A 461,373-nucleotide genomic window follows, 5' to 3' on the forward strand; every position below is an offset into this window, starting at 1 on the left:
TGAGGCAGGCGACCCGTTGTTTACTTCCGGCAAGGCGGCCGTGCTCGACTACGTTGCAAGCGAGGCTCCCGATGAGCTGCACGAGGGCATCGACCTTTCCGAGAGGCCAGATATCGGCCCGGGCGAGACCGTTGAGTACGTGTATTTCTGGGCGCCCAAGACGGCGTACTACGGGCCCATCACTGTCGAGTTCGTAGACGCTTATGCCCCCGCCAAGAATCATGAGGCCATGCACTTTGACACCACGGGATGCGAGACCAAGGAGTTCAAGGCGGCCGGCGGTGTGGCCGATTCTGGTGACGCGGCCAATATGACCGGCATCGATTGCGCATCGTACAGTATTGAGGCCGCCGATGGGTACACGCTGGATTCGTCCAACGAAGAGCACGAAAAGGCAGACTTCTTCCACGACGAGACTGGAGGACGCCTGAACATCAGCATCTTCCCGCGCTCGCCGGAGGAAGAGGTTGCAAGCCTAGAGCAGATCTACGAAGGTAAGGAGACAACAACCGACCAGGTCGAGTACAACGGCATAACGTGGCTGCGCTTTACCGGTCCCGACAACGGCCATACACTGTTTGCGACGGCTCCCGCAACGGGTGAAACCGTCCGCGTGTCGATCGGCTGGAAGATCGACTGGGATGCTGCCGTGCCCATGATGGAGGCGCTGAAGCTCAAGTAACGCCGCGAGTCTCACGTCAGGCGACTCAGGGCTGGCTCCGAGTTATCAGGGCCAGCCCTTTTGGTGTTCGATGAGCCGAGTCGGCGTCTCTCGCAAAGGTAACTGGGAGCTAGCGAGGCGTATCCGAATTGACCTCATCGGCGGTGTCGTTTTCGAGCACCGTGCGGCGGGCGCTGTAGGCGACGAGGCCGGCGCCTGCCACGGCGAGTGCTGCAGCGGCTGCCGTAAGGGGAGCGTTGACATCGCCCGTGCCCGCAAGTGCGCCCGCTTTTCCGGAGCGCTTGTTATTGTCGTGGTCCTTGCCACTGCCGGAGCTGCTTCCGCCGGAGCCGCCGCCCTCGTCAGTACCGCCGCCACTTGAGCCACCATCGCCGTCCGCCGTCATCGGGGCGTCGTGAAGTCCTGTCGTATCCGCGCTATCGCATACGCCGACCTGAATTTCTGAGCGTTCGCATGCCGCGTCGGGCACATGAAGCTCGTGCAATACGGCACCCAGCGCCGAGTTTGCGCCCGGTCGGATTTCCTTGAGCGTTACGGGATCGAGCGCCACCAGGTCACGCGCCTTCGCATGCAGCGTTACGCGTTTGCCCACTTCGTCGCTCCAACTCTCGGGGATAGCGAAGCTCATGCGGAACTGTGCCGTGCAACCCGGTGCCAGCACGGCGTTGCCGTTGTCGGCTACCAGTGGGTGTGTTGCAAAACGTGTGCCCAGCGTCTCGAGCGCGTACTTCACGTGTGCCATGTCGTTGGCCGAAGCGTCTTCGGCAAGCTCTGGATCGTAGATCGAAGCCATGCGTGCGTTCGCTCCGAATCCGATGGATGCGCTGGAGAACGGCTGGCTGGAGCCCTCTCGGTACAGATCGATCGTGCCGGCGGTCAGCAAAGTGTTGCCGTCGTTTCGCACCGTGACCATGAAGGATTCGCCTGCTGCTCCGGGCACCACTGCGCCCGAGGTGGCAACCGCGCCCGTCGGAGTGGCACATGCCACCAAGGGTACTTCGATGCCGTGCAGCTCTGCCTCGCTCTGCCCCGCGCTCACAATGTGCGTGGCGAGCGCGGAGAGCATGCCTCCCGACGTCAAAAATGTCGTTATCTGATCGACGGGATGGTCCAGCTCGCACATCACGAACGGCTCCGTGAACAGATCGCCTGCCAAGGTGCTGGCGAAGATGCGGAAGTGCTTGCCCATCACTGCTACCGGGTTGCCTTCTTCGTCGTAGGTTTGCCCCACCTTGCCATCGGTGTTCTCTACATAGAGCGCGCACCTGCCGTTGTTGCTTACGCTAAACGATGCCGGGCCACAGCCTGCGGCACCCACGGGCTGCGTTGCAAATGCCGATGCGCCTCGCGTCCAAGTAATATGCTGCAGTTGCTCGTTGACGGTAGCCAAAAAGCCCGTGTGCTGCGGCCACGGCACCGCGTGGGGTACTGTGGCATCTGGCGACATAACGCCCCAGCTCGCAATGGACTGGCCGATCACGGCGTACGATGCACAGCCACAACCGCCTGCGGTCTCGTATGCAATGGGCACCACCATTTTGCCGTTGATATTCTCGGGCGCGCCGAGCTCGATGCTCGACGGTGCCTGCGGAAAGCGGAGGACCTGACGGAACGTGAGACTGTCGCCCGAAACGTCCGACCACAGGGTAAAGCACTCCAGCGCAACCTCGGCCTCGCTGCCGAGCGTCTTTTCTGCGGTGGTTCCGCGGCGGTGGAGGTAGGCGCCCGACAGGCGCCCGTCGACAAGTGTCTTGCCCACCGTGATGCGTGGGCACTGCAGGCAATGGTAGCCATCCTCCTGAAGGCGGCCGCGCGAGATGCTGCGCCACGACGTGTGCGATATCACGCGAACTCCGTCGTTGCTTATGCGCAGGCGCACAACGGACAGTATGCCGGATGTGCTCGCCGTATCGAAAAGGGTGTTGTCGCCGGCGGGGCGCTCGCCCGAGACCAGCAGCACGTAGGCGTCCTGGTTTCCTCTTCCGTCCGTATATTCCACTACGTCGAAGTCGTAATCGTATATGCTGTCGCGCTCCACGTCGCCCTCGCCAAACCCAAGGGGAAAGTCCACAGGCGTGGGAGCGGACCACGTCCCGTTTGCCTTTGTGTGTACCACCAGGCGCGAGCGACCATTGTCGCCGTAGCGCACCGAGGCGATACGGAACAGGCATTCTACGCCGGCAATCATTGCCAGCTTCATGTGGGCTTCGCTGAGCACGCCAGCAAACAGCACGTTGTCGCTCGAGGGCTTGATGCCGCCACGCTCGTCCTCCGACACGCCGGCAGAATCGGCGTTCGGGTCGGCAACGGTGTTCGTTGCCTGACCGATGTAGGTGTACTCATACATCGGCGCGGCGTTTTCGTCGTTCTCTATCAGTGCATGGACGAAATGCTCGATCTGTCCCGTGTCGTCGCTTTCTGCATCCGCCTCGAGCTCAATGCGCGTGACCGCCCGATCCCAATCGCGCACGACAGGCGCGGCGTTTACGGCAGTGGCCTTAACCTCAGCGCGTGCGAGCAGCTCGGCGTTGGTGACGATGGTGGCCGATGCGATAAATTGCGGCACGCCGCCCGCCTCGATGTTGCCGGGCATGCCGAAGCGGGCATCCAACGTGTAAGGCGTATCTCCACCCAATGCGAGCTCAGAGCGCTGGAGCACATACTGGTTGCTATTGTTCACCGACATATTCCACGAATCGAGGAGTGTGGGCCACGATCCCGACCAAGCCTTGGTGGTCCACTTGAACATTACGAACTGGAGTATCACATCGACATCGACGTCTGCACCCACGCGCAGCCGCGGAAGCTGGTGCCCGTCCGCCTTCTCGTACCCAATGAACAGGGTGAGGGATGCGGCGCCACGCACGGCAGACGAGGCGACGCCTGCAACGCCGGCGCCAAAGGTAACGGCAAGCCCGATCTGGATGGTGAATGAGCCCGACGTGTTGGAATAGTCGAGCGAAATGTTCTTGAAAAACGCCGCGCCGCTGCCGTGCGTGTGGGCACCCACGGCGAGCGCCAGCTTCGCCAGCACCCAGGGGTTGACGTTTAGGAAAAAGGGCACCGGTCCTAGGGTAAACTGCTCGGTCCAATTGAGGTCGGTTCTTACCTGGAAGAGGGCCTTAATATTGCCGTATGCGGGGTCGTTGTTGCTGCCCCAGGTTTTGCCTACCCAATCGTAGGCGAGCGATCCGTACACCTGTGTGGCGATATCCATCGTGAACAGCAGCGTGCAATGGTGGCGAAGGAGCTTGGTGTTTCTTGGATCAGTGCCCGAACCGGCACTCATGCTCTTGTACTGATTCCACTTCCCTTCCATCTCGTCGAGGTAGCGGTTTGCCTGCTTGGCGCCCGACTCGCGCGGCGATTTCTTCCAGTATTCCAGATCAGGGTTGCCCGAATCGTTCATATAGCTGGCTGGTTTGTATCCTCCGCCAAACAGCACGTACCCGGCAAAAGAGAAATCGAACAAAATGGGGAATGAGGGCATCCAGCACGTGAACTTATTGCCGCCGATGCCGGGAAACGCCGCCGGAAAATCAAACGGAGTGATCTCTTGGTCCATGGTAGTAGGAATGATGGTGGTCGAGCCCGATTCTGCCTTTGCGGCCGGCGCGGTGACAACGGCCATGGGAGAGGAGAGCGTGTAGGTTTTGCCCTGATAGTCGAGCACAAAGCGCAGCTTGCATCCTTCCTCCAGAAGGCCCGATGCCGCATCGAGGAACTTGTCTTCGAGCGTGAATGTCGCCAGATTATCCGAACCCGATGCACCGGCCTTGACTTGGCCAATTTGCGTGACGGTTTCGGGCGAGCTGCCCGTGGCGGGCAATACCTTGTTGATGCACAGCGTTGCCTGTCCACCCTGTGGCAGATGTGCCTGCACGGTAAAGGAGTGCGTATCGGGCTGTTCGTTTGCCGTGTCGTCCTTCGGCAATGCCATGAACGTGGCTTCAGCGTACTGGATGTCCCATTCGTCGAATGTGAGCTGGCGAAAGTACGGCTCGCCATCGGAGAGCGGACGTGTGGGTGCGGTAATGGCGGTGCCGCCTTGGACACGCGCGAGGGGAATCTCGACATCGCGGTAGCCTTTCATGCTGATGGAGATACCGCCGTTAAAGTCGTACGCGTCAAGGAGTGTTGCCTCGTCCACGTAGCCTTCCGAAAGCGGCGCGACCTCAAAAATGGCCGTGCCTTCGTCATCGGTAGTGGCGGTGAGCTGCTTGCCTGCGGCATAGCGCGATGTGAGCGTGACCTGGGCACCCGCGATGGGCGTATTCTTGTTGGCGACATCGACCACGACCACACCAAACATGGTGCGCGAGAGAACGAGCACCCTGAAGGGGTCTTTTTCGTCGGCATAGGCTTCGGTGGGCGCGAACGGCAATATGAAGGCGTTTGCGCTTCCTGGCACGCGCGGCAACATAATGCTCGCCAGCGAGGACGCTCCGGCAACAAGTAACGAACGGCGATCAAGCATCTTTGGCTCCCATCCCGCAGGCATCGGTGGAAATAATCCAATTTTGCGAGAAGGCATCCTGTCACGGTAGTGCCGTTCGATGGCCAAAATGTCCAATTTGAGCGCGCGAAAGCGTCAGGCCCCCCGGAGCGCTTTCGATACGCCGGGCAGTCTGGCCGCTAGCGCAACATGTGGGCAACCAGCTCGGCGCGAGTTCCGATACCAAGCTTGGCATACACTCCTGATAGGCGGTTTTTAACAGTGCCCGGCGATACTTCCATGTGGCGTGCGATTTCGGCGTTGGTCCATCCGCGGCAGGCGAGCATGGCCATGGTGAATTCCGTGGTCGTTAGATCGTCGGCCACGTCCTCGCCCGAATCAGGGTTGTGGATGCGCCGCCAGCCGTAGCTGAAGCGGTACGTGATCTCGATGATGCGCGCGAAGTCGTCTGGGTATTGCGTTTTTAGGCACGCCTCGATGAGCCCCTGTAAAAGGCCGTGGTGCTCGCCAATGAGCTCGATAAGGCCGTCGGGGCGCGCAATGCCCCAAGCGGCTCCGAAGTGTGCCTTTGCGGCGTCGATGTCCTTGAGGCTCATGCATGCCATGGAAGCTGCCAGGTGCAGGAACAGTTCCGAGATCGGATAACTTCCCTGTTTCATGATCAGGGCGTTTTCCGCCATGCCCAGACTGCGGCCATATTCGCCGCGCAGGTACAGGGCATGCGCCATCACGTAGCTGGCGAACAGGCGCAGGCCTTCGGGCAGATGCGCCGCAAGTGGATAAACTCTTCGGCAGAATACGGGGAAGGCAAGTGCAACAGGACGCTCGCGGCCGAGGCGAACAGGATATGCGTGGCGTGGATGGCGGGCGATTCCTCGTCGGCTGGCGTATCGAGGATGCCAGCAAGGCACCGGCGGGCGTCGGCGATACGGTTGAGCGACAGACTGGCATATCCGCAGATAAAGCATGCGGAATAGCGCAGTGCGGGGTCGGTGGCGTCAAGATAGGGGCGTGCTGTCTCGGCGGCGAGCGTGGCCTGTCCGCGAAAGTACAGCGCTTCTGCCGTGGCGATGGTGCGTGAATCGGGGTCGGAAATGCCTGCAACCGCAGCGTCGATCTGCCCCGGCACAAAGGCGGTGCACATCAACGGCATGGGAACGCATGGGTAGCCATCGCAGTCCATCTTCCATCTCCCAACAGCTGGCAACAATAGCAGCAATTGTACTCCTGTTGCTCGGGACTGGAATTGTTGGGTATTGCCTACGATTATGCCGAACGCATAAAGGAAGAGTCTATTGGCGATGCTCTCAAGGTGGCTACCGAAGCCAAGCTGACCTCGATATTAGGAAAAATTGCCACCCCTGCAAAAAGCTCTGTCGCAGTGATGGGAAACGCATCTTCTGGGCATTCCGGCGTCTCCAGCTAGCGCTGGACTGCTGCTGTCGCCTGCGCGTTGGCGAGCGGGGCGTGGGGACCGTCCGGCGACCAGCGGTGACGGGCGAGCCCTGCCGCGTGCGTGGGCCTCCATCGGCGTAGACCCATGACCCCTATGGCATCGGAGAAGTCCACCATCGCGTCCAGGACCTTACCGTCCGGCACGCCCAGCCTAGCGGCTCCCTTGAACCCAAGGTTGAAGGGGGGTGTTGTACAAGGCATATGGGGCCGAGTGGAAGTGGATCAAAAGAGCGTTACTTGACGTTTCATGCATAATGCCAACCGCCCCGCGATATCACGTTCGCAGCGCGCAGGGGCCGGAGAATCTTCGCGATGAGAGTTGACGTCTAATACCTTGCATCGTATAGTGTGTATAGCATAGTATATGACGAGAGGAGGTGTGCGGATGGAGGCACAGATGAAGCGCGGCTTCCTGGAGGCCTGCGTGCTCGCGGCCGTCTCCGGCGAGGAGTCCTACGGCTACCAGATCGTGAAGGACGTACCGGCGAGCATGGGGCTCACGGAGTCGACGCTCTACCCGCTGCTCAAGCGCCTGGAGAAGGCCGGGTGCATCACGGCGCGCTCCGCCGAGCACAACGGGCGGCTGCGCCGGTACTACCGCATCACGGACGACGGGCGAGCGCGCATCGAGGAGTTCCTGGCCGAGTGGCCGTCCGTACGGGAGATTTACGCATACGTTGAGGGGGCGCACCATGACGCGCGATGAGTTCCTGGACCGGCTGGGCGAGCTGCTCGCCTGCCTGCCGACCGAACAGATGGAGGAGACCAAGGCGTTCTATGCGGAGGCCATCGCCGACCGCATGGAGGACGGCATGAGCGAGGAGGAAGCCGTGGCCGCCATGGGCACGCCCGGCGAGGTGGCGGAGGCCACGCTCGACGACCTGCCCGCCGTGCCGCGCGCGATCGCGAGGACGCGCCGGCGCAGCACCGCGCTGCTGTGGGTGCTGACCATCGTGGGCTCCCCGGTGTGGGTGCCGCTGCTCGCCGCCTTCGCCGCCGTGGCCGTCACGGTCTATATCTGCATCTGGGTGCTGGCGCTCTGCGTGTGGATCGTCGCGGCGGCACTCGGGGGCGTGGGCGTAGTTGAGCTCCTGCTTGCCGTAAGCGGCGTCATCATCGGCCACTTCCCGTACGCCCTCGCCTCGGCGGGCGTGGGGCTCGGCCTCGTCGGCGTGGCGCTCTTCGTTGGTGCTGGCGCTTGGGCAGCCTCAAAACAAATTGCGCGCCTCTCGGCGCTCTGGGCGAGGAAGGCCGCCTCGCCCTTCTGGAAGGGTAAGGGCGAGAAGGGCGGCGCTGCCGCGCATCTCGCGGCGTAGAAAGGAGTGAGTACCATGACCAGTGCGAAGAAGATCTACCTCGCCGTGGCGGGCGGGCTCGTTGCCGCGGGTGTTGTCCTCGCGGGCATTGGCTTTATCGCTTCGGGTTTCGACCCGGCCGTGTTCACAACCCATATAGACACACGCGACAGCACCATCGTGCTCGGCGGCGTCGAGGTGGACGACCCGATGGGCCTCCCCCTCATCGAGCAGCTCGCCAATCTGGGCGAGATCGACACCTCCGGCGTCGCGGATCCCGCCGCGCCCTAGGCGCAGCGAGCCCGGGCGCTCTGCCCGCCAAGCTGCGTAAGCCGGCGAAACCCGAACCTCAACCTCTACGCAACTGGCCCCAAGCCTGCGCCGATTCGCTCTCAGCGCCGCGCGGGGGCCCGTGACGCATGCCCAAAAAGGTACGAGGAGAAAGGAACGCGATGACGACAACCACGCCCTTCCGCCTTCACGGGGCCACGCAGGACCGGAAGCGACTGGGCCGTGCGGTGGGGCTGTGCTTGGATTGGCTACACTGATATGGACAGTTCCGTGAGGGGTGCGAGAGGCGGGACTCTGGGGAGATCTTCGAGGAGGAGTGTCTCGACTGGAAGCGTGGGTTCAGTGGAGCAGGAACCTAATCTCTGTCTCTCTTGCTTTTTTGATTTGTTGAGAAGCCGGCATTTGGGGGCATTTTGGATAGCGAACAGTTCAAACAAGAAGCTGAGAAAATAGAACAAAGCCTGAGTGCCTTGAGAGTCGCCGAGCGCAATGCAGTGATTCCCTTCATGAACGGCGACTTTACCCAATGGGATCTATATCTGGCATCCTCCTCTGAGTATGCGATGAGACTGATAGACGGATTCATCTCCATGCTCGAGTCGAGGAATCTTGTTTGCGTCGCCCAGCTTCTCCGCGCACAGGTTGGAGTCTGCCTGCGGACATTCGCATTATTCGCCGCCGAAGACCAGGATGACTTTCTCAAGCAGGTGTTTCAAGGTGTGCCTGTGAACAAGCTGAAAGATTTCTCGGGTGAGAAGATGTCCGATGGAAGACTTCAAGACTTACTCGAGAAGTTCGATCCAAAGGTAAAAGATGTATACAAGGTGACGTCTGGATTCGTCCACTTCTCCATTGATATTCTGCCGAGCATGGGTGTGCCTGGGGAGGGCTATGAGGTCGAGTTTAATTTTGGAGCCGAGCCCAACGAGAGAAACAATGCGCCTCTCGTGGAATGCGGCAAGGCGTTCTGCCACTATGTCGACCTGCATCTCCAGATGCTCCATAAGGTGATTGCTTCGGATGAATGGTATGCCGATCGATTCCGTATCGATTCCGATGGTCCTGCAGACGAGGCCTCGAAAAGCGAGAAGGTGTAGGTCGAACGCATTGACGCTGCCTTGACAGCATCCCGATATGATAACGAATGGGAGGTTCCCTGCGAAATGTGCGCCTCTGTATATTCTCGCTAGGACGCCCTCGACCGATAAGGCATCGTTGAGTTCAATTTGAGTTCAGCTCGGGTGCCTGAAAATCGCCCAACTCTGATAAAAGGGGAGACGACGGTACACCACGTAGACGAGAGGCTATGGAAGTGCACGATTTGATTATATTGGCGCGCTAAACCGCCCCGCTGCCCAACTTGAACTCCGCTCACGCGTGTATGGGGCTGCGAGAGGTAACGGCCTGCGGCCTCCTTTGTGTGCTCGATGATATCTTCGAGCATGCCGGGCATGGCGGAGACATTCGCTGCAATCCAGCCGTGTTCAAGCGCCGTTTCGGATAGGAGCGAGATGGGGCTGTCTTGCCCGTTTCCCTTGCACCCGTAAAGATGGTTGACAGTTTGGGGTCTCCCGGGTCTTTAGCTTTTACCGTGCTAGATGCCTCATGGAAACTGTTGGACTTTAATCAGACAGACCCAGCATGTCGTTTTCCTCCATGAGGACATCGGCTAAAACCGCAACACCTATGCTTGTTTAAGCAAACTTCCTGATAGTCGTGGAGCTGCTGTAGCCCGACATGCAGGACATCGCTCGGCTTAAACACCGGATGCCGCATCCGCGAAACGAGTTGCGGTGCACCCTGTTCCAAAAGGCTGCCAAGTACCATGGCGTGAGCGTTGGGGTAGCCATCATTCAGCGTGGATACATCCGGATGCGCATAGATCCAGACGATTCCAACGTTCTCGTATTTCCCGTGCAGGTAATCGAAGAGGGCAGGCGACACCATACAGTTGCCGCCGACGGTCACGACTCTGTCGGGGTTTTCTGCCGCAAGCTTCCTCTGCGCATCCTGAATCCCCGCCAGGACTTCGTCCTCGGCATAGATGCGAACTGCCTCCCATTTCTCATGTCCAAGTTTTGGGACGCGTTTCACAATGTCGAGTGGGACTCCTGGACAGTCGGATCACGTGGTGGCCCCCTTTGAGAGGGTCACGAGCATCACGGTTCCGTTCTCGGAACTTGCTTCGACCTCTACAGCGCCACCGTGAAGCGCCGCAATCTCCCAAACGAGCGCTAGTCCGAGTCCTGCGCCGCCGTATGCCCTGCTGCGGGATTTGTCTAGACGAAAGAACGGCTGGAAGATGCTATCACGGTACTGCTTGGGTATTCCCGAGCCCTCATCTTTGACTCGCAGGAGTACGTGGCTGTCGCTGTCGCAGATGGAGACGTTGACAGTCGAGCCGGGGCGGCTGTAACGGATGGCATTTTCGACCAGGTTAAACACCAGCCGATAGAGGAGCGTGTCGCTCCCGATCACTAAAGCGTCTCCAGCACAATTGAGGGCTATGCCCTTATTTTCGGCAAGTGGCGCAAGGTCGGTGAGGACCTCTTCGGACAAGGGGCCAAGTTCAACATCGTCCTCGCAAGGAATGCTGCGGAGCTCACTCATCTCGAGCAATACCTTGGTCATCTGCGACATTCGCTCGGTTTGTTCTTGTAACAGGTCGAGCAGCTCGGCTGTTTCGGGTTGCAAACCGGAGTGCTCGGAGATGAATAGTTCAATCTGTGCCTGCATAAGGGCGAGCGGGGTGCGCAGCTCGTGTGCGGCGTTGCCGGTAAACTGGCGCTGTGCAGAGAACCCTTCGCCAAGACGGGCGATCATGTCGTTGAATGAGGCGCTGCATCGCTGTAGCTCGGTGGGTACATCTTTGCTGAGCTTAATTTCGCTTAGATTGTCAGGCTGCACGCGTTCAACCTGGGCTGCAAAAGCCCGTAGCGGTTTAAGTGCACGGCCGCTCACAAAGTATGCCAGCACGCCGCCAAGGAGTGTGATTCCAGCCGTGATGCACCAGGTTGTCGTGCCAAAAGACTCTTGTGCGTCGTTTACGACGATCGTGACCTTTTCATCGAGGGTCGCTTTCGTTGGATCGAACGCTTGGGGCGAATCTTCGCCGGTTGCGTTAAAGGCCGAGATGTCACTGCCGATGGCATCCATGTAGCGCATGCCCGTATAGCCGACCAGGCAGTTCGTCAGCACGCACGCTGCGCACGTGAGCAGCGCCGTCATAATCGTTATGCGCCATTGCAGCGAAAGTCTTTTCATTCGCTATCCTCCATAACGTAGCCCTCTCCAATCCGATTGCGAATCGGGTCGTATCCCAATGCGCCACGCAGCTTTTTGCGGAGTGACGAGATATGAACGCGGGTTGCGTTGCTAAAGCTGTTCACGCTGCTATCCCAAACGTGCTCGATAAGCTCCTCTTGACTTACCGGACGCCCCTGATTAAGCATCAGGTATTCCAAGATTCCCGTTTCCTTGCGCGTAAGAGATAAAGCCTCGCTGTCCACGGAAGCGATGCGCGCCTTGGTGTCAAAGCTGAGCTTTCCGCAGGTTAAAACTACGTCGCTTTGTGTAAAGCGTCTTAGGGTAAGGCTGCGAATCCTTGCCGCAAGCTCGTCCAGATGAAACGGCTTGGTGAGGTAATCGTTGGCGCCGGCATCAAGTCCGGCGACTTTATCGGATACTTCGCCACGTGCGGACAGAATCAGCACTTTGGTCTCGCAGTCAGTTTTCCTAAGTTCCCTGAGTACGGTCATGCCGTCGATACGGGGAAGGTTGAGGTCGAGTACCACGAGGTCGAAGGCCTCAACGTCCAGTAGGTCGAGCGCCTCCTGTCCGTCGTGACAGCAGTCGACGCTGTACGCCAAGTTTCGCAAGCTGCGCGCGATTGCATCACACAGCGCCCGCTCGTCCTCGACGATTAAAATACGCATAACAGTCTCCTTGCACATTCCAAATCGCGCTTAACACGGATTTTATAGCCGATATGGTCCAATGGTCGCGTAACGAAAGGAGTGGTCAGGTTGTTCAAAGCGGTAAAACCCGTGGTACAGGTCGCTTTGTTGATCGTCGGAATTGCCATGGTGTGCTTTGGCGTTATGCGTGGCGAGGCAGATGCCGTGCTGGCCAAAGCGATTAGGCTGTGCTTGGAGTGTATCGGAATTGGATAAAAGAGGAAACACTGCGTCGCATGTTTTGGCCCGATTTCGCGGATTCATTCAGGCGGCGGCGACGCTAATTACCAACATTCACCTGCCAAACTTTGCCAAAGGCGGCATCTATCAGGGCGCAGGAAAAACAGTCTGCGTACCTGGGCTTAATTGCTATTCGTGCCCCGCGGCATCGGGTGCGTGCCCCATCGGGTCATTCCAGTCGGTGGTAGGTTCATCCAAGTTCAACTTTTCCTACTACGTAACCGGTACGCTCATTTTGCTCGGCGTGCTGCTGGGACGCTTTGTATGCGGCTTTCTGTGCCCGTTTGGCTGGCTTCAGGAGCTGCTTCACAAGATTCCCGGCAAAAAGTTCTCCACGAAAACGCTTAAGCCGCTCACGTACATCAAGTATGCCGTGCTGCTGTTTGCCGTGGTGCTGCTGCCTGTCTTGGTGGTCAACGATGTGGGCATGGGCGACCCGTTCTTTTGCAAGTACATCTGCCCACAGGGCGTGCTCGAGGGTGCGATTCCGCTGTCCATCATGAATACGGGAATCCGCTCCGCGCTGGGAAAGCTCTTTACCTGGAAGCTCGCGATTCTCATTGCGGTTGCGGTGCTGAGCGTGTTGTTCTACCGCCCCTTCTGCAAATGGATCTGCCCCCTCGGTGCGTTTTATGCGCTCATGAACAAGGTGTCGTTGTTGGGGATTCAGGTTGACCAGTGCAAATGCGTTTCGTGCGGCAAGTGCGCCAAGGTGTGTCTGATGGACGTGGACGTTACGCGTACGCCCGACCATGCCGAGTGCATTCGTTGCGGCAAATGCGTGGGCGCGTGCCCCGTCGATGCTATTAGCTTTCGCTACGGGCTGGGTGTGACGGGCGACAAGCCCACGCAGCCCACGCAGGCCTGCGAAAACAAATAGGTACCTATATAAGTTTCGATATAAACGGAGGAACCATGAAACTGTCAAAAATTGCGGCCTTGTTGATGCTGCCCGTGCTGGCGCTGACTCTCGCGGCGTGCTCTGCCCCCAAGGGCGACGCGAAGGATGCCACGAGCGGCGATGCGCAGATTGCCGAGCTTGTGGCACAAAAGCCGTCGAGCGCCGAGGAGGCGGCCAAGCTGTACCAGCAGCTGCTGCAAAAGGAAAACGAGATCTTTGCGAGCGATAACGCCCTATGGGAAAAGGTGTTCCTTGCGGCCAACAAAGACACTCCCATGATTGAGGACGGCAAGAACTACGGCGACTTCTTGCTCGATACCATCGAGGGCGCCAAGGATCAGTTTGCGGCTGACGAGCTTAAGACGCTTAAGGCCGGCGCGCAGCAGGTCAAGGAGATCGAGGACAAGCTCATGGCGCTGGAGAAGGAGTTCCCCGGATGCGGCAGCACGCCCGGCGAGGGGGAGAGCGTCGATGCCTCGACCGCAGGCATGACCAACGGCGAGAGCGGGGAGACGAAGTTCCCCAGCTTTAAGGGCAAGGACTTGGACGGCAACGATGTAAACAGCGACGAGCTGTTCTCCAAGAACAAGGTCACCGTCATGAACTTCTGGTTTACCACCTGCAAGCCGTGCGTGGGAGAGCTGGGCGATCTGGAGAAGCTCAACAAGGAGCTTGCCGAGAAGGGCGGCCAGGTCGTGGGCGTTAATTCCTTTACGCTCGACGGCAAAAAAGACGAGGTGGCCGATGCCAAGGACGTGCTTTCCAAGAAGGGCGTGACGTATAAAAACATCTGGTTTAAGTCGGACAGCGAGGCCGGAAAGTTCACCTCCAACCTGTACTCGTTCCCGACCACCTATGTGATCGACCAGAACGGCAACATCGTGGGAGAGCCGATCATGGGCGGTATCAACTCTGCTGAGCAGCGTGAGGCGCTCAACAAACTGATCGATCAGGCACTCGCGAAGAGCGAACAGTAGGTTCGAATGCGACAAAGGTGTGACAAAGGGGCAGTCCCTTTGTCACACCTTCGATGTTATGTGCGGGATGGTGCGCCATGCGGCGTGCCGTCCCGTTTTTTGTTCGTTACATTTTTGTTCGTTACATTCCTTGCTGGTACCGGCAAAAAAGCTGATAGAGTAGGTCAAACGCGTTGGATGCGAACGGCGGGGGAGAGGTTGCCGTCCATGCTGGATCTCAGAGTTATTTGCAAAAGGTACGTTACGCAGTCGTTTACGCAGGTAGCGCTCGACAGCGTAAGCCTGTCTTTTCGCGATAACGAGTTTGTAGCCATCCTGGGTCCTTCGGGCTCGGGTAAAACTACGATGCTCAACGTCATTGGTGGACTCGACCATTTCGATTCCGGCGACCTGCTGATCGATGGCATCTCGACCAAGGACTTCAGCGACCGCGATTGGGATGCCTACAGAAACAATCGCATTGGCTTTGTGTTTCAGAGCTACAACCTCATTCCGCATCAGAGCATTTTGGAAAACGTGGAATTGGCGCTTACACTCACGGGCGTGGGACATGCCGAGCGCCGCCAGCGTGCGTGTAAGGCGCTCGAGGCGGTTGGTCTGGGCGAGCACGTTGACAAACGCCCGAACCAGCTTTCGGGCGGGCAGATGCAGCGCGTGGCCATTGCCCGCGCCTTGATCAACGATCCCGAGATTGTGCTGGCTGACGAGCCGACCGGCGCCTTGGACTCAACGACATCCGTGCAGGTTATGGATTTGCTCAAGGACGTTGCGCGCGATCGTCTGGTCATCATGGTCACGCACAATCCCGAGCTGGCGTACCAGTACGCCACGCGCATCGTCAGCCTGGCGGACGGCAAGGTCACCGACGATTCAGATCCCTTTGATGCTACCGAGGCCGCGCGTCGCGAGGCCAAGCCCACGCGCAAAACCTCGATGAGCTTTGTGACGGCGCTGGGGCTTTCTGCCCGAAACCTCATGACCAAGAAGGGCCGTACGGCCATGACTGCCTTCGCAGGTTCGATTGGCATTATTGGTATCGCAGCGATTCTGGCGCTCTCCAACGGCGTAAACGGCTACATCAAAAAGGTCGAGGAGGACACGCTCTCAAGCTACCCGCTTACGATTTCCAAACAAGATTACGACCTGTCGTCCATGATGGGCGGACAGGGGGCTACCGATGAGGAGGTATCCAAGGGCGAGGCCTCGTCCGATGACGCTACCGGTGGCAAGGCTAAGGGAACGGATAAGATTCCCGTGGTCACGGCCGTAAAGGATATGTTCGCAAGCGTTAAATCTAACGATATGACGAGCTTTAAGGCATGGCTTGACGGTGGCGGCGACGGTATCGACAAAGAGGTCAACGCTATCCAGTACGGCTACGGCGTGACGCCGGTTGTCTATCGTTTGAGCAAGGGCGACGAGAGGCCCGTTCGGCTTGTTCCCAACGCTATGACCGAGGCCATGAGCGGAGGCGTAAGCTCGGCGGCAACGGTGAGCATAGATTCCATGGGGACCTCGGTCTTTAACGAGATGATTGACGACCAGAGCCTGCTCGACAGCCAATACGATGTCGTTGCCGGCCATTGGCCCACGTCCGCCAACGAAGCCGTGATGGTGCTTTCGGACCGCGGCACGGTGGGCGACTATACGCTCTATAGCATCGGCGCGCTGGATATCGATGAGCTCAACGACCTGGTCAACAGCGCCATGACGGCCGACGGCAAGGTCGAGACGCCCGAGACCGGCACCGACTTTACCTACGACGATGCGCTGTCCACGACATTTAAGGTGTTGTCGCCGGCCGATGCCTATCGCAAAAACGAAGAGACCGGCATGTGGACCGACATGTCTGGCGACGCCGACTTTATGGCCGCCAAGGTTGCCGACGGTATTGACGTGCGCATTGTGGGCGTGGTGCGACCCAACGAGACGGCCAACGCGAGCGCATTGACTCCGGGCATTGCCTATACGCATGCGCTGACTTGCCAGCTTATGAAGCGCGCCGCCGATTCGCAGATTGTGCAGGAGCAGCTTGCCCACCCCGAGACGGATGTCTTTACGGGCAAAACCTTCGACGAGCTGCAGAGCGAGGCCAAGCAAGGCGTTGATTTGGGTAGCATGTTCAGCGTGGACGAGGCGGCACTGAAGAGCGCGTTCTCGTTCGATACGTCTGCGCTCTCGGGTGCTGCCGGCGGTATGGACCTGTCGGGTCTTGACTTGTCCGGGTTGGATATTGACCTTTCGGGCGTAGGTAAGGATATCGACTTTAGTGACATCATGGCCAAAGCGCCGACCCCAGATTTCTCGGGCATCTTCGACGGCCTGGAGCTCACGCCCGAGCAAATGCAGCAGGTGGGAACGCTTGCCAACCAGCTGTTTGAGGGCTTTTTGCAGTCTGATCAGTTTAAGGCGCTGTCGCCCGAAGATCTTAAGGACGCATCAAAGCTCGCCGCCGCATTCTCGACGTATCTTGAGAATGATGACGCGGCCCAGCAAATCCTGGCCCAGCTAAAAGCGCTGGGCGGCGATGCCCTGTCCGAGCGCCTGCAGCAGGCGATGACCGACTATGTGCAAAAGCAGCTGGCTCCGTATCTGCAGCAGGCTATGGATCAGGTGATGCAGACAATTAGCGAGCAGATTGCGACAACGGTGTCAGCTCAGCTCAAGGCGGGCGCGGCGGGGCTCATGGGCCAGATGGCGATGCAGATGTCTTCGAGTTTTGCCAACTTGGCGAGCGCTATGCGTGTGGATGCGAGTGCCTTTGCTCGCGCCATCCATTTCAACATGGACGCCGAGGACCTGAGCTCGCTCATGACGAGCTATGCCAAGGCGTCAAAGCTCACCTACGACAATAATCTGACCACGTTGGGCTATGCGGATGAGGCGGACCCCATCTCGGTCAAGATTTTCCCGCGTGACTTTGAGGCCAAGGAGCGCGTGCTCGATCACATCGATGCGTACAACAAGCAGGTCAAGGCCGCTGGTCACGATGAGCAGGCAATCTCGTACACCGACTACATGGGCATCATCATGGGTTCGGTGACCGACATCGTGAACACCATCAGCTTGGTGCTCATCGCATTTGTGAGCATCAGCTTGGTCGTCAGCTCCATCATGATCGGCATCATAACCTACATCAGCGTACTGGAACGTAAAAAGGAGATTGGTATCCTGCGCGCGATCGGCGCGTCGAAGCGCAATGTGGCCAACGTGTTCAACGCCGAGACTTTCATCGAAGGCCTCATTGCTGGCGTCTTCGCCATCGTCGTCGTGGTGCTCGTGAGTTTTCCGGTCAATGCCTGGGCGCTTGCGGTCAAACAGGTCCCCAATCTGATGAGCCTGCCCGTGCAGGATGCGCTGGTGCTCATCGCGATTTCGGTGTTGCTGACGGTTGTCGCTGGCCTGCTGCCGGCCCGCAGCGCATCCAAGAAAGACCCCGTGGAGGCCCTACGTTCCGAATAATGTGACAAAGGGACAGTCCCTTTGTCACATTCGAGAAAAGGCGCGGGAAGGGGGTGACCCTTCCCGCGCCTTTTAGTTTGTTTTGCCCATCAGCGTGATGCGGATACTTGGATGGGTGTATTCGTCAAACTCATCCTCGGGATCGGTATCAAACGAGTAATACGTTTTGACGGGGTCGTCACTCGTCCTGATAGAGATTCTCTCGTAGAGTGAGCCGTTCAAAAATGCCTGCCTAAACTCTTCGGGGAGCTTCTGCGGTGCTAGGAGCTCGGGGCTTGCGGTCTTGACGTCTATGGTTTGGACAACAGAGGAAAGCGCGTCAAGGTCGAGCTCGATACGGGCAAGGTTGTCCTCGAGGCTCGCGTCGGGGTCGATCTCTGCCGCGTAGCTCACTTCCGTGAGCGTTCCCTTGTTGTCAAAATCCAGGTACGTATAGGTCTTTTGAGTATCGGAGTCGCCGTCGTGCAGATAACCGCGGACGTGATAGCCGTAATCTTGATATCGCTCGTAGGGGTCATCGGCGGACACGTACTCGCATGAGGGCTCTAATGCCTTGCGTGCGATGGCGATCTGCTCGGCCGCGGCCGCGGCGTTCTCCTGCATCTCGATGTTTCCCTGCGCCAGCTGCGGGATATAGGCGCCGCATACGATCGCGAGGGGCAGCGCCACAAGCGCGACGACCCACTTCTTTGCACGGGGGACAGACACGCCACAGGCCTCTGCCATAGCCTTCGCGTTGGCAAAGCTCTCGGCAAGCACGTCTGCCGCGGTGGCGACGGCGCCTGCGGCAGCGGCGACTTCTGCCGCGCCGCCCAGGTTGCGCGCGGTCTCGTTGTCGCTGTTCTTGAGCAGGCGCGCGGCGGCCTGCGTGCCAACAACGCCTGCGATTTGTGCCGAGCGGTCTTTCTCACTCTGCTCGACGGCGAGCCGGCGCTGCATTTCCTTCCACTGCTTGCCACGCATGCCAAAGCGCGGGGCGAGAGCGCAGTAGCAGAATATAACGAGCTCGATGGCGGTGAGCACCAAGGCGGTCATCATGCCTGTCTCTTGGAAGCCTTCGTGATGGAAGACGATGTCGTCGATCATTTCGAAAGGAATGATCGATAAGGGCAGCACGAATGCCATGGCAAGCGCCGCGCCGGCAACCTTGGGGCAAATGCAGTATCGCTGGATGCGCTTACGTTCTTGTTCGGAGAGTGTTGCCATAGCTGGTCCTTGGAGTCGTGGCGGTCATTACGGCGCGCGGCGCGCGGGATGTATCAGTCTGAGCTAGCGCTGGATAAGAACATAGAGCAAAATACTCAGCGCGATGAGCAAGATACCCGCGATGTTAAACATCAGCGTGGCAAAGTCGCCCACGATGGGGCGCTCGACATAGCTCTTGTCTGGGCTGCTGGGGTTGTAGTGCACAGTCATTTGGCTGCCGAGGGGCCAAAGCTGCTCTGCGAGAGTATCTAGGCGTGCGATGGGTCCTGTCTGTACGTGCAACCAGCCCTTGGCGTCTTCGTACGCCGCGCTTTGCGTGCGGACGGGGAGTCCCGACAAGCTTTTGGTCTTTACGCCGCGGAATTGTTTTCTCACGTGGTACCGCGTGCCGTCGACGGTGTACTCCAAAACGGGATACATTCTGCCTTCGCCCATAAAGCGGTGGTCAATGACCGTTCCCATGATCATAGCGGTGCAGGCCTTGGCTTTCCTGCGGGCGGCGGCTTTCATGAGCGTGCTCATTCCGATAAGCAGGATGCCGATGCCTCCAACCGAGATGAGCGCGAGCAGGGATATCTGCGACGTGGTCACGGCGTTCTCCTTTGGCGCGATACCGTCATATGTGACTCAGTATAGGGAATCCTGCCATCGATGAGTGCATGGTCATGCGGCTAAAGTGTCTTGACGGCTCGATGGGTTCGCCATTTGCGCCTTCTCCGGTCCATACAAAAAGCTGTACGTCAGCATTCAAAGATGTCAAAAAATGTTGACTTTGGATGTTGACGTACATGTTTTGGAGTGGATGAAAGGTTAGGGTGGCGACTTTGGAATAGGGCAGGCGCTCCTATATCCACTCGATGATGCCGCTTTCATCGTGCTCGCCGCGCCGCCGATTTGTCGGCCTTTGTTGCGTTAGAGGTACCTTGCCGCGAACTTCTCGAGGCTGGCGTTGCTTGCGTTGTTGAGAATGCCGCCGTCAACGATTTTTGCGCCTGGAGCGCTTGCCCTAAGGACCGACGCCGTTTTGCCCATTCCGCTTCCGCCCGAGGTGGCAAATAGGACGATTGTTTTGCCCGTCAGGTCGTAAGACTCAAGGAATGTGTTGATAATCGCCGGCGCCACGTACCACCAGATGGGGAAACCCAAAAAGATGGTGTCGTAGTCTTCGATGTGCTCGACTCTGGAGGTTATGGCAGGGCGGCAGGAGGGGTCGGCGGCCTCGCGCGTGCTGCGGCTCTGTTTGTCGCGCCAGTTAAGGTCGGCGCTTGTGTATGGATTGGCGGGCACAATGGCGAACAGGTCGCTGTCCGTCACGCGAGCCAAGTGGTTTGCAACGTCCATCGTGGTTCCCGATGCACTGAAATATGCCACAAGTGTCTTAGTCATTGGAGTCCCTTTCGTTGCTGCGGTTTAGGCTTTATGGTGAGGTGCTATTAAGTGACGCCTCATGGCTGCGATGCTGAGCGGCTTGAACAGCATCCGGTCGAGGCGCTGCGTAGCCGATAGATGAGATAGTCAAGGCATTCGAGCTTCTGTTGCCCCGCGTGTATGTCGTTGAGCAATTCGCGGCGATGCCGTTTTAGTAGGCAAATGCGCGCGCAGTCGCTGGCGGCCGAGCTGTACAGCTCGATGAGATCTTCGCTGCAGCCGGCGTCGTGTAGGCCGTTGATGATGTTGTCGTTCATGTCGTCACTTTGCGATTTTGACTTTGGTAGTGCCGGCAAGCGGCTTTTCACCGGGACGGGCCTTGGGACCAACGAGCGCGTGCGGTTGATAGAGCTCTTCGAGGAACTCGATCTCGGCGGGGGAGAGCGTTATGTCGAGCGCGGCCACGGCGTCGTCGACGCGCTCGGGCTTGGAGCAGCCCACGATGGGGGCCTCGACGCCACGTGCCCAGTGCCATGCCAGCGCAATCTGCGCCATCGGCACGTCATGATCGGCGGCAATCTTGGCCACGCGCTCAATGACGGGCATGTCGATGGCGCGATCATGGTCGTACTTGTTGGCCATGGTCGTGTCGGTGGTGCCACGTGTGCTCGAGCTTTCCCACGTGGGGCGGCAGAGGTGTCCCGACGCCAGGGGGCTGTATGGCGTAAGGGCCATGTCAAACTGGCGGCACACCGGAATCATCTCCCGCTCGTCCTCTCGGTACAGCAGGTTGTAGTGGCACTGCATGCTCGTAAAGGGCGCCCATCCGTGGTCGCGCGCGACGATCTGCAGGTTGTGCAGCTGGTAAGCATACATAGCGCTGGCGCCGAGCGCGCGAACCTTGCCCTCGCGCACCAGATCATCGAGCGCTTCCATGGTCTCTTCCATGGGAACGTCGTAATCGAAGCGGTGAATGATGTAGAGGTCTAGGTAATCGGTGCCCAAGCGCTTGAGCGAGCCTTCGATCTCGCGTTTGATGGCGTCGGCGGAAAGGCCGCCTTCGTTGAAGTGAACCTTGCTAGCCAGCACGACGCTCTCGCGAGCGATTCCCAGATTGCGCAGGGCGGCGCAAATGTACTCTTCGCTCGTGCCAAAGCTGTAGCAGTTCGCGGTATCGATAAAGTTGATTCCGGTGTCGAGTGCGCGTTTGATGACGGCGCGTGTGTCGTCGGGTCCGATGGTCCACTGATGAAAGTCGGGGCTGGGCTCGCCAAAGCTCATGCCTCCCAGGCAGAGTTTAGAGACTTTAATGCCGGAATGGCCAAGGGTTGTGTACTGCATGATGCTCCTATTTCTGGCTCTCAACGTCGGGGTGCCAGGCGGCATATTGCGCAAGCTTCTCGGGCGTGCGCTCATAGAAGGGTTTCCCGCGATCGAGGGTAGCCATGGCGGTCATGTCGCTGTCCGTGAGCTCGAAGTCGAAGACATCGATGTTGTCGGCGATGTGCGTCGGATTCTTGGAGCCTGGAATGACGATATTTCCCTCTTGGATATGCCAACGCATAATGATTTGAGCAGGCGTTTTGCCATACTTGACAGCGAGGTCGCGCACGACGGGCTCGTTCATGATGCTGCTGTTACCGCGCCCGCCGAGCGGGTACCACGCCTGCAATGCAATGTCGTGCTGGGCGAGCAACTTCTTCAGTTCGGTCTGCGGGAAATACGGATGGCACTCGACCTGAATAAGGGATGGAACGATCTCGCAATTTGCGAGAAGCTTCTCGATTTCGTTCTCGTCGAAATTGGAGATTCCGATGGAGCGGAGCTTACCTTCCTTGTACGCGATCTCAAGCTTCTCATAGCCCGCCAAGTAGTCGCCTGCGGGTTGGTGCAGAATCATGAGGTCGATGTAAGGTGTGTTCAGACGCTCGAGCGTTTCGTCGACGGCGGTGTCGCTATTGTAAAAATAGGGCCAGAGCTTGGTTTCGAGAAACACGTTTTCGTGCGGCGAGTCTGATTCGCGCACGCCACGACCCACTGCTCGCTCATTCACGTATGCATTGGCAGTGTCGATGAGCTCATACCCCATGCCGAGTGCGGAGGTAACCGACGATTGGGCATCGTCGGGTTTAAGCAGATACGTGCCAAGTCCTAGCTGGGGGATTTTGATGCCGTTATTGAGCGTGATGTATTCCATGCGCTTCCTTTCTCGATGGTTCTCTTCTGTAACGATAGTTTCGAGATTTGATAATGTATATTGCCTATAGCAACTAGCTAGATATACGGATTATGTATGTGAAACGAATTGGACCGAATGAGGTTCTCCGTTGTGCACGAAGGAGCAAGCATGGAGCTGCGAACGCTGCGTTATTTTCTTGCTGTGGCCCGCGAGGAAAACATGACCGAAGCTGCTAACGTGCTACATGTGACGCAGCCCACGCTCTCGCGCCAGATAGCCGATTTGGAACGCGAGCTGGGCGTGGAGCTGTTCGAGCGCACCAATCGATCGTGCGTGCTCACGAGCGATGGCATGCGCTTGCGCCAGCGTGCCGAGGAGATTGTCTTGCTGGTGGAACAGACCGAGCTAGAGTTGGCGGATCGGGAGCTCGGCATTGCGGGCGTTATCCGCATTGGCGCCGGCGAAACCAAATCGATGCGGCTGGTGCTTGATGCCTTTGCAGAGCTGCATCGGAATTATCCCGGAGTGACGATTGAGCTCTACACCGGTAATGCCGATGCGGTGGAGGAGCGTTTGGAGCGTGGCCTGCTCGACTTTGCGTTGTTGCTGGAGCCCGTTAACGTCGAGAAATACGAATGGATTCGTATGCCCGAGGCGGATCGAGTCGGTGCTGTTGTTGCCGCGAGCGGTCCATGGGGCGGCCGGGACGTGCTGGCGCCTGCGGACGTGGCGAATATGCCGCTGCTGGTGAGTTCGCGCACCTCGAATCGAGCGCTGGACCTAGAAGCGTGGTCGAGTGGCGTCCTTAGCGTCGATGAACTCAACATCGTGGGGCATTTCGACCTGATCGGCAACGCGTCGCATCTGGTGCGTTCGGGCGCTGCGTGTGCGGTTAGCATTGGAAGCTTGCTGCAGATAGATGAAGACAGCGATCTGCGTTTTGTCCCATTTGAGCCGCCGCTTACCATTGCGTCGTATCTGGTATGGAAAAAATATCGCCTGCGTTCCCGCGCCTGCGAAGAGTTTCTGAACCGTTTGAATAGGATGTGACAAGGGGGCAGTCCCTTTGCCGCATTGATCTGAGAGTAGATGTTGATGATTCTATCGCTGGCCCCTATGGAGGGGATTACCGGGCATGTGTTCCGTCGCGTGCACGCGGAGTGCTTCGGTGCGCTCGATTGCTATTACACGCCGTTCTTGCCGCCGCCACGGGTGGGAAACCGCTTTGGTGGCAAGGCGTTTAAGGAGGTCGACCCTGTCAATAACCAGGGGCTCAACGTAGTGCCTCAGCTGATGTCCAAGAACGCGGACGAGTTTGTGTGGGCGGCACAGGTGCTCGCCGACATGGGTTATCGCGAGGTCAATCTCAACTTGGGTTGTCCTTCGGGAACGGTTGTCGCCAAGGGCAAGGGTTCGGGTTTCTTGCGCAATCTCGACGAGCTCGAGGTGTTCTTGAGCGACGTGTGCGAACGCTCGCCGTTGCCGGTGTCGGTCAAGACCAGGCTGGGGTTGGAAAGCGACGACGAATACGAGCGTGTGCTTGACCTCTATTGCCGCATGCCGCTGGCAGAGCTGATCGTGCATCCGCGCGTGCAAAAGGACCGCTATGCGGGTTCGCCGCGCAAAGAGTTTTACGGCGAGACGCTGGAGCGGGCGCCGTTCCCGGTGGCCTACAACGGCGACATCTTTGATCTTGAGGAGATGGATGCGCTGGTGGAGGCCTATCCCGGAACGCGTCACGTAATGTTGGGGCGCGGCTTGCTTGCGAACCCCGCGCTGGCTCGCATGGTTAAGGGCGGCCCTACTGCCACGGCTGCTGAGCTGCAGCGCTTCCACGACACGCTGTTTGCGGCATATGCGGAAGAGATTGGCGGCAATGCGGTCTTTCGCATGAAGGAGTGGTGGTTCTACGCCAAATGCGCCTTCGCCAATCCCGCTAACGTTCACAAGATCGTGCGCAAGACCAAAAAGGTCGACGAATACCGCGCCGCCGTCGAGCGCGTCTTTCGCGAGCAGCCACTTGCGCCCATAGCCCGCTTTCACGGCTAGTTAGTCGTTGGGGACGTTCTTTAACGACTAGTCATTTAAGAACGTCCCCGATGAATATGTTGCACTAGAGCAGGTTCTTCTGTACCCATGCGATGATGTAGCTCGACTCGTAGAGCGGTTTTCCGTCGATAAACAGGCAGGGAACCTGGCGCTTGCCGCCGATGGCGATAAGCGTCTGCTCGGCATCGGGATCGGTCGAGATGTTGCGCTCGGGGATGGTCACGCCGTTATCGGCCAGGAAACGCTTGACCTTTATGCAATACGGGCAGCCGGTCATAACGTACAGCACGAGCTCGTGATCAGTAGCCATAGGTCTCCAATCGGTTGAGGTTTCGATTGAGATACCCAAAGCCGCCGCGGTCTATGCGCGAATTAGCGACGACTCGATAACCTGAACCAAAAACGCCGTGGCCCCGGTGCCGCAGGGTTTGTCGTAGTAGTCAACAAAACGCTGGTCGGCAAGGTAGCCGCGGGCGAGCCCCAGGTACGCTTCGTCTTGGGGCTCGCGTCCCCAGTTGAGGCTAATCCAACGACGATGCATCGCAACAAGTTTTTGAGCCTCGATGCTTTTGGGGTCGCCGTCTTCCATGGCAATCGAGAGCTGGCCCAAAATTGCGCGCTCGAGTTCTTTCATGTCGTTCCAGGTCTGAGGGTCCATATCCAGCAACGACTCGTTTGCCATATCGATCGCCTCGTCGCCATAGCGCGCTCGCGCCTCGGCACCGTAGCGCTCCTCGTTTTCTTGCACGGAGCGCCAGCGCTCCAGTTGCGGCAGCACGGCGCCCATGAGCGAGACGGCTTCATCGAGCGACATGCCGGTGTTTTGTGCCAGGCGCGGGGCACAATCCTCGATCATTGCTTCCATTGTGGTGTCGTAGGTGTACTTGCCGCGGTCGTAGCACCACTTGCAGTAATGGTCGGTCGTGGCGCCCGCGGCATCGGTGCCGCAGTCGTCGGGCGTGAGCACCATGCCGCAGCTCTGACAATAGTGCTCGGGCATTTCGAGCAGGTGCGACAGTGGCTCTCCGGTAACGGCGGCAATGAGCTTCATCATGTCGATGCCCGGGGTGACTTCGCCGCGCTCCCAACGGCTCACGGCTTGGCGCGTGACGTAGAGCTTGGCGGCGAGCTGCTCTTGGGTAAGGTTGTTGGCGCGGCGGACGGCGATGAGTTTTTCTGCAAAGGCCATGACGGCTCCTTTCTGGTGCTTGTTGGCTTAAGCATACGCGGCAGCCGATGTCCTTCCAAGCAACCGTTGGTTGCATGCAGGTGACGATGAGAGAGAATCGCAGCCTGCGCCCCGCGCGCCTGTGCCGTACAATGACCGGCATGGAACCTATCGCACACATACATACCGACCTGCCGCAGAAGTTCGGCATTCCGCGCAACAGTTTTTTGGCGCCCCATCTGCAGGGGCGCATCGTCTTTGAGCCGGAATTTGCCTCCAACGCAGCGGTTGAGGGCCTGGATTCTTTCTCTCACCTATGGCTGCTGTGGCGCTTCGAAAACGGAACGCCCGGCGGCACGGCTCAGGACATAGCCGCCGATGCCAAGTCGCAGGACAGGTCCGGCACCAACGCAAAATGGTCGAAAACCGTGCGCCCGCCGCGTCTGGGTGGAGCCGAACGCGTGGGCGTGTTTGCCACGCGCAGTCCGTTTCGCCCTAATCCCATCGGGCTCACCTGCGTCAAGCTTGATCGTGTCGAGCTCACCGACGATGGTCCCATCATCCATGTGCTGGGGGCCGATCTGCGCGACGGCACGCCCATCTACGACATTAAGCCCTACATTCCGTTTGCGGATTGCCATCCAGATGCGACCGGCGGCTGGATTGAGGATGCTCCGTGGCAAGAGCTCGATATCGAGTTCCCGCAAGCGCTGCAGGATATGATTCCGCCCGCAAAGCTCCCCGGCTTGATAGAGGTCCTTCGCCAAGATCCGCGCCGCGCGGGTAGCAAACACGAGCCAAACCGCGTCTACCATCTGGCTTACGCTGGGCTCGACATATCCTTTACGGTTGATGGAACCAGGTTGACGGTAATCGCCGTCAACGCGCGCGGGACTAGCCGGCCATTCGCCGGCGCCCGCCAAATTCAACGCCAAACCCTCATGACAAAATCGCCCACGCTGGTGGACAATAACGCCTACCAAAACAATCCGCTTTGCACGGGAGCTCAGCATGAAATACGACTTTACTTCGCTTATCGACCGCCACGGCATGGACGCCATCGCCGTTGACTCCTGGGGTGAAATCCCCGGCATGGCTCCGAACGCGCCCGACGAGGGCTTCGACCGCATCCCCATGTGGGTGGCGGACATGAACTTTGCCACGGTGCCCACGGTCCAGGAGCACATCATTCAGCGCGCCCAGCATCCCATGTTTGGCTATTTCGATCCTCGCCCCGAGTACTTCGACCGCATCATCGAATGGCAGAGCCGCCGTAATGGCGTTAAGGGCCTGCTCCCGGAGCATATCGGCTACGAGAACGGCGTGCTGGGCGGCGTCGTGTCGACCCTGCGCGCGTATGTCCAGCCGGGCGATGCGGTGCTGGTCCACAGCCCGACCTACATCGGCTTTACCAAGTCCATCGAAGCCGCGGGCTATCGCATTGTCCACAGCCCGCTTAAGCTCGACGACCAGGGCGTGTGGCGTATGGACTTTGAGGACATGGAGCGCAAGCTCGCCCAAAACCACATCCATGTTGCGGTGTTCTGCTCGCCGCACAATCCCTGCGGCCGCGTATGGGAGCGCGACGAGATCGAACGTGCCATGGACATCTATCGCCAGCACGATTGTGTGGTGATCTCGGATGAGATTTGGTCCGATATCATCCTGCCGGGCCACAAGCATATCCCGACGCAGTCGGTGAGCGAGGATGCCCGCATGCGCACGGTCGCCCTCTATGCGCCGAGCAAGACGTTTAACCTGGCGGGCCTGGTCGGCAGCTACCACATCATCTATAACGAGACGCTGCGCGACCGCGTGTGCGCCGTGTCCAATAAGACCCACTACAACGAGATGAATGTCCTTTCGATGCACGCGCTTATCGGTGCCTACCAGCCGCAGGGCTACGAGTGGCTCGATGAGCTCAACGAGGTTATCGAGGGCAACATTGACTACTTCTGCGATTACGTGGACGAGCATTTTGAGGGTGTGTCCTATTCACGTCCGCAGGGCACGTACATGGTGTTTCTGGACTGCACCGAGTGGTGCCGAGAGCATGGCCGCGATATTCAGTGGTTGCTCGACGAGGGGGCGCGCGTGGGCGTGGGGTATCAGGACGGCCGCCCGTTCCACGGACCCTGCCACATTCGCGTGAATCTGGCGCTGCCGCTTTCGCGCGTAAGGGAGGCGTGCGACCGCCTGGACCACTACGTTTTTAATGCACGGTAAGTGAGCACTGCATGCGGGGCCTTCTGCCAAGTCGGCTGGAAGGCCCCGCATGGTAAAACGCCTGTAACCATTGGGCGCAGACCTGCTGCGGAGGTTTATTTTTCTTGAATCTGCTTGCCGCAAAGATGCTCAATTGAAATCTCGTAGAGTTGGACGCCCTTGATGTCTTTGGCGATTTCTTCCTCGACTTCTTCGGCAGAGGGGTAGTACTTAAGCGCGAGCTGGCGGACTTTGTCCTCGATAAACGCAGGCGCTTCATCTACCAGGCGGCAACGGCCAAAGACCACGGTACTCATAACGTAGGGAGCCCAGTCGTCGTCCTTGTACCACTCGTTGCCGTACACGGTAAAGCAGACTTTGTCGTCACGCTTGAGTGAATCGACCTTGTGGCCAGCCTTGGCGCCATGGAAATAAATCTTGTCGTGCTCGGCGTCAAAGAAGTAGTTGACGGGAATGGCATAGGGGTAGCCATCATCGCCGTTGACGGCAAAGACGCCGCGCTTACAGGTGGCGAGCAACTCGCGCGCTTCCTCGTCAGTGATGGCGCGTTTCTTTCGACGTAAGGGCCTAAACATCGTTGGCTTCCTTTCTGGCTGTGCATGGTGGTTAAACGCAAACTATAGCGAAACAGTTCCGTTTTTCTTGATGCGGGCGAGTATGTTTTTGAGCTTGTTAAAGTCGAGCGGTTTGGGCAGATGGGCGTTCATACCGGCATCGTGTGCCGCTTTGGCGTCCTCGTTGAAGGCGTTGGCAGTGAGCGCGATGATGGGGATGTCGGCTGCATCGGCCTTTTCGCTCAGGCGAATCGCGCGGGTTGCCTCGTAGCCATCCATGCCCGGCATCATGATGTCCATCAGGATCGCATCGAAGCTGCCGGCGGGACGACTAACGTATAGGTCGACTGCTTTGTTGCCGTCGGCGGCGCGCGTTACGACGATGCCTTCGCTTTCGAGTAGAGCCTGGGCAATTTCGGCATTGAGCTCGTTGTCTTCTGCCAAAAGGACGTTCATGCCGGCAAGCGAGCAACTGTATGTCTGCTTGGACGCACGTTCTTTTGCCTGAGGGTTCTTGTCGATATCGAGCGGTATCTGGACGTTGAACGTGCTTCCCGCGCCAACCTCACTCGAAATCTCAATCGTGCCGCCCATCATATCGATGAGCGATTTGACGATAGACATGCCAATGCCGGTTCCTTGGAACTTGCTGCGCGCATCGTCGCCTTCCTGGGCAAACGGCTCGTAAATGTGCGTCAAAAACTCGGGCGTCATACCAATGCCGGTATCCGAGACGCTAAAGCAAAACACGGCGTGCTCGTCGTCGACCGGTTTGATGGTCGATGAGAACGTGACGGTGCCTCCGTGCTTGTTGTACTTGATGCTGTTGTCGAGCAGGTTGACAAGGATCTGCCGAATATGGGTGGGGCTGCCGATCATATATTGGTCGACAGCGTAGGGCTCGCTGGTGTCGAGCATGGTTATGCCGCGGTCCGATGCGCGGAGCTTGCACAGTACGAGCGCATTGTCGCACAGCTCTTTAAGGTTGAATGATTCGTGCTCGAGCGTCACTTTGCACTCCTCGATCCTGCCCATCTCGAGGATGTCGTTAATCAGTGACAGCAGGTGATTGGCGGCAACGCGCGCCTTGGCGCGGCTTTCGCGGGCGACCTGCATGTCGCCTTCTCTCAATTCCTCAATTTCGATAAGGCCCAGGATGCCGTTGAGCGGCGTGCGGATGTCGTGGCTCATGCGCGTGAGGAAAGCGGTTTTGGCGGCGTTGGCGGCGTCAGCTTTCTGCCGTTCCTCCTGTGCGCGGTAAAGCGACCAGACAAGGATGGCGATGCTGGTGAGCAAGATGCAGATGATAACAGTCGCAATGGCGGTGCGGTTACGATAGAAAAACTGGAACGTGTCCGATTCTTGCGCCGAGTACGATGTGGGGAAATAGCTGTTTGCAGAGAGCGATTCACCTGCATTGACGATGCCCTTATTGATGATTCCCAGCAGCTCGGGCTTGCCGCGCGAAATTAAACACGATAGCTGCGCCGTGTTGGTGAGTTCCTGTGTTTCGAAATCCTCGATGTCGTAGGTGTCGCGGAGAGTTTCCAGGCGCGTGCTGGGGACAATGATGCAACGTGCCTTCCCCTCATTGAGGGCTTTGAGCACCTCGCCGTCATTCGAGTACTCGGTTACTGTTGCGTTCGGGAAGAGACTCTCGAGCTCAAAACGGTTAACGATTGTGCTCTTTGTACAAGCGATGTTCTTAAGGTCGCTGTTCAGGTTTTTGCCACTGTGAATGGCGGTCAGCGAAACCGTTCCCATCGAGTTTGACTGGATGACTCCTGTCTGCTCGGCGAGCCAGTAGTCGCGAAACAATGGCAGGGCGACATCGATGGTTCCGTTGGAAAGGGCTTTGATCATTTGCCTGTTGTTCGAGAGTGCGATTGTTTTGACCGTAATACCAAACTTGTCGTGCAACGTCGTTGCAAGCGAGGCGAGCGATCCTTCCATCTCGCCGTCGTCATTTTGCGTGCAGTAGGGAAGTTGGTTTTTAAGATAGCCGAGCGTGATGGTATTGCCGTTTGCTTTGATCCAGGTGGTCTCGGGGCCGGTGAGCGATGACGAGCCACTGTTTTGGGTCGAGTAACTCGATTTGACTTCCTCGTTATAGCGCGGGTTATCGCGGGCGATGGTCGTCATGGCGGCGTTGATGTCGTTCATCAGATCGGGGCGGCTTTTGGGAACGGCAAAATAGTAGTCGCTCGAGCCTACGTAGAACATGGGTGACGCATCGGGCGACGAAATGGTATCGTTCATGATGACGGCGTCGACCTCGCCGTCTGCAAGCGCCTCAAAGAGGGCGCTGCCGGTGTCGATTTCTTTATAGGTGCAGGTGACGCCTTCGTCGGCGAGCCACTGCTGGCCGACGATAGTTTGCATAACGCCAGAGTTGCAGCCGATGGTGAGGCCTTGGAGCGCCTGGGGGTCACCCTTGGCCAGATCGTCGCGGTCGGGCCTGGCGTAGATGTAGTAGCGCTCGGTGCCCTCGGGGTTCGAGGAAAAGAGCAGCTTCTGCTCGCGTTCTGCCGAATACGAGATGTTGGGCATGAGGTCGATTTCGCCTGCTTCGAGCATGTCCATAAGCTCGGAGAAGGTGCCGCTAACGTATTCGTATTGCCAGCCCTTTGTGTAATACGAGAGGGTCTGGAGGTACTCGTAGCCCCACCCCGAGAGTCGCTCGCCCGGCATGCCTTCCTGGAAGCCTTTGTTGTTGACGAGCCAGCCAACGCGGACCGTCTTGACCTGCTGGTCGGAGTCGGCGGCAAAGGCGGGGGCGGGCATGACGGCGCTCAGTATGGCGAGCGCGGCAAGCGCGACGGCCAGGGTGCGATATAGAGCCAAGCGAAGGACGGCGGAAGGTTTCACATGAAATCCTATCGAGTTGAGACAGTTTCGCATAAGGATACCAGCTCAGCCTGCCCATTCAGCCGCCGCACCGCTAAACGGTTAGGTAGTCATTGGGGACGTTCTTAACTGACTAGTCGTTTAAGAACGTCCCCAATGACTAGTTCCGTTTGCGGGGGAGGCGTGGGACAATACCGAGCGAATGTGATTGGGCGTCTGGAAAAGGGGTCGCGATGAACAAGTTGAGGACGCTTGCCGACGTGTTGCGCCAGGCTGGCTTTGCACGCATCACGGGCCTGTTTCTCGTCTTCTATCTGCTGTGCTCGACGGCCGTCTGGCTGTCCGAGCCCACGACCCTTACGTTTGGCGACGGCCTCTGGTTTAGCTTTGAGACCGTATCGACCATCGGCTTTGGCGATATCCCGGCCGAGACGCCGGTTGCCCGCGCTATCACTGTCGTTTTGAGCGTCATCAGCATCTTCTACATCGCCATGCTCACGGGCGTGGCGGTGAACTACTGCAATACGCTCATCAAGATGCGCCAAAAGGACACCATGGCGCGCTTTATGGACGATCTTGAGCATTTGGAAGAGCTCGATCGTGACGAGCTTGCCGACCTATCGCGCCGTGTGCGCGAATATCGCCGACGCCAACGCTAGAACGGGCGCCGCGCGTCACGATGAGGGGGACAAAAATATGAATATTACGGTATACCTGGGCGCCAGCGTCGGTAACGACCCGGCGTTTCTGCCTGCGGTGCGGCAGCTCGGCACATGGATTGGCTCCAACGGCCACGCGCTGGTATACGGCGGGTCCAAGTCGGGACTGATGGGCGCGCTCGCCGATAGCGTGCTCGAGGCAGGTGGACACGTGACGGGTGTTGAACCGAGCTTTTTTATCGAGGCGGAGTATCAGCACGACGGTATCGATGACCTTATCGTGACGAGCGACATGGCCGAGCGTAAGGCCAAGATGATCGAACTCGGCGATGCGTTCGTCGCCTTTCCGGGCGGTACGGGCACGCTCGAGGAGATTGCCGAGGTCATGTCCGCCGTGTCGTTGGGGCACTTGAGTGCGCCGTGCATCCTGTACAACCTCGGGGGCTACTACAACGATCTTAAGGCGCTGCTCGAGCACATGATTGATAAAGGGCTTTCGAGCCCGAGGCGGCAGCACGGAATCTACTTTGCCGACGATTTGCGCGAGATTGCCTCGATTATCAACGGATAAGTCTTGAGCCTGCCCCACTATGACTCCCAATGGTGCCGTTTGCAGCGCAGACGGTTGGCTCGTTCGGGCAACGCTCGCTCTACAATAAAACGTATCCTTGTCGATTTTGACCGCGGGAGGACCCGATGGATAGCCTTGCAAAGCCCAAAAACCGAGCACTGTTTTTAGTTAGCGTTGCCGTGACCGGTGCGTTCGCAGGCGCCGCGGTCTGGCTGTTCTTTTTTGCGATGGAGCACGGTATCGACTATCTATGGACCGAGATTCCGCACGCGCTGGGCGTCACTTCGCCCGAGCTTGCCAGCGGCCCGTTTGGCTTTCTGCCGTACCCGTTTTTCGTCTGCCTGCTGGGCGGCCTGTTAATCGGTCTGTACGAAAAGCTTACGGGCACCAAGACCGACGACCTCAACCAGGTGATGGCAAAGGTTAAGCAAGACGGGCGCTACCCGTACGACAACCTGGGCAAGCTTTCGCTCGCGGCATTGCTGCCGCTGCTGTTTGGCGGAAGTATTGGACCGGAAGCCGGCCTGACCGGCGTTATCGCGGGCCTGTGCAGCTGGGTCGGCGACCGCATGCGCCGCTTTGGCGCCGAGTTTAGGGAGCTCACGCTGCTGGGCACCCAGGCCGCGCTGACGGCGCTCTTTACCGCGCCCGTCTTTGGCTTTGTGGCGCCGCTTGCCGGTAGCGCCGACGGCCAGGGTGCCAATGACGATGAGTCCGCGTCCGACGAGATCACCATCAAGCTTCCCAAGGCACAGAAGACCATGGTCTACGGCATTGCGATTGCCGGCGGTCTGGGCACCTATCTGCTGCTCGGCCAGCTCATGGGCGGCGGCATGGGCATGCCCAGGTTCGAGTCCGCCGAGGTGGGCAGCCTGGAACTTGTCTGGCTCATTCCGCTGGCGTTGGTCGGCACCGTATGCGGTTGGCTGTACTTTGTCTCTGAGCATGCGAGCGAGGCCCTAGCGCACGCGATGGGGGAGCACCCTGTCGTTAAGGCAATGCTGGCCGGTCTAGCGCTCGCCATTTGCGGCACGGTCCTGCCCTACACCATGTTTGCCGGTGAGACCCAGGCCGATGTACTTATGGAGACCTACCTCACCATTCCCGCCGGCGTGCTTATCGCGACCGGTCTGGTCAAGGCCATGCTGACGCCCGCCCTTATCAACCTTGGCTGGCGCGGCGGCCATTTCTTCCCCGTCATCTTCTCGGGCGTAAGCCTGGGCTACGGCTTTGCCATTCTTACCGGCGCCGATCCGGTCTTTTGCGTCGCCGTCTGCACGGCCTCGACGATGGGCGCCGTTATGCGTCAGCCGGTCATGGTCGTGGGCCTGCTGCTTATGTGTTTCCCACTCAAGGGTATCGTCTGCATGATCATCGCCGCAGCCATTGCCGCTGGCATTCCACTGCCCAAGCCGCTGCGCAAGTAGCACGGCAGCGCGCGGTCAGTACAAACATCTCAAGTCCGGTGCGGGCGCTGTGTCACGGATTTGCGGGTGGACTGGATTTCGTTCGGTATCGGCGCTACTTCCAAATTGCAAGCGCGGCGGTGCCCAGTACGATGAGGACGAGACCGATGGCGCTGCGGCGGGAGAGTTTTTCGTTGAATGCCAGGCGCGCAAATAGCACCGATACGACAATCGATAGTTTGTCGATCTGCACCACGACACTCACCTGGCCTGCAGCGATGGCATAGTAATAGAGCAGCCACGATGCTCCAGTCGCGATGCCCGATGTTGCGAGAAATGTGAGTTCGCGCCGGTCAACGTGTGCGACCTGCTCCAGTTTTCCCTTGGCTGCCACGATTGCCCATGCCATAACCAGTACCACGCAGGTGCGGATTGCCGTGGCCAGGTTTGACTCGACGCCTTCGATGCCGATCTTGGCGAGGACGGAGGTGAGTGCCGCGAACACGGCGGCGCCGAGGGCGTAAGCGAGCCAGGTTCGGTCTTGCTGCTGCTCGGGTTCGGCGGACTGCTTCTTCTCGATCATTAAAAACGTGCCGAGGGTGATGGCAGCGGTTCCCACGAGCTTAACCGCAAGGTTGCTCGTCTCGTCAAAAAGCGCGATGGCGACCAGCGCGGCGAGCACGGTGCTCATCTTGTCGACCGGTACGACCTTATTGACATTTCCGATGCTCAACGCCTTAAAGTAACAGATCCACGAAGCACCGGTAGCGAGTCCCGAGAGGACGAGAAAGAGCCAGGATCTGGGTTCGATGCTGCCAATGGTTCCAATGGATCCAGAAATGCCCGCCATTGCCCAGGCGAAAACGAGCACCACGCAGGTGCGAATGGCCGTCGCGACATCGGAGTCGGTCTGCTTGATGCCGCATTTGGCCAAGATGGATGTGATGCCGGCAAAGAATGCTGACGCAAATGCTGCGACAACCCACGACACGGGTGCGGTGCCTCCTTGGATAATGGGTTTATCCTGCGAGTTTTATGGACATGAGGATACCGCCCCACCATGAAGGTTTGATATGGCCGCGGCGAGACGGGGGTTATGTTCCGGGGAGCCATTTGGTGAAGGCTCGAATTGTCGATATGCTGTCGACTTCTCTTTGGTTTCCAAGATCTAAACGGCATGCTTCGAAGGGCGGCGGCGTTGTTGTTGCTTCGTCTTATCTAGTAAATGAGGTGGCGTGCAGCCCAAGCCCTTTGGCTGTCGATTACAGGTCGCGTGCCCGATAGACCTTGGTGCTGACTGCGCAGCTGATTGCACATAGCGCGAGGGTAAGTGCGGCGATGCCTGCACACAGACAGCCCAGAACGGCGGGATCGGGATTCGCTCCGGCAATCGACATGAGCCAGTTGCTGATGGGGTTGGAGGAGCTCAGCGTGGCCATGGCAAGGCATCCGAGCATGGCAAACAGGCCAACGGATAGGCGCAGCGCCTCCATGTGTCCAAATCGAAAGAACAGCGGCTGTGCCAAAAACACCATCATGAGGGAGATGAGCATCGATGCTGCCGAGGCGATTGCGATTTCAAAGACCGTCTGTCCCGTCGAAGGAATGCCCGCGCCATTGAAGAGCGGGATGGAGGCGATGCTCAAAAGCGTAGCTGCACATGCCATGAGGGCGGAGAAGACAATAACGCTCAGGTAGCGTGCGCAGATGATGTCTTTACGCGAGAGAGACAGCGTTGCGCGATAGCGCTCCCAACCGTTTTGATTGTCGAAGCCGGCCAGCGAGCTCATGACCATGATGGGTGACATGGCACTGACCGCGCAGGCGCCAGCGCTCATGCCGGAATCGCCGTCCGATGCGTTGGCAAGGGTCAGCACGACGAATATGAACAGGCCGACGCCCGCGATGCTCGGGACGAGCGTGCGAACGATAGCGAGCTCGGACATAAAGGCGCGTTTCATTTCGAAGCCCCTTTCAGCATGAGGCGCAGATAGTCGTCAATGGTTGCCCGATCGCAGGGAATCTCGGGGAAGGCCTCGAGCGTTTCGCGACGGTTGGGCACGAGCACGTCCACGCTATAGGCGTGGTGGGCGGCACGGGCACCTTCGACGCAAGCCATAAGCTCGGCGGCCTGTGCTTGGGTGCAGTGGGCGATGCCGGCGCGGTCGGTAATGTCCTCGCGCGGCAGATCAAACACAATCGAACCGTTATCGATGCAGATGATGCGGTCGGCGGCACGATCGAGGTCGGACGTAATGTGGCTCGAGAGCAGCACGCTGTGCTGGCCGTCGGCGACAAAGGCAAGCAGCTCATCGAGCAGCTCCTCGCGTGCCATGGGATCGAGGCCCGCGGTGGCTTCGTCCAAAACGAGCAGCTTGGCATTGTGGCTGAGTGCACAGGCAAGCTGCAGTTTCATGCCCATGCCGCGGGAGAGGTCCTTGACCTTTGTCTTGGGATCGAGGCCAAATCGGTTGATGAATCCGGCGAACGTTTCGCGGTCCCATGTGGGGTACGTCGGGCCTACGAGCGACTCGATCTGGCCCACCCTGAGCGTGGAGGGGAAGGGGCACGTGTCCAGGACAAGACCGACGCGGGAGCGTAGATGGCGTTGCGATTCATCGGGCGCGTCGGCGCCACAGCGCTGCCCAAACAGGTGCACCTCGCCGGCATCGAGCTTTATAAGCCCGAGCGCGGCGCGAATGGTCGTTGTCTTGCCGGCGCCGTTTGCGCCTACAAAGCCAACGATCTGGCCGGGCTCCACAGCGAGCGTGACGTCGCGTAGTGAAAAGCGGTCGCTCACACGGCGTGAGATGCCTTTGAGTTCTAAAAGGTTTTGCATGGTATAGCCTTTCTTTCAGATGGCTACTGCATGGTTTCGGGGGCTACCAGGTCGAGCATCTCGTGCAGTTTGTCGCGCGTGACGCCCAGGGTTTCGGCTTGGCTCGCCGCTTTCGCAAGTAGCTCTTCGATATGGCAGAGCTGGTTTTCGCGCAAGAGTTCCTGGTTGCCCTCGGCGACAAAGCAGCCCTTGCCCTGCACGGTGCAGATAAACCCGAGTTGCTCTAGGTCGGCGTAGGCGCGCTTGGTGGTGATGACGCTCACGCCAAGATCGCTCGCGAGCGCACGGATGCTGGGGAGTTTGGCTCCCGCAGTGAGCGTGCCCGAAAGGATTTGAGCTTTGACCTGCGAGGATATCTGTTCGTAGATGGGCTTATCGCTCGAATTGGATAGGATGATGTCCACAGCGGCTCCTTAGCTGTTGGGCTACACGTGTATATAACCGGTAAGCACAGTATATATACACTATGCACAGTTATGCAAGAGCTAAATACGGATTGTCCGCCCGTTCATTCATCTCAATCTGTAACATCTGGAACCGATTTGGACGGCTACCTGTTACAGATTGAGATTTTGCTGGCGGGCCCCACCTGGTTGTCTCAATCTGTAACAGTAAGAGTCGATTTGCGCGGCTAGATGTTACAGAACGAGACATTGGCTGCCTGCCTTTCCGTTTATCTCGATTTGTAACAGCTAGACCCAATTTGGGCGGTCAGGTGTTACAGATTGAGATTGTGCCGGCGGACAAGTTCGTTTGTCTCAATCTGTAACACCTGGATCCGTTTTGGGTCGCCTGCTGTTACAGATTGAGACAGTCTGCTGCAGAATACTTCCGATAACTAGCCGTTCACGCTCTGACTGATGAATTTGTCCTGATAGGCGCCCTAGAGCGGGATTTCGCGGCTACAATAGTGCGGTTACATCGACGTAATGCACTCAATGCAAGAAAGGATCCGCATGGCAAGCCTGTCGGATGAAATCTCGTCGCGCCGCACATTCGCGATCATCAGCCACCCGGACGCCGGTAAGACCACGCTTACCGAGAAGCTGCTGCTCTATACCGGCAGCATTCAGACCGCCGGTTCGGTCAAGGGCAAGAGCTCGGCCAAGCATGCCGTCTCGGACTGGATGGACATCGAGAAGGAGCGCGGTATTTCCGTCACCTCCTCGGTGCTGCAGTTCACCTATAACGGCGCCTGCGTCAACATCCTCGATACCCCCGGCCACCAGGACTTCTCGGAGGATACATACCGTACCCTTATGGCCGCCGACGCCGCGGTCATGGTCATCGACGGCGCCAAGGGCGTCGAGGCCCAGACCAAAAAGCTCTTTAAGGTCTGTACGCTGCGCCACATTCCCATCTTCACCTTTGTGAACAAGCTCGACCACGAGGCTCGCGATCCGTTTGAGCTCATGGAAGAGATCGAGAACGTCCTGGGTATCAATACGTATCCCATGAACTGGCCGATCGGCAGCGGCCGCAACTTCCGCGGCGTGTTCGACCGTCAGACCCGTCGCGTCATTGCCTTTGAGGGCGACGGCCACGCCAACGCCACCAAGAAGGTCGCCGAGGTCGAGGCCGAGCTGGGCGATCCTTCCATGGACGAGCTTATTGGCGAAGAGAACCATAAGAACCTGATGGACGACATCGAGCTGCTCGATGGCGCCGGCGACGAGCTCGACTTGGATGCCGTGGCCTGCGGCAAGCTGAGCCCGGCGTTCTTTGGCTCGGCGCTCACCAACTTTGGCGTGGAGCCCTTCCTCAAGGAGTTCCTGCGTCTGGCCCCGACGCCGCGCGCCTATACCGATACGCTCACCAGCGAACCGGTCGATCCCTGCCGCGATGACTTTAGCGGCTTTGTGTTTAAGATCCAGGCCAATATGGACAAGAACCACCGCGACCGCATCGCCTTTGTGCGCATTTGCTCGGGCAAGTTCGAGCGTGGCATGGACGCCTTCCACGTGCAGGGCAACCGCAAGCTCAAGCTTGCCACGGGCACGTCGATGATGGCCGATGACCGCGCCATCGTGGACGAGGCGTACGCGGGCGATATCGTGGGCCTGTTCGACCCGGGTATCTTTAGCATCGGCGACACCGTGTGCTCCGGCAAGCGCCACGTGCAGTATCCGCAGATCCCGACGTTTGCCCCCGAGATGTTCGCCCGCATTACGCAGGTCGACACGCTCAAGCGCAAGCAGTTTGTGAAGGGCATGGAGGAGCTTGCCCAGGAGGGTGCCATCCAGATCTTCCGCGAGCTGGGTGCCGGCATGGAGAGCGTCATCGTGGGCGTGGTCGGTGTGCTGCAGTTTGAGGTACTCGAGCGCCGCCTCAGGGCCGAGTATCGTGTTGAGGTCCGTCGCCAGCCGCTGCCCTATACGGACATCCGCTGGATTCAGAACGACCCCGATACCATTGATATCCCGGGCCTTTCGCTCACGCGTGACACGCTGCGCGTCGAGGACATGCGCGGCGGTAAGCTGCTGCTGTTCACGAGCCCGTGGAACGTGGATTGGGCAACCGATCACAACCCCGATCTTATCCTGTCGGAGTTTGGCAACGTAGCCTTTTAATGCATCGGCGCGGTGGCCCTGTGGGGCTGCCGCGTCGTTTGCTTGCCTGATGCCGTGTGAGCGGCTATCATACCCACCGTCGTCTCAAGACCGGGGCGTCCGAGCAGTTCGGGTCCGATATCCTGCTCGTTAAACCTAAAACCAAAGGAGTACATAATGATCAAGAAGGTCATGGAGGACTACAAGGTCCTGTTGCGGAGCATTCCCGCGGCAACGGTTTCGCTGTTTTTCGTGAGCGTCATCATGATGAACCTGCTGGCCAACAAAGAGCTTATCAGCCTGCCGTATCTGGCACTCGACTGTGGCTTTGTGGTGAGCTGGGTTTCGTTTTTGTGCCAGGACATGATCTGCAAGCGCTTTGGCGCCAAGGCATCCATCAAAATCTCTATCCTCGCGCTGCTGGTCAACCTGGCCGTGAGCCTGTGCTTTTGGGCATGCTCGCTCACGCCCGGCATGTGGGGCGCCTACTACGACACGGGTATGATCGAGGTCAACACCGCCCTTAACGCCACCATCGGCGGCACCTGGTACGTGGTGCTGGGCTCTTCGCTGGCAATGCTCGTTTCTGCCGTGGTTAACTCCACGCTCAACCAGTCGCTCGGCCGTATGCTCAAAAAGAATAACTTTGCGAGCTTCGCCTTCCGCTCCTATGTGTCTACGGGTGTTGGCCAGTTTATCGACAACCTGGTCTTTGCCATTGTGGTGAGCCACACGTTCTTTGGTTGGACGTGGGTACAGGTCCTTATGTGCTCGCTGACCGGCGCTGTTGCCGAGCTGCTGTGCGAGGTCTTCCTGAGCCCCGTGGGCTACAAGGTTGTGCGTGGCTGGGAGCGTGAGAATGTGGGCGCCGAGTACCTCGAGCGCCACGCAACCGCCTAAGGAGCAAGCATGCGGGTTTTGATCACGGGTGCTTCGGGTGGTATTGGAGCCGCGTGCGTGCAGCGCTTTTTGGACGAGGGTCACGAGGTCGTGGGCTTTGATCTGCTGCCGGCGGCGGTCGAACACGAGCGCTACCGCCATCTGATCGTTGATGTATGCGAGCCGGACTCGTTTCCAGGCGACCTTGAGCCTCAGGTAATCGTGAACGTTGCCGGTGTACAGGATTCGGCCGACGACATTGCCGCCAACCTGCGTGGCACCATCAACGTGACCGAGCGCTACGCCTTTGTGGGAGAGGGGCTTGCCGCCAAGCCGGCGCCGGCTATCAAATCCGTGGTCAATGTGGGGTCGGCGAGCGGACATACGGGATCGGAGTTTCCTGCCTATGCTGCCAGCAAGGGCGGCGTTATCGCCTACACCAAAAACCTTGCAAACCGCCTGGCGCCGCAGGCCATCGCCAACAGTGTGGACCCGGGCGGCGTTATCACGCCGCTCAACCGTTGCGTGATGGAAGACGAATACCTGTGGAACCAGATTATGGAGCTCACGCCGCTTAAACGCTGGGCCACCGCCCAAGAGATCGCCGAGTGGATCTACTTTGTGGGCGTGACCAACCGGTTTATGACCGGGCAGAGCCTGCTGATCGATGGCGGCGAGGCCGGCCGCACACAATTTATTTGGCCCGAATAGGAAACGCGCCCGATGGAAAGCCGTCGGGCGCGTTTTTGATGTATCGATTTTTAGCCGAGGCAAGTCCAGTTGACGGGGGTCGAGCCGTGCTGCTCGAGTAGCCGATTGGCTGCCGAGAAGGGGCGCGATCCCATAAAAGCGGGGAGTTCTGCCGTGGCACGGTTGGCCGAAAGCGGCGAGGGGTGCGTGGAGGCCAGGCAGAACTTGCCGGTTGCCTTGCCCGCGCCGGTCGCGGCGAGCTTGCCTTCGACCATCTGCTGGGCAAAGCGGCCCCATGCCAAAAAGACGACCGACTGGGGCAGCTGGCAGCAGCGTTCGATAACGTAGTCGGTGAGCGCGCTCCAGCCCAGCTTGGCGTGCGAGTTCGCGGCATGCTCGCGCACGGTGAGCGTGGTGTTGAGGAGCAGGACGCCCTGTTGTGCCCATGGCGTTAGATCTCCCGTGGCCGGAATGGGGCAACCCAGATCGGCTTTGAGTTCCTTATAGATGTTGCGCAGGCTCGGCGGCAACTTGGTTTGCGTCGCAGGCACCGAGAACGACAGTCCCATGGCCTGGTTGGGTCCGTGATAGGGGTCTTGGCCCAAGATGACTACCTTGACCAGGTCGGCCGGCGTGTAGGCGAGGGCATTGAGGATATCGTCTTGTGCTGGGTAGATGGTCTGCTCGGCACGCAGAAGGGCGATGCGCTCGAGTAGCTGGTTCGTAGTGTCACGTACCGGCTGCGGCGCATCGCCCAACCAAGTTGCTATGTTGCGGTCGCGGGTCGCGGCGTCCATGGGGCTCCTTTACGTCAGATGCTCTGTTTGCATCTATTGTAAAGGCGCACCGGTTGCCTTTATGCCGCGGCTACATGAGGAGTGGGGCCTACGAGACATGCTCGGGCGCTCCTGCCATGCGAGCGTGTCCAAGTGCGCGAAGGCGCGGAAGCTCGACGGTTGCCACCATGACGCCGGTGAGGATGAGGGCGGCGCCAAAGAAGGCGATGGGGCTCAGGACCTCGCCGACCAGGAAGAACGAGAAGACGGCGGAGCAGACTGGCTCGAGCGAGAAGGCGAAGCCGGTGGTCTCGGCAGGTACGTGGGGCTGCACGAGTGTCTGGGTGATAAAGCCGTAGGCAGAGCAGATGAGTGCGAGCGCAACGACAACGACGATCTCGTTCGGCGTGTTGGGAAGCGTGAAGCCGCCAAAGGTGAACGCGGCGATACCCGAGAACAGGCCGCCGAAGCCCAGCTGCCAAACGCCCAAGGCCAGCGGATCGACTTCCTCGACAAAGCGCTTGGCTACGATAATGTGGCCAGCATAGATAAAGGCCGAGAGCAGCATGATGATCGCGCCGGGGTTTAGGCTGGTAAAGTCGGCGCCCGAGAGCAAAAGCATGCCGCAGGTGACGATGGCGGTGCCGATGAGCACCTTGCGCTCGGGAGCGCGACGCAGCAGGGCCGCGTTGGCAAACGGCACGATCACGACCGTCAGGCTCTGCAAGAAGCCGGCGGTGGAGGCGGAGGTGAGGCTGGAGCCCAGGCACATGCAGGTGATCTCGGTTGCCATGATGGCGCCGATGATGGCGGCGCGGACCATCAGGTCACGGTTGATGCGCACCGCGTGCTTGTGGAAGAGCACCAGGCAAGCTGCAAAGGCGATGATGCAGCGCAGCGCAACGATGCTCGTGGCGTTCATGCTGTCCATGCCGATCTTCATGAGGGGGTACGAAAAGCCCCATGCGACGGGAACGGAAAATGAGAGCGCGATTGCTTTTTTGCGATCCATGGGACTCCTTTTGTTACAGAACGGTTTCGCAAAAAGGATTCTGCTCCCAGATATGGATGTAGTAAAGCGAATGTATCTTCAGTATGATTAAGAAATACTAATGTAGGTAGAAAAAGCCCTGGCAAAACGTTTTACAGCTACATCGATGTGGAGGCACGATGGCATCGCGGTATCAGATTGTTTGTATGGCGGTCGATTGCGGCAGCCTGAAACGTGCGGCCGACGAGCTGGGCTATACGCAAAGCGCGGTGAGCCAGGCCGTCAAGGCGCTCGAGCGCGAGCTGGGCACCACGATTATCGAGCGCGGCAAGCAAGGCGTCTCGCTTACGCGCGACGGCAAACAGTATCTGCCGTATCTGCGCCAAATCGTAACGGCCGAGGCCGAGCTCGAGGGCAAGCGCCAGGAGTTGTTGGGGCTTTCGTCGACCGACATTCGCATTGCGACGTTTACCAACGTGAGTCGTACTGTGTTACCGCGTGTGATCCGCGACTTTGGGGCCCTGCATCCGGGCGTGCACTTTACCCTCAAGCAGGGCGATTACACGCGCAACGCCCAGTGGGTACACGATGGCGTGGTCGACTTTTGCTTTACAGCGCGTGGATTTACCGAGGGGCTCGAGAAACGCGTGGTCTATCACGACAAGCTGGTGGCGCTGTTGCCAGCCGTCCATCCACTGGCGGCAAAGGAAAAGGTGACGCTTGCCGACCTGGCGTCCGAACCGTTTGTGCTGCTGGATGAGGGCGAACAGAGCCTGGTGCTCGATGCATTCGCGGCGCATGGGCTGTCGCCGCACGTGACGAGTGAGGTGACCGACGACTACACCATCATGGCGATGGTGGAGGAGGGCCTGGGCGTGAGCATGCTCTACCGTCGTACTGTAGAGGGCATGCAAGCCGATATTCATGTGCGGCCCATCGTGCATGCCCCCTCGCGCGACGTAGTGGCAGCCTGGCGCAGCTGGGATACCATGCCTATCGCCACGAGGCGCTTTATCGACTATATGAGCTCGCATATCGTCAATTAATGACTAGCGTGGCGTTGAGTGTGGTGATTAGCGGGCTGTCGCTTTGGCTTGCGTCAGACGGTAGGTGTGTGCCGGATGGCAGAGCAATACCGCCACGACCATAAAGAACGCCGTGGTGCCCAGGCTGATGGGGTAGACCATCATGATGTTCGCAAAGTTGCGGAAGTGCGGGAACACGCAGAACACCCAATAGAAGCGGATGCCGCAGACACAGATCATGGTGATGAGGGCGGGCGTGAGCGAGATACCAAAGCCGCGCAGGTAGCCTGACATGTTTTCGTAGAACATGCTAAAGGCGTACGCCGGGAAGATCGAACACACGCGGATATAGCCGATCGAGACGATGTTGGGATCGCTGTTGAACAGCGATAGGATCTCGCGTCCCAGGCCGACAATAACGATGATCGTGGTGAGTGCAACGATACCGCCTTCGACCAGGCAGACCTTGAGCGTCTTGGTGCAGCGGTCGATCTGGCGGGCGCCGTGATTTTGTCCCACAAAGGTGGTGCAAGCCTGGCTAAAGCTGTTGAGCAGGTTGTAGCACACGTACTCCAGGCTCATGGCGGCGCTCGAAGCCGCCATGACCTCGGTGCCCAGGCTGTTGATGGCAGACTGGATGATGATGTTGGCGACGGCAAAGACGGCGCTTTGGATGCCGGCGGGCAGGCCGATCTTGACGATGCGCTTGAGGGCGACGGGGTCTAAGCCTAAGTCGCGTGGGGTGACGCGGACGACGGAGTCGGTCTTGAGCAGGCGGATAAAGAGCGTCGCGGCGCTGACGGTGTAGGCGATGGCGGTGGCGATGGCGACGCCCGCCACACCCCAGTGGAGTACGGGGACAAAGACGAGGTCCAGGCATATGTTGAGGACGGTGGACACGGCAAGCGCCTGCAGCGGCATGCGGGTGATGCCGACGGAGCGGAAGATCGCGGCCTCAAAGTTGTAAAGCAAAATCGAGGGCATGCTCAGCAAAAAGACGCGTAGGTAGAGTGAGGCGAGCGGCATGGTCTCAGCGGGAACGTTGAGCGCGGCGAGCATGGGCTCGGCAAAGATCTCGCCCAGGGCGATGACGACAAAGCCCACGAGCGCCATTAAAATCGAGGTATGGACGGCGCGTTTGACCATGTTCTGATCGTTGCGGCCGATAGCGTTGGCAATGACCACGTTGGAGCCAAGCGACATGCCGATAAACAGGTTGAGCATAAGACTGGTAAGCGGAACATTGGAGCCGACCGCCGCCATGGCGAGGGTTCCCTGGTCGCCTGAGAAGTTACCGATGATGACCGTGGCGATGAGGTTCGATAGCTGCTCCAAGATGCTCGTGGCGGCCACGGGGAAGGCGAACAGGGGAATATTGCGCCACAGCGAGCCGGTGGTCATGTCAATGTGCTTAGATGCGGTGTCTGCCATACGCTCTCAATCTCTAATATGCTCTTTCGTGCTTATTTGCGCAGACGATGATACTCCTAATCGACTAGTCGGCACTTAGGGACGTTCCTTTTCTGCCGGCAGTTGGGGACACTCCTTCAGACTAGTCATTGGGGACGTTCTTAAATGACTAGTCGAACAAGAACGTCCCCAATGACGAGGCGGGGGAGGCGTGCGACAATGGTGGGCGTTGTGTTGTTCGCGCTAAGGAGTTGCCATGTTGTTGTGTCCCGTTTGCCATAAGCCATTGGTGGACGACGAGCGCGGTGCTGCATGCGCGGGCGGACATCGATTTGACCGTGCGCGCGAGGGCTATCTGTATCTGCTGCGCTCGTCCAAGAGCGGCGACTCCATGGGCGATCCCAAGTCGCAGGCGCGCAGCCGTCGTGACTTTCTGAACCGCGGATACTATGCGCCGTTGCGCGACGCAATGGTCGAGCTGGTGCGCGAGCAGGTGTCTGGGCGTGCAACGTCTGCGAATGGCCCCATGACGCTGCTCGATATTTGCTGCGGCGAGGGCTACTACACCAGTGCCATGGGCGCGGTACCGGGCGTGGATGCTTATGGCTTTGACCTGGGTAAAGAGATGGTGCGCCTTGCCGCCAAGCGCGGCGATGCGACCTACTTCGTGGCCAACATGAAGGATATCCCCGTGGCCGATGGTGCCTTCGATATGGTGACCGAGCTCTTTGCCCCCTTTAACGAGCGCGAGTTTGCCCGCGTGCTGGCACCCGAGGGCTCTCTCTACACCGTGGTGCCGGGTGCCCGTCATCTCTTTGGGCTCAAGGAGGTGCTCTACGATACGCCGTACCTTAACGACGAGAAGCTGCCGCAGACCACCGAGCTCGAGTTAATCGGAACGCAGCGGGTGACAGCTTCTATCACCCTCCAGACGCAGGCCGATATCGAGGCAGTGTTCCAGATGACGCCCTACTACTACCGCACGCGCCCTGCCGACAAAGAGCGCCTGGCAAACCTGGAAACCCTTCAGACCGATATCGACTTCATCATCGCCGAGTACCGTCACAGCTAACACCTACCAAATAGGGACAGGTTTATTTTGGCAGGTTTTATCTGGGCAAACGTAAAGGGCCGACCGCGGAGATGCGCGATCGGCCCTTTTTAGTTGCTTGGCTGCAGAGGTTATGAGAAGCGAGCGCTTACAGGCGGTCCTTGTTTTCGGCCTTAACGGCGTGCGCCTGCTGAACAAAGAACAGGTCGTACACCACGATGACAAAGGCGCCAAAGTTGATGGCGTCGCCGCCAAACGCGGGAAGCGTGAGCACCGCCTGGGCAAGCGTGGCGACTGCAGCAACGATACCGAGTTTAAACGCGCCGTCAACCTGCGAAGGCTTGTTGGCACCCTTGATGCCCGCAACGCCCGCGGCAAGATCGATGAGGCCCTTGGCGATAATCACGGCCGCGGCGAGCATGGCGTTCGATCCGTAGGTGGACTCGAACTTGCCGGTCGCGATGCCGGCGATTCCAATGACGAGACTGGCGATGCCCAGAACAAAATAAATCAGGGCAAGGATTTTGAGAGTCTTGCGAGTGAAGCTCATGGCTGGTCCTTTCGATACGAGTACGCCAACCTGGCGCGCCCTATGTGCTGCACATATGGTGAAGCACATTGTAGTTCAACGCGGCGATGCATGCGCCTGAAAGCGTCTCTTGCCTGCACGGTTCAACCTTTCAAAAAGGAAAGCTGGACGTAAGTCAAATCGATGGCAGCGCATGCGCGGCGCTGCGATGATGAGGCCATGGTAAGAGCTGGACCGAAGGAGGAGCCATGATGTACGGAGTCAAGCAAGTGGATGAGCCGCGGTCGCTGGGAAGGCGCATGAGTGATTCTGTGATCGCTGCCGTGTGCACGGTATTGATGGCTGTGCTTTGCATTGGGATGCTGTGGACCATGTCGCATGTGGGACAATAACGGACGGTTGGGTGCCAACTGAGGTGGCGCTCACGTATTCGTTTTGTTTGCTAAGGAGTGTCCATGGGCGTCGTCGATCCCTTTTCTGTTGCTCGGGCTGCTGGGCTCGAGCTCGTGCGGACGTCCGAGGGCCTTACGCTCACCGACGGCACGATGGAGTTGCGTGCCGATTTTGGCCGCATGCTTCCACGGCTCAAGCAGGGTCGTCTGCAGCAAGAGCTGTTGGTAAAGGCTGCGCGCACAAAAGGCATCGAACAACCATGGGCGATTGATGCCACAGCAGGCTTTGGCGAGGACTCGCTGCTGCTGGCGGCCGCGGGCTTTACCGTCGATCTGTATGAACAGGATTGCGTGATCGCGGCGCTTCTCAAGGATGCCTTGGATCGCGCGACAGATGATCCGGCGCTTGCGACAGCCGTGGCACGAATGCGCTTGCATGCGGGCGAGGACAGCATCGCCGGCCTTCGCCATGTAGCTGAGCTGATCGGGCAGGGCGAGCTCACCGCTCCTGACGTGGTATATCTGGACCCCATGTTTCCCGGGCGCACCAAGAGCGCGGCGGTGAAAAAGAAGTTCCAACTCTTGCATCATCTGGAACAGCCGTGTGCCGATGAGGAGACGCTGGTCGAAGCCGCGCTTGCGGTGCACCCGCGTAAGGTCGTTATCAAGCGGCCGGTGAAGGGGCCGCTGCTTGCCGGCGTTAAGCCGAGCTATCAGCTTGCGGGCAAGGCCGTTCGCTACGATGTTTTGGTGCCGCCGCGCCCGTAGCTTGCGTGCGATGGCCGGCGCTTCGCCAGCGCCGTGCCGATGCGGGGTCTATTTCCAGGGGTGCGACGTCAGATGCCATCCGCCGCAGTATTCGCATTTGTAGCAGGCAAGGCCGCGCCGCCCGCGGTTTTCGCAGTCGGCCATAACTGCCTCGGCCTCGGCGCGCGTGTCGTAACGGTTTTTGCGTTCGCACGACTTGTAGCGCCAGGCTTCATCGCGCTCGGCGTCTAGTGCGTCGCGGCGCTCGTCTTCGCGCGCAAACAGATCGCTCATATCGCCGCCGGTGGCAGCGCCCAAAAACTCGCTCTTTGCCTTTGACCAGGCGGCTCGCTTTTTGCTCCCCATCTGCTCCTTGCCCTTTCCAAACGCTGGTATGATTGCTCAATCAAAGTGATACCAATAAACGTGAGGTCGCCGCGTGATGATCAGAAAAACCCTCGATACCGACATTCCCGCCGTCATGGCTATCTATGACGCGGCCCGCGCTTTTATGCGCGCGCATGGCAACGCCACGCAGTGGCCCGAGGGCACGCCTTCGGCCGAGCAGCTGGCTGCCGATATCGCCGCTGGTGGCAGCTATGTGTGCGAAGTTGACGGTCACGTGGTAGCGACGTTTGCCTTTTTACCGGGTCCGGACGAGTGCTATGACGTAATTGAGGACGGTCGGTGGCGCAGCGACACTCCGTACGCCGTGCTGCACCGTGTGGCATCCGACGGCACCGTGCACGGTATCGCGGCTGCGATGTTCGCCTTTGCCAAAGAGCGTGCCGATCACCTGCGCATCGACACGCATCAGGACAATCTGCCCATGCAGCGTGCGAGCATCAAGGCGGGATTCGAGCGTGCCGGCATTATCCATGTGTCGGACGGCACGCCGCGTGTTGCGTTCGACTGGCTGCGCGAGGCATAAGCGCCCAGGCGCATACCAACACTCCATCTAAATGAAAATGGCCCCGGGTGGGGCCATTTTTTGGCAAAACGCGTTGTTGTGGGGCTCGCGTCGCTGCCGTTCCAGATGAACCCGGGCAGACAAAAAGGGGAGGTGCCGGCTTTCGCAAGGCGCGAACCTACGAAAATCGCTGCGCGGCAACGCGGGGCGATGAGCTCGGTCGGGGGATAGGGCCCGCTTCGCCCGCCGGCCCGTAAATTGTATCATCCAGTGTGGAACGAGAGCGCCCGTTGCCGCGTGCGATGGGCTTGCAATAAGAGGAGAGCCATGTCGAAGCAAGCTGTCGTTGGAATCTTGGCGCATGTCGATGCCGGCAAGACAACGTTGGCCGAGGCCATGTTGTTCAACGCGGGTCGCATTCGCAAGCGCGGCCGCGTGGACGATGGCGATTCGCATCTGGACACTAACGCGATCGAGCGCGAGCGCGGCATTACGATTTTCTCGTCGCAGGCCGTGCTCGACCAAGGCGATACCCACGTCATGCTCGTTGATGCGCCGGGGCATGTCGATTTTTCTGCCGAGGCGGAGCGCACATTGCGCGCCCTGGACTACGCGATTCTGGTGGTGGGCGCCAACGACGGCGTACAAGGGCACACCGAAACCCTGTGGCGCCTGCTTGCGCGCTATGACATTCCGACGTTCATCTATATCAACAAAATCGATTTGGAGCATCCCGGCCGCGAGGTTTTGCTGGCACAACTTGGGCAACGTCTTTCCGAGGGCTGCCTGGATGCCAGCGAACTGCTGGCGGGTGGTGCCGTTCGGGAGGACGCTGCTGCGTTGGACGAGGCGGCGCTCGAGGAGTTTCTTGAGACGGGCGAGCTTTCTGTTGCAACGCTGTCGCGCATGGTTGCCGAGCGCAAGCTCTTTCCCTGCTTTGCCGGCTCGGCGCTCAAGGACCAAGGCGTTGACGAGCTGCTGGATGGCATATGCGCGCTGATGCGTGAACAGGCGTGGCTCCCGGAGTTTGCTGCGCGCGTCTATCGTGTCAGCCGCGGGGATCGTGGCGAGCGCTTGGCTTGGGTTAAAGTGACCGGCGGCACGCTGCATGCCAAACAGATGATTGACGGACGTTCCGGTGCCGAGGCATGGGAGCAGAAGGTCGATCAGGTACGCATCTATAACGGCGAGAAGTATGAGCTTGCCCAGGAAGTTGCCGCTGGCGGCATCTGCGCCGTGACGGGCCTCGCACACGTTCGCCCGGGTGATGCCCTGGGCGCGGAGCCCGCGGGCGATGCACCTGTCATTGCGCCGGTCCTCACCTATACGGTGCTGCCGGGCGAACACGATGTCCATGCGGTGTTTAAAGCGCTGACCGAGTTGGCGGACGAAGACCCCATGCTCGGCGTAAGCTGGAATACGCATCTTGAGCAGATTCACTTGCAGTTGATGGGAGCCGTGCAGCTCGAGGTCGTGCAGCGGGTGTTGGCCGATCGCTTTGGCCTTACGATTGAGTTTGAGTCCGGCGGCATTCTCTATAAGGAGACGATCTCGCAGCCGGTCGAGGGTGTGGGCCACTTTGAGCCACTGCGCCATTACGCCGAGGTGCACCTGCGCCTTGAGCCGCTGCCGGCGGGCTCAGGCGTGCAATTTGGTACCGCTACCTCGACTGACGAGCTCGATCTGAACTGGCAGCGCCTGGCGCTCACCAACGCCATGGAGCGCGATCACCTGGGCGTGTTGACCGGCTCGCCCATCACCGATGTGCGCATTACGCTCACGGGCGGCCGCGCGCATGCCAAACACACCGAGGGCGGTGACTTTCGTCAGGCAACATACCGCGCGATTCGCCAGGGTTTGATGCAGGCGCGCGAGGCGGGTGCGGCGGTACTGTTGGAGCCGTGGTACCACTTTGAGCTCGAGGTGCCAGGGGAGTGCGTGGGCCGGGCGTTGTCAGACGCCACGCGCATGGGTGCCGAGTACGAGCCGCCGACGATGGCGGGCGACCGGGCGAAGCTTGTGGGTCGCGTGCCGGCATCCGAGGTGCAGGATTACGCGCTGGAGGTGGCTGCCTACACGAGCGGGCGCGGTCATCTGTACCTGGAGTTCGCCGGTTATGCGGCTTGCCATGATGCCGAGCGCGTCATCGAGACGGCCGCCTACGAGCCCGAGGCCGATCTGCCCAACACGCCCGATTCGGTCTTTTGCTCTCACGGCGCCGGTTACACGGTCAAATGGTACGACGTACCCGCCGCGGCGCACGTAAAGATCGATCCCACCACCTTCCGCCCCTGGCGAGCAGCAGACGCCGAGTTTTTCGGCCATAGGTGATAGAAGGGCGGCCTCTTTGTCACCTGCTGTTGGTATAACTCGGTATAAGTTGGTATAACTATAGGCGGCGTTTGCCAATCCGAGGAGGCCGACATGAATCCAAATCCCTTTAAGCCCACGGCTGGTAAGCGACCTCCGATACTCATCGGTCGCGAGTCGGTCATCGAAGATTTTGAGGAAGGGCTCGATAACGGCGCGGGAGCGCCGGGCAGGCTCATGCTCATTACGGGAAACCGCGGCTGCGGCAAGACGGTTCTCCTGAGGGAGCTGCAACGTCTGGCCAGCGAGCACGGATGGGCGGTTGTCTCCGATTCCGCTTCGCTTGGTTTATGCGACCGCTTGGCCGACGCACTCCGCTCGAATAAGCTCGTTGTGACGTCAATGGAGTTTGGCCCATCGTTTGGACGGATGTCGGTTGAGGCGGCGCGGGCAAAAGGCGAGACGTTGCGAGGGCTGGTCAACGAACGCCTCAAGAAACTCGGCCCAAGCAAGGGTATTCTGTTTGCGATTGACGAGGCTCAATCTGCGTCTATCGAGGAACTGGCGGCTCTTGCCGTTCTCTATCAGCAGGTGCTCGGAGACCAGGATGCCACGGGCTTGCCCGATAGCGACCAGCGCGGTCTTGCGCTGGTCTTTGCCGGCTTGCCCAGCATGGTTGACGATCTGCTCGAAGAGCCGAGCGTGACGTTTTTGCGACGTGCCCAGCAGCGTACGTTGGGGGCGATTTCTTTGCCCAAGGTGCGCGATTCGTATATCCAGACGGTCGAGTGTGCCGGTCTTTGCGTTGATGCGGAGACGGCGGACCTTGCAGCGCACAAGAGCATGGGGCATCCCTATATGGTTCAGCTGGTGGGATATTACATGTGGCGGTCTGCTGTCCGGCGTGGCTCGCAAGTCATCGAAAGGCGCGATGTCGAGGATGGCCATGCGGATGCCGTCTCTGAGTTCTACGAAGCGGTTGACGCGCCTCTGTATTACGGGCTGCGCAGTCCACAGCGCCTTTTTATCGAGGCTATGGCGGTTGACGAGGACAAGCCGACGCGCATGGCGGATATCATTGAGCGCTGCGACCGTACCCAGAGCTGGGCGAGTAAATATCGCGCAAGCCTGATTCGCGAGCGCGTCATCGAGGCTGCCGGATACGGCCTCGTCCGGTTTAGCGTGCCTATGCTGGGCAAATACATTCACGATCGTGTTTTATGGCACGAGTAATGTGACAAAGGGACTGTCCCTTTGTCACATCGATGTCTGAGAGAGGTCAAAACATGGTGATTCATACCGAGCGTTTGACGCTTCGTCCGTGGCGCGAGACGGATGCGGCGAGCCTGTTTGCATATGCGAGCGATCCGGACGTGGGGCCGGCTGCGGGTTGGCCGCCCCATCGAAGCATTGAGGAGAGCAGGGAGATCATTCGGACGGTCTTTGCGGCGCCCCATACCTTTGCCATTTGCCTGGCTGAGGCAGACGAGCCCGTGGGCAGCATCGGGCTCATGCCGCCTCGCTGCGAGTCGAACAGCCAAAGAGGCGGACTCGAGTTCGAGGTGGGGTATTGGATCGCCAAGCCGTTCTGGGGTCGAGGCTTTGCTCCCGAAGCGGTGCGAGCCGTGCAGCGCTATGCGTTCGAAACACTTGGCTGCAAGGCACTTTGGTGCGGATACTACGAGGGCAATAACAAGTCGCTACGCGTTCAGCAAAAATGTGGCTTCGTGCCTCATCACGTTGAACGCGACGTGCCCTGCGAGCTCATGGACGATGTGCGTACCGAGTACTTTACGTATTTGACCCGCGAAGACTGGCGCAGGCAGGCACAGTGTGAGTAACGTGACAAAGGGACAGTCCCTTTGCTACGTTCGGCTAACAGGAAGGGGAGCGATGACGGTGTCGCAACAACCAAGTGCTATTGAGGTGCGCGGCGCGCGTGTTCACAACCTCAAGGACATCGATATCGATATTCCGCTGGGAAGGCTCGTGGGTATTGCCGGCGTGTCGGGTTCGGGCAAGAGCTCGCTGGCGCTGGGGGTTCTGTATGCCGAGGGCTCGCGCCGTTATCTGGAGGCGCTCAGCACCTATACCCGCCGTCGCCTGACGCAGGCCGAACACGCTCAGGTGGACGAGGTGCTGCACGTGCCGGCGGCACTCGCGCTGCATCAGCGCCCCAGCGTGCCAGGTGTGCGCTCCACGTTTGGCACCATGACCGAGCTCAACAACAGCCTGCGCCTGCTCTTTAGCCGTTGCGCCCATCACGTGTGCCCGCATTGCGGGACGCGTGTGGAACCGAGCCTTAACGTGGCCGCGGGTCTGTCGCTCACGTGCCCCGCATGCGGCCACGGGTTCTACGCGCCGGGTGCCGAGGACCTTGCCTTTAACAGCGGCGGCGCGTGTCCTACCTGCGGCGGTACCGGCGTTATGCGCGAGGTGGACGAAGCGAGCCTGGTGCCCGACGAATCAAAGAGCATCAACGAGGGTGCGGTGCTTCCCTGGGGCACGCTCATGTGGGATCTGATGAAGCAGGTGGCCGGCGAGATGGGCGTGCGCACTGACGTGCCGTTTAGCCAGCTCACGCCCGCCGAGCGCGATATCGTGTTCCATGGCCCGGCGGTCAAGAAGCACATCCTCTACGTTCCCAAAAACGGCGAGGGCGCCACGCCGCTCGACTTTACCTATTACAACGCCGTCTATACTGTCGAGAATGCGCTCGCCAAGGTTAAGGACGACAAGGGACTTAAGCGCGTGGCGCGCTTTTTGCGCGAGGGGCCGTGCCGTGACTGCGGCGGCACGCGTCTTTCCGACGCCGCGCGCCAGCCCCAGGTGCGCGGTATCAATCTGGCGCAGGCGGCGGGCATGACGCTGGGCGAGGCGATTGAGTGGGTGCGCGGGGTGCCTGCATCCTTGCCGATCGAGATGCGGCCCATGGCCGGGGACATCTGCGATTCGTTTTTGAGCACGGCCCGCCGCCTGGTCGACCTGGGCCTCGATTACCTTTCGCTCGACCGCGCCGGTGCCACGCTGTCGACGGGTGAGCGCCAGCGCGTGCAGCTTGCCCGCGTGGTGCGCAACCGATCGACGGGCGTGCTGTATGTGCTGGACGAGCCTTCGATTGGCTTGCATCCTGCCAATGTCGATGGCCTGGTGGGCGTGATGCGCGATCTGGTGGACGACGGCAACACCGTGGTTGTTGTCGACCACGACACGCGCGTGCTGGCAGAAGCCGACTATCTGGTCGAGATGGGCCCCGTTGCCGGAGCAGGCGGCGGTCATGTAATCGCCGCTGGTACGGTGGACGAGGTCGAACAATCGCAGGGTAGCCGCATCGCGCCGTTCTTGCGCTCGGACCCCAAGCGCTTGCGCCCGCAGGTGGCTGACGACGAAATGTTCGACCTAGGCCATATCCGCATGGCGACCGATGCCATCCATACCGTCAAGCCGCTCGAAGTCGATATCCCGCGTGGCCGCCTTGTCGCGGTAACGGGCGTTTCAGGCTCGGGTAAGACGACATTGGTGCTCGAGACGCTCATCCCGGCACTCAAAGCGCAGGCAGCCGGCGAGCGCCTGCCCAGGCACGTGCGTTGGGTCGATGCCGAGGGTATCGCGCGTGCCAACCTGATTGACGCCACGCCCATTGGCGCCAACGTACGCTCGACGGTGGCGACCTATGCCGACATCCACGATGAGCTGCGCCGCGCCTTCGCCCGTACGCCCGAGGCCAAGGCGGCAGGGTATAAGGCGGGTGCCTTTAGCTACAACACCGGTGCCTTGCGTTGCCCCACGTGCGATGGTACGGGCTCGATATCGCTTGACGTGCAGTTTTTGCCCGATGTCGAGATCGTCTGTCCTGCATGTCGCGGCTCGCGTTATGCGGATGCCGCCTTGCATATCCATCGCGAGGGCAAGGACGGCAGCTCGCTCACGTTGCCGCAGCTCATGGACATGAGTGTGGACGAGGCCCTCGACGCCACGGTGGGACTCAAGAAAGTCCAGGCGCGCCTGCAGACCTTGCACGACCTGGGGCTGGGCTACCTGACGCTCGGCGAGCCCACGCCGGCGCTCTCGGGCGGCGAGGCGCAGCGACTTAAGCTTGCGAGCGAGATGGGCCGCGTGCAGGACGATGCCGTATTCGTGTTCGACGAGCCCACCATCGGCCTGCATCCGCTCGATGTTCAGGTACTGCTGAGTGTGTTTGATGGCCTTGTTGCCAAGGGCGCCACGGTTATCGTGATTGAGCATGACCTCGACCTTATCCGTAACGCCGACTACGTGATCGATATGGGCCCGGGCGGCGGCGATGCCGGCGGGCAAATCGTCTGCGCCGGCACGCCGGGCGATATCGCAGCCTGCTCCAAGAGCGTTACGGGCCGCTATCTATAGACGATGCGACAAAGGGATTGTCCCTTTGTCGCATTGATGCCTATTTCACGCACTGAGCGGCGAGATAGTCACGGAAAAACGGCAATTCAAAAGCGACGATTCCGCGTCCGCGTTCTCCGATGATGCCGGCGTCTATCATGCGGCGTCGGTAGCGGGAGACCTGCTGTGGCGAACGCTTGAGGCGCTCGACAAGATCAGCGGTGGTGGACTCTTCCTCGTCATCGAGCATGGCGATGAGGAATCGCTTGTCCTCTGCAGTGAGTTCCCGATAGGTTGCCGCGAGGATTCGGTCGTCCATCTCGTCGCGCGCGATTTTGATTCCCAGGTCAAAGTCGCGTGACGAGATTTCCTTCGAATCGCTTGTGAGATCCCAGGCACGATAGCCTACGAGTTGCAATAGGAAGGGAAAACCGGAGATCGAGCGAACGGCTCTATCGATTCCCTCAGCATCTGCCAGGCGATCGTTTTCCTGGATTGTGCGAATCAAGGCCTCGCGCACGTCATAGTCGGCAATGCGACCCAGATGATATTGTTGGGCGCGGCGAAGGAACGAGACCGTCTTGTGGTTCAGCAACGTCGAGACGTTGTTGGGAAGTCCCGCCATGAGCAGCGCGACGCGTTTCCCATCGGTCACAAAGTGCTGATACGTCGCTGCGAGCTGAATCATTTCGTCGAGTGTCGGGTCTACCTCGTCAACCGTGACGAGCAGACCGGTGTCCGCCTCGTTGAGCTGGTCGATGATGTCGCTCATGCGATAACGCCAGGTTGAGGCATCGTGAACGCGATTGACCTCGATGCTGCCGAGCGGTGCAATTCCGAGACCGGTGACTTCGAAGCGGCTGGACGAGTCGATGAGATGGGCTGCGGCGCGTTTCGTCCCGAGTTCGATTTCCTCAAGCATTCCCGGGAGCGCGGTCGTCTTTACGGCTATCCAGCCGTGGGATTCCGCCCTTGTTGCGAGCGACGACATGAGGGCGGTTTTGCCGGTTCCACGCGCGCCTGAGAAGATCGAGGTCAATTCTGGGCGCCTGCGCTGGCTCAAGAAGGCACGGTCCAAATCCCGAATAATCTGTTGTCTGCCAGCGAGATGGGCAGGAACCTCGCCAAAGCTAGGGGTAAACGGGTTCTCGAGCTATTCCACAATGCCCTCCTTTAGCGTCTCGGGTTAATTTCATTTTATTCTAGTTAATCTCAATTAAAAACGATTAATTTCATTTCAAAGCATAAGGTTGGCGTCGTGCGTTATCGAAGCGGTGCTTGAATAGCTTACGTTGGAGCCCGAAAATGGGTTCAACCCATTCGCGAAATTTACACGCCCTATTGTGAGTGGGCTCTCAGATGAGCTGAAGCTGCCATCGTGCGGCTGATAGGGGCAATCATGAAAAATAGAATCTATGGGTATGCTCGAGTTTCGTCAGCAGATCAGAACCTGGATCGCCAACTGGACGCGCTGGAGCGGTTTCCGGTCCAAACGAATTTGATCTATGCTGACAAAGCGAGTGGAAAGGACTTCAGGCGTCCTCAGTACCGACGTCTTCTTCGTCGTCTGCGCGAAGGGGACGTTCTGGTGATTAAGAGTATCGATCGATTGGGTCGCGACTACCGTGAAGTTCTCGATGAATGGCGTCGCCTAACGACGGACAAACGCGTTGCCATTGTGGTGCTCGATATGCCATTGCTTGATACACGCGAACAACCCAATGGAATTACGGGGACTTTTATTGCCGATCTAGTGCTTCAGGTTTTGAGCTACGTGGCTCAGGTGGAGCGCGAAAACATAAAGCAGCGCCAGGCGGAGGGTATCGCGTCGGCGCGTCTGCGGGGTGTGAGATTTGGGAGACCGACGCTCGAACGTCCGGATAGCTACCGCGATGTCATCAAATCATTCGAAGGAGGTGAGGTTACGAGGCAAGAGGCCGCAATGCTTTTGAACGTTAGCGCATCGACGTTTGATCGTTGGAGACGGGCGGACGCGAACGGATATGACCGTTCGCCGTTTGCCCGTCCTCTTTAGCTAGACATTTTGACGAGGGGAGTTTATTGCACAGGGCCCACTCCTTCCCTCGATGTTTATCCAGTTCACGCCCTTGAATCAAATAATGCCACCGCGTCGCCAATTCGTCTGCTATTTGACGAGGGGGAGGTTAAACGACTACCAAGGGATATGTAATGAAGAAAAAGTTATTTACGGCAGTTCTGGCTTTTAGCGCGGCGGCACTAATCGGCATTTCTCTACCACTCGGAATTACGGGTCGCGGCTGGAGTCCGACATGCGCATTTGCAGCGACTAAGAAAAGTGGAAAGAAGCCAAAGCCAGGTAAGAAGGATTCAGTAAAAATCGATCAACTAAACTGGAGTGTCTCAGAAGGCGTTGTTGATGGCGTCGAGATGATGACATTTGAATATGACAACAAATCGAGCTTCGATATTGCTCAGTTCACTATTCAGTTTGAGCCGAAAGGGGAGTTGACTGACGAACAGAAACTTCTGTTTACTGACGTTTTTGATGAAGATGAGGCTGCGCACGATTATTCAACGCTGAAAATGACGGCGGATAGCCAGCGAATCGTCGAGAAGCGAGAATCGGTTGATAGCGTTCCGTGCATTACCCATGGCGACTATGTCGCCAATGCCCAGCAGAATCAATATGACCTGATGGAGCCTTCAGTGGCGACTATTGCCTATCTAGGCGGCGATGGAAAGATATATCTCGAGTACTATAGTTTCAAGTCGAAAACCTATACGACTTCATCAAAGGGCGGTGTCAAGGCGTATGACTGGCCAACAAAAGCCCTTGCAAAATCCTTGCCGAAGCCTGACTGCCCTATTGTTTATACGTCGTTAGACGAAAAAGACTGCCTTTCGTTTTTCGCATTTGGCATCGATCATGATGGGTACGGCAAATACATCAAAGCTTGCAAGAAAAAGGGATACAAGAACATCGAATATTCGTATGACAGCAGTTTTTGCGCAAAGGATAAAAAGGGACGGGAACTGATGATCGGATATAGCGACCGAGATCAGCGGATGGACGTCAGCGTTTCAGTTGATTAACATGGGCATATGATCGAATGATCAACGCGTTATGATGCCTATGTATGGATTGGGGTGCCGGCCTATGGTCTGTGCCCCAATCTTTCTAAAGTTACGTGCAGCAGAATAGGTATTAAATTAACGTATGAATGTGTATTTATATTATGTTGGATTTAAGTCCTTCCTTTCTGAATTGGTTGACATCAAAACCCAATATAAATGAATTGAGTCCGTAATTACCCTGAGGACAACTGGAGGACAAGGGCTAAATGAGCGTTTCCAATCCGTTTAAAACAATTGGCCAGAAGATAATTGTCGCCCTATTGGCGTTAGGCTTGATTGCAGCTTGCGGCGGCTGCGTGTACCTGTGGTTGATGCGCGATCAGACCGTTATAAGCGATGATTCGATTCGGGAAGAAATTAAGCCGGTAACGAAGTTGCTTACCTACGAATACGATTTTACTCAGGTTCTATATATTGACGATGCAGGGAATCCGTTTGGTTTTAACAACCCATTTACTACTAAGCGATATGTAGCGACAATCGATGGCAAGGCGGATATCGGCCTGAACGTAGACGATGAGAACCTGAAGGTCAAAGTCCATCGTTCGAAAAACAACGAGTCGGTAATAAAATCTGTTAATGTTACGCTTCCGCATTCCGAGATCGTGACGTTGTCAACGGATCCGAACTCGCTTAAAAAGTACGTTGAGGACAATGGTTTTCTTAATTGGAATCAGGTCAGTACGGACGATTTAAATAAATTGCTTCAGCAGGCTGATAAGGACCAGAGGCAAAAGGTTCAAGAAAGTGGCATGCTGGAAAAATCTGATGAACGTGCAGTAAAACTGGTGAAAAAGCAGGTGTCGACGTTCTGTGGTTCAGACGTAAGGGTCAATGTCGAATTCGAAGATTAATATCTACCTTTGAAATCAAATTACTGATTCAGCTGAATGCCCGCTATCGCGATGCCTTACGTTGCAATAGCGGGCATCGCTGATTTCGTTTGAAGGGTGTCAATGTGACAATTGTCCGATATGACAACGAGACTGTCCCTTTGTCACATTCCCGGAAAGCCTGTTTGGCGCAGGGCCTCGTAGAGGACGATGGCGGCGCTGTTGGAGAGGTTGAGTGCGCTGATGCGGTAGTCGTCCGGGTTGACGAAGTTGCCGCAGATATCCTGCCGAAGGATGGCCTCGTGGCTGTCTTCGGTATGTCCGAGCGATTCCTCGTGGGCTTCCCAAGCCTCGGCGTTATCGAGTGAGTCGCAATCGCGCAGCATCGGGATGCGCTCACAGCGCTCGGGCGCCGCGGCAAGCAGTGGCTCGGGAATGCCCGAGCTCTCGCTGCCAAAGACCAAATAATCACCGTCGCGGTAGGTACTTTGCGCATAGGTTCGGCGCGCCTTTTTGGTCAGCAGATGCAGGCGCTCGTCGGCGGAGGAGAGGCCGTTGCACGCAAGGAAATCCTTCCAGCCGGTATAGGTGGTCACGTCCAAGTTTTGCCAGTAGCCCAGGCCGGCGCGACGTACCGTCTTGTCATCGAGCGAAAAGCCCAGCGGCTCCACCAGATGCAGGCGGGTACCGGTGACCACGCAGGTACGGCCGATATTGCCCGTATTGGCCGGAATCTCGGGCGCATACAGCACGATATTGAACATGAATCTCCTTGGCTCAGAATGAAAAACCACCACGAAGGGGACACAGGCACCTTCGTGGTGGTTTGGCGGTTACGTGGGCAGAAAATGCTCGCTTCGATAGCCTAGGCGCGGTGCCAGTCGGTCAGGCAGGCATCGAGCGCGGCGATGAGCGCGTCCTTGTCCATATGACGGCCGATGATGCACAGGCTCGTCATGCGGTCGCCCGTCTCGTCGTCCCAAATCTGCATGATCTCGGGGTTCTCGTCGATAATCTTCTGCTTCTCGCCCTCGGGCGCAGAATCGACAAACAGACCGTTCTCCATCAGGCGCATCTGGTAGCCGGCCTGCTCAAACATGTAGCACATGTCCGGATTGCCGGTCTGCCACAGCGGACCCTTGACGCGGATGACCTCGTCGGGCCACTCCTGCTCAACAAAATCGGTGAACTTCTGCAGGTCGAACGGCTTGCGGCGCGAGTACACAAAGGTCTCGATGTCGTATTCGAGCACCTCGGGGTCATCGTGCTCCTCGGGATGCTCCATGGCCTCGATCCAAGCGGCGGAGTTGTAGGCGCGCATAAAGTCGAAGCGGTCGGTATCGAGCAGCTCCTCCATGGGGACCTCGCCGTTTTGAGCCTCGACAATCACGGCGTCCTTCTGCAGGCTGCGCACGATGGCTTTGAGCTCGGCAATCTGCTCGGGGGTGACGGTGTCAGTCTTATTAAGAATCAGCGTGGAGCAAAACTCGATCTGCTGGATGAGCAGGCTCTCGATGTCGTCCTCGTCGATATCCTCGGCTAGCAGGTCGCGACCGCCGTTGAACTCGTCGTACATGCGGGCGCAGTCGACCACGGCCACGATGTTGTCGAGCGCGAGCTTGGGCTCGCCGCCCACCTTGGCCTCGTCGCAGAAGCTCGAGATGGTGTAGGCGATGGGGATGGGCTCGCAAATACCCGAGGCCTCGATGATGATGTAGTCGAACTTGCCCGAATCGGCGATGCCCTGCAGCTGGTTGGCCAGATCGTCCGAAAGCGTGCAGCAGATGCAGCCGTTGGTGAGCGGGATAAGGTCGTCGGTCTCGGAAAGGCCGCCGTCGGCGATGAGGCTGGCGTCGACGTTGATCTCGCCGATATCGTTGACGATCACGGCGGCGCGGATGCCGCCGTCGTTGGCGAGGATGTGGTTGAGCAGCGTGGTCTTGCCGGCACCGAGGTATCCGGTAAGCATGATGATCTTCACGGGTTTGTTGGGCATGTGCCCTCCTTTGTTAGACATGGCTTACAGTTGAATCTTATGCCAAACGCCTGCTCTTATACCCACGCGCCGACAAATAACACAGGCTACTCCCAGGCTCCCCACACGTCGGGACAATAACCGACGGTGGCCTTTTTGCCGTTGCGCACGATGGGCTCGGCCAGAACCTGCTGGTTCTCGAGCAGCTTATCAAAGCGCTGGCTGGGGGTGAGGTGCTGGATGAGTGCGAGCGTCTCCTCGTCCTTGGCTTTGGGGTTGAGCAGCTTGTCGATGCCACCGACCGCCTGCATCACGCTCGTGAGCTCGCCCTTGCTCATCTCTTTTTCCTTAAGGTCAATAAACTGCACCTTAATGCGGCGCTCCTTAAAATAGCGCTGGGCCTTCTTGGTATCGAAGGACTTCTTAGTCCCGAAAATTTGAATATTCATATCTATGTTCCGCCGTTCTACCTGATGAAGTTGGTCCTAGCGCGATCGGCCTGGGGCGCTTCGATGCCGGCGGCCTTTCCCGCCTCGATGCAACGCAGGAGCCAGGCCATGTTTTTGCCGATGTTTCGCATGGTGGCAAGGCCCTCGGCGTCCTGGGCGGCCTCGCCCGGCATGGCACCAAAGACGTTGTTCCAGTAGGTGGATGCTACCACGGGCATCTGGTTGATGGTGAAGTACTTGTTGAGCACATCGAACGTGGTCGACGTGCCGCCGCGACGGGCAACGGCGACAGCGGCGCCCGGCTTGTGCGCAAAGGCCTTGCTGCCGGCATAGAATGCGCGGTCGAGAGCCGAGAGGATGCGTCCGCTGGGGTGCGCGTAGTAGACGGGCGAGCCAAAGACAAAGCCGTCTGCCTGCTCGGCGGCGGCAATCAGCTTGTTGACCACGTCGTCGTCAAAGGTGCAGCGGCAATCGAGTTTGCCACACTGGCCGCAACCGATGCAATCGCGAATAGGCTTGGCGCCCAGCTGAAACATCTCGGTATCGATGCCCTCGACGTTGAGCTGCTCGGCGACCTCGGCGAGTGCGCGGGCCGTGTTGCCGTTTGCCTTGGGGCTGCCATTGACCAAAAGAACCTTCATCACAAACTCCCTCTGCTGTCGGTGACTTCTGCAGAGGATTATCGCACGAGCGGGCAGATGGCGTGGGGCACGATGCCGGCCCCGAGGGCCCACGGCAGGCACGCTCACCAGGTACGAGCGGGATACGGTCCAGAGGATGTTGGAGTGCGGGGCCTCGTGCGAGCAGATTGTAAGGGGTCTGGGCGGGTCGCCCTCGATGGCGAGCTTTGAGGCCTTGGAAGGCGGGCTGCTGCGGCGGCTATGGTTTATACTAAGGCGGTTGCTATCGAGTAATTCATACTTGGTTTGATTCGATTGTGAATGCGTAACTAGGATGGAAAGCAAAGGAAACTCTATGGAAACAGAGGATGCTGTTTGCTTGATGACTTCGATTGCCTTGATTGTCCTTTCAATCCAATACCGAAGAGGAAGATGGCTCTGCTCAATTGCTGGATATGATGTCACAAAAAGGGAGAGCGAGATTGATATACGCCCTTACGCAAAGCTGATTTCTTCTGTGACGTTATGGATGGGGCTGCTGTTTTTCTTGTGGGCGGTAGAGGGCTGGGTACGCGATTGGAATACCAGCGTTTTTGAAGTTTTGGTTCTACTTCTGTTCAGCTTGGCCTCTTTGTCGTTCGTGCGGCTCGTTAGGTTTGTGTTTATGAGGCGATAGCCAGCGGAAATGGCTGGACGACAAAATGGACCAATGCAGCCAATTGTCAATAGAATTTGATAGGCTTTGCTTAACAGATTTACTCGAGGGCATATCCGTGGCGGGGGATAGGTTCTATCTTGTTGAGCACTTATTTGCATCAGGCAAAGTAAACCAAGAGTATCGAAACGGTGCCCCCGGGCCCCGGGAGGGACTGCGGGGACGTTCGGCTAACTGCGGGTACGACCTATTTGCCCGATGTGTTCGCCTGAGATCGGAATTAACCATCATGCGCCCCATAACGCTAGTCCAGCTTGGTGCCCGGTACCTGCGGCGCCTCTTTAATCAGCGCATTAAGTTCGTTCAAAATGGAAACGGGCTGTCGGTCGACGGCGTCCAGATGAAGCGTCGCCACGCGAAGGGGCGGCTGATATTCAAATGAGCCAAGGAGCACGGGCGATCCCAAGAACCGTTCGATTCCGTCTGCAACCGCGTCGGTCTCTTCGGGATCAAGCTCGTCAAAGAGCGCCACGAACATCGGTCCGGTCGAGCGGAACAGACGACCCTTGCCGCGCGAGCAATCCATGAGGCAGGCGGCGCTTTCTGCCAAAACGCGGTCGCCTGCATCAAAGCCAAAGCGGGCATTGACCTGTGCGATTTCGTCGATTTTAATGGCGATCAAGCCCGCGTTTCGTGCCACGCGACGCATCTCGCCAATGGCGTTGACCAGGGCGTGGATATCGCCCAGACCGGTCACGGAATCGGTCGTATCTGCCAAGCTTCGGTTGGTGACAATGCCCACATACATGTTGGGCTCGGTATCGGTGCCGTCCAGGCGGTAACCCGTGCAGTCGCAAAGCGCGTATTTTCCGGCGGTATTCATGACGCGATACTGCATGCAGTGGAAGTGCCACGTGCCGTTTATCACCATGTCGAGCTCGGCGCGTACGTTGTCGCGGTCCTCGGGATGAACGCGGGCGAGCCACATGTCGACCGAGTTAAAAGGGTGCTGGGAGGGCAGGTCAAAATCGCGCACGGCGTTAACCGACCATTGCGATTCGCCCGTATCGAGGTTAAGGATGAACGGATAGCGCGTCTCGGAGCTCATGGAGATTGCTTGGAACACCCGGTCGTTGCAGGGAAGCTGATCGACGATTGGGCGTTGTAGTGCGTCATTGTCTTTCGGTTGCTGTACACGATGCATAAGCTTATAGCGATACATCTTGCGATCGGCATCCATCGTCATCTGGCGATGCGTGTCGCCGGCAAGTGGATCGACGCGCGAGCAGCCAAAGCTAAAGCTGGCGATCATGGGCGCCTTGCCACCTGAGCTCGCCTCGATCAGCCCGGCACGCACCTGCTCCAAGCGCTGCTCGAGTTCAGTCTCGTTTGCGGAGAGCGAGATAAGCACAAACTCGTCTCCACCGATACGGAACAGCATCTCATCGTGCTCCATGGTTTCGGAGAGCGTGCGGCAGATGCTCAGAATATAGCGATTGCCTTCGGCGTGGCCAAACCTATCATTGCAATGCTTGAGATGGTCGATGTCAATATAGGCGCAGGTGAAGGGATCGCCTTTGCGCCAGAGCTGCTCGACGTGACGGTCGAGTCCGCTGCGGTTGCCCAAGTTGGTGAGCGGGTCGATATAGGCGTTGCGCTCAAGCAGCTGGCGCTCTTGTTGCAGGATAGCATGCGTCTTTTGCAGTTGCTCACCAACGGCGCGTAGCTCAGCAGGCAGCGCGGCAACATCGAGTTCGGCGGTCGAGATGCCATTCGCAAGTCGCTGAAGATAGGCAATAATCGATTGCTCGCCCAGGCGGTACGACTCGTTCATGATGGATAACCTCCTTGGGGGAACAACGGTTTGTATCATATCCCCAATTCGGTTTGAACTGGGGATATAAGTTAGCTAATGGAGACAAATGCCCCCTTCGGCGGTGGCGTTTTGCGCGCGAGCGTATCAGTTGTTATTGCCACCATCGAGCAATGCCTCAAAATCCTTCGCCGGCATGGGGCGGTAGTAGAGGAAACCCTGAGCGTAGCGGGCGCCCATGTGGCGTAGCATGTTCGCCTGCTCATCTGTCTCGACGCCTTCGATTACAATGGGCAGATGGAGCGACTGCGCCATCTCGAGCATCGATGACACGATCTGCGCGCTGCGGCCTTGATCGCGGTCGGTGGGCACAAAGGTTCGGTCGAGCTTGATGACGTCGACGTTGACGTTCTTGAGCATCGCGAGCGTGGACTGACCGGTGCCAAAATCGTCCATATAGGTCGAGAAGCCGCGGGTGTGCAAGTCGGCTGTCAGTTTGTCCACGGCTTCGGACTCTCCCGTATAAGCCGTCTCGGTGATCTCGATGCGCATGAGCTCGGGCGGCAGGTTGTATTGGGCGGCGAGCGATCCCATATGCTCGGCAACGTCGCAGGCAAGAATGTCCACGCGAGACACATTAAGCGAGACCGGAACCACGCGAAGACCGCGATCGAGACGCTCGCGAAGCCATATGGCGACACCCTGCCAAATGTACTTGTCGAGCGTCACCACAAAGCCGCTTTCCTCGAGTGCGGGGATAAACGTTGCGGGCGAAATGAGAGAGCCGTCCTTGTCAATCCAGCGCGTAAGTGCCTCGGCGCCAATGATCTCGCCGGTTTCCATATCGACCTGGGGCTGCAGGTAGTACGTGATGCGGCCATTTGAGAGCGCGTACTGGAACTCGGTCAGCGTGCGGTGGAACGCAATCTCGTGTTCATATTCTTCGGGGCGGAAAATAGCAATGCGCTCCTTGAAGTCGTTTTTGGCGCGTCGATTGGTAAACATGGCCTTTGCCTGCGCATCGATGGTGATCTCCTCATTGGAGTCGATGGGGTAAATGCCCATGGACGGCCAAAAACCTACGCCGTCATCATGCCTGGCTACTGCCTCGCGAACGCGGTTGTAGATTTGATGGACGGTGATGTGCTTAAAGGGGATGAGTACGCAAAAGTCATCTTGGCCCCAGTACCCTGCGACGCCCATATCGGCATTCTCGATGTCCTTGAGGACCGTGCCCACATCGGCGAGTACGCGGTCGCCCTCGGCCTGGCCGTGCCATTCATTAAACAGGCGCATGTGACCCATGTCGACGGTGGCGATGCACCAGGTGTCGTCGCGCCTTGCCTCGAGAAATGCGTTGGCGCGCCGCATAAACTCGCTGGGTCGATAGAGGCCCGTGAGCGAGTCGATACGTTCGGCGATGGCGCTTTTGCGCTCCGCCTCGGGTATGGGGAGGCTGTCGTTGGGAACAAGCCCGCCGGCCGTGCGAAGGCGACGGTCGAGTTCGCCTAAAACGGCGGTCGCTTGATGGGTTAACTGCTCGTAAAAGGCCGGGACGACAAGGCAGACGGGAGTAATGGTGTCGCCCGCGATTTGAACAGGAGCGAAAACAGCCTCTTTAAGGTGGCGGGTCAGTTGCTCGAATGCCTCATGGTCCAAATCGTTGCTGAGCACGACGAACTGGACGCTTCGTGAACGGAAGACCCGGCTTCTGCCGCGGGTGATCGACAGCATGCGGCCTGCGTATTCGGCAAGCATGTTGTCGACAGCCTCGGCCCCGTAGAGCTCGTTGAGATTCGCCGTGCCACGAATGCGCACCGCTATAAGCCCCGTCTCGCAGCGGTCGCGACGGCAGGCATCGATAGCGTTGACCAGCATGCGCTGCGTTCCGAGGCCTGTGGCGGCGTCGACGGTTTCGGCAAGCGAGTGGTTGACGAGTTCGCCGACATAGAGCGAGGGGACATTTCCGTCGCCGTCGATGCGAAACCCGCGAGCACGGCAGAGAACGTAGTCACCCGCGGCATTGCGCATGCGGTACTGCATGACGCGGCGGTGTTTGGAGCCGTTAAAGATCTGGTTGATGTCGTTGGCGTAGGCCTCGAGGTCATCGGGATGGACGCGCGTCTTCCAGAAATCGCGGCAGCTGTCTATGTGCTCCGAAGGAAGACCGAGATCGCGCAAGGCACCTTGCGACCAAAGGGTGCGGTCCTTGTCCAAGTTCTCGATAAAGAAATAACGGCCCTCGTTGAGCATCGAAAAGGCGTCAAAAATGCGATCGCTTATTTCGAAGTCGTCGGCGTGGACTTGCGTGATATTGCGCCGATCGAGGTGCATAGCATGACGTAGCTTGTAGTCGTACATGCGATGGTCGGCATCGAGCGTCATGCGATTGGAGGCTTCGCCCAGGGCGGGGTCGGCGTGTGCCACTCCGTAGCTAAACGAGTGGGGCATCTCGGAATCGTTGTTTTTGAGCAGGATCGTTCGGCAGTGTTCCAGACGTTCGGCGAGGTCGTCCTCGGTCGCAATCGTAGATAGGATGGCAAACTCGTCGCCTCCCAGACGAAATGCCGCCTCGTCTACCTTCATATACAGCTTGAGATAAAGGCTTACCTGCAAGATATAGCGGTTGCCCTCGTCATGGCCAAAGACATCGTTGCAGTGCTTGAGATTGTCGATATCGATGAACGCCATGGTAACGGGAGCGTCCTGCTCCCAGAGCTCCTCGAGGGAACGGGCAAAGCCGCCGCGGTTGCCAAGTCCGGTAAGCTGGTCGGTAAAGGCGGTCCTAATCAGATCATCCTGACGCTCGAGAAGGTCGCGGACGGTCTTTTCGAGCGTTTCGGTGTAATTGCTGACAGTTTCCATGTTCTAAGCGGCTTTCTGAGGTCGGGGCGGATTGCGTCGGGCGAGCTCGTTGTGTACACGTATCGTTGTTCGGCGTTTTGCGTGCATCCAGGCCCCCGCCTTGCTGCGTTGTTGAGTTACTTTGCCGGCTAATGTTCGCTGTTGATAACAGCTGGGTAGTGTAAACAACAATACCCAATTATATATGGGTGCACATGCTGTGGGCGGCTATTGTTCGACAAGCGGTAGCGCGACGATGCGATGCTTGATAAAAATGCGACTGGGGCGGTATATGTTGACGGGTATACTTGTTCCGTTTGAATTTGCGGGGACGGAGATGGTCGCATGGCACAGTCAAATATGATGCGCACGGTGGGGCTGGCGCTCGAAGGAGGCGGCTACCGCGGTATGTATACGGCGGGCGTGCTCGACGTTTGGATGGAGCACGGTTTGACCTGCGACCATATGGTGGGTGTCTCGGCGGGCGCGGCGTTTGGCTACAACTTTAAATCGCGGCAGATTGGACGCGCCATTCGCTACAACAAGGCATATTGTGCCGATAAGCGCTATGCGGGTGTAGCAAGCTGGCTGCGGACTGGAGACATGTTCAATGCCGATTTTGCCTATCATGAGGTGCCCATCGAGCGCGATCCCATCGACCTGGAGGCATATCGCGCCTGCCCCATGCGGTTTACGTGCGTGTGTACCGATATCGAGACGGGCAAGGCCGTCTATCACGACCTGCCTTATGGCGATGAGCGCGATATCGAGTGGATCCGGGCGTCGTCGGCTATTCCTGTGGCGACGCGTCCCGTTGCTATTGACGGACATAAGTATCTGGATGGTGGCGTGGCTGATTCTATTCCCAGCGCATGGCTGTTTGCGCAGGGGTATGACCGAAACATCGTGGTACTCACGCAGCCGGCGGGCTTTGTGAAGCAGCCCAACAGCGTGATGCCCATGCTGCGGCGCGTGTTCCGTCACTACCCGGAGTTTGTCGCAGCGCTTGAGCATCGGCATGAGGTCTACAATGCCACGCTCGATGACTTAGCACGTCGCGAGGCTGCCGGCGAAATCTTTGTGGTGCGGCCGAGCGAATCGGTGAAGGTGCCGTCGCTGTGCCGCGAGCCCGATGAACTCGAGCGCATCTATCAGATCGGCCGCCGCGATGCGGAGGCAACCTTGCCGGCACTGGAGACATATCTGGCAGGGTAGAGGCTGCTGCCGCCATCTCGGCGGGAAGCGCATCCCGGAATGGAGGTCCAAACTGGGATGCGCTTTCCATCGCTGAAGATATGAGGCTGCGAATCGGCTGCTCGGCTTGAGCCTATGCCTGCTGCCAGGTATCGACGAGCTCCTTGGCGGCGGCGTAGGGGTCGTCGGCACTGCAGACGGCGCTCACCACAAAGAAGCCATCGACGCCGGTGGCCTTGAGCTGTGGCAGGTCGGCCGTCTTGACGCCGCCGCCCACCACGATGGGCACGGGGCTTGCCGCGTGGAGTGCGGCCAAGTCCTCAAAGCTCTTGGTGATGATAGAGCCGTCGGCCGCGCGTCCGCAGTCGCGCTTGGTCTCGGTCTCGTGGAGCGGGCCGATGCCCAGGTAGTCGACCAGGCTCATGTCGGCGGTCTTGACGTACTCGAGCATCTCCTCGCAACGGGCCGAAAGGCCCACAATGGCATCGGGGCCCAAAAGTTTGCGGCAGACCTCGACGGGAATATCGCTCTGGCCAACGTGCACGCCGTCGACAGCGATGCCCTGCTCGCGCGCGGCGAGTACGCAGTCCAGGCGGTCGTCGATCAGCAGGGCGACCTGACCGGTCTTGCCGGCCTGTGCGATTGCCTGCGCGGCGTCGCCCGTCAGCGCGATGATCTCGCGGGCACTTGCCACCTTGGAGCGCACCTGGATGCAGGTAAAGCCTGCGTCGAGCGCCTGGGCCACCACATCGCCCACGGGACGCCCGAGCGTGTTTTCGGGGCCGAGTACCAGATAGGCCGAGATATCAAGGTTGTCGCGGATGCTCATCGTGCTTCCTCCTGCTTTTTGATCTGTGCTTCCATGCGCTCGAGCTTGCCGGTCATGGTGTCGGTAAATCCGGGTCGAATATCGGCTTTGAGCACGACTTCGGTGCGGATGCCCTTGCTCGCCAACACAAAGGTTGCGTCGCGCACGACCTGCATGACCTCGTCCCAGTCACCCTCGATCTCGGTGAACATCGAGGTGGTGCGGTTGGGAAGGCCGCTCTCGCGAATGACGCGCACGACCTCGGCGACCTCGGCGGACAGTTCATCGCCGGTGCCGCACGGGGCGATGGCCACGGCGACGAGTGTGTTCATGCCGGCATTGGTTGCGGGCTCGGACATGGCTTATGCCTCCTCGAGCTCGAGTCGGTTATCGGCGATGTCCTGGGCGGTCGCGCGGTAGAGCTCGTCGATAAAGGCGACCTTAAAGCTTGCCGGGGCGTCGGCGACGGCGGCGGCACGCGTGCCGGCAACGTTGTAGACGGCGGTGCCGCAGACGGCGGCCGTAAACGGGTCGGCGGCGCAGGCGTACACGGCCAGCACGCCGCCCTGCGAGCAGCCGCAGCCGGTGATCTTGGACATGAGCGGGCTGCCGCCGTGGGACTTGGCCACGGTCGTGCCGTCGGTAATCAGGTCGACTTCGCCCGAGACGACCACGGCGCCGCCGGTGTAGCGGGCGAGCGCCACGGCGGCATCGCGGGCGGCGTCGACCGTGTCGGTGGTATCGACGCCGCGTACGCGGCTCAGATCGGCCGCCTCGCCCTCAAGACCCCACAGGCCGGCGAGCGCAATGATCTCGGAGGCATTGCCGCGCACGATGGCGGGCTTGTACTGCTTGAGCTCGTTTACCAGCTGGGTGCGCAGGCTACCGATGCCCAGGCCCACCGGATCGAGCACCCAGGGCTTGCCGGCGTCGTGTGCCGCCTTGGCCGCTCGGGGAATCGTCTGCTCGTAGATGGGGAAGAGCGTGCCCATGTTGAGATAGATGGCGCCGCCGCCGGCAACGAGTGCCTCGCCTTCGTCGGGCAGATAGACCATGGCGGCCGATCCGCCCACGGCGAGCTGTGCGTTGGCGACAAAGTCGATCGTCACCGTGTTGGTGATGGAGCCGGCCATCGGATTGGTGGCGCGAATCTCCTCCACGGCCTTGACCATATGCTGCTTAAGCTGTTCCGAATCAATCACTGCACATGCCTCCTTGGCATAGAAAAGGGGCGCTGTGCATAGACAGCGCCCCTGTAAAGGCGGCATGCTCCCTACGCCAGCATTAACTGACAGGTTCAAAGGATTGGGCCCCATGCCCTCTCAGCCTTGTGGTTTGCACCGCCGGCACTCCCGCATCGAATCTGTTGTTCCCTATACTAGCGCACCTGCCAAAAAGGGACAGGTTTATTTTGGCAGGTCGTTACAATAGGTAGGACCGATACGAATGGGGGCCTTATGATTAAACTTGTGCTGACCGATATGGACGATACGCTGATTCCAGCCGGGCATGACGGCGCCAGCGACTACGCCATCGAGGGCATTCATGCCATGCAGGCGGCGGGTCTGCACTTTGGCCCGGTTTCGGGTCGCCAGCCGTCCGCGATGGGCTGGATGTTCCGCAATTGCGTCGAGTGCTTCTCGACCGGCGCGTTCTGCAACGGCCAGGTCATGTTTGTGGACGGCGAGGCGGTGGCCTCGCATGCGACCGACAACGATGCCCTGACGCGTCTGGCCGATTACCTCGAGCAAGAGACCGACGATACGTATCTGAAGGTCTACAGCCTGGGTGATGACTTTTGGGATAACGATGCCTATTGCGTGACGAACGACCCCGAGCGCGTACGCCGCGCCATGGAGTCGGGCGGCAACGCGTGGCTCAAGGGCGAAGAGGCCCCGTGCCGTCCTGTTGTCGATGATGCCCCGGTGTTTAAGGCGAATATTTGGAGTGCCCGTTCACGTGAGGAGCTCGTGGAGCTACGCGAGCGCGTTGCCGCCGAGGTGCCGGAGCTCTCGCTTGTGTTTCCCAACAACCGCGTGCGCCTGTTTGACATCCTTCCGGCCGGTTGGGACAAGGGCTGCGCTGCGCTGGAGCTGGCGCGCGCTTTGGGCCTGACGCCCGACGAGGTGGCCGTGTTCGGTGATTCCGATAACGATCTGCCCATGATCGATGCCGTTCCCAACTCCGTTGCAGTCGCCAATGCCAACGAGGCTGTCACGGCTGCCGCGCGCTGGCATATCGGCGCTGCGGCAGACGATGCGGTTGCCGGGGCTCTGCATCAGATTGCCGCCTGTGCCGCGACGGGGGAGATGCCGCCGTTTATGCGTCAGATGGATGCGACGGGTTTCGACGTCACGAACGTCTAGGGAGAAAGCTATGAAGCTTCAGCAGCTCAGGTATGTCGTCAAAGTTGCCGAATGCGGCAGCATCACCGAGGCCTCGCGCCGGCTTTTTGTGTCGCAGCCTTCGATTACCGCGTCGATTCGCGATCTCGAAAACGAGATGGGTGTGCACATCTTTGAGCGCACCAACAAGGGTGTCATTGTGTCCGAGGAGGGCGAGACCTTCTTGGGCTACGCGCGCCAGGTGCTCGACCAGGCGGATCTGCTCGAAGGCAAGTACAAGGGCGAGTCCGAGCAGGTGCCGCACTTTAGTGTGAGCTGCCAGCATTATTCCTTTGCCGTCAACGCGTTTGTCGATGTGATCCGTGAGTTCGATGCCGCGCGCTACGACTTTACCCTGCGCGAGGAGCAGACTCACGAGATTATCGAGGACGTCGCGCATATGAAAAGCGAACTAGGCATCTTGTACTTGTCCGAGCACAATCGCGAGGTCATCGAGCGCATGCTGGCGGCCAACGAGCTCGTGTTCGAAGAGCTCTTCTGCGCCACGCCGCACGTTTTTGTGTGCGCCGACCATCCGCTGGCGGGCCGCTCCAGCGTGACGCTCGAGGACCTGGAGGACTATCCCTTCCTGTCCTACGAACAGGGCAGCTACAACTCGTTTTACTATTCCGAGGAACTGACCTCGACGTTTGAGCGCCGCAAGAACATCCGCGTGCGCGATCGCGCGACGTTGTTCAACCTGGCCATGGGCCTCAACGGCTACACGGTGTGTTCGGGCGTGATCAGCCACGAGCTCAACGGGCCGGGTATTATCTCCATTCCGCTCGATGTGGACGAGTACATGGAGATCGGCATCATCACGCGCAAAAATACGACGCTCACGCGCTACGGTCGGGCCTATATCGACGCGATCCGCCAACATATCTAGGCTGCTGCGTTCTGCACAGGTCAAATCTCTTTAAGGCAGCCCAAACTGATATAGGAAGCATCTATATCAAACTGTTATAAACATATATTATACGATGGCCATAGGAGCGCTCATACTCTGTCCCAGTAAAGCAACCAATTCAAAGGGAGATATCTATGAGCACTTCGATTCAACCGAACGCGCCGTTTCGCGCCGATATCGTCGGCAGTTTTCTTCGTCCTCAGGCCGTGAAGGACGCCCGTGCCGCCTACGCCGCGGGCACGCTTGATGACGACGGCCTTAAGGCCGTCGAGGACGATGCCATTCGCGATTTGGTGGCAAAGCAGAAGGCCGCCGGCCTGCAGGTCATCACCGATGGTGAGTTTCGCCGCAGCTACTGGCACCTCGATTTTATGTGGGGCCTTAACGGCATTGAACGCCGTACCTCGCGTACGGGTTATATGTTCCACGACGAGGAGACCACAGCCGACACCGCCGTGGTAACCGGCCCCATTAGCGGCGAGAACCATCCGTTCGTCGAACACTTTAAATTTGTCAAGGTGCTCGAGGGGGAGGGCCAGGTCGCGCGGCAAACCATTCCGGCGCCGATCCAGACGTTCTCCGAAGTCACGCTCGACCGCTGCGACGGCCAGCAGGAGAGCCTGCGCGCTGTCTATAAGACCGATGAGGAACTTGCCGACGCCATCGCAGCCGCTTATCGCACGGTGATCGCCGACCTGTACGCAGCAGGCTGCCGCAACATCCAGTTTGATGACTGCACCTGGGGCATCTACTGCGACACCGATTTTGTCGCCAAAACCGGCATGAGCCCGGTCGACCTGCAAAAGGTAAGCGAGCTGGGCGTGGCGCTCAACAATGCCGCCATCGCGGACAAGCCCGACGATCTGGTCATCAACACGCATGTGTGCCGCGGCAACTACCACTCCACCTATGCCTTCGAGGGCGGCTATGACCCCATCGCGCCGTACCTGTTCGCAAACGAGGATGTCGATGCATTTTACCTGGAGTTCGATACGCCGCGCGCCGGCGGTTTTGAGCCGCTCAAGTACGTTGCCCCGGGCAAGAAGGTCGTGCTGGGCTTGGTAACCACCAAGGCGGCAGAGCTCGAGAACGAGGATGTTATCGTCGAGCGTATTCACGAGGCTGCAAAGTATGTTCCGCTCGAGAACCTGTATCTGTCGCCTCAGTGCGGCTTTGCCAGCTGCGAGATTGGCAACAAGCTGACCGAGGATGAGCAATGGGCAAAGATCGCGCTGGTCAAGCGCATTGCCGAGCGCGTTTGGAAATAGCACTAGTGTTTGCAGGTGGCGGCGCGTGCGAGGCATAGTGTATCGCGTACAATGGTTCGGATCGTATCGTTCGGGCAGGTTATCCGATATGCCTGATCGCCCTTCCATTCGAAAGGACATCCATGTCCCAGTCCTCGACGCCCGCCGTCAGCGATGCCATCTACGACGCATCGTCGCTCGGCCGCCCGCGCATGTTCCTGCTCGGCCTACAGCACCTGTTTGCCATGTTTGGCGCCACCGTGCTGGTGCCCGTGCTCACCGGCCTCTCGGTATCGGCAACGCTTTTGTTTGCCGGCTTGGGCACGCTGCTGTTCCACTTCCTGTCGCGCGGTAAGGTGCCGGCATTTTTGGGCTCATCGTTTGCCTTTATTGCCGGTTATGCCGCAATCGCGCCCAACGGCGAGACCGAGCTTTTGCCCTACGCCTGCCTGGGCGTAGCTTGTGCCGGTCTGCTCTATCCGGTGCTGGCGGCGCTCTTCCGCGCGTTTGGCGCCAAGCGTGTCATGCGTTTCTTTCCGCCGGTGGTGACTGGCCCCATCGTCATTTCCATCGGCTTGATCCTGGCAAGTTCCGCTATTGCTAACTGCCAGACCAACTGGCTTGTGGCTGTTATTGCCGTGGCTGTGATCGTTATCTGCAACATCTGGGGCCGCGGCATGGTCAAGATTGTGCCGATTTTGCTGGGCGTTGTGGTGAGCTATGCCGTTGCGGCTGCGCTCGGCGAGGTTGATTTCTCAGGCGTTGCCGCCGCTCCGTGGGTCGGTCTGCCCATCGTGTGGGACAACACCGTGTTTGCACTCTTTGGGCCGCAGTTCGATAGCGGTCTTGCCACGACGGCCATCATCACCATCATGCCGCTGGCCTTCGCGACCATGATCGAGCATATCGGCGATATCTCTGCTATCGGTTCGACTTGCGAGCGCAACTACATTGCCGATCCCGGTCTGCATCGCACGCTGCTCGGCGACGGCCTTGCCACGATTCTGGCTTCGCTCTTTGGCGCTCCGGCCAACACTACGTATGGTGAGAACACCGGCGTGCTCGCCCTGACGCGCGTGTTCGACCCGCGCGTAATTCGAATTGCCGCGTGTTGCGCCATCGTGCTTTCGTTCTGCCCCAAGTTCGCGGCTGTCATTGCGGCCATGCCGGCGTGTGTGATCGGCGGTGTGTCGCTCGTGCTCTACGGCATGATCAGCGCTGTGGGCGTCCGCAACCTCATCGAGAACCAGGTCGATTTCCAGAACAACCGCAACGTGCTGGTTGCCGCGCTGGTGCTCGTGCTTTCGCTCGGCATCGCGTACAGCACCGCCGGCGCCATCGTGTTGGAGCTGGGCGGCGTGACCATTTCGCTGTCCGGCATTGCCGTGGGCTCACTGGTGGGCATTGTGCTCAACGCCATCCTGCCGGGTAACGACTTTGAGTTTGATGTCTCCGAGCTTGAGGAGGCTGCTGAGTAGCAGCTGCGTTCAGCTAAAACAAGATATGGTGCCCATGCGTATATGCGTGTGGGCACCATTTTTAATGTGTCAGTATCCAGTGGATGCCGCGGGCCATGCGTAAGTCGGTTTGGGCAAAGTGATTGCCGGGGTTGAGCTCCAGCGTTGTTGGAATGCCGCGCTCGACGAGCAACGCTTCCATCGCGCGTGTGTCGTCGAGTACATGCCGCATCATGCGGTTGGGCGTCTTGGTTTCCTTTTTGCCGAGTGACAGGTAGACGGCTTGCGGGCTGCCGGCAAAAGGGGCCGTGCTGGCACGGTCGACAAAGTCGGGAAACCATAGCGACCCCGATGCGCTCGCGGCGCGGTCAAAGGCGTCGGTTTGCCAGAGGGACCAGAGTGCGAAGAGGCCCGCGAGCGAGTAGCCGGCAATGCCGCGCCAGGTGGGCGGCTGAGGAAGCGACGACTCGACCTGGGGGATTATCTGATTCAGCAGCTCATCAAGAAAATCGGCAGCTTGGCCGCCGAAAGGCTCGGCATCGCGTACGGTCCCGTCGCATGCCCAGGGGCTCAGCTCGCGATTCCAATCGAGCCCGCCAATGGTGACGAGGGCGAATGGCGGACAGTCGAGCTCTCGGCAACACTTATAAACCTCGCTGCCGTCGCCCACGACCACAGGAAGGTAGATGACAGGCGCGCTTTCCGTATGATTCGAATAAACGGTTATCTGCTTTTGATGCGCTTCCATGACGGGCTTCTCTCAGTGCTGTGATATCGGCAGCCCCAATTGTCGCACGCCAGCGTATGCCGATTGGGCTAGACCAAAGACAATCTCGTGCATCCCCTGCGGACGCATATGGAAAACGCCACCGCCGGAGGGGAGCTCGGCGGTGGCGTTGTTAAACGGTGCTGGGGCTCGGGGCCTTCGCGGGAGCTGCCATGTGCGCAGAGGCGTCTAAGAACGCTTACGGCTCGCCATGGTGCCTGCGGCGATAGCGGCTGTTCCCGCAAGGACGGTTGCCACGATGGCCGCACCCGAGGTGTCGCCGGTTGCCGCGAGCACGCCGGTAGTCTTGGCTTTCGTGGTTGAAGCCGCAACGGCCTTGGTCGGCTTTGAGCCCTCAGGCTTGGGGTTCTGCTTGGACTCCGCGGGCTTGCTTTCTGCGGGCTTGGTCTCGTCGGGCTTGGGGTCTTCCGGCTTGGCTACCTCGGGAGGTGCGATGGTCGTACTTTTGGCGACTGCTTTGATATAGAGGGAGTCGACCGTGGCGTCGCCCGTGCCGATGGCTTGGCCTGCCTCGTAGATGCCGTCACGGAGCTTGCGATAGTCAATGACCTTGCCGCCTTCGGGCGTCTGGATGGCGGCGTTCTCAATCTTGATGGTGCCGATTGTCTTGCCGTCAGCGCTCATGGCACGGGCAAAGATTGCCGCTGTATCTCCTTCGGCCGTTACCTTGCTGCGGATGATCGAGATGACTGCGGGTGTGACGCCCTCGCTGGTCTGGGCGATGATGCCGATGTTCTCGCCTTGGGGTTCGCGCCTCGTCTCGCCATCTTGGTTTTCGCTGTAGGGGATGGGGCCGTCGCCGTTCTCGACATAGCGGGCTATGGCCTTGACAACGGAGTCGCTGATGTAGATGTGGCCGCCCTTCTCGTTGGGTCGATCGTTTCTGGTGGAGAATGCAGCCGAAACCTCGCCTTCCGCAAACGCGTCCACGGTGGAGCCGTTCTTGACGACGATGTCGTCCTGGTAGGTGAAGAGGGCGTTGGCGCCACCGTATCTGCCTTTACTTGCACGGACCGTCACGTTTGCATGATCGAGGGTGATGTCCTTGTGGGCATAGACGCCATATTCAACACCGTTTACGTTGAGGGAGGCGTTTGTGGCTGCGAGGCTGCCCTTGGCCTCGACGGCAGCGTCTTTCTCGGAGCTTGCCTTGACCTGGCTGCCGTCCGAGATGTTGATATTGCCGCCGCTCCAAAGGGCCTCACCATCGGCTGAGCTTGCCTCGACCGTCCCGCCACCCTTGATGGTGAGGTTCTTGTCGGCTCCAATACCCTTGTCCTTGGTAGCCCTGGCGGTGACGGCTCCGCTGTCGTCAATCGTGATATTGCCGTTTGCCCTGATGCCATCCGATGCACCCGTGGCGTTGACGTTGCCCGAACCTTTGATAGCGAGATCACCTCCGGCATTGATGGCATCAAACCCAGTGCTCGTGGCGTTGACGGATCCGGCTCCGTCGATGTTGATATTACCCGTGGTGAGGATAGCGTCCTCAGTAGATGTCACGCTGAGCGTGCCGCCCTCGTCGCCTTGGATATTGAGCTCGGCATTCTCGTTAGTGCCATGAGAAACGTTGATGCTTTCGATCCATTCGGCAGTGACGATGTTGGTTCCCGAGTAATTCACGTTGAGCTTGCCCGCTGCCTCGATCGCGCCGCCGTTATAGCCGTTGAGCTTCATATCGTCGGCGCCGTCCCAGGCCCAGGTGCCGGCGGCGTCTCCCGCGGGCCCCGCGGCCGCTTCGTGGCGGACGCCGCCGACGTCCACCCACTCGGCCGCGAGCGAGACGCTCGGCATGAGCAGCGAGCTCACCGTGAGCGCGCAGGCCAGGCCGCAGACGATGCGGCGCGTCACGCGGCGCCAGCTGCCGTGTGCGAGCAGCGTGCGACGGCACACGTCGGGCTCGACAAAATGGGCTCCAGAGGTTTTGTCATTGCGCTTGGGGGTCGTGAACAAGGCGGCCATGGTTACTCCCATCCTCATAGGGCCTATGCGATTAAGCCCAGCATATCTGCAGGATGTAGCCGGCGGTAGTGCCGTTTGGAGGGCAAAATGTCCAAAACTTGGGAAGCAAAACATCGCGCGTCTGTGCGTTGCCTGGCTTTAAAAGAAAAGCGCGGAGCCGCTCGATGCGACTCCGCGCTTTGGTGTTCTGTTTTAGCAGACTATGCCGTTACGCTACGAAGAAGTAGACGAGGAAGGCGAGAGCTGCGATCCACATGAGCGGCTTGATCTTGGAGGCCTCGCCCTTAAAGAGCGCGACGATCACGTAGGCGATAAAGCCTAGGCCAATGCCGGCAGAGATGGAGTAGGTGAAGGGCACGCCGGCGACAATCATGAACGCCGGGAAACCCTGCGACACGTCGGACCAGTCGATCTCGGAGGCCTCGCTCATCATGAGGTAGCCGACGTAGACCAGAGCACCGCAGGTGGCGGCGCTGGAAACGATGGTGACGATGGGGGAGAAGAACGCGGCGAGAATGAACAGCACGCCGGTGGTGACGGAGGTGAGGCCCGTGCGGCCACCGTCGGCGGCGCCAGAAGTGGACTCGACGAAGGTGGTGATGGAGGAGACACCCATGAAACCGCCCACAGCGGCGGCGGCGGAGTCGACGATTAGGATCTCCTTGATATTCTCGACGTTGCCGTCGTCGGTGAGGAACTCGCCCTGCTTGGCTACGGCCATCGCGGTGCCCATGGTGTCGAAGAAGTCACTCATGAGCAGCGAGAACGAGATGACGAGGAGCGCGGGGTCGGTAAGGACCTTGACGATGGCGGGCACGCCGCCGGCGTCGGCGATGGGGCCACCGATGCTCGAGAAGTCGAGCGGGGCGATGATACCGGTCGGAGCCTGGGTCACACCTAGGGGGATACCGGCGATGACGGCGACGACGATGCCGATGAGCAGCGAGCCGGGGACGTTGCGGCAGGCGAGGGCGACCGTCACCAGGATGGAGATGATGCCGACGATGAAGGTGGGGGAGGTGATGTCGCCCAGACCGACGAGTGTACCGGCGCCAGCGGTGATAATGCCGGCATCGCACAGGCCAATCATGGCGATGAACAGGCCCAGACCCACCGAGATGGCGTGACGCAGGACAACCGGGATGGCGTCCATGATGGCCTCGCGCAGGCCACAAAGCACGAGCAGCAAGATGACGATACCCTCGAGGAAGATAACGCTCATGGCCACGTGCCAGTCACCGCCGCAGACGGCGGTGGCGATTCCAGCGATCATCGCGTTGACGCCTAAGCCCGACGCGCAGGCGAGCGGGCGGTTGGCGAAGATGCCCATGCAGATGGTCATGATGCCGGCGCCCAGGCAGGTGGCGCAGGCGAGCGCTCCCGCATCGATGCCGGCGCCCGAGAGCACCGCAGGGTTGACGGCAATGATGTAGGCCATCGCCAGGAATGTTGTCAGTCCAGCGCGAAGTTCGGTCCCGATTGTGGACTTGCGCTCACTGACGTGAAAAAGTTCGTCCATGCATACCCTTTCCTTGTTCGGCCCCGAGTTTAGGCCGATTGACACGAACGTTCTCACTATAGCCCCTTTACGACGCTGTTGTTCCTCGCATGTTGATGTTCGGCGCTTTGTAGCAGACGGACGGTATTTTTCGCATGAAAATGTGTGGGTACCGTATACTTAAGCGGTTACAACGACCCCTATGGAGGAACGTATGATTAAAGAGCTTTGCCACGACGAGGCTATCCTGTCCCAGCGTTGCGAGGTTGCGACCGTCGAGGACGAGTCGGTTGCTCAGGACCTGATCGATACCATTAAGTCGCTCGACGATGCCGGCTGCCTTGCCGCTAACCAGATTGGCGTTACCAAGAAGGTCTGCGTCTACCTGGACGACGCCGGCGAGCCCCACGTGCTCTACAACCCCCGTCTGGTGTTTGGCCTGGGCGCCAGCAAGATGGAGGAGAGCTGCCTGACGCACGAGGAGGTCACCAAGTCCACGCGCTATATCAAGTGCAAGGTCGCTTATGACGTGATCGTCGACGGCAAGATGCGCGAGCGCAAGCAGGACTTTGTGGGCTTCGAGGCGCAGATGATTCAACACATGATTGACCACTGTCTAGGAAAGTTGGTCTAAGGGGACCAAAGCACCGCACCTTGCCGCTCAATCGTCGCTCGCGTACCTTAAGTACGCTTCGCTCCTCTTTCGTGGCAATCTGCGGCACTTTGACCCCTTAGACGACCTGCGGGGTTAACTTGGTTGAGTTTATCCTGCTTGAATAGCCCGGGCATGACATTGTTGTCATGTCCGGGCTTTTGTGTTTAGCGCCTTTTTGTTTGGAGACAATGAAATTAGCAAGAACGTAAAGCTAGGAGGCGCTATGTGTACGAGTATTCGATTTACCGATAATTCTGGCCACATGTATCTGGGCCGCAACCTCGACTGGAGCTTTGACTACGGCCAACAGGTTCGCGTGATGCCGCGTGGGTTTCACATTCCGTATTCGTTTATCGACGACGCGACAGCGGCACACGCGGTGATCGGTATGTGCATCGATTACAAGAACTACCCTATGTTCTTCGATTGCGGCAACGATGCGGGCCTCGCCGTGGCGGGTCTCAATTTCCCTGGTTATGCCGAGTATGCCGATGACCCTGTCGACGGTAAGACCAATATCGCGGCCTATGAGTTTCCCCTGTGGGTGGCAGCGACGTTCTCGACGGTCGATGAGGTCGAGGCCGCGCTGCGCGACACGGTGATTGTCGCCAAATCTGCCGGAGAGGGGCTGGGCGTGTCGCTGCTCCATTGGATTATCGGCGACAGCCAGCGTAGCATCGTGGTCGAGATGATGGCTGACGGCCTGCATGTATACGACGATCCGGTCGACACCCTTGCCAATCAGCCCACCTTCCCGTGGCACATGGAAAACCTCCGCACCTATATCACTGCCACAAGCGATTTTCCGCAGACGGCGACATGGCGTGGCGCCGAGCTCAAGCCCTATGGCGCGGGTGCCGGCATGCGCGGTATTCCGGGTGACTGCTATTCGCCGAGCCGTTTTGTAAAGGCGGCGTATCTCAATGCCAATTACCCGCAAAAGGAGAGCGAGACCGAAAACGTCGTCCGTATGTTCCGCTCGCTCGAGGGCGTGGTGATGATTGAGGGGGCGTCCAGGATGGGCGATGGCAAGTTCGAGAAGACTATCTACACCGGATGCTTTAGCGCGCGCACGGGCAATTATTACTACGCGATGTATGGGGATCCGTCGATTCGCTACGTGAGCCTGATGGATGCCGAGGGCGCGAGCCCCGATAGACTCGTGGTTCCCGAGCCGCGTCGTTCGTAGCCGCTAGCTTTACTGCAATGCAAGGCGGCCCTGCGTCTCCCGTGAGATGCAGGGCCGCTGTCGTTGATTTGTGACGTCGCTAGAAGTTGGCGTCGTTGAGCTGGGTGCTCTCGAGTCCGTCGAGTTGCTGTTGCTCGGGCGTATCGGCGACGCTCTCGAGCAGCTCGGTGGGATCGACGTTCATACTCTTGCCGGCCTCGTTGCCGTTGACCAAGTCGTCCGAGAAGATATCGACTTCCATTTCCTCGGCCTCTTCGATCTGAACCTCGAGCGGCACCTGGGTGCGCACGAGCTTAACGGCCGGGCGCATGCGGGCAAACAGTGGCACGTACTCGATGATGATGGCCGAGTTCTCGAGACCATACCAACGTGCCGGGCTTCCGCAGGCGCGGCGGACGGCGTACTTGATGGCCATGACGCGATGGTCGTTGCGGTTGATGTCCGTTTCGGGGGCGAGCATCTTGCGCAGCATGCAAAAACGGAAGTCGCCCACGTTGCCGCGCGTCTCGTAGATGGAGTAGGTGTGGTGCTGCGGCGGCAGCTCGCCCGATGCCATCAAGTCGCCAACAATCTGGCGCAGGTAGGCATTGATGCGCTGGTTGACCTTAAAGCCCAGGTCCAAGCGCACGCGGAACAAAAAGTCCGTGCCAAAGGTCTCGACGGAATACTCGTGCGTATAGGGCTCGTCGGTAACGTGCACGTTGATGAACCAGTATGCCTTGGCGCGCTTGGGATGCTTATCCAAGATGGAATAGAGCACGTCGCGGTCGAGCGTGAGCGGGTCGGGACTGTTGGTAAGGAACACCAGATTGTCGGCGAGCACGGGGTAGGTCTCGTCGTTGCGCAGGCGGTCGAGCTGGTCAATGTACTTGGAGACGGGCAGCAGGATCGTCTGCGTGCGCTCGATGGCGGTGCCGCGGCGCCACACGTACATAAGGCCAAACAGCAGCGAGGCCAAGAAGATCATGACGTAGCCGCCGTCAAAGAACATGGTGAGGCACGAGGCGAAGAAGCACAGCTCAATGGCGCCAAAAAGTAGGGCAAAGACGCAGGCGCCCAGCTTGCGCTTGAGAATGCCGGCGATATAGCTCGTCAGCAGCGTGGTGGTCATGAGCATGGTCACGGTAATGGCGAGGCCGTAGGCGCTCTCCATGCGCTCGGAGTTTTGGAACAGCAGCACGATGAAGATACAGCCGACCCACATGATGTTGTTGACGAGCGGAATATAGAGTTGGCCCTTGGTGTCGCTGGGGTAGTGGATGCGCAGATGCGGCATAAGGTTGAGGCGCGTTGCCTCCGAAACCAACGAGAACGAGCCGGTGATGAGCGCCTGCGAGGCGATGATGGCCGCCACGGCCGAAAGCACGATGGCAAAGGGGCGCAGGGGCTCGGGGAGCATCATATAGAACGGGTTGACGATATCCATCGCGAGCATCTGAGGATTGGAATTGTTGGCGAGCAGCCAAGCGCCCTGACCCAGATAGTTAAGGATGAGGGCTGCCTTTACGAACGGCCAGGATGCGTAAATGTTAGCCTTGCCCACGTGACCCATGTCCGAATAGAGCGCCTCGGCGCCGGTCGTCGACAGGAAGACGAAGCCGAGCACCATGATGCCCGAGTGGTTGATGGGCGAGAACAGGAACATGATGCCGCGGATGGGGTTGAGCGCGCGTAGGATGGACAGGTTGCCGAGCATGTTGAACAGGCCGGCGCCAGCCAAGAACAGGAACCACAGCGTCATGAGCGGGCCGAACAGCTTGCCGATCGACGAGGTGCCGGCGCGCTGCATGGCAAACAGGCCGCAGATAATGATGATGGTGATGATGATGACGTTGGTCTGGCCGTCACCCAAAAGCGCATGGCCCCACTCGATAGTGCGCAAGCCCTCGATGGCCGTGGTAACCGTGACGGCGGGGGTGAGGATGCCGTCGGCGAGCAGCGCCGCGCCGCCGATCATGGCGGGAAGGATCAGCCACGGCGCCACTTTGCGCACCAAGCTAAACAGGGCGAAGATGCCGCCCTCGTTGTGGTTATCGGCCTTCATGGCGATAACCACGTACTTGACCGTGGTCACGAGCGTCATGGTCCAGATGACGAGCGAAAGCGCTCCTAAGATCATGTCCTCGCTGACGGTACCGATGCCGCCGTTGTTGGCGACGATTGATTTCATGGTGTACATGGGGCTCGTGCCGATGTCGCCGTAGACGACGCCGAGCGTAACGAGCAGCATGCCAGCGGAGAGGGGAATGGCTCCATGCCCGCCTTGACCACGCTGATCTTGGGGGCTTGCCTCCAGTTTGTTATGTGCCACGTGGACTCCCTTGGACATCCGGTTATCCGTCTAGGACAGATAACCTTTATGCCGTCTTTATACATACAAGAGCAGTTTGGCACATCAGGTTATTTTAGACAATAATCCCCAGCTGAGGATTATTTATGTACGCAGGTAGCATTTCAAAGCAGGGGCTTTAAGCACGTGCTGCCTGGGCGATGCCAGCCTTGGCGTTTGCGCGTTTGCCGGCGAGTTCGCAAAAGATCGCGCCGCCGATGATAAGCACGGCGCCCATCAGACGGACCGGTGTTATGGCTTCGCCCAAAAGGACGGCCGAGAACACGACCGCCGAAAGCGGCTCGAGGTAGCCGACGACGGCGACGGTCTGGACGGGCAGTTTGGCGACGGCGCTAAAGTAGAGCAGGCAGCCGATGCCGGTGTTGACGACGCCGAGCATGACGACGGCGCGCCAATCAATACTGGCGGCGACGCCGGCGGACAGGAATGAGGGGGCGCCCTGCGTGAGGAGCGTAAGGACCAGCGCGGTCAAAAAGGCGGCGCTCACCTGGAGCGCGGAGTTCTCGAGGCCCTCGATGTGCGGCGCACCCTTGCTGGCGATGACCATCAATGCATAGCAGAAGGCCGAGGCGATGCCGCAAGCGATACCCGCAATGGGCATATTGCCGCCTAGACCTTGTGCCGCAATGAGAAAAGCACCGCAGGCGACGGCGATAAAGCCGGCGATTTTGCTGCCGGTCAGCTTTTCGCCAAAGATGAGCGGGGAGAGCGCCATGACGATGATGGGGCCGCAGTAGTACAGCAGCGAGGATACGCCGACGCCAATCGTCTGGTAGGCGCGGAACAGAAAAATCCAGCTGGCGCCCAGCGCGGCTCCCGAGAGGAGGAGGGCTGCGGCTTCGCGGGGGCGGGATGGCGCCTGCAGCTTATGGCGTTGGGTGACGGCGAGGATGGTGACAAGCGAGAGTGCGCCCAAAAACGTGCGCAGTAGCACGATATCGGAGCTCGGCAGCGCGATGGCAGCGGCGATGATGCCGTTGGAGCCAAACAATAGCAATGCTGCTAAGTACGCAAACAGTCCGTTGTTCATGCGCTGAAATCCCCTCTATATCCGAGCATGTTCACTATGGGTGAACTGGCTATAGAAGAAAAGCGAATATAATTCATAGATAGCATGACAAAAGCTCATGCATATGTGGAGGGGTGCCGTGGAAACGAATGTTCAAAAGATGCAGGTCCTACTCGAGACCGTGCGCGCCGGCAGTTTTACGCGCGCCGCCGAGCGGCTGAGCTATTCGCAGTCGGGCGTGAGCCGTATGGTGGCCGATCTTGAGGCCGACTGGGGCTTTAAAGTGCTTGATAGAAGCCGCGAGGGCGTAGTGCTTTCTGCCGACGGGCGGCAAGTTATGCCGGCTGTTGAGGCGTTATGCGAGGAATTCACTCGCTTGCAGCGACGGGTGGATGAGATGCGTGGGCTCATGCGCGGCAAAATCTGCATCGGTACATTTTCGAGCGTGGCGACCCACGTGCTGCCGCCGGTGATTGCGCGCTTTCGCGCCGATCACCCGGACATCGATTACGAGCTGCTGATGGGTGATTACTCCGAGATTGAGCAATGGGTGGCGGAAGGTCGCTGCGACCTGGGCTTTATTCCGCGCGAACCACGCGGCGCCGGCATGGCGTCGCGGCCGTTGGTGCGAGACGAGTTAATGGCGGTAGTGCCAACAGGCTCTTTGCTTGCCGCGGCGGAGGTCGTCTCTCTTGCCGATTTGGCCAACGAGCAGTTTATTCTGCTGGAACGCGGCACAGATGATGAGATTGCGCCGCTGTTTCGCCGCGCGGGCCTGGCGGTACGCTCTAAGCTGTCGACCTGGGATGATTATGCGATTATGGCCATGGTCGAGGACGGTCTGGGCGTGAGCATTCTTCCGGCGCTCATCTTGCGCCGCTGCCAGTTCGATGTTGCCGTGCGCCCGCTCGAGGGACATCCTCATCGGCAGATCAACGCCATATACCGCACCGCTGACGTTTCGCTTGCGGCGGCTCGTTTCCTTGAATATCTCTAAAAGCGCGTACCTGTTGTCTACTTTGGGACAATTCTCGGGGTTCGGTACATTTTCTTATGAAATTGAACTTTCGGATAATGCGCCGCGCTATACTGCTGCCTAAATTGAACTCAGGTTCAATTTGTGTTCTATAAATTGAACTTTGCCAGCAAGGAGGTTCTAATGGCCCAAGAGACGTTTAGCGATCGCCTGCGACAGACCATGTCCGATCGCGACGTTCGCCAGTCGGATGTAATCCGCGCATCGGAGATGCTCGGCAAAAAACTCGGCAAGAGTCAGATGAGCCAATATGTGAGCGGCAAGACGATCCCGCGGCGCGATGTGGCAGAGCTGCTCGCCCGTATTTTGGAGGTCGATGTTTCCTGGCTGCTCGCCAGTGACGCCGATCAAGTCGAGACGTCCTCGTCCCATAACGTTGCCAAATCCGAACCTAGTCTCTCAGCTCAAATTCCAAGGAGCACCACCATGCGTACTTTTTCTAAATCCACCAAGCTCGATAACGTCCTGTATGACGTGCGCGGTCCCGTCGTCGACGAGGCTGCCCGTATGGAGGACGAGGGCGAGCGCATCCTCAAGCTCAATATCGGCAACCCGGCGCCCTTCGGTTTTCGCACGCCCGACGAGGTTATCAAGGACATGCGCCAGCAGCTGCCCGACTGCGAAGGCTATTCCAATTCGCGCGGCCTGTTCTCTGCGCGCAAGGCGATCATGCAGTATTCGCAGATCAAGGGCCTGCCCAATGTTCAGATGGAGCATATCTACACGGGCAACGGCGTGTCCGAACTCATTCAGCTTTCGATGAACGCTCTGCTCGACAATGGCGACGAGATTTTGATCCCCAGCCCCGACTATCCGCTCTGGACGGCGTGCGCAACCCTCGCCGGCGGTCATCCCGTGCACTATCTATGCGATGAGCAGGCGGATTGGTATCCCGACCTGGAGGATATGGAGTCCAAGATCACGAGCGCGACCAAGGCCCTCGTCATCATCAACCCCAACAACCCCACGGGCTCGGTCTACCCGCGCGAGGTGCTCGAGGGCATCGTCGAGGTTGCGCGCAGGCATCAGCTGATGATCTTTGCCGATGAGATCTACGACCGTCTGTGCATGGACGGCTACGAGCACGTCTCGATTGCCTCGCTCGCTCCCGATCTGCCCTGCGTTACCTTTAGCGGCCTTTCCAAGTCGCACATGATCGCGGGCTATCGTATTGGCTGGATGGTGCTTTCGGGCAACCAGCGCTGCATGAGCGACTTCATTATGGGTATCAACATGCTCTCTAACATGCGCCTGTGCTCCAACGTGCCGGCCCAGTCGATCGTCCAGACGGCGCTCGGTGGCCATCAGTCGGTCAACGACTACATCCGTCCCGGCGGTCGTGTCTACGAGCAGCGCAACTTTGTGTATGAGGCACTCAACAAGATCGATGGCATCTCGGTGGTCAAGCCGCGCGCGGCGTTCTATATCTTCCCCAAGATGGATGTTAAGAAGTTCAACATCACCGATGACGAGCAGTTTGCCCTCGACCTGCTGCACGAGAAGAAGATTCTGATCACGCGCGGCGGCGGCTTTAACTGGGCCGAGCCCGATCACTTCCGCATCGTGTACCTGCCGCGCATGGAAGTGCTCAAAGAGTCGCTCGAAGACCTCGCCGACTTCTTCGATCATTACCGTCAAAGCTAAGGGATAGAGGCTCTATACAATCGAAAGCTCCCTGCAGTTGCTTGGCTGCAGGGAGCTTTCTTGAATCGGTGGAACTAAATAACGATTCCGTTGCAGTGGTCGATTTCGTGCTGGATGATCTCGGCGGTGTAGCCCGAGAAGTTTTTGATGCGGCGGACAAAGTTCTCGTCCAAATACTCAACCTTAATGCGGCGATAGCGGGTGCAGGGACGCTCGCCGATTAGCGAGAGGCATCCTTCGCTTGTCTGATAGGCATTGACCTGCTCAAGAATTTGAGGATTGTACATCAGGAGCGTCCTGTTGCCGTCCTTTACGCAGATGATGCGTTTGCGCACGCCGATCATGTTGGCGGCGAGGCCCACGCACTCGCGCTCATGCTCGTGGAGTGTATCTAGGAGATCCTGCCCGGTCGCGGCATCGTCGGGTCCCGCGTCTTCGGAAGGCAGACGCAAAAAGAACTCGGATTTCATGATGGGCTTAATCATGGCGGGCTCCTCATGTCTTATGCTTTCGTGGACTTTTAATAATAGCGCGGAAGGAAAGCTACGCGTCCGCGTTACAATCTTTCGACGTTGGACCATGTTGCCAGACTCGTCGTGTACGGCGTCTGGCGTAAGTCTAGGGCTCATTTTTCGCCCTGGACTGTTCCTCTGGGGCGATGCGACTGTCGTTCCAAGAGGAAGGAAATGCATGGGGAGCAAATCTCAGCAACAAGTTAGAGTAACGCCATCGGGCACTGCGGCGCTTCTCGTCGTAATGTATATTGCAGCCTTTGTCGCCGCGTTTAACGAGAACATCATTAACGTGGCGTTGCACGACATTATGGCGGCCTTTTCGGTGAGTGCCACCACGGCGCAGTGGCTCGTTTCGGGCTACATGATCGTGACGTCGATCTTTACGGCCATCATGGCCTTCCTGTCCGGCCGTTTCTCGACGCGCAAGCTGCTGTTTTTCGCATGCGGATGCATGGTCGCCGGCGAAGTCCTGTGCCTGGTCGCTTCGTCGTTTAGCGTTTTGCTGCCAAGTCGTATTTTGCAGGCTGCGGGATCGGGCATCTTGTTCCCGCTCATGATGAACGTGGTGCTGTCATGCGCTCCGCGCGAGAAGCTCGGCCTGTATCTGAGCCTGGGCGGTGCCTGCATTACGCTGGGGCCGGCGTTTGGACCCGTGATCAGCGGTCTTATGTGTACGTTGTTTGGCTGGAGGGCGGTGTTCGTAGTGCCGCTGGTGGGCGGCATTGTGGTCGCTGTGGCGGGCGCAAAGCTTGTTCAGAATGTTGGAGAGCGCTCGAACACTACGCTTGATATTCTGTCGGTTGTTTTGCTCGCGGCCGGCATTACGGCATTTGTGTATTCCGTAGGCGAGTTCTCGACCAATCTGATTGCCAGTATCGTGGCGCTCTTCACCGCCATTGTGCTGCTCGGCCTGTTTGCCGCCCGTCAGCTCAAGCTCGAACATCCGGTGCTTAACGTGCGTCCCATGGCGAGCGTTCGCTTTTGGCCTGCGTGCCTGCTTGTGGTGGTGTCGATGATGACGACGTTCTCGATGAGCGTTTTGTTGCCGCTCTATTTTGAGGGCGCATACAGAATGACCGCACTTGTTGCGGGCTTGCTCATTTTGCCGGCGATTGCCTGCAACGCCGTGACCTCGATTGTGGGCGGACGCGTGATGGACGCCCGTGGCGCATGGCCGCTGCTGCCGGTCGGCTTTGCCCTGATTGCCGTGGGGCAGACTGCCATCTCGATGACGGCGGCAAGCATGAACATCGGCGTCGTCGTGGCGCTGACCGTTGTGGTGTATGCCGGAGTCGGTTTGGTGCTGAGCCCCTCGCAAACGGCCGGCTTGGAGACGCTGCCTGCCGCTGAGCATCCTCACGGAACGGCATTGCTCAACACGTGGAACATGATTGCCGCATCGTTTGGCCCGTCGCTGTTTATCGGCCTGCTCTCGAGTTCTGCGGCGACTGCCGGTGTCGCTGGCGCTGCGACGGACGTTGCCCAGGCGATTGGATTTGCAGCTGCCGTGCGTGTGGCGGCTGTAATTGCCGTGGTTGGGTTCGCGACGTCGCTGGTGTACGCTCGTCGCGAGTCGCACATGTCGCATTAATGTGTGCACATAGATTCTGCAGCTAGATTGGATGGCGACACCATAAACTAATGGACGTTTTGCCGAGAGGCATGAATGTTTAAAGCGCAAAGAGTGCGCGACGGGCCCCGCGAATGGGGCGATGATGCCCGAGAGGGCCAAGAAGGAGTCTCATGTCTGAGAACGAGGAGATCATGAACGAGACCGAGAACGAGACCATGGCTGCCGAGGTCGAGGCAGTCGAGACCGTGGAGACCGAAGCTGCCGAGGTTGAGGCTGCTGACGAGGTTTCCGCCGAGGAGGAGGCCGAGGTTGTCGAGGCCGCCGTTGATTACGATGACGAAGAGCTGATGGACAAGATGCAGAAGGCCGCCCGCCTGCTGCGTAGCCGTCGCTTTGCTATTTCCAAGGAGGAGGAGGCCAAGGCCGAGCGCATGGCGAACATCGAGCGCGCCATCAAGCTTCTTGACCTCAAGCCCAAGATGGAGCAGAAGGAAATGTCCGACCTGCTGGGTATGCGCCTTCGTGAGCTCGATGGCCTGATGGCCGAGGCCGAGGCTGCCGATCTGGTCGGCCGCATCGACGACGCCGAGGGCGATATGCGCAAGATCGTCGTCTTCGCTGCCGAGGATGCCGCTGAGGGCCTGGTCGAGCTTGCCAACAAGAAGGAGAAGCTCCTGCCCGAGCTTTCTTACGAGGAGGCTACCGAGCTGATGGCCGCTCTCGATAAGGTTATCGCTCCGCTCGTCGCCATGGGCCTGGACGAGGACCGCGGTCCTCGCGGCGGCCGTGACGACCGCGGTGGCCGTGGCGGCGACCGTGGCGGTCGCGGCGGCTTTGGCGATCGCGGTGGCCGTGGCGGCGACCGTGGCGGTCGCGGTGGCGATCGCGGTGGCCGCGGCGGCTTTGGTGACCGTGGCGGCGACCGTGGCGGTCGCGGCGGCTTTGGCGGCAACCGTGGTGGCTATGGCGACCGCGGCGGCAACCGTGGCGGCTTTGGCGGCAACCGTGGTAACGACCGCGGTGGCCGTGGCGGCGATCGCGGTGGCCGCAACGGTGGCGGCTTCCGCGGCAACCGTTTTTAGTTACGGCGTTTTACCAAACGCCGTAACGGGCCGACGCTGCGCGGGCCGCATTTGGACAATCTGACGTTCAACTTCAAGGGCGCGACCAGAAGGTCAGCGCCCTTTCGTTTCACGCCACCTTGTCTCAAATGCGACCCGCTCGCTGACTTATGCTCAACCTATGGCGTCATCTCGCCCCAAAAGGGCCTCCCTCGCTCTGGCGGGTTTTCGCTGTCGGTACCAAAATATCGGCGTTGCCTTGATCCAAACCTACCAAAAGGGGGACAAGTTTATTTTGGTCGGTTTTATCTGGGCAAACGTGGCCGTCTATCGCAATGTAGTCGTTGGGAACGTTCTTGTTTGACTAGTCGTTTAAGAACATCCCCAACGACTACATAGCATGAGAGTGGATAATCTCCCGGTTTGAGTCTGCATTCGAGCTCAAAGTGGGAGATTATCCACTCTCATTTGCTATGCGTCCGAAAATCCACGCTCGTTTGATTTCTGCCTACATTTGGAGGAAGAGCTCGTGGAGGCGGGTGTCGTCGTCGAGCTCGGGGTGGAAGGTGACACCGAGCTGTTTGTCTTGACGGGCGGCGACGATACGGCCATCGACTTCGGCCAAGGCCTTGGCGTCGCCGTGCACCTCGACGATGCGGGGCGCACGGATAAATGTTAATGGCACTTCACCGTCGATGCCGTCTACCTGCCCCTTGGTGTGAAAGCTGCCGAGCTGTCTGCCATAGGCATTACGCTCAACGAGTACATCCATGGTTGCCAGGCGCGGCGTCCCCTTATCGTCGTGGGCGGCAAGGTCGCGCGCCAGCAGAATCAAGCCGGCGCAAGTTCCCAATACAGGCATGCCTTCAACAATGCGGGTGCGAAGCCCCTCGAGCATACCGAGTTCGGCAAGTAGCTTGCCCTGAACGGTGGACTCGCCGCCGGGAAGGACCAGGCGGTCAAAGTTCTGCTGCAAATCGGCCGCCTGCCTCAGCTCAATACAGTGTGCGCCCAGCTCGGATAGTCTTGCCTCGTGCTCGGCAAAAGCGCCTTGGACCGCCAGCACGGCGACCGTCTGGTCTGCATAATCGCTCATGTGCGATCCTTTCTGCCGGACTAGCGCCCGCGCTCCTCCATGATAATCTCGATCTCATCGGCGTTGATGCCCACCATGGCCTCGCCCAGGTCCTCCGAAAGCTCGGCGATGAGCTTGGCGTCGGTGAAGTTGGCCACGGCCTTGACGATGGCGGCTGCGCGCTTGGCGGGGTCGCCGCTCTTAAAGATGCCCGAGCCGACAAAGACGCCCTCGGCGCCCAGCTGCATCATCAGCGCGGCGTCGGCGGGGGTCGCTACGCCTCCGGCGGCAAAGTTCACCACGGGAAGCTTGCCCGTGGCATGGACCTCGCGTACTAGCTCGACCGGAACCTGCAGTTGCTTGGCTGCCTCAAAGAGCTCATCATCGCGCAGAGCAACAACGTCGCGGATCTGCTTTTGGATCTTGCGCATGTGGCGTACAGCCTGGACGACGTCGCCCGTGCCTGGCTCGCCCTTGGTGCGGATCATCGTGGCACCCTCGGCAACACGGCGCAGCGCCTCGCCCAGGTCGCGGGCACCGCAGACAAACGGCACGTCAAACTGGGTCTTGTCGATATGGTAGACATCGTCGGCGGGGGAGAGAACCTCGGACTCGTCGATGTAATCGATCTCGATGGCCTGCAGGACCTGCGCCTCGACAATGTGGCCGATGCGGCACTTGGCCATGACGGGGATGGAGACGGCCTCTTGAATGCCCTTGATCATCTTGGGGTCACTCATGCGCGAGACGCCGCCTGCGGCACGGATGTCGGCCGGGATGCGTTCGAGTGCCATGACGGCGCAGGCGCCCGCCTCTTCGGCGATGCGTGCCTGCTCGGGCGTGGTGACGTCCATGATGACGCCGCCCTTGAGCATCTGCGCGAGCTCGCGGTTGAGTTTGACGCGATCGGCCTTGCTGGTCTGTTCTGCCATGGTTGCTCCCTTGGTTGGCATGTGCATTGCTTGACGGAACATCCTATCGGGGAGCTGGGTATGGCGAAATACTCAGTTTTCGAGATAATAACAAGGTCAGACTAATATCAGACTGAACAGCTCGATAAGGTCAGGTGGTAAACTCATGCTTGACTACAATTTGGAAAAACGCGGCGAAGCATCGCTCTATGAGTATGTTTACCAGCAAATTCGAGATGATATCGTAGCTGGACGCATTGCGGCGGGGGAACATCTTCCGTCTAAGCGCGCCTTTGCCAGTCATCTGGGAATCAGTGTCATTACCATCGAGAATGCATATAGCCAGTTACTTGCCGAGGGTTATATTTGCTCAAAGCCGCGGCGTGGCTACTACGCTTGCGAGCTTCCTGATGCACCGGTTTTGCCTTTGGCTACAGGGAACATCGACCGAGATGCCGTCTCTGTGGGTCCTAGCGCGCATGATGCCAACGGACAGGTCGAGCGATTCGATGCGCTCTCTCCTTCCGCTTTGGAGGCGGCGCGGCTTTGGCAAAGCGCACTGCGGGCGACGCTGGCATCCGAAGACGAGCGCGAAATCTTCTCGCCCGCGCCCGCGCAGGGCACCGCTCGGCTACGACGCGCAATTGCTCACCATCTGCGCGGGACAAGGGGTATGAATGTCGACCCCGACAACATCGTTATCGGTGCAGGCGCCCAGTTGCTCGATGCCATGTTGGTTCAGCTGCTTGGCGCGGACAAGGTGTATGCCATTGAGGACCCGGGCTATTTGCGCCTGACGCGCATCTATCAGGCTATGGGCTGCAAAGTTCGACATATCCCGTTGGATGATGAGGGCGTGGACTTGAGCGCTCTGCAGAAAACCGGGACCGATGTCCTTCACCTGATGCCGTCTCATCAGTATCCAACCGGCCTGGTGACGAGCATCGCGCGCCGATATGCGCTGCTGAGCTGGGCCGCCGAGCGACCAGGTCGGTATCTCATCGAAGATGACTTTGATTGTGAGTTTCGCCTTGCCGGCAAGCCGATTCCTGCGCTTGCGTCGATCGATGCCGCCCAGTCGGTTATCTACACCAACACGTTTTCGAAGAGCCTGTCATCGGCATTGCGCCTAGCGTACATGGTGTTGCCCGATGAGCTAATGGAGCGGTTTAGGTGCAACCTTGGTTTTTACGCCTCGTCGGTGAGCTCTGTTGACCAGGTCGCTTTGGCGCGTTTGCTGGAATCGGGTGATTACGAGCGACATGTGAACCGCGTGCGCGTTCGTGCTCGTGAGGCGCGTGATAGCCTGACGGCGCTTGTGCGGAAAGCGTTTCCGACGGGGGAGGTCTCAATCGAGCATGCAGACGCGGGCCTTTACTGCACCGTTGCCCTGTCCGAGGACGGAGCGGGGAAGAGTTTCGCGAAGGCTCTTGCTGACGCTCGTATTTCCTATGTCAACATCGCCGATTGCCTGTGGCCGGGTGATCGGGCATCGACTAAGAGCGCTCCATCTTGCGTCCTCATTCAATACGACGACCTGAGCCCTCAGTCGCTCATCGTTCTTCAAGAACAGCTGCAATAAGCCCACGAAAAAGGCCCGAACCAATACGGTCCGGGCCTCATCGAGCTAGAGGTTATGTCTCAGGCGGTTGGCTTAGCCAAAGTAGCGCTTGAGCAGGCCGGCGAAAGCCTTGCCGTGGCGAGCCTCGTCGCGAGCCATCTCGTGCACGGTGTCGTGGATGGCATCGAGACCAGCGGCCTTGGCGCGCTTGGCGAGATCGGTCTTGCCGGCGGTGGCGCCGTTCTCGGCCTCAACGCGCATCTCGAGGTTCTTCTTGGTGGAGTCGGTCACGACCTCGCCCAGGAGCTCGGCGAACTTGGCGGCATGCTCTGCCTCCTCGTGGGCAGCCTTCTCCCAGTACAGGCCGATCTCGGGATAGCCCTCGCGATGAGCGACGCGAGCCATGGCCAGGTACATACCGACCTCGGAGCACTCGCCCTCAAAGTTGGCGCGCAGGTCGGCAACGATGTCCTCGGAGACGCCCTCCATCTTGGCGACGCCCACGACGTGCTCGGCAGCCCACTCGAACTGGCCCTCCTCCTGCTTCAGGAAACGAGAACCGGGAACGCCGCACTGGGGGCACTTGAAGTCCTCGGGCAGCTGGTCGCCGTCGAACTCTTCCACATAACCGCAAACGGGGCAAACAAACTTCATGATTCGATCCTTTCGATCGATGGCGATGGTGCGCTCGCCCGGTCCCATAAGGGCCCTCTCCGGACGTGCGTCTTGACGAGTTCTATTATCCATAAATGAGACTGAAAGTGAAGCCTATTAGGAATGATTTTTAATAAAACAATTTTGAGATATGAAGATGTTGATTGATTAACGATTAGCAGGCCGTCTTTGACCGCCGCTGAGTACAATCGGTCGAGCAAATGTTGACCAATCAACAAATGAGGGTGTTTCCTTTATGCATCTAGCCCGCCGCGCCTGGTGCCGAACGTATCAAACGGTTTTTCGCATCGCATTGCCGTTGCTGCCCTATACCGAGCCACGCATTCTGGAACACGCTGAGGATGTGCCCACAGTGCTTCAAGAGCGTTCGATACAGCGGGTTCTTATCGTGACGGATCCCGGCATTGCCCGTCTGGGGCTCACGGCACCGCTCGAGACAGCGCTCGCGTCCAAGGGAATTGGCGCTGCGGTCTATGCCAAAACATCAGCGAATCCCACGGTCTCAAATGTGGAGGAAGCGGCGTCCCTGTATCGAGAGAGCGCCTGCCAGGCCATTATCGGCTTTGGCGGTGGCTCGGCCATGGACTGTGCCAAGGGCGTGGGAGCACGTATCGCGCAGCCAAACAAGCCCATCAACAAGATGCGCGGCCTGCTGCGGATTCATCGTCGCCTGCCGCTGCTCATCGCCGTTCCCACCACGGCAGGCACGGGAAGCGAGGTCACGCTTGCGGCGGTAATTACCGATGACGAGACGCACTACAAGTACCCCATTAACGACTTTGTGCTCATCCCGCGCTTTGCGGTGCACGACCCCGAGTTTACGCGCGGTCTGCCCGCCTCCATTACGGGGCAGACGGGCATGGACGCCCTGACGCATGCCGTCGAGGCCTTTATCGGGCGAAGCACTACGCCCTATACGCGCAAGATGGCGCGACAGGCGGTGCAGCTCATCCACGACAATTTGCTCGAGGCCTATGAGCACGGCGACAACATGCGTGCGCGCCGCAATATGCTTTCGGCGGCGTATAAGGCGGGTGTTGCCTTTACGCGCTCCTATGTTGGATACGTTCATGCCATCGCACACAGTCTAGGCGGGCGTTACGGGATTCCGCACGGCTTGGCCAACGCCATCATCCTGCCGCATATGCTTCGCGCCTATGGCGAAACTGCTGCTCCAAAGCTCGCCGATCTCGCCCGCATGGCCGGTATCGCGCCGGTTGACGCGCAGGACAGCCTGGCGGCCGAGGCCTTTATCGATTGGGTCGATCGAATGAATGCCGCCTTGGACATTCCCAAATATGTTTCGGGCATTCGCCGCTCCGACATTCCGCAGATGGCGGTGCATGCCGATGCCGAGGCCAATCCCCTGTACCCCGTTCCGCTTTTGATGGACCGTTTGGAGCTCGAGCGTATGTACGAGGTCGTCGCGGGTGGTATGTTTGAGGACGAGAACTAGGAGGGTGCCATGAACACCGAGGAAATTGCGCGCATCGTCGGCGATCAGCGCACCTACTTTAAGACGCACGCCACGTTTGATGTCGATGCTCGACGCCGCGCGCTCGTGAGTTTACGCGATACGGTACGGGCGCACGAGGCCGATATTGCCCATGCGCTCAAGACCGATTTGGGAAAGTCGCATGACGAGGCGTATATGTGCGAGATCGGCACGTCGCTTTCCGAGATTCGTCATCAGATCGCTCATGTGGCTCGATGGAGTCGTCCGCGCCTGCGTCCGTGTGACCTTGCCAACGCCGTGAGTGTGTGCAAAACGCAAGCCGTGCCCTATGGCGTCACGCTCATCATGGCGCCCTGGAACTACCCGTTTTTGCTAACGCTCGAGCCGCTCGCCGGCGCTCTTGCCGCGGGCAATACCGTGGTCATCAAGCCGAGCGCCTATGCTCCGACATCGAGCGCGGTGCTCAAGCAAATCTGTGAAGAGGCATTTGATCCGCGCCTGGTGACGGTTGTCGAGGGCGGGCGCGCCGAAAACGAAGCGCTGCTCGACGAGTGCTGGGACAAGATTTTCTTTACCGGTAGCGTTCCGGTCGGCAAGCTCGTCATGGAGCGCGCAAGTAAAAACCTTACGCCCGTGACGCTTGAGCTGGGCGGAAAGAGTCCCTGCATCGTGGATGCGACGGCAAACTTGAAGGTCGCGGCACGGCGCATCGCCTTTGGTAAATGGCTCAACGTGGGGCAGACCTGCGTGGCGCCCGACTACCTGCTGGTCGATACGAGCGTGCACGACGAGCTGCTGGGGCTCATCAAGGAAGAGGCCCACCGTATGTTTGGCGAGCATCCGCTCGATAACGAGGATTACGGCCATATCGTCAACGCCAAGCATTTTGCGCGCGTGCGCGGGCTGATCGATCCCTATAAGGTTGTGCTGGGAGGCACAGCGCGCGAGTCATCGCTCAAGATTGAGCCGACAATTCTAGACGGCGTGGCGCCTGAGGACGCCGTAATGCAGGAGGAGATTTTCGGTCCCATCTTACCGGTGCTGTCGTTTGAGAGCTTGGATGAGGCCGAGGCATTCATTACGAATCGCCCGACGCCGCTGGCCCTGTATATCTTTAGCCAGGATCGCGCAGTTCAGCAGCGTTTTGTGCGTTACGTGCCTTTTGGTGGCGGCTGTGTCAACGACACCATCATGCATTTGGCCACGAGCCATATGGGCTTTGGCGGCATGGGTGCGAGCGGTATGGGGCAGTACCATGGCCGCGAGAGCTTCGATACGTTTAGCCACAAGAAGAGCATCGTGAACAAGGCAACCTGGCTGGACGTGCCATTCCGCTATGCTCCTTACGCAAGCTGGAAGCACAAGTTCGTGCGCATGTTTGTGCATTAGAATCAGATGGCGTAAGGACAAACGGTCGAAAAGACGCAGACAGGATGAATTTGTGTCCGCACGAGCTCGTAGACTTCTCAATAAGGTTAAGCGCCGGTTTATCCGGCCGTTAGAGGAGTTGCCATGTACGAGCCTTCGCGTGTTCTTCTGTCGTTTCATATTGCGGGATTTCAGTATGCCGACGGCGCTTTGGTCCTAGGCGATCTTAAAGCGGGCGATAAACTGACGCTGTGCGCCGAGCGCGATAATCCCCATGATCCCGAGGCGGTTGCGATCTACTATGGCAAGACCAAACTTGGCTATGTTCCGGGAAACGAGGTCGGCCCGCTGTCCTTGATGATGTATTACGGCCATGAGGACGTATTTGAGGTCCGCGTGCAGCAGGTTGCTCCCGAGCGCAGCCCGTGGCATCAGGTGCGCGTTGGCCTCTACGTGGTGGACGCTCGCTAATCGGCAAGGGAGGCGGCCATGTTTGATGGCGATGATCTGTTCGATCTGGCAGACGATCCGTTTGAGTGGGATATGCTACTCGATGACGATGAGTTGGAGCAGGATCGTAAGAAGCGCCAGGACAAGAACGCCCGGGGTGACGCGTCGAAAAAGCAAGACAAGCGCCGCCGGGGCCTGTTCGGTGGGCTCTTTGGCTAACCGCCGCGCCAAAGCGTCTGTATACTAGGCACGTGTTAGACGCATTGCGAAATGAGGACAGAGACGATGATGTGGTTTACCGCCGACCTGCACCTGGGCGATACGAATATCTTGCACGACATGGACCGGCCGTTTGGCTCGGTCGAGGAGATGAACCGCAAGGTCATCGATGCCATCAATGAGTGCGTGGCGGCGGACGACCGTCTCTATATCCTGGGAGACTTTACGTATCGCTTGCCCATGGCGGAGGCGGTGCGCTTGCGCGAGCGCATCGAATGCCAGAACGTGACTCTCATCCGTGGCAACCATGACGGCGACTGGGGAGATCCTGGCGCACCGCAGATTTGGGAAGACGTGCGCGATTACCTGGAGATTGCTCCCGGCTATGCCAAGGGCCACCGTCTGGTTATGAGCCACTACCCCATGCTCAGTTGGAATGGCAAGGCGCGTGGCGCCATCATGCTGCACGGGCATATCCACAGCAGGGGAGACCGTACCAACGCGCGCAACCGCGATCGCGAACGCCCCATCTTCCGCTACGATGTCGGTCTCGATGCCAACGATTACAAGCCCGTAAGCCGAGACCAGATCTTGAGCTTCTTTGGACTGTAGCTGCAAGTGCAGGTAGAATAAACGCGCCGTGTGGATGGTCTACACGGTGCGTTTTAGTAGGAGCGATGATTCCATGAGGGCTATCCAGCGCATTAACCACAACGCTGCCATCTGCGAAGACGGAGCGGGGCGCCAGCTCATCGCGTTGGGTCGCGGCATCGGCTTTGGCGACATGCCGCACGAGGTCGACCTGGACGTCGTCACGCGCACCTTTTACGGCATCGATTCAAAGTATCTGGCGTTCATCGACGAGGTCGACCCCGAGGTGCTTGAGTTTTCTGCTCAGCTGGCAGATATTGCGACCGGACAGCTTTCGTACGAATTGAGTCCTAATCTGCCCATTACGCTGGCAGATCATATCCAGTTTGCCATTAAGCGCGCCCGTGAACATATGGTGGTGTCGTTGCCGCTCAAGCGCGATCTGGAGCAGCTGCATCCTATTGAGTATCGATTGGGCGAGCTAGCCGTTCGCGGCATTAAGAAAATTTTTGCCGTTCGCATGCCCCAGAGTGAGGCCGCGGGTATCGCCATGTCGATTATCAATGCGGCGATTAAGCCGAGCGAGCGGCGTGTACTTGCCGAGCAGCACGAGGAACATCTTCTCGATATGACGGTTGCGATTATTCAGGAAGAGTTGGGCGTGACGGTCGATCGCTCGTCGTTTGCTTTTACTCGCTTTGCCACCCATGTGCGCTATCTGCTCGATCGCGTGGCAAAGAAAGAGCCGATTGACACCGAGAACTCAGGTCTTTACGACGTGCTCGTGGAGCAATATCCTGCGGCATCGCGCTGCGCTCATCGTATTGACGCTCTGATTCAAGAGGCCTTTGGCGAGCCATTGGCCCAAGAAGAGCTCGTCTATCTGATCATGCACGTGAATCGCGTGGCTCCTGCAAGCTTGAATAAATAGGTTCTCTGGCGTTTTATTTCCGTCATAGTGACCGTTCGCGGGTCGTTTCCTACCGTTTGTCGGCAATCTGAGCCACAGTAAACGTATCTGCCGCATATACTCGCCGTGTGTTGGGTGTTACTCACGGTGCAGCTCCGAGAGGCACTACCGATTCTGTCGAGGCCATTATTGGGTCTCCGTCGGTTGTGCGTGGGGCTTTTTTCATGTCGATCCACCCGGGAATCACATGCAATGAAATCTCTTGCCAACGGGCGTCGCGCGCTGCGCAGGCGCGAGCGGAATCGTGCGTCTTGATGCTGTGAAGCCCCACAGACCTTTAGTTGGAAGAGAAGGGATTCGACATGGCTGTCGATAACAAGAAGATTGCCGAGGATGTGCTTGCTGCCGTCGGCGGCGCCTCCAATGTGACGAACGTGACGCACTGCATGACCCGCTTGCGTCTGAACCTCAAGGATCAGTCCATCCCCAATGACGATGAAGTTAAGAAGATCAAGGGTGTACTGGGCGCACAGTGGTCTGGCGGCCAGTATCAGGTCATCATTGGCCAGAACGTACCGAAGGTCTACGACGCCGCCATTGCGCTGGGAGTTAAAGGCGAAGGCTCCATTGACGAGAACCTCGATAGCGGCACCAAGGAGCCGCTGACGCTCAAGACTGTGGGCAACAAGATCCTCAACTATCTCTCCAAGACCATGGTCATGACGATCCCCATCATCATGGGCGCTGCCATGTTCCGTACCATCGCCGTGGTTTGCGGTGACGGCATGCTCGGTATTTGGTCTGCCGACTCCGACATCTACAACTTCTTCTACAACTGGATTTATAACGCTGGCTATTATTTCCTTCCCGTTTATTTGGGTTGGGCTGCTGCGAAGCAGCTTGGCTGCAGCCAGCCACTCGGCATGATGCTCGGCGGTGTGCTCATTGCTCCTGAGTTCATGACGTTGGTCAACGCTGCGGCGGATTCGGGCGTAACGACCACCATGGTCTACGGCGTACTGCCGGCCCAGCTGAACAACTATTCCTCCACCGTGCTCCCCATGGTTCTGTCCATGCCGGTGCTTATGGTCGTCGAGAAGTTCATGAAGAAGGTCGTTCCCGACATGCTCTCTACGGTGTTTGTACCCGTGGGCACCATGGCCGTCATGATTCCCGTTTCGCTGTGCGCTTTGGCTCCGATTGGCTCCATCCTGGGCAGCATGGTCGGCAACTTTATGTTCGGTCTCGGTAACGCCGGCGGCATCGTCACCATCCTCTCCCTCGTCGTCATTGCCGCACTTTGGGAGTTCCTAGTTATGACCGGTATGCACCAGGTCCTGCTTGCCCTTGGTATTGTGCAGCTGCTCACCCTGGGCTCCGACTCCTGCGTTATGGTCGCGGCCGGTATCTCTCAGTTCGCTACGTGGGGCATGGCCTTCGGTGCCTTCCTGCGCCTTAAGGAGACCGACGAGAAGGGCGCCATGCTCGGCTTCTCGCTCTCCGGTATCGTGGGCGGCGTGACGGAGCCCGCACTGTATGGCTGTGGCTTTAAGTACACTCGCTGCCTGGGCGCCATGGTTGCCGGCGGTGCTATCGGCGGTTTGATCGCAGCCCTCACCAATGTGACAACGTATGTTCTGGGCGCGACCAATATTCTGGGCGTCACCGGCTTTGTTGCCGGCGGAACGGCTAATCTCGTCTGGGGTTGCGTTGCATCGGGCGCTGCATTTGTTGCCGCCGCTGCCATCGCCTACCTCTTTGGCTTTAGCAAGGATCAGCTCGAGGAAGATGTTGCTGCCGCTAAGGCTTAAGACATCTGTTTAGGTAGGATAATTACCTGGGGCACTTGGCTACACTCCAAGTGCCCCTTTCCATAGATTGGAGTCGTTATGAAGCAATTGCTTATTCGTGCCGATGATATCGGTTATTCGTATGCTGTTGACCTGGGGATTGCCCGAAGCGTCAACGAGGGCCTGGTGCGCTCGGCGGGCCTTATGCCTAATATGCCCGAGGCCGAGCGTGGGTGGTCGCTCGTGGCGGATGCCGATATTGCAGTGGGCCAGCATACCAACGTGTGCCTGGGCAAGCCGTGCGCCGATCCGGCGCTCATCCCGAGCATGCTCAACGAGAGCGGCGAGTTCCATAGCAGCCGTACCTTCCGTGAGCATTTTAAGCGCGGTGAGGAGCTGATAGACTTCGACGAGGCCTGCATCGAGATCCGCGCACAGCACGACCGTTTTGTCGAGATTGTGGGCCGCGAGCCCGATTACTTTGAGGCCCATGCCGTCATGAGCGAAAACCTTAACCGAGCGATCTCGGCGGTTGCCCAGGAGCTGGGCCTTAAGGAGCAAAAGGCGAGCTTCGACCCCACGGCGGTGGTGCGTTGCGGAAATACTGATCTGCGCATGGTGATGCATTCGATGGAGCCGGGCTACGAACCCAAGGACTCGATTATGCAGACGGTTCGCGAGATGTCCGACGGCGAGACGGTCGTCTTTGTGTGCCACCCGGGCTATCTCGATCGGTTTATCCTCGAGAACAGCTCGCTTACGACCGATCGTACCAAGGAAGTCGACGCGCTGATCGACCCTGAGCTGCGCGCTTGGCTCGGGTCTCAACCTGATCTTCGCCTGGTCGACTATCGCGACCTGTAGTGACCCATGCCACCACAAAGGGGACAGGCACCTTTGTGGTGGTTCTGGCGCCGTTGCCATTCTGGCGGCGGCGCCTTTTTGTCCGTGCGGCGCGGTAGAGTGTAGTCGGTTGAAATTTGCGTCCATCGAGGAGCTGCTATGAACGAGATCAAGTGCCCGCATTGTGGCGAAGTTTTTAAGGTCGATGCGTCTGGCTATGCGGACATCGTCAAGCAAGTGCGCAATGCCGAGTTTTCGCGCGACCTGGATGAGCGTGTGAAGGCAGTCCAGCGCGAGGGCGAGCAGGCACTGGAACTTGAGCGCTCGCGTTCGACGGCTGCCTTGCAAAAGGCAGAGTCTCAGCGCAACGCTCAGCTTGTCGAGCAGAAGAACGCCGCGGAGCAGAAGCTGGCACAAGAGGTTGCCAAGCGCGATGCCGAGCTTTCCGAGCTGCGCGCCAAGCTCGAGGGCGCTGCCGCAGAGCGCGAGAGCGCAAGCCAGCGCGCGGCGGTTGAGGCTCGTGCCGACGCTCAAAAGGAGAATGCCGAGCTTCAGCGAAAAATCGACAATTTGCGTGCGCAGCTGGAGCGTAAAGATGACGAAGCCAAGCTCGTCGAGTCGGCGGCGCGCAATGCTGCTCAAAACGATTTGGCTGCACGCGATGCGCAGATTGCCGAATTGCAGGCAAAGCTCTCTGCGGCGGACAAGGCCCAGGAGATGGCGCTTGCCGCCGCCGCGGCCGAGTCGCAGCGTGAGCTCGATGCCGCTCGCGGCGAGGCCGAGCGCGCGCTTGCTGACTATCGCGTGAAGGTGCAAGAGAGGTTTTCTGCCGCAAAGGCACAGTCCGAGCAAGAGGCCGAGGGCCTGCGTGCCCAACTGCGCGAGCAGGAACTGATGGCAAAAATGAACCTGTCAGAGGCGGTCGCCGCGGCGGAGCGAGAGCGCGATGAGGCGCGTGCCAAGCTGACGAGCGAGCTGGCAGTGCGCGATTCTCGCGAGGAGCAGGCCAAGGCGGCACACGAGCTCGAGCTTGCGCAGGCCAAGCGCGCGAGCGATGACCTGATTCGCTACAAGGATGAAGAGATTGAGCGCCTTAAGGACATGAAGGTCCGCCTGTCCACCAAGATGGTGGGCGAGTCTCTCGAGCAACACTGCGAGACCGAGTTCAACCGTCTGCGCATGACAGCGTTCCCTAACGCGTACTTCGAGAAAGATAACGATGCGTCCGAGGGTACCAAGGGCGACTTTATCTTCCGCGAGTGCGACGCGAGCGGTAACGAGGTCATTTCGATTATGTTCGAGATGAAAAACGAGAACGACGAGACTGCGACCAAGCATAAAAACGAGGACTTCTTTAAGAAACTCGATCACGATCGTCGCCAGAAAGGCTGTGAGTACGCGGTGCTTTGCACGCTGCTCGAGCCCGAGAGCGAGCTCTATAACGCAGGTATCGTCGACGTGAGTTACCGCTATGAGAAGATGTACGTGATCCGCCCGCAGTTCTTCATTCCCATGATCACGCTTCTTCGCAACGCTGCCATGGGTTCGCTGCGTTATAAGCAGGAGTTGGCGGAGTACAAGCAGCAGAACATCGACGTCACGAACTTCGAAGCCAAGATGGAAAAGTTCAAGAATGATTTCGGCCGCAACTACGAGATCGCGAGCCGCAAGTTCCAAACGGCAATCGATGAGATCGACAAGACGATTAGCCATCTGCAGAAAACCAAGGAGGCGTTGCTGTCTTCCGAGAACAACCTGCGCCTGGCCAACAAGAAGGCCGACGATCTTACCATTCGCAAGCTCACGTGGGGCAACAAGACCATGAAGACGGCGTTTGACGAGGCGCGCGGGGCTGCGACAGAGACAAACGATGAGCCAGCCGAGGCGGATTCGTATGAGGTCGAGGATGCCGAGTAAGGCATAGCATATAGTGCAAAAGCGGGGCCGCTGGCGATGTTGCCAGCGGCCCCGCTTCGTTCCAGTATGGTCGGCTAGTTCTCGAGCAGGTCCTCGATAAAGCCGACGCGGTAGTTTTTGAAGATGACCTCGCCGCCATCTTGCGTGGCGTCCAGATCGACATCGCCCATGATGCCAAAGTCGTGGTCGCCATCCTCGTCGGCAAAGATCTGGTGCACGTGCCACACGTGTGCAGCCTTCTCGTCGGACTCATCGATGGAAAACATCGCGGCACTGCGGGCATCTCCGTCGGTGAGGATTTCCTCGTGCTGCTCATGGTAGGCATCGAGCGCTTTTTGCCAGCGGATTTCGCTCATGCCCCAGTCGTCGTCGAGCTCGCCCAGGTCGCGAACATGCTCGCGAGCGGCAAGGGTCACGCGGCGGAAGAGCGCGTTGCGCACCAGCAGCGTGCAGCCGCGGCGGTCCGCCACGACCTCGTCGATGCCCTGCGGCGGCGCGGCGTCGAGGGCTGCCGGGTTGCCGGCGTTCTCCCACTCGTCCACCAGGCTCGAGTCCACCGAGCGCACCACAAAGCCCAGCCACGAGATAATGTCGCGCAGGCGCTCGTCGCGCTTCTCGATGGGTACGGTGCGGTCGAGAGAACGGTAGGCCTCTGCCAGGTAGCGCAGTAAAATGCCCTCTGAGCGGGCGATGCCGAGCTTTTGAATGTAGCCCTTAAAATCGCTCGCGCTTTCCAGCATATCGCGCAGAACGCTCTTGGGAGAGAGCTGGTAGTCGTTTGCCCAGGGTACTTCCTGGCGGTACTTGTCAAAAGCGGCGTCGAGCAAATCCTCGAGCGGCTTTTCGTACGTAACGTCCTGAATGCGCTCCAAGCGCTCCTCATACTCGATGCCGTCGGCCTTCATCTCGGCCATAGCGCGATCGCGTGCTGCGCGCTCCTGTGCGCGCAGCACCTGCTTGGGATCCTCGAGCGTTGCCTCGACCATCGAGATCAGGTCCATGGTATAGGTCTCGCTCTCGGGATCGAGCAGCTCCAATGCGGCAAGCAAGAACGGCGAGAGCGGCTGATCGAGCGCGAAGTCCTCGGGCAGATCGACCGTCAGCGCATAGTCGATGTCTGGTGCGGCGTCAGTCGGGGCGTCGGGTGCGGGCGGCACCTCGGTGCGAACGACGACGCCGGAATCGATGAGCGTGGCGAAGATCTCGTCGGCGCGAACCTCGAGCTTAGCCTTTTCCTCGGGAGTCTGCAGGCTCGTCTCGATGAGGTCGTGTACGCGGGCGCGGGCATCGCCGCCCTGCTCGACCACGCTAATCACCATGGAGTGTGTGATGCGCAGGAGCGGCTTGAGCGTCTCGGGTTGCGTCTCGATTAGGCGCTCGAAGGTCTGCTTGTTCCAGGTGACAAAGCCCTCGGGGGCCTTTTTCTTTTTAATCTTACGGAGTTTTTTGGGGTCGTCGCCCGCTTTGGCCATAAGCTTGGCATTCTCGATCTCGTGCTCGGGTGCCTCGGCGATCACCATGCCCTCGGTGTCGAAGCCCGAGCGGCCGGCGCGACCGGCAATCTGATGGAACTCGCGGGCGCGCAGGCGACGCATCTTGTAGCCATCGAACTTGGTGAGCGCGGTGAGCACCACGGTGTGGATGGGTACGTTGATGCCGACGCCGAGCGTATCGGTGCCGCAGATGACGGGCAGCAGGCCCTGCTGCGCCAAGCGCTCGACCAGCAGGCGATAGCGCGGCAACATGCCAGCATGGTGCACGCCGACGCCGCATCCAAGCAGGCGCTTGAGAATCTTGCCAAAGGCCGTCGAGAAGCTCGTTCCCTTGGCAGCATCCTTAATGGCCTCGCGCTGCTCCTTGCTGGCGATGCCAAAATTGGCGAGCGACTGTGCCGTCGCAAGGGCGGCATCCTGGCTAAAGTGCACGATATAGAGCGGGGCCTCGCCGCGGCGCATGGCGAGCTCGACGGTGCCCTCGAGGGAGGTCGTCACATAGTCGTAGCTCAGCGGAACAGGACGCGGGGCGTCGACAACCAAGTCGCAAGCAGCGCCGGTGTGCTCCTCGAGTGAGGCGGCGATGGCGGTGACATCGCCGAGCGTGGCGCTCATGAGCATAAACTGCGTGTGGGGCAGGGTGAGCAGCGGCACCTGCCAGGCCCAGCCGCGGTCGGGGTCGGCAAAGTAGTGGAACTCGTCCATGGCCACGCAGCCCACGTCGGCGCCCTTGCCCTCACGCAGTGCATCGTTGGCAAGGATTTCGGCCGTGCAGCAGATGACGGGCGCCTTGGTGTTGATGTGCGTGTCGCCGGTGATCATACCGACGTTATCGCGGCCGAGCACCTGTACCAGATCGAAGAACTTTTCGCTGACCAGGGCCTTGATAGGGGCCGTGTAATAGCAACGTTTGCCCTGCGCCATGCCCATAAAGAGCATGCCCAGCGCGACGAGCGATTTACCCGATCCGGTCGGTGTTCCCAAAATGACGTGATCGCCGGCAGCCAGGTCCATGAGGGCCTCTTCTTGGTGATCCCACAACTCAATGCCGCGATCGCTCGTCCATTCAAAGAAGCGTTCGAAGGCTTGATCGGGCGTAAGCCACGGTTCGGGCTCGCTGCCGTCCTCGGGCTCCCACCAGGTGGGGGAGAGCGCGCCGAGCGAGCCAAACTCGGCTTCGGTTCCCGTGCCGCCCGAGAATGAGCTGGCGGCGCCGGCGCCGGAGACGGTGCTGGCGGCGGTATCTGTCGTGGTCTGTGCCATGTGTTTGCTTTCTCTCGCGATTGTCCGCCAACTATTATGGCGTAGCGGCGGCGCGGGGTGCCAGCGCGCGAGAAAATGCAGGAAATGGGCGCGTGAAGTTAGTGCTCTTGCGGCAGGCGCTTCTTGCCTTTGCGGGCGCGGTTTCTAAAGTTCTCGACGGCCTCTTCCATGCCCAGGGGTACATAGGTGAGCTCGTCGAGGTTATCGGGCAGGTAGCACGCAAGGCTTTGCTCCTGCTCTCGGCCTGCTGCGAGTGTCTCTTCGGTAGGCTTCTCGCCGGGTGTGGCACAAATGCCATAGACGACGGCACCCATCTCGCGCGTACGGCATTCATATTCGGTCTCGGGGTGCTCGGGATGGTCGCGGCGGACGTTGTCGCTTACCCAAAGTGTGTCGTAGCCTGCCGCGGCGAACTGCCCCAGGGCGTAGTCGCGCAATGGCTTGCTGTCGGTGCGCAGCGTGACGGTGGCGCCGGCTGCAAAGAGCGGGCGGTAGATCATCAGATGGTCGACATGGACGAGTCGTTTTTTGGCGTACTTGGCCTTGGGCTGCGGCGTGGGAAAGTTAATGGTGATGGCATCGAGCTCGCCTGCGGCAAATAGCTGCGGCAGCGATGCGGCGCCTCGGGGCAGAACGAGTGCGTTGGTCAGTTCCTGCTCGCAGATTTTCTGTGCGGCATAGGCGATGCAGATGGGCTCCTGGTCCATGCCGATAAAGAGCGTGTCGGGCTCACGGCGAGCGCGCTCAACCAGATAGGTGCCTTTGCCGCAGCCCAGATCCAGATGAAGGTGTTCGAAGGGCTTGCTGCCAACTGGCGCGCAAGCCTCGCGCCAATCTCCGGCATAGATTTCGGGGTTCGTCTCAATCGCATCGGCGTAGCGCTCCAGGCGCTCCTCGAGCACAAAGTTCTTAGGCGTGCGAACGTGGACGGCTCCCATGAGGCTCCTTGGTCATAAGTATGGAACGCATGGCCGCGCGTTCCGTCAATGGGTTGAAAAAGGGGTGGGCATAGTTTGCCCGAAAGACGCGGTGCGGCTCGACGGCGAGTCGTCGGTGCCTACAGGCGCTTGAGAATCACATAGCGGTTGAGATCGCCGCTGCGACCGTCAGCATGGAAGCGCTCAAGCTCGCGCACGGGGACCTCGCCGCTCTTGTAGAACGTACGGACGCCGCGCACCAGGTCGGTAATCTGCTGATCGTCAAAGTGATGGCAATAGCGGTAGGCGTGGCGGTCGTTTTGCCAGCCAATGAGGTGGTCACCGGCTTCAAACTGCGTGGAATCGTAACCCTCAAACGGCGGGGTGAGCTCGGCGCGGGCTTCGGCTCGAACGGCCTTGCGCGCCATGCGCTCGTCGTTCATAAACTCCCAAAAGCTGATGGCGATGATGCCGCCTGGGCGCGTCTGGCGCACCAGGGCGTCGAGCACGCGTACGCGGTACTCACACGACGGCACGTGGTGCATAAATCCAAAGCAGACCGAGATGTCGGCGAGCGGGGCGTCGAAAAGCACGTCGGGTGTTTCGGCGGGGTTGAGCTTCATGAGGGCATCGAGCACATCGAGCTCCTGGAAGTGCAGGTTGGGAATGCGCAGGGCGTGGCCGCGCGCATCGATGGCCAGGTCTTGGCACGAGTCGACACCATAGAACTCAAACGGGCAGCTGGCATCTGCCGAGGGGTTTGCTCCGTCGACGCCCTTGGCGGCAAGTGCGCCGCCGGCGGCAAAGTTCTCGAACCGCATATTGCCGCAGGCAAGATCGAAGACGCGGACGGGATGCTCGATCGTGGCGACGTCGAGCTGCTCGAGCGCGATATCCATGGTGCGTACCCAGCCGGGCCACGGGGCCTGGCGCGTATCGGAAAAGGAGGCGGAGTGCTCGCGATAGAACGTGTTGTTGAGCTGGATGAGCGATGAGGCGAAATCGCGGTTCACGGCGCGGAACTCCCTCCGTTGGCGGTGCGGAATAAACAGTACGACCATACTACCGTTAACGCCGCAACGGGGACAACCAAGCTACGGGTCATTGCTTTGTTTGGACACATTTCCGCAGCTCATATGCACCCGCAACCGCCGGTTGTCAAAAATCTTACTAGAATAGGTGGCATGCTTTTGGCGGTGGCGGATAGATTTTTAACTGTGCAAGGCGCCTTAAGAACAAAAACGGTCCGGCGGTACGGCTGGCATCACATAGGAGGAACCATGAATGTAGAAACTGCGCAGCGGCTCGCCGACCTTCGTCGCAGCAAGGGTTTTAGCCAAGAAGGGCTGGCGCGAAAGCTGGGGCTGTCGCGCCAGGCGGTCAGTAAATGGGAGCGCGCGGAGAGCTCGCCCGATACCGAGAACCTGATCTCGCTCGCCAAGCTCTACGGCGTGAGCCTGGACGAGCTGCTCAATCCGAGCGACGAGATCGAGGACGATATCGAGTTTGAGAACGAGGACCGCGCTCGTCAGCGCGAGGCCGAGGCAGCAGAGCGCGCACGCACTCATGAGGCGGCGGCACGAGCTACCGAGGCGGCAACGCAGGCAAGTGACGCGGCAGCCAAGGCGGCACAAGCGGCAAGCTGGAGTGCACAGGCCGCCAATGCTGCTACGGCGCAGGCGACGAGTGGCGGCGCAGTTGGCTCGACTCCGGTGAAGGGCCCCTTCCAGTCGTTCCCGTATTGGGCCGTGTGCTGGCTGCTGTTCTTTTTGCTGATGTTCCTTTTTGGTGCCGGCCCCTTTGCCGCGCTGATCTTCTTTACGATTCCCATCTATCACTGGGTGGCGCGTGCGCTCGATGGTGATTGGGCGCGTGGGGATATCCAGGTTGGTCCGGCACCGGTGGCGGCTAGGGCTCGGAATGTTTCCGCTTCGGTTGATACTGACGTGGCTACCGCGACTACCGCTGAGCCGATTGCCAAAGAGGGTGATGAATGATGAAGCTTTCACATGAATCCAAGGCACGCTTGGGCGTTGGCATCGGAGCGTTTGTGCTTATCATTGGGCTTGTCTTTGGCATTTCGCGGCTATTGGCTCATTCCGATATGGTGCGTACGACCGGTATTCTATTTGGCAATTTGTCTGATTTTGACGATATGTTTGACGACGATGATCTCTTGGATAGCGGTAACTATTCCGCTCGGCCTCAGCAGCTTTCGAGCGAAACGTTTGATGCCGACGCGTTCCAATCGCTCGACTTGGACGTGACGTCGGGGACGGTCGAGGTTAAATGTGTCTCTGGCGGCCCGGTGCGTGTTATCGAAAGCGGTCGCGTTGCGAAGGGAACGTCTGCTTCTGATGCGGCTACCCGGAACCTTGCTAAGGTCAAGGGCTCTACGCTCAAGATCAGTCAGTTCGACTACGATGATAAGCGCGCGATTGACCGCACAATTACCATTGAGCTGCCGCGAGATGTTGCGGATAGCCTGGTGGGCATTACGGCGAATGTAGGGTCGGGCGACCTGGCGGTCGCGGACATTGCGTGCCATGATCTGGATATAACGTTGAATTCGGGAGACGTTGAGTTTACGGGCACCGTGACCGACACCCTGAATGCCGAGGTCGGTTCGGGTGACATGACGTTCGAGCTCTACCAGGCGCCCGCGAAGTCGATGGACGTGAGCGTGGGCTCGGGCGACGTGGAGATGACGGTTCCGAGCTCTACGGGCTTTAAGGCGAGCCTCACCGTGGGCAGCGGCGACTTCGAGAGCGATTTCCTTCCGCTTGGCTACGATGGCGAGACCATATTGAATCTTGAATTCGACAACGGCGATAAGTCTGCCACGTATCGTTTTGAGGTCGGTTCGGGCGACATGTCGTTTAATCCAGAGTGACGGGTGGTTATCGAAGACTTATAAACCATAGACGCGCTGTTTGATGGAGGCGTCGGAGCCGTGACGGGCTTCGGCGCCTTTGCCTTTACAATGGGGGCATGGAACAGATTATCTTGAACATACTTGAGACCCTGCGTTGCGGCGAGACCGTAGACGACAAGGCGCTCGTCAAACTGATACATGCCGAGGCGCGCCGCGAGGGTGCCGACAAACGCGATTTTGCCAAGCGCCGTCTGCTGCCGTTCTACCAGCGGGTTAAACGTGAGGAGCCGGCTCGTTGGGCTGGATGGAATGTCGATGCGGAGCTGGAGCGTCAACTGCTGCAGGTGCTACGCATGAAGCCTCGTCGCACGGCTTCGGGCGTGGCGACCATTACCGTCATCACCAAGCCCTGGCCGTGCTCGGGCGATTGCCTGTTTTGCCCCAACGACCTGCGCATGCCTAAAAGCTATCTGCACGCCGAGCCGGCATGCGCCCGTGCGGAGCAAAACTGCTTCGACCCGTATCTGCAGGTGAGCGCTCGCCTGACCGCGCTTTCGCAGATGGGTCATGCGACCGATAAGATCGAGCTCATCGTGCTCGGTGGCACCTGGAGCGACTATCCGCAAGGGTATCAAACGTGGTTTATGTCGGAGCTTTTCCGTGCGCTGAACGATGACGCCGTTGCTGGCGTGGCAGCTAACCCCATGTTGGCGCGTCCGGGCATCAGTCGTGCCGAGGCGGGGCGCCTGCTCGATGACGCGCCCGCCGATGCCCTGCCGCCGGTGGTAGCGGGGCGCCGCGAGCGCTATCGGGCTGCCGGCATTGCGACCGACGAGGCTGAGCTTGCTGCCGGCGTTGCCGACGAGCAGGAGCGTGTGGATGCTGCCGTGGGCGGCTATAACCGCGCGGTGCGTCGTCTGTACGGCCCCGGTACGCCGTGGGGCGAGGTCACCGAGTGGCAGACGGCAACGATGGAGGAGCTTGAGCGTCAGCAGCGCATCAACGAGACGGCGAAGCATCGCGTGGTGGGGCTCGTTATCGAGACACGCCCCGATGCCGTAACGCCGCAGGCCCTCACACTTATCCGCCGCTTGGGCTGCACCAAGATTCAGATGGGTATTCAGAGTCTTGACCAGCATCTACTCGATATCAACGAGCGCCGCATTTCGGTGGCGCAGATCGAGCGAGCGTTTTCGCTCGCGCGCCTGTTTGGCTTTAAGATCCACGCGCACTTTATGCTCAACTTGCTGGGCGCCACGCCTGATGGGGACAAGCGCGACTACGAGCGCTTTATGACCGAGGGCGCCTTTATGCCCGACGAGGTCAAGGTCTACCCGTGCGCGCTCATCGAGGGCTCGCATCTGGTGGGCTGTTACGAGTGTGGCGAGTGGCGCCCCTATACCGAGGACGAGCTGCTCGATGTGTTGGCCGACGACATCGTGGTGACGCCGGCGTTCTGCCGCATCAGCCGCATGATCCGCGACTTTAGCTCCGATGACATCATGGTGGGCAACAAGAAACCCAACCTGCGCCAGCTCGTTGAGAACCGCCTGGCTGCTCGGGGTGACGGTGCGACGGTGCGTGAGATTCGCTATCGCGAGATCAGCACGGCGGGCGCCGACCTGGACGAGTTGACCCTTGACGAGGAAGTGGCGTACGAGACGCCGGTGACGCGCGAGCGCTTTTTGCAGTGGGTGACACCGCAGGGCAAAATCGCGGGCTTTTTGCGCCTGTCGCTGCCCGACCGCGCGTTTGTTGCCGCGCATGCGGGCGAGTTGCCGACGGTGTCGGACGAGGCGATGATTCGCGAGGTTCACGTGTATGGCATGGCGGCGCGCGTGGGCGATCAAGGCCAGGCGGCGCAGCATCATGGGTTGGGTCGTTTGCTCGTAGAGCGTGCGTGCGAGATTGCCCGGGATGCGGGTTATGCGCGTATCAACGTGATTAGCGCGATTGGCACACGTGAGTACTATCGTCATCTTGGATTTTATGACCATGGCCTTTATCTGCAAAAGGAGCTCTAGATGAACAAGCCGAGTGTTTCTGCCGGCGTCGTTGCCGGCGTTGCTCTGGGGGCCGCGGCGCTTGGCGCGGCCGCTGTCGCTGTCCGTGCTGCCTGTCTGCAGGTTGCGCGAACCCGCAATGGGTTGGCGCGTGTGAAACGCGTGCACGATGAGGGCGGCGACGAAGTCCGTGTATTGGTGCAAGGCGGCGTTTACCAAAGCGCAAGCTACGTTGGCGAGCGTTGGGCGGAGCCCGTCTTTGCGTACTATCGCGCGTTTGACGACGTGTTTGAGGCTGAGGACGCAATGCGTGATGCTTACGGGCATGGTATCGACCGTATGCTCATGCTGGGCGGCGGCGGGTTTGCCTATCCCAAGTTTGCACTGATGTCGCACGAGAGCTTGCGCATGGACGTCGTTGAGTACGATGCCGAGATTACGCGCCTGGCGCGCCGTTGGTTCTACCTGGACGAGCTGGAGCGCACTGTGGGCGATCGCCTGCGAGTGATTACCGCTGAGGCTCGCTCGTATCTGGGCGTGACGAGCGTGGGTCATCGTCGCTACGACGTGGTCGTGAGCGATTGCTTTGGCGGTGCCGAGCCCGTACGCGAGCTGGCGACGGTTGAGGCATTGCGTTTGGTGCGAGGCAGCCTGAACCCCGGAGGCATCTATGTTGCCAATATCGTGAGTGCGAACAGGGGGAGCGACGTGACGTTCCTGCGCGATTGCGTTGCCGCGGCACTCGAGGTATTCGCCCACGCCTGGGTGGTCCCATGCGGCGATGCGGAGTTCGGCGGCGAGGAGAACTACCTGCTCATCGCCAGCGACGGCGACTATGTCTTTGCCGAAGCTGTGCCCTTCGACACCGACTTCCTCGGCACCGTCCTTCACGACAAGTAAGTCTCTCCGTCCCAAAAAGACGGGTCTTAGGCGTGGTCGCTCCAGCTGCAGACACGCTGCTTCATGCCCTCTATGTCGAGCACGCCTTCGGCAAAGCCCTTGCGCACGAGCTCTTCGGGAACAAACTCGTCGTAGCGGTCAAAATAAGGCACCTCGCCGGGATAGACGAGCTCGATGGGATCGAAGCCCTTCTCGGCCTCGGCGGCGAGCACCTCAAAGAACGTCTCCTCGTCGGCCTTCATCTTAAACTGCATAAAGTACGGGCGTGATGGGTCGAGTCCGCGAAGGCCCAACTCCGCGGCACATTTAATCTTGAGCATGCGCTCGAGGGCCAAAAAGGCGTAGCTGCCCAGCCAGGGGAAGAGCACCCAGGTATCGCCGCCCAGGTTAATGAGCGGTTTAGTTCCCGCGCCCAAAATCTCGGCCGTATGACGAGCCTGCGCAAGGCGGGCCCGTGCGTTACCCATAAGGTACGGATACGCGGCGTGTTCGTTGAGCGCCTTGCGCATGCGCTCGAGTACGTGTGTATTGATGTCACCGGGACAGTCGCCAAAGTAGGCCGGCACCCGGCCCTTGACCTGCGTGGCAAAGACGGTATGACGCTTCCAGTCCACTTCCTCGACAATCCAGCAGTGTCCGGCGATGGCGATGCGCTCACCGGGCGGTGGCGGATTGACGATCGTGCCCAACTCGGCCGACTCGCTGCGAACGGTGAACTCCTCGTTTTCCTGGAACACGGCGTAAAACTTAAAGTTGTTAATGATGCGCTCGCCCGCGAGGCCCACAATGAGCCCACCGCCCTCGGTGACCTGGATGTGGTCGATCTTGATGAGGTGGCGCAACAGTACGCGATAGTCATCGGCCGAGACGCGGTGGAAATAGCTGAGCGTGAGCACGCGCTGGGCAAGTTCGGCAGGCGTGAGTTCGCCGGTGCTGGCGAGGGTCGACATGGTCTGGTGATAGAGCAGGCTGTAGGGGAGTCGATCGAGCTCGGGCGGCTCGACCCACTTTTCCTCGCGATAGAGTTGTACGAGCGCGATGCCCTGGAGGAGCTTCCAAGGTATCGTTTCAGGCATCATCGTGCGCGGCTCGGGCTCTTCCTCGCGCATGACAAACCACATCTCGGGCGGAAGATCGCGGCGTCCCGTGCGTCCCATGCGCTGCAAAAAGGAGCTGACGGTAAACGGTGCATCGATCTGGAACGCGCGCTCCAGGCGACCGATATCAATGCCGAGCTCCAGCGTGGAGGTGGTGACGGTTGTCTGTGCCTGTTCCTCGTCGCGCATGAGCTCTTCTGCCGTCTCGCGTAGCGATGCCGAGAGGTTGCCGTGATGGATAAGGAAGCGGTCGGGCTCGTGCCGGCTCTCGCAGTAGCTACGCAGCATGGAGCATACGGCCTCTGCCTCCTCGCGCGAGTTGGCAAAGACCAAGCACTTTCGGCCGCGCGTGTGTTCTAAGATATATCCCATACCGGGGTCGGCGTTGTCTGGTGCTGTATCGGTGGGGTTGAGTAATGCCTGTTCGGGTGCTTGGGGGATGTCGACTTTGCCCTCGGGGGCCGAGGAAGCTTGGCGGTCCTTGGGAGCGGCCTTGCCCTGTGCCCGCTCACGACGTTGACGGCGCTCCTCTTGTGTGAGCTGTCCGCTGTGACGCATGTCTTGGGCGCCGGCGGGCAGTGCCGCGGATGCCGCCGCATCGATGCGCTCGCACGCAAGCACTTCGGCCTCTTGAGGACCTGTACCCAGGAATCCCCGCTGCTGCGCCTGGGGGCCCGAGTTGTAGAAGTGCTCCATGGAGATGCGCCACACGCGGCGCGGTTCTTCAAAGCGGGGGATAACGCAGTCGCGCCCCGTTCCCTGTGAGAGAAAAGCGCCCGTGCGCTCGGGGTCGCCGATGGTAGCCGAAAGGCCAATGCGGCGAGGCTGCACGCCGGCCATGCGCGAGAGTCGCTCGATAAGGCAGAGCGTTTGTCCGCCACGGTCGCCGCGCATGAGCGAGTGGACCTCATCGATGACCACGTAGCGCAGGTCGCAAAACATGCGCGGGATCGCCATGTGCTTATGGATTAAAAGCGCTTCGAGTGACTCGGGTGTAATCTGCAGGATGCCGCTCGGTTTTTTAATGAGCTTAGCCTTGTGCGACTGCGAGACATCGCCATGCCAGTGCCAGACAGGGATATCGGCCTCTTCGCAGAGGTCGTTGAGGCGGACGAACTGATCATTGATGAGCGCTTTGAGGGGGCCGATGTAGAGGGCGCCCACGCTCGCGGGCGGGTTCTCCCAAAACTCGGTCAGGATGGGAAAGAAGGCTGCCTCGGTTTTGCCGGAAGCTGTGGATGCCGTTAGGAGCACATTGTCTTGTGTGTTAAAGATGGCATCTGCCGCCGCAACCTGGATAGAGCGCAGACTCTCCCAATCGTGGGAGTAGATGAAGTCTTGGATAAACGGAGCATATCGGTCAAAGGCGTTCACGGGGCCTCCCCTCAAATACGAACCTCTCAATGCGGTTGGCAATGGTTTGCTGCATTGCTGTCTCAACGTTTGTGCAGATAAAAGCTGCCAAAATAGACCTGTCCCTTTTTGGCAGGTTAGATGGTGAATTCGGCGAAGTTGCGGTCGCCGTCTGCGGTGCCGGTGTCGCCTGTTGCGGCTGCCGGTGCCAGCGCGTCGCCGCCGACGCTTTGCAGCAACTCGGCCACGTTTGCATCGGGGTTCTGGCACAGGATATCGAGCAGCTCGATAAAGTCACGGATGACCTCACGCGGCGTCAGGTGCGTATCGGCTCCCACGCGGCCAAACTCAATCTTGAGAAAGTCTACCAAGTCGTTCTCGGTAAGCGTGGGCGTCCAGCCAAAGTATCCGGCATGGATCTGCATGAGTTTTTCGATCAGCACCAGCAATTCCTCGTAGGTGAGTGGCTGCAGGCGGATGATGGGCGCGAGCATGTCCTTAAGGTCCTCGCGTGCAAAGCGGCCCTGAGCGAGTCGACTTCGCAGGGCCTCGTAGGAGAACACGCCACGGCGGCGGTCTTCGATGGAGGTTGGCGTGCCGCCCATGATCATGCCCAGGTACTGCGCCTTGCCCTGGAGCGTGTCGTTGTACATGGTCAGGATCTTCTCGTAGTTGTATTGGCGCGTGATGGCGTTGGGAATCTTATACAGATTCACGAGCTCGTCGATGAGCACCAGCATGCCCTTGTAGCCGCTGCAGACCAAAAAGCGCGCAATGAGCTTAACGTAGTCGTACCAGTCGTCATCGCTGATGATGGTCGAGGAGCCCAGCTCGGCGCGTGCCTCACTCTTGGTGCGGTACTCGCCGCGAATCCATTTGGTCACGCGGCTCATAGCTTCTTCGTCGCCCTCGGATACTGCCGTGCGGTAGCGGCGGAGCATGCGGGCGAAGTCGAAGCCGTGGACCATTTCCTCGAGCGGGGCCAGTTGGGCATTGACGGCAGACTCATCGGCATCGGCACACGAGGCGACCCAGCGATCGAGGATTAGGTTGAGCGCACCGCCCTCGGGGCGCGTCTTGGTCGATATGTTGCGGATGAGCTCACGGTAGGTGGCAAGGCCCTGTCCCTGGCCGCCCTGTAGGCGGCGCTCGGGCGACAGGTCGGCATCGGCGACGACGAATCCCTCGCCCATGGCGTGCGTGCGGATGGTCTGGAGCAAAAAGCTCTTGCCGGCTCCGTAGCGACCGACCAGAAAGCGGAAGCTCGCGCCGCCGTCGGCGATGAGACTCAGGTCGGTGAGCAGGGCGCGGATTTCGACCTCGCGCCCTACGGTGATGTAGGGAAGGCCGATGCGCGGGACCACGCCGCCCTTGAGCGAGTTGAGAATGACGGCGGCGACGCGCTTGGGCACGCGGGGTGCTGCGGATGCGGTATCACTCATAGTCTAGGTATCCTCTCACGTCTGCTTCGTAGTCCTCGATAATGTGCGGTCCTGCCGCGCCAAATTCAATTACGGTGTCACCCACCAGGTCAAAGAGCGCCTCATTGATGCTATCGACGAGCATGTCCTCGCTCTGAACCGACCTCTCCACTGCCGATTCCGTCTGTGCCGTGTCCTGCTCGAGCAGCGCGCGGAGATAGGCGTCTGCGGCAGGCGTGAGTTCGTTCGCAGCGTCAGCGGGCGCAGCAGCTGCGAACACGGGCGTCGGCGCGAGAAGCGGTGCCACGACACCAAACTGTTCGGTGGAAATGGTTGGCTCGTCGGCTTCGTTGCGCTCCGTGGGCGCCGCGATCGGCTCGGCCATCACGTCGGCCGCGGGCTTGGCTTCCGGTTGCTCGGATTCCGCCGTATCGATCTCTGTGGGCACATCGTCCTCGCGCTCCTCATCAATCAAAAGCGCTTCACGCGTTTGCGCGGCGGCGCTCCGAATGTGCCCCAGCTGACTCAAATCGATATCGATCTTGACAGGCTGGTGCGCGGCGTCCCACGAAAGCCATGCCACGATCTCGTCATCGATGATCTTGGCCAGATATTTGGGGACCTTCTCCTCCTTTAGGGGATGGGTGGGGTCTAGGGCCAGGCGCAGGCGTTGGTCGCAGGCGCGCATCATCTCACCGAGCTTGCTACTTTTTTGTCTGCTGCCGTGGATGCGCATGCATTCCCAAAAGCCATTTTGGCAGCGATAGATGTGAATGGGGTCCAGGCGATATTCGCAGTCCTCGTGGCGCTCGGGCGCAAAGAACACGGCCGAGGCAAACATGGTGTAGGGCATGGCCGTCTCCTCCCCAAACAAGCTCGCTACGATGCCGGTCTTTCGGTGCGTGTCATAGTAGCGCGCCATACGGACATACACGGCGCATGCCACGTGGCGTAGATCGCGATGGTGGCCGCGATCGAGTCTTGAGTTATTGAGGTTATACGTGGAGAGGGCATTGATGGCGGCCATGAGTCGCTCCTCGCGCGCCTCGTCGGGCGGAAGGGGGAGCGTAGGCTTGGAGGTCTTGCGACGCGCAGGCGCCAGGTCTGACGGCGTCGGCGCGGGCGCAAGGTCTCGCGCCGCACGCCGCAGTTCGATGAGGGCGTTGTCGAATGCGACGGTTTTAGAGTCGCGAAGCAGCTCGGGGTCGAGCCCGTGGAACACGGCGTAATCTTGCAACCACACGCGTGCAAACCGGTCGATGCCGGGCTCGAAGGCACGATAGGCATCCCAAAAAGCCTTGATCTTTTTAAAACCATCAAGTGGGTCATCTACGCCAATGCCGCAGATCAGCTCATAGAGATACAGGAAGGCAAAGGACGTAGACGTTTCCTCGATGGTTCCGCGGCGCACTTGGGCACGCCAGGTAAAATAGCCACGCAACTGCCGATCGCTCATGGCGTTATAGGTGGGAAAGTACGACTTGAACGTACCGTTGTAGGGGCAGTCGTCCTCAAAGTCGGCCATCAGCAGGCCTTGACGGTAGAAGAGCTCGGCTTCCGAAAGCCAGCGACCCGCACCGCCTTTGGGGTCATCCTGCCAGCGCGATATCTCGCGCATCTTGCGGTACTGGTCGGGAAGGAAATTCTGCATCTGTCGGCCGGTCTTGAGAATCGGCTCGTCAGCATAGACTTCGTTTGAGAAGCGAGCAGACTGATGGGTCCGGGCCTCGGCCATAATGCGCTCGATGAGCATCTTGATGTCCTGGTCGGCCACCGTCTCTCCTCTCCTAACGCAGCTTCGGTGACCTCATATCATAGCACAGCATCAAACAGGTGTTCGAGATACCGCTACGTAGATAGATTTAGAACAGGAGGGCGTAGATGACGGCTATGACAACGGAGGGGAGCATATTGGCCGTGCGGAAGGTCTGAGGACGGATGAGGTTGACGCCGACGCAGAAGATGAGTATAGAGCCCACGAGCGATAGACTGTCGAGGGCGGCGGCGGTCATGATGGGGGAGAGCGCGCCGGCAAACAGCGTAATCGTTCCCTGGAATACGGCAACGGGCAGGGCGGAGAAGATGCAGCCGCGGCCGAGCGAAGCCGTCATGGTGCAGACGATGATGCAGTCCAACGCGCCCTTGAGGGCAAGCGTGGACCAGTCGCCGAGCAAGCCGTCTTGGATTGATCCCACGATAGCCATGGCACCGATGCAGACGGTCAGCGATGTCGAGACAAAGGCATTGGTGAACTCGTTGTCTCCCTCGCTGCCGGTTTTGCGCTTGAGCCATTCGCCCAGGTTTTCGATGCCGGCTTCCAGGTTAACGGCCTCGCCGATGAGCGAGCCGAGGGCAAACGAGACGATGAGCATGGTGGTGCCGGTGGTCTCCAGCGCTTTCCCGTCAATGACGAGCATCTTTTGCATGGTGCCGCCCAGTCCGATAAACAAAACGCACAGCCCCGACGCCTTCATGAGCGTGTCTTGGATGCGGGGTGTGATAAAGCGTCCGCCTATAAGGCCCAGCAGTCCGCCCGCAATCAAAAGTGCGACGTTGATGACCGTTCCCAAACCCGGCATGAACCCTCCCATATTGATGCCAACCTGGCAATCGTAGCAGAACGGGCTGCAGGGTGCGTCATGCCTCATCCTATACGTTATATAAGTGGTATTAATGACGGCATTTGGTGCCCAAGCCTCAGCCTCCCATCACGACATAGGGGCTGTAATCGAAGCACAGCGTCATGAGTCGCTGCGGGGACTCAATGGCCGCGGCGATGATATCGGCATCTCGAGCTCGGTCAAATCCCACGAGCTCAATTTGATACGAGACGTCTTCCATTTTATGGAGTATCCGGTTATTCAGGAGGTTCTCACCGTCGAATTCCTCGGTTTTGCCTCCGTCCGAGGTTACGGCATACAGGTGCAGTTTTGCGGTGGTCGCAGGGTCGGCGACCGTGAGGTTGTCGATTTGGTTGGCCGTGCCCTTTGCCCCAAGCAAGGTGAGCAAGGTGGGGGCTACGACCTCGCCCGATGGCAGAAAAACAACTTCGACGGTTTTAGGGAATGCGATAATGGCTGCTTTGCGGACGGGCTTATCGGCAGCGGTGACCTCAATGCTCGCGGCGTCGACGGTTTCCGTGCGGTCGAGCGCGACCATCATGCAACAATTGCCCTCGTCGATGTCTGCCGGCATGGGACACCCCAAGTTTTCGCCAGCTTGCGTGCCGCCCACTGCGGTGGCTGTTTCGCTTGGCTCGCTGAAAGTGGCTGAAGGACCGCTCGATGGCGGTGTTATGCCGCCGGGTGCGCCATTGTCCCCAGGCGCTATTTCACCGCTGCTCTCGCTGGAGTCGCTTGCGATGTCACCCGTCGAGGGGGCGAGTCCGACCGCTCCTACTCCGCTCCATTCCATCTCGAGGAGCGCCGGATCGACAAGGACGTGATGCACATCTTGCGTTTCGGCACTGATATCGACAGGACCGGGGTCTGCCCCTCGCGTCAGGCTGAGCGATCCGGTCCGCTGTTTGCCCCGAATCTCCTGGCTTTCTGTGCCGCTCGCGTAGAACATCAGAGCGATCTCGCCATTTGCCGTGGCGTCGGTGCCCGCCTTGGTCATTTTCAGCGATGCGGTGAATGAGATAGCGGGCTGCGTGCCATCGGCGCTCGAGGGGACGCAGCCCAGGCATACACCCCCTCCGTTTTCGAAAAACGTGCTGTCGAAGGCGACTGTTGCCCCGTCCGCCGAGTCATCGGACAGGGTGATGTCGAGGCACAGCTCCACGTCGCAGGAATCGCCATCGGCATCAGTTGCAGCTGCGCGCCATGTGCAGATAACGCATCCCGTTAGGGGGCCGTCCGCTGTGCTCGAGTGCTCGGTATCCACGACTATCGAGCTGTTCGTGCAGCGACGGAGGCACCCCGAGGCCGAAATGCTTGCCTGCGCAAGCGAGAAGCGTTGGCGCGCGATGGTGCTCATCTGGTTTGTGGCGAGACAGTTGACGGCAGGTAAGGGGGCGTCCACGGCGGGTGTCGCTAGAGCGGCAACGGGCATGCCGGTGGCAAGCGCACTACAGAGCGCGGCAACGGGCAAAAGGTTCTTTGATGCCATGGGTTCTCCTTACCTATGCTGGACGGTCTCGATTCGTGTGGCTACCGGCTGCGTTTGATGTGCAGGCCAAGGCCGATGGCGCTAGCGCCTGCCGTGGCGATTCCTGCTGCCAGGAGCTGTCGCGTGTCGCCCGTTTGCGCGAGGGGTTCATGTTGGCCACTGCGTTCGAGCTCCGATAGATCGACAGTCACTTGCGTGGCAGCCTGCGCTTGCTCTTGTTGGGCAAAGGCGGCGATCGGGGCAAACGTTACAACGCCGATGATGACGGCAAGGACAATTGCCTTAGGCCGTGTGCGCACCGGGCTCGACCGTCCACGTAATGGTTGCGACCTGGTCGCCCGTGCCGGTCACATGGAAGATGTCTCGCGTGACGCGGGCGACAGTGCCGCTCGTCTTAAGCTTAATCTTGTCCGTACCATCGGCGATGCCCTGGTAGCCCATGTCGAAGGATGCATTTTTGGAAAGGTCGAGGCCCGCTTCCTGCGTCGCGGCGTGGGCGTCTTGGAGTGCCTTGTCTGGGCCGACCTTAAAATCGATGGAGTTCTGGGCGGTCCCCGTCTTGGCGTCGGCGACGATGCTCCAGGACTTCTGGGCGGCAATCTTCATGTTGGTAACGTGGATGCCATAGGCCGAAAGATTGTCGATGGTGGTTGTATTCTCGGAAGGGCCCTGGAGCGTGCCGTCTGCCTTAGCGACGAACGGAATGACGGTCGGGGCTTTGAACTTGATGTTGTCGATTTCGGTCCTGATGGTCACGTTGGTGGTTCCAGTGCGTCCCTCCGCCAGGGCGGTGGTCGGCGCGGCGCCCATTGCGAGTGCGAGCGCCAGCCCTGCGCCCACGACGAGCACCCTGGCCCCATTCAAGTTCCTGGTGATGTCCATAATCGTTCCTTTCTATTCGTCACGGACCGTTTCCGTGAGGGTTAGACGAAAGCGGCACGGGTGCGCATTTTCATAACAGGTGGCAGGTCTAGTCTTCTGTCTGCGCAACTCGCACCTTGACGCGCGTGGGATTGCCATGGACGTCGTAGGTCTTGGCGTCGAGCGCTTGAATCTCGATATACGCCTCGCCTTCTTTGATGTCACCTGCAGGGCAGGTCTCAACGGTCTTGCCGGTCTCGACCACGCCCGATTCATAGATGGTCTCGTCGTTTTGGATCACGCGGAAACGCTGGGGAAACTTGTTATCCTGGACGTTTTGCACGTTGATGCGCAGCTTGCCGCCTTTTTGTAGCTGGGCGACCGGTGCGACCGAGATCGTCATCATGTTGTCGCGGACGATGGCATCGAGCTCGTCCTGGATTTCCTGACGCGACTTACCCTCTGCCGCTGTGACCGAGGCACCCGTCTCGGCGACAGGCTTTGACTGCCAAGCGTAAAGGCCGACGGCGATAAGGGCGCAGGCGATGGCCAAACAGACGGCGCCGAGCCTTTTTCGATGTTTTGACCCTAGGGGGCTCGACTGCTTCCTTACGCTCATGCGGCATCCTTAGTGGTATAGACGCGCGCGAACGTGGACGGATCGGCGCCAAAGAGCATGTGGAGCATGAGGCGTCGCGAGTAGATGAGCTCGTCGAAGTTTGGGTCGAGTTTGATGTCGTGGATGTGGGCGATGTGGTGGGCGAGTGCCGAAAACGATTCGGGATCGCAAATCACGTCGGTGGTGACGTGATAGACAGCCGCATCGGGAAATGCCTCCTCATCGAAGGGCAGAAGATATGGGTCATCGTCAACTTCGATGGCGATGCCGTACTGGGGCCAGTAATATGCCATGGGAACCTCCCTGTTTTTGGGCCAAACCTTCTATTGGTTTTGGCTGTCGATGCCGACCGTATCAGCCACAACTTGACCAATTTCTGACCAAATGCTTGACGGGTTTACATCGCCGCAGGTGAGAGACGCTAAAAAATATCTCAAGTTTTTTCGAGCGCCAATTGTATGCGTGGCTGCGATGGAAAGGAGCGCGTTAAATAGAGCGCCTGCCGAGAAAACGCCGCCGCTCGCCGAATTGCGCAAACGTAAAATTCGCCAATTATGGAGACGGTCTCAGTCACGTCGACGAAACGATGCGGTAACATCTCCCTGCAAACACTGTAGTTAACTAAAGGGGGAGTTCGCGTGTCTGCAGCCATCAAACCCTTCGGCGACGAGTTCGAAGAATATGGTCGCGATGAATCTCGCACATCGGGCGAGGCGTCGAGCATCTCGTTTCCGACAACGGAGGACGAAGTCCGCGCCATTCTGCGAAAGCTCCATGCCGAGCATGTTCCAATAACGGTCCAGGGTGCTCGGACCGGTCTGGCTGCCGGCGCCGTGCCTCACGGCGGGCATATCCTCAACACTTCTCGTATGAATCGCTACCTGGGTCTTCGCCGCGACGAGCGAGGCCGTTTTCTGCTGCGCGTGGAGCCGGGCGTCGTGCTTTCGGAGTTGCGCAAGCAACTGGGTAAGAAGGCATTGCCGACCGCTGACTGGGATCAGGTATCGCTTGAGGCCTATGAGGAGTTCCAGGCAGCTCCTGAGCAGTTCTTCCCCACCGATCCCACCGAGGCATCTGCCTGCCTGGGCGGCATGGCGGCGTGCAATGCCTCCGGTGCCCGCAGTTACGCCTACGGCCCCATGCGCCCGCACGTTACGGGGCTTCACGTGGCACTGGCGGACGGCGACCTGCTTGAGCTTCATCGAGGTCAGGCGCACGCTGACGCACGCCACTTGTCGCTCGTGACAGCGGAAGGCCGCGCGCTCGAGCTGGATCTTCCTGGCTATACCATGCCCAAGACCAAAAACGCGTCGGGTTATTTCGTTTCGGACGATATGGACGCCATCGATCTTTTCATCGGTGCGTGCGGCACACTCGGCGTCATTACCGAGCTCGAGATCGCCCTGCAGGCGGCACCTTCGGTCGTATGGGGCGTGAGCTGCTTTTTCGACAGCGAGGACAAAGCAGTGTCCTTTACCGATTCCGTGCGCCCCGTGCTGTCCCATGCCGCCGCTATTGAGTATTTCGATGCCGGCGCCTTGGATATCCTTCGCCGCCAGCGCGAGCAGTCGACCGCGTTTGCCTCGCTGCCGGCACTCGACGATGAGGCAAAGGTCTGTATTTACGTGGAACTCGACTGCGACGACGAGGCTCAAGCGACTGAGGAGCTGTACCACCTGGGATGGGTTTTGGAGCTTGCGGGCGGCCGCGATGACGCGACCTGGGTCGCGCGCACCGAGGTCGATCGCGAGTGTCAGCGATTCTTCCGCCATGCGGTGCCCGAGAGCGTCAACATGCTCATCGACGAGCGCCGCCGCATGGATCCCACCATCACCAAACTGGGTTCGGACATGTCGGTGCCCAACGCGCACTTGGCCGATGTTATCGCCCTCTATCGCCGCACGCTGGCGGAAAGTGGGCTTGAATCTGCCGCCTGGGGGCATATCGGTAACAACCATCTGCATGTGAACATTCTGCCGCGCGATGCACAGGATTATCGCCGCGGCGCAGAACTCTTTGCCCAGTGGGCTTCCGAGGTCACGGCCATGGGCGGTGCCGTCTCCGCAGAACACGGCGTCGGCAAGATCAAGGCGGGCTTCTTGGAGACGATGTACGGTCACGAGGCCATGGTCGAGTCGGCGCGGCTCAAGCTCCAGCTCGATCCTGCCGGGCAGCTGGGTCGCGGTAACCTGTTTTCGGAGAAGCTCTTGGATGAGCTCGTCCAGAAAGGGGGCGCGTGAAGATGAGCGATTTCCATATGGTGGTGTGCGTCAAGGCCGTGCCGGGCAGCACTGAGGTCAAGATGGACCCCAAGACCAATACCATCGTGCGCGATGGCAAGCAGGCGGTCATTAATCCCTTTGATGCGAGCGCTTTGGAATGCGCGCTGGCGCTGAAGGACGACTTTATCGGCTTTGGCATGGATGTGCGCGTGACGGTGGTGTCGATGGGCATCCCCGCGACCGAGTCGCTGCTGCGCGACTGCATCGCTCGAGGCGCCGACGATGCGCTGCTGCTGACCGATCGCGCCTTTGCAGGTGCCGATACCCTGGCAACCACCTATGCCCTCAAGTGCGGCATCGAGGCGCTCGACGAGGACTTCGACCTGCTCATCTGCGGCAAGATGGCGGTGGATGGCGATACGGCCCAGATTGGTCCCGAGCTTGCCGGTGCCTTTGATATTCCCTGCGTGACCGACGTGAGCTGCGTGCAGAGCGCGGGCTTTACGACCTGTGGCTCGCTGGCGCTCGTTCACGGATGCGATGCCGGCGAGGAGACGGTGTACCTTGAGATGCCGTGCGCGATGACGACTGCCAAGGAGATTGGCCAGTTGCGTATGCCGAGTATTGCCGGTATTCGCGCGGCGGAGGAGGCGGACGTGCGCGTGGTCAGTGCCGCCGACGTGAACGCCGACCCCGCGCGTTGCGGTCTTGCCGGGTCGCCGACACAGGTCGTGCGCTCGTTTGTGCCCGACCGTGACCAAACGTGCGAGGCCGTTGAGGGGACGGCGTCCGAGCAGGCGGCAAAGCTTGCCAAGATTATCGAGGGGATGGCATAGATGAGCGGACTGATTATCGATAGCGAAGCCTGTATCGGCTGCGGTCGCTGCGTTCGCGCCTGTGCCTCGGGCGGCATCGTAGTGGAAGGCGAGCGACCCAACCGATGCGCCCGCGTAACTGACGGCTGCATCCTATGCGGTGGGTGCGTCGACGCCTGCCCCGTCAATGCTATCTCGATCGAGCGTGACGAGGCCGCTGGTGCGGTGGACCTTGATGCATATCGAGACATTTGGGTCTTCGTGCAGACTGACGAGCACGATGCCGTGGCTCCCGTGGCCTACGAGCTCATGGGCAAGGGGCGCGAGCTTGCCGATGCTCGCGGCTGCCGTCTGGTGGCACTGGTCGGCATGAGCCCCGAGGGCTCGCTTGGGGACCTGGAGCATCTGGTTTGCGCGGGCGCCGACGAAGTCCTGGCCTGTCGCGACGAGCGCCTGCGCCAAAACGATGCGGAGGTCTACGCCCGCTTGATCTGCGATTTGGCAGCCGAACGCAAACCCGAGGCCATCCTATATGGTGCAACCGCTTTTGGTCGCGAACTGGCACCCGGCGTTGCCGTGCGTTCGCAGACGGGTCTTACGGCCGACTGCACCGTGCTTTCGATGGATGCGGAGTCGGGCCTACTGCAGCAGACGCGCCCGGCGTTTGGCGGCAACTTGATGGCCACCATTATCTGCCCCAATCATCGTCCCCAGATGGCAACGGTGCGTCCCGGCATCTTTGGAGCGCCCGAGTTTGATTACGGCCGCTCTGGCACGATTACCCAGGTATCGCTGGCGGATGATGTTAAGGCCCGCGTCAAGATCTCGATTCCAGCCGAGGAGTGGGGGCAGCAGGCATCAATTGCCGATGCCGAGCGCCTGGTCGTGGTGGGCCGCGGCATTGGCTCCAAGAAGAATCTGCCTCTGATGCGAAAGCTCGCCGATGCGCTGGGTGCCGAGCTTGGTTGCACGCGTCCCGTCGTGGAGGCGGGTTGGCTGGAGTACCGCCACCAGATTGGCCAGACCGGCGTGTCGGTTTCGCCTAAGCTCCTCGTGAGCATCGGCGTTTCGGGTGCTATCCAGCACCTAGCCGGCATCGGCGGCGCGGAGTGCATCATCGCCGTCAACGAGGACCCGGATGCTCCCATCTTTGGCGCTGCGCAGTACAAAGTTGTCGGCGACGCCGTCGAAGTCGTCGAGGAGCTCCTGGCCCAGCTCGAGCGCTAGGCGCGCGCCAGCCAGTCGCGCATCTCGTCCTTTAAGCGCTCCCAGGTCGCTTGCGTGGCGGGATCGGTAAAGGGCCGCACGATACCAAAGGGCGCGTCGAGCAGGCGGTAGATATCGCCCTGTTCGCGCGCCAGCGCGCGGCTTGCTGGATAGACGAGCTCAAACATAAAGCAGATAAGCCCCACCAAGAAGTCGGCGGGCTCATCGCGCTCATCGCGTGCGACGCAGCGGTGTTCGTCAAAGGCGGCAAGCGTCGGTACCGAGAAGTGGCTGGTAAGAAATGTATCCTCATCAACCTTGAGGATGGTGTCGACGGTGCTGTCGGCGATGGTGCGCATAATGTCGATCTTGTCGCCATCGCGCACGATATCGCAGAAGTTCCGCGTGCGGGTGTCGAGTTCCGTGGGTAGGCGAAAATCGCTGTGGTGGGCGATGCTTGCACGGATGAGCTCGTCTTCTGCCGGATCGTCGATAAAGTCGCGGATACTTGTTGTCGCGGGCGCGTCTGCAGGGTTTTTGCCAAAGAGAACCTCGACGCCCAACGCCGCATGGCTCATACTCTCGGCATCCTTAAACGTGTCCCAGCGTCGCAACTGTTCAAAGCGACCCATATCGTGTAGCAGGCCGCAAAGCCACGCTAGGTCAATGTCCTGCGGTGACCAGTCCTGTTCGCGCGCCACGGCATCGCATACCTCGGCAACGTGGTACGTATGCTCGATTTTGAGCGCGATACGCGGATTGGCGGCATCGTAAGCATCGGTATAGGTCTTGAAGGCCGCGACTGCCGTCGTTCGATCGATAGCTGTCATAATGACTTCCTAAAAAGCTGTGTCTTTCTGTGTCTTTCGATCCGGTGGCAATTGTAGGCGAACTTTATTGCCACCGGGCGATGATTCTGCCGCGTCGTTGAATGCGGCTCGGAAAGCTTGTCGGGACGAGGAACGCTATGGTGCTCAAAATCGTTAAAACCATCTGGCCGGTGATGCTTACCTATGTTGCGATAGCCGCGCCGTGCGGAATGATCATGGCGCAGACGGGAATGGAACCCTGGATGGTTTTTGCTCTGAGCAGCACGTTCGTGACGGGCAGCGGGCAGTTTATGATCTGCAATCTGTGGCTGGCAGGTGTGCCTGCGGCATCGATCGTCGCGAGCGTCGCCGCAATCTCCTCGCGCTTTGCACTTTACTCGGCATCGATCGCACCGCATCTGAGGGGTGCCTCGAAGCGTCAGACGCTGGCTGTTGCCGCGACACTTACCGAGGAGGCATATGGCATCTCGCTTGGCAAATTGGTTGAAGGGGAGGATTGGGGTCCGCTCGAGTCCTTTGTGCTCAACGTGATCCTCATCGCAACATGGGGCGTTTCGTGTACGACGGGCGCCATCGTCGGTGCCGTTGTCGATGTTCCCACCGCTATTGCGGGTTTTGTCTGCACATCGCTCTTTATCTGCCTGCTCTTTTCGCAGCGACTGTCGCGCGGCAATATCGTAGCTGCCGTTTTGGCTGCGGTGTCCGTCGCCATATGCAAGCTCTTGGGGTGGACGAATATCGCCGTGCCGGTAAGCGTGCTCGTCGGCGTTGTCGCGGCGCTTGCGTGCGATGCTCTCGCCGAAGGAAGGGGCGCTTGCGATGCCCGTTAATGAGTTTTTGGTCCTGTGGCTGTCGTCATGGGCGGCTATCGCATTTTTCCGCATTGCCCCGGCGTTTGCTTTGCGCGGGAGAACGCTGTCGCCCCGCGTTACCGAGGCCTTGGGTTATATCCCGCCCGCCGCCTTCGCGGCACTGGTTGCTAACGATTTGATAAGCCCTGGCGCTTTTGACGCCGGCTTGTGGCAGGGCTTGATTCCCTGGATTGCGGCTGCCGGCGTCGTGGCGGTGGCAATCAAGACAAAGTCAATGTTGTGGTGCTGTGTTTCGGGCATCGTGCTCTATATCGTTTTGAGCCTCGTATAAGAGCAGGACGCGTTTTCATTCCGGCCAACGAATCCAATTTCCCACCGAGGCGGTCTGCTTCTTCTGGTACCATGGTCAAACTTTACTGTAGCAAAGCGTGACGTGGGCTTTTGTTCTGCGTCAGCGGAAAAGGGGGTTTCATGGCACAGGGAGCGACCGCCAACGAGCAAAAGAAATTCAAGGTACCGCGCACCCCGGGTGACATCATGATCTACCCGATGATCGTCGGCCTTTTGCTCAATACCTTTTGCCCACAGGTCTTTGAGATCGGCGGCTTCTTTACGGCAGCCTGCCGCGGCGGCTCCAACACCATCGTTGCCGCGATCTTGCTGTTCGTGGGCGCCGGCATCAGCTTTAAGTCCACACCGGGTGCCATCAAGACCGGCATCGTCGTGCTGATTCCTAAGCTTGTGGTGGCAGCCGCGCTGGGCCTGGGCGTTGCGTATTTCTTTAACGACAACCTTTTGGGCCTGAGCTCGGTCTCAATCATCGGCGGCATTACGTTTTGCAACATGGCGCTCTACACGGGTATCATGGGCGAGTTCGGCGACGAGTCCGAGCAGGGCGCTGTCGGTATCCTGTTCTTTACGGCCGGCCCCGCCGTCACGATGATCATCCTTGGTGTTTCGGGTCTCGCCAACATCCCCGTCGGCACCATCATCGGATCCATCCTGCCGCTTGTTATCGGCATGGTCCTGGGCAACTTGTTCCCGTTTATCAAGAACCTGTTGGTTCCCGGCGCCAATCCCGCGATCGCTGTAATTGGTTTTCAGCTCGGTGCGTCCATGAGCCTTTCGAGCTTCATCGCCGGTGGCATTTCGGGCATCCTGCTGGGCCTCATCACGCTCTTTATCGTCGGTTCCATTACCTTTGCCTTCGAGCGCCTGTGTGGCGGCAATGGTAAGGCGGCTGTGGCATGTTCCACCATTGCCGGCACGGCCATGACCACGCCGGTCGCCCTCGCCGAGGTCGCTCCGCGCTATGCCGAGCTTGCGCCCACTGCGTATGCGCAGATCGCCACTGCCGTCATCATCACGGCAATCATGGCCCCGATTCTGACCGGCTGGGTCGATAAGAAGTTCTGCCAGGGCAAGGAAGACCTGTCGCCTGCCGGTGTCGAGGCCATCGAAGAGGCTGTCGCGACCGACATCGATGGCGAGTAGCAATCGATACCCATCAATGATTCCGGCGTGCAACTCGCGCCGTTTGAGCGCCCGAACGAGAGCTGTCTTGCAGTGACGTTCGGGCGCTCTGCTATTATTCCCCTTACCCCTGCGGAGAAAGGGGCGTTTATTGCCCAGACACGAATCGGGCGATTCTGACCACTTGGATATTGAAGGGAGGGCGTCTAGTGGTTAAGGCACTCAAGATTGAGATATTCCTGCTATGCATGATTGTTCTTATCGGGCTTGCCGTACGAAGCCGTCGCTCCCTGTTCTCGAGCACCCAGCAGCTTTTGTTTAGCATGCTGGGCTACACGTCTGCTGCCTACATTTTCTTCGATATGATCTGGACGCTTTCGGATGGTGCGGACGGCACGTTGGGCATTGCAGCCAACTGGATTTCCAACGCGGTTTCGTTTTCGCTCTTCGCCATCGCGTGTCTCATTTGGTTTATCTATTCCGAGACGATGCAAGGCTCTCACCTTGTGACCTCGCGCTATAGGGTGGTGCTTGTAACGTTGCCTACGGCTCTGGTGGTCGTGCTGGCTTTTACCAGTTACTGGACGCACGCCCTGTTCTATATCGATTCGCAGGGCGTGTATCGTCGCGGCTTTGCCTATATGATCCAGCCCATTGTCAGCTACTGTTACGTTATACATACGTCCCTGCATGCGTTTGTGCAATCTCGCAGGGTCGAGAGCCTGCAGACGAAGGCTGTCTATCGAACCTTGGCATTTTTCGCCATTCCGGCCCTGGTGGGCGGTACCTTTCAGATCGTATACTCGGTGCCTGGCCTTTGTGTCGGCATAATGATTAGCATGTTGCTGCTCTATATCATCTGCCAGGAGCAGCTCATCTCGACCGACCCGTTGACTGGCCTCAACAATCGCAACCGTTTTGAGACCTATATGCTGTCGCTCTTCTCAAATGTGGATCAGGCCGAAGATGTGTATCTGCTCATGATGGACGCCGACGGCTTTAAGCAGATTAACGATCAGTATGGACATGTGGAGGGCGACCATGCTCTTCAGGTTGTTTCCGCAGTACTCAAGGACGTCTGTTCGCCGTCCGGCGGCTTTATTGCGCGCTATGGCGGTGATGAGTTCGTCGTACTGCAGAAGGGGGTGACGGAGCACGACATTATCCGCCTGTGTTCGGCGATCAATAACGAGCTCTCGCGCGCCGAGACACCCTACTCGCTTCGAATGTCTATCGGCTACGCGCGCTACGGCGATGGGATCAACACGTGGCAAGAGCTTCTGCGCGCTGCCGATGCGGAGCTCTATCGCATCAAGGATGCCAAAAAGAAATCCGGCATCAAGGTTCGCTAGAAAAAGGGGCGCACGACCGTTGCGATGGTCGTGCGCCCCTTTTTGCGTTTGTGGGGGCCACCGGCCATAATGCCCAGGCGCGGTGCGGCAAGACGGGCGTCTGCAGCCGCGACTCGGTACGAAATCAACGAGAACCAGTGTGCTCCATTAAGCTAAAGTTTGCGAACATCCTCTCTAAAAAGGTGAACTCGCTAGGCTTTTTTGGGTTTGTTGACGATGATGATGCCGCCGCAGACCAACAGCAGGGCAACGATGACGGTAACGGGGCTCGTGCCAGCGCCCTCGCCGAGCAGCAGCGCGCTCAGCACCACACCAAAGACGGGGTTCATAAACCCAAAGACCGAGACGCGGCTGACGGGGTTGACGGCAAGCAGGCGCGACCACAGCGAGTACGCGACGGCGGAAATGAGTGCCATATAAATGATGAGCGCGATGGCGGGGGCGATTTCGGTGGGGGACAACGTGCCGCCCATCAAAAACCCGATGGCGGTAAGGACCACGCCACCGACTAAAAACTGCCACCCGGCAAGCAAGACGCCGTCGTGCTCGCGCGAGAAGATGCCGATCAGGCAGGTCGATAGGGCGCCTGCAACAGTGGAAGCCAAGATAAAGCCCTCGCCGTCGAGCGTAAAGCCAAAGGTGCCGTCCGCGCCCGAAAGGTTGACGAGCGCGACGCCGGCAAAGCCCAGCGCACAGCCAAGCACCTTGGCCGTATTGAGCTTCTCGGTGTGAAATGCCAGGGCGGCAAAGAGGATTGCGAGGAAGTTGGCGCTGGCCTCGATGATGGAGCTCGACATGGCGCTGGCGCGCGAGAGGCCCAGATAGAAAAAGAAGTACTGCCCGATAGTCTGGAAGAGCGACAAGACAAAGATGGGCTTGATGTCGCGCGCTTGCGGTATGAGGGGGCGGCGTTGGGCCGCGCTCATCCCAACGATAACCAGGGCGCCGGCAAGCGTAAAGCGTAAACCTGCAAAGAGCAGCTGCGAAGCGCTATCGTGCGCTGGGATGCTAAAGAGTGCGTAGCCGATCTTGATGCAGGGAAAGGCCGATCCCCAGAGTGCACAGCAAACAAGACAGCCCAGGATGAGTCCGGGCAGGGTGGCGAGATACGGCTTGCGGCTTTCCATGATGTCCTTCCTACATGCGCGAAGTAAAAAAGAACCCGCCACCGGATGTGTCGGTGGCGGGTGTTGTTACCCGAAGGGATTGTACCTGATGGGAAAGGTTTAAGCGAAGTAGGCCACGCCGCTCTCAAAGATCGGCATGAACTTATCGCCGGGGACATGCTCGGGCACGTTGCGGTACAGGTTGTCGCCGCGACGCTCGGCATGGCCCATCTTGCCCAGGACGCGGCCGTCGGGGCTCGTGATGCCCTCGATGGCGAGTGCGGAGCCGTTGGGGTTGACGGAGAGATCCATGCTGGGCTTGCCGTTCTCGCCCACGTACTGCGTGGCGACCTGGCCGTTGGCGATCAGCTGGGTGAGCACTTCGTCATTGGCGACAAAGCGGCCCTCGCCGTGGCTGATGGCGACGGTGTAGGGGTCGTCCAGGCTGCACTGCGACAGCCACGGGGACAGGTTGGACGAGATGCGGGTGCGCACCAGACGGCTCTGATGGCGACCGATGGTGTTGAACGTAAGCGTGGGCGCATCGGGCGTGGCGTCGACGATGTCGCCATAGGGCACCAGACCGAGCTTGACCAGGGCCTGGAAGCCGTTGCAGATGCCTAGCATCAGGCCGTCGCGGGCCTTGAGCAGGTCGCGAACTGCCTCGGTGACCTCGGGAGCGCGGAAGAACGCCGTGATGAACTTGGCAGAGCCGTCGGGCTCGTCGCCGCCCGAGAAGCCGCCGGGGATCATGACGATCTGGCTTGCACGGATGCGGCGGGCAAGCTCGTGGGTGCTCTCGGCGACGGCCTCGGGCGTGAGGTTGTTGATCACGAAGGTGTCGGCTTCGGCACCGGCTGCGCGGAAGGCACGTGCGCTGTCGTACTCACAGTTGTTGCCGGGGAACACGGGGATGATCACGCGCGGACGGGCGATCTTGGCGCCGCTGTACACGTGGATGTCCTTGGCACGGAAGTCGATGGTCTCGACCTCGGGGGTCTCGTCGGCGCTGCGGTAGGCAAAGACGCCCTCGATGCCGCTCTCCCAGGCCTCCTGGAGCTCGGAGAGCTCGATGACCTCGGAGCCGGTGTCGATGACATAGCCCTCGACGGTGGTGCCCAGGGGCTCGACGACAACGCCGTCGGCGACCTCGGGCAGCTCGGCATCCTCGGCGAGCTCGACGATAAAGCTGCCGTAGAGCGGGGTGAAGAGGCTCTCTACGTCTACATCATCGCCAAGCTCGATGCCGATCTGGTTACCGACGCACATCTTAAAGAGGCTCTCGGCGCCGCAGCCGTAGCCGGGCGTGGAGACGGCCAGGGCGTCGCCGGTGGCGGTGAGCGCCTCGACGGCGTCAAACGCGGCGAGCAACTGCTGGGCGTCGGGACGGTAGTCCTCGCCATAGGTGGCGGGGGCGATGCGGACGACGCGGTGCGTGAGGCCCTTGAACTCGGGCGAGACGGCGCGGGCGGCCTTGCCCACGGCGACGGCGAAGCTGATCAGGGTCGGCGGAACGTTGAGCTCGCCGGCTTCGTCCTCAAACGAGCCGCTCATGGAATCCTTACCGCCGATGGCGCCGGCACCCAGGTCGACCTGGGCCATAAGGGCGCCCAGGACGGCTGCCATGGGCTTGCCCCAACGCTCGGCCTCGGTGCGCAGACGCTCGAAGTACTCTTGGAAGGAGAGGTAGGCGCGCTTGTGCTCAAAGCCGGCGGCAACGAGCTTGGCGATGGACTCGACCACGGACAGGTAGGCGCCCGCAAACTGGTCGGCCTCCATCAGGTAGGGGTTGAAGCCCCATGCCATAGCGCTCGCCGTGGTGGTCTCGCCGTCCACGGGGAACTTGGCGACCATGGCAGAGCTCGGAGTGAGCTGCGTCTTGCCACCAAAGGGCATGAGCACGGTCGCGGCACCGATGGTGGAGTCGAAGCGCTCGGAAAGGCCCTTGTTGGAGGCGACGTTAAGATCGGTGACAAGCGAGGTCATGCGCTCGCCGAGCGTGGTGCCGGCCCAGCTGGGCTGCCACACGCTACGGGCGCACACGTGGGCGACCTGGTGCTTGGGTGCGCCGTTGGAGTTGAGGAACTCGCGGGACAGGTCGACGATGGCGACGCCGTTCCAGGCCATGCGCATGCGCGGCTCGGCGGTAACCTCGGCGATAACGGTCGCCTCCAGGTTCTCCTCGGCGGCGTAGCCCATGAACTCCTCGACGTCACCGTCGGCGACGGCGCAGGCCATGCGCTCCTGGGACTCAGAGATAGCGAGCTCGGTGCCGTCCAGGCCGTCGTACTTCTTGGTCACGGTGTCCAGGTCGACATACAGGCCGTCGGCAAGCTCGCCCACGGCGACCGAGACGCCGCCGGCGCCAAAGTCGTTGCAGCGCTTGATCAGGCGGCAGGCGTCGCCGCGGCGGAAGAGGCGCTGCAGCTTGCGCTCGACCGGGGCGTTGCCCTTCTGGACCTCGGCGCCCGAGGTCTCGATGGACTCGGTGTTCTGGGTCTTGGAGGAGCCGGTGGCACCGCCGATGCCGTCACGGCCGGTGCGGCCGCCCAGCAGGATGATCTTGTCGGTGGGGGCGGGGCACTCGCGGCGCACGTGGTTTGCCGGGGTAGCGCCCACGACGGCGCCGACCTCCATGCGCTTGGCCACGTAGCCGGGGTGATAGAGCTCGTTGACCTGACCGGTGGCAAGGCCGATCTGGTTACCGTAGCTGGAGTAGCCGGCGGCGGCAGTAGTCACGAGCTTGCGCTGCGGCAGCTTGCCCTCGAGCGTCTCGGAAACCGGGACGGTGGGGTCGCCGGCGCCGGTGACGCGCATGGCCTGGTACACATAGCTGCGGCCCGAGAGCGGGTCACGGATAGCGCCGCCCACGCAGGTGGCGGCACCGCCGAAGGGCTCGATCTCGGTCGGGTGGTTGTGGGTCTCGTTCTTAAAGAGGAATAGCCAGTCCTGGTCCTCGCCATCGACATCGACCTTCACCTTGACGGTGCAGGCGTTGATCTCCTCGGACTCATCGACATCGGTCATGACGCCGGTCTTCTTAAGGTACTTGGCGCCGATGGTGCCCATGTCCATGAGGCAGACGGGCTTGGCGTCGCGACCGAGCTCATGGCGCATCTCCATGTAGCGGTCGAAGGCCTGCTGCACCACGGCGTCGTCGATCGTCACGTCGTCCAGGACGGTGCCGAAAGTGGTGTGGCGGCAGTGGTCGGACCAATAGGTGTCGATTACGCGGATCTCGGTGATGGTGGGGTCGCGGTCCTCATCGCGGAAGTACTGCTGGCAGAAGGCGATGTCTGCCTCGTCCATGGCAAGGCCGCGATCGGCGATAAAGGCGGCAAGGCCGGCCTCGTCGAGCTCGCGGAAGCCGTCGAGCACCTCGACGGGCTGGGGCTCGGGGGTCTCCATGTACAGCGTCTCGGGCAGGTCGAGCGAGGCGATGCGAGCCTCGACGGGGTTCACCACGTAGTGCTTGATGGCATCGATGGCGGCCTCGTCCAGAGCGCCCGAGATCATATAGACCTTGGCGGAGCGCACGGCGGGGCGCTCACCCTGGCTGATGAGCTGCACGCACTCGCTGGCGGAGTCGGCGCGCTGGTCAAACTGGCCAGGCAGGAACTCGACGGCAAAGACGGCGCCATCGCTTGCGGGGAGTTCGTCGTAGGTCACATCGACCTGGGGCTCGCTAAAGACGGTCGGCACGCAGGAGCGGAAAAGCTCCTCGTCGATGCCCTCGACGTCGTAGCGGTTGATGATCCTCAGGGCCTCGATGCCCTTGATGCCGAGAATTTCGGTCAGCTCGCCCTTGAGCTGCTGAGCCTCGACGTCGAACCCGGGTTTCTTCTCCACGTAGATACGAGAGACCATTGGTTCCTGCCTTCCTGATCGGTTGGGCGTACGGTACGGTATGCGGCAGCGGTCGGTTTGCGGGGTCTGCCCTGCGGTCGCCTTGAGCCACATGTTTGTAAACCTCACTATGATACGACAGCTCGCGGCGCGTTGAGGACGGCGAGGGTGCTACAGTGAAGCGCAAACAAGAGAAAGGCATCACATGGCATTCGTTTCGCTCGCCATCATCGCACTCGTGGCCTTTGCGAGTCCCTTCATCGCCTCGGCGATTCCCGGAAAACCTGTTCCCGAGACGGTCTTTTTGCTCGTGCTCGGCGCGGTGCTGGGACCCCATATGCTCGGCGTCATCCATGTAGATGCTGAGGTCTCGCTTGTGTCCGAGCTGGGCCTGGCCTTTTTGTTCCTGCTTGCCGGCTTTGAGATCGACCCCAAGAGCATCACGGGCGTCGAGGGGCGCTACGGCTTGGCGACGTGGGCCGTCACGTTTGGTATCGCCTGGCTTGCCGTGCGCTTTACCCCGTGGTTCTCGGTAAGTCATTTCGACGGTATCGCCGTGACGCTTGCCCTCACTTCGACGGCGCTCGGTACGCTCGTGCCCATCATGCGTGAGCGCTCGCTCACCGGCACGCGCGTGGGCGACTCGATTCTCGCGTATGGCACCTGGGGTGAGCTCGGCCCTGTGCTTGCCATGTCGGTGCTGCTGTCTGCCCGCACCGGCATCCAAACGCTTGTAATCCTTGGCTTGTTTGCGGTGGTCTGCGTGTTGCTGGCCGTGGTCCCGAGCCGCTCCAAGCGCGTCGGCAGCCGCTTCTTTGCGTTTGTCGAGGAACGCGCCGATACCACGTCGCAGACCTTCGTGCGCCTGACGGTGCTCATCCTGGTCACGCTCGTGGCGTTCTCGGCCGTCTTTGATCTCGACATCGTGTTGGGTTCTTTTGCCGCTGGCTTTGTCTTGCGCTACATCATCCCCGAGGGCAACCATACGCTCGAGACCAAGCTCGACGGCCTGGCCTACGGTTTTTTGATTCCGGTGTTCTTTACCGTATCGGGCGCAAAGATCGATCTGACGGCCGTGGCGTCGCGCCCGGGTCTGCTCGTGGGCTTTATCGTGGCGTTGCTGATTATTCGTGCCGTGCCCATTCTTATTTCTATGAGCATTTGTCCTGCGACGCGTGATGTGTCGGCGTATGGTCGCATTACCGTGGCCCTGTACTGCACCACGGCCCTGCCGATCATCGTTGCCGTGACAAGCGTTGCCGTCAACGCGGGCGCGCTGTCGCAAGATATTGCGTCGGTCATGGTTGCTGCCGGTGCCATCACGGTGTTCTTGATGCCGTTGCTCGCGCAGCTCTTCTACCGCGTGGTCGACGCCGCGCCGGTCGCCGCCGTGGCAGAAGTTGCCGAGCATCCATCCGATGCGCTCGACATCCTGCGCGCCCATCACGATTTGGCGAGCCTGCTCGCACGTGAGCACGAGCTGCTGACTTCGCATGGCCATGGTCGCGTATTCGAGGGCTTGCCTACGCTCGATACGATTGCCGAGCGTCTTTCCGCCGAGGCGGCGAGCGGCCACATCGATGCCCGCATCGTGGACGCGGCGCATCTTCTTGCCGATAAGACCTATGGTGATGAGGTCGACCCGTCCGAGCTGACCCCGCGCGAGCGTCGCCGCCTGGAGCGCGCCAAGCTCGCCGTGCGCGAATACCGCCGCCGCATGCTGGAGCTCTATGCAAGAGAAGAAGCCGAGGACGACGACGGCAAGTAGCCGACACCGCCGCGGAAAATGCATCCCGGAATTGGCGTCCAGAGTGGGATGCGCTTTCCGCGAGAAGCCCGTTGCGGAAAGCGTGTCCCAGAATGCGCGCCCAGAATGGGACATAGTTTCCGAAAGAAGGCCCTGAGGGAAGCTTCGCCCCGTTCTGAGCTGAAATACCGGGACGCAGCTTCCCCTGCAAGCAGAACAAGGCGCGCTGCCTGCGGTTGATGCAGACAGCGCGCCTTTTGCGTTGGGCCTCATTGAGGTTCGAAGTAGTGGACTAGTTGGCCATGACGCCTTCGGTCCAGGCCTCAACGTCCTCGATGCGCAGGACGTTGGCGACCTCGGCTACACAGTCGACGCTGGCAAGCTCGGCGGTGGCAGCCTGGACGTCCTTCTCGAGCGCGCGGTGCGTCAGGAAGATGACCGAGCAAGTATCGCTGGCGCCCGACTTGCCGTCCTCGACCTGGTTGATGAGCGAGATCGAGATGTTGTGCTTGGCAAAGATGTCGACCGTCTCGGACAGGGCACCCACGCGGTCGGCGACCTTCAGGCGCACATAGTACTTGGTCTGGAGCTCGTCCATGGGCTTAAAGGCGAGGTTGTGACCATAGGGCTCAATCTCGGGCAGCGGAGCCACGCCGCGGCTGATCTGCTCGGAGAGCGACAGGATATCGCCCACGACGGCGCTCGCGGTGGGGAAGGAGCCTGCGCCGGCACCGTAGAACATGGTTTCGCCCACGGCGTCACCCACCACGTAGACGGCGTTCATGGCGCCGTTGACCTTGGCGAGCATATGGTCTGCCGGGATGAGCGTGGGATGCACGCGGACGTCGACGCCGGCGTCGGTGTTGCGTGCGATCCCCAGCAGCTTGATGGTGTAGCCGAGCTCGCGGGCCTGGGCAATGTCCTCGGCGCCGATGGTACGGATACCCTGCTGGTAGACATCGTCGGTGGTCACGCGGGTGCCAAAGCCGATGGAAGCGAGGATTGCCGTCTTGCTGGCGGCGTCGAAGCCGTCGACGTCGGCGGACGGGTCGGCCTCGGCATAGCCCTTAGCCTGGGCGTCGGCGAGCACGTCAGCGTAATCGGCGCCCTCGGCGTCCATGCGCGACAGGATGTAGTTGGTGGTGCCGTTGAGGATGCCGGCGATGGTCAGGATCTTGTTACCCACCAGGTCGTGCTCGAGCGTGCTGACAATGGGGATGCCGCCACCGCAGCTGGCCTCGCACTTAATCTGCACGCCGCACGCACGTGCCTTCTCGGCAAGCGTCTCGACATGGCGGCCCAGCAGGGCCTTGTTGGCGGAGACGACATGCTTGCCGTTCTCGAAGGCAGTGGTGAAGATCTCGGTTGCGGGATGCTCGCCGCCAATCAGCTCGACGACGATGTCGACGGCGGGGTCGGTGACGACATCGTGCCAGTCGCTCGTAAAGGCCTCGCGCTCAATGCCTGCCGCCTCGGCCTGCTCCCAAGCAAGCGCGCAGGCGCGGGTCAGCTTAAGGTCGATGCCGTAGGCTGCCAGGTACTCATCGTGGTGGCTCTTGATCAGACGGGCCACGCCGCCGCCGACGGTTCCCAGACCGATCAGACCGACGTTCACGGTGCGCAGGGGTTCGCTCATAGATAACTCCTTCGTGCATCTTATGGATGGATAAACCGCTTAAAGGTTGAGTGCATTCTAGCGTGAACCGGGGGCGCGTGCTCGCCAGGCAACAGGAGCCGCACAAAACGGCACCCCCGAAACGCTGCGGAAACATTGGAAACACGCTCGCTACAAACGGACTTCCGTAACAAACTGTCAACGTTTGCGCCATAAGGTTTGCCCTGTACCGCAAGACGGCCGCACCGCGGCCAGCGAAAAAAGGGGGACACCATGTTCAACATCAACAGCACGCTCAGCCGTAGGAACTTTCTCGCCGGCGCTGCGGCGCTCGGCAGCACCGCAGCACTCGCTGGTTGCTCGTCGGGTGGCTCGGACGGCGGCACCGCCGATGACGGCAAGACCTTCAAGATCGGTGTCATCGGCCCTCTGACCGGCGCCGCGGCAACCTATGGCGTTTCGGCCGAGAAGGGTGCCAAGCTTGCCGCCAAGGATTTCTCGACCAAGGACCTCAAACTCTCGCTTAAGTCCGAGGATGACGTCGCCGACGGCGAGAAGGCTATCAACGCCTTCAATACCCTGTGCGACTGGGGCATGCAGGCGCTCGTCGGCCCCGTCACGACTGGTGCCGCCGTCGCTGTCTCGGGCGAGATCGCCGACGATATGCTCATGGTCACGCCTTCGGCCTCGTCGCTCGACGTGACCAAGGATAAGACAACGGTCTTTCAGGTTTGCTTCACCGATCCCACCATGGGTGCCAGCGCCGCGAAGTTCTTGGCCGAGAAGTATGCAGACGCCAAGATCGCCCTGTTCTACAACTCCGGCGATACGTACAGCTCGGGTGTTGCCGATGCCTTTGCCGAGCAGGCCAAGGAGTCCAAACTTGATATCGTCGATACCGAGACCTTTAAGGACGACTCCTCCACGAGCTTTACCAACCAGCTCACCAAGGCCAAGGAGGCCGGCGCCACGCTCATCTTTGCGCCGATCTACTACACGCCGGCGTCCGTTTTGCTCAAGAACGCCAAGGACATGGGATACGACATGACCCTCATGGGTACCGACGGCATGGACGGCCTGCTCTCCGTTGAGGGCTTCGACACCTCCCTTGCCGAGGGCGTGCTGCTCATGACCCCGTTCTCTGCCGACGATGAGAAGAACGCCGACTTCGTCAAGGCATATAAGGACGCCTACGACGAGACGCCTAACCAGTTTGCCGCCGATGCCTATGACTGCGTCCATGCGATTGTCGAGGCTATCGATAAGGCAGACATCGACATCACGGCCGACGGCGCCGACATTGCCGGCGATCTTGCCAAGGCCATGCGCAAGATCAAGATCGAGGGCCTGACGGGCGAGCTCACGTGGAACGACGAGGGCCAAGTCGAGAAGCCCGCCACAGCCTATGTGATCCAGGACGGCAAGTACATCGCCGCCTAAGTGCGCAAAAGTGCGACCGGTGAGGCCGTTTTATTCAGGGCAGGGACGCTTGTAACGGAATGGAAACATTACTTTCACACAATAAAGTGGCTAAACTGCATAAACCAATAGAAATACGCATAATTATGGATAAACGGACAAAACAAAAGAAAAGTTGAAATAATCGCCACTTTTCTCAACTAAAGCGTCTACTATTTTGCGAACGCCGAACACGGCGAAGGATGGCCTGTTGGGTAACCGAAACCCGACGAGATTTGAGAGGAGAGCCGCATGTCGAGCCTCACCGGTAAGTCATTGAACCCTGTTATGAATCGCAGGAGCGTTATCGCGAGCGCAGCAGGTCTGGGGGCGATGTCTATTCTAGCTGGCTGCTCCTCCAACGGCGGCGACAGCGGTCCCGCTTCGGGCGACGCTTCGTTTAAGATCGGCACCATCGGCCCGCTGACCGGCGCCAACGCGTCCTACGGCAAGTCCGTTACCCAGGGTGTCGAGCTTGGCTGCAAGGATTTCTCGACCAAGGAGCTGCCGCTTGCCAGCAAGGCCGAGGATGACCAGGCCGACGGCGAGAAGGCCGTCAACGCCTTTAACACCCTGCTCGACTGGGGCATGCAGGCCCTCGTCGGCCCGACCACCACGGGTGCGTCGGTTGCCGTTGCCGCCGAGTGCGGTAACGACCCCGAGACGTTCATGATCACTCCGTCCGCGTCCTCCGAGGACGTCACCAAGGGCAAGGATTGCGTCTTCCAGGTTTGCTTTACCGATCCCAACCAGGGCGTCAACGCTGCCAAGTTCCTGGCGCAGAAGTATGCGGACGAGAAGTTCGTACTGTTCTATAACTCCGGCGACGCCTATTCTTCGGGCATCGCAGATTCCTTTAAGGTTCAGGCCGCTAAATCCAAGCTCGAGATTGTTGACGAGGAGACCTTTAAGGACGACTCCGCCACGAGCTTTACCAACCAGCTCACCAAGGCCAAGCAGGCCGGCGCTACCATGATCTTTGCGCCGATCTACTACACGCCGGCGTCCGTCCTGCTCAAGAACGCCAAGGACATGGGCTACGACGTCAAGATGATGGGCTGCGACGGCATGGACGGCATCCTGGGCGTTGAGGGCTTCGACACCTCTCTTGCCGAGGGTCTGCTGCTCATGACCCCGTTCTCCGCCGACGACGAGAAGAACGCCGACTTCGTCAACGCTTACAAGGATAAGTATGGCGAGACTCCGGACCAGTTTGCCGCCGACGCTTACGACGGCGTGCACGCGGTGGCCGAGGCCCTCGAGGAGGCCGGTCTTGGTGTCGACGCCGACCCGACCGAGGTCGCCGAGAAGCTGCCTAAGGCTATGCTCAAGATTACCGTTGACGGTCTGACCGGCAAGCTCACCTGGAACGATAAGGGCCAGGTCCAGAAGGAGCCCACGGCGTACGTCATCACCGACGGCAAGTACGTACAGGCCTAATAAGCCGCCTTACATAGAGCGGTTTTGATCCCAAGCAGGGGAGGTTTTGGCCTTCCCTGCTTGCTTGGTATCTAGGGACAGTGTAACGTCCCTGTTTCATACATTAACTGGAAACCTATTCGAAAGGGGGATGTGGAACATGACGGTCTTTATCCAATACCTGGTCAACGGCCTGTCCATGGGCAGCGTCTACGCCATCATCGCGTTGGGCTACACCATGGTCTATGGCATCGCCAAGATGCTGAACTTCGCTCACGGCGACGTTATCATGGTCGGTGCCTATGTCTCGTTCTGCGCCACGTCGTATCTCGGCCTCCCGGGCTGGGCATCTGTAATTCTCTCTTGTGTGGTCTGTACCGTTCTCGGTGTTCTCATCGAGGGTCTGGCATACAAGCCGCTGCGTCAGGCGGGCCCGCTGGCCGTTTTGATCACGGCCATCGGCGTGTCTTACTTCCTGCAGAACGCCGCGCAGCTTCTGTGGGGCGCCACGCCCAAGAACTTCACTTCGCTCGTCACCTTCCAGGTGCCGGAGTTCTTGGCCAAGTTCAATGTAAGCGCCGTATCGCTCGTCACCATCGTCGCCTGCCTGGTTATCATGGCCGGCCTGATGTTCTTTACAGGTAAGACCAAGATGGGCAAGGCAATGCGTGCCGTGTCCGAGGACAAAGCCGCCGCTCAGCTCATGGGCATCAACGTCAACCGCACCATCTCGATGACGTTTGCTATCGGCTCCGCCCTTGCTGCCATCGCCGGTGTGCTCCTGTGCTCCTACTCGCCGGTCCTGCAGCCCACCACGGGCGCCATGCCTGGCATCAAGGCCTTCGACGCTGCCGTTTTCGGCGGCATCGGCTCCATCCCCGGTGCCTTTGTCGGTGGCATTCTCATCGGCATCATCGAGGCGATGGCGCAGGCCTACATTTCCACGAGCCTTGCCAACTCCATCGTCTTTGGTGTTTTGATCATCGTCCTGCTCGTCAAGCCTGCCGGCCTCTTGGGCAAGTACGTCCCCGAGAAGGTGTAGGTGAGCGTTATGAAGTTTCTTAAAGACAAGCAGACGCGTCACGACTTTGTTACGTACGCCATGTGCCTTGTGGCGTTCGCCATCGTGTTCTTTATGCAGTCCAACCACATGATTCCGCGCATGATCGCCGGTCAGCTGGTTCCCATCACGGCCTATATCGTCATGGCCATCTCCCTCAACCTCGTCGTCGGCATCGCGGGCGACTTGTCGCTGGGCCACGCGGGCTTTATGAGCGTCGGCGCCTACACGGGCATCGTCACCGCGGTCGCCCTCGAGAGCGCCGTTCCCTCCGATCCGGTGCGCCTTATCATCAGCATCGTGGTCGGCGCCATCGCTGCCGCTATCCTGGGCTTCTTGATCGGCATCCCGGTCCTTCGCCTGAGCGGCGATTACCTGGCTATCGTGACGCTGGCCTTTGGCGAGATTATCAAAGAGATCGTCACCTGTCTCATTGTGGGCGTCGATTCCCGCGGCCTGCACGTGATCTTTAACATCACGGGTAACTCCACAATCGACGATCTGCACCTGCTCGAGGACGGTACCGCCATCATCAAGGGCGCCCAGGGCGCCTCGGGCGTGTCGACGTACTCGACCTTCCTCGCCGGTGCCATCCTGGTCATGGTTGCGCTCGTGATCGTACTCAACCTGGTTCGCAGCCGTACCGGCCGTGCCATTATGGCCGTGCGCGACAACAAGATCGCTGCCGAGTCCGTGGGCATCTCCGTCACCGAGTACCGCATGATCGCCTTCGTGGTTTCCGCCGCTCTCGCCGGCGCTGCCGGAGCCCTCTTCGGCGGTAACTTCTCGCAGCTTTCCGCTACCAAGTTCGACTTCAATACGTCCATCCTCATTCTGGTGTTCGTGGTCCTCGGCGGCCTGGGCAATATGCGCGGCTCCGTTATCGCCGCGGCGCTGCTCACGGTGCTCCCCGAGCTGCTCCGTCAGTTCTCGGACTACCGCATGCTCATCTACGCCATCGTGTTGATTCTGGTCATGGTCTTTACTAACAACCCACAGCTCAAGGCGTTCTTCGCACGCATTAAGGACCGCTTTGCTTCCAAGAAGGAGGTGGCAGCCGATGCCCAGTAAGTTTGAGTTCAACAAGGGCAAGATGGTCCCGTATCCTTCTGGCGCCATCGTTCCCGACCGCGACCTGGGCCAGCGCCCGGCGCTCGAGTGCATTCACCTGGGCATTGAATTCGGCGGCCTTAAGGCGGTCGACGACTTTAGCCTAACCATCGGCAAGACCGAGATTGCCGGTCTCATCGGCCCCAACGGTGCCGGCAAGACCACGGTCTTCAACCTGCTCACCAAGGTGTACCAGCCTACGCACGGCACCATCCTGCTCGACGGTGAGGACACTTCGGGCAAGTCGGTCTACCAGGTCAACCGCATGGGTATTGCCCGTACGTTCCAGAACATCCGTCTGTTCAACACCATGACGGTGGAGGATAACGTTAAGGTCGGCCTGCATAACCAGGAGCGCTACTCCGGCTTTGAGGGCGTGCTGCGCCTGCCGACGTATTGGAAGCACGAGAAGGCCGCCCACGAGCGCGCCATGGAGCTGCTGTCCATCTTTGATATGGAGCACCTGGCAAACGAGCAGGCCGGATCGCTGCCATACGGCGCTCAGCGTCGTCTGGAGATTGTCCGCGCGCTTGCCACCAACCCCAAGCTACTGCTGCTCGACGAGCCTGCCGCCGGCATGAACCCGTCCGAGACCGCGGAGCTCATGGAGAACATTGTCAAGATCCGCGACACCTTTGGCATTGCCATCATGCTTATCGAGCATGACATGTCGCTCGTCATGAACATCTGCGAGGGCATCTGCGTGCTCAACTTTGGCAAGGTCATCGCCAAGGGTACGGCCGAGGAGATCCAGAATAACGACGCTGTTATCGAGGCGTATCTGGGCAAGCAGGATAAGGGGGAGAACTAAATGGCAGAGCCGATGCTTTCCGTCTACAACATCAACGTCTGGTACGGCGCCATCCACGCCATCAAGGACATCTCCTTTAACGTCAACGAGGGCGAGATCGTGGCCCTGATCGGCGCGAACGGCGCCGGCAAGTCCACGACGCTTAAGACCGTCTCGGGCCTGCTGCGTTCCAAGACCGGCTCCATCAAGTTTATGGGCGAGGACATTACCCATACGCCTGCCGATAAACTGGTGGGCAAGGGCCTGGCCCAGGTGCCCGAGGGCCGTCGCGCCTTTTTGCAGATGACGGTCGAGGAGAACCTGGAGATGGGCGCCTACACGCAGCCCAAGTCCACGGTGGCTCCGGGCCTTGAGCGCGTCTACGAGCAGTTCCCGCGCCTTAAGGAGCGCCGTCGCCAGGTCGCCGGCACCCTTTCGGGCGGCGAGCAGCAGATGCTCGTTATGGGGCGCGCCCTTATGAGCAACCCCAAGCTGCTCATGCTCGATGAGCCTTCCATGGGTCTGGCGCCGATTCTGATTGAGCAGATCTTCCAGATTGTCGAGGACCTGCACAAGGCCGGCACCACGGTGCTTCTGGTCGAGCAGAACGCCCAGATGGCGCTTTCAATCGCCACGCGCGGCTACGTGCTCGAGACCGGCAAGATCACCATGACCGGCAGCGGCCAAGAGCTGCTCCACGACGACAACGTCCGCAAAGCCTACCTGGGCGGCTAGATAGTTACGCGGTTTTACCAAACCGCGTAACGGCTCGACGCTGCGCGAGCGCCAGAGCGACAACTTGTCATTCAAAGAGGGCGGCATGACCAGAAGGTCAATGCCGCCTCGTTTCAAGGCACCTTGCTCGCTCTGGCGGGCTTTCGCTCATATGACCCAATCCGCTGTCAAGAGCCACAATGGCCCCGCCGACCGCTTGCAATCGGTCGGCGGGGCCTGCCGTTAACCCGTCCCGGTCCGCCCCCGGCATGTCGTCGACGCCTTCGGCTCAGTCTCATATCCGCGGATACCGTTCTGTCGGCCCGCACTCCATTCCTTCGGCGGGGTTCCCCAAGTCTGTCGGGGCGCATGCGGAGGGCTCCGCGCGCACAGCGAAATAGGGGGTGTCCCCGAAGGCCGCCCGGCTCGCCGGGACGGGGGCTATGTCTATTCCGCGCCCTCCCGGCACATCATGCCGAGGGCCCAGAGCCACCTCACGAGCTCGGCCGCGGTGGCCGCGTTGGCCTTCGCCGCGGGCATGCCGCGGGCGAGCATCTCCTCGCGCCGCCGCAGGAGTCGCTCGGACCCCTTCCTCCCGTGCATCCTTATCTCGAGGGGCACGCCCGTGTCCCTCGGCATGAGCTTCGGCTGGTGCCGTGCCGCGGCGTAGCACCATGAGCCCTCAACGGCCAGCTTCCTCACGAGCGCGTTGCCCGCGCCGCTGATGCCTCCGAGCCGCACGGAGTCGCCGCTCGACCTCTGACTCGGCGCGAGGCCGAAGTAGGCCGTGACCTGCCTTCCGGAACGGAACCTCGTGAAGTCGCCGACCTCGGCCGAGAAGGCCGCGGCCAGCGCGAAGGCGCAGCCCTTGATCGACTGGAGGGCGGCCACCTCCGCGGCGATCGGGCTGGCATCCACGGCCGCCCTGTACTCGGAGAGCAGGTCCGCCCGGGCCTCCGCCGCGGCCTCGACCTCGTTCCTCAGGGCGGCGAGCGTCCGAACCCCGCCATCGTCCTCCGGCCTGACCTTGTCGAGCCACCTCAGGAAGTCGTAGGTCCAGTACTTCCTCGGGTTGCCGGCGGGCGTGGTGCCGCCGTAGGCGAACCCTCGCTTCGCGAGGAAGGCGAGCAGCCGCTGCTTGGCGGTCGCCAGGCGCGCGGTCGCCCCGTCGTAGGCGCCGGCGAGGTCCCTGATGCCTTCGACCTCGGGGGAGGGGACCCATACGGGGGAGATGTCGTGGGCGAGTATCGCCTTGGCCATCCTGGCGGCGTCGTTCCTGTCGTTCTTGGAGGCCGAGTCGGCGGCCGACCTGGGGATCTTCGAGACCGCGGCGACGACGCACTCGACGCCGAGCCCGGCGAGCTCCCTCTGCGGGGCGAAGCCGAGGTAGCCGCTCTCGTAGGCCGCGAGCGACGGCCCGGGGAACCCGTCCATCCACCCGGCGATCTCGCCCCAGGGGTTGCCGGGGAACCTCCTCGTCACGGCCTCGCCGGTGTCCGCGTCGAGGGCGCAGACGGTGGTCGACCTCAGGTGGACGTCCATCCCGAACGCGGTAGAATACTTTGGCATGGGAGCCTCCCAACCTCGTTGCGGCGCGGCTGCGCCTATGGCACTTCAACATCATTGTCGCAGCCCCGACCCGCGGTCACGAGCGGGGGCTCCTATCTTTTTAGTGCCCTCGGATTGGGTCATAGTGTCTGTCGTTGCCAAAACATCGACGTTGTGGCAGATGCCAACGACTACCCCCTTTATGTTGCGATGGAATAGGGACTAAATGGGAGCCTCAGAGGCCAAAACAGTCCCTATTCCACCGCAACTTCATGGGGGCGTGCGACAATGCCCATCGGAAAACGTTTGCCATCTGGGGGTCTATCTATGCTGTACGAGTTTTGTGCCGAGAACTTTGAGCGGGTGCCGGCGGCTATCGATGCCGGTGCAAAGCGCATCGAGCTGTGCGACAACCTTGCCGTCGGTGGCACTACGCCCTCGGCTGGTGTTATCAGCGCTACGGTCAGCTATGCTCACGAGCATGACGCACGAGCGATGTGCATGATTCGCCCGCGTGGCGGTGACTTTCACTACAACCAGGACGAGCTGCGCATGATGGAGATGGACTTGGGTCTTGCCGTGAGCGCCGGCGCCGATGGCTTGGTCTTTGGCTGCTGCAAGCCTTGTGCCGGCGGCTGGGCGCTCGACGAGCTTACGTTGGGCGCCCTCGTGATGGCCGCGGGCTGCGCGACCGAGGAGTGCAAGCGCGAGTCCCTTGACATCACCTTCCACATGGCGTTTGACCAGCTCTCGCCCGAGGCTCAGCTCGATGCCGTCGACACACTCGCCGACTGCGGCATCACGCGTATCCTGACGCATGGTGGTGCTGCCGGAACGCCGATCGAGGACAATCTGGAGCACCTATCGCGTCTTGTCGAGTATGCGGGCGACCGCCTGACCATCCTTCCCGGCGGCGGCATTTCCACGGCCAACCGCGATACCGTGGCGGCGGCATTGGGCGTCTCCGAGCTCCATGGCACCAAGATCGTGCCGCTGGAGGCGTAACCCGTGGCGCTGGTATTTGACGTTCAGCAGGCGAGCGGCAAGCCCGACGACAACCGGCGCCCTGGCACCGCGTGCCCCTTTTGCGATACCGAGGGACTCGCCAATATCATCCGGCGCGACGGCGACTGCATCTGGCTCGAGAATAAGTTCAAAACCCTGCGCGCCACCCGTCAAACCGTGCTGATCGAGTCAGCCGATCACGATGCCGACCTGGTGACCTATGAGCCAGATGAACTCCACCATGTGATGAGGTTTGCCCTGGATTGCTGGCAGCAGATGATCGATTCACGGCAGTATCGAAGCGTGCTCATGTACAAGAACAAGGGTCCTCTCTCGGGCGGTAGTCTCGTTCATCCGCACATGCAGATTGTGGGTTTGGAGCAGGAAGACGGCTATGCTTCGTTGACTTCCGCCAATTTCGAAGGCATCAATGTCTGGCAACAGGGGAGAATCGCGGCCAACATCTCAACCGAACCGATCATGGGGTTCTTTGAGGTCAACGTTTCAGCCCCGCAGGGAATCGCCGCCAGCGATGACACAAGAGACCAAGCCGAGGCAGATCTCTTCGCCGATGCGATCCAGGTGGCTCTGCGCTATATCCTGAACGAGCACCACGGTGGTCGCGCAGAGTCGTACAACTTGTTCTTCTATCACCTGGGCGGTCGGACCATTGCCAAGGCGCTGCCGCGTTGGGTGGTTTCGCCCTACTTTGTCGGCTATCGTTTGGCCCAGGTCAATGCCGAGACAACGCTCGATATCGATGCTGAGCGCTTGCGTGCGCATCTGGAAACGCTCGTATAGCAAGATTAACACCCGTGTAATGCGGACAGTCTAGCGCGCCATGGCGTCGCGGCCGGCCTCGACACGCTTGCGCTGGGCGGCGCGCTCCTCGCCGGTCAGACGCTCAAAGAGATGCCCGATAAACGAGGCGAGTATCTGCTGAAACAGCGTTCCGCACATGACGGGAAACACGACTTCGCCTGGAAAGTACTGTGTGGCGATGACGGCGCCCGAAGAGATGTTACGCATGCCGCAGGTAAAGCACATGGTAGTCGTCTCGCTATATGGCAGATGCAGCGCACGGGCGACCAGAAAACCGACGACAAAGCCGCTGATGGCGAAGGTCAAAATAAAGAGGGCGACTTCCAGACGCATCGCGTTCATGTGCAGGACGTACTCGCTCATGGCGGTGGAGTTGGAGGCGATAATGCCCATCATCATGAACTTGCAGGCGGGCGAGAGCGCGGGGGAGAGCTTCTCGTGTCCCCATCCACGTGTGAGCTCGTTGATCACGATGCCGAGCACGGCGGGGATGGCGATCATAAAGGCCATGTCCTGCATCATGCTCGGCACATCGATCGAGACGGTGGCACCCAGCAAGAGCTTCAGCGTGAGCGGAATCGTCACAGGCGAGATAACCGAGGACGTCAGGATGATGGTGAGCGCGAGCGGGCCGTTGCCGCCGAACATGCTAATCCACATAAAGGCAGTGACCGCCACGGGTACGCTGTACTCGAGCACGATGCCGCAGACAAGGTTGGGATTGGAGCCAAAGAACAGCGATCCCATGGCATAGGCTGCTATGGGAATAAGCACCGCCGAGACGAGCAGCGCCAAAATCAGGTGCAGGGGACGGCGGAACACCTCAGCGACCTGGTGGAAGGTGTTGCTGAGCGCACCTTGGAACGTCATAAAGGCGAAGAGGGCGGGAACGATGGGCTTGAGTACGCCGATCTGCTGGGGAAAGAGCACGCCGAGCGTTACGCAAATCGGAACGATGACCTGCATATGCCCCGCGAGGAACTTTCCCAGTCCAACCCATTGCTTCATATGCCCCGTGACTCCCTTTATCCGCGAACTCGTTTGAATGGATATGCTAGACGCTCGCATGCGTCCGTGCGTCAGAAACGCTCGATTATTTCGAGGCTATTACCGGCCTCGTTTACCGAAACCAGGGCGTGCCGCGAGGCTCTGCGTCCGTGCCGCACGGTATAATAAATCCGTTCAACAGATCTGCCTGCCGAAGCGGGCATACACAGAGGACTCATCGCTATGAACCGTGAGAGGTATCGCGGCGACCTGCCCCTATCGGGGGTGGGCGCCTATGTCATCGCTTAAGACGACGCATCGCTGGGCGGTCGCTCAGCAAAATCCCGAGCTCGAAAAGGAGCTTTCGGCTGGTCTGGGCATACCCGGGCTGGTGGCGCGCATTATGGTTGCGCACGGCATTACATCCATCGAGGAAGGCCAGCTGTTTTTGACGCCTTCGCTCGATCGCGACTGGGCGGACCCGCTTGTTATTCCGGGCATGGCGGTCGTCGCCGACCGCGTTGAGCGTGCTATTCGCAACCACGAGCGTATCGCCGTCTTTGGCGATTTTGACGTCGACGGCATTACGTCGACTTGTCTGTTGACCGAGGCGCTACGTTCGTTTGGCGCCAACGTCACGCCGTTTATTCCGCACCGCTTTGACGAGGGCTACGGCCTGTCGCGTGCGGCGCTCGACCGCGTCAACGAGCTTGCTCAACCCAACCTGATTGTGACCGTCGATAACGGTATTGCTGCCAAGGAAGAGGTCTCCTACCTGGAGAGCCTGGGGATTGATTTGGTGGTCACGGACCATCACGAGCCGTCCGACCAGGTGCCGCAGGGCGTGCCCCTGACCGACCCCAAGCTCGAGGACGAGGGCCCCTCGCGCGAGCTTGCCGGTGCCGGTGTGGCGCTTAAGCTGGTACAGGTCCTGGGCGAGCGTTTGGGCAAGCCGTCGTATTGGCGTTCGCTGATAGAGGTCGCGGCGCTGGGCACCGTGTCCGACATGATGCCGCTCACGCCCGAGAATCGCGCACTGGTCGCCGAGGGCATCCAGCAGATGCGCGTGACGGCCCGCCCCGGTTATATCGCGCTTGCCGCACTTGCCAAGGCCGACCTTTCTACCATTACGGCCGACGGCCTGTCGTTTTCGCTCATCCCTCGTCTGAATGCTGCCGGCCGCATGGCTGATCCCAAGCTGGCGCTCGACCTGCTGCTTGCCCGCGACCCCATCGAAGCGAGCGCGCTTGCCGCCGAGCTCGAGGAAATCAATCGCCAACGCCGCGAGATCGAGGCCGAGCTTACGCGCGATGCCATGGCGAAGGTCGAGGAGACTTATGACGGCGGGCGCGCGATTGTCGTGGGCGGCGAAGGTTGGCACGAGGGCGTCAAGGGCATCGTGGCGAGCCGCCTGACCAACCGTTATCACGTGCCGGCGCTGCTGTTCTCGATCGAGGACGGTATCGCTCGCGGTTCGGGTCGCTCGGTGGGCAAAGTCAACCTGTTCGACGCCGTAGAACGCTGCTCCGACCTGCTGATTCGTCGCGGCGGGCATGCCGGTGCGGTGGGCGTGACCATCGAGGCATCCAAGCTCGATGAGTTCCGCCGTCGCCTTTCGGCCGTGCTATCGGAGCTTCCTGCCGATGACTTTGAGGACACTGACGAGGTTGCCGCCACCGTTGACCTCTCCGAGCTGAATATCGAGACCATCGAGCAGATTTCCCGTCTTGAGCCGTTTGGCCAGGGCAATAAGGTGCCGCTTCTGGCCGCCGAGGGCGTGACGATGTGCGATCGCGCCGTGGTGGGCAAAACCGGCGAGCACATGCGCTTTGTGGCGACCGATGGCGCCGCGAGCGTGCCGGCCATCATGTTCCGCGTGCCGCAGATCGATAAACTCATCAATTGCGACAGTGCCGTCGACTTGGTGTTCGAGGCCGTGGCCGAACATTGGCAGGGACGTGTGAAGCCCAAGCTCATGATTAAAGATGTCTTGGTGCGCGATACCGCGGCGCCCAATATCGACGATCCGGCATGTGAGCTTCGCCGCGGCGTGCAACCAGCGGATTCTGGCCTGCGCCTGGAGTCGCGTAAACGTGAGACGCTCGCCCAGCTTTCTTATACCGAGCTCACGCGCTCGCTTATCCATAGCTTTATCGGCTCGAACCAGCCGCATCGCGCGCAGGTCGAGGCACTCGACGCGCTCGCCGACCACCAGAGCGTCTTGGCCGTTATGGGGACGGGGCGCGGCAAGTCGCTCATCTTCCATGTGCACGCCGCGCGCGAGGCGGTCCTTCGTGGGCGGGCGAGCATCTTTGTCTATCCGCTGCGCGCGCTCGTTGCCGACCAGGCTTATCACCTCTCGTCGACGATGGCTGCGCTCGGCATTGGCGTGGGCGTGTTGACCGGCGAGACCGTGGAGGCAGCGCGCGATGACGTGTTTGCCGGCCTGGCTTCGGGCCGCACCGGCATCGTTCTCACGACGCCGGAGTTCCTGTCTATCCATCGCGATCGCTTTGCACGTTCTGGACGTATTGGCTTTGTCGTTATCGATGAGGCACACCATGCCGGTCTTGCCAAAGGCGGCGACCGGAGCGCCTACCTCGACATGCCCGATATTCTCAAAGCCCTGGGCGACCCCGTTGTCATGGCGGCAACGGCTACCGCGACGGCCCCGGTCGTGGCGGAGCTTGCTCGTGTATTGCCGATTACCAGGACGGTGGTCGACGAGACCGTTCGCGAGAACCTGCAACTCGAGGACGACCGTGACCTTGCGAGCCGCGAAAATCGCCTGGTGTCAATCGTGGCGACGGGGGAGAAGACCGTCATCTACGTCAACTCGCGCGACCAGTCCGTGGCGCTTGCCAAGACGTTGCGCAAACGCGTGCCCGACTGCGCGACCCATATTGCGTTCTATAACGCCGGGCTTGCGCGCTCCGATCGCCGCCGTGTCGAGGAAGCGTTTCGCGACGGAAGCCTCAGTTGCATCGTTTCGACCTCTGCCTTCGGTGAGGGCGTCAACCTGCCCGATATCCGTCATGTCGTGCTCTACCACATGCCGTTTGGTGCGATTGAGTTTAACCAGATGAGTGGCCGTGCCGGCCGCGATGGACAGCCCGCCGTGATTCACCTGCTCTATTCGTCGCGTGACGCTCGTATTAATGAGCGCCTGCTCGATTGTTACGCGCCCGAGCGCGATGAGCTTGTCACTCTCTATCGAGCGCTGCAGACCATGTGGCGCTCCAACCGTGGCAAGACGGGGGACGATTCATTCTGCGCGAGCGATATCGACATTGCGCAGATGTGTCTTGCCATCGATGCCCGCACGCCGGTCGACGAGCGCTCGGTGGAAAGCGGCCTGGGAATCTTCGAAGAACTCGGTTTCTGCCGCGTTTCGGGGTTTGACGATACGCGTCGCATCGCGATGGCGGAAAACCCCGGTCGCGTGCAATTAAGCAGGTCAATTCGCTATTTGGAGGGCTTGCGCTCGCGCATGGAGTTCACGGCTTTTCGGAGCTGGGCACTCGATTCGTGCGCTTCTGATATGCTAGCCAAAGTTAACCGCCCGATCGTACCGCGGGCCTAGGGGAAGGGGACCTCGATGGACGCCGCAGCCCGTACCGCCCATGATTCCACCCTCCAGCCGTTTTCGGAGATGGAGCACTATAAACATGCCGATGAGCTGCCGCCCGAGATTATGGCGGACAGCTACGACAAGCTGGAGCGTCTGTGCCTCAAATATATGAACGAGGACGACTTCTCCAATGTGGAGCAGGCCTACTGCTTTGCTGCCGAGAAGCACTGCAACCAAAAGCGGCGCTCGGGTGAGATGTACATTAACCATCCCGTCGAGGTAGCTATCATTCTGGCTGACCTCAAGATGGACTGCGATGTGGTGTGCGCCGCGTTGCTGCACGATACCGTCGAGGACACCGAGACCTCGCTTGCCGATGTTTCGGGTCTGTTTGGCGAAACCGTGGCAGGGCTCGTCGACGGCGTGACCAAGCTCACCAACATTGAAGTCGACAGCATGGACGAGAAGCAGGCGCTTACGCTGCGCAAGATGTTCCTCGCCATGTCCAAGGACATCCGCGTCATCATCGTCAAGCTCGCCGACCGCCTGCATAACATGCGCACGCTTGCCGCTCTGCGCGAGGACCGCCGCCTGTTTAAGGCACGCGAGACCATGGACGTGTACGCGCCTTTGGCCGACCGCCTGGGCATGAGTTCAATCAAGTGGGAGCTCGAGGACCTGTCCTTTTTCTACTTGGAGCCCGATGCCTACCAGCGCATCGCGCGCATGGTATCCGAGTCGCGCGAGGTTCGCGAGCGTTATCTGGCCGAGACCATCAAGACGCTCACCGATGAGCTCAATCGCATTGGTCTTGAGGGCTTTCAGATCAACGGTCGTTCCAAGCACTATTGGTCCATCTATCAAAAGATGAAGCGCAAGGGCAAGGAGTTCTCCGAGATTTACGACCTGGTGGCGCTGCGCGTCATCACTCATTCGGTGCGCGATTGCTATTCCACGCTTGGTGCCGTGCATACCCTGTGGCATCCCATGCCCGGTCGTTTTAAAGACTATATCGCCATGCCCAAGGTCAATAACTACCAATCGCTTCACACGACGGTTATCGGCCCCACGGCCCGTCCGCTCGAGATTCAGATTCGAACCTACGAAATGCACGAGCAGGCCGAGTATGGCATCGCTGCCCACTGGCTGTATAAGAAGTCGGGCGGATCGTCTGCCTCCAAGACTAACGATGCGCAGCGTCTGGACGACCAGATCAACTGGCTCAAGCACTCACTCGACTGGGCGGCGTCTGACGAGATCACCGATGCCAAGGAATACCTGCATTCGCTGAAGGTCGACTTGTTCGACCAGGAAATTTTTGTCTTTACGCCCAAGGGCGAGGTCATGGCGCTTCGTGCCGGCTCTACACCGCTCGACTTTGCCTACGCCGTTCATACCGAGGTCGGTAACCACTGTGTCGGCGCCAAAATCAACGGTGCGGTGGCGCCGCTCACGCACGAGATCAAGACGGGTGACCGTGTCGAGATTCTGACTAACAAGAGCTCTAAGCCGTCGCGCGATTGGCTCAAGATCGTCAAGACACCTTCGGCCAAGTCAAAGATTCGCCGTTATTTCACCGCCGCGACCAAGGATGACGACGCTGCCGCCGGCCGCGATATACTGGCCAAGGACCTGCGTAAGCGCGGGTATGGCATCTCTACGCCACGATCCACGCGTGCGCTCAACGCCGTGGCGGAGCAGTTTAACTTCAAGCAGCTCGAGGACCTTTTTGCAGCCGTTGGCGCGGGCAAGGTCGCCCCGCGCGCTGTGGGCAATAAGGTCGAGCAAATCTTGGACCCCAAGCCCGAGGAACAGCTCACCAAGGCCGAGGCTATCGCCGAGGTCGTAAAGCAGCCCGCTCGCGGCTCCAACCGCAAGCCGCAAAAGCGCGGTAAGAGCGCCAGTAACGGCATTATCGTCAAGGGCGAGAGCAACAGCGGCCTGCTGGTCCGTCTGGCTCATTGCTGCAACCCCGTGACGGGCGACGACATCGTCGGCTTCATCACGCGCGGTCGTGGCGTTTCGGTGCATCGCGCCAACTGCCCCAACGTCAAGGGCCTTATGGAACATCCCGAGCGCATGATTGACGTAGAGTGGGATGGTGCTGCCGATACGCTTTTCCAGGTCGAGATTGTGGTCGAGTGCCTGGACCGCATGGGCCTGCTCAAGGACGTCACCATCGCCATTGGCGATGCAGGCGGCAATATTCTTTCCGCCGCCACGTCGACCAACCGCGAGGGTATTGCAACCTTGCGCTTTATGGTCGAGATCTCGGACGCGAGTGGTCTGGATCCGCTGCTGGCCTCTATCAGCAGCGTCGACTCGGTCTACGACGCGCGCCGCCTGATGCCCGGCGAGGGTGGAGCCCAGCTTAAGCGCCGCGTTTAGTCGCGACGAACGTGTCACATTATCGATATTCGCTACACTCGAGGCATCGTTTGATGCCTCGAGTTCTATAGAGAGGAGAGGGACATGAGTGCTGTGTCCTTGGATTTAACTCCCAAGGGATCGGTCGAGATTGAGACGCTCGTAAACGGTCCCATTCAGACCAATAGCTATGCTGTTATTTCGGACAATGAGTGCGTGATTATCGACCCCGCATGGGAAGGCGAGCGTTTGGTGGAGCATATTCGAGCCGAACATGCCGGTGTACGCGTGCTTGGCGCCGTATGCACTCATGGCCATGCCGATCATGTTGGTGGTGTTGCCGGCGTGCGAACCACCGTTGGCGAGGGCTGCCAGTATGAGCTGTGTGCCAAGGATGTGGCGGTGCCGCATGCGAACATCGAGGAACAGCGAGCTATGTGGGGCATTGAGACGCCTGACCCCGGGGAGCCGACGCGCCTGCTCGCCGAAGGCGATGCTATCGAGGTGGGCGATATCTGCCTGCAGGTGATCGAGACGCCAGGGCATACGCCGGGCGGGATCGTCTTGTTTGCTGCCACCGAGCAGGGGAACATTGCCTTTGTGGGCGACACACTATTCCCGGGCAGCCACGGCCGCACCGATCTTTCTGGAGGAGACGAGGCGGCGATTCTGCGCTCGCTCTCCAAGCTCGCCCGGCTTCTCCCGCCCGATACCGTTTGCCTAACCGGCCATGGCGATTCGACCACCATGGCACGCGAGCTCATGCAGAACCCTTTCATGCAGGTGTAGCTTTATAGTCAGCTCCTGAAGCACGAGAAGCGTCCAAACGTCAAGCTATTTTTCCCCAACGGGTCGATTCCGTAGGGCAAACGGTCAAAAAAAGTCTGTTTGGACGATATTCGTGAACAAACGAACGTTTATGCTCGGGTACGCCGTGGTAAAATCTCAGGCGTTATCGGAGCAACCTTACAGGAGGTTTCTTTTATGCTCGTCAACGCAGCAGACATGCTCAAGAAGGCCGAGGCCGGCAAGTACGCTCTCGGTGCCTTCAACACCAACAACCTCGAGTGGACCCTGGCTATTCTCCAGGCCGCCGAGGAGGCCAAGTCTCCGCTGATCCTTCAGTGCACCGCTGGTGCCGCTAAGTGGATGGGCGGTTTCAAGGTCTGCGCCGACATGGTCAAGGCTGCCGTCGAGGCCACGGGCGTTACCGTTCCCGTCGCCCTTCACCTCGATCACGGTTCTTACGAGGACTGCTTCAAGTGCATCGAGGCCGGCTTCACGTCCATCATGTATGACGGCTCTCACGAGGAGACCTTCCAGCTTAACCTCGACCGCACCAAGGAGCTCGTTGAGCTTGCCCACTCCAAGGGCATGTCCATCGAGGCCGAGGTCGGCGGCATCGGCGGCACCGAGGACGGCGTGACCTCCAACGGCGAGCTCGCTGACCCTGCTGAGTGCAAGCAGATTGCTGACCTGGGCGTCGACTTCCTCGCCTGCGGCATCGGCAACATCCACGGCGTGTATCCCGCCGACTGGGCTGGCCTTTCCTTCGAGCGTCTGGGCGAGATCAAGGCTCAGACCGGCGACCTGCCCCTCGTTCTGCACGGTGGTACCGGCATCCCCGAGGATCAGATCAAGAAGGCCATCTCCCTGGGCATCTCCAAGATCAACGTCAACACCGACCTGCAGCTCGTCTTCGCCAAGGGCGTCCGCGAGTACATCGAGGCTGGCAAGGATCAGCAGGGCAAGGGCTTTGATCCCCGCAAGCTCCTCAAGCCTGGTCGCGACAACATCGTTGCCCGCACCAAGGAGCTCATGGAGGAGTTTGGCTCCGTCAACAAGGCGTAAGCGTCGTTAAACTTCCCGCCGGAAGCCCCGTCCCCCTACACTGTTTCCTTTGCGCTCACCTGGCTTTGCCAGAAGTCACGCCAAGGAAACAGTTCCGGGGGACGGGGCTTCCTTCGTTTAACGCCGCAGGGTTACGAGTCTGAATTAAGGTGGCTACTGGCTTCGCCAGAAGTCGCGCAATGGGAAAAGCTCCGGGTGAACGGGGCCTCCTTTGTTAACTCGCTACAGGGTTACTGGGCTGAATTCATTTTTATAGGTACCGTTCAGCGGCGTTGATGGCTCCCTTGTTGGGGCTTTCTTTCTATCTCGTTACAATGGACTCCAGGAGTTCGAATGACTTGGAGTTTGGTGTGGCTGTTATTGATGTGCTGCCTTCGGATGGGAAGGTTATTGACGAGGGTCCTGTTGGTTGCTCTGTTGATGTTTGCTGTGATGATTTTCGCCATCTCGATATTGGGCTACCGCCTGAGATTCTTCGTCTTAAGGATGCCGGGTATTTGACGCAGGCTGTTGCCGCCTGCGATCGCCTTTTGGAGCAGAACCCTGAGCCTTCGCTGGCTGCCTGCGTTCGCGCCGAGCGGTATCGCATGATCGAGACGCCGCTTCATTTTTCGGTGTCGCGTGATCGGGCTATCGAGATGATCCGCGAGGAGTGGCCTGAGTTTACCGAAGAGCAGTTTGACGACCTGATTGACCGCAAGCGTATCGATTGGCGCTTTATCGATGGCGAGCTGTTCGTTCTTGACAACTTCCTTGATTCTTTGCGCGTGTATCCCAAGGAGGTTCCGGGTCTGCGTCCCGATTCTGCGGATGGAATTGCGCTGCGCAACCAGATGCTCGAGGAGATGGAGTCGCAGGGCGGGCTGTCTCGCACCATTACGCTTAAGGCATGCGTGTCTGTCCCCGGTGCTTTGGAGGGGGAGACCGTTCGCGCGTGGCTTCCCGTTGCCGCCGCCTGCCGCCAGCAGTCCCAGGTCGAGATACTTGATATGACGCCGGAGGGGGCCATTGCTCCTGCGAGCGCCTCGGCGCGTACTGCCTCGTGGGTCTCCTCGACCGATCGCACATTCTCGGTGACCTATCGCTATCAAATCGATGCCGCTTATCGCGATATCTATGGGGGTGCACTTCCAGCGCATCCCTGTATGGACGCGCCGTTGCCCGAAGATATTTCCGAGGACCGTCCGCACATTGCATTCACGCCGTATCTGCAGCAGCTGACGGCCGGTGTTGTTGACGGACTCGAGGATCCGCTCGATCGCGCCCGTGCTATCTATGATTACCTGACGCAGCATATCGACTATCGCTATCAGCCGCCGTACCTGCTTTTGGGATCTATTGCCGATGACTGCGCGCATTCGCTCCGTGGCGATTGCGGCGTTATGGCGCTCACGTTCATCACCATGTGCCGTATCGCGGGCGTGCCTGCCCGTTGGCAGAGCGGCCTGTATGTTGCGCCCGATTCGGTGGGGCCGCACGACTGGGCAGAGTTCTATACGCCGCAGACCGGTTGGCTCAACGCCGACGTGTCATTTGGATCTTCTGCTCGCAGGATGGGGGAGGAGTGGCGCCGCCATCACTACTTTGGCAATCTCGACCCGTGGCGTATGGTGGCCAACAATCGATTCCAGGCAGAGTTTGAGCCCTCTTTCGACGGCATGCGCGAGGACCCTTACGATAACCAGATGGGTGAGGCTTCGGTCGACGGTCGCGGATGCCGTCAGCGTGAGATGCTCCGCACGGTCGAACTCATCGAAATGCTCGAAGTTCCATTTTCGGACTAATCAACAGAAAGCTGTGATAAACTAACTCACGCATTACGTGCCCGAGTGGCGGAATTGGCAGACGCAGTGGACTCAAAATCCACCGTTGGCAACAACGTGCGAGTTCGAGTCTCGCCTCGGGCACCATACATGCAACTGAGCGTTCAAGGGGGTCAAGACCCCCTTTTTCGTGTACGTAATGTGATAGCGCACTATACGTGTTATTATTCGCAAGGCGTTGTTCCCGCAATGCCCTAAAGAGGAACCCGAGGGTTCCCACCTTTTGGCGCCAATGAGCAGCTGACTGGTCATACAACTTAGATTCCCTTCCTCGTATCGAGGATGTCTATGTGTACGACCTGGTTGCAAAGAAGCGCCGGGTTATTTTTTTATGAATGGAGGTAGGGAAAATAGCTAAGTCTGATGACACCCGCATCAACGACGAGATCACTGCATCTTCGTGCCGTTTGATTGGCGTCGATGGCTCTCAGCTCGGCCTGTTCGCCATCCGCGATGCCCAGCGCGTCGCTGACGATCAGGGTCTCGACCTGGTCGAGATCGCTCCCAACGCGGAGCCGCCGGTCTGCAAGGTCATGGACTACGGTAAGTTCAAGTACCAGCAGGCCATGAAGGCCAAGGCCGCTCGTAAGAACCAGTCTAAGGTCGAGGTCAAGGAAATGAAGTTCCGACCCAAGATCGACGTTGGCGATTACGAGACCAAGAAGGGCCACGTTCTGCGTTTCCTCAAGAAGGGCGCACGCGTTAAGATCACCATCATGTTCCGCGGCCGTGAGATGGCTCACCCGGAGCAGGGTCTTAACGTTCTCGAGCGTCTCGCCGAGGATCTCAAGCCTTACGCTACGGTCGAGTCCAAGCCTAAGATGGAAGGCCGTAACATGCTTATGCTGCTCGCCCCGATTAAGGGCGCCTTCGATGAGGATAAAGCGGCAAGCGATACCAAGTAACTAGTGTTCTGTAACCGATTAAGGAGTATTTCATGCCTAAGATGAAGTCCCACAGCGGCACCAAGAAGCGTTTCCGCAAGACTGGCACCGGCAAGCTTATGCGCGCCAAGGCTTTCAAGAGCCACATCCTGAGCAAGAAGTCCACCAAGCGTAAGCGTGGCTTCCGTCAGGAGACCGAGATCGCCGCTGCCGACCGCAAGGTCATCAAGTCGCGTCTCGCCTAAGTTCGCGTTCCCGTTTTTCGTTTTACCGTCTAGGAGTTGATAGAACATGGCACGTATTAAGCGCGCTGTTGCCGCCAAGAAGAAGCGCCGTACCGTTATGCACCGTGCGAAGGGTTACTACGGTGCCGCTTCGCGTACTTACAAGCATGCTAAAGAGCAGGTCCAGCACTCCCTGCAGTATCAGTATCGTGATCGCCGCAACATGAAGCGCGAGATCCGCTCTCTCTGGATCACCCGCATCAACGCTGCCGCTCGCCTGAACGACATCTCTTACTCTCAGTTCATGCACGGCCTGAAGGTTGCCGGCATCGAGCTCGACCGCAAGGTTCTGGCTCAGATGGCTTACGAGGACATCGAGTCCTTCAACGAGCTGGCTGCCATTGCCAAGAAGGCTCTCGAGGCTTAATTGCTTCTTGCATCTTAAAGGGGCGCTTCCAATCCGGAAGCGCCCCTTTTTGATTGATTAGGGATGTGATCGATTTGGGACGTAGCCAAACCGATCAATTCGATAGCGTCCGAGTTGCAAGAAAGAGCAGGTAGCGTATGTGTCAAAGATTTTTGACACTCTAATCTGCGCGCAGCCATCCGTATGGGTTTGATTTTGGGATTACGCTTTGCTTGCCGGCTTCTGTTGTGTAGCCGCCCAATAAGAGTTGAGATGCATTCGAAGGGAACGCCATGCAGCTGCCAAAACACCTTAAACAGTATCGACTCGATGCTGGTTTGTCCCAGGAGGATCTTGCAAGGCGCATTTTTGTAACACGTCAGACCATCAGTAATTGGGAGCGCGGTAAAACGTACCCCGACATCCAGAGTCTCCTACTGCTGTCTGAACAACTGGATGTAACGATTGACGAGCTTGTTAAAGGCGACATTTCAATAATTAGAGAAAGGGTTGAACGCGATAGGGGCACGCTCTATCGCTTGGGTGCGGGGATGTTGGCTGGGCTTCTTGCGTTTACCGTCTCTATGGCCTGGCTCATGTGGCAACAAAACCACGGGTGGGGGATGGTCCAGTGCGTTCCGACGATGGTGTTGGCAGGCGTCTTTGGTGCTGGCGCAATGTGCTGCGCGCTTGCAGCGGAACATATCAAGAAGAAGAATGATTTGGTGACGTATCAAGAGATATCCGACTTCTTGGACGGAAAGAAGGCGGACAGCGAAGAGACGAGGACGGGCTGGGCTTACGAGCATCCACAGCTTGCGAATGCCATCAAGTTTGCCGCAGCGGCTCTTATTGGACTAATCGTTTTTGAACTCGTTAACGCTGCTATGTCCCATTTCTAATGGGTATACAGCCATTAATGCGGCCGAAGCTTAACCGTTGGAAAACCGAAGGGCCGCTCTAATAGGGGGGCCGCGGCCCTGTTCTTTCTAGTCTCTCACAGAGAAGGTCCCATCCTCATTTGTGTAGGAACCGTGGAGGCCCAGATTCCCGCCACCGGGGCCCCTCCGGTCTGGCAATATATCTCCTTGCCGCGCGGCCCGGTCGAACCGGATGTACCGCGCAGGCGTGCACCTTGAGAACCGGATACTGCGAGGATGGACACCTACGGGTGTCGCATCCGGGCAGACATCGAACCATTTGAAATGGTCTAACTTGGATTTGTTTTTCGCAAGGCCGCCGAGAGGCGGCCCCGAGAAATTCCTTTTCCTATACTAAAACCATATGAATCGAACGGAACCGATCAGCGATGAACTGAGAGGACCGGACGGGCTCGAAGCCCATTTACTTTGGACGGAGAGTTCGATCCTGGCTCAGGATGAACGCTGGCGGCGCGCCTAACACATGCAAGTCGAACGGCACCTGCCTTCGGGCAGAAGCGAGTGGCGAACGGCTGAGTAACACGTGGAGAACCTGCCCCCTCCCCCGGGATAGCCGCCCGAAAGGACGGGTAATACCGGATACCCCGGGGTGCCGCATGGCACCCCGGCTAAAGCCCCGACGGGAGGGGATGGCTCCGCGGCCCATCAGGTAGACGGCGGGGTGACGGCCCACCGTGCCGACAACGGGTAGCCGGGTTGAGAGACCGACCGGCCAGATTGGGACTGAGACACGGCCCAGACTCCTACGGGAGGCAGCAGTGGGGAATCTTGCGCAATGGGGGGAACCCTGACGCAGCGACGCCGCGTGCGGGACGGAGGCCTTCGGGTCGTAAACCGCTTTCAGCAGGGAAGAGTCAAGACTGTACCTGCAGAAGAAGCCCCGGCTAACTACGTGCCAGCAGCCGCGGTAATACGTAGGGGGCGAGCGTTATCCGGATTCATTGGGCGTAAAGCGCGCGTAGGCGGCCCGGCAGGCCGGGGGTCGAAGCGGGGGGCTCAACCCCCCGAAGCCCCCGGAACCTCCGCGGCTTGGGTCCGGTAGGGGAGGGTGGAACACCCGGTGTAGCGGTGGAATGCGCAGATATCGGGTGGAACACCGGTGGCGAAGGCGGCCCTCTGGGCCGAGACCGACGCTGAGGCGCGAAAGCTGGGGGAGCGAACAGGATTAGATACCCTGGTAGTCCCAGCCGTAAACGATGGACGCTAGGTGTGGGGGGACGATCCCCCCCGTGCCGCAGCCAACGCATTAAGCGTCCCGCCTGGGGAGTACGGCCGCAAGGCTAAAACTCAAAGGAATTGACGGGGGCCCGCACAAGCAGCGGAGCATGTGGCTTAATTCGAAGCAACGCGAAGAACCTTACCAGGGCTTGACATATGGGTGAAGCGGGGGAGACCCCGTGGCCGAGAGGAGCCCATACAGGTGGTGCATGGCTGTCGTCAGCTCGTGTCGTGAGATGTTGGGTTAAGTCCCGCAACGAGCGCAACCCCCGCCGCGTGTTGCCATCGGGTGATGCCGGGAACCCACGCGGGACCGCCGCCGTCAAGGCGGAGGAGGGCGGGGACGACGTCAAGTCATCATGCCCCTTATGCCCTGGGCTGCACACGTGCTACAATGGCCGGTACAGAGGGATGCCACCCCGCGAGGGGGAGCGGATCCCGGAAAGCCGGCCCCAGTTCGGATTGGGGGCTGCAACCCGCCCCCATGAAGTCGGAGTTGCTAGTAATCGCGGATCAGCATGCCGCGGTGAATGCGTTCCCGGGCCTTGTACACACCGCCCGTCACACCACCCGAGTCGTCTGCACCCGAAGTCGCCGGCCCAACCGAGAGGGGGGAGGCGCCGAAGGTGTGGAGGGTGAGGGGGGTGAAGTCGTAACAAGGTAGCCGTACCGGAAGGTGCGGCTGGATCACCTCCTTTCTAGGGAGATAAATCTTCTAGAGAGATCAACTTAACTCGAATAGAGGGCAGGAGCCCGTCCGGCAGATGTCTTCCCGGGGAAGTCCCCGCAGCACCCGGTCCCCGGGGTCGCACCCGCGTACCTTGAGAGCCGCATAGCGATAGGAGAGAGATGGAAGAGATTCATCTTCCAGACTCGATTCTTTTCTGCGATTTAAACAGAGAATGATAGCAATCATTCATCCGATCCAAACAAGAAGAATTCACTTATATATGAGTGAGGAGCATCTGATCGCGAGCACAGTACATACACTGTGCCGCGGTATGAGATACCCGAATTGCGACATACGAGCGCTATTCATGATATCGATTAATTAATTTTAGCGACACGTGGATATCCCGCGGGCCCGATGCGGTCCCGCAAGATACCACGGGCGCACGGCGGATGCCTTGGCACAGGGAGCCGATGAAGGACGCGGCAAGCTGCGATAATCCCCGGCGAGGAGCACACATCCTTCGACCCGGGGGTCTCCGAATGGGCGAACCCATGCACAGCAGTGTGCATATCCCCGGCCTGAACACATAGGGCCGGGGAGGACAACCCGGGGAACTGAAACATCTAAGTACCCGGAGGAGAGGAAATCAATCTCGAGACTCCCCGAGTAGCGGCGAGCGAAAGGGGACCGATGGCCAAACCGTCGAGCGGGCATACCCGGCAGGGGTTCCGCCGACGGGGTTGCAGGGCCGCGCATCCGGGGGCTGCCGCCCCCGGGCGCAGGTCCGGCTGGGGAGCGGAACGGCATGGGAGGGCCGGCCGCAGCGGGTGACAGCCCCGTACGCGAACCCAGACCGGACGGCGCGACGCGGTCCCTGAGTAGGGCCGGGCACGTGAAACCCGGTCCGAACCTGGGTGGACCACCATCCAAGCCTGAGTACTACCCTGTGACCGATAGCGCACCAGTACCGTGAGGGAAAGGTGAAAAGCACCCCGGGAGGGGAGTGAAACAGTACCTGAAACCGTGCGCCCACGAGCAGTCGGAGCACCCTTTTAGGGTGTGACGGCGTGCCTTTTGTAGAATGAGCCAGCGAGTCGCTGGCGCGGGGCGAGGTTAACCGAAAGGGAGCCGGAGCGAAAGCGAGCCTTAACAGGGCGACTTGAGTCCCGCGCCGCGGACGCGAAGCCGGGTGAGCTATCCGTGGGCAGGCTGAAGCGGGGGTAAGACCCCGTGGAGGGCCGAACGCACGTCGGTTGAAAACGGCGGCGATGACCTGCGGATAGGGGTGAAAGGCCAATCAAACCCGGAGATATCTCGTTCTCCCCGAAATAGCTTTAGGGCTAGCGTCGCGCGTTCACCGCCGGAGGTAGAGCACCGGATGGACGAGGGGGCTTCGCCGCCTACCGAATCCAACCGAACTCCGAATGCCGGCGGCCCAGAGCGCGGCAGTCAGAGCATGTGGGCTAAGCTGTGTGCTCGAGAGGGAAACAGCCCGGACCGCCCGCTAAGGTCCCCAAGTTCCAGCCGAGTGGCAAAGGATGTGCGTCCGCCCAGACAACCAGGATGTTGGCTTAGAAGCAGCCATGCATTCAAAGAGTGCGTAACAGCTCACTGGTCGAGTGGACATGCGCCGACAATACACGGGGCTAAGCTGGACACCGAAGCGGCGGGATTTTATTCATTAGAATCGGTAGGGGAGCTTCCCATGGGCGGAGAAGCCGTCAGGGCGACCGACGGTGGAGCGCATGGGAGTGAGAATGCTGGCATGAGTAGCGAGAGACGAGAGAGTAACTCGTCCGCCGTGAACCCGAGGTTTCCTGGGCAAGGCTAATCCTCCCAGGGTCAGTCGGGGGCTAAGGCGAGGCCGGGAGGCGTAGCCGACGCGCAGCAGGCAGACATTCCTGCACCGCGCACGCGGCGCTACGACCGACGGGGCGACGGATGGGGGTGGCTCGGCGGGGTTCTGGACGTCCCCGTGATGGAGCGCGGCCCGCGGACCAGGGAAATCCGGTCCGCAGAAGGGCGAGGCTCCGGACGAAGCGACTGAGCGAAGCGAGTGAGCCCGAGGTCCCTAGAAAAACCCCTAGGCAGGCGCGTGCGCGCCCGTACCGCAAACCGACACAGGTGGGTGGGTAGAACATACCGAGGCGATCGGGTCAACCATGGTCAAGGAACTCGGCACAATGGCCCCGTAACTTCGGGAGAAGGGGTGCCCGCGCGTACGTGAACCGGCTTGCCCGGGGAGCGGAGGCGGGCCGCAGTGGAGAGGCCCAAGCGACTGTTTACCAAAAACACAGGACTCTGCAGAAGCCGCAAGGCGACGTATAGGGTCTGACGCCTGCCCGGTGCCGGAAGGTCACGCGGAGGGGTTAGCCGTTAAGGCGAGGCCCCGAAGCCAAGCCCCGGTAAACGGCGGCCGTAACTATAACGGTCCTAAGGTAGCGAAATTCCTTGTCGGGTAAGTTCCGACCTGCACGAAAGGCGCAACGACTTGGGCGCTGTCTCGACCATGGACCCGGTGAAATTGCACTGGTCGTGAAGATGCGACTTACCCGCGGAAGGACGGAAAGACCCCGTGAACCTTCACTGCAGCTTGGCATTGGCCGCTGGTCCCGCGTGTAGAGGATAGGCAGGAGGCATCGATCCGGAGGCGCCAGCCCCCGGGGAGCCGCCCTTGGAATACTGCCCTCGCGCGACCGGCGTCCTAACCCGAGGCCGTCAACCGGCTCGGGGACCGTGCCAGGCGGGCAGTTTGACTGGGGCGGTCGCCTCCTAAAGGGTAACGGAGGCGCGCGAAGGTCCGCTCGGGACGGTCGGCAACCGTCCTTTTGAATGCAAGAGTACAAGCGGGCTTGACTGCGAGGCCCACAAGCCGAGCAGGTGCGAAAGCAGGCTCTAGTGATCCGGCGGCCCCGAGTGGGTGGGCCGTCGCTCAACGGATAAAAGGTACTCCGGGGATAACAGGCTGATCTTGCCCAAGAGTCCACATCGACGGCAAGGTTTGGCACCTCGATGTCGGCTCATCGCATCCTGGGGCTGGAGCAGGTCCCAAGGGTACGGCTGTTCGCCGTTTAAAGCGGTACGCGAGCTGGGTTCAGAACGTCGTGAGACAGTTCGGTCCCTATCCTCCGTGGGCGCAGGAGAATCGATGGAGGCTGCCCCCAGTACGAGAGGACCGGGGTGGACGCACCTCCGGTGAACCGGTTGTCGACCAACGGCACGGCCGGGTAGCCGCGTGCGGCGCGGATAACCGCTGAAGGCATCTAAGCGGGAAGCCGTTCCAGGGATTAGTTCTCCTTCCGGTAAGGGCCCAGGTAGACTACCTGGTCGATAGACGGCAGGTGCAAGGACGGCGACGTCCTCAGCCGAGCCGCACTAATCGCCCGAGCTCTTCCGGAACCGCACCTCGCGGCCCGCGGGACTGAGCGCTCACGCGCGGTCCGGGCACGAGGATGCCCCCGAGTCACTCCCCCCTATACGCCATGCGGCCCCCAGGGCACGTGTATGAGACACCCGGACACCGAAGATACGGTGGGTGCCGCCCACCGGTCAGCGGCCAGAGCATGGGGGGCACGCCCGGTCCCGTTCCGAACCCGGAAGCTAAGCCCCATCGCGCCGAGAGTACTGCGGGGTCAGCCCGTGGGAGGCCAGGGCGCCGCTGACCGGTGGACGGCACCGAGCCGCCATTGGGAATGTAGAAGGGGGAGGCCTCGCGGCCTCCCCCTTTTTTGCGTTATATACAAGCTGTCCCTTGTGAACGGGCCCTTCTTTTGACTCTCTTACTGTTTGGCTGTTTTTTGAACTGTCGCTTTGTATTTGCGCGATAATATCTCGCATTGACGTTAGGGAGGGCTTGATGTTTACCGTTTTTGTTTTGGGCAATATTGCTTCGGGTAAATCGACTGCCTGCCGCTATCTGGAATCTCGCGGAGCCCTGCTTATCGATTTAGACGTTCTTGCCAAATCGCTGTACGTGCCGGGGTCGGATATCGTCAATGCTCTTGCTGAAGAGTTTGGCTGGGATATTTTGGACGAGGAGGGCGGCGTTCGAAGTAACATCCTCGCTTCTCGAGCTTTTGCCTCTCCTGATGCGGTTGCAAGGCTCAATAGCATTGTGCACCCCGTTCTCATTGAGCAGCTTTCGCTGAGGATTCTCGATCCTGTCTGCTGTACGGTTTCGACTCCTCGCTATCCCTTTGCGGCGGTCGAAGTATCTGCTCCAGCTGGCTTTGAGGACGCCTTTGGCCTTGCGGATGAAATTATGGTTGTTAGCGCTCCTTTGGAGGTCCGTCGCGAACGCGCTATTCACCGTGGTATGGAGGCATCCGATTTTGATGCTCGCTGTGCTTGCCAGCCCGATGAGTCTTCGCTTTGCAGTCTAGCCACTACCGTGATTGATAACGCGGCGGGCGATAGCTCGCTCTTTGTACAACTGGACGCATGGCTTGCCCGCCATGGCCTTATGGACGCTACGGATAAGGGGACGACAGATGCCTAAGACGCGCTTCTTTACGTGGTATCGCCTTGTGCCCCTGACTGTCGTTTTCGTCTTTGGCCTTATCTCGCTCGTTTACTCGTGTGCTCCCGCCGCTTTCTTTAAACCGTTCTATCCGATTGACTATGAGGCGTATGTAAAGCAGTCCAGCATTTCGCATAATCTCGATCCGTATCTGGTATGTGCCGTCATCAAGTCGGAATCAAACTGGGATCCCGAGGCGGAATCAAACCAGGGCGCCCAAGGTCTCATGCAACTTATGCCCGAAACCGCTCAGGATATGATCGCCAAGGGCCTTGTCGACGGGGACGAGTATTCTGCCGATAACCTGAATGACCCCGCTTCGAATATTGAATTTGGGTGCGCATATCTCTCGTACCTGCTGACATATTTCAATGGCTCGACGGATAGCGCTATTGCTGCTTACAATGCCGGAATGGGCAATGTCGATGGGTGGGCGCAGCAAAACACATCGCTCCATAACGCGATTACCTTCCCCGAGACGCAAGCTTATTTGATTCGTGTCAATAATGCCTGGGTTCGCTATAAGACCCTCTATCCCGACCGGTTCGTATAGGACTATGCCTGCCGCCTGCGTATACTGCAGATGTATGAGTTAGGAGTATCCATGGCGGATTTTGAAGTTGAGCGTGTTGGCGGAGAGCTCAAACGCTTTGGCGTTGAGGGCTCTGAGGTGCCGTTTGAGGTCGTGTCTCCCTATGAGCCTGCAGGTTCCCAGCCAAAGGCCATTGAGTCGCTTGTGCAGGGTGTGAGGGACGGAGACCGCTATCAGGTTTTGCTGGGCGTAACCGGCTCGGGCAAGACCTTTACCATGGCCAAGACCATCGAAGCTCTCGGTAAGCCAACGCTGGTCATGGCCCCCAACAAAACCCTCGCCGCCCAGCTCGCGAGCGAGCTCAAAGAATTCTTTCCCAACAACGCCGTGGTCTACTTCGTCTCGTACTACGACTACTATCAGCCCGAGGCATATGTACCGCAGAGTGATACGTATATCGAGAAAGACTCCTCGATTAACGAGGAGGTCGAGATGCTGCGCCATCAGGCGACGGCATCGCTGCTTTCTCGACGGGATGTGATTGTCGTCGCATCGGTCTCGTGCATCTATGGCATCGGTTCTCCCGAGGACTATGCGGGCCTGGCGCCGAACGTCGATAAGAAGGTGCCGCTCGAGCGCGACGACTTCATCCATGCGCTCATTGACATTCAATACGACCGCAATGACTATGACCTGGCACGTGGCACCTTCCGCGTGCGCGGCGATGTTGTCGACGTATATCCGCCCTATGCCGAGCATCCGTTGCGCTTTGAGTTCTTTGGCGACGAGGTCGAGCTGATTGCCGAGATCGATGAGGTCACCGGCGAAATGCTACGTGAGTACGAAGCGATTCCCGTGTGGCCGGCTTCGCACTACGTGACCGAGAAGCCAAAGGTCAAGGCGGCCCTGAAATCAATCAGCGAAGAGTGCGAGAAGCGCGTGGCGGAGCTCAAGGCGACCGACAAGTTGCTCGAGGCGCAACGTCTGCAGCAGCGGACCGATTATGACCTCGAGATGCTCGAGACGATGGGCTTTTGCAACGGCATCGAAAACTACTCGCGCCATCTGGATGGACGTAAGCCGGGTGAACCGCCGTTTACCTTGATTGACTACTTCCCCAAGGATATGCTTTGCATCATCGACGAGAGCCATGTGACGGTGCCGCAGATTCGCGGTATGCACGAAGGCGACCGTTCGCGCAAAGTTACGCTTGTTGAGCATGGTTTTCGTCTTCCGTCGGCGCTCGATAACCGCCCGCTTCGTTTCGATGAGTTTGAGGCGAGGATTCCGCAGTTCATTTACGTCTCGGCCACGCCAGGCGACTATGAGTTGCGTGTGAGTCAAAACGATGTTGAACAGATCATTCGACCGACCGGCCTGCTCGATCCCAAAATCGACGTTCGTCCGGTCCGAGGCCAGATTGACGATCTTGAGGACGAGATTCGCGAGCGCGTGGCCCGTAAGGAGCGCGTGCTGGTGACCACGCTGACCAAGCGCATGGCCGAGGATCTGACCGATCACCTGCTCGATGCCGGCATTAAGGTCAACTACATGCACTCCGATACAGCGACGATGGACCGTGTCGAGATCCTGCGAACGCTGCGCGAGGGAAAGATTGATGTTCTCGTTGGCATCAACCTGCTCCGCGAGGGTCTGGATCTCCCCGAGGTCTCGCTGGTGGCAATTCTCGACGCTGACAAGGAAGGCTTCTTGCGCAATCGCCGTTCGTTGATTCAGACGATTGGCCGTGCGGCCCGTAATGCCGACGGCGAGGTCATCATGTATGCAGACGTTGTGACCGATTCGATGAAAGAAGCCATCGAGGAGACGCAGCGCCGTCGCGAGATTCAGATGGCATATAACGAAGAGCATGGCATTGTGCCCAAGACGGTCCGCAAGGCCATTAACGACATTTCGAGCTTTATTGCCGAGGCCGAAAAGACTGTGGGTTCCAAGGGGCGCTCGAAGGGCGACTCCCTTGGCCATGGCGCATTCTATACGCCCGATGAGTCGGGCGAGGGCGGCGTGCCGGAAACGGTGGCACCCGAGCAGACACTTGCGGAGCAGTTGGAAGAACTGCCGCATGACGAGCTTGTGCGGATCGTCGAAACCATGGAAGAGGATATGCGCAACGCTTCTGCCGCCATGGACTTTGAGGAGGCGGCGCGCCTGCGCGATGCTGTCGTTCAGATTCGGGCGATGCTCGAGGGTGCGTCTGAGGACGAGACGATCGAGCGCTTACGTTCGCAGGCCCGCAAGGGTTCCACGTTCGCATCGGGCAGAAAACGCCAGGGTGCACGGTTTAAGAAATAGCGAACAGGCCCCGAGTTCCCTGTGGAGCTCGGGGCCTGTGTCTTTTGCGTGCTGGAATTCGTGCGCTAGAGGTCTGCGATCAGGGCTTCGGCGCAACGGATGCCATCGGTAGCTGCGCTCATGATTCCTCCGGCATATCCGGCCCCCTCGCCGCAAGGGTAGAGCCCCGGGGTCGATACAGCGTGGCATTGACGGTCTCGAGTAACGGTGACCGGAGAGCTCGAGCGTGTCTCAACACCGGTGAGGACGGCATCGGGATGGTCGTAGCCACGCAGTTTTTTGCCGAGTAAGGGAATTCCCAGACGAAGCGACTCGATGATATGTTGCGGCAATGACTCATCGATTGCTGTCCAAGTCACGCCGAGCGGATAGGTGGGCTTTACCTTGCCGCATGTCGTGCTGGCGCGTTCTGCAAGGAAATCGCCGACGAGCTGTGCCGGTGCGTTCCAGTTGGAGCCGCCAAGGCGATAGGCAGCCCGCTCGCAAATGCGCTGGAGTTCTACGCCTGCAAGAGGATCGTCGCTGGGGAGATCGTCGGGCGTGACGTTAACGAGGAGAGCGGCGTTTGCGTTGCGGCCGGCGCGGGCGTTGAGACTGGCGCCGTTGACGCACAGATGGCCGGGCTCTGAAGAGGCTGCGACAACCTGTCCGCCAGGACACATGCAGAATGAGAATACGCTGCGGCCGTTGGGAAGATGGGTAACGAGCTTATAGGGGGCTGCTCCGAGCGCGGGATGACCCGCCGCGGGGCCATATTGCGCCCGATCGATATCACACTGCGGGTGTTCGATGCGAACGCCCATGGCAAACGTCTTTTGAGCGAGGGCGACATCATGGGTTTTGAGAACCTCGAATACGTCGCGGGCAGAATGACCGCAAGCAAGGATGAGATGCTTTGTGTTGATTGACTCGCTTGTCGCGTCGTGGGACGACTGGATGTCGATACCGACAATGGCGCCAGATGTGTCAGTGTGAATGTCAACGAGTTTCGTTCGATAGCGAACGGTTCCTCCGAGCTGTTCAATGCGCTGGGAGATGCTGGTAACGACGGCGGGGAGGATGTCGGAGCCAATATGCGGTTTTGCATCCCATAGAATATCGCGGGGAGCGCCCGCTTCGACGAAGGTCTCGAGGATAAGGCGATGGGCGGGATTTTTGGTTCCCGTATTGAGCTTGCCGTCCGAGAAGGTCCCCGCGCCGCCCAGACCAAACTGGATATTGCTCTCGGGGTCGAGGATGCGCTCCTTTAGAAAGAGGTCGATCGCATGTGAGCGGCGAAATGCCGGGTCGCCGCGCTCGATGAGCAGGGGTTTAAGGCCCGCTTCGGCAAGGGTCAGGGCGGCGAAGAGACCGGCGCAACCGGCGCCGACAACGACGGGACGCCCCTTGGGTGCATTCGGGACGGGGTTGGGGAATGAAGGAGCCTCGCCGTCAACCATGCGGATGCGCGAGCGGTTGCGCTCGGCGACGCGGTCGACCACTTCCTGTTCGAGTCGGGAGCTTGTCAGCTCAACTCGAAAGCTCAAAATAAAATGAACATCTCGCTTTTTACGGGCGTCGATTGACTTGCGATGGAGCTCAATGGCTTTAATCTGGGAATCCTCGCATCGCAGGGCTCGTTTGACGGCGCGTCTGCCAATAGCAAGGCAGGCGTTTTCGTCGCCGGCCTCATCGAGCGTCGCGTTGACTTGGGTGATTTCGATCATCGAGGTCTCCTTAGAGGCAAGAAAGAGGCCGTCCGGTATCCCAGACGGCCCGAATGCGTTTTTGATTATAGACTGCGCGGCTACAGGCTGCTTGCAGCGCGAATACCCGAGATCCAGGCCCACGCAAGGTTAAAGCCTCCGCAATCGGCGTCGATGTCGAGCGCTTCTCCGCAGACGTAAAGCGGGGCGCCTGTGGTGCTGTTCACGTAAAGATTGGGTGTCGAGACGCACTCGATAGATATGCCGCCACGCGTGACCTGTGCTGAGCGCTCCTCTGCCGTCCCTTCGACGGACAGTTTAAAGTGCTTGAGGATTGAGACCAGGTGGATGACATCGCGCGAGCCGGGATGGCACCGCTCGAATGCCGTACAGACGACGTGTGAGAGCTGCGGGGCGAGCATGCCGTCAAGCCAGTGGGAGTTTCGGGGCGAAAAATCGCCGAGCACGTTGACACGCTGCTCGAGCGTATCGAGCAGCTCATCTTTGGAGAAATCTGGAAAGAAGTCGATCAGAACAGTGTCGCCCTGGTTGATACGGCGAGAGAGATTGAAGGCGGCGACGCCTGAGATGCCGAAGGCACGGAACAGCACTTCGCCATCTTCTCGCCAGAGCTCTTCGTGGCTGCGCGAGAGCGTTAAGCGGGCTCGGACGCGCAGACCATCCAGAGTTCCGAGTGCCGTCCGGTCGCCGACGACTGATGCCGATACGGGGCACAGGACGGGGCGCAGGGGCGTCAAGGGAAGGCTAAACACCTCGGCGATGCCGGTGGGGTTGCCGCCCGTAGCGATAACCACGGCCCTTGCCTGCAGGGCATCGCTCGTGCGAGGAATATCGGCTAACGCCTTTCGAAGCGAACGGAGCTCCGTCTTTCGGTCGCCGTGCTTTTTGGGTTTGAGTACATGAGCGGGACGGTCGATCTGAAGCGTCCAGCCTTCGGAAGCCTTATGAGCCGCAATGACGTTAGTTCCGCAGAGTAGGGTGATGCCCAAACGCTCGCATGCATTGAGGAGTGCATCGCGAACCGACTCGGCGCGAAGGGAGCGCGGGTATAGGCGGCCTTCCTCACGGATCGTCATGATGCCCAGCGAGGAGAAAAAACTCTCGAGATCTTGCTCGGGTTGGGGGCCCATGATGGATTCGACAAAGGCGGGGCGGTTATATCGCCGAATGTCGATGGATTCGTTTGAGAGGTTGCAGCGGCCGTTTCCGGTTGCGAGCAGCTTGAGACCGCAGGCGACGTCGCGCTCGACGACGCAGACCCTTTTGTCGACACGCGCCGCCGTAATGGCGGCGGCGAGGCCCGAGGCCCCGCCGCCGATCACCAAGACGTCATAGAAGGCGCTTGCGTTCACTTAGGCCTCGTCTGTCTTGTGCGGGGCGATGGCCTCAACGGCGGAGACGGCCTTGGGCAGCATGTCATCGGGCAGTGCGGTCTCGACTTCACCCTTATCGCAGGCCTCGGCGAGTGACGGATTGATGGGAAGCTGACCCAAGATGTCGAGGTTGTAGCGCTCGGCGACTTCGGGGAGCTTGCTCTTACCAAAGACCTCGATCTTCTTGCCGCAGTCGGGGCACTCGATATAGCTCATGTTCTCGACAATGCCCAGAATAGGGACGTTCATCTTCTCGGCCATGTTGACTGCCTTGGCGACGATCATCGAGACCAAGTCTTGCGGGCTCGTGACGATGACGATGCCATCGACGGGCAGCGATTGGAAAACGGTGAGCGCGACGTCACCCGTTCCCGGAGGCATATCGACCAGCAGGTAGTCGATGGGGCCCCACGAGGTCTCGCTCCAGAATTGCCTGATGGCGCCCGCGATAACCGGGCCACGCCAAAGGACGGGATCGGTTTCGTTTTGGAGCAACAGGTTGGAGCTCATGACCTTGACGCCGTGCTCGGAGATCTCGGGCAGCATGAGGTTGCCGAGGGCATGGACATGGCGTCCGCTCATGCCGAACATTTTGGGGATGGAGGGGCCGGTGATGTCGGCGTCGAGAATGCCAACCTTGTTGCCGCGGCGGGCGAGCTCGGTTGCGATGGCGCCCGTCACAAACGACTTGCCGACGCCTCCCTTGCCGGAAAGCACAGCGATAACGCGCTTGACCTCCGACAGCGTATTCTCTTCAAATTGCGACGGCGTTGATTGTCCGCCGGCTGCTTGTGCGTGCTCGCAACCCATGTATGACTCCTTTGTATATGTTGGGGCCGGAGCCCCGCGGTGTGACACGAGCGTCATTGTACCCTCGTTTGCGAGCGGGAGTCATTTGCGATGCATTTGGGCCGAGCGTGCTTGCAATACGATGGGTCCAAGCGAATGGGCGGGCTTACTGAACTTTGCTGGCGAACTCGAGGTATTGCATGCGCTGCAGCTTGTCGATCGTCGAGGCGTATGGGCTGTCTTCAGATTCCAAGTCGTAGCGCAGCCCGTCGGCACCAATATAGCCGGCGACATTGATGGTGGGCACATCTGACCTTGTTGCAAGCAGGGCCTTTTGATAGTCAGTGAGCGGGGCGCCGATCTTATTAAGGGTAATAGCTGCAATCTCGTTTGCCCCGACGGTGTCGTAGACGTTGAGCTCGGTATTGCCGGCGATTTCATAGTTGGCCCAGACGAAATAGGTCGACTGATAGATACGGAAAGCGTGGCTTGCCGTATCTTCCTGAGGGTACAGCTCGTCGTTGAGAGTCGTTGCGGCGCTCGGCTGATGGTCGCCAAAAAAGACAAGAACAACCGGTCTGCCGATATTGCGGAGCTCATTGATAAAGTACTCGAGGTCCCGGTCGGATGCATTGATGCAGGTGAGATAGGTATTGAGCGCGCTATTGGCGCCCTCGCTGGCTCCCTCGACCCAATAGTTTGTCAGCTCTTCGGCGGGAACGGTGCCATAGTCGTAGCCGCCGTGATTTTGCATCGTGACGTCAAAGATGAACTGCGGGGCTTCGTCGGTTCTGAGCAGGTCGAGTATCTTGTCGTAGGTGGCGTAGTCGCATACGCCGGCATGGTAATAGGGCGCACCTTCGAAATCGCCGATTGAAAGAAAGTCTCCAAAACCCAGCTGCTGATAGATTTTATCTCGATGGTAGTTGACGGGGTTTTGCGGGTGCATAGCGGTAGTGGTATACCCAAGCTCTTTAAGGTCCTTTGCCAGGCTGTTGACACTATTCATCTGATACAGCTGATAGGGGATTTTGCCTAATCCGACAAAGGCCGTTGTCGCTCCGGTCAAAAATTCGAATTCGGAGTTCGCCGTTCCGCCACCGGTGACCGAAGCGAGCATGGTGCCGCGAACAAGTGTGTCGGGAAGCGAGTTGTAGAATGCGGGACCGGTGTACCCGGCCGCCTGGAGCTGCTCAAAGCACGAAAGGTCGCTAAAACTCTCGTTCATGACGGCAACAATCGTCGGCTTGATTTCATTGAACTGGGCAACGGCCGCCGCGCGCTGCTCGCTCGAGCCATACGTGCTGTCGTAGGCGGCGGCGAGCTCCCGTTCGATGCTCTGCGCCTCATCGGGCGTATAGTCTTCGGGCTTTTCAATGGGCAACTCGTTGACCATTTCGGTGAACGAAGTGATAAAACCCTGAGACGCATACGTGGTGATGGGCTGCCAACGGTCAAATCCAAAATCCAGCGACTGCTCCAAGTCGATGTTGGAAAAGCCCAAGAGCCCCACAACGGTCACTAGCAGAAAAGCGCAGAGGTTAGCGGCGATTGCGGGGAAGACATGGGCGGGCGTACGGAGCTTTCGCGGTCGGATAAGCGAAAGAAGCCCCAGGGAAATCTCCAGCAGGGCGAGTGAGGTTACGATTCCTGCAGTGAAGGTGAACTCATATCCCTCACTTACTTCCATTGCGGTGCCCAATGCCAAAATGTCGCTCGGCAGGATGGCCTCGCCTTTAAACGTTATGACGAAGTGCTCGGCAATGCCAAGGGTGCAACAGACGACGGGCACGAGGGCCATGACGCCTCCATGACGCTGTCCCAGCAAATAAAGGGAGAGCAGAACCGTCGCGAGCAGCCCAACGGAAAACCCGAATGAGTTGGCGGGAATGCGATAGAACGTTTCGTTGCAGGCAATTTCGAGTGAAACGAACGAGAGCGCTGAAACAGCGGCGACGACAAGGATGTCGCGGCAAATACAGGCAACCGTTCCCGTCGCAAGATCGGTTTGGTCGATAAGTCCCGAAACCAAGGGCTCGACAAGAAGTATGACGGCGGCAGCACCGAGCGCCGAATAAGAAAGGACCCATAGGGAACAGTCCTCATTTACGAGCAATTGATTCGTAATCCATGCAGCTACCATGCCGAGCGGGATGAGGAGCATCGCGCACCAAAAGACGCGGGCAATGGGCGGTTTTTCGTTGTGTCTGATTGAAAAATACACGCGCACGACGACGGCGGCCACGATAAGGACGGCGATGAATATGGGCAGATTGGCCATGCCACTCGAAGTGATTTCAAGGGGGATATCTTCGGTCATGGACGTTCCTCTGTTACAGCAAATTAAGTTCAGTTTTAGATTACTCTAACCTTTCCACGGCATTTCGAGAAACAAAGCACCCGACACGCAAAGCAAAAGGTCTGCGAATCTTGTATTACGAACATCTGTGCGCGTTGAGTGCGTTAAACTCATCGACAGTGTGATTTGAGGTTATAGGAGGCAAGGAGCTTCCATGTCTGATTCTTCTATCGTTATCCGTGGTGCGCGCGAACACAACCTGCGCAATATCGATGTTTCCATCCCGCGCGACGAGCTCGTGGTCATTACCGGTCTTTCGGGCTCGGGCAAGAGCTCGCTGGCGTTTGACACGATCTATGCCGAGGGTCAGCGTCGCTACGTGGAAAGCCTGTCGAGTTATGCGCGCCAGTTTTTAGGCCAGATGGACAAGCCCGATCTAGACTCGATCGACGGCCTTTCGCCGGCCGTCTCGATCGATCAGAAGACGACGTCCAAGAATCCGCGCTCGACGGTGGGTACTGTAACTGAGATTTATGACTACCTTCGCTTGCTTTTTGCACGCGTGGGCACGCCACACTGCCCCGAGTGCGGTCGCGTTATCGAACGCCAGACCACCGACCAGGTCGCCGATAAGGTCCTGGCAGCGGGAGAGGGTCGTCGTGCGTTTGTGCTGGCACCGGTGGTGCGCGGGCGCAAAGGCGAGTACGCAAAATTGTTCGAGGATCTTCGGGCTGAGGGCTTTAGCCGCGTGCGTGTCGACGGCGAAGTACGCTCGCTCGACGACCCCATCGATCTGGACAAAAAGTTCAAGCACGATATCGAGGTCGTAGTCGACCGCATCGTGATTCGGGAAAACTCTCTGGGCCGTATCGCCGAGTCGGTTGAACAGGCGACTGCCTTGGCACACGGCAATGTGAACGTGTACATGCTGCCCGATCGCGATGCTCCCGAGGGAACCGAGGGCGAGCTGCTGGAGTATTCGTTGGCTCTGGCGTGCCCGGAGCACGGGCACTCCATCGACGACCTACAACCCCGCGACTTTTCGTTCAACGCGCCCTATGGTGCGTGTCCCGAGTGCGATGGTCTGGGCTTTAAGAAAACGGTCGATGCCGAGGCGCTGATTGAGGACCCGTCGAAGTCGATTGCCGATGGGGTCTTTGGAAGCCTGTTCGGCAATTCGAACTACTACCCCCAGATCTTCGCCGCGGTCTGTAAGCACTTTAAGGTGAGCGCGGATACACCGTGGGAAGACCTACCTCCGCGAGTGCGCCGTGCATTTTTGGATGGCATGGGCGACAAGAAGATTTCGGTGGACTATCAAAAGCTCGACGGTCGTCGCAGCCAGTGGGACACCAAGTTTTCGGGCGTGCGCAATATCCTGTACGAGCGCTATACCGAGACGACCAACGAGAACACTAAGGCGCGCCTGGAGAAGTACATTCGCGAGGAGCCGTGTTCGAGCTGCCATGGTGCTCGCCTGCGCCCCGAGATGCTCGCCGTCACCGTGGGCGGCAAGTCCATTTATGAGGTTTGTTGCCTGTCGTGCCGCGAGTCGCTCGAGTTTTTTGAGGACCTTGAGCTCACCGAGCGTCAACAATTCATCGGCGGTCGTATCGTCAAGGAAATCCTGGAACGCTTGCGTTTTCTGGTTGATGTCGGCCTTGATTATCTGACGCTCGATCGTGCTTCGGCGACGCTTTCCGGCGGTGAGGCGCAGCGCATTCGCCTGGCTACGCAGATCGGTGCGGGCCTCATGGGCGTTCTCTATATTCTGGACGAGCCTTCGATTGGTCTTCACCAGCGCGACAACGAGCGGCTGATTAAGACACTCGAGCGCCTGCGCGATATCGGCAACACCGTTATCGTCGTTGAACACGATGAGGACACGATTCGCGCTGCCGACTATGTGATCGATATGGGGCCAGGCGCGGGCGTCAACGGCGGGCACGTGGTCGCCGCGGGAACGCCTGCCGATATCATGGCGTGCCCCGATTCCATGACGGGTGCTTATTTGACCGGCAAGCGGATGATCCGCGTGCCAGACGAGCGCCGCAAGCCCGGCCGCGGCTGCCTTAAGATCACGGGCGCCCGCGCCAACAACCTCAAAAACGTTACCGCCAAGATTGAGTTCGGTACGCTCACAGTCGTTACCGGTGTTTCGGGATCGGGCAAGAGCTCCCTGGTCACCGATACGATTGCGCCCGCGCTTACGAATGCCATCCACCGTTCGACGCGTCCCGTGGGTCCGTACAAGAAGATTGAGGGCATCGAGTGCATCGATAAGGTGATCGACATTGACCAGTCGCCGATCGGTCGCACGCCGCGTTCGAACCCTGCGACCTATATTGGCCTGTGGGATGATCTGCGCGCGCTGTTTGCGAGCACGCCGGAGTCGAAGGCGCGTGGCTACTCGCCGGGACGCTTCTCCTTTAATGTGAGCGGCGGACGCTGCGAGGCGTGCAAGGGCGACGGCCAGATCAAGATTGAGATGCACTTTCTTCCCGATATTTATGTTCCCTGCGAGGCTTGTGGCGGCAAGCGCTATAACCGCGAGACGCTCGAGGTTACCTATCGTGGCAAGACTATCTCGGACGTACTTGACATGAGCGTGGCCGAGGCACTGGCTTTCTTTGGGAATATTCCGCAGATCAAGCGAAAGCTTCAAACCCTGTATGACGTCGGCCTAGGTTATGTGAGCTTGGGCCAGCCCGCCACGACGCTCTCGGGTGGTGAGGCGCAGCGCGTAAAGCTCGCCAAGGAGCTTCATCGCCGTCAGACGGGTAAGACGTTCTATATTTTGGACGAGCCTACGACCGGTCTTCATTTTGAGGACGTTCGCCAGTTACTTGATGTGTTGCAGCGTCTAGTCGATGCGGGCAATACGGTGTTGGTGATCGAGCACAACCTCGATGTCATCAAGGTCGCCGACCGTCTGATCGATATGGGTCCCGAGGGTGGCAACGGTGGCGGAACTGTCGTGGTCTCGGGTACGCCAGAGCAGGTTGCGGCATGCCCGCAGAGCTATACCGGCAAGTTCTTGGCGCCGTTGCTCAAACGCGATAAGGAGCGTCAAGCGCAACTCGATGCCTAATACATAGGTGTTTTTGAAACATGAGCGCCGCCGATTCCTTGCGATTCGGTGGCGCTCTCTTTGTCGAGATAGCGTATGCCGCGCAAATGGACATATACTTAAAAATTGCGTTCTTATATGAGGGAAAGGATATGCCATGCCGAAGGCCGTGAAGACGCCAAAGACCAACGCCATGCGTGAGCTGGAAAGCGCCGGCATCCCCTATGTTCTCCATACGTACGAAGACGATGACGACGAATCGTCGGGGCTGGGCGTCGCGATTTCCGAGCAGCTTGGCGAGGAGCCCGGTCAGGGATTTAAGACCCTGGTCTGCACGACGCCGTCCAACGACCATGTCGTGTGCTGCATTCCCGTTGCCGACGAGCTCGACCTCAAGGCCGCCGCGCGCGCCGCAGGCGAAAAGTCGCTGACCATGATGCATGTCAAAGATTTGCTTGCCGCGACGGGGTATGTCCGCGGCGGTTGCAGTCCGGTCGGTATGAAAAAACGCTTCCGGACTCTGATCGATGAGACATGCGTCCTTTGGGATACCATTTTTATCTCGGGTGGCAAGCGCGGCTATCAGCTTGAGCTTGCTCCCGATGACTTAGTTGCATTTTGCGGGGCGACGGTTGCCCCGATCACGAGAGAGGACTGAGCGATGCCGCAGGAAGAATCAAAGCGCGGAGCTCACTTTGCAAAAGGGTCGGCTCCTCAGACGCCCGCGCCCGAGGCCGCTTCGTTCGATAACGAGATTCGAAACGCCTGGTCCGCTGCCGCTGACCCGGGCGAGACGGCCGTGTACTTGCGTGCCGCCGGTGCCGGCACGGCACTTCCCCGTACGGTTCTTTCTTCGGCTCGTCCCGATGAGACGGCTGTCTTTTTGGCCGCCGCTCAATCGAGCGCCAGCGTGATGCCGATCGCCTCCGAGGCTCCTCGTGAGCCGCGTCCCGATGAGACGGCGGTGTTTTTGATGGCAGCCCAGGGAAAGAGCACACCGCAGAGCGCTCCTGCCGCTCATTCCGCCAAGCCCACGGCTCATGATGATGGCGAACCGCTTCTTTCGGATGACGAATGGTCGCCGCTTGGTTCGACCGATCCCGTCGAGGGCGTGGCCATCGACGGTGATGACGACTGGGACCCTCTGTCGTTTTCTGCCCGAACCGTCGCCGCCAATGAAGTTGACACGGTGTTTGGCGACCATGCCATATTCGATGATGATGCCGTATCCGGTAACAACATGCCGAACAGCGATGACGCCGCACCTGCTGATGACGCCGTTTTGGTTGACGATCCCTTTGCGATGACCGGCTCCTTTGCCGTCGTGGACGATTTGCCGCCACAAGATGAGGTTTATGAGGACTCTCAGGACGACGTAGACGATATGGGTTCGTCGGACTACTCCACGGTTGGTCGTTCTGCTGGCCTTATGACCGTGCTGACCATCGTGTCGCGTGTCACCGGGTTTATCCGCACGTGGGCCATGGCGGCCGCCATCGGTATGTCGCTGCTCTCGTCCTCCTATCAGGTTGCCAACAACCTGCCCAACATGCTCTACGAGCTCGTGATGGGCGGCATGCTCGTTACGGCGTTTTTGCCGGTGTATATGGGTGTGAGGCGCGAGCAGGGTCGCGAGGCATCGAACGAGTATGTCGGCAACCTGCTTGGTATTCTGCTTCTGCTGCTGGGCGGTATCTCGCTGCTGGGCACCGTGTTTGCTCCCGGCTTTATTTGGACGCAGTCGTTCCTTTCGGGCGATGGCGGCAGCATGGATACCGCTGCGTTCATGTTCCGCTTCTTTGCTATTCAAATTCTGTTTTATGGCTTGGGCTCGGTGTTCTCGGGCGTTCTCAACGCACACCGCGACTATTTCTGGTCGACGTTTGCCCCGGTTCTCAACAATGTCATCGTCATCGCCAGCTTTATGGGCTTTGCTCCCGTGTCTGCACAATTTGGCGAGCAGGCCGGTATTATCTTGATCGCAGTTGGTACGACCCTCGGCGTCTTTGTCCAGATGGCCTGCCAGATTCCCGCGCTTGGCAAGCATGGCGTGCATCCTCATATCCATATCGACTTTAAGGATCCCGCGCTGCGACAGACGATCGCGCTTGGTATCCCGACGCTGCTCGCCACGGTGTGCATGTTTGTCTCGACCTCCATTACCAATGCCGCCGCGCTGGTGGTGCAGCCCGAGACCGGCCCTTCCGTCATCGCATATGCGCGCCTGTGGTACACATTGCCCTATGCGCTGATCGCCGCCTCGCTTTCGACGGCACTCTATACCGAACTCTCTCACGATGCGCAGGAGAAGGATTACGACAGCGTCCGCACGGGCATTTCGCGCGGTGTCGCCCAGATGCTCTTCTTCCTGATTCCGTTTGCGATGTATCTGATCGTCTTCGCCCGTCCGCTCAACATGATCTACTGCGCCGGCAAGTTCGATGAATCCGGTGTGGCGCTGGTGTCGGAGTTCCTTATCTATCTGGCACTTTCCCTGCCGCTCTACGGCGTGGTCGTGCTGATGCAGAAGAGCTTCTCGGCCCTGCTCGATATGAAACCTTATAGCCGCTATTGCCTGTACTCCGCTATCGGCCAGGCCGGTTCTGTGCTGCTGTTTGGCGTGGTGCTGGGCTACGGTATGCCGGCAATTGCGCTTTCGTACGTCGTTGACTACGTGGTCTTGGTCGGATGCTCACTGTGGTGGCTGCGCCGTCGTCTGCATGGCCTTCAGGTCAAGTCTATCCTGCATGGCGGTTTCTTCGGCCTACTGTTCGGTGGCTTGGGCGCTGCCGCGGGCGCCGGCGTCATGTGGGCACTTGAGCACTTTGTCGGAGCGCTTGGCAGCTCGATCCTCATTACCCTGGGCTACGTTTGTGTTGCAGGCGTCGTCTCGCTCGCTGTAACTTTTGGTCTTGCCTTCGTCTTTAAGATGCCCGAGGTCTCGGCGCTGCTTCGTCGCAAGTAGGTGCGCGTGGCAGGTCACGACAACATTCCAACACTTGCCGAGCAGGTTTCGCGCGTTCCCACGCAACCCGGCTGCTACCTTTGGAAAGATGCCAAGGGTGATGTCATCTATGTGGGCAAGGCAAAAAACCTGCGTGCCCGTATGCGTCAATACGTGACGCTGCAGGACGAGCGTCAAAAGATCCCGCTCATGATGCAGCTGGTGGCGAGCTTCGACTATATCGTGGTGGAGACCGAGCACGAGGCATTGGTGCTCGAGCGCAATCTGATTGGCCAGTACCATCCGTACTTTAACGTCGATCTCAAAGACGATAAAAGCTATCCCTTTATCGCCATTACCAAGAGCGACTTGTTTCCGGCTATTAAATACACGCGAGAGCGTCATAAACCGGGAACGCGCTATTTTGGCCCCTATACCGATAGCCGTGCGGCGCGTGAGACCATCGATACGCTACGCAAGGTTATTCCTATTTGCTCGGCATCCTGTGCGGAATGGCGCCGCTGCCGCCGCATCGTCGAATCTCATAAGGGCGAAGAAGACATCGTCAATATGATTTGCGCGCAAAACGGGCGTCCCTGCTTTGACTACCATGTCGGGCGCGGGCCGGGCGCATGCATCGGCGCGATTTCCCCTGCCGACTATGCCAAGAACGTCAAACGTGTCGAACGTTTCTTGTCGGGCCATCGCAAGGATGTCGTTGACGAGCTTACGTCCGAGATGACGGAGGCAGCCGAGACGCTCGATTTTGAGCGTGCGGCGCGCGTCAAGCGTCGCCTGGAAGTCATTAGGGGCCTGGACGATCGCCAACAGGTCGTTTTTCCATCGAGCGTCGATATCGACGTCATCGGCTTCTATCGCGAAGAGACTATCTCTGCCGCCTGTGTCTTTGTCGTTCGCGAGGGCCGAACGGTTCGAACTTGTGAGTTCATCCTCGATAAAGGCCTGGATGTCGACGAGGAAGAGCTTCAATCGGGCTTTCTTAAGCGCTATTACGACGAGACGGCTGATATTCCAGCCGAGATCAATCTCTCTGTCGAGCTTGAGGACGCCGAAGCGTTGGGGGAGTGGCTTGCGGGCAAGCGCGAACGCTCTTGCCATCTCCATAGGCCGCAGCGCGGCGAAAAGCACCGCCTGCTCGATATGGCTTCCAAAAATGCGCGCCATGCCCTCATGCGCTACATGATGCGCACGGGGTATGCTGACGATCGCACTAATCAGGCGCTCCTGGAGCTCGAAAGCGCGCTGGCGCTGCCTGCGCCGCCGTTGCGCATCGAGTGCTTCGATATCTCGACGTTGCACGGCACCTTTACCGTCGCTTCGATGGTGGTATTTACCAACGGCCGTGCCGACAAGGGCCAGTATCGTCGCTTTAAAATTCAGGCCGAATTGGACGAGGCGAACGACTTCGTATCGATGTCCGAGGTTCTGGGGCGTCGCTATGCTCCCGAGCGCATGGCGGACGAGCGCTTTGGCTCGCGCCCCGATTTGCTCGTTGTCGATGGCGGCAAACCGCAATTGACCGCTGCAATTAAGCAACTTGAGGCGCTTGGCCTCGATATACCAGTTTGTGGCTTGGCAAAGGCCGATGAGGAAGTTTTCGTGCCGTGGGACGAGACCCCCGTCGTGCTGCCGACCGGCTCCGCTTCGCTTTATCTGATCAAGCAGGTTCGCGATGAATCCCACCGATTTGCGATTACGTTCCATCGCGAGTTGCGCGATAAGGCTATGACGGTTTCGGTGCTTGACGACGTTCCGGGCGTGGGACCCACCAGAAAACGTGCCATTATGCGCCATTTTGGCTCGATGAAGCGTTTGCGCGCGGCAAGCGAGCAGGAGATTGCGGAAGTTCGAGGCGTTCCGGCCGATGTCGCCAAAGCGGTCCACGAGGCACTTGTTGCATGGAATGCCGAGCGCGCCCAAGCATCGGCCAGCCGTTCCGAAAACTAAACGCGCTTCTAAACAACTGATATACATGATTGGCTGATTTTCAATCATTTATTTCGCGGCGATTACCTGCTGATTTCGGGTTTTATTAACGCTAAAACGTTTGACTAGCCATGGTGAATAACCCTGCTATCCTGCGGGTTGACGAAGACTGATATCTCACCTCGTCGATACATACTGTCTGTCGAATCGTTTGTCAATGAATTCGGTGAACGGTAGTAAATACCGTTCAAGCGTATGTATGTATCGGTCGCCGAGCGCGGCACCCAAGTTGGGTTTGTCGGTAGGTAAGGTATATATCGTCCGCAAGTTGCGCGGGGGCAAGTCTAGGTGCTCCCGGGTAAGATTCTCTATTGATAGGAGAAGACATGGCCATCATCAACAAGGGTATGTCCAGGCGTTCGTTCCTCGGCCTCACCGGCAGCGTCGCTGCTGTCGCCGGCCTTGGTCTCACCGGCTGCGGTGGCAGCTCTAGCGACGAGGGTTCCGCTTCCGGTTCCACCGATTCCGCCAACCGTGGCGGCGGCGTGATCACCGCTGGTTCCGCTTACGCTCCGTCCAGCTTCGACCCCGCCAGCACCGGCTCCGCTGTGGGCCTGGGTGCTAACTGGCACGTCGTCGAGGGCCTCTACGGCATCGATTACCACGACTACAGCACCTTCAACGAGCTCGCCACCGACGACCCCAAGTCTGTGGACGACACCACTTTCGAGGTTACCATCCGCAAGGGCGCCAAGTTCTCCGATGGCACCGAGGTCACCGCTGACGATGTCGTTGCCTCCTACACCGCTTGCGCCGCTTCCGCTACCTATGCTCCGTTCTTCCAGCCCTTCGAGTCCATCGAGGCTAAGGACGCCAGCACCGTGACGGTCAAGACCAAGGTCCCCAACTTCTCTCTGCTCAAGGATCGTCTTGCCATCATCCGCGTTACCCCGGCCACCCAGACCGAGGAGGATCGCGCCAAGCAGCCGATCGGCTCCGGCCCCTGGATGTACGACTCTATCTCCGATACCGAGATCACCCTGGTTCCCAACCCCGAGTACAACGGTGAGTATGCTGCCGAGGATAAGAAGATCCAGTACAGCATCCTGACCGACCCCACCGCTCGCGTTACCGCTCAGCAGGAGGGCTCCACGCTCGTTATGGAGCTCGTTACCGCTGACGCCGTCGACCAGCTCGAGAGCGCCGGCTGCAAGATCGATAACGTTCAGGGTTTCGGCACCCGCTTCATCATGTTCAACGTCGCCAAGGAGCCTTGGAACAACGTCAAGGTCCGTCAGGCTGTCATGTATGCGCTCGACACCGAGAAGATGGTCAGCAACACCTTTGCCGGCCTTGCCACCGCTGCCAGCTGCTACCTGCCCAAGAGCTTCACCAATTATCATGAGGCTTCCACGGTGTACAAGACCGACGCCAAGAAGGCTAAGAAGCTCATCGAGGAGTCCGGCATCACCCCGGGTGCCATCACCCTGCGCACCACCGACAACGAGCAGATCAAGGGCATGGCCGCCCAGGTCAAGAACGACCTCGACGCTCTCGGCTTTGAGGTGACCATCCAGACCGATACCTCGCCGGCCACCTACGCTGCCATCGACGGCGGCGAGGCCTACGATATCCTCCTTGCCCCTGGCGATCCTTCCTGCTTCGGCGCTGACCCCGACCTGCTGCTCAACTGGTGGTATGGCGACAACGTCTGGATGCAGACCCGTTGCCCGTGGAAGGAGTCCGCTGAGTGGCAGAAGCTTCACGGTCTCATGGACGAGGCTCTTGCCGCCGAGGGCGACGAGCAGCAGAAGAAGTGGAACGAGTGCTTCGACATCATCGCCGACAACGCCGTTCTGTACCCCGTTGTCCACGTCAAGACCGTCTCCGCTTCCTGGGACGATCCGTCCACCGCGCCCAACGGCGAGGCTCTCGACGGCTTCAAGGGCATCGGCACGACGAGCATGTCCTTCAGGGGCGTTGCGACCGTCAAGGCGTAAGACTCGCTTGAGTCTGTATGCAGGATGTCGGCCGTTGGGACCGTATCCTCATAGTTGAAACAAAGACCCGGGCGGCAACGATGTCGCTCGGGTCTTGTAATGAGTATCCGTACTCATATACCAGTTGGTCCTACCGACAAAAGAAAGGGGAGAGAACGTGAACAACTTGCTACGTTTGATTGGAAGGCGTCTTGTGGCGCTGCCGATCATGGCATTGGGCGTCACCGTCCTGGTGTTCTTCCTTATGTCGTTCTCCAAGACCGACCCCGCCTACACGGCGTTGGGTGACGGTGCCTCGCCCGAGGCGGTTGCCGAGTACCATGAGAAGTATGGTCTGGACGACCCCTGGCCTGTGCGCTACGTGCGCTATATGGGCGATTTGATTCATGGCGACATGGGTACCTACGGCGCTGCCCGCAACTCCGTTGCCAAGCGCATCTCCACGGCCCTGCCCGTCACGATGCAGCTGACCTTCATCGGTCTTGCCATCGGTGCGGTCGTTTCGTTTTTGCTCGGCGTCATCGCGGCACTGTATCGCGACAAATGGCCGGACCAAGTGATCCGCGTCTTTTCCATCGCCGGCTTGGCAACCCCGTCGTTCTGGCTTGCCGTTCTGTTGATCCTGCTGTTCTCTTCCTACCTTAAGGTGCTCCCGGCATCGGGTGCTCTGCCTCACTTCACCACGAATCCGGTTGGCTATCTGGGACGTATGATCATGCCCGCTATCGCCTTGGCATTTCCGCTGACGGGCCAGATGACTCGTATCGTGCGTACCGCCATGGTCGAGGAGCTCGACAAGGACTATGTCCGTATGGCTCGTGGCGCCGGCGTTCCCGAGAAGGTCGTCGTCGGCATCAACGTTCTTCGCAATGCGCTGATCACCCCGGTCACCACCCTCGGTCTTAAGATCGGCTACCTCATGGGCGGCGCCGTCGTCATCGAGGTTATCTTCAACCTCCCCGGCATGGGCACTGCGATTCTGCAGGGCGTTCAGGGCAACGAGGCGAACCTGGTTCAGGGCGTCGTTATCGTCGTTGCTCTTGCCTTCATCATCATCAACATCGTGGTTGACATGCTCTACCTGCTCATCAACCCGCGCATCAGGACGGTGTAGATTATGGTAAAGATTCGAGAGAAGCAAACCGAGCAGCTCGAGAAGGCTGCCTCCAAGGGGCTCAAGCTCGGTGGCTGGAAGAAGATGACGCTGTCTTCTAAGATTGCCGCCGTCGTGCTGGTGCTGGTCGCCCTGACTGCGATTTTGGCGCCCCTTCTTGCCCCCTATAGCCCGGTCGAGATCTTTACGGCTCGCCAGGCTCCCGGCAACGGATTTATCTTCGGTACCGACGATAAGGGTCGCGACATTCTGTCGCGCATGCTCTACGGCGGACGTTACTCGCTGATTATCGGCTTTGGTGCTACCGCCATGGCTTTGGTCTGTGGTTCCGTTGTCGGCGCTCTTGCAGCGGTTTCGCGCAAGTCTATCTCTGAGGCGATCATGCGTATCCTGGACATCATCATGTCCATCCCGGGTATCGCCCTCGCAGCCGTTTTCGTTTCCATCCTGGGCAATTCCGTGCCGTCGATCATCTTTGCGATCGGCTTTATGTACACCCCGCAGATCGCCCGTATCGTGCGCGCCAACATCGTGTCCGAGTACGGTGAGGACTATGTCCGCGCGGTCATCGTGTCCGGCGCCAAGGCTCCGTGGATTCTGATCAAGCATGTTCTGCGTAACTGCATCGCTCCGATTATGGTCTTCACCGTTACCCTGGTCGCCGACGCCATTATCTTCGAGGCCTCGCTGACCTTCATCGGCGCCGGCATCCAGGAGCCCACCGCTACCTGGGGCAACATTCTCGCCGACGCACGCGGTGGCGTGCTCGCTGGCCGTTGGTGGCAGGCACTGTTCCCGGGCCTGGCCATCATGATCACCTGCCTGGCGCTCAACATCCTCTCCGAGGGCATTACCGACGCCATGGCCGCTGCTCCCTCCGCCGCCCTGGATCCGACCGATTCCTCCAAGCGCCGCGAGGCCGACCTGCTGGTTTCCGACCCCGTTCGTGCCTACAAGGAGCAGGCTCAGTCCCTGTCCGCCCGTCTTGGCGCACTGCGCGATGTCGAGCTCAAGCGTAACGACCGCCATGTGCCCGATGAGTCCGTTGAGCCGATCCTTTCGGTCCGCGATTTCTGCATCCAGTTTGAGCACCACGGTGATATCAACGTCGTCGACCACGTTAACTTTGACGTCCGTCCCGGCCAGACCATGGGCCTGGTAGGCGAGTCCGGCTGCGGTAAGTCCATCACCACGCTGGCCATCATGGGCCTGACCGACGATGACGAGCATCTTTCCGGCGAGGTTCTCTGGGAGGGCCGCGACCTGCTCAAGATGAGCAAGAAGGAGTGGTTCGGCCTGCGCGGTACCGATATCGCCATGGTCTATCAGGACGCCCTGTCCTCGCTCAACCCCTCCATGCTCATCTCTGCCCAGATGAAGCAGCTCACCAAGCGCGGCGGCACCCGTAGCGCCGAGGAACTCCTGGAGCTCGTGGGCCTCGACCCCAAGCGTACGCTCGAGAGCTATCCGCACGAGCTTTCCGGTGGTCAGCGTCAGCGCGTTCTGATCGCTATGGCCCTTACCCGCGACCCCAAGCTGGTTATCTGCGACGAGCCCACGACCGCTCTGGACGTTACGGTCCAGAAGCAGGTCATCAAGCTGCTCAACGACCTTCAGGCCAAGCTCGGCTTTGCCATGATCTTCGTTTCGCACGACCTGGCGCTGGTCGCCGAGGTCGCCCACAACATCACGGTTATGTACGCCGGCCAGGTTATTGAGCAGGCGCCCACCAAGGAGCTGCTCACCAACCCGATTCACGAGTACACCCGCGGCCTTCTGGGTTCCGTCCTGTCCATCGAGAGCGGTTCGGGCCGCCTGCACCAGGTGCCCGGCGCCGTTCCGAGCCCGCGCGATTTCCCCAAGGGCGATCGCTTCGCGCCCCGCTCGAGCCATCCGCGCATTGGCCTGGACACCCGTCCGGTCTTCAAGCGCGTGCCCGGCACCGAGCACTTCTATTCCGAGCTCCCCGACGAGGTGCTCAAGGCAAATGGTTTGACCCCTCACGCGGAGGTGATGTAGATGAGCGAGACCGCAGTCAACGGCGTCGAGCCGATCATCTTCCTTGATGACGTCCACGTCACCTTTAGGACCCGTACCGGCTCGATTCTGCACCCCAACCTGGTTCACGCCGTCCAGGGTGTAACGATTAAGCTCATGCCCGGACAGACCATCGGCATCGTCGGCGAGTCCGGTTGCGGAAAGTCCACCACGGCTAACGTCATGTGCGGCCTGCAGGCCCCCACGAGCGGCAAGGTCTACTTTAAGGGCAAGGACGTCACCAAGCGTACCGCCGAGGACCGTCGCCACATGGGTCGCGTCATCTCGGTCGTGTTCCAGAACCCGGCCACGGCGCTCAACCCTCGCATGGTCGTTCGCGAGCAACTGCTCGACCCCATGCGCGTCCACAACCTGGGTACCGAGGCCGAGCAGGAGAAGCGCGTCAAGGAGCTCTTGGAGCTCACCGGTCTGCCCTCCTCCGCCGCCGAGGTTCTTCCCGGCCAGCTTTCGGGCGGCCAGCGCCAGCGCGTCGCAATTGCCCGTGCCCTGTCGCTGAACCCCGATGCCATCATCGCCGACGAGCCCACCTCGGCTCTGGACGTTTCGGTCCGCGCGCAGATTCTCAACCTGCTGACCGACCTTAAGAAGGAACTCGGCCTGGCTATGGTGTTCATCAGCCATGACATCCAGACGGTCCGCTATATTTCCGACGACATCATCGTCATGAATGGCGGCAAGATCGTCGAGCAGGGCGAGGCCAAGCAGGTTTTCCAGCATCCTCGAGACCCCTACACTAAGATGCTGCTCGGCGCTGCGCCGTCGCTGCTGCATCCCAAGCTCGGCGAGTAACTTCGCTTTCCCTCCCGTGCGCCCGGTTCCCTTGCCGGGCGCACCTCCGTTGCGATTTCGAAAGGTTGGGTTCACGAGCCATGCCAAGTGCTCAGGAGCTACAACATCAATTTGGTGAATATCGAGGCGCTATGTCCCGTCCATCAGATTTCGATCTCTTTTGGAAGGATCGCATGGCCGAGGCTGACGCCGTCGGGCTTGACTATGCGATCGAGGCGGCATCGGTCACCGATGCCGTGACCTGCCAGCTTTTCGATCTCTGGTATACCGGCATGTGCGGCGCTCGCCTGCACGCCAAGTACCTTAAACCTGTCTCGGACGAGCCCGTGCCATTGGTACTTCAGTTCCATGGGTATCCGGGTGCAAGCCGCAGCTGGTTTGAGCAGGCGTCGTTTGCGGGCATGGGCATGGCACTCATCGCCCTCGACTGCCCCGGCCAAGGAGGTCCCTCCGAGGACATTGGTGGATTTGAGGGCACGACGGTCGCGGGCCATATCGTCGCCGGTATCGACGGCGACCCGGCCAACCTCTACTATGTCCGCTTGCACCAAGATATCCGCATTCTTTGCCGTATTGTTCGTGAGCTCGAGGGCATCGATCTTGCCCGTGTATTTGTGAACGGCGCATCGCAGGGCGGCGGTTTGGGCATTGCGACCTGTGCGCTTAACAGCGAGCTTATCAATCGCGCCGCCATCCTCTATCCCTTCCTGTCGGATTTCCGCCTGGTCTGGGATTTGGATGCCGACGACATTGCCTACGAGGGTCTGCGCTATTGGTCTCGCTGGTTTGACGAGGACTCGACTCGTATTGACGAGGCCTATGCCAAGCTGGCGTACTTCGATTCCAAGAACTTTGCCCCCATAGTCAAATGCCCCGTGCTGTTTGGCACGGGCACAGCCGATATCGTCTGTCCTCCGGCGACGCAGTTTGCAGTCTACAACAACCTGACCTGTGAAAAGCGTCATGAGTTCTTTGAAGGCTTCGGTCACGAGGAGATTCAGGATTTTGACGATCTGATCATTCCATTTTTCTGCAAGGGAGGGGAGGCTCATGTCTAAGTGCGAGAGCAATATCGATGAGCTGATTGTCCCAGAGCTTGCGGGAATTGCTGGGACGGTTTCGTCAAGGCTCTCTGATTTCCGGGATTGGCGCGGCGATGCTTCTGCGGATGTTTCCGAGTTGGAGACAGCCGCTTCGGACCTTGAGGTTTGCGGGCTGACCGTTACGGCGATTGATTTCGCCAATCCGTGCGCGCGCTACTCCGAGGTTTCCTTTGAGCTCGGCGGGTATGTCGTGCACGGCCGTTTGATTGAGCCCTCTGGTTGCGCCCGAAGATCCGAGCTTGTTCCGCTGTGCCTGATGTTCCATGACATCGACCGACCCGTGCGGGGATGGCATCACATGACGCGGTTTGCCGCCATGGGATATGCCGTGCTTGCGCTGGACGATGAGACTATTGGATCCAGCGATCTGCAGCAGGGGATTACCTCGCCTGCTTTTGTCGAGCGTGTCCGTTGGGGCTGCGCGTTGGCGAAGGTTGCGCGCAACCTTGATGGCATGGATCCCGACCGCATCTTTGCATGGGGCGAGGGCCTTGGCGGCGGTGTCGCGCTGGCGGTTTCTGCTCTGGACGAGCGGGGCCTTGCCTGCACGGCGCTTGCCAATCCGCTTCCCAGCGGTCTCGAGACGCTGTCGCCTCGGGTTCGTGGCTCGGTGCTCATGGGCACATCGCTCATGGATACCGTGAGTGATCCCAAGGGCCAGTTTGCCGTATTCAACGGTCTTGAGTGTGACCGGAGACATATCATCTATGCCAAATACGCTCACGAGCGCATCAATGCGTTCGAAAACGAAGTCGTCGACTTCTTTAACCAAACGTTCTATTCGTGTTCTTTGGCCTAGACGGCCTGGACACCGCCAACAAGAGTGGGCGGCATAGGGCTGCCCGCCAGACAACTAAGGAGATTCTTGTGGCAACTCAGAAATTCACCGGCGTTATCCCTCCCGTCGTTGTTCCCGATACCGAAGACCACCAGCTCGACGTTGCCTCCTTTGAGCGCAGCATCAACCGCATGATCGATGCCGGCGTCGATGGCCTGTTCTTCCTGGGCTCCTCGGGCGAGGTCGTCTTCTCCACCGACGAGCGCCGTCGCCAGATTGTCGCAGAGGCCGTCCGTATCGTCGACCACCGCGTTCCCGTTCTGGTCGGCATCATCGACACCGAGACCGAGCGCATGATCGAGCACGGCAAGGTCGCTCAGGAGCTGGGCGCCGATGCGCTCGTCGCCACCTGCCCGTTCTATGCCCTGCAGGGCATGACCGAGGTCGAGGAGCACTTCCGCATCCTTCACGAGGAACTCGACCTGCCCATCTTCGCCTACGACATCCCCGTGTGCGTCCACACCAAGCTCCCCTGGAAGCTCCTTGCTAAGCTCGGCGCCGAGGGCGTCCTGGCTGGCGTCAAGGATTCCTCGGGCGATGACATCTCGTTCCGCTACCTCATTCAGGAGAACGAGAAGAACGGCCATCCGATGAGCATCCTTACCGGCCATGAGGTCGTCGTCGACGGTGCCTATCTCGGTGGCGCCGACGGTTCCGTTCCGGGCCTCGCCAACGTTGAGCCCGAGGGCTACGTTCGTCAGTGGAAGGCCGCTCAGGCTGGTGACTGGGCTACCGTCAAGGCCGAACAGGATCGCCTCAATGAGATTTCGCACATCTGGGATGTCACCTCGGGCGTCCAGGGCTATGCCGGTGGCGTCGGCGCCTTCAAGACCGCTATGAACCTCATGGGCATCTTCGACAGCCCGACCATGCCGCGCCCGGTGAAGGCCATGACCGGTGAGAACGTCGAGGCGATTCGCAAGGTCCTCCAGGACAACGGTCTCCTTTAAAGCTTTCCCAGGCACCCGACCTCGCCGTTCAACCGTGCGGCCATGACCCATTAGGCCAATGGCCGCACGGTTTCTCGGCGATCTCGGGCACCTGGAAAACCTTTACCGCGCTGTGACGGCTAGCCTGACGGCGCATTTCCTGTAGTTGTTTTGTCTCCGAAGGAGAACGACATGGAGAACAAGTACGTCTGCTCTGTCGATATCGGCGGAACTAAGATCGCGACTGCCATCATGGAGTACCCGGCTGACGGCGGTGTGCCCCATCCCGTTTTTGAGGCTGAGGTTCCCACCGAGGCCCAGGAGGGTGGCGAAGCGGTCTTCCAGCGCATCGAGGCGTCTATCAAGGCAGCTCTTGAGGCAAATCCCGATGTCGAGGTCCTCGGAGTTGGCATCGGCGCTGCCGGTGTCGTCGACCCCAAGACGGGCGCCATCGCGTATGCCAATGAGATTATGCCCGGCTGGTCCGGCGTTCAGTTGGGGCCGCGTCTGCGCGAGGACCTCGGCCTTCCCGTTGCCGTTGTAGGCGACGTGCAGGCTCATGCTCTGGGCGAGGCCCACTGGGGCGTCGGCAAGGGCAAGTTCTCCGTCTTGTGTTTGGGCATCGGTACGGGCATCGGCGGCGCATATGTCGAGAACGGCCGCGTGATGCAGGGCTTCCATGGTGCTGCCGGCCATATGGGCCACATCGAGTGCTCGGCTGCCGCCGGCATTCCCTGCGCCTGCGGGCGTTCCGGCCATCTGGAGTCGGTTGCTTCCGGAACATCAATCGGGCGCATGTACGATGAGCGTTTTGGCCGCGTCGACCCCAGCCGTCCTTCGGTCGGCCGTGACGTGAACGACCTGTGCCGCGCAGGCGACGCAAAGGCGACCGAGGTCATTCATGACGCCGGCTTTGCGCTGGGCGCCAGCCTGGGCTCGCTCGCTAACATCCTGGACCCTGAGGTCATCGTGCTTTCGGGCGGCGTGATTCACCAAGGTCCCGATTGGCGTTCACAGACGTGGAAGGACTCGGTGCACGAGGGCTATGCCAGCCAGGCGCTCGACCCGCTTCAGGACACGCCGATTCTCATCGGCTCTCTGGAGGGCGACGCGCCGCTCATCGGTGCCGCCGAACACCTTCTTGCATCGTTGAAGTAAACATAACTACCAAGTGCGCCTTCTGAGGTGCCGCAGATTGACGTGAAAGAGGAGCGAAGCGTACTTCGGTACGCGAGCGACGGTTTGAACGTCAAGGTGCGGTGTCTCAGAAGGCTGTTTTGAGAAAGGTTGAGTCGAACATGACCGTTGATCCTTTGATCCAGTCCCTGAAGGGCAAGCTCGTCGTGAGCGTTCAGGCGTATATGGGCGAGCCGCTTCGTACGCCCGAGACCATGGCTCAAATGTCTCGCGCTTGCGAGCTTGGCGGCGCCGCCGCCATTCGCTGCCAGGGCCTTGCCGACATTGCCGCCATTAAGGGTCGCTGTGAGGTTCCCGTCATCGGTCTGTGGAAGGACGGGCACGAGGGCGTTTACATCACGCCGACGCTGCGTCACGCTCGTGCCTGCGTTGCTGCGGGTGCCGATATCGTGGCGATCGACGCCACCGATCGTCCGCGTCCCGATGGCAAGTCGGTCGAGGATACCTTCCGCCCGCTGCACGAGGAGGGTGTGCTCCTGATGGCGGATTGTGCCACCATCGAGGACATTCGCCGTGCGGTTGATATGGGCTTCGACCTGGTATCCACCACACTCTCTCACGGTGTCGCCGCCATCGACTGCACCATGGCCGATGGCCCCGACCTGCCGCTCCTGCGTCAGGCGACCGAGGAATTTCCCGGCCTTCCCATCATTTGCGAGGGTCGCGTGCATACGCCCGAGGAGGCTCGCGCTGCAATCGACGCCGGCGCGTGGGCCGTTGTCGTCGGCACCGCTATCACGCACCCCACGAGTATTACAAGTTGGTTCAAGGCTGCGCTTGAGGCGTAAGACGGGCCTTGTATCCGCTTGGGGCGGTATACTCAATAAAGGCAATTGATCGCGCGGGATCCGCTGGCCGGGTCCCGCGCTTATTTTAGGAGGCACACATGCAAAAGGGAGATGCCATGGATGCGGCGGAGCGCTCGGAGCGTATCCCCGATATCGTTATCATCACCGGAATGTCCGGCTCGGGCCGAACGCAAGCCATGCATGTGTTTGAGGACATGGGCTATTTTTGTATCGACAACCTGCCCCCACGCCTGATTGCCCAGCTTGCTGAGCTCGTTGGCATCAATACGGGCGTGGGCAGGCACCTTGCCGTTACCTGCGACCTGCGTAGCCAGGGCTTGTTCGATGAACTGCTCGATGCTGTTGCCGCACTGGAAGAGCGCGAGATGAGCTGCGACATTGTGTTTCTCGAGGCGTCTGACGAGGTGCTGATTCGCCGGTATAGCGAAAACCGTCGTCGCCATCCCATTGCAAAGCCGGGGGAGACCACGGCCGACGCTATTCAGCGTGAACGTCTGCAGCTGCAGGGCGTTCGCGATCGAGCCGATATGATTATCGACACGAGCCGCTTGCGCACTTCTGCCTTGCGCAACAAGCTGCGCATGGCTTTTTCCGAGCTGTCCGACCAGCAGCTTATGGATGTCCACGTGTTCTCGTTTGGCTTTAAGCATGGCATGCCCATCGAGGCGGATATCATGATCGATGTTCGCTTCTTGCCCAATCCTTTCTACGATCCCGAGATGCGCACCATGACCGGTCTCGATAAGAAGGTCTCCGATTTTGTCTTGGACCACCCCAAGACCCAGGAGTTCTGGAAGGCCTGGACTCAGCTGCTCGATACGGTCATGCCGGGTTATATCGCAGAGGGCAAGCCGCAGCTTTCCATTGCTATCGGCTGCACAGGCGGACAGCACCGTAGCGTCGCCATTGCCGAGGCCACGGCCCGCTACCTGGAGGGTGCTCAGTATCATGTGAGCATCTCCCACCGTGACCTGTCGCGTGCCAACACGAAGGCATAGGTTTACATGTCGTTTACCGCTGAGGTGCGTGACGAGCTTGCGCGCTGCGAACCAGAATGCGAATACTGCGATTTGTCGACGCTTGCTGCGCTAACGCGTGTGAGCGGCACGCTTTCGCTGGCGGGCTCGGGACGGTACCGCTTGACGGTCGCGACCGAGACGGGTGCTGTGGCGCGCACGATGATTGCGCTGACGCATCGTATCCTTAAGCTCAAGACCGAATTCACGGTTCGTAAGTCGGTCCTGCACAAGGTACGAAACTATCTCATCACCTTGCCCGATCAGCCCGATTTGGATAAGGCTCTGGTGCTGCTGGGCATTCTCGACCGTAGGGGAGGGCTCGTCGCGGGTGTGCCGCGCCACATCGTCGCCCGTCCTTGCTGCAGGCTCGCCTATATTCGCGGTGCGCTGATTGCCGGAGGCTTTGTTGCCGACCCGCGTGGCGATTTTCATTTGGAGATCGCGGTTCAGGGCGAGGAGTATGCAAAGGGACTTTGCGACCTTCTGGAGCAGATTGGAGTTCACGCCCGCGTCAATGCGCGTCGCGGCTCGTATGCCGTGTACATCAAGAGTGCCGAGGAGATTAAACGTCTGTTACAGCTGATTGGCGCCAAGCGCAGCGTTGCCGAGATTGAAGAGGCCCGCGCGGTTAAGCTGGTGAAGAACGACGTGAATCGTCGCGTGAACGCAGAGCTTGCCAACCAGACCAGAAGTGCCGGTGCCGCCCAACATCAGCTTGCGCTCATCGATGAGCTTGATCGGCGCGGTTTGCGCGAAACGCTGCCGGACGCTCTGGCAGTTTTTTGTGACTTACGCGAGCGTTACCCCGATCTCTCACTGCGAGATTTGGGGGAAATGGCCGACCCTCCTTTGTCGAAGTCGGCCTTGTATCACCGTGTTTTGCGCCTTGAAAAGCTCATTGAAGCAAGCGGGTAGTTTAACGCAATAGCTTTTATGGTGGTTTAACTGCTGTTTTATACGTTAAAGCGTTTTAACGCAAATTTGATTTTCAATTTCGAGCATTCTCGTGAAATTCAAGCCAAAAAAAAGGTATATTAGGCGAGTGGTTAGTTTGTGGGCCTCAACGGCAGGCGCTGTAGCTTGCGGGGGCCTTACGAAAGGAGACACAATGGCAGTAAAGGTTGCTATTAACGGCTTCGGTCGCATCGGTCGTCTGGCCTTCCGCCAGATGTTCGGTCATGAGGGCTCCGAGATCGTCGCTATCAACGACCTCACCTCTCCCGATATGCTCGCTTACCTGCTGAAGTACGACTCCACGCAGGGCAACTATGCTCGCGATCACGAGGTCGTCGCTGGCGAGGATTCCATCACCGTTGACGGCAAGGAGATCAAGATCTACAAGGAGGCCGACGCCAACAACCTGCCTTGGGGCGACCTCGACGTCGACGTCGTTCTCGAGTGCACCGGCTTCTACACCAGCAAGGCTAAGGCTCAGGCCCACATCAACGCTGGCGCCAAGAAGGTCGTCATCTCCGCTCCGGCCGGCAGCGATCTGCCCACCATCGTGTACAACGTCAACCATGAGACGCTGACCGCTGAGGATAACATCATCTCCGCTGCTTCCTGCACCACCAACTGCCTCGCCCCGATGGCCAAGGGCCTGAACGACTTCGCTCCCATCGTCTCCGGCATCATGACCACCATCCACGCCTTCACCGGCGACCAGATGCCGCTCGACGGCCCGCAGCGCAAGGGCAACTTCCGTCGCTCCCGCGCCTGCTCCGAGAACATCGTCCCGAACACCACGGGCGCTGCCAAGGCCATCGGCCTGGTTCTCCCCGAGCTCAACGGCAAGCTCATCGGTGCCGCCCAGCGCGTCCCGACGCCGACCGGCTCGCTGACCAACCTCTACGCCGTCGTTGACAAGAAGGTCACCGTCGACGAGGTCAACGCTGCCATGAAGGCCTACGCCGAGACCATCCCCGATACCTTCGCCTACAACGAGGACCAGATCGTCTCCCGCGACATCGTCGGCGAGACCCACGGCTCCATCTTCGACGCCACTCAGACCATGTGCTCTGATCTCGGCAACGGCCAGACCCTCGTTCAGGTCACCTCTTGGTACGACAACGAGAACTCCTACACCTCTCAGATGGTCCGCACCATCAAGTACTTCGAGAAGTTCGTTGCTTAATTTAGCTTTTAGCGAATAGCTCGTTGAGCGTCTAAAGAAGGGCGCGGCCTCATAGGGCTTACACCCTAGGGTCGCGCCCTTTTTATAGGAAATCGTCTGCCGTAATGGGAGGCAGACACGTACGAAAGGTAGAAGCAAACATGGCCTTTACCAAGAAGACCGTCCGCGACATCGATGTCGACGGCAAGCGCGTTCTCGTCCGCGTTGACTTCAACGTGCCTATCAAGGATGGCGTCGTTGGCGACACCACCCGTATCAAGGCTGCCCTGCCCACCATCAACTACCTCGTTGAGCACAACGCTCGCGTCATCCTCATGAGCCACCTCGGCCGTCCTGAGGGCACTGGCTTCCAGCCCGAGCTTTCCCTCGAGCCTGTCGCCAAGAAGCTCGCTGAGCTCTCTGGCCTTGACGTTGCTTTTGTTGCCGACACGTATGGCGAGAAGGCCGCCGAGGCTGTCGCCGCCGTCGAGCCGGGCAAGGTCCTCGTTCTCGAGAACGTCCGTTTTGACAAGCGTGAGAAGAAGAACGATCCCGAGATCGCCAAGAAGCTCGCTTCCTATGGTGACGTCTTCGTTCTCGATGCCTTCGGCACCGCACACCGCGCCCAGGGTTCCGTCGTGGGCCCCGCCGCTTACCTGCCTGCCGTCGCCGGCTTCCTGCTCGAGAAGGAGGTCGACACGCTGACCGGCATCTTCGCCGAGCCCGAGCGCCCCTTCGTCGCCATCGTCGGCGGTTCCAAGGTTTCCTCCAAGATCGGCGTTCTCGATCACCTCATCGACTCCGCTGATACCCTGATCATCGGTGGCGGCATGGCCTACACCTTCTTCCTGGCTCAGGGCCTGTCCGTCGGTCAGTCCCTCAAGGAAGAGGACTGGGTCGAGCGCGCCGGTGAGATGCTCAAGAAGGCCGAGGAGAAGGGCGTCAAGATCCTGCTCCCCATCGACAACCGCGTTGCTGATCACTTTGGCGAGGATGCTGTCCCCGAGGTTGTCGCTTCCGACGCTATCCCCGACGACCGTGAGGGTATGGACATCGGCCCCAAGACCGAGGAGCTCTACGCCGAGGCTGTCAAGGGTGCCAAGACTGTGTTCTGGAATGGCCCCATGGGCGTCTTCGAGTTCGATAACTTCGCTCACGGCACCCAGGCTATCGCCGAGGCTGTCGCCGAGGCTGATTGCACCTCGATCATCGGTGGTGGCGACTCTGTCGCAGCCGTCAACAAGTTCAACCTGGCCGACAAGATGAGCTGGATCTCTACCGGTGGTGGCGCTTCCATGGAGCTCGTCGAGGGTAAGGCCCTGCCCGGAGTGGAGGCGCTTCTCGATGCCTAATCGCACCCTTCTTATCGCTGGTAACTGGAAGATGAACAACGACGTCGCCGAGGCCGCCAAGCTCGCCGACGAGCTGGCTCAGGCTCTGCCCGAGGTTCCGGCTCCCGTCGAGGTGCTCGTCTGCCCTCCGACCATCGACATCACCACGGTTCATGACCGTATTCAGGCTGCCCCCATCGCCCTCGGTGCACAGAACGTGTACTGGGAGGCCAAGGGTGCCTTCACCGGTGAGTCTTCTTGCGACATGCTCAAGTCCGCTGGCTGCACCTACTGCATCATCGGTCACTCCGAGCGTCGTGATTACTTCCACGAGACCGACGAGGATCAGAACAAGAAGGCCAAGGCCCTCGTTGCCGCCGGTCTTGTTCCTGTCTTCTGCTGCGGCGAGTCCCTTGAGGTCCGCGAGGCCGGCACCTATGTCGAGCACGTCGTGAACCAGGTCAAGGCTGGTCTCGAGGGTCTCGAGATCACTTGCCCCAAGCAGGTCGTCGTCGCCTACGAGCCCATCTGGGCCATCGGCACCGGCAAGACCGCTACCGCCGAGGACGCTCAGGAGGTCTGCGGCGCTATCCGTGAGACCCTCAAGGAGATGTTCGGTGAGGAGCTCGCCGACGGCATCCGCGTTCTCTATGGTGGCTCTGCCAAGCCCGGCAACATCGCCGAGCTCGTCGCCAAGCCCGACGTCGACGGCGCCCTCGTGGGCGGCGCTTCGCTCAAGGCTGCCGACTTCGCCTCTATGGTCGTCAAGGCAGGCGAGTAGGACATATGGCACAGCGTCATCTTCCTGCACTCCTGATCATCATGGATGGTTGCGGCCTGGCTCCGGCCGATGGCGAGAACGCCGTCGCCGCTGCCAAGACGCCCTTCCTCGATAGCCTGTACGAGAAGTACCCCCACACCACGCTCGGCGCTTCGGGCGAGGACGTGGGTCTTCCCGATGGCCAGATGGGCAACTCCGAGGTGGGTCACCTCAACATCGGTGCCGGCCGCATCGTGTTCCAGGAGCTTTCGCGCATCAACAATGCCATCAAGGACGGCTCCATCGCCAAGAACGAGGTCTTCGTCAAGGCTATGGACGACGTCAAGGCTGACGGCAAGACTCTCCACCTCATGGGCCTTATGAGCCCTGGCGGTGTTCATTCTCATATGAGCCACGTCGAGGCTCTGGTCAAGATGGCTGCCGAGCACGGTGTCAAGACCGTTCGCGTCCACGCCTTCATGGATGGTCGCGACGTTGACCCGCAGTCCGGTGCCGGTTACATGAGTGAGTTCTGCGCCTTCCTGGCTAAGATCTCCGAGGAGACCGGTTGCGACGCTCGCGTTGCCACCGTCTCGGGCCGTTATTGGGCCATGGACCGCGACAACCGTTGGGAGCGCATCCAGCGCGCCTACGATGTCATGGTCAACGCATCCGATGCCGATACCGACCCTGTTGCCGGTATCAAGGCCTACTACGAGAAGGATCCGCGCGGCGACGAGTTCGTCGAGCCCTTCGCTGCCCACAACGAGGGCATCCACGAGGGCGACGCGGCCATCTTCTTCAACTTCCGTCCCGACCGCGCTCGTCAGATGACTCGCGTGTTCACGGACAAGGAGTTCGACGGCTTTGAGCGCGAGCAGATCAAGCTTTCGCACTTTGTGACGATGACCGAGTACGACCCGACGTTTGACGTCGAGGTCGCCTTCCCCAAGACGTTCCCCGAGAACGTTCTGGCCGACGTTATCGCCGCCAATGGCCTGAAGCAGCTGCACACCGCCGAGACCGAGAAGTACGCCCACGTGACGTTCTTCCTCAACGGCGGCATCGAGGAGCCCAAGGAGGGCGAGGAGCGCGTGCTCGTCGCTTCTCCCAAGGTCGCTACCTACGACCTGCAACCTGAGATGAGCGCTCCCGAGGTTACCGAGAAGCTTGTCGCCGCCATCAACGAGGATCGCGCTGATTTCTACATCGTGAACTTCGCAAACTGCGACATGGTTGGTCACACCGGTGTCTTCGACGCTGCCGTTAAGGCCGTCGAGGCTGTTGACGATGCCCTGTCCAAGGTTGTCCCGGCGATTCTCGCTAAGGGCGGCTTTGCGCTGATTACCGCCGATCACGGCAACGCCGATCACATGTTTGACGTTGCTTCCGACGGTTCCAAGCATCCGTTCACGGCTCACACCACCAACCGCGTGCCGTTCATCATCGTTGATGAGAAGGCACAGCTCACCGGTATCGAGGACGGCCGTCTTTCCGATATCGCTCCGACCATGCTCACCATGGCTGGTATTGAGCCTTCCGCCGAGATGACGGGTCGCGTACTCGCCACCGAGGCCTAATAGAAAACAAATACCGTTTTCTAGTAAGGGGGTTGTCCACAACCGGACAACCCTCTTTTTTTGCGCTATTTCTACCTCGTCACCAAATGGCTGATGGGGGAGTGCTGGGGGTTGTGGTACAGTACTGGAGTTTGAATTGTTCTATTAAGGAGCTTATCTATGGGTCCGTTTCAGATTCTTCTGTTTGTCGTTTGGGCTGTCTCTGCCGTGGCGCTGACGATTCTCGTCCTGATGCACTCTGGTAAGGGCACCGGCGTTTCGGATATGATCGCTAGCTCGCTGTATAACTCCAGCTCTGCCACGGGCGTCATGGAGCAGAACCTCGATCGCCTGACGGTAATTATGGCCGTCGTTTTTGCCGTGTGTGTCGTCCTGTGCATGTTCTTCTTCCCGCAGGGTATCGTCGGCTACTAAGCACGAGCCACATAAATACTTGAAAAGGGTTCCGCAAGTGCGGGACCCTTTTTGTTTACATATTTGTAACAGAGCCAAAATATCCCCACATACTTCGCCCAACTAAAGAAATTCTCGACCGTTGACCGGAATTAGCCCCAAATCGTGCATAAAATGCGCTACTGTATTGAGAAACGTTGGTTCGTTGTGCATAACCAGCCATAGCAACGGGCGGCGTTTTGATGGTTCGGATCGGATTGTCTCGACATGTGTCCGACTGAACATTTCTTTGTCCTATCTCATAAGGAGGATGGCATGGCTGATTCTATGTTCCACCAGCCCGTTATGGGTCGTCGCGCCTTTGTCGGCGGTACCCTTGCTGCGAGCTCCATGGCTTTTCTTGCCGCATGCGGCAAGAAGGGCGGCGACGCTTCCGGTTCTGAGTCCGGTTCGAAGCTGAACTTCTACATCAACAACCCGGTCTGCATCGACCCCTACAATGTCCAGGAGGACCAGGGCACTCAGGTCGAGTACCAGCTCTTTGATGCTCTGACCTCTTATGACGCCGAGAAGGGCGAGATCGTTCCGCTGGCTTGCGAGTCCTTCGAGGCCAACGACGACGCCACCGAGTTCACCTTCAAGATCAAGAAGGCCAAGTTCCACAACGGTGACGACGTTACCTCCAAGTCCTTCAAGCTCGGTTGGGAGCGTCTGGTCAACACCAAGTCGGCTGTCGCTACCGAGTACGGCCCTTCCGAGGTCTCCTATCACCTTTCCATGGTCGAGGGCTATGACGATCTGCTTGCCGGTAACGCTACCGAGCTCAGCGGTGTTACCTGCCCCGACGATGAGACCCTCGTCGTCAAGCTGGCTTCCGCTTACGCCGACTTCCCCTTCGTCGCCTCTCACCCGGCTCTGGCCCCGGTTCCCGAGTGCGCCGAGTCCGATGTCAAGAGCTTCTACCTCGCCCCGGTCGGTAACGGCCCGTTCATGATGGACGGCAAGTGGGAGGATGGCCAGGAGATCAACGTCAAGAAGTTCGACGATTACTATGGCGACAAGGCCAAGATCGATGGCATCCACTTCCAGGTCATCAAGGACATGGAGACCGCCTACAAGGAGTTCCAGGCCGGTAACCTCGATGTCTGCGACGTTCCCGTCGCTCAGATCGACGCCGCCAAGAAGGATCGCGGCGTGTCCAAGGACGGCTACACCATGGGTGACGGCGAGCGCATGCTGCTCGGCGCCGAGCCTTCCACGTACTATCTGACCTGCAACACCACGGCCGAGCCGTTCAGCAACGCCGACCTGCGCAGGGGTATCTCCCTGGCCATCAACCGTGAGGCCATCTGCAAGACCATCTTCAAGGGTACCCGTACTCCTGCCGACGGCATTGTTCCTCCGGGCATCGATGGCTACAAGGAGGGCGCATGGGAGTTCTGCGCCTACGATGTCGACAAGGCTAACGAGTACCTCGACAAGGTTGCTCCCGCTGGCGCTAACGGGGATCGTGGCATTAGCGTGACCCTGTCCTACAACCAGGACGGCGGTCACAAGGAGATCATGGAGTCCATCATCGGTGACCTCGCCAAGGTTGGCGTTACCGCTGTCTCCGATACCCCTGAGTGGTCTGCCCTGCTCGAGCAGTATCAGAACTTTAACTATCAGTTCGGTCGTCTGGGTTGGATTGCCGACTACCCGATCATGGACAACTTCCTGTATCCGCTGTTCCACTCCGACTCCCTCGGTGGCGACAACCGCTCCGGTTACAACAACCCCGAGTTCGACGCCAAGGTCGACGAGGCTCGTACTATTGTTGACGACGAGGAGCGCGTCGCTAAGATGCAGGAGGCCGACGCAATGGTCGCTGCCGACTGCCCGGTCATCCCGATTATGTTCTACACGCACACCATCGCCGGCTCCGATCGCATTAAGCACCTCTATGTCGATCCGCAGAAGCACGCCGATCTGGGTACCGCTGAGCTCGCCTAAGAGTTTGCAGCTTCCGTGAGGGTCAAGTATTTACGTAGACCTCATGGGAAACATACAGTTCTCCCTAACCTGGGGTAAACTGGCTGATGGTAATTTTGGGATGCCGGTCTGGCGATCGGCATCCCATTTAGGTTAATCCCTAGATAGGGGAGTGGTATGGGTAAGTACATCGTTAAACGTGTGCTTCAGTTCATCCCGGTGTTTTTGGGCGTTACGCTGATTCTGTTCGCCCTCCAGAATATCGTGCCGGGAGATCCGATCAAGCTGATCGGTGGAGACAAGGCTCTGTCCCCCGAGGTGGAGCTTCAGCTTCGCGTTCGCTATCACCTGGTCCAGACGGACGATGACGGCAACGCGATCCTTGACGAGAACGGCGACCCCGTTCAAACGTCGCTCGTGGACCGTTACTTGTATTACATGAACGGCCTGCTTCATGGCGATCTGGGCAATTCGTATCAGCGCAAGCTGCCGGTTACGGAAATCTTTGCCCAGAAGTATCCGTATACGGTCAAACTTGCCGCGTGCGCCATCGTGCTCGAGGCAATTATGGGTATCGGTGCGGGTATCATTTCGGCGGTAAAGCGTTATTCCTTCTGGGATATTTTGGTAACGCTCACCACGTCGATCCTCGTTGCGGTCCCGGCCTTCTGGCTCGGTATGTTGCTGCAGCTGTTCTTTGGCGTCATCCTCAAGGACGCCACGGGCGGTGCAATCTCCATGCCGATCTCGGGTGCCGGCGGTTCCAGCTCTCAGTATCAGGATTGGATGCACTATGTGCTTCCGACCATTACGCTGGCTTCGGTTTCGACCGCTTATGCTGCGCGCATTATGCGCTCGCAGCTGCTTGACGTCATGAACCAGGATTACATCCGTACGGCAAAGGCCAAGGGTCTCTCCAATCGTGCGATCATCGTCAAGCATGCGCTTAAGAATGCACTCATCCCCGTCGTTACCTATATTGGTGTCGACTTTGGCGGCATGCTTTCGGGCGCCATCCTGACCGAGACGGTCTTCAACTGGCCCGGTATCGGCTATGAGGTCTATCGCGCCATTAGCATGCGTGACTGGCCCATCGTTATGGGCGGCGTTACGCTCATCGTTGTCGTCGTCATGGTGATCAACCTGCTCGTCGACATTAGCTATGCATTCCTCGACCCGCGCATCCGCCTTGGCGGTCCGTCGGATAAGGCCTAAGGGAGGTACGTCTCATGCAGGAAACTGATTCTCAGTCTCAGGAGCAGGCTACCGCCACCAAGGTCGCATCTGCTCCCGCCAAGTCCCGCACGCTGTGGGGCGACGCTTTTAAGCGTCTTCGTAAGAACAAGCTCGCCGTTATCGGTGTCTGCTGGATCATCATCGTCGTTGTGGTTGCCCTGACCGCAGATCTGTGGGCTAAGCCCTGGCTCGGTTCGCCGACGGCTTCCGATTCGACCACCATGGCCGAGACATCGCTACTGGCTCCGTGTGCCGAGCACCCGTTTGGCACCGATGCCCTCGGTCGCGACATTCTCGTCCGCGTTATCTACGGTGCACGCGTTTCGCTTTCTGTCGGTATCATGGCCACCGCCATCTCCACATTGATCGGCCTGGTCATGGGCGCCCTGGCCGGTTTCTACGGCGGCATTTGGGATACGATCATCATGCGCTGTGCGGACATCTTCCTGGCGTTCCCGTACGTGCTGTTCGTTGTCGCCATGATCGCCGTTATCGGCCGTGGTCTTCAGAACGTCTTTATCGCCATCGGCATTCTTGGCTGGCCTTCGATTGCGCGCGTCTTCCGCTCTGCAATCTTGACGGTCAAGGAAAACGACTATGTTGATGCAGCGCGCGCGATGGGTGCATCTGATGCTCGTATCGTCGTGCGTCACATCTTCCCGAACTCCGTCGCCTCCATCGTGGTCTACGCGACCATGAACATTGGTGGCGCCATTCTGACCGAGTCCGCTCTGTCCTTCCTCGGCATGGGCGTTATTCCGCCTACGCCTTCGTGGGGCTCCATGATTCAGGACGGTCAGCAGTATCTTCTGACCGCTCCCTGGATGATGATCATGCCCGGTCTGGCAATTCTCTCGACGGTGCTCGCCTTCACCCTGCTGGGTGACGGTCTGCGCGACGCCCTCGACGTCAAGATGAAGGACGCATAAGGATGAAGAAGAACAAGAACTATGTGGACCTGAAGGATCAGCCGGTTCCTGAGGGCCAGCATCTGCTCGAGGTCGATGACCTTAAGATGTATTTCCACACCGAGGATGGCGTTGTTCGCGCTGTCGACGGTGTCTCCTACACGCTCGATCGCGGCGAAACCCTGGGCGTCGTCGGTGAGTCCGGCTCCGGTAAGTCCGTGACCGCCATGACCATCATGGGCCTCATCTCGATGCCTCCGGGAAAGATCGAGGGCGGTGACGTTCGCTATCGCGGCCGCTCCATCCTCGAAATGACCGAGGAAGAGATGCAGCACATTCGCGGCAACGATATCGCGATGATCTTCCAGGATCCTATGACCTCCTTGAACCCGGTCTATAAGATCGGCAGGCAGGTGGGCGAGGGTCTTCGTCTGCACCGTGGCTACTCCAAGCAGGAGGCGCTCAAGCGTGCCACCGAGCTTTTGGACCTCGTGGGTATCCCCGAGCCCGAGAAGCGCGTCAATGAGTATCCGCACCAGTTCTCTGGCGGTATGCGTCAGCGAGTCATGATTGCCATGGCCCTTGCCTGCGATCCCGATATTCTGATTGCCGACGAGCCCACGACTGCCCTGGACGTTACCATCCAGGCTCAGATTATCGAGCTCATGCAGGAGATGCAGGAGAAGAACGGCAACGCCATCATCATGATTACCCATGACCTGGGTGTTGTCGCCGATATGGCCGATAAGATCATGGTTATGTACGCCGGCCGCCCCGTTGAGTTCGGTACTGCTGAGGAAATCTTCTACGAGAGCCGCCACCCCTACACCTGGGGTCTTATCCGCTCCATCCCGGAGCAGGCAATCGAAGAGAAGAAGCCGCTGACGCCGATTCACGGCAACCCGCCTTCGCTCATGAACCTGCCTGAGGGCTGCGTCTTCTCTCCTCGTTGCCCCTACGCGACGGACAAGTGCCGCAAGCAGCGCCCTGAGCGCGTTGTCACCGAGTCCGGTCACTATTCTGCGTGCCACTATTCCGGTGACCCCGAGTTCCTCAAGAACGCTCCTGAGACGTCCCGTACGCGCAAGGATTCCAAGAAGGGAGGCGAGGCGTAAATGGCAGACAATAACGAGCGCACTCCACTGCTGAAGGTCGAGCACCTCTCCAAGGAGTTTCCCGCAGAGTCCGGCATGTTCGCCAAGCGTTTTTCCAAGCGCGTCGTCTCTGCTGTAAACGACATCTCTTTTGAGATTTATCCTGGCGAGACCTTTGGTCTGGTTGGCGAGTCTGGTTGCGGTAAATCCACCACGGGCCGCACTATCATGCGTCTGACCAAGCCGACCGCCGGCAAGGTGTTCTTCCAGGGCAAAGATGTTGCCGAGATGAGCAAGCATGAGATCAAGGACATGCGTCGTGAGATGCAGTTTATCTTCCAGGATCCTTATGCTTCGCTCAACCCTCGTATGACCATCGGTGAGATTGTCTCCGAGCCCATGACCATTCATGGTGTGGGTACCAAGGAGGAGCGCATTGAGCGCGTCCGTGAGCTTCTCGACGTCGTTGGACTGAACCCCGAGCATATCAACCGCTATCCGCATGAGTTCTCGGGCGGCCAGCGTCAGCGTGTCGGTATTGCCCGCGCTTTTGCGCTGAAGCCCAAGCTGATTATCTGTGACGAGCCGGTATCCGCTCTGGATGTGTCCATTCAGGCCCAGGTTCTGAACCTGCTCAAGGAACTGCAGGACAAGTTCGGTACCGCGTATCTGTTTATCGCACACGACCTGTCCGTCGTACAGCACATCTCCGATCGCGTTGCCGTTATGTATCTGGGTAAGATGGTCGAGGTTTCGGACTGGAAGACGCTCTATAGCGAGCCTCACCATCCGTACACGCAGTCGCTGCTGTCTGCCGTGCCGGTTCCCGATCCTGATATCCAGAAGACCCGCAAGCGCATCATCCTCGCTGGCGATCCGCCGTCGCCGCTGGATCCGCCGACCGGCTGCCGTTTCCATACGCGTTGCCCGATCGCGCAGGGTATCTGCTCCGAGAAGCTCCCCGAGTTTAAGGAAGTTGCACCGGGTCACTGCTGCGCCTGTCACTTCGCGGAGCCGTTCCCGATCAAGGAATCGCACATCGACCTGTAGTTGTTTGTTCTCGTCCGGGCCCGCCCTGTTGTTACTTTTCAGAACGTCCTCGGACATGCAAGAAACCCCCGCTGCGCACTTCGTGCGGCGGGGGTTTCTTGCGTCCTGCGGAGTGTTCTGAAAAGTAACACCAGGGCGGGCCCTACGTTAACTCGGCAAGGGGAGTGCGATTCCCTGATCGCTCGCTTAATCTGATAGGGAATTGTGTGAGGCCGGAGCCTTGGCTCCGGCCTCCCCATATAAGGGCTCGGCAAAGCAGAGCCACTAAATTTGCATCAGCCCTCAAAACATGTTTGAGAACGGTGCCTGGAGTACGTGCCCCTAGGGCAGGAATGAGGTTGCTTTCCAACGCATTCCGCAGGGGGCGGCATTATTTTGTAGCGCGAAGCGCGGATCAAAATAATGCCGCATGCCCGAGGACGCGTTGGAAAGCAACCTCATTCCTGCCCGAACAGGTCAGTCTACCTGCGCATTTACAAATTCGTAAACTTTTTTCAAAAAAGTGCTTGCGCAGTTCTCGAAACATAGGTTATTATCTTCCTCGTTGAACGCGCGGGTTCAACAAAGCGAACCGCGAATCAACAACATAGCATGTCGGAGTGGCGGAATTGGCAGACGCGCTAGCTTGAGGTGCTAGTGACCGCTTTTTGGTCATGCGGGTTCAAGTCCCGCCTCCGACACCATCGCATTTGAGAAGCCTCTTCGGAGGCTTTTTTGTTACCGATAGACGGTGAGGTTCACGATGGAAACGCTTGAGCGCAATGAGTGGGCGGACGTTGCCCAATTGGTCGAGATCACGAGCGATGCTGTCATTATCTGCGAGCTCGACGGAACCATTTTGCATGTAAATAATCGCTTGCTCGACTTGATGTGCGAGGAGCGTTCCGATGTGATCAACGGGGACGTTAAAGACCTCTTGTACTCGTCGGCTTTTGAACGCGCGACAGAGCATCGGCTTCCTTTTGAGACCAATGGAACAAAGAGCGAGTTGATGCTCAAGTTAAGTGACGGATCGTTTATTCCCGTCCTGGTTTGTGCCGGCTCGGTTACGCCGCCTCGAATCTTTGGCCGCCGTGCGCCGCGCGTTCTGGTGGCACTCCATAGCATCGAAGAACAGTATTCGCACGACCGTCAGCTCAAGCGTGCGCTTTCGGAGCTTAGAGTGGCGAATAAGCGTCTCTCGGGTACATTGTCGGTCATTATGAGCACGGTGGGCTCCGATGAGCTGCCCAGTTTGTTAGATATCGTTTTGAACCAGCTTGTAGGAACGCTCGATGCTTCGGGTGCCGCTATCTATTTTTCTGAGAGCGGCGGTTTTAAGCTTCGCGGTGTCTCCAAGGAGCTGCACGACAGCTACCTGCCCGAGTTTTTGCCGTATGGCGCTGGCATTCCGACGTATGTTCTTCGCGAGTCGCGTGCCTGTCGCTTGTCGATTCAACAGGACCTTGAGGGTGATAGGGCTGCCTCCGGTATGTTCATGGACCTGGACAATCGTTCTAAGCACCTGTTGCGCGTGCAGGATATGCCTCCGTACCGCAGCGAGATCTGTCTTCCCGTTTTTTACGGTACGCAGATCCTTGGCGTGCTGGAAGTTGGTTGGAAGCGCCCTCAGGCACCGCTCGCCTATGACGTTAATGTACTCGAGGTCATTTGCGATTACCTGTCTATCCAGCTGGTCGGCATGGCATCGAGCCTTCGCTCTCGTCGCACGGCCGAGCTTGGCCGCTCGCTCAATGTCTTACGTGATGAGTTGTTTACCTTTCTAGACGATTCCGCCGCGGCTACCCAGGCTATATCGTCCGAGATTTGCAATATGCTCAACTGTCATTTTTGCCCTGTTGAGTATGACGCCAGTCTGGGCTCCTATGTCATAGATTTTGAAGGCGGCAGTCGCGTTGCTTTGCCGGACGATCCCGAGAAACTTTTCTTTTCCACGACGGCGCCAGCGGCACGTTTGGGGGTTGGCTCTGATGGCTTTGAGGCGTCTGTTTTGGGCGGCATGAGTGCCGAGGATCTTAAACACGTCCGTATAACTCGCGTTGACGAATCGATGCCTATGGGAGGCTGGCTTAGGGCGCATGGTCTGCCTTGCCAGGGTCTCTACGTCGACACCGGCATCGAGGCGGGGCGCCCGCGCTCTGAGGGTGATGGCAAACACAGCAACGACGCGATCGTTCCTGCTTCTGTTGCGAAAGGCCCGACGACGCGCGCGCTTCTGCTTCGTGACGGTAGTCAAGAGCCGATTGATGACCTTGAATATGACTACTTGGTGCACTTGGCGCATGACTTTGAACTGATCTACGAGGGCGAATCTCAAAAGCGCGAGGAGCGCCATATCGCTCAGACCCTCCAGATTGGCATGAGAAATTCGCTTGGTGACGTTCCGGGTATCGCGACCGATTCGGTATACCTTTCGGCAACGAATTCGGCGTTGGTTGGCGGCGACTTCTATACTCTTGTCCGTCTTCCCGACGATTGCGCCGTTATGATTTTGGGCGATGTATCCGGCAAAGGAATCGAGGCGGCGTCGATGTCAGCGCTCGTCAAGACGGCGCTGACGGCCTATGCCTGGGAGGGTGCTGGGCCCGCCCGTATGGCCCGCTCGCTCAATAGCATGCTCATGGGCTTTTCGAGGGTCGAGACGTTCGTGACGGCGTTTATCGCCAAGATTGATCTTAAAGCGGGTCGCGCTACCTACTGCTCTGCGGGACATCCTCCCACTATGGTCATTAGACCGTCGTCGACGCCGCTTGGCGGCGGAGAAACCCGAGGGGGAGAAGTGGAGCTCCTTGGGTGCCAATCGGGCGTGATCGGTGCCTTTGAGAGCATGGTGTACGAGACAGGCGTGTTTACGTTCGCTCCTGGTGACATGCTATTCATGTATACCGACGGAGCAATCGAAGCACGTGATCGCTCGGGTGCTTTCTTTGGCGAGCAGCGCCTTCGTGACCTTTTGCTCTCTGTCTCGGGTGAGGGTGTATCGGGAATCTGCGGTAAGGTCTTGGGAGAGCTTGACCGCTTTACCGAGTCGGCGCTGGACGATGACATTGCGCTGGTTTCCCTTGAGTTTTTACGGGGTCGATCGTAGACCGCGATACTTGACGGGCAAAATCTGCGCAGCTGCAGATATGTATGCATCGAGCGAGCTCTTTTGGGGAACCATGGTCGTATGAATGAGTGGAATGACATAGCGGTTTTGACGCCACCGGGTGATGTCGACATCGCCTCGGTGTCCGTGCTGCGCCGACGGTTGGATAATCTGATCGACCGGGGCGTGCGTCGCGTTGTCATCAATTGCCAGGCCGTGGGCTTTATCGACTCGACGGGTTTGGCGTTTTTGCTTACACGTGCCAGAGAGCTCATGAGGCGAGAGGGCCTGCTTTCGCTCGTTAACGCCTCCGATGAGGTCATTCGCTTTTTGGAGATTGCCCGACTTGTCGACATCCTTCATGTTGCGGGTCCGGCGCGTGAGTCGATTCCCGCTATTCCGGTGGGAGAGTTGCCACGATGGAGCAAGAGCGTCGAGGTCCGACAGGGTATCGAGAATCTTCCATACTATCGACATCGCATCGCCGAACTCCTTGAATCGCTTCCGTTGCGCCGCGACGAGCGCTACGATGTCGCGTTGGCGTCGGGGGAGGCGCTGGGTAATGCCTATGACCATGCGGGCGGTATCGGGTGCGTCCTGACGGTTCAGGCCTATGGCGATCGCGTCGTGGTTGAGGTGCTTGATCGGGGTGCCGGCTATTCTATCGATGGAGCGAGCGAACCGGTCGCATCTGAGGAACGCGGCCGTGGTATCAAGCTTATGCGTATGCTTGTCGATAACGTGGAGGTTGCTCGTCGCACAGACGGCACCGGCACGCGCGTGCAGATGGTGAAGCTATTTAGCGGAGCACTGGAATCGCGTGCCTAGCCAATCGCTTTAGCGCGTTTAGCCACCAAGAACACGCGGCCGGCATCTTTTTTGAAAAAAGTACTTGCGTCTTTTGGATAACTCGCGTAAATTAATAACCCGCAAGCGGACATGGCTCAGTTGGTAGAGCACAACCTTGCCAAGGTTGGGGTCGCGGGTTCGAGCCCCGTTGTCCGCTCCATTGCATTTCCGGACCGTTTAGGCGGTCCTTTTTCGGCGAAGTGGCCAAGTGGTAAGGCAGAGGCCTGCAAAGCCTTTACCCCCGGTTCGAATCCGGGCTTCGCCTCCAGGCAACATCCGGGCGCTCCGGCGCCCGTTTTGTTTTACATATGCGGACATGGCTCAGTTGGTAGAGCACAACCTTGCCAAGGTTGGGGTCGCGGGTTCGAGCCCCGTTGTCCGCTCCAACTATCTTACGCGGTTCTAACGAACCGCGTTTTTTGTTGACGCTGCGCGAGCCCCGGGCACCCCATCTTGCCCCCTCAATCGTCGGTCGCGTACATAAAGTACGCTTCCCTCCTCTTTCGCGGCAACCTGGGGCACCCGGAGCCCGCTCGCTGTTGTGGCCGGGGGAGTGAGTCTTCCGTTCTTTTCACTAATCGATCGATTCGTCCCAGGAGGCTCGAGCCCGAGAGGGAGCGAGCGTTTTGGGGTGTGGCTGTGGCGTTGTTTGCCTCGAATGACAGCTTTGGGCGTATCATCGTGGGCATCTCGCAAAACCTCGTTGCAAGGGAGGCTCACCCCATGGCTGCAGAAAAGTCCTCTTCGCGCTCATGGATGTCCGATGCCGCGATCTATCAGATCTACCCGCGTTCGTTTAAGGATTCGACCGGTTCGGGTCTGGGCGATATCGCGGGCATTACCCAGCAGATGGACTATCTTGAGCGGCTGGGCATCGAGGCCATCTGGCTGAGCCCGTTTTACCCTTCGCCTCTTGTCGATGGCGGCTATGATGTGGCGGACTACTGCGATGTCGACCCACGTCTCGGCTCGCTTGACGACTTCGATGACATGATCGCTGCGGCTCACGCGCGCGGCATCAAGGTCATCGTCGATATCGTGCCCAACCATTCATCCAACCAGCACCCCTGGTTCAAAGCCGCTCTTGCCGCCGGCCCCGGATCGCCCGAGCGCGCCCGTTATATCTTTCGCGATGGTCGCGGCGAGCATGGCGAGCTGCCTCCCACCAATTGGAATGCCAACTTTGGCGGCCCCGCCTGGACGCGTGTTGCGGACGGTCAATGGTATCTGCACATGTTTACGCCCGAGCAGCCGGACTTTGACTGGTCATGCCCCGAGGTTCACGCGTTCTTTTGCGACGTCCTGGCGTTTTGGAGCGATCGAGGCGTCGATGGCTTTCGCATCGATGTGGCGCACGGTCTCGCCAAGGATCTCGACCGCGATGACCTCGACCGGTGGCATCTCGCCGAGGGCGATGACATGGTTGACGACGGCGCCCATCCGCTGTGGGACCGCAACGAGGTCCACGAGATCTATCGCGAGTGGCGCCGCGTGTTCGACCGCTATAATCCGCCGCGCAGCGCCGTTGCCGAGGCGTGGGTGCTGCCTGAGCGCCAGTATCTCTATGCGCGTCCCAGCGAGCTTGGCCAGACATTCAACTTTGAGTTTGCCAAGGCCACTTGGACCTATGATGACATGCACGCTGCAATCGAGGAGGGCTTGAAGGCAGCTATCGAATCCGATTCCGCCTCGACCTGGGTACTCTCCAACCACGACGTGCCGCGCGTGGCGACGCGCTATGCCCTGCCGCAAATCAAGGCGACGCGCTACCACCAGATTGCGCTCGACTGGCTCTTACGCGACGGGTCGTCTTATGACGAGGACCGTGAACTCGGCGAGCGCCGCGCGCGGGCGGCTCTTTTGCTTGAACTGGCGCTTCCGGGCTCGGCATACGTGTATCAGGGTGAGGAGCTCGGTCTTTTTGAGGTGGCTGATATCCCGTGGACTGCACTCGAAGATCCCAGTGCAACCAATACGCGCGGACCGAAGCGCGAGAAGGGGCGCGACGGCTGTCGTGTGCCCCTGCCGTGGGTAGCGGCGGACGATCCCGCGCAGGGCGGATCGTTTGGGTTTTCGCCGGCGGACGCTGATGCGGCGCCCCATCTGCCGCAGCCTGCATGGTTTTCCGATTATGCTGCCGATAGGGAAGAAACGGACCCGACATCGATGCTTGCGCTCTATCGTGACGCCCTCTGGCTGCGGCGCAAGCTGCGCGGGTGCGCCAACGATCTTGCGTGGCTCGATCTTGACGGGCGCACCGGTCTTGCGGATGGTGCCGAGGGCGCTGAGGGCGGCGTCATCGCCTATCGCCGCGATAACGGCTGGGCGTGCGTGACGAACTTCGGTGCAGCACCCGTGGAGCTGCCGGCGGGCAGGGTCCTGCTCACCTCATCAGCGCTTGCAGACGGCAGACTCGCGCAGGACAGCTCTGCCTGGATCATGCTCGGTGAGATGTAAGGGCCTCTTGCGGCGAGTTTGCGTTTGCCTGCGCCTTCCGTGGTGGCTGATGTCTTCGCGAGGTTCGCGAGGGCGTCGCAAAACTTTTCAAAAAAAGTTCTTGCATAGGATGCGGGCATCACGTAAGATTAATCCTCGTAAGCGGACATGGCTCAGTTGGTAGAGCACAACCTTGCCAAGGTTGGGGTCGCGGGTTCGAGCCCCGTTGTCCGCTCCATTTGGGCGTTTAGCTCAGGGGGAGAGCGCTTCCCTGACACGGAAGAGGTCAGAAGTTCAAATCTTCTAACGCCCACCAAATGTTCGCAGCTCAGAGGCTATGTCCTCTGGGCTGTTTTGTTTTTTGTCACCAAGCGCGCCGCCAAATAAGTCATCAAATATTGATCCAAGGTCCGTACGCGATGGTCTTTGTATCCCGTAGGGGTGCCGGCAGATTGCATGTGTCCTGGCCCATCATGACCGCAACATGTTGGTCAAGGACAATCTTTTGGATTCTTTTGGCGCGAGCAGCTTGGTTTTGGTGCTATTTGGCGGCGGCACGGTTGAGGGGGTTTCAAAACTGCTGTGCAGGTAGTTGGGTTGATAACGTTTTAGCAGTCTGCCAAGAGGCCTTCATTTATAATGCGTCTGCAAATTGACCAATTGCTTTGACCTGCTGAAACACTATATGTTGTGTTTGACCTAAAAAAAGAATACAGGATATAGATGCCTCTTTGTCGTATGATAGATGGCGGACAGAGAACGAGAACCTTATTCGCCCCATTTGGATAGATCTTTGGGCCCCTTGAATGGCTGCGAGGATTGTCCGCATGAGGGCCTATGGTTATCGAGAACACAGATTGCGCGACGGCGCCGCAAGACAGGGGCAAGCCCTGCCGGGCATCGTTTGGCCCTGAAGCGCAATGAGGCTACGATGCGAAAGAGGCAAGAGGATGAAGATCATCAAGCGCAGCGGCACCGAGGTTACCTTTGACATCGATAAGATCGTCAATGCGATCCGCGCCGCAAACTTGGAGGTCGAGGAAGGCTCTCGCCTTACCGACCGCCAGGTGATCTATGCGGCACAAAACGTCGCCGAGGCATGTGAGAAGGCCGGCCACACCGTATCGGTCGAGGAGATCCAGGATCTGGTCGAGGACGAGATTATGCGTCTCGACTGCTACGAGGTCGCTCGCCACTACATCATCTACCGCTATGTTCAGAGCCTGAAGCGCCAAAAGAACACGACCGATGACAAGATCCTGTCGCTGATTGAGTGCAATAACGAAGAGGTCAAGCAGGAGAACTCCAACAAGAACCCGACCGTCAACTCCGTCCAGCGCGACTACATGGCCGGCGAGATTTCCAAGGACCTGACGCAGCGCGTGCTGCTGCCCCAGGAGATCGTGGATGCCCACAACGAGGGCCTGATTCACTTCCACGATTCGGACTACTTTGCCCAGCACATGCATAACTGTGACCTGGTGAACCTGGAGGATATGCTCCAGAACGGCACCGTTATCTCGGGCACGCTGATCGAGAAGCCGCACAGCTTCTCGACTGCTTGCAATATCGCGACGCAGATTATCGCCCAGGTCGCCTCTTCCCAGTATGGCGGCCAGTCGATTTCGCTGACCCACCTGGCTCCGTTTGTCGAGGTGAGCCGTCAGAAGATTCGCGGCGAGGTTGCCCGCGAGCTCGAGGAGCTTGGCGTCTCTGCGTCTGCCGAGAAGGTCCGTGAGGTCGTTGAGGACCGTCTGCGTGACGAGATCCGTCGCGGCGTCCAGACGATTCAGTATCAGGTCGTGACCCTTATGACCACGAATGGCCAGGCGCCGTTCGTGACGGTCTTTATGTATCTCAACGAGGCCCGTACGCCTCAGGAGAAGCACGACCTTGCCATGATCGTGGAGGAGACGCTTCGCCAGCGCTACGAGGGCGTTAAGAACGAGGCTGGCGTGTGGATTACCCCGGCATTCCCCAAGCTTATCTACGTGCTCGAGGACGATAACGTTCACGAGAATTCCCCGTACTTCTACCTGACCCAGCTGGCTGCCAAGTGCACCGCCAAGCGCATGGTGCCCGACTACATCTCTGAGAAGAAGATGCGTGAGCTCAAGCTGTCTAAGGGTGAGACCGCCGGCAATGGCGATTGCTACACCTGCATGGGTTGCCGCAGCTTCCTGACGCCCGACCGTTCGGGCAACGGCTTTAACAATGTTGCCAACGCGCTGAACTATGACCCGACCAAACCTAAGTACTATGGCCGCTTTAACCAGGGTGTTGTGACCATCAACCTGCCCGATGTCGCACTGAGCTCGCATCAGGACATGGACAAGTTCTGGAAGATCTTCGACGAGCGCCTTGAGCTGTGCCATCGTGCCCTGCTGTGCCGTCATGAGCGCCTGATGGGCACGCTTTCGGATGCCGCACCGATTCTGTGGCAGTACGGCGCCCTGGCGCGCCTTAAGAAGGGCGAGACGATCGACAAACTGCTCGTGGGCGGCTATTCCACCATCAGCCTGGGGTATGCCGGTCTGTATGAGTGCGTCAAGTACATGACGGGCCACAGCCACACCGAGAAGGAAGGCACGCCGTTTGCCATGGCCGTCATGCAGCACATGAACGACAAATGCGCCGAGTGGAAGGCCGAAAGCGATATCGACTTCTCACTGTACGGCACCCCGCTTGAGTCGACGACCTACAAGTTCGCCAAGTGCCTGCAGCGCCGTTTTGGCATTATTCCGGGTGTGACGGACAAGGGCTACATTACCAACAGCTACCACGTCCATGTGTCCGAGGAGATTGATGCTTTCGATAAGCTCAAGTTTGAGGGCATGTTCCAGCAGCTTTCGCCGGGCGGCGCCATCTCCTACGTCGAGGTTCCCAACATGCAGGACAACCTTAAGGCTGTCATTCGCGTGATGCAGTACATCTACGACAACATCATGTACGCCGAGCTCAACACCAAGAGCGACTACTGCCAGGTGTGCGGCTACGACGGTGAGATCAAGATTGTCGAGGATGACGGTAAGCTAGTGTGGGAGTGCCCCAATTGCGGCAATCGTGACCAAGAGAAGATGAACGTCGCCCGTCGTACGTGCGGCTACATCGGCACCCAGTTCTGGAACCAGGGTCGAACCGAGGAGATCCGCGACCGCGTGCTGCATCTCTAATACCGCTCCGGGGCTGAGCCGAGAGGGCCGCTTGGGCATTTGCTCGCTATTTCGGACAGTCCTGCGCAAGACGAAGGCCACATTAAGTGGCCTTCTTTGCGTGCGGAACTCATATCGAGCAAAAGCCCAAGCGGCCCTCTCGGCTCAGCCAAGTTGACGTAGCTGAGATGCAGCATGCGGTCTGCTCACTTCTCGAAGTTCTTAGCGGAAATGAGTTGACTTGCAACAACGTTTTGCTTGCGATGACGGTTGGGCTGCAACAAAGTTTTTATTGGACCTCGAACCCTATACTCGATGTTCGCTTCGTTCATTGAGTTACCCTTTGCATGAGGCCGGGACATATCGTCCCGCCCGCAGTTTCGCAGGCCGCAGGCCGAGAATGTTTGAGGACGGGATGATATGTCCCGGCCTCCCGGGAGAGTTACCTATGAACTACGCGAACATTAAGTATTTCGACATTGCTGATGGGGAAGGTGTTCGTACTTCTCTGTTTGTGAGTGGGTGCCGTCGTGGGTGCAAGAATTGCTTTAACTCCGTCGCGTGGGACTTTGCCGCGGGTGAACCGTTCGACCGTGCCGTCGAGGACAAGATTATCGACAGTCTTGACCATCCCTTTATTGATGGCCTGACGATTCTGGGTGGCGAGCCCATGGAACCCGAGAATCAGGCGGGTCTCGTTGACTTTATCGAACGCGTGCGTGCGGCCTATCCTGTGGAGTCGGGGAAGACCATTTGGTGCTTTACCGGCGACGTGCTCGAGGAACTTATGCCGGGCGGCCGTCATCATACCGAGGTGACGGACCGTATCCTTGCCTGCCTCGATATGTTGGTGGACGGCCCGTTCGTTCAAGACCTGTACGATATCTCCTTGCGTTTTAGGGGTTCGAGTAATCAGCGGGTGATCGACATGAACGCCACGCGCACTCGTGCCGCGCGCGAGGGCGTTTCGCTTTGCGACGCTGTGGAGCTTTGGCGAGACGATCCGGTCTATTCGACCCATACTATGTAGCTTGTGGCCGATGCCGGAGGGCGTGGTACCATAGCGCGAACGCAAAATCGGAAGAGTGAGGCCTAGATGGTCGATCAGGAAAAAGTTGAGACCGCCATAAAGCTGTTGCTTGAGGGCATAGGCGAGGACCCAACTCGTGAGGGCCTGCTGGAGACGCCGGCACGCGTCGCCCGCATGTATGGCGAGATTGCCGGCGGCATGGACCAGAGCGCTGAGGAGCACCTGTCCAAAACTTTTGCCGTCGCTTCGAACGATTTAGTTATCGAGCGCGACATCACGTTTTACTCGCTGTGCGAGCACCATCTGCTGCCGTTTTATGGCAAGGCTGCGATCGGCTATATCCCTAACGGCCGCGTGGCGGGTCTGTCTAAGCTTGCTCGCACGGTTGAGGTCTATGCCCGTCGTCTGCAGCTGCAGGAGCAGCTGTGTACACAGGTTGCCGATGCTCTCATGGAATATCTTGCCCCCCAAGGGGCAATCGTGCTGATGGAAGCCGAGCATATGTGCATGACCATGCGCGGCGTGCAAAAGCCCGGTACCAAGACCGTAACGCTTGCTCGTCGCGGTGTCTTTGAGACCGATCCGTCGCTCGAGGAGCGATTCTTTAGGATGCTGGGCCGCTAACCATGAGAGTCGTCAACGACTTTGCATCGAAGACCGATGAAGGAACGTCGCGTCGCGGCTTTATGGCTTCGGGCCTGACTCCCTTTGGTGCCATGCCTTGCATTGATTACATCTGTGCCAACGGACTGTTCCGGCGGCATCTGGGAAACATTGCGCAGTTGGAATCGGGGCGCATCTTTTGCCGCCACGGTATCGACCATCTGCTGGATGTCGCCCGTATTATGTGGATCAAGAATCTCGAGGAAGAGCTCAAATTTGACCGCGAGGTCATCTATGCCACGGCACTTCTTCACGATATCGGCAAAGATGAACAGTATGAATCGGGTATATCCCATGATGTTGCAAGCGAACGCGTCGCCGATGCGATTCTCGGCGGCATGCCCGAAGACGTGGCGTTTGAGCCGGCAGATGCCGCAGCCATTAAGACGGCCATTCTGGGCCATCGAAAGCTGCGCGTGAACAGCCAGCCGCTTGAGCGTCTGCTCTATGCAGCCGACAAAGCGTCGCGCGCCTGCTTTGCATGCCCTGCGCGCAATGCCTGCAACTGGAGCGATGATAAAAAGAACCTGTCGATTCGCGTGTAGTCGGTATGCGCGGTCGGGGTTCTGAACGAAGGAGACGATCGCGATGACTAACAAAAAGCTGCCCGAGAATGCAACCAAGACCGAGGGTGCCGAGCTTGCCCGTCGTGGCAGGGGCGAGATTTCCGCCGCAACGGCGGTGCCCCATGTGAGCTATGACGACCTGCGCCATGCCGACCGCATTACTATCGATGGTCTCGAGGTCTTTGCCAACCACGGCGTGTATCCCGAGGAAAACGCCCTGGGGCAGAAGTTTGTCGTGTCCTTGGTGCTCTATGCCGACCTGCGCGCGGCGGGGGAGCACGATAACCTGGATGCCTCTATTGATTACGGCTCGGTGTGCCACGATGTCGATGGCTATCTGCGCGAGCATACGTTTAAGCTCATCGAGGCTGCAGCCGAGGGTGTGGCCCAGATGCTGCTACGTCGTTATCCCTTGCTGCTTGGCGTGCGTGTTAAGCTCGATAAGCCTTGGGCGCCCGTCGGTCTTCCCCTGGCAAGCTGTGGCGTCGAGATCGAGCGCGTGCGCTAGCTGACGCTAAAGCTCGTTGGCGGGCGGTTTTTTGAGTCGCTGCGACAGAGCTCTATTGTTGGGGCAGTACGTGTCGAGCAGGGCGTGGAACCGCTGATTGTGGCTTGGCTCGAGCAAGTGGACGAGCTCGTGGGCGACAACCATGTCGAGGCATTCGACGGGGTAGGCGGCAAGTTCTCGTGCGATGCGAATGGCGCCGGTTTTGGGCGTGCACGAGCCCCAGCGCGTTTTCATGCTGCGTACGGAAACGCGGGAAACGGCGACACCCATTGCGATTTCGTATGCGTGCACAATATCGCGTAGCGCCGATGTGACCTCGGACGTATAGAGCTGGTCGATATGGACTTGGAGCTCGTCGGACGTTAGGCCGTCGAGGATTGCGCGCCGCTTGGCCTGTGGGCCTTCGTTCGATTCGTCGGTACCCATAAAACTTGCGAAGGTGACCTGTTTGGGTCGCGGTGCGGGTGATGCAAAGTTGTGATCGAGTGCGTCCTGTACCGTGATGGGCTTGCCCCAAAGCGCAATGATCGAGAGGGGACTGAGCGGTTCTCGCGCCGTCGCCTGACGTTGCTCGCGCTGGGCAAGTCGGCTGATAATCCAGCCGTTGTTGCGCTTTACAAACGCTTCGATACGCTCGCGGCTGGCGTCGAGCGGTGCGCTGGCGTGGACCTCACCGCTCGATGTGACGCGCAGGTTGAAGTTCTTGACGCGCTTTTTGGTAACGACGACGGGGATGGGCGTCCCATCCGGTCGGGGTAGGAAAATCGTAAATTGCTGCGTCAAAAGTTATCCTTTGGATTGGGGACGGGCCGGCATGTCGATCGCTCGGCATACCGGCCCGCTCAAGGGATGTGAAATTAATAACGCTCGAAGAAGGCAAGGGCGTTGTCGCTGCAGAGCTTTTGCATCACGGTCTTGCCAAAGTGCTTGGAAAGCATGTTCTGGAACTCGGGCATCTTGCTGGCATCGGAGAGGAAGTCGGGTACCTTGGCGCCGTCCCAGTCGCCGCCGAGCGCGATGACATCTTCGCCGCCCAGGTCGAGCCAGTGTTCGATATGGGCTGCCAGCTGGTCGAAGGTGACATCTGCGGCGGTCTCGTCGGTTGCTTCGTTGGAGAGGAACTCGCTGCAGTAGTTGAGGCCGACGATGCCGCCCATGTCGCGAATGGTACGGAACTGGTCGTCGGTGAGGTTGCGCTTGACGCCGCAAACCGCACGGGAGTTGGAGTGGCTGGCGACGAAGGGGCGCGTGGCGTGGGCGACAACCTCGTCAAAGCACTCATCGTTGAGGTGGGAGACGTCGAGTATCATGCCGGCGTGTTCCATCTGCGTAAGCGCCTCGATGCCGGCGGCGGTGAGGCCGGCGTGGGTGTCGTGGCCGCTCGCGAGCGGTCCCTGCGCGTTCCAGCTGAGCGATGACATGAGTACGCCCAGGCTCTTGAGCGCCTCGATCAGCGCGGGGTCCTCGGCAAAGAACGTGGCGTTTTCGATGGTGTAGATGCAGGCGACCTTGCCGTCTTTGAGTGCAGGGCGAATGTCAGCGGCGCTGCGTACGTTGCCCATGCGGTCGTGGTTGAGCATTGCCTGGCCGCTCATGTGCGCCATGATCTGTGCTTGGAAGCGTGCGGCGTGGGCGGTGGGAATCTCGTCGGGGACAAACGTGGCGAAGCACTGTGCCCACGGCGTGTTGCCGATCTTTGCGAGCGAGATGGCGCAGGCGTTGCCCTCGATGAGGTCGAAATCCTGCGGATGCGTTTCGTCGCCGGGGAAATAGCCGTCGGTGCCGGCGGTAAAGCGCAGGTCGAGATCGAGCGTGGCCCAGCCGATGCGGTCGGCGGTGTCGCAGTGTAGGTCAAATACGGGATATGCCATGGTTCCTCCGGTTGCAGCGTTTCTTTGCAAACTGTCTTTGAATTGTATGACTAGGGTATAGTTAGCGCCATATGTTCACGGCGGCCCGCGTTGTGCGCCGCCCTTATCACGGAGGTTACCATGTCCAACCAGGGCAAGAAGGTCAAGACCCATTATCGCGGCACGCTCGACGACGGCACGCAGTTCGATAGCTCCTACGATCGCGGCGAGCCGCTGGAGTTCACCTGCGGCGCCGGCCAGATGATCAAGGGCTTCGACGCCGCTGTTGTCGACATGCAGGTGGGCGAGAAGAAGACCGTGCACATTCCTGCTGTCGATGCCTACGGCGAGCGCAACCCCGAGATGGTTATCACCTTCCCGGCCGAGCAGGTTCCCAATATCGAGCAGATCGAGAAGGGCATGAAGCTCTTCCTGTCCACGCCGAGCGGCATGCCCGTCCCCGCCGTGGTCATCGATGTGACGGCCGAGGCCGTGACGCTCGACGCCAACCACGAGCTCGCCGGCAAGGACCTCAACTTTGATATCGAGCTCGTCGAGGTCGAGGACTAGTTGATGTCCGTGGACCTGGTAGCTACGGAGCGCTTGGGAAATCTCAACGACCCGTCCTATGAACTCCTGCTTCGTCGGGAGCTGGGTGGCGTCTTTGAGGTTGACGAGCTGCTACTCGATTGGGACCAGGCTGATGCGCGCCTGTTTGTGGGCGTGACGGAGCTGGGGCGCACGGTGAATGCCCGGCTGGATGCCACTGATGGCGAGCGTCTTGCCGACGGTGACGTGCTTGCTATTGACCGCACGGGCGCGGTGCCCGTAGCGGTTGTCGTGCGCCTGCGCAGCGCCGAGGTCTATTTGGTCGAAGTCGACCGCATGGATCCGATTGTGCTCGCACATGCGTGCTGGGAGATCGGCAACATGCATGCGCCGCTCTTCCGGGGTGACTCGGACGAGCATACCGTGCGCATGTATACGCCGGTGCAACCGGTTTTGGATCGTATGCTCCGGGGCATTGGGGGCGTTCGGCTCTCGGTGGTCGCACGCGAGCTCGATGCCAGTCGACGCTTTGCATCGAGCGCGGCGGATGTTGTTGTGAGTATGGCTTCAGACTTTACGATCGTAAAAAAGACGCGCGGCTAAGCGCGCGTATGCGCAAGACGGGCTTTGAGGGATTGCCATTCAAAGTCCGTCTTGCTGTTGATGAGAGACTTTGGGGGAAGCATATGGGTCTTGAGGGAATCAAGCTGATCGCCTGCGATTTGGACGGCACGTTGCTGCATCCGGGGGAGCGCGAGCCGCGTTCCGAGGCCTTTGAGCTCATCGATGAGCTGCATCGTCGCGGTATCGTGTTTATGCCGGCGAGCGGCCGTCAATATGCGAGCTTGCGCTATCTGTTTGCCCCGGTGGCCGATGAGCTCGCCTATGTGTGCGAAAACGGAGCCCTGGTGATGAGCGAGGGGCATGCCGTTGTCAAGCGTTCCATGGAGCGTAGCCTTGCTATGGATATCGCGAATGCCGTGGTTGCCTTTCCCCATGCCGACGTGACCCTTTCGTGTGAGGGGCACCTCTATACCATGAGCGGCAACGATGCGTTCGTCGACCATTTGCGTTACGAGGTCCACTGCGATGTGGCGGTGGTCGACCGTCCCGAGGACATTGACGAGGATGTCATTAAGATTGCGTTTCAAACGCCCGAGACAGAGCAGCCGGCGGCGCTGGAGTATTTCGAGCGCCTCTTTAGCGACCGTGTCGACGTGATGACGTCGGGAACCGAATGGACCGATTTTATCGGCTTTGATTCGGGCAAAGGGTCCGCGCTTGCCGATTATGGTTGCGCGCTGGGGATCTCACCTAACGAAATGATGGCGTTTGGCGATAACGAAAACGATCGCGACATGCTCAACGTGGTGGGCCATCCCTATCTGATGGAGGACTGCAATCCCAGCATGCGCGGTGTCAATGACCGTGTCCGCTACGTGCGCGCGGTTGAAGAAGAGCTGCGTCGTCTACTTGCTGAGTAGGCATGTCCCAAAATCTACCTACAGTTGGGGCAGAGGCCCTCGAAGATGGTGTAGTGCGAGGTGACGTTCCAGCCGATTTGCTCGGACGCCTTGGCGTCGAGTTGGGCATCGAAGGGGAGCGGTACGTCGATGACGCGGCTGCACGAGGTGCAGATGATATGCGCATGCGGCTCGATCGTGCGATCGAAGCGGCTGCCGCCCGGCGTCTTGATGGAGAGGATCTCGCCGGCGTCGGCTAAGAGATTGAGATTGCGGTAGACCGTACCGCGGCTGATTTTGTCATCCTGCGCGCGCACGGCGTTGTAGATCTCATCGGCGGTGGGGTGGTTATAGCTTTGGCGCACGGCGTCAAGAACCAGCTTCCGCTGCTTGGTGTTTCTTCTTTGCACCGCCATGCGCCTCGCCTCTTTTCTGTCAACGGTCGTAGGTAAATGATACCGTATTTAGCACACAATACTAATAACGAGGACTGAAACCGTCTTCATTGGTAAGTGGGGCTCGGGTCTGGGCGTCTGCGAGGCGAAAACGCGTTCCCATGCGCTCGTAGGAGGCATGAAGCGCCTCGAGATGAGATAGGATGTTTGCCGGAGCCCCCTGTATCTCCATCTCGACGGAGCCGTCTTCCATGTTACGCACCCAGCCGGTGAGTGCGCGTGCCTGCGCGAGGTTGGTGTTGGTAAAGCGAAAACCAACGCCTTGGACTTGCCCCGTCCAGTGCAGGAAGTAGCGCAGGGGAGTGTCTTGAGTGGCCTCGTCGCTTGCGAGCACAGTAAGCCTGCGGCGCAGCTCGAGCTCAACGCCAGACGGTTTTTGAGGCTCTCGACTGCTGCCGGTGACGCTGGAGAAGAACGTATCGAAGAGGCCCATCGCTAGGCCTGCTTGACTGAATCGGCGGGGAAGGTAATGCCGGCCTGCTGACGCACGGCATCCATGATGCGGAGCGAGACGAGCGTGACATCGCGGTAGTGGCCGAGCTCGTGGCGTCCCGCCGGGGTCTCCCAGATCTCTTCCTCAACGTTATCGATGTTACCGATGGCGGTGATAAAGTCTATGAGTTCGTATTCCATAGTGTTGCTCGATTTGGGCAGATCGAGCGCGCGGCCGTTGTCGTCCTGTTCGCGCGGTGCCTCGGTCGCCGAGCCGCGTACGACGTCGCCGCGATAGTCGATGCGGACGTTGCGGGGCGTGGACAGATGGTCGATCTGGATAGTGCCACGCTCGCCTTCGATCTGCGAGGGCAGCAGGTCATTCGTAATTTTGGAGTGCGCGAGCTCGACGGAGATACGGCCACCGCCATAGCTGGCGAGAATGGAACCGCAACCGTCGATGGGGCCATGGGTGAGCTCTTGCGTTGAGGGGTCGAGCAGCGTGGTCATGCTGGTGAGACCAGAGGGCATGCCGAAAATCTCGACCATGGGCTCGACGGCGTAGACGCCAATGTCCATGAGGGAACCCGATGCCATATTGCAGTCGAAGATATTGGTGGCGCGTCCCGCGAGGATTTCGTTGTAGCGTGAGGAATACTTGCCAAAGCGCAGTGAGGCGCGGCGAATGGGCGCAATCTCGCCCAGAGCGTCCTCAATGGCGTGGAAGGCGGGGTCGTGAAGCGGGCGCATGGCCTCGAGGGCCACGACGCCTGCTGCCTCGGCAGCGCGGAAGACTTCCAGTGCCTGCGCTTCGGTGGCGCAGAAGGGCTTCTCGACGATGACGTGCTTGCCACCGGCGATGCAGGCGAGCGCCTGCTCGTGATGGAGCGCGTTGGGGCTGCCGATGTAGACGGCGTCGACGTCGTCGGCGGACGCAAGCTCGTCAAGTGCGGTGAAGTTGCGTTCGCCGCCGTGTTCGGCGGTAAAGGCGGCGCCACGATCTGCGTCGCGCGAGAGCGTGCCTACGAATGTAGCCTGGTCGTTGGCATTGACGACTTGGATAAAGTCGTCGGTGATCATGGATGTGCCGATGGTTGCGATGCGCAGCATGTGTCCCCCTTGCGTTGTTTGGCCTACAGGACGAGTGTAGCGCGGGAGGACATAAAAGCGTGCGAAAACGCCGTTACAGGTCGCTCTCGCTAAAGCCGGTGTCGATATCGAGGTTGGCTCCGTCGGCCGCGGTGGTGGCGAGCTCGTCGCAGCGCTCATTGAGCTCATGGCCGGCGTGGCCCTTAACCCAGATGAACTCAACCTTGTGCTTGCTTTTGGCGGCGAGTAGGCGCTCCCACAGGTCGCGGTTCTTGACGGGCTGCTTGTTGGCGGTTTTCCATCCGCGCTTTTTCCAGCCGTCGATCCAGTGCTTGTTAAAGGCGTTGACGACGTACTGCGAATCGGAATGGACTTCGACGTCGCAGGGGCGGTTGAGCGCCTCGAGTGCCACGATAACGGCCATGAGCTCCATACGGTTGTTGGTGGTCTTGGCGTAGCCGCGTGAAAGCTCGGAGGTAAAGGTCTTGCCGGCGGGGTTGGTGTATTTGAGCACGGCGCCGTAGCCGCCGCGTCCCGGATTTGATCGGGCCGAGCCGTCGGTATAGATGATGACCTTCACGGACTTCCTTTCGTTGAGTGCGTTTCATGTGAGTGACCATTGTAGCGCCATGCCCGCCGGGGGCTAGCAATCTATGATTTCTGCCCCGTCTTCCGACAGTTAGTTGGCATGGATGATGCGGTTGAGCTCGTCGAGGTATTGCTGCAAGAGGGGAGAGGGCTTGCGCTCGTCGTGCATGATAAAGCCTACGCGCATCGTTGGGGCGTCTGCTAACGGGATCGATGCCATGCCCCATTGCATTTCATTGGAGAGGACACCGGTCGACAGGGTGTAACCGTTCGACGTGATAAGTAAGTTAGTAAGTGTTCCGCGGTCCGAGATTCGTATGTTGCGGTCGCAAGGGATATAGCTAAAAGGTTCCTCGGCGTAATAGAAGGAGTTTGAGGTTCCCTGCTCAAAGCTATAACGCGTATAGGGTGTGAGGTCGGCAAGGGACAGCTGCGGGCGGCGTGCGAGCGGGTGGCGCTCGCTTACGAAGACGTGGACCGTCGCGTCGAAGAGGGGATGGAAGCTCGCGCGCGCATCGGCAAAAGCCTTCTGCAGAGCGCGGGTGTTAAAGTCGTCCAGATAGAGGATGCCGATGTCGCTGCGAAACGCGCGGACGTCATCGATGATCTGCGATGTGGTGGTCTCACGCATGATGAACTCGAACTTGCTGTCGCGGCAGCGCTCGACGACGTTGACAAAGGCCTCGACCGAGAACGCGTAGTGTTGGGCCGAGATGGCAAGGCGCGCCTGGGGTGTACCGCCGTCCTCGTAGCGGGCCTCGAGCATATCTGCCTGCTCCACGACCTGGCGTGCATAACCTAAAAGTTCGGTACCGTCGTTGGTGAGCGTGACGCCGCGGCTGGAGCGCGTAAAGATCTCCAGATGGAGCTCCTGTTCCAGGCTTTTGACGGCATTGGAGATATTGGACTGTGCCGTATAGAGGCGCTGAGCTGCGGCGTTGATTGAACCGGACTCTGCCACGGCGATCAAAAAACGAAGCTGTTGGAGGGTCATCGGCTCCCGTCCTTTCGATAGCTATCTATAAAACAGATAACAGGTTAGCGCTTTTAAGTGATTGACCGAGGGAAACAATGCTCGTACTATTCAAAACACACAAAGGCGGTAGGTAATTAAGCCAACCACGGAACCGGGATGCGAAAGGAGGCCCGCATATGAATTGCTTACCAAGACGAATGCCGGGCTCCTGTTTGCGTCCGTCGGCGTGATCAGGAGACAGCGACTTACTTCTCTCTTTTTATTTACTTTCGTTCGATCAAGGAGATCATCATGAGCCAGTTCATCAACAACCCCGAGCACACCTTTGGTTTCGATACCCTGCAGCTGCACGTTGGCCAGGAGAGCGCCGATCCTGCATCCGACTCCCGTGCCGTGCCTATCTATCAAACCACGAGCTATGTGTTCCACAACTCCCAGCACGCCGCCGACCGCTTTGGTCTTGCCGACGCCGGTAACATCTACGGCCGTCTGACCAACTCCACCCAGGGCGTCTTCGAGGACCGTATCGCCGCGCTCGAGGGTGGCGTGGCCGGTCTTGCCGTCGCCTCCGGTGCCGCTGCCATCACCTATACCCTGCAGGCACTTGCCCAGGCTGGTGACCACGTGGTCGCCCAGAAGACCATCTACGGCGGTTCCTACAACCTGCTGGAGCATACGCTCTCACAGTTTGGCGTCGAGACCACGTTTGTCGACGCCCATAACCTGGACGAGGTCGAGGGTGCCATCAAGGACAACACCACGGTCATCTACCTCGAGACGCTCGGCAACCCCAACTCCGACATCCCCAACATCGACGCCATCTCCGAGATCGCCAAGAAGCACGGTCTGCCGGTTGTCGTCGACAACACCTTCGGCACCCCGTATCTGTTCCGTCCGCTGGAGCATGGTGCCAACATCGTCGTCCACTCCGCAACCAAGTTCATCGGCGGCCACGGCACCTCGCTGGGCGGTGTGATCGTCGACGGCGGTAACTTCGATTGGAAGGCGAGTGGCAAGTACGCCCAGATCGCCGAGCCCAATCCCTCCTACCACGGTGTTTCGTTTGCCGAGGCTGCCGGTCCCGCGGCCTTCGCAACCTATGTCCGCGCTATCCTGCTGCGTGACGAGGGCGCTTGCATTAGTCCGTTTAACGCCTGGATCTTGCTCCAGGGCACCGAGACGCTTTCGCTGCGCGTCGACCGCCATGTCGAGAACACCAAGAAGGTCGTTGAGTTCCTTGCCGGCGACAGCCACGTTGCCAAGGTGAACCACCCGAGCCTGCCCGAGCACCCCGATCACGAGCTCTATCAGAAGTACTTCCCTCGTGGCGGCGCCTCGATCTTTACCTTTGAGATTAAGGGTGGCCAGGAGGCAGCTTGGAAGTTCATCGATCATCTGCAGGTGTTCTCGCTGCTCGCCAACGTGGCCGACGTCAAGTCGCTCGTCGTGCACCCGGCTACGACTACGCACTCCCAGCTCTCTGCCGAGGAACTCGCCGAGCAGAACATCACGCCCTCCACGATCCGTCTTTCCATCGGTACCGAGAACGCCGAGGATATCATTTGGGATCTGAAGCAGGCCTTCGCCGCGCTGGACGAGTAAGGCGACTTGTGCAAGGACCCCTTGCGACTCGATAGGTATAACTGCATAAAATGCCTGCTCAAGGCGCCTGTGCGAACAATGGTTGCACAGGCGCCTTTTTTGCATAGAGAGGGTGCAAAAACAGGGTTTTTGACACGCTTTATGCATTCGAGTTGTGGAAAACTCCTGTTGAGCGGATGTGAGTTTTACGCAAATGACGTGCACCTTTTGAGAAAAACCGCAGGTCGCGATTTGCTCGGGGTACCATGCAGCGCGATCGAATCACACGCAGCTTAAACGCAGCAAAAACGCACTACGGAGGTTTCCAGCTACATGAGGATCGATTCACGAAAACCGAAAGCCGCCGCCCTTTCCGCCGCTCTGACCGTGGCACTTTTGATGGGCGCCGGCGCAACTGATGCCCACGCGGCAACACTATCCGATACGGTCGGATCTACGCCGTCCGAGGCGACGCTGGTGCAGCCCGTCGACTACCGCGGCGACGGTTATGGCTCTATGCAGGAGTGGAACGCCTCGATGGGGGCAAAGCGCGATTCCCTGGAGATGCGCGCTCAGATCATTATGAATATGTATGGCGACTATGCTACCGATGACGAGCGTGCTGTGTTGCAGGGTTGCATCGACGGTGCGGGCAGTCTTTTGACGATGGATGAGGTCGACGCCAAGTCGACCGAGCTCGACGAGCTTCGCTCCACGCTTGAGGATGCCAAGCGCGAGGCGCTCGAGGCTGCCGCAGCCGAAGCCGAGTCCGCTGAGGCCGTTCAGGCTTCGTATTACAACGCCGGCTCTGGCTCGTCTTACACGTCTGCTGCGTATTACGCGAACGGCTCGGGTCTGACGCGCTCGAGCGGCGTCAATAACTATAACGGCCGCCGCGAGACTTATTACAGCAGCAACGTGTTGTATCACCACCGCACGGGCGAATGGACGCAGGATTCCGAGGGCTTTTGGCGCGATTCCGATGGCTACTACGTCGTTGCCGCGGGCGATAAGGCCCAAGGCTCCACGTTTACCGGTTCCAAGGGCGAGTGCAAGGTCTATGACTCCGGCTGTGCTGCCGGAACCACCGACTACTACACTGGCTGGTAATTTTTCTGCATCACGGATATTTGGCGGATGGGCGTCTTTACCGAGCTTTAGGGCAACGTAAGGACGCCCGTTCTATGTATGCGTTTGAGTTAACAGAGCGCTTACCGTGGCAGTACGCCGCGCATATGGGCGCGGGGCACACTAGTTCATGAGGAATAAGGTCTTTCTCGTGGAGGAAGTGGTCTTGTGAACGCTCGAGATGTTGCCATTGCCGCCGTCGCATTGGTGCTTGGCTGCCTTGGTCCTACGGCCGCGCTCGTTGCGGGCATGCAGGGGTCTTGTGGGGCTGCCTCTATCGTGGTCAGTGCGTTGGTCGCGGCCGCACTGCTGGGAAGTGCGGGTGTAGTCCTTTGTCGCGATGATGAGGACCAGGCGTCGGAGTCGCAGCTCTAACCGTCGGGACATCGACTACTGGTTATAGATGAAGATGAAAGCCGCCGTAAGGGGAGTGCTCCTTGTGGCGGCTTTGCTGTTGAGCCTGTTGACGTGGTGAGCCGGGCGCTACCAGCTTTTCTCGATATCGCGGATGCGCTGATAGAGCCAATCGTTTTGCGGCACTTGGATATCGTGTTTGACGGCCAGGCGGCAAATGGTGCCCGCGAACTCCTCGACTTCGGTTTTTCGTTGCGCGATGCGGTCCTGCGCCATCGAGGGCATACCGGTGGGGTCGATTCCCTCGATGAGGTGCACCATCTGCGTCAGGTCTGCCTCGGTCAGCTCAATGCCCTCGGCGTTGGCGACCGCAAGCGTTTCGCGCATGGCAGAAACAAGGCAGCGACGCTGCTCGGAGCCCGGCTCCGTGGCGCTTCCGTAGGTCCCGCCGTAGGCCATGCACGTCTGGTTGATGCCGTCGTTGAGCATGAGTTTGGCCCACATGCGGTGCGCAACGTCGCTCTCGACGGTATGGGCGATGCCGCAGCGCGTGTAGAGCTCGTCGATGGCGGTGACGGTTGCGAGCTCGGTGCCGGCCGCCGCGCCAAAGCGGATTTCGCCCGCATTGGTAAAGGTGAGCTCTCCGTTGAGGAACACGGCGTCCATGCCCTGGCAAATACCAAGAACGGTATGCTCCCAGCCAAAGCGCTCGGCAATCTTCTGCTCGCTCGTAATGCCGTTACACAGCGAGGCGATGAGCGTATTGGGTCCCACGACGCGCTCCATAGTCTTGAGTGCTTGGTTGAGTCCAGTCGTCTTGACCGTGAGAATGACCAGATCGGCGGGCGTTGCCTCGCTGGCGCGGACGGACTTGAGCGCACAGGGCTTGCCATTGACGGTGAGCGCATCGTCCGCGTGACGCTCAAAACGGGCGTCATCCATAACGTATTCGACGGCGTCGTTGCCGAGTGCCTGGGCGATCATACTGCCGTAGAGTAGCCCGACGCCGCCCTTGCCGATAAAGGTGACCTTGTTGATCTGCATGTGAATTATCTCCCCATATAAAAGGCGCCCGCGTAAGGGGCGCCTGATGGATTGTATGCCGCCAGCGCACCTTGTGCATGCAGGGTGGCGATTTTTAAATGAATGGACGCGTGGAGCTTACGCTGCGGGGCAGACCGCGAAAACGCGTGCGGGATATCCAACGCCATCGCGCACCTTGGGGAAGGTGCAGAAGATGACGGCGCCTGTGGCGGGAAGCTCGTCCAGATGGTCCATGACCTCGATCTGATAGCGGTCGACCGAGAGGATGTACTGCTCGCCGGGGCAGGGGTGGGCGTCCTCACGTGTGGTCACGGTCGCCTCCTTTCAACGGGCTTTTTGCTGATGTTAAAGCGGTGTCGTGACGGCTCGATTTCTGCTACGTTACGATACATTCTCGATTGCGATTCCACGATGTTTCGGCTGCGTGACCATTGTGTTTCGCCTTGCCGGGGCGCTGATGGCGAAGGGAGGGTCTGTGCAATACCGCGTTGACCCCAAAAGTGGTAACCGAATATCCTCTCTGGGTCTGGGCTGCATGAGATTTCCCGGTGCGCCGGGGCACCCCGATGCGAAGACGGCCGATGCCATCATTTCCCGTGCGGTGGAGCAGGGGATTAATTATCTGGACACCGCCTATCTCTATCCCGGTAACGAGGCGTGCGTGGGCGCCTCGCTTGGGCGCCTGGAGCTGCGTGACCGGGTGTTGCTGGCGACAAAGTTGCCGCACGCTTCGTGCAAATGTGCGGAGGATTTCGACCGCTTTTTTGACGAGCAGCTGCACCGTTTGCGGACCGACCATATCGACTACTACCTTATGCACAACATCACCTCGCCCGCCCAGTGGGAGCGCGTGGTGGCGTTGGGCATCGAGGACTGGATTGCGCACCAAAAGGCTGCGGGGCGTATTCGCCAGATAGGTTTTTCGTACCACGGCAGTGCGGCGGACTTCCTCACGATGCTTGACGCGTATGACTGGGATTTTTGCCAGATCCAGTACAACTACGCTGGAGAGCGATATCAGGCGGGAACGGCGGGGCTCATGGAGGCTGCGGATCGCGGGCTCGCGGTGTTTGTGATGGAGCCGCTGTTGGGCGGGCGTTTGGCGGGCAAGCTGCCGCCGCGGGCCCGCGCCGTGCTCGATGGCGCCTATGACCCGCGCCTGCGCACTCCTGCCGCCTGGGGGCTTTCGTGGGTGTGGAACCATCCTCAGGTCACGATGCTGCTTTCGGGCATGACCGATACCGCGCAAGTGGATGAGAACGCGGCGCTGGCCGACCGAGCCCTGCCGGATTCGATGACGGGCGCTCAGCTCGATACCATTGCGCGCGTGCTGACGGAATTTGAAAAATCGAATCGCGTGCCTTGTACGGGATGCGGCTACTGCATGCCGTGTCCCAAAGGCATCAATATCCCTGGGTGTTTTGCCGCCTACAATGCAAGCTATGCGCACAGCTGGTTTACGGGTCTATCGCAGTATTTTACGGCGAGCGCGGTGCGGACGAGCGAGCCCAAGTTGGTGAGCAACTGCGTTAAATGCGGCAAATGCGCGCGTCACTGCCCGCAACACATCGATATTCCCGAGCGTCTCGACGATGTGCGCCGACGTTTCCAACCTGGCCCCGTAACGGCCGCGCTTAAAGCCTTCCGCATAGCGCGCTCCTCATGACCCTTTTATAACTTGCGGTGGAATAGTTCCTGTTTGCGGCAGAATAAGGGCCAAACAGGAACTATTTCACCGCAACTGAAGGGGGCTGTCGTGGGTCATCGGGATTCATGTGATGATTTGCGTGAGGTTTGTTGGGGCGTTTTGGGCGCTGGACACATTTCGCATCGATTTGCATCGTCGCTCAAGGAGGTGGACGGGGCACGGCTTGTGGCTGCCGCCGGCCGCACTCCTTCGCATGTTGAGGAGTTTTGCAGGGCGTTTTCGATTGATGCCGCGCACAGTTATGCCACGGCTGACGATAGCGGCGATGTGGCTTATGATGCGCTGATTGCCGACCCCGATGTCGACGCAATCTACTTGGCTCTTCCACATGGCATGCATGCGCATTGGGTCTGTCGGGCACTGCGCGCGGGAAAGGCCGTGCTGTGCGAAAAGCCGGCCGTTTTGAGTGAGGAAGAGGCTCTCTCGATTGCCTCCACCTCTCGTGAGCGCGGCGTGCTGTTTATGGAGGCGATGAAGAATCGGTTTTGCCCGATGCGCACTCGCGTGAAGGACTTGCTTGCGTCGGGTGAGCTTGGCCGTATTGTCTCGATTGAAAGCGTGCAAAAGCTCGATTACGGCGAGCCTCCTTCGGGCTATCTGCTTGATTCGTTGCAGGGCGGCTGTCTATATGACATGGGCTGCTATGCGGTCGGTTGGTTTGAGGATTTGCTCGCGGGCGCGTGCGAGGTTTCATCCCGTGAAGTTCGCTGGCGTGATGTATCAGGCGGCCGCGTCGATTGGGCCGACGAGATCCGTATGAGCGTCGGCGGTATACCCATTCATATGGTGTGCGACGGCAAAGCAACATATGAAAGCCGCTTAACGATTGTCTGTGAGCGAGGCTCGTTGGAAATCGAGCGTCTCCATCGCCCCGAGCTCGCCCATGTGAAGTATTCCGACGGTCGAACGCTCGAAATAAATGCCCCGTTTGAGATCGATGATTTCTACGGCGAAATCCAGCATGCGACCCAGCTCATCCGGGCGGGGAAACTCGAGAGCCCCGTCATGCCCCTTGCCGCCACGCAGCGCTGTGCACACATCATCGATGCGATTCGTCTAGCCCTCTAGGACTTGGCGCTGACACGTAGGGGATCATGACGCCGGCGCCCGTGGTGCCTGGCGGCCCACATCTCTGATGCCCCTTTTATAACTTGCGGTGGAATACGGTCTGTTTGCGCCAAAATAGGGCACCAATAGACCGTATTTCACCGCAACTGATGAGGGGGAGCTGGAGATGCTGACAATCGGATGTCATCTTTCGACGACGAAGGGCTATCGGGCAATGGGGGAGACGGCGTTGTCCATTGGCGCCAATACCTTTGCGTTCTTTACGCGCAACCCGCGCGGTGGCAAGGCAAAAGACCTTGACATGGATGACGTGGCGGCCCTGTGCGAGCTTATGGAGCAAAACGACTTTGGCCCGCTCGTGGCTCATGCCCCGTATACCTATAACCCCTGCTCCGCTAAGGAGCGGGCGCGCGAGTTTGCCCTGGAGGCCATGGCCGAGGACCTGCGGCGCATGGAGGCGCTGCCCGGCAACTACTACAACTTCCATCCCGGTGCGCATGTGGGGCAGGGCTCCGACGCCGGCATTCAGATGATCGTCAACACCCTGTGCCAGGTGATGTTTGAGGGCCAGCAGACGACGGTGCTGCTCGAGACCATGGCGGGCAAGGGTACCGAGGTGGGCCGTAGCTTTGAAGAGCTGGCGCGCATTATCGAGGGTGCTGCCGCCAGGCGTCCAGAGCTATCGGACAAGCTGGGCGTGTGTCTGGACACCTGCCATGTGAGCGATGCCGGCTACGACATCATCCATGATCTGGACGGCGTACTCGACGAGTTCGACCGCGTGGTGGGTATCGACCGCTTGCGTGCCGTACACATCAACGATTCGAAGAACCCCTGTGGCGCCCATAAAGATCGTCACGAGTGCATCGGCAAGGGATACCTTGGCAGCGAGGAATTTGGTGGCGGTATGCAGGTTATACAGAATATTGTATCGAATGGCCGTTTGCGTTCGCTGCCGTTTATTTTGGAGACTCCGAACGAACTTGCAGGTTATGCGGCTGAAATCAAACTGTTAAGGTCATTGCAGCAGTAAAGGCTGCCATAAACTGGAGTGCTACATTCACGTTATGGGTTTGTTTCAATCAGTTTTCTAATTGCAGACTCTTCCAAGCGGGTGCATAATAACCCTCAGTTTTTGCAGACCTCTGAATCAAACGAGGTCACCGGAAGGAGACTGATTATGAAGCTCAAGAAGCTTGGCGCATTTGCCGCCACGGGTGCCATGGCGCTCGCCCTCGCACTGACGGGCTGCGGCTCGTCCAACGCCACCTCTGGTTCTGATGCCGGTTCCAGCAGCTCTGACGACGCTAAGGTCGAGAAGGTCGACGGCTCCAAGGAGTACGCGCTCGTCAAGGATGGTACGCTCACCGTCGGCACCTCTGCCGAGTACGCTCCGTTTGAGTACAAGGATGACAACGGCGATTATCAGGGCTTTGACCTTGAGCTCATCAAGGCCATCGGCGACAAGCTGGGCCTGGATGTCGAGTATGTCAACAATGACTTTGACACGCTGGTTCCGGGTGTCGCTTCGGGCGCCAAGTATGACGTTTCCATTGCGGCTATCACCGACACGCCCGAGCGTGAGAAGGAAGTCACTTTCTCTGATTCCTACTACATGGACGATCAGGCTATCGTGACCAAGGTCGATAACACCGACATCACGGCCGACAACTACAGCGAGAAGCTCAACAACGCCGATGCTACCATCATCGTCCAGTCTGGCTCGACCGCCGAGTCCTTTGCCCAGGAGAACTTCCCCAAGGCCAAGATTGTCCCCTACAAGGACGCCACCGAGTGCTTCAGCGCCCTGCAGTCCGATAAGGGCGACGCCGTAGTCACCAACCGCTCCGTTGCCAGCCAGCTGACCGCCGAGCAGTTCAACACCTGCCAGACCATCAAGCAGATCAGCACCGGCGAGGAGTACGCCATCGCCATCAACCAGGGCAACACCAAGCTCAAGGACGACATCAACCAGGCCATCAAGGACCTGACCGATGACGGTACCGTTGACGCCCTCATGGCTAAGTACAACATCAAGTAAAATAGCTACTTGATTGCTCGCGGGCCCTTTCCGCTTTGGCGGAGAGGGCCTTTGCGCTTCTCTTGACGGAGAGCATTTCCGTCTCGTTTTGCCGACAACTTCTACGATAGGAGCCACCTTGTCTCGACTGAACAAAGGGGCTGCGGAGCAGCGTTTTCCACTGCCCGCCTTGCTCCAAAAGCTAGTCTGCGTCATGGCCGTGGCGCTCGCGCTGGTGTGTGTGGGGACATATGCGCCCACGACCGCCCAGGCGCTTGAGACCGCAAAGATTACCGCTCGACCCAACACCGGTTCGGGCAGCGCTGTGGTCGGCGGTACCGAGACGCGCATTACCTGGGAGGTCCAGGCCGATGCCGATGAGGAGCTGAGCGGTCTTTCGCTGACGTTTGTCGACGGCACGACGTTTGGTACCGATGACACGCGATTGACGATGCTCTCGGGCGAGGACCTCATGGATCGTACGCCCATGAAGCCCACGTGCAAGGCTGACGGCCAGACGCTCAAGATTGATTTTGGCGAGACGGCGCCTGCCGGCGGCTTTTTCCGTGTCGAGGTTTACGGCGTGAGCTTCCCCGTCGAGGGCGGCGATGAGGCCTTTAGCGGCACCTGTACGCTCGCTGACGGGTCGACCAAGAAGATCTCCAAGATTCCGTCGGTGGAGATCAAGGGCGTGACGGCCTTCGATAACTTCTTGGCCGATCTTAAGGAGCAGCCGTGGGTCGAGGCTTGGAACTCCAATATGTTCCTGCGCCTGTTCTTAAACCCGGTCATTTTGGTCCAGAGCCTGCCGATCGTCTTCAAGGGCTTCCTTATGTCGCTTTCGATCGTGCTTGTGGCGTTTCCGCTGGCAATTCCCTTTGGCTTTGCCTTGTCGCTCATGCGCATCTCCAAGTCGCGCATCCTGCGTTGCCTTGCCGGCATCTATGTGAATATCATCCGCGGTACGCCGGCGTTCCTGCAGATCTATATCGCGTTCTTCGGTCTGCCGTTGGCCGGCGTCAAGGTGGACGACTATGTCTTGGGCGTTATCGTCATGGCCATGAACTCGTCTGCGTACCTATGCGAGATCTTCCGTGCCGGTATTCAATCGATCCCCAAGGGCCAAAACGAGGCTGCGCGTTCGCTGGGCATGAACGCGTTCCAGACGCTGCTCTATGTCATGATTCCGCAGACGTTCCGCAATGTTTTGCCTACGCTGACCAGCGAGTTTATCTTGCTTTACAAGGATACGTCGCTGCTTGCCGCCGTGGGTGTGGTCGAGATCGTCATGAACGCCCGTACCATCGTGGCCACGACGGGCTCCATTACACCGTACGTGGTTGCCGCCCTGTTCTATCTGGTCATCACCCTGCCGCTCGCTCGCTTGGTGAGTGGTCTTGAGGCGAGGCTTTTGGGCACGGCCGAGACCAAGAAGAAGCGTCCCGCCAAGAGCGCCGGACAGGTTGTCGCGACGCCCGCCGATCACATCGCCGGTCTGTAAGGAGGTCCTATCATGAGCGAAACCAATAACTCGAACGAGGTCGTCGTCAGCATCAAGAACCTCCAGAAGGCCTTTGGCGACAACGTGGTCCTGCGCGATATCGATCTGGATGTGCACAAGGGTGAGGTCGTTGTGGTCTTGGGCCCCTCGGGCTCGGGCAAGTCGACGATGCTTCGCTGCATCAATCGTCTGGAGCATCCCACGAGCGGCTCGATTATCGTCGAGGGTGTGGACGTGTGCGCCAAGGGCGTCGACCTTAACAAGGTGCGCACGCATCTGGGTATGGTGTTCCAGCAGTTCAATTTGTTCCCGCACCTCTCAGTCAAAAAGAACGTCATGCTCGCGCAGCAGAAGGTGCTCAAGCGCAGCAAGGAAGAGGCCGAGAAGATTGCCGTCGAGGAGCTGACCAAGGTCGGTCTTGCCGAGCGTATCGACTTTATGCCGAGCCAGCTCTCGGGCGGCCAGCAGCAGCGCGTTGCCATCGCCCGCGCCCTGTCGATGAACCCGCACGTCATGCTCTTTGACGAGGCCACCTCGGCGCTCGACCCTGAGCTCGTGCGCGACGTCCTGGGCGTCATGCGCGACCTGGCGCACGACGGTATGACCATGATCGTCGTGACGCACGAGATGGGCTTTGCCCGCGATGTCGCCGACCGCGTCGTCTTTATGGACGGCGGCGTCATTGTGGAAGAGGGTACGCCGAGCGAGGTCTTCGACCACCCCAAGAGCGAGCGCACCAAGGCGTTCTTGGGCAATATCTCGTAGCCGGTTGATGTAACTGCCGTTACAAAAGAGCGGGGCTGGACTTGAATCCAGCCCCGCTCTTTTGTAGGGATGGGGATGCGCTTTGATGCAGGCTCTCTTGGAGGCCCTGGGTTCGTTACGCGAGCTCGGCTCCGAGGGCCTTGCAAGCGGTCTCGCCCTCGTCGTCGGGCGCGTCGTAGCAGATGGTGGAGTCCACGACGTTGACGCCGGCCTCGTCGGCGTCGGCCTTCCAGTTGTCCATCCACTCGCCCTCGGCCCACGAATAGGAGCCAAAGAGGACGACCTTCTTGTCGCCGAGAGTCTCCTTGACCTCATCCCACATCGGCTGGAACTCATCGTACTCGAGTTCCTCGGAGCCCATGGCTGGGCAGCCGAAGGCGAAGGCATCATATTCGGCGGCCTTGTCGGCAGAGAAGTCGGCGCAGGGGATGACCTCAGTCTCGGCGCCCACGGACGTGGCGCCTTCGGCGACGAGGTTTGCCATGGCCTCGGTGTTGCCCGTGCCGCTCCAGTAGACGACGGCGATCTTGCTCATATGTTTTCCTTTCGGTTGTGCGGCGTGTGGCCGCGTTTTGTATGCTCTATCGGGTTGCCTGGACAAGTTGTCCCAGGGTGCAGCCCTGTTGATAGATGTAGGTAAGGTATTGCGTGCATGCGCGATAGGAATCGAAGGTCGTGAGCGCCTGCTCAACGTTTGTGTATACCTTCCAGGCGCCAAAGACCTTATAGTTTTCGCCGTGCTGGACGATAAACTGATGGACATCTTCGTAGGGATAGCCCAAAAAATAGCCAATTTCGTGGGGGAACTCGCACATGCACCCCGTATCGCAGTGCCTATTTCGCGCGAGTGCGCAGACACTGCCGTCATAGGCGCTTTCTGCGGCATTGCTGCTTGCCAGCGTGATGCGCGCGGCGAGATGCACCAGGGATGCGAGCAGGTTGTGGACATCGTAGCCTTCGGCGACAAGCGCCGTCGCGGCGCGGGGATCGGAGAGATATCGCATAAGGTCCGCAGGGCGGTACACATAGATGAGCGCTCCGCAGGGGCGCCAGACCAAAACGCTCATATGGATCCCGAGCGGCTGGAGCTCGCGGTTGCATTGGGCTATGACGGCGAGCAGACGAGAGCGTCGCTCTTCGATTTTAGCGACGCCGGGTTTTCCGTTTTGGTTGGCGTAAACGCCGGGATAGGTAAAGAGCGAAGCCGGCTTGATACCTGCGAGCGTAGGGGAGCAGTTGCGCACGACAGCCGTTTGGTATGTTGGGATGTCAATGGTTCGAGTCACGTTGCCCCTTTCGAGCACTCACTTGTTAGCCTAGGAAAACCTATATACGAAAGTAAGCCTTGGTCAACAAAAAAGTTTGAATAGGGAAACTAATTGACAGAACCGACATGATTTTGGGTTAAGATGGGGACACCCCATGGGGGTATCTAGATAGGGCTACTTGAAAGGGGAACGCATGAGCGACTTGCTCAATCCTGCGAATCTCATCGTGCTGGCCGTCATTGCCGTCGGCATGTTTTTTGGACTGCGTCGCATTGCCGCTTCGACACACGGGAAGAGTTGTTGCAGCGATGGTACGAGCGGCAAGAAAACCAAAAAGGTTGTTGTGGTGGATACCGATGCATCGCACTATCCCTATAGCGATGAGCTGCTCATCGGCGGCATGAGCTGTGACGGCTGCGCTCAGAACGTGGCTAATGCCCTGAATGCGCTGGATGGCGTGTGGGCAACGGTGACGTATGCGGATCACACGGCACGTGTGCGCTCTAAACAGCCGGTTGATCGTGGTGTCCTCGAGACGGCCGTGAAAGACGCGGGCTACTACGTCATGACGCTGTAAGCGCCGCCCTGGATGCGCTTCCTTGGCTAGGCTCGTCCGCGCAGTTCGATGTCTTGGATGTCGTCGAAGTCGATGGCGATGTCTTTGAGCTTGAGGAGCTTGAAGGCAGGGAGTACCTCGTCGAGGATGCCGGTGCGGGAGCGATAGCCGTACGTATCGTAATAGGTGACACGAACCAAGTCGCCACGTTTGAGACCCTCGAGCTTTTTAGAAAGTACGAGGGCTTTTTCTTCCGTGAGCTCACGTTTTGGCTCGACGGTGATTTCCTGCTTGCGCACGAGTTCGTAGTATCCCGTGAGGGCGGCAAAGGGCATAAACTGTGCGGCGCGGTTGGCGCGCACGGCACCGTTGGCAGTGAGCTTTGGGTCGGCGGAGCGACGTCTTCCCTCGGGGTCTGCTAGGCGTTCAAAAGGTGTCGGTGGCCGCATCGGCTGTTGTTGGGACTTAGGCACGGTGCCCTCCAACTTGGTCGTTGCGTTCGCGCGCGGTGGCGCCGGCGGTAAAGCTTAATCCCTTGACGAGCGCGTTTTTGCCGTACTTGCCTTTCACGGCCAGGACGGCGCGCGCCAGGTCGCGCTCGCGCTCATCGGCCTCGATATCGCTGAACAGATCGATGGTGGCAAATTCCTCGGGCATGAGGTTGCCAAATCCCAGATTGATACGCTTGACCGGTCGCTTGGGGTCGACCGTTTGTGCCCAAAGGTCATCGAAATACCCCATGATCTTCTTAAACGAATTGGTGCGCTCGGGCAGCTTGCGCGAGGCGTTGGAGTGCGCAAAGAGTGAGGCATAGCCGCCACGCGGTTTGCCGCCATGCTCTCCCACAAAGATGCCATCGATTGCCTGCGCTTCGCGTACCAGGCGGCGCCTTTCGTCATCGCACTGGACGGGCTTGGGAGCACGGGGCGCGAGCTCGGGGCCGGCGGTTGCGGTGGGTTCGATACTCGATGTGCTCGAGCGCAGGTGGCCGCATCCGTCCACATATTGCGCTGTACCGCTGGCGTCGAGGCGGCGTATGTCAGCGCGCTCGCTCGCGTAGCCCACAAAGAGCGAGATGCTGTCGCAGACCACGTGCTTATCGACCAAGTCCAACACGGCACTGTCGACCATCTCGCGCAAGACGGTGTAGGCTTGCTCGTAGGCATAGCCCTTCGAGAGCACCTGTCCTGTGGTGGTCGAGGTCGCTTGCGGGCGATAGGCTTGGATATCGGCGATGGTTGTCGGCTCGCGCCCAAAGGCGTGGTCGATGAGATATTCGGCATTGACGCCGAGCTCGTCGTAGAGCAGGTTTTCGTCGAGTGCGGCGACGCCCATCAGGTCGTAGACGCCATACTTTTCGAGTCGGGCTGCCACACCGGGGCCGATGCCCCAGATGTCGGTGATGGGGCGATGGGGCCAGATCTCCTTGCGAAAGGTCTCGTCGTCGAGTTTGCCGATGCGACTGGGTACGTGCTTGGCGGTGACGTCGAGCGCCACCTTGGCCTGGAATAGGTTGGGGCCGATGCCGACCGTCGCCGTGATGCCGGTGCGCGCCAAGACCTCGTCGCGCAGCGTGCAGGCGAGCCCTTCCGCATCTGTGTGATAGAGGTCCAGATAGGGCGTCACGTCGATAAAGCACTCATCGATGGAGTAGACGTGCACGTCCTGGGGGCTGACGTATTCCAGATAGATACCGTAGATTTTCGCCGACACCTCCATGTAGTGCTGCATGCGCGGTACGGCCGTGATGTAGTCGATGCCATCGGGAATCTCAAATAGGCGGCAGCGATTGTGAATTCCTAAGTCCTTCATGGCCTGCGTGATGGCGAGGCAGATGGTCGTGCGCCCGCGCGATTCGTCGGCAACGACTAGGTTGGTGGTGAGCGGATCGAGCCCACGGTCGACGCACTCGACGCTGGCATAAAATGTCTTGAGGTCGATGCAGATATAGGTGTGCTGCTCGTGCGCCATCCGTGTCCTATCATCAAACACATGTTCTTATCGAATATCTGTTCGATAATACCCTCTCATCCGGACATCGTCAAAACCTGTCAAAAAGGGACTGGTTTGTTTTGGTAGGTATGGTCGTGCGGTTGGATCGGGTTTTAACGCAGCTCTAAAGAGTGCGAAACAGCTCGGAAAACCTTGCTTCGTAGCATGAGCCTAACGATTGATACCGCCTATGCGCACGGAAGGGTTGTGGGAAAGATGGTCAATTATGGGTTTGGTATGCCGACACGCCTTGTTGCGGATGGGGACGTGGCTCGCTGGTGCGGACGATTGGTCGCTCACTACGGTGGCACCAAGGCGCTGGTCGTGCTGGGCGGAGACAAGCATACGCGTGATGAGCTCGTCTCGGCGGCGCTCGGCTCGCTTGATCGAGCTCTGCTCGAGCGCGTGCTTTTTCGCTGCGGCTCGGTTGAGGGTGACGGGGGAGACGAACTGATCGACGAAGCCGTGGCCCTGGCGACCGACGAAGGCGTGGACTTTGTCCTGGCGATCGGCGATGCCGATACTGCCGGCTTTGCGCGCGAACTCGCGCGTCGCATGGCCGTGCTCGATGCCGGCGAAGACGGTTTTGTCCCTTATGGATGTATTGTCTCGGAGGGCAAGGTGCCTGCCGTCGCGGGAGCCGGCGAGGTTCCCGTTTTTGCCATTATCGCTCCCGAATTGCTTGAGGGCATTGGGTCTCCTCTGCGCGAGTTGCTCGGCAGCGTGTGTGCCGCGGCCTAATATTTGGCATAAAAAGACGGGTTATTTTTGATTGGTAAAGCGTTTGACCTGCCAAAATAAACCTGTCCCTATTTGGTCGGTTGCCGTTTGGGGGCCGATTGGCAACGCTCGCTGATTATAGTCTTGACCTGCGCTAGAATAGTGGCATCTGAATGTCCGGGCGCATGGAGGCGTGCGCCCGTATGCTGAGGAGGACTCTATGGCAACTGTTGCCGCACCTATCGATGCTACGTCGACTGCCGCTTGGAAGGCACTCGAGGCCCATCAGGAGAAGCTCGAGGCCGAAGGTATCGACCTCAAGGCCTGGTTCGCTGCTGACGCCGACCGCGTGAACAAGCTGAGCTTTGACGCCGGTGACCTGCACTTCGATCTGTCGAAGAACCTGGTGACCGATGAGACCGTCAAGCTGCTGTGCGATCTTGCTCGCGAGGTGAAGCTCGAGGAGCGCCGCGACGCCATGTTCTCTGGCGAGCACATCAACACCACCGAGGACCGCGCTGTCCTGCACACCGCGCTGCGCCGCCCGGCAAGCGAGAAGGGCCAGCTCATCGTCGACGGCCAGGACGTCGTCGCCGACGTGCACGAGGTCCTCGATCGCATGTATGCCTTCGCCGAGCGCGTGCGCTCCGGTGAGTGGAAGGGCGTTACCGGCAAGAAGATCGAGCACCTGGTGTCCATCGGCATCGGCGGCTCCGATCTGGGCCCGGTCATGGCCTACGAGGCCCTGCGTCCCTACGCCGACGCCGGTATTGACTGCCGCTACATCTCCAACATCGACCCCAACGATCAGGCAGAGAAGCTCAAGGGCCTCGATCCCGAGACCACGCTCGTGATTATCGTCTCCAAGACCTTCACCACGCTCGAGACCCTCACCAACGCCCGCGAGGTCAAGACTTGGATGCTCGAGCAGCTCAAGGCTCAGGGCGCCATCGACGGCTCCGATGAGCAGAACGCCGAGGCCGTGGCAAAGCACTTCGTCGCCGTTTCCACCGCACTCGAGAAGGTTGAGGCCTTCGGTATCGACCCCGCCAACGCCTTCGGCTTCTGGAACTGGGTCGGCGGCCGCTATTCCGTCGACTCCGCCGTGGGCCTGTCGCTGATCGTCGTGCTCGGTCCCGAGCGCTTCCAGCAGTTCCTTGAGGGCTTCCACGCCATCGACGAGTACTTCTGCAACACGCCGCTCGAGAACAATGCCGTCGCGCTGATGGGCCTGCTCAACGTCTGGTACGTCAACTTCTTCGGTTCCAAGAGCCACGCCGTGCTGCCGTACTGCCAGTACCTGCATCGTTTCCCGGCCTACCTGCAGCAGCTCACCATGGAGTCCAACGGCAAGCATGTCCGCTGGGACGGCAGCGCCGTGACCTCCGACACCGGTGAGATCTTCTGGGGCGAGCCCGGCACCAACGGCCAGCATGCCTTCTACCAGCTGCTGCACCAGGGCACTGTGGTGGTTCCGGCCGATTTCATCGCCTTCGCCAATACCGCCAACCCCGCAACCGACAGCGGTCAGGATGTCCACGAGCTGTTCCTGGGCAACTTCCTGGCCCAGACCAAGGCGCTCGCCTTTGGTAAGACGGCCGACGAGGTTCGTGCCGAGGGCACGCCCGAGCAGATCGTCCCGGCTCGCTGCTTTGAGGGCAACCGTCCGACGACCTCGATCTTCGGCGACACGCTGACCCCGTTCGCGCTCGGCGAGCTCATCGCCTTGTACGAGCACATCACGTTTGTCGAGGGCACGGTCTGGGGCATCGACTCCTACGATCAGTGGGGCGTCGAGCTGGGCAAGCAGCTTGCCAAGCAGATTACCCCGGCCTTCCACGACAACGCCGCCAAGGCCGAGCAGGACGCTTCGACCCAGGCGCTCATCGAGTTCTACCGCGCTCACCGCAAGTAGTCACTGCGAAAACTAACGTATGATCGATTAGGGTCCGCATCCGCTGGGATGCGGACCCTTTGCTATTGGCCATTTGTCCGCAGCCGTCCGGTGTGTTTTGCATTCGTCCTTAATTGTTCCGTATGAGGGACGCTCGCCTCGGATATGATGATGCGCGATAAAAACGATGCGAGGAGGCGCATATGGCAATTAAGGCCATCGCAATGGATATCGACGGTACGCTCACCAACGACCAGAAGGTGATCAGCCCGCGTACGCGCGAGAAGCTGCTCGCGGCACAGGAGTCGGGCATTAAGCTCATCTTGGCTTCGGGCCGTCCCGCATGGGGGCTGCACGCCTTGGCGCAGGAGCTCGACCTTCAAAACCATGACGGTCTGTTAGTTGCCTTTAATGGCGCGCATGTGGTCGACGCTCAGACCGATGAGGTCCTTTTTGACCAAGCCATGCCGGCTGACGAGCTGCACCGTCTGATTGATCATCTGCGCAATTTTGACGTGATCCCTATGATTTCGCTCGGTCGCGATTTGCACGTCGAGGACTCGTACCATTGCATGATCACGCTGCCTGACGGCTCGCAGAAAAACATCGTCAAATACGAGCGCGATGCCTGCGATCTTAAGATCCGCGAGGTCGAGAGCTTGCATGAGGTCGTGGACACTTATCCCGTGGACAAGCTGCTGACGGCGGGTGATCCGACCTACCTGCAGGCGCATTACGAGGAGATGTATGCGCCCTTTACCCAGACGCTTTCGGGCATGTTTACGGCCGACTGGTACTTTGAGTACACGGCGCCCGGTATCGACAAAGCCCGTGCGCTCGAGGGTGCCCTGCCCAAGCTCGGTATCGATGCCAGCGAGGTCGTCTCGTTTGGCGACGGCCAGAACGACAAGTCTATGATCGAGTGGGCCGGCACCGGCGTCGCCATGGGTAACGCCGTCGATGAAGTCAAAGCCGTGGCCCAGATAGTGACTGCCAACAACAACGAAGACGGTATCGCGGTAGCACTTGACCAGCTGCTGGGTTAGAATCGCCGATAGTGCATGGTTCGGGCGCCTGCTTGCGGGCGCCCTTTTGTTAGGGAGGGTGCCGTGTCCGCATTTCCGTTCGACGCCGTTATCTTTGACATGGACGGTGTCATTGTCGATACCGAGTATTACTACCTGGGCGAGACTGCCGCGTTTGCTAAGGAGCTTGGGCTTAACCTGACTCAAGAGGAGTTGAATGGGCAAGTCGGTACCTCGCATCAGTTCTTCCTGCATATGCTGGTCGATTGGTTTGAGCGCGCCGGTAAGGGGCATTTCACTGGCGAGGAAGCGTTGGCCCGTTGGGACGAGTGGGCGCATAAGCGTCCGCGCGACTATCAGGCTTTGATTAACCCAGGCGCTGTGGATACGATTCGAGAGCTGCCGCGCCGTGGCGTTCGCGTGGCGCTTGCCAGCTCGTCTCCCATGGATAGCATCGAGGAAGTGCTCAACGCGTGCGGGCTGTCGGATGCCTTTGAGTATGTGGTGAGCGGCGAGCAGTTTAAGGAGAGTAAGCCCGAGCCCGACATCTACCTGCATGCGCTGGACCTGCTGGGGCTGCCCGCGAATCGCTGCTGCTGCCTTGAGGATTCGGTGCCTGGCATCACTGCCGGCAAGCGAGCCGGCCTGACGGTCATTGCCAAGCGCGAGGAGCGCTTCGGCTTTAGCCAGGACGCCGCGGACAAGATTATCGATCAGCTGCCGGACCTGCTGGAACTCGCGTAAGAGCGCGTTAGTTGCGCGTTTTTCGGGTCCGATGAGTAAATACCCGACATTTTGGTGCGACACCTAGCATACTTTAAGCTAATGCGGGCTTAAGGACTTGTTGAATGCCCTTAAGCCCGTTTTAGACGTAATTGCGCTGGGAGAGGGTATATGCCACCGACTGAAGGGCTAACTGACGGTAAAGCAGCGATACCGCTGTACCAACAGGTCATTGATATCATTAAAAACGAAATCAACTCCGGTGCCTACAAGGCAGGTGCGCGGATACCCAACGAATTCGAATTGGCTGAGAGCTATAAAGTTGGCCGCGTTACCGTGCGACGCGCTATTGAGGAGCTCGTCCAACAGGGCTATCTAACGAAGCGACAGGGGAAAGGCACGTTTGTCAATGCCCCCAAGCTCAAGCGCAAGATTCGCCAGAAGGATGACGTCCAGAGTTTTTCGGACGCATGCCGCGCTAACGGAATGGAACCGGGGGCGTGTGTCATTTCGAGAAAGATACTGCCGGCGGATTCCACCGAAGCACAGTTCTTTGGTGTTCCCGTTGGAACTGACTTGATTTGCGTTGAGCGCGTGCGTACTGCCGATGGCGTCCCTGTCATGCTTGAGAACAACATATACGTTTACGAGGACAACGCCTATCTATCAACGGCGCCTCTATCTAACCAATCCATTTTTGAGTTCGTGCGCAACCGGACGGGGCGGACGCCTGCGTTTACCGACCCGTGCACGCTCGAGATCGCGTGCGCATCGCCCGAGGTCGCTCGGTTGCTGGCGGTTCCCGTTGGCGAACCCTTGTTTTATATGGAAGCCTTCTTTTTCGATGAGCAGCGGCGGCCGTTTATCATCGGTCGTCAGCGGATCGTTGGGTCTCGCTACGTTTTTGACATCTAGGACATTGCGAATGGAGACGCCCGGTGGATCATCTCACCGGGCGTTTCCATACCGTTCACGGCGCAAACGCAACCGTTCAACCGCGTTGCGGCAATCAGTTTGAAATTATCTTGATGACGAGAAAAGCTGCTGGTAATCTATAGAACGTCATAGAACGTTTGCCTTGTGCAAACGTTGAAGCGAGATGCGATGCAGTCTCGAGTTCTTTGGAGGTATCTATGTCAGATACGAAGGCGAAGAAGACAAACAGACGTTTTAAGTTCAAATTACCGCATGTCTATACGATCATGTTCTTGCTGATCGTTGTCTTTGCGGTCCTGACTTGGATCGTTCCCTCTGGTCAGTATCAGCGCAAGACGATTTCGACAGCGGCGGGCGAGCGTGAAGTCGCCGTTGCTGGAACCTATGAACAGGTCGATAAGAACTACACCGATTCCGAGACCGGCGAGACCATCAATCTGGGTCAGGATATCTTCGCGGTCCTGCAAGCGCCCACTAAGGGCATCCAAGAGGCTGCCGACGTCGTTGCGTTCGTCTTATTGATTGGCGGATCGTTCGCAATCATCACCAAGACCAACGCTTTGAATGCCGGCATGAGCCGTGTGATTAAAAAGCTCAAGAACAAGGACATCCTCATCATTCCCATCACGATGACGTTGCTGTCCATTTGCGGCACTACGTTTGGTATGTCTGAGGAAGCCCTGCCGTTCTATGCCATCTTCATTCCCATCATGATGGGTATCGGTTATGACTCGATGACGGCATTCATCATCTGCTTCCTTGGTCCTAACCTGGGATATTGTGCTTCGACCATCGACCCGTTTAATGTTTTGATCGCCCAAGGCATCATTGGCATCGAGGGCAATCCGCAACTGTGGCTGCGCGCCGTTTCTTGGGTCATCTTCACTGCCGTCGGTATCGCATGGGCTATGCGCTACGCCATGCGCGTCAAGAAAAACCCCGAGTCGTCCATTACGTACGAGGACGATAAGCTCAAGCGTATCGAGTTTTCCGTGACCGATGCCTCCATCGAGGAAGAGTTCACTACCCGTCAGAAGCTCGTGCTTATCGATTTTGCTTGCGGTATGGGCATTATCGTCTGGGGTCTTGTTACCCAGGGTTGGTACATGAATGAGATTTCCGCCGTGTTCCTTGGCATGGGCTTGCTTGCCGGTATCCTGGGCGGTCTTGACCAGCAGACGATTGCTGAGGAGTTCGTTAAAGGTCTCGCCGACTTTGCGTACGCCGCCATCGTTATCGGTATCGCTCGCGGTATTCTGGTCATCGCCGAGGGCGGCATGATCATTGACACCATCCTCCAGGCGCTCGCTACTGCGCTCGCCGGTGCACCCGCCGCCGTCTACACCACGTTTATGTATATCGTCCTTGGCCTGCTCTCTTTGCTGGTTCCCTCGAGTTCTGGCCTGGCGGCACTCACCATGCCCGTTATGGGCCCCCTGACCGAGCTCATGGGCCTCAATCCCGAGGCGGCCGTTACCGCGCTCCAGTTTGCCAACCAGACCATCAACACCATCAGTCCCGTGGCGGGCATGACGGTTGCCGGCCTTGGCGTGGCTAAGATTTCGTTTGGCCAATGGTGGAAGACCATTTGGAAGTTCTTCATCTTCATGGTCGTCTTTGGCCTGATCGTAACGGCAATTTCTGGCATGCTTCCGGCGTAGGTGGTTGTGATGTCTGATCGTTTGACGGTCCTGACGTCTAAGAGCGTCTTTACCGGTACGGGGGACCTGCCGTTTGAAGGTTTCGTAGCGGTCCGTGGCAATCGAATTGAGGCTGTTGGCACCAAGTGTGAGCTAGCTTCGTATTTGACCCAGGCGGACGAGGTAGTTGACCTGGGCGACCGCACCGTCATGCCTGGCCTGATCGATGTGCATACCTTCTATACAGGCTGGGCGCTGCGGACGTTGGGGCCTGATCTGTCCGGCATCGCTGATGCCAAAGAGGCCGTGTCGCTCTTGCGTGCATGGAAAGAAGATCATCCGGATTGCGCGGCGGCTTTTGGCCACAACCTACCCGAAACGTTGGCATCGGATGCCGAGAACGCAAATACGGCGGCTGTGTTTGACGATTGTTTTGGCGATATCCCTGTCGTCTGCTTTACGCCGGGTGCGGAGACCTGCGTTCTCAATGCTGCCGCCAGTGCGCGATACGGCTTCACGCCCCAGGCGTGCTATGCCGAGAAGATCTGGCGCATGATGAGCGATTTCCTCGCGCTGCCCGAGGTACGTGCGGGGTATTCGGACTACATGAGCATGCTTAACGAGCGCGGCGTTACCGCCATCAAGGAGATGGCGTTTGATGACTACTACGGTTTTGCCGACGAAATGGCTCGCCGTGAGGAATCTGGTGAGCTGACGGTTCGCGTCTCTATGATGTCGCAGCCGGTGGGTGCCGGTGCAAATCTGTCGTATGCTCGCGAGGCACGAGAGCGCTTTCGGGGACCGTTCGTTCGTTTTTCTGGCTTCAACCGTATGACCGATCGCGGCGTATGGGCGGGGCTTGCCGAGATGATTGACCCCTATGAGGACACGGCCGATGCGGGAGCTGCCGGCAAGACGGTTGTCGAGGAGCCCGAGTGGGATCTGATTGAGAACGAGCTGCGTGCAATTGATGCTGACGGCTTCCGATATTCTTTGCATTGCCAGGGCGATGGCGCCGTTCGTCGCACCGTGGCGCTCTATGCCTCGCTGCCTCGAGACGAGCATGGACGGTTGCTTCGCCGCCATGCGATTACCGATCTCGAGAACTCTGACCCGACCGATCTTGTCGAGTTTGGCAAGTTAGGTGGAATTTGCGAGGTCTATCCGCAGATTCTGACGCTGGACCGGCGCGAGGATTGCCTGTCGATGATGCGTCGACAAATTGGCGAGACGCGACTTTTGCACAGCTGGAATCGCCGCGGCATGGAAGATTCCGGATGCACGGTGTGCTGTGGTACGGATTTGCCACTGCTGATTCCGAGCCTGGGCGAGTCAATCTACAGCGCGTGCGGTGGATACTTCGACGATGGACTGCCCGTGAATGAGGCCAACGCGCTGACGCTTGTCGAGCTCTTGCGTGCTTGGACTGCCGGGGGCGCGTACGATTTGATGCGCGAAGACGAACTGGGTACGCTTGAGGTCGGCAAGCTTGCCGATATCTGCGTGCTCGATCGGGATGTGTTCGACATCGATTATCGCGACGCACGCGATCTTTCGGTTGATATGACGATGTCGGACGGACAAATCGTGTTCGATCGAAATAAGGAGGCATAAGATGTCTGAATCCAAACCGACGCTGCGCCGCGAACAGATTGCGGGCATGAATATCCACTACATCATGTGGTCGCTCGATTACTTCCTTGATGTGCAGCAGCGTTTGGGCTTTGAGTCCATTGAGCTGTGGTGTGCGGAGCCGCATGTGACGCTCGACCACACGGGCTACTTTGAGGCTGAGGTCCTGGCGAAAAAGGCTGCAGACCGTGGGCTTAGGTATCGTACTCTGTGCCCCGAGAATGTTGTCTATCCTTGGCAGTACTGCGCACGCAAACCGCTGCATGAACAGCGCAGCCTGGCGTACTTTAAGCACGGCATTGAGCTTGCCGAGGTACTTGGGTGCGACCGTATGTCCGTCAACTCGGGCTGGGGCGACTGGGACGAGGACCGCGAGGAAGCCTGGAAGCGCAGCCGCGAGCACTTGTCCATTCTGGCGGAGTATGCCGGTGAGCACGGTCTGGTGCTTACGATGGAAAGCCTGCGTCCCGAGGAGAGCAACCTTGTAACGACGGTTTCCGATGCGAAACGCATGATTGACGAGGTCGCGAGCCCGTACTTACAGCCCATGGTTGATACAACCGCGATGGGCGTTGCGGGCGAGACGCTCGAGGACTGGTTTGCCGCCTTTGGTGATGGGGCAATTCACGAGATGCACTTTATCGACGGTGACCCGTATGGCCATCTGGTGTGGGGCGATGGCAAGCACGATATGGACGCCTTCGTCGCCACGCTTAATGCCCATGGTTTCGATGGCATGCTGGGCCAGGAAATCACGGACGGGCGTTACTACGATGACCCGGCGGCGGCAGATGCCAAGAACATGGCCGCATTCGAGAAATATCTGATTGACTAAACCAACTATCGGCCACGCAGCCAACGTCATTGATTGCGGACTAAACAAGAAAGGAACTGGATATGAACGCACACGATCTGATCAAAGAGGCAATTGCCGAGAAGGGCAAGTTCGACAGCGTCTACTGGATTGCTTGCGGTGGCTCCATGATCGATTTGATCCCGGCTCATGAGCTTCTGCAGCGCGAGGCAACCACCTTCACTTCGTATATCTATACGGCTCGCGAGTTCGATATCATGCGTCCGCGCCGCTTGGGTGAGAAATCCCTGGTCATTGCCTGCAGCCACAGTGGCAACACCCCCGAGGTCGTCGAGGGCTGTGAGATCGCCCTTGCCGCCGGCGCTACGGTGATCGCCCAGACCGACAACGCTGGATCCAAGATTGACTCTGGCAAGTGGACCACGTGGGTCTACCCGTGGGGCGAGGGTGTGCCGCAGGCCGAGGTCCCCGCTGGCATTTCGCTGTCGCTTGCGGCAGAGCTGCTCGATCAGCAGGAGAGCTACGTCGATCTTGCCGAAATGTATGCCGGTATCGCCGAGATGGATAAGATTCTTCCCCCGGCACGCGAGAAGGTAAATGTCGAGCTGGGCGATCGTTTTGCCAAGCTTTGCCAGGAGCATGAGTTCTTCTATATTCTGGGCAGCGGTCCCAACTTTAGCCAGACCTACGGTTTCGCTATCTGCTCTCTTATGGAGATGCAGTGGCAGCACTGCAGCTACATCCACTCTGCCGAGTACTTCCATGGCCCCTTCGAGGCTACTCAGGATGGCGTTTTTTACTTCCTGCAGATGGGCTCCAGCGAGTGCCGTGCTATGGACGAGCGCGCCCTGGCGTTCCTTAAGACGCATACCGATACGCTGATGGTGCTCGATGCCAAGGAGTACGGTATGGAAGCCGTGCCGGCGAGCGTCCGTGCCTATCTGGACCCGGTGCTGTTCTACGCCATGAACTGCGAGCTGCGTGCCGCACGCGGCAAGGTGTTTGACCATGATCCCGATTTCCGTCGCTACATGGGCGTCGTCGAGTACTAGAAGGGTAAATACCATGGCATTTAACGTTAACGCGCTCGGATTTGGCGACAACGTCGTCGATCGCTACGAGCATATCCACACCATGTATCCTGGCGGCAACGCGGTGAACTTCGCCGTTTATGCCAAGAAATGCGGTGCCGCACGCTCCGCATACATGGGCATTTTTGGCAATGACGCCGCTGCCGAGCATGTCATTGCAAGCCTCGAGGATGAGGGTATCGAACTTGACAAGTGCGAGCAGATGATTGGCGAGAACGGAGCGGCTCGCGTGACCGTCGTTGACGGTGACCGTGTCTTCCTCGGCTCCAACGAGGGCGGTATCCGTGGCGATGCGCGCTATGTCCTCGATCGCTTTGACCTTTCGTACATGAAGCGGTTCGATGTGGTTCATTCGGGCAACTATTGCTTTACCGAGCGCGAGCTGCCCAAGTTGAAGGCTGCGGGCGTCACGGTCTCTTTTGACTTTTCTGACGACTCCACCGACGAGTACTACGAGCAGATTGCGCCCTACGTCGATTTTGCTTTCTTTAGTGCGGCGGATGCCGCGAGTGAGGACGAGATTCGCGAGCGTCTGGCATGGGTGAAGGGCCTAGGTCCGCGTTTTGTGTCGGCTACGGCGGGCGCCGAGGGCTGCATTGCTTACGACGGCGAGCGTTATTACCGCCAGCTGGCTAAACCGGTAACGGACATGAAGGACACCATGGGGGCGGGCGACTCGTTCCTCACCTCGTTTTTGATGTGCTATCTCGATTCCGCCAAGCGTGGTGAGGATGGCGCCGAGGCCATCGAGCGCGCGCTCGATTTTGCTGCCGGGTTTGCCTCGACCGTGTGCGGCATGGAAGGTTCTTGGGGCCACGGAGCACCAATCGTCGAATAGCTTAAGAAAGCGTACGGCGGTCTGGCTATGAGGCCTTGGACAGCCGATGCAAAACAATAAGCGAAACGCGAAAAGGGGGCTCGTTATGTGGTGGGTCCCCTTTTGAACATTGGAGAAGAGTATGGGTATTAAAGCGTGTGCGGCTGGTTTTTGCTGCGCGGACGTCTATCAAAACATCGGCGTGTTCTATCCGACTGGTAACGGCATTGACTGGGGTATCCATCTTGCACGAATGGGCGTTTCGGTATCCGCCGTGTCGGTTGTCGGCAAGGACGAGTACGGAGACAAGATGAGGGAGGCGCTGGCCGCCGAGGGGTTTGATATCTCACGCCTGCGGGTGGAGGATGGCGACACTTCGGTGATGCTCATGGCATTGAAAGACGGCGTCGATCGTGTACATCTCGAGGCAATCGATGGCGTAATGGAGACATATCGACCGAATGAAGACGACCGGGCGTTTATCCTAGAGCATGACATCATTCATACCGACCTGTTTGGCAATTGTTTGGACCTCCTGCCCGAGTGGCATGATGCGGGCAAGACGGTGGTTATGGACTTCTCGGTGTTCAGCCAGGATCCCGAATATGCCTGCGAGAATCATTTTCCCTACGTTGACTACGCATTTATGTCGTTTGAAGATGACACTCCGGAGCTGCGGGACTGGGTACGTCACGTGCAGGAATTGGGGCCGCGCGTTGCGGTTGCCACGCTTGGCGAGAAGGGAAGCATTGCCTATGACGGTGAGCGCTTCTATGAGTGCGGGATCGTACCGGCGGAGAAGGTCGTTAACACCGTGGGCGCCGGTGACTCGTATATCGCCGGGTTTACCAAGGGCGTGATCGATGGCCTTGATATTCCGGCGTGTATGAAGGCGGGCGCTGAGCTGTCGTCCCGAGTGATTGGTTCGTTTGAGCCGTACTAGGGTCAAATGCCTGGAAAGGAGTACGAAATGGTTATCGACATGTTGGTCCATCCTATGCTCTACGGCGAGATCTGTACGCCGGGTGATGAGCCTGATGGATTCGGTTTTTGGTCACGAGAATTTGGTATGGGGCATATGGGCCCCATGGATTGGGATGAGCTTCAAGTCGAGATGGACGTCTGCGATGTGCAGAAGAGCGTGCTCATGCCGCTCGATGTAACCACGGCATGCGGAGGGCACTTTGGCACCAATGACCAGATTGCCATGCTGGTTGCCGCACATCCCGATCGTCTGTGGGGATTTGCGAGCGTAGACCCGCAGGTGAGCGGTGCCGCAGACGAATTGGAGCGCGCCTTTACCGAGTTGGGGGCAAAGGGGCTTTGCCTGCATCCTGCAAAGCAGGGTTTTGCCCCCGATGATGCTGTGGCCGAGCCGCTTTACGAACTGTGCGAGCGCTATAACAAGCCGGTGGTTTTCCATGCCGGTATGTCTTGGGAGCCGGGCGCAGAGCTCTCGCGCAGTAACCCGCTTGCATTTGAGCACACAATCGCAACGCATCCAAATGTGCGTTTTAGTTTGACCCATTTTGGCTGGCCCTGGGTGCGCGAGACCGTGGCGATGCTGCTCAAGTATCCCAACTGCTATGCGGACACCTCTATCACTTACATCGATTCGCCCGAGGAGATGATGCAGCGTCTTTTCACGGTCGATATGGGGCCGCTGTGGTATGAGCGCGCGCTATCGCACCAAGTGATGTTCGCCAGCAATACGCCGCGCTTCCGTGCATTCAAACTCAAGCGGGCGCTCGATACCGTGCCCATGCGCGATGATGCGCGAGAAAGGCTCTACTGGGGTAATGCCCTGTGTTTTCTTGAAGGGGATGAGTGAACATGGTGACGCTCGAGACATTGAGCTATCTATCGACTGCTCCGGACCAGTTCATCGATATTACCGAGGACGTGCACGCTGCCATCGAACGCAGCTCGGTGACCAATGGCTTGGCGGCGATTATTTTGTCGCATACGACCTGCGGAATCGTGGTAAACGAGGGGCTGCCCTGCGTGGAGACGGATCTTATGGAGACGCTTGATCGCATCGCCCCACTCGATGCCCCCTATGCGCATGCACACTTCCTGCCGAGCTATGGAGCCACTGGTAACAACTCCTGTGGGCATATCAAGAGCATGATTTGTGGAAACAGTTGCTTCTTTCCCGTCCAAGATGGCCACATCGTGTGCGGAGGTGCCCAGAACATCTATCTTGCGGAGTTTGACGGTCCGCAGAAGCGAAAAGTGTACGTCGAGGTGCTGGGGGAGTAGCGTCCCTGCAATAACCCTATGAAGGAGCACGTTATGTCGTTTCTAACTTCGATGTTCAAGACCGAAAAGCCGGTTATCGGAATGCTGCACCTGCGTCCTCTGCCGGGCGATCCACTGTATTACCCGGGCGGAAGCGTGTCACAGGTCGTGGAAGCCGCCAAGCGCGATCTCGAAGCGTTGCAGCAGGGCGGTGTCGATGGCATTTTGATTACCAATGAGCTCTCGATGCCCTATGAGCAGCACGTTTCTCCCTCAACCCTTGCATCGATGGGCTATGTAATCGGGGCTCTATCCCATGATCTGTCGACTCCTTGGGGAGCTGAGGCAATTTACGATGGTGATGCCACAATCGAGCTGTGCGCTGCCGTCGACGCGCAGTTCACGCGCTGCAATTTTTGCGGTGCCTGGGCCGGTGATCTCGGGCTGATTAACCGAGATTTCGCTCACACCATGCGTCGCAAGGCGGCGCTGCGCTTGGACGACCTCAAGCTTTTTCACTTCATCACGAGCGAGGGGGAGGTTTATCTCAACGACCGCACGACTGCGGACATTGCCGATTCACTTCTCTTTAATTGCCTACCGGATGCGATGGTCATCGGCGGTTCGGCTGCCGGCCGCGGCGCTTCGGGCGAGCTTGCCGATGAGGTCCGCGAGCGTGTTGGCCAAGTACCTGTGGTGTGTGGCACCGGTTGTCGCGAAAATACCGTGGCTGACGTATTTGCTCACTACGATGGCGCGTTTGTCGGCACGTGCTTAAAGCGCGATGGAAAGCTGGATGCCCCGGTTGATGTTGAGCGGGTAGCTCGTTTTATGGCTGCCGCTCGCACGGCGCGAGGGGAGTAGGCACCTATGGCGTTCTATCTGGGTATTGATATTGGGACAAGTGCCTCTAAAGGCGTTTTAATCGATGATCGATGCAACATCGTTTGCCAGGCCTCTTGTGGACACGAGACGGACAACCCGCGTGATGGATGGTACCAGCATGATGCGGAGGCAGTTTGGTGGGGCGATTTTTGCCGCTTGTCGCGCGAGCTGGTGGTGCGATCGGGGGTTAATGCGGCGCAGATCGGATGCGTGGGCCTTTCCGCATTGGGTTGCGACTGCGTACCGGTCGATACCGAGTGCAACGCGCTGGCGCCCGCGATTTTATATGGAGTCGATGCACGTTCGAGGCCGCAGATTGACGAGCTTCTTTCCGAATATGGGTCAGATCGCGCGCGCGAGCTTTTCGGGCACGATCCCTGTTCGTCAGATATTGCTCCTAAGATCTTGTGGTTTAAGGAGAATATGCCCGAGGTGCACGAACGTGCCGCGAAGTTCCTGACGGCGTCATCGTTTCTGTGCGCAAAGTTGACGGGGCGTTTTACGGTGGACCGTTATTTGGCGGAGGATTTTCTTCCCCTATATGACCGCTACACTTGGAAGGTTGATGCTCGGGAATGTGCTCGTTTCTGCCGGCCTGACCAGATGGCGGAGGTAATGTCGGCTACCGATATTGCCGGGGTGATTACGCAGCGTGCGGCTGAGGCGACGGGGCTCGTGGCGGGGACACCTGTCTTGGTGGGAACGGGCGACTCTGGTGCCGAGGCCATTTCGACGGGTGTATTCCGTCCCGGCGATATGATGGTTCAGTTGGGGAGCACGGCGTATTTCATCTACTTAGCTGATCATATGGTCGATGATGCCCGCCTGTGGCCAGGAACGTTTATCATTCCCGGAACTTACGGGATCTGCGCGGGGACCAATACGGCGGGTGCACTCACATCGTGGTTGCGCCAAGAGCTGTATCGCGACGCCGTAGAGGCCGAGGGCCACGGTGGCCCCGATGCATATTCGGTTATGGCGCATGATGCCGCCGATGTGGCGCCGGGTGCCGATGGGCTCCTGTGTCTGCCGTACTTTGCGGGGGAGCGTACTCCGCTCAATGATCCCGAGGCGCGTGGCGTCTTCTTTGGCCTGACCGGAAGGCATACGCGAGCCCATATGGTTCGCGCCGCCTTGGAAGGCGTCGCGTATACCGTTGCATCCCATGTCGACATTATCGAGCGAGAGCATGGACTGCCAATTGGGCGCATTATGCTTGTCGGAGGTGGAACCAAGAATCCAGTTTGGATGCAGGCTATCGCCGACGTATGCGGGCGCGAGGTCTCGGTTGCCAAGGTTACGGTGGGCGCATGCTTCGGTGATGCCATCATGGCATCTCTCGCAGGTGGCGCCTATGCATCATGGGATGAACTCGCCCAAGTCCTTGGCGTTGCACAAACAATCGTGCCCGATATGGCTGCCCACGAGCTATATGCGTCGCGTCGTCATATCTTTGACGAATTGTATGCACGCAACCGTGATCTCATGCACGAATTGGTGTAATGCTGCCGAATTGTACTGCCTGCCAATAGGGACTGCATTGTGCGATTCGCATGTCCCTTGGCATTTTTGCCCACAGGGGTTAGCGAAGGTCAAAAACAGAGTGCGCATTTGCTAAAACTACCGACTCGATGCGCTTTGCGTCACAGTTTTTGAGTGAGGCAATGCGCATCGAGGTCCTTGCGAGCGATCTGATGAGCGATTGCACGCTTGTTTCTGTGTTTGGCTCGGTCGGCGCATCGGTCTCGAGCAGTAGACGGTCGAGTGGAATCTGTCGGGCATATTCGCGACCGCGCTTGGTGACAAGCATGCGCTCGTTCACGGAAAAATAGCAGCCTGCGTTTCGCGCACGGACGAACTCGTTCGAGGTACCGCTAAACCAGTGAAAGATGACGGCGGGGGAGTTGGGGCTTGGGGTGAGCAATCCATATGACTCAAGGGCGTCCAGTACGGTTCCTGCCGAACGAACAGCGTGAATTGATATCACGCGCCCAGCAAGAGGGTGCTGCACGAGTGCATCGCAGAGCCGGTCAAATGCCTGTACTTGTAGCGGCTCGCTTCCGGCAAAACGAGCGGAAAAGTCGAGCCCGACCTCGCCGATCAAGCGTTCTTGTGCAGCGACTTCGCAAAGCAGATTGATTTCAGCGTTGCCACATCGTCCGTCGGCGAGCCACCAGGGATGGAGGCCGATGCCGGCAAAGATATTTGAACGGCCGCAGACGCGCTTCTTGGCGCGTGCAAAGTCGTGCGGATCGACGCCGCAGTCAAATAGAATCAGGCCCAGCGCCGTTGCCTCATCGGCAACGGCGTCCGGGTGAGCCATTAGATCAAGATGGCAGTGCGCATCAAATAACCGGGGCTCCATCTCGGCGCGCTCCGCTAGTCTAGGCGCTGGCCATCGGCGCGCACGCGCTCGGTGCCGCGGCCACTGATCTGACGGATAACCTCGCCGGCGATCATCTGGCCCATGATGGGCGGCATAAAGCTGGCGGTTCCCAGCTCGGTGCGCTCGTGGATGTTGGAAGGATCGCGGGGCTGTGTCTTAACCGATTCCTCGCAGCTAAACAGTACGTGTAGGCTCTTGATTCCGCGCTTCTTACATTCTTTGCGCATAATGCGGCTCATGGGGTCACGTACCGTATCGAAGATGTCGGCAAAGCGGAGGCACTCGGGATGGAGTTTGTTGGCCCCGCCCATGGAGCTAACCAAACGAATGCCGCGGTCCTGAGCATATTTGGCAATGGTGAGCTTGGCCGAGATGGTGTCGATGGCGTCGACGACGTAGTCGAGCTTGCCACCCGTCTGCTCCAAAACGCCCGCGAAGAACTCGTCGATGTTGTCGCTCAGCAGGTATTCGGTGCGCTTGATAACGCTGGCGGCGGGATTGATGTCGTGGATCATGGCTTCCATCACGTCAACCTTGCGCTTGCCGACGGTGCTGTGAAAGGCGATGGCCTGTCGATTGATGTTGCTGGGCGCGACGATATCCTTGTCCAGAATCACAAAATGACCGATGCCGCCGCGGACAAGTGCCTCGCAGCAGTTAGAGCCCACGCCTCCGCAGCCGAGCACCAGCACCGTGGCGTTGGCGAGTCTATCGAGTGCCTCACGGCCCATGATGATCTCGAGTTTGGTGTCGCGTGTCTCGACGAGAGCAGCGGTTTCGGTCATAGACATCCTCCGATGGGGAAGCGAATCGTGTTTTAGCTATCACCATTATAGGTATTATCGCGATTCCATTTGAGCCCTAGGGGCTTGTTGAAATGAGGCAAGGATTCGCATAAGATGAAGCAAATGGCACCCGTTGCAGCGGGTTGGCCAACTCCCAAACACGTTTGTAGCGTGAGAAGTGGCCGTCTTCGCATTACGCGGGGGCGGCTATTTCATTCGACCTCCTATGTGGATGCCGAGTTCCACAGCCGCGATTACAAGCAATAACAACGTCAGGACATTATCAATACTCATAGTCCATCTCCTTCTTGGGAAGAGGGAGCTGGCCCATCTGCTTCTGGACCCATTGTATCTAAAAACGAACGAATGTTCTATACATAACATTGCTATTAGATAATTAGACAAACATCTAAATAATGAGTATAGTGTGCACGTCGCGAGAGATAGCGAGAGGAGGTTCTATGCCGGGAGAGGGTTTTAAGGCGCTTGCCGATCCAACGCGACGGCGCATTTTGGAGTTGCTGCGCGAGGGCAATTGTACGGCCGGGGAGCTTGCCGAGCATTTTGACATCAGCAAGCCGTCATTGAGCCATCATTTGGCGACGCTCAAAAACGCCGGGCTGGTGACCGACGAGCGCCATGGCCAAAACATCGTTTACAGCTTAAACACCACCGTCATGCAGGACTTGATTGGCTGGTTTATGGGCTTTACAGACACGGAAGGTGATAAGGATGAATAACGAAAACAAGGGCATTCACCCCACGGGGGTATCGTCGCGCGTGTGGATTGCGCTGGTCGTTCTGTGCGTTGCCAATGTCGTAGCGCACCTCATGGTGATGCCGAGCCTGCCGGCACAGATTCCCACGCACTGGGGCGCGAACGGCGTCGTCGATGGTTGGGGTCCTAGCTGGATGGCCTCCGCGCTCGGCGTGCTGCCTCTGGCGCTTCTCGCAATGTTCTGCGTGGTGCCGCGCATCGATCCCAAAGGTGAGGCATATCGAACCTCGGGCAAGTTCTATCAGGGCTTCGTAATCGCCTTCACCTTGTTCATGTGCGCCATAAGCTGGCTGGGAGAGCTTACGGTCTGGGACGTGGTGCCGGCGGTCGGTTCGGTCAACGTGCTGATTTCCGGTGCTATCGGTTTGCTGTTCATCGGCGTAGGCAACTACTTGCCGCGTGTGAAGCAGAACTATACGCTCGGTATCAAGACGCCTTGGGCGCTTGCCGATCCCGAGAACTGGCGCCGTACGCAGCGTTTTGGCGGCGCCTGCTTTATGGTGCTGGGTATTGGCCTGATTGTGATGGGCGTGGCAGGTGCGGTGCTTTCGAGTGAAGTCGTTGCCGCGGTGATTGCGGTTCTGGCGTTTGGTTCAGCCGGAGCTGCCTACGTCTATTCGTATCTGCTGTGGCGTAAATCGCAGCGAGCCGTTCGCTAAGGTTGCGGAAAACTAGCGTACGCAGTTCATAGTATGTTCTGGGGGACTTTTCCCAGGTAGTATTAGGGGGTATGGGCAACCATGCCCCTTTTTCGTTAAGTTTCAGAGCTGGTTTCCTCATTTCGTTTCCACTAAAGCGAATCAAGAATAGGGAAACAGCAGGTAGAAAGGATAAAATAGGCATATGGCGGAGTTTATCTACCAAATGTATCAGGCTCGCAAGGCCCATGGCGACAAGGTAATCCTTGACGACGTGACCCTGAGCTTCTACCCCGGTGCCAAGATCGGTGTCGTGGGCCCCAACGGTATGGGCAAGTCGACCCTGCTCAAGATCATGGCCGGCATCGAGGAAGTCTCCAACGGCGATGCCAGACTTACCCCCGGCTACACCGTGGGTATCCTGCAGCAGGAGCCGCCGCTCGACGACGACAAGACCGTCATCGAGAACGTGCGCATGGCGTTTGGCGACATGATCGCCAAGGTCGATCGCTTCAATAAGATCGGCGAGGAGATGTGCGACCCGGATTGCGACATGGACGCCCTCATGGCCGAGATGGGCAAGCTCCAGGACGAGATCGACGCCGCCGATGGCTGGGATATCGATTCCAAGCTCGGCCAGGCCATGGACGCCCTGCAGCTACCCGATTCCGACATGCCGGTCAATGTGCTTTCCGGTGGCGAGCGCCGTCGCGTGGCCCTGTGCAAGCTGCTGCTCGAGGCTCCCGACCTGCTGCTGCTCGACGAGCCCACGAACCACCTGGACGCCGAGTCGATCCTGTGGCTCGAGCACTTCCTGCACAACTACCAGGGCGCGGTGCTTGCCGTCACACACGATCGCTACTTCCTGGACAACGTTGCCGAGTGGATCTGCGAGGTCGACCGCGGCCACCTTTATCCCTACAAGGGCAACTACTCCACGTATCTGGAGACCAAGGCCGCCCGTATCGAGGCACAGGGCAACCGCGACGCCAAGCTCGCCAAGCGCATGGAGGCCGAGCTCGAGTGGGTGCGCAGCTCGCCCAAGGCCCGTCAGGCCAAGAACAAGGCCCGTCTGGCCCGCTACGAGGAGATGGAGGCTGAGGCGCGCGCTAGCCAGAAGCTCGACTGGACTGACATTCGCATCCCTGTCGGCCCGCGTCTGGGCAATAAGGTGCTCGAGGCCCATCACCTGCACAAGGAGTTCGACGGTCGCGTGCTCATCGATGACCTTTCGTTCACCCTGCCGCGCAACGGCATCGTGGGCGTCATCGGCCCCAACGGTGTCGGTAAGACCACGCTGTTCAAGACGATTGTGGGTCTGGAGCCGCTGACTTCGGGCGAGCTCGAGGTGGGCGAGACCGTCAAGATTTCTTACGTCGACCAGAACCGTTCCGGCATCGACCCCGATAAGAACCTATGGGAGGTCGTCTCGGACGGCCTGGAGCACATGATGGTCGGCGAGACCGAGGTTCCGAGCCGCGCGTACGTGGCGAGCTTTGGCTTTAAAGGCCAGGACCAGCAGAAGCGCGCTGGCGTACTCTCCGGTGGCGAGCGCAACCGTCTGAACTTGGCACTTACGCTCAAGCAGGGCGGCAACCTGCTGCTCCTCGACGAGCCCACGAACGATCTTGACGTCGAGACGCTGTCCTCGCTCGAGGCGGCGCTGCTCGAGTTCCCGGGCTGCTCGGTGGTCATTAGCCACGACCGCATGTTCCTGGACCGCGTCGCCACGCACATCCTGGCGTGGGAAGGCACCGACGAGAACCCGGGCAACTGGTATTGGTTCGAGGGCAACTTCGAGGCCTATCAGGCCAACCGCATCGAGCGCCTGGGCGAGGACGCAGCCCAGCCGCATCGTATTCACCGCAAGCTGACGCGCGATTAGTAGCAAGTAGAAAGGCCGCCAGCAAGGGCGGCCTTTCTTGTAGCAATTGCACTGCAGCTATGCCCTGGCTGCTGGTTTGATTCATAATCAAAGTCATCTCTTTGGGATTAAAGCCCGTTTTTGCTATGAGTGATTTTCTAATTCCGTTTAAAACGTAAAGACGTATTGGGCTACAAGGACATAAGCAAATCGAATTGAAATATAACCAGTGCTGTAACGTTACAAAAAAGGTTATAGAATAGGAGTATCTTATAAGTCGCTCCTCTAGAAAGAAGAACATATGCTTTCGCGTCGTCGTTTTCTGCAACTTGTCGCGTCTTCAATTGTCGCCTTAGCCGCACGTCCGAAAGAGGTTTTTGCTTCGACGGGCAATATTGATGGTGAGCAGATACAATTTACTTCAGAAATTGCGCAAGAGCTTGCCGATAAATATATAAAGGGACTCCTCGGCTCTTCGTATACGCCCTCTGACCCTATTCCTTTTGTAGACGTTGATGGGTCCCCGCTTGGCTACATTGTTCCGGTTGTGACATTCAATAGAGCCGCGGGCTATTTGGTTTTAGATGCTTCAGATGATGAAATACTTACGGGATATCGTTTTGGAGACGGCTTAGTCAGCCCTATGGATCGGGGAGGAGATCTTGGTGTTGAGTCTTATTCTTTCAATAACCCAGTCGTAATGATCAATCCATTCGAATTCGGTGTGCAATCTTTGGACGGTTCAATAACAACAAATTGCGGAAGAACAATCCCGGCTGTTTCCATAGAAGGACGGCCTGTCGTTTTATCGAATAAACCTTCAAGCTGGAACGATGTCGTAATTTACGCAACTCAAATGCAGGATTACACAGTATCTGGATTTCGTTCCATTTCTCAGTTTATGTCATATGATGAAAGCGAGATTAAGAGGCTTACTGCCCACTATGCTTGTATGGTGACAGCTTTTTCGAACGTTGCGGAACTGTATGGCATTGCCAATTTATATAGCGACCCTTCGCAATATATGCAGATATGGAATTACACCAATACCCATGCTCTTTCCGATGAAGAACAGACTGTTCCCGGCGTTGTTTTGGGCGGAACGCCGATATCAACCTGTGCAACGGGGTTTACAAATTACTGCGCAAGCAGAGGAAGTACTCTTATCGCCCGCACTGTCTCCTCTCCGGCTATCGCGAGCATTCAAAATGAGATTAACTCTAATAGACCGAATGTTTTACATGCGAGTTTGTACAACGGATCAGCCCATTCTGTAACAGCGGAGGCTTACGCCACACTTACTGGTAAGAAAACTGGAGAGACAAGGCAGATGATTGGCATAGCGGACGGCTGGAATTCATCTTTATCCTTCCTGAAGTATGATCAGAGCTATTATGCGTGGACTTATGGAACGACTTTTTCGAAGTAGGGCGATTCGTCTAGCTCTGTCTTTGGTGCTGATGGCTTCATTGGTGGGCTGTTCAACAAAGGAAGAGATATCGCGCGGAGGTTCCGGAGAAGTGACTGCGACAGACTCAGGTTCATTAGAAATAGCTGGCGGGCATGCCGATGTGATGTTACAAGGAGAAGGCGTGCTTAGGTCGATTGATGCTGAAGACGCTGTCTGCTCAATAGAGGATTTGAAGACAGGTGAAACTGCATCGTACCGAGTTTCAGATAATGCTGCGAATATGATTGAGTCGATACCGACTGGAGCGCAGGTTTCTTTTAGATACTTTGCTCCGCAACTTGAGGATGAGCTTGCTTCTCTGGTGTCTATATGCGCCGATGACAACTAAAAGGCCTGAATTCAAACGGCCTCGGATGGTCAATTGGCTATCCGAGGCCGTTTTTTACTCGACCGGGGCTTCGACCTTGTCGATGGCCCAGGTGGCTCCGAGGCCGCCGGTGGTGTTGCGGCGAATGCGTACGGTGACTTCGTGGCGTTTGCCGGCCTGTGTGTAGCGCAGGGGGAAGCTCGCGCGGTTACGGCCAGCCTCGATGGTACCGCGCTCGCGAGCGATCCAGTAGTACTCGCCGACGATGCCGAGGGTGTCGGCGCCGTAGGGGAGATAAGTCGACAGCTGGTGCAGCAGCGGACTAGGGCAGAAGACCTCGGTCGCGAAATCGATGGGGAAGTCCCCGGGGATGGTCGGTGCTGCGGGAGCGGGGGCCGGTGCTGAATTGGGGACCGGAGTCGGTGCAGGTGTGGGAGCCTGGTCACAGGCGGGTGCGGATGCGGACTCAATGACAGGTGCAGACTCAGATGCCGCTTCTGGCTTAGCTATGGAATCTGTCGGTTCCACGGAGATGGACGTGTCTTCGGTCCCGGTTTTGGCACCGGCCTGCGGAGTGTCCTCTGCCTCGACGTTCGGCTTGGCCTCGACCGGCGTGGATACCATGGTGGTGATGCCGGCGTTGGCGTTCTCGGGGTCATAGACAACCGTGAGCGAGATGGCGGGCTGCGGCGTCTCGGGTTCCGGCGTCGCCTCGGTAGCGTCTTGATTCGCGGGCTCGTCGGACTGGTCGTCCTCGGCGTTGTCGCCAAAGACATCGCTGTTTTGGAACGCAGGCGTCTCGGGTTGGCCGGCGGTTTCTTCGGCTTTCGACTTGGGAACCTCGTTGAGCTCAACGGCGGCTTCCTGCTCAGCCATGACTTCGGGCTCGGTCGTGGCAGCGATTTCAGTTTCGACCTCTGCCGTTACTTCAGCAGTGACTTCAGCCTCTACCTCGGGCTCGGGCTCCGGAGCGACTTCGGCCACGGACTCGGGCTCGGGACGCTTAACGTGCTTGGGACGCACGGCCTTCAGGTCCTTCTCGCCGCGCTTTTTCTTTTTGTAGGACTGCTTGGCGCCCTTGGCGGCCTTGGGCTTGTCCTCGCCCTTGGCAAGGGCAGCATCCCAGGCCTCATTGGCGATGACGGTGGCATACAGACGTCCGCCCTTAAAGACGGTCAGCTTAATGCAGTCGTCGAGTTCCTCGAGCAGCTCGCGCGTGGACTCGAAGCCCAGGTCATAAGCGGTCATATCGCCAGCGGCGAGTGTCTCCTCGACCTGTGTCATAAACGTTTGCTTGCCGCATCCAATCGCATCGCGCAGCAGGCGATACAGATAGATGTGGTTGCCCAGCGATAGCGTGGGCTTAACTATTGTCTTGCTCATGGCAAATCTCCTCTTTACACACCAAAGCATCTTACCATCGCGCAGGGCTTGCCACCTCGGCGCCCAAAGCAAACGGGCGCGACCGTTGCCGGTTCGCGCCCGTTATACAGGTCGGTTATCTGTGAGAGGCGATCGTGCTTAGTTGCCCGATGTCGTGCCTTGGCTCGAGCTGTCGGATGCCGTGCCGGATGCGGTTCCGCTCGAGCTGTTTGTGTTGCTGTTGTCGGTTGAGCCCGTGCCCGATGCATTGCCGCTCGTCTGGTCACCCGTGCTCTGCTGAGAGCCGTCGGTCGTTTGGCTGGAGTCGGTCGTTCCGGATTGTGTGCCGCCGCTGTTCGAAGAGGAATCGGTGCCTTGCGACTGATCAGGGGTGGTCGAGGAAGAATCGGTGGGTGCGGAGTTGGCCTGTGAGTCGTTCTGCTGGCTTTGCGATTGGCCGGCGCTGTCCGCGTCTTGCTCGGTCGTGCGCGACGAAAGGATTGGCTCGGGGCGCTCGCCCAGACCCTCACCGGCGGTGGTTATAAGGATGGCGCCGGCGCAGGCGATAACCGCGACGATGGCGATGGCGATCGAGAAGATGATGACCTTCTTTTGCGTCTGGCTGCGCTCTTCCGCCGCCTTGGCGCGCAGGCTGTTGGGGGCGACGCGCGCCGTGGTCGCGCGTCCCGCGACCTGACGCATCTCCTGCGTAGTCGCGGCGCCGCCCAGGTGCTCCTCGGCATTAAGCTCAACGGGCTCATAGGCGCCGGCGGGGTAGTCGACGGCGGCGTGCGTACCTTTGAGGGCTTCGGCGCTGGCAGAGATAAAGTGGCAGTAGACCTGCGAGGACACAACGGTGATGACCGAGCTCACGGCGGCACCAATTACTGAACCAGCGATACCAATCTTGGAGGCAAGCGCCACGCTCGTGGCGGCAGCTGCGGCGCCGGCGATGATCTGGGGAATGGAAATGTCATCGAACAGGCCCTTTTTGGGCGCGATGGCCATGGTCTGTCCGATGGAATGGTTCTCGTGCACGCCGTTGTTGAGCGATGCCGGCGTCATGACGCGCGTGCGCGGCGCGTCGGTGTACTTGGTTGTCATACGGGGTCCTCCCGGTGTAAATCTGCTTCGTTTCGTGTAGCCATCAGGGTACCCACCAGATGTGAATCATACGTGACATTTAACAGATACCATCAACTCATCAAGGGGGCCTGCTGTCTTTGGTGCAATAGCTTGATGCTAAACTGGATTTATGTTTGCGAGGTGGTTTACGTGATGTACCCGTATATGACATTCGAAGATGGAACCGAGGTCATTCATTCTGACCTGATTACAGATGGCGATATTGAAAAGGTTATCGTGCATTTTGAGCGACCGACGGCAGAGGGCTTCGACTCCGCTCGTTGTGAGTTGCCTTCCTGTTCGTGGACTGACTGGGAAGGGCATTTTACTCAGAGTGAAAAACGAGCTTTCGAAGAGTGTCTGAGCAAATAATTTAGATTAGTTCGAGTTTAGTTCGAATAAAGAAGCTGAATGCGATGACCTAAAGCGTATGCATTTTTAGTATTAGATGCGTATGAAATGGAGGATGTGAATGGATGAGCTAATAGACTTTAAAAAACGATTTCTCAAGAATGGCGAGCTGGTTTCAATTCCAAAAAAGGAAAGCTATAAAAGAATCATGCTGCTATGGGCCGTCTCTTTCTTTGAATTAAATACAAGTTATACGGAGCTTCAGGTTAATCGTGTGCTGTCACAGCTCTATCCTGATTATGCCGTGTTGAGGCGGTACTTGGTTGATTATGGATTCCTATTAAGGGATGAACGAGGCCTGAAATACGAGGTTAATCGTGATGTTCACGGTATTGAGAGCTAGCCGTCCGGTTCGGGTCCTATATATTGCTAGAGGGATAAGCGAAATAGGCAATTGGTGTGCGAATATTGCTTTGCCAATGCTGATTTACGAGGTAACTCACGATGTTTCTGCAACTGCTTTGATGGTCTGCTGCAGATTTGCCCCCTCTCTGTTTTCAGTTGCGCTCGCGCAGCTGCCTCAGAAGATGGGTATCGGGACACTGCAGGCCATGAGATTGGCAGACTTAATTCGCGCGGGATTATTCGTTTGCTATATTTTTGTTGATAGTAAATGGAGTATGTTTGCTATTACGTGCGCGGTATCGCTTTGCCGAACGGTAGAAATGCCCTGCTTTTACTCGTTGTTAAGAGCCAATACGAATAGTATCAATCGCGACGTAATTAATAATTCGTTTGGGTTCCTGCAGAATTTGATGATGGTTCTGGGGCCAGTTGCCGGCGGTTTTGTTGTCGCTCAATTTGGGGCGGAGGCTGTTCTTGCATTAGACGCGCTTTCTTTTGCCGCGTCGTTCTGGTTGCTGCGAGATGTTCCGTCTGTTATCGAGGTTAATGATAAAGAGGGAATAAGCAAAAATGAAAAAAACAGGACTGCATTTAGTGATCTTAGCGCGAAGCACTTGGCAATTGGTTTCCTATTAATCGATATTTCTAGTGGCGTGGCATTCGGCTCTCTGAATTCTCTTTTGCCAGCTATAGCGCAATTGCAATTTGACTCGTCATCGATACAATACGGATTCCTTCAGAGTAGTCTTACAATCGGACTGTTGTTCGGAAATACAATATATGGTCGTTTAATCAGTGGTTCCGATTGCGTTAAATCATATTGTTTTGTGACGTATCTTGCGCTCGGTGCGTATCTGGCGTTTGGCTATCGCTATGCGTCTGGGATATCGTTTATTTTCCTTTTTATCGTCGGTGCCGGAAACGCCATTCAAGATGTGCTTCTCATAACATCGCTGCAGGATTTGGCGAGAGACGGATCTGAATCGATAAGCCTGTTTTCAATTAGGGAGTCTTTGCAATCGGTTGCTGTTGTTATTTCAACACTTCTTGTTTCGCTGTTCACGAGCATCGCGATGTTCTCAATTCTCGTTACAGGACTTGGTGTATTTTCAATTATGATGGTAGTTGTGTTTCAATTGAATTATTTGCGAAAGATGTGACGTTGATATGCCTAAAACGCTTTTAGTATTTCCCCCAGGATGGAGTCCAGTGGGGCCGTATCTTGCCTTGCCTGTTTTGAAGTCATATCTTCAAGAGGTTGAACAATACAAAGTTGACATTGTTGACTTAAACGTGGAATTTTACGATGACCTCCTATCTTTTAGACATGTCGAAGAGTGCTGTAAAAGGTATCGGGAATCAAAGGATTCGTTTAGTTCGAATGTTCAATTAACAATCGAGTTGATACAAAAGTCGGCACTTAATGTTGACGAGGCAAAAGATATTTTCAGATCGAAGAGATACTTTAATCTAAAAGAAAGACAATATGCTGAAAACATTTTTAGAAATGCACTCTATATCATAAATCACGTCTCATATGGAGTTAAATACACGTTCAACTCCATAGATCTGCCCTATGATTATTATTCGACACCAGAAATAATGAAATCGCTTGCGGATACCTTGCATAATCCGTTTATTTCCTTCTATGAAACTGCCTTTCTTAAGCGTATTCAGAGGGAAAAATTCGAGTTTATTGGGATTTCGGTGAGCGGCTGTTTCCAATTGATTTCTGCAGTTACGTTAGCGAAACTGATTAAGGAAGAATGTCCATCTGTTAAACACGTCTCATTGGGCGGCAATTACATTACTCGTTTAGCAGATGACTGCATGAAAGAATGGCATCCCTTTTTTGAATACATTGATTCGATAATGATGTATGACGGCGAAGAGCCGCTTGCACGTCTTCTTGAGGCTCTTGACTCTGGTGATGACAATCTCGACTGTGTTCCAAACCTTTGCCATGCTAAAGGTGGAAAGATATATAAAAACCATCGGATTGAGCAAACATTTATCAACGATACAGTTCCCGATTTCGATGGCTTCGCCCTTTCTAAATACTTCATGCCTGAGTTAATATTGCCGGTTTATTCCTCTAGGCAGTGTTTTAATCATTGCGCCTTCTGCACCATTCCCGGTGCCACCGGTGGTTGTTACCGAAAGATGCCTATATCGAGAGTATTTGAAATAATGTGTCGGTTAAATGAAAAATACGGCACGAGAGTTTTCTCTTTTGTGGATGAAACATTCGAAGGCAAAAGAATGGAGCAACTCGCGGATGAAATAAACGCATCGGGAAAAACGTTTTTCTGGCATGGAGAAACGAGGTTCTCTCCAACCCTAAGTACAGAAGTTTTTAACAAGATATACCAAAGTGGATGTAGGCAGATTCAGTTTGGCCTCGAGTCATACAACCAAAGAGTTCTTGATCTAATGAAGAAGAACACGAGAGTTGATTGGATTGATCGCAATGTCCATGATTGTCTCAATGCGGGTATTCCTGTTCATCTATTTTTTATGATTGGCTTTCCGACCGAAACTAAAGAAGAGGCTCTGAACACCTTAGCTTATACAGAGAATGTTTTGAATTATTCAAAACAGGTATGTGGTGTTCCATATTCCACGAGAGGATTTACGAATTTTGGTCTCGTTATGGGGTCGGATGTTTGGAATCATCCCGATAAGTATGGTGTCTCTGTAATGCCGAAGTCCCAATATGAGGATTTGCGCCTCGAAGTGGATTATGTTTCAGGCACTGGTTTAACTTTAAATGAAGCAAAATCCTTATCTGATGAGCATCATATTGATTTTTATATGCAAGAGGTCATAAACGGTAGCGACACAATTGACTTGCCCCAGCGGCTTCATATTTCAGAGGTGACCTGGATCCTAGATTCTATTCACGCTGTCAGGTATAAGGGACATTTGACCAAAGTAAAGCGACGGCTAACTAGTCTAAATCCAGCTGATCGAATCTGGCTGGATTCCAAGACCTCTGTCGTGCTCGTTGAGCCATTTGCCTACTTCTATAATTCTGAATACCATCATGTCTATGCTGTTTCCCAGTTGGTATACCTTAAGTTGGCCCGTTTATTGGAGGCCGATTTTAGCATTTCTCTTATTCTTGATCAGGGCGACCTCGAGCTGACAAGGGCGATAGAAGAACTGTTGCATTATGGATTGCTGAATACAAATATCGATGCCGATTATGTAATGCACGATAACGGTTTTCAATTGGTTAAAAGTTCGTTTGTTAAAGAAGTCGGACGCTCAAAAGAGGGGTTAAGAGTACTGCTGAGTTGTGCCACCCATAGAATGTGTGCGGTTAATGATTTTTCGTTCGCTTTGCTTTCGTTGTTTGAAAAGCCGATTACTAAGAACGAGGTGCGCGACATTTTGAAAAAAGAGGGACGGTTGATTTTCAATCTCAACGCAACAGCCTGAACGGGCTCCGCGTTTCCGCAGCTAGCGCAACGCGGGAATAGCCCCCGGCACCTGGTCGTCGCCTCGTTTCCGCAGGTGGAGAGGCTGTGGAGGCCGGCGTCCCCGTGCCGCCGCCGCATGCTCCGCCAGCCCGCCGCGCAGCCGTTCCGGACTCAGCGCAACGGGCCCTCCGGCCCATGTCCCGGCCCGCCGCCTATCCCGCCAGCGGCCCCTCGCCCCTCGCGGCCCTGGCCCTGTCGATGCAGCCGGGCGTGAGGTCGAGCTCGCCGGGCGCCAGCTCCTCTATCCCGAACGCGTCCATGAGGGCGGAGGCGTCCTCCCCGAGGGCCATCCGCAGCACGCGCGCCGGCGTCAGGAACCCGAGCGCCCCCCTCGGCTCGGAGTTCACCTGCGACATGAGCAGCGCGCAGTCCGCCGCCGTCAGCCGGTCGAACCTGGCCCCTGCGCCCTTGGGCAGCAGCTTCCTGATCTCCACGTGGTTCTTCTCGCACGCGCCCTTCTGCTGGCTCTGCCGGGGGTCGCAGTAGAAGAGCCTGGTCTCGCCGTCCCGCTCGCCGAACAGCGCCGCGATGGCGCCCTCGTCGGCGAACTCGCTCCCGTTGTCGGTGAGCACGGCGCCGAAGGCGCGCCTCGCGCCGTCCTCGCCGAGGACCCCGCGCAGGGAGGAGAGCGCCGCCAGGACCGAGGCGCACGTGCCGTCCGGCAGCGGCAGGGCCAGCTGGAAGCGGCTCGGGCGGTGCAGGAGCGTGAGGAGCCTGGCGGAGTCGCCCCTGGGGCCCTCGACGGTGTCCATCTCCCAGGCCGCGGCGCAGGCGTCCTCGCCGAGCGCGAGGAACGACGCGTGCGACCTGCGCGGCGAGTGGGACGTCGCCCTCCCCGGGGCCCGGCGCGACCTCGGCCTGTAGCCGACCTTGCGCCTGAGCTCCATGTTCGTCATGCCGTCGTAGCCGGCGTCCACCCACCTGTAGACGGTGGAGGCGCTGAGCCCGGGGGTCGTCGCCGCTATCTGCTGCGGGGAGAGCCCGCGCGCGAGCCCGTCCCTGATGGCCGCGAGCTTGGCGGCGGCGCCCTCCTCGGTCTCGTCGATCCCGGACCTGCTCGCCGAGAGCTCGGCGTCGGCCGCCTCCTGCGCCCTCCTTGCGCTGTAGAACACCCTGGGCCTCCTCGAGCAGCCGTAGCCCCTCCTGTGCGAGCAGCCGTTGCAGCACCTCGGCCACGCGGAGAGCCTGGGGCAGGCCCCCGACAGGTCCGCGGGCGCGGGCTCGCCGTAGCGCGAGCGCGGCGCGGTGACGTAGCGGTGCGCCGCCACCTCCCTGGTCACGGTCGATGGCGACCTGCCGAGCTCCGCGGCGATCTCGCGGGCGCTGCGGTTGCGGTCGAGCATCCTCTCGACCGTGTTCCTCTCGTGCCTCGTGAGCCTCCCGTACGACCTTCCGGACGGCTTGGGTCTGGACATGCCGGCCTCCCTCCATCGCGGGCCGGGGGATTCCGGCCCCTCTGGGGTTGCCTACCCGGATTCGCGCCTCAGGACTCAGCGCAACGCGTTGCGCTGAGTCCTGAGGCTGTTGCAATGAAAATGAGAATCAAGGAAAAAAGAGGGACTATCGACAAACGAGGAGCAATTAAACAAGTTGGTTGATAATTGCATGAAAGCAGATATACTACAATTGATTAGATAGAGGAGGTTTCTGCATGGACGTTATTAACAAAGATCTCTTGGAGCAACTGAAAGAGTCTCAGGAAGAGGGCGTCGTGGTAGAAGTGTTCGACTTTGAGGACTACATGGATAAATTCTGCCATTAGTTTCGGAATTAACTTGCCTCGCTTAAAGGAGAAGTCGATTATCGATTTCTCCTTTTTTAATTAAAGATATTTTTGGAATACATGCTCTTAGCACAGGTTGGCGTCTCAGTAAACTGAGAGGTTGCTTTGGCTAGTTAGAGATATGTGAACGTCCGTTAGACTGAATCTCAGGGTAGAAGGGGCCTCCAGTGTCCAGATCAACAAGGCAATGCTGCGTTTCGGCTAATAAGAACGATGGCTTTTTGCGTGTGGCGGCGGCGTCGCCGCAGATTCGCGTGGCCGATGTCGAGGGTAATGCCGAGGTTGCGCTGGCAGCTGTTCGCAGAGCTGCCGAGCGCGGCATTCGCGCGTTGGTGTTGCCCGAGCTTAATCTGTGCGGCTATACCGCGGCCGATCTGTTCCATAACCGCACACTGCTGCATGCCTGCGAGGCGGCACTTGTGCACATCCTTGATGAAACCCGTGAGTTGCCGGTCGTCTTTACCATCGGTCTTCCCGTTGCAGTTGCCGAGAATATCTACAACTGCGCCGCCGTGTGCTGCGCGGGCGAGCTTTTGGGCCTCACGGCCAAGAAGTATCTGCCCAACTATGGCGAGTTCTATGAGCGCCGTTGGTTTGCTCCGGCGCCTGCGGATCCCGTGTGGGTTGAATTTGCCGGTCAGGGTCCGGTCCCGCTGGGTTCGGGGCTTGTCTACCGTTGCTGTGATGAAGGCGCCGAGGACCTGGTGCTGGGCGTTGAAGTCTGTGAGGACCTGTGGGTGCCGGCACCCCCTTCGACCGAGATGGCGCTTGCCGGTGCGACGGTGATTCTCAACCCGTCGGCTTCTGACGAAATCATCGGTAAGGCAGATTACCGCCGCAGCCTTATCTCTAACCAAAGCGCGCGCCTGTACTGTGCCTATGCCTACGCGGATGCGAGTGAGGGCGAGTCCACGACCGACATGGTCTTTGCGGGCGAGAACCTCGTCTACGAAAACGGCTCGAAGCTCGCCGCGACCAAACTGCTTACCTGCGATATGGCCATCGTCGACGTTGACCTTGACCGTCTGGTTGCCGAGCGCCGTCGCTCGACGACGTGGACGCGCGCGGACGATGCGCCGGAGGCCACGACCGTTGAGTTTTCGTTTGAGGGCGTGTTGGCCGAAGAGCCTGTCCTGCGCGATGCACTCGGCATCGACCGTGTCTTCCCCCGCGCACCCTTTGTTCCGGCCGACCATGGTGACCTGGCCGAGCGTTGCGAGACCATTCTCGACCTGCAGACCGCGGGCCTCAAGACCCGTCTTGCCCATACGGGTACCAAGGCGGCTGTCATCGGTCTTTCAGGCGGTCTGGACTCCACGCTGGCGCTGCTTGTGACCGTGCGTGCCTTCGATGCGCTGGGGCTGCCGCGCACGGGTATCACGGCGGTTTCCATGCCTGGCTTTGGCACGACGCATCGCACTAAGTCGAATGCCGAGTCGCTCGCTCGCGACCTGGGCGTGAGCTTCCGCGAGGTTTCGATCCACGCGGCTGTGGAGCAGCACTTCAAGGACATTGAGCACGATCCGACCGTGCAGGACGTGACCTACGAGAACAGCCAGGCCCGCGAGCGTACGCAGATTCTGATGGATCTGGCCAACCAGGCTGGCGGTTTTGTCGTCGGCACGGGCGACCTGTCGGAGCTGGCGCTCGGCTGGGCTACCTATAACGGCGACCACATGAGCATGTACGCCGTCAACGCGAGCGTGCCCAAGACGCTTGTGCGCCATCTGGTGCGCTATGCGGCCGATGTCTTTGGCGGGCGTATTGCCGAGGTTTTGCTCGATATCCTCGATACGCCGGTGTCCCCCGAGCTCCTGCCGCCTACGGGCGACGGCGAGATTGCGCAGAAGACTGAGGACCTGGTGGGCCCGTACGAGCTGCACGACTACTTCCTCTACTACCTGCTGCGTTTTGGCTTTGAGCCGGGCAAGATCTACCGCATGGCGCTCAAGAGCTTCGAGGGCGTCTACGACGTCAAGACCATTCACACGTGGCTACGCACGTTCTACCGTCGCTTCTTTGCCCAGCAGTTTAAGCGCAGCTGCCTGCCCGATGGCCCCAAGGTGGGCTCGGTCACGCTCAGCCCGCGCGGCGATTGGCGCATGCCGAGTGACGCCAGCTCGCGCCTGTGGCTCGCCCAGATTGACGCGCTCAATCCGATGGACTAAGGTTGCCAAATTGAACCAAAACAGCGGGTGCAAGCGTTACACTTTTGCAATCTGATGGCCCGTATCGCGCGGCGCTCTTGTCGGAGTGCCGCGTTTTTCATATCGAAAGGTGGCACCATGCAGGCATCGCAGCGTCTCGACCGCTTTGGCGCGGAGGTCTTCGCCTCGCTCAACAACAAACTGCTTGCGCTGAAGGCTCAGGGCAAGACCATTTACAACATGAGCGTGGGCACGCCCGACTTTAAGCCGTACGACCACGTGGTCGAGGCGCTCACGCAAGCGGCCCAGGACCCCGAGATGTGGAAGTATGCCCTGCGCGACCTGCCCGAACTCAAGCAAGCCGTGTGCGATTACTATGAGCGCCGCTTTGGCGTTTCGGGCATTACGCCGTCTATGGTGCAGTCGTGCAACGGCACGCAGGAGGGCGTGGGCCATTTGGGCCTGGCCCTGCTCGATCCGGGTGACACCATTTTGGTTCCCGATCCGTGCTACCCGGTCTTTGAGGCGGGCGCCAAGATTGCCGATGCCAAGCTCGAGTACTATCCGTTGGTCGCCGAGCATAATTACCTGCCCTATGTGGCGGGCATCGATCCCGAGGTGGCCGATCGTGCCAAGTATATGATCGTGTCGTTGCCCGCCAACCCGGTCGGCTCGGTGGGCACGCCCGAGGTCTACGAGGAGATCATCGCTTTCGCCCGCGAGCACGACCTGCTCATCGTCCATGACAACGCGTACTCCGACATCGTGTTCGACGGCGAGCCGGGCGGAAGCTTCTTGCAGTATCCTGGTGCGCTTGAGGTGGGCGTGGAGTTCTTCTCGCTTTCCAAGTCGTTTAACGTTACCGGTGCGCGTATCGGCTTTTTGGTCGGCCGCGAGGACGTGGTCTCTGCCTTTGCCAAGCTGCGCGGCCAGATCGACTTTGGTATGTTCTTCCCGATCCAGAAGGCTGCTATCGCCTGCCTGAACGGTCCGCGCGATGAGGTCGAGGCGCAGCGTCTGAAGTACCAGGAGCGCCGCGATGCCCTGTGCGACGGTCTTGAGGGCTTGGGCTGGGAGCGTCCCAACGCGCATGGCTCTATGTTTGTGTGGGCCAAGCTTCCCGGTGGTCGCACCGATTCCATGGCGTTTTGCGAGGAGCTTATGGAGAAGGCCGGCGTTGTGGTGACGCCGGGCGCGAGCTTTGGTCCTTCGGGTGAGGGGCATGTGCGCATGGCGCTGGTCCTGCCGCCCGATCAGATCGCTTTGGCTGTCGAGGCCATTCGCGAGGCGGGCCTGTATTAGAAAGCTATTCCGCTCGTCAATAGCTCGAAACCGATTTCGTGCAGTTATTTTACGAATCCTGCAAACAATTTCGGCAAACGGTCGATTTTTGGCTGCGAATAGGAGCATAATCAAAGTCCCGATTGGATGTATTGGGATTACGGCAAGCCGCTCGGGTCGTTCCCGGGCGGCTTGTTTGTGGAGAGAGATGGGAGTTTCTAATGGTTAACGAGAAGAAGGTCGCTATTGTCGGCTGCGGTTTCGTTGGTTCGTCTTCGGCGTTCGCGCTGATGCAGAGTGGTCTGTTCTCCGAGATGGTCCTCATCGACGTGGACAAGAACCGCGCCGAGGGTGAGGCCCTGGATATCGCGCACGGCATGACGTTTGCCGAGCCGATGAAGATCTACGCCGGCGATTATTCCGATGTCGCCGACGCCGCCATGATCGTCGTCACCGCTGGCGCTGCCCAGAAGCCCGGTGAGACTCGCCTGGACCTGGTCAACAAGAACGTCAACATCTTTAAGTCCATCATTCCCGAAATTAAGAAGTCTGGCTTCGACGGCATTCTGCTCATTGTCTCCAACCCGGTCGATGTTCTGACCTATGCCGCCATCAAGATGTCCGGCCTGCCCGAGGGCCACGTCATCGGCTCCGGCACCGTGCTCGACACTGGCCGTCTGCAGCAGATGCTTGGTGCCCACGTCGAGGTTGACCCGCGCGATGTCCAGGCCTATGTCATGGGTGAGCACGGCGACTCTGAGTTTGTCGCTTGGTCCAGCGCCCAGGTTGCCGGCGTGCCGCTGAACACTTTCTGCGAGCTTCACGGTCATCTGGAGCATGAGGCTGCCGAGAAGCGCATCGCCGAGGACGTCAAGAACTCCGCCTACACCATCATCGAGAAGAAGCACGCCACCTACTATGGCGTCGCCATGGCCGTCAAGCGCATCTGCACCGCCGTCATGCGCGATGAGCAGACCGTTCTGCCCGTCTCCTCGCTCATGGTGGGCGAGTATGGCCTGTCCGATCTTGCCATCTCCATGCCGACGGTCGTTGGCCGCGACGGCGTCGTCTGTCGCGTCCCCGTGCCGCTGAACGATGACGAGCAGCATGAGCTCACCGCCTCCGCCAAGGCCCTCAAGGATATCATCGACAGCGTCGACTTCTCCTGCTAAATCAAGCTCGCTAGAGCGAAAAGCTACAATGAAGGCGTCCGGGTCCACACGGCCCGGGCGCCTTTTTGGTGCAAAGTAACCTGACCCCAATGCACCATAGTTGCCCCAATGCACCATAGTTGATGGGAGGGCCATGTCGGATTCGCCTAATTTTTTAACCTATGCCCAGACGGCGTTTGATCCGTTTGAGGAGAGGCCGTTCTGCGCGGTGGATAGCCTCGTCTTTGCGTGGTTGTCCTATTTGCGTTTGCCGGGTGATATGGCGGAGCTGACGAACTGGCAGGGCCTAGACGTACGCGAGCTGCTGCGTGCCGAGTGCTACCGGGACATGATTGACGACTTGTGGGACCCGGAGGGGAGCAAGGCCTTGCTGGAGGCCGTGGCAGCAAGTCCTCGCTACCGTGGCGTGCACGTTTGCGGCTATCGTGCCGTGAGCGATGTGGTGGCGACAGAGCAGTTTGCAGCCATGGCGTTCCGGTTTCCGGCGGGGTTTAGCTATCTTTCCTTCCGGGGGACCGACAGCACGATTGTGGGCTGGAAAGAGGACTTTAACATGGCGTTCCGGTATCCTGTGCCGGCCCAGGAATCCGCGGCGCGTTATGTGGACGAGGCGGCGGATGCGATTGACGGGCCGCTTTTGTGCGGAGGTCATTCCAAGGGTGGAAACCTTGCGGTGTACGGTGCGGCGATGTGCTCCGATGTCGCCCGTGCGCGAATCGAACAGGCGTATTCCCATGATGGTCCGGGTTTCGTCGAGGAGTTTCTGAACGGCAACGCCTTTGCCGATCTTTCCGGTCGAATCGACAAGACGCTACCTCGGTCGTCGATCTTTGGCATGATGTTCGAGACGCAGGAGGACTATGCCATCGTTGAGAGCACCGAGTTCAGCCTGCTGCAGCACAATCCCTTTAGCTGGGTGGTTGATGGTCGCGACTTCGTGTACTGTGAGCGCCTGTCCGCCGGTGCTCGATACGTTGATGGCTCCATTCGCGAGATGCTGCTTGCAGTTTCGCCTAGCGAGCGCGAGCGTTTTGTAGATGCGTTGTTCTCCGTGTTTGAGGCTACGGGTGCTGAGCGGTTTGCGGATATCGCTGGGAATCTGCGCGAGAGCCTGCCCGTGATGCTCCAGGCTGCGCAAGGGTTTGACAAGGATACGCGACGCTTTGTCTCGCAGACCATCGTGGCAATTCTTAAGTGTGCGCTGCTGCCCAAACGTCCCGAGTTCAGCGTGCCTTCTAGTGGTAAGAGCCTGGCAGAACAGCTCGAGGTATGGCAGTCCGAGCTCCTGCGCTAGCCATTGGTGCAAAGCAACCTGTCCCCGATGCACCAATCTTCGATGCGCCTGGGGCGGGCTCGACCGCTATACTGGTTCGTGCTCAATTCAATCTAGAACGGAATGCCGTATATGAAAATCAATCATGCGATTCTGCATATCCTGGACTTTGACTCTGCCGTCAACGTTATGAGCCAGCGCGAGCTCGATATCGAGAGCCGTACCGTGCGCAACTTCGTGACCACGCATCTGCGCCGCGCACGTACCTCGGCCGACAATAAACGCGCCGCGTTTGCCGAGAACTCTGCGTTTGGCGGCGAGCTCAAGGGCTATTTCTTTGGCGAGCGCGAGTTCGTAGACCTGTCGCAGCAGATTGCGGAGTTCATTTCCTCCGAGCTTACCAAGGCCGAAAAAGCCGAGTCCACCGATGTGCTCGTGGCCGACTTTGACGACGATGAGGATGCCCGCTGGTTTGCCGTGATGCTGCTGGGCTCCAAGCAGGCCTTTATGCACGAGGTGGGCCGCGAGGAGGGCGAGGTACGCAACGACATCGCGCGCCACTATGCTATCCTGCCGAATCCTTCCCAAAAGGTGCCAAGCTATGCCATCGTGCGTGCGAGCACCATGGAGATCGGCTATGTGGACAAGAAGCGCAAGATTGCCGGCGAAGACCGCATGCTCATTCCCGACGGTCTGCTGCAGTGCGATACGGGCGTGTCGGGCAAGGAGGTCATCGACACCGTGACGCGCGTGGTCGAGGAAGTCGCCGAGGAGCACGGTGCCAATACGGCCGTAGCGCTCGCTAAGGTTAAGGCTGCCGTTGCCGAGAAGGTTGAGGATGACGAGGAGCTGCCGCCCTGGGATATCGTCGATGAGGTCTTTGAGGACGAACCGGTCATCAAGGAAAGCGTGCGCGCGGCACTGACCGAGGAGAAGGTTCCCGAGCGCGTTCCCGTGGAGCGCAAGCAGGTCGAGCGCGCTGCCGTGCGCAATCACAAGATTCGTACCGACACGGGCATCGAGATCAGCTTCCCGGCCGAGATGGGTTCGAACTCCGAGTATATCGAGTTCGTCAACGAGCCCAACGGCCTCATCTCCATCGAGCTCAAAAACATCGGGTCAATTGAGAATCGATAAACTGCGCTTGAACTTCAGACAAAGCAAAGGCCGAAACCCTTCGGGACTTCGGCCTTTTTGCTTGGAGCTGAATTGAGTTGCAGACTGAGCATATGTCAGCGAAAACGCCCCTAGGCGAGCAAGGTGACGTGAAAGAGGAGGGAAGCGTACTTCGGTACGCGACCGACGATTGAACGTCAGATTGCCGCTTAGGGGCGTTTGCAGCGTCGAGAGATCCGTCGTTCGTTAGAACGACGGAACCAAAGGTGCAGCGTCGACTAGTTGCGCGGTTTGGTAAAACCGCGTAACCCTAGAGCTGGCGCAGGCCCTCTTCCAGGCCGGTCTTGCTGTCGGTCTTCTCGTCGCGCATCTTGATGACGCGGGCGGGGACACCGGCCACGACGGCACCGGCGGGGACGTCCTCGACGCACACGGCGCCGGCGGCAACGACGGCACCCTTACCCACGTGCACGCCCTCCAGGACCACAGCATTGGCGCCGATCATGACATCGTCTTCGATGATGACGGGCGTGGCGCTGGCGGGCTCCACGACGCCTGCCAGCACGGTGCCGGCGCCAATGTGGCAGTTCTTACCCACGGTGGCGCGGCCGCCCAGCACGGCGCCCATGTCGATCATGGAGCCTTCGCCAATGATGGAGCCGATGTTGATGATGGCGCCCATCATGATGACGGCACGGTCGCCGATCTCGACGCGGTCGCGGATGATCGCGCCCGGCTCGATGCGGGCGTTGATACCCTTAAGGTCGAGCATGGGCACGGCGGAGTTGCGGCAGTCGTTCTCTACATCGTAGTAGTCGATGGAGTCGGCGTTGGCGTCGAGGATTGCCTTAAGCTCATCCCAGTCACCAAAGACGGTCTTGCCACGACGACCGCCGTAGACGTGTGCATTGCCCCACTGGACCTTCATGCCCGGCTTCTCGCGCACGTACAGCTTGACGGGCGTCTTTTTGGGCGCGGTGGCGATGTAGTTGATAATCTCTTGTGCATCCATCTCGGCTGCGTTGCTCATATGCTGTCTCTCCTTTGAGGGGGTATGGTTGATAACTAGTTAGGCGAACATGACCTGGTCGAAGGTGTAGAAGCCGGGTTCGCGGGTGACGAGCTTCTGCGCGGCTGCCAAGGCGCCGTTGACGAAGATCTGACGGCTCGTGGCGCGGTGGGTGAGCGTGACCTCCTCGTCCTGGCCAAAGAAACTCACCTCGTGCACGCCGGCGACGGTGCCGCCGCGCAGCGAGTGCATGCCGATCTCCTTGGGGTCGCGCGCTCCGCACATGCCCTCGCGTCCGTAGACGGGGTGGTAGCCTGCCTCGGGCTCAGCTTCGACGACGGCGTCGAGCAACAACTTGGCAGTGCCGCTGGGGGCGTCGACCTTTTGGTTGTGGTGCGTCTCGACGATCTCGCAGTCAAAGCCCGGTAGCTCGCGTGTGGCCTGTGCTACCAGATGACGCAGGGCTGCGATACCGATGGAGTAATTGCCGGAGTGCATGACGCAGACGTTCTGGCCCAGCTCACGCAGGCGGTCCATCTGATCGGGTGTGTAGCCCGTGGTGCCTGAGACTAACGCCGCGCCCGTGCGCTCGACATAGGCGACGACAGCATCGAAGGTCACGACGTTCGAGAAGTCGATGATGACGTCGGCGACTGGTGCGTTCTCGAGTTCGGTTAGATCAAAGCCTATCTGCGCGACGATATCAAAAACGGGCTGACCGGCGGCGTCGACAACGCCCTCGGCGGTGGTGCAGATGAGCGAGCCCATGCGGCCCGTTCCCATAATGACGGTCTTAATCAAGCAGACCAGCTCCCTTCAGAGCATCGGTAAGTGCGGAGCGCGTGTCGTCTGCCATGGGGCACAGCGGCATGCGGTAGTTTGCCTCGATCATACCCATCTGGGCGAGTGCTTCCTTGACGGGAATGGGGTTGACCTCGCTAAAGAGGGCATTGATGAGCGGCTGGCCGGCAATCTGGATATCGCGGGCGCGCTCCACGTCGCCGTCCAGATAGGCGCGGCACATGTCGTGCACGAGCTGCGGCTGAACGTCGGCCCACACGCTGATGGTGCCCGAAGCGCCCAGGCTCATGAGCGGCACGGTGAGGGCGTCCTCGCCCGAGTACATGCGGAAGTCGTCGGACAGCAGGTGGGCAATCTTGGCCGCGTAGGCGACGTTGCCCGAGGCTTCCTTGATCCCCATGATGTTGGGGTGCGCGGCCAAGCGCTCTACGTTGCGCTCGCTGATGCCGCAGCCGCAGCGGCCGGGGATGTTGTACAGGATGCAGGGGATGTCCACAGCATCGGCGACGGTCTTAAAGTGCTGATAGATGCCCTCTTCGTTGGACTTGTTGTAGTAGGGGGTGATGAGCAGCAGGCCGTCGGCTCCCAAGCCCTGGTAGGTGAGCGACTTGGTGAGCATCGTCTGCGTGGAGTTGGAGCCCGAGCCGGCGATGACGGGGACGCGTCCTGCAACATGCTTGACCACGGCGGCGACGACGGAGTTGTCCTCGTCATCGGTCATCGTGGCGCTCTCGCCGGTGGTGCCCAGGGTGAGGATGGCATCGGTGCCGTTTTGCAGGTGGAAATCGATAAGGCGTTCGAGCGCGTCAAAGTCGACGCTGCCGTCCTTTTTAAACGGCGTAACAAGGGCGACGATCGAGCCCTCAAGATTGCGGATGTCCATGTTCTTCTCCTTCGCGTCCGCGATCTGGATGCGTTTGTTCCATTGGGCGGCGACTGCCAGGCGCTCGTCTTGGGCGCGACGGCGAGCACTTTCGGCGCGCGACTTGGCCAGCAGTTCTCGGCCGCTCGGCAGCACGTCGAGTGTGGCAAAGTAATCGCCCGGGCGCTCGGCGCGGCGGATGAGGTCGGCCGAGCCATCGGGGCGCAGCAGCACCTCGGCGGAGCGCAGCCGTCCGTTGTAGTTGTAGCCCATGGAGTAGCCATGCGCGCCGGTATCGTGGATCACGAGCACATCGCCCATGTCGATCTGCGGTAGCTCGCGGTCGATGGCGAACTTGTCGTTGTTCTCGCACAGATTGCCCGTAATGTCGTACGTGTTTGTGACAGGCGCCGCGGTCTTGTCGGCGCCACCCGGCTGACCCATTACCGTAATGTGGTGGTAGGCGCCGTACATGGCAGGACGGATCAGATCGACGGCGCTTGCGTCGACACCGATATAGTCCTTGTAGATCTGCTTTTCGTGGATAGCCTTGGTGACCAGGCAGCCGTAGGGCCCCATCATAAAGCGGCCCATCTCGGTGCAGATGGCCACATCGCCCATACCGGCGGGAACCAGGATTTCGTCGTAGGCCGCGTGCACCCCCTCGCCGATGGCGTGAATGTCGTTGGCCTGCTGCTCGGGCAGATAGGGGATGCCGACGCCGCCGGACAGATTGATGAAGGCGACATGTGCACCGGTCTCGCGCTCCAGGCGCACGGCAAGCTCAAAGAGGATGCGCGCGAGCTTGGGGTAGTAGTCGTTGGTGACGGTGTTGCTGGCAAGGAAGGCATGGATGCCAAAATTCTCGGCGCCCTTGGCCTTGAGCATGCGGAAAGCCTCAAAGAGCTGCTCGGTGGTCATGCCGTATTTGGAGTCGCCGGGGTTATCCATGATGCCGATGGAGAGCTGGAACAGGCCGCCTGGATTAAAGCGGCAGCTGACCGTTTTGGGGATGGGCCCCGCAACACGCTCAAAGAACTCGATGTGGCTGATGTCGTCAAAGTTGACGATGGCACCCAGCTTGTTGGCGAGCTCAAAGTCGGCAGCCGGCGTGTCGTTGGAAGAGAACATGATGTCGTGTCCCGTGATGCCCAGCGAGCGGGCGATCATGAGCTCGGTATAGCTCGAGCAATCGCAGCCGCAGCCGTATTCGTTGAGAATGGAGATGAGCGCCGGGTTGGGGTTGGCCTTGACGGCAAAGTATTCCTTAAAGCCCGGGTTCCATGCAAAGGCGTCGCGCACTTCTTGCATGTTGCGGCGGATGCCCGCCTCGTCGTATAGATGAAACGGCGTGGGGAACTGCTCGACGATATGCTCGAGTGTCTCCTTGTCCACAAACGGCTGCTTGGCCGCATATGCCTCGTTGGGGGTCAATGCCATGTCCCGTAAACCTCGCTATCCAGACGGCGCCATCTGCGCATCGAATCCGCATAGCGTGGACCCAATGTCCGGATAGCGCTCCCGCATTGCTGCAGACAGTCCTGTGGGTGTTTCCCACAGGCCCACCAGGTTGTTCGTGCCCGAAAAACCCAGTTCGGCGGGTTTCGCCTCCCCACGGGGTCAAAGCCTGCCGGCTCGCCCGCGGCTCTTCGTGCCCGCGCCTCTATCAAGTGGTAAAGACCCTATCACGTTGCACTTTACCAAACAAGAGTATTCGTATATAACGTTTAAAAAATGCAGCAATATGCTGGAAACATGTGTGCCACAATCCTGTATCACAATAAGTTGCAACAGATGTGCCTCACGAAGGGATTCTCTATGACCGAGCTCCAAGAACTCCGTCGCTATCGCCGCGATCTCCATCGCATTCCGGAGCTCGATTTCGATCTTCCGCAGACTATCGCCTATATCGAGGGCGTGTTGGCGCCGCTCGCTTGCGAGGTGACCCATCCGTGTCCCAGCTGCGTCTGCGCTTTCTTCGACGCTGGCGTTGGTGCCGCGCGTGCCACGGCGATTCGCGCCGATATGGATGCGCTGCCCATCGCGGAGGCGACGGGAGCGGCCTTTGCCTCGATCCATCCCGGCAAGATGCACGCTTGCGGACATGACGGACACATGGCCATGGCACTTGCCGCCGCGACGTATGTCGACCGTACGATTCGCGAGCAGCCGGGCGCCATGAGGCGCAACGTTCTCTTTGTGTTCCAGCCGGCCGAGGAAACGACCGGTGGTGCCAAGACGGTATGCGAGAGCGGTGTGTTCGAGCGCTATGGGGCTGACCGCATTTTTGGCTTCCATGTGTGGCCCGATCTGCCTGCCGGCACGTTGGCGAGTTGTTCCGGTCCGCTGCTGGCGCGTTCGAGTGAGACACACATTCATATTCACGGGACGAGCATCCATATCGCTAAGACCTATGGCGTTCCGGTCGAGGAGTCGCACGATGCGGCGCTGGCTGCTGCCAAGTTCTTGGTTGCCGAGCGTGAACTGATGGACGAGCTGGGCACTGACGAGCCCTGTATCGGCAAGTTTGGTCTGCTGCAGGCCGGTACGGTTTGCAATGCGGTGGCGGGGGAGGCCCATGTTGCCGGCAGTCTGCGTGTGTTTACGGACGACATGTTCGACCGTGCACGCGAGGGTGTGCGCCGCGTGCTTGATGAGGCATGCGCTGCAACGGGCTGCACATATGACCTCGATTTTGCCGAGGGCTATCCGCCGGTCGACAACGACCCCGAGCTATTTGCCAATGTCGCGCCTGCCTTGCCCGAGCTACAGCTCGTAGATGAGCCTTTGCTGATTGCCGAGGACTTCGCCTTCTATCAGCGCCATCTGCCGGGCGTGTTCTTCTTGCTGGGCACGGGCGTGCCGGAGGCGCAAGAAAACCCGATCGACGCAGACGGCTGCCCAGCCTATGCGATGAGCGCCCTTCACACTGATACCATGCTCTTTGACGAGGAAATCCTGCTCAAGGGTCTCGATGTCTACAAACGATTGCTTGACTTGGAGTGACGATGGAACGACGTCGACAGTCTGCCGTGTATAGTCCTGGTGGGTGCGGGTGCGGCTTGCTGCTGCTCCCGGTTATTGCTGTGAGCATTGGCGTGATGTTTGCGCTTGCCGGGCTGGCCGCAGCGGCGCTCGTGCTGTTGATTGTGGCTATTGGCGTGACGATTTGGCTCTGCCGCAATCGCGAGCAACGCCGTGCCGACGGTAAAACCAATGTTGGATGGACCATCTTTTTGGTTATTGCCTATCTGCTGAGCATCAGTTACTTGGCGTTCTTTATCCTGCTGCTCATCAGCACCTTTACTGGGGAATCCGTCACGGTAGGGTAGGCTTCGATAAGCTTCTTGAGGATGAACCGAAAAGGGGCCGGATGGGCACTTTGCCCATCCGGCCCCTTTTCGCACGGTAGTTAATTCGGTCTCCTACTTTGCTGCCTCGCGGCGAGCGACCTCGTCGATCAAGATAGCATCGCCGTGCTTGGCGGCGGCAATGCTCGCGGCCATAATCATGCCCATTGCCGTGATGTAGGCGAAGAGCATCGACGGTGCCACGTCCATAACGATGCCGGAGAGAATCGGCGTCGCCACCTGAGCCGCCATGCTCACGGTGTAGTAGTAACCGGAGTAGCGGCCCACGCTTTGGGAGCTGCAACACTCCAGAATCATCGTGTACACGCACAGGTCCACGCCGCCCAGCGCGACGCCCATCAACAAAAAGACCCCGTACAACACGGGCGAGAAACCGGGTGCCAGCCAAAGAAGCGCGGGGCACAAAACCATGATGACGGCGGTGCCCAGGGCGACCTTTTTGCGGCCGATTTTGAGCGAAAGGTTTGCCAGGGGTGCGTAGCTTAGCAGCGCGCCTGCAATCGTCACGATATTGATGATGGCATAGGAACCGCCCTCCATGCCATAGAACAAATCGGCATAACGGCTGATATTGGTGGTCATGGCGTTATAGCTCATGTAGTAGAAAAACGTTGCGGCGAGCAGCATGATGATGGAGCGACGCACGTCGGTGTCTGCAACGCGTTCCTTACCGCCGGCCTCGGGGGAGTCGTCTTTGTCAATCTGATCCTCGTCGATGCCCATTGACAGCGATTTCTCGCGCATCTTTTCGACGAGGGCGGGCTCACGGACAAAGATGCCGTAGACAACGGCTGACACGAGGATAAAGGCGGCCTGCAAGATAAAGAGCGGAAGATAATCAGGTTTGTCGGCCTTGGGAACCATGACCGAGATGGCGACGAGCATAAGACCCGTTCCCGCATAGCCGACGATCTTTTCGATTGAGTCCGCCTTGGTTCGAAGTGGGCGAGGCGTAATATCTGCCACAATGGCAACCGTCATGGTGCGGTAGGCGCATATTGCCAAAAGCGTGAGGATAATCGCGCCAATGAGCAGAGGTAGGCTGCCCATGTTGTTGGCGATCGCGATGAGCGGGACGGAGAGCATTGCCACCGCGGAGCCGCCCAAGATAAAGGGCGTTCGACGCCCGAGTTTGCTTGCGCAGCGGTCCGAGAAGATGCCAAAGAGCGGAAGCAGGAACAGGCCAAAGACATTATCGATGGCCATGATCGCGCCGGTGAGCGAGTTGGATAGGCCAAAGGTCCCTGTGAGCATCTTGGGAACGATGCCGTCGTAGACCTGCCAAAAGCTGATCATGCCCATAAAGGGTAGGGAGGCGAGGGCGACGGCCTTGGTGTCGAGCCGGGCCGCCCGCTTAAGATTTGGTTGGGTCATGCTGGTTCTCCTGGTCGGTAAAAGCGGGGAGGGGTGCTATCGGCCCCCGTTCTACAGTTGTTCAAGGTTGGCGAGAAACGCCACATAGAATTCGATGCCGCGCTTGTAGACGTCGACGCCGATGCGTTCGTTGGCGGCATGGATGAGCTTGCGCGCCTCGCCCGAGTAGATAAAGCCGCAGAAGCGGTAGACGCGATCGCAGATCTCGTTGAACTCGCGCGAGTCGGTACAGGAGTTCTGCACGTAGGGAGCAAAGCCGGCCTCGGGATAGACACCCGACACGCAGCGATGGATGTAGTTGAAGGCGGCATCGTCTTCGTAAGGCGAGATGGGCGCGGGCTCGGTGTAGGGAATCGCCTCGTTGATTTCGACGGTGACATGGTCGGGGCTTACGCCCGAGGCGCGGCACTGCTGGGCGGCGAGCTTGCGGGCGCGCTCAACGGCATCGGCGATGGTCTCGAACGGAGCGATGCGCACGTTGAAGTTGGCGCGAGCGATCGGTGGCAGCACGTTATGCGCGTTGGAGCCTTCGAGCTGCGTGAGCGCATAGGTTGTGCGCAGCATGGCCGAGGTCTCGGGGCTGGCGGCCATAATCTTGGTAACCGCGGGGCGTGTGAGCCAGAGGTTGCCAAAGATTGCCTGAAACGTCGCGCTGCTGCGGGCACCCAGCTCGGTCAGTGTGGCCTCGACGGCGGGCGTGAGCTGCGGCTTGCCGGGGTTGGCCGAGATAGTCTCGCATACACGGCAGAGAAGACGGCAGGCATCGTTTGCCGCAGGCGTAGAGGCATGGCCGCCGTCGACGCGCGCCGTGACGGTAAGGTCGACGTGGCCCTTCTCGGACACGCCTACCATGGCAACGGGTTCGGTGACGCCGAGCGGGGCGTCGGTTGCCACTGCGCCACCCTCATCGAGCACCATATAGGGATGGATGTTATGCTCGCGAAGCCACTGCACTGCATGGGTTGCAGTAGGTGCGGCGATTTCCTCGCCATCGCTCGAGAAGAACCAGACATCGCGCGGGGGAACGAAGCCCTGGGCAATCAAATGCTCGGCGGCCTCGAAGAAAGCCGAGACGATGCACTTGGTGTCGAGTGATCCGCGGGCCCAGATCTCGCCGTCGATGATCTCGGCTCCAAAGGGATCATGCTTCCAGTCTTGGCCCTCGACGGGCACGACGTCCTGATGCGCCATCATGACGATGGGGTCCAAGGCGGAATCGGCGCCAGGCCAACGCAGGAGCATGCCAAAGTCGTCGACGCGTGTGAGCTCGGCGATTTTAAAGAAATGCGGGTAAAGTCGCTGAAGCGTGGGAATCCACTGGCTGAAGGGCTCATCGTCGCGCTCGGCGATGTTCTCACGCGAAACGGTGGGGATGCGCAGCAATTCGCAAAAGCGCTCGACGGCTGCCTCGTCTGCCTTGTAGGTGCCTGCATCAAGAGGCGCGCCCTGTGCGACCGATACCGATGCTCCCATGGTGGGACTCCTTTCGTGTTGTATATCGAATACGTCAAGATTATCGCCCGCACCGCGCGTGGGAAATGGCGAAACACGTTGTTCATCTGCGGGCGGCGGGTCGGATAGCCTTAGCCGACGATGACCGTGCCGTCTTCGGTCACGGTGATGGCGTCTCCCGTCGACACAGCATCGAGAAACTCATCGCCCAGGTTGTCAATGGTGGGCATGGGGGTGGCGGTCCATACACCCGAGAGGATCGCGCCAGCGGCGGCAAGGCTGTCAATGGGTTTGGAAAACAGCAGGCATGCGGGTTGGCGCCCCATTTTGGTGGCGCAGAAGAGCACCATGCCGCCTGTGGTGGAGCCGATAGTCTGCGGAAGACACAAGGCACATCCCGCCAAAGGTTTGCCGTACAAGTCGGGATTGTTTTGGTCGGAACACGTGGCCTTTTTGTCGCCAAACATCAGTGCCTTCTGAAACGATGCGAGTGTGTTGAGTCCTCCGTGAGAGACAAGTGCCTTGGCGTGGGCAGTTCCGGGGACAACGACGCGGCCGTGAAAGATTTTTTCCATGAGGAGTCGCCTTCCTATTTGATTGGTTTTCCGGTGGTGACGTAGGCGAGCACCTCGTCGTCGGTGTAGTAGCGCGATGCCGAGTACGTACGCAACTTGTTGGAGTTGGTGATGATGGGCATGCTGCCGCACAGCGGGTTGTTGGTGTACATAAGCGGGCAGATGCTCGAGACGACGGCACCGGTAGTCGAGAGGCGTCTGTATGCCGCAGTCTTGCGGAAGGCGTCTGCCACGGATGGGGCGGCGGTCAGTACGGTGGGTACTTGCACGCGGCACTTGCCGGAGGCGCTCAGCCCATCGCAGATGGCGTCTGCCCAATGGGCGAGTTGTGCAGACGAGAGGTGGGGGCAGCCGATGAAGGTAAGCTTGGGGCGCGCGCCCGGGTTCTTCCACATAACGGGGTAGCTCGAGCGGATGCGTTCCAGCTCGGCGTCGTCAATGCGATAGATTTGGGCGTCTGGTGCTATGAGGTGTTCGCCTTGTTCGACGGCCTCGGGCGTGATGCCGTCCACGTGGTAGAGCCCGACAGCGCCGTTCGATGCGCTGGCGGCGCCCATGTCCTTAAGGTAGTCCTGCGTGCCGGGTGTGAGTTCGCGGCCAAGCCAGCGGTCGAGGCCTTTAATGTAAGGGACGTCTTCCATCACCTTCATGCCAATGGCGCTGCCAAGCACTTGCGCTTCGGGCTTGCGCTTACAGTCGACTTCGATGATCCAGGTCGCCTTGCGGCCCTCATCGGTGAGCAGGCCGAATTCCGGGACAAAGCCGGCAATTGAGCCGAACATCTCGATGATGCCGGAGTTGCGATTGCAGCGAGCGCCCAGCACGGAGTTGGCAAAGACCACGGCGCTGCTTTCTGCCCAGCTTAGGATGTCGCCACGCCGAGGTCGATTGCCAACCTCGGGCTGGTAGCAGGTGCAGGTGAAAGCATCGTTGTCCAATAGACCCATGCTGCGCAGCTGTGCCTCATAATCGTCTTGTTTGGAATACATTATCTTGAACAGCAGCTTTTGCAGCGGGTTGGCCGGGACGGCGGGGTCGAGGGGCCTCGGGTCGACCGAGAATGACTGACCGGACAGGGCGCCGTCTTTCAGCAGCTCATCCATAAGGTCATAGACTGGACCGAGCATGGAGAGGCCAAAACTTGTGACAAGATGACCGTTTGCGCCGGTCACGGGAACCATATGCTCGGCGCCAAAGCATTCGCCGTACATAACGAGGGTCTTGACCACTTTGGCCATGGCGGGGCCCTTGGCGCCGTCGAGCAGGGCTTGTTGTTGGGAGGTCAGGTTCATCTGTGAGCCCATCCTTTCGTGTTAGATATTGGTGCCGAGTCGGTATGCCGCACGGACCGCTTCGAGCACACGGCCGGGCGCAAACCCATCGCCGATGTTATGCAGCTCGTCAGCGGCGTGCGTCTGCTGCAGTTTGTAGAACAGCGCGTCGTCGGGGTGTCCGCCGCAGGCAATGATTACCAAGTCGCAGGTTAGCTCGAGTGACTTCCAGTCGTTGCCGATTTTGGGTGCAAGCGGGTTTTCGACGTTCTCGGGCAAGACCGGTGACCACGAGACGTAGGGGTCGGGAACGTTTTTGTGGCAGTTGCGACTCAAGTGGAGACGCGCACACCTCGATGGGGCTCCAGACTCGCGTTTGCCGCCGACTTCCGCGCGCTCGACGCGTGTCATATTGAGGAGCCGCACATTGCGTCCCCTGAGCGTATGGAGTAGGTGGCCGCGATTTGCCGTGCAGGCGCCCTGCATCATGTGAGGCAGCATTTCAATTACGCTGACCTGTGGTATGCCGTGTTCGACGGTGAGCCATTGGGCAACCTCGCAGCCCACGGCCCCTCCGCCAATGATGGCGACGGTTTTGGCGTTGCCAAGCAGCGCGGGTTGGCGCAGTAGCTGCGTTGCCTGCACGGCATGGCCCGATGCTGCAAGCTCCGTAAGGCCGGGGATGGGCGGTATCGCATTAGAAGTGCCTGTTGCACACACGATTGCGTCGAAGCCTGCTTTTGCAAGATCTTCGGCGCGTGCTGCCCGTCCAAGCTCGAGTGTCAGGTTCCCGTTGGGTTTTTCTGTCTGCTCGCGCACCTGTCGAACAAGATAGGAGCGGTAATTATCGAGGTCGAACTTGATCCGGGCGGTGCTGGCGGAGAGGAGTTTTCCTCCAAGTTCATCTTCGGCGTCGATGAGCTTTACGTCGTGGCCACGACGCGCGGCGATTAGCGCACAGACCATCCCGGCGGGTCCGGCTCCTATCACCGCTATGCGTTTGGGTTCTATGGCGGGAGCGGGTGTCTGGGGCATGAGGTATTCAAAGCTGCAGCGTGGATTGACGGCACACTGCGGATGGCCCCCTTCGACAAACTCGTTGAGGCATCCTTCCTGGCATCCGATGCAGGGGCGAATATCTGCCACGCGACCGGCGTACGCCTTGTTGGGCCACTCGGGATCCGCAAGCAGCGGGCGTCCGAGCATGATCATATCGGCGTCGCCATTGCGAAGGGCGCGTTCGGCAATGTCGGGGTAGCCCAACTTACCCACCGCGACAACGGGTATGGGAAGGCCGGCATTGGAGCGGATATTGTCGGCGGCAAAGCGCTCCCGAACGGCGCGCGCTACGGGAACGAAGCAGCCTGCGGGCATGCTCGCAGGCGGGTGGGGCATCCACCAGTTGTCATAGCAACCAAGGTCGACGTCAAAGATGTCTACTCCCGCCGCCACGAGCTCTTCCATATAACCCAGGGTCTGTTCGACTGTGCGGCCGCCGCGCATGCGTCCCAGATAGGTCGAATTCATGACCTGCTCGTCATAGGTTTCCTCGAGTGCAAGCGAAAGGTCGATGCGGTACATGATGGGGTAGTCGGGCCCAACGCGGCGACGGATTTCTTTGATCATATCGAGGCCAAATTGACGCCAATCGGCATAACGTCCGAGCTTGCGATGGTTAAAGGCGGGGTTTCCGAGCTGCTCGATAAGATAACCCTCGTGCCCGTGCAAATAGACGCCATCGATGCCCATGGCATGAGCATCGGCCGCCGCTTGGCCGATATTGTTTACGATACGGCGCAGCTTTTGATCCGAGAGGCGCATGCATGGAATGGCGGGGATGTAGTAGTTAGGCAAGAAACTCGCCGAGACCGGAAACTTTTTTTGCGTGATGAGGCATTGCGGGTTGCCCACGCGGCCGAGTCCGGCCGTAAGCTGGACAAAAATGCGCGATCCGAAGGCATGGACACCTTGGGCAAGGTCGCGCCAGCCTGCCATAACGGTTCGGCTTCGATCGATGCGCGGGAAATAGGTGAGCTTGTCCAGCTCGGTGACCGTGGTATCGATGCCGTGGCTTACCGGTACGAGTCCTGTTGTGATGAGGCCGCAGCCGCCTTTGGCGCGGGCGAAAAAGTACTGCAGCATCATGTCGCTGGGACGACCAGTTTCCTCGCACATGTCGATATTGCCCATCGGTGCCATGACAATGCGGTTTTTGACGGTGAGCTTGTTAATTTTGATGGGAGAGAAGAGCTTGTCAAAAGGATAGAGCTCTTGTGTCATGCGGGACGATCCGCAACCGGAATTTTTGGCGGGCCAGCTGTCGAATGAGTCGACGAGTTGCTGCACCAGTACGTCTTTTCCCAATGAGGTTCCTTTCAGATGTTGACAAGGTAACAAAGCAGTTTACGTCTAAATGTTTAATAGTCAACAACAAAGGAGTGAGTTCGGTGAAGGAAAAAAGACTCAATGAGTGCCAGATGGCAAGCTGTGCTGCGACATTAGCTCCCAGCTAATGAATTTGAGCTCGCTGCCTCCTACGATGTGCTGTGTGCCGGCACGGTAGCCGGATCGTAGGAAGGATGCATAATGGCAAAAGAGGGAAAGAAGCCGATCGGCAAGATCGTTTTGGGTGTCATCGTGGTGCTCGTTGTTGCCGGCGTTGTAGGCTCTATGGGTGGTAACTCGTCCGATTCGTCAACGGGTGAAGCAGCAAAGCCTGCCGAACAGACCCAGCAAGTCGAGGAGCAAAAAGAGGCACAAGAACCCTATACGGTTTCGGATGAGGCCGGGGATACGTCTAATCAGTTCGCGTATAAGATCACTGGCACGTTGACCAATAATACGGATAAAGAGCAAAGCTACATTCAGATTGAGTATGTTCTGTATGACGCAGACGGCAATCAGGTGGGAACGGCTCTTGCGAACACCAACCATCTCAAGGCGGGCGGCACCTGGAAGTTCGAAGCGATGAGCACGGTATCTCCCGACCAGGTTGCCAGCTGGGAACGTTCTGACGTGAGCGGTTTTTAACTAGAATTAAAAACATGGTTACTATGCGAGCTGGGGGTGAGGCCATATGCCCGATAAGAAGCTAACCGAAGAGTTGCTCAACGAGCTGCTTGATGCCCCGAGTATCGAGGGCTATATCAAAGAGCACGACTTTACCGCCCCGTCGCTTTCGGAGTATCTGAAACAGCTTTTGGAAGAAAAGGGGCTGGAGCGTTCGCGCGTGGTGCGTATGGCCGACCTCAACGAGACGTTTGGCTATCAGATCTTTACCGGTGCGCGGCATCCGAGCCGCAATAAGGTGCTGCAGATTGCCTTTGCCATGGCGCTGACGCTCAAGGAGACCAACCGAGCCTTGACGGCGGCGGGCGCCAATGTCCTCAACTGCAAGGACCGCCGTGACGCCATCATCATTTTCTGTATCGATCGCGGCTGCAGCCTGCAAAAGGTGAACGAGGAGCTGTATCGCTTTGGTGAGGAGACGGTGAGCTAACGGTTGGCTGCCGGCGGAAGCGCCGTTCACGATATTTAGAACGTGCAGGGCACGGGCGTCATGGGGCGTCCGTGCCCTGCGTTATTATGGACGCTATGGATACTCAGAGCCCAACATATTCCGATGATGAGCTGACCGCTGCGCTCGCCGGACACCTGGCGTCACTTGAGCGTGATGACAGTTATCGCGTAGACCGTGTGCTCAAGCACTCCGACGTCGAGACGACCGAGCTCGTGTACTTTGAGGGCTCCGGCGGAGGATCTCTTGGCCCCTTTGTTCGCAAGCGCATCGACGCGTCGGCCCAGATTGGCGGGGCGTATGAACGCCTGTTTGCGGCCCAGCGTGCCGGGCGACGTTACGAGCACTTGCCTCGGATTGTCGATTGCCGCCGCGCGGGCGATGAGCTCTGCGTGGTCATGGAATACATCGAAGGCGAAACGCTCGGGGCCCTGGTGGGGCGTTTGGGTGCGACGCCCGATTATGCTTGTGAGCTGTTTGGCGCCCTTTGTGATGCAGTTGCGGAGCTCCATGCCGGCTTTGCGTCGGCGGGGGAGATGGCCGCTCCGGTGATCCATCGCGATCTAAAGCCCTCGAATATCATCGTGTCGGGCGCGAACTATACGCCCGATACAGGCATGACATTTTCATCGCTGGTGATTATCGACTTGGGAATCGCTCGCGTGTGGCGTGAGGGAGCCGATGCCGATACCGTTAAGTTTGGCACGCGTCCCTATGCGCCACCCGAGCAGTATGGTTTTGGTCAGACGAGCGTGCGCAGCGATGTCTATGCGCTCGGTGCCCTGCTGTTCTTTTGTCTGACGGGGGCCGACCCCAAGCCGGGTCGGGGCATGCGCGAGCAATGCGAGGCATATGATATCCCCGCCTCGCTTGCCGATGTTATTTGCATGGCGATGGCGCTCGATCCGGACAAGCGCTTTGCAAGCGCGAAGGCGCTAGGGCACGCTGCGCGCGCATCGTATGCGTCGTCCGCGCCGACGCCGTCGTGCGCGCCGAATGCTGCTTCTTTCCAAGAGCCTCCCGAGCGGCGAGCCATGTGCCCTGCGCCCGTGCTCCCCACGGATCAGTCTCAGGGTGGATTGCCGTTGGTGCCTGAGCGCCCGAATTTACTCTCCCGCATTCCCGACACCGTTGGGCGCATTTGGAACGCATTCGTCTATCTTTCGCTACTTGTTTTCTTTGCCGGAAGCCATTTTGCCGTTTTTCATCCTACGGGCGCCAACCAAAACTACCCGATGTGGTTTCTCGCGATTGAGTATTTTATCTTCGTCGACGGTCTCGTAGTGCTCATTCATTTTGTGATGCTCGACAAACGCCGCCTTCGCCGGCGGTTTGAGCTACTCGATAGATACCACGGTAAAAAGCTTGCAAAGCTCTGGCTCAAGGCTATGGGTGTGCTCTTGTTGGCAATGATTATCATCGTTGCCATTGCAAACGCGACTGGCGTCGTCGATACCTCCGTCGCGTAAAAGAAAAAGGGCCCCAATTGGGGCCCTTTGACGTTGATCTTAGATGCGGTTCATCTGGGTTGCAACCTTGTTGTACCAGTCCTGCCACGTGGGCGGGCAGTACTTTTTGGCGGCTGCCGGGGTAAGCGTGGAGCCATAGTTGGCGCCCAGGTAGGCAACGTGGGCAGAGACGCCCTCGCTCCAGCTACCAAAGCTCCGCCAGCCGCCGCCGCGGGCGCTCCAGCCCCAGGCGTTATAGGAGCCGGCACAATAGAGGCCCTTGCTGCTCTCGATGCAGGCGATGGCGGGAGACCAGCGAGGGTCAACACCGGTGTTCCAGGCTGCCACGGCAAAGTTGTAACCCTGGCCTGCCATGGGGGAGCCGGCGAGGTAGTTGTCGATGCGACTCGTCCACTCGTTGATAAACGAGTCGTAATCGGAGTTGCCGGTATTGGAGTTGTTCACCGTGGTGTCGATAGTGGTGTTGGCGTTATTGGCCTGGCTGTTGGAGTTGTTGCCGCTCACGCCCTCGCCCGAGAGCTTCTCGGCGGCAGCGGCCTTGTCGGCCTCGAGCTTGGCCAGCTCGGCGGCATTCTCCTGCTCGGCCTTTGCCTGGGCTTCGCTGCGAAGCTGCTGGGCCTGTGCCAGTGCGTCCTCGGCGGTTTTCTGCTCGGTCTCGAGTTGGGACTTGGCCTGCTCGAGCTCGGTCTTGTTCTGCTCGAGCTCGGTCTGCATCTTGTTGAGCTCTTCGATCTCGTCGACGCTCGAGCTCGTGATCTGGTTGGTGTACTTGCAGGTGGTGATGAACTCGCTCAGGCTCTGCGCGTTGACCAGGAAGCTCACGATGGGGTTGGTGCCCTTCTGGTACTTATACAGATCGCGCATGGCGGAGCTCGCCTTGGCCTGTTGATCGGGAAGTTCGGCTTCGATCTTCTCGATGCTTGCCTCGTTAGTGTCGATTTGCTTCTGCAGATCCTCGAGCTTGGTGCGGGCTTCGTTGTAGGCACTCGTGGCGGTTTCGATTTTCTGCTGGGCAGCGGAAAGCTGATCCTGCGTTGCCTGCGAGGCGGCATAGGCTGCGACGGGGGAGAGCATCGGCGCGGCCGTCAGTGTAACGGCAAGCGCGGCGCTCGTGATGATACGAGCCGGCTTCGACGCGATGAGCGCTGCGGTGCGATGGTTCGAATGCTGCATCCAGTCCCTCTGCAATCAATCGTAGGTTATAGTTCGAAAGGTATTCTACTACTGCTTTCGACCTCAACTTGAACCTTAAAGGTTCTAAAGGGTCAAGTTGAACTTGAGGTTTTGGTCTTGACCTGCAGTTATAGTGAATTGTTAAGAAACCATAGAGTTCAACTTTAACGTTACGGAACCCTGCGGGCTCGATCATAAGCGCCTGCTTGCCATAGATATGGTGGAACTTTGGGAAGCGGCAGTTTGGCACGCTAGAATAAACCAGTTGCATAAAGACCGCCCATCGTACGGGCAGTTGATGATAGGAAGTTTCCATGGCATTGCAGTTTACAGAGCGCGAGTTTATACCCGTGCTGCTCGGCGGCGATATCAACGCCTATTCGGTGGCGCGCGCCTTCTACGAGGAGTATCAGGTCAAGAGCCTGGTCTTTGGCAAGTATCAGACGGGTCCTGCATACCGCAGCCAGATTATCGACTATACGCCCAATGTGGATATCGACACTATGCCGGTCATGATCGAGACCGTCAACGGCATTGCACAGGCCAATCCCGATAAGAAGATTATCCTCATGGGCTGCGGCGATAACTACGTCGCGCTTGCCGCACAGGCTCAGGATGCCGGCCAGCTTGCCTCCAACGTCATCGCGCCCTATGCGCCCTACAGTATGCTCGAGCAGTGCCAGAAGAAGGAGATCTTCTACGAGCTGTGCGAGAAGCACGGTGTACCCTATCCGCACACGTTTACCTTTACCATGGCGATGCTCAACGCCCAGGGCGAGGCTTCCGCCGAGGTGCTCGACCAGATCGACTTTCCCTTCCCGATGATTCTGAAGCCCTCTGACGGCATCATGTGGTGGGAGCACGAGTTCGAGGGCCAGAAGAAGGCCTACGAGATTGCCGATCGCGCCGAGCTGGAGCAGGTCATTCGCGATGTGTACGCCAGTGGCTACACCGATGACCTCATCTTGCAGGACCGCGTGCCCGGCAACGACGAGTACATGCGCGTGCTTACCAGTTATTCCGACCGCAACGGCAAGGTTCGCATGATGTGCCTGGGTCACGTGCTGCTCGAGGAGCATCAGCCCCATGGTGTCGGCAACCACGCCTGCATCATCACCGAGCCCAACGACGAGCTCATGGGTGGCGTGCGCAAGCTGCTTGAGGACCTTAAGTTCACGGGCTTCTCCAACTTCGACGTCAAGTACGACCAACGCGATGGTTCGTTTAAGTTCTTCGACTTCAACACGCGTCAGGGCCGCAGTAACTACTACGTCACCAACAGCGGCTTTAACGTTGCTAAATACGTGGTGGATGAGTACGTCTATAACCGTCCGTTTGAGCCGGAATTTGTGACGGCGCAGGACGAGGCGCTGTGGATGGTTGTCCCCATGGGCGTCGTTGACAAGTATGTCAAGGACCCCGAGCTGCGTGCGAAGGCGCATCGTCTGGCCAAGGAGGGCAAGGCTGCCGATCCTTCGTTTATGAAGGGCGATTTTGTCTTTAACCGCTGGTTGCGCATGTGGCACACCAAGCTGCGTCACTTTAAGCTGTTCAAGACGTATTACAAGTAGATGAGCGCGGCGCCCGCCCGGTTTGCATCGGACGGGCGCGGGCATGATACGAGCAATTGCATGGGCGTCACCAAGGAGGCGGCGATGGAAAAGCTGGGAGTTATCGGCGGCATGGGCGCTGAGGCCACGTCGTATTACTACGACCAGGTCGTGCGTCATACGGCTGCTGCCTATGATCAGGAGCATATCGACATGGTGGTGCTTTCCAAGTCGACCATGCCCGACCGTACGCTGGCCATCAAGACCGGCGAGCATGCCGAGCTGCTGGCGACCATGAAGGAGTGCGCACAGGCGCTCGAGACACTGGGCTGCGCGCACATTGCCATTCCCTGCAACACATCGCACTACTTCTACGACCAGATTCAGTCGTTTACCAAGGTGCCGATTATCCACATGCCGCGTGAGTCGGTGCGCTATGCCCTGGCGGGCGCGGTGATGGGGGAGTGCGAGTTCGATCCCAACCTGAGCATGCCGTCCGAGCCGGTGCGCAAGATCGGCATCATGGGCACTGACGGCACCGTGGGTGCAGGCGTCTATGGGCGCGAGTGCGAGGCCGCGGGCGTCGAGGTCGTCTATCCCAGCGAGAAGCGCCAGGCCGACGTGATGTCGCTGATTTATGATGACGTGAAGGCCGGACGCGAGCCCGATATGGACAAGTTTGACCGCGTGATGTGGGAGTTCGCCCGCAGCGGCTGCGACCGCGTCATTCTGGCCTGCACCGAGCTCTCGGTGCTGCAAAAGTACCGGGAGATGCCCGAGATTACCCTTGACGCCATGGACGTCCTGGTGCGCGAATCCATCATCCGCAGCGGCGCCCCCTACCGCCTGTAGCCCTCGACCTGCCAAAAAAGGGACAGGTTTATTTTGGTAGGTTTTATCTGGGAAAACAGTAAGGCCTCGGCTCGTTTGATGCGAGCCGGGGCCTTTTGCATTTGTCGGTTGCCGGGGGCGATGGGTTAAAACAGGAAGCCGAGGACGATGAGGGCAATGCTGACAATAAGTATGGCAATGTCCAGGCCCTTGATGGGGTAGCGCTTGTACGAGCTCGCGCGCGTGCGCAGGTAGAAGCCGCGCTGCTCGGCTGCCAGGGCCGTGGCATCGGTTTTACCCACGCTCGAGATCAGTAGCGGCACGCACAGCGGCAGCATGAGCTTGAGCTTCTTGATGGGGTTCTTGGTGTCATACTCGATGCCGCGTGCGGTCTGCGCCTCCATGATGGCGTTCATCTCCTGGCCAAACACTGGCACAAAGCGCAGCGCCGTGGTAAAGGTGAAGGCGTAACGATACGGAACGTGCAGCACCTCGACGCAGGCGTTGGCAAGGTCGTTGAGCTTGGTCACCATGAGCATCAGAATAAGCGGTAGCGCCACGCCCAGCAGACGCAGACAGGCCTTTGTTCCGGTGATGAGGCCTTCATCGGTGACAAAGCTCCACACCACGTTGCCATCGCGCATAAAAGCCAGCTGCAGCACCAGCATGATGAGCGCGAGTGGAATCAGTAGCTTGAGCAGCGCGAGCAGGCGGTCGACGACGCCGGCGTAGGCTCCCAGCGCGAGCGTGAGCGCCAGAAAGCCCAGCAGTGCCACATAGGTGTCGGACAAGAAGATACCGATGATGATGGCGGCGGCGAGGCCCAGTTTGATGACGGGGTTCAGGCGGTGTAGCAACGTGTCACCCGGCATGTAGTCGATGACGTTAACCACGGCGGACCATCTCCTCGGTAATGCGAACGATATCAGTGACCTCACTCACCTGTGTAAAGGCGGGCGAGACGATGGATGCCAGACGGCGCGAGAGTTCGATGACCTGGGGCGGCTCAACGTAGGCACGCTGCATGAGCTCGATGTTCGAGAACAGCTCGTGCGTGCGGCCGCGGTCGAGGATGCGACCGTTGGCCATCACCACGATGCGCTCGGCAAAGTCGGAAACGACTTCCATGTCGTGACAGACCATGATAATGGCGCAACCGCGCTCGGCCATGGTGCGCACCGTTTCCATCACGGTCATGCACTCGCGGTAGTCCAGGCCGCTCGTGGGTTCGTCGAGCACCACGATCTTGGGCTCGACCACTACAACGGATGCCAGCGCCACCATCTGGCGCTGGCCGCGTGACAGCGAGAACGGTGCCTCGTCGGCGGGCAGACCAAAGCGGTCGATGACCAGCTGGGCGCGACGCAGGGCTTCGGCGCGGTCGATGCCGGCAAGTTCTAGACCAAAGGCGACCTCGTCGAGCACGGTGTCTTTGCAGATTTGGCGGTCGGGGTTCTGGAAAAGCGTTGCCACTTCGTGTGCGATGCGGCTCGTGGGAACCGATGCCGTGTCCAAGCCCGTAACGCGTACGCTGCCCGATGCGGGCTTGAGCAAACCCGTGAGCAGTTTGGTGAGCGTGGTTTTGCCGGCTCCGTTTTGGCCGACAATGCCCACGAGCTCGCCGGGGTAGAGCGTCAAGTTGAGGTCGTGGACGGCGGCGCCTCCATGGGGGTAAGAAAACTCGACATGGTCAAAGGTGAGCACCGGCTCGGCGTCTTTCGCATGCGGGCGCAGCGACGGCGCGTGCGGGGAGCCTGCGGGCGCCTGGGTATCGCTTGTCGCACGGTCGGGGTCGACGATTTCCGTGATCAGGCGTTCTGCCTCGTCGACATCCAGACAGGGCGTGCCGCTTACCAAGCCATCGGCCTCGAGACTGTTGAAGATGCGCGTGACGCGCGGACAATCGACGCCGATGGTGCGAAGCTCGTCGGTGCGTGCGAAGACCTCGTGCGGCTCACCTTGCAGCGCGATCTGGCCGTGATCGAGCACCAACACACGGTTGCAGTACTCCGAAAGCAGAGCGACCTTTTGCTCAACGACGACGATGGTGATGCCGAGCGCGCGGTTTGCCTCGCGCAGCGTCTCGAAGACCAAGGTGGAACTGGCGGGGTCGAGTGCTGCGGTTGGCTCATCGAGCACTAAGACGCGCGGACGCATGGCGAGGATGGCGGCGATAGCTACCTTTTGCTTTTGACCGCCCGAGAGGGTGGCGATCTCGCGGTCGCGCAGGTCGCTAATGCCGACGGTCTTAAGCGTCTCGCTCACGTGCTGCTCGATCTGGTCGTGCGGAACGCCAAAGTTCTCGAGACCAAAGAGCATCTCATCCTCAACGACCGAAGCGACCATCTGCGTGTCAATGTCTTGCAGCACGCTACCGACGATCTGCGATATGTCGGTGAGCGAGACCTCGCAGGTGTCGTGGCCGTCAACTAACACGGAGCCATAAAAGGCGCCGGTGTAGTGGTGAGGCACGGCGCCCGACAGACAGGCGGCAAGTGTGGACTTACCGGCGCCCGAGGGCCCGATGATGCCGATGAAATCTCCCTTGTTCACGCTGAGCGAAACGTGGCTGAGCGCCTGCTCGGTTTGCGTGCCATAGGAGAACGAGACATCGTCGACGTTGATGATCGTTTCCATGGATACCTTTCATAGTCATTGGGGACGTTCTTACATGACAAGTCGTTTAGGAACGTCCCCAAAAGCTCGTTGTTTGGGACAGTCTTTGGTGGTGAAGCACGGAAACGGCTTTACGAGGTGCCCCAGGTTGGCGCGAAAGAGGAGCGAAGCGTACTTGGGTACGCGAGCGACGAATGAACGCCAAGATGGGGTGGCTCGTAAAGCCGAGCAGGTTAGTTGAGCTTAAGGGCCTTCTGGATGGGCAGGTAGAGGGCGCCGACCAGAATGGCGTTAAATACGGCGGTCATGGCGACGACGGGCAGCATGGCTGCGGCGAGCTCGCCCACAACGCCGAGCATGGCCATCTTGATGACCATGAAGATGACGCCCGAGACAAAGGTGGTCACGAATGTTGCGGCGATGGCGACGACGGGCTTAACCTGGCCGTCCTTGGCGGCAGCGTTGACAATGACGGCCATGAGCATAGCGGCGATGCCCTCGGCGGCAAAATCGACAAACGGCGAGGTGGTAGTGATCTGGATCACGGCCGCCGAGATGAGACCAATGACGAGCGCCTGGCCAATGTTGGGACGAACGACCAGGATGGTGAGGCAGAATGCCGAGATGATGAACTCGGGGCTGATCATACCGCCCGAGATGCCCGAGATTGCCTTGCCGACGGTGAAGTTGAGGATGAAGCCGGCGGCAAGCAGGATGGCGAGCAAGACGAGGGCGCGGACGTCGAGTTTGCCGCGGTCGGCGGTCTGGACGGTGCGGGGCTGTGCGGTGGTTGTGTTCTGAGACATGGTGAAAATCCTTTCGGAAGGGAAGTACAAGAGAAGAAAGCGGAGGCGCGTGATGCGAACGCGATCGGGCTCGAGATAGAAAAAGGCCCCCGGTCGAAACCGGAGGCCTTCCAATCACCTAGAGCGCAAAAACAGGCGTGAGGGACTCACTGTCGACCGATCGTATTCGCATCACGCCACCACCAGTTGTTGAGGGACTTCATCGTGTTCATCATCTTGGTGGCTCCTTTCGTGATGCCTTGGCGCGGTCGCACCTCGTTGCTGTTGCGCTGCACTATAGCACAGCGAAGTGTGTGCGGGGAAATCTTTTTTGAAAAGATTTCGGCGGCGTTTCCTGCCGGTCAAAAGGGCAGGCTGAGCGGGCGGGATGACTCATGCGACCCCGCCCGTCTCTTGGAACGCAAGGGCCTTAGGCCTTCTTGCGACGATAAAGCACGAAGCCGCAGACACCGATGATGACGACGGCGCCAACGGCCATGGCGGCCATGTTGTTGCCCTCGGACTTCTCCTCGGTCGCCTCTTCCTCAGCCTCGGGCTCGGCAACGTCCTTATCGGAGAGAGCCTCGTCGGCGTAGGTGATGGACTCGACCAGGCAGTCGTTGTCGGCATCGTAGTCACTCGGGACGAACTCCTCGGAGAAGTCGCCCTCCTTGAGGTAGTCGCGCATCTCCTCGAGCATGGCCTTGCACTTGACGTAGGTGTTCTTGGTCGCTGCCTTGCCGGCCTTGTTGGCCAGGGCGGTGCGGGCCTCGGTGTCCTCGGCGGCCTGCATGGCCTCGTCGACGGTCAGGTTCTGCTCAATGAGCTCCTTCTGCAGGGCGTCGAGATAGGCGCGGACGCCGGTGGCGCAGCTGTCGCGGTTCTCATAGGCGAGTGTGTTGATGTCCATGAGGACGTAGTTGATGGAGTTCTTGGGCTCCTCGTTGTTCACGACGTCTTCCTCTTCACAGTGGTCGAAGGAGACATCCTGATCGCTGAAGTAGGGGCTTACCTCGGTGAGCAGTGCGGAATAGAGGGGGATAGCGACGGAGAACTCGGCGTTGGAGAGCATCTCCCACTGGATGGTCGCGATTTCGGGGTCCATGCCGTGACGGATCTGGAAGGTGTGGATCTCGGTGTTGCGGTTGGAGCCGATGGCATAGGCGCCGTCGGTGTTGGCGTTGAGGCCGGCGACATTCTCGCCGCGAGCGGCGAAGGAACGAATCATCTCAAAGGTGTTCCAGTCGGACTTGCCGGGCTGGAAGAACAGCGGCTGCATCTCGTGGACCAGGGCGCCGGTCGTCGCACGAGCGTCTTCGCGCTCGTCCTTGACGATCTCATAGTCGGTGCCCTCAGCAAGCGGAGCCATGAAGTAATCGCGGCCCTGGACATAGCGCGACCACTGGTGCATACCGGCCTCGCTAATCTCCTCGCCGTAGGTCTTGGCGACGTCGAACTTGCCGTCGGTGTACTCGGCAAAGCCCTTCTCCTTAGGCATGGACTCGATGCCCTCGGAGTGGAGGCAGTTCTCGGTGTCGTCGAGGTCGACGTCATAGGTGAGGTTGCCGATGTTGGGATTGAGCGAGGCGATATCGTCGGTGAGCCTCATGGCGATCCACTGATGGCCGGAAAGCGCTGCAAACAGCCAGGTCTCGTTGTTGTCGGCAATGATGATCTGGTCGTTGGAGCAGACGCCCTGCTCGTCAATCAAGCTGCCGAGGAGCTCGACACCCTCGCGGGCCGTGGCACTCTCGCCCAGAATGACGCTGGCGTAGTTGTACTCGCCGATGCCGGTCTCCTCGGTGACGGGGTCGGCTTCCTCTGCCTTCTCGTTATAGGAGGTGCTCAGCGTGGCAGAGCAGGAAACGCCCTTTTCGTTGATGCCAGCCTCGGAATATGCGTCGTAACGATCTTCCCACTGAGAGGGGTTGTCGCGAACGAAGGTGTAGCGGTAGGTTGCGCCCTTGGACTTGTACTCAAAGCCGGACTCGACCGAGGTGTACTTGCTGCCGTCCTTGTGTGCGGGCTCGATGCCAAAGTGCTTGATGTAGCGCGGGCCGAAGTCCTCGGAGCGTCCGTAGTACGTGTTGCCGTCTGCCGTGAGCTGGCTGCCCATGTAGATCTGGGTGCAAGCGAGCGCCGAAGTCGGCATGGCCATAATGGCCGCTGCTCCAAATGCAAGGCCGCAGCCGAGCTTCTTGAGCGTGTTGACAGGATGAGTAAACCTCATGATCCCTCCCAACTGTTGAAACCCCGCGAAACCGTACGGAGTTTCAGCTAATAAATACATCTACTAGCCTAAAGGAAGTGTAAAGAGTATTCATTCGACAACAGCTTTTACTCGATGAGCGTGAAGAAATATACGATGAGCGGATAATAATACTCATTTTATTGCTTTAGTTAAATAAAGGCACCCTGCATTTACTGTAGCTGAATAAAGCGCCAGACAATGCTCAAAAAGAAAACTCTCCCGCTGTTTAGGATTTGCATAAACAACGGGAGAGTCGATAACTGGATGAATATCATACCAATGTGGATTTACTTCTTTCGGCGGTGAATCACATTGATGGCGTAACCGACGAGCATGGCCAAGACGATGACGATAAAGCCAATCAGGGGATTGTCGTTCATGGGGCCCTCCTATTTTCCGAGTGGTGAAAATTCGTCGACGATGAGATCGAGGCATTGCGGCAGTGCGCGGGCGCCAAAGACGCCGGAGTTGCTGGAGATGATCTCGCCATCGAACTGCATGCCCAGCGATGGCGTGCAGGTGATCTTGGCTTCCTTGGTCTGGATGATCTTAAACTGCGGACGGCCGAGCAATTTGCCAGCGGGGTCGAGCGCGGCGGTAATTACCGTGGGGAGCAGCTGCACCGTGCGTACGGGCTCAATAACGACGATGTCGACCATGCCGTCGTCCATGCGGCAGTTAGGGAATAGGTTGATGTCGTTTTGGATGACCGAGGTATTGCCTGCCATGCAGCAGATGCCGTCGAGCTCCTCGACGATGCCGTCGTGCTCAATGGTGAAGTGTGCCACCGTGGGGTTGGGCGTAGCGAGCGCGGAGAGGAAGTAGGCGATCTCGCCAATGTCGTTTTTGGTGGGAGCGGCCTTCATCATGATCTCGGCGTCGAAGCCCGAGCCGGCGATGATGATAAAGCCGTGGCGCTTCTCGTTACCGTTCTCGTCGAGCCAAAAGAGCTCACCCATGTCCACCTTGACCGTGCGGCCGGCGCGGCAAGCCTTGGCGAGTGCCGCCGCCTCGGGGGCATTGCCGATGTTGTTAAAGAACAGGCAAGCCGTGCCGGAGGGGAAGACGAGCGTAGGGACACCGCACCCGCGCATCTGGTCGAGCACGTTGGAGACGGTGCCGTCGCCACCCGAAACGACCACGCGATCGAACTCACGAACGTCCGCTACCGCGTCCTCGGGCTCCATGCCATCGCCGATAAAACGCATCACGACCTCGTCGCCGCCCTGTGCAAGGGCGTGCGTGAATGCGAAGATTTCATCGGAGCTGGGACCCGATGCCGGGTTGTGGATGATAAGGCAGCGCATACTTACGTTCCCGTTCTGTGACTAACCGAGTATAGTTGTAGAGCAATGCCGATATCCTACCCGTGTTTTTCGGGCCTAACCTTATTCGATGGGTTGATATGTACATTTCCACACATCAGGCTCTGGTCGACTTTTGCCAGCGCGCCCGCGAGTTCGACGCGATCGCCGTCGACACCGAGTTTTTGCGCGAGCGCACGTTTCATCCGCGCCTGTGCCTGGTCCAGATTGCCACCCCCGCCGAGAGTGTCGCGGTCGATCCTCTGGTGATCGACGACCTGTCGCCGCTTGCCGAGCTTATGGCTGACGAGGGCGTGGTCAAGGTGTTCCATGCTTGCTCTCAAGACATGGAGGTTATGCTCCATACCGTGGGCGCACTGCCGCGACCGATTTTTGACACGCAGGTTGCCGCCGCCTTTTTGGGCGAGCGCCAGCAGATTTCGTATGGCGCGCTCGTTCAGACGTTCTGCGGCGTATCACTGCCCAAGACCGAGTCGCTGACCGATTGGTCGCGCCGCCCGCTGAGCGACAAGCAGATCGAGTACGCGATCGATGACGTCAAGTACTTGATCGTCGCCTATACCGAGATGATGAGCCGTCTGCGCGAGCTGGGCCGCGTGGACTGGGTGCTCGATGAGTTGCGCCCTCTGGCCGACGAGTCGCACTACCGTGCCGATCGCCATGAGGCGTTCCGCAAGGTCAAGCGCATCAACTCGTGTAGCCGCCATCAGCTGGGCATTGCGCGCGAGCTTGCCGCCTGGCGTGAGGACCGCGCTGAGCGGCGCAACATCCCGCGCAAGTGGGTTATGTCCGACGATACGTTGTTGGCCCTGGTTAAGCGCAATCCCGTGCGCGTTGAGGAGTTCCGCAGCATTCGCGGCACCGACCAGCTGGGGGAGCGCGACGTGGATGGCGCGTTGATGGCCATCAAGCGCGGCGCGAGTTGCCCGCACGACCGCCTGCCGCTTATGGTGCGCGGGCATCGCCAAATCTCTCCGGAGCTGGAGAGCGTGACGGATCTCATGTACGCGCTCATTCGCCTGGTTGCCGAGCGCTCGGGCGTGGCGACCTCGGTCATTGCCTCGCGCGATGACCTGGCCGACTACATTGAGCATCCTGAGCAAAGTCCCCTGCGCGAAGGCTGGCGTTTTGAGCTTGTGGGTTCGCGTCTGGACGATCTGCTCTCGGGCAACATGGGACTCACCGTGAAGGACGGCAAAATCGAGCTCCTGTAGGTATATAGTTACGCGGTTTTACCAAACCGCCTAACAGCTCGACGCTGCAAACGGCCGAGAGCGGCAATCTGACGTTCAATCGTCGCTCGCGTACCAAAGTACGCGTCGCCTCTCTTTCACGTCACCTTGCTCGCTCTCGGCCGTTTTCGCTGACATTGCCAAAACATCGATGTTGATTTGCTGGTCAGTCGAATGGGTAGAATGCCTCCAACGTGTAACTCGATTCGGAGGAATTCGCATGCCCTATTACTATGGTTACGGCTTTGGCATCGACCCGCTGTACCTGCTGGTTGTTCTTGTTTGTACAGTGCTTGGCCTTGCTGCGCAGAGCTATATCAACTCGACGTACAAGACCTGGTCCAAGGTGCGCTCGGACGGCGATACGGGTGCCACGGTCGCTCGCCGCATGCTCGACGCCAACGGTTGCAACGCCGTGGGTATCAAGGGCGTGGCCGGTGAGCTCACCGACCACTACAATCCGCAGGATAACAACCTGTATCTCTCGGACGCCAACCGTTCGGGCGGGTCGGTCGCAAGCGTTGCCGTCGCCTGTCACGAGGCGGGCCACGCCGCCCAGCGCCAAAGCGGTTACGCCATGATGAAGGTGCGCACCGCCCTGGTCCCGGTCGTCAACTTTACCCAGAACACCTGGACCATCGTGTTGCTCTTGGGCCTGTTTATGAACATTGCCGGGCTCACGACCCTCGCGTTGATCTTCTTCTCGTTTAGTGTGCTGTTCCAACTCGTTACGTTGCCTATCGAGATTGACGCCAGCCGACGTGCTGTGGCGTACATCGAGCAGTCGGGTATGAGTTCCAAGCAGGTCAACGGCGCCAAGAAGGTGCTGACGGCAGCCGCGCTTACCTATGTGGCCGCAGCGCTCACTTCGATCATTCAGCTGCTCTACCTTATGGCTCGCTACAACAGAAACTCCAACCGATAATAAATGGGACAGGCAGGCGCCGCGGGGATTCGTGTCCTCGCGGCGCTGTACTATGTGTTGGACTTAATTTCGCACGGGGCCGGAGTCTCTGTGCTCGATAACGAAAGGAGGCTGCGTGGCAGGCTGGAACCTAACCGGTAATGCCGTTTCTGCCGAGTTCGACGGTTCGGACGAGCAGGAGCGCAAGGAGCTCAGCGTGAGCCAGGCGGTAGAGATCGCTGCCGGTGCGCTCGATGCCATTCCGCAGCTGAGCGTCCTGGGCGAGGTCACGGGTTTTCGTGGTCCTAACGCCCGAAGCGGCCACTGCTACTTCCAGATTAAGGACGATTCGGCCGCCGTTGACTGCATCATTTGGAAGGGCGCCTATCTCAAGCGCACGTTCGATCTGCGCGACGGCATGCAGGTGAGCTTTAAGGGCAGCTTCAATCTCTATAAGGCCACGGGCCGCATGAGCTTTGTCGCTCGCTCGTTTTCGCTGGCGGGGGAGGGCCTGCTGCGTCAACAAGTGGCGCAACTGGCCGAAAAGCTACGCCGCGAGGGCCTGATGGACGAAGCGCGCAAGCGCCGCATCCCGGTGTTCTGCTCACGCGTGGCGGTCGTCACCTCGCTTTCGGGTGCCGTAATCGATGACGTCAAGCGCACATTGCGTCGTCGCAACCCGCTTGTCGAGCTCGTTTGCGTGGGGGCTAAAGTTCAAGGTGAGGGCGCGCCGGCAGAACTCATCGAGGGCTTGCGCCGCGCCGCTTCCATTACGCCAGCGCCCGACTGCATCTTGCTGGTGCGCGGCGGCGGCTCCTTCGAGGACCTCATGACCTTTAACGACGAGGAGCTTGCCCGCGCTGTGGCGGCCAGTCCCGTGCCTGTGGTGACCGGCATTGGCCATGAGCCCGATACCTCGATCTGCGACATGGTGAGCGACCGCCGGGCCTCCACGCCCACGGCCGCGGCAGAATCGGTGGCGCCGGCTATGACGGAGTTGGCCGATGTGCTCGAGGCGCGCCATCAGCGTCTGGGTGCCGCGATGGCATCGATGATTGGGTCGGCCCAGGTCGACCTGGAGATGCTCGATCAGCGCGGTCGCCGTGCCTGGGATACCTATACGGCTCGCTTGGGCGATGCGCTCGATGCGGCCGCATGCCGCCCGTGCCTCAACGACCCCACATTTATGGTCGAGCGTCGCGAATCGGAGCTTGCGCTGGCTGCCGATCGCCTGTCGGGCGCCATAGTACGCTCGGTCGGGACATTCCGCTCCAACTTTGAGCGCCTGCCCGAGCGTCTGGTTGCAAGCACCTCGGGGCTCGATGGCAAGCGCCATGCGCTCACGCTTGCGAGTTCCCGTCTGGAGCATCAGGGGCGCACGATGCTCAGCAAACCCGCGTCCGACCTGGGCCGTGCGGCAGCCTCACTCGATGCCCTGTCGCCGCTCAAGGTGCTTGCCCGTGGCTATTCCATCGCGTACAGCGATGATGGGGTGGCTACGAGCGCCAAGACCTTTAAGCCCGGCGACGCCATACGCGTGCGCATGGCAGACGGCAACGTGGCGGCAACGGTCGATACGGTCGAGTAGACCGCGTTTCACAGCGATAAACCTTTAGGAAAGGAAACAGATATGGCAGAGAAGACCCCGGTCGAGCAGCTTACGTACAAGCAGGCCTCGCAGGAGTTGGAACTCATCATCCGCAGCTTGGAGTCGGGCGATATGGAGCTCGAGGAGTCACTCGAGAGCTATACCCGCGGCGTCGAGCTCCTCAAGAGCCTGCGCACCCGCCTGTCCGATGCCGAGCAGAAGGTCTCGGTGCTCCTTAAGGACGTCGACGGCAACGACGTGCTCGCCGACGGCGAGGCCGCCAACACCGACGACAAGCTTTCGTTCTAACCATCCCGACCAAATATAATTACCTTGGCCTGTGAGAAAGGAACCAGCCATGTGTGATTGCATCTTCTGCAAAATCGCCAACCACGAGATTCCCTCAACCGTTGTCTATGAGGACGACCAGGTCATCGCCTTCGACGACCTCAACCCCCAGGCGCCGGTCCACACGCTCGTGATCCCCAAGAAGCACTACAGCGACATCGCCGACAACGTGCCGGCCGAGACCATGGGCGCCATGGCCCACGCCATCCACGAGGTTGCCAAGGCCAAGGGCTTGGAGGACGGTTTCCGCGTCATCTCCAACAAGGGCGTCAACGCCGGCCAGACCGTCATGCACTTCCACATGCACGTCCTCGGCGGCAAAAACCTGGGCGAGAACCTCATCTGAGGACGCTTCTTCCGTGCAATGAAACGGAAGCTCTGGCACCGATAACTTATATATCAACGCAATAAACCCGAGCGCGAGGGCGTTTGGGTTTATTATTGAAGCGTATGTAACCTGGCGGCGCCACACCGCCTGTTAGTAGGGAGACACATGAACGTTCTGGTCGTCAACGCAGGATCTTCGACCCTTAAGTATCAGGTCATCGATACCAAGTCCCACAAGGTGTCCGCAAAGGGCTCCTGCGAGCGCGTCTGCTTTACCGGCGGTACCTTCACCCACGCTGCCAACGGCTCCAAGAAGGTGACCGAGAACATCGAGTTCCCCGACCACAAGGTCGCCATCGAGGTCGTCCTGAAGGACCTCGAGGCCAACGGCGTCAAGATCGAGGGCATTGGCCACCGTATCGTTCAGGGCGGCTGGTACTTTGGCGATTCCTCCCTCGTCGACGAGGACGTCCTCGCCAAGATCCGTGAGGTCGCCCCGCTGGCGCCGCTGCACAACAACCCCGAGGCCAACGTTATCGAGTTCTGCCTGGAGCAGTATCCCGACCTGCCCAACGTCACGGTCTATGACACCGCTTTCCACTTCAACATGCCCGAGGTCGCCAAGACCTACGCCCTTCCCAAGGATGTTTGCGACAAGCTGCACATCCGTAAGTACGGCGCCCACGGCACCAGCTATCGTTACATCTCCAAGAAGGTCGCCGAGATGACCAACGGCGAGGCCCGCAAGGTTGTCGTGTGCCACATCGGCTCCGGTGCCTCCCTGTGCGCCATCGAGGACGGCAAGTGCATGGATACCACTATGGGCCTCACCCCGCTCGACGGCGTCATGATGGGCACCCGCTGCGGCTCCATCGACCCGGCTACCGTGTGCTACCTGCAGCGCGAGGGCGGCTACACCTTCGACGAGGTCGACGAGATGATGAACAAGAAGTCCGGCCTTTTGGCTGTGACCGGTGGCAAGACCAACGACTGCCGCAACGTCGAGGAGCTTGCCGCCGCCGGCGACCCCGAGGCTCAGCTCGCCTTCGACATGTTCGTCTACAAGATTGCCGCCAAGGCTGCCGAGATGGCCACTTCCATGTGCGGTATGGACACGCTGGTCTTCACCGCCGGCATCGGTGAGCACGCTCCGGCCGTTCGCGCCGGCGTTGCCGACCGTCTGGCCTTTATGGGCGTCAAGATGGACCATGCCCGTAACGCCCTGCGTGGCGACGGCGCTTGGTGCCTGTCTGCCAAGGATTCCAAGGTCAAGATCTTCGTCATCCCCACGGACGAGGAGTTCATGATCGCTTCCGACGTCGAGCGCATCGTCAACGGCAAGTAATTGCAAGAGGGGAGGGGCTGGACGACCAAGTGTCGTTTAGTCCCTCTTTTGCGCTCGTTGGGCGATATGCTGATAGCTATTTATCAAGATATGATAACTTCTTATTAAAATACGGCCGCCTTAAGGGGTCTGCGTCGGCCGTATTGCACTGCAAAGGAGTCTCATGAACGTACTTGTTGTCAACGCCGGCAGTTCAAGCCTTAAATATCAGCTTTTGGATACCGATACCCGCGAGGTTTTCGCCAAGGGCAACTGCGAGCGTATCGGATCGGACATGGGCATCTTTGGCCACTCCGAGAACGGTGGCGCCAAACAGACCGAGGAGGTTCCCTTCCCCGATCATCGCTCTGCTATCGCTCGCGTGCTCGAGGAGCTCGAGAAGACCGACTTTACGATTGATGGCATTGGACATCGCATCGTTCAAGGCGGCTGGCACTTCGATGATTCTGCGGTCGTCGACGACGAGGTCATGGCTAAGATTCTCGAGGTGGCACCGCTTGCTCCGCTGCACAACTACGGCGAGGCGGCGGCGATTGAGTATTGCCGTGAGAAGTATCCGGAGCTGCCCAACGTGGCCGTCTTCGACACCTCGTTCCACATGACCATGCCCGAGGTCGCCTACACCTACGCCCTGCCCAAGGACGTGTGCGACAAGTATCACGTGCGCAAGTACGGAGCCCACGGTACGAGCCACCGCTATGAGTGGATGATGGCCAAGGAGATCCTGGGCTCGCGCTGCCACCGCCTGCTCTCGTGCCATTTGGGCAACGGCGCCTCGCTTGCCGCCATCGAGGACGGTGTATGCCGTGACACCACGATGGGGCTCACGCCGCTTGACGGCCTGATGATGGGAACCCGCTGCGGCTCTATCGACCCGGCTACCGTGTGCTACCTGCAGCGCGAGGGCGGCTACAGCTACCAGGAAGTCGACGACATGATGAACAAGCAGTCTGGTCTGCTCGCCATCTCGGGTATCTCCAACGACGCCCGCGACATTCGCACGCGCGCCTCCGAGGGAGATGAGCGCTGCCTGCTCGCCTTCGATATGTTCGCCTATAAGGCTATGCAGCAGGCCGGCTCCATGATCGCTTCTATGGCGGGCGTGGATACCATTACCTTCACTGCCGGCATCGGCGAGAACGACTGGTCGATCCGCAAGGCCTTCTGCGACTGCTTTGAGTGGTTGGGCGTGCGCATCGACAACAACAAGAACCGTGAGGCCGTGGGCAGCGGCCCGCAGGTCATCAGTGCCGCCGGTTCCGCCGTCACGGTCATGGTCATCCCCACCGACGAGGAATACATGATCGCCCACGACGTCGAGCGTCTGACCAAGAACAACTAACGCGCGCATTTACAAGTAAACGAAAGGCCTCCAGAGCAACAGCTCCGGAGGCCTTTTTACTAGCAGGCGGAAATACCAGTCCCAAAGTGACCATCGCCAGCAACGCTTGCGCCCCTAGCAACGGCACCCATCCATTCAGATCTTCAGCCCCAGCTCGTAGTCAAGCCGCCGTCCACTCCAGATACCCTGACTGCCACGTGGCGGCAGGGGCCCTACAGGGTAAAGCTCTGAAAACTTTCCGCAGGACGGAGGAAGCCCCCGCCGCACGTAGTGCGCAGCGGGGGCTTCCGACATGTCCGAGGACGTTTTCAGAGCTTTACCCTGTAGGGCCCCGAGGGGATATGTCCGCTACTCAGCCATCTGAGCCTGGACGGCGGTGATGGCCACGACACCCACGATGTCGTCGGCAGAGCAGCCGCGCGAAAGGTCGTTAACCGGCTTGGCGATGCCCTGCAGGATGGGGCCGTAGGCGTCGGCGCCGGCAAAGCGCTGGACCAGCTTGTAGCCGATGTTGCCGGCCTCGAGGTCGGGGAACACGAGCACGTTGGCCTTACCGGCAACGGAGGAACCGGGAGCCTTGAGCTGGGCGACGGTGGGGACGATGGCGGCGTCGAGCTGCAGGTCGCCATCGATGGCGAGCTCGGGAGCCTTCTCCTTGCAGAACTTCACAGCCTCCTGGACCTTCTTGGCGACCTCGCCGCCGGCGGAGCCCATGGTGGAGTAGGAGAGCATGGCCACGTGCGGCTCAACGTTGCCCATGAAGGTGGACCAGGAGTGAGCGGAGGCGATGGCGATCTCGGAGAGCTCGTCGGAGGACGGGTTGATGTTGAGGCCGCAGTCGGCGAAGATCAGCGTGCCGTCGGTGCCGAACTGCGGAGTGTCGGTGCACATCACGAAGAAGGCCGACACCAGCTTGGTGCCCGGGGCGGTCTTGAGGATCTGCAGTGCGGGGCGCAGCGTGTCGGCGGTGGAGTGGCAGGCGCCGGAGACCAGGCCGTCGGCGTCGCCCATCTTGACCATCATGGTGCCAAAGTAGGTAGTATCCATCACCTGGGCGCGAGCCTGCTCGATGGTGACGCCCTTCTTGGCGCGGAGCTCGGCAAACTTCTGCGCGTACTCCTCGTGCTTCTCGGCATTGCGCGGGTCGATGACGGTAGCGCCGGGAACGTTGATCTCGTCGGGGTTGCCCAGGATGACGATCTTTGCCAGGCCCTCCTCGATGATCTTGGTAGCTGCGACGATGGTGCGCGGATCCTCGCCCTCGGGCAGGACGATCGTCTTAAGGTCGGCCTTGGCGGCAGACTTCATACGGTTAAGGAAATCGCTCATGTTACTCCTTACAAGCGTTTCGCTAAGCTCCAGGCGCCTGACTGCACACGAATAAACCCGCTGCTAGCGGGTTTAACTTTCAATAATGTACGCCGCGGTGCTTGAGCTTTCCTTGTGTGGCAAGCTCATTATAGGACGCATTAGCGCTATAATCGCTCTGATAAATATGTCTCGAAGAATGTTCGAGAAAAGCCCAGCTAACGAGCCCGTGGCTTTTGACAAGGAGTATCGATGCAGATTACCTCAGGCCTGCCTGAAGGCTTTAACGCCGGCGCATATGACATGATTGTCGTCGGTGCCGGATATGCCGGTGCCGTTTGTGCCCGCCGTCTCGCCGAGACCATCGGCTATCGCGTTGCCGTTCTGGAGCGTCGTAGCCACATTGCGGGTAACGCCTACGACTGCGCCGATGAGGCCGGAATCCTGGTCCACGAGTATGGTCCGCACATCTACCATACCTTTAATGAGCGCGTCCACAATTTCCTGTCGCGCTTTACCAAGTGGACGGACTACCAGCACAAGGTGCTTGCCAACATCAACGGCACCCTCATGCCCGTGCCTTTTAACCACGCGAGCCTCAAGCTCGCCTTTGGCGATGAGCACGGCGAGGAGCTGTATCAGAAGCTCGTGGAGACCTTTGGCAAGGACGTCAAGGTGCCCATCATGGAGCTGCGCAAGAAGAACGACCCGGATCTTGCCGAGGTCGCCGATTACGTCTACGAGAACGTCTTTTTGCATTACACCATGAAGCAGTGGGGCCAGACGCCCGATCAGATCGATCCCTCGATCACCGGCCGCGTTCCCGTCTTTGTGGGCGACGATGACCGCTACTTCCCGCAGGCTCCCTTCCAGGGCATGCCGCAGGACGGCTATACCGCGCTGTTCGAGCACATGCTCGACCACGATCTGATTGATGTGTTCTGCGACGTTGACGCCCGCGACCTCTTCGAGATCGACGAAACCACCGTCAAGATCGACGGTAAGGTCTATGGCGGCGAGATCGTTTACACCGGTCCGCTCGACGAGCTGTTCAACCTCGACCTGGGCGCTCTGCCGTACCGTACGCTCGACATGAAGTTCGAGACGCTCGATATGGACCAGTTCCAGCCCGTGGGCACCGTCAATTACACCACGAGCGAGGATTACACGCGTATCACCGAGTTCAAGAACATGACTGGTCAGGTCCTGCCCGGCAAGACTACCATCATGAAGGAGTATTCCAAGGCCTATACGCCCGGCTCGGGTGAGACGCCCTATTACGCCATTCTGGAGCCCGAGAACCGCGAGCTCTATGAGCGCTATCTTGAACGCGTCCAGAACCTGACGAACTTCCACCCGGTGGGTCGCCTGGCCGAGTATCGTTACTACGATATGGATGCCGTGACCAACTCTGCCCTCGATCTTTCGGATGAGATTATTGCCTGCCATGCATAAAGTCATATCATTCGGTATTCCCTCGTATAACGCCGCCAAGGACATGGACCATTGCATCACCTCCATTCTGGAGGGGAGCAATTACGCCACCGATATCGAGATCATCATCGTCGATGACGGTTCCAAGGACGAGACGGCAGCCAAGGCCGATGAGTGGGAGACACGTTATCCCGGAATCATCCGCGCGGTGCATCAGGAGAACGGCGGCCACGGCATCGCCGTCCTCTCGGGCTTGCGCGAGGCGCAGGGTACCTACTACAAGGTCGTCGACTCGGACGACTGGCTCGATGGCGCCGCCCTGTCGACCATGCTTTCGATCCTGCGCGGTTTTGAGGAGCGCGACCAGCGCGTCGACCTCTTTATCTCGAACTATGTGTACGAGAAGGTTTACGAGGGTACGCATACCGCTATTGGCTACAAGTTTGCCCTGCCGCGAAAAAAGATCTTTACCTGGGACCAGATTGGCCATTTCCGTCTGGACCAGAATCTGCTCATGCACAGCCTGTGCTATCGCACGGATGTGCTGCGCGCGTCCAATCTGCCTATGCCGCCGCACACATTCTATGTAGACAACATCTACGCCTACGTGCCGCTGCCGCGTTGCAAGACCATGTACTACGCCGACATCGACCTCTATCGCTACTTTATCGGTCGCGAGGGCCAAAGCGTCAACGAGGCCACGATGGTCAAGCGTCTGGACCAGCAGTTCCGCGTGACGCGCATCATGATGGAGTCGTTCCATCTGTACAGCGATGTCGAGTCGTCGCGTCTGCGCTCCTACATGATGGGCTATTTCACCATGATGATGGCAATCTGCTCGGTGCTTACTAAGCTTTCCGACGAGGATTGTGCCGATGAGCGCCTGAAGACGTTGTGGACTGATCTGAAAGCCTATGACGAGCGTATGTATCGTCGTGCACGCTACGGTGTGGTCGGCTTCTTCACTAACTTGCGCGGCCGTGCCGGAGACAAAACCACACTCGGCCTATACCGTCTTGCCTCAAAGATTTTCAAATTCAACTAGCTGCTGAGTATTCGCTGCCGATAAGTTGACTGGGCCCCTTGGCCTTTAGTTTGCTACTGCGAACAGTCCTGCTCGCACGGAAAGCACATTAAGTGCTTTCCGGCTCGTGCGGAACTTGTATCAAACTAAAGGCCAAGGGGCCTCTGCTATAAGAATCGATTGTCAGGCAGCTGAATTTGAAGATCTTCGACGCGCGGTACACAGGGGCCTGGGCTGAAAGGGATTTAGTTGAGTAGGTTGCCCGGTGGGTCTTGGTTATGTTTGTCGCGAGTTCCGCACGAGCCGAAGAGCACTTAATGTACTCTTCGTGCGAGCCAGGACTGTAGAGCAGCAAACATAACCAAGACCCACCGGGCAATCGGACGAGTTAGTTTACTTCGCGGCGCCGGGGATGCCGTGGGAGGTTTTGGCGTTTTTTGCTCCTTTTACGATGGCGGTCTGTAGGGCCCTTACGGCGAGCATGCCCAGCAGGTCTAGGGGAACGGCGGCGCTAGCCTGGGCGCCCAACTTGCCGCTGGCGAGGGTGTAGATGGTGTCGCCGTCGTTGGTGGTGTGCGTGGGGCGGATGGCGTGCGCATAGGCGTCTGCGGCCATTTGGGATACCTTGGTGGCCTGGGCCTTAGTGAGCTCCACATTGGTGACGATGCAGCTGATGGTGGTGTTGGTGCGGTCGAGCGGCATCTGCATAGATCCGGCGGCGGCAAAGGCGGCGAGCTCCATGTCGACGATCTGGTCGCTATCGGCCGCGGCGCGCATGCCCGCCACCCATTCGCCAGTGGTCGGGTCGACGACGTTGCCGCAGGCGTTGACCGAGACCACGGCGCCCACCTTGATGGGGCCGAGCGCCACGGCGGCAGCGCCAAGGCCTGCCTTCATGCAGGTGGCAGGCCCCATGAGCTTGCCTATAGTGGCGCCGGTGCCGGCGCCCACGTTGCCTTGCTCGAGCGTGGCAGGAGTGTGGTCGAGCGCCTCGCGCACGGCGGCGATACCGGCCTCAATGTCGGGGCGCACGGTGGGGTCGCCAAAGGCGAGGTCAAAGATGCAGCTGGAGCACACGATAGGCACCTGCGTGGGACCGACGGGCAAGCCGATGCCGCGGCTCTCAAGCTCGCGGGCGACGCCGCTTGCGGCTTCGAGGCCAAAGGCCGATCCGCCCGAAAGGCAGACGGCGTGGACCTTATCGACGGTGTTTTCGGGGCGCAGCAGGTCGGTCTCGCGCGAAGCGGGAGCGCCACCGCGTACGTCAACGCCACCGGTGGCACCCTCGGGCGCCACGATTACGGTGCAGCCGGTGCCAGCCTCCTCGTCCGTATAGTTGCCAAAGCAAAAGCCATCGACGTTGCAGACATCGATGGCTTCGAGCAGTGTGTCCATATTTTCTCCTATCGGTTTTCCGCCGGGCCTTATGCCCGGTCGGGATCCGTACGGTACGGCAAAATTGTAGGCGCTGGGGGATACCCAGCGCCAGATGCAATTACGAGAGTTTTTGAATCGCGCGTGCGACGCGGGCGATGGGCAAGCCCACCACGTTGTAGAAGTCGCCCGAAATGTCATGCACGAGCATGCGGCCGCCTGTGCCCTGGATGCCGTAGGCTCCGGCCTTGTCCATAGGTTCGCCGGAGGCGACATAGCGCTCAATCTGCTCTTCGGTAAGCTCATAGAACGTCACGTCGGTCACATCGACAAACGACAGGCTCTCGGCGGCATGCGGAGCTGTAGCGTCGCCGGCTTTAACGATGCAGACGCCGGTCGCCACCTGGTGCGTGCGGCCCGAAAGCTCGCGGAGCATGGTGCGCGCCTCGTCTTCGTTTGCCGGCTTACCCAAAATCATGCCATCGAAGGTGACGATGGTATCGGCCGCGACGGTCAGCTCATTGGGTTCGGCATGCTCGGCGGCGACGGCAGCGGCTTTGGCACGCGCCAAGCGCTCGACGAGCGTAAGCGGAGCTTCGCCATCAAAAGGCGTTTCATCGATGTCTGCGGGAATTACGCGAATGTTATAGCCCGCCTCGCGCATCAGCTCTATGCGGCGCGGCGATTGCGAAGCCAAAATCATAGTTGGATACCCTCGGCGACCTTCTCGACGGCCTTTTCGCCGGCGAGCGTGCGCAGCAGCTCCAAGGCAAAGGGGAGTGACTGTGCCATGCCGCTGGCAGTGATGATATTGCCGTCTTGCGTGACCTTCTCGCCGGTATAGGTGCCCTCGGGGAAGCTCTTCTCAAAGCCGGGGAAGCACGTGGCGCGGCGTCCCTCGAGTAGACCAAGCTCGCCTAGGATAAACGGGGCGGCGCAGATTGCGGCAACGTGCTTGGTCGCGGCGAAATCGCAGACTACGTCGCAGACGCGCTGGTCGGCGCGCAGGTTGGTGGCACCGGGCAGACCGCCGGGCAGCACGACGCAGTCGTACTCGTCAAAGTTGATCTCGTCAAAGAGAGCATCGCAGGTCACGGGAATCTGCAGCGAGCTCACGACCTCGCGCGTGGGCATGATCGAGACGAGCGTGGCGCGCACGCCGCCGCGACGCATGACGTCGACCATGGTCAGGCATTCAATCGTTTCAAAGCCATCGGCGGCGAGAACGGCAACGCTGGGCATGAGAGTTCCTTTCGTAAGGCGGCATATAATTAGCCGTCTTATACCCCGAAGACCTCCGCTTGCCACGCTCGATTTCCCAATGTTTAAAAAGGGACGGGGCTATTTTAGCTACCCTCACCCATCCTCAACAATCTCAATCTGTAACGTCTAGACCTACTTTTGACCCCTAACTGTTACAGATCAAGACAAACGGAAACCGCTCTGACAAAACGTCTAAATCTGTAACATCTACGGACCAAAACCGGGTCTTACTGTTACAGATCGAGACAGTCCCCAACAGCACCGCCCCGTTCGGGGAACGACCGCCACAGGTACGGCGGGCAGAGGCTCACTTTTTTCCTCGGTTTTTCTTGACGGAATCTCACCTGTTGTAGTACTTTGTCCCAGTCTAAAAACGCGTGGACTTTTCTGGGCGCTAGCCACCTTTTTGCCACGCAACCGAGCAGTCGGTTGCGTGGCTTTTTTCGTCTTGGCAGCAGGTACCACATGCACCGCCAGAAGACCGCACGAGCCCACCTTCCGACTGCAGGGAACAGACGCACGAGACGTGCGTCTGCAAGACAGCAGACGGAAGGGAGCCTAATGGCAGGAACAAACACAATCAAGCAACAGGCCGCCGGGGCGGGAGCCACAGGCGCGAGACAGGCCAAGGCGGCGCTCCAGGTCTTTGCGGGCGGCGCCTGCTACGGCGCGATGGCCACGACCTACAAGCTCGCCTACGCCGCGGGCTTCACCTCAGTGCAGGTGGTGGCGAGCCAGGCGTGGTTCGGCTGCCTCTTCTTCGCCCTCGCCACACTCGCGGGCCACGCACTCGGACACCGCTGGCAGCGCGTGGGCTGGAAGCTCGCCCTTAAGCTCATGGGCCTGGGAGCCCTCACCTGCCTCACCTCAATCCTCTATTGCTACGCCATGAGCGTGCTGCCCGCCCCGGTGGCGCTCACGCTCCTCTTCCAGTTCACGTGGCTGGGGCTCGTGTGGCAGACCGTCATGACGCGCCGACCGCCGAGGCCCCTCCAAGTAGTCTCCGCCCTGGTCATCGTCTTCGGGACGGTGTTCGCCAGCGGCGTTTACAAGACCGGCATCACCGGGTACGACCCCGTGGCCCTGCTCTGCGTGCTGGGAGCGGCCGTGTCCTGCTCCCTCTTTGTCATCCTCTCCGGCAAGGTCGAGGCCCCCTGCTCGTCCGAGCAGCGTGGCGTCATCGTGTGCGCGGGCTCCGTGGTCATGTCGCTCACGGTGTGCCCGGACTACGTCGTCTCGGGCGTCCTCGCCCAGGGCATCCTGTCCTTTGCCGTCATCGCCGGCTTCTTTGGCATGCTCTGCCCGGTCCTGCTCTTCGGCATGGGCTCTCCGCACCTGCCTGCGGGCCTCTCCACTGTCATGGCCGCCGCGGAACTCCCCGCCGGCCTGCTCATCGCCATGATCGTCCTCGGCGAGCCGCTCGGCGTCGTCGAGTGGCTGGGCGTCGCCATCATCCTCGCCGGCGTGTGCCTGGCGCAGGTCCCCTCCCTAGTCGAAGGCCGGGAGGCACGTCGCGCCGCCGCGGGACAAGCCGTCAGCTAGTCATCCCTTCACAGGCGGCCCGCGCGCATCAGGGAAAGGGCCACGGGCCCGGCGCGCGAGGCCGCAAGGACGTTATAAAGCGTCCCCCGCAGAGATGGGGGCGCCAGAGAGAAGGAGGCACCATGCCATTTCCAAAAGGGTTCCTTTGGGGAGGAGCCACCGCCGCCAACCAATGCGAGGGAGGTTATGACGAGGGCGGCCGCGGCCTTGCCAACGTCGACGTCATCCCACACGGGCCGGAGCGCAACGACGTAAGCCGCGGCCTGAGGCGCATGCTCGTCTTTGAGCCCGGGTACTACTACCCGGCCCAGACGGGCATCGACTTCTACCACCACTACCGCGAGGACATAGCCCTCTTCGCGGAGATGGGCTTTAAGGTCTTTCGCCTCTCCATCGCCTGGAGCCGCATCTTCCCCAATGGCGACGAGGAGGAGCCCAACGAGGCCGGGCTCGCCTTCTACGAGGACGTGTTCCGCTGCTGCCGCGAGCACGGGATCGAGCCCCTCGTGACCATCACGCACTTCGACTGCCCCATCCACCTCGTCAAGAAGTACGGCGCCTGGCGAAACCGCACCCTTATCGAGCTCTACAAGCGGCTTGTGACGGTGCTCTTCAACCGCTACCGCGGCCTCGTGCGCTGGTGGATCACGTTCAACGAGATGAACATGATCTTGCACCGTCCCTTCATGGGTGCCGGTATCGTCCTCGAGCCCGGGGAGAATGCCCGCGAGGCCGAGTACCGCGCCGCGCACAACGAGCTCGTGGCGAGCGCCTGGGCCACCAAGATCGCCCACGAGGTCGACCCGGAGAACAAGGTAGGCTGCATGCTCGCCGCGGGAAGCTACTACCCCTACTCCTGTCGTCCCGAGGACGTCCGCGCAGCGCAGGTCAAGAACCAGGAGGACCTCTTCTTCGTGGACGTGCAGGCACGCGGGCGCTACCCCGGCTACGCGCTCAAGATGCTCGAGCGCGAGGGCATCGACGTGGGCATGACCGCCGAGGACGAGCGCATCCTTGCGGAGAACACCGTCGACTTCATCTCGTTTAGCTACTACTCCTCGCGCTGTACCGCGGGCGACCCCGATTCCGTGGGCGGCGTCGCCGAGGGCAACGCCTTCGCCGGCGTGGAGAACCCCTACGTGCGCACGAGCGACTGGGGCTGGGTCATCGACCCGCTGGGGTTCCGCATCACGATCAACGACCTCTGGGACCGCTACCAGAAGCCGCTCTTTGTGGTGGAGAACGGCCTCGGCGCCTATGACGAGGTGCTTCCCGACGGCACGATCGAGGATGACTACCGCATCGCCTACCTGCGCGAGCACATCGAGGCCATGCGCGACGCCATCGAGCAGGACGGCGTCGAGATGCTCGGCTACACCACCTGGGGGCCGATCGACCTCGTGAGCGCGGGCTCCGGCGAGATGGAGAAGCGCTACGGCTTCATCTACGTGGACCGCGACAACCTGGGCAACGGCACGCTCGAGCGCAGGCGCAAGAAGAGCTTCTACTGGTACCAACAGGCCATCGCCACCAACGGGGGCGACCTGGGCTAGCCGCCCGGGCAATATCACTAAGGAGAAAATAATGGCTGAAAAATACGACGATCTGGCCAGATCCATACTCGAGAACGTAGGCGGCACAGAGAACGTCGCCAGCGTCGCGCACTGCATCACGCGCGTGCGCTTCAAGCTCAAGGACGAGTCCTGCGCCAACACGGCCAAGATCGAGGCCCTCAAGGGCGTCATCCAGGTCATCCAGGCCAACGGCCAGTACCAGGTGGTCGTGGGTAACATCGTCGAGGACGTCTACGACGCGGTCCTGGAGGCCGGCAACTTCTCGGGCGGCGCAAGCGCCGACGACGAGCCCCAGGGCGATAAGACCGTTGCCTCCGTCATCATCGACCTCATCTCTGGCATCTTCCAGCCCATCCTGGGACCGCTTGCCGCCGCAGGCATCATGAAGGGACTGCTTGCCCTCATCACCTACTTCGTCCCGGCCTTTGCAAACGACGGCCTCTACACGCTGCTCTACACCGTGGCTGACGGCTTCTTCTACTTCCTTCCCGTCGCCCTGGCGTTCAGTGCCGCGCGCAAGTTCCGCATGAACGAGTTCACCGGCGTGGCAATCGGCGTGGCGCTCCTCTACCCGACGATGGTCGCCCTGACCTCGGGCGAGGCGCTCGGCAGCATCGACCTCGGCGTGGCCGGCACGTTCTCGTGGTACGCCACCGCCCTCGGGCTCCCCATCATCATGCCCGTGTCCGGCTACGTGAGCTCGGTGATCCCCGTCCTTCTCATGGTGTGGTTCGGCTCTATCCTTGAGCGCTGGCTCAAGAGCTGGATGCCGGCTGCGCTCAAGATGTTCCTTGTCCCGCTCGCCACGATGACGGTCTCCATCGTCTTGGGCTACCTCATCATCGGCCCGGTGGCCACCCTCATCACCAACCTGCTGAGCGCGGCGTTCTCGTTCATCTTCCAGCTCCCCGTGGTTGGTTCCGTCCTGGGCAGCGCCCTAGTCGGCGGACTGTGGATGTGCCTCGTCATCTTCGGCTTCCACTGGAGCCTCATCCCCATCTCCATCATGAACCTGAACACCCTCGGCCACGATAGCGTGCTCGCCGCCACCATCGGCCACGGGTTCGCACTCGGAGCGGTCATCTTTGCCATGTACCTCAGAAACAAGGACGAGCGCTTCCGCGGCATCGCCCTTCCCGCGATGATCTCCGCCTTCTTCTTCGGCGTCACCGAGCCGGGCATCTACGGCATCGCCCTCCCCAACAAGCGCGCGTTCGTCGTGGCATGCCTGAGCTCCGCCGTGGGCGGCGCTATCGTGGGAATGACTGGCGCTCTCATGTACATCTCGGGCGGCCTCGGCGTCTTCAACCTGCTCAACTTCATCGACGGGACCCCTGGTGGCGCCGGGATCTCCCACATGATCTTCGCGATCATCGCCTCGCTCATTTCCGCCGTCCTGGCCTTTGTTATCGAGTTCATCACCTACCGACCCAACGACGAGGAGGAAGGCGCCCACTAGCTTGCGCCCTCCTCAATCAGCTCTATGTAATTGAGGAGCAGTTGAGGTGGGTGAGGGCCGAGGGCGATCAAGGTGGCCGCCCTCGGCCCGGGACAACCTGCCAGAAGGCGTTTAGCTTTCTCGGGCGGCGCTGAAATGAACTGCGCCCCGAAACTTAGACGGGTCAATTAGCGGCCTATGCCGCACATGGGGACTGATTCCGGAACTCCTCCGGGGTCAGTCCCTTTTGCTTAACCTGCCTCCTCTTGTTCCAGTGAACGGTGTAGGCGTGGAGGTCCCGCTTGAACTCCTCGAAGCTCCGCCACGTCCGGTTCCTGTAGAACTCGTCCTTCAGGCGCCCGGGCAGCAGCTCCGTCGCAAGAGCTCGCCCTCGCGCGCCGCCGGCCCCGGCCGGGTCCGGGCGCCCTTCGGCCTTCGGTGCGCCCGTATCCCCTGTCGCAAAACTCTGCTGCAAGAGTCCTCAGCGTGGCGTCGTGTCCGACTTTCCCGTCCATAAAGAAGCCCCCCATTTCTAATGTCCAAGAAATGAGGGGGCGGTTCAATTTCGGGACGGGGATTAAATAATCATTCAGAACAATTTTTTATCCCCGTCCCAGAAAAATCATCGGGCGTGGTCATGGGCAAACGGTCTAGTTACGCTTGAGGTGGACGACGGTTTCGCAGTGGAAGGTTTGCGGGAACAGGTCGACCGGTGTGATCTTGACGGGGGAGAAGGTGCCTTCCTCGACAAAGCGCTTAAGGTCGCGCGCCAGGGTGGCAGGGTCGCAGCTCACGTAGGCGACATCGCGGGCACTCGTGCTCGCGATGAGGTCGATGGCCTCGGGCGCCAAGCCTGCGCGCGGCGGATCGACTACCAGGACATCGGCGTCCTGATCGGGGAACTCGCGCACCGCGTCGCCGCCGATGACGTCGACGTTATCGAGTTTGTTGATCTCTAGGTTACGGCGCAGGTCGCGTACGGCCGGTCCGTAGGCCTCGACAGCGGCAACAAAGTCGCAGCGGCGGGCGAGCGGCAGGGTGAAGGTTCCGGCGCCGCAATACAGGTCTACGGCAAGTTCGTCTTCCTGCGGGTCGAGCGCCTCCATGACAAGCTCGATCAAAATCTCGGCACCCTTGGTGTTGACCTGGAAAAACGACGGGGCCGAAAGGCGCATCTGGCCGTCGGCGATGTTCTCGGTCCAGGAGCCCTCGCCGGCGAGCATCTCAACCTTGGAGACGCGGCGGGCCTTCTTCTCACCCTTGCTCATAACGCGCACTATGCTCGTGGGGTGTGCGGCGTCTGCCAGCACGCGCGAGACCTGCGAGCGCGGAAACGAGCCCGTGGGCGTCCAGAGCGCGATTTCGAGCGCCTTGGTGCGACGCGAGGCGCGAATGCCCACGCGCTCCAGGCCTAGGTCGTGGCTGCCGCTCAGATAGTTGAGCGCGCCGACGACCGACTTGAGCGCCTTGGGAAAACGTTTATCGAACAGCGGACACGAATCGACGGTCACGATCTTGCTGGGATCGACGCCGTGCATGCCAAGACGAACGCGGCCGTTGACGACGGTCGGTTCGAGCTCGATTTTATTGCGGTAGCCCCAGTCGTCCTTGGTGTGGCGGATGGGCTGCACCAGCTCGTCGACTTGCTCAGGGGTGAACTTGCCGATGCGCTCGAGCGTGGAGCGCAGGTTTTGCTCCTTGGCGGCAAGCTGAGCGGTGCGCGAGAGATTGCCCCACGAGCAGCCACCGCAGACGCCCACGAAGGGGCAGGGAGGCTGAATTCGATCGGGGCTTGGCTCCAGAATCTCGGTGGTGCGGGCGCGCATGAACGACTTGCCGTCCTGCACGATTTCGGCCTCGACGGTATCGCCCGCCACGGCGCCCTGCACAAATACGGCCTTGCCGTTGTCGGCGTGCGCCAGACTATCGGCGCCATACGTCATCGATTCTATGGTGAGCTTCATATTCCTGCCCGTCATTCGCGTTGTTATTCGCACCATGGTAGCAGGGAAAAGCGCCCCGCATCCGAGGCTTTCCTCAAATGCGGGGCGCTTCTACAAACGTCTATTTCGTCTTGCCGGTAATGAGCGTCTTAAGGCCTAAGCCGATCAGGCCCAGACCCATACGCACGCGGCCGGGGCGATGGCGCTCGATGGCCTTGGTCTTGCCGGCGGGTTTCTCGCGGCGGGCGCTTGCATGGGGCGCGGACTTGACGGTCTGCGGCTGAGGCTGGGGCTGGGGCGCAGGCTCGGGTTCGGATTCCAGGTCGGGTTCAATGACGGTTGCCTGGACCTTCTGGACCTTGGGAACGTCCGCCTGGGGCTTGGGCTTGGGGCCCAGAACAGGTGCGGATTCCGGTTTTGCTTTGGCGACGGGCTCCGAAGCCACGGCTGCGGACTCGGCGTTGCGATAAGCGCGCTCCAACAGGAACTCCTGCGAGTTAAAGGGCTTCTCACCCTCTTTTCGCTCTACGGGAACCCAGGTGCCGTCGCTCGTCAGGCTACGTGCCTTCACGTTGTCGCGCAGCTGCACGCCCATGTACTCGTGCACCAGCGCGCGGCAGGTGGGGTCGAGCACGGGGAAGGCGATTTCTACGCGATGCTCGGTGTTGCGCGTCATCATGTCGGCAGAACTCAGGTAGATCATGTCCGAGTCCACGCCAAAGGCGTAAACGCGCGCGTGCTCCAAGAAACGTCCGACGATAGAACGTACGTGCACGTTTTCGGTCTTGCCCGCAATGTTGGGCTTCAGGCACGAGATGCCGCGGATGATCATGTCCACGCGCACGCCGGCACACGATGCCTCGGAGATCTTGTCGATGACCTCGCGGTCGGTGAGCGAGTTGAGTTTAAAGAACACGCGGGCGGGTTCGCCGGCGAGAGCGCGTTGTATCTCGCGGTCCAGACCGCGCATGATGAGCGGCTTGAGACCGACGGGCGCCACGCCCAAAAAGCGGTAGTCGCCGCGCAGGTTGCCCAGCGACAGGTTGCGGAAGAACAGGTTGGCGTCTTCGCCGATGCCGGGATGGGCGGTCATGAGCATAAAGTCGCTGTAGAGCTTGGCCGTCTTCTCGTTAAAGTTACCGGTGCCCAAAAGCGTGAGTCGAGTGAGCGCCATGCCCTCGCGATAGGTGAGCTGGCAGATCTTTGAGTGGCATTTAAAGCCCTCGGAGCCATAGATGACGGTGCAGCCCGCTTCTTCCAGACGCTCTGCCCACTCGATGTTATTTTGCTCGTCAAAGCGCGCGCGGAGCTCCATGAGCACCGTGACCTCTTTGCCGTTCTCGGCGGCGTCAATCAACGACTCGCACAGACGACTCTGCTTGGCCACGCGGTAGAGCGTGATGCGCAGCGAGATGCACTCGGGGTCGTATGCGGCCTCGTGTACCAAGTCCAGGAACGGATTCATGGCCTCGTAGGGGTAAAAGAGCAACTTGTCGCCCTGCAGCACCTGCTCGCGAATGGAGCGGGACATGTCGATGGTGGGGTTGGGCTGCGGCTTAAACGGCGTAAAGAGGAGCTCATTGCGCAGGTGCTCGGGAATTTTGCCCTCGATGCCAAAGACGTAGCCCAGGTCGAGCGGGATATCGCAGGTAAAAACCGAGCGGCGCGAAAGCTCGAGCGCTTTGCGGATGGTCTTGAGCGTCGCCTTCTCGAGCGAACCGGAGACGGCAAGCACCACCGGTTGCAGGCGCAGACGCTTCTTGAGGATGCGCTTCATGTGCTGGCGGTAATCCTCTTCCTCCTCGACGCCCTCGCCGTCCGGGTCGATATCGGCGTTGCGGGTGACGCGGATGAGCGCGCGGTCGAGCGGCTTATAGGAGCCAAAGCAGCTGTCCAGGCAGGCGAGGATGACGTCCTCGAGCAAGATGTAGGAGTAGGTGCCGGTGGGCGAGGGGATCTCGACCACGCGGTTCATCGAGGCGGGAATCTCGATCAGGCCCAGCAGACTTTCCTCGTCGGTGACGCCGTCCAGGCCGCACGCCAGGTAGAGTGCGCCGTTGCGCAGGTTGGGGAAGGGGTGGCGCGGGTCGATCACCAGCGGTGAGATGACCGGCGACACGTAGGCCTGGAAGTAGCGGGTTACAAAGGTGCGCTCCTCGGGCGTAAGCGAATCGACACGCGCGCGGTGAACGCCCAAGGTGTCGAGCTTGCCCTCGATGTTCTTAAAGATGGACTCCCAACGGGTAAGGAGCCCGGGCATTTCGGCCATGACAGCATCGACCTGTTCGGAGGCGGTCATATTGCTCTTGTTGTCGACAGGCTGCTTTTTGAGCTCGGCAAGGTCGGACAGGCCACCCACGCGCACCATAAGGAACTCATCGAGGTTTGACTCGAAGATCGAGACGAACTTAAGGCGCTCGAACAGCGGCACGGACTCATCAAAAGCCTCGTCGAGCACGCGGTTGTCAAAGCGCAGCCAGCTGAGCTCTCGGTTCTGCGTGTACGAGAAGTCGCGCGGCGGTTTGCGCAGCTTTGCGGCCTTTTGCTTCTTTTCGATTTTGCTCGGCATATGCATCTGTCCGTTCAGTCCCCGCGGGGGACGGTAGCCTAACACTATTCACTATTGTCTCAATTTAGTCGACTTGTGGCACGGACGTATTGTGCGAACGGTATCTTAACCTACTTCTTACGCTGTCAATGCATGCAACTAACTGCCTGACTCGTTTTGAAAACAATCCATATCCATACTCAACTGGTGAGGATGTATGAATAAGAATGATTGCGAGCTGAATATAATCGAATCCAAATCGAATCGCGGACAAACGACATATATATGCAGAAAACCGTTTTAGCTATGCAATTCCCAAACATGAAAATATTTGTGCAATCTGGCTTAATTCCTTAGAAAAAAGAACGTTTACCTTTGAAAACCTGCTTTAGAAAACTGAAGTGCATCATGGGGGAATCATATGCGATATACCGTTCATCGCACTTTGCTGACCGTTCGGGGGCGAGGTGGAATTGCGGGTGGTTTTTGGATATAACTAGAGCTGTCAGCAAGCAGCGTCCCATACGGAGGGGCGCTGATACATTCGGCCAGTAAGGCCCGAAAGAAAGGTAGGAGGCCATGACGAAAGGTCTGCACGTGCCTTCCGAGATCGGCAAGCTCAGGAAGGTCTGCCTGCACCGTCCCGGCGACGAGCTCCTCAACCTGCCGCCAGACGAGCTCGAGCGACTCCTGTTCGACGACGTCCCGTTCCTGGAGGTCGCACAGCAGGAGCACGACACCTTCGCCCAGATCCTGAGGGACCAGGGCGTGGAGGTCCTCTACCTCGAGAACCTCGTCGCCGAGGTGTTCGACCAGGTCCCCGGCGCCCGCGCCGAGTTCACCGACCAGTACATCGCCGAGGCCGGCATCCGCGGCCAGCACATGCCGCAGATCGTCCGCGAGAAGCTGGACTCCATCGAGGACAACCTCGAGTTCGTCAAGAAGACCATGGCCGGCATGACCAAGGCCGAGATCGACATGCCCCTCACGGCGTCCACGACCCTCGACTCCCTGGTCAACTCCGAGTCCGAGTCCGACCTGATCATCGACCCGATGCCCAACCTCTACTTCACCCGCGACCCGTTCGCGGTCGTCGGCGAGGGCGTCAACCTCAACCGCATGTACTCGGTCACCCGCAACCGCGAGACCCTGTACGGCAAGTACATCTTCAAGTACCACCCCGACTACAAGGACGTCTCGCTGTACTTCCGCCGCGACTGCCAGTTCCACACCGAGGGCGGCGACGTGCTGAACATCAACGAGAAGACCCTCGCCGTCGGCATCTCCCAGCGCACCCAGGCCGCCGCGATCGACATCATGGCCCAGAACATCTTCTGGAACTCCGACTCCAAGGTCGAGCGCATCCTGGCCTTCGACATCCCGGTCTCGCGCGCCTTCATGCACCTCGACACGGTCTTCACCCAGATCGACGTCGATAAGTTCACGATCCACCCCGCCATCATGGGCACCCTGCGCGTCTACGAGCTGACCGCCGGCAAGAACCCGGGCGACGTGAACATCCGCCTGATCGAGGACACCCTCGAGCACGTCCTGGAGGACGCCACCGGCGTCGACCAGGTCAAGCTGATCCCCTGCGGCGGCGGCGACCCGATCGCGGCCTCCCGCGAGCAGTGGAACGACGGCTCCAACACCCTGTGCGTCGAGCCCGGCAAGATCTGCGTTTACGCCCGCAACACCGTCACCAACGACGTGCTGTACAAGGAGGGCCTGGACCTTCTCGTCGTGCCCTCCGCCGAGCTCTCCCGCGGCCGCGGCGGCCCGCGCTGCATGAGCATGCCCTTCTGGCGCGAGGACCTCTAAGGTTTTCAAAGACCCGTACAGGTCTTAAAACAAACGTCTAACTGCCATTAGATGTCTCCCATTGGGGCGGTGCGAATCTTTCGCACCGCCCCATTCTTGTATGAGGAACGTCAACACGATTGGATGACTGCTTTTGTAAGGAGCTTGGCCATGGATATCAAGACAATCGGCGTTGAGGAATGGCTTAACGTTTGGGAGAAGAGCGCTACGTGGGATATCGCCCAGTCGACAATCTCCTCGCTTACCATGGGCGAGCTGCGCGCGCTCGACGACCAAGATGGTGCCACGTTCTACGAGCGCCTGGACCGCGAGAAAATGAACTACGGCTGGATTGAGGGTTCGCCGGAGTTTAAGGCCGAGGTTGCCAAGCTGTATCGTCGCGAGGTCAATCCCGATCATATTCTGCAGACCAATGGCTGTACGGGTGCCAACCTCAACGCCATCATGGCCGTGGTCGAGCCCGGCGACCATGTGATTGCCGAGTGGCCCACCTATGCGCCGCTCTATGAGATCCCGCGCACACTCGGCGCCGAGGTTGAGTATTGGGAGCTTTGCGAGGAGCTCGGATGGAAACCCGATATCGAACAGCTCAAGCGCCTCGTTCGCCCCAACACCAAGCTCATTTGCATCAATAACGCATCGAACCCTATCGGTACGGTGCTCGATGCCGATACGCTCGGCCAGATCGCCGAGATTGCCCGCTCGGTTGGCGCCTATGTGCTGTGCGACGAGGTGTACCTGCCGCTTGAGAACACCGAGGACTTTTTGTCGATGGCCGATGTGTACGAGAAGGCCATCGTCACCAACTCGGTGTCCAAGACCTATTCGACGCCTGCGGCCCGCGTGGGCTGGGTTGTGGCAGACGAAGAGGTAGCTAACCGCATTCGCACTTACCGCGACTACACCATGATTTGCGGCGGCGTGTTCAACGACGCCCTGGCGACCTATGTGCTCGAGCACAAGGACAAGCTCCTCGAGCGCAACCGCAAGATCGTGTTTGGAAACCGCGATATCGCGCAGGCTTGGATCGACACGCAGCATCGTGTCTCCTGGACGGCCCCGCAGGGTGTGTCCACCTCGTTTATCCAGCTGGACATTCCCGAGGATGACGAGGAGTTCTGCAAGCGCCTGCTGTCCGAGAGGGGAGTGCTGCTGGTACCTGGCAGCCGCTTTGAGCTTCCCTGTGGCGCACGCCTGGGCTACTGCGCGAGCGAGGACGTTCTTCGCGAGGGCTTAAGGCTTTTGGGCGAGGCGCTGGCGGAGTTCGATCGCTAGGATCACGATTCCCTTCGAAGGCCGTATTCAAATTGGCTGACAATAATCGAAAACGGACCTGTTTCCCTAGGGGATCGGGTCCGTTTTTCTATACCGAGAAGTCAAGTTGTTACAAATGGAGACGCAAGATCGATTGGGTATTCGACGGGCCTTATACTGAGCTTCCGGTGAACGGTATCCAACGTCTGGTAAACGGTAATCTGTTTGCCAAAAATGAATAGGACGAACTTCTAACTGAATAAAAATCAAAATGGTTGAGACACAGCGAGAATTGCGAATTCTATTCATATCGTTGCGCGAAATATGCAATTTGAGGGTGGTTTAACAAAGATTAGTTTCAATTGATTCCTCGGTTAAAAACGCGTTTAAGCACGTAAATAAACTTTATTAAATCAAAGTGTGCCATGCGTGAAGTATATGTGTATGCCGTTCACCCCTCATATAAAACCGTTCGGGGGCGAGGTGGAAGTATGAACTGATTTTGGATATAAATATGTCGTCAGCAATAACGCCTCACACGGAGGGGCGCTAACGAATCGGCCCTGACAGGGGCCCGAAAGAAAGGTAGGAGGCCATGACGAAAGGTCTGCACGTGCCTTCCGAGATCGGCAAGCTCAGGAAGGTCTGCCTGCACCGTCCCGGCGACGAGCTCCTCAACCTGCCGCCCGACGAGCTCGAGCGACTCCTGTTCGACGACGTCCCGTTCCTGGAGGTCGCACAGCAGGAGCACGACACCTTCGCCCAGATCCTGAGGGACCAGGGCGTGGAGGTCCTCTACCTCGAGAACCTCGTCGCCGAGGTGTTCGACCAGGTCCCCGGCGCCCGCGCCGAGTTCACCGACCAGTACATCGCCGAGGCCGGCATCCGCGGCCAGCACATGCCGCAGATCGTCCGCGAGAAGCTGGACTCCATCGAGGACAACCTCGAGTTCGTCAAGAAGACCATGGCCGGCATGACCAAGGCCGAGATCGACATGCCCCTCACGGCGTCCACGACCCTCGACTCCCTGGTCAACTCCGAGTCCGAGTCCGACCTGATCATCGACCCGATGCCCAACCTCTACTTCACCCGCGACCCGTTCGCGGTCGTCGGCGAGGGCGTCAACCTCAACCGCATGTACTCGGTCACCCGCAACCGCGAGACCCTGTACGGCAAGTACGTCTTCAAGTACCACCCCGACTACAAGGACGTCTCCCTGTACTTCCGCCGCGACTGCCAGTTCCACACCGAGGGCGGCGACGTGCTGAACATCAACGAGAAGACCCTCGCCGTCGGCATCTCCCAGCGCACCCAGGCCGCCGCTATCGACGTCATGGCCCAGAACATCTTCTGGAACTCCGACTCCAAGGTCGAGCGCATCCTGGCCTTCGACATCCCGGTCTCGCGCGCCTTCATGCACCTCGACACGGTCTTCACCCAGATCGACGTCGATAAGTTCACGATCCACCCCGCCATCATGGGCACCCTGCGCGTCTACGAGCTGACCGCCGGCAAGAACCCGGGCGACGTGAACATCCGCCTGATCGAGGACACCCTCGAGCACGTCCTGGAGGACGCCACCGGCGTCGACCAGGTCAAGCTGATCCCCTGCGGCGGCGGCGACCCGATCGCGGCCTCCCGCGAGCAGTGGAACGACGGCTCCAACACCCTGTGCGTCGAGCCCGGCAAGATCTGCGTTTACGCCCGCAACACCGTCACCAACGACGTGCTGTACAAGGAGGGCCTGGACCTTCTCGTCGTGCCCTCCGCCGAGCTCTCCCGCGGCCGCGGCGGCCCGCGCTGCATGAGCATGCCCTTCTGGCGCGAGGACCTCTAAGTCTTTCCGTTTCCGGTGCGGTCCCCCTACAACCGCACCGGTTTCGCCCGTCAAACGGGCAACACTAATACTTACGTAATTCATTTTTTCGAAAGGAAACGAACCATGGGTGTTAACCTCTCCGGCCGTAGCTTCCTCAAGCTCCTCGACCTCTCCACCGAGGAGATCGAGTACTTGCTCAAGCTTTCCAAGAACTTCAAGGACATGAAGCGCGCTGGCGTTCCGCACCGCTATCTCGAGGGCAAGAACATCGTTCTGCTCTTCCAGAAGACCTCCACTCGTACCCGCTGCGCCTTAGAGGTCGGCGGCATGGATCTGGGCATGGGTGTCACCTACCTCGATCCGGGTTCGTCGCAGATGGGCAAGAAGGAGTCCATCGAGGACACTGCCCGCGTTCTCGGCCGCATGTATGACGGCATCGAGTTCCGTGGCTTTGCCCAGGACGATGTCGAGGAGCTCGCTGCTAAGTCCGGCGTGCCCGTGTGGAACGGCCTGACCACTGAGTGGCATCCCACCCAGATGCTCGCCGACATCCTGACCGTCCAGGAGAACTTCAACTACGACATCAAGGGCAAGACCCTCGTCTTCATGGGCGACTGCAAGAACAACGTTGCTCGCTCCCTCATGGTTGTCTGCTCCAAGCTTGGCATGAACTTCGTGGCCTGCGGCCCCGAGGAGTGCATGCCCGCTGACGACGTCATCGAGGCCTGCAAGCCCATCGCCGAGGCCAACGGCTGCACCATCAAGCTGACCACCGACGTCAAGGACGGCGTCACCGGTGCCGACGTTATCTACACCGACGTGTGGGTCTCCATGGGCGAGCCTGACGAGGTCTGGGCCGAGCGCATCGCTCAGCTCACCCCGTATCGTGTCACCTCCGAGGTCATGGCTATGGCCAACCCGGGTGCCATCTTCCTGCACTGCCTGCCCAGCTTCCACGACACCAACACCACGATTGGCGCCGAGAAGTGCGAGCAGTTCGGCATCACCGAGCAGGAGGTCACCGACGAGGTCTTCGAGAGCCCCGCTTCCAAGGTCTTCGACGAGGCCGAGAACCGCATGCACACCATCAAGGCCGTCATGTACGCCACGCTCAAGTAAGTGCATCTAGCATCTCGCTCGGGGTGTATTGTTGAACACCCCGAGCGGCTTTATCTGGTAAAAATCTCGATCGAGCGGCAGGCACGGCACGGAAGAGCCGCTTCGGGCGAGATCAGTAAATGATTTATGAAGGGGGGATGAGAACTATGACTGAGACCGCTAAGAAAAAGCGCGGTATGCCTTCATCGTTCACCATTCTTCTTGCTCTGCTGGCAATTGTTGCAGTGATTACCGTTATCGTCTCCGGCACGTCCGGCGGCGCGGTTACTGCCGCCCGTCTGAGCGATTTCTGCACCGCCCCGATTAAGGGCTTCGCTGACGCTCTGCCCGTCTGCCTCTTCGTTATGATCCTGGGCGGCTTCCTCGGCATGATGACCGAGACCGGCGCCCTGGACAACGGCATCGCCGTCCTGGTGCAGAAGCTTAAGGGCAACGAGATCATGCTCATTCCCGTGCTGATGCTCATCTTCTCCCTCGGTGGTACCACCTATGGTATGTGCGAGGAGACCGTTCCCTTCTACGCCCTGCTTGCCGCTACCATGATGGCCGCTGGCTTCGACCCGATGGTCGGCGCCGCTACCGTCCTGCTCGGCGCTGGCTGCGGCTGCCTGGGCTCCACGGTTAACCCGTTCGCCGTCGGCGCTGCCGTCGACGCTCTGACCGGCGTTGGCATTGAGGTCAACCAGTCCATCATCATCGGCCTCGGTGCCGTCCTGTGGATTGTTACCACTGCCATGTCCATCTTCTTCGTCATGAGCTATGCCAAGAAGGTCAAGGCTGACAAGGGTTCCACCATCCTGTCGATGCAGGAGCTCAAGGACGCCGAAGAGGCTCACGGCAAGGCTGCTTCCGAGGTTCACAATGAGGTCAAGCTCACCGGTCGTCAGAAGGGTGTTCTGATCGCCTTTGCCTTCACCTTCGTCGTTATGATCGTCGGCTTCATTCCGCTGGCCGACCTCAACGAGGGCGTCGCCAACTTCTTCGACGCTGGCGCTGTCTACGACGCCGACGGTAACGCCGTCGTCCAGGGCTGGTCTGCCCTGATCACCGGCCTGCCCATTGGCCAGTGGTACTTCGACGAGGCTTCCACCTGGTTCTTCCTCATGGCCGTCCTGATCGGTATCATCGGTGGCCTGTCCGAGAAGCAGATCGTTAACACCTTCATCACCGGCGCTGCCGACATGATGTCCGTTGTTCTCGTCATCGCCCTCGCCCGTGGTATCTCCGTCCTCATGGCTAACACCGGCCTCGACGTCTACGTCCTCGACGCTGCCGCCAATGCTCTGGCTGGCCTGTCCGGCGTGATCTTCGCTCCCATGAGCTTCCTGGTCTACTTCGGCCTGTCCTTCCTGATCCCCTCGACCTCTGGTATGGCTACCGTCTCCATGCCTATCATGGGACCGCTGGCTGTTAAGCTCGGCTTCTCGCCCGAGGTCATGGTCATGATCTTCTCCTCTGCCATCGGCGTTGTGAACCTGTTCACCCCGACCTCCGGCGCCATCATGGGCGGTCTCGCCCTGGCCAAGATCGAGTGGACGACCTGGCTCAAGTTTGCCCTTAAGCTCATCGTCGCTCTCTCCGTCGTCTGCGCCATCATCCTGACCGTCGCTTGCGTGATGCTCTAAGTACCCAACGGGTACCCCACGGAAACCTTGACGATCCTGTAAAGGATCACCTGGTCATCGTCTGTCCGGTGGGGTCAACCCACCGGTAGACTCCTACCTTTAGCCCCCTCCCGTTCCGTGCGCGGGAGGGGGCGCACTTATGTTCCGCGGTTTTACCAAACCGCGGAACCGGTCGACGCTGCAAGCCCGCCAGAGCGGCAATCTGACGTTCAATCGTCGGGCATGGCCAAAAGGCCTATGCCCTCCTCTTTCACGTCACCTTGCTCGCTCTGGTGGGCTTTCGCTGACTTTGCCTCTTCCTGCGACGTTTCTATTGTTGGTGCAAGGTGGTGCCGTCCCAAATAGACCACCCGGGTTCCTTTCGGTTGCGGTGGCGTGTTGGGTTGGTGCCTGTTGATGGTCTGGGTATCGGGGAGGGCGGGCTCCGTTATAATCGCCTAGGACATTAAATGGAAACGGGACGGGAGCCACACATGCGCCAGGGTTTCGACAATGCGAAGTACATCGAGCTGCAGGCTGCTCACATTAAGGAGCGCATCTCGCAGTTTGGTGGCAAGCTCTATTTGGAGTTTGGCGGCAAGCTGTTTGACGACTATCATGCGAGTCGCGTGCTGCCGGGTTTTGAGCCGGACAGCAAGTTCCGCATGCTCAAGAGCATTGCCGACGACGTCGAGGTCATCATCGCAATCAATGCAAACCATATCGAGAAGAACAAGGCCCGTGGCGACCTGGGCATTACCTATGACGAGGACGTCTTGCGCCTGGTCGACCTGTTCCGCGGCAACGGTTTTGCTGTCGCGGCCGTGGTTATCACGCAGTATGCCGGTCAGCCCGCTGCCGACGTCTTCCGCAATCGTCTGAATGCACTCGGCATTCCCGCCAAGCTGCATTATCCCATTGAGGGCTATCCGCACGACGTCGATCTGATCGTTTCTGACGAAGGCTACGGCAAGAACGAGTTCGTCGAGACCACGCGTCCGCTCGTTGTCGTGACGGCGCCCGGCCCTGGCTCGGGCAAGCTCGCCACCTGCCTCTCACAGCTGTATCACGAGCATAAGCACGGCACCGCCGCCGGTTATGCCAAGTTTGAGACCTTCCCGGTCTGGAATCTTCCCCTGACGCATCCGGTCAATATTGCCTACGAGGCCGCTACGGCGGACCTCGACGATGCCAACATCATCGATTCCTTTCACCTTGAGGCCTACAACAAGACCACGGTCAACTACAACCGCGACGTCGAGGCCTTCCCGGTGGTCCGTGCCCTGATGGAAAAGATCCTAGGCAAGAGCCCCTACCAGAGTCCCACGGACATGGGCGTCAATATGGTCGGCTTTGCCATCACCGATGACGATGCCTGCCGCGACGCTTCCAAGATGGAGATCGTCCGCCGCTACTTTACCGCGGTCGAAAATGTGCGCCGTACCGGCGTGGGCGATGAGCAAGTCGACCGTCTCAAGATTATTATGAAGAAGGCCGGCATCGATAAGAACTACTCACCGGCGCGCTCGGCGGCCTTAACCAGGGAGCAACTGACGGGTGGTCCCGTGGGCGCCATGGTCATGCCGGACGGTTCCGTGGTGACCGGTAAGACCTCCACGCGCCTGGGCGCCGCAAGTTCGCTCATTATGAACGCTCTCAAGCATGTTTCGGGCGTCGACCTTGAGCTTGAAGTCATCAGCGACGAGGCGATCGAGCCCATCAGCAAGCTCAAGACGCATTTCCTGGGCAGCAAAAACCCGCGCCTTCACACCGACGAGACGCTTATGGCGCTGTCGATCACCTCGGCTACGAGCGAGACGGCCGCTCGTGTCCTTTTGGGCCTGGAGCAGCTGCGCGGTTGCGATGCCTTCTTTAGCGTGATTATCTCGCCGACGGACGAGACGGTGTTGCGTAAACTGGGCATCAACGTGTGCTGCGAGCCCAAGTTTGAGCGTCGTGGTTTCTTCCATCGCTAAGTTTGAAGTACCGCGGTAATTGCATCGCCTTTTGGCCGTATCGGGTTAGCGCCCGGTACGGCTTTTTGATCAATAAAGCGTCTATTTCGGCGAAAAATAGCCGTTTACCTGCCTAAAAACAATTTGGGCGGTATACAATAATCGTAACTGTTTCATCCTTAGCGGGATGCCGCATGATGGATATTACCTGCCATCGTGAGGTGTGTCGGTCGTGCACGGCGCGCTGGATGCTCGTGCTCGGTTAGAGGAGGCTGCCATGGCGGGCAAGGGTCGTGCGAGTGTCAACGATATGAAGCGTGTCGAAGTGCTGGTGTTGATGGAGATTGCCCAGCAATCCGAAAGTGGCGGGACATATGGCTTCTCGCGCAAAACGCTTGCGGAGCACGTTGGGGTGTCTCCGTATCGAGCCCGCGCCGCAATTGAGCGCTTGGATTCTGACGGTTTGATCGAGGTCGTTTCGCGTTATAGCGAGGATGGCGGCCAGCTTGCAAATGGTATTTGCCTTACCGAGCGTGGCGGGTGGTATCTGAAAGGCATCCGCGCGGGTATGCTCGTTCGGGATATGCTCAGGGACGAGCTTGCCGATCGGTAGCGATCTGCCGCCTAAGTTGTTGTTACGCCGCTCGGGTCCCGGGCGGCGTTTTGTTTCGAGATGGAGAAATGCAAGCACTTTGGTGAAAAATGGCGAACTGCTTCTTTCTCGAGTATTACAATGAAGACCCGTAAGATGTGTATGGACAACTTCTACGGGAAGCGCAGGTAATTCAATATGACTAAGCATGTGTTTGTGACCGGCGGCGTGGTTTCGTCTTTGGGCAAGGGCATTACCGCGGCATCGCTGGGCCGTTTGCTCAAGTCGCGCGGCTACAAGGTGACGATGCAGAAGGCCGACCCGTATCTGAACGTCGACCCCGGTACCATGAGCCCGTTCCAGCACGGTGAGGTCTTTGTGACCGAGGACGGCTACGAGTCCGATCTGGACCTGGGCCACTACGAGCGCTTTATTGACGAGAACCTGACCCGCGATTCTAACTTTACGACGGGCGCCATTTACAAGAGCCTGATTGCCCGCGAGCGTCGCGGTGACTTTTTGGGCGGTACCGTCCAGGTGATCCCGCACGTCACCAATGCTATCAAGGACAAATTCCGCCGCATTGAGGAGCAGACTGGCTCCGACGTTGTCATTACCGAGCTGGGTGGCACGATCGGCGACATCGAGTCGCAGCCGTTCGTGGAGGCTATCCGCCAGTACCGCAAGGAGGCCGGTCCCGAGAACGTCTGCTACATCCACGTATCGCTCGTTCCCTATATCGCCGCCGCCCACGAGGTTAAGACCAAGCCCACGCAGCACTCCGTCAAGGAGCTGCGCAGCTTTGGTATCCAGCCGGACATCATTGTGCTGCGCTCCGATCACCATATTGATGACGCTATCCGCGGCAAGATCGCGAGTTTCTGCGACGTCGACACCGACTGTGTCTTTACCAACGAGGATTGCGCGAGCATTTACGACGTGCCGCAGCTGCTCGCGGAGCAGGACTTTGACCTGCGCATTTGCGAGCGCCTTGGCCTCGATCCGCGCGAGCGCGATATGAGCGCATGGAATGAGTTCCTGCGCAAGCAAAACCATGCCAACCATCACGCCGATAAAGTTAAGGTTGCCGTCGTGGGAAAGTACACCCAGCTTCCCGATGCATATCTGTCGGTTATCGAGGCCCTGCATCACGCGGGCGTTTTCTACGATCGTCACGTAGATGTGCAGCTGGTCGATGGTGAGAGCCTCGATTCCGAAAACGTCAATGAGGTTCTGGGCGACGCATCGGGCATCCTGGTTCCCGGCGGCTTTGGCAAGCGCGCCCTGGAGGGCAAGATCCTTGCTGCCGAGTTTGCTCGCGAGCACAAGATTCCGTATCTGGGCATTTGCCTGGGTATGCAGGTTGCCGTGTGCGAGTTCGCCCGCAACGTTGTCGGCCTTGCCGGTGCCAGCTCCTCCGAGTTTGATCCGGACGGTCCGTTTAGCGTAATCGACCTGATGAGCTCGCAGGAGGACGTGACCGAGAAGGGCGGCACCATGCGCCTGGGCGCCTATCCGTGCAAGCTCGCTGCCGATACCCTCGCGCGTGAGGCGTATGGCGAGGAGCTTGTCTACGAGCGCCACCGTCACCGTTTTGAGTTCAACAATGCCTTCCGCGATCAGCTCGAGGACGCCGGTCTTGTCATCTCGGGTCTTTCGCCTGATGAGCGTCTGGTCGAGATGGTCGAGCTGCCGCGCGATGTGCACCCGTGGTTCGTGGCCACCCAGGCTCACCCCGAGTTTAAGAGCCGCCCCACCAATCCTCAGCCGCTATTCCGAGAGTTCGTGCGTGCCTCGATTGGCCAGCATGAGGGCGTCGATCGCCTGCAGGTGACGCCCATGAATCGTTCGACGGACTAAGGTTGCCGGCGAACCGGGAACATATCGGAGAAGCTCCTTCGCCGCTCGCTGTGGCGGCGGGGGAGTTTCTTGATTACCTTGCAGTCGAGCGGGGCTTGGCGCGTAACACGATTGCCGCCTATCGCCGAGACCTGACGACCTACTGTGCCTATCTGGAGCGGACGGGCATTGCGTCCTTTGAGGACGTGAGTCGGCGGGTCATTGAGGACTTTATCGCCGATCGGCGCGATGGGGGCTATTCCGATGCCTCGGTGGAGCGCGCGCTCGCTGCCGTCAAAGGCCTGCATGCCTTTTTGGTGCGCGATGGGGCCGTGACCCAAAATCCTACGGCGGCGTTGCGTTTGCCAAAAAAGGCCGAGCGCCTGCCGGAGTGCCTTTCGGTGGAGGATGTTTCGGCATTGCTCGACCAGGATTTTCCGGATGGTGAGATGGGTCTGCGCGATCGCGCTATCTTGGAAGTGCTGTATGGGTGCGGCCTGCGCGTGAGCGAGCTGGTGGGGCTCGATGTGAGTGATATCCATGCCGATGACGGCTTTGTGCTGGTTCGCGGCAAGGGCTCCAAGGAGCGTCTGGTCCCTTTGGTGGGAAGCGCGGCGCGTGCCCTGACGCACTATATATGTGATGGGCGCCGACTTCTGGCGGCTCATGCTCGTGGGACAGAGACGCCGGCGGTCTTTTTAAACAAGAACGGCGGGCGTCTGTCGCGTCAGGGTGTTCACGTCATATGCGAGCGCTACGGACGCCAGGTGGGGTTGGTGGGACTCCATCCGCACACGTTGCGCCATTCCTTTGCCACCCATATGCTCGCGGGCGGCGCGGATCTTCGCGTGCTGCAGGAGATCTTGGGACACGCCGATATATCGACGACGCAGGTCTACACGCATGTCGATCGTACACAGCTGACTGAGGTTTACCTGGCGGCCCACCCGCTGGCACATCGCTAATACGCTGCTGATCTGCGATTACATGCTATCCGAGGACGGACCCCCGATTGCTGGAACGTGCTGTTGCGCACGTTTTGGCAATCGGGGGTCCGTCCCATTTTGCGCCACCGGCCAATGGCGCGGCGGGGTGCACATGCCGCGCGTGGGAGAGTTTGGGGGCGATGTGAACGGGATGTAAAGGGACGTAAAAATCGCCTCAAGGTCAACTTGAAGGTTGAGGTTGAAAGGCGGGGTGCTACAGGTGGCATCCCGCCTTTGCGTTAAACACAACATATTGTGTTTTCGAACATATGCTCGGGGGTGGCGCCCAATAGTTAGGGGGTGGAGTGGTGGGGTAGGGTGGGGGAAGGGGTGGGGAAAGGTGTTGAAAAATGGGGCAGTTCCCCATATTATTAATGACGTCGACAGGCGGGGTGGTTCCCCGCGTACGTGCCGTCTGAGTAACCGAGGGGAGGGCGCACATGGGAATGACTGGTGCATACGAGCGCAATCTCGATGCAAAAGGTCGTCTGTCCCTGCCTGCACCCCTTCGCGAGGAACTTGGAGAGCACGTTCGCGTGTTCAAAGCCCTGGATGTCGATGCTCTGTACGTGTTCTCTGCCGAGGCCTTCGATAAGTGGGTCGAAGGACTCTTCGCGGGTCGTGAGGGCCACGAGGGTTTTAACCCGCGTGACATCAACGACCAGAAGCTCATGAGGGCGATCAACAAGCGCACCACGTCGATGGATGTGGACAGCGCCGGTCGTATCGGTCTTTCTGAGTCTCTCCGCAAGCAGGCGAACCTTGACCGCGAGGTCACGGTTGTGGGCAACTACGACCACCTTGAGGTTTGGGACCGCGCCGCGGCCGATGAGGACGATGACGACGAGGCTCTGCTTGACCTCTTCTTCTCGTAAGGGCAAGGCACGAGTAACGGATGGAGCGTGGGATCTTGACACAAGAATATCGGCATGAACCTGTCATGCTCGGCGAAGTGCTTGAGTCGCTGCAGCTCAAGAGCGGCTCCGTTGTCTGCGATTGCACCCTTGGCGGTGCCGGTCATTCGGTAAAGATGGCCGCGCAGGTGGGGGAGACGGGCCTTTTGCTCGGCGTCGATCAGGACGACATGGCCCTCGAGGCCGCTGGTGCCCGTCTGGACCGCGAGGTTCCCGGCGTCCCGCACCAGCTGCTGAAGGGCAACTTCGGCGACTTGGACGAGCTGCTTTGCTCGGCCGAGGTGCCCGGGGTCGATGGCTTCCTGTTCGATTTGGGCGTTTCGTCACCGCAACTCGATATCCCTGGCAGGGGCTTTTCGTATAACGAAGATGCCCCATTGGACATGCGGATGGATCCGGGTAACAACACCCTAAACGCAGCTGAGGTCATCAACACCTATAACGAACACGACCTCGCCCGGATTCTACGCGTCTACGGCGAAGAGAAGTTCGCCTCGCAGATTGCGCGCGAGATTGTGCGCCGTCGCGAGCAAGAACCGATCGAAACTACAGGCCAATTTGTCGAGATCATCAAGGCTGGCATTCCGGCTGCCGCTCGTCGGCATGGTGGGCACCCGGCCAAGAAGAGCTTCCAGGCCATTCGCATCGAGGTCAACCACGAGCTCGATGTGCTCGAGAGGGGGCTTGATGCCGCCACCAGGTGGCTCAACCCGGGCGGACGCATCTGCGTCATCTCGTATCACTCGCTCGAGGACCGTATCGTAAAGAACCACTTTAAGGAGATGAGCCAGGGGTGCACGTGCCCGCCGGAGATTCCGGTGTGCGTGTGCGGCAACGTGCCGATACTCAAGGTCATCACCCGCAAACCCTTGGTTGCCCAACCCGATGAGGTTGCGCGCAACCCTCGGGCGAGATCAGCCAAAATCCGCGTGGCGCAGCGCCTGTAGGCGCGACCGCGCGAAATTGGACCTCCCGCTCGCACCATAAACGAAGCTTAAACACACTACCAACGTACTCGGGATGGGAGGCGGCATATCATGGGCTATAACACCTCAAACGCAGCACTCGCCTATGATATGAACGCCATGCCCGCCTACCGCGAGGCACCGCAGGCGCCCGTTGCCCCTCGTGAGCAACGCACGCCGCGTTTTGATGTCTACACGGGCGCGGGCCGTCAGGCAAACCAGGCGGTAAGCCCGGTTTTCATGAGCGTTCTTAAAACGGTTTGCATCATCGCGGCTGTCTTCATGACGATCGGTGTCGCCCGCGTGGCACTTGCCGGTGTCACGGCCCAGGTGCTCAACGGCAACGCAGAGCTTGCCAGCACGCTCGAGAAGGCGACCGACGAGAGTTCTAACCTTGAGGTCATGCATTCGGTCTATGGTGCCGACACGCGTATTCGCGATCTTGCGGGCGCCTATGGCATGGTGGAGCCCAGCGAGAGCGTTACGCTTGACTTTTCGCAGGATGCAGCCGCGGGCGCTAGCTCGACTGCGGCCGCTCAGTAAATAAGACGGTAGCTGAGTATGACAAATGACTATCGCCGCGGTTCCGACGGGGACCACGGGTCTGGACGTCCCTCCTCGCGGGGACGTTCTGGTTATCAAGGAACGGGTCGGCCATCTTACAACGCGGGGCCGTCCTATGGCAACGACCCTGCGTCGCGTCTTCGTGGCTCGGGCGGACCTCGGGTACGCAATACGGGCGCGCGCAAGGGGTCGTCGTCTGAATGGGTTACGGGAGCGCCGCTGCCTCGCCGCGATGTCGTTATGGGCTGTATCGGGGTTGGCCTTGCCGCGGGCGTCTTCCGTCTTGCCGAATACCAGATCGTGAATGCTGACAAGCTGCGCGAGCGTGCGGACGCGCGTCGTCTGCTTTCACAGACGCTCTATGCCAAACGTGGCACTATCTACGACCGCAACGGCAACGTGCTGACGTCGTCGGTCGAATGCCGCAATGTCGCCGTGAACCCTCAGCTTGTCGAGGACGTCGACAAGACGGTCTCGGCGCTGGTCAAGGCTACCGGTATTGATAAAAAGACCTGCCGCAAGCTGGTGCTGTCTGATGGTTCCTGGGTGTATATCAAGCGCCAGGTCGACGAGGATGACGCTGCCGCCCTGGAAAAGAAGAATCTACCCGGCGTGCTCTTTGAGCAGGCGATGAAGCGGGTTTACCCGTATGGAAACCTGGCTTCTCAGCTGCTGGGCGTCGTGAACGTGGACAACGCTGGCCTGACGGGACTCGAAAAACAATACGATGAGCTTCTGACCGGAACGAATGGCTCTCTTGTGCGCGAGCGCGCAAGAGATGGCGGCTATATCGCGGGCGGTGCCTATAAAAAGGTTGCCGCGATCGATGGCGTGGATATCGTGACGACGATCGACGTCAACATTCAGCGTGCCGCGGAAGATGCCTTGGCCGAGGCGGTCGAGAAGACGAAGGCCAAAAACGGGTCGGCCCTGGTGACCGACCCGACGACTGGAGAGATCCTGGCCGCCTGCTCGTATCCGACCTACGACCAGACCAATTTGGAAAACGCCAAGACCGAGGACATGAACCTTCGTCTGGTGACGGATGCCTACGAGCCCGGCTCGGTCTTTAAGACGCTGGTTGCGGGCGCCGGATTTGATTTGGGCGTTGTGCGCCCGAGCACATCGTTTGAGGTTCCCGCGAGTATCAAGGTGGGCGACGATACCGTTACCGATGCCGACAAGCGTGACTACACCATGACAATGGACGTACGCGAGATGATGCGCCGTTCGTCCAATGTCGGTTTTGTCCTGGTGGGGCGCAAGATCGGTGCCGATGATTTTGCCACCTATGTGGACAAGTGGGGTATCGGTCATAGCTCCGGTGTCGATTTTCCGGGTGAGAGTCTGGGCATCGTCAAGGAGCGCGACCAGTACGATGGTGCCACCTTGGGTGCTATGAGCTTTGGCCAGGCGCTGTCCGTCTCGCCGATTGAGGTCGCACGTGCCGTGGGCGGCATCGCGAACGGCGGCGTGATGATGACTCCGCACTTCTATAAGTCGAGCAAGGGCGATGAAAAGGATTGGGGCGAGGGGGATCGCGCGATTTCCGAGGAGGCCGCCTCGCAGGTGACATCGTGTATGCAGACGGTCGTTGCCGAGGGAACGGGCGTTGGCGGCGCGGTGGACGGCTACGACGTGGCGGGCAAGACTGGTACGGCCGAGCGCGCCGATGAGAACGGCGGCTACCTCAAAGAGAACTACATGTCGTCTTTTATGGGGTTTGCCCCGGCGCAGTCGCCCAAGGTCCTGTGCTATATCACCCTTGACGGAACCCCGTCAGGCTCCGATGCCGCCGCAGTGCCGTTCCAGTCCATTATGGCCAGTGCGCTTGACGTGTTGGGTGTCCCGCGCACCAAGTAGGGGGTTACTATCTATGAAATGGCCAGTCGGTTAATCCGGGTTGTTCACACGCCCTGCACCACGCGTAGGCGGCGCTGGGATACAATACGCCGATAGCATTATTAGGTTTACAGGGGAGCTGCAATGATAGAGATCGCCGTCAACAATCTCGCGGCCGCAACAGGGGCCCGAACCGTGACGGGAGAAGCCGATCGGGTATGCCGCGGTTGCGTTATCGACTCGCGCCAGGTTGAGGAGGGCACGATATTCGTCGCCTTCCTGGGTGAAAAGGTCGACGGCAACGACTTTGCTTCCCGTGCCATCGAGTCGGGTGCCGGCGCCGTAGTGATGACGCGCGAGCCCGATGCCGAGCTGCTTTCGCTGGCCCATGAGAAGGGCTGCGCCATCCTGCATACCGATGACCCCGAGGAGTTTTTGCTGCGCCTGGCTCACGCTTATCGTTTGGAGCTTGGCTGCCTGGTAATTGGCATTACCGGCTCTATCGGCAAGACAACGACCAAGGACGTGCTCGCCGCGGTGCTCGCCAAGCGTTATCGCGTTTGGGCAACCAAGGGTAACTACAACAACCTGATCGGTATGCCGCTCACGGTGCTGGCGGCCCCTGCCGACACCGAGGTTCTGGTGCTCGAGATGGGCATGAACCATTTCCACGAGATTGAGCGCATGTCTCAGTCCGCCAATCCCAACCTTGCCATTGTGACCAAGATCGGCACCTCCCATATCGGTATTCTGGGCAGTCGCGAGAATATCGCTCGTGCCAAATCCGAGATTGTTGGCGGCATGTGCGCCGCCGGAGACCTTCTCCCGTTGCTGGTTTTGGGTGGTGAGGACGACTTTACCCCGTTCATCCGCGACACCTTTGCTGCGCCTGCGGGCGTCGACGTGATGCTTGCGGGCGTCTCGGACGACGATGAGGTCCGTGCGTGCGACATTCGCATTGATGACGAGGGGCGCCCGGTCTTTACGCTCGATTTTGGCTTGGGCGAGACTATCGACACACTGCTTGCCATTCCCGGCGCGCAGTCCGTTCCCAATGCCGTCAAGGCCGCGGCGGTTGCCTATCGTCTTGGCGTGACGCCCGAGCAGATCGATGCCGCCTTTAGGGGTCTTACGATTACCGGGCATCGCCAGGAAATCAAGCGCGCCAAGAGCGGCGCTCGCGTCATCGACGACTCATATAACGCCAGTGCCGAATCGATGGCAGCCGGCCTCGACCTGCTGTGTTCGCTTTCGTGCACGGGTTCGCGCATGGCGGTTCTGGGCGAGATGGGCGAGATGGGCGACGAGGCTCCTCGCATGCATGAGCTGGTGGGCGCCTATGCGGCGGCCAAGAAGCTCGATATGCTCGCATGTGTCGGCGGTGAGCTTGCCCAGCGTATGGCCGAGGCCGCGCGCATGATGGGTATGGATGAGGACCGCATTCAGGTGTTCTCCGACAATCAGCAGGTGCTCGACCGTATGGGCGGCGCTCTTGAGCAGCATGATGTCGTGCTGGTCAAGGGCTCACGCTTCGTTGAGCTCGATCGCTTTGTGGAAGGTGTGTGCTAGTCCATGTTCGGCAATCCTTCGTATCCTACGTACCAGGCATTTTTGGGGTTGGGCATCGCCGCCGTCATCGCGATGCTGCTTATGCCGTGGTGGATTAAGCTCCTGAAGGTCGAGGGCATCGGCCAGCAGGTTCGCGCCGATGGCCCCAAGCGTCACCTGATTAAGCAGGGCACGCCCACCGTGGGTGGCGTCATCATCCTGGTTGCCGTTTCGCTGACCTGCCTTTTGATGGGAAAGCTCACCACCGAGCTCGTGCTTGTGCTGCTCGCCACGCTGGCAACCGGCGTTCTTGGCCTCATCGACGACCTGACTTCTGTCACGCACGGCCGCTCGCTCGGCCTGACGCCTCACGCCAAGATGATTGGCCTTACCCTCATCTGCGTTACCTTTACCGTGCTTGCTGTCAACTGGTGCGGCGTCGCCCCCGAGATTCGTTTCCCCGGTGGCCTGACGATCGACCTTGGTGTGCTCTCGACCACCATTTGCGGCCTCTCTTTTCCGTGGCTCTACCTTGTCTTTTGCTGGCTGATGATCGCGGGCCTTTCCAACGCCGTAAACCTCACCGACGGCTTGGACGGTCTTGCCGGCGGCACCTCCATGATCGCCATGCTGGCCATGGCCGCCATGGCGTTTTTGCACGGCGATGTGAACCTGTCCATCTTCTGCACGGCGTGCGCCGGCGCCTGCCTGGGCTTTTTGTGGTTCAACTGCTATCCGGCGAGCATCTTTATGGGCGATACCGGCTCGCTTGCCCTGGGTGCCGCTTTTGCCTGCACCTCCATCATGACCAACACCGAAGTCGTTTCCCTCATCATCGGCGGTCTGTTTATCGTCGAGACCCTGTCGGTCATGATCCAGGTTGTCTATTTCCACTTTACGCACAAGCGCGTCTTCCTTATGGCGCCCATTCATCATCATTTCGAAAAGAAGGGCTGGGCCGAGACCAAGGTCGTCATCCGTTTTTGGATTGTCGCCGCGGCCTTCGGAGCCCTGGGCCTCGCGTTGTTCTTCCAGTTGGGATAGTGGTCTTTCATGCCTCTTGCTAATGTCTTTAGCCTGCTCGTTTTGGGCCAGGGCAAGTCCGGTCTTGATGTCGCTCGCTGGGCGCTTGCGCATCCCGAGCGCGTGAGTGCCGTTACCGTTTACGGTGGCGGCGCGTCCGAGCCCAACGATGCCACGCGCTCGCTCGAGGCGCACGGGGCATCGTTTGTCTACGGAACCGAGCAGGTCGAGGGCGCGTTTGATGTATGCGTGACGTGTCCGGGCATCTCGGAGTTCTCGGCATTCTTTAAGGCTGGCCGTGATCACGCTGCCCAGATTATGGGTGAGCCCGAGTTTGCCTACCGTCTGTCTCCCCAAAATTGGATTGCCATTACGGGCACCAACGGCAAGACGACAACCACGTCGCTGACCGATTACCTGCTTAAGGCGGCGGGCGAGGCGAGCGTTGCTGTCGGCAACATTGGCGAGCCTCCGGTGAACGAGATCGATGGCCGTGCGCATAACGAGTGGTTTGTGGCGGAGCTTTCGAGCTATCAGATCGCAACGACCCGGGAGTTTCACCCCCGTGTGGCGGTGCTGCTCAACATTACCCCCGATCATCTGGGCTGGCATAAGAGCCATAAGAACTATGCGCTCGCCAAGATTAAGCTCTTCGAGAATATGGTCGACGATGACCTGGTGATTGTTGATGTCGAGGATGCCGGTATCCACGAGTTCGATGAGTACATCTATGTTCCGGGCCGTCGCATCTGCAAGGTTGCTTTTGACGAGCCTGCGGGCGAGGACGCCGCATTTGTTCGCGATGGCAAGATGGTCATTCGCCTGAAGGGCGTCGAGACCCCGCTCGTCGATACGTCCGAGCTTAAGATTTCGGGCCATCACAATGTAATCAATGCCCTGTGTGCTGCCACGGCGGCCCTGACGGTCGGCGCCGATGTTGACGGTGTGTGTCGCGGCCTGGTCTCGTTCCAGCCGCTGGAGCACCGCGTTGAGCCCTGTGGCGAGATCGATGGCGTGCGCTATGTTAACGATTCCAAGGCAACGAACACCGATGCGGTCGAAAAGGCCCTGACGGCGTTTCCCGATGACGATGTGATCTTGCTGCTCGGCGGTCACGATAAGGGCACGCCGCTCGAGTCCTTTGCCCGCGTTGTGATGGATAACGTTCGCTCGGTGGTCTGCTTTGGCGACGCGCGCGAGCGCTTTACCGCCGCTATGGACGAGGCGGATGTCGACGGTGATGTCGATATCGCCCAGGCCGACGACCTGCGCGATGCCGTGGACGTTGCCCGTTCGCTCTCGAGCCGCGGCGATGTGATCTTACTGTCGCCCGCCTGCTCTTCGTTCGATGAGTTCTCGGGCTACGAGGAGCGCGGTCGCGTGTTTAAGGACTATGTGGCCCAGCTTGCCGCTGCGTCCAATATGCAAATGGAATAGGGGTTGCCGGTGAGAGAGGAGAGCCCCCGACAGAATATGAGGAGGCCCGACTCGGACCGTGCTTCCTCGCAGTGCATCACGCCGCGCGCCGGTCGTCGCACGCAGGGCATCGGCGAACGTTATATCGCCGGCGTCCCCGCACGTATCATGCGACCCCGCCTGGTCTTTTTGACCTGCCTGTTCTCGCTGGTCTGTTTTGGCCTGCTTATGGTGTACTCGGCTTCTTCAGTCGAGGCGCTTCACGAGAACGACTCCGCGACCTACTTTTTGTTCCGGCAGTTTATGTTCACTGTCGTCGGTGTTGCTGCCCTCGAGTTCATCGCGCGCGTTGCACCCGATAGCTGGTTTGGCGAAGGGGCGCTTAAACTTGCCCTTATCGCTATGATGATCTTGCTGCTTGCGGTGTTCCTCTTTGGTAGCGGCAGCCGTGGCGCTACGCGCTGGCTGAGCATTGCCGGCATTCAGTTTCAGCCATCGGAGTTTCTCAAGCCGTTTGCCATTGCCTATTCTGCCATCATGCTCGATCGCGTGTTTTCGCCCGGCGGTAACATCAATGAGTTCCTTAAGGGCATGGGCTTAAATTTGGGCATATCGCTCGTCTTGATTTTTATTCAGCCAGACTTTGGCACCATCCTGATTATTCTGTTGACGATCATGTGCATGGCGCTCTTTGCCGGCCTTGACCCAAAATTCATTATCGGTGCGATTCTTGCTGGCGTCGTCATCATCGTGATCGCTCTTGTCGTCGAGCCGTACCGTATGGTGCGCATTCAGGTTCTCTTGAACCCTTGGGCAGATGAATATGGAGACGGGTATCAGGCAACGCTTGCCATTATGGCGTTTGCTTCGGGTGGACTGTTCGGTCGCGGTATCGGCAACTCAACCATGAAGTACTCGTATTTGCCCGAGGCGCACAATGACTACATCCTGGCCATCATTGGCGAGGAAGTTGGCTTTTTGGGGACGCTGCTGTTATTCTTGGTGTTTGCGATGCTGATCTACTCGGCGTTTCGAATCGCCGAGCAGGCTACCGATCGTCGCGGGGCGCTCATGGCTTCGGGCTCTGCGGTTATCCTCGCGGTGCAGTTTTTGATCAACGCGCTGGGTATTCTCAACGTGTTTCCCATGACGGGTAAGCCGCTGCCGTTTATCAGCTATGGCGGCTCGTCGATTATCGTGTCGCTCATGCTCGCCGGGCTTATCTTGCGCGTTTCGCACGAGAGCGCTCGACGCGATGAATACGATCGTCGCCGAGATAGTTTTGCCGTTATGGACGAAAGCACCGCCGGGGTGCCCCATGCGCGTGGGGAGCGCTCATCGCGTGGCGGTTTTACCGTCTTGAACGGTTTTGCTTCGGAGTCGGATGCCCGTCCCCGGCCGCGCTCTGCGCCGCAGGGTCGCCCGCAACGACCGGCACCGCGCAATACGGGTGGCGGATATAATCGAATCGACTTGAATTCGGACCCGTCGGCGCGCTTGCGCACCGACGATCAGGGGCCGCGCGTACGAAGGGACTACCATGACCGATAAGATGACCGTTGCTATCGCAGCCGGCGGCACGGCGGGACATATCAACCCTGCACTCGCCTTGGCCGAGGAGCTACGTGACCGTGGCCATCACGTTGTGTTTGTAGGTCAGTCGCATAAGCTCGAGGGTCGTCTGGTTCCCGAGGCAGGGTTCGATTTTGTGCCGATTACGGTTACGGGCTTCGACCGCTCTCGCCCTTGGACGGCATTGAGCTCGCTGTGGCGTGTCTATAAGGCGAAGCGCGCGCTCGGCAGCCATTTTTCTAAAGCCTGCAAGCCCGATGTCGCTATAGGTTTTGGCGCCTATGTCGAGGTCCCGCTTCTGGGCTGGTGCAAAGACGCGGGCATTCCGTATCTGCTGCATGAACAGAACTCCGTTCCGGGCCTTGCTAACAAGATGATGAGTTCGCATGCCGCCCGCGTTTGCATCTCGGTGCCGGCAGCACGTTCCGTGTTTGAGCGTGAGGGCGATCCTGACCATGTGCTCATGACCGGCAACCCCGTGCGCCGTTCTGTGATCGAGGGGGATCGGGTTCGCGGTCGCAGGGCTCTCGACGTGCCTGAGGACGCCACACTCCTGCTGGTTTTTGGCGGCTCACTTGGTGCTCAACATCTTAATGAGCGCGTGGCTTCGCTTAAAAACGAGTTGCTCTCGCGCGATAATCTCTATGTTTTGCATTCGACGGGCGCCGATGGCTTCGAGGACACCGAGCGTGCTCTTGCCCTGATGCCCGAGGAGGCGAAGCGGTATCGCGTCCAGCCCTACATCGACAATATGGGCGATATGCTGGCCGCGGCCGATTTGGTCCTCTCGCGCTCGGGCGCTTCGAGCGTTGCCGAGATCGCGGCCCTTGCCACACCTTCGGTACTGGTGCCGTATCCGCATGCGACGGCCGATCATCAGACCACCAATGCCCGCTATCTGGTCGATGCCGGTGCTGGCGTGCTCTGCGCCGATGCCGATATCGACACCCGGGCGTTTGCCGATGAGCTGCTGCATCTTATCGATGATGCGCAGGCGCGCGATGCCATGCGTCAGGCGGCTCGCGGTTTGGCCCAGGACCGCGCTGCCGTCCTTTTGGCAGACGCGGTAGAAGGATTGCGTTAGTTAGACGGGATATCGCGGGTCGCCCTCGCGCGGATGCGGTAGGTGCGGTACAGTAGACGGGTTACAGGCAGTGTTTACGCAAGGAGTACACGAGCACATGGCTGATTCCCAGACTGCAACCTCCGCGCCCGATTTCAAGAGCGCCCATTTTATCGGTATCGGTGGCGCCGGCATGAGCGGCATCGCCCTCGTCCTTCACGAACGCGGCTATGTCGTTACCGGCTCCGACCTTAAGACGTCGCGCTATATTCGCCAGCTTACCCGCGCCGGCGTGAAGGTGCATGTGGGCCATGAGGCCGCCACCATCGACGAGGTCAAGCCCGACGTCGTCGTGGTCTCTACCGCTATTCCCGAGTCCAACCCCGAGCTCGTCCGTGCGCGCGAGCTGGGTATTCCCGTGTGGCCTCGCGCCAAGATGCTCTCGGCTCTGGGCCACGGCTACACCACCGTCGCCGTCGCCGGTACTCACGGCAAGACCACGACCTCTTCGATGTGTGCCACCATGCTCGACCGCATGGGTCTGGACCCCAGCTTCCTGATCGGTGGCATTGTTGAGGGCTACGATACCAACGGCAAGAACGGCTCGGGCGACTATTTTGTCGCCGAGGCGGATGAGTCCGACAGCTCCTTCCTGTTCCTTAACCCCAATGTGGTCATCGTGACCAACGTCGAGGCCGACCATCTCGATCATTACTCGGGTATCGAGGAGATCGAGGCCACCTTCGCCAAGTTTATGAGTCTGGTGGGCGAGGACGGCACGGTCATCGTCTGTGGCGAGGACCCGCATCTGGTCGAGCTTGCCAAGTCGACGGGCCGTCATGTGCTTTCCTATGGCTTTGCCGAGACCAACGACATCGTCTGCGTGCATCCGGATGTCAAGGGCATCCAGAGCGACTTTATCGTTCGCTTTGAGGACGACACCGAGCACGCTGTCGAGATTAAGAGCAACCCCGGTCGTCACAACATGCTCAACGCCACGGCCGTCTTGACCGTCGCCCATGTCCTAGGCCTCGATATCGACGCCGCCGCTAAGGCACTTTCGAGTTTTGAAGGCGTCCGCCGTCGCTTTACCCACGTGGGCGATATCGACGGCATCACGGTGGTTGACGATTACGGCCATCATCCCACCGAGATCAAGGCGACGCTCGCTGCTGCCTCTTCGCTGGGCTACAAACATGTCGACGTCGTGTTCCAGCCGCACCGCTATTCGCGCCTGCAGGCTCTGTGCGATGACTTTGCCGACGCATTCGCCAATGCTGACAAGCTGCTGTTGATTGACGTGTTCTCTGCCGGCGAGATGCCCATCCCGGGTGTCACGTCCAAGATGCTTGCCGATACCGTGCGCGCCAAGCATCCCGGCAAGGAGGTCGTGTACTGCTCGAGCCGTCTTGAGCTCAATGAGGAGCTCGAGAAGATGGTGGGCGAGGGCGATTTGCTGCTTACCATGGGCGCCGGCGACGTCACGACGGTCGGCCCCGAGTTCATCGAGTATCTGACTGCCAAGAAAGACGCTTAAACCCCATGGGTCTGTTTAACGCCGTCATGGCGCTTTCGGGCATGATCGATACGGACGTAATTGAGGATGAACGCCTCGCGCGCCATACGAGCTATCGTATCGGCGGCAAGGCGGACCTCTTTGTGACGTGTCACAGCTATCATGCCTTGCGTCGCGCCGTGGCGGTGCTCGATCGTGAGCAGGTACCGTGGGTCATTATCGGCAAGGGATCTAATCTGCTTGTTGCCGATGCAGGCTATCGCGGCGCCGTCATTTCGTTGGGGCGTGAGTTCCAGCGTACGGTTGTCGCCGAAGACGGTTGTACGCTGACGGTCGGTGCGGGCGTAATATTCGCTCGCCTAGTCAACGACGCGCTGTCGCGCAGCCTTTCGGGCCTTGAGTTTGCGGTCGGTATTCCCGGCTCCGTTGGCGGCGCCGTGTCCATGAATGCCGGCACGCGAACCGAGTGGATTGGCTCGCTGGTCGAAGATGTCGTTACGTTTGACCCGAGCTCCGGCATCAAGCATTACGCGGGCTCGGAGATCGCTTGGGGCTACCGTGAATGCAGCCTGCCGCGTAACGAGATCATTCTGGAATGCGTGCTCAAGCTCAAACCTGCGCCCAAGGCCGATATCCGTGAACGTATGGAGCGGTACCTGACGCGGCGTAAGCGCACACAGCCCATGGGCTGTGCATCCTGCGGGTCGGTATTTCGCAACCCGCCCGATGCGAGCGTGGGCAAGCTTATCGAGGATTGTGGATTAAAGGGTTTTTCGGTTGGCGGCGCGGAAGTTTCGCCCGTACACGCTAATTTTATCGTTAATAACGGAACCGCCTCGGCCGATGACGTGGCCGCGGTTATCAGACATGTGCACGGAAAGGTGAGGGAGGCGTATGGCATCGAGCTCAGACCGGAAGTTAAATTCCTCGGCTTCTAGAGCATCGAAACCAACCTTCCGCCGCGCCGGAGGGCGTTCCGGCGCACCGTCTCAGCCTCAACGTAAGTCCGTTATGCCTTCTAAGCCTGCTGGGTCCGTGCGGCCTGCCAAGCGTTCGACTGTCGGTTCGCAGCTTGGCGGACGCCCCGCGGCCAAAAATGTTGCTCGTCCGGTGGCACGTCCCTCGGTGACGCCCAAACCGGCGATGGGCGCCATACCTTCTCGCCCCATAGCGTCGCCCAAGCCCTCGTTGGGGGCAAAGGTGACGCGTCCCGGTCGCGCGCTGGGTGCATCTAAGCCACGTATGCTGACGTCGGTGTCGGCCTCCGCAAAACCGCAATCGGGCAAAAAGGGCTCTAATCCGTTGTCATCGATCGGCGCCCTGGCAAATCATGCGGCGGGTGCCGCTTCTGCCGTTAAGGGCAAGGGCAAAATCGCGGGCGGCATCCTTGCCGCTCTGGCAGTGCTTGCAGTCGTTGCCGTCGTCGTCATTAACTCTGGCCTGTTCGCCGCTAACGATATTCAGATCCAGGGCAGCGAGCATGTGACCAAGCACGATGCCATCCAGCTGATCGATCTGCCCGAGGACACGTCGCTGTTCAATGTGAATCCCGACCAGATCACCGAGGGCCTCAAGCAAAATCCGTGGGTTTCGGGCGTGGATGTTCAGCGTCAATTTCCCCATACGCTCATCATCACGCCGACGGAACGCAAGGTTATCGCAATTGCCTACATTAGCTCCGACGATCTTGCATGGGCGATCGGGGACGATGACACATGGATTGCACCGCTGTCTACCTCGGTCGATGTTGACGACCAGGGCAATGTCATCACAACGGGGGAGGGTGCCAACACCCTAAACGGCATCGATGCCGCCCTGGCGCTCGCCAAACATTACGGAGCCGTGCTGCTGACCGATGTCTCGGCCGATGTCGCGCCGGTTTCGGGGCAAGCGGTAAATTCCAAGGCGGTCAAGGCCGGCCTGGATTACGTCCGCGGATTCTCGAGCGAGTTCCTGGGCCAGGTCAAGGATATTTCCACGCCCTCGGTCGAGGCCATCTCGGCGAATCTCGATAACGGTATCGAGGTGTCGCTCGGAGATTCGGATGACATTGCCAAAAAGGAGCGTATTGTTACCAAGCTGCTTTCGCAGGTGGAGGGCGTGACGTATATCAACGTTCGATCTCCTGGCAACTATACGTTTAGGAACGCACCGACCTCGTAGCGTCTTCTGGCCTTTGTTGACGGGGCATACCGCGCCGTTTATCTGGTTTGTTTGGTTTTCACCGTCAATTATTTGACTGATACGTTCATAATGTGCAAACATAATACGGTTTACCTTTGCATTTACTTTCAACTTGAAGGTTAATGTGCGCAGGGGTCAACCCATGCTATGGCAATAACCTTTGTTCGGAGGACCGACATGCACGAGACAGAGATCAACAACTACCTTGCCGTCATTAAGGTGGTCGGCGTCGGCGGCGGCGGTACCAACGCGGTCAATCGAATGATCGAAGAGGGTATCCGCGGCGTCGAGTTTGTTGCCATCAACACCGATGCTCAGGCACTCGCGATCTCTGATGCCGATATCAAGGTGCACATCGGCACCGACCTGACCCGCGGCCTGGGCGCTGGCGCCAACCCCGAGGTCGGCCGTAAGGCCGCCGATGAGTCCCGCGACGACATCGCCGAGGCGCTCGCTGGCGCCGATATGGTGTTCATCACCTGCGGCGAGGGCGGCGGCACCGGTACCGGCGCTGCCCCCATCGTTGCCGATATCGCGATGAACGAGGTCGGCGCGCTGACCGTCGCCGTCGTGACCAAGCCCTTTACGTTTGAGGGCCGCAAGCGCAAGAAGAGCGCCGAAGAAGGCATTAAGACGCTTTCCGACTGCGTCGACACCATGATCGTTATCCCTAACGACAAGCTGCTCGACATCGCCGAGAAGAAGACCACCATGCTTGAGGCCTTCGCAATCGCCGATGGCGTCCTTTCCCAGGGCACCCAGGGCATCACCGACCTCATCACCGTCCCCGGTATCATCAACCTGGACTTCGCCGATGTTAAGACCATCATGAAGCAGGCCGGTACCGCCATGATGGGTATCGGTACCGCTTCTGGGGACACCCGTGCCGTCGACGCTGCCCAGCAGGCTATTTCCAGCCCGCTGCTCGAGAGCTCCATCGATGGCGCTACGCGCGTCCTGCTTTCCATTGCCGGTTCCAAGGACCTGGGCATCCAGGAGATCAGCGACGCCGCCGACGTTGTCGCCAACGCCGTCGACCCCGAGGCCAACATCATCTTCGGTACCGTTGTCGACGAGTCCCTGGGCGATCAGGTGCGTATTACCGTCATCGCTACGGGCTTCTCCGACTCCAACGTCAACCGTCAGGACGAGCTCTTCGCTGCACAGCAGTCCCAGAGCAAGGCCGCTGCTTCTACCGAGCCGCAGCGCACCGCTCCTGCCACGAGCCCGGCTCAGGCTGCCCCGACTCGCAACGTCGGTGGTACCGAGCTCCCCAACTTTGGCAACGACCAGTTTGAGCTTCCTGACTTCCTCAAGCGCGGCAGCTTCTAGTTCGTTTTTCTCAGCGACCTGTATGGGGTGCGTCCGATTGGGCGCACCCTTTTTGTTGTGTTTTGCCTTTGTAAACGAAAGCCTCCAATCTCCTTACGTTCCCCTTACGTTTAGCCCCTACCGCTGCGGGTATCCTTTTGATGAAGTATGGCAGCCGTGTGGCACGGACTGCTGCGGCGTCGCCGCGATACTTGTGTTATTAGGAGGCTTTAGTATGGCAGCACGTGCGGACAGCGTTTCGCGTGTCGACCATGATGGAGTTACGTTGGTAGAGGGCGCGACGCACGATGTTCGCTTTGCTTTTACCGAACGCGCCGGCGGTGTTTCCGAAGATGCGTACTCCTCACTCAATCTGGGCTCGCATGTTGGCGATGACCCCTTTGCCGTTCAAGAAAATCGTCGCCGCGCACTCGAGGCCTTGGGTGCCGCCGAGTGCGAGCACAACCTGCTTGTTCCCAATCAAGTACACGGTGACCATGTCGTGACGGTGGCCTCGAACGGTGCCGATTATCTCGAGAATATTCGCGAGCAGATTGCCGAGGGCTGCGATGCCATCGTCTGCATGGCCCGTGAGGTACCCGTGATGCTCTGCTTTGCCGATTGCGTTCCCGTGGTGCTGGTGGCTCCCGGCGGCTTTGCCGTGGTGCACTCTGGCTGGAAGGGCACGATTGCGCGCATTTCCGCCAAGGCGTGCCAAGCGCTCTGCGAGGCGGCTGGCTGCAAGCCGGACGACATCTCTGCCTACATTGGGCCCCATATCCTGGGCGACGAGTACGAGGTGTCCCAAGAACTTATGGATCGCTTTGCCGCCGAGTTCGCGTGCATCGATGCCTCTGCTTCTCGTATGCTCGATCTTTCCGCCGCCATTCGCGAGGCGCTGATGGACGCCGGCGTCGAGGCGAGCAGCATTGTGGACACCAAGCTTTCCACCGTTCGTCAGAACGACCGCTTTTATTCCTACCGCAACGAGGGCGGCACCTGTGGGCGCCATGCTGCGATCGGCGTGATGCTATGAGAAAGATCGCATCGGTCCTGAGTGCTGCAGTGCTTACGCTCACGCTGTGTGCTTGCTCCTCGGGATCTTCCACATCTTCTATTACCGTGGCCGGCTCGACCACGTGCCTTCCCATTGCCGAGATTGCAGCCGAGGGCTTTAAAGAGGAGACCGGCACCGACGTGCTCGTCTCCGGCCTTGGCTCATCTGCTGGCATCGAAGCTGTTAGCGCCGGCACCGCCGATATCGCCAGCTCCTCTCGTGGCCTCAACGCCGATGAGCAAGACCTGGGTCTGACGCCTATCGTTATCGCGCACGACGGCATTGCAGTCATCGTGAACGACGACAACCCGGTCGATAATCTCTCGACCGAGCAGCTCCGCGATATTTACGCCGGCAAGATCACCAACTGGAAGGAAGTCGGCGGAGAGGACCTGAAGATTCAGGTTATCAACCGCGACGAGGCGTCCGGTACGCGCGAGGCCTTCCGCACTATCGTGATGGACGGCACGCCATTCGATCGCCGCTCGGCTGTTCTTTCGGGCACGGGCCAGGTGCGCGATGTCGTGTCTCGCTCGCGTGGCGCCATTGGCTACATCTCGCTGGGTTTTGTCGAGAGCCTCAACGCCAAGACCTCGGTCAAGGCCGTTTCGGTCAACCATGTCGAGGCATCCGAGAAGACGGTCGCAAGTGGCGGCTATCCCATCTCGCGTGACCTTTACTTCTTTGTGAAGGGGACGCCTTCGCAGCAGGCGCAGGATTACATCGACTATGTGACGTCCGAAAAGATGGACAAGCAGATTCGCGAGGCGGGCTTTATTCCCGTCACCAACGACGGAAAGGGGAGTGAGTAGCGTGGAAGCACAGGAAACCCCCCAGATTGAGCAGGAGACCCGGGTGCCCAAAAAGCGTGAGTTGGCGTTGGTGTCGCGCAGCACCTATCTTAAGGAGAAGGCGCTGCAGTGGATCTTCTTTGCCTGCGCGTTCTTGGCGGTCGTCACCGTCATCCTGATTTTTGTCTTTACCACGTACTCGGCGCTGCCGGTCTTTACCGACATCGGCCTGGCGGACTTCTTTAGCTTTACATGGGCACCCTCTGAGGGCCACTACGGCATTATGTCGCTGCTGGCGGGTTCTGGTCTGGTGACTGTCGGTGCGCTCGCCATGGGTGTGCCCCTGGGTGTGGGCACGGCTGTGTATCTGGTCGAGATCGCCAGCAAGCGCGTGCGCAGGCTCATCAGCCCCGCCGTCGACCTGCTGGCGGGCATCCCCTCCATCATCTACGGCTTCTTTGGCATGGTCATCATCCGTCCGTTTATCGCGCAGCTGACCGGCGGTCTTGGCTTTGGCGCGCTGACGGCGTGGCTCGTGCTCGCCATCATGATCGTCCCTACCATCACGACGCTTACCATCGATGCCCTCAATTCCATCCCCATGGGCATTCGCGAGGCGTCCTATGCCATGGGTGCCACCAAGTGGCAGACCATCTACAAGGTCGTGCTGCCTGCAGCCAAGCTGGGCATTGTCGATGCAATTGTCTTGGGTATGGGGCGTGCCATCGGTGAGACCATGGCCGTGCTGATGGTCGTGGGCAACGCCCCGGTCATTCCAGATAGCATCTCGAGCCCCATCTCGACGCTCACGAGCCAGATCGCACTCGACATGAGCTATTCCTCGGGCCTGCATCGCTCGGCTCTGTTTGGCATGGGCGTGGTCCTGTTTATCATCTCAGCTGCACTGGTGGGTATCGTTCGCCTGATTTCAAAGAAGAGGGGGTAGGCTATGTCCGATTCCGTTGACACGACGGTCGATGCGACCTCGTCGCGCGAGCTCATCAAGCGTGCCCTTTCCCATGGCAAGAAGGGCCGCATCAACAAGGACCTGTCCAACAAGATTATGCTCGGCGTGTTTCGCGCCGCGGCCTATATCACCACCCTGGTGTTGCTCGCCATCATCGCCTACGTGGTCATTAACGGTCTTCCGCATATCTCGCTCGACTTTATCTTCGGCTGGCCGCAGGGCGTAAACGCCGAGGGCGGCATTTGGCCCACGATCGTCTCGACTATCTACGTGACGGCACTCGCCATGCTCATCTGCACGCCGGTTGCCGTCTTGGCTGCGGTCTATCTGGCTGAATACGCCAAGCAGGGCAAGATTGTCGACATCATCCGCTATGCTGCCGATGCTCTGGCCTCGGTGCCTTCCATCGTTATGGGCCTCTTTGGTTACGCCTTGTTTGTTGAGGCCATGGGCCTGGGTCTTTCGATGGTTTCGGCCGCCCTGGCGCTGGCGCTTCTGATGCTGCCCATCGTCATGCGCACCACCGAGGAGGCAATCCGCGCCGTTCCGCGCTATATCCGTTGGGGCGCATATGGCCTGGGCGCCACCAAGTGGCAGGTCGTCTCCAAGATCGTGCTTCCTTCGGCCTTTGGCCGCATTGCCACCGGCATCGTCCTTGCCATCGGCCGCGCCATCGGCGAGACCGCGGTGGTGCTCTACACCATGGGTCAGGCCATCAACCTGCCCATATCGCCGTTCGATTCCGGTCGCCCCATGACCGTTCACCTCTATCTGCTTGCCAATGACGGCATCAACATGAACGCAGCCTACGGCACCGCGCTTTTGCTGATGGCGATTATTCTGGCCTTCAACCTGTTTGCGCGTTATCTGTCGCGCAAGCGCCGCTAGTTAAGGAGTCCCATGTCCGTCTATCAGTCCGCTCCCACGCCGGAGCAAGCGGCCATCACGGCCAAGGATTTCAACTTTTGGTACGGTGACTTTCATGCGCTGACGGGGCTCGACCTCAACATCGCCAAAAACGCCATCACCTCGTTTATCGGTCCTTCGGGCTGTGGTAAATCGACGTTTTTGCGCTGCATCAACCGTATGAACGACCTTATCGAGGGTACTCGCGTCGAGGGCACCATGACACTCGACGGCAACGATATCTATGCCGAGGGCGTCGACCCGGTCGACCTTCGTCGCCGCGTGGGCATGATTTTTCAGCAGCCCAACCCGTTTCCCAAATCCATCTACGAGAATGTCGCTTTTGGCCCTCGTCTGCAGGGCGTGACTAGCAAAAGCGACCTCGACGACATCGTGGAAGAATCGCTCAAGCGCGCCAACCTCTGGAAAGAGGTATCCAATCAGCTCAACAAGGATGGTTTGGCGCTCTCGGGCGGTCAACAGCAGCGTCTGTGCATCGCGCGTGTGCTTGCGGTGCAGCCCGATGTCCTTCTGATGGACGAGCCCTGCTCCGCCATCGACCCCACGTCCGTATCTAAGGTCGAGGATCTGATGGCCGAGCTGGCGCCCGAGATGACGATCATCATCGTCACGCATTCTATGCAGCAGGCCGCTCGCATTAGCGACTACACCGCATTTTTCTTGCAGGAAGTTGCCGGTGAGCCCGCCACGCTCATCGAGTATGGTCAAACCGACGCGATCTTCACCAGCCCGGTGGATTCGCGGACGGAAGACTATATCACCGGCCGCTTTGGCTGATCGGTGCGACTAGTCCCAAGCCGATCGGACCTGGTCCGGTGCGTATTCACTGTGCGGGCGGCATGACCGCACCCAACTGATTGGAGTGAACCATGCGCAAACTGTTTTCCCGTCAGCTCATCGAGGCCCGTCACGAGATGTTGAGCATCTACGAGGCCGTCGATCTTGCCCTTCACGACGCCGTGAAGGCCTATGTGACCGACGACCGCAAGCTCGCCACTAAGACCAAGAAGCGCACGCTTTCGATTGATGCTCGCTGCGCCAACTTGGAGGCCGTGTGCTACAACCTGATCGCTACGCAGTCGCCGGTCGCCTCCGACTTCCGTTTGCTGCAGACGATTATCTACGTCGACTTTAACCTGCAGCGCATGACCGATAAGGTTCGCCAGATCTGCCGCGCCACGCGTCACATGGTCAAGGCCGACATCTCGCTGCCTCAGGAGCTCGTCGGCACGGTTGAGGCCGAGGCCGAGGCCGTGTACCAGGTGCTGGGCTCGTCGCTGTCCGCGCTCGTCACCAACGACATGTCCATCATCTGCAACCTGGCCGTTGAGGATGAGCCGGTACATGCGGCGTACGAGAAGTTCTTCCGTACCTTTAACCGCATGGACACCGGCGATTTTATGGACGACGACAGCAACTATGACGACCTGCGCCGTGCCATCATGGTTTCGCGCTACCTCGATCGCATTGCCTCGATTTCCATCGATGCCGCCTGCCGTCTGACCTTCCTTTTGACCGGACAGCGTATGACTGCCGGCGATATCGCCTGTACGGATGAGGACGAGCTCGAGAGCATGCGCGTGCCTTCGGGCGAGGGCGTCATTATGAGGCCCGCCGTGGATGCACGTTTTGTTGCCAAGGTGCCCGCTAACGAGGTGAGCGAGGGTCTTCGCTACCTGTTGGATCATCTTGAGGACGAGGACGATGCCGAGGACGACGAGGAGTAGGGTACCCCGTTCGTTGAGAGATTGTAAATACCTAAGGGAGCGCGGCCTTGCGGATGCGGGGCTGCGCTCTTGCGTTAGCATGGGACTACTTGTTGTGCTGTTAGCGGAGGCGATTGGCAATGGATAACTATTTGAATGTAATGCGCGCTCGCCGCGAGCAGATACTCGAGCGTTTCTATGCCGCGCTCGATCGCGCCGGGAGGCCCCGTGATGCCGCGCGTTTGATTGCCGTGTCCAAGACCGTCGGCGTCGATGAGACCATCGCGGCCATCCAGGTGGGATATCGCCATTTTGCCGAGAACCGCCCGCAAGAGCTCGTCCGCAAACTTGCAGGTCTGGCGGATCATCCGGAGCTGCCCGAGGTGCGCTTCGACATGATTGGCAACCTTCAGACCAACAAGATCAACGCGGTGTTGGGCTCGGCCGAGCTGATTCATTCGGTGGGGTCGCTTCATTTGGCGCAGGCGATCTCGAGCCGTGCCATTCGCAAGATCGAAGCTGGCGAGCTCGCCGCCCCCCAGCAGGTGCTGATCGAGGTTAACGTAAGCGGCGAGGAGTCCAAGGGCGGTTTTTCGCCCGATGAGATTCGTGGCGCTGCCGGCGAGCTTGCGGAACTTGAGGGAATTTGTGTACAGGGCCTTATGACTATGGCCCCTCGGGGGAACAAGGATGTGGCGCGTCGCACCTTTGCCGGGCTGCGAGAGCTGAGGGATGAGTTGGAGGCGGCGCATCCCGATCTGAGGCTGCCCGAGCTTTCTTGCGGCATGAGCGAGGACTTTGAGCCTGCCCTTGAGGAGGGCTCTACGCTCGTTCGCCTGGGCAGGGTAGTATTTAGCCCGGAGTTTGCAGTAAAATAGGGCTCTGAAGTGCGCACTGGTTTACAGAGCGCCTGCACTAAACCGTGAGAGGACACAACCATGGGCTTCCTTGACGAGATTAAAAATAAGATGCACCTGGGCGGCCAGCAGGGTTACGACCAGAGCTATGACCAGGATGACGACTACGGCTACGATGACGGCTACGATGATGGCTATCAGAACAACGGCTACAGCGGTACCTCGGGCGAGGGCTTCTATACCCAGGACGAGCCGAGTAACGGCCTGCTGGGCCAAACGCGCCGCGGTGAGGCCGAGTCGGTCGCCGTGTATACGCGCTCCGGCCAGCTGGTCGGCGATGACTCGCGTCATGCAACGACGTACAATCCGCCGTCGCGTTCTCAGGATAGTGCCGCAGGCGGCTATCGCCCCGGCGCTTACGACACGCCGTCGAGTTATGCCGAGAGCGCCCGCGCTCGTGCCGCGGCACCTGCGCCCGCTTCTGCGCCGAGCGACGCCTCGGCCTATGCAAACAACATCATTAACGCCACGCCGCAGCTGCCTGCCTATGTCCTGCGCCCTGAGAGCTATGACGATGTCGAGACCGTTGTCCGCCGCGTGCGCACCAAGCAGCCCGTTGCGCTGATTTTTGTTGGCGTTCGCACCGAGGTCGCCAAGCGTGTCCTGGACTTTAGCTATGGCTTTGCCTGCGGCCTGGGCGCTACGGTCAAAGAGGTGGGCGATCGCGTGTTTATGGTGCTGCCCGCCGGCTGCGAGGTCAAGGATTCGGACCTTAAGAAGCTGCGCGCCGACGGCTACCTTAAGTAAACCCAAGACGAGGAGATTCTCATCAACATCTACACCATTGTCCAGCTGGTCAACACGCTGTTCAACTTCTACTCCACACTTATTGTGGTCTATTGCTTTATGACGTGGATTCCCATGAAGCAGGGCGGCCTGCTGCAGGATATCGCCGCGGTGCTCGATAGCGTCTGCGGTCCGTGGCTCAACCTGTTTCGTCGGTTTATTCCGCCGATGGGCGGCGTTGATTTTTCGCCGGTCGTTGCGATTATTGCGTTGCAGTTGGTTCAGAGGCTGATTCTGCAGCTTCTTATAGGTATACTCGTATAGTACTGGCTCAGTAACTTACGTCGGGCGCCCGGCGCCAAGGCGATGATAAAGGAGAACTTGTTATGGCTATTACCCCTGCTGACATCCAGGCTCAGACTTTCTCTGAGGCCAAGCGCGGCTATGATCCCGCCGAGGTCGACGTCTTTTTGGAGACGCTGTCCTCCGAGGTTGACGCTATGCTTGCCAAGATTGTCGATCTTAAGGGTCGTCTGACTGCCACCGAGCAGCAGCTTGCCGACACGCAGGCCCAGCTTGCCCAGGCTCAGGACGCTGCCGCTCAGGCCGTTCCCGCCGCTCCTGTGGCCGCTCCCGCACCCGACTTCTCCGCTCAGGAGCGCCAGATCTCCGCTGCGCTGATCGCTGCCCAGCAGACCGCCGAGGGCATCGTCAACGACGCCAACGAGAACGCTGAGCGTATCCGCAACGAAGCCGACGCCAAGGCCCGCGAGGTCATCCGTCAGGCCCTGACCGAGAAGCAGGCCGAGCTCGAGGAGATCGACCGTCTGAAGGCTTCCCGTGAGGAGTTCAAGGCCGAGTACCTCAAGCTCATCCAGCACTTCATGGACGATGCCCAGAATTCCTTCCCCGCTGATCTTATGGCCTCCACGCCGGTTGGTTCTGCCGCTTCTCCTGCGGTGACCGTTCCCGCCGCCGAGCCGCTGCCTGTCGCTGATCCGGTTGTCCCCGTGGCTGACCCCTTCGCCCCGATCGACAACTTTGCTGCCGACGACCTGGACTAGCTCCAGAGCTACAATCTAGTGCCCTTAAGAGGAGCTCGCACCTGCGGGCTCCTTTTTTGTGGCTGCATACGGGTTGGGAAACAAAACGCCGAGCTCTGCGTGCGATAGGGCAGAACTCGGCGAAAGGGTGAGCGGTAAAAGGTAGATTTTAGGGCATGCGCAAGAACTACTTGAGGAGGAAGTCGGAGAGGGGAATGGTACGGGCCTCGCGATGCTCGGGATCGGCGATGTGGTCGGCAGGATAGCCGCAGACGAGCATGTGATAGGGATAGACGCCCTCGGGCAGGTTGAACCGCTCTCGGGCTAGCTCGGGCTTAAAATGGCATACCCAACACGTTCCCAGGCCTTGCTCCTCGGCCTCCATCATCATTTGATCGCAAACAATCGAGGTGTCGATAGCGCTGGAGTTCATCTGGTCATAGGGGCGAACCCAAGCGTCGTCGGTAACGCTGCAAATGAGGAAGATGAGCGGAGCGCCAAAGATGGACCCATCACGAGCAAACCGAGGCTGACAAGCAGCCGCCTTCTCCAAAAGCTCGGGTGTATCCAACACCATCACACGGGTTGGATGATTATTACAAGCAGAAGGAGCAATACGCCCAGCCTCAACAATGGCATCCACCACAGCCTGCTCAACAGAACGATCCTCAAACGAACGACAAGAATACCGAGAACGAGCCAGATCCATATACGACATACAAGCCCTCCAACAATTAAAAATCAAACAGATCCAAAGTAACCCAAAGAGTACCCAAAGCAGCAATCAGCCAAGCGCTCATCAAGGGCCAAAGTGTCCGAACGGGTACCAAAGGTCCCTTCAGCCAAACCCCCATTGCGCTAAAACTATCAGCCAAAGTTCCCAATGGTGGTACATAAGGGAGCGGGCCCGACCACTAATAACCTTTTGAACGACTCTGCTTGCAGCCGGAGTGAAAAAAGGTTATTAGTGGTCGGGCCCGCGACCGGTGGGACACGTACCCCCAATTAACTGTTCTTCATGACAATCGAATCCACAACATCGGCCACATTCTCGCAGCAGTCAGCGCAGTACTCCAGGAAAGCGTAGACGTCACGCCAGGCGATGACCTCGAGCGGGTCCTTGCCATTGACGTGCAGGTTGCGCATAGCGTTGATGTAGAGCTCATCGGCCTCGGACTCAATGGTGTTGATCTGGATGACCAGCTCGCGCAGGGTCTTGGACTTGCGGTAATTAGGCAGCTCGACCATAAGGTCCTTCATGGCGCGGCAGGCGTCGGTCACCTTGTGGGCGATGACAATGGCATCGGGGTGGATGCTCTGGATGTTGGTGAAGTAGACGCGCTGCACGACGCCCTCGATACGGTCAAGCACGGTGTCGAGCGAGCAGCTCATCAGGTCCAGATCCTCGCGCTCAAGCGGGGTGATAAAGGCAGTGAGCAGGGCATCCTCGAGCTCATGGTGCTTCTTGTCGGCCGCATGCTCAATCGCATGCATCTCTTCGAGCATGCCGTGGATCTGCGCGGGATCAAAGTTCTCAAAAATCTTGATGAGCAACTCTGCGGCCTGGACAGCAAGGTCGGCGCAGGCGACGTAGTTGTCAAAGTAGAACGAATCGGGTTTCTTTGCCATGAGTGGGTCCTTTCGAGGCGAAGACGGGTGGGCGAGGTATTGCGGTCCGGATGGCCGTTCGGTTTGACTAGATGAACATCATGAACAGCTTGGCCATGACAAAGCTGATGAGTCCACAAGCGGGGAAGGTGAAGAACCACGTGAACATCATGTCCTTGACCACGCCGAAGTTGATGGCCGAGAGGCGCTTGACGGCGCCGACACCCATAATGGCGCAGGTTTTGATGTGGGTGGAGGATACGGGGATGCCGGTAAGGGTGGCAAGTAGCAGGTTCGCGGCGCCCGCCAGGTCGGCGGAGAAGCCCTGGTACTTTTCGAGCTTGACCATGCTCTGACCGACAGACTTGATGATGCGCTCACCGCCCACGCTGGTGCCGATACCCATAGTGGCCGAGCACAGCAGCATAATCCAGATGGGGATGCCGGCATCGCCGACGCTCGTCTGGCCGCTGGCGAAGGCCACTCCTAAAAAGAGCACGCCGATGAACTTCTGTCCATCCTGCGCGCCGTGCATGAAGCTCATGGCCGCAGCGCTCGCGATCTGAGCGTATTTAAAGAAGACGTTGGCACGTCGCCTGTTGGCGGCGGCGAAAAGAATCGAGACGAGCTTGCACAGGACCCAGCCCATGACAAAGCCCAGGCCGATGGAGAGCGCCAAGCCGTAGATGACCTTCATCCACTCGTGGACGTTGACGCTGCTCGCGCCGCCGAGGGCGATTGCGGCACCGGTCAGGCCGGCGATAAGGCTGTGGCTTTGCGAGGTAGGGATGCCAAAACGCGATGCCGTGGCGCCGTAGACGACGATGGAGAACAGCGCCGCGCAGAGGCATGCGAGCGCCATGGTGCTGTTTCCGCCAAAGTCGACGATATGTGAGATGGTGTTGGCGACGCTCGCGTTAAAGTGCGTCATGATGAGCACGCCGAGGAAGTTGAATGCGGCGCTCATGAGAATGGCGGCGCGGGCGGGCATGCAGCGCGTGGTGACACAGGTCGCGATGGCGTTGGGCGCGTCGGTCCATCCGTTGACGAAGATAGCGCCGAGTGCGAGGATCACGGTGACGGCAAGGACTGGGTTCGACACAATTTGGCCGAGGAAGGCTGAGAACGTTACGTCCATATATGGGCTTTCTCGAAGTTTGCAGGCACGTTACAAAAACATGATAAATCGTATCACCTCCTGCGGGTTTCTTTACCGAGTTCTGATAGGAGAAGTGAATTTTTTGGCACTAACATTGAATATTTGCCCTGTTGACCGCGGGTGTTCTTTTTGCTAGCACGCCATGAGGACACGTGCGCGCCCCAACATCCCAAAACCACAGCCTGTTCGCTTTACAATGTGCAAACATGCGTTCGATAATAGGAGGCATGGAATATCGACAGACAGATGGTAAAACTCGACGCGTGCACAAGCAGTATGTGGACGTCGTGGCTCGCATCCTCGCGGGCGGACAGGTCGTGCCGGTTACCGTCTGCTGGGTCGATGGTCGTTGCTTTACGATTGACGAGATTGTCTCGTCCACCGGTTTTGGCCTGACGGTCCACGGCATTCGTACGGCGACTTATAAGGTTCGTTTTGGCGGACATGCGACCGAACTGTATCTGGAAGAACAGGCACGCGAGCGACCGGATGGCTCGCAGACTCATCTGATGCGTTGGTGGGTGTGGGCGTTCGACCGGACGCTCGAGAGCGAGCGTCGCAGGTAAGAACGCGTGGCGTTCGGGTACAATGGCAGGAAACTTGTCAGCTACGGCGCTGTTGCAGCGCTTTTTGAAAGGACGAAGTATGAACGATATTCAGGGCTATCAGAACGGCCCCATCGAGACCGGCGCAAGCCGTGCCAAGGAGATGTCGCCGCGTGCGTACAACCTTGTCATGTCTGCCCTGATCTTTTTGGGCTTTTGCGCCATGGGCGCCGGCGCCTACTTTACGAGCACCATGTCGTTTGCCCGCATGATGATGAGCGGCGCCGCTTTGCCGCTGGTCTTTGGCTCGTTTATTTTGACCATCGTCGGTATCGTCATGATGTCGGCTGCTGCGGGCAAGCAGTCCGTGGGCCTGTCGCTCGCGGGTTACGTGATCTTTGCGAGCACCTTTGGCCTGACCGCGTCGTTTGGCCTTGCCAACTACGACCTGCCCACCATCAACACCGCCTTTATCGCCACCGCTGCCATCACATTTGTCTTCGGTGCGCTGGGCGTGACCTTCCCCAAGTTCTTCCAGCGTGTGTACGGCATTGGTTTTGGCGTTCTGCTTGCCACGATTCTGGTTGAGATCGTGCTGATGTTCATGGGCGTCTCGCAGTCCATCACCGACCTGATCGTGATCGTGGTATTCGCCGGCTTTATTGGCTACGACACCTATGTGGCCACGACGGTGCCGCCCACGCTGCCCAACGCCGTGCTCATGGCATCCAACCTGTTCGTGGACATCATCAACGTGTTCCTGCGCATCCTGAACATCCTTGGTCGTCGCGATTAAAGCGCGGCATTGCGACGCTTCCTGCCGGACACGGTAAAACGATGCGAAAGGCGGTCCTTCGGGGCCGTCTTTTTTTGTGTGCGGCGGGGTATCATGGATGGGAAAAGCCGATAGCGGCAGAGACCGAGAAAGGTGACCACTTATGGCAGACGTCGACAACAGGAACCGTAACCGCAGGCCCAATCGTGCGGGACAGTCCAATCCCAAGCGCGAGGCCCGTGCCAAGGCCGCCGAGCGTCACGTGGCGACTGTGTCCGAAACGTGCGCCAAGGATATCGAGCGCTCGCTTGCCGGCGTGCGCGAGTTCGATGGTATGCCTGCCGGTTTTGTCGCGGCGATGAAGGCCAAGGCCCAAGCGGCCGACACTGCCGAGGAACAGATTGCCGAGGATTCTGAGGCCGCCGAGATCGAGACCGCTGAGGTTGCATCCGCCGAGACCGAGGTTGCGGCCGAGCCTGCACCCGCCGAGGAGGCCACGGAGGCCGAGTCCGCGCCTGCCGCCGAAAAGCCCGCTCCGGTCCTGCCCGAGGTCACCGTGCTCGACGCCTCTGCCACGCAGGCCATTCTGGATAACGGCCGAGGCTACGCGCAGTTCTGTGACATGGCCGTGCTTGCCTTTGCCTCGTTCACCAACCCGGGCGGTGGCTACATCCAGGGCTATCTGGGCCAGGAGGCCACGCTCTGTGCCGATTCGTACCTGTACAACGTGCTCGATAAGCAGCGCAAATGGTACGGCGAGAACCGTCGTCGCAACATCAACTGCGAGCTTTACCGCAACCGTGCGCTGGTGGTGCCTGCGGTGCGCTTCGACCGCAATCACGTACATGCATATGCTGACGTGATCGTTGCCGCCGCGCCCAACGCCAAGCGCGCTCGCCAGGAGTATCGCGTGGGTGACGATGCCTTGCTGGATGCCCTGCGCGATCGCATCCGCTTTGTGCTTGCCATCTGCGATGAGCTGGGTCGCGAGAAGCTCGTGCTGGGCGCTTGGGGCTGCGACAACAACGGCTTTGACGCCGAGGCCGTGGCTGAGCTCTTCCGCAAGGAGCTTGCGTCGGGCGACTTCAAGGTCAAGCAGGTGTTTTTTGCCGTGCCCTCTACGCGCTGGGATGAGGACTTCGCCAAGTTTGAGCACGTGTTGGCAAGCTTCCCCGAGTGTAACGAGGAGTCCTATGCTCAGGTGGCCGCCCGCGCCGCGGCCGCCCGTGCCGCCGAGCAGGCTCAGGCCGCTGCTGAGGACGATGAGGATGACGACGACTGGCGCAAATACCTGTAATCGGTATGTGCTGACAGATAGGTCGATCCGGCAGGAGAGACTGCTCCCGCCGGCTTTTTACTAGAGGAAGGGCTTACGATGAAAAACGTTCTGTGCTTTGGCGACAGCAATACCTATGGCTATGATCCGGCGGGCATGCGCGACGGCACCGCGGTGCGCTATGCGCACGATGTGCGCTGGTGCGGCGTGGCCCAGCGCGACCTGGGCGAGGGCTGGCACGTGATTGAGGAAGGCCTAAACGGCCGCACGACGGTGCGCGACGACATGTGCCATCTGGACACCAATCTCAACGGCATCCGCGCGTTGCCGATGCTGCTCGAGTCCCATAAGCCGCTGGACGCGATCGTGATTATGCTGGGCACCAACGACTGCAAGACGGTCTTTAGCGTGGGGGCTGCCGATATCGCTGACGGTGCCATGGCGCTGATTCGCACCGTCCGCGCGTTTCCCTGGACCGACGCTGCGCCTTGTCCGCGCATTCTGCTGATGGCTCCTATCAAGATCAAGCCGCAGATCGCCGATGTGTATATGACCGACTTTGACGAGCACTCCGTCGAGGCCTCGGAGCATTTTGCCGAATACTATGCGTATGTTGCCGAACAGTTTGGCTGCGACTTTTTGAATGCCGCCGATTTTGCCGAGCCGGGCGATATCGATTATCTGCACATGATGCCGGAAAGCCACGAGAGCCTCGGCCATGCCGTGGCAGCCAAGCTCAAAGAGATGATCGGAGAGTAGTACGGCCCTAAGCAGTACAAAAGTTCCCCTTGCGGTGGCTTGTTTCGTTGGTTTGTCTTGATCTGTAACAGCTGTAAGGCCGAAAACGGGCTAGATGTTACAGATTGAGATTATTTAGGTCGATATCGGTCGTTTGTCTCGATCTGTAACATCTAGGGTCGATTTCGCCGAGTTACTGTTACAGATCGAGATTTTCTTCTCAGCGGAATTTGAATGTCTCAATCTGTAACAGGTGGGCCGAAAAATGGACTCTAACTGTTACAGATCGAGATGTTTGCGGGAACCGCCACAAAGGTGCCTGTCCCCTTTGTGGCGGTTTGGGATGGGGCTTAGTATTGCCACATGTGGTTGACGGGGCCGGAGCCTTTGCCCATGTCAAAGCCAGCGGCGAGAGCGCCCGTTAGGTAGGCCTTGCCGGCGTTGACGGCATCGGCAAGATCCATGCCCTGGGCCAGCGCGCAGGCGATGGCGGACGAAAGCGTACAGCCAGTACCGTGCGTGTTGCCGGTCTCGATGCGCTTGTGGCGGAACCACGTGGTGAGCGGATCGCCCAGATGGTTGCCCTCGTCATCGAGCGGCGCGGGCTCTGCTAGCACATCGTTGGCCTCGTTGACAAAATGCCCGCCCTTAACGAGAGACGCGCAGCCAAAGCGACGGGTGAGAAGCATGGCGGCATTTTGCTGCGTGCGCTCGGAATCGACCTCATAATCGAGCAGCGCCATGGCCTCGGGAATGTTGGGCGTGATAACGGTCGCCAGCGGGAACAGGCGGCGGGTGAGTGCCTCAGCGGCATCCTCGGCAATGAGGCGAGCACCCGAGGTGGCGACCATGACGGGGTCGACGACGATATTTTGTGCGTCCCAGGCGCTCAAGCGGTCGGCGATAACCTCGATAATCTCGGCAGAGGAAACCATGCCGATCTTGACGGCGCTGGGTCGAATATCGTCAAAAACGGCATCGATCTGCGCCGCGACAATATCCGGAGAGATGTTCTGCACAGCGGTGACGCCCAGGGTGTTCTGTGCGGTGATGGCTGTGATGGCCGTCTCGGCATACAGGCGGTGCGCCGTGATGGTCTTGATGTCGGCCTGAATGCCGGCGCCACCGCTGGAATCGGATCCTGCGATGGATAGAACGGCGGGTACCTTACTGCGATCCATGTTCGCTCCCTTGTTCGGTCGGATTCAAATGGGTCTTTAAGTCTGCATTATAAAGTTGCCCGGGCCGGCTGTATTCCGAACCCGGGCGGGCGATGCAATCTTTACGCAAATGTAAGCAAATGTTCACGCGTCAACAATTGTCGAACACCTTGTTACCGATTGTGGCTTCGGTGACGCGTTAGTCCTCAATACCGAGGTCGATCGTCGTGCCCTCGAACACCTTGTTGACGGTGCGGACGGCGCACATCTTGCCGCACATGGTGCAGGTGCCCTCGGTGGCAGCGGGGGATTCCTCGTAGCGCTTCTTACCGGTGACCGGGTCGAGAGCGCACTTCCACATGGCGTCCCAGTCGAGCTTGCGGCGTGCCTGGCCCATCTTGTCGTCCATGTCGCGGGCGTGGGGCACCTTTTTGGCGATGTCGGCGGCGTGTGCGGCGATCTTGGTGGCCATGAGGCCGTCGAGCACGTCCTGGGCGTTGGGCAGGCACAGGTGCTCGGCCGGCGTCACGTAGCACAGGAAGTCGGCTCCGGAGCTGGCGGAGATGGCGCCGCCGATGGCGGCGGTGATGTGGTCGTAGCCCACTCCGATATCGGTCACCAGCGGCCCGAGCACATAGAACGGGGCGTTGTGGCACAGGCGCTTCTGCAGTTTCATATTGGCGGCGATCTCGTCGAGCGCCATGTGACCCGGACCCTCGACCATGACCTGGACGCCGGCGGCCCAAGCGCGCTTGCACAGCTTGCCCAGCTCGATCATCTCGGCGGTCTCGGTGGCGTCGTTGGAGTCGTAGAGGCAGCCCGGGCGGCAGGAGTCGCCGAGCGAAATCGTCACGTCGTACTCGTGGCAGATTTCGAGCAGCTCGTCAAAGTACTCGTAGAAGGGGTTTTCGTTGCCGGTGACCTCCATCCAGCCAAACAGCAGCGAGCCGCCACGGCTGACGATGTTCATGAGACGGCCGGTCTCTTTAAAGGTCTTGGTGACCGACTTGTTGATGCCGCAGTGGATGGTCATAAAGTCCACGCCGTCCTCGGCGTGCGCGCGCACGACTTCGAACAGGTCGTCCTTGGTGAGCTTGACCAGCGGCTTTTCCATGTAGCCGATGGCGTCGTACATGGGGACGGTGCCCACCATGAGCGGTGTCTCGTCGATGAGCTGCTGGCGGAACTGGCGCGTCTTGCCCGAGTTGGAGAGGTCCATGATGGCGTCGGCGCCGTAGTCCTCGGCAATCTTGACCTTCTTCCATTCCTCGGCGGCATCGGCCTTGTCGCCCGAGATGCCCAGGTTGACATTGACCTTGGTGGACAGGCCCTCACCGACACCAAAGGCGCGCATGCCCTTTTTGATATGCACGATGTTGGCGGGGATGGCGATGCGGCCGTCGGCCACGCGCTCGCGGATGTACTCGGGGTCGCGATGCTCGCGCTCGGCGACCTCCTTCATCTGCGGTGTGATCTGCCCGGCGCGGGCGAAGTCGATTTGCGTGACGAGCGTGGGCTCGGTTTGTGTGCTCATTGGCACGGCTCCCTTCGTTGGCATTACCCATATCAGGTTTGCGGGTCAGGGCGGGCGCGCCCAGTCTCAGCCTGCCGTCTTGTCCTGCAAGCTCCCCGTTTATGTGGTGGGCTCAAGTATAGCTCGAATGGGTACGATTGACGCGATGAGCATGCCCGTGGGGAGGCGAACATGGAAGACAAGCATCTATATCGGGAGACGCAGTGGGATGTGTCGGCCGAGGAGGGCCGTGCCCATCATGGGCTGGTCGCAATTGGTTTTGCGATCCTTGTCGTGATGGCGATCGCCTGTTGTATCTGGACGTTTGGCGGGCGTGGGGGAGCTGCCTGGGCGTTTGAGGCGGACGATAGCCTGCCGATCATGACAGTGAAGGTCACGGGCGGCAATACCGTTGCCGCGCCGGGCGATTATTGGTACCCGCGCGATGAGTTTGTGCAGTTGCAGCTGAGTGGTGGGTCCATTCCAGGTGAGGAAATCGAACACGTGACGTTTGATGCGGTGCTCAAAACGCTGACGGTGAAACTCAAAGATCAAGGAGACGTCCCTACGACGATGGATATCGCCTTGACCGAATGGCGCCTTGAGCCTCCATCGGGTGTTGCGATGTCCGAGGTGGAGCACGTTAAGGTTACCTACCAAGATGGCTCGACGATCGAGATTGCCAAGGCAGACGGCTTGGCGGAATAGCGGGGTGTTTGGAAACGTCGGGCCTATTGTGCCTGCGCGTTCATGAATACCAGGGTGTTTTTGTCTGAAAGCTCGGAGATGTAACGATAGCCGATGTTGAATGCGGTAAGTTCGCTTGCATCCTCGAGTTTGTTTTCTGCCATCCACCGCACCATGGAGCCGCGCGCCTTTTTGCTGGCGGTCGACCGTTGGATGGGCTTCCCGTTGCGGATACCCTCGCCAAAGAGGCACGTGACGGCTGTGGCGTCGCCCGCGAGATGGGGTAGAACGGCCTTGGCGTACTCCACGCTGGCAAGGTTGACGACCGTGGTGTTGGAGCCGGTCGGCGCAATGGCGCATTCAAGTTTGTCGCCCCAAAACGCATAGAGGTCACGGGCGTTGTCGACGGCGAGCTTGGCTCCCATTTCGAGCCGATAGGGCTCAACGCCATGGAAAGGCCGCACGCATCCGTACAATCCGGAGAGGATCCAGAGATGGTTTTGCAGCCAGTCGAGTTGTGCGGCATCCATGACCTCGGGCGCCATGCTCTGGTATTGAATCCCGTGATAGGACATGACGGCAGGGGAGAGGTGTCGGGCGAGTGCGGGATTGTCGAGATCGCCGTTTATCAGGATGGGCCCGAACTCATGCAGGGTGTTGAGGCAAGGCCCCAGCAGTTTGTCGCTCACGTTCCATAGCGCTTGCAGGCCGCCGCTGCCTTCATTCCGCTCGATATCTAGCAGTGCGCGGTGGAGGCGAGCCGTCTCGTGCGCAAAAGGTGGAATGCCCAGGACTTCAAAAGCATCTTGGGCCGCGCGCATCTGCTTGGCGGGCGAAATGATGACCTGCAGCATGGACTCTCCTCTGCCAAAAAGGAAGTTGCGGTGGAATACGGTCTGTTTTGGCCGTTTATAGGCCAGTTTAGTCCGTATTTCACCGCAACTGATGAAGGGCTGGTTAGGCGCGCTCGAGGAAGGCCTTGTAGCCGCGGTAGGCCTCGTAGATATCGGCCTTGTTAGCGACCTCCCACAGGGCGTGCATGGACAGGACGGCAACGCCGGAGTCGATGACGTTCATGCCGTACTTGGCCATGATGTATGCGATGGTGCCGCCGCCGCCCGCGTTGACGCGACCGAGCTCGCAGGTCTGGAAGTCCACGCCGGCCTCGTCCATGATGTCGCGGACGAGGGCCACGTACTCGGCGTCGGCGTCGTTGGAGCCACCCTTGCCGCGGCTGCCCGTGTACTTGTTAAAGCACAGGCCGCGACCCATAAAGGCGGCGTTCTTGGTCTCGAACTTGCCGGCGTAGCCCGGGTCGAAGCCGGCGGACACGTCGGAGGAGAGCATACGGCTGTGGGCGAGTGCACGGCGCAAGGCCAGCGAGCTATCCTCGCCGGCGAGCGTCATGATCTCGGCGACGGTGTTCTCGAAGAAGCGGCTCGTCATACCGGTGGCACCCACGGAGCCGATCTCCTCCTTGTCGACGATGAGCGTGATGCTCGTGCGCTCCACGTTTTCGACGTCGATCTGGGCGAGCATGGAGGGATAGGCGCAGACGCGGTCGTCGTGGCCATAGCCCAAAATCATGGAGCGGTCGAGGCCCATGTCGCGGGCCGGGCCGGCGGGCACGACCTCGATCTCTGCGGAGAGGAAGTCCTCCTCCTCGACGTCATACTGCTCCTTGAGGATGTCCAGGAACATCTGCTTGACGGGCTCCTTGGGGGCGTCCTTGTCGTCCTCATCGAACTTGACGGGACGGCCGCCCACGATCACGTCGAGGATCTCGGCGTCGACGGCGTTCTTGGCGGGCTTGGACATCTGCTCGCTCGAGAGGTGGATTAGCAGGTCGGAGATGGTAAAGACCGGATCGTCTGCCTTGTCGCCGATGTTGATGTCGACGGTGGTGCCGTCCTTTTTGCAGATGACGCCCACGAGTGCAAGCGGGGAGGCCACCCAGTGGTAGCTCTTGACGCCGCCGTAGTAGTGCGTGTCGAGGTAGGCCATGTCGCCGGCCTCGAAGGCGGGGTTCTGCTTGAGGTCCAGGCGCGGCGAGTCCACGTGGGCGCCCAGGATGTTAAAGCCCTGCTCGAGCGGGGCGGTGCCCAGGTTGACGAGCATAAGGTCCTTGCCGTGGTTGGCGGCGTACACCTTGTCGCCTGCCTTGAGCTCGCGGCCTTCGGCGATCACGGTCTCCAGGTCGACGTAGCCTGCCTTCTCGGCCATCTTGATGCCGGTCTTGACGCACAGGCGCTCGGTCTTGTTCTCGCTCAAAAACTGCTTATAGCCGCGGCAAAGCTCCTCGAGCTCCTCGATTTGCTGTGGCGTGTACTTTTTCCATGCGCAGGGACGCTCCATAACGCAGGCTCCTTTCGGATCGATCGTGCTGGTTGATGTACCGTGAGCCATCGTATCACTCGGGAGCGTGCGGTGGCGGGGGAGCTTGATGTGCGGTGGCCGCGGGGCGGGGAGCGTGTAAACTGGAGTGAGCAAACCGTGCCCAGCCCAAAGCGAGGTATTCAATATGTCTGATAAGCGCCGCACCTTTGCCGTTATCGACGGCAATTCGCTCATGCACCGCGCCTTCCACGCCGTGCCGCCGACCATGAACGCGCCGGACGGTCGTCCCACCAACGCGATCTTTGGCTTTTTGAATATGTTCCTCAAGATGATTGACGCCTTTAATCCCGACGGCGTCGTCGTGGCGTTTGATAAGGGCAAGCCGCGCGTGCGCATGGAGATGCTACCGCAGTATAAGGCGCAGCGTCCGCCCATGGACCCCGATCTGCACGCGCAGTTTCCGATGATCAAGGAGCTACTCACCGCGCTCAACGTGCCGATTCTGCAGTCCGAGGGCTGGGAAGGCGATGACATCCTGGGCACTATGGCGCGCCTGGGCGAGCAGGCCGGCTGTGACATGCTGCTGGTGACCGGTGATCGCGATATGTATCAGCTTGTGACCGAGCACGTTAACGTGGTCTCGACTCGTAAGGGCCTGTCCGACGTGGCGATCATGACGCCCGAGAGCGTGGACGATCTGTATCACGGCATCACGCCGGCGCTCGTGCCCGACTTTTATGGTCTGAAGGGCGACACGTCCGACAACATCCCCGGCGTGCCGGGCATCGGTCCCAAAAAGGCGAGCGCGCTCATTGCGCAGTACGGTAGCCTGGACGAGGTCATCGCACACGCCGACGAAGTCAAGGGCAAGATGGGCGAGAACCTGCGTGCGCACATCGACGACGCACTGCTGAGCCGCAAGGTTGCGACCATTCGCACCGATGCGCCCGTCGAGCTCGACTTTGAGGCGACGTCCTTCCCGGCGTTTTCTGCCGACGAGGTCTCCGTGGCGCTCGGCACGCTCGGCATTACGGCCATGCAGAACCGTTTCCTGGCGCTGATTGGCGGCGAGGGCGGGGTCGCGCCCGCTGCCAGCGCGCTCGAGATGCCAGCGGTTGTGCGTGCCGCTGCCGGTGATGCCGAGGCGCTTGCCGCCGCTGCCGCCGAGATCACTCGCGCGATTGATGCGGGTGAGTGGATTGCCGCCGTGGTGGACGAGGACAAGGAGGAGGGCGCGCTTTTTGGCCTGACGCGCACACTGTGGCTGGCGACGTCCAAGGGGCTGTTTGCGCTCGAGGAGGGCGACGGCGCTACGCCTGGCGAGGTCGATGGCTTTAACGTTGCCCACGGCGTGATCGCCGGTGTGCTCGCGCGCCTGTTTATGGAGGGCCGCGTGGCGAGCCCGGATATGAAGGCGCTGCTGCATGAGCTTTCGCCCATCGATTCCTCTGAGCCCGAGCTCATGGACCCACTGGCAGTCGATTCCACGCGCATCTTCGATACCGTGGTCGCGGCCTACCTGTTGGATTCCGACCGCTCCGAGTTTGACGAGGCGTATCTGGCCGATACCTATCTGCAGATGGCGCTGCCTGCGGCGCACGGTGCAGAGGGTGCCGGCGAGGACGCTCCTGCGCCCGCCGCTCGCACGGCGGCCTTGACGCTGGCGCTGGTCGCACCGCTGCGCGACCGCATGTCACGCGAGAACGCCGCCAACGTGTTCGATGGGATTGAGATGCCACTCGTGCCGGTGCTTGCCAAGATGGAGCGCGCGGGCATGCTCGTGGACCCCGACCGCCTGCATAGTCTGTCCGAGGGACTTGCTACCCAGATTGCCGAGGTCGAGCGCAGCATTCGCGACCTGGCAGGTGACGAGACCTTTAACATCGGCAGCCCCATGCAGCTCTCGCACGTGCTGTTTGACGTTATGGGGCTTCCAACCAAGGGCCTCAAAAAGACCAAGCGCGGTTACTATTCGACTAACGCCAAGGTGCTGAGCGACCTTGCCCGTGACCACGAAATCGTGCGTCTGATTTTGGACTGGCGTGAGAAGTCCAAAATCAAGTCCACCTATCTGGACACGCTGGGCCCGCTGCGTCGTGGTGACGGTCGCGTGCACACCACGTACAACCAGACCATCACGGCAACGGGTCGCCTGTCCTCGAGCGACCCGAACCTGCAGAACATCCCGACGCGCTCGGAGCTGGGTCGTACCGTCAAGACGGCGTTTTCGGCAGGCGAGGGAAGCGTCTTTTTGGCGGTGGACTACTCACAGATCGAACTGCGTCTGCTGGCGCATCTTTCGGGTGACGAGCACCTGGTGCGCGCCTTTAACGAGGGCGAGGACTTCCACGCCGAGACGGCCGCGCGCGTGTTTGGCGTTCCCGTGTCCGAGGTAACGCCCGACCTCCGCAGCCGCGCCAAGGCCGTGAACTTTGGCATCGTGTACGGTCAGCAGGCCTATGGCCTGTCGCAGTCGCTGCACATCTCGATGGCCGAGGCGCGCGACATGATCGACCGCTACTACGAGGCCTATCCGGGCGTGCGCACGTTCCTCGACAACGTGGTGGCGCGTGCCAAGCAGACGGGTTACGCCGAGACCATGTACGGCCGCCGTCGCCACATTCCGGAGCTCAAGGCCAAAAATCCGCAGCTCCGCGGCTTTGGCGAACGCACGGCCATGAACCACCCCATGCAGGGAACCGCGGCCGACATCATCAAGATCGCCATGGCCCGTGTGAGCCGCCGTCTGGAAGAAGAGGACTTTGCCGCCCACATGATTCTGCAGGTGCACGACGAACTGGACTTTGAGTGCCCGGTCGAAGAAGTCGAGCGCCTAACCGCCATGGTCCAAGACGTCATGGAGCACGTCGTAGACCTACGCGTACCGTTGATCGCCGAAGCATCGACAGGAGTGACCTGGGCCGATGCCAAGTAAGGCCACACCCACAACCCCAAAGTAACCAAAACAGAAGGGAGCTCCTCATCAACAAGGAGCTCCCTTCATTCAATTAAATTCAGCCAAAGTATCTAGACGCCAAGACGCCATCCGGGCGGCAAGCAAGTAAACCTAGGGCCTGGCCGGGCGCATGGGCCAACTTTTTGTAGATTCCGCACGAGCCGGAAAGCACTTAATGTGCTTTCCGAGCGAGCCCAGGACCTGACCGAGCAAAAAGTTGGCCCATGCGCCCGGCCAGGCCCGACGAGTAACGTTAACGAGCCGCCAAGATGGCGTCGATGAGCGTCAGTACGCCCCCGTCGTTGTTGCTCGGAATGCGCCACTTGGCGTGCGCGTTCATGTGCTCCTCGGCATTGTCCACGATAAAGCTGTGACCGACGCGCTCGAGCATGGGGATGTCGTTGTAGGTATCGCCCACGGCGGCGGCATCGGCAATATCTATGCCGAGCTGCTCACACAGGTGCGCGACGCCAGCGCCCTTGTCGACGCCCAAGTTCATGAAGTCGATCCACTCGCGCCCGGCATTGGTGACGTAGAGCTTGTCCGAGAACGCGGGGCTATAGGTCTCGCGGAATGCGGGCTCGGCATCGTAGGCGGGGAAGAAGATCGAGATCTTGTTGGACTCGATATCAATGCCCTCAAAGCTGTCGACGTAGTTGATTGTGTTGTAGTAGACGCTGATCTCGTCGTGGTATTGATGGTCGCGGGCAAGCACGTAGAACTCGTCGAAGCAGCACAGGACGGGGACAGCGCGAGGATCCTCCGAGGCGCGGCTCAAGACCTGCTGGTACAGCTCCACGTCGATAATGCTCTTATAGATATAGCTGCCACGATAGATCACGCATGCGCCGTTGTCGGGACAAAAGGCGAGGCGGTTCTTGATGCCCTCGAACATCTCTTCGAGCTTGGGGGCGGGACGTCCGCTGGCGGGGCAGAATACGATGCCGGCTTCGGCGAGCTTGTCCAGGCATTCGTCAAGGCCTTGCGGCAGCACGCGCTCGTCGGTCAGCAGTGTCTTGTCCATGTCGACGGCGATGAGCTTAATGTTTCCGATATTGGCGTCCGATTCGTAAGTTTGCATAAAAGCGAGCCTTTCGTTTCGAAATTGTTTCAGACGTTATAACCATCAACTCGTAGTCAGGCGTATTTTCGCAGGATTGGCGCGCGTTTGCATCTTCATTCACAAAGTAATGAAAAAACTTTTCAGAAATTTGAAGTTGTCGCTTGTGCCGCGGGCACTTTAGCGTAATATAGCGACCATCGAAAACGGAGACGGAAAAATAACCGCTTACCGAGGAAAAGGTACCGTTTGCGATATTAGAATTGCGCCCGGCGATAGGTGAAAGGAGAGGCAGATGCAGTTCGTAAAGATCATCACTACTGCAGACAATGCCATCCGACGCCAGCGCGCAATTTCCCGACGACGATAACAATCGTCTCTGTCCGCATGGGGCGAATTGCCTCAACAGAGTCATTTTGAGGTCGTTGGGTTTTAGCACGACATTGCTGCATGTTTCTAGGGCATGTATGTGCTGCTTTTTGCTATTTAACCTGATATTGCACGGTATATGACCTTGAAATGACTTGCAACTGACCGATGTTCTAACTAGCTACCAAGGGCGAAAGGAAACAGCCATGAGCAAGGAAAAAGTCGTTCTCGCATATTCCGGTGGTCTTGATACATCCGTATGTGTCAAGTGGCTCCAGGACGAGAAGAATCTCGATGTCGTTTGCGTCTGCGGCAACGTGGGCCAGGAGGAGACCGGCCTGGATGCCAAGAAGCAGAAGGCGCTCGACCTGGGCGTTCTCGATTGCCAGGTGCTCGACCTGCGCGACGAGTTCTCCGATGAGTTCCTGACTAAGGCCATCGCCGCAAATTCCATGTACGAGAACAAGTACCCGCTGCTTTCCGCCCTGTCTCGCCCGCTGCTCGCCAAGAAGCTTGTCGAGGTCGCTCACGAGTTTGGCGCGACCTACGTCGCCCACGGCTGTACCGGCAAGGGTAACGACCAGGTTCGTTTTGAGGCTGCGGTCAAGGCCCTCGACCCCGAGCTTAAGGTTATCGCCCCCGTTCGCGAGTGGGATCTGAAGTGCCGTCCCGACGAGGTCGCCTATGCCCACGCCCATAACGTGCCGGTTCCCGAGGGTGCCAACGACAACCCCTATTCCATCGACGACAACCTGTGGGGCCGCGCCATCGAGTGCGGTCACCTGGAGGATCCCTGGAACGAGCCACTCGACGACGCTTGGGTTATGACCAAGAATCCCGAGGACACGCCCGACACCCCGACGTATACCGAGATTGAGTTTGAGGTCGGCAAGCCCGTCGCCGTCGACGGCAAGAAGATGAAGCTCTCCGAGATCGTCATCGCCCTCAATAAGATTGCGGGCGACAACGGCTTTGGCCGTCTCGACCTGGTTGAGGATCGTCTGGTGGGCCTCAAGAGCCGCGAGTGCTATGAGGTTCCCGGCGCCCTGACGCTCATTACCGCCCATAAGGCACTCGAGGACATTTGCGTTGAGGGCGACCTGCTCAAGACTAAGATTAAGCTCGAGCAGGATTGGGCCACCGCCGTGTACAACGGCCAGTGGTACAGCCCACTCAAAAACGCGCTCGACGCCTTTATGGCCGACACCCAGAAGTTCGTGACCGGCACCGTCCGTCTGAAGTTCTTTAAGGGCAACTGCCATGTCGTCGGCCGCAAGAGCCCCTTCAGCCTCTACGACTACGGTCTGGCCACCTACGACCGCGACACCACGTTTGACGAGAAGGCTAGCGCTGGCTTTATCGAGATCGATACGCTGTCGCTCAAGACGTGGGCTAAGGTCCAGGGTCCCAGCTCTGCTGCCGCCCAGGCTTAAGCCTCCCTTTCCTTGGTATTCGCGCGGCCCATCCGCGTGATACATAACGGGCGCACGGGGTCCCTACCTTTCGTTATGCTTGCTGACACTTCTTAACATCGGTGGCCCCTACGTTCCGCCCGCGTATTTGATGCCGCGTCTGCGGCTGAGTCCGAGCCCCGCCGGGGTTATCCGGCGGGGCTCCTTCTATCAATTTGGCGGCTCTGCGCCTATATATATGAGGAGTATCCATTATGTTCCATGCTATCGCGCATGCTTTACTTGCCCTCGTGCCCGAGTTCGATGCTGCAAAGGTCGAGGACGTCCCTATGAGCTTGAAGGCCTGGATCGATGATTCGCAGGGCAACATCCGGAGGGAGACGTTGGGCGCCAAGTGCATGGTGCGTCACTTCTTTGCAAATTAGCTACATGGCCCAGCGCACGGCAGGGAGTGTGTAAAACTAGCGGTTGAAAAATCGCTTTAGCGACAGGGCGCATTGCTTTGGGCGCTTGTTTTGGTATTTGATGAAAGGGGACGGTTCCATGGCTCTTTGGGGCGGTCGTTTTGAGGCGGGCGTGGCCGAGGTCACGCAGGAGTTTGGCGCGTCGCTGCCGGTCGACAAACATCTCTATAAGCAGGATATCGCCGGATCTAAGGCACATGCCAAGATGCTGGCGGCCCAGGGCATTATCAGCGCCGAGGACGAGCAGGCGATTGCCGAGGGTCTGACCGCAATCGAACAGGATATCGATGCCGGCAACTTCACCTTCGATATCAACGACGAGGACATTCATATGTCCATCGAGAGCGAGCTGACGCGTCGCATCGGCGAGGCTGGTAAGCGCCTGCATACCGGGCGTTCGCGCAACGACCAAGTTGCGACCGATACGCGCCTGGGCGTCAAGGCGCTGGCCAAGGAGCTCATGGAGGCCAATCTTGAACTGCGCCATGTGCTGGTGGATGCGGCCAAAAAGTATGACAAGGTGATTCTGCCGGGCTACACGCACATGCAGCATGCTCAGCCCGTGCTGCTGTCGCATCATCTGCTGGCGTATTCCTGGATGTTCGCGCGCGACTTTACACGCCTGCGGGCCGCCTTTGATGCTGCCGACAACTGCCCGCTGGGCGCTGCCGCGCTTGCCGGTACGAGCTATCCGCTCGATCGTCAGATGACGGCCGCCGAACTTGGCTTTGCGGGCGTGATCCCCAACTCGCTCGATGCGGTTTCCGACCGTGATTTCCTCCTCGACCTGCATTACGCCGGCTCCGTCATGGCGATGCACTTGTCGCGTCTTTCCGAGGAGATCGTGCTGTGGTCGAGCTCCGAATTTGGCTTTATCACGCTTTCCGACTCCTACTCCACTGGCTCGTCCATCATGCCGCAGAAGAAGAACCCCGATTTTGCCGAGCTTATCCGCGGCAAGAGCGGCCGAGTCTATGGCAACCTGGTGCAGCTGCTCGTGACCATGAAGGGCCTGCCGCTCGCTTATAACAAGGACTTGCAGGAAGACAAGGAGGGCGCTCTCGATACTGCCCATACGCTCATGCAGTGCCTGTCCGTTATGGCCGGTATGATTTCGACCTGGACCGTCAACGAGGATGCCATGGCGCGCGAGTGTGGTGTGGGGCACCTTGCCGCCACCGATGTTGCCGATTACCTGGCCAAGCGTGGCCTGCCGTTCCGTGAGGCGCATGCCGTGGTGGGCCATCTGGTCCTGATGTGTGAGAAGCGCGACTGCAATCTTGAGGACCTGCCGTTTGAGGTGTTCCAGGAGGCAAGCCCGCTCTTTGAGCGTGATATTACCGAGGCGCTCGACATCCCGTCGATTGTCGCCGCCCGCACGACCGAGGGCGGTACCGCCCCTGCCGCCGTTGCCGTGCAGCTGCAGCGTGCCGAGGCACAGCTCGTGGCCGACGAGGGCGTGTTTGGATCGCTGACCAAGGTCGTCGAGATGGGCCACGGGGCAAAGTAAGGTTTTAGTTGAAGCGGTTTTGGCCATGTATTGATAAATTGTTTTTGTTTACGGGCGTCTGCTGTTGCGGGCGCCCGTATTTTGTTGCTATGGGGGAGGGCCTTGTCGAGAACTTCTGTAGGACCTTTGGGCAGGTTGTGAAGGGGATACGTTCGCGGGCGGCAACCGACCGCCTGCTCTGTTCGGTGCGGTTGATGGGCGGTCGGATGGTACTCTAATCGGGCTTCGAAACAGAAGTGACACATATGGAGCGCTTTAATAAATTGCAGCGTTTCAATAAACAGCTTTTTGTTTAACTGCAGCTAAAACTCTGTTACGATGCAGTCCAGGCGGGTGCCGGAATGGGACTTGGGCACGCGCGAACCTACTTGAAAGGCTACCTTATGGCTATCGAGAAGACCTTCATCATGATTAAGCCCGACGCCGTGCGCGATCGCAAGATCGGCGAGATTGTTGCTCGCATCGAGCGCAGCGGCCTTGTCATCGAGCGCATGGAGATGACCACGCTCGAGCGCGCTACCGTCGAGGAGCACTACGCCCATCTGGCCGACAAGCCCTTCTTTGGTGGTCTCTGTGACTTTATGACGAGCGGCCCGGTCGTTAAGATGGTCGTTTCCGGTCTCTCCGCTGTCTCCAAGATGCGCACCCTTATGGGTGCTACCAACCCGCTTGATGCTGCTCCCGGCACCATTCGCGGCGACTTCGCTGTCGATGTCAACGCTAACGTAATCCACGGCTCCGACTGCTTGGAGAACGCCGAGATCGAGATCAAGCGCTTCTTTGGCTAAACCAGCTTTGACTCCTTAAAGCTGTTAGCGTGTGGCTTTGGCGCCGCGGAATTCCATCCGCGGCGCCCTTTTTATTCCAGTAGATTTTTGGTAACCGCTTAGAAATCTACTAAAGAGCCCCCGTCCGGATGTTTCTTCCGGGCGGGGGCTGGCGTTAGCGTATGGCTTTGTAGGTCTTTAGGCCTCGTCGACGACCTTGAGGCCGCGCGTGTGGTCGATCTCGTTGAGGAGGTTAACGCGACGCTCGTGGCGGCCGCCCTCAAACTCGGCGTCGAGCCACTCGTCGACGATCATCTTGGCGAGCTCGGAGCCCACGACGCGGGCGCCAAAGGCGAGTACGTTGGTATTGTTGTGCATGCGCGAGAGCTTGGCGCTGAAGGGTTCGGAGCACACGACGGCGCGTACGCCCTCGACCTTGTTGGCGGCCAGGCTAATCCCGACACCGGTGCCGCAGATCAGGATGCCCAGGTCGACGTCGCCGTTGGCAACGGCCTTACCCACCTTGTAGCCGGCGATTGGGTAGTCAAAGCTCTCGGAGGTGTCGGTGCCAAAGTTCACGACCTCGCAGCCGCGCTCCTTCAGGTGCTCGGAGATGATGTTCTTGAGCTCGACGGCGGCGTGGTCGTTGCCGATACCGATCTTCATGGATGGTTCCTCTCTGGTCTGTGCGGCGAGATTGCTAAAGGTTTTACCGCGTTCGACTGCATGATAGCGCGACTTTTGCGTAAACGCTCGGGCGTTTTTTGGTCAAACGCTTTAGCATGCGACAAGACCGGCTTCTCATGAATTAATGCCGTCAGTTTGCGCTTGAACGCCGTCCGCCGGAACTTGGGTTGCGGTTTTTGATGCATTGTTATCAAATAAATAGAGTTAACTATTATCGAGAGCCCAGTCCGTTATGTAAGCAGGAGATACCTATGCCTACCGATTCCATCCGCGATGCCGCGTTTTGCGATGTCTTGAACCGCGAGCTTGTCTGTGCGCTCGGCTGCACCGAGCCCATTGCCGTTGCCTATGCAGCGGCGTTGGCGAGCCAGACGCTCGGTTGCGAACCCGATCATATGGACGTTGCCTGCTCGGGCAACATCATCAAGAACGTTAAGAGCGTGACCGTGCCCAACTCGGGCGGTATGCACGGTATTGAGGCGGCGGCCGTGCTGGGTGCCGTGGGCGGCGACGCCAAGAGCGCGCTCGAGGTGCTCGAGAGCGTTAACGACGAGGACCGTGCTCGCGTGGCCGAGCTCCTCGCCGACGCCAGCTACTGCGATGTGTCGCTTGTCGAGGGCGTGCCCAATCTCTACATCAAGGTGACTGCCACGGCCGGGGGTCATACCGCGGTCGTCGAGATTACCGACCACCACACCAATGTCACGTGCCATACGCTCGACGGTATTCCGGTATGCGGCAAGTCGGCGGGGGAGTGTGCCGCCTGCGCAGAACGCGTGGTGGCCGAGCGTGCGGCAGATAGCGCCGACACGCCCATGTCGATCGAGTCCATCATTGACTTTATCGAGGACGGCGATGTTGAGGGTGCTCGCGCTGCCGTTGAGCGTCAGATTGAGCTGAACGGCGCGATCAGCGCCGAGGGCCTGGCGCACGCTTGGGGTGCCGAGGTTGGCCGCACGCTGCTGGGTGCTCGTGCCGATGACGTCGCCTGCCGTGCCCGTGCCCGTGCGGCCGCCGGATCTGACGCCCGCATGAACGGCTGCGCGCTGCCGGTCGCCATTGTGTGCGGCTCGGGCAATCAGGGCATTACCTGTGCATTGCCCGTTATGGAGTATGCCGAATACCTTCGCTGCGACCACGATCGCCTGGTGCGCGCCGTGATGCTGTCCGATCTTATCGCTGTGCATATCAAGAGCTATATCGGTGCGCTCTCGGCGTTTTGCGGTGCTATTTGCGCCGCGTGTGGCGCCGGCGCTGCGATTACCTGGCTGTGCGGTGGCACGCGCGAGCAGATTGGCGCGACGGTTTCGAACACACTCGGTAACGTGGGCGGCATCGTGTGCGATGGCGCCAAGGCAAGCTGTGCCGCCAAGATTTCCGCTGCCGTTGATGCGGCGATTCTGGGTCACGATATGGCCATGCAGGGTCGCGGCTTCCGCGCCGGCGAGGGCCTGATTCAGGATACCGTCGAGCAGACAATCGCCAGCATGGGCTATGTGGGCCGTGTGGGTATGAAGGATACCGACGTCGAGATCCTCAACATCATGATCGGCAAAACCCAAGTCTGTTAGTTACGCGGTTTTACCAAACCGCGTAACCAGTCGACGCTGCAAACGCCCCTAAGCGAGCAATCTGCCTTTCAATCGTCGGGCATGGCCAGAAGGCCTATGCCCTCCTCTTTCAAGGCACATTGCTCGCTTAGGGGCGTTTTCGCTGACTTATGCTCAACCTGCGGCGCTATTTTGTTTGGTGGGAGGGGTCCTATGACAGTTCGTCGGCTACTTGGTGTTCGTAGAAGGCTTCTACTACGGCGTTGAAATCGCGGGCGAAGTCTTCCATGGTTCCGCGCCAGGTGGCTCGGCTGGGCTTGCCCTGGCCCACAAAGGCGGTTTGGATGCCGCAGGCAGGGCTGGGGAAGTCGCGCTTGGGATCGTTGCCCACCATAAGGACCTCGTGTGGCTCGAGCCCCATCACCTGAAGCTGCTCGAGATAGTAGGTGGCATCGGGCTTGCAGCGGGTAGTGTTTCCCATGTGCGTGACGAGCTCAAAGGGGACGTCGACCAGGTCGCCCCAACCCATGCGGCACTCGATTGCCCCCTGGGGAAAGCTGGGGTTGGTAAAGAGCGCGCAGCGCAGTCCTGCGTCCTGTACGGCCTGGAGAGCGGCGTGTGCGCCCGGCATGGCGTGGGCGTTGATGACATCGTCGTTCTTGTACGGAAGCACTTCGCGGTCGTAGTAGGTAAACGCCTCGTAGATGAGGGGATCGGAAAGGCAGATGCCGCATCGGCGCTCGACCTCGGTGCGGTAAAACTCAAGATTGGTGCGGTTGTCCGTGCCGCTTCGGCGGTTGGCGTTGAGGTCGACCAGGATGGTACCGAGGCGTGCCATCGTGCCACCTCGGCTGCGTCGTCCGATATCCGCGAGCATCGACGAGACATCCTTAAAATAGCGAAGGATGAACGCGTTGAGGTTGATGCTAAGAAGCGTCTCGTCCATATCGAAAACGACTGCTTTGAGCACGCGGGCACCTTTCTCGAAAAATCGTTCCAGAATCGTTGGCTCCGGATACTTTACCCCAAAGATGTATGCCTAACTGTCTATCGTCAACTTATGGAGACGGTCGTCCACAAGATTGCGAAAAAGTCTCCATACGAGTAAAAAATCGCAGTTCGCGCTTGAAATCGAAGTAATTTCCCCGTAATCTATACGAACGTGATTGCATAAGCGTCACATTAGTATCTGTCGGCTCCCGAGTGTTCCTAAACGTTGTGTGCTTGTCGCACCCTTCTGTAGGTCCTAGCAATCGGGGCCCCGTAGTTCGAAAGGGGTCCACCTTTGAGTGAGATTCAGAACTCGTCCATTTTCTCTCTTGACGATGTCAACGAGGAGGAGATGAACAACCTCATCGACGGTACGATTACCGACTTTGATGAGGGCGATCTCGTTAACGGCACTGTCGTTAAGATCGAGCATGACGAGGTGCTCGTTGACATCGGATTTAAGTCCGAGGGCGTTATCCCGGTCCGCGAGCTGTCCATCCGCAAGGACGCTAACCCTGCAGACATCGTTGCACTCGGTGATCCCATCGAGGCTCTGGTTCTCCAGAAGGAGGACAAGGACGGTCGTCTGGTCCTGTCCAAGAAGCGTGCCGAGTACGAGCGTGCTTGGAACCGCATCGAGGAGAAGTTCAACTCCGGCGAGAACGTCGAGGGCGAGGTTATCGAGGTTGTCAAGGGCGGCCTGATCCTCGACATCGGCCTGCGTGGCTTCCTGCCCGCTTCCCTCGTCGACCTCCGTCGCGTCAAGGACCTCACCTCCTACATGGGCACCCGCATCGAGGCCCGCGTCATCGAGATGGATCGCAACCGCAACAACGTCGTCCTCTCCCGTCGCGTCGTGCTCGAGGAGTCCCGTAAGGCTGAGCGCTCCGAGATCCTGTCCAAGCTCAAGTCTGGCATGCGTCTCCAGGGCACCGTTTCCTCCATCGTCGACTTCGGCGCCTTCGTCGATCTCGGCGGTATCGACGGCCTCATCCACATCTCCGAGCTCTCCTGGAACCACGTCAACCATCCTTCCGAGGTTGTCAAGGTCGGCCAGGAGGTCGAGGTCGAGGTTCTCGACGTCGATCTCAACCGCGAGCGCATCTCCCTGGGTCTCAAGCAGACCACCGAGGATCCGTGGCGCGCACTGGTCAAGAAGTACCCCGTCGGCGCTATCGTCGAGGGCACTGTGACCAAGCTTGTCCCGTTCGGCGCTTTCGTCGACCTGGGCGAGGGCATCGAGGGCCTGGTGCACATCTCCGAGATGGCCAACAAGCACGTCGACCAGCCTTCTCAGGTCACCCACGTGGGCGACAAGGTTCAGGTCAAGGTCATGGAGATCGACCTCGACCGTCGTCGCATCTCCCTGTCCATGAAGTCTGCTGCTGAGACTCTGGGCGTCGAGATCGAGGTTACCCCGCTTCCTTCCGAGAAGAAGGACGAGGAGACCGACGCCGAGTAAATCGGTTTGACGATCACTTGTTTTAAGGGATCCGTCCGCAATGGACGGGTCCCTTTTTGCATTTGCTGCTGAGGCGCGCGATGCTATCCGTGCGCAATGCTGCCCGGGTTGTCTGTTTGCTATTGGGTTGTCGGTGCATGAAAAATGCCGACATCCCGCCTCGGGGAGGAGGCGGGAACACACCGAGTAGACGGAGGGGTGCGGAGCGCGGTCGCGTCTCGACTGACGACGTTGCCCATCGACAGGACCATTGTAACGCATGGCGGTTCTTGGTTTATCGTGTCGAACGCTTGTGTTGTGCCACTGCCTGCGGCAACGGTGTGCTACACTCTTGCACTGCTGAGTGGGCCAGACGGTCGCGCGATGTGCTGCTTGCAGCACGCGTGAGGAAAGTCCGGGCTCCAGAGGGCGGGATGCCGGCTAACGGCCGGGCGGAGTGATCCGACGGAAAGCGCCGCAGAAAAGAAGACTCCCACCTGCGTCGTAAGGCGTAAAGGGAAAAGCTGAAACGGTGGTGTAAGAGACCACCAGCGTCGTGGCAACACGGCGGCTTGGCAAGCCCCATCCGGAGCAAGCGCGAATAGGAACGCTATGGGCCGGCCCGGTCCGCGTTCGGGTAGCGTGCGTGGAGCTGCACGGTAACGTGCAGACAAGATAAATGACCGTTCACGACAGAACCCGGCTTATAGGCCCACTCGGCAACTATGTTGACGCTGCGAACCCGTCAGCGCGGCAATCTGCCTTTTAAGCCTTCGGGCATGACCAAAAGGTCAATGCCCTTGTCTTTCAAGGCACCTTGCTCGCGCTGACGGGTTCTCGCTATTGGTGACGGCATCATTGGCGTTTCCGTTCTTGTTGGCGAGGGCAACGGTACGGTTTCTGCCGTATTATTGAGGCTGTTTGTTGCTTTGCTTGTTGTTGAGGGGCTTTGTTGGACAGCTATTTAACTCTGCAATCAAATATTGAGGTTTCGGGCGAGTTTGTGGACCGCAAGAGCCGATTTATTGCCCAGCTGGTCCATATTGAGTCCGAGGATGAGGCGAATGCCTTTATCGAGATGGTTCGCAAGCGTCATTACGACGCTCGACACAATGTTCCCGCGTGGATTTTAGTCGATGGACGCGAGCGCCAGAGCGATGATGGTGAGCCGAGCCGCACGAGCGGTATGCCGACGCTCGAGGTGTTGCGCGGCGCAGAGCTCAAAAATGTTTGCTGCGTTGTGACGCGCTATTTTGGTGGCACGCTGTTGGGACCTGGTGGCTTGGTGCGCGCCTATACTGCGGCGACGCAGGCGGCGGTGGCAGCTGCTCGGGAGGCCGGGCAGATTGTCGAGATGACGAGTGTCGTGCCTGTTGACGTGCATGTGGCCTATCCGCAGTATGAGCAGGTGCTTCGTTTGGCGCAGGATTCGGGTGCCAAGGTTTCGGATACCGATTACGCGGATGCCGTGACACTTCACTTGGTGTTTAAGGCGGGGGAGCAGGAGCTATTTTGCGCCAAGATGCGCGAGCTTATGGCGGGGCGCGAGGAGATCGAGGTCGGCGCTCCCGAATTTGCCGAGTTCTAATGGCGACGGCCGGCGTGCTTTTGGATGGATCCCAAGCGCGCCGGCCGTCGTTTTCTGTTGCTGCCGTTTACTCGGCGAGCTGCTTTAGCACATCGCAGGCGATCTCGACGGCATCGTCGATGCAACCAGGGCAGCTGCGGAGCGGACCCTTATCCGATCCGACGCCCTTGAGCGTGCCGCAGACGGTCGTTGTGTTCTTCGTTTTAAAACGCTTGGCGATTTCGCGCGACAGCTTGTAGGTCTGGCCCTTGGTCTTGGGGTTTTCCATGCCGTCGCTCATTACAAAACCCATGATGGCCACGGCGCCCGAGATGGCGCCGCAGGTTTCGGTCATGCCGCCCATGCCGGCGCCAAAGCCCTCGGTGAGGGTAAAGGCGACCTGGGGGTCGAGTCCGACGGCAGGTGCGAGCGTGCAGGCGACGGCCTGGGCGCAGTTGAAGCCGCGGGCATGGTATTCGGCAGCCTGAGCCTGACAGGCGGTGATGTCGAGCTGGGCCGTATCGATTTGCTTCATCGTTGTCTCCTTAGTCACGGTGTGCCCGCCTATGGTACCCATGACGGTGCGTGTAATCATCGAGAGCTTCATGGATGCCTCATTTTTATCTATCGAGCAAATGCCCAAGGCTTGAGATAAATACCCCTGATCAATTTGTCCCATAACCTACCTTGGGGATGGGTTGAGAGGGGTGCAGGGTAGCGGTATCGTGAACCGAATAAAAACAAAACCCAAGTAAGGGAGTTGGATATGAGCGAGCAGACCATCGGTACGACATGTGTTCAGGGCGGGTATCACCCGGGAGATGCGGAGCCGCGCCAGGTGCCCATCTACCAGTCCACCACGTGGAAGTACGACACGTCCGAGCACATGGGCAAGCTGTTTGACCTGGAGGAGTCGGGCTATTTCTACAGCCGTCTGCAGAATCCCACGTGCGATTTGGTTGCCGCCAAGATCTGCGAGATGGAGGGCGGCACCGCAGCGATGCTCACGAGCTCGGGCATGGCCGCGAACTTCCTCGCGATCTTTAACGTTGCCGGCGCCGGCGATCACGTGGTCGCGAGCTCCGCCATCTACGGCGGTACCTACAACCTGTTGGCTCACACCATGGGTCGTATGGGCTTGACCTGCACGTTCGTTGCCCCCGACTGCACCGACGAGGAGCTCGAGGCAGCCTTCCAGCCCAACACCAAGCTTGTCTTTGGCGAGACGATTGCTAACCCCGCCCTTGCCGTGCTCGATATTGAGCGCTTTGCCAAGGCCGCGCACGACCACGGCGTACCGCTGATGGTCGACAACACCTTCCCGACGCCCGTGATGTGCCGTCCCTTTGAGTGGGGCGCCGACATCGTCACGCACTCCACCACTAAGTACATGGATGGCCATGCGGCCTACCTGGGTGGCGTGATCGTCGACCATGGCCAGTTTGACTGGATGGCCCATGCGGACAAGTTCCCGGGTCTCACCACGCCTGACGAGAGCTACCACGGCGTGACCTATGCCGAGAAGTTCGGTCGCGAGGGCGCCTTTATTACCAAGGCCACTGCGCAGCTTATGCGCGACCTCGGCCCCATGCAGAACCCGCAGGCGGCGTTCTTCCTGAACAGCTCGCTCGAGAGCCTGCACGTGCGCATGCCGCGCCATTGTGAGAATGGTCTGGCGGTCGCCAAGTTCCTGCAGAGCCACCCCAAGGTACGCTTCGTGAGCTATCCGGGCCTGGAGGGCGACAAGTACTATGACATCGCTCAGAAGTACATGCCCAACGGTACTTGCGGCGTCGTGAGCTTTGGCTTTAACGGTGGTCGCGCGGCGGCCGAGACCTTTATGAAGAGCCTTAAGCTCGCCCAGATCGCCACGCACGTGGCCGACGCCCGCACCTGCTGCTTGCATCCGGCAAACGCCACCCATCGCCAAATGAACGATGAGGAGCTCATCGCCTGCGGCATCTCTGCCGACATGGTACGCCTGTCGTGCGGTCTCGAGGACACGGCCGATCTGATTGCCGACCTTGAGCAGGCGCTCGAGCAGTGCTAGGCTAGCGTTCGCACGAGGCGCCGATGCTGGCAGAAAGCTTCGACGACCTTTCGTTCCGATTCCGTAGGCGGGACCCCAATCGCGACTGTTTGCAGGCGATCGGGGTCCCGTTTTTGCGTTGCGCCACTCGAAAGGATGGATATGGAGAAAACCGCAGAGCAGCTGCGCCGCGAGCACATTGCCCTTGAGGGCGACACCCATGGCAAGAACAAGTGGGCGATTCTGTTTACCGTGCTCATCATGACGTTTATGGTGTGCCTGGATTCGACCGTCGTGACCGTGGCGTTGCCCGTGATGCAAAAGGAACTGGGCGTGGGCCTCGATCGCATTCAGCTGGTGAGTTCGGTGTACCTGCTTGCGACATGCGTGGCTATGCTGCCGTTTGGCCGCCTGGGCGACGTGCGCGGCAAGGTGAATGTGTTCCAGCTGGGCGTCATCGTCTTTACGGTTGGCTCGCTGCTTTGTGGCCTTTCGGCCTCGCTCGAGGTTCTTATTCTGGCACGTATTGTTCAGGGCGTCGGTTGCGCGGCGGCCATGGCCAACAACATGGGTATCATCACCGAGTCGTTTCCGGCGCGCGAACGCGGTCGTGCTATGGGTATTCTCGCGACCTTCGTGGCCCTCGGCATGATGTGTGGCCCCGTGCTCGGTGGCATGCTGGTGGCAAGCTTTCCCTGGGAGAGTATCTTCCTCATCAACCTGCCCATTGGCGTCATCTCGTTTATCGTGGGGCTCTATACGCTGCCGCATGTTAAGCCGGAGGCCGGCGAGCGTCCCATGTCCCTGATCGAGGCTGCTCGTCGCTGCTTTGCAAATTCGGCCTTTACCATCAACCTTGCCTGCATGCTCATCGTGTTCGTTGGCATTGGCGCATCCGAGTTTATTCTGCCGTTCTATTTTCAGGACGCCCATGGCTTTAGCTCCGATATTTCCGGACTGCTCTTTTTGGCACTGCCGATGGTGAATGCCTTTATCGGCCCGCTTTCTGGAACGGTTTCGGACCGTGTTGGCTGCGAGGGCCCCACGGCGGTCGGCCTGGGCGTGTACGTGTGCGGTCTCTTTGCGGTAAGCACGCTCGACGAGCACTCTTCTACCCCTGTGATCGTGTGCTGTGCCGCGTTTATGTCGTGCGGCACGTCGATTTTCCAGAGCCCCAACAACTCGCTGTATATGGGTTCGGCCCCGCGCGAGGCGCTCGGTTTTGCAGGCAGCTTGGGTAGTCTAGCGCGCTATGCGGGTATGGCGGTGGGCATTACGGCGGCGTCGCATATCCTGTATGGGCAGATGAGCGTGGCGATGGGCGAGGCCGTGACCAGTTTTGTTGCAGGCCGTCCGGATGTGTTCCTGTTTGGTTTCCGTTCGGTGTTCTACGTGCTCATGGCTGTGGCCGCCGTGGGCTTTGCGCTTGCCATGGTGCGTTTGGTGAGGGTGCGCGCCCGCCATTAGCTTGTGGAGGCAGGCTTGCCACGAATCGGCCCATCTACTGGTCTTGCGGCTTTATGGTGCGATGCGGCTTGTGGGACGGGCGGGGGTCGGTCCGTGGTAGACTATCGAACAACGTTTATTAATCGCGCGGTATCGTTGCCGCGAGAAGGGGTTGCGCCATGCAGGAGCTTGAGGATCGTATTCGCCATGACGGCATCGTAAAGGCCGGTAACGTCCTTAAGGTTGACGCCTTCCTCAACCACCAGTGCGACGTTGAGCTGTTCGACCACATGGGTGCCGAGTGGGCCCGTCTGTTCGAGGGTGTCGAGATCAACAAGATCCTGACGATCGAGGCTTCGGGCATTGGCATGGCTTGCATCGCGGCTCAGCATTTTGGCGGCGTGCCGGTGGTCTTTGCCAAGAAGGCGCAGTCTATCAACCTTGACGGCGAGCAGTATGCCACGACCATCTACTCCTTTACCAAGCAGAAGGAGTACCCGGTCATCGTCGGCAAGCGCTTCCTGTCCGAGGGCGACAAGGTCCTGATTATCGACGACTTCCTGGCCAACGGCTGCGCGCTCGAGGGTCTCATCAAGATCTGCGAGGCTGCGGGTGCCGAGGTGTCCGGTATTGGCATTGCAGTGGAGAAGGGCTTCCAGGGCGGCGGCGATAAGCTCCGCGAGCGCGGCTTCCGCGTCGAGAGCTTGGCCCGCATCGCCGATATGGACTGCGAGACCGGCGAGATCACCTTCGCCTAAGCGCGCAACACAAGCGATTGGTATGCGATGTGACAAAGGGACTGTCCCTTTGTCACATTTTTTGTATGAGGGGAGGTGTTGATATGGATGAGAACAAGATGGGATGGCGTGAGTATGCGCACTATGCCGAGATGTCGGTCGAGGAGTTGGCACGCGATTGCGAGGTTCAGGTGTTTCGCGCGACGGGCCCGGGTGGGCAGGGCGTGAACACGACGGACTCGGCGGTGCGCATGAAGCATGGGCCCACGGGGATTACCGTGACGGCGCGCGAGAGCCGCAGTCAGTTCCAAAACCGTAGCAGCTGCCTGCGTAAGCTGCGCGCTGAGCTTGAGCGTCGCGGGCGTCCACCGCGCCGACGCGTAAAGACCAAGGTGCCTCAGCGCTCTCGCCAGCGCAGGCTCAATGACAAGCACTTCAACGCCATTAAAAAGGCCAACCGTCGCAAACCGGGCAGCGACGAATAGCCTCCTCATAAGTTGCGGTGAAATAGGGATTGTTTTGCGGCACTTGCTGCATAAACAGTCCCTATTTCACCGCAACTTAGGTTGGGTTAGCGGGTGGGGCGCCAGACATGGAGGGCGCCGGCGAGGATGTCGACCTCGATGCGCGAGGCGACGATGGGCTCGCCGTCGGCTTGGATGGGGTAGTCGGGCTCCTCAAAGGTGAGCTCGGCATGGCGGCAGCGGCGCATGCGAACCGGTGGCAACTTGGTATGGTGGCCGTCTTTGGCCGAGAGGAACATAGGCAGGGCAATCGCGCGAGGGACGGGGCCGCATGCGTAGCAGACGTCGAGCATGCCGTCGCAGGGGTCGGCATCGGGGCAGATGCGATAGCCCGAGCCATACGTGGGGCCCAGCTGAATCGCCATGATAATCGCCCTCACGCGCTCGGCGGGCGCCCCGTCAAAGCTGACTGTCATGAGGTAGTTGCGATAGCGCAGGCCAAACTGCTCCAGACCCGAGAGGGTGTAGAGCGGCGCGCCCGTCAAGCCGGTCTTTTTGCGCAGCTCGGTGGTGCCCAGGCCGATGGCGGCATCGATGCCGACCGAAAGCGTCTGGTCGTAGTACACAACGGAAGCCTCGCCGCTGCCGTTTGCGGGGTTCCATGAGCGAATGCGCCCGATGTCCTGACGCTGCAGCTCGCAGGTGAGCAGCGCGCCAAAATCCTTACCGGAGAAATCATCGATACCGAGCGTTTGGGCAAAATCGTTGCCGGAGCCTACGGGCAGGACGGCAAGAGCGGGCCGGACCGCCTCATCCTGTGTCATAAGCCCGTTGACGACCTCGTGGATCACGCCGTCGCCGCCGAGTGCGATAACGGTACGATAGCCCTGAGCCTGTGCGGCAAGCTCCTTGGCGTGTCCCATGTGCTCGGTTAGCACCAGATCAAACTGGGATGCGCGCGCGGTCATGTCCAAAAAGCGCTGCAGGCGCTCAGCGACCTCGCGCGCCGCACCCGACTGGGCGGCAGGGTTGGCGATTATGAGCGTGCGACCAAAATCAGTTGCGTGCATGGGGCGACTCCTGGCGTATGACGTGACGGTGCGGTCGCGCTCAGGTCGAATTGCCCCCGATTGTGGCTGCACGGCGAATACTAACGTCTACTCTATCAGGTCGTTGTGGCGCTCGATAGCATCCGCTACCGTACCGCCCTCATCCACAATAAGCGAACGGCGTTTAGGCGAGACAATGCGCTGCGCGGGATATACGCCGCGGTGGCCGCCGACAAGATAGCTGATAAACGCCACGATCACGAAGAAGCCGGCTGCCGTGCCGTGGAACAGGTCGATGGCCATCATACAGGTGGTGATGGGCACGTTAAGGCCGGCGCAGAAAACACCGAGCATGCCCAGCGCCGCCAGAAAGCTGGGGTCGATACCGACGAGGCAACCGATCCAGCCGCCGAGCGCCGCGCCGATGCCAAACAGGGGCGTGACCTCGCCGCCTTGGAAGCCCGCACCCAGGGTAAGCGCCGTCACCACGAGCTTGATGGCTGCGTCGGCAAGGGTCGTGTTACCGGCGAACCCGGCGCCCGAGAGCCAGGTGGCAAGGCCGGCATACTTCCAGGCGTCGAGCATCGCGTATGCCGCGAGCACCACGAGCGCGCCCACGAGTGCGCGAGCAAGGTAGTTGGTGATAAAGCGACCGTACAGGCTTTTGACGGTTCGAACCGACCAGGCAAAGAGGCGTGCCGTCAGACCGAAGATAATGGCGCTGATAACAACGATGGCAACCGTCCGTGGTGTCATGTTGGGAACGCTGGCGATGACATTCGCTTCGTACTCGGTACCCAGGGCGAGTGATGTAAAGTAGCCGGTAAACGAGGCGACCAGACAGTAGATGCCCGCGGTGTAGTCGATCTTGCCGATAAAACACATCTCCATGCCAAAGAACGCGCCGGCAAGGGGCGAACCGAATACGGCGCCAAAGGCCGACGAGATGCCGGCGAGCATGAGGTCGTGGTGGTCATGCTTTTTGAGGTGGGCGAGGCTCGAGATGTTGCTGGCGATGGTGCCGCCAATCTGTACCGCGGCTCCCTCGCGACCGGCCGATCCGCCCGTTAGGTGCGTGAGCGTGGAGCAGACGAAGGTGAGGACGGCCATGCGCATATGGATGAGACGTGTGCCCAGAGCGGAGTCGATGACCAGGTTGTTGCCTCGTTTGGCGGCAAGGCCGTGGTTTTTGTACACCCATGCGGTGGCAACGCCCACAACAGGAAGCAAGGCGTAGACCCATGCATGGTGCTCGCGATAGTCGGTCGCGATATTCAGCGAGGCCAAAAACGCCCAAGCGGCAACGCCCATGGCGAGCGAGACGATGACGACGAGTACGAGCAACTTAGCGCTCGCGAGTAGGTTGCGGGCGTTGCGGAGTGTGTCGGCAGCCAAGAGATGCTCGGAGCGGGTGAGCTGTTGCCTGCCTGCCATGATGACGTCGCTAAGGGAGAAAAGGCCGCCGTCGTCGAGCGGCTGGGAATGATCCTGCGCCTCGTTTGCGCTTTCGGGTTTGTCGTTATGAGCCATATGTTCCTCTTTTAGGTTGTAACGCAAGCATTATAAAACGCGGTAAACGCGACGAGCCGGTGGGTTGGTTTCCATTCTGTTTCGCGGCCTGCAACCGACAGGTGTATTTGCGGGTACAGGCCGAGTCGCGGTCGTGCGTCGGGGGATTATACTGAGACAAGCATAAAGAATCGGCGCTCCTGTTGTGCGCCGTGGCATTAAGAGGTGCATATGGCAGAGAAACTCATTCCGCTGGAGGACGCGCAGTCGATTGTTCTGTCGCATGTTGTTCCGACGGATCTCATCGAGATTCCCGTGTGGCAGGCCGCCGGTCTTCCCTTGGCCGAGGACGCGGTGGCCGATATCGACATCTCGCCGTTTGCCAACAGCGCTATGGACGGATATGCCGTGCGCTCGGCGGACTTGGTGCAGGCGTCTGGCGAGGCGCCGGTGACGCTCGACGTTATCGGACACGAGGCCGCGGGCCATGTGTTTGAGGGCGCAATCGCCCCGGGCGAGGCGGTCCGCATCATGACGGGTGCGCCGGTGCCCGAGGGTGCGGATGCCGTGGTGAAATACGAGATTGTCGAGGTGCTTGACGGCAATGGCAACGAGGGCTCACGCGTGAGCTTCTCGGCGCCGGCCAAGGTAGGGGAGAACGTTCGCTCTGCTGCCGAGGAGGCCCATGCCGGCGATGTTGTGATGCACGCCGGCGAGGTCGTGGCTCCGGCCGGCGCCGGCTTGCTGGCAAGCGCCGGATACGCGAGCGTGAAGGTGCACGCTGCCCCACGTGTGGGCATCATCTCGCTGGGCACGGAGCTGGTCGCGCCGAGTGAGCTGCCGGCGCGTGGTCAGATTCGCGATTCCAACTCCTCGGCGCTGATGGCCGAGGCACTCGATGCCGGCGCCGAGCCCGTGTTCTACGGCATTGCGCCCGATGATGAGCAGGCGATCGCCGAGCTGGTGCATCATGCCGTGCAGGAGTGCGATTTTGTCATTACGAGCGGTGGCGCCTCGGCGGGCGACTACGACTATGTGACGGCGCTCGTCCGGCGCGAGGGCGAGGTACTGTTCGATCGCATCTCGATGCGTCCCGGCAAGGCCATCACGTTTGGCCTGCTTGGGGGCAAGCCCTACCTGGGGCTTTCGGGCAATCCAGCGGCGGCGTATGTGGGCTTTGAGATGCTCGCGCGCCCGGCGATCCGCAAGATGCGTGGTTTTGCCGAGGGGGCGCGTCCCGTGCAGCAGGCGACGCTCACACACGGCGTGAAAAAGCGCCAGGACCGACGCTTCTTCGATCGCGCCACGGTTTTGCGCGACCCCGAGACCGGTGAGCTGTTGGTGACCGAGGCCAAGACGCAGAATTCGGCGCTGCTCGGCACGATGCAGCGGGCCAACTGCCTGCTGCGTATTGACGAAGGACCGTGCGAGCTCAAGGCGGGAGATGTCGTGGACGTTGTTCGCGTCGACCTGCCTGAGGGAACGGTGCTATAGGAGGATCGCTATGGAGTTGAAGATTTCAATCGTGACGTGCTCGGATACGCGCGATCTTGCTCAGGACGAGGCCGGAGCCGCACTCGAGGAACTCATCGAGGCGCAGGGCTGGACGGTCGCCTCACATGTGGTCGTGCGCGACGACGTCAGCGAGATTGGTGATGCCATTGTGGAAGCCGCCGATGAGTGCCACGCCAATGTCGTGCTCACCTGCGGCGGCACGGGGCTTTCGATGCGCGATGTGACGCCCGAGGCGACGCGTGCCGTTTGCGACCGCGATGTGCCGGGTATTGCCGAGACAATCCGTGCGTACTCGATGACCAAGACGCGCCGCGCCATGCTCTCACGCGCTATTTGCATGCAACGAGGTCATACACTTGTCGTAAACTTTCCCGGTTCTACGAAGGCCGCCTGCGAAAGCTGGGAGGCCGTGAGCGACCAGCTGGAGCATGCGGCCCAGATGACGGCGGGCGGCGGACATACCAACTAAGCGGCTTACCTGCGGCGGAGCGACCTTACGGGCTGCTCCGCCTTTGTTTTCCGCCGAAGCGACGCCGAGGTGTACGCTAACTCGAAACTATATTCTCTGGTGAGAATAATTTCTCACTATCATTATTCGCGCAGAAGTATAATCTGATTGCAGATTAAAGCCCGCGGTGGGGTGCCCGGGCATAAGGTCCGAAAGGGTTGAATATGTTCGATTTGGTTTCTCGCCGCGGTTTTGTCTCGCTTTCTGCTGTCGCCGCTGCCGGCCTTGGTCTTGCTGGCTGCTCGGGCAGCAAGACGTCCGAGCTCGCTGGTTCAGATGCCGGCTCCGCCAAGTCTTCCTCTAAGAAGAAGGCTGTCGAGCTGCAGGTCTTTGCCGCCAACTCGCTCGAGAGGGCCCTGCCCGAGGTTCAAGAGCTCTACACCGAGCAGACCGGCACCACGTTTGCCGACACGCAGTTTAAGGCCTCCGGCGACCTCGTCGAGCAGATGCGTGCCGGCGCCACGGTCGACGTGCTCATCACCGCTTCCAAGGGCACCATGGACGACGCCGAGACCGCCGGGCTCGTCGACACCGACACCCGTGAGGATATGTTCGTCAACGACCTTGTGATCATTCGCGCTGAGGGCTCCAACACCAAGATCGAGGCCATCGCCGACGTTGCGAATCTGGACGGCAAGATCGCCATCGGCGACGCCAAGACCGTCCCCGCCGGCAAGTATGCCAACCAGGCGCTGGCCTCCGTGGGCCTCTATACTGGCACCGAGGGCGACGACGGCGAATATGCACCCGAGCTCGCCGACAAGGTTGCCCTGGCCGACAAGGTCGGCACCGCTGCGGCCTACGTCTCTACGGGCGACTGCGTGGCAGGTTTTGTCTACAGCTCTGATATCTTCCGCTATGACGGCATCGAGGAGGCTTTCGTGTGCCCCGAGGACTCGCATAAGCCCGTCGTGTATCCGGGTGCCGTTGCCGAGATCTCCGAGCACGCCGACGAGGCCAAGGCGTTCATCGACTTCTGCCTGTCCAGCAAGTCCGCCCAGAAGATTTGGGCTAACTACGGCTTTGAGCTTTCCGCGTAGTGCGGCTTGGCGCGATAATTCCATCGTTTTGTGTTTCACTCCGTCCTTGTATTCGCTTGGAGCTTTTCGTGCTTAATAAATTCCGCATGCTTGTCGCCTGTGCTTTGACCTTCGCGCTTTGCTGGGTGCCGGGATTTGCGTTTGCTGGGGACGCTGAGGACGGGGCCCAGGTTGCTGCGACCGCTCATGGGCTTTCCTATGGGATCGAGGGTTTTGAGCGGTTGGCCAAGGGGACCGCTCGTGCCATGGAGGGCCAGCCTGAGGGCTACCGGTTTCCCGTTGACGAGGACGTGGACCTTGTAGTGGCGCCTGCTGCCGATCGCGTTGTGGTGTGGATATCGCCCAAGGCGGTCGAGAAGTATGGATTGGATCCGCAGGACAACGAGTGCGTATCGGGTCTCAAGGCCCTCGTCTGTGAGCTCGACAGCGCAAACTCCATGGGAGGTGCGCAGCTAGGGGACGTGGATCTTCCTTGGTGTGTCACGGCGGAAACAACGTTTGATACCGGCGGGTATACCTATGGCTTTGACGAGCGCGGTGCGGATGGGGACCGCTATGTGGTGATTGCATCGGCCTCGGGTGATGCCAAGGGCGGCGCGCGTTGGCTTGATAGCGCTCAAATGGTAGAAGCATCGTCTGTCGTGTTGCGGGATGAGCAGGGGCCCTGGACCTCTCTGGCCTCCTTTTTGGGCGACATCGACTATCGCCCGTTTTGGGTGTCCATAAAAACGAGCGGCCTTGCCCTGCTGATCTCCTTTGCGCTGGGCCTGTTCGCCGCGTGGAAGACTATGGGTACCTCGAGTCGCATCAAGGGCCTGCTCGACTCGGTCTTTACGATTCCTATGGTGCTGCCGCCCACGGTCTGCGGCTTTCTGCTCCTCATGCTGTTTGGCCGCTCGACCGGGGTGGGCCAGTGGCTCATCGCGCACGGCATCTCGATCGTCTTTACCTGGCCCGCGGCGGTCATTTCGGCCGTCGTTGTGTCGTTTCCGCTGGTCTACCGCACGGCGCTCGGAGCCTTCGAGAGCCTCGACACGCAGATGCTCGACGCCGCGCGAACCTTGGGATGGTCCGAACGTCGCATCTTTGCCAAGCTCATGATGCCGCTCGGCTGGCCCTCGATTGCCGCCGGCACGGTGCTCGCCTTCGCTCGCGCGATGGGCGAGTTTGGCTGCACCCTGTTCTTTGCGGGCAACTACGCCGGCATTACCCAGACTATCCCCATCGCCATCTACTTTGAGTGGATGGGCGGCAACACGTCGGTGGCCCTCTTTTGGGTCGCCGTCGTGATCGTGTTCAGTTTCCTGGTCATTCTGTTCATCAATATGTATACGGCGCATTCGCAAAAGTACCGCGAGCGCGGCCTGTCCTGCGCGGAGCGCAGGCAGGCCAAAGAACTCGCCGGACAGGGCGATTCGCTCGATCCGGCGGGTGGTGATGCCTTGCGTATCGATCGCGAGGCGCTGGCCGAGCTCATGCGCGATGACACGGTCGCAAAGGGAGGTCGATAGCCATGTCGCTCGTTCTGGATATTAAAAAGCGCTATCCCGGGTTTGTGCTCGACATGCAGCTTGAGGCCAGCGAGGAGCGCGTGGCGCTGCTCGGCGCCTCCGGATGCGGCAAGAGCTGCACCTTGCGCTGTATTGCCGGCGTGGAGACGCCCGACGAGGGCAAGATCGTCGTCAACGGCGTGACCTTTTTTGACTCGGTGTCGGGCATCAATCTGTCGCCCCAGGAGCGCAAGTGCGCCCTGCTGTTCCAAAACTATCAGCTGTTCCCTAATATGACGGTGGCCGATAACGTGTGCGCCGGCGTTGAGGGTGCAGGCGACGCCGCGGCGCGCAGGCAACTTGCCGAGCGCTACCTGGGTATCTTTGGACTGGCCGATTTCGCCGACCGCTACCCCGCGCGCCTCTCGGGCGGTCAGCAGCAACGCGTGGCGCTTGCGCGTATGGTGGCAGCGCACCCGGGCATTTTTATGTTCGACGAGCCCATGAGCGCGCTCGATTCCTATCTTAAGAGCGCACTCGAGCAGAACATGCTCGACTTGTTCGATGTGTGCAACCGCACCGTGCTCTACGTGAGCCACGACATCGACGAGGCGTGCCGTCTGTGCGAGCGCATCTGCGTGATGCATAACGGGCATGTGGAGGAGATCGGCTCCGTCGAAGATGTAGTCCGCCGGCCGCAAACCTTGGCCGCGCTGCGCTTGACGGGCTGCAAGAACACAAGCCGGGCGCGCAAGATCGGACCCCAGGAGGTCGAGGCCCTCGATTGGGGCATGAACTTTAATGTAGGTCGTGAGGTGCCCGACGACGTGGCGTACCTGGGCATTCGCGCGAGCTACTTCCATGTTGACAATCGCACCGCGCGGGGCCGCAACAGCTATGATTTGCACGTGGCCCGTGTGAGCGATTCGCGCTTTGAGCGGCTGGTGCTGCTGGACGCGCCGCGTGCCGATGCGCCCACGCGTCTGCAGTGGAAGGTCAACAAAGTGGGCATGCCTGTCGATGAGCTGCCGCAAGCAGGCGAGACGCTGCGCATGCACTTCGATGCCAAGAGAATCCATCTGGTTTGCCGATAATGTGACAAAGGGACAGCCCCTTTGTCACATGCGAGGGGGGGGGACGCCGAGGTTGGCATTGGTATCGACATCGGTTCGACGGCCGCGAAGGCCGCGGTGGTGAAAAACGGATGGCGCCATTGCGTGGACCTGTGTCATGCCGTCGGGCTGGCCGTCGGTCGATGCGGCCATTCGCGCACTGGCGCTCGCGTAGAGGGCCGGCGCGATAAGTCACCCGCTCTCGGCGCCGCCATGCGTATACTGGGAGGAACTGATTGACCTATGAGAGGAGGTATCGATGGCTGACGATCAGATTAAGCTCACGTCTATGACTGCCGCGAGCGGTTGAGCCGCTAAGTTGGCTCCTGGAGCCCTCGCCCAGGTCCTGGGCGACTTACCCAATGTGCATAACGACAACCTGCTCGTGGGGTTCGATACCTTCGACGATGCTAGTGTTTTTCGTGTTGGCGAAAACCTGGGCCTCGTGCAGTCCGTCGACTTCTTCCCGCCGATGGTCGACGACCCGTTCCTGTTTGGTCAGATCGCGGCGGCCAACTCGCTGTCGGACATTTATGCCATGGGTGGACGACCGAGCCATGCCATGAACCTGCTGTGCATTCCCAGTTGCCTGGGCGTCGAGGTCGCAGGTGAGATTCTGGCGGGTGGCGCCGATAAGTGCGTCGAGGCGGGTTGCTCCATCGCGGGCGGCCATACCATCAACGACGACGAGCCCAAGTACGGCCTGTCCGTGAGCGGCTTTGTCTCGCTCGACCGCATGCTCGCCAACAGCGGCGCGCGCGCTGGCGATGTCCTGCTGCTGACCAAGGCGATCGGCTCTGGCATCATCACCACGGCCATTAAGGGCGAGCTCATCGAGCAGGACGAGGCCGCAGCCATGTTCGACTCGATGCGCACCCTCAACGAGGCCCCGATTCGTCTGGCCGAGGGCCTCGAGCTTCACGGCTGCACCGATGTCACGGGCTTTGGCCTGATCGGGCACGCGTGCGAGATGGCCGAGGGCTCAGGTGTGCAGATTGAGCTTGTGTCGGGGGCGGTGCCGCTCTTTGACCAGGTGCTCAATATGGCGCGTCTGGGCATTATCCCTGCCGGCGCCTACCGCAACCAGGATTTCTTTGGCCCGCGCGTGGCGGCCGACGATGACCTGGAGCCGGGAATGCTGGATGCGCTGTACGATCCGCAGACCTCGGGCGGCCTGCTCATCGCAGCGCCTGCTGCCGATGTGGATGAGCTCGCCCGCCGCCTGCATGCCGAAGGTCGCGTTGCCGCCACAATCGGCCGCGTGTGCGAGGCGGTGCCGGGTGGTCCTGCCGTTCACGTTGTGCATTAAGGAAAACCGTTTATGCGACCGTCTACTGTTCTGGGCGGTCCCTTTTGAAAGGATTTGCTATGTCTACCAAAATTGAAGTCAATGCCATGGGCGATGCCTGCCCGCTGCCCGTCGTCAAGACGCTCAAAGCTCTGAAGCAGCTTGATGGCGAGGGTGCTGTGGTGACCTCGGTCGACAACGAGACGGCCGTCAAGAACATCTCCAAGATGGCACAGGAAAAGGGCTGCACGGCCTCGGTCGAGAAGGTCGCCGATGCCGAGTGGCACGTGATCGTGGCGACCGCCGGCGCCGTTGCCGTGGCCGATCCTGAGCAGGACGGCGCCGCTTTCTGCGACGCCAGCGCCGGCAAGGGCAAGCTGGTCGTGGCCGTCTACACCGATTGCATGGGTCGCGGCGACGATGAGCTGGGCCACAAGCTCATGAAGGCCTTTATCTTTGCCGTGACGCAGCAGGAGGAGCTGCCCGCCACGATGCTCTTCTACAACGGCGGCGCCAAACTCACCGTCGAGGGGTCGCCGGTGCTTGACGACCTCAAGGGCCTGGCCGAGCAGGGTGTCGAGATCCTTACCTGCGGCACCTGCCTCGACCACTTTGGCATTAAGGACCAGCTTGCCGTGGGCGATGTCACGAACATGTACGTGATCGTCGAAAAGATGGAGCAGGCCGGCCGCGTCGTGCGTCCGTAGCGCCTGGGTGGGATTGCCATGAGAGAAAAGCGCCCGGCGCTTGTCATCACGTTTCCCACCACGGCGGCCGCCATGGGCTGCGAGTCTCTGTGCCGTGAGCGTGGCCTTCCCGGGCGAACGATTCCCGTACCCGGAGAGGTTGCTGCCGGCTGCGGCCTGGCATGGAAAGCCCTGCCTGAAAATGAACCACTGCTGCGAAGCGAGCTTGCCGCGGCGGACGTTCCCACCGAGGGCTTTACTGTGATCGATATGTGGGAGGTCGTGCGATGATCTACCTGGATAACGCGGCGACGACCATGCACAAACCTCAGGCGGTCATCGATGCCGTGGTGCAGGCGATGTGCTCGCTCGGCAATGCTGGGCGAGGCGCCACGTCGGGTGCGCTCGACGCGGCGCGCACCATCCACAACTGCCGCACCAAGCTTGCGCGCTTGCTGGGCTGCCCGCGGGTGGACCATATTTGTTTTACGCCCAACTCCACGGCGGCGCTCAACACCGCCATCAACGGCGTGGTGCGCCCCGGCGATCGTGTGGTCACGACGGTGCTCGAACACAACTCCGTGCTGCGTCCGCTCAACCGCCTGGCGGCAGAGCAGGGCGTGACTGTTGAGCATGCGGGCTGCGACGCGAACGGCGTGCTCGACTACGACGAGCTCGAGCAGCTGGTCACGCCGGGCACGCGTGCCGTGGTGGTGACACACGCCTCCAATGTGACCGGCAACGCGGTCGACATTGCACGCGTGGCTGCCATGGCCCATGCGGCCGGCGCGCTTGTGATCGTCGATGCCTCGCAGTCTGCCGGCACGGCGCATATCGATATGCAGGTCATGGGGCTCGACGTGGTGTGCTTTACCGGCCACAAGGGGCTCATGGGCCCGCAGGGGACCGGTGGCCTAGCCGTGGCGGAAGGCATTGACGTGGCTCCTTGGGCCATGGGTGGCACGGGCGTGCGCAGCTTCGATGCGCTGCAGCCGCAAGAGTGGCCCACGCGGCTCGAGGCGGGCACGCTCAACGGCCACGGTGTCGCCGGCCTTTCTGTCGGCCTCGACTTTATCGAGGCCCAAGGTGGGGTCGAGGCGATTGCGGCGCATGAGCGAGCACTGGCGGATCGCTTTCTCGCTGGCGTGCGCGAAATCCCGGAGATCAAGCTCTACGGTGCCTTTGACCAGCCCGTGCGCTCGGCGATCGTTTCACTCAACGTGGGCGATATCGATTCGGCCGAGATTTCGGACGCGCTCATGCAAGGGTGGGGGATTGCGACGCGCCCCGGCGCCCACTGCGCTCCGCTCATGCACCGCGCGTTGGGGACCGAGCGCCAGGGTGTCGTTCGCTTCTCGTTTGGGTATTTCAACACGGACGAGGAAGTTGACGCCGCGATTGAAGCTTTGCGCGATTTAGCTTGCTAAAGCGTATATACTTGCGGGATGGGCCTTTTGCCCGTCCCGTTTTTGTTTCGACCCGAAAGGTGGTCCCATGGCCTCATCCGCGCCGCGCGGCCTGCGCTCCGACCATGTCGTTACCGTCGGTATCGCCCTGTTCTCGATGCTCTTTGGCGCCGGCAACCTTATTATTCCGCCGCTGCTGGCGCTGCAGGCAGGTTCTGCCACGCCGGTCGCCATGCTCGGCTTTCTCATTGCCGCCATCGGCCTGCCCGTCATGGGCTTTATCGCCGTGGCACTTGCCGGAACGGCGCGCGAGCTTGCCGGCCGTGTGCATCCCAAGTTCGGCGAGTTCTTTGTCGCGGCGGTGTATCTGGCTATCGGCCCGTGCCTGGCCATTCCGCGCACGAGCTCCACGGCCTTCGAGATGCTGGTGCCGCTGTTGCCCGAGGGCGTCTCGCTCGGCACGGCGCGCCTGGTGTTTGCCGTCGGCTTCTTTGTCGTCGCGTTTGCGCTCACGCTGCGCCCGGGCGTCATCACACGCGTGCTCGGCCGCATTACGGGCCCCGCGCTCATTGCGCTCATCGTGCTGGTCGTTGGTGCTGCCGTGATCTCGCCGCTGGGTCCCGCTGCCGCGCCGCAGGCCCCCTACGATGCTGGCGCTGCCGTGCAGGGCTTTCTGACTGGCTATCAGACCATGGACCTGCTCGCGTCGCTCGCCTTTGGCATCATCATCGCCGAGACCATCCACGAGTTGGGTGTTACCGATGACAAGCGCGTGGCCTTCGAGATTTCGCGTTCCGGTGTGATCGCCGGCGTACTCATGGCCATCATCTACTGCGGCTTGGGCCTTGCCGGTATGCAGCTCGGCACCGTGATGCCCGACGCTACCAACGGCGCCGCCATCCTCGCCCGTTCGGCCTCCATGCATTTTGGGCTTGCCGGCACGGTCGTGGTCTTTGCGATCTTTTTCCTCGCCTGCATGAACGTGTGCATCGGCCTCATCAGCTGCTGCTCGCGTTACTTCTGCGAGACGTATGTGGTCGAAGGGGGAGCGGAGGCCTCTGAGGAGGCCATGCGCCGCCCCTTTGCGGTTCTCGCCTTTGTGTTCGCAGCGTTTTCGTGCGTGCTCTCCAACGTGGGCCTCGACGTGATTCTTATGTTCTCGGTGCCCATGCTCAATGCCTTGTATCCCGTTGCCATTGTGCTGGTGCTTATGGGCCTGGTGCACGGTTTTTGCGACGCGCATCCGCAGGTATGGGTCTGGGTCGGCGGCGTCGTCGCGGTGCAGAGCGTGATCACCTCGGTCCGCGACGCGTTCTTTGCTGGCGCGTGGCTACCGTTCGATGCGCTGCCGCTGGCGGATATCGGTGCCGCGTGGGCGCCGGTCGCCGTGGTGGCGTTTGTGATAGGCCTGCTCCACAGCCGGTTTGTCGCACATTCGAGGAGCTAGAATATCGCCGCTTGCACAGGCGGGAAGTCTCCCCTATAATTTCCTTCGCTTTGGGACACGCAAGGTTTATGCCTTAGCTGCTCAACACCTTCGGGACGTGGCGCAGTTTGGTAGCGCGCCTGCTTTGGGAGCAGGATGTCGCAGGTTCAAATCCTGTCGTCCCGACCATATCTTGCGGGCGTAGTTCAATGGTAGAACCCCAGCCTTCCAAGCTGATGACGCGGGTTCGATTCCCGTCGCCCGCTCCATAAGAATTGTTTTAACGGCTTTGGTTTCCTTTGGGAATCAGAGCTGTTTTCGTTTACGCGCCGGGCGACGGGAATCGAACCCGTCAGGGTGCGGAGCTGAGAAAATGCGTGAGCATTTTCCAGCGCAGCACGCAAGGGCCGAAGGCCCGCAGCGAAACAAGGATTTGCGAAGCAAATCCTTGGACTTCCCGTCGCCCGCTCCAAGCTATATAATCGCAGGCCAATATGCTAATTTGGCTCGCGTTTATTTTTATACCGTCCGACCTCGCGGGGCAAATGAACCAAGAGCGTTTGTCCCACATCGTAAGAAAGTAGTGATTGCCATGGCACAGAGTAAGGCAGAATACCCCACCCCCGACTGCCTGGCGCCCGCCGCGATCGAGGCTAAGTCCGAGGCCGCCGGCGTTACCAAGGCCAACCTGCCGGTCTCGAAGGCCTTTTTGCTCGCCATGTTCGCCGGAGCGTTTATCGCCTTCGGCGGCCTGTTCTTCACGGTCTTTCTGAGCGATCCCACGCTTGGCTGGGGCGCCCAGCGCTTCGTGGGCGGTCTTGCTTTTTGCCTGGGACTGGTGCTCGTGCTCATTTGCGGCGTGGAGCTGTTTACCGGTAACTCGCTTATGGTATGCGCGCTTAAGAGCAAAAAGATTACGCTCGTCCAGATGTTCAAGGCTTGGGCTGTTGTGTGGATCGGCAACTTTGCCGGCGCCCTGTTCGTTGTCTTTTTGATTTACATGGCAGCTATTTATAAGCTCAACGGCGAGGCCGTCGCCAATACCATGGTGAGCGTCGCCGCCGGTAAGGTTGCGATCGACGCCGTTACCATCTTCTTCCGCGGCATTTTGTGCAACATCTTTGTCTGCCTGGCCGTATGGATCGGCACTGCCGGCAAGACCGTGGTCGACAAGGTCGTGGGCATTTTGCTGCCCATCGCTGCCTTTGTGGCCTGCGGTTTTGAGCACTGCGTCGCCAACATGTACTTTTTGCCCATGGGTATTTTGATGCACTCCTGCGGCTATGGAGCCGATGTCGCTGGCGCCGATGCCCTCAACGCTGCCGGGTTGGCGCTCAACCTTACGGTCGCCACGCTGGGCAATATCGTGGGTGGCGCCCTGATCGTGGCGCTGGGCTACTGGTTTATCTACGCCAACAAAGAGTCCTAAAGGACCCAACCCATAACCGACCAAAAAGGGACAGGTTTATTTTGGCAGGTTTTGAGCGAGGCGCTGCGCCGTCTTGTCACGAGCTGCCATAATGGACCTGTCCCTTTTTGCATGTGCGTTGCCGCATTTTGCTGCTGACGACAAAGGGGACCCGCTTTTTATTGAACATGTCGAAAGGCTTTCCATGAGCGACTGCGAATCCATGCCTGCCGAGGTGCGCGACCGCCTGCGCTCCATTCCCGCCGTTCACGAGCTGCTGGCCGAGTGGCCGGTCATGAAGGCTGCCGGCGATGCGGGCGACATGATTGTGCGCGAGGCGATTGATGCCGAGCTCGATGCCGAGCGCGAGGCGATTCGCTCTGGCGTCCCCGCTAGGAATAAGCGCGAGCTCGCCTTGGCCATCGAGCAGCGGTGCCACCGACTGTCGCTGCCGACCCTGCGCCCTGCCGTCAACGCGTCGGGCGTTGTGATTCACACCAATCTGGGCCGTGCTCCGCTTGCTCCCGCAGCGGTGCAGGCGGTGGCCGATGTCGCCCGCGGCTACAGCACGCTTGAGTATGACGTCGCGACCTGTGCCCGTGGGGGCCGCAAAGAGCATGCCGCGACTCTGCTGCGCACGCTCACGGGGGCGCAGGACGCCCTGGTTGTCAACAACAACGCCGCGGCGGTGCTGCTGGTGCTTGCCGCGCATGCAAGCGGCAAAGAGGTCATCGTGAGCCGTGGCGAGCTTGTCGAGGTGGGCGGCAGCTTCCGCATTCCCGATATCATGGCGGCTTCGGGTGCCAAGCTTGTCGAGGTGGGCTCCACCAACCGCACGCATCTGGATGATTACCGAAGCGCCATTACGCCCAATACGGCGATGATCTTGAAAGTTCATCCTTCTAACTACCGTATCGAGGGTTTCCACGAGGAGGTTTCCGCGGCGGAGCTTTCTGCGCTGGCGCATGAGCACGGGCTGTTACTGTACGAGGACCAGGGCTCGGGCGCTTTGCTTACAGATGAGGTGCTCGTCGATGCTGGGGAGAAGCCCACGTCCGCCTCGCTTTGCGCCGGCGTTGACGTCGTCTCGTGCTCGGGCGACAAGCTGCTCGGCGCCTCGCAAGCGGGCATTATTCTCGGTAGCGCCCAGGTAATCGCCGCCTGTGCCTCGCATCCGCTTATGCGCGCGCTTCGTCCCGGCAAGCTCACGCTCGCGGCGCTCGAGGCCACTTTGCGCCTGTATGTGACCGGATCCGATACAGCGCATCGGGAGATCCCGGTGCTCAACATGCTTTCCGGCGCGCCGGCTCCGCTCGAGCGTCAGGCCAAGCGCCTGCATGACCGCATGCTGCGCAAGCTTCGCGAGTCTCAGTGTGAGGAGGCGGTGGAGCTGCAGGTTGTCGAGGGCGTGTCTGCTCCGGGCGGCGGTTCGCTGCCGACCGTCGAGCTCCCAACTTTTTGCGTTGCCGTCTGTCCCGTCGATGGGCGTCTATCCGCCGATGGCCTAAAGCGCGCTATGGTACAGGAGCCCGATACGCCGGTTGTGACGCGCGTGCGGCACGACCAGGTGCTTTTTGACGTTCGCACGCTTTTGCGCGACACCGACCTTGACCTGTGTGCGTCTGCGTTGGCGGATGCCGTGCGGGCAGGTTTGCGTCGATGACCGCGCGCGAGCTTGTCGAATGTCCCGTTATCGTCGGAACGGCAGGACACGTCGACCACGGAAAGTCGGCCCTTATCGAGGCGCTGACCGGCAAAAATCCCGACCGTCTGGAGGTCGAACGGCGCCGAGGCATGACCACTGAGCTCGGCTTTGGCGAGCTCGAGCTTCCCAGCGGCAAGCTTGTCGGCTTGGTCGACGTACCCGGGCATGCGCACTATCTGCGCGCCATGGTGCAGGGCGCCACCGGCGTGGACGTTGCGTTGCTGGCGGTTTCGGCCGTTGAGGGCGTGATGCCGCAGACCCGCGAGCACGTTCGGGTTCTGGAGCTGTTGGGTGTGACGCGCATGGTCGTCGCACTCACGATGCGCGATTTGGCCGACCACGAGATTGCCGCGCTGGCGGAGCTCGATGTCGAGGCGTTTCTGGACGGGACCGTGTTTGCGGGTGCCTCTATAGTGCCGGTGTCCTCCAAGACGGGCGAGGGCCTGGACGAGCTGCTTACGACGCTCGATAACACGGTTTGTTCGTGCTGGTCGGAGCATCTGGAGGCGACCGCTGGCTCGGGCGCCGCGCCCCGTCTTCCCATCGACCGTTGCTTTAGCATCCGCGGCACCGGAACCGTCGTGACGGGTACGCTGCACGACGGTCCCGTTTCGGTTGGCGATGAGCTCGTTGCGCTGCCGTCGCAAACGCGCTGTCGCGTGCGCGGGGTGCAGGTTCACGGGGATACCCAGTGCGCGGTTCCCGGCCAGCGCGTCGCCCTGAACCTGGTGGGCGATGGCGTGGCGGGCCTCAAGCGCGGCGAGATGCTCGGCGTCGAGGGTCGCGTGGGCCAGACGCTGCGCTTTTTGATGCAACTGACATATGTGGGGCGCGATGGCGTGCGAGCCGGCGTTCTTGCTTCGGGTACACGCGTGCACGTTATGGCGGGCACGGCTGAGGTGCTCGGCCGCATTATGCTTTTAGACGACGAGCCGCCTATTGCGGTCGGCGAGACGCGTGTGGTGCAGGTGCGCCTGGAACGGCCGCTGCCGTTGCGCGCCGGCGATCATGCCGTCATTCTGTCGTATTCGCCGATTTCGCTGCTTGGCGGCGGACGCGTCCTGCTATCGCGCTGTCGCCGCGCGCGGGTCCTGTCGGCGGGGGAGCGCGCGTTGTATGCGGCGCTTGAGTCCGGAGATGTCGCGGACGGCGTACACGCGTGGCTGGCGCTGCAAACGCTGCCTGTTGCTGCTGCCGGTGTTGCCGCAGCGCTCGATCTTGTTACCGGCGAGGTCGAGATCGTTTTGCGTGGGCTTGTGGACCAGGCTGCCGTGTGCGAGCTTGCTGCGGGCGGTGCGGTGCTCTACGCAGATGCCTCGGCTCTCGATGCTGCAATGGATGTGCTGGCTGCGGCCTTGTCCTCCATGCACGCGGCGGCTCCCAAAGAGATCGGCTTTACGTCCGGTGCGGTCGCGCACGCGGCTTGGCCGGGCGCCGGTAACGATGTCGCGATGGCACTTATTGCCGAGGGCTGTGCACGTGGCGTGTGCGCCGTCGACGGTGCCGAGGTGTTCGACCCGCATTCCGCCGCCGCGGCGATACGCGTGGTGCGCGAGGCTGGCCAGCGTATCGTGGCCCTGCTGGATGAGGCCGGTCTTAATGCGCCGACGCTTCCCGAGGTGAGCGAACAGTTGCAGCTCGATCGCGACACCATGACGCGTGCACTGCGCGAGCTTTCGCTCAACCACTCGATCGTTAAGGTCGAGCGCGACGTTGCCTTGTCCGCCGCTGCCGAGGCCCATGCGCGTGAGGTTGTTGCGACGGCTATCGAGGCTGCTGGCGGCGCCGCCACCACGAGTGTGCTGCGCGAAGCCCTGGGCGTGTCGCGCAAACGAACCATTAGCATCTTGGAGCACCTGGATGCCGTGCGCTTTACAGTACTCGACAAGGAGTCCGGCGGTCTGAGATCGCTGCGTTAGCGGTTTCCGCATCGCTCTTTTCGGTTGTGGTCTGTTGGGTTTGGTAAAATACCGCCACGTTTGGGAACGGATGGGCTCCGGTGGGCCCCGCGGTCCTCAAAACCGTTGTGAGGCGTGCAAAACGTCTTGGATGTGTTCGATTCACATACGTTCCCGCCAACGCATCCTGCCAACCACCACAAAGGTGCCTGTCCTCTTTGTGTTGGTATGGACCATGTGGACGAAACAGCTTCGAAACACGCGATTTGTACGTCGGGTGCTCAAAAACGCTTCTACCTGCATCGTAATCAAAACGAAACATCTGCTCGTCGGCTTATGCGAAACTTTGCTGCAACAGTGCGATATTATCCATACTCGATAAAGCTCGCGGCGCATGGGGCGCCGCGAACGACACCTTTCTTTTCCATCAATTGGAGGAAGCATGAGCTACACGCAGAAAGTTCTCGACGAGCTCAAGGCCCGCTATCCCGAGCAGCCTGAGTTCATCCAGGCCGCGACCGAGATCCTCGGCACCATCCAGCCGGCGCTCGACGCCCATCCCGAGTACGAGGAGGCCGCCCTGCTTGAGCGCCTCGTCGAGCCCGAGCGCATCGTTATGTTCCGTGTCCCCTGGGTCGATGACCAGGGCAAGGTTCAGGTCAACCGCGGCTATCGTGTCGAGTTCAACTCTGCCATTGGACCCTACAAGGGCGGCCTGCGCTTTAACCCGACGGTCACCCTGGGCATGCTCAAGTTCCTGGGCCTGGAGCAGATCCTCAAGAACAGCCTGACCACCCTTCCCATGGGCGGCGGCAAGGGCGGCTCCGACTTTGACCCCAAGGGCAAGTCCAACAACGAGATCATGCACTTCTGCCAGTCCTTCATGACCGAACTCTATCGCCACATTGGCCCCAATACCGACGTTCCCGCCGGCGACCTGGGCGTTGGCGGCCGCGAGGTTGCCTACATGTTCGGTCAGTACAAGCGCCTGACCAACGAGTGGACCGGCGTCCTTACCGGCAAGGGCCTCTCCTTTGGCGGCTCGCTCGCCCGTACCGAGGCCACCGGCTACGGTCTGGTCTACTTTGTGGACGAGTACCTCAAGAGCCGCGGCGAGTCCTTCGAGGGCAAGAACGTCGTCGTTCACGGCTCCGGTAACGTCGCCATCTACGCGGTCCAGAAGGTCGCCCAGCTCGGCGGCAAGGTGCTGGCCTGCTCCGACACCCACGGCTGGGTCGAGGACCCCGACGGCATCGACTACACCGTGCTCGAGCATGTCTATAACAAGAAGCGCTCTGGCCACGACAAGGGCATCACGCTCGCTATGTACGTCGACGAGAAGCCCAATGCCACGTGGCACGAGGGCGACGGCCGCGGCGTGTGGCAGCTGCCCTGCGACATCGCGCTGCCCTGCGCTCGCGAGAACACGCTGCTGTTCGAGGACGCCCAAGCGCTCGTCGCCAACGGCTGCAAGGTGGTTGGCGAGGGCGCAAACATGCCCACGACCATCGAGGCCACGACCTATTTCCAGGAGAACGGCGTCGCCTTTATGCCCGGTAAGGCTGCCAACGCCGGCGGCGTGCTCGTGTCCGGCCTCGAGATGAGCCAGAACGCCGAGCACCTGTCCTGGACCTTCGAGGAGGTCGACGGCAAGCTCGAGCAGCTCATGCGCGGCATGTTCCACAACGTGGACGACACCGCCAAGGAGTATGGCCAGGAGGGCAACTTTGTCATGGGCGCCAACATCGCCGGCTTCCTGAAGGTCGCCGACGCCATGATGGCCCAGGGCGTCTGCTAAATCCAGCTTGACATAGCTCCGCACAGCACCAGCTGATGCGCCTAAGGCTCCCGGCAATTCCTGCCGGGAGCCTTTTTCTATGGTGGTGAGGGTCGTGCGCCCTCGTTTGGTACACTTAGGGGTACTGGACAAGTAAAGAGATGGGGGAGAACGTGCTCAAGTTCGGTACCTACGTCCGTGTTGGAAACGCGGCCGAAGCCTATGAGCTCTTACAGAAGAACCGCAACAACAAGATTGTGGGCGGCGGCATCTGGATGCGCCTGGGATCGCGTCGCGTGGCGACGGCGATTGACCTTTCGGTCTGCGGACTCGATCAGATCGAGGAGGCCGAGACCGAGTTTCGCATCGGTGCCATGTGCACCCTGCGCCAGCTCGAGCGTCATGCCGGGCTCAACGTGCTTGTCAACAATGTTTTTGGGTTCGCCGTCCACGACATCGTGGGCGTGCAGCTGCGCAATACCGCCACGGTGGGCGGTAGCATCTACGGCCGCTTTGGCTTCTCGGACGTGCTTTCGGCCTTTTTGGCGCTCGACTCGTACGTTGAGCTGACGGGTGCCGGCCGCGTGCCGCTCGCCGAGTTTGTGAACATGGGCTACGTGCGCGACGTGATCGAGCATGTTGTGGTCGTTAAGCATGACTACCGCGCAAGCTACGAGGCCGTACGCAAGGCCGCGACCGACTTCCCATCCCTAAATGTCACCGCCGCCTGGTGGGATAACAGCTGGCATGTCACCGTGGGTGCCCGCCCGCTGCGCGCGACCCTGCTGCGGGGCGAGGCATGCGGCCTGGTGAACGAGCAGCCTTCCGAGGACGAGCTGTGCGCCCTTGCCGCATCCGTGCGTGCCCTGAGCTACGGCACCAACATGTGGGGCTCGGCCGACTACCGCCGCCGCATCTCGGCCCCGCTGGCGATTCAGGCCGTGCGCCGCGCCGCCGGCATTGAGCTTTCGGCCGCGCTTGCCCGCGAGCTCGAGACCGTTCAGGTCCCCAAGTTTGCCACGGACGAGTATTCCTGCCGCCGCGTGCCCGGCGTCGATTCTAGCGAGGTGCGCTAATGGCTGCCAAACTCATCGATCTTTCCTTTACGCTCAACGGCCGCAAGGTCAAGGTTCAGATTGCCCCCGATACCATGCTCTTTGCGCTGCTGCGCGAGCAGGGTTGCGCGTCGGTGCGTTGCGCCTGCGAGACCACCAACTGCGGTCTGTGCACGGTGTGGCTCGACGGCGACCCGGTGCTGAGCTGCTCGGTTCCCGCCGCCCGTGTTGAGGGCCACACCATCACCACGCTTGAGGGCCTCAAGGCCGAGTCCGAGGCGCTCGCCCGTGCGATGGCTGCCGAAGGTGCCGAGCAGTGCGGTTTTTGCGCTCCCGGCCTCATCATGAACGTACTGGCGCTTGCCCGCGCCGCCAAGGAGGACCCGAGCCTCGTCGCCACGCGCGAGGAACTCTCGCGCCAGCTGGCTGGCAACCTCTGCCGTTGCAGCGGCTACGAGAGCCAGCTGCGCGCCATCGTGCGCTTCCTTAACGAGTCCGGCGTGCAGGTGGGCTTCGAGATGCCCGAGCTGCCGGTCAACGACACGAGCTCCGACGGCGTCTCCTACAAGCAGATCACCCATAAGCAGCCCAAGAAGGACTCGAAGGCCCTGCTCGAGGGCCGTCCCGTCTACACGGGCGATATGGTGCCCGCCGGTGCGCTCATCGTCAAACTCAAGCGCAGCCCCTATGCCCGCGCCAAGATCCGCTCCATCGATACGTCGCGCGCCCTGAAGGTGCCCGGCGTGGTGGGCGTCTATACCTACGAGGACGTTCCCAAGCGCCGTTTTACCATTGCCGGCCAGAGCTATCCGCAGCCGAGTCCCTACGACCGTCTGATTCTCGAGAACCTCGTCCGTTACCAAAACGAAGAGGTGGCGATCGTCGCCGCCGAGACCGAGGAGGCCGCCGATAAGGCGCTCAGGCTCATCAAGGTCGACTACGAGGTGCTCGAGCCTCTGCTCGACTTTACCCAGGCGCTCGATAACGACATCGTGGTCCACCCCGAGGGCGACGTGACCTTTATGTTCCCGCAGGGCGGCGATGTTCCGCGCAACCTGGTGTGCAGCGGTACCAGCGATTATGGCGATCTGGACGAGGCCTTCGCCCAGAGCGACATCGTCTTTGAGCGCACCTACACCAGCCAGGCCACGCAGACCGCGCCCATGGAGACCTTCCGCGCCTTTGCGACGACCGATGCGTTCGGGCGCATTTCGGTGACCACCTCCACGCAGGTGCCCTTCCACGTGCGCCGCATGGTCGCGCAGTCGCTCGACATTCCGCAGTCGCAGGTGCAGGTCATTAAGCCGCGCATCGGCGGCGGCTTTGGCTCCAAGCAGACGGGCTGCTGCGAGATCTTCGTGGCGTTCGTCACCCAGCAGACCGGCCGTCCGAGCTACTGCTGCTACACCCGCGAGGAGACCATTACCGCTGGCAACTCGCGCCACCAGATGCAGATGACCGTTAAGCTGGGCGCCATGAACGACGGCACCATCACGGCCATCGACTTGCACACGCTGTCCAACGCGGGCGCGTACGGCGAGCACGCTACCACGACGATCGGGCTTTCGGGCCATAAGAGCCTGCCCATCTACAACCATGTGAAGGCGAGCCGCTTTAGGTGGGACGCCGTCTACACCAACACCAACCGCGGCGGCGCGTATCGCGGCTACGGTGCCACCCAGGGCCAGTTTGCCGTGGAGAGCGCCGTCAACGAGCTCGCCGACATGCTGCACATGGACCCCGCCGACCTGCGCCTTAAGAACATCGTGCGCGAGGGTGAGGTCATGCCGCAGTACTACAACGAAAAGCTCAACGCCTGTGCGCTCGACCGCTGCCTGCTGCGCGCGATGGACATGATCGGTTGGCGCGACAAGCCGCTGGCCGTCGACCTGGGCGACCGCGTGCGCGCCCTGGGCTGCGCGCTCACCATGCAGGGCTCGGGCATCTCCAACGTGGACATCGCCGGCATCGACATGCGCCTGGAAGAGGACGGCTTCATTACCATCGGCACCGGCGCCACCGATAACGGTATGGGCGTCGACACGATCCTGGCGCAGATTGCCGCCGAGGAGCTGGGCGTGGAGAGCTCTCTCATTGTGGTTCGTGGCGTGGATACCGATGTATCGCCCTTCGACGCCGGCTCGTACGCGAGCTCCGGTACCTACGTGACGGGCCTTGCCGCCAAGAACGCCGCGACCGAGCTGCGCCAGAAGATTTGCGCCAAGGCCGCCCAGATGTGGGACGTTGACGCCGCCGACGTTGTCTTCGACGGCCAGTACGTGCGCCTGTCCGACGAGCGTGCCGCGCGCGAGCAGAACCGCTACCTCACGCTGCGCGACTTTGCCAACCTGTGCGTCAAGAACATCGAGGGTGGCGACGCGCTGACTTCGCACGCCTCTGCCTGCCTGCCCGTTTCGCCTCCGCCGTTTATGGCCGGCATTGCCGAGGTCGAGGTCGACAAGGCCACCGGCAAGGTGACTGTTGTGGACTACGCGGCTGCCGTCGACTGCGGTACCGTGATCAACGAGGCGCTCGCGCGCGTCCAGGCCGAGGGCGGCATTGCCCAGGGTATCGGCCACGCGCTCTACGAGATTGTTGAGCATGACGATCGCGGCCGCCTGCGCACCGGCAACTTTATGAGCTACAAGCTGCCCACGCGTCTGGATATCGGCAGCATTCGCGTGGCCTTTGAGCCGAGCTACGAGCCGACGGGTCCGTTTGGCGCCAAGTCGATCGGCGAGGTCGTCATCAACACGCCGCTCGCCGCCGTGGCCTCGGCCGTCGCACACGCCACCGGCCACCAAGTTCGCTCGCTGCCGATCACGCCGGAGAAAGCGCTGCTGGGGGAGTAGCGGGTCAGCGAACAAGTCGTAATTGGCGGGACGGGGCAACTCGTTCCGCCTTTCGCACTCGTGGTGAGGTCGTGAGCCTGTAAAACGTGTGCGTGCGCTAGTCGTTCGTATCTGCTATCATTCCTAGTCTGTGCGCTCATGCGGGCGTGGCGGAATTGGTAGACGCGCCAGATTTAGGTTCTGGTGGGATTCCCGTGAAGGTTCGAGTCCTTTCGCCCGCACCAACGCATCTGCGTCGGCCCTGGCCGTCGCGACTCTTTGTTGCATAAAGGTACCAGCACCTCAGATAAGCTGGGCAGTATGAGGAGGAACGTGTTGAACATCACCGCTTCTGACGTCAAGGACGCCAAGCTCACCGCTACGGTCACCATCCCGGCCGCCGACGTCGACGCCGCGATCAAGAAGGCTTACAAGGACACCGCCAAGAAGTACCGCTTCCCGGGCTTCCGCGCCGGTAAGGCTCCCCGTCCGGTTATCGATTCTGCTCTTGGTGCCGAGGCTACCCTCGCTCAGGCCACCAACGACCTGATCGCCGCCAACGAGCCCGCCGTCCTCAACGAGCTGGACATCGTCCCCACCAAGAACGGTGACTACAAGGACCTCGACCTCGCTAAGGATCACGAGGACTACACCTACACCGTCGAGTTCTCCTTGCGTCCCGCCGCTGAGCTCTCCTCCTTCGACGCTGTCGAGATCGAGATGCCCCCTGCGGAGGTCACCGAGTCCGAGATCAACAACCAGGTCGAGATGCTCCTCAACTACCGTGCCACCTTCGAGGACGTTGAGGGTCGCGCCGTCGAGGCCGAGGACTACGTCACCGTCGACCTCAAGGCCGTCGAGAACGCCGACAACTTCGCTGCTGAGGGCCGCATGCTCATCGCCGGTAGCGACAGCAACCCCGCCGAGTTCAACGAGGCCCTGATCGGCGCTAACGTCGACGACGTCAAGACCGTCACCTGGACCGACGAGGTCGAGGAGGGCGAGGAGGCCGAGACCCACACCGTCGAGGTCACCGTCAAGGGCATCAAGGTCCGCAACACCCCCGAGCTCACCGACGAGCTCGTCAAGTCCGACTTTGGCTTTGACAGCATCGAGGCCATGCGCGACGCCATCAAGATCGAGATCGAGCAGGACAAGGCTTCCCGCCTCCCGGCCGAGAAGGAGAACCGTTGCGTCTCCGCTCTCGCCGAGCGTCTGCAGCTCGACGAGATGGACGCCGACTACGAGCAGTCCGTCTTTGAGGAGCTTGGCCAGAACTTCCTGTCCAACCTCGCTGCCCGTGGCATGACGCTCGACACCTGGCTGCCCGCTTCCGGCCTGACCATGGAGCAGTTCATCGGCGACCTGCACAAGCAGGCCAACGACGTTGCCCGTGAGTCCCTGGCTCTCGACGCCCTCGCCCGTGAGCTCAAGATCGAGGTCACCGAGGACGACATCAACGCCGAGTTCGAGAAGGCCGGCGTTAAGGACGTCGAGGCTTCCAAGGCCGAGTTCATCGCCGATGGCCGCATGCCTGCCGTCCGTGAGTCTATCCGTCGCTCCAAGGCCGTCGACCACCTGGTCGAGAACGCCAAGGTGACCGAGGTCGACGAGACCGCCAAGGACGCCGAGTAATTCTCGCCACCTTGCCCACGAGCGCATGCATGCGCCCGTGATGGGGTAAAGTTATAAGCCGGTTATCCGGTTGCTTCGTACGGTGCCAGCCAATGCATAGCATGCGGGCACCGTACGTTTATCTAGAACCAATTTGGTCCGCAAGAGAGAAATGGAGATGCGTATGATCGCTAAGTTCGATTCCGCCCTCGTGCCATACGTTATCGAGCAGACGCCGCGCGGCGAGCGCAGCTACGATATCTATTCGCGCCTGCTCAACGATCGCATCATCTTCTTGGGCGAGGAGATCAACTCCGTCAGCGCCAACCTGGTCGTTGCCCAGCTACTGCATCTTGAGAGCCAGGATGCCGAGAAGGATATCTCGCTCTACATCAATTCGCCCGGTGGCGAGGTTTACTCCGGCCTGGCGATTCTTGACACCATGAACTTCATCAAGCCGCAGGTCTCCACCATCTGCGTTGGTATGGCCGCGTCCATGGCCGCCGTGCTGCTTTCGGCTGGCGCCAAGGGCAAGCGCTTCTGCCTGCCGCACTCCAAGGTCATGATTCACCAGCCCAGCGGCGGTGCTCAAGGTCAGCAGACCGAGATCGAGATCGTGGCCGAGGAGATCAAGAAGACCCGCCGCGAGCTCAACCAGATCCTGTCCGATGCCTCGGGCCAGCCCATCGAGAAGGTCCAGGCCGATACCGAGCGCGACAACTACCTGACCGCTGCCGAGGCCCTCGACTACGGCCTGATCGACCGTATCGTTACCTCGCGCGACCTCGCCGCGAAGGACGCCTAGGATGGCAGGAAACATGCAGGACAACTTTGACGAGAACGGCAACCCCATCCGCTGCTCCTTCTGCGGAAAAGAGCAGGGCCAGGTCCGTCGCCTCGTAAAGGGCCCGACCAACATCTTTATCTGTGACGAGTGCGTCGCCGCTTGCTCTGAGATCTTGGAGGAGTCGCTGGCTTCGGACTTTATGGACGCTGCCCGCAACGGCAAACTGCCGGGCTTCCTCAACGACCACGGCCAGGCTGCTGGGCAGCCCGCCGTGGACCCCGAGACCGAGGGCTTTGAGCTCGAGGACGACCGCCAGGTCATCACGCATGTACCGACGCCGCACGAGATCTATGACGAGCTTTCGGCCTATGTCATGGGTCAGGAAGACGCCAAGCGCGCCATGTCGGTTGCCGTGTACAACCACTATCGCCGCGTGATCGAGGGCGGCGCCGCGGTGTCTGCCTTTGATGACGACATGGGCTCGCAGTTCGATGACGATATGGACGAGGTAGAGCTCGCCAAGTCCAACATCCTGCTGCTCGGTCCCACCGGTACCGGCAAGACCCTGTTGGCCCAGACGCTCGCGCGCATCCTCGAGGTGCCGTTTGCCATCGCCGACGCTACCGCGCTCACCGAGGCTGGTTACGTTGGCGAGGACGTGGAGAACATCCTGCTCAAGCTCATCAACGCTGCCGATGGCGATATTGAGCGCGCACAGGTTGGCATCATCTACGTTGACGAGATTGACAAGATCGCCCGCAAGGCCGAGAACCTCTCTATTACCCGCGATGTCTCGGGCGAGGGCGTTCAGCAGGCACTGCTTAAGATTCTTGAGGGCACGGTGGCCAGCGTTCCGCCCACCGGCGGCCGCAAACATCCCCAGCAGGAGCTGCTGCAGATCGACACGACCAACATCCTGTTCATCTGCGGCGGTGCCTTTGTGGGTCTGGACAAGATCATCGCCGATCGCGTGGGCAACAAGGGCGTGGGCTTTAACTCCGAGATCGCCGGCCCCACCTCGGTCGACGAGAACGACCTGCTGCGCCAGGTGCTTCCGCAGGACCTCAACGCCTTTGGCATGATCCCCGAGTTCGTGGGCCGTACGCCCGTTGTCACCCAGACGCAGGCGCTCGACGAGGACGACCTGGTCTCGATTCTGACCGAGCCCAAGAACGCCGTGGTGCGCCAGTACCGCAAGATGTTCCAGCTCGAGGATGTCGATCTTGAGTTTGAGGACGCTGCCCTGCACGAGATCGCCCGCATGGCGCTTGCCCGCAAGACCGGCGCCCGCGGCCTGCGCTCCATCTGCGAGGACGTGCTTCAGCAGACGATGTTCGACCTTCCCAGCGAGGAGGGCGTCGCTAAGGTCGTCGTAACCGAAGCGGCGGTTAAGGGCGAAGAACAGCCCCAACGCATCTACGGGTAAACCAGCCAAAAACGTGCTTGCAAATAGCCTCCGACCATCCGCGGTCGGAGGCTATTTTATATATACGCAATAACCCCAACTACCTGTGTTATTCTGTGTGTTTGTTTAAGCCTCAGCGAAGTCATATCAGACTGAAGTAATCGATACCTAAGGGGAGGAATGCAGACCCTAGCGGGCCTACATTCCTCCCCGGCGGGACAGGGAGAGATATATGGAAGAGATGCCCAAGAACTACGATCCGTCGACCAACGAGCCGGCGATCCTGCAGAAGTGGCTCGACGGCGGCTACTACAAGCGCCGTGAGGGCGTGGGCGACTGCACCGTCACCATTCCGCCTCCCAACGTGACCGGCAAGCTCCATATGGGTCACGCCACCGACGACTCCATCCAGGACGCCATCATCCGCATGGCCCGCATGCGCGGCAAGTCCACGCGCTGGGTACTCGGCACCGATCACGCCGGTATCGCCACACAGACCAAGGTCGACAAGAAGCTCAAGAGCGAGGGCATCAGCCGCCTGGAGATCGGTCGCGACAAGTTTGTCGACGCCTGCTGGGATTGGACCCACGAGTACGGCGGCATCATCGTCGAGCAGATCAAGCGCATGGGCTGCTCCGTCGACTTCGACAACGAGCGCTTCACCATGGACGAGGACTACGCCCAGGCCGTGCGCAAGGTGTTCTGCGACTGGTACCACGACGGCCTGATCTATCGCGGCAAGCGCATCGTAAACTGGTGCCCCAACTGCACCACCGCCATCTCGGACGACGAGGCCGAGTACAAGGACGAGAAGGGCCACCTGTGGCACCTGCGCTACCCGCTGACCGAGCCGGTCAACGGCCAGGACTACATCGTCGTCGCTACCACACGCCCCGAGACCATGCTCGGCGACACGGGCGTCGCCGTCTCCCCGAAGGATCCCGAGAAGGCCGCCTTTGTGGGTAAGACCGTCAAGCTCCCCATCGTTGACCGCGAGATTCCCATCTTTGAGGATTGGCATGTCGACGCCAACTTTGGCTCCGGTTTTGTCAAGGTCACTCCGGCTCACGACCCCAACGATTACGCCATGGGTCAGGCCCACGACCTGCCGCAGATCAATATCTTCGATGAGCACGCGGTAGTCGTCGAGGGCTACGGCGAGTTTACCGGCATGAACCGCGACGAGTGCCGCGAGGCCGTCGTCAAGTGGTTTGAGGAGCATGGCCTGCTCGATCATGTCGAGGACCTCGATCACTCCGTCATGCACTGCTACCGTTGCGACTCCGCGCTGGAGCCGTGGCTGTCCGAGCAGTGGTTCGTGGCCGTCGACAAGCTCAAGGGGCCGGCGCTCGACGCCGTCAACTCCGGCAAGGTCACCTTCCACCCCGCGCGCTGGACGCAGACCTACACCACTTGGATGGAAAACCTCAAGGACTGGTGCATCAGCCGCCAGCTGTGGTGGGGCCACCGCATCCCCGTGTTCTACTGCGAGGACTGCGGCTGGGAGGACGCTCTTACCGAGGACACCGACGTGTGCCCCAAGTGCGGCGGCCATCACGTGCATCAGGACGAGAACGTGCTGGACACCTGGTTTAGCTCGCAGCTGTGGACCTTCGCCACGCAGGGCTGGCCGCAAAAGCCGGAGCTGCTCGAGGGCCATCACCCCACGACGGCGCTCGTCACTGCGCGCGACATCATCGCGCTGTGGGTCGCCCGCATGGTCATGAGCTCGCTGTACTTCTTGGACGAGGTGCCGTTTAAGGACGTTGTCATCTACCCGACGATCCTGGCCAAGGACGGCAGCCGCATGTCCAAGTCCAAGGGCAACGGCGTTGACCCCATGGACCTCATCGGCATGTACGGCGCCGACGCTATGCGCTTCAATCTGCTCACGCTGTGCACCAACAACCAGGACGTCAAGTTCGACGCGAACATCGACAAGAAGACTAAGAAGCTTATCGACAGTCCGCGCACCGAGCAGGCCAAGTCGTTTGTGACCAAGATCTGGAATGCCAGCCGCTTCCTGCTCATGAACATGGAAGGCTACACGCCCGGCGAGCCCGTTGTGGAGACGCCCGCCGACGCCTGGATGTTCAGCCGTCTGGCCAAGGCCGTGAAGATGGTCACCGAGGGTATTGAGAACTACACCTTTGGCGACATGGCCCGCGGCGTGCAGCAGTTCTTCTGGAACGAGGTCTGCGACTGGTACGTCGAGGTCACCAAGGCCCGCCTGAAGGGCGAGGGCCGTCTGCAGGCGCAGCGCAACCTGATCTTTGTGCTCGACACCTCCATTCGCCTGATGCACCCGCTCATGCCGTTTGTCACCGAGGAGATCTGGGACAACATGCCGGCGAGCGTGCTCGACCTGGATGCCGAGGGCAACGTTGACCGCGCCGAGGCGCTCATGATCGCCAAGTGGCCCGAGCCCGCCGACTATGCCAAGTATGTCGACGAGGACGCCGAGCGCGCGTTTGAGCTGTGCCGCGCCGTCGTGTCTGCCGCCCGCGCCACGCGTTCGCGTTATCGCTTGAGCCCCAAGGCCGAGCTCGACGTGGTCGTGCGCGCCGGTGCCGAGGATATCGAGAAGCTCGAGAGCCTGCGCTCGACCATTGAGCCGCTGGCGAATACCGCTTCGCTGGTCATGGGTACTGACGTTGAGAAGCCGGCCGCGAGCATCGCCGTGGTCGACAGTGGCGTCGAGGTCTTTGTGGTGCTCGAGGGCAAGGTTGATCTTTCGGCCGAGAAGGCGCGCCTGGAGAAGGAGATCGCCGCTGCCCAGAAGGAGCTTGCCGGCTGCGAGAAGACGCTCGCCAACGAGGGCTTTGTGGCCAAGGCCGCGCCCGCGGTGGTCCAGAAGAAGAAGGACCGTGCAGCTGAGCTCAAGGAGATCCTGGTGGCACTGACTGCTCAGGTTGCTGACTTCTCATAGGCGGTACTGGGGGACGCGTCCCGACGCTTTGCTCTCCGCTGCGGACAGTCCTGCGCAAGACGGACAGCACATTAAGTGCTGTCCTTTGCGTGCGGAACTTGCGGCGAGCAAAGCGTCGGGCCGCTCCTAGTGCGGTTACGTGGTTGTTTGCATCTGGTAGGTTGGGGCCACTTGGTTGTGGCCTTGATTTCGCTGCAAGCGGATAAAGGCTGATATTGTCAACGCGAGGGGCTCATTCTTTTTGGTGGGCCTCTTTTTCTGTTATGGGGGACTTTGGGTTATGGCTAAGCGTTCTGGCTTGTATACCGTTCCTTTTGAGTTTGAGTTGCTTTCGTTTGATGAGGCTGTTGGGCTGGCTGCTGATACGGGTCGGATTTCTGGGGATGCTGGGCCTCTGCTTGAGACGGTTGTCGATATGCTCGATGAGCTGGGACGTCCGGACGAGTACTTTGATTGCATTCAGGTTGCCGGCACCAATGGCAAGACTTCGACTACGCGTTTTTCGGCTGCTATCCTTCGCGGCGAGGGGCTCAAAACCGCGCTGTATACGTCGCCGCAGCTGGTGCGTTATCCCGAGCGCATGGAGGTCGATGGACGCGTCGTGAGCGACGAGGCCTTTGCCCGTGGCGTTTCGGCCGCTGTTGAGGCGGGACATCGCGTGAATGCGCGCCGTGTGGCGGCGGGGGAGCGTGCCTATTCCATCACGCCTTTTGACTTGCTGACGGCTGCCGCACTTGTAGTGTTTGCCGAGGCCGCGGTGGATGTTGCCGTGCTCGAGGTTGGCATGGGCGGACGTTGGGACGCCACGAGTGCGACCGATCCCGTTGCCGTTGCCATTACGGGCATTGGGCTCGATCACACGCGCATTCTGGGCGACACGCTCGAGGCCATTGCGGGGGAGAAGGCTGCGGTTATCAAACCCGGGCGCATGGTTGTTTTAGGCGAGGGCACGCACGAGGCGAGCGTTCAGCGCGTGATGGATGCCCGTTGCCGCGAGTGCGGCGTCGTGCCGCTCGTGGTGAGCCACGCCACGACTAAGGTGCCGGCGCATGTGGGCGACACGGTTGAGTTCAGTTGCACCACGCCGCGTGCGATCTATACGTCGAGCATGGTTAAGCCGGCGTATCAGCCGCAGAATGCCGCGTGCGCGATTATGCTGTGCGAGGGGTATCTGGGTCGCGAGCTCGATCATGACAAACTCGATGCGTCGCTTATGGGCTGCCCCACGCCGGGCCGATTTGATGTGCTGGGAACCGATCCGCTCAAGCTGATTGACGCCTGTCATAACCCCCAGAGCTGCGAGAACTTTGTGAGCGCACTGGACGAGATCGACCCGTGCGTAGAGAATCGCCCCACGCTGCTGTGTGCCGCGCTGGCCGACAAGGACGTGGCGGGCATCGTCGACGTACTGATTCCGGCGTTCCCCCGCGTAGTCGTGACCCAGACCGATTCCGATCGCGCCCTGCCAGCAGAGGAACTCGCTGCCCTGGTGGGCGCTGACAAGCTGGCCGGCGTGTACCCCAGCGTGCCCGAGGCCCTTGCGGCCCTCGATGCCGCAGACGAGCCCTTTGTTGCCGCCGGCACCATCACCCTAGCCGGCGAAGTAGCCGGCCTGCTGCGCTAACCCATCCCCTCAGCAGTTGCGGTGAAATAGTTCCTGTTTTTGGGTTCTAGCAGCCCATCCAGGAACTATTCCACCGCAACTTAGTTTGGGGGCTTGGGGACCAGGCTAGTCTAGGCGGAATGGGTCGTGAGGGTAGGCGTTGAGAATCTCGACGCCCTTCTCGGTCACCAGGGCCAAGTCCTCGATGCGGACGCCGGTGTGGCCGGGGAGGTAGATGCCCGGCTCGATGGAAAACGTCATGCCCGGCTCGACAACCTGCTCGTTGACGAGCGAGACATCGCCAGGCTCGTGATCCTGCAGGCCAATCGAATGTCCCAGGCGGTGCGTAAAGTACCGCCCGTAGCCTGCGTCTTCAATCACATCGCGCGCGGCACGATCCAGGTCGCACATGCGCACGCCCGGTGCGATGAGCGCTTCGGCGGCCTCGTTGGCGCGGCGCACGATATCGTAGATGCGCGCCGTCTCCTCGTCCGGCTCGCCCCAAAAGAACGTGCGCGTCATGTCCGAGCAGTAGTTGCAGCGGCGTCCGCCAATGTCGAACAGTACTACATCGCCATGCTTGAGCACGGTGTCGTCGGGCTCGTGGTGCGGGTCGCCGGCGTTGGCGCCAAAGCTCACGATGGGCGGAAAGCTAAAGCCCTCGCAGCCGTGCTTGCGATACAAGCCGAGCATCTGGTCGGCAATCTCGCACTCCGTTACGCCCTCGTGGACGAGCTTGATGGCATCGGCCATCACAGCGTCGTTAGCGGTCGAGGACGCGCGCATGAGCTCCTGCTCGGTGGCATCCTTGTGGGTGCGTGCGGCGGTGACGGCAAAGTCGCCCAGGAAAAACTCGCTCGCAGCATGGCGCTCCATGAGCGGCATTAAAAAGCCGGAGCGCATGACGGTGTCGATGCCGAGCGGTTTGGTCGGATCGATCTCACTCGCGATGGCGTCGGCTACGACGTCGGTATCGGTGTGGTAGGCAACTCGGGCATTGTCATACTCGGGCAGCTGATGCAGCGCGTTGACCAAGATTGCGGGCTCGCTACCGCGTGCGAGCAGCACGCCGCAAAAACGCTCGAACATTTCGGCATAAAAACCGGTCAGGTAATAAATCGACCACGGGTCGTTTACGAGCAGCTGTGCGCCGGGGTGCTGAGCCTCGAGCGCATCGAGCACGCGCGCCACGCGCTGGTCATCGACATGTGCCATGAAACATCCTTTCGCTAGGTTGCCACCATGGTATCCCATGCCCGGCAGCTAGGGACGTTCCTTTTATGCCGGCACTTTGGGACACTCCATGGCGAGCCTGGCAAGCGCGCAGGAAAAAGTAGTCATAAGAGGCCCGTCCCAAATGGGCTGGCTTCAAAAGTATGGCGGATTACGGGGCTGGATCTGTATTACTTGACCATGGGAAAAATCGCGAAATTAAAACCGCAGGTAGAGGGCTTATCAAAAATCGAAAATTGCCGGTATGGATGGGGGTCTCCGAATCAGCCCCGTAATCCGGTATAGTTTTGAAATGGCACTAAAGTAGGAACAAGCTAAATACCGATTCCAAGGATAGTTGCGGTGGAATAGTTCCTGGATGCCGGGGTTTTGGCGGAAATCAGGAACTATTTCAACGCAATTGAGGAGGGACGGGGTGGATGGCGGGGTAGCTAAAAGAGCCACGTCCCAAATGAGCTGCTTAGGTTGGGTTGATGTCCATGCTGGCGATGAGGTCGATGCCCGTGTTGAGGAGGTTGGGGAGCACGATGTCGCCCATGCGGATGGGGGCGTCGACGACCGCGCCGCGGAGTAGGTTCATGGCTTGAGCGTGGAGCGTCAGCGGGATGGCTTCGGCCGTGCGCACGGGCAGCAGCGCCTCATCGCCGCCGGATACAGCCACGGTGGTGGTGAGCACGCGCATGGGGCAGGTGAGTTCTTGGTGCGCGAACTTGTCGCCGCGCGGGCAGCTGTTGCCGGTTACGAAGCGCACCGCTGCCACGGCACCGTTGGCATCGCGCTCCACCTCTACGGTCAGGAGGCACTCGGATGGGCAGGTGGTGCAGTTGAACTGCAGCGTTTTGGCTACATTCGTGCTCATGAGCTATGCCTCCTCAACGGGGTCGACGGACAGGACAATCTCGCTGACACCCAGGTCGAGTGCACGTTGAATCACCTTTGCCGGCAGCGGAAAACTTTCCATGACGCTCGGCTTAAATGCACGTACCTTGCCTGCGAACAATTCCTCGCCGCCAGCGAGAATGCGCACGCGGGCGGCGTCGACCGGTCGGCGCACACGAAAGTTGAGTTTGGTGAGTGCCACAGCCGTAATGCGTCCCGGCAGTGCGTAGCCTGCGATGCCGGCGGGGGAGACCGTGAGCTCGCAGCCCGTGTCCGCGACCGCGTCCGTCTCGGCTCCGCCGCCCAGCGCGTACGCCGCCGCAGCTGCGCCAGCCCTCTCGGACTCGGTTGTTACGTTGTCGGCCAGGTCGTGCACGTGCAGCACGTTGCCACAGGCAAAGATTCCCGGCACGTCCGTCTGCAGGCTCTGGTCCACCACGGCGCCGCGCGTGCGCGGGTCAAGCTCAACGCCCGCGCTCACCGAAAGCTCGTTCTCGGGAATCAAGCCCACCGAAAGCAGCAGTGTGTCACACGGAACGATGCGCTCCGTCCCGGCAATGGGCGCCAGATGCTCGTCGACCTGGCTTACCTCGACGGCCTCCACGCGGTCGTGTCCGATCACGCGCGTGACCGTGGTCGACAGATGCAGCGGAATGCCAAAGTCGTCCAGGCAGTTCTTCACATTGCGACGCAGGCCATTGGCGTACGGCATGAGCTCGTACACGCCCTCGACGGAAATCCCCTCGAGCGTGCAGCGACGTGCCATGATCAACCCGATATCGCCCGAACCCAAAATGACGGCGCGCGAGCCGGGTTTGAGGTTTTCGATATTGATGTATCGCTGCGCCAAGCCGGCACTAAACACGCCGGCGGGTCGGCTGCCAGGAATCTTGATCTCGCTGCGGGTGCGCTCGCGGCACCCCATGGCAAGGACGACCGCACGTCCGGTGAGCTGCATCATGCCGGTAGGGCTCATGAGCGTGACGGTGTGGACCGCGGTGTCTTCCGCAGGCTCGCCTGAATCAATCCCAATCACCATGCTGTTCAGGAACAGCGCAATGTCGGTTGCGTGCACCTGGTCGATAAAGCGCTGCGCGTACTCGGGACCGGTGAGCTCCTGTTTAAAGTGCGACAGGCCAAAGCCGGGGTGGATGCACTGGCGGAGGATTCCACCCAGGTGCTGCTCGCGCTCCACGATGGCCACGCGCGCTCCGGCCTTATGCGCGGCCAGCGCGGCAGCCATGCCGGCAGGTCCGCCGCCGATAACGACCACGTCGAAGGATCGCGTTTGTACGGCTTCTACGACGCCGCAATCAATCGCACTCGATTTGAATTCCGCCATCCTAGCGCACCCCCTTCAAAGGTCCCTCGACCAGCCAAGATCTGGCATCCTCCAACAGCACTTCGCTGGGGTCGCAGCCCAGCTCGCGCGCCAGGATCGCCACCACGCGGCTCTGGCAAAACCCGCTTTGGCACCGACCCATGCCGGCACGACAGCGGCGCTTGACACCTTCGACCGAAATTGCACCCGGGCGGCGCCGAATCGCGGCCACAATCTCGGCCTCGGGCACCGTCTCGCAGCGGCAGACAATCTGCCCCCACGCGGGATCGGACTCAATGAGTTCTTCCTTGCGCGCCAGCGGTGCGCGGTCAAAGTCGTCCGGCTCGCGGCGAATTGGGTTCCAGTCCGCCCGCTCGTGCAGCTCCACGCCCTCCTCACGCATCACATGCTCCATGCGCTCGGCAATTGCCGGCGCGCTTGCCACGCCCGGCGACTGAATGCCGACCGCCTGGAAAAGCCCCGGCATCACGGCCGACTGTCCAATAAAGAAGTCGTTCGTTCCCTGAATGACCGGACGCCCGCCGGCAAATGCGCGCACCACGCGGCGCGTATCCAGATCGGGCACCAGCTTGCGCGCGCCGGTCAGCAGCGCGTTCACATCGCTCGCATAGGTCTGCGTGTCGTCCGGCTCGCGCACGGTAGCCGTGGCGGTGATCACGGTGTTGCCGTGCACGGTGCCCGTCACGATAACGCCCTTCGACACCGGCGTCGGCACGGGGTAGAGCGGCATGAGCGTGCGCGGCTCCTTGTCCAGCACCACGATGTTGCCCTGGCGCCAGACCATCTGAAGCTCTTCGGCACCGGCCATATGCGAGATGCCGGCGGCGCCGTTGCCCGCGGCGTTGATCAGGTAGCGGCAGCGCACGTTGCCAGCGGGGGTCGCCAGTGTAAAGCACCCGTCGTCGCCCGAGCCCGCGACTTCAATCGCCTCCACCGGCGCGGACCGCATAAAGGTCACCCCGTTGGCGACGGCGTTTTCCAGCGCGGCGATGGCAACCTCAAACGGGTCGACAAATCCAGTCGAGGGGCACCACAACGCACACGTTGCATCGGCACTGGCGCGCGGCTCCAATTCGTGGATGCGGTCGGGTCCGACGATCGACAGCTCGGGCACACCGTTGGCAAGGCCGTTGCACCGCAGCTGCTCCAGTTGTGCGCCGTCTTCGTCGTTAAACCCCAGCACCATCGACCCGGTACGGCAAAACAAAAAGCCTAGCTCCTGGGCCCACGTGCCATATAGCTCGCAACCACGGGCGTTGACCTGCGCCTTTACCGTTCCCGGTGCCGGATCGTAGCCGGCGTGCACCAGACCGCCGTTGGCCTTCGACGCGCCCAGCGCAATATCGTTAGCCGCCTCGACCACGCAAATGGACAGGTCATAGCGCGCGAGCTGCCTCGCGATGGCGCACCCCGTAATGCCCGCGCCCACAATTGCGATATCAAACGTTTCTGCCACGGTGCCTCCCAGACGAGTTGACAGGCTGTCAATAAGACTATCCTACGGTCTGCACACCCCCAGCGCGGCGGCAATGCGGTGAACAGCCCCGCAACACCCGCCAACGGCAGGCGAGGGGAGACCCGGCACGGATGTTGGCCTCGTCTGCCGACAGCTACGGCAACCGTTCGTCTTGATCTGTAACAGTAAGGACTGATTTTGCGGCCCAAGATGTTACAGATCGAGATTGAAGTCGGGGAGGGACCCCTGTGTCTCGTTCTGTAACATCTAGGACCGGATTTACTCCTAACTGTTACAGATTGAGATGTTTGTGTCCGCGCCAGCCCCGCCCCTAGCCGTGGTCCCATATAAACAAACCCCGTGGTAAACTTGACAGAACTGTAAATATTCCGAAAGGTACCCGTAATGTCCAAGTACATCTCCGAGCTCATGTCGCCGCAGCTTATGGGCGTCGTCTATGCCTTTGTTGGCTTTATCATCGCCCTGTATGTGCTGTCGGTCGTCTATGTGTTCATCGACGCTCGTCGCCGCGGCGCCAGCGCCTACGTGGCATGGGGCATCATCGCCCTCATCCCGTTTGTAGGCCTCATTGCCTACCTGGTCCTGCGCCCGCACTCCTATGCGTCCGATCGCGAGGAGCAGGAGCTGGACATGGCTCTGCGCGAGCGTCAGCTTGCCCAGTATGGCACCTGCCCGCAGTGCGGCGCGCCCATCGAGAAGGACTTCGTCGTCTGCCCGGTGTGCGATACCCAGGTTCGCAACGTCTGCCCCAGCTGCCATCGCCCGCTCGATGCGCACTGGAAAGTCTGCCCCTACTGCCGAACTCGCATCCAGTAACGCATCCATCGCCGGGCCGGCCGCAAGCCACGGGCACCGCGCGTCCCGCGCAAGCCACACGCGCACCCCGCGCCCACACGATGAAGCATGCGTAGAAAATCGCCCGCCGTGCCATTAAGGTGCGGCGGGCGCTTGTATACCAAGGCAACCTGCCTATAATGATGCAAGTTAAAACGCCGAGCGCATCGCACGCACTTGCATCAGGCATCCGAGAGGAGAAAACATACCCATGAAGGCACTCTACAATGACGGTTCGGTGGCCGAGCTCCCGCAGGACGAGGTCACGCACGTCATCCGCCACTCCGCCGCGCACATCATGGCGCAGGCCATCAAGCGCCTCTATCCCGAGGCCGACTTTGCCTACGGCCCCGCGACCGACAACGGCTTTTACTACGATGTCGACCTGCCCGAGGGCGTCAAGATCAGCGAGGACGACTTCCCCGCGATCGAGGCCGAGATGAAAAAGATCGTCAAGGAGAACCTCAAGTTCACCGTGTACGAGAAGCCCCGCGCCGAGGCCATTGCCCTTATGGAGGAGCGCGGCGAGAAGTACAAGGTCGAGCACATCGGCGACCTGGACGACGACGCCCGCATCACCTTCTACCAGCAGGGCGACTACATCGACATGTGTGTCGGCCCCCACATCTGCTACACCAAGGCCCTCAAGGCCTTTAAGCTCACCGGCGTCTCGGGCGCCTACTGGAAGGGCGACAAGGACAATAAGATGCTCACCCGCATCAACGGCGTCGCCTTTGCTACCAAGGAAGAGCTCGACGAGCACATGCACATGCTGGAGGAGGCCAAGAAGCGCGACCACCGCAAGATCGGCCGCGAGATGGACCTCTTTATGATGCGCGATGAGGCTCCCGGCTTCCCGTTCTTCCTGCCCAACGGCATGATCCTTAAGAACACGCTGCTGGACTACTGGCGCGAGATCCACCACAAGGCCGGCTACGTGGAGATCTCCACGCCGCTCATCATGAACAAGCAGCTGTGGAAGACCAGTGGCCACTGGGACCACTACAAGGACAACATGTACTCCACCGTTATTGACGACGAAGAGTACTGCATTAAGCCCATGAACTGCCCGGGCGGCGTGCTGGTGTACGCCTCCAAGCCGCATTCCTACCGCGAGCTGCCCATCCGCGCCGGCGAGATTGGCCTGGTGCACCGCCACGAGCTGCGTGGCGCCCTGCACGGCCTGTTCCGCGTGCGCTGCTTTAACCAGGACGACGCCCACCTGTTTGTGCGTCCCGACCAGCTGACCGACGAGATCGTGGGTGTGGTCAACCTGATCGACTCCGTGTACCAGAAGTTTGGCTTTAAGTACCACGTTGAGCTTTCCACCCGCCCCGAGGACTCCATGGGTTCGGACGAGGACTGGGCGCGCGCCGAGGAGGGCCTGCGTACCGCTCTGGAGAAGCTGGGCATGGACTACGAGGTCAACGAGGGCGACGGCGCCTTCTATGGCCCCAAGATCGACTTCCACCTGGAGGACTCGCTCGGCCGTACCTGGCAGTGCGGTACCGTCCAGCTCGACTTCCAGATGCCGCTTAACTTTGATCTGGAGTACGTGGATGCCGACGGCACCAAGAAGCGCCCCATCATGCTGCACCGCGTTTGCTTTGGCTCCATTGAGCGCTTCATCGGTATTCTGATTGAGCACTTTGCGGGCAAGTTCCCCACCTGGCTGGCTCCCGTGCAGGTCAAGGCACTTCCCGTCTCTGAGAAGAGCCGCGACTACGCGCACGAGGTATGCGCCAAGCTGGAGGAGGCCGGCATTCGCGTGGTCTGCGACGATCGCGACGAGAAGATCGGCTACAAGATCCGCGAGGCCCGCAGCATCGACCGTGTGCCCTACATGCTCATCCTGGGCGAGAAGGAGGTCGAGGCCGGCAACATCTCCGTCCGCGATCGCTCCAACGAGACCGTTCAGATGAGCGTTGACGAGTTTGTTGCGAAGGTGACCGAGGAGATCAAGACCCGCGCCTAAGGCAAGCAACACAACAATTAACAAAGGCGACCGTCCACAAAGGACGGTCGCCTTTTTCATGCCGAAATAAGAAAAGCCGCTGGTTGAGCGGCTTTTTTTGTTGCACAAAAAGGTACAGGTTTTTGTAGAGGGGTATGGAGATGCACCTACTGGCAGTACATTTTGCGTAATCTGGGCAAACGCTGAATAATTGCTAATATAATGTCGTCAGTTGAAAGATACAAAAACCTGTACTTTTGCGACTGCGCCTAGCTGCGAGCGAGAAGCCTGTTCTAAACGCCCCTGCATTTGCGTGCATCGCAAAGCCAAAAGAGGGGGCGAGAACATGGAACAGACGGCACGGCGCCAAGAGCAGCTGCCGGGCGCCTTTAACGGCGTCACCACCAACAGCCAACACGGTCGCGTCCGCTGGTATCTGGTCCACACCCCCCATGGAAAAGAGCGCGAGACCTGCGAAAAGGTCCGCCGCATTATCCCGCACAACCTTATGCAGGACGCTTTTGTAATGCAAAAGGAGTTCTGGTTTAAGCGGGATGGTGCCTGGTCGCTCCAAACCAAACCTATGTACAAAGAATACTTCTTTGTCGCCACGCACGATGCCGCCGCACTCGATAGGGCTTTGGCCCAGTTGAGCTTTGGCTGCCGCATTGCCGGCAGCAGGGAGCGGGCCTATGTGCCCATGCCGGACGACGCGCAGGACTGGTACCGCAGCGTGCTCGACGACGACGGCGTTGTGCGCAACAGCGTGGCCCGTATAGAAGACGGCGTGCTGTACATAGAGCAGGGGCCCTTGGTGGGGCAAGAAGCCCGCGTAAAGAGGATCGATCGTCATAAGCGCTGGTGCCTGGTGGACGTGGGCGAAGGCGACTCCGCTTTCAGGGAGCTGCTTCCGCTGGACGTGCCCAGCAAGACGTAAGGGGACGTTGCGCCAGCAGTTAATTCAAATTTTGAGTTCATAGATGGGGGGGGGGGTTCCTGGGGACAGGAACGTATGTTTTATTGTGGCTGAAAAAGAAGTAACAGAGAGCTGTGTATCCGTGGGGGACGCACTGGCTATTAAAGAGATTAAACCGAGCGGTACGCTTGGCTACCGCTTTATTAAGAGGCTGTTTGACCTTGTATTCAGTCTTTTGATGAGCGTACTGCTGCTTATCCCTATCGCCATTGTGTGTGCGCTCATCAGCCTTGAATCGCCTGGCAGTCCTATGTATACGCAAGAACGAGTTGGCAAGGGCGGAAAGACCATCAAGATTTTTAAGCTCCGCAGCATGGTCTCCGACGCTGGCGAAGTACATAAGTACCTTAGCCCTGAGCAGCTACATCAGTGGGAAGTTGAGCGCAAGGTTGACGATGACCCCCGCATTACCAAGGTTGGTCGGTTCATCCGTAAGTGCTCAATTGACGAGATGCCGCAGTTTCTCAACGTGCTGAACGGCGATCTTTCCGTCATTGGGCCGCGCCCCATTACACAGGATGAGCTCGAGCAGCATTTTACTGATGAAGAAAAAGCTGAGTTGCTTTCTGTTCAGCCTGGCATTACGGGCCTGTGGCAGGCGACTGATCGTAATGCCGCTACCTTCGAGAGCGGTTTGCGTCAAAAAATTGAACTAAATTACGTGCGCAATCGCTGCTTTCGCATGGACTGGAAGTGCTTCACTGGCACCTTCAGTGCCATGTTCGGCAAGAAGAAGACGGGGCGATAGATGGATATTTCTATCATCATTCCGACTCTTAATGCTGAACATGAAATTGAGGCGCTTTTAATTGCCCTTGATCGCCAGTCAATTCAGCCGAATGAGATTTTGGTCGTCGATTCCGCATCGGAAGACAAAACTATTGAGTTGGTCCAGAAGCACAAAAGAGTTCGCTTGCTGGAGATTGATCGCCAGGATTTTAACCACGGCACCACAAGAGACATGGCGCTGAATGAATCGAGTGGCGACTTCGTCTGTTTTCTCACCCAAGATGCTGTGCCCGTTTCCGATGACTACTTGAAGCGGCTTGTTGCCCCTATGGTTGAAGACTCGAATATCGCCCTTGTTAGTGGTAGGCAGCTTCCCAAGGCCGATGCCCGTCGTTTTGAACAACTTGTACGTTGTTTTAACTATCCTGACTCACCATCCGTGCGTTCGAAAGGCGATCTCGAAAAACTTGGCATTAAGACGTTTTTTGCATCTGACGCCTGTTCTGCCTATCGACGGACCGCATATCTCGAATGCGGCGGATTCGATCATGTTAATACCAACGAGGACATGCTCATGGCCGCCAAGTTTATCGCCTCGGGTATGAAGGTCGCTTACGAGCCGCGTGCCGAGGTCTATCACTCGCATAACTTGACGCCATCCCAACAGTTTGCCCGCAACCGTGCCGTCGGTTTCTTTCTCGAAACGCATGCGGACGATCTCATGCAAGCAAGTGAGATCGGTGAAGGGGGCCGGCTCGTCAGGTCAGTCTCCTCTCAGCTTCTTCGGGAAGGTAATTTCGGCGAGTTAGTTGCCTTCGGAGTTGACTGCTGCGCCCGTCTCCTTGGAAATCGCGCCGGTCGCAGAGCCGCAAGAATTGAAAGGTCATAGCCAATGAAAGGCATCATCCTCGCCGGCGGGTCCGGCACGCGCCTGTACCCGCTCACACTCGTGACCTCCAAGCAGCTGCTGCCGGTCTACGACAAGCCCATGATCTACTACCCGCTGTCCACCCTCATGCTGGCGGGCATCCGGGACATCCTGGTCATCTCCACGCCGACCGACCTGCCCAACTTCGAGCGCCTGCTCGGGGACGGCTCGCGCTACGGCGTGAACCTCTCCTACGCCGAGCAGCCGAGCCCGGACGGCCTGGCGCAGGCCTTCACCATCGGCGAGGAGTTCATCGCCGGCGAGCCGTGCGCGCTCGTGCTGGGCGACAACATCTTCTACGGCAACGGCCTCAGCCGCCACCTGACGCGCGCCGTGCAGAACGCCGAGTCGGGCCGCGCCACGGTCTTCGGCTACCACGTGGACGACCCCGAGCGCTTCGGCGTCGTGGAGTTCGACGGCGAGGGCCGTGCCGTCTCCATCGAGGAGAAGCCCGAGCGCCCCAAGAGCTCCTACGCGGTCACCGGCCTGTACTTCTACCCGGGCGACGTGGCCGCCAAGGCCCATAGGGTCCAGCCCTCCGCGCGCGGCGAGCTGGAGATCACCGACCTCAACCGGATGTACCTGGAGGAGGGGACGCTGTCAGTGGTCACCTTGGGCCGCGGCTACGCGTGGCTGGACACCGGCACCATGGAGAGCCTCCACGAGGCCGCGGAATTCGTCCGCGCCGTTGAGCACTCCCAGGACCTGCCCGTGTCCGTCCCCGAGGAGATCGCCTGGGAGAACGGCTGGATCACGACCGTGGGGCTCAGGCAGGCCGCCGAGGCCTACGGCAAGTCGGTCTACGGGCGGCACCTCAAGAAGGTCGCCGCCGGCGAGATCGTCAGCAGCCCGCGCGAGTACTAGGAACAAGGAGATTCGAACATGGCAGAGGAGACCTTCTCCCCCAGGAACATCATCGTCACGGGCGGCTGCGGCTTCATCGGCAGCAACTTCGTGCACTACGTTGTCGACAACCACCCCGGCGTGCACGTGACCGTCCTGGACAAGCTGACCTACGCCGGCAACCCCGAGAACATCGCGGGGCTGCCCGAGGGCAGGGTCGAGCTCGTCGTGGGCGACATCTGCGACGCGGAGCTCCTGGACCGCATCGTCCCGGGCCACGACGCCATCGTGCACTACGCCGCCGAGTCCCACAACGACAACTCCATCGCCGACCCCGAGCCCTTCCTGCGCACCAACGTGGAGGGCACCTTCCGCCTGCTGGAGGCCGTCCGCAGGCACGGCGTCCGCTACCACCACGTCTCCACCGACGAGGTCTACGGCGACCTGGCGCTCGACGACCCGGCGAAGTTCACCGAGGAGACTCCGTACCACCCGTCCTCGCCGTACTCGAGCACCAAGGCCAGCTCCGACATGCTCGTGCGCGCCTGGACCCGCACCTACGGCCTTCGCGCCACGATCTCCAACTGCTCCAACAACTACGGCCCCTACCAGCACGTGGAGAAGTTCATCCCGCGCCAGATCACGAACATCGTCGACGGCGTCCGCCCCAAGCTCTACGGCCGCGGCGAGAACGTCCGCGACTGGATCCACACCGAGGACCACTCCTCGGCCGTCTGGGACATCCTGACCCGCGGCCGCACGGGGGAGACCTACCTCATCGGCGCCGACGGGGAGAAGAACAACATCACCGTGCTCCGCATGATCCTCGAGGCGATGGGAAAGGATCCCGAGGACTTCGACTGGGTCGCCGACCGCCCCGGCCACGACCGCCGCTACGCCATCGACTCGACCAAGCTCCGGCGCGAGCTGGGCTGGAGGCCGGCGCACACCGACTTCGCCGGGGGCCTCAGGCAAACGATCGACTGGTACGTGGCCAACGAGTCCTGGTGGCGCCCGGCCAAGGAGGCCACCGAGGCCCGCTACCGCGCCCAGGGCCAGTAAGGAGGGGGTAGATTTATGGCAGACATCGCATTCGGGAAGGACCTCGCCGTCGCCGAGACCGGCATCGGGGGCCTGAAGGTCGTCGACCTCGCCGTCCACGGCGACTCGCGCGGCTGGTTCAAGGAGAACTGGCAGCGCGCCAAGATGACCGCCCTGGGCATCCCCGACCTCAGGGTCGTCCAGAACAACATCTCCTACAACGACAGCCGCGGCGTCACCCGCGGCATCCACGCCGAGCCCTGGGACAAGTTCATCTCCGTCGCCCGCGGCAGCGTCTTCGGCGCATGGGTGGACCTGCGCGAGGGAAGCGAGACCTTCGGCAAGGTGTTCACGACCGTTCTGGATCCCAGCAAGGCCATCTACGTCCCGCGCGGCGTGGGCAACTCCTTCCAGGCCCTGGAGGACGGCACCGCCTACACCTACCTGGTGGACGCCCACTGGTCGCTGGAGCTGAAGAGGACCTACACCTTCGTGAACCTCGCCGACCCGGAGCTCGCCATCGAGTGGCCGATCCCCCTCGACCAGGCCACCGTCTCCGAGGCGGACCTCAACCACCCGATGCTCGCCGACGTCGTCCCCATGGCGCCGAAGCGCACCCTCGTCACCGGCTGCGACGGCCAGCTGGGCCGCGCGGTCCGCGAGCTGGCCGAGGATCGCGGCGTGGCGAAGGACTTCGACTTCTGCGACATCGACACCTTCGACATGTCCGACCCGGAGGCCTATGCGCAGTACGACTGGTCGCTCTACGGCACCGTGATCAACTGCGGTGCCTACACGGCCGTGGACAGGGCGGAGACCCCCGAGGGCCGCGTGACCGCCTGGAAGGCCAACGCGACCGGCCCGGCGCTTCTGGCCCGCACCTGCGCCGGGCACGGGATCACCCTGGTCCACGTGTCCTCCGACTACGTCTTCGACGGCACCGCCGAGGTGCATGACGAGGACGAGCCCCTCAGCCCGCTGTCCGTCTACGGCCAGACCAAGGCCGCCGGCGACATCGCCGTGGCCGGCTGCCCCCGCCACTACATCATGCGCTCCAGCTGGGTCATCGGCGAGGGCCGCAACTTTGTCAAGACCATGAGGGGGCTCTCCGACCGCGTCGCAGACCCCGAGGACAAGCTCACGCAGGTCACGGTCGTGGACGACCAGCTGGGACGCCTGACCTTCACGCGCGACATGGCGCGGGCCATCTTCCACGTGCTGGGGACGCACGCGCCCTACGGCACCTACGACTGCACCGGCTCCGGCGCCGTCAAGAGCTGGGCGGACATCGCCCGCGCCGTCTTCGAGGCCGCGAACGGCAACGGCGAGAAGGTCGTGCCGGTGTCGACCGCCGACTACTACGCCGGCGCCGCGGGCCCCGTCGCCCCGCGCCCGGTCCACTCCGCGCTCGACCTGTCGAAACTCGAGGCCGTCGGCTTCCACATGCCCGACTGGGAGGAAGAGCTGGGGGAGTACCTGGATGCCTTGGATTTGGGAGGTTCTTTCTAAAGATATGATTTCTACAGCATCAAAAGCTGAAGCGCCTCTTGTTAGCATCGTCGTCCCCATCTTCAACGTGGGGCCGTTCGTGCTTCCCTGCATAAGGTCGCTGCTCTGTCAGACGTATCCAAATATTGAGATTCTTATCGTGGATGACGGCTGTACCGATGACACGGTTGAGTTGATTGCTAGCGTCGTCGGGGATGATTCACGCGTCGAGATTCTCCACAAGGAGAACGGCGGGCTCTCATCTGCCCGAAATTATGGCACTCGGCTTTGTCACGGTGACTACTTGATGTATGTCGACGGAGACGATCTCATAGATCCGCGGGCCGTTGAGTTCATGCTCCAGGCGGCTTTGAGATACCATGTGTCGTTTGTCGCGGGGTCCTTTGCCAAGATGCCTCCTCTCGAGAGTTATGAAATGCGGAGTGAGCCTTTGTTCACGTTGGAGAGCGGCTGGGAGCATCTGAGGCGCCTTCTTCTGCTCGAAGGGGAGAGCGGGTCTGCCTGGGGCAAGTTGTTTTCCCGTTCTTTGATGCCCGACCTTGTGTTCCCCGAGGGTCAGCTTTTCGAGGATATGGGCGTGACTTCCGCGATTTGCTCCCGTGTAGAGACCGTCGCTGTCACTGACGCCCCTTTCTATGCGTACGTGACGAGGCCCGGTTCCATCACAACGCTTAAGAAGCAAGGCCCTAAGCATGTGAGGGATATGGATGCTGCCATTGAGGCCGTGCGGCGGGTTGCCGAGGGAAATTTTGATGGCGAGTTCGAGTGCTTCCGAGCGTATTGCATTCTGCGCGTTGCCATGCGGGTTGATCTCGATAGCTTTGCCGACAGGGCGGAGGGGCAGGCGTATTTGAGGCTTGCCCGCGACCTTGCGATGCGCGCCTCAAGGAACACCCTAGCTTCGCGCACCTGGAGACTGAGGTGCGCGCTTTTTGCGCTTTCCCCGAAGATGCATAACGCTTTCTATGCCCTTTATGCCGCGATTTCTGGCAAAGCAATCGGATAATCCCTATGAACAAAGGTTTTTAATGTGAGATTCTCGATAATCATTCCCGTTTATAACGTAGAGGAATATCTCGGACAATGCTTGGACAGCATTGCACATCAGGATTATTCCGACTACGAGGTCGTCATCGTCGACGACGGCTCGACCGACGGCAGCGCGAGTATCTATGAGCGCTTCGCCGCGGAGGCGGATGTTCCCGTCCGCATAGTCAAACAGGAGAACAAGGGGTTGCTGCTTGCTCGCCGTGCCGGGATCAAAGCCGCCAACGGTGATTATTATTGGCACGTCGACGGCGACGACGGTCTGGCGCCCAATGCAATGTGTGCGGTTTCCGGGATCATTGACGAACTGGATCCCGACGTCGTGTTGATCTGCCTTAGCGAATCTCCGACGTTCGGCTCTGTGCTCCCTGGGGGACTGCCCGGTGAACAGCGTTTCTATACCGGAGAAAGCCTTAACGATGTACGCTCTGCGTTCCTCGATGGATATATTCCTAATATGGTCACTAAAATCGCTCGAAGGTCTTGCGTCGATGCCGATTCAGATTACTCGCCTTATGGGAAGATGCAGCTTGGGGAAGATCAGCTGCAAAGCCTTTACATTCTCGATAATATGAAGAGCGCCGCATGCGTTCGCGAGCCCTTGTATTATTATCGTCCCAACGCAAGCAGCATTACTGCCAATTATCGCGAAGGCCAGATTGCCCAGTACGCCATGGTCAAGGAAGCCGTCCATCGACAGGCCGTCGCGTGGGATTCGAAATGGCCGGGGAATGGATTTGCTGAGACCGCTCTTGTCGGTTATCTGTCTAACGGTTTCTACGACATGCGCAAGAATGCTGATGGCAAGTGGTTTAAAAAGCAGTTCCAGGAGTTCAGGGATACATCGCTGTACGCGGAGGCCATCGGTCGATGCGGGGATTTGAGGCTTGAGCAGCGGATCTTCTTCACTTTGTTGGAAAAGAAAATGGATTATCTTGCGTATGTGTGCCTGGTTGCCTGCCGCGCTGCTACTCCGCTGGCGAGGAGCTTGGCTCGATGAAGATCTTAACTATCAGTTCGGGAGGCATGCCGCAGAGGACCCTATCGATGGCGGGTAGGGGGAACGCGCTCGGCATGGTGTTCTTCCTTGGCGTATGCGCTATTGTTTCGCCCCTCCTCGCCGTTTTCCTCTCCCTTCTCGTCTTTACCGGGGCCCCTACAAAGAAGATGGCGGTTGCCTGCGCCCTTGGGGTTGGGTTTTCCGCTGCGCTTGTCGCCCATGGTATCGTTTACAACCACCCTGTCGATATGACCCGATGGATGGTTGAATGCGGCTACTACGATGGCAGGAACATTCTCTCGATCGGAACCAGCCTGAACGAGGATCACAACGGCCTGCTCGTCTGGAACTTTCTGTGTTGGGTAACCGGGAATATCGGCGACCTCCGACTTCTCCAGTCGCTCGCCGCGTTTTTCGGTTACGGTCTCATCGCTTGGCTGATGATGGACAGGTGTGCCGAGGAGACGACAGATGCATGGGCTTTCCTCCCGCTCATGCTATTCATCTTTTTTGCCGTCCCGGCGCAGCCCCTGATCGGTAACGTTCGCTCGGCTCTCGGCTGCGTGATTTGTGCGGTCGCGATATGTAAGAGGCGGTCTTACGGGTTCAGGGATTCTCTGCCGTCGCTCGTCCTGATCATCGTCGTATGCCTCATCCACAATTCTATGCTGCTCGTCTTGGTTTTGTTCCTAGTTCAGCCGATTCTCGAGCGTAACCCTGTCAGGAATTCGATTATCTGCGTTGTCGCGGTCGTCACCATGATTTCCGTGGCTTCCGTACTTCTCGCGTCCCATTTGTTTGACGGGGTGCCTGTCATTACGAGCGTTCTGAAGAAGGCGAGTTTCTATACCATCGGCACGGAGTGGGATCAAGAGCAGGCGGACAACCTTCTCAGCAATCTGAGCCATGTGTTTTCGTTGCTGCTGCTCGGGGTCCTGCTGCTTAGGATCTACGCCACGAGACAGCATGATGGACGAACGGCGCTCGTTCTTGTTTTGACGATGTGCGTCATCGCGATGGAACTCACCCTCGTTAACGTCGGCAACCGCTTGAAGTTCATTCCGATCTTGATTGGCTCGACATATCTGCTTAACAACAAGGGAAGGGGCCATGCGGTTGATTCGCGATGGCCGATTCTTGCCGATGCCTTTTTGATGTTGCTCGCTATTGCCGTCTGGTTGATCTCCATGGCAAGCTTCATCCCTTCATTCAACTATGTCGAGGTCATGAAGAGCGCCGTTTTCTATCCGCTTCTCCTTTTCTAGAGGTTAAATCCATGTATCAAACTGTCACGGCGCCTCTAATCACGTTTGTTGTCCCCGCTTATAACGCCGTTTCTACCCTAGAGGCAGCCGTTCGCTCGCTTTCTGAGCAGACGTCCGACGATTGGGAGGCCATCATCGTCGATGACGGATCTGTTGACGGTACGGGTGAGATGGCCGATGCGCTCGCGCGGGGCGATGATCGCATTAAGGTTCTTCACCAGGGGAACGCCGGGGTCTCCGCTGCGCGCAATGCTGCTATCGCGGCCGCCAGTGGGGAATATCTCGCCTTCTTGGACGTCGATGACACCGTCGTTCCCAACTTCGTGGAGAAGGCGGGGTCCCTGCTGGGACGCAGGCCTGTCCGCCCCGATGTCGTCGCGCTTGCGTACCGTGCTCTTCCCCGAGGCACGGTCTTCGGGTACGGGCGGTTCCTCGGGAACGCATCGGAGTTCCTCGAGCTATCGCTCGGGAACAGATACGCCACTTTCCCCTGCTGGCTCTTCCTCGTTTCTGCTCGGCTCATCGCGGCGAGTGGGGTCCGGTTCACGGTCGGGAGGCGGACCGGCGAGGACCAGGAGTTCATCCTGAAGCTGCTCTGCTGCGCCTCTATTTGCGAATCTGTCGAAGACAGCGATGTCTACTATCTCTACCGCATGCCTTCCGGGGGCTCGGCCATGGGCCTTAACCTGGAGGGGCAGTTCGATTACCCCCGGGCTATGCGAGACGTTCTCTGCTTCGCCGCCAAGCCTGACGCAGGGATGTCTCCCGATGGCTTGGAGGCAGTCGACCGACTGCTTACTGACAGGTTTGTAGGGGCCTGCGCCTACGCTGCGGAGACTGCGTTCTCCAACGGCGCTTCCGATTCTGATGTCCTTTCCTGGTTGACAGATAGCCTGAAAGGATTTGATTGCCACGGGGCTCTTGAGAACGGCTGTTGCAGGAGCGAGAACCGGCGGTTTCTTCGCCTCTGGCTCGGCTGCAGCGGCATGATTCCGCTGTATATCCGCTTCGGTTTGTACATCCGGTCTATCGGCAGAACCATTAAGTACTGGATTTCACGCCGAGGCACTCGTTAGTTATCTTTGATTGGAGTTTCATTGAACGACAGGCAGATATATATTCTCAGCATTTTTGACCCCACCAACTACGGGAATAGGCTGCAGGCCTGCGCCCTCGAGGCCGCCGTCGCCTCTCTTACCGGCAAAGAGGTTCTTTCGGTCGATTGCCGCCGCCCGGTGAGTAAGCGCGGGGTCTTTAAGATCATGGCGGACCTCAACAGAGTCCGAATCGAGTCGAAGAAGGCGCCCGCCGAGAGGAGGCGGCGTTTCCGAGTTTTTCAGGATGAGTACTGTGCGCCTGTCGTTGAGATTGCCGAGAGGGACGTTCGTAGCATCACTGGTCCCGTCGTGATCGGCTCCGATCAATGCTGGAACCCCGGGTGGGGATTGGGTGCGAGTAAGTTTGGCGCCCAGTGCGCCGTGGGCGTCGACAAGAAAATGGCCTATGCCGCTAGTTTCGGCATCGGCATGTCGGACATGCCTGAGGAGTGGGGTCGGCGCTACTCCGAATGGCTTGGCGGAATCAAGGACATCGGTGTTCGGGAGTTCGCGGGTGCTCAGATTGTCCGCGAGCTTACTGGGCGGGATGTCAAGGTCGTTCTTGACCCTACGATGCTCCAAACTGCCAAGTGGTGGTCCGAGATAGAGGAGCGCCCGATTATTCCGGGCATCGACCTGGAGGGGCCTTTCTGCCTTAAGTATGTCTTGGGAGACGATACAGCTTCGGCAAAGATCGCGGAGCGATGTGGCCGCGACGGCCTGGGGCTGGTGGACTTGACGGATATCCATTTGCCGGTCGGCCCCGCGGAGTTCGTGTGGCTTATTCACCACTCTGCTCTCGTTTGCACTGACAGCTTCCACGCTACAGTTTTCAGTCTCCTTTTCCACCGGCCTTTTGTGATTTACGAACGGCAGGGAAATGCTGGGAATATGTCCAGCAGGTTCGATACCCTCCACGCTTTGTTTGGGATTAACTCCAACCGCGCCGGTAAGGATTGCTTCCGCGAGCGCTGCGTCGATGAGTTCGATTGGACCGGCTTCGAGCGAGAGCTTGAGGAGAAGAGGAATGATTCCGTCGCATGGCTTCGCGCTGCCCTTGCCAGCTTATAGGGTGGTTATGTCCAGTGAAATCTGAAACTCTATCTTCGGGAGATACTGTCCATGGTTAGTCAACGCAAGGCCGGGGCGATTCTCGGGTACGCGAACATCATCGTTAAGAATCTCGTCAACCTCGTCTATACCCCGATGCTCCTCGCTTTCGTGGGTCAGGCGGACTACGGCGTTTACCAGACTGCGAATTCCTTCGTCTTCTCCCTAACGCTTCTGACGTTTGGTTTCTCCGAGGCGTATATCCGCTTCTATACGCAGAAGAAGGCTAAGGGGACGGAGGAAGACGTCCGATCACTCAATGGCATGTACCTTGCGCTATATGCGATGATCAGCTCCATTGCACTGGTGTTGGGACTGCTCTTTGCTGCGAACGTTGGGCTATTCTTTTCTGGCAGCTTTACGTTCGACCAAGTCGGGCTTGCGGGCGAGCTCATGGCTATCATGGCGGTGAACGTGGCGGCGGTGCTGTTCTCGACTGTGTTCGACGCATACATCATGGCCCACGAACAGTTCAAGTTTCAGCAAAGCCGTCAGATGTTCACCACGTTAGCGACACCGGGTATCGCTTTTGTCTTGCTCAACTTTGGTATGGGCGCGGTCGGTGTAGCGCTGGCTCAGCTCGCAGTCACCTTGACTCTGCTCGCCCTCAACATGCATTATGCTGTGTCGAAGCTCGGTATGCGATTCAGTCTCAGGAGGTTTGACGGAGCCCTGTTCCACGCGGTCGCAGCTTTCTCGGCCTGGATATTCGCCAACCAGGTTTGCGATTTAGTTAACCAGAGCGTGCCCAATATGATGCTCGGCGCGCTCACGAACGCAGTCACTGTATCTGTTTTCGCTGTGGCGCTGCAAATCCGTCAAATCTTTTACTCGCTCTCGACAACAATGTCGAGCGTATTTGTGCCCAAGATCAATAGGATCGTCGCTGAATCGGATGACAACGGAGTGCTAACTCGGCTCATGACGCGCGTAGGGCGCTACCAGATGTTCCTCTTCTGCTGGGTGTACTGTGGATTCGTCCTGCTTGGACGATTCTTCATTACCAAGTGGGCGGGTGAGGGCTTCCTTGATACTTACTATCTCATCTGTGCGATGACGCTGCCCGTGGGCGTGCCGCTTTGTCAGAACACGGGAATCGAGATCCAGCGCGCTAAAAACAGGCATAGGGCGCGTTCAGTGGTTTACCTCTGTATGGCTTGTCTCAATGTTCTTTTTACATGGTTTGCCTCGCCCGTTCTCGGATACTGGGCGCCCGCTATCGCTTACATCGCGAGCATCGCCTTGGGTAACGGTCTCTTTATGAACTGGTACTATCAGGCGCGTATCGGACTGGACATGGCTTATTTCTGGAAGAAGAACCTGCCTGTGGTCTTGGCTTCCGCTGTGGTCTTGGCCGCATGCATGGGGCTGGCTCTGCTGCTGCCCGTGACTAGCTGGCTGCTTTTCCTGGCTTGGGGCGTCGTCTACACCGTGCTTTTCGCTGCCGCAATGTGGCTCTTCGTTCTCGATTCAAGCGAGAAGTCGTCGATCGCGGCTAAATTGCCCTTCCTGCGTTAGGAGGTTTTTTTATGCTTAAGTCCCTTCCGAAGATCACGTTGCTGGGAGATGCGTGCTGTGGTTGCGGCGCCTGTGCCGCGAGGTGCCCGAAATCCTGCATCGGGATGATTACCGACGGCTGTGGCTTCCCCACGCCAATGGTCAATTTAGATGTCTGCATCGGCTGCGGGGGTTGCGATTCGGTGTGTCCCGCAATGGGGGAGCGCCCCAAGGATGGCGCGCAGTCCGTTCTCTGGGCGAAGTCGAGGGACAGGGGAGAGAGACTTGCCTCCTCTTCGGGTGGGGTCTTCGGGCTGCTCGCCCTTGACGTTCTTGCGGATGGCGGCGTCGTGTGCGGCGCCGCTTGGGATGAGGGCTGCAGACATGTGCGGCACGTGCTCGTTGAAGACGGGTCAGATCTCGATTCCGTCATGCGTTCCAAGTATGTGCAGAGCTCGGTCGGCCGCAAGGCCTACGAGGGCGTGCGGGAGGCTCTGCGCGGTGGCAGGCGAGTGCTCTTCTCCGGCACCGCGTGCCAAGTTGCGGGCATGAGGTCCTACCTTGGGAAGCTCGCCGACTCAGACGGTTTCCTCTCGGTGGATGTCATTTGCCACGGCGTCCCCTCGCCGCTCCTCTGGGAGAAGTGGGCAGCATATAAGGAGGTCGGTGTGGGCGCGGCGCTGCGCGCGGTGAACATGCGGAGTAAGGCAACCGGATGGCTGTCTTACTCCGCATCATACGCGTATGCGCATGATGCGGAGAAAGATGTCGCGAGGGCTTCGTCCGCGGCGGCCGACAGCTGCATCTTCGTGGATGACTGGTACATGAAAGCGTTCCTTGCTAATGCTAGCTTAAGACCCTCGTGCTTTGCTTGTCGTGTCAAGCGCTCGTGCGGCTCAGACGTCACGTTGGGGGACTTCTGGGGGATCCAGTCGTCGCACCCTGAGGTCGACTACGAGGGCGGGGTTTCCGCGGTGCTGTGCAACACCTCAAAGGGCCTTGCTGCAATTGAGAGGCTTAAGTCTGGAATTGAGTGGGGCGAGTCTTCCCTCGAGAAGGTGTTGCCTGGCAATCCTAGCCTGGTTAGGCCCGTTGTGCCTTATGAGAGACGCGGCGAGTTCATGGCCGACCTCGAGTGCGGGAGAGGAATCGATGAGATGATGGCTGTGTATGGCTTTGAACCCTCCCTCGCCCAGCGCGTACGTAGCAAGCTCGGGGGAGTCAAACGAAGGTTAAAGAAATTGCTGGGGAAGGCTTAATGAACTGTGACAAAAATATGTCTGTTGGTGATGGAACTGTCATGGCTGAGGACAAAATCGTGTTTACTGGATGCAAGCATGCATATCTCGTCATGGCTCATAAGGATGACGAGACCCTCCGTACGCTTCTGAGGACCCTTGATGACCCCCGGAACGATATCTTCATCCACATGGATGCTAAGAATACCGGATGGGATGAAAACAGAGCGCTGGCTTCCATTGATAAGGCGGGAATCTTTTTCGTTCCCCGTATTAGCGTCACATGGGGAGGCTACTCGCAAATCGCCTGTGAGCTTGGCCTGCTCAACGCCGCTGTTGACAAGGGGCGTTACACCTACTATCACCTTTTGAGCGGGCAAGACCTTCCCATCAAGAGCCAGGATCGGATCCATTCTTTCTTCGATTCCTGCGGGGGCAAGGAGTTTGTTCGTTTCGAAAACCACAATAGGGACTATGGGAGTAGGATCGGCGGCCATGTAATCTGGAACGCCTTCGGGAAGAGCAAGACCCAAATTTTTTTGCGAAAGGTGGACAGTCTTTTGGCGAGGCTTCTGCAACTCTATAGGAAGCCTGCTGAAGGCCTTAAGCTGATGAAAGGCGACAACTGGTTCTCTATAACTGATGAGCTCGCTCGATACGTCGTAGAGAACGCTTCTCTGGTACGGTCAGTTTTCTGGGATTCTATGTGCGGTGACGAATTGTTTCTGCAGACCTTTGCCTGGAATACAAGCAAGCGGTTCGATTTCTATCGAATGCCCGGGGAGGACAATACGGACGGCATCATGCGCATGATTGATTGGGGCGAGGACGAGTCCCCGCGAGTGTTGTCTATGGATGATCTAGATTCGATTTCGGATTCAAAGATGATGTTCGCCAGAAAGTTCGACTTCGAGATCGATTCCGATATCGTTCGAGCGGTTGAACAGCTCGTCTGCTAATCCTTCGTGGCTTCTCCGTGCCGGTCCGACAATGGGTTTCTGCCAGTTGCTGCCAGCCTCCAGCTTTGCGCTGCCGAGCCGTTCGACTCGTACAGCTGGACGTTGGCGCCGCTCGAGAAGTCGGCGCAATCCACGTCGAGCGCTAGCCCCGACGCCGCGCACATGATCTCGTAGGCGCCCGCGCACTCGTCGTAGGAGATCATGAACCGCTGGGCCCCCGAGCCGTTGGCCTCCCATAGCTGGGCGTTGGCGCCGTTGGACCTCGAGGCTCCTGAGATATCGAGCATCGCCGTGCCCAGCCCTCTGTTGCAGATCATGTATTCGCCGTCGGGGACGCTCTGCACTGGCTTTACTTGAGCGGCTTGATATTTGGCAGTGCAGTCGTACTTTACTGTCAATGTGCTGTTCGGCAGAGTAGCGACATTGGAGGTTGCGGCCAGCACAACCTTGGCGCCTTGGACTTTCCACCTCCTCTGATTCATCGCATACGCAACAATCCCGTTCTGAATCCCCGAGATGCTGGGCGGAAACAACTGGTTGTCGGCGTCAATGGAAAAGCTCTCTTCCCTGGCATCTAGGTGCTGCTGAATGCGGTCGGCATACTTCTCGACCCATTCATCTGCCTTGCCATTTCGTACAAAGTAATTGTTGGACAGGTCGGTCGAGCGGTAGGCGTAGCCGTCCTTCTGGTAGTTTGCCGTGTGGTCGGAGTGGGCGATTGCCATGAGCTCGTCGGTCAGGCCAAAGTACAGATGGCGCTGGTCCAGGTCTCCGTACCAGTTGTCGCTGGTGTCGTCCCAGGTCAGGTCCATCTGGCACCATTTGCCGTCGATCTTTACGGCGTTCCAGGTGTGGCCGTTGCCTGTGATGCGGCCGTTGGCGATGCCCGCGGCGTCAAGGAGCTTGGAGTAGATACGCTGGTAGCTCTCGCAGGTGCCCTGGTGGCGCGTGAGGCCGCTCTCGGCCGAGCACCAGTTGAGGTTGTGGTCGTGCTCCAACTGGTCGAGCGTCCAGTCGTGGAGCCACAGCGCCATGTCGTATTCCGAGCCGTTTGTCTGTTGCCTGCACAGGTCCACGGCGTTGTTGACGATCTGCGTGACGCTTGGGCGGGCGGCGTCGTTTACAGTCACCTCCGCCGTGGTGCGCAGGTAGTAGATTCCCTTGTCGTTTTGGGGGTCGTTTCTGTCGTTGTCCATAAAGTAGAAGTGGATGCGGTACGTGCCCGATGCCGTGAAGTCAAAGGTAAAGTCGTGGCCCGCGGTGCCCAGGCTGCAGTAGCTGGCCCATGCCGGGCGCGACGGGTCGCAGGCGCTCTCATGGCTGCCGCCGTCCCAATAGGTGGGCACGTCCATGCGCGCCTTGGCCTGGGACGAGCCGTTGGTCTGGGTTATGTGGAAGGTCGTCGCGGTGCCCGCGGGGGCGTCGTTCCACGAGACGGTGAAGGTGACGCCGTTTTGGCTTGCGGTGGCGGAGTGGGCGTAGCCGGTTTGTGACGTGGTGGAGATTGCGGCGGGCGTGCCGTTGGCTTGGGCGCGGAGGGATGGGGCGGGGGCTGTGGTGGCCGTGCCGGCTGCGGCGGTGGTGGCGTCGGCGCTTTCCGTGTTGACTGCGCTGGTGCCGGTGGATGTTGCGGTGCTGTCCTCTGCGGTGTCTGCTGTCGCATTTGTGTTGATGCCGTCTTCAGCCTTGCCTGTGTCTCCGTTCGCGGCGTTGGCTTGTGCCTGCTGCTCGGCTGTTGCCTGAGGCTGGATGGCTTCCGCGATGGCTGCCATGGGCATCGTCGCGCCGACCATGGATGTGCACGCGATCGCGCAGAGCAGGTAGTAAAGGGGTCGTTTCATAGCGGAGCCTCTCGGTGAGCAGCCAATAGGGTCCGAAGGCAGCTCCAGGCCAGCACTCCGCACATATTTTGTAAGGGTTAATTTTACGGGAACCCCAGTCAACATCAGCGAACTTTCTGGGGAATGTTGGGGAGGGGGAGGGGTGGTTGGTTGCCCGGTGACGTTGTGGATCGCGTTGGGCTGACTATGCCTGATGCGGCAAATCCAGCATGAGGCCGTCTCGCGCTTCTTCGAGACTCGCCACCGAGACCTTCCAGGAAAAGTCCGCTAGGCTGCTGCTTAGGTCAAGTTCTGCGTGGTCGTATTTTTCAATTTTGCAGCCCGGGTGATTCTCGTCTGGTAAAAGGCGACATTCGACCGGACGCGACCCGATGATTCGATACTCCTTCTGATATGCATACTTGGGCGTTTTGATAACGAGATTGTGCGGGATGCCCCCAAAGATCTCGCGGATCAGTTTTGGCCCAGGGACGCCGTAGGAGATGGGACCGTGGGCGTAGATGCTTCCGCCTTCGGCAATGTGTCTGTCGGCGAGGCGCGCGAAGCTGGCGTACTGCACAATGCCGATCCATCCGTCCTCGCATCCGAACTCCTGGATCATGCGTTTCGGGATTTTCACAGTGTTGTTGACGATATCGTTCTCGCGGACCGTGTACATGCAGTAGATGGGCAGGGAAGTATATCTGTAGAGGCACACCCCGGGAGCCATGGACGCCTCGAGCGGATCGCCCTGCTCGCCAGGCAGGCCATGATAGTAGCCGGCCGCGTTCATGTAGAGGCGACCGTTTATCAAGTCGTCGACGTATGCCTCCCTGGGAGCGAATTTTAGAAGGTACTCGATGTCGTCTTTTGACATGGCGGATCCTTTCTTGGGTGGAGGTGCCCGGGTCACCTTGTGTGTGCCCCGTTTTCTCATTGCCAAGATAAGAGAAATTCTCAAAACCTTCGTGCCGGATTGACGTGGACCTGCGCCGCTTGGGTGTGCTGGCTCATTGGGACTCTGAGGCTTGTACAGCAAAGAACTCTGGGGGCTTTATTCCGACCTGCTGCGAAATGGTCTGCTAGTTGATCGGTTATAGTAACTCAGCTCGGCTTGACTCTGCGATGTTCACTTCCTTGTTTGCTTCAAGAGCAATTCGATACTGGTCTGCGTATCCGAATTCAAGGGATACGCATGTCGATGCATCGAGGTCGAAAATGTAATTGTATCCAGGGACCGAGACGATAACAGATACGAAGTGCCATGAGTGATCTCGGGATTCTTTTTTCATGTTGGAGAGCGCTTCGCGAAGCATTTCCTCGTCAGCAAGAATATTGGATCTGACAAACAACTCGTTTCTCCTAAAGAGTTCGTAGTCACCAGAGTCGAGTCTGTCCAGCTTTTTGCGAAGAGCTTCAATAATCGGCTCGAATGAATCCGTACCATTTGGACCAAACAGGACTCCTTTTTCGAAATGCGCTCCACATTGCTCAATAAGTTCGATTCGGCGTTTTTCCTGAGAAGAATCATTCTCGTATAGGAGTTTGGAATAGAGGGATTCTGCCTTTCTGCTGTCTTGCGATTGGGAAGCTGTTACCTCGATGCCTAGGGACTGCGCCCGATCGATCAGATCCGGTTTGTCGCTGTAAGCCAAATTGCCATATTTGTTGCTATCGATAAATTGCAGAACATGTCTTGCATAACACTCCCAGATATCGATTTTGGTCCTGCCAAGGATGGGCTTGACGTAGTTTTCGCTATCAATGGGGCTATGCATATGGCTCACTTCTGGTACTCGAATCTCGGGGTTAATGTCCGCCTTATTGTGCAATATTTTTTGTCCTCGCGGCGTCCTATCCTTTTAGAAAAACACTGACTGTTTGGAGGATAGCAATGGAAACAACCGCTGAAGAGTTTGATGAAAGCCGCAGGCTCTTACTGCAAATAGCTGAGGCTTATGCAAATCTTTTATATACGTATAAGACGCAGCTCGTTGCGGCAGACAGCGCCAACGGACTCAACAACCGTTTATCCGTAATGCAGACTGTTTTGACATCGGTTTCCGCTTGTGGCTTTGTAAGTATCTGGCTATCTGGAATGGAAATTGCGGCGCTGGTTGCCGCCGGGCTATCTGTCATCAGTCTAGCAATAACAATTTATCTTAAAGGGGCAAACTTGAGCGAGAGGGCAAATTGTCATGGCGCTACCGCAGATGCAATTTGGGTGATTCTTCAGGGGTATCTATCACTTCTTGCTGACAGCCGCTCATTTGATTTGGCGGAAATCAGATCTCGTCGCGATTCTTTTCAAAAGGAAGTTGCTTCAATTTACGCAAAAAGCCCTATGACAAATCCCAAAGCCTATTCAAAGGCCCGTGAAAGCATTAAGGCGGGCAACTGTGGGTTTTCTCCGGTAGAGATAGAACAGATTCTCCCTGTTGGATTGAGGGATCTGGTTAGATAACTGAAGGGACCAACATGGACGAAAAGCAATCTTTTGAGAATTTCTTCGAATCAATTTCGCTTGATTCATTGAGTGAGTATCAATCGTCGATTGAGTCATTGACGAAATTATTGAACAAAAAATACTACGATTTGGATTCTGTCGATGATCATTGTCTTGTGGTTGGATCAGTTGGTCGGCAAACTGCTGTTTCCGAAACTAGCGATCTTGACCTTTTGTTTGTACTGCCGCAGGAAGTTTATACGAGATTCAATGCCTATGACTCTAATGGGCAGTCGGCGCTTCTCCAAGAAGTCAAAAAAACAATTAAAAGCCGTTACTCCAAGACTGACATAAAAGGTGACGGACAAGCTGTAGTGATTAACTTCACTGATAGGTTTTATTCGATTGATTTGGTTCCTGCTTTTGAGCAGGACGACGGATCGTTCAATTATCCCGATTCAAATGATGGTGGGTCTTGGAAAAAGACGGATCCTATTCCTGAGCAAGATGCCTGTTCTGTTCTATTTGAAAGGACCGATGGAGATGGCAAAAGGCTCTGCAATGCTCTAAGGGTTTGGAAAAATACTCTTGGATTTCATTTTAAGGGCTTGCTCATCGATACTCTTGTTAATAGTTTTTATAATCAGAAAGACCGTTCCAGCGACCCGTATGATCTCTTGTCCGACCTCTTTAAATTTTTGTCCGAGCAAGATTGCGAACAATCTTTTTGGCATGCTCTGGGCAGCAACCAACAGGTTACGAATGATGACAATGGGGCGTTTGTACCAAAAGCCAAGAAAGCTCATGGAAAACTAATTGATGCCACTAGCTCTGATGAAAAAGAGCAAGTTCTCATTGATTTATTTGGAAAGTCG

392 protein-coding genes, 11 tRNA genes, 3 rRNA genes, 1 other RNA gene, 1 pseudogene and 3 riboswitches (2 of these 411 cut by a window edge) are annotated in these 461,373 nt (G+C 59.4%); of the genes and pseudogenes, 282 read left to right on the forward strand and 126 right to left on the reverse strand.

Annotation, left to right across the window (positions count from 1 at the left end; genetic code table 11):
- A protein-coding gene (locus tag ACGHEN_RS02385; protein WP_390397110.1) for a hypothetical protein crosses the window boundary here: on the forward strand, window positions 1-682 show its 3' portion. The gene continues 335 nt to the left of window position 1, outside the view; 682 of the gene's 1,017 nt are visible here — the last part of the coding sequence; the start codon falls outside the window, past its left edge; the stop codon is at window positions 680-682.
- Between the two features lie 109 nt (window positions 683-791).
- Here ACGHEN_RS02385 and ACGHEN_RS02390 read toward each other — a convergent pair whose 3' ends face one another.
- The 3 genes from ACGHEN_RS02390 to ACGHEN_RS02400 all read right to left on the reverse strand — a co-directional run bounded on the left by ACGHEN_RS02390 (window position 792) and on the right by ACGHEN_RS02400 (window position 6,321).
- Window positions 792-5,159: a hypothetical protein gene (locus tag ACGHEN_RS02390; protein WP_390397111.1), complete on the reverse strand. Its 4,368-nt coding sequence runs from the start codon at window positions 5,157-5,159 to the stop codon at window positions 792-794.
- A gap of 158 nt (window positions 5,160-5,317) precedes the next feature.
- Window positions 5,318-5,866, reverse strand: coding sequence for a helix-turn-helix transcriptional regulator (locus tag ACGHEN_RS02395; RefSeq protein ID WP_390397113.1), 549 nt, complete (start codon window positions 5,864-5,866; stop codon window positions 5,318-5,320).
- Complete coding sequence (locus tag ACGHEN_RS02400; protein ID WP_390397115.1) at window positions 5,866-6,321, reverse strand: hypothetical protein; 456 nt, start codon at window positions 6,319-6,321, stop codon at window positions 5,866-5,868. The genes ACGHEN_RS02395 and ACGHEN_RS02400 overlap by 1 nt, the downstream gene beginning before the upstream one ends.
- Before the next feature lie 66 nt (window positions 6,322-6,387).
- Between ACGHEN_RS02400 and ACGHEN_RS02405 the strand changes: the two genes are divergently transcribed.
- From ACGHEN_RS02405 to ACGHEN_RS02425, 5 genes are all read left to right on the forward strand, one after another.
- A complete protein-coding gene (locus ACGHEN_RS02405) occupies window positions 6,388-6,564 on the forward strand; it encodes a hypothetical protein (protein ID WP_195625189.1) in 177 nt (58 codons plus the stop codon).
- Window positions 6,565-6,978: 414 nt separating this feature from the next.
- Window positions 6,979-7,299, forward strand: coding sequence for a PadR family transcriptional regulator (locus ACGHEN_RS02410; RefSeq protein ID WP_006234594.1), 321 nt, complete (start codon window positions 6,979-6,981; stop codon window positions 7,297-7,299).
- Window positions 7,286-7,909 (forward strand): DUF1700 domain-containing protein, encoded by a 624-nt coding sequence (locus ACGHEN_RS02415; protein WP_390397116.1) that lies wholly within the window; start codon window positions 7,286-7,288, stop codon window positions 7,907-7,909. Before ACGHEN_RS02410 ends, ACGHEN_RS02415 begins: the two co-directional genes overlap by 14 nt.
- Before the next feature lie 15 nt (window positions 7,910-7,924).
- The gene (locus ACGHEN_RS02420; protein WP_117848184.1) at window positions 7,925-8,179 is read left to right on the forward strand and encodes a hypothetical protein; all 255 of its coding nucleotides are present in this window, start codon (window positions 7,925-7,927) and stop codon (window positions 8,177-8,179) included.
- 413 nt (window positions 8,180-8,592) lie between these two features.
- Entirely contained in the window at window positions 8,593-9,276 is a 684-nt protein-coding gene (locus ACGHEN_RS02425; protein ID WP_117848186.1) for a hypothetical protein, read from the forward strand.
- 529 nt (window positions 9,277-9,805) lie between these two features.
- Here ACGHEN_RS02425 and ACGHEN_RS02430 read toward each other — a convergent pair.
- From ACGHEN_RS02430 to ACGHEN_RS02440, 3 genes are read right to left on the reverse strand one after another with little or no spacing between them, the layout of a single operon-like run.
- Window positions 9,806-10,273, reverse strand: a complete 468-nt coding sequence (locus ACGHEN_RS02430) for an arginase family protein (protein ID WP_390397118.1) — start codon at window positions 10,271-10,273, stop codon at window positions 9,806-9,808.
- 30 nt (window positions 10,274-10,303) lie between these two features.
- A complete protein-coding gene (locus ACGHEN_RS02435) occupies window positions 10,304-11,443 on the reverse strand; it encodes an ATP-binding protein (RefSeq protein ID WP_390397120.1) in 1,140 nt (379 codons plus the stop codon).
- Window positions 11,440-12,114: a response regulator transcription factor gene (locus tag ACGHEN_RS02440; RefSeq protein WP_390397121.1), complete on the reverse strand. Its 675-nt coding sequence runs from the start codon at window positions 12,112-12,114 to the stop codon at window positions 11,440-11,442. The genes ACGHEN_RS02435 and ACGHEN_RS02440 overlap by 4 nt, the downstream gene beginning before the upstream one ends.
- 90 nt (window positions 12,115-12,204) lie before the next feature.
- Between ACGHEN_RS02440 and ACGHEN_RS02445 the strand changes: the two genes are divergently transcribed.
- The 4 genes from ACGHEN_RS02445 (at window position 12,205) to ACGHEN_RS02460 (ending at window position 17,715) form a co-directional block, all read left to right on the forward strand.
- Window positions 12,205-12,351 carry a CD1871A family CXXC motif-containing protein gene (locus ACGHEN_RS02445; RefSeq protein WP_040219972.1) on the forward strand — a complete coding sequence of 49 codons (147 nt, stop codon included), beginning with the start codon at window positions 12,205-12,207 and terminating at the stop codon, window positions 12,349-12,351.
- Window positions 12,296-13,255 (forward strand): 4Fe-4S binding protein, encoded by a 960-nt coding sequence (locus ACGHEN_RS02450; protein ID WP_390397123.1) that lies wholly within the window; start codon window positions 12,296-12,298, stop codon window positions 13,253-13,255. The genes ACGHEN_RS02445 and ACGHEN_RS02450 overlap by 56 nt, the downstream gene beginning before the upstream one ends.
- A gap of 35 nt (window positions 13,256-13,290) precedes the next feature.
- Window positions 13,291-14,253, forward strand: coding sequence for a redoxin domain-containing protein (locus tag ACGHEN_RS02455; RefSeq protein WP_390397125.1), 963 nt, complete (start codon window positions 13,291-13,293; stop codon window positions 14,251-14,253).
- A 207-nt stretch (window positions 14,254-14,460) separates the two neighbouring features.
- Window positions 14,461-17,715, forward strand: a complete 3,255-nt coding sequence (locus ACGHEN_RS02460) for an ATP-binding cassette domain-containing protein (protein ID WP_390397127.1) — start codon at window positions 14,461-14,463, stop codon at window positions 17,713-17,715.
- A gap of 72 nt (window positions 17,716-17,787) precedes the next feature.
- Here ACGHEN_RS02460 and ACGHEN_RS02465 read toward each other — a convergent pair whose 3' ends face one another.
- From ACGHEN_RS02465 to ACGHEN_RS02490, 6 genes are all read right to left on the reverse strand, one after another.
- Entirely contained in the window at window positions 17,788-18,921 is a 1,134-nt protein-coding gene (locus tag ACGHEN_RS02465; RefSeq protein WP_373204761.1) for a hypothetical protein, read from the reverse strand.
- 63 nt (window positions 18,922-18,984) lie between these two features.
- A complete protein-coding gene (locus ACGHEN_RS02470; RefSeq protein WP_373204762.1) occupies window positions 18,985-19,512 on the reverse strand; it encodes a DUF3592 domain-containing protein in 528 nt (175 codons plus the stop codon).
- Between the two features lie 321 nt (window positions 19,513-19,833).
- Complete coding sequence (locus ACGHEN_RS02475; RefSeq protein ID WP_373204763.1) at window positions 19,834-20,307, reverse strand: flavodoxin; 474 nt, start codon at window positions 20,305-20,307, stop codon at window positions 19,834-19,836.
- Between the two features lie 59 nt (window positions 20,308-20,366).
- Window positions 20,367-20,606 carry a hypothetical protein gene (locus ACGHEN_RS02480; protein ID WP_373204764.1) on the reverse strand — a complete coding sequence of 80 codons (240 nt, stop codon included), beginning with the start codon at window positions 20,604-20,606 and terminating at the stop codon, window positions 20,367-20,369.
- A 4-nt stretch (window positions 20,607-20,610) separates the two neighbouring features.
- Window positions 20,611-21,630 (reverse strand): aldo/keto reductase, encoded by a 1,020-nt coding sequence (locus ACGHEN_RS02485; protein WP_373204765.1) that lies wholly within the window; start codon window positions 21,628-21,630, stop codon window positions 20,611-20,613.
- 7 nt (window positions 21,631-21,637) lie between these two features.
- Entirely contained in the window at window positions 21,638-22,486 is an 849-nt protein-coding gene (locus tag ACGHEN_RS02490; RefSeq protein WP_390397130.1) for an aldo/keto reductase, read from the reverse strand.
- A gap of 150 nt (window positions 22,487-22,636) precedes the next feature.
- Here ACGHEN_RS02490 and ACGHEN_RS02495 point away from each other — a divergent pair, with 150 nt between their 5' ends.
- A complete protein-coding gene (locus ACGHEN_RS02495; RefSeq protein ID WP_118081406.1) occupies window positions 22,637-23,518 on the forward strand; it encodes a LysR family transcriptional regulator in 882 nt (293 codons plus the stop codon).
- Window positions 23,519-23,563: 45 nt separating this feature from the next.
- A complete protein-coding gene (locus tag ACGHEN_RS02500; protein WP_373204766.1) occupies window positions 23,564-24,517 on the forward strand; it encodes a tRNA dihydrouridine synthase in 954 nt (317 codons plus the stop codon).
- A 64-nt stretch (window positions 24,518-24,581) separates the two neighbouring features.
- Here the strand turns inward: ACGHEN_RS02500 and ACGHEN_RS02505 are convergent, their stop codons facing one another.
- Both ACGHEN_RS02505 and ACGHEN_RS02510 read right to left on the reverse strand, forming a co-directional pair.
- Complete coding sequence (locus ACGHEN_RS02505; RefSeq protein WP_390397133.1) at window positions 24,582-24,827, reverse strand: glutaredoxin family protein; 246 nt, start codon at window positions 24,825-24,827, stop codon at window positions 24,582-24,584.
- Window positions 24,828-24,878: 51 nt separating this feature from the next.
- Complete coding sequence (locus tag ACGHEN_RS02510; protein ID WP_390397134.1) at window positions 24,879-25,706, reverse strand: TipAS antibiotic-recognition domain-containing protein; 828 nt, start codon at window positions 25,704-25,706, stop codon at window positions 24,879-24,881.
- A 140-nt stretch (window positions 25,707-25,846) separates the two neighbouring features.
- Here ACGHEN_RS02510 and ACGHEN_RS02515 point away from each other — a divergent pair, with 140 nt between their 5' ends.
- The gene (locus ACGHEN_RS02515; RefSeq protein WP_390397136.1) at window positions 25,847-26,755 is read left to right on the forward strand and encodes a TrmO family methyltransferase; all 909 of its coding nucleotides are present in this window, start codon (window positions 25,847-25,849) and stop codon (window positions 26,753-26,755) included.
- The gene (locus ACGHEN_RS02520; RefSeq protein WP_390397137.1) at window positions 26,697-27,911 is read left to right on the forward strand and encodes a MalY/PatB family protein; all 1,215 of its coding nucleotides are present in this window, start codon (window positions 26,697-26,699) and stop codon (window positions 27,909-27,911) included. Before ACGHEN_RS02515 ends, ACGHEN_RS02520 begins: the two co-directional genes overlap by 59 nt.
- Window positions 27,912-28,006: 95 nt before the next feature.
- On the opposite strand, the gene ACGHEN_RS02525 is transcribed toward ACGHEN_RS02520, so the two are convergent.
- Together ACGHEN_RS02525 and ACGHEN_RS02530 are read right to left on the reverse strand one after the other, a co-directional pair.
- A complete protein-coding gene (locus tag ACGHEN_RS02525; RefSeq protein ID WP_390397139.1) occupies window positions 28,007-28,486 on the reverse strand; it encodes a pyridoxamine 5'-phosphate oxidase family protein in 480 nt (159 codons plus the stop codon).
- Window positions 28,487-28,528: 42 nt separating this feature from the next.
- Window positions 28,529-31,333 carry an ATP-binding protein gene (locus ACGHEN_RS02530; RefSeq protein ID WP_390397141.1) on the reverse strand — a complete coding sequence of 935 codons (2,805 nt, stop codon included), beginning with the start codon at window positions 31,331-31,333 and terminating at the stop codon, window positions 28,529-28,531.
- Between the two features lie 212 nt (window positions 31,334-31,545).
- On the opposite strand from ACGHEN_RS02530, the gene ACGHEN_RS02535 reads away from it, so the two are divergent.
- The 3 genes from ACGHEN_RS02535 (at window position 31,546) to ACGHEN_RS02545 (ending at window position 33,969) form a co-directional block, all read left to right on the forward strand.
- Window positions 31,546-31,971: a potassium channel family protein gene (locus ACGHEN_RS02535; RefSeq protein ID WP_055252221.1), complete on the forward strand. Its 426-nt coding sequence runs from the start codon at window positions 31,546-31,548 to the stop codon at window positions 31,969-31,971.
- A gap of 37 nt (window positions 31,972-32,008) precedes the next feature.
- Window positions 32,009-32,542, forward strand: coding sequence for a TIGR00730 family Rossman fold protein (locus ACGHEN_RS02540; protein WP_390397143.1), 534 nt, complete (start codon window positions 32,009-32,011; stop codon window positions 32,540-32,542).
- A gap of 125 nt (window positions 32,543-32,667) precedes the next feature.
- Window positions 32,668-33,969 carry a chloride channel protein gene (locus tag ACGHEN_RS02545; RefSeq protein WP_390397145.1) on the forward strand — a complete coding sequence of 434 codons (1,302 nt, stop codon included), beginning with the start codon at window positions 32,668-32,670 and terminating at the stop codon, window positions 33,967-33,969.
- A 94-nt stretch (window positions 33,970-34,063) separates the two neighbouring features.
- Here the strand turns inward: ACGHEN_RS02545 and ACGHEN_RS02550 are convergent, their stop codons facing one another.
- From ACGHEN_RS02550 to ACGHEN_RS02570, 5 genes and pseudogenes are all read right to left on the reverse strand, one after another.
- Window positions 34,064-34,531, reverse strand: coding sequence for an EamA family transporter (locus ACGHEN_RS02550; protein ID WP_390399360.1), 468 nt, complete (start codon window positions 34,529-34,531; stop codon window positions 34,064-34,066).
- A pseudogene (locus tag ACGHEN_RS02555) lies at window positions 34,526-34,939 on the reverse strand (EamA family transporter); the annotation flags it as partial. The gene ACGHEN_RS02550 and the pseudogene ACGHEN_RS02555, both read right to left, overlap by 6 nt.
- A 271-nt stretch (window positions 34,940-35,210) precedes the next feature.
- Window positions 35,211-35,909: an ABC-2 transporter permease gene (locus ACGHEN_RS02560; RefSeq protein WP_390397146.1), complete on the reverse strand. Its 699-nt coding sequence runs from the start codon at window positions 35,907-35,909 to the stop codon at window positions 35,211-35,213.
- Window positions 35,906-36,787: an ABC transporter ATP-binding protein gene (locus ACGHEN_RS02565; RefSeq protein WP_195240227.1), complete on the reverse strand. Its 882-nt coding sequence runs from the start codon at window positions 36,785-36,787 to the stop codon at window positions 35,906-35,908. Before ACGHEN_RS02565 ends, ACGHEN_RS02560 begins: the two co-directional genes overlap by 4 nt.
- 23 nt (window positions 36,788-36,810) lie before the next feature.
- Window positions 36,811-37,191 carry a GntR family transcriptional regulator gene (locus ACGHEN_RS02570; protein ID WP_055309996.1) on the reverse strand — a complete coding sequence of 127 codons (381 nt, stop codon included), beginning with the start codon at window positions 37,189-37,191 and terminating at the stop codon, window positions 36,811-36,813.
- 552 nt (window positions 37,192-37,743) lie between these two features.
- Here ACGHEN_RS02570 and ACGHEN_RS02575 point away from each other — a divergent pair.
- The 3 genes from ACGHEN_RS02575 to ACGHEN_RS02585 all read left to right on the forward strand — a co-directional run bounded on the left by ACGHEN_RS02575 (window position 37,744) and on the right by ACGHEN_RS02585 (window position 40,926).
- Complete coding sequence (locus ACGHEN_RS02575) at window positions 37,744-39,357, forward strand: peptide chain release factor 3 (protein WP_390397149.1); 1,614 nt, start codon at window positions 37,744-37,746, stop codon at window positions 39,355-39,357.
- Window positions 39,358-39,513: 156 nt separating this feature from the next.
- Window positions 39,514-40,236 carry a VUT family protein gene (locus tag ACGHEN_RS02580; RefSeq protein WP_226812554.1) on the forward strand — a complete coding sequence of 241 codons (723 nt, stop codon included), beginning with the start codon at window positions 39,514-39,516 and terminating at the stop codon, window positions 40,234-40,236.
- Between the two features lie 9 nt (window positions 40,237-40,245).
- Window positions 40,246-40,926 (forward strand): SDR family NAD(P)-dependent oxidoreductase, encoded by a 681-nt coding sequence (locus tag ACGHEN_RS02585; RefSeq protein ID WP_390397151.1) that lies wholly within the window; start codon window positions 40,246-40,248, stop codon window positions 40,924-40,926.
- 50 nt (window positions 40,927-40,976) lie between these two features.
- On the opposite strand, the gene ACGHEN_RS02590 is transcribed toward ACGHEN_RS02585, so the two are convergent.
- Together ACGHEN_RS02590 and ACGHEN_RS02595 are read right to left on the reverse strand one after the other, a co-directional pair.
- Window positions 40,977-41,702, reverse strand: a complete 726-nt coding sequence (locus ACGHEN_RS02590; RefSeq protein ID WP_390397153.1) for a uracil-DNA glycosylase — start codon at window positions 41,700-41,702, stop codon at window positions 40,977-40,979.
- Window positions 41,703-41,790: 88 nt separating this feature from the next.
- Complete coding sequence (locus tag ACGHEN_RS02595) at window positions 41,791-42,693, reverse strand: DMT family transporter (protein WP_390397155.1); 903 nt, start codon at window positions 42,691-42,693, stop codon at window positions 41,791-41,793.
- Between the two features lie 158 nt (window positions 42,694-42,851).
- Between ACGHEN_RS02595 and ACGHEN_RS02600 the strand changes: the two genes are divergently transcribed.
- Window positions 42,852-43,718, forward strand: coding sequence for a LysR family transcriptional regulator (locus tag ACGHEN_RS02600; RefSeq protein WP_390397157.1), 867 nt, complete (start codon window positions 42,852-42,854; stop codon window positions 43,716-43,718).
- A gap of 27 nt (window positions 43,719-43,745) precedes the next feature.
- On the opposite strand, the gene ACGHEN_RS02605 is transcribed toward ACGHEN_RS02600, so the two are convergent.
- Window positions 43,746-45,128 carry an MATE family efflux transporter gene (locus ACGHEN_RS02605; protein WP_390397158.1) on the reverse strand — a complete coding sequence of 461 codons (1,383 nt, stop codon included), beginning with the start codon at window positions 45,126-45,128 and terminating at the stop codon, window positions 43,746-43,748.
- 235 nt (window positions 45,129-45,363) lie between these two features.
- Here ACGHEN_RS02605 and ACGHEN_RS02610 point away from each other — a divergent pair, with 235 nt between their 5' ends.
- A complete protein-coding gene (locus ACGHEN_RS02610) occupies window positions 45,364-46,179 on the forward strand; it encodes a putative RNA methyltransferase (RefSeq protein WP_390397160.1) in 816 nt (271 codons plus the stop codon).
- 127 nt (window positions 46,180-46,306) lie between these two features.
- On the opposite strand, the gene ACGHEN_RS02615 is transcribed toward ACGHEN_RS02610, so the two are convergent.
- Window positions 46,307-46,708, reverse strand: coding sequence for a hypothetical protein (locus tag ACGHEN_RS02615; RefSeq protein ID WP_117635536.1), 402 nt, complete (start codon window positions 46,706-46,708; stop codon window positions 46,307-46,309).
- 434 nt (window positions 46,709-47,142) lie between these two features.
- Here ACGHEN_RS02615 and ACGHEN_RS02620 point away from each other — a divergent pair, with 434 nt between their 5' ends.
- Window positions 47,143-47,847, forward strand: a complete 705-nt coding sequence (locus ACGHEN_RS02620; protein WP_117778940.1) for a class I SAM-dependent methyltransferase — start codon at window positions 47,143-47,145, stop codon at window positions 47,845-47,847.
- 48 nt (window positions 47,848-47,895) lie between these two features.
- Here the strand turns inward: ACGHEN_RS02620 and ACGHEN_RS02625 are convergent, their stop codons facing one another.
- Complete coding sequence (locus ACGHEN_RS02625; protein ID WP_055310006.1) at window positions 47,896-48,192, reverse strand: hypothetical protein; 297 nt, start codon at window positions 48,190-48,192, stop codon at window positions 47,896-47,898.
- Between the two features lie 76 nt (window positions 48,193-48,268).
- Here ACGHEN_RS02625 and ACGHEN_RS02630 point away from each other — a divergent pair, with 76 nt between their 5' ends.
- The 5 genes from ACGHEN_RS02630 (at window position 48,269) to ACGHEN_RS02650 (ending at window position 55,432) form a co-directional block, all read left to right on the forward strand.
- Window positions 48,269-48,757, forward strand: a complete 489-nt coding sequence (locus tag ACGHEN_RS02630; protein ID WP_390397162.1) for an N-acetyltransferase — start codon at window positions 48,269-48,271, stop codon at window positions 48,755-48,757.
- Between the two features lie 306 nt (window positions 48,758-49,063).
- On the forward strand, window positions 49,064-51,067 hold the full coding sequence (locus tag ACGHEN_RS02635; protein ID WP_390397164.1) for a GTP-binding protein: 2,004 nt from the start codon (window positions 49,064-49,066) through the stop codon (window positions 51,065-51,067).
- Window positions 51,068-51,160: 93 nt separating this feature from the next.
- On the forward strand, window positions 51,161-52,279 hold the full coding sequence (locus ACGHEN_RS02640; RefSeq protein ID WP_390397166.1) for an AAA family ATPase: 1,119 nt from the start codon (window positions 51,161-51,163) through the stop codon (window positions 52,277-52,279).
- Window positions 52,280-52,332: 53 nt separating this feature from the next.
- Window positions 52,333-52,887, forward strand: a complete 555-nt coding sequence (locus tag ACGHEN_RS02645) for a GNAT family N-acetyltransferase (protein ID WP_390397168.1) — start codon at window positions 52,333-52,335, stop codon at window positions 52,885-52,887.
- A 52-nt stretch (window positions 52,888-52,939) separates the two neighbouring features.
- Complete coding sequence (locus ACGHEN_RS02650) at window positions 52,940-55,432, forward strand: excinuclease ABC subunit UvrA (protein ID WP_390397170.1); 2,493 nt, start codon at window positions 52,940-52,942, stop codon at window positions 55,430-55,432.
- Window positions 55,433-55,472: 40 nt separating this feature from the next.
- On the opposite strand, the gene ACGHEN_RS02655 is transcribed toward ACGHEN_RS02650, so the two are convergent.
- Complete coding sequence (locus tag ACGHEN_RS02655; RefSeq protein ID WP_390397172.1) at window positions 55,473-56,183, reverse strand: ATP-binding protein; 711 nt, start codon at window positions 56,181-56,183, stop codon at window positions 55,473-55,475.
- Between the two features lie 24 nt (window positions 56,184-56,207).
- Between ACGHEN_RS02655 and ACGHEN_RS02660 the strand changes: the two genes are divergently transcribed.
- From ACGHEN_RS02660 to ACGHEN_RS02675, 4 genes are all read left to right on the forward strand, one after another.
- Window positions 56,208-56,435, forward strand: a complete 228-nt coding sequence (locus tag ACGHEN_RS02660) for a hypothetical protein (protein WP_390397174.1) — start codon at window positions 56,208-56,210, stop codon at window positions 56,433-56,435.
- Window positions 56,436-56,810: 375 nt separating this feature from the next.
- On the forward strand, window positions 56,811-57,446 hold the full coding sequence (locus ACGHEN_RS02665) for a recombinase family protein (protein WP_390397175.1): 636 nt from the start codon (window positions 56,811-56,813) through the stop codon (window positions 57,444-57,446).
- Between the two features lie 155 nt (window positions 57,447-57,601).
- Window positions 57,602-58,486, forward strand: coding sequence for a DUF6591 domain-containing protein (locus ACGHEN_RS02670; RefSeq protein WP_390397177.1), 885 nt, complete (start codon window positions 57,602-57,604; stop codon window positions 58,484-58,486).
- Window positions 58,487-58,734: 248 nt separating this feature from the next.
- Window positions 58,735-59,382: a DUF4230 domain-containing protein gene (locus ACGHEN_RS02675; protein WP_390397179.1), complete on the forward strand. Its 648-nt coding sequence runs from the start codon at window positions 58,735-58,737 to the stop codon at window positions 59,380-59,382.
- Window positions 59,383-59,525: 143 nt separating this feature from the next.
- Here the strand turns inward: ACGHEN_RS02675 and ACGHEN_RS02680 are convergent, their stop codons facing one another.
- The 4 genes from ACGHEN_RS02680 to ACGHEN_RS02695 all read right to left on the reverse strand — a co-directional run bounded on the left by ACGHEN_RS02680 (window position 59,526) and on the right by ACGHEN_RS02695 (window position 62,426).
- Complete coding sequence (locus tag ACGHEN_RS02680) at window positions 59,526-60,125, reverse strand: tRNA (cytidine(34)-2'-O)-methyltransferase (RefSeq protein WP_390397181.1); 600 nt, start codon at window positions 60,123-60,125, stop codon at window positions 59,526-59,528.
- Window positions 60,126-60,226: 101 nt separating this feature from the next.
- Window positions 60,227-61,357 (reverse strand): GTP-binding protein, encoded by a 1,131-nt coding sequence (locus ACGHEN_RS02685; protein WP_390397183.1) that lies wholly within the window; start codon window positions 61,355-61,357, stop codon window positions 60,227-60,229.
- An 86-nt stretch (window positions 61,358-61,443) separates the two neighbouring features.
- Window positions 61,444-61,785 (reverse strand): arsenate reductase family protein, encoded by a 342-nt coding sequence (locus tag ACGHEN_RS02690; RefSeq protein WP_022093957.1) that lies wholly within the window; start codon window positions 61,783-61,785, stop codon window positions 61,444-61,446.
- A 17-nt stretch (window positions 61,786-61,802) separates the two neighbouring features.
- Entirely contained in the window at window positions 61,803-62,426 is a 624-nt protein-coding gene (locus ACGHEN_RS02695) for a flavodoxin family protein (RefSeq protein ID WP_390397184.1), read from the reverse strand.
- Window positions 62,427-62,760: 334 nt separating this feature from the next.
- On the opposite strand from ACGHEN_RS02695, the gene ACGHEN_RS02700 reads away from it, so the two are divergent.
- Complete coding sequence (locus ACGHEN_RS02700) at window positions 62,761-63,081, forward strand: DUF3784 domain-containing protein (protein ID WP_117635527.1); 321 nt, start codon at window positions 62,761-62,763, stop codon at window positions 63,079-63,081.
- Between the two features lie 283 nt (window positions 63,082-63,364).
- Here ACGHEN_RS02700 and ACGHEN_RS02705 read toward each other — a convergent pair whose 3' ends face one another.
- Together ACGHEN_RS02705 and ACGHEN_RS02710 are read right to left on the reverse strand one after the other, a co-directional pair.
- Complete coding sequence (locus ACGHEN_RS02705; RefSeq protein WP_390397186.1) at window positions 63,365-64,894, reverse strand: diguanylate cyclase domain-containing protein; 1,530 nt, start codon at window positions 64,892-64,894, stop codon at window positions 63,365-63,367.
- Between the two features lie 126 nt (window positions 64,895-65,020).
- Window positions 65,021-67,738 carry an EAL domain-containing protein gene (locus ACGHEN_RS02710; protein ID WP_390397188.1) on the reverse strand — a complete coding sequence of 906 codons (2,718 nt, stop codon included), beginning with the start codon at window positions 67,736-67,738 and terminating at the stop codon, window positions 65,021-65,023.
- A 324-nt stretch (window positions 67,739-68,062) separates the two neighbouring features.
- Between ACGHEN_RS02710 and ACGHEN_RS02715 the strand changes: the two genes are divergently transcribed.
- Window positions 68,063-68,932: a patatin family protein gene (locus ACGHEN_RS02715; RefSeq protein ID WP_195363966.1), complete on the forward strand. Its 870-nt coding sequence runs from the start codon at window positions 68,063-68,065 to the stop codon at window positions 68,930-68,932.
- A gap of 112 nt (window positions 68,933-69,044) precedes the next feature.
- On the opposite strand, the gene ACGHEN_RS02720 is transcribed toward ACGHEN_RS02715, so the two are convergent.
- Genes ACGHEN_RS02720 through thiM form a run of 3 tightly spaced genes read right to left on the reverse strand, consistent with a single transcriptional unit; the run spans window position 69,045 to window position 70,921 of the window.
- Window positions 69,045-69,740: a thiamine phosphate synthase gene (locus tag ACGHEN_RS02720; protein ID WP_006234517.1), complete on the reverse strand. Its 696-nt coding sequence runs from the start codon at window positions 69,738-69,740 to the stop codon at window positions 69,045-69,047.
- The gene (locus ACGHEN_RS02725) at window positions 69,737-70,078 is read right to left on the reverse strand and encodes a thiamine-binding protein (protein WP_225093307.1); all 342 of its coding nucleotides are present in this window, start codon (window positions 70,076-70,078) and stop codon (window positions 69,737-69,739) included. Before ACGHEN_RS02725 ends, ACGHEN_RS02720 begins: the two co-directional genes overlap by 4 nt.
- A 3-nt stretch (window positions 70,079-70,081) precedes the next feature.
- Entirely contained in the window at window positions 70,082-70,921 is an 840-nt protein-coding gene (gene thiM, locus ACGHEN_RS02730) for a hydroxyethylthiazole kinase (RefSeq protein ID WP_233543036.1), read from the reverse strand.
- A gap of 51 nt (window positions 70,922-70,972) precedes the next feature.
- A riboswitch (TPP riboswitch) is annotated at window positions 70,973-71,083 on the reverse strand.
- Between the two features lie 93 nt (window positions 71,084-71,176).
- Here thiM and ACGHEN_RS02735 point away from each other — a divergent pair.
- The 4 genes from ACGHEN_RS02735 (at window position 71,177) to ACGHEN_RS02750 (ending at window position 75,738) form a co-directional block, all read left to right on the forward strand.
- Window positions 71,177-72,085: an HAD-IIB family hydrolase gene (locus tag ACGHEN_RS02735; protein WP_118081348.1), complete on the forward strand. Its 909-nt coding sequence runs from the start codon at window positions 71,177-71,179 to the stop codon at window positions 72,083-72,085.
- 10 nt (window positions 72,086-72,095) lie between these two features.
- On the forward strand, window positions 72,096-72,992 hold the full coding sequence (locus ACGHEN_RS02740; RefSeq protein ID WP_118081346.1) for a LysR family transcriptional regulator: 897 nt from the start codon (window positions 72,096-72,098) through the stop codon (window positions 72,990-72,992).
- A gap of 155 nt (window positions 72,993-73,147) precedes the next feature.
- The gene (locus ACGHEN_RS02745; protein WP_390397191.1) at window positions 73,148-74,281 is read left to right on the forward strand and encodes a 5-methyltetrahydropteroyltriglutamate--homocysteine S-methyltransferase; all 1,134 of its coding nucleotides are present in this window, start codon (window positions 73,148-73,150) and stop codon (window positions 74,279-74,281) included.
- Between the two features lie 122 nt (window positions 74,282-74,403).
- Window positions 74,404-75,738 (forward strand): uracil-xanthine permease family protein, encoded by a 1,335-nt coding sequence (locus tag ACGHEN_RS02750; protein WP_390397193.1) that lies wholly within the window; start codon window positions 74,404-74,406, stop codon window positions 75,736-75,738.
- Between the two features lie 61 nt (window positions 75,739-75,799).
- Here the strand turns inward: ACGHEN_RS02750 and ACGHEN_RS02755 are convergent, their stop codons facing one another.
- The 3 genes from ACGHEN_RS02755 to ACGHEN_RS02765 form a co-directional block, all read right to left on the reverse strand.
- The gene (locus tag ACGHEN_RS02755; RefSeq protein ID WP_117716506.1) at window positions 75,800-76,465 is read right to left on the reverse strand and encodes an alpha/beta hydrolase; all 666 of its coding nucleotides are present in this window, start codon (window positions 76,463-76,465) and stop codon (window positions 75,800-75,802) included.
- Between the two features lie 207 nt (window positions 76,466-76,672).
- A complete protein-coding gene (locus tag ACGHEN_RS02760; protein WP_390397195.1) occupies window positions 76,673-78,466 on the reverse strand; it encodes a hypothetical protein in 1,794 nt (597 codons plus the stop codon).
- A 208-nt stretch (window positions 78,467-78,674) separates the two neighbouring features.
- Complete coding sequence (locus tag ACGHEN_RS02765; RefSeq protein ID WP_390397196.1) at window positions 78,675-79,985, reverse strand: NCS2 family permease; 1,311 nt, start codon at window positions 79,983-79,985, stop codon at window positions 78,675-78,677.
- Between the two features lie 193 nt (window positions 79,986-80,178).
- Here ACGHEN_RS02765 and ACGHEN_RS02770 point away from each other — a divergent pair, with 193 nt between their 5' ends.
- A complete protein-coding gene (locus tag ACGHEN_RS02770) occupies window positions 80,179-80,598 on the forward strand; it encodes a peptide deformylase (RefSeq protein WP_117746174.1) in 420 nt (139 codons plus the stop codon).
- 244 nt (window positions 80,599-80,842) lie between these two features.
- On the forward strand, window positions 80,843-81,808 hold the full coding sequence (gene bsh / locus ACGHEN_RS02775; RefSeq protein ID WP_390397197.1) for a choloylglycine hydrolase: 966 nt from the start codon (window positions 80,843-80,845) through the stop codon (window positions 81,806-81,808).
- Between the two features lie 79 nt (window positions 81,809-81,887).
- Here bsh and ACGHEN_RS02780 read toward each other — a convergent pair whose 3' ends face one another.
- Together ACGHEN_RS02780 and ACGHEN_RS02785 are read right to left on the reverse strand one after the other, a co-directional pair.
- Entirely contained in the window at window positions 81,888-84,137 is a 2,250-nt protein-coding gene (locus ACGHEN_RS02780; RefSeq protein WP_390397199.1) for a KUP/HAK/KT family potassium transporter, read from the reverse strand.
- A gap of 139 nt (window positions 84,138-84,276) precedes the next feature.
- Window positions 84,277-85,188 (reverse strand): DMT family transporter, encoded by a 912-nt coding sequence (locus tag ACGHEN_RS02785; protein WP_390397201.1) that lies wholly within the window; start codon window positions 85,186-85,188, stop codon window positions 84,277-84,279.
- Between the two features lie 118 nt (window positions 85,189-85,306).
- Here ACGHEN_RS02785 and ACGHEN_RS02790 point away from each other — a divergent pair, with 118 nt between their 5' ends.
- The gene (locus tag ACGHEN_RS02790) at window positions 85,307-86,164 is read left to right on the forward strand and encodes a LysR family transcriptional regulator (protein ID WP_390397203.1); all 858 of its coding nucleotides are present in this window, start codon (window positions 85,307-85,309) and stop codon (window positions 86,162-86,164) included.
- Window positions 86,165-86,326: 162 nt separating this feature from the next.
- Window positions 86,327-87,847, forward strand: coding sequence for an aminotransferase class I/II-fold pyridoxal phosphate-dependent enzyme (locus ACGHEN_RS02795; protein WP_368143234.1), 1,521 nt, complete (start codon window positions 86,327-86,329; stop codon window positions 87,845-87,847).
- A 74-nt stretch (window positions 87,848-87,921) separates the two neighbouring features.
- On the opposite strand, the gene ACGHEN_RS02800 is transcribed toward ACGHEN_RS02795, so the two are convergent.
- Window positions 87,922-88,332, reverse strand: a complete 411-nt coding sequence (locus tag ACGHEN_RS02800) for a peptide deformylase (protein ID WP_390397205.1) — start codon at window positions 88,330-88,332, stop codon at window positions 87,922-87,924.
- 205 nt (window positions 88,333-88,537) lie between these two features.
- Between ACGHEN_RS02800 and ACGHEN_RS02805 the strand changes: the two genes are divergently transcribed.
- Window positions 88,538-89,953: an MFS transporter gene (locus ACGHEN_RS02805; protein ID WP_390397207.1), complete on the forward strand. Its 1,416-nt coding sequence runs from the start codon at window positions 88,538-88,540 to the stop codon at window positions 89,951-89,953.
- Between the two features lie 152 nt (window positions 89,954-90,105).
- Window positions 90,106-91,017 (forward strand): hypothetical protein, encoded by a 912-nt coding sequence (locus tag ACGHEN_RS02810; protein ID WP_035137032.1) that lies wholly within the window; start codon window positions 90,106-90,108, stop codon window positions 91,015-91,017.
- 487 nt (window positions 91,018-91,504) lie between these two features.
- Here ACGHEN_RS02810 and pdxT read toward each other — a convergent pair whose 3' ends face one another.
- Window positions 91,505-92,092, reverse strand: a complete 588-nt coding sequence (gene pdxT / locus ACGHEN_RS02815; protein WP_390397208.1) for a pyridoxal 5'-phosphate synthase glutaminase subunit PdxT — start codon at window positions 92,090-92,092, stop codon at window positions 91,505-91,507.
- 20 nt (window positions 92,093-92,112) lie between these two features.
- The gene (gene pdxS, locus ACGHEN_RS02820; protein ID WP_022094325.1) at window positions 92,113-93,003 is read right to left on the reverse strand and encodes a pyridoxal 5'-phosphate synthase lyase subunit PdxS; all 891 of its coding nucleotides are present in this window, start codon (window positions 93,001-93,003) and stop codon (window positions 92,113-92,115) included.
- 145 nt (window positions 93,004-93,148) lie between these two features.
- Here pdxS and ACGHEN_RS02825 point away from each other — a divergent pair, with 145 nt between their 5' ends.
- A complete protein-coding gene (locus ACGHEN_RS02825) occupies window positions 93,149-94,564 on the forward strand; it encodes a PLP-dependent aminotransferase family protein (protein ID WP_390397211.1) in 1,416 nt (471 codons plus the stop codon).
- A gap of 72 nt (window positions 94,565-94,636) precedes the next feature.
- On the opposite strand, the gene ACGHEN_RS02830 is transcribed toward ACGHEN_RS02825, so the two are convergent.
- Window positions 94,637-95,200 carry a ferritin family protein gene (locus ACGHEN_RS02830; RefSeq protein ID WP_390399363.1) on the reverse strand — a complete coding sequence of 188 codons (564 nt, stop codon included), beginning with the start codon at window positions 95,198-95,200 and terminating at the stop codon, window positions 94,637-94,639.
- A 253-nt stretch (window positions 95,201-95,453) separates the two neighbouring features.
- Here ACGHEN_RS02830 and ACGHEN_RS02835 point away from each other — a divergent pair, with 253 nt between their 5' ends.
- The 9 genes from ACGHEN_RS02835 (at window position 95,454) to ACGHEN_RS02875 (ending at window position 104,762) form a co-directional block, all read left to right on the forward strand.
- Window positions 95,454-96,674, forward strand: coding sequence for an iron-containing alcohol dehydrogenase (locus ACGHEN_RS02835; RefSeq protein WP_390397212.1), 1,221 nt, complete (start codon window positions 95,454-95,456; stop codon window positions 96,672-96,674).
- A gap of 9 nt (window positions 96,675-96,683) precedes the next feature.
- Window positions 96,684-98,063: an aldehyde dehydrogenase gene (locus ACGHEN_RS02840; protein WP_390397213.1), complete on the forward strand. Its 1,380-nt coding sequence runs from the start codon at window positions 96,684-96,686 to the stop codon at window positions 98,061-98,063.
- Between the two features lie 123 nt (window positions 98,064-98,186).
- Window positions 98,187-98,513, forward strand: a complete 327-nt coding sequence (locus ACGHEN_RS02845) for an HIRAN domain-containing protein (protein WP_390397215.1) — start codon at window positions 98,187-98,189, stop codon at window positions 98,511-98,513.
- 18 nt (window positions 98,514-98,531) lie between these two features.
- Window positions 98,532-98,711, forward strand: coding sequence for a hypothetical protein (locus ACGHEN_RS02850; RefSeq protein WP_390397217.1), 180 nt, complete (start codon window positions 98,532-98,534; stop codon window positions 98,709-98,711).
- Window positions 98,712-98,777: 66 nt separating this feature from the next.
- The gene (locus ACGHEN_RS02855; protein WP_390397219.1) at window positions 98,778-99,323 is read left to right on the forward strand and encodes a metallophosphoesterase; all 546 of its coding nucleotides are present in this window, start codon (window positions 98,778-98,780) and stop codon (window positions 99,321-99,323) included.
- A 73-nt stretch (window positions 99,324-99,396) separates the two neighbouring features.
- Window positions 99,397-100,233: a PRD domain-containing protein gene (locus ACGHEN_RS02860; protein ID WP_390397221.1), complete on the forward strand. Its 837-nt coding sequence runs from the start codon at window positions 99,397-99,399 to the stop codon at window positions 100,231-100,233.
- A gap of 341 nt (window positions 100,234-100,574) precedes the next feature.
- Window positions 100,575-102,023, forward strand: coding sequence for a PTS transporter subunit EIIC (locus ACGHEN_RS02865; RefSeq protein ID WP_390397223.1), 1,449 nt, complete (start codon window positions 100,575-100,577; stop codon window positions 102,021-102,023).
- Between the two features lie 78 nt (window positions 102,024-102,101).
- Window positions 102,102-102,866: a ChbG/HpnK family deacetylase gene (locus ACGHEN_RS02870; protein ID WP_390397225.1), complete on the forward strand. Its 765-nt coding sequence runs from the start codon at window positions 102,102-102,104 to the stop codon at window positions 102,864-102,866.
- Between the two features lie 138 nt (window positions 102,867-103,004).
- Window positions 103,005-104,762, forward strand: coding sequence for a DUF2130 domain-containing protein (locus ACGHEN_RS02875; RefSeq protein ID WP_390397227.1), 1,758 nt, complete (start codon window positions 103,005-103,007; stop codon window positions 104,760-104,762).
- Between the two features lie 74 nt (window positions 104,763-104,836).
- Here ACGHEN_RS02875 and ACGHEN_RS02880 read toward each other — a convergent pair whose 3' ends face one another.
- The 3 genes from ACGHEN_RS02880 to ACGHEN_RS02890 form a co-directional block, all read right to left on the reverse strand.
- Window positions 104,837-107,518, reverse strand: a complete 2,682-nt coding sequence (locus ACGHEN_RS02880) for a DEAD/DEAH box helicase (RefSeq protein WP_390397229.1) — start codon at window positions 107,516-107,518, stop codon at window positions 104,837-104,839.
- A 98-nt stretch (window positions 107,519-107,616) separates the two neighbouring features.
- Complete coding sequence (locus ACGHEN_RS02885; protein ID WP_390397231.1) at window positions 107,617-108,456, reverse strand: tRNA (guanine(46)-N(7))-methyltransferase TrmB; 840 nt, start codon at window positions 108,454-108,456, stop codon at window positions 107,617-107,619.
- A 119-nt stretch (window positions 108,457-108,575) separates the two neighbouring features.
- Window positions 108,576-109,448 carry a hypothetical protein gene (locus ACGHEN_RS02890; RefSeq protein WP_390397233.1) on the reverse strand — a complete coding sequence of 291 codons (873 nt, stop codon included), beginning with the start codon at window positions 109,446-109,448 and terminating at the stop codon, window positions 108,576-108,578.
- Window positions 109,449-109,715: 267 nt separating this feature from the next.
- On the opposite strand from ACGHEN_RS02890, the gene ACGHEN_RS02895 reads away from it, so the two are divergent.
- From ACGHEN_RS02895 to ACGHEN_RS02910, 4 genes are all read left to right on the forward strand, one after another.
- A complete protein-coding gene (locus tag ACGHEN_RS02895; protein ID WP_342995615.1) occupies window positions 109,716-110,432 on the forward strand; it encodes a helix-turn-helix transcriptional regulator in 717 nt (238 codons plus the stop codon).
- Window positions 110,432-111,328 (forward strand): DUF4097 family beta strand repeat-containing protein, encoded by an 897-nt coding sequence (locus ACGHEN_RS02900; protein ID WP_390397235.1) that lies wholly within the window; start codon window positions 110,432-110,434, stop codon window positions 111,326-111,328. Before ACGHEN_RS02895 ends, ACGHEN_RS02900 begins: the two co-directional genes overlap by 1 nt.
- A 98-nt stretch (window positions 111,329-111,426) precedes the next feature.
- Window positions 111,427-113,334 carry an elongator complex protein 3 gene (locus ACGHEN_RS02905; RefSeq protein WP_390397237.1) on the forward strand — a complete coding sequence of 636 codons (1,908 nt, stop codon included), beginning with the start codon at window positions 111,427-111,429 and terminating at the stop codon, window positions 113,332-113,334.
- Window positions 113,335-114,213 (forward strand): spermidine synthase, encoded by an 879-nt coding sequence (locus ACGHEN_RS02910; RefSeq protein WP_055250677.1) that lies wholly within the window; start codon window positions 113,335-113,337, stop codon window positions 114,211-114,213.
- Between the two features lie 26 nt (window positions 114,214-114,239).
- Here ACGHEN_RS02910 and ACGHEN_RS02915 read toward each other — a convergent pair whose 3' ends face one another.
- The 9 genes from ACGHEN_RS02915 to ACGHEN_RS02955 form a co-directional block, all read right to left on the reverse strand.
- Window positions 114,240-116,684 carry a DEAD/DEAH box helicase gene (locus ACGHEN_RS02915; protein WP_390397239.1) on the reverse strand — a complete coding sequence of 815 codons (2,445 nt, stop codon included), beginning with the start codon at window positions 116,682-116,684 and terminating at the stop codon, window positions 114,240-114,242.
- A gap of 116 nt (window positions 116,685-116,800) precedes the next feature.
- Window positions 116,801-118,105: an ATP-binding protein gene (locus ACGHEN_RS02920; RefSeq protein WP_390397241.1), complete on the reverse strand. Its 1,305-nt coding sequence runs from the start codon at window positions 118,103-118,105 to the stop codon at window positions 116,801-116,803.
- A complete protein-coding gene (locus ACGHEN_RS02925) occupies window positions 118,098-119,858 on the reverse strand; it encodes a TerB N-terminal domain-containing protein (protein ID WP_390397243.1) in 1,761 nt (586 codons plus the stop codon). The genes ACGHEN_RS02920 and ACGHEN_RS02925 overlap by 8 nt, the downstream gene beginning before the upstream one ends.
- 88 nt (window positions 119,859-119,946) lie before the next feature.
- Window positions 119,947-120,663, reverse strand: coding sequence for a DUF554 domain-containing protein (locus tag ACGHEN_RS02930; protein ID WP_199411451.1), 717 nt, complete (start codon window positions 120,661-120,663; stop codon window positions 119,947-119,949).
- A gap of 118 nt (window positions 120,664-120,781) precedes the next feature.
- Complete coding sequence (locus ACGHEN_RS02935) at window positions 120,782-122,194, reverse strand: hypothetical protein (RefSeq protein ID WP_390397245.1); 1,413 nt, start codon at window positions 122,192-122,194, stop codon at window positions 120,782-120,784.
- A 41-nt stretch (window positions 122,195-122,235) separates the two neighbouring features.
- Entirely contained in the window at window positions 122,236-122,493 is a 258-nt protein-coding gene (locus ACGHEN_RS02940) for a hypothetical protein (protein WP_390397246.1), read from the reverse strand.
- Complete coding sequence (locus tag ACGHEN_RS02945; protein WP_390397248.1) at window positions 122,477-123,076, reverse strand: hypothetical protein; 600 nt, start codon at window positions 123,074-123,076, stop codon at window positions 122,477-122,479. The genes ACGHEN_RS02940 and ACGHEN_RS02945 overlap by 17 nt, the downstream gene beginning before the upstream one ends.
- Before the next feature lie 88 nt (window positions 123,077-123,164).
- Window positions 123,165-123,674, reverse strand: a complete 510-nt coding sequence (locus ACGHEN_RS02950) for a hypothetical protein (protein ID WP_390397249.1) — start codon at window positions 123,672-123,674, stop codon at window positions 123,165-123,167.
- A complete protein-coding gene (locus ACGHEN_RS02955; RefSeq protein WP_055250660.1) occupies window positions 123,671-123,967 on the reverse strand; it encodes a hypothetical protein in 297 nt (98 codons plus the stop codon). The genes ACGHEN_RS02950 and ACGHEN_RS02955 overlap by 4 nt, the downstream gene beginning before the upstream one ends.
- Before the next feature lie 345 nt (window positions 123,968-124,312).
- Between ACGHEN_RS02955 and ACGHEN_RS02960 the strand changes: the two genes are divergently transcribed.
- From ACGHEN_RS02960 to ACGHEN_RS02970, 3 genes are read left to right on the forward strand one after another with little or no spacing between them, the layout of a single operon-like run.
- Window positions 124,313-125,914, forward strand: a complete 1,602-nt coding sequence (locus tag ACGHEN_RS02960; protein WP_390397251.1) for an FAD-binding oxidoreductase — start codon at window positions 124,313-124,315, stop codon at window positions 125,912-125,914.
- Window positions 125,915-125,916: 2 nt separating this feature from the next.
- Window positions 125,917-126,732 (forward strand): electron transfer flavoprotein subunit beta/FixA family protein, encoded by an 816-nt coding sequence (locus ACGHEN_RS02965; RefSeq protein WP_117769804.1) that lies wholly within the window; start codon window positions 125,917-125,919, stop codon window positions 126,730-126,732.
- A complete protein-coding gene (locus ACGHEN_RS02970; protein WP_390397253.1) occupies window positions 126,733-127,938 on the forward strand; it encodes an FAD-binding protein in 1,206 nt (401 codons plus the stop codon).
- Here the strand turns inward: ACGHEN_RS02970 and ACGHEN_RS02975 are convergent.
- The gene (locus ACGHEN_RS02975) at window positions 127,935-128,747 is read right to left on the reverse strand and encodes an HD domain-containing protein (protein ID WP_390397255.1); all 813 of its coding nucleotides are present in this window, start codon (window positions 128,745-128,747) and stop codon (window positions 127,935-127,937) included. The two genes, ACGHEN_RS02970 and ACGHEN_RS02975, sit on opposite strands and share 4 nt — an antisense overlap.
- A 137-nt stretch (window positions 128,748-128,884) precedes the next feature.
- Here ACGHEN_RS02975 and ACGHEN_RS02980 point away from each other — a divergent pair, with 137 nt between their 5' ends.
- The 4 genes from ACGHEN_RS02980 to ACGHEN_RS02995 all read left to right on the forward strand — a co-directional run bounded on the left by ACGHEN_RS02980 (window position 128,885) and on the right by ACGHEN_RS02995 (window position 132,384).
- Window positions 128,885-129,577 carry an AzlC family ABC transporter permease gene (locus ACGHEN_RS02980; RefSeq protein ID WP_225093338.1) on the forward strand — a complete coding sequence of 231 codons (693 nt, stop codon included), beginning with the start codon at window positions 128,885-128,887 and terminating at the stop codon, window positions 129,575-129,577.
- Window positions 129,567-129,890 (forward strand): AzlD domain-containing protein, encoded by a 324-nt coding sequence (locus ACGHEN_RS02985; protein ID WP_225093339.1) that lies wholly within the window; start codon window positions 129,567-129,569, stop codon window positions 129,888-129,890. Before ACGHEN_RS02980 ends, ACGHEN_RS02985 begins: the two co-directional genes overlap by 11 nt.
- 140 nt (window positions 129,891-130,030) lie before the next feature.
- Window positions 130,031-131,053 (forward strand): 2-keto-3-deoxygluconate permease, encoded by a 1,023-nt coding sequence (locus tag ACGHEN_RS02990; RefSeq protein WP_390397257.1) that lies wholly within the window; start codon window positions 130,031-130,033, stop codon window positions 131,051-131,053.
- Window positions 131,054-131,241: 188 nt separating this feature from the next.
- The gene (locus ACGHEN_RS02995; protein WP_225093341.1) at window positions 131,242-132,384 is read left to right on the forward strand and encodes a diguanylate cyclase; all 1,143 of its coding nucleotides are present in this window, start codon (window positions 131,242-131,244) and stop codon (window positions 132,382-132,384) included.
- 191 nt (window positions 132,385-132,575) lie between these two features.
- Here the strand turns inward: ACGHEN_RS02995 and ACGHEN_RS03000 are convergent, their stop codons facing one another.
- Both ACGHEN_RS03000 and ACGHEN_RS03005 read right to left on the reverse strand, forming a co-directional pair.
- Complete coding sequence (locus tag ACGHEN_RS03000; protein ID WP_271747521.1) at window positions 132,576-133,511, reverse strand: DMT family transporter; 936 nt, start codon at window positions 133,509-133,511, stop codon at window positions 132,576-132,578.
- A 99-nt stretch (window positions 133,512-133,610) separates the two neighbouring features.
- Window positions 133,611-137,357 (reverse strand): phosphoribosylformylglycinamidine synthase, encoded by a 3,747-nt coding sequence (locus ACGHEN_RS03005; RefSeq protein ID WP_390397258.1) that lies wholly within the window; start codon window positions 137,355-137,357, stop codon window positions 133,611-133,613.
- A gap of 184 nt (window positions 137,358-137,541) precedes the next feature.
- Here ACGHEN_RS03005 and ACGHEN_RS03010 point away from each other — a divergent pair, with 184 nt between their 5' ends.
- Window positions 137,542-139,104 carry a cation:proton antiporter gene (locus tag ACGHEN_RS03010; protein ID WP_196026051.1) on the forward strand — a complete coding sequence of 521 codons (1,563 nt, stop codon included), beginning with the start codon at window positions 137,542-137,544 and terminating at the stop codon, window positions 139,102-139,104.
- Window positions 139,105-139,375: 271 nt separating this feature from the next.
- On the opposite strand, the gene ACGHEN_RS03015 is transcribed toward ACGHEN_RS03010, so the two are convergent.
- On the reverse strand, window positions 139,376-140,719 hold the full coding sequence (locus ACGHEN_RS03015; protein WP_195919453.1) for a homoserine dehydrogenase: 1,344 nt from the start codon (window positions 140,717-140,719) through the stop codon (window positions 139,376-139,378).
- 252 nt (window positions 140,720-140,971) lie between these two features.
- Here ACGHEN_RS03015 and ACGHEN_RS03020 point away from each other — a divergent pair, with 252 nt between their 5' ends.
- The 6 genes from ACGHEN_RS03020 to ACGHEN_RS03045 all read left to right on the forward strand — a co-directional run bounded on the left by ACGHEN_RS03020 (window position 140,972) and on the right by ACGHEN_RS03045 (window position 147,270).
- Entirely contained in the window at window positions 140,972-142,138 is a 1,167-nt protein-coding gene (locus ACGHEN_RS03020; protein ID WP_089573311.1) for an ABC transporter substrate-binding protein, read from the forward strand.
- 270 nt (window positions 142,139-142,408) lie between these two features.
- A complete protein-coding gene (locus ACGHEN_RS03025; RefSeq protein ID WP_390397261.1) occupies window positions 142,409-143,596 on the forward strand; it encodes an ABC transporter substrate-binding protein in 1,188 nt (395 codons plus the stop codon).
- A gap of 139 nt (window positions 143,597-143,735) precedes the next feature.
- Complete coding sequence (locus tag ACGHEN_RS03030) at window positions 143,736-144,617, forward strand: branched-chain amino acid ABC transporter permease (RefSeq protein WP_117582912.1); 882 nt, start codon at window positions 143,736-143,738, stop codon at window positions 144,615-144,617.
- A 9-nt stretch (window positions 144,618-144,626) separates the two neighbouring features.
- Window positions 144,627-145,706, forward strand: a complete 1,080-nt coding sequence (locus ACGHEN_RS03035) for a branched-chain amino acid ABC transporter permease (RefSeq protein WP_390397263.1) — start codon at window positions 144,627-144,629, stop codon at window positions 145,704-145,706.
- Window positions 145,696-146,556: an ABC transporter ATP-binding protein gene (locus ACGHEN_RS03040; protein WP_089573307.1), complete on the forward strand. Its 861-nt coding sequence runs from the start codon at window positions 145,696-145,698 to the stop codon at window positions 146,554-146,556. The genes ACGHEN_RS03035 and ACGHEN_RS03040 overlap by 11 nt, the downstream gene beginning before the upstream one ends.
- A gap of 12 nt (window positions 146,557-146,568) precedes the next feature.
- Window positions 146,569-147,270, forward strand: a complete 702-nt coding sequence (locus ACGHEN_RS03045) for an ABC transporter ATP-binding protein (protein WP_117774297.1) — start codon at window positions 146,569-146,571, stop codon at window positions 147,268-147,270.
- A 426-nt stretch (window positions 147,271-147,696) separates the two neighbouring features.
- Here the strand turns inward: ACGHEN_RS03045 and ACGHEN_RS03050 are convergent, their stop codons facing one another.
- On the reverse strand, window positions 147,697-148,818 hold the full coding sequence (locus ACGHEN_RS03050) for an IS110 family transposase (protein ID WP_117846440.1): 1,122 nt from the start codon (window positions 148,816-148,818) through the stop codon (window positions 147,697-147,699).
- Window positions 148,819-149,124: 306 nt separating this feature from the next.
- Between ACGHEN_RS03050 and ACGHEN_RS03055 the strand changes: the two genes are divergently transcribed.
- Together ACGHEN_RS03055 and ACGHEN_RS03060 are read left to right on the forward strand one after the other, a co-directional pair.
- Window positions 149,125-149,802 (forward strand): copper homeostasis protein CutC, encoded by a 678-nt coding sequence (locus ACGHEN_RS03055; RefSeq protein ID WP_390397266.1) that lies wholly within the window; start codon window positions 149,125-149,127, stop codon window positions 149,800-149,802.
- A 3-nt stretch (window positions 149,803-149,805) separates the two neighbouring features.
- A complete protein-coding gene (locus ACGHEN_RS03060) occupies window positions 149,806-150,603 on the forward strand; it encodes a DUF4931 domain-containing protein (protein ID WP_055250624.1) in 798 nt (265 codons plus the stop codon).
- Window positions 150,604-150,633: 30 nt separating this feature from the next.
- Here ACGHEN_RS03060 and ACGHEN_RS03065 read toward each other — a convergent pair whose 3' ends face one another.
- Window positions 150,634-151,632, reverse strand: a complete 999-nt coding sequence (locus ACGHEN_RS03065; RefSeq protein WP_055250622.1) for a bile acid:sodium symporter family protein — start codon at window positions 151,630-151,632, stop codon at window positions 150,634-150,636.
- Window positions 151,633-151,906: 274 nt separating this feature from the next.
- Between ACGHEN_RS03065 and recJ the strand changes: the two genes are divergently transcribed.
- From recJ to uvrB, 16 genes are all read left to right on the forward strand, one after another.
- The gene (gene recJ / locus ACGHEN_RS03070; protein ID WP_390397268.1) at window positions 151,907-155,194 is read left to right on the forward strand and encodes a single-stranded-DNA-specific exonuclease RecJ; all 3,288 of its coding nucleotides are present in this window, start codon (window positions 151,907-151,909) and stop codon (window positions 155,192-155,194) included.
- 15 nt (window positions 155,195-155,209) lie between these two features.
- Window positions 155,210-157,570: a RelA/SpoT family protein gene (locus ACGHEN_RS03075; RefSeq protein WP_390397270.1), complete on the forward strand. Its 2,361-nt coding sequence runs from the start codon at window positions 155,210-155,212 to the stop codon at window positions 157,568-157,570.
- An 84-nt stretch (window positions 157,571-157,654) separates the two neighbouring features.
- A complete protein-coding gene (locus ACGHEN_RS03080; RefSeq protein WP_390397272.1) occupies window positions 157,655-158,338 on the forward strand; it encodes an MBL fold metallo-hydrolase in 684 nt (227 codons plus the stop codon).
- A 195-nt stretch (window positions 158,339-158,533) separates the two neighbouring features.
- Window positions 158,534-159,400, forward strand: a complete 867-nt coding sequence (gene fba / locus ACGHEN_RS03085) for a class II fructose-1,6-bisphosphate aldolase (RefSeq protein WP_006234429.1) — start codon at window positions 158,534-158,536, stop codon at window positions 159,398-159,400.
- Window positions 159,401-159,750: 350 nt separating this feature from the next.
- Window positions 159,751-161,184, forward strand: coding sequence for a transglutaminase-like domain-containing protein (locus ACGHEN_RS03090; RefSeq protein WP_118081437.1), 1,434 nt, complete (start codon window positions 159,751-159,753; stop codon window positions 161,182-161,184).
- A gap of 39 nt (window positions 161,185-161,223) precedes the next feature.
- Window positions 161,224-161,310, forward strand: a tRNA-Leu gene (locus tag ACGHEN_RS03095).
- 248 nt (window positions 161,311-161,558) lie between these two features.
- Window positions 161,559-162,128: a translation initiation factor IF-3 gene (infC, locus tag ACGHEN_RS03100; protein WP_006234423.1), complete on the forward strand. Its 570-nt coding sequence runs from the start codon at window positions 161,559-161,561 to the stop codon at window positions 162,126-162,128.
- Between the two features lie 32 nt (window positions 162,129-162,160).
- Window positions 162,161-162,352, forward strand: coding sequence for a 50S ribosomal protein L35 (gene rpmI, locus ACGHEN_RS03105; RefSeq protein WP_006234422.1), 192 nt, complete (start codon window positions 162,161-162,163; stop codon window positions 162,350-162,352).
- A gap of 46 nt (window positions 162,353-162,398) precedes the next feature.
- Window positions 162,399-162,758, forward strand: a complete 360-nt coding sequence (gene rplT / locus ACGHEN_RS03110) for a 50S ribosomal protein L20 (protein ID WP_390397275.1) — start codon at window positions 162,399-162,401, stop codon at window positions 162,756-162,758.
- A gap of 272 nt (window positions 162,759-163,030) precedes the next feature.
- Window positions 163,031-163,639, forward strand: a complete 609-nt coding sequence (locus ACGHEN_RS03115; protein WP_118081240.1) for a helix-turn-helix transcriptional regulator — start codon at window positions 163,031-163,033, stop codon at window positions 163,637-163,639.
- 448 nt (window positions 163,640-164,087) lie between these two features.
- A 16S ribosomal RNA gene (locus ACGHEN_RS03120) occupies window positions 164,088-165,594 on the forward strand.
- Window positions 165,595-165,991: 397 nt separating this feature from the next.
- Window positions 165,992-168,968, forward strand: a 23S ribosomal RNA gene (locus tag ACGHEN_RS03125).
- A gap of 149 nt (window positions 168,969-169,117) precedes the next feature.
- A 5S ribosomal RNA gene (rrf, locus tag ACGHEN_RS03130) occupies window positions 169,118-169,233 on the forward strand.
- The 16S, 23S and 5S rRNA genes sit together here, the layout of an rRNA operon.
- 192 nt (window positions 169,234-169,425) lie before the next feature.
- The gene (gene coaE / locus ACGHEN_RS03135; RefSeq protein WP_118081915.1) at window positions 169,426-170,067 is read left to right on the forward strand and encodes a dephospho-CoA kinase; all 642 of its coding nucleotides are present in this window, start codon (window positions 169,426-169,428) and stop codon (window positions 170,065-170,067) included.
- Entirely contained in the window at window positions 170,060-170,641 is a 582-nt protein-coding gene (locus ACGHEN_RS03140; RefSeq protein WP_118081917.1) for a lytic transglycosylase domain-containing protein, read from the forward strand. Before coaE ends, ACGHEN_RS03140 begins: the two co-directional genes overlap by 8 nt.
- A 51-nt stretch (window positions 170,642-170,692) precedes the next feature.
- On the forward strand, window positions 170,693-172,933 hold the full coding sequence (gene uvrB / locus ACGHEN_RS03145; RefSeq protein WP_118081919.1) for an excinuclease ABC subunit UvrB: 2,241 nt from the start codon (window positions 170,693-170,695) through the stop codon (window positions 172,931-172,933).
- A 65-nt stretch (window positions 172,934-172,998) separates the two neighbouring features.
- Here uvrB and ACGHEN_RS03150 read toward each other — a convergent pair whose 3' ends face one another.
- From ACGHEN_RS03150 to ACGHEN_RS03165, 4 genes are all read right to left on the reverse strand, one after another.
- Window positions 172,999-174,639, reverse strand: a complete 1,641-nt coding sequence (locus tag ACGHEN_RS03150; RefSeq protein WP_118081921.1) for an NAD(P)/FAD-dependent oxidoreductase — start codon at window positions 174,637-174,639, stop codon at window positions 172,999-173,001.
- Between the two features lie 80 nt (window positions 174,640-174,719).
- Window positions 174,720-175,991, reverse strand: a complete 1,272-nt coding sequence (locus ACGHEN_RS03155) for an NAD(P)/FAD-dependent oxidoreductase (RefSeq protein WP_390397277.1) — start codon at window positions 175,989-175,991, stop codon at window positions 174,720-174,722.
- Window positions 175,992-176,822, reverse strand: a complete 831-nt coding sequence (locus tag ACGHEN_RS03160; RefSeq protein WP_250787734.1) for an Mrp/NBP35 family ATP-binding protein — start codon at window positions 176,820-176,822, stop codon at window positions 175,992-175,994.
- 145 nt (window positions 176,823-176,967) lie between these two features.
- Complete coding sequence (locus tag ACGHEN_RS03165) at window positions 176,968-179,121, reverse strand: LTA synthase family protein (protein ID WP_390397279.1); 2,154 nt, start codon at window positions 179,119-179,121, stop codon at window positions 176,968-176,970.
- Window positions 179,122-179,314: 193 nt separating this feature from the next.
- Between ACGHEN_RS03165 and uvrA the strand changes: the two genes are divergently transcribed.
- The 39 genes from uvrA (at window position 179,315) to folB (ending at window position 223,645) form a co-directional block, all read left to right on the forward strand.
- Window positions 179,315-182,191, forward strand: coding sequence for an excinuclease ABC subunit UvrA (uvrA, locus tag ACGHEN_RS03170; RefSeq protein ID WP_118081930.1), 2,877 nt, complete (start codon window positions 179,315-179,317; stop codon window positions 182,189-182,191).
- A 136-nt stretch (window positions 182,192-182,327) separates the two neighbouring features.
- Complete coding sequence (ybaK, locus tag ACGHEN_RS03175; RefSeq protein ID WP_118081932.1) at window positions 182,328-182,828, forward strand: Cys-tRNA(Pro) deacylase; 501 nt, start codon at window positions 182,328-182,330, stop codon at window positions 182,826-182,828.
- A gap of 3 nt (window positions 182,829-182,831) precedes the next feature.
- Window positions 182,832-185,135 carry a murein biosynthesis integral membrane protein MurJ gene (gene murJ, locus ACGHEN_RS03180; RefSeq protein ID WP_233543073.1) on the forward strand — a complete coding sequence of 768 codons (2,304 nt, stop codon included), beginning with the start codon at window positions 182,832-182,834 and terminating at the stop codon, window positions 185,133-185,135.
- Window positions 185,136-185,141: 6 nt separating this feature from the next.
- A complete protein-coding gene (gene uvrC / locus ACGHEN_RS03185; RefSeq protein WP_328291085.1) occupies window positions 185,142-187,082 on the forward strand; it encodes an excinuclease ABC subunit UvrC in 1,941 nt (646 codons plus the stop codon).
- Between the two features lie 365 nt (window positions 187,083-187,447).
- Window positions 187,448-189,061: an ABC transporter substrate-binding protein gene (locus ACGHEN_RS03190; protein WP_006236162.1), complete on the forward strand. Its 1,614-nt coding sequence runs from the start codon at window positions 187,448-187,450 to the stop codon at window positions 189,059-189,061.
- A 157-nt stretch (window positions 189,062-189,218) separates the two neighbouring features.
- Window positions 189,219-190,175 (forward strand): ABC transporter permease, encoded by a 957-nt coding sequence (locus ACGHEN_RS03195; protein WP_035138896.1) that lies wholly within the window; start codon window positions 189,219-189,221, stop codon window positions 190,173-190,175.
- A 3-nt stretch (window positions 190,176-190,178) separates the two neighbouring features.
- Window positions 190,179-192,194, forward strand: coding sequence for a dipeptide/oligopeptide/nickel ABC transporter permease/ATP-binding protein (locus ACGHEN_RS03200; RefSeq protein WP_006236160.1), 2,016 nt, complete (start codon window positions 190,179-190,181; stop codon window positions 192,192-192,194).
- Window positions 192,195-193,022: an ABC transporter ATP-binding protein gene (locus tag ACGHEN_RS03205; RefSeq protein ID WP_118081936.1), complete on the forward strand. Its 828-nt coding sequence runs from the start codon at window positions 192,195-192,197 to the stop codon at window positions 193,020-193,022.
- 80 nt (window positions 193,023-193,102) lie between these two features.
- The gene (locus ACGHEN_RS03210) at window positions 193,103-194,080 is read left to right on the forward strand and encodes an acetylxylan esterase (RefSeq protein ID WP_225093364.1); all 978 of its coding nucleotides are present in this window, start codon (window positions 193,103-193,105) and stop codon (window positions 194,078-194,080) included.
- Window positions 194,073-194,924, forward strand: a complete 852-nt coding sequence (locus ACGHEN_RS03215) for an acetylxylan esterase (RefSeq protein WP_118081942.1) — start codon at window positions 194,073-194,075, stop codon at window positions 194,922-194,924. Before ACGHEN_RS03210 ends, ACGHEN_RS03215 begins: the two co-directional genes overlap by 8 nt.
- A 68-nt stretch (window positions 194,925-194,992) precedes the next feature.
- Window positions 194,993-195,913, forward strand: a complete 921-nt coding sequence (locus ACGHEN_RS03220) for a dihydrodipicolinate synthase family protein (RefSeq protein ID WP_196025586.1) — start codon at window positions 194,993-194,995, stop codon at window positions 195,911-195,913.
- 171 nt (window positions 195,914-196,084) lie between these two features.
- A complete protein-coding gene (locus tag ACGHEN_RS03225; protein ID WP_006236155.1) occupies window positions 196,085-197,050 on the forward strand; it encodes an ROK family protein in 966 nt (321 codons plus the stop codon).
- A 140-nt stretch (window positions 197,051-197,190) separates the two neighbouring features.
- Entirely contained in the window at window positions 197,191-197,877 is a 687-nt protein-coding gene (locus ACGHEN_RS03230; RefSeq protein ID WP_006236154.1) for an N-acetylmannosamine-6-phosphate 2-epimerase, read from the forward strand.
- Window positions 197,878-197,975: 98 nt separating this feature from the next.
- Entirely contained in the window at window positions 197,976-198,896 is a 921-nt protein-coding gene (gene rapZ, locus ACGHEN_RS03235; RefSeq protein WP_006236153.1) for an RNase adapter RapZ, read from the forward strand.
- A gap of 6 nt (window positions 198,897-198,902) precedes the next feature.
- Window positions 198,903-199,832 (forward strand): DNA-binding protein WhiA, encoded by a 930-nt coding sequence (whiA, locus tag ACGHEN_RS03240; protein ID WP_006236152.1) that lies wholly within the window; start codon window positions 198,903-198,905, stop codon window positions 199,830-199,832.
- 193 nt (window positions 199,833-200,025) lie between these two features.
- Window positions 200,026-201,051, forward strand: a complete 1,026-nt coding sequence (gene gap, locus ACGHEN_RS03245; protein WP_006236151.1) for a type I glyceraldehyde-3-phosphate dehydrogenase — start codon at window positions 200,026-200,028, stop codon at window positions 201,049-201,051.
- Between the two features lie 140 nt (window positions 201,052-201,191).
- On the forward strand, window positions 201,192-202,382 hold the full coding sequence (locus ACGHEN_RS03250; RefSeq protein WP_006236149.1) for a phosphoglycerate kinase: 1,191 nt from the start codon (window positions 201,192-201,194) through the stop codon (window positions 202,380-202,382).
- On the forward strand, window positions 202,375-203,142 hold the full coding sequence (gene tpiA, locus ACGHEN_RS03255; protein WP_390397285.1) for a triose-phosphate isomerase: 768 nt from the start codon (window positions 202,375-202,377) through the stop codon (window positions 203,140-203,142). The genes ACGHEN_RS03250 and tpiA overlap by 8 nt, the downstream gene beginning before the upstream one ends.
- Window positions 203,143-203,147: 5 nt before the next feature.
- The gene (gpmI, locus tag ACGHEN_RS03260; protein ID WP_055251837.1) at window positions 203,148-204,701 is read left to right on the forward strand and encodes a 2,3-bisphosphoglycerate-independent phosphoglycerate mutase; all 1,554 of its coding nucleotides are present in this window, start codon (window positions 203,148-203,150) and stop codon (window positions 204,699-204,701) included.
- Between the two features lie 159 nt (window positions 204,702-204,860).
- On the forward strand, window positions 204,861-205,115 hold the full coding sequence (gene secG, locus ACGHEN_RS03265) for a preprotein translocase subunit SecG (protein ID WP_006236144.1): 255 nt from the start codon (window positions 204,861-204,863) through the stop codon (window positions 205,113-205,115).
- 294 nt (window positions 205,116-205,409) lie between these two features.
- Entirely contained in the window at window positions 205,410-207,086 is a 1,677-nt protein-coding gene (locus ACGHEN_RS03270) for an ABC transporter substrate-binding protein (protein ID WP_040359996.1), read from the forward strand.
- A gap of 156 nt (window positions 207,087-207,242) precedes the next feature.
- On the forward strand, window positions 207,243-208,280 hold the full coding sequence (locus ACGHEN_RS03275; RefSeq protein ID WP_006236142.1) for an ABC transporter permease: 1,038 nt from the start codon (window positions 207,243-207,245) through the stop codon (window positions 208,278-208,280).
- A gap of 14 nt (window positions 208,281-208,294) precedes the next feature.
- Entirely contained in the window at window positions 208,295-209,230 is a 936-nt protein-coding gene (locus ACGHEN_RS03280; protein WP_006236141.1) for an ABC transporter permease, read from the forward strand.
- Window positions 209,231-209,232: 2 nt separating this feature from the next.
- Complete coding sequence (locus tag ACGHEN_RS03285; protein ID WP_055251840.1) at window positions 209,233-210,324, forward strand: ABC transporter ATP-binding protein; 1,092 nt, start codon at window positions 209,233-209,235, stop codon at window positions 210,322-210,324.
- Window positions 210,325-211,353, forward strand: coding sequence for an ABC transporter ATP-binding protein (locus tag ACGHEN_RS03290; protein ID WP_006236139.1), 1,029 nt, complete (start codon window positions 210,325-210,327; stop codon window positions 211,351-211,353).
- A gap of 593 nt (window positions 211,354-211,946) precedes the next feature.
- Window positions 211,947-212,036, forward strand: a tRNA-Leu gene (locus tag ACGHEN_RS03295).
- 59 nt (window positions 212,037-212,095) lie between these two features.
- On the forward strand, window positions 212,096-214,441 hold the full coding sequence (locus ACGHEN_RS03300) for a SpoIIE family protein phosphatase (protein WP_390397289.1): 2,346 nt from the start codon (window positions 212,096-212,098) through the stop codon (window positions 214,439-214,441).
- Between the two features lie 81 nt (window positions 214,442-214,522).
- Entirely contained in the window at window positions 214,523-215,269 is a 747-nt protein-coding gene (locus ACGHEN_RS03305; protein ID WP_195503985.1) for an anti-sigma factor antagonist, read from the forward strand.
- Between the two features lie 105 nt (window positions 215,270-215,374).
- Window positions 215,375-215,450, forward strand: a tRNA-Gly gene (locus ACGHEN_RS03310).
- A gap of 34 nt (window positions 215,451-215,484) precedes the next feature.
- A tRNA-Cys gene (locus ACGHEN_RS03315) sits at window positions 215,485-215,558 on the forward strand.
- A 42-nt stretch (window positions 215,559-215,600) separates the two neighbouring features.
- Window positions 215,601-215,676: transfer RNA gene (locus tag ACGHEN_RS03320), tRNA-Gly, on the forward strand.
- 337 nt (window positions 215,677-216,013) lie between these two features.
- Window positions 216,014-217,747, forward strand: coding sequence for a glycoside hydrolase family 13 protein (locus tag ACGHEN_RS03325; protein ID WP_229107733.1), 1,734 nt, complete (start codon window positions 216,014-216,016; stop codon window positions 217,745-217,747).
- 141 nt (window positions 217,748-217,888) lie between these two features.
- Window positions 217,889-217,964: transfer RNA gene (locus ACGHEN_RS03330), tRNA-Gly, on the forward strand.
- 3 nt (window positions 217,965-217,967) lie between these two features.
- Window positions 217,968-218,042: transfer RNA gene (locus tag ACGHEN_RS03335), tRNA-Val, on the forward strand.
- Window positions 218,043-218,676: 634 nt separating this feature from the next.
- Window positions 218,677-220,899 carry an anaerobic ribonucleoside-triphosphate reductase gene (gene nrdD / locus ACGHEN_RS03340; RefSeq protein ID WP_118081896.1) on the forward strand — a complete coding sequence of 741 codons (2,223 nt, stop codon included), beginning with the start codon at window positions 218,677-218,679 and terminating at the stop codon, window positions 220,897-220,899.
- A gap of 427 nt (window positions 220,900-221,326) precedes the next feature.
- Window positions 221,327-221,908: an anaerobic ribonucleoside-triphosphate reductase activating protein gene (gene nrdG / locus ACGHEN_RS03345; protein WP_316369862.1), complete on the forward strand. Its 582-nt coding sequence runs from the start codon at window positions 221,327-221,329 to the stop codon at window positions 221,906-221,908.
- A gap of 66 nt (window positions 221,909-221,974) precedes the next feature.
- Window positions 221,975-222,532 (forward strand): GTP cyclohydrolase I FolE, encoded by a 558-nt coding sequence (gene folE, locus ACGHEN_RS03350; protein WP_006234408.1) that lies wholly within the window; start codon window positions 221,975-221,977, stop codon window positions 222,530-222,532.
- A gap of 2 nt (window positions 222,533-222,534) precedes the next feature.
- Window positions 222,535-223,116: an HD domain-containing protein gene (locus ACGHEN_RS03355; protein WP_349125571.1), complete on the forward strand. Its 582-nt coding sequence runs from the start codon at window positions 222,535-222,537 to the stop codon at window positions 223,114-223,116.
- Window positions 223,117-223,159: 43 nt separating this feature from the next.
- Window positions 223,160-223,645 (forward strand): dihydroneopterin aldolase, encoded by a 486-nt coding sequence (folB, locus tag ACGHEN_RS03360; protein WP_006234406.1) that lies wholly within the window; start codon window positions 223,160-223,162, stop codon window positions 223,643-223,645.
- A 6-nt stretch (window positions 223,646-223,651) separates the two neighbouring features.
- Here folB and ACGHEN_RS03365 read toward each other — a convergent pair whose 3' ends face one another.
- Both ACGHEN_RS03365 and ACGHEN_RS03370 read right to left on the reverse strand, forming a co-directional pair.
- The gene (locus ACGHEN_RS03365) at window positions 223,652-224,428 is read right to left on the reverse strand and encodes a M48 family metallopeptidase (protein WP_390397293.1); all 777 of its coding nucleotides are present in this window, start codon (window positions 224,426-224,428) and stop codon (window positions 223,652-223,654) included.
- A 74-nt stretch (window positions 224,429-224,502) separates the two neighbouring features.
- Window positions 224,503-225,516 (reverse strand): dipeptidase, encoded by a 1,014-nt coding sequence (locus ACGHEN_RS03370; protein WP_390397295.1) that lies wholly within the window; start codon window positions 225,514-225,516, stop codon window positions 224,503-224,505.
- A gap of 120 nt (window positions 225,517-225,636) precedes the next feature.
- On the opposite strand from ACGHEN_RS03370, the gene ACGHEN_RS03375 reads away from it, so the two are divergent.
- The 3 genes from ACGHEN_RS03375 (at window position 225,637) to ACGHEN_RS03385 (ending at window position 227,528) form a co-directional block, all read left to right on the forward strand.
- The gene (locus tag ACGHEN_RS03375) at window positions 225,637-226,065 is read left to right on the forward strand and encodes a peptidylprolyl isomerase (RefSeq protein ID WP_349125574.1); all 429 of its coding nucleotides are present in this window, start codon (window positions 225,637-225,639) and stop codon (window positions 226,063-226,065) included.
- A gap of 3 nt (window positions 226,066-226,068) precedes the next feature.
- Window positions 226,069-226,647, forward strand: coding sequence for an urease accessory protein UreE (locus tag ACGHEN_RS03380; protein ID WP_390397297.1), 579 nt, complete (start codon window positions 226,069-226,071; stop codon window positions 226,645-226,647).
- Between the two features lie 83 nt (window positions 226,648-226,730).
- The gene (locus tag ACGHEN_RS03385; RefSeq protein WP_349125576.1) at window positions 226,731-227,528 is read left to right on the forward strand and encodes an HAD-IIB family hydrolase; all 798 of its coding nucleotides are present in this window, start codon (window positions 226,731-226,733) and stop codon (window positions 227,526-227,528) included.
- A gap of 14 nt (window positions 227,529-227,542) precedes the next feature.
- On the opposite strand, the gene ACGHEN_RS03390 is transcribed toward ACGHEN_RS03385, so the two are convergent.
- From ACGHEN_RS03390 to ACGHEN_RS03410, 5 genes are all read right to left on the reverse strand, one after another.
- Complete coding sequence (locus ACGHEN_RS03390; protein ID WP_006234400.1) at window positions 227,543-227,923, reverse strand: Fur family transcriptional regulator; 381 nt, start codon at window positions 227,921-227,923, stop codon at window positions 227,543-227,545.
- Between the two features lie 61 nt (window positions 227,924-227,984).
- A complete protein-coding gene (locus tag ACGHEN_RS03395) occupies window positions 227,985-228,395 on the reverse strand; it encodes an acylphosphatase (protein WP_390397299.1) in 411 nt (136 codons plus the stop codon).
- 2 nt (window positions 228,396-228,397) lie between these two features.
- A complete protein-coding gene (locus ACGHEN_RS03400) occupies window positions 228,398-229,504 on the reverse strand; it encodes a Gfo/Idh/MocA family protein (protein ID WP_390397301.1) in 1,107 nt (368 codons plus the stop codon).
- Between the two features lie 73 nt (window positions 229,505-229,577).
- Window positions 229,578-230,063: a ribonuclease HI gene (gene rnhA, locus ACGHEN_RS03405; protein ID WP_390397302.1), complete on the reverse strand. Its 486-nt coding sequence runs from the start codon at window positions 230,061-230,063 to the stop codon at window positions 229,578-229,580.
- Window positions 230,064-230,162: 99 nt separating this feature from the next.
- Window positions 230,163-231,065, reverse strand: coding sequence for a LysR family transcriptional regulator (locus ACGHEN_RS03410; protein WP_390397304.1), 903 nt, complete (start codon window positions 231,063-231,065; stop codon window positions 230,163-230,165).
- 273 nt (window positions 231,066-231,338) lie between these two features.
- Between ACGHEN_RS03410 and ACGHEN_RS03415 the strand changes: the two genes are divergently transcribed.
- The 3 genes from ACGHEN_RS03415 to ACGHEN_RS03425 all read left to right on the forward strand — a co-directional run bounded on the left by ACGHEN_RS03415 (window position 231,339) and on the right by ACGHEN_RS03425 (window position 234,131).
- Window positions 231,339-232,649 (forward strand): O-acetylhomoserine aminocarboxypropyltransferase/cysteine synthase family protein, encoded by a 1,311-nt coding sequence (locus tag ACGHEN_RS03415; RefSeq protein ID WP_390397305.1) that lies wholly within the window; start codon window positions 231,339-231,341, stop codon window positions 232,647-232,649.
- Between the two features lie 312 nt (window positions 232,650-232,961).
- On the forward strand, window positions 232,962-233,738 hold the full coding sequence (locus tag ACGHEN_RS03420) for a hypothetical protein (protein WP_147333361.1): 777 nt from the start codon (window positions 232,962-232,964) through the stop codon (window positions 233,736-233,738).
- A gap of 186 nt (window positions 233,739-233,924) precedes the next feature.
- Window positions 233,925-234,131 carry a hypothetical protein gene (locus tag ACGHEN_RS03425; protein ID WP_117770160.1) on the forward strand — a complete coding sequence of 69 codons (207 nt, stop codon included), beginning with the start codon at window positions 233,925-233,927 and terminating at the stop codon, window positions 234,129-234,131.
- 108 nt (window positions 234,132-234,239) lie between these two features.
- Here ACGHEN_RS03425 and ACGHEN_RS03430 read toward each other — a convergent pair whose 3' ends face one another.
- Together ACGHEN_RS03430 and ACGHEN_RS03435 are read right to left on the reverse strand one after the other, a co-directional pair.
- A complete protein-coding gene (locus tag ACGHEN_RS03430; protein WP_233504638.1) occupies window positions 234,240-235,154 on the reverse strand; it encodes a ketopantoate reductase family protein in 915 nt (304 codons plus the stop codon).
- 117 nt (window positions 235,155-235,271) lie between these two features.
- Window positions 235,272-235,466, reverse strand: coding sequence for a hypothetical protein (locus tag ACGHEN_RS03435; RefSeq protein WP_117770158.1), 195 nt, complete (start codon window positions 235,464-235,466; stop codon window positions 235,272-235,274).
- Between the two features lie 163 nt (window positions 235,467-235,629).
- Here ACGHEN_RS03435 and ACGHEN_RS03440 point away from each other — a divergent pair, with 163 nt between their 5' ends.
- The 6 genes from ACGHEN_RS03440 (at window position 235,630) to ACGHEN_RS03465 (ending at window position 242,216) form a co-directional block, all read left to right on the forward strand.
- Window positions 235,630-236,820, forward strand: coding sequence for an aldo/keto reductase (locus ACGHEN_RS03440; RefSeq protein ID WP_390397307.1), 1,191 nt, complete (start codon window positions 235,630-235,632; stop codon window positions 236,818-236,820).
- Window positions 236,821-236,910: 90 nt separating this feature from the next.
- Entirely contained in the window at window positions 236,911-237,930 is a 1,020-nt protein-coding gene (locus ACGHEN_RS03445; RefSeq protein WP_233504637.1) for a Gfo/Idh/MocA family protein, read from the forward strand.
- A gap of 166 nt (window positions 237,931-238,096) precedes the next feature.
- Window positions 238,097-238,963: a deoxyribonuclease IV gene (locus tag ACGHEN_RS03450; RefSeq protein WP_390397309.1), complete on the forward strand. Its 867-nt coding sequence runs from the start codon at window positions 238,097-238,099 to the stop codon at window positions 238,961-238,963.
- 147 nt (window positions 238,964-239,110) lie between these two features.
- Entirely contained in the window at window positions 239,111-239,971 is an 861-nt protein-coding gene (locus tag ACGHEN_RS03455) for an ABC transporter substrate-binding protein (protein ID WP_035138867.1), read from the forward strand.
- Between the two features lie 118 nt (window positions 239,972-240,089).
- Window positions 240,090-241,451, forward strand: a complete 1,362-nt coding sequence (locus ACGHEN_RS03460; RefSeq protein ID WP_390397311.1) for an amino acid ABC transporter permease — start codon at window positions 240,090-240,092, stop codon at window positions 241,449-241,451.
- A 12-nt stretch (window positions 241,452-241,463) separates the two neighbouring features.
- Window positions 241,464-242,216, forward strand: coding sequence for an amino acid ABC transporter ATP-binding protein (locus ACGHEN_RS03465; RefSeq protein ID WP_117770154.1), 753 nt, complete (start codon window positions 241,464-241,466; stop codon window positions 242,214-242,216).
- Window positions 242,217-242,331: 115 nt separating this feature from the next.
- Here ACGHEN_RS03465 and ACGHEN_RS03470 read toward each other — a convergent pair whose 3' ends face one another.
- Window positions 242,332-242,751 (reverse strand): flavodoxin, encoded by a 420-nt coding sequence (locus ACGHEN_RS03470; RefSeq protein ID WP_117770153.1) that lies wholly within the window; start codon window positions 242,749-242,751, stop codon window positions 242,332-242,334.
- Window positions 242,752-242,797: 46 nt separating this feature from the next.
- Window positions 242,798-243,502 (reverse strand): DUF3793 family protein, encoded by a 705-nt coding sequence (locus ACGHEN_RS03475; RefSeq protein ID WP_158556916.1) that lies wholly within the window; start codon window positions 243,500-243,502, stop codon window positions 242,798-242,800.
- A gap of 175 nt (window positions 243,503-243,677) precedes the next feature.
- Here ACGHEN_RS03475 and ACGHEN_RS03480 point away from each other — a divergent pair, with 175 nt between their 5' ends.
- Window positions 243,678-244,061: a heavy-metal-associated domain-containing protein gene (locus ACGHEN_RS03480; RefSeq protein ID WP_117770151.1), complete on the forward strand. Its 384-nt coding sequence runs from the start codon at window positions 243,678-243,680 to the stop codon at window positions 244,059-244,061.
- A 26-nt stretch (window positions 244,062-244,087) separates the two neighbouring features.
- Here ACGHEN_RS03480 and ACGHEN_RS03485 read toward each other — a convergent pair whose 3' ends face one another.
- Together ACGHEN_RS03485 and ACGHEN_RS03490 are read right to left on the reverse strand one after the other, a co-directional pair.
- Complete coding sequence (locus tag ACGHEN_RS03485) at window positions 244,088-244,513, reverse strand: hypothetical protein (RefSeq protein WP_390397314.1); 426 nt, start codon at window positions 244,511-244,513, stop codon at window positions 244,088-244,090.
- Window positions 244,506-246,011, reverse strand: coding sequence for a DNA repair protein (locus ACGHEN_RS03490; RefSeq protein WP_117770149.1), 1,506 nt, complete (start codon window positions 246,009-246,011; stop codon window positions 244,506-244,508). Before ACGHEN_RS03490 ends, ACGHEN_RS03485 begins: the two co-directional genes overlap by 8 nt.
- 258 nt (window positions 246,012-246,269) lie before the next feature.
- Here ACGHEN_RS03490 and ACGHEN_RS03495 point away from each other — a divergent pair, with 258 nt between their 5' ends.
- The 15 genes from ACGHEN_RS03495 to ACGHEN_RS03565 all read left to right on the forward strand — a co-directional run bounded on the left by ACGHEN_RS03495 (window position 246,270) and on the right by ACGHEN_RS03565 (window position 261,953).
- On the forward strand, window positions 246,270-246,773 hold the full coding sequence (locus ACGHEN_RS03495; RefSeq protein ID WP_271748641.1) for an iron-containing alcohol dehydrogenase: 504 nt from the start codon (window positions 246,270-246,272) through the stop codon (window positions 246,771-246,773).
- Window positions 246,774-246,972: 199 nt separating this feature from the next.
- Complete coding sequence (gene pgi / locus ACGHEN_RS03500; RefSeq protein ID WP_390397317.1) at window positions 246,973-248,667, forward strand: glucose-6-phosphate isomerase; 1,695 nt, start codon at window positions 246,973-246,975, stop codon at window positions 248,665-248,667.
- A 182-nt stretch (window positions 248,668-248,849) separates the two neighbouring features.
- Window positions 248,850-249,692 carry a Cof-type HAD-IIB family hydrolase gene (locus tag ACGHEN_RS03505; protein ID WP_390397319.1) on the forward strand — a complete coding sequence of 281 codons (843 nt, stop codon included), beginning with the start codon at window positions 248,850-248,852 and terminating at the stop codon, window positions 249,690-249,692.
- Window positions 249,693-249,755: 63 nt separating this feature from the next.
- Complete coding sequence (locus ACGHEN_RS03510) at window positions 249,756-250,415, forward strand: HAD family hydrolase (protein WP_390397320.1); 660 nt, start codon at window positions 249,756-249,758, stop codon at window positions 250,413-250,415.
- A gap of 150 nt (window positions 250,416-250,565) precedes the next feature.
- Window positions 250,566-251,309, forward strand: coding sequence for a GntR family transcriptional regulator (locus ACGHEN_RS03515; protein ID WP_161194586.1), 744 nt, complete (start codon window positions 250,566-250,568; stop codon window positions 251,307-251,309).
- 218 nt (window positions 251,310-251,527) lie between these two features.
- Window positions 251,528-252,991 carry a YfcC family protein gene (locus ACGHEN_RS03520; RefSeq protein ID WP_117716559.1) on the forward strand — a complete coding sequence of 488 codons (1,464 nt, stop codon included), beginning with the start codon at window positions 251,528-251,530 and terminating at the stop codon, window positions 252,989-252,991.
- Between the two features lie 9 nt (window positions 252,992-253,000).
- Window positions 253,001-254,584, forward strand: coding sequence for an amidohydrolase (locus ACGHEN_RS03525; RefSeq protein WP_390397323.1), 1,584 nt, complete (start codon window positions 253,001-253,003; stop codon window positions 254,582-254,584).
- A 1-nt stretch (window position 254,585) separates the two neighbouring features.
- Window positions 254,586-255,437: a sugar phosphate isomerase/epimerase gene (locus ACGHEN_RS03530; RefSeq protein WP_117629752.1), complete on the forward strand. Its 852-nt coding sequence runs from the start codon at window positions 254,586-254,588 to the stop codon at window positions 255,435-255,437.
- 62 nt (window positions 255,438-255,499) lie between these two features.
- Window positions 255,500-256,468, forward strand: coding sequence for an SIS domain-containing protein (locus ACGHEN_RS03535; RefSeq protein ID WP_390397325.1), 969 nt, complete (start codon window positions 255,500-255,502; stop codon window positions 256,466-256,468).
- A 13-nt stretch (window positions 256,469-256,481) separates the two neighbouring features.
- Window positions 256,482-257,345 carry a PfkB family carbohydrate kinase gene (locus ACGHEN_RS03540; RefSeq protein ID WP_390397327.1) on the forward strand — a complete coding sequence of 288 codons (864 nt, stop codon included), beginning with the start codon at window positions 256,482-256,484 and terminating at the stop codon, window positions 257,343-257,345.
- Between the two features lie 121 nt (window positions 257,346-257,466).
- A complete protein-coding gene (frlD, locus tag ACGHEN_RS03545) occupies window positions 257,467-258,267 on the forward strand; it encodes a fructoselysine 6-kinase (protein ID WP_390397328.1) in 801 nt (266 codons plus the stop codon).
- Between the two features lie 27 nt (window positions 258,268-258,294).
- Complete coding sequence (locus tag ACGHEN_RS03550; protein WP_233540712.1) at window positions 258,295-259,155, forward strand: amidohydrolase family protein; 861 nt, start codon at window positions 258,295-258,297, stop codon at window positions 259,153-259,155.
- A gap of 2 nt (window positions 259,156-259,157) precedes the next feature.
- Window positions 259,158-259,586 (forward strand): secondary thiamine-phosphate synthase enzyme YjbQ, encoded by a 429-nt coding sequence (locus tag ACGHEN_RS03555; RefSeq protein ID WP_117735290.1) that lies wholly within the window; start codon window positions 259,158-259,160, stop codon window positions 259,584-259,586.
- Between the two features lie 33 nt (window positions 259,587-259,619).
- Entirely contained in the window at window positions 259,620-260,429 is an 810-nt protein-coding gene (locus ACGHEN_RS03560; protein WP_118267279.1) for a BtpA/SgcQ family protein, read from the forward strand.
- A 6-nt stretch (window positions 260,430-260,435) separates the two neighbouring features.
- Window positions 260,436-261,953 carry an FGGY-family carbohydrate kinase gene (locus tag ACGHEN_RS03565; protein WP_390397330.1) on the forward strand — a complete coding sequence of 506 codons (1,518 nt, stop codon included), beginning with the start codon at window positions 260,436-260,438 and terminating at the stop codon, window positions 261,951-261,953.
- 79 nt (window positions 261,954-262,032) lie between these two features.
- Here ACGHEN_RS03565 and ACGHEN_RS03570 read toward each other — a convergent pair whose 3' ends face one another.
- Together ACGHEN_RS03570 and ACGHEN_RS03575 are read right to left on the reverse strand one after the other, a co-directional pair.
- Window positions 262,033-262,815: a TatD family hydrolase gene (locus ACGHEN_RS03570; protein ID WP_390397332.1), complete on the reverse strand. Its 783-nt coding sequence runs from the start codon at window positions 262,813-262,815 to the stop codon at window positions 262,033-262,035.
- A gap of 14 nt (window positions 262,816-262,829) precedes the next feature.
- Window positions 262,830-263,621 (reverse strand): ThiF family adenylyltransferase, encoded by a 792-nt coding sequence (locus ACGHEN_RS03575; protein WP_390397333.1) that lies wholly within the window; start codon window positions 263,619-263,621, stop codon window positions 262,830-262,832.
- A gap of 461 nt (window positions 263,622-264,082) precedes the next feature.
- On the opposite strand from ACGHEN_RS03575, the gene ACGHEN_RS03580 reads away from it, so the two are divergent.
- The 5 genes from ACGHEN_RS03580 (at window position 264,083) to ACGHEN_RS03600 (ending at window position 268,700) form a co-directional block, all read left to right on the forward strand.
- The gene (locus ACGHEN_RS03580; protein ID WP_152074836.1) at window positions 264,083-264,361 is read left to right on the forward strand and encodes an autorepressor SdpR family transcription factor; all 279 of its coding nucleotides are present in this window, start codon (window positions 264,083-264,085) and stop codon (window positions 264,359-264,361) included.
- Window positions 264,354-265,058 carry an SdpI family protein gene (locus ACGHEN_RS03585; protein ID WP_390397336.1) on the forward strand — a complete coding sequence of 235 codons (705 nt, stop codon included), beginning with the start codon at window positions 264,354-264,356 and terminating at the stop codon, window positions 265,056-265,058. The genes ACGHEN_RS03580 and ACGHEN_RS03585 overlap by 8 nt, the downstream gene beginning before the upstream one ends.
- Before the next feature lie 184 nt (window positions 265,059-265,242).
- On the forward strand, window positions 265,243-266,922 hold the full coding sequence (ettA, locus tag ACGHEN_RS03590) for an energy-dependent translational throttle protein EttA (protein ID WP_390397338.1): 1,680 nt from the start codon (window positions 265,243-265,245) through the stop codon (window positions 266,920-266,922).
- A 280-nt stretch (window positions 266,923-267,202) separates the two neighbouring features.
- The gene (locus ACGHEN_RS03595; RefSeq protein WP_147327747.1) at window positions 267,203-268,330 is read left to right on the forward strand and encodes a hypothetical protein; all 1,128 of its coding nucleotides are present in this window, start codon (window positions 267,203-267,205) and stop codon (window positions 268,328-268,330) included.
- Window positions 268,331-268,361: 31 nt separating this feature from the next.
- Window positions 268,362-268,700: a hypothetical protein gene (locus tag ACGHEN_RS03600; RefSeq protein ID WP_147336371.1), complete on the forward strand. Its 339-nt coding sequence runs from the start codon at window positions 268,362-268,364 to the stop codon at window positions 268,698-268,700.
- 54 nt (window positions 268,701-268,754) lie between these two features.
- On the opposite strand, the gene ACGHEN_RS03605 is transcribed toward ACGHEN_RS03600, so the two are convergent.
- Together ACGHEN_RS03605 and ACGHEN_RS03610 are read right to left on the reverse strand one after the other, a co-directional pair.
- Complete coding sequence (locus tag ACGHEN_RS03605; RefSeq protein ID WP_117758547.1) at window positions 268,755-270,062, reverse strand: hypothetical protein; 1,308 nt, start codon at window positions 270,060-270,062, stop codon at window positions 268,755-268,757.
- A 138-nt stretch (window positions 270,063-270,200) separates the two neighbouring features.
- Window positions 270,201-271,145, reverse strand: coding sequence for a hypothetical protein (locus ACGHEN_RS03610; RefSeq protein ID WP_390397340.1), 945 nt, complete (start codon window positions 271,143-271,145; stop codon window positions 270,201-270,203).
- A 493-nt stretch (window positions 271,146-271,638) separates the two neighbouring features.
- Here ACGHEN_RS03610 and ACGHEN_RS03615 point away from each other — a divergent pair, with 493 nt between their 5' ends.
- Genes ACGHEN_RS03615 through ACGHEN_RS03625 form a run of 3 tightly spaced genes read left to right on the forward strand, consistent with a single transcriptional unit; the run spans window position 271,639 to window position 275,366 of the window.
- Window positions 271,639-271,920, forward strand: coding sequence for a DUF2087 domain-containing protein (locus ACGHEN_RS03615; protein WP_055251466.1), 282 nt, complete (start codon window positions 271,639-271,641; stop codon window positions 271,918-271,920).
- Window positions 271,898-273,082 carry an MFS transporter gene (locus tag ACGHEN_RS03620; protein ID WP_082435530.1) on the forward strand — a complete coding sequence of 395 codons (1,185 nt, stop codon included), beginning with the start codon at window positions 271,898-271,900 and terminating at the stop codon, window positions 273,080-273,082. The genes ACGHEN_RS03615 and ACGHEN_RS03620 overlap by 23 nt, the downstream gene beginning before the upstream one ends.
- 7 nt (window positions 273,083-273,089) lie before the next feature.
- Window positions 273,090-275,366, forward strand: coding sequence for a B12-binding domain-containing radical SAM protein (locus ACGHEN_RS03625; RefSeq protein WP_390397343.1), 2,277 nt, complete (start codon window positions 273,090-273,092; stop codon window positions 275,364-275,366).
- A gap of 193 nt (window positions 275,367-275,559) precedes the next feature.
- On the opposite strand, the gene ACGHEN_RS03630 is transcribed toward ACGHEN_RS03625, so the two are convergent.
- The gene (locus tag ACGHEN_RS03630) at window positions 275,560-276,822 is read right to left on the reverse strand and encodes an IS30 family transposase (RefSeq protein WP_390397345.1); all 1,263 of its coding nucleotides are present in this window, start codon (window positions 276,820-276,822) and stop codon (window positions 275,560-275,562) included.
- 535 nt (window positions 276,823-277,357) lie between these two features.
- Here ACGHEN_RS03630 and ACGHEN_RS03635 point away from each other — a divergent pair.
- The 5 genes from ACGHEN_RS03635 to ACGHEN_RS03655 all read left to right on the forward strand — a co-directional run bounded on the left by ACGHEN_RS03635 (window position 277,358) and on the right by ACGHEN_RS03655 (window position 284,200).
- The gene (locus ACGHEN_RS03635) at window positions 277,358-279,358 is read left to right on the forward strand and encodes an NAD(+) synthase (protein ID WP_390397346.1); all 2,001 of its coding nucleotides are present in this window, start codon (window positions 277,358-277,360) and stop codon (window positions 279,356-279,358) included.
- 117 nt (window positions 279,359-279,475) lie between these two features.
- The gene (locus ACGHEN_RS03640) at window positions 279,476-280,639 is read left to right on the forward strand and encodes a pyridoxal phosphate-dependent aminotransferase (RefSeq protein WP_006234344.1); all 1,164 of its coding nucleotides are present in this window, start codon (window positions 279,476-279,478) and stop codon (window positions 280,637-280,639) included.
- Between the two features lie 200 nt (window positions 280,640-280,839).
- Entirely contained in the window at window positions 280,840-281,790 is a 951-nt protein-coding gene (locus ACGHEN_RS03645) for an L-lactate dehydrogenase (RefSeq protein WP_006234343.1), read from the forward strand.
- 133 nt (window positions 281,791-281,923) lie between these two features.
- Window positions 281,924-283,084 carry an Mbeg1-like protein gene (locus tag ACGHEN_RS03650; protein ID WP_117583912.1) on the forward strand — a complete coding sequence of 387 codons (1,161 nt, stop codon included), beginning with the start codon at window positions 281,924-281,926 and terminating at the stop codon, window positions 283,082-283,084.
- A 111-nt stretch (window positions 283,085-283,195) separates the two neighbouring features.
- The gene (locus ACGHEN_RS03655) at window positions 283,196-284,200 is read left to right on the forward strand and encodes a nucleoid-associated protein (RefSeq protein WP_117583913.1); all 1,005 of its coding nucleotides are present in this window, start codon (window positions 283,196-283,198) and stop codon (window positions 284,198-284,200) included.
- Window positions 284,201-284,489: 289 nt separating this feature from the next.
- Here the strand turns inward: ACGHEN_RS03655 and dapD are convergent, their stop codons facing one another.
- Genes dapD through dapA form a run of 3 tightly spaced genes read right to left on the reverse strand, consistent with a single transcriptional unit; the run spans window position 284,490 to window position 288,291 of the window.
- Window positions 284,490-285,209, reverse strand: a complete 720-nt coding sequence (dapD, locus tag ACGHEN_RS03660) for a 2,3,4,5-tetrahydropyridine-2,6-dicarboxylate N-acetyltransferase (RefSeq protein ID WP_390397350.1) — start codon at window positions 285,207-285,209, stop codon at window positions 284,490-284,492.
- Between the two features lie 39 nt (window positions 285,210-285,248).
- Window positions 285,249-285,989 (reverse strand): 4-hydroxy-tetrahydrodipicolinate reductase, encoded by a 741-nt coding sequence (gene dapB, locus ACGHEN_RS03665; RefSeq protein ID WP_390397352.1) that lies wholly within the window; start codon window positions 285,987-285,989, stop codon window positions 285,249-285,251.
- Complete coding sequence (gene dapA / locus ACGHEN_RS03670) at window positions 285,982-288,291, reverse strand: 4-hydroxy-tetrahydrodipicolinate synthase (RefSeq protein WP_390397353.1); 2,310 nt, start codon at window positions 288,289-288,291, stop codon at window positions 285,982-285,984. Before dapA ends, dapB begins: the two co-directional genes overlap by 8 nt.
- Before the next feature lie 65 nt (window positions 288,292-288,356).
- Window positions 288,357-288,525: riboswitch (Lysine riboswitch) on the reverse strand.
- A gap of 144 nt (window positions 288,526-288,669) precedes the next feature.
- Between dapA and ACGHEN_RS03675 the strand changes: the two genes are divergently transcribed.
- Window positions 288,670-289,857 carry an N-acetyldiaminopimelate deacetylase gene (locus ACGHEN_RS03675; protein ID WP_390397354.1) on the forward strand — a complete coding sequence of 396 codons (1,188 nt, stop codon included), beginning with the start codon at window positions 288,670-288,672 and terminating at the stop codon, window positions 289,855-289,857.
- Between the two features lie 56 nt (window positions 289,858-289,913).
- On the forward strand, window positions 289,914-290,183 hold the full coding sequence (locus ACGHEN_RS03680) for a hypothetical protein (protein WP_390397356.1): 270 nt from the start codon (window positions 289,914-289,916) through the stop codon (window positions 290,181-290,183).
- 93 nt (window positions 290,184-290,276) lie between these two features.
- Here the strand turns inward: ACGHEN_RS03680 and ACGHEN_RS03685 are convergent, their stop codons facing one another.
- The 5 genes from ACGHEN_RS03685 to ACGHEN_RS03705 form a co-directional block, all read right to left on the reverse strand.
- On the reverse strand, window positions 290,277-291,596 hold the full coding sequence (locus tag ACGHEN_RS03685; RefSeq protein WP_390397358.1) for an MFS transporter: 1,320 nt from the start codon (window positions 291,594-291,596) through the stop codon (window positions 290,277-290,279).
- Window positions 291,597-291,647: 51 nt separating this feature from the next.
- On the reverse strand, window positions 291,648-293,069 hold the full coding sequence (locus tag ACGHEN_RS03690) for a M20/M25/M40 family metallo-hydrolase (RefSeq protein WP_390397360.1): 1,422 nt from the start codon (window positions 293,067-293,069) through the stop codon (window positions 291,648-291,650).
- A 110-nt stretch (window positions 293,070-293,179) separates the two neighbouring features.
- Entirely contained in the window at window positions 293,180-293,623 is a 444-nt protein-coding gene (locus tag ACGHEN_RS03695; protein WP_390397361.1) for an aconitase X swivel domain-containing protein, read from the reverse strand.
- 14 nt (window positions 293,624-293,637) lie between these two features.
- Complete coding sequence (locus tag ACGHEN_RS03700) at window positions 293,638-294,915, reverse strand: aconitase X (RefSeq protein WP_390397362.1); 1,278 nt, start codon at window positions 294,913-294,915, stop codon at window positions 293,638-293,640.
- A 21-nt stretch (window positions 294,916-294,936) separates the two neighbouring features.
- Window positions 294,937-297,258 (reverse strand): NAD(P)/FAD-dependent oxidoreductase, encoded by a 2,322-nt coding sequence (locus ACGHEN_RS03705; RefSeq protein WP_390397364.1) that lies wholly within the window; start codon window positions 297,256-297,258, stop codon window positions 294,937-294,939.
- A gap of 222 nt (window positions 297,259-297,480) precedes the next feature.
- On the opposite strand from ACGHEN_RS03705, the gene ACGHEN_RS03710 reads away from it, so the two are divergent.
- From ACGHEN_RS03710 to ACGHEN_RS03720, 3 genes are all read left to right on the forward strand, one after another.
- Window positions 297,481-297,924, forward strand: coding sequence for an FxLYD domain-containing protein (locus tag ACGHEN_RS03710; protein ID WP_390397366.1), 444 nt, complete (start codon window positions 297,481-297,483; stop codon window positions 297,922-297,924).
- Window positions 297,925-297,970: 46 nt separating this feature from the next.
- Complete coding sequence (locus tag ACGHEN_RS03715) at window positions 297,971-298,393, forward strand: XRE family transcriptional regulator (RefSeq protein ID WP_390397367.1); 423 nt, start codon at window positions 297,971-297,973, stop codon at window positions 298,391-298,393.
- Between the two features lie 71 nt (window positions 298,394-298,464).
- Complete coding sequence (locus ACGHEN_RS03720; RefSeq protein WP_390397369.1) at window positions 298,465-299,880, forward strand: serine/threonine protein kinase; 1,416 nt, start codon at window positions 298,465-298,467, stop codon at window positions 299,878-299,880.
- Between the two features lie 39 nt (window positions 299,881-299,919).
- Here ACGHEN_RS03720 and ACGHEN_RS03725 read toward each other — a convergent pair whose 3' ends face one another.
- Window positions 299,920-301,053 (reverse strand): coiled-coil domain-containing protein, encoded by a 1,134-nt coding sequence (locus ACGHEN_RS03725; RefSeq protein ID WP_390397370.1) that lies wholly within the window; start codon window positions 301,051-301,053, stop codon window positions 299,920-299,922.
- A gap of 314 nt (window positions 301,054-301,367) precedes the next feature.
- Between ACGHEN_RS03725 and ACGHEN_RS03730 the strand changes: the two genes are divergently transcribed.
- Together ACGHEN_RS03730 and ACGHEN_RS03735 are read left to right on the forward strand one after the other, a co-directional pair.
- Entirely contained in the window at window positions 301,368-302,624 is a 1,257-nt protein-coding gene (locus tag ACGHEN_RS03730; RefSeq protein WP_118081792.1) for an ATP-grasp domain-containing protein, read from the forward strand.
- Window positions 302,625-302,708: 84 nt separating this feature from the next.
- The gene (locus ACGHEN_RS03735) at window positions 302,709-303,455 is read left to right on the forward strand and encodes an aspartate/glutamate racemase family protein (RefSeq protein WP_390397372.1); all 747 of its coding nucleotides are present in this window, start codon (window positions 302,709-302,711) and stop codon (window positions 303,453-303,455) included.
- Between the two features lie 125 nt (window positions 303,456-303,580).
- Here ACGHEN_RS03735 and ACGHEN_RS03740 read toward each other — a convergent pair whose 3' ends face one another.
- The 5 genes from ACGHEN_RS03740 to ACGHEN_RS03760 all read right to left on the reverse strand — a co-directional run bounded on the left by ACGHEN_RS03740 (window position 303,581) and on the right by ACGHEN_RS03760 (window position 310,393).
- Window positions 303,581-304,327 carry an energy-coupling factor transporter transmembrane protein EcfT gene (locus tag ACGHEN_RS03740; RefSeq protein WP_373204860.1) on the reverse strand — a complete coding sequence of 249 codons (747 nt, stop codon included), beginning with the start codon at window positions 304,325-304,327 and terminating at the stop codon, window positions 303,581-303,583.
- The gene (locus ACGHEN_RS03745) at window positions 304,320-306,071 is read right to left on the reverse strand and encodes an ABC transporter ATP-binding protein (RefSeq protein WP_390397374.1); all 1,752 of its coding nucleotides are present in this window, start codon (window positions 306,069-306,071) and stop codon (window positions 304,320-304,322) included. Before ACGHEN_RS03745 ends, ACGHEN_RS03740 begins: the two co-directional genes overlap by 8 nt.
- A 212-nt stretch (window positions 306,072-306,283) precedes the next feature.
- Window positions 306,284-306,856, reverse strand: coding sequence for a hypothetical protein (locus tag ACGHEN_RS03750; protein WP_390397376.1), 573 nt, complete (start codon window positions 306,854-306,856; stop codon window positions 306,284-306,286).
- 409 nt (window positions 306,857-307,265) lie between these two features.
- A complete protein-coding gene (locus tag ACGHEN_RS03755; RefSeq protein ID WP_390397378.1) occupies window positions 307,266-309,065 on the reverse strand; it encodes a C69 family dipeptidase in 1,800 nt (599 codons plus the stop codon).
- Between the two features lie 410 nt (window positions 309,066-309,475).
- On the reverse strand, window positions 309,476-310,393 hold the full coding sequence (locus ACGHEN_RS03760) for a diacylglycerol kinase family protein (protein ID WP_329737842.1): 918 nt from the start codon (window positions 310,391-310,393) through the stop codon (window positions 309,476-309,478).
- Window positions 310,394-310,491: 98 nt separating this feature from the next.
- Here ACGHEN_RS03760 and rnd point away from each other — a divergent pair, with 98 nt between their 5' ends.
- The 7 genes from rnd to ACGHEN_RS03795 all read left to right on the forward strand — a co-directional run bounded on the left by rnd (window position 310,492) and on the right by ACGHEN_RS03795 (window position 317,497).
- The gene (gene rnd, locus ACGHEN_RS03765) at window positions 310,492-311,625 is read left to right on the forward strand and encodes a ribonuclease D (protein ID WP_035137916.1); all 1,134 of its coding nucleotides are present in this window, start codon (window positions 310,492-310,494) and stop codon (window positions 311,623-311,625) included.
- A gap of 238 nt (window positions 311,626-311,863) precedes the next feature.
- Window positions 311,864-312,568, forward strand: coding sequence for a zinc metallopeptidase (locus ACGHEN_RS03770; protein WP_390397380.1), 705 nt, complete (start codon window positions 311,864-311,866; stop codon window positions 312,566-312,568).
- Window positions 312,569-312,683: 115 nt separating this feature from the next.
- Complete coding sequence (xseA, locus tag ACGHEN_RS03775; RefSeq protein ID WP_390397382.1) at window positions 312,684-314,135, forward strand: exodeoxyribonuclease VII large subunit; 1,452 nt, start codon at window positions 312,684-312,686, stop codon at window positions 314,133-314,135.
- 42 nt (window positions 314,136-314,177) lie between these two features.
- Window positions 314,178-314,444, forward strand: coding sequence for an exodeoxyribonuclease VII small subunit (xseB, locus tag ACGHEN_RS03780; RefSeq protein WP_055252347.1), 267 nt, complete (start codon window positions 314,178-314,180; stop codon window positions 314,442-314,444).
- A gap of 49 nt (window positions 314,445-314,493) precedes the next feature.
- Window positions 314,494-314,829, forward strand: coding sequence for a histidine triad nucleotide-binding protein (locus ACGHEN_RS03785; RefSeq protein WP_055252346.1), 336 nt, complete (start codon window positions 314,494-314,496; stop codon window positions 314,827-314,829).
- A gap of 147 nt (window positions 314,830-314,976) precedes the next feature.
- Entirely contained in the window at window positions 314,977-316,155 is a 1,179-nt protein-coding gene (locus tag ACGHEN_RS03790; protein ID WP_055252343.1) for an acetate/propionate family kinase, read from the forward strand.
- Window positions 316,156-316,318: 163 nt separating this feature from the next.
- Window positions 316,319-317,497, forward strand: a complete 1,179-nt coding sequence (locus ACGHEN_RS03795; protein ID WP_390397385.1) for an acetate/propionate family kinase — start codon at window positions 316,319-316,321, stop codon at window positions 317,495-317,497.
- A gap of 348 nt (window positions 317,498-317,845) precedes the next feature.
- Here the strand turns inward: ACGHEN_RS03795 and pta are convergent, their stop codons facing one another.
- Window positions 317,846-318,826 (reverse strand): phosphate acetyltransferase, encoded by a 981-nt coding sequence (pta, locus tag ACGHEN_RS03800; RefSeq protein ID WP_390397387.1) that lies wholly within the window; start codon window positions 318,824-318,826, stop codon window positions 317,846-317,848.
- Window positions 318,827-319,057: 231 nt separating this feature from the next.
- Between pta and glf the strand changes: the two genes are divergently transcribed.
- Complete coding sequence (gene glf / locus ACGHEN_RS03805) at window positions 319,058-320,260, forward strand: UDP-galactopyranose mutase (RefSeq protein WP_390397389.1); 1,203 nt, start codon at window positions 319,058-319,060, stop codon at window positions 320,258-320,260.
- A complete protein-coding gene (locus ACGHEN_RS03810; RefSeq protein WP_390397391.1) occupies window positions 320,253-321,284 on the forward strand; it encodes a glycosyltransferase family 2 protein in 1,032 nt (343 codons plus the stop codon). Before glf ends, ACGHEN_RS03810 begins: the two co-directional genes overlap by 8 nt.
- Window positions 321,285-321,656: 372 nt before the next feature.
- Here the strand turns inward: ACGHEN_RS03810 and ACGHEN_RS03815 are convergent, their stop codons facing one another.
- The 3 genes from ACGHEN_RS03815 to ACGHEN_RS03825 form a co-directional block, all read right to left on the reverse strand.
- Window positions 321,657-322,658 (reverse strand): P1 family peptidase, encoded by a 1,002-nt coding sequence (locus tag ACGHEN_RS03815; RefSeq protein ID WP_390397392.1) that lies wholly within the window; start codon window positions 322,656-322,658, stop codon window positions 321,657-321,659.
- Window positions 322,659-322,758: 100 nt separating this feature from the next.
- Window positions 322,759-323,340, reverse strand: coding sequence for a Maf family protein (locus ACGHEN_RS03820; protein ID WP_390397394.1), 582 nt, complete (start codon window positions 323,338-323,340; stop codon window positions 322,759-322,761).
- Window positions 323,337-323,879 carry a DJ-1 family glyoxalase III gene (locus ACGHEN_RS03825; RefSeq protein ID WP_118081769.1) on the reverse strand — a complete coding sequence of 181 codons (543 nt, stop codon included), beginning with the start codon at window positions 323,877-323,879 and terminating at the stop codon, window positions 323,337-323,339. Before ACGHEN_RS03825 ends, ACGHEN_RS03820 begins: the two co-directional genes overlap by 4 nt.
- A gap of 582 nt (window positions 323,880-324,461) precedes the next feature.
- Here ACGHEN_RS03825 and ACGHEN_RS03830 point away from each other — a divergent pair.
- The 3 genes from ACGHEN_RS03830 to ACGHEN_RS03840 all read left to right on the forward strand — a co-directional run bounded on the left by ACGHEN_RS03830 (window position 324,462) and on the right by ACGHEN_RS03840 (window position 328,475).
- The gene (locus tag ACGHEN_RS03830) at window positions 324,462-325,442 is read left to right on the forward strand and encodes an EamA family transporter (RefSeq protein WP_390397395.1); all 981 of its coding nucleotides are present in this window, start codon (window positions 324,462-324,464) and stop codon (window positions 325,440-325,442) included.
- Window positions 325,443-325,564: 122 nt separating this feature from the next.
- On the forward strand, window positions 325,565-326,995 hold the full coding sequence (locus ACGHEN_RS03835) for a 6-phospho-beta-glucosidase (RefSeq protein WP_390397397.1): 1,431 nt from the start codon (window positions 325,565-325,567) through the stop codon (window positions 326,993-326,995).
- 31 nt (window positions 326,996-327,026) lie between these two features.
- Window positions 327,027-328,475, forward strand: coding sequence for a PTS transporter subunit EIIC (locus ACGHEN_RS03840; RefSeq protein WP_390397399.1), 1,449 nt, complete (start codon window positions 327,027-327,029; stop codon window positions 328,473-328,475).
- Window positions 328,476-328,650: 175 nt separating this feature from the next.
- Here ACGHEN_RS03840 and ACGHEN_RS03845 read toward each other — a convergent pair whose 3' ends face one another.
- The 3 genes from ACGHEN_RS03845 to ppk1 all read right to left on the reverse strand — a co-directional run bounded on the left by ACGHEN_RS03845 (window position 328,651) and on the right by ppk1 (window position 332,966).
- On the reverse strand, window positions 328,651-328,929 hold the full coding sequence (locus tag ACGHEN_RS03845) for an IS3 family transposase (protein ID WP_199407134.1): 279 nt from the start codon (window positions 328,927-328,929) through the stop codon (window positions 328,651-328,653).
- A gap of 175 nt (window positions 328,930-329,104) precedes the next feature.
- On the reverse strand, window positions 329,105-330,433 hold the full coding sequence (gene rlmD / locus ACGHEN_RS03850; protein WP_117757322.1) for a 23S rRNA (uracil(1939)-C(5))-methyltransferase RlmD: 1,329 nt from the start codon (window positions 330,431-330,433) through the stop codon (window positions 329,105-329,107).
- A gap of 85 nt (window positions 330,434-330,518) precedes the next feature.
- Complete coding sequence (ppk1, locus tag ACGHEN_RS03855) at window positions 330,519-332,966, reverse strand: polyphosphate kinase 1 (protein WP_390397401.1); 2,448 nt, start codon at window positions 332,964-332,966, stop codon at window positions 330,519-330,521.
- A gap of 558 nt (window positions 332,967-333,524) precedes the next feature.
- Between ppk1 and arcA (ACGHEN_RS03860) the strand changes: the two genes are divergently transcribed.
- From arcA (ACGHEN_RS03860) to ACGHEN_RS04015, 32 genes are all read left to right on the forward strand, one after another.
- Window positions 333,525-334,766 carry an arginine deiminase gene (gene arcA / locus ACGHEN_RS03860; RefSeq protein ID WP_055252566.1) on the forward strand — a complete coding sequence of 414 codons (1,242 nt, stop codon included), beginning with the start codon at window positions 333,525-333,527 and terminating at the stop codon, window positions 334,764-334,766.
- A gap of 150 nt (window positions 334,767-334,916) precedes the next feature.
- A complete protein-coding gene (locus ACGHEN_RS03865) occupies window positions 334,917-336,041 on the forward strand; it encodes an aminotransferase (protein ID WP_390397404.1) in 1,125 nt (374 codons plus the stop codon).
- 574 nt (window positions 336,042-336,615) lie between these two features.
- The gene (gene arcA, locus ACGHEN_RS03870; RefSeq protein ID WP_099431519.1) at window positions 336,616-337,857 is read left to right on the forward strand and encodes an arginine deiminase; all 1,242 of its coding nucleotides are present in this window, start codon (window positions 336,616-336,618) and stop codon (window positions 337,855-337,857) included.
- A gap of 105 nt (window positions 337,858-337,962) precedes the next feature.
- Window positions 337,963-338,958, forward strand: coding sequence for an ornithine carbamoyltransferase (gene argF, locus ACGHEN_RS03875; RefSeq protein WP_390397406.1), 996 nt, complete (start codon window positions 337,963-337,965; stop codon window positions 338,956-338,958).
- 137 nt (window positions 338,959-339,095) lie between these two features.
- Window positions 339,096-340,583: a YfcC family protein gene (locus tag ACGHEN_RS03880; RefSeq protein ID WP_369831688.1), complete on the forward strand. Its 1,488-nt coding sequence runs from the start codon at window positions 339,096-339,098 to the stop codon at window positions 340,581-340,583.
- A gap of 473 nt (window positions 340,584-341,056) precedes the next feature.
- The gene (locus tag ACGHEN_RS03885) at window positions 341,057-342,538 is read left to right on the forward strand and encodes a DUF1846 domain-containing protein (protein ID WP_390397408.1); all 1,482 of its coding nucleotides are present in this window, start codon (window positions 341,057-341,059) and stop codon (window positions 342,536-342,538) included.
- Window positions 342,539-342,794: 256 nt separating this feature from the next.
- On the forward strand, window positions 342,795-343,130 hold the full coding sequence (locus tag ACGHEN_RS03890) for a hypothetical protein (RefSeq protein WP_118080324.1): 336 nt from the start codon (window positions 342,795-342,797) through the stop codon (window positions 343,128-343,130).
- A gap of 177 nt (window positions 343,131-343,307) precedes the next feature.
- Entirely contained in the window at window positions 343,308-344,969 is a 1,662-nt protein-coding gene (locus tag ACGHEN_RS03895) for a CTP synthase (protein WP_390397410.1), read from the forward strand.
- 95 nt (window positions 344,970-345,064) lie between these two features.
- The gene (locus ACGHEN_RS03900) at window positions 345,065-345,913 is read left to right on the forward strand and encodes a site-specific tyrosine recombinase (RefSeq protein ID WP_369831689.1); all 849 of its coding nucleotides are present in this window, start codon (window positions 345,065-345,067) and stop codon (window positions 345,911-345,913) included.
- 461 nt (window positions 345,914-346,374) lie between these two features.
- Window positions 346,375-346,809 (forward strand): division/cell wall cluster transcriptional repressor MraZ, encoded by a 435-nt coding sequence (locus tag ACGHEN_RS03905; RefSeq protein ID WP_006234269.1) that lies wholly within the window; start codon window positions 346,375-346,377, stop codon window positions 346,807-346,809.
- 20 nt (window positions 346,810-346,829) lie between these two features.
- Entirely contained in the window at window positions 346,830-347,795 is a 966-nt protein-coding gene (gene rsmH, locus ACGHEN_RS03910) for a 16S rRNA (cytosine(1402)-N(4))-methyltransferase RsmH (protein WP_117840379.1), read from the forward strand.
- Between the two features lie 90 nt (window positions 347,796-347,885).
- Complete coding sequence (locus tag ACGHEN_RS03915) at window positions 347,886-348,356, forward strand: hypothetical protein (RefSeq protein WP_390397414.1); 471 nt, start codon at window positions 347,886-347,888, stop codon at window positions 348,354-348,356.
- Between the two features lie 261 nt (window positions 348,357-348,617).
- A complete protein-coding gene (locus tag ACGHEN_RS03920) occupies window positions 348,618-350,240 on the forward strand; it encodes a penicillin-binding protein 2 (RefSeq protein ID WP_343000995.1) in 1,623 nt (540 codons plus the stop codon).
- 123 nt (window positions 350,241-350,363) lie between these two features.
- Complete coding sequence (gene murF, locus ACGHEN_RS03925) at window positions 350,364-351,788, forward strand: UDP-N-acetylmuramoyl-tripeptide--D-alanyl-D-alanine ligase (protein WP_390397416.1); 1,425 nt, start codon at window positions 350,364-350,366, stop codon at window positions 351,786-351,788.
- Between the two features lie 3 nt (window positions 351,789-351,791).
- Window positions 351,792-352,811: a phospho-N-acetylmuramoyl-pentapeptide-transferase gene (gene mraY / locus ACGHEN_RS03930; RefSeq protein WP_390397418.1), complete on the forward strand. Its 1,020-nt coding sequence runs from the start codon at window positions 351,792-351,794 to the stop codon at window positions 352,809-352,811.
- Between the two features lie 9 nt (window positions 352,812-352,820).
- Entirely contained in the window at window positions 352,821-354,227 is a 1,407-nt protein-coding gene (gene murD / locus ACGHEN_RS03935) for a UDP-N-acetylmuramoyl-L-alanine--D-glutamate ligase (RefSeq protein WP_390397420.1), read from the forward strand.
- A gap of 9 nt (window positions 354,228-354,236) precedes the next feature.
- On the forward strand, window positions 354,237-355,757 hold the full coding sequence (ftsW, locus tag ACGHEN_RS03940) for a putative lipid II flippase FtsW (RefSeq protein WP_147350644.1): 1,521 nt from the start codon (window positions 354,237-354,239) through the stop codon (window positions 355,755-355,757).
- The gene (gene murG, locus ACGHEN_RS03945) at window positions 355,747-356,862 is read left to right on the forward strand and encodes an undecaprenyldiphospho-muramoylpentapeptide beta-N-acetylglucosaminyltransferase (RefSeq protein ID WP_390397422.1); all 1,116 of its coding nucleotides are present in this window, start codon (window positions 355,747-355,749) and stop codon (window positions 356,860-356,862) included. Before ftsW ends, murG begins: the two co-directional genes overlap by 11 nt.
- A 97-nt stretch (window positions 356,863-356,959) precedes the next feature.
- Window positions 356,960-358,378 (forward strand): UDP-N-acetylmuramate--L-alanine ligase, encoded by a 1,419-nt coding sequence (murC, locus tag ACGHEN_RS03950; RefSeq protein ID WP_390397424.1) that lies wholly within the window; start codon window positions 356,960-356,962, stop codon window positions 358,376-358,378.
- A 5-nt stretch (window positions 358,379-358,383) separates the two neighbouring features.
- Window positions 358,384-359,295, forward strand: coding sequence for a UDP-N-acetylmuramate dehydrogenase (murB, locus tag ACGHEN_RS03955; RefSeq protein WP_343000990.1), 912 nt, complete (start codon window positions 358,384-358,386; stop codon window positions 359,293-359,295).
- A gap of 262 nt (window positions 359,296-359,557) precedes the next feature.
- Window positions 359,558-360,520 (forward strand): cell division protein FtsQ/DivIB, encoded by a 963-nt coding sequence (locus tag ACGHEN_RS03960; RefSeq protein ID WP_390397425.1) that lies wholly within the window; start codon window positions 359,558-359,560, stop codon window positions 360,518-360,520.
- A gap of 198 nt (window positions 360,521-360,718) precedes the next feature.
- Window positions 360,719-361,873, forward strand: a complete 1,155-nt coding sequence (gene ftsZ / locus ACGHEN_RS03965) for a cell division protein FtsZ (protein WP_118080350.1) — start codon at window positions 360,719-360,721, stop codon at window positions 361,871-361,873.
- Window positions 361,874-362,087: 214 nt separating this feature from the next.
- Window positions 362,088-362,888 carry a polyphenol oxidase family protein gene (locus ACGHEN_RS03970; protein ID WP_390397428.1) on the forward strand — a complete coding sequence of 267 codons (801 nt, stop codon included), beginning with the start codon at window positions 362,088-362,090 and terminating at the stop codon, window positions 362,886-362,888.
- The gene (locus ACGHEN_RS03975; RefSeq protein WP_373204618.1) at window positions 362,885-363,721 is read left to right on the forward strand and encodes a phosphate ABC transporter substrate-binding protein; all 837 of its coding nucleotides are present in this window, start codon (window positions 362,885-362,887) and stop codon (window positions 363,719-363,721) included. The genes ACGHEN_RS03970 and ACGHEN_RS03975 overlap by 4 nt, the downstream gene beginning before the upstream one ends.
- 1 nt (window position 363,722) lies before the next feature.
- On the forward strand, window positions 363,723-364,646 hold the full coding sequence (pstC, locus tag ACGHEN_RS03980; RefSeq protein WP_390397430.1) for a phosphate ABC transporter permease subunit PstC: 924 nt from the start codon (window positions 363,723-363,725) through the stop codon (window positions 364,644-364,646).
- Window positions 364,647-364,649: 3 nt separating this feature from the next.
- Window positions 364,650-365,555: a phosphate ABC transporter permease PstA gene (gene pstA / locus ACGHEN_RS03985; RefSeq protein WP_349125475.1), complete on the forward strand. Its 906-nt coding sequence runs from the start codon at window positions 364,650-364,652 to the stop codon at window positions 365,553-365,555.
- Between the two features lie 12 nt (window positions 365,556-365,567).
- Complete coding sequence (pstB, locus tag ACGHEN_RS03990; RefSeq protein WP_035137966.1) at window positions 365,568-366,371, forward strand: phosphate ABC transporter ATP-binding protein PstB; 804 nt, start codon at window positions 365,568-365,570, stop codon at window positions 366,369-366,371.
- Between the two features lie 92 nt (window positions 366,372-366,463).
- Window positions 366,464-367,321 (forward strand): PhoU domain-containing protein, encoded by an 858-nt coding sequence (locus tag ACGHEN_RS03995; protein ID WP_349125476.1) that lies wholly within the window; start codon window positions 366,464-366,466, stop codon window positions 367,319-367,321.
- Window positions 367,322-367,440: 119 nt separating this feature from the next.
- Complete coding sequence (locus ACGHEN_RS04000; protein WP_390397434.1) at window positions 367,441-368,178, forward strand: YggS family pyridoxal phosphate-dependent enzyme; 738 nt, start codon at window positions 367,441-367,443, stop codon at window positions 368,176-368,178.
- A gap of 60 nt (window positions 368,179-368,238) precedes the next feature.
- Window positions 368,239-368,964 (forward strand): cell division protein SepF, encoded by a 726-nt coding sequence (locus ACGHEN_RS04005; protein WP_343000982.1) that lies wholly within the window; start codon window positions 368,239-368,241, stop codon window positions 368,962-368,964.
- Window positions 368,965-369,021: 57 nt separating this feature from the next.
- Window positions 369,022-369,267 carry a YggT family protein gene (locus ACGHEN_RS04010; RefSeq protein ID WP_255360343.1) on the forward strand — a complete coding sequence of 82 codons (246 nt, stop codon included), beginning with the start codon at window positions 369,022-369,024 and terminating at the stop codon, window positions 369,265-369,267.
- A gap of 62 nt (window positions 369,268-369,329) precedes the next feature.
- A complete protein-coding gene (locus ACGHEN_RS04015; RefSeq protein ID WP_035137975.1) occupies window positions 369,330-370,007 on the forward strand; it encodes a DivIVA domain-containing protein in 678 nt (225 codons plus the stop codon).
- Between the two features lie 166 nt (window positions 370,008-370,173).
- Here the strand turns inward: ACGHEN_RS04015 and ACGHEN_RS04020 are convergent, their stop codons facing one another.
- The 3 genes from ACGHEN_RS04020 to ACGHEN_RS04030 all read right to left on the reverse strand — a co-directional run bounded on the left by ACGHEN_RS04020 (window position 370,174) and on the right by ACGHEN_RS04030 (window position 372,732).
- The gene (locus ACGHEN_RS04020; RefSeq protein ID WP_390397437.1) at window positions 370,174-370,704 is read right to left on the reverse strand and encodes a nitroreductase family protein; all 531 of its coding nucleotides are present in this window, start codon (window positions 370,702-370,704) and stop codon (window positions 370,174-370,176) included.
- A gap of 287 nt (window positions 370,705-370,991) precedes the next feature.
- On the reverse strand, window positions 370,992-371,615 hold the full coding sequence (locus tag ACGHEN_RS04025) for a DUF47 domain-containing protein (RefSeq protein WP_118080370.1): 624 nt from the start codon (window positions 371,613-371,615) through the stop codon (window positions 370,992-370,994).
- A 67-nt stretch (window positions 371,616-371,682) separates the two neighbouring features.
- Entirely contained in the window at window positions 371,683-372,732 is a 1,050-nt protein-coding gene (locus ACGHEN_RS04030) for an inorganic phosphate transporter (protein WP_118080373.1), read from the reverse strand.
- A 248-nt stretch (window positions 372,733-372,980) separates the two neighbouring features.
- On the opposite strand from ACGHEN_RS04030, the gene ACGHEN_RS04035 reads away from it, so the two are divergent.
- The 4 genes from ACGHEN_RS04035 (at window position 372,981) to ACGHEN_RS04050 (ending at window position 376,108) form a co-directional block, all read left to right on the forward strand.
- Window positions 372,981-373,319, forward strand: a complete 339-nt coding sequence (locus ACGHEN_RS04035; protein WP_118377353.1) for a hypothetical protein — start codon at window positions 372,981-372,983, stop codon at window positions 373,317-373,319.
- Between the two features lie 79 nt (window positions 373,320-373,398).
- Window positions 373,399-374,094, forward strand: a complete 696-nt coding sequence (locus tag ACGHEN_RS04040) for a Bax inhibitor-1 family protein (protein WP_390397441.1) — start codon at window positions 373,399-373,401, stop codon at window positions 374,092-374,094.
- A 142-nt stretch (window positions 374,095-374,236) separates the two neighbouring features.
- The gene (locus ACGHEN_RS04045) at window positions 374,237-375,370 is read left to right on the forward strand and encodes a TIGR02452 family protein (RefSeq protein ID WP_390397443.1); all 1,134 of its coding nucleotides are present in this window, start codon (window positions 374,237-374,239) and stop codon (window positions 375,368-375,370) included.
- A 78-nt stretch (window positions 375,371-375,448) separates the two neighbouring features.
- A complete protein-coding gene (locus ACGHEN_RS04050) occupies window positions 375,449-376,108 on the forward strand; it encodes an SGNH/GDSL hydrolase family protein (RefSeq protein WP_343001254.1) in 660 nt (219 codons plus the stop codon).
- 329 nt (window positions 376,109-376,437) lie between these two features.
- Here the strand turns inward: ACGHEN_RS04050 and thiD are convergent, their stop codons facing one another.
- Both thiD and thiC read right to left on the reverse strand, forming a co-directional pair.
- A complete protein-coding gene (thiD, locus tag ACGHEN_RS04055) occupies window positions 376,438-377,268 on the reverse strand; it encodes a bifunctional hydroxymethylpyrimidine kinase/phosphomethylpyrimidine kinase (RefSeq protein WP_022094507.1) in 831 nt (276 codons plus the stop codon).
- Window positions 377,269-377,446: 178 nt separating this feature from the next.
- Window positions 377,447-378,781 carry a phosphomethylpyrimidine synthase ThiC gene (thiC, locus tag ACGHEN_RS04060; RefSeq protein WP_390397445.1) on the reverse strand — a complete coding sequence of 445 codons (1,335 nt, stop codon included), beginning with the start codon at window positions 378,779-378,781 and terminating at the stop codon, window positions 377,447-377,449.
- Window positions 378,774-378,889, reverse strand: a riboswitch (TPP riboswitch). (Overlaps the previous gene by 8 nt.)
- A gap of 63 nt (window positions 378,890-378,952) precedes the next feature.
- On the opposite strand from thiC, the gene ACGHEN_RS04065 reads away from it, so the two are divergent.
- Complete coding sequence (locus ACGHEN_RS04065; protein ID WP_390397447.1) at window positions 378,953-379,468, forward strand: hypothetical protein; 516 nt, start codon at window positions 378,953-378,955, stop codon at window positions 379,466-379,468.
- 23 nt (window positions 379,469-379,491) lie between these two features.
- On the opposite strand, the gene ACGHEN_RS04070 is transcribed toward ACGHEN_RS04065, so the two are convergent.
- Together ACGHEN_RS04070 and ACGHEN_RS04075 are read right to left on the reverse strand one after the other, a co-directional pair.
- Complete coding sequence (locus ACGHEN_RS04070) at window positions 379,492-380,301, reverse strand: YaaA family protein (RefSeq protein WP_390397449.1); 810 nt, start codon at window positions 380,299-380,301, stop codon at window positions 379,492-379,494.
- A 103-nt stretch (window positions 380,302-380,404) separates the two neighbouring features.
- Entirely contained in the window at window positions 380,405-381,802 is a 1,398-nt protein-coding gene (locus ACGHEN_RS04075; protein WP_390397451.1) for an aminopeptidase, read from the reverse strand.
- Between the two features lie 166 nt (window positions 381,803-381,968).
- Here ACGHEN_RS04075 and polA point away from each other — a divergent pair, with 166 nt between their 5' ends.
- Window positions 381,969-384,719, forward strand: a complete 2,751-nt coding sequence (polA, locus tag ACGHEN_RS04080) for a DNA polymerase I (protein ID WP_390397452.1) — start codon at window positions 381,969-381,971, stop codon at window positions 384,717-384,719.
- A 274-nt stretch (window positions 384,720-384,993) separates the two neighbouring features.
- Here polA and ACGHEN_RS04085 read toward each other — a convergent pair whose 3' ends face one another.
- A complete protein-coding gene (locus ACGHEN_RS04085; RefSeq protein ID WP_390397453.1) occupies window positions 384,994-385,821 on the reverse strand; it encodes a Cof-type HAD-IIB family hydrolase in 828 nt (275 codons plus the stop codon).
- 554 nt (window positions 385,822-386,375) lie between these two features.
- Between ACGHEN_RS04085 and ACGHEN_RS04090 the strand changes: the two genes are divergently transcribed.
- From ACGHEN_RS04090 to ndk, 4 genes are all read left to right on the forward strand, one after another.
- The gene (locus ACGHEN_RS04090; RefSeq protein WP_390397456.1) at window positions 386,376-387,602 is read left to right on the forward strand and encodes an argininosuccinate synthase; all 1,227 of its coding nucleotides are present in this window, start codon (window positions 386,376-386,378) and stop codon (window positions 387,600-387,602) included.
- 233 nt (window positions 387,603-387,835) lie between these two features.
- On the forward strand, window positions 387,836-388,006 hold the full coding sequence (locus ACGHEN_RS04095; RefSeq protein ID WP_022095238.1) for a hypothetical protein: 171 nt from the start codon (window positions 387,836-387,838) through the stop codon (window positions 388,004-388,006).
- Between the two features lie 118 nt (window positions 388,007-388,124).
- Window positions 388,125-389,555, forward strand: a complete 1,431-nt coding sequence (argH, locus tag ACGHEN_RS04100; protein ID WP_390397458.1) for an argininosuccinate lyase — start codon at window positions 388,125-388,127, stop codon at window positions 389,553-389,555.
- Window positions 389,556-389,938: 383 nt separating this feature from the next.
- Window positions 389,939-390,343 carry a nucleoside-diphosphate kinase gene (gene ndk / locus ACGHEN_RS04105; protein WP_055251725.1) on the forward strand — a complete coding sequence of 135 codons (405 nt, stop codon included), beginning with the start codon at window positions 389,939-389,941 and terminating at the stop codon, window positions 390,341-390,343.
- A gap of 177 nt (window positions 390,344-390,520) precedes the next feature.
- On the opposite strand, the gene rpiB is transcribed toward ndk, so the two are convergent.
- Complete coding sequence (gene rpiB / locus ACGHEN_RS04110) at window positions 390,521-390,988, reverse strand: ribose 5-phosphate isomerase B (protein WP_006234151.1); 468 nt, start codon at window positions 390,986-390,988, stop codon at window positions 390,521-390,523.
- 272 nt (window positions 390,989-391,260) lie between these two features.
- On the opposite strand from rpiB, the gene ACGHEN_RS04115 reads away from it, so the two are divergent.
- Window positions 391,261-392,580, forward strand: coding sequence for a serine dehydratase subunit alpha family protein (locus ACGHEN_RS04115; RefSeq protein ID WP_390397461.1), 1,320 nt, complete (start codon window positions 391,261-391,263; stop codon window positions 392,578-392,580).
- 190 nt (window positions 392,581-392,770) lie between these two features.
- Here the strand turns inward: ACGHEN_RS04115 and ACGHEN_RS04120 are convergent, their stop codons facing one another.
- Window positions 392,771-393,529, reverse strand: a complete 759-nt coding sequence (locus tag ACGHEN_RS04120) for an HAD family hydrolase (protein ID WP_390397464.1) — start codon at window positions 393,527-393,529, stop codon at window positions 392,771-392,773.
- A 315-nt stretch (window positions 393,530-393,844) separates the two neighbouring features.
- Between ACGHEN_RS04120 and rpsA the strand changes: the two genes are divergently transcribed.
- The 3 genes from rpsA (at window position 393,845) to ACGHEN_RS04135 (ending at window position 396,578) form a co-directional block, all read left to right on the forward strand.
- Window positions 393,845-395,011 (forward strand): 30S ribosomal protein S1, encoded by a 1,167-nt coding sequence (gene rpsA, locus ACGHEN_RS04125; RefSeq protein ID WP_022095232.1) that lies wholly within the window; start codon window positions 393,845-393,847, stop codon window positions 395,009-395,011.
- A 340-nt stretch (window positions 395,012-395,351) separates the two neighbouring features.
- Window positions 395,352-395,713: RNase P RNA component class A (gene rnpB, locus ACGHEN_RS04130), an RNA gene on the forward strand.
- 226 nt (window positions 395,714-395,939) lie between these two features.
- Window positions 395,940-396,578, forward strand: coding sequence for a YigZ family protein (locus ACGHEN_RS04135; protein WP_390397468.1), 639 nt, complete (start codon window positions 395,940-395,942; stop codon window positions 396,576-396,578).
- A gap of 67 nt (window positions 396,579-396,645) precedes the next feature.
- Here ACGHEN_RS04135 and ACGHEN_RS04140 read toward each other — a convergent pair whose 3' ends face one another.
- Window positions 396,646-397,092, reverse strand: a complete 447-nt coding sequence (locus tag ACGHEN_RS04140) for a C-GCAxxG-C-C family protein (protein ID WP_233542976.1) — start codon at window positions 397,090-397,092, stop codon at window positions 396,646-396,648.
- Between the two features lie 231 nt (window positions 397,093-397,323).
- Here ACGHEN_RS04140 and ACGHEN_RS04145 point away from each other — a divergent pair, with 231 nt between their 5' ends.
- From ACGHEN_RS04145 to ACGHEN_RS04160, 4 genes are all read left to right on the forward strand, one after another.
- Window positions 397,324-398,607 carry an O-acetylhomoserine aminocarboxypropyltransferase/cysteine synthase family protein gene (locus ACGHEN_RS04145; RefSeq protein WP_055251624.1) on the forward strand — a complete coding sequence of 428 codons (1,284 nt, stop codon included), beginning with the start codon at window positions 397,324-397,326 and terminating at the stop codon, window positions 398,605-398,607.
- Window positions 398,608-398,748: 141 nt separating this feature from the next.
- The gene (locus tag ACGHEN_RS04150) at window positions 398,749-400,053 is read left to right on the forward strand and encodes an MFS transporter (RefSeq protein ID WP_390397472.1); all 1,305 of its coding nucleotides are present in this window, start codon (window positions 398,749-398,751) and stop codon (window positions 400,051-400,053) included.
- A 158-nt stretch (window positions 400,054-400,211) separates the two neighbouring features.
- Window positions 400,212-400,790, forward strand: coding sequence for a xanthine phosphoribosyltransferase (locus ACGHEN_RS04155; RefSeq protein WP_022095227.1), 579 nt, complete (start codon window positions 400,212-400,214; stop codon window positions 400,788-400,790).
- An 83-nt stretch (window positions 400,791-400,873) separates the two neighbouring features.
- Window positions 400,874-401,254: a peptide chain release factor-like protein gene (locus tag ACGHEN_RS04160; protein WP_390397475.1), complete on the forward strand. Its 381-nt coding sequence runs from the start codon at window positions 400,874-400,876 to the stop codon at window positions 401,252-401,254.
- A gap of 86 nt (window positions 401,255-401,340) precedes the next feature.
- Here ACGHEN_RS04160 and ACGHEN_RS04165 read toward each other — a convergent pair whose 3' ends face one another.
- Both ACGHEN_RS04165 and ACGHEN_RS04170 read right to left on the reverse strand, forming a co-directional pair.
- A complete protein-coding gene (locus ACGHEN_RS04165) occupies window positions 401,341-402,303 on the reverse strand; it encodes a diacylglycerol kinase family protein (RefSeq protein WP_349125429.1) in 963 nt (320 codons plus the stop codon).
- 87 nt (window positions 402,304-402,390) lie between these two features.
- On the reverse strand, window positions 402,391-403,812 hold the full coding sequence (locus tag ACGHEN_RS04170; RefSeq protein ID WP_349125430.1) for a chloride channel protein: 1,422 nt from the start codon (window positions 403,810-403,812) through the stop codon (window positions 402,391-402,393).
- 210 nt (window positions 403,813-404,022) lie between these two features.
- Here ACGHEN_RS04170 and glp point away from each other — a divergent pair, with 210 nt between their 5' ends.
- From glp to ACGHEN_RS04295, 25 genes are all read left to right on the forward strand, one after another.
- Entirely contained in the window at window positions 404,023-405,285 is a 1,263-nt protein-coding gene (gene glp / locus ACGHEN_RS04175) for a gephyrin-like molybdotransferase Glp (RefSeq protein WP_390397478.1), read from the forward strand.
- A gap of 10 nt (window positions 405,286-405,295) precedes the next feature.
- A complete protein-coding gene (locus ACGHEN_RS04180) occupies window positions 405,296-405,775 on the forward strand; it encodes a molybdenum cofactor biosynthesis protein B (protein ID WP_390397481.1) in 480 nt (159 codons plus the stop codon).
- A gap of 203 nt (window positions 405,776-405,978) precedes the next feature.
- Window positions 405,979-406,854: a molybdate ABC transporter substrate-binding protein gene (gene modA / locus ACGHEN_RS04185; protein WP_390397483.1), complete on the forward strand. Its 876-nt coding sequence runs from the start codon at window positions 405,979-405,981 to the stop codon at window positions 406,852-406,854.
- 68 nt (window positions 406,855-406,922) lie between these two features.
- Window positions 406,923-408,365: a molybdate ABC transporter permease subunit gene (gene modB / locus ACGHEN_RS04190; protein ID WP_390397485.1), complete on the forward strand. Its 1,443-nt coding sequence runs from the start codon at window positions 406,923-406,925 to the stop codon at window positions 408,363-408,365.
- Between the two features lie 2 nt (window positions 408,366-408,367).
- The gene (locus tag ACGHEN_RS04195; protein WP_390397487.1) at window positions 408,368-409,438 is read left to right on the forward strand and encodes a sulfate/molybdate ABC transporter ATP-binding protein; all 1,071 of its coding nucleotides are present in this window, start codon (window positions 408,368-408,370) and stop codon (window positions 409,436-409,438) included.
- A 277-nt stretch (window positions 409,439-409,715) separates the two neighbouring features.
- Entirely contained in the window at window positions 409,716-410,765 is a 1,050-nt protein-coding gene (gene selD / locus ACGHEN_RS04200; RefSeq protein WP_390397490.1) for a selenide, water dikinase SelD, read from the forward strand.
- Between the two features lie 59 nt (window positions 410,766-410,824).
- Window positions 410,825-411,451, forward strand: coding sequence for a sulfurtransferase-like selenium metabolism protein YedF (gene yedF / locus ACGHEN_RS04205; RefSeq protein ID WP_117629428.1), 627 nt, complete (start codon window positions 410,825-410,827; stop codon window positions 411,449-411,451).
- Between the two features lie 18 nt (window positions 411,452-411,469).
- Window positions 411,470-411,721 (forward strand): DUF3343 domain-containing protein, encoded by a 252-nt coding sequence (locus ACGHEN_RS04210; protein WP_117629429.1) that lies wholly within the window; start codon window positions 411,470-411,472, stop codon window positions 411,719-411,721.
- The gene (locus ACGHEN_RS04215) at window positions 411,718-412,857 is read left to right on the forward strand and encodes an aminotransferase class V-fold PLP-dependent enzyme (RefSeq protein ID WP_390397493.1); all 1,140 of its coding nucleotides are present in this window, start codon (window positions 411,718-411,720) and stop codon (window positions 412,855-412,857) included. Before ACGHEN_RS04210 ends, ACGHEN_RS04215 begins: the two co-directional genes overlap by 4 nt.
- A gap of 67 nt (window positions 412,858-412,924) precedes the next feature.
- Window positions 412,925-414,283, forward strand: a complete 1,359-nt coding sequence (gene brnQ / locus ACGHEN_RS04220) for a branched-chain amino acid transport system II carrier protein (RefSeq protein ID WP_117840093.1) — start codon at window positions 412,925-412,927, stop codon at window positions 414,281-414,283.
- A 91-nt stretch (window positions 414,284-414,374) separates the two neighbouring features.
- Window positions 414,375-414,451: transfer RNA gene (locus ACGHEN_RS04225), tRNA-Pro, on the forward strand.
- A 6-nt stretch (window positions 414,452-414,457) separates the two neighbouring features.
- Window positions 414,458-414,531: transfer RNA gene (locus tag ACGHEN_RS04230), tRNA-Gly, on the forward strand.
- Window positions 414,532-414,854: 323 nt separating this feature from the next.
- Entirely contained in the window at window positions 414,855-415,691 is an 837-nt protein-coding gene (locus tag ACGHEN_RS04235) for a formate/nitrite transporter family protein (RefSeq protein ID WP_390397495.1), read from the forward strand.
- A 184-nt stretch (window positions 415,692-415,875) separates the two neighbouring features.
- Window positions 415,876-417,333, forward strand: coding sequence for an L-seryl-tRNA(Sec) selenium transferase (gene selA, locus ACGHEN_RS04240; RefSeq protein ID WP_390397498.1), 1,458 nt, complete (start codon window positions 415,876-415,878; stop codon window positions 417,331-417,333).
- Window positions 417,330-419,294, forward strand: a complete 1,965-nt coding sequence (gene selB / locus ACGHEN_RS04245) for a selenocysteine-specific translation elongation factor (RefSeq protein ID WP_117786476.1) — start codon at window positions 417,330-417,332, stop codon at window positions 419,292-419,294. Before selA ends, selB begins: the two co-directional genes overlap by 4 nt.
- A 62-nt stretch (window positions 419,295-419,356) precedes the next feature.
- A tRNA-Sec gene (locus ACGHEN_RS04250) sits at window positions 419,357-419,453 on the forward strand.
- Window positions 419,454-419,715: 262 nt separating this feature from the next.
- Window positions 419,716-421,071 (forward strand): NADP-specific glutamate dehydrogenase, encoded by a 1,356-nt coding sequence (gene gdhA / locus ACGHEN_RS04255; protein WP_390397501.1) that lies wholly within the window; start codon window positions 419,716-419,718, stop codon window positions 421,069-421,071.
- Between the two features lie 152 nt (window positions 421,072-421,223).
- Window positions 421,224-422,126 carry an FAD binding domain-containing protein gene (locus tag ACGHEN_RS04260; protein WP_390397504.1) on the forward strand — a complete coding sequence of 301 codons (903 nt, stop codon included), beginning with the start codon at window positions 421,224-421,226 and terminating at the stop codon, window positions 422,124-422,126.
- Window positions 422,126-424,957 carry a molybdopterin-dependent oxidoreductase gene (locus ACGHEN_RS04265; RefSeq protein ID WP_390397507.1) on the forward strand — a complete coding sequence of 944 codons (2,832 nt, stop codon included), beginning with the start codon at window positions 422,126-422,128 and terminating at the stop codon, window positions 424,955-424,957. Before ACGHEN_RS04260 ends, ACGHEN_RS04265 begins: the two co-directional genes overlap by 1 nt.
- Window positions 424,958-425,097: 140 nt before the next feature.
- Window positions 425,098-425,181 (forward strand) — tRNA-Leu (locus tag ACGHEN_RS04270).
- An 88-nt stretch (window positions 425,182-425,269) separates the two neighbouring features.
- Window positions 425,270-426,571, forward strand: a complete 1,302-nt coding sequence (tig, locus tag ACGHEN_RS04275) for a trigger factor (RefSeq protein ID WP_233502592.1) — start codon at window positions 425,270-425,272, stop codon at window positions 426,569-426,571.
- Between the two features lie 163 nt (window positions 426,572-426,734).
- Window positions 426,735-427,355 carry an ATP-dependent Clp protease proteolytic subunit gene (locus tag ACGHEN_RS04280; RefSeq protein WP_022095182.1) on the forward strand — a complete coding sequence of 207 codons (621 nt, stop codon included), beginning with the start codon at window positions 426,735-426,737 and terminating at the stop codon, window positions 427,353-427,355.
- Between the two features lies 1 nt (window position 427,356).
- Window positions 427,357-428,763: an ATP-dependent Clp protease ATP-binding subunit ClpX gene (gene clpX / locus ACGHEN_RS04285; RefSeq protein ID WP_390397510.1), complete on the forward strand. Its 1,407-nt coding sequence runs from the start codon at window positions 427,357-427,359 to the stop codon at window positions 428,761-428,763.
- A 211-nt stretch (window positions 428,764-428,974) separates the two neighbouring features.
- Complete coding sequence (locus tag ACGHEN_RS04290) at window positions 428,975-431,671, forward strand: valine--tRNA ligase (RefSeq protein ID WP_390397513.1); 2,697 nt, start codon at window positions 428,975-428,977, stop codon at window positions 431,669-431,671.
- A 280-nt stretch (window positions 431,672-431,951) separates the two neighbouring features.
- Window positions 431,952-433,295 (forward strand): bifunctional folylpolyglutamate synthase/dihydrofolate synthase, encoded by a 1,344-nt coding sequence (locus ACGHEN_RS04295; protein WP_390397515.1) that lies wholly within the window; start codon window positions 431,952-431,954, stop codon window positions 433,293-433,295.
- A gap of 105 nt (window positions 433,296-433,400) precedes the next feature.
- Here the strand turns inward: ACGHEN_RS04295 and ACGHEN_RS04300 are convergent, their stop codons facing one another.
- From ACGHEN_RS04300 to ACGHEN_RS04315, 4 genes are all read right to left on the reverse strand, one after another.
- Entirely contained in the window at window positions 433,401-434,489 is a 1,089-nt protein-coding gene (locus ACGHEN_RS04300) for a M24 family metallopeptidase (protein ID WP_390397518.1), read from the reverse strand.
- A 478-nt stretch (window positions 434,490-434,967) separates the two neighbouring features.
- Entirely contained in the window at window positions 434,968-435,366 is a 399-nt protein-coding gene (locus ACGHEN_RS04305) for a DUF1667 domain-containing protein (protein WP_390397520.1), read from the reverse strand.
- Between the two features lie 3 nt (window positions 435,367-435,369).
- The gene (locus tag ACGHEN_RS04310) at window positions 435,370-436,728 is read right to left on the reverse strand and encodes an NAD(P)/FAD-dependent oxidoreductase (protein WP_390397522.1); all 1,359 of its coding nucleotides are present in this window, start codon (window positions 436,726-436,728) and stop codon (window positions 435,370-435,372) included.
- Between the two features lies 1 nt (window position 436,729).
- Window positions 436,730-438,184, reverse strand: a complete 1,455-nt coding sequence (locus ACGHEN_RS04315; protein WP_390397524.1) for an NAD(P)/FAD-dependent oxidoreductase — start codon at window positions 438,182-438,184, stop codon at window positions 436,730-436,732.
- A gap of 405 nt (window positions 438,185-438,589) precedes the next feature.
- Between ACGHEN_RS04315 and ACGHEN_RS04320 the strand changes: the two genes are divergently transcribed.
- From ACGHEN_RS04320 to ACGHEN_RS04395, 16 genes are all read left to right on the forward strand, one after another.
- Entirely contained in the window at window positions 438,590-439,021 is a 432-nt protein-coding gene (locus tag ACGHEN_RS04320) for a zinc ribbon domain-containing protein (protein WP_055251579.1), read from the forward strand.
- A gap of 229 nt (window positions 439,022-439,250) precedes the next feature.
- Window positions 439,251-441,014 carry a threonine--tRNA ligase gene (gene thrS, locus ACGHEN_RS04325; protein ID WP_215693767.1) on the forward strand — a complete coding sequence of 588 codons (1,764 nt, stop codon included), beginning with the start codon at window positions 439,251-439,253 and terminating at the stop codon, window positions 441,012-441,014.
- A gap of 325 nt (window positions 441,015-441,339) precedes the next feature.
- Window positions 441,340-441,930 (forward strand): hypothetical protein, encoded by a 591-nt coding sequence (locus ACGHEN_RS04330; RefSeq protein ID WP_390397526.1) that lies wholly within the window; start codon window positions 441,340-441,342, stop codon window positions 441,928-441,930.
- 85 nt (window positions 441,931-442,015) lie between these two features.
- Entirely contained in the window at window positions 442,016-442,717 is a 702-nt protein-coding gene (locus ACGHEN_RS04335; protein ID WP_158554640.1) for a sugar transferase, read from the forward strand.
- The gene (locus ACGHEN_RS04340) at window positions 442,718-443,587 is read left to right on the forward strand and encodes a glycosyltransferase family 2 protein (RefSeq protein WP_271740070.1); all 870 of its coding nucleotides are present in this window, start codon (window positions 442,718-442,720) and stop codon (window positions 443,585-443,587) included.
- Window positions 443,588-443,590: 3 nt separating this feature from the next.
- Window positions 443,591-444,490 (forward strand): glucose-1-phosphate thymidylyltransferase RfbA, encoded by a 900-nt coding sequence (gene rfbA / locus ACGHEN_RS04345; RefSeq protein ID WP_390397528.1) that lies wholly within the window; start codon window positions 443,591-443,593, stop codon window positions 444,488-444,490.
- Window positions 444,491-444,508: 18 nt separating this feature from the next.
- Window positions 444,509-445,531 (forward strand): dTDP-glucose 4,6-dehydratase, encoded by a 1,023-nt coding sequence (gene rfbB / locus ACGHEN_RS04350; RefSeq protein WP_390397530.1) that lies wholly within the window; start codon window positions 444,509-444,511, stop codon window positions 445,529-445,531.
- A 15-nt stretch (window positions 445,532-445,546) separates the two neighbouring features.
- On the forward strand, window positions 445,547-447,019 hold the full coding sequence (locus ACGHEN_RS04355) for a sugar nucleotide-binding protein (protein WP_390397533.1): 1,473 nt from the start codon (window positions 445,547-445,549) through the stop codon (window positions 447,017-447,019).
- Between the two features lie 4 nt (window positions 447,020-447,023).
- Window positions 447,024-448,025 (forward strand): glycosyltransferase family A protein, encoded by a 1,002-nt coding sequence (locus tag ACGHEN_RS04360; protein ID WP_158554625.1) that lies wholly within the window; start codon window positions 447,024-447,026, stop codon window positions 448,023-448,025.
- Window positions 448,026-448,049: 24 nt separating this feature from the next.
- Window positions 448,050-449,066, forward strand: coding sequence for a glycosyltransferase family A protein (locus ACGHEN_RS04365; protein WP_117746912.1), 1,017 nt, complete (start codon window positions 448,050-448,052; stop codon window positions 449,064-449,066).
- On the forward strand, window positions 449,063-450,331 hold the full coding sequence (locus ACGHEN_RS04370) for an EpsG family protein (RefSeq protein ID WP_390397536.1): 1,269 nt from the start codon (window positions 449,063-449,065) through the stop codon (window positions 450,329-450,331). Before ACGHEN_RS04365 ends, ACGHEN_RS04370 begins: the two co-directional genes overlap by 4 nt.
- 11 nt (window positions 450,332-450,342) lie before the next feature.
- A complete protein-coding gene (locus ACGHEN_RS04375) occupies window positions 450,343-451,407 on the forward strand; it encodes a glycosyltransferase family 2 protein (RefSeq protein ID WP_390397537.1) in 1,065 nt (354 codons plus the stop codon).
- A gap of 21 nt (window positions 451,408-451,428) precedes the next feature.
- Complete coding sequence (locus ACGHEN_RS04380; RefSeq protein WP_158554627.1) at window positions 451,429-452,499, forward strand: polysaccharide pyruvyl transferase family protein; 1,071 nt, start codon at window positions 451,429-451,431, stop codon at window positions 452,497-452,499.
- 51 nt (window positions 452,500-452,550) lie between these two features.
- Window positions 452,551-454,056 carry a lipopolysaccharide biosynthesis protein gene (locus tag ACGHEN_RS04385; protein ID WP_117746915.1) on the forward strand — a complete coding sequence of 502 codons (1,506 nt, stop codon included), beginning with the start codon at window positions 452,551-452,553 and terminating at the stop codon, window positions 454,054-454,056.
- Window positions 454,057-454,067: 11 nt separating this feature from the next.
- Window positions 454,068-455,294 (forward strand): Coenzyme F420 hydrogenase/dehydrogenase, beta subunit C-terminal domain, encoded by a 1,227-nt coding sequence (locus ACGHEN_RS04390; RefSeq protein WP_195569183.1) that lies wholly within the window; start codon window positions 454,068-454,070, stop codon window positions 455,292-455,294.
- Window positions 455,295-455,335: 41 nt separating this feature from the next.
- Window positions 455,336-456,232 (forward strand): beta-1,6-N-acetylglucosaminyltransferase, encoded by an 897-nt coding sequence (locus ACGHEN_RS04395; protein WP_390397541.1) that lies wholly within the window; start codon window positions 455,336-455,338, stop codon window positions 456,230-456,232.
- Here the strand turns inward: ACGHEN_RS04395 and ACGHEN_RS04400 are convergent.
- The 3 genes from ACGHEN_RS04400 to ACGHEN_RS04410 form a co-directional block, all read right to left on the reverse strand.
- The gene (locus tag ACGHEN_RS04400) at window positions 456,229-458,073 is read right to left on the reverse strand and encodes an RICIN domain-containing protein (protein ID WP_390397543.1); all 1,845 of its coding nucleotides are present in this window, start codon (window positions 458,071-458,073) and stop codon (window positions 456,229-456,231) included. The genes ACGHEN_RS04395 and ACGHEN_RS04400 overlap by 4 nt on opposite strands.
- 184 nt (window positions 458,074-458,257) lie before the next feature.
- Window positions 458,258-458,929, reverse strand: coding sequence for a hypothetical protein (locus tag ACGHEN_RS04405; RefSeq protein WP_390397545.1), 672 nt, complete (start codon window positions 458,927-458,929; stop codon window positions 458,258-458,260).
- A gap of 217 nt (window positions 458,930-459,146) precedes the next feature.
- Window positions 459,147-459,830: a hypothetical protein gene (locus tag ACGHEN_RS04410; protein WP_390397548.1), complete on the reverse strand. Its 684-nt coding sequence runs from the start codon at window positions 459,828-459,830 to the stop codon at window positions 459,147-459,149.
- Window positions 459,831-459,946: 116 nt separating this feature from the next.
- Here ACGHEN_RS04410 and ACGHEN_RS04415 point away from each other — a divergent pair, with 116 nt between their 5' ends.
- On the forward strand, window positions 459,947-460,516 hold the full coding sequence (locus ACGHEN_RS04415; RefSeq protein ID WP_390397550.1) for an SLATT domain-containing protein: 570 nt from the start codon (window positions 459,947-459,949) through the stop codon (window positions 460,514-460,516).
- Between the two features lie 14 nt (window positions 460,517-460,530).
- Window positions 460,531-461,373: the 5' portion of a nucleotidyltransferase gene (locus tag ACGHEN_RS04420; protein ID WP_390397553.1), read on the forward strand. 459 nt of this gene lie beyond the right edge of the window; 843 of the gene's 1,302 nt are visible here — the first part of the coding sequence; its start codon is at window positions 460,531-460,533; its stop codon lies off the right edge, out of view.

Origin of the sequence: Collinsella sp. i06-0019-1H4, from assembly GCF_042849575.1 — a bacterium.
GTDB lineage: Bacteria > Actinomycetota > Coriobacteriia > Coriobacteriales > Coriobacteriaceae > Collinsella.

Bases quoted from the DNA above. Each gene is read 5' to 3' on its own strand.
- ACGHEN_RS02390 (WP_390397111.1), bottom strand. From the start codon at position 5,159: ATGCTTGATCGCCGTTCGTTACTTGTTGCCGGAGCGTCCTCGCTGGCG.
- ACGHEN_RS02395 (WP_390397113.1), bottom strand. From the start codon at position 5,866: ATGGCGCATGCCCTGTACCTGCGCGGCGAATATGGCCGCAGTCTGGGC.
- ACGHEN_RS02400 (WP_390397115.1), bottom strand. From the start codon at position 6,321: ATGGACTGCGATGGCTACCCATGCGTTCCCATGCCGTTGATGTGCACC.
- ACGHEN_RS02410 (WP_006234594.1), top strand. From the start codon at position 6,979: ATGGAGGCACAGATGAAGCGCGGCTTCCTGGAGGCCTGCGTGCTCGCG.
- ACGHEN_RS02415 (WP_390397116.1), top strand. From the start codon at position 7,286: ATGACGCGCGATGAGTTCCTGGACCGGCTGGGCGAGCTGCTCGCCTGC.
- ACGHEN_RS02420 (WP_117848184.1), top strand. From the start codon at position 7,925: ATGACCAGTGCGAAGAAGATCTACCTCGCCGTGGCGGGCGGGCTCGTT.
- ACGHEN_RS02435 (WP_390397120.1), bottom strand. From the start codon at position 11,443: ATGAAAAGACTTTCGCTGCAATGGCGCATAACGATTATGACGGCGCTG.
- ACGHEN_RS02440 (WP_390397121.1), bottom strand. From the start codon at position 12,114: ATGCGTATTTTAATCGTCGAGGACGAGCGGGCGCTGTGTGATGCAATC.
- ACGHEN_RS02450 (WP_390397123.1), top strand. From the start codon at position 12,296: ATGCCGTGCTGGCCAAAGCGATTAGGCTGTGCTTGGAGTGTATCGGAA.
- ACGHEN_RS02455 (WP_390397125.1), top strand. From the start codon at position 13,291: ATGAAACTGTCAAAAATTGCGGCCTTGTTGATGCTGCCCGTGCTGGCG.
- ACGHEN_RS02460 (WP_390397127.1), top strand. From the start codon at position 14,461: ATGCTGGATCTCAGAGTTATTTGCAAAAGGTACGTTACGCAGTCGTTT.
- ACGHEN_RS02465 (WP_373204761.1), bottom strand. From the start codon at position 18,921: ATGGCAACACTCTCCGAACAAGAACGTAAGCGCATCCAGCGATACTGC.
- ACGHEN_RS02475 (WP_373204763.1), bottom strand. From the start codon at position 20,307: ATGACTAAGACACTTGTGGCATATTTCAGTGCATCGGGAACCACGATG.
- ACGHEN_RS02480 (WP_373204764.1), bottom strand. From the start codon at position 20,606: ATGAACGACAACATCATCAACGGCCTACACGACGCCGGCTGCAGCGAA.
- ACGHEN_RS02485 (WP_373204765.1), bottom strand. From the start codon at position 21,630: ATGCAGTACACAACCCTTGGCCATTCCGGCATTAAAGTCTCTAAACTC.
- ACGHEN_RS02490 (WP_390397130.1), bottom strand. From the start codon at position 22,486: ATGGAATACATCACGCTCAATAACGGCATCAAAATCCCCCAGCTAGGA.
- ACGHEN_RS02495 (WP_118081406.1), top strand. From the start codon at position 22,637: ATGGAGCTGCGAACGCTGCGTTATTTTCTTGCTGTGGCCCGCGAGGAA.
- ACGHEN_RS02500 (WP_373204766.1), top strand. From the start codon at position 23,564: ATGATTCTATCGCTGGCCCCTATGGAGGGGATTACCGGGCATGTGTTC.
- ACGHEN_RS02505 (WP_390397133.1), bottom strand. From the start codon at position 24,827: ATGGCTACTGATCACGAGCTCGTGCTGTACGTTATGACCGGCTGCCCG.
- ACGHEN_RS02510 (WP_390397134.1), bottom strand. From the start codon at position 25,706: ATGGCCTTTGCAGAAAAACTCATCGCCGTCCGCCGCGCCAACAACCTT.
- ACGHEN_RS02515 (WP_390397136.1), top strand. From the start codon at position 25,847: ATGGAACCTATCGCACACATACATACCGACCTGCCGCAGAAGTTCGGC.
- ACGHEN_RS02520 (WP_390397137.1), top strand. From the start codon at position 26,697: ATGAAATACGACTTTACTTCGCTTATCGACCGCCACGGCATGGACGCC.
- ACGHEN_RS02525 (WP_390397139.1), bottom strand. From the start codon at position 28,486: ATGTTTAGGCCCTTACGTCGAAAGAAACGCGCCATCACTGACGAGGAA.
- ACGHEN_RS02535 (WP_055252221.1), top strand. From the start codon at position 31,546: ATGAACAAGTTGAGGACGCTTGCCGACGTGTTGCGCCAGGCTGGCTTT.
- ACGHEN_RS02540 (WP_390397143.1), top strand. From the start codon at position 32,009: ATGAATATTACGGTATACCTGGGCGCCAGCGTCGGTAACGACCCGGCG.
- ACGHEN_RS02545 (WP_390397145.1), top strand. From the start codon at position 32,668: ATGGATAGCCTTGCAAAGCCCAAAAACCGAGCACTGTTTTTAGTTAGC.
- ACGHEN_RS02550 (WP_390399360.1), bottom strand. From the start codon at position 34,531: ATGATCGAGAAGAAGCAGTCCGCCGAACCCGAGCAGCAGCAAGACCGA.
- ACGHEN_RS02560 (WP_390397146.1), bottom strand. From the start codon at position 35,909: ATGAAACGCGCCTTTATGTCCGAGCTCGCTATCGTTCGCACGCTCGTC.
- ACGHEN_RS02565 (WP_195240227.1), bottom strand. From the start codon at position 36,787: ATGCAAAACCTTTTAGAACTCAAAGGCATCTCACGCCGTGTGAGCGAC.
- ACGHEN_RS02575 (WP_390397149.1), top strand. From the start codon at position 37,744: ATGGCAAGCCTGTCGGATGAAATCTCGTCGCGCCGCACATTCGCGATC.
- ACGHEN_RS02580 (WP_226812554.1), top strand. From the start codon at position 39,514: ATGATCAAGAAGGTCATGGAGGACTACAAGGTCCTGTTGCGGAGCATT.
- ACGHEN_RS02585 (WP_390397151.1), top strand. From the start codon at position 40,246: ATGCGGGTTTTGATCACGGGTGCTTCGGGTGGTATTGGAGCCGCGTGC.
- ACGHEN_RS02590 (WP_390397153.1), bottom strand. From the start codon at position 41,702: ATGGACGCCGCGACCCGCGACCGCAACATAGCAACTTGGTTGGGCGAT.
- ACGHEN_RS02595 (WP_390397155.1), bottom strand. From the start codon at position 42,693: ATGGATCGCAAAAAAGCAATCGCGCTCTCATTTTCCGTTCCCGTCGCA.
- ACGHEN_RS02600 (WP_390397157.1), top strand. From the start codon at position 42,852: ATGGCATCGCGGTATCAGATTGTTTGTATGGCGGTCGATTGCGGCAGC.
- ACGHEN_RS02605 (WP_390397158.1), bottom strand. From the start codon at position 45,128: ATGGCAGACACCGCATCTAAGCACATTGACATGACCACCGGCTCGCTG.
- ACGHEN_RS02610 (WP_390397160.1), top strand. From the start codon at position 45,364: ATGTTGTTGTGTCCCGTTTGCCATAAGCCATTGGTGGACGACGAGCGC.
- ACGHEN_RS02615 (WP_117635536.1), bottom strand. From the start codon at position 46,708: ATGAGCTTCACTCGCAAGACTCTCAAAATCCTTGCCCTGATTTATTTT.
- ACGHEN_RS02620 (WP_117778940.1), top strand. From the start codon at position 47,143: ATGGGCGTCGTCGATCCCTTTTCTGTTGCTCGGGCTGCTGGGCTCGAG.
- ACGHEN_RS02625 (WP_055310006.1), bottom strand. From the start codon at position 48,192: ATGGGGAGCAAAAAGCGAGCCGCCTGGTCAAAGGCAAAGAGCGAGTTT.
- ACGHEN_RS02630 (WP_390397162.1), top strand. From the start codon at position 48,269: ATGATCAGAAAAACCCTCGATACCGACATTCCCGCCGTCATGGCTATC.
- ACGHEN_RS02635 (WP_390397164.1), top strand. From the start codon at position 49,064: ATGTCGAAGCAAGCTGTCGTTGGAATCTTGGCGCATGTCGATGCCGGC.
- ACGHEN_RS02640 (WP_390397166.1), top strand. From the start codon at position 51,161: ATGAATCCAAATCCCTTTAAGCCCACGGCTGGTAAGCGACCTCCGATA.
- ACGHEN_RS02645 (WP_390397168.1), top strand. From the start codon at position 52,333: ATGGTGATTCATACCGAGCGTTTGACGCTTCGTCCGTGGCGCGAGACG.
- ACGHEN_RS02650 (WP_390397170.1), top strand. From the start codon at position 52,940: ATGACGGTGTCGCAACAACCAAGTGCTATTGAGGTGCGCGGCGCGCGT.
- ACGHEN_RS02655 (WP_390397172.1), bottom strand. From the start codon at position 56,183: ATGAGCGACATCATCGACCAGCTCAACGAGGCGGACACCGGTCTGCTC.
- ACGHEN_RS02665 (WP_390397175.1), top strand. From the start codon at position 56,811: ATGAAAAATAGAATCTATGGGTATGCTCGAGTTTCGTCAGCAGATCAG.
- ACGHEN_RS02670 (WP_390397177.1), top strand. From the start codon at position 57,602: ATGAAGAAAAAGTTATTTACGGCAGTTCTGGCTTTTAGCGCGGCGGCA.
- ACGHEN_RS02675 (WP_390397179.1), top strand. From the start codon at position 58,735: ATGAGCGTTTCCAATCCGTTTAAAACAATTGGCCAGAAGATAATTGTC.
- ACGHEN_RS02680 (WP_390397181.1), bottom strand. From the start codon at position 60,125: ATGTTCAATATCGTGCTGTATGCGCCCGAGATTCCGGCCAATACGGGC.
- ACGHEN_RS02685 (WP_390397183.1), bottom strand. From the start codon at position 61,357: ATGCCCAACAAACCCGTGAAGATCATCATGCTTACCGGATACCTCGGT.
- ACGHEN_RS02690 (WP_022093957.1), bottom strand. From the start codon at position 61,785: ATGAATATTCAAATTTTCGGGACTAAGAAGTCCTTCGATACCAAGAAG.
- ACGHEN_RS02695 (WP_390397184.1), bottom strand. From the start codon at position 62,426: ATGAAGGTTCTTTTGGTCAATGGCAGCCCCAAGGCAAACGGCAACACG.
- ACGHEN_RS02700 (WP_117635527.1), top strand. From the start codon at position 62,761: ATGGAAACAGAGGATGCTGTTTGCTTGATGACTTCGATTGCCTTGATT.
- ACGHEN_RS02705 (WP_390397186.1), bottom strand. From the start codon at position 64,894: ATGAACGAGTCGTACCGCCTGGGCGAGCAATCGATTATTGCCTATCTT.
- ACGHEN_RS02710 (WP_390397188.1), bottom strand. From the start codon at position 67,738: ATGGAAACTGTCAGCAATTACACCGAAACGCTCGAAAAGACCGTCCGC.
- ACGHEN_RS02715 (WP_195363966.1), top strand. From the start codon at position 68,063: ATGGCACAGTCAAATATGATGCGCACGGTGGGGCTGGCGCTCGAAGGA.
- ACGHEN_RS02720 (WP_006234517.1), bottom strand. From the start codon at position 69,740: ATGAGCATCCGCGACAACCTTGATATCTCGGCCTATCTGGTACTCGGC.
- ACGHEN_RS02725 (WP_225093307.1), bottom strand. From the start codon at position 70,078: ATGTCCGAGCCCGCAACCAATGCCGGCATGAACACACTCGTCGCCGTG.
- ACGHEN_RS02735 (WP_118081348.1), top strand. From the start codon at position 71,177: ATGATTAAACTTGTGCTGACCGATATGGACGATACGCTGATTCCAGCC.
- ACGHEN_RS02740 (WP_118081346.1), top strand. From the start codon at position 72,096: ATGAAGCTTCAGCAGCTCAGGTATGTCGTCAAAGTTGCCGAATGCGGC.
- ACGHEN_RS02745 (WP_390397191.1), top strand. From the start codon at position 73,148: ATGAGCACTTCGATTCAACCGAACGCGCCGTTTCGCGCCGATATCGTC.
- ACGHEN_RS02750 (WP_390397193.1), top strand. From the start codon at position 74,404: ATGTCCCAGTCCTCGACGCCCGCCGTCAGCGATGCCATCTACGACGCA.
- ACGHEN_RS02755 (WP_117716506.1), bottom strand. From the start codon at position 76,465: ATGGAAGCGCATCAAAAGCAGATAACCGTTTATTCGAATCATACGGAA.
- ACGHEN_RS02760 (WP_390397195.1), bottom strand. From the start codon at position 78,466: ATGGCCGCCTTGTTCACGACCCCCAAGCGCAATGACAAAACCTCTGGA.
- ACGHEN_RS02765 (WP_390397196.1), bottom strand. From the start codon at position 79,985: ATGGACGAACTTTTTCACGTCAGTGAGCGCAAGTCCACAATCGGGACC.
- ACGHEN_RS02770 (WP_117746174.1), top strand. From the start codon at position 80,179: ATGATTAAAGAGCTTTGCCACGACGAGGCTATCCTGTCCCAGCGTTGC.
- bsh (WP_390397197.1), top strand. From the start codon at position 80,843: ATGTGTACGAGTATTCGATTTACCGATAATTCTGGCCACATGTATCTG.
- ACGHEN_RS02780 (WP_390397199.1), bottom strand. From the start codon at position 84,137: ATGTCCAAGGGAGTCCACGTGGCACATAACAAACTGGAGGCAAGCCCC.
- ACGHEN_RS02785 (WP_390397201.1), bottom strand. From the start codon at position 85,188: ATGAACAACGGACTGTTTGCGTACTTAGCAGCATTGCTATTGTTTGGC.
- ACGHEN_RS02795 (WP_368143234.1), top strand. From the start codon at position 86,327: ATGGCCCAAGAGACGTTTAGCGATCGCCTGCGACAGACCATGTCCGAT.
- ACGHEN_RS02800 (WP_390397205.1), bottom strand. From the start codon at position 88,332: ATGATTAAGCCCATCATGAAATCCGAGTTCTTTTTGCGTCTGCCTTCC.
- ACGHEN_RS02805 (WP_390397207.1), top strand. From the start codon at position 88,538: ATGGGGAGCAAATCTCAGCAACAAGTTAGAGTAACGCCATCGGGCACT.
- ACGHEN_RS02810 (WP_035137032.1), top strand. From the start codon at position 90,106: ATGTCTGAGAACGAGGAGATCATGAACGAGACCGAGAACGAGACCATG.
- pdxT (WP_390397208.1), bottom strand. From the start codon at position 92,092: ATGAGCGATTATGCAGACCAGACGGTCGCCGTGCTGGCGGTCCAAGGC.
- pdxS (WP_022094325.1), bottom strand. From the start codon at position 93,003: ATGGCAGAACAGACCAGCAAGGCCGATCGCGTCAAACTCAACCGCGAG.
- ACGHEN_RS02825 (WP_390397211.1), top strand. From the start codon at position 93,149: ATGCTTGACTACAATTTGGAAAAACGCGGCGAAGCATCGCTCTATGAG.
- ACGHEN_RS02835 (WP_390397212.1), top strand. From the start codon at position 95,454: ATGCATCTAGCCCGCCGCGCCTGGTGCCGAACGTATCAAACGGTTTTT.
- ACGHEN_RS02840 (WP_390397213.1), top strand. From the start codon at position 96,684: ATGAACACCGAGGAAATTGCGCGCATCGTCGGCGATCAGCGCACCTAC.
- ACGHEN_RS02845 (WP_390397215.1), top strand. From the start codon at position 98,187: ATGTACGAGCCTTCGCGTGTTCTTCTGTCGTTTCATATTGCGGGATTT.
- ACGHEN_RS02850 (WP_390397217.1), top strand. From the start codon at position 98,532: ATGTTTGATGGCGATGATCTGTTCGATCTGGCAGACGATCCGTTTGAG.
- ACGHEN_RS02855 (WP_390397219.1), top strand. From the start codon at position 98,778: ATGATGTGGTTTACCGCCGACCTGCACCTGGGCGATACGAATATCTTG.
- ACGHEN_RS02860 (WP_390397221.1), top strand. From the start codon at position 99,397: ATGAGGGCTATCCAGCGCATTAACCACAACGCTGCCATCTGCGAAGAC.
- ACGHEN_RS02865 (WP_390397223.1), top strand. From the start codon at position 100,575: ATGGCTGTCGATAACAAGAAGATTGCCGAGGATGTGCTTGCTGCCGTC.
- ACGHEN_RS02870 (WP_390397225.1), top strand. From the start codon at position 102,102: ATGAAGCAATTGCTTATTCGTGCCGATGATATCGGTTATTCGTATGCT.
- ACGHEN_RS02875 (WP_390397227.1), top strand. From the start codon at position 103,005: ATGAACGAGATCAAGTGCCCGCATTGTGGCGAAGTTTTTAAGGTCGAT.
- ACGHEN_RS02880 (WP_390397229.1), bottom strand. From the start codon at position 107,518: ATGGCACAGACCACGACAGATACCGCCGCCAGCACCGTCTCCGGCGCC.
- ACGHEN_RS02885 (WP_390397231.1), bottom strand. From the start codon at position 108,456: ATGGGAGCCGTCCACGTTCGCACGCCTAAGAACTTTGTGCTCGAGGAG.
- ACGHEN_RS02895 (WP_342995615.1), top strand. From the start codon at position 109,716: ATGAATGTAGAAACTGCGCAGCGGCTCGCCGACCTTCGTCGCAGCAAG.
- ACGHEN_RS02900 (WP_390397235.1), top strand. From the start codon at position 110,432: ATGAAGCTTTCACATGAATCCAAGGCACGCTTGGGCGTTGGCATCGGA.
- ACGHEN_RS02905 (WP_390397237.1), top strand. From the start codon at position 111,427: ATGGAACAGATTATCTTGAACATACTTGAGACCCTGCGTTGCGGCGAG.
- ACGHEN_RS02910 (WP_055250677.1), top strand. From the start codon at position 113,335: ATGAACAAGCCGAGTGTTTCTGCCGGCGTCGTTGCCGGCGTTGCTCTG.
- ACGHEN_RS02920 (WP_390397241.1), bottom strand. From the start codon at position 118,105: ATGAGTGATACCGCATCCGCAGCACCCCGCGTGCCCAAGCGCGTCGCC.
- ACGHEN_RS02930 (WP_199411451.1), bottom strand. From the start codon at position 120,663: ATGCCGGGTTTGGGAACGGTCATCAACGTCGCACTTTTGATTGCGGGC.
- ACGHEN_RS02935 (WP_390397245.1), bottom strand. From the start codon at position 122,194: ATGGCATCAAAGAACCTTTTGCCCGTTGCCGCGCTCTGTAGTGCGCTT.
- ACGHEN_RS02945 (WP_390397248.1), bottom strand. From the start codon at position 123,076: ATGGACATCACCAGGAACTTGAATGGGGCCAGGGTGCTCGTCGTGGGC.
- ACGHEN_RS02950 (WP_390397249.1), bottom strand. From the start codon at position 123,674: ATGAGCGTAAGGAAGCAGTCGAGCCCCCTAGGGTCAAAACATCGAAAA.
- ACGHEN_RS02955 (WP_055250660.1), bottom strand. From the start codon at position 123,967: ATGGCATATTACTGGCCCCAGTACGGCATCGCCATCGAAGTTGACGAT.
- ACGHEN_RS02965 (WP_117769804.1), top strand. From the start codon at position 125,917: ATGAGCGATTTCCATATGGTGGTGTGCGTCAAGGCCGTGCCGGGCAGC.
- ACGHEN_RS02970 (WP_390397253.1), top strand. From the start codon at position 126,733: ATGAGCGGACTGATTATCGATAGCGAAGCCTGTATCGGCTGCGGTCGC.
- ACGHEN_RS02975 (WP_390397255.1), bottom strand. From the start codon at position 128,747: ATGACAGCTATCGATCGAACGACGGCAGTCGCGGCCTTCAAGACCTAT.
- ACGHEN_RS02980 (WP_225093338.1), top strand. From the start codon at position 128,885: ATGGTGCTCAAAATCGTTAAAACCATCTGGCCGGTGATGCTTACCTAT.
- ACGHEN_RS02985 (WP_225093339.1), top strand. From the start codon at position 129,567: ATGCCCGTTAATGAGTTTTTGGTCCTGTGGCTGTCGTCATGGGCGGCT.
- ACGHEN_RS02990 (WP_390397257.1), top strand. From the start codon at position 130,031: ATGGCACAGGGAGCGACCGCCAACGAGCAAAAGAAATTCAAGGTACCG.
- ACGHEN_RS03000 (WP_271747521.1), bottom strand. From the start codon at position 133,511: ATGGAAAGCCGCAAGCCGTATCTCGCCACCCTGCCCGGACTCATCCTG.
- ACGHEN_RS03005 (WP_390397258.1), bottom strand. From the start codon at position 137,357: ATGGTCTCTCGTATCTACGTGGAGAAGAAACCCGGGTTCGACGTCGAG.
- ACGHEN_RS03010 (WP_196026051.1), top strand. From the start codon at position 137,542: ATGGCATTCGTTTCGCTCGCCATCATCGCACTCGTGGCCTTTGCGAGT.
- ACGHEN_RS03015 (WP_195919453.1), bottom strand. From the start codon at position 140,719: ATGAGCGAACCCCTGCGCACCGTGAACGTCGGTCTGATCGGTCTGGGA.
- ACGHEN_RS03020 (WP_089573311.1), top strand. From the start codon at position 140,972: ATGTTCAACATCAACAGCACGCTCAGCCGTAGGAACTTTCTCGCCGGC.
- ACGHEN_RS03025 (WP_390397261.1), top strand. From the start codon at position 142,409: ATGTCGAGCCTCACCGGTAAGTCATTGAACCCTGTTATGAATCGCAGG.
- ACGHEN_RS03030 (WP_117582912.1), top strand. From the start codon at position 143,736: ATGACGGTCTTTATCCAATACCTGGTCAACGGCCTGTCCATGGGCAGC.
- ACGHEN_RS03035 (WP_390397263.1), top strand. From the start codon at position 144,627: ATGAAGTTTCTTAAAGACAAGCAGACGCGTCACGACTTTGTTACGTAC.
- ACGHEN_RS03040 (WP_089573307.1), top strand. From the start codon at position 145,696: ATGCCCAGTAAGTTTGAGTTCAACAAGGGCAAGATGGTCCCGTATCCT.
- ACGHEN_RS03045 (WP_117774297.1), top strand. From the start codon at position 146,569: ATGCTTTCCGTCTACAACATCAACGTCTGGTACGGCGCCATCCACGCC.
- ACGHEN_RS03050 (WP_117846440.1), bottom strand. From the start codon at position 148,818: ATGCCAAAGTATTCTACCGCGTTCGGGATGGACGTCCACCTGAGGTCG.
- ACGHEN_RS03055 (WP_390397266.1), top strand. From the start codon at position 149,125: ATGCTGTACGAGTTTTGTGCCGAGAACTTTGAGCGGGTGCCGGCGGCT.
- ACGHEN_RS03065 (WP_055250622.1), bottom strand. From the start codon at position 151,632: ATGAAGCAATGGGTTGGACTGGGAAAGTTCCTCGCGGGGCATATGCAG.
- recJ (WP_390397268.1), top strand. From the start codon at position 151,907: ATGTCATCGCTTAAGACGACGCATCGCTGGGCGGTCGCTCAGCAAAAT.
- ACGHEN_RS03075 (WP_390397270.1), top strand. From the start codon at position 155,210: ATGGACGCCGCAGCCCGTACCGCCCATGATTCCACCCTCCAGCCGTTT.
- ACGHEN_RS03080 (WP_390397272.1), top strand. From the start codon at position 157,655: ATGAGTGCTGTGTCCTTGGATTTAACTCCCAAGGGATCGGTCGAGATT.
- fba (WP_006234429.1), top strand. From the start codon at position 158,534: ATGCTCGTCAACGCAGCAGACATGCTCAAGAAGGCCGAGGCCGGCAAG.
- infC (WP_006234423.1), top strand. From the start codon at position 161,559: ATGGAGGTAGGGAAAATAGCTAAGTCTGATGACACCCGCATCAACGAC.
- rpmI (WP_006234422.1), top strand. From the start codon at position 162,161: ATGCCTAAGATGAAGTCCCACAGCGGCACCAAGAAGCGTTTCCGCAAG.
- rplT (WP_390397275.1), top strand. From the start codon at position 162,399: ATGGCACGTATTAAGCGCGCTGTTGCCGCCAAGAAGAAGCGCCGTACC.
- ACGHEN_RS03115 (WP_118081240.1), top strand. From the start codon at position 163,031: ATGCAGCTGCCAAAACACCTTAAACAGTATCGACTCGATGCTGGTTTG.
- coaE (WP_118081915.1), top strand. From the start codon at position 169,426: ATGTTTACCGTTTTTGTTTTGGGCAATATTGCTTCGGGTAAATCGACT.
- ACGHEN_RS03140 (WP_118081917.1), top strand. From the start codon at position 170,060: ATGCCTAAGACGCGCTTCTTTACGTGGTATCGCCTTGTGCCCCTGACT.
- uvrB (WP_118081919.1), top strand. From the start codon at position 170,693: ATGGCGGATTTTGAAGTTGAGCGTGTTGGCGGAGAGCTCAAACGCTTT.
- ACGHEN_RS03150 (WP_118081921.1), bottom strand. From the start codon at position 174,639: ATGATCGAAATCACCCAAGTCAACGCGACGCTCGATGAGGCCGGCGAC.
- ACGHEN_RS03160 (WP_250787734.1), bottom strand. From the start codon at position 176,822: ATGGGTTGCGAGCACGCACAAGCAGCCGGCGGACAATCAACGCCGTCG.
- ACGHEN_RS03165 (WP_390397279.1), bottom strand. From the start codon at position 179,121: ATGACCGAAGATATCCCCCTTGAAATCACTTCGAGTGGCATGGCCAAT.
- uvrA (WP_118081930.1), top strand. From the start codon at position 179,315: ATGTCTGATTCTTCTATCGTTATCCGTGGTGCGCGCGAACACAACCTG.
- ybaK (WP_118081932.1), top strand. From the start codon at position 182,328: ATGCCGAAGGCCGTGAAGACGCCAAAGACCAACGCCATGCGTGAGCTG.
- murJ (WP_233543073.1), top strand. From the start codon at position 182,832: ATGCCGCAGGAAGAATCAAAGCGCGGAGCTCACTTTGCAAAAGGGTCG.
- ACGHEN_RS03190 (WP_006236162.1), top strand. From the start codon at position 187,448: ATGGCCATCATCAACAAGGGTATGTCCAGGCGTTCGTTCCTCGGCCTC.
- ACGHEN_RS03200 (WP_006236160.1), top strand. From the start codon at position 190,179: ATGGTAAAGATTCGAGAGAAGCAAACCGAGCAGCTCGAGAAGGCTGCC.
- ACGHEN_RS03205 (WP_118081936.1), top strand. From the start codon at position 192,195: ATGAGCGAGACCGCAGTCAACGGCGTCGAGCCGATCATCTTCCTTGAT.
- ACGHEN_RS03210 (WP_225093364.1), top strand. From the start codon at position 193,103: ATGCCAAGTGCTCAGGAGCTACAACATCAATTTGGTGAATATCGAGGC.
- ACGHEN_RS03215 (WP_118081942.1), top strand. From the start codon at position 194,073: ATGTCTAAGTGCGAGAGCAATATCGATGAGCTGATTGTCCCAGAGCTT.
- ACGHEN_RS03225 (WP_006236155.1), top strand. From the start codon at position 196,085: ATGGAGAACAAGTACGTCTGCTCTGTCGATATCGGCGGAACTAAGATC.
- ACGHEN_RS03230 (WP_006236154.1), top strand. From the start codon at position 197,191: ATGACCGTTGATCCTTTGATCCAGTCCCTGAAGGGCAAGCTCGTCGTG.
- rapZ (WP_006236153.1), top strand. From the start codon at position 197,976: ATGCAAAAGGGAGATGCCATGGATGCGGCGGAGCGCTCGGAGCGTATC.
- whiA (WP_006236152.1), top strand. From the start codon at position 198,903: ATGTCGTTTACCGCTGAGGTGCGTGACGAGCTTGCGCGCTGCGAACCA.
- gap (WP_006236151.1), top strand. From the start codon at position 200,026: ATGGCAGTAAAGGTTGCTATTAACGGCTTCGGTCGCATCGGTCGTCTG.
- ACGHEN_RS03250 (WP_006236149.1), top strand. From the start codon at position 201,192: ATGGCCTTTACCAAGAAGACCGTCCGCGACATCGATGTCGACGGCAAG.
- tpiA (WP_390397285.1), top strand. From the start codon at position 202,375: ATGCCTAATCGCACCCTTCTTATCGCTGGTAACTGGAAGATGAACAAC.
- gpmI (WP_055251837.1), top strand. From the start codon at position 203,148: ATGGCACAGCGTCATCTTCCTGCACTCCTGATCATCATGGATGGTTGC.
- secG (WP_006236144.1), top strand. From the start codon at position 204,861: ATGGGTCCGTTTCAGATTCTTCTGTTTGTCGTTTGGGCTGTCTCTGCC.
- ACGHEN_RS03270 (WP_040359996.1), top strand. From the start codon at position 205,410: ATGGCTGATTCTATGTTCCACCAGCCCGTTATGGGTCGTCGCGCCTTT.
- ACGHEN_RS03275 (WP_006236142.1), top strand. From the start codon at position 207,243: ATGGGTAAGTACATCGTTAAACGTGTGCTTCAGTTCATCCCGGTGTTT.
- ACGHEN_RS03280 (WP_006236141.1), top strand. From the start codon at position 208,295: ATGCAGGAAACTGATTCTCAGTCTCAGGAGCAGGCTACCGCCACCAAG.
- ACGHEN_RS03285 (WP_055251840.1), top strand. From the start codon at position 209,233: ATGAAGAAGAACAAGAACTATGTGGACCTGAAGGATCAGCCGGTTCCT.
- ACGHEN_RS03290 (WP_006236139.1), top strand. From the start codon at position 210,325: ATGGCAGACAATAACGAGCGCACTCCACTGCTGAAGGTCGAGCACCTC.
- ACGHEN_RS03300 (WP_390397289.1), top strand. From the start codon at position 212,096: ATGGAAACGCTTGAGCGCAATGAGTGGGCGGACGTTGCCCAATTGGTC.
- ACGHEN_RS03305 (WP_195503985.1), top strand. From the start codon at position 214,523: ATGAATGAGTGGAATGACATAGCGGTTTTGACGCCACCGGGTGATGTC.
- ACGHEN_RS03325 (WP_229107733.1), top strand. From the start codon at position 216,014: ATGGCTGCAGAAAAGTCCTCTTCGCGCTCATGGATGTCCGATGCCGCG.
- nrdD (WP_118081896.1), top strand. From the start codon at position 218,677: ATGAAGATCATCAAGCGCAGCGGCACCGAGGTTACCTTTGACATCGAT.
- nrdG (WP_316369862.1), top strand. From the start codon at position 221,327: ATGAACTACGCGAACATTAAGTATTTCGACATTGCTGATGGGGAAGGT.
- folE (WP_006234408.1), top strand. From the start codon at position 221,975: ATGGTCGATCAGGAAAAAGTTGAGACCGCCATAAAGCTGTTGCTTGAG.
- ACGHEN_RS03355 (WP_349125571.1), top strand. From the start codon at position 222,535: ATGAGAGTCGTCAACGACTTTGCATCGAAGACCGATGAAGGAACGTCG.
- folB (WP_006234406.1), top strand. From the start codon at position 223,160: ATGACTAACAAAAAGCTGCCCGAGAATGCAACCAAGACCGAGGGTGCC.
- ACGHEN_RS03370 (WP_390397295.1), bottom strand. From the start codon at position 225,516: ATGGCATATCCCGTATTTGACCTACACTGCGACACCGCCGACCGCATC.
- ACGHEN_RS03375 (WP_349125574.1), top strand. From the start codon at position 225,637: ATGTCCAACCAGGGCAAGAAGGTCAAGACCCATTATCGCGGCACGCTC.
- ACGHEN_RS03380 (WP_390397297.1), top strand. From the start codon at position 226,069: ATGTCCGTGGACCTGGTAGCTACGGAGCGCTTGGGAAATCTCAACGAC.
- ACGHEN_RS03385 (WP_349125576.1), top strand. From the start codon at position 226,731: ATGGGTCTTGAGGGAATCAAGCTGATCGCCTGCGATTTGGACGGCACG.
- ACGHEN_RS03390 (WP_006234400.1), bottom strand. From the start codon at position 227,923: ATGGCGGTGCAAAGAAGAAACACCAAGCAGCGGAAGCTGGTTCTTGAC.
- ACGHEN_RS03395 (WP_390397299.1), bottom strand. From the start codon at position 228,395: ATGGGCCTCTTCGATACGTTCTTCTCCAGCGTCACCGGCAGCAGTCGA.
- ACGHEN_RS03400 (WP_390397301.1), bottom strand. From the start codon at position 229,504: ATGCTGCGCATCGCAACCATCGGCACATCCATGATCACCGACGACTTT.
- ACGHEN_RS03410 (WP_390397304.1), bottom strand. From the start codon at position 231,065: ATGACCCTCCAACAGCTTCGTTTTTTGATCGCCGTGGCAGAGTCCGGT.
- ACGHEN_RS03415 (WP_390397305.1), top strand. From the start codon at position 231,339: ATGAGCCAGTTCATCAACAACCCCGAGCACACCTTTGGTTTCGATACC.
- ACGHEN_RS03420 (WP_147333361.1), top strand. From the start codon at position 232,962: ATGAGGATCGATTCACGAAAACCGAAAGCCGCCGCCCTTTCCGCCGCT.
- ACGHEN_RS03430 (WP_233504638.1), bottom strand. From the start codon at position 235,154: ATGCAGATCAACAAGGTCACCTTTATCGGCAAGGGCGGCGTCGGGCTA.
- ACGHEN_RS03450 (WP_390397309.1), top strand. From the start codon at position 238,097: ATGCTGACAATCGGATGTCATCTTTCGACGACGAAGGGCTATCGGGCA.
- ACGHEN_RS03455 (WP_035138867.1), top strand. From the start codon at position 239,111: ATGAAGCTCAAGAAGCTTGGCGCATTTGCCGCCACGGGTGCCATGGCG.
- ACGHEN_RS03465 (WP_117770154.1), top strand. From the start codon at position 241,464: ATGAGCGAAACCAATAACTCGAACGAGGTCGTCGTCAGCATCAAGAAC.
- ACGHEN_RS03470 (WP_117770153.1), bottom strand. From the start codon at position 242,751: ATGAGCAAGATCGCCGTCGTCTACTGGAGCGGCACGGGCAACACCGAG.
- ACGHEN_RS03480 (WP_117770151.1), top strand. From the start codon at position 243,678: ATGAGCGACTTGCTCAATCCTGCGAATCTCATCGTGCTGGCCGTCATT.
- ACGHEN_RS03490 (WP_117770149.1), bottom strand. From the start codon at position 246,011: ATGGCGCACGAGCAGCACACCTATATCTGCATCGACCTCAAGACATTT.
- ACGHEN_RS03495 (WP_271748641.1), top strand. From the start codon at position 246,270: ATGCCGACACGCCTTGTTGCGGATGGGGACGTGGCTCGCTGGTGCGGA.
- pgi (WP_390397317.1), top strand. From the start codon at position 246,973: ATGGCAACTGTTGCCGCACCTATCGATGCTACGTCGACTGCCGCTTGG.
- ACGHEN_RS03505 (WP_390397319.1), top strand. From the start codon at position 248,850: ATGGCAATTAAGGCCATCGCAATGGATATCGACGGTACGCTCACCAAC.
- ACGHEN_RS03515 (WP_161194586.1), top strand. From the start codon at position 250,566: ATGCCACCGACTGAAGGGCTAACTGACGGTAAAGCAGCGATACCGCTG.
- ACGHEN_RS03520 (WP_117716559.1), top strand. From the start codon at position 251,528: ATGTCAGATACGAAGGCGAAGAAGACAAACAGACGTTTTAAGTTCAAA.
- ACGHEN_RS03525 (WP_390397323.1), top strand. From the start codon at position 253,001: ATGTCTGATCGTTTGACGGTCCTGACGTCTAAGAGCGTCTTTACCGGT.
- ACGHEN_RS03530 (WP_117629752.1), top strand. From the start codon at position 254,586: ATGTCTGAATCCAAACCGACGCTGCGCCGCGAACAGATTGCGGGCATG.
- ACGHEN_RS03535 (WP_390397325.1), top strand. From the start codon at position 255,500: ATGAACGCACACGATCTGATCAAAGAGGCAATTGCCGAGAAGGGCAAG.
- ACGHEN_RS03540 (WP_390397327.1), top strand. From the start codon at position 256,482: ATGGCATTTAACGTTAACGCGCTCGGATTTGGCGACAACGTCGTCGAT.
- frlD (WP_390397328.1), top strand. From the start codon at position 257,467: ATGGGTATTAAAGCGTGTGCGGCTGGTTTTTGCTGCGCGGACGTCTAT.
- ACGHEN_RS03550 (WP_233540712.1), top strand. From the start codon at position 258,295: ATGGTTATCGACATGTTGGTCCATCCTATGCTCTACGGCGAGATCTGT.
- ACGHEN_RS03555 (WP_117735290.1), top strand. From the start codon at position 259,158: ATGGTGACGCTCGAGACATTGAGCTATCTATCGACTGCTCCGGACCAG.
- ACGHEN_RS03560 (WP_118267279.1), top strand. From the start codon at position 259,620: ATGTCGTTTCTAACTTCGATGTTCAAGACCGAAAAGCCGGTTATCGGA.
- ACGHEN_RS03565 (WP_390397330.1), top strand. From the start codon at position 260,436: ATGGCGTTCTATCTGGGTATTGATATTGGGACAAGTGCCTCTAAAGGC.
- ACGHEN_RS03570 (WP_390397332.1), bottom strand. From the start codon at position 262,815: ATGGAGCCCCGGTTATTTGATGCGCACTGCCATCTTGATCTAATGGCT.
- ACGHEN_RS03575 (WP_390397333.1), bottom strand. From the start codon at position 263,621: ATGACCGAAACCGCTGCTCTCGTCGAGACACGCGACACCAAACTCGAG.
- ACGHEN_RS03580 (WP_152074836.1), top strand. From the start codon at position 264,083: ATGCCGGGAGAGGGTTTTAAGGCGCTTGCCGATCCAACGCGACGGCGC.
- ACGHEN_RS03585 (WP_390397336.1), top strand. From the start codon at position 264,354: ATGAATAACGAAAACAAGGGCATTCACCCCACGGGGGTATCGTCGCGC.
- ettA (WP_390397338.1), top strand. From the start codon at position 265,243: ATGGCGGAGTTTATCTACCAAATGTATCAGGCTCGCAAGGCCCATGGC.
- ACGHEN_RS03595 (WP_147327747.1), top strand. From the start codon at position 267,203: ATGCTTTCGCGTCGTCGTTTTCTGCAACTTGTCGCGTCTTCAATTGTC.
- ACGHEN_RS03600 (WP_147336371.1), top strand. From the start codon at position 268,362: ATGGCTTCATTGGTGGGCTGTTCAACAAAGGAAGAGATATCGCGCGGA.
- ACGHEN_RS03605 (WP_117758547.1), bottom strand. From the start codon at position 270,062: ATGAGCAAGACAATAGTTAAGCCCACGCTATCGCTGGGCAACCACATC.
- ACGHEN_RS03610 (WP_390397340.1), bottom strand. From the start codon at position 271,145: ATGACAACCAAGTACACCGACGCGCCGCGCACGCGCGTCATGACGCCG.
- ACGHEN_RS03615 (WP_055251466.1), top strand. From the start codon at position 271,639: ATGGATGAGCTAATAGACTTTAAAAAACGATTTCTCAAGAATGGCGAG.
- ACGHEN_RS03620 (WP_082435530.1), top strand. From the start codon at position 271,898: ATGTTCACGGTATTGAGAGCTAGCCGTCCGGTTCGGGTCCTATATATT.
- ACGHEN_RS03625 (WP_390397343.1), top strand. From the start codon at position 273,090: ATGCCTAAAACGCTTTTAGTATTTCCCCCAGGATGGAGTCCAGTGGGG.
- ACGHEN_RS03630 (WP_390397345.1), bottom strand. From the start codon at position 276,822: ATGTCCAGACCCAAGCCGTCCGGAAGGTCGTACGGGAGGCTCACGAGG.
- ACGHEN_RS03640 (WP_006234344.1), top strand. From the start codon at position 279,476: ATGCAGGCATCGCAGCGTCTCGACCGCTTTGGCGCGGAGGTCTTCGCC.
- ACGHEN_RS03645 (WP_006234343.1), top strand. From the start codon at position 280,840: ATGGTTAACGAGAAGAAGGTCGCTATTGTCGGCTGCGGTTTCGTTGGT.
- ACGHEN_RS03650 (WP_117583912.1), top strand. From the start codon at position 281,924: ATGTCGGATTCGCCTAATTTTTTAACCTATGCCCAGACGGCGTTTGAT.
- ACGHEN_RS03655 (WP_117583913.1), top strand. From the start codon at position 283,196: ATGAAAATCAATCATGCGATTCTGCATATCCTGGACTTTGACTCTGCC.
- dapD (WP_390397350.1), bottom strand. From the start codon at position 285,209: ATGAGCAACGCAGCCGAGATGGATGCACAAGAGATTATCAACTACATC.
- dapA (WP_390397353.1), bottom strand. From the start codon at position 288,291: ATGGCATTGACCCCCAACGAGGCATATGCGGCCAAGCAGCCGTTTGTG.
- ACGHEN_RS03675 (WP_390397354.1), top strand. From the start codon at position 288,670: ATGACCGAGCTCCAAGAACTCCGTCGCTATCGCCGCGATCTCCATCGC.
- ACGHEN_RS03685 (WP_390397358.1), bottom strand. From the start codon at position 291,596: ATGACCCAACCAAATCTTAAGCGGGCGGCCCGGCTCGACACCAAGGCC.
- ACGHEN_RS03690 (WP_390397360.1), bottom strand. From the start codon at position 293,069: ATGGGAGCATCGGTATCGGTCGCACAGGGCGCGCCTCTTGATGCAGGC.
- ACGHEN_RS03695 (WP_390397361.1), bottom strand. From the start codon at position 293,623: ATGGAAAAAATCTTTCACGGCCGCGTCGTTGTCCCCGGAACTGCCCAC.
- ACGHEN_RS03700 (WP_390397362.1), bottom strand. From the start codon at position 294,915: ATGAACCTGACCTCCCAACAACAAGCCCTGCTCGACGGCGCCAAGGGC.
- ACGHEN_RS03710 (WP_390397366.1), top strand. From the start codon at position 297,481: ATGGCAAAAGAGGGAAAGAAGCCGATCGGCAAGATCGTTTTGGGTGTC.
- ACGHEN_RS03715 (WP_390397367.1), top strand. From the start codon at position 297,971: ATGCCCGATAAGAAGCTAACCGAAGAGTTGCTCAACGAGCTGCTTGAT.
- ACGHEN_RS03725 (WP_390397370.1), bottom strand. From the start codon at position 301,053: ATGCAGCATTCGAACCATCGCACCGCAGCGCTCATCGCGTCGAAGCCG.
- ACGHEN_RS03730 (WP_118081792.1), top strand. From the start codon at position 301,368: ATGGCATTGCAGTTTACAGAGCGCGAGTTTATACCCGTGCTGCTCGGC.
- ACGHEN_RS03735 (WP_390397372.1), top strand. From the start codon at position 302,709: ATGGAAAAGCTGGGAGTTATCGGCGGCATGGGCGCTGAGGCCACGTCG.
- ACGHEN_RS03745 (WP_390397374.1), bottom strand. From the start codon at position 306,071: ATGGAAACGATCATCAACGTCGACGATGTCTCGTTCTCCTATGGCACG.
- ACGHEN_RS03750 (WP_390397376.1), bottom strand. From the start codon at position 306,856: ATGTCTCAGAACACAACCACCGCACAGCCCCGCACCGTCCAGACCGCC.
- ACGHEN_RS03755 (WP_390397378.1), bottom strand. From the start codon at position 309,065: ATGAGGTTTACTCATCCTGTCAACACGCTCAAGAAGCTCGGCTGCGGC.
- ACGHEN_RS03760 (WP_329737842.1), bottom strand. From the start codon at position 310,393: ATGCGCTGCCTTATCATCCACAACCCGGCATCGGGTCCCAGCTCCGAT.
- rnd (WP_035137916.1), top strand. From the start codon at position 310,492: ATGTACATTTCCACACATCAGGCTCTGGTCGACTTTTGCCAGCGCGCC.
- ACGHEN_RS03770 (WP_390397380.1), top strand. From the start codon at position 311,864: ATGCCCTATTACTATGGTTACGGCTTTGGCATCGACCCGCTGTACCTG.
- xseB (WP_055252347.1), top strand. From the start codon at position 314,178: ATGGCAGAGAAGACCCCGGTCGAGCAGCTTACGTACAAGCAGGCCTCG.
- ACGHEN_RS03785 (WP_055252346.1), top strand. From the start codon at position 314,494: ATGTGTGATTGCATCTTCTGCAAAATCGCCAACCACGAGATTCCCTCA.
- ACGHEN_RS03790 (WP_055252343.1), top strand. From the start codon at position 314,977: ATGAACGTTCTGGTCGTCAACGCAGGATCTTCGACCCTTAAGTATCAG.
- ACGHEN_RS03795 (WP_390397385.1), top strand. From the start codon at position 316,319: ATGAACGTACTTGTTGTCAACGCCGGCAGTTCAAGCCTTAAATATCAG.
- pta (WP_390397387.1), bottom strand. From the start codon at position 318,826: ATGAGCGATTTCCTTAACCGTATGAAGTCTGCCGCCAAGGCCGACCTT.
- glf (WP_390397389.1), top strand. From the start codon at position 319,058: ATGCAGATTACCTCAGGCCTGCCTGAAGGCTTTAACGCCGGCGCATAT.
- ACGHEN_RS03810 (WP_390397391.1), top strand. From the start codon at position 320,253: ATGCATAAAGTCATATCATTCGGTATTCCCTCGTATAACGCCGCCAAG.
- ACGHEN_RS03815 (WP_390397392.1), bottom strand. From the start codon at position 322,658: ATGGACACACTGCTCGAAGCCATCGATGTCTGCAACGTCGATGGCTTT.
- ACGHEN_RS03820 (WP_390397394.1), bottom strand. From the start codon at position 323,340: ATGATTTTGGCTTCGCAATCGCCGCGCCGCATAGAGCTGATGCGCGAG.
- ACGHEN_RS03825 (WP_118081769.1), bottom strand. From the start codon at position 323,879: ATGCCCAGCGTTGCCGTTCTCGCCGCCGATGGCTTTGAAACGATTGAA.
- ACGHEN_RS03830 (WP_390397395.1), top strand. From the start codon at position 324,462: ATGGCAGGAACAAACACAATCAAGCAACAGGCCGCCGGGGCGGGAGCC.
- ACGHEN_RS03835 (WP_390397397.1), top strand. From the start codon at position 325,565: ATGCCATTTCCAAAAGGGTTCCTTTGGGGAGGAGCCACCGCCGCCAAC.
- ACGHEN_RS03840 (WP_390397399.1), top strand. From the start codon at position 327,027: ATGGCTGAAAAATACGACGATCTGGCCAGATCCATACTCGAGAACGTA.
- rlmD (WP_117757322.1), bottom strand. From the start codon at position 330,433: ATGACGGGCAGGAATATGAAGCTCACCATAGAATCGATGACGTATGGC.
- ppk1 (WP_390397401.1), bottom strand. From the start codon at position 332,966: ATGCCGAGCAAAATCGAAAAGAAGCAAAAGGCCGCAAAGCTGCGCAAA.
- arcA (WP_055252566.1), top strand. From the start codon at position 333,525: ATGACGAAAGGTCTGCACGTGCCTTCCGAGATCGGCAAGCTCAGGAAG.
- ACGHEN_RS03865 (WP_390397404.1), top strand. From the start codon at position 334,917: ATGGATATCAAGACAATCGGCGTTGAGGAATGGCTTAACGTTTGGGAG.
- arcA (WP_099431519.1), top strand. From the start codon at position 336,616: ATGACGAAAGGTCTGCACGTGCCTTCCGAGATCGGCAAGCTCAGGAAG.
- argF (WP_390397406.1), top strand. From the start codon at position 337,963: ATGGGTGTTAACCTCTCCGGCCGTAGCTTCCTCAAGCTCCTCGACCTC.
- ACGHEN_RS03880 (WP_369831688.1), top strand. From the start codon at position 339,096: ATGAGAACTATGACTGAGACCGCTAAGAAAAAGCGCGGTATGCCTTCA.
- ACGHEN_RS03885 (WP_390397408.1), top strand. From the start codon at position 341,057: ATGCGCCAGGGTTTCGACAATGCGAAGTACATCGAGCTGCAGGCTGCT.
- ACGHEN_RS03890 (WP_118080324.1), top strand. From the start codon at position 342,795: ATGGCGGGCAAGGGTCGTGCGAGTGTCAACGATATGAAGCGTGTCGAA.
- ACGHEN_RS03895 (WP_390397410.1), top strand. From the start codon at position 343,308: ATGACTAAGCATGTGTTTGTGACCGGCGGCGTGGTTTCGTCTTTGGGC.
- ACGHEN_RS03905 (WP_006234269.1), top strand. From the start codon at position 346,375: ATGGGAATGACTGGTGCATACGAGCGCAATCTCGATGCAAAAGGTCGT.
- rsmH (WP_117840379.1), top strand. From the start codon at position 346,830: ATGGAGCGTGGGATCTTGACACAAGAATATCGGCATGAACCTGTCATG.
- ACGHEN_RS03915 (WP_390397414.1), top strand. From the start codon at position 347,886: ATGGGCTATAACACCTCAAACGCAGCACTCGCCTATGATATGAACGCC.
- ACGHEN_RS03920 (WP_343000995.1), top strand. From the start codon at position 348,618: ATGGGCTGTATCGGGGTTGGCCTTGCCGCGGGCGTCTTCCGTCTTGCC.
- murF (WP_390397416.1), top strand. From the start codon at position 350,364: ATGATAGAGATCGCCGTCAACAATCTCGCGGCCGCAACAGGGGCCCGA.
- mraY (WP_390397418.1), top strand. From the start codon at position 351,792: ATGTTCGGCAATCCTTCGTATCCTACGTACCAGGCATTTTTGGGGTTG.
- murD (WP_390397420.1), top strand. From the start codon at position 352,821: ATGCCTCTTGCTAATGTCTTTAGCCTGCTCGTTTTGGGCCAGGGCAAG.
- murG (WP_390397422.1), top strand. From the start codon at position 355,747: ATGACCGATAAGATGACCGTTGCTATCGCAGCCGGCGGCACGGCGGGA.
- murC (WP_390397424.1), top strand. From the start codon at position 356,960: ATGGCTGATTCCCAGACTGCAACCTCCGCGCCCGATTTCAAGAGCGCC.
- murB (WP_343000990.1), top strand. From the start codon at position 358,384: ATGGGTCTGTTTAACGCCGTCATGGCGCTTTCGGGCATGATCGATACG.
- ftsZ (WP_118080350.1), top strand. From the start codon at position 360,719: ATGCACGAGACAGAGATCAACAACTACCTTGCCGTCATTAAGGTGGTC.
- ACGHEN_RS03970 (WP_390397428.1), top strand. From the start codon at position 362,088: ATGGCAGCACGTGCGGACAGCGTTTCGCGTGTCGACCATGATGGAGTT.
- ACGHEN_RS03975 (WP_373204618.1), top strand. From the start codon at position 362,885: ATGAGAAAGATCGCATCGGTCCTGAGTGCTGCAGTGCTTACGCTCACG.
- pstA (WP_349125475.1), top strand. From the start codon at position 364,650: ATGTCCGATTCCGTTGACACGACGGTCGATGCGACCTCGTCGCGCGAG.
- pstB (WP_035137966.1), top strand. From the start codon at position 365,568: ATGTCCGTCTATCAGTCCGCTCCCACGCCGGAGCAAGCGGCCATCACG.
- ACGHEN_RS03995 (WP_349125476.1), top strand. From the start codon at position 366,464: ATGCGCAAACTGTTTTCCCGTCAGCTCATCGAGGCCCGTCACGAGATG.
- ACGHEN_RS04000 (WP_390397434.1), top strand. From the start codon at position 367,441: ATGGATAACTATTTGAATGTAATGCGCGCTCGCCGCGAGCAGATACTC.
- ACGHEN_RS04005 (WP_343000982.1), top strand. From the start codon at position 368,239: ATGGGCTTCCTTGACGAGATTAAAAATAAGATGCACCTGGGCGGCCAG.
- ACGHEN_RS04015 (WP_035137975.1), top strand. From the start codon at position 369,330: ATGGCTATTACCCCTGCTGACATCCAGGCTCAGACTTTCTCTGAGGCC.
- ACGHEN_RS04020 (WP_390397437.1), bottom strand. From the start codon at position 370,704: ATGTCGTATATGGATCTGGCTCGTTCTCGGTATTCTTGTCGTTCGTTT.
- ACGHEN_RS04025 (WP_118080370.1), bottom strand. From the start codon at position 371,615: ATGGCAAAGAAACCCGATTCGTTCTACTTTGACAACTACGTCGCCTGC.
- ACGHEN_RS04030 (WP_118080373.1), bottom strand. From the start codon at position 372,732: ATGGACGTAACGTTCTCAGCCTTCCTCGGCCAAATTGTGTCGAACCCA.
- ACGHEN_RS04035 (WP_118377353.1), top strand. From the start codon at position 372,981: ATGGAATATCGACAGACAGATGGTAAAACTCGACGCGTGCACAAGCAG.
- ACGHEN_RS04040 (WP_390397441.1), top strand. From the start codon at position 373,399: ATGAACGATATTCAGGGCTATCAGAACGGCCCCATCGAGACCGGCGCA.
- ACGHEN_RS04045 (WP_390397443.1), top strand. From the start codon at position 374,237: ATGGCAGACGTCGACAACAGGAACCGTAACCGCAGGCCCAATCGTGCG.
- ACGHEN_RS04050 (WP_343001254.1), top strand. From the start codon at position 375,449: ATGAAAAACGTTCTGTGCTTTGGCGACAGCAATACCTATGGCTATGAT.
- thiD (WP_022094507.1), bottom strand. From the start codon at position 377,268: ATGGATCGCAGTAAGGTACCCGCCGTTCTATCCATCGCAGGATCCGAT.
- thiC (WP_390397445.1), bottom strand. From the start codon at position 378,781: ATGAGCACACAAACCGAGCCCACGCTCGTCACGCAAATCGACTTCGCC.
- ACGHEN_RS04065 (WP_390397447.1), top strand. From the start codon at position 378,953: ATGGAAGACAAGCATCTATATCGGGAGACGCAGTGGGATGTGTCGGCC.
- ACGHEN_RS04070 (WP_390397449.1), bottom strand. From the start codon at position 380,301: ATGCTGCAGGTCATCATTTCGCCCGCCAAGCAGATGCGCGCGGCCCAA.
- ACGHEN_RS04075 (WP_390397451.1), bottom strand. From the start codon at position 381,802: ATGGAGCGTCCCTGCGCATGGAAAAAGTACACGCCACAGCAAATCGAG.
- polA (WP_390397452.1), top strand. From the start codon at position 381,969: ATGTCTGATAAGCGCCGCACCTTTGCCGTTATCGACGGCAATTCGCTC.
- ACGHEN_RS04085 (WP_390397453.1), bottom strand. From the start codon at position 385,821: ATGCAAACTTACGAATCGGACGCCAATATCGGAAACATTAAGCTCATC.
- ACGHEN_RS04090 (WP_390397456.1), top strand. From the start codon at position 386,376: ATGAGCAAGGAAAAAGTCGTTCTCGCATATTCCGGTGGTCTTGATACA.
- ACGHEN_RS04095 (WP_022095238.1), top strand. From the start codon at position 387,836: ATGTTCCATGCTATCGCGCATGCTTTACTTGCCCTCGTGCCCGAGTTC.
- argH (WP_390397458.1), top strand. From the start codon at position 388,125: ATGGCTCTTTGGGGCGGTCGTTTTGAGGCGGGCGTGGCCGAGGTCACG.
- ndk (WP_055251725.1), top strand. From the start codon at position 389,939: ATGGCTATCGAGAAGACCTTCATCATGATTAAGCCCGACGCCGTGCGC.
- rpiB (WP_006234151.1), bottom strand. From the start codon at position 390,988: ATGAAGATCGGTATCGGCAACGACCACGCCGCCGTCGAGCTCAAGAAC.
- ACGHEN_RS04115 (WP_390397461.1), top strand. From the start codon at position 391,261: ATGCCTACCGATTCCATCCGCGATGCCGCGTTTTGCGATGTCTTGAAC.
- ACGHEN_RS04140 (WP_233542976.1), bottom strand. From the start codon at position 397,092: ATGAAGCAAATCGATACGGCCCAGCTCGACATCACCGCCTGTCAGGCT.
- ACGHEN_RS04145 (WP_055251624.1), top strand. From the start codon at position 397,324: ATGAGCGAGCAGACCATCGGTACGACATGTGTTCAGGGCGGGTATCAC.
- ACGHEN_RS04150 (WP_390397472.1), top strand. From the start codon at position 398,749: ATGGAGAAAACCGCAGAGCAGCTGCGCCGCGAGCACATTGCCCTTGAG.
- ACGHEN_RS04155 (WP_022095227.1), top strand. From the start codon at position 400,212: ATGCAGGAGCTTGAGGATCGTATTCGCCATGACGGCATCGTAAAGGCC.
- ACGHEN_RS04160 (WP_390397475.1), top strand. From the start codon at position 400,874: ATGGATGAGAACAAGATGGGATGGCGTGAGTATGCGCACTATGCCGAG.
- ACGHEN_RS04165 (WP_349125429.1), bottom strand. From the start codon at position 402,303: ATGCACGCAACTGATTTTGGTCGCACGCTCATAATCGCCAACCCTGCC.
- ACGHEN_RS04170 (WP_349125430.1), bottom strand. From the start codon at position 403,812: ATGGCTCATAACGACAAACCCGAAAGCGCAAACGAGGCGCAGGATCAT.
- glp (WP_390397478.1), top strand. From the start codon at position 404,023: ATGGCAGAGAAACTCATTCCGCTGGAGGACGCGCAGTCGATTGTTCTG.
- ACGHEN_RS04180 (WP_390397481.1), top strand. From the start codon at position 405,296: ATGGAGTTGAAGATTTCAATCGTGACGTGCTCGGATACGCGCGATCTT.
- modA (WP_390397483.1), top strand. From the start codon at position 405,979: ATGTTCGATTTGGTTTCTCGCCGCGGTTTTGTCTCGCTTTCTGCTGTC.
- ACGHEN_RS04195 (WP_390397487.1), top strand. From the start codon at position 408,368: ATGTCGCTCGTTCTGGATATTAAAAAGCGCTATCCCGGGTTTGTGCTC.
- yedF (WP_117629428.1), top strand. From the start codon at position 410,825: ATGTCTACCAAAATTGAAGTCAATGCCATGGGCGATGCCTGCCCGCTG.
- ACGHEN_RS04210 (WP_117629429.1), top strand. From the start codon at position 411,470: ATGAGAGAAAAGCGCCCGGCGCTTGTCATCACGTTTCCCACCACGGCG.
- ACGHEN_RS04215 (WP_390397493.1), top strand. From the start codon at position 411,718: ATGATCTACCTGGATAACGCGGCGACGACCATGCACAAACCTCAGGCG.
- brnQ (WP_117840093.1), top strand. From the start codon at position 412,925: ATGGCCTCATCCGCGCCGCGCGGCCTGCGCTCCGACCATGTCGTTACC.
- ACGHEN_RS04235 (WP_390397495.1), top strand. From the start codon at position 414,855: ATGGCACAGAGTAAGGCAGAATACCCCACCCCCGACTGCCTGGCGCCC.
- selA (WP_390397498.1), top strand. From the start codon at position 415,876: ATGAGCGACTGCGAATCCATGCCTGCCGAGGTGCGCGACCGCCTGCGC.
- selB (WP_117786476.1), top strand. From the start codon at position 417,330: ATGACCGCGCGCGAGCTTGTCGAATGTCCCGTTATCGTCGGAACGGCA.
- gdhA (WP_390397501.1), top strand. From the start codon at position 419,716: ATGAGCTACACGCAGAAAGTTCTCGACGAGCTCAAGGCCCGCTATCCC.
- ACGHEN_RS04265 (WP_390397507.1), top strand. From the start codon at position 422,126: ATGGCTGCCAAACTCATCGATCTTTCCTTTACGCTCAACGGCCGCAAG.
- ACGHEN_RS04280 (WP_022095182.1), top strand. From the start codon at position 426,735: ATGATCGCTAAGTTCGATTCCGCCCTCGTGCCATACGTTATCGAGCAG.
- clpX (WP_390397510.1), top strand. From the start codon at position 427,357: ATGGCAGGAAACATGCAGGACAACTTTGACGAGAACGGCAACCCCATC.
- ACGHEN_RS04290 (WP_390397513.1), top strand. From the start codon at position 428,975: ATGGAAGAGATGCCCAAGAACTACGATCCGTCGACCAACGAGCCGGCG.
- ACGHEN_RS04295 (WP_390397515.1), top strand. From the start codon at position 431,952: ATGGCTAAGCGTTCTGGCTTGTATACCGTTCCTTTTGAGTTTGAGTTG.
- ACGHEN_RS04300 (WP_390397518.1), bottom strand. From the start codon at position 434,489: ATGGCACATGTCGATGACCAGCGCGTGGCGCGCGTGCTCGATGCGCTC.
- ACGHEN_RS04305 (WP_390397520.1), bottom strand. From the start codon at position 435,366: ATGAGCACGAATGTAGCCAAAACGCTGCAGTTCAACTGCACCACCTGC.
- ACGHEN_RS04310 (WP_390397522.1), bottom strand. From the start codon at position 436,728: ATGGCGGAATTCAAATCGAGTGCGATTGATTGCGGCGTCGTAGAAGCC.
- ACGHEN_RS04320 (WP_055251579.1), top strand. From the start codon at position 438,590: ATGTCCAAGTACATCTCCGAGCTCATGTCGCCGCAGCTTATGGGCGTC.
- thrS (WP_215693767.1), top strand. From the start codon at position 439,251: ATGAAGGCACTCTACAATGACGGTTCGGTGGCCGAGCTCCCGCAGGAC.
- ACGHEN_RS04330 (WP_390397526.1), top strand. From the start codon at position 441,340: ATGGAACAGACGGCACGGCGCCAAGAGCAGCTGCCGGGCGCCTTTAAC.
- ACGHEN_RS04340 (WP_271740070.1), top strand. From the start codon at position 442,718: ATGGATATTTCTATCATCATTCCGACTCTTAATGCTGAACATGAAATT.
- rfbA (WP_390397528.1), top strand. From the start codon at position 443,591: ATGAAAGGCATCATCCTCGCCGGCGGGTCCGGCACGCGCCTGTACCCG.
- rfbB (WP_390397530.1), top strand. From the start codon at position 444,509: ATGGCAGAGGAGACCTTCTCCCCCAGGAACATCATCGTCACGGGCGGC.
- ACGHEN_RS04355 (WP_390397533.1), top strand. From the start codon at position 445,547: ATGGCAGACATCGCATTCGGGAAGGACCTCGCCGTCGCCGAGACCGGC.
- ACGHEN_RS04360 (WP_158554625.1), top strand. From the start codon at position 447,024: ATGATTTCTACAGCATCAAAAGCTGAAGCGCCTCTTGTTAGCATCGTC.
- ACGHEN_RS04370 (WP_390397536.1), top strand. From the start codon at position 449,063: ATGAAGATCTTAACTATCAGTTCGGGAGGCATGCCGCAGAGGACCCTA.
- ACGHEN_RS04375 (WP_390397537.1), top strand. From the start codon at position 450,343: ATGTATCAAACTGTCACGGCGCCTCTAATCACGTTTGTTGTCCCCGCT.
- ACGHEN_RS04385 (WP_117746915.1), top strand. From the start codon at position 452,551: ATGGTTAGTCAACGCAAGGCCGGGGCGATTCTCGGGTACGCGAACATC.
- ACGHEN_RS04390 (WP_195569183.1), top strand. From the start codon at position 454,068: ATGCTTAAGTCCCTTCCGAAGATCACGTTGCTGGGAGATGCGTGCTGT.
- ACGHEN_RS04395 (WP_390397541.1), top strand. From the start codon at position 455,336: ATGGCTGAGGACAAAATCGTGTTTACTGGATGCAAGCATGCATATCTC.
- ACGHEN_RS04400 (WP_390397543.1), bottom strand. From the start codon at position 458,073: ATGAAACGACCCCTTTACTACCTGCTCTGCGCGATCGCGTGCACATCC.
- ACGHEN_RS04405 (WP_390397545.1), bottom strand. From the start codon at position 458,929: ATGTCAAAAGACGACATCGAGTACCTTCTAAAATTCGCTCCCAGGGAG.
- ACGHEN_RS04410 (WP_390397548.1), bottom strand. From the start codon at position 459,830: ATGCATAGCCCCATTGATAGCGAAAACTACGTCAAGCCCATCCTTGGC.
- ACGHEN_RS04415 (WP_390397550.1), top strand. From the start codon at position 459,947: ATGGAAACAACCGCTGAAGAGTTTGATGAAAGCCGCAGGCTCTTACTG.